The organism is Miniimonas sp. S16 (genome assembly GCF_057748195.1).
The window spans coordinates 398,241-859,613 of the sequence record NZ_CM173242.1 but is presented as its reverse complement, the minus strand read 5'-3'; the positions used below and the strand labels follow the sequence as shown (position 1 = coordinate 859,613).

At 72.5% G+C, this 461,373-nt stretch carries 384 protein-coding genes, 6 tRNA genes, 3 rRNA genes, 14 pseudogenes, 1 riboswitch and 1 other annotated feature (2 of these 409 running past the window's edge); of the genes and pseudogenes, 237 read left to right on the top strand and 170 right to left on the bottom strand.

Features of this window, described 5'->3' with window-relative positions:
* Together AC3AQ1_RS03835 and AC3AQ1_RS03830 are read left to right on the top strand one after the other, a co-directional pair.
* Window positions 1-433, top strand: the 3' end of a protein-coding gene (locus AC3AQ1_RS03835; RefSeq protein WP_108717884.1) for a DUF8094 domain-containing protein. It extends 569 nt beyond the left edge of the window; 433 of the gene's 1,002 nt are visible here — the last part of the coding sequence; its start codon lies off the left edge, out of view; it ends in the stop codon at window positions 431-433.
* A 60-nt stretch (window positions 434-493) separates the two neighbouring features.
* Window positions 494-1,438, top strand: a complete 945-nt coding sequence (locus tag AC3AQ1_RS03830) for a tetratricopeptide repeat protein (RefSeq protein WP_108717883.1) — start codon at window positions 494-496, stop codon at window positions 1,436-1,438.
* A gap of 117 nt (window positions 1,439-1,555) precedes the next feature.
* On the opposite strand, the gene glgB is transcribed toward AC3AQ1_RS03830, so the two are convergent.
* From glgB to AC3AQ1_RS03815, 3 genes are all read right to left on the bottom strand, one after another.
* On the bottom strand, window positions 1,556-5,236 hold the full coding sequence (gene glgB, locus AC3AQ1_RS03825) for a 1,4-alpha-glucan branching protein GlgB (RefSeq protein WP_234417745.1): 3,681 nt from the start codon (window positions 5,234-5,236) through the stop codon (window positions 1,556-1,558).
* Window positions 5,229-6,911 (bottom strand): maltose alpha-D-glucosyltransferase, encoded by a 1,683-nt coding sequence (gene treS, locus AC3AQ1_RS03820; RefSeq protein WP_108719960.1) that lies wholly within the window; start codon window positions 6,909-6,911, stop codon window positions 5,229-5,231. Before treS ends, glgB begins: the two co-directional genes overlap by 8 nt.
* Before the next feature lie 128 nt (window positions 6,912-7,039).
* Window positions 7,040-9,073: an alpha-1,4-glucan--maltose-1-phosphate maltosyltransferase gene (locus AC3AQ1_RS03815; protein ID WP_180359667.1), complete on the bottom strand. Its 2,034-nt coding sequence runs from the start codon at window positions 9,071-9,073 to the stop codon at window positions 7,040-7,042.
* A 182-nt stretch (window positions 9,074-9,255) separates the two neighbouring features.
* Here AC3AQ1_RS03815 and AC3AQ1_RS03810 point away from each other — a divergent pair, with 182 nt between their 5' ends.
* Window positions 9,256-10,380, top strand: coding sequence for a 6-phosphofructokinase (locus tag AC3AQ1_RS03810; protein ID WP_108717881.1), 1,125 nt, complete (start codon window positions 9,256-9,258; stop codon window positions 10,378-10,380).
* A 79-nt stretch (window positions 10,381-10,459) separates the two neighbouring features.
* Here the strand turns inward: AC3AQ1_RS03810 and AC3AQ1_RS03805 are convergent, their stop codons facing one another.
* Together AC3AQ1_RS03805 and glgX are read right to left on the bottom strand one after the other, a co-directional pair.
* Window positions 10,460-11,686, bottom strand: a complete 1,227-nt coding sequence (locus tag AC3AQ1_RS03805) for a hypothetical protein (protein ID WP_108717880.1) — start codon at window positions 11,684-11,686, stop codon at window positions 10,460-10,462.
* Window positions 11,683-14,022: a glycogen debranching protein GlgX gene (glgX, locus tag AC3AQ1_RS03800; RefSeq protein ID WP_108717879.1), complete on the bottom strand. Its 2,340-nt coding sequence runs from the start codon at window positions 14,020-14,022 to the stop codon at window positions 11,683-11,685. The genes AC3AQ1_RS03805 and glgX overlap by 4 nt, the downstream gene beginning before the upstream one ends.
* Before the next feature lie 123 nt (window positions 14,023-14,145).
* Between glgX and AC3AQ1_RS03795 the strand changes: the two genes are divergently transcribed.
* From AC3AQ1_RS03795 to AC3AQ1_RS03775, 5 genes are read left to right on the top strand one after another with little or no spacing between them, the layout of a single operon-like run.
* Window positions 14,146-14,982 (top strand): electron transfer flavoprotein subunit beta/FixA family protein, encoded by an 837-nt coding sequence (locus AC3AQ1_RS03795; RefSeq protein WP_108717878.1) that lies wholly within the window; start codon window positions 14,146-14,148, stop codon window positions 14,980-14,982.
* Window positions 14,979-15,824 (top strand): electron transfer flavoprotein subunit alpha/FixB family protein, encoded by an 846-nt coding sequence (locus AC3AQ1_RS03790; RefSeq protein ID WP_108717877.1) that lies wholly within the window; start codon window positions 14,979-14,981, stop codon window positions 15,822-15,824. Before AC3AQ1_RS03795 ends, AC3AQ1_RS03790 begins: the two co-directional genes overlap by 4 nt.
* Window positions 15,825-15,837: 13 nt before the next feature.
* Entirely contained in the window at window positions 15,838-16,794 is a 957-nt protein-coding gene (locus AC3AQ1_RS03785) for an aminoglycoside phosphotransferase family protein (RefSeq protein ID WP_108717876.1), read from the top strand.
* Window positions 16,795-16,837: 43 nt separating this feature from the next.
* Window positions 16,838-17,098, top strand: coding sequence for a hypothetical protein (locus tag AC3AQ1_RS03780; RefSeq protein ID WP_108717875.1), 261 nt, complete (start codon window positions 16,838-16,840; stop codon window positions 17,096-17,098).
* Window positions 17,095-18,288 (top strand): cysteine desulfurase family protein, encoded by a 1,194-nt coding sequence (locus tag AC3AQ1_RS03775; RefSeq protein WP_108717874.1) that lies wholly within the window; start codon window positions 17,095-17,097, stop codon window positions 18,286-18,288. The genes AC3AQ1_RS03780 and AC3AQ1_RS03775 overlap by 4 nt, the downstream gene beginning before the upstream one ends.
* An 18-nt stretch (window positions 18,289-18,306) precedes the next feature.
* Here the strand turns inward: AC3AQ1_RS03775 and AC3AQ1_RS03770 are convergent, their stop codons facing one another.
* Together AC3AQ1_RS03770 and AC3AQ1_RS03765 are read right to left on the bottom strand one after the other, a co-directional pair.
* The gene (locus AC3AQ1_RS03770; protein ID WP_108717873.1) at window positions 18,307-19,368 is read right to left on the bottom strand and encodes an NAD-dependent epimerase/dehydratase family protein; all 1,062 of its coding nucleotides are present in this window, start codon (window positions 19,366-19,368) and stop codon (window positions 18,307-18,309) included.
* Window positions 19,369-19,398: 30 nt separating this feature from the next.
* Complete coding sequence (locus AC3AQ1_RS03765; protein WP_108717872.1) at window positions 19,399-20,694, bottom strand: DUF4921 family protein; 1,296 nt, start codon at window positions 20,692-20,694, stop codon at window positions 19,399-19,401.
* A 268-nt stretch (window positions 20,695-20,962) separates the two neighbouring features.
* On the opposite strand from AC3AQ1_RS03765, the gene AC3AQ1_RS03760 reads away from it, so the two are divergent.
* The 12 genes from AC3AQ1_RS03760 to AC3AQ1_RS03705 all read left to right on the top strand — a co-directional run bounded on the left by AC3AQ1_RS03760 (window position 20,963) and on the right by AC3AQ1_RS03705 (window position 34,852).
* On the top strand, window positions 20,963-21,910 hold the full coding sequence (locus AC3AQ1_RS03760) for an ABC transporter ATP-binding protein (protein ID WP_108717871.1): 948 nt from the start codon (window positions 20,963-20,965) through the stop codon (window positions 21,908-21,910).
* On the top strand, window positions 21,903-22,958 hold the full coding sequence (locus AC3AQ1_RS03755) for an ABC transporter permease (protein ID WP_234417744.1): 1,056 nt from the start codon (window positions 21,903-21,905) through the stop codon (window positions 22,956-22,958). The genes AC3AQ1_RS03760 and AC3AQ1_RS03755 overlap by 8 nt, the downstream gene beginning before the upstream one ends.
* Before the next feature lie 23 nt (window positions 22,959-22,981).
* Window positions 22,982-23,812 (top strand): ABC transporter permease, encoded by an 831-nt coding sequence (locus AC3AQ1_RS03750; RefSeq protein ID WP_108719958.1) that lies wholly within the window; start codon window positions 22,982-22,984, stop codon window positions 23,810-23,812.
* 104 nt (window positions 23,813-23,916) lie between these two features.
* The gene (mnmA, locus tag AC3AQ1_RS03745) at window positions 23,917-25,104 is read left to right on the top strand and encodes a tRNA 2-thiouridine(34) synthase MnmA (protein WP_108719957.1); all 1,188 of its coding nucleotides are present in this window, start codon (window positions 23,917-23,919) and stop codon (window positions 25,102-25,104) included.
* On the top strand, window positions 25,101-26,138 hold the full coding sequence (locus tag AC3AQ1_RS03740; RefSeq protein ID WP_108717870.1) for a uroporphyrinogen decarboxylase/cobalamine-independent methonine synthase family protein: 1,038 nt from the start codon (window positions 25,101-25,103) through the stop codon (window positions 26,136-26,138). Before mnmA ends, AC3AQ1_RS03740 begins: the two co-directional genes overlap by 4 nt.
* A gap of 241 nt (window positions 26,139-26,379) precedes the next feature.
* Window positions 26,380-28,815: an NAD-dependent DNA ligase LigA gene (gene ligA, locus AC3AQ1_RS03735; RefSeq protein WP_108717869.1), complete on the top strand. Its 2,436-nt coding sequence runs from the start codon at window positions 26,380-26,382 to the stop codon at window positions 28,813-28,815.
* Window positions 28,816-28,928: 113 nt separating this feature from the next.
* The gene (locus tag AC3AQ1_RS03730) at window positions 28,929-29,657 is read left to right on the top strand and encodes a TetR/AcrR family transcriptional regulator (protein WP_108717868.1); all 729 of its coding nucleotides are present in this window, start codon (window positions 28,929-28,931) and stop codon (window positions 29,655-29,657) included.
* Window positions 29,654-31,237 carry an MDR family MFS transporter gene (locus AC3AQ1_RS03725; RefSeq protein ID WP_108717867.1) on the top strand — a complete coding sequence of 528 codons (1,584 nt, stop codon included), beginning with the start codon at window positions 29,654-29,656 and terminating at the stop codon, window positions 31,235-31,237. The genes AC3AQ1_RS03730 and AC3AQ1_RS03725 overlap by 4 nt, the downstream gene beginning before the upstream one ends.
* 108 nt (window positions 31,238-31,345) lie before the next feature.
* The gene (locus tag AC3AQ1_RS03720; RefSeq protein ID WP_199916523.1) at window positions 31,346-31,756 is read left to right on the top strand and encodes a pilus assembly protein CpaE; all 411 of its coding nucleotides are present in this window, start codon (window positions 31,346-31,348) and stop codon (window positions 31,754-31,756) included.
* Window positions 31,753-32,481: a 5-oxoprolinase subunit PxpA gene (gene pxpA / locus AC3AQ1_RS03715; RefSeq protein WP_234417742.1), complete on the top strand. Its 729-nt coding sequence runs from the start codon at window positions 31,753-31,755 to the stop codon at window positions 32,479-32,481. The genes AC3AQ1_RS03720 and pxpA overlap by 4 nt, the downstream gene beginning before the upstream one ends.
* A gap of 149 nt (window positions 32,482-32,630) precedes the next feature.
* Window positions 32,631-34,574 (top strand): 5-oxoprolinase subunit B/C family protein, encoded by a 1,944-nt coding sequence (locus tag AC3AQ1_RS03710; RefSeq protein WP_159096364.1) that lies wholly within the window; start codon window positions 32,631-32,633, stop codon window positions 34,572-34,574.
* Window positions 34,575-34,579: 5 nt separating this feature from the next.
* Window positions 34,580-34,852 carry a LapA family protein gene (locus tag AC3AQ1_RS03705; RefSeq protein ID WP_108717864.1) on the top strand — a complete coding sequence of 91 codons (273 nt, stop codon included), beginning with the start codon at window positions 34,580-34,582 and terminating at the stop codon, window positions 34,850-34,852.
* 161 nt (window positions 34,853-35,013) lie between these two features.
* Here the strand turns inward: AC3AQ1_RS03705 and AC3AQ1_RS03700 are convergent, their stop codons facing one another.
* From AC3AQ1_RS03700 to uraD, 3 genes are read right to left on the bottom strand one after another with little or no spacing between them, the layout of a single operon-like run.
* Entirely contained in the window at window positions 35,014-36,492 is a 1,479-nt protein-coding gene (locus AC3AQ1_RS03700) for a nucleobase:cation symporter-2 family protein (RefSeq protein ID WP_108717863.1), read from the bottom strand.
* 2 nt (window positions 36,493-36,494) lie between these two features.
* Complete coding sequence (gene uraH / locus AC3AQ1_RS03695) at window positions 36,495-36,827, bottom strand: hydroxyisourate hydrolase (protein ID WP_108717862.1); 333 nt, start codon at window positions 36,825-36,827, stop codon at window positions 36,495-36,497.
* Entirely contained in the window at window positions 36,824-37,318 is a 495-nt protein-coding gene (uraD, locus tag AC3AQ1_RS03690) for a 2-oxo-4-hydroxy-4-carboxy-5-ureidoimidazoline decarboxylase (RefSeq protein WP_108717861.1), read from the bottom strand. The genes uraH and uraD overlap by 4 nt, the downstream gene beginning before the upstream one ends.
* A 122-nt stretch (window positions 37,319-37,440) precedes the next feature.
* On the opposite strand from uraD, the gene allB reads away from it, so the two are divergent.
* The 14 genes from allB (at window position 37,441) to rrf (ending at window position 58,662) form a co-directional block, all read left to right on the top strand.
* Entirely contained in the window at window positions 37,441-38,928 is a 1,488-nt protein-coding gene (allB, locus tag AC3AQ1_RS03685; RefSeq protein WP_234417741.1) for an allantoinase AllB, read from the top strand.
* Between the two features lie 237 nt (window positions 38,929-39,165).
* Window positions 39,166-40,278: an acetamidase/formamidase family protein gene (locus AC3AQ1_RS03680; protein WP_108717860.1), complete on the top strand. Its 1,113-nt coding sequence runs from the start codon at window positions 39,166-39,168 to the stop codon at window positions 40,276-40,278.
* Window positions 40,275-42,083, top strand: a complete 1,809-nt coding sequence (locus AC3AQ1_RS03675; protein WP_234417740.1) for an AtzH-like domain-containing protein — start codon at window positions 40,275-40,277, stop codon at window positions 42,081-42,083. The genes AC3AQ1_RS03680 and AC3AQ1_RS03675 overlap by 4 nt, the downstream gene beginning before the upstream one ends.
* Window positions 42,080-43,342: a pyridoxal-phosphate-dependent aminotransferase family protein gene (locus tag AC3AQ1_RS03670; RefSeq protein ID WP_234417739.1), complete on the top strand. Its 1,263-nt coding sequence runs from the start codon at window positions 42,080-42,082 to the stop codon at window positions 43,340-43,342. Before AC3AQ1_RS03675 ends, AC3AQ1_RS03670 begins: the two co-directional genes overlap by 4 nt.
* Window positions 43,339-44,571, top strand: a complete 1,233-nt coding sequence (locus AC3AQ1_RS03665) for a Zn-dependent hydrolase (RefSeq protein WP_234417738.1) — start codon at window positions 43,339-43,341, stop codon at window positions 44,569-44,571. Before AC3AQ1_RS03670 ends, AC3AQ1_RS03665 begins: the two co-directional genes overlap by 4 nt.
* A 130-nt stretch (window positions 44,572-44,701) precedes the next feature.
* Complete coding sequence (gene gatC, locus AC3AQ1_RS03660) at window positions 44,702-44,998, top strand: Asp-tRNA(Asn)/Glu-tRNA(Gln) amidotransferase subunit GatC (protein ID WP_108717858.1); 297 nt, start codon at window positions 44,702-44,704, stop codon at window positions 44,996-44,998.
* Between the two features lies 1 nt (window position 44,999).
* Complete coding sequence (gene gatA / locus AC3AQ1_RS03655; RefSeq protein WP_108717857.1) at window positions 45,000-46,541, top strand: Asp-tRNA(Asn)/Glu-tRNA(Gln) amidotransferase subunit GatA; 1,542 nt, start codon at window positions 45,000-45,002, stop codon at window positions 46,539-46,541.
* The gene (gene gatB / locus AC3AQ1_RS03650; protein WP_108717856.1) at window positions 46,538-48,037 is read left to right on the top strand and encodes an Asp-tRNA(Asn)/Glu-tRNA(Gln) amidotransferase subunit GatB; all 1,500 of its coding nucleotides are present in this window, start codon (window positions 46,538-46,540) and stop codon (window positions 48,035-48,037) included. Before gatA ends, gatB begins: the two co-directional genes overlap by 4 nt.
* A gap of 4 nt (window positions 48,038-48,041) precedes the next feature.
* Window positions 48,042-48,800 (top strand): metal-dependent transcriptional regulator, encoded by a 759-nt coding sequence (locus AC3AQ1_RS03645; RefSeq protein WP_370445323.1) that lies wholly within the window; start codon window positions 48,042-48,044, stop codon window positions 48,798-48,800.
* Window positions 48,801-48,932: 132 nt separating this feature from the next.
* The gene (gene ilvD, locus AC3AQ1_RS03640; protein WP_108717855.1) at window positions 48,933-50,795 is read left to right on the top strand and encodes a dihydroxy-acid dehydratase; all 1,863 of its coding nucleotides are present in this window, start codon (window positions 48,933-48,935) and stop codon (window positions 50,793-50,795) included.
* Window positions 50,796-50,931: 136 nt separating this feature from the next.
* On the top strand, window positions 50,932-52,641 hold the full coding sequence (ilvD, locus tag AC3AQ1_RS03635; RefSeq protein ID WP_108717854.1) for a dihydroxy-acid dehydratase: 1,710 nt from the start codon (window positions 50,932-50,934) through the stop codon (window positions 52,639-52,641).
* 843 nt (window positions 52,642-53,484) lie between these two features.
* A 16S ribosomal RNA gene (locus AC3AQ1_RS03630) occupies window positions 53,485-55,011 on the top strand.
* Window positions 55,012-55,326: 315 nt separating this feature from the next.
* A 23S ribosomal RNA gene (locus AC3AQ1_RS03625) occupies window positions 55,327-58,441 on the top strand.
* Between the two features lie 103 nt (window positions 58,442-58,544).
* Window positions 58,545-58,662 (top strand): 5S ribosomal RNA (gene rrf, locus AC3AQ1_RS03620).
* The 16S, 23S and 5S rRNA genes sit together here, the layout of an rRNA operon.
* A gap of 212 nt (window positions 58,663-58,874) precedes the next feature.
* Here the strand turns inward: rrf and AC3AQ1_RS03615 are convergent.
* A complete protein-coding gene (locus tag AC3AQ1_RS03615; protein WP_234417737.1) occupies window positions 58,875-59,474 on the bottom strand; it encodes a DNA glycosylase AlkZ-like family protein in 600 nt (199 codons plus the stop codon).
* Window positions 59,475-59,489: 15 nt separating this feature from the next.
* On the bottom strand, window positions 59,490-59,963 hold the full coding sequence (locus AC3AQ1_RS03610; RefSeq protein WP_234417736.1) for a winged helix DNA-binding domain-containing protein: 474 nt from the start codon (window positions 59,961-59,963) through the stop codon (window positions 59,490-59,492).
* A 66-nt stretch (window positions 59,964-60,029) separates the two neighbouring features.
* Here AC3AQ1_RS03610 and AC3AQ1_RS03605 point away from each other — a divergent pair, with 66 nt between their 5' ends.
* The 8 genes from AC3AQ1_RS03605 (at window position 60,030) to AC3AQ1_RS03570 (ending at window position 67,955) form a co-directional block, all read left to right on the top strand.
* A complete protein-coding gene (locus AC3AQ1_RS03605; protein WP_159096363.1) occupies window positions 60,030-60,521 on the top strand; it encodes a P-loop nucleotide/nucleoside kinase family protein in 492 nt (163 codons plus the stop codon).
* Between the two features lie 292 nt (window positions 60,522-60,813).
* On the top strand, window positions 60,814-62,676 hold the full coding sequence (locus AC3AQ1_RS03600; protein ID WP_108717852.1) for an acetolactate synthase large subunit: 1,863 nt from the start codon (window positions 60,814-60,816) through the stop codon (window positions 62,674-62,676).
* 5 nt (window positions 62,677-62,681) lie between these two features.
* On the top strand, window positions 62,682-63,206 hold the full coding sequence (ilvN, locus tag AC3AQ1_RS03595) for an acetolactate synthase small subunit (RefSeq protein ID WP_108717851.1): 525 nt from the start codon (window positions 62,682-62,684) through the stop codon (window positions 63,204-63,206).
* 33 nt (window positions 63,207-63,239) lie between these two features.
* A complete protein-coding gene (gene ilvC, locus AC3AQ1_RS03590; protein ID WP_108717850.1) occupies window positions 63,240-64,268 on the top strand; it encodes a ketol-acid reductoisomerase in 1,029 nt (342 codons plus the stop codon).
* 127 nt (window positions 64,269-64,395) lie between these two features.
* Complete coding sequence (locus AC3AQ1_RS03585; RefSeq protein WP_108717849.1) at window positions 64,396-64,884, top strand: ASCH domain-containing protein; 489 nt, start codon at window positions 64,396-64,398, stop codon at window positions 64,882-64,884.
* Window positions 64,881-65,594 carry a hypothetical protein gene (locus AC3AQ1_RS03580; RefSeq protein WP_108717848.1) on the top strand — a complete coding sequence of 238 codons (714 nt, stop codon included), beginning with the start codon at window positions 64,881-64,883 and terminating at the stop codon, window positions 65,592-65,594. Before AC3AQ1_RS03585 ends, AC3AQ1_RS03580 begins: the two co-directional genes overlap by 4 nt.
* Before the next feature lie 102 nt (window positions 65,595-65,696).
* Window positions 65,697-66,746 carry a 3-isopropylmalate dehydrogenase gene (locus AC3AQ1_RS03575; RefSeq protein ID WP_108717847.1) on the top strand — a complete coding sequence of 350 codons (1,050 nt, stop codon included), beginning with the start codon at window positions 65,697-65,699 and terminating at the stop codon, window positions 66,744-66,746.
* A gap of 105 nt (window positions 66,747-66,851) precedes the next feature.
* Complete coding sequence (locus AC3AQ1_RS03570; RefSeq protein WP_108717846.1) at window positions 66,852-67,955, top strand: branched-chain amino acid aminotransferase; 1,104 nt, start codon at window positions 66,852-66,854, stop codon at window positions 67,953-67,955.
* A 523-nt stretch (window positions 67,956-68,478) separates the two neighbouring features.
* On the opposite strand, the gene AC3AQ1_RS03565 is transcribed toward AC3AQ1_RS03570, so the two are convergent.
* Entirely contained in the window at window positions 68,479-68,640 is a 162-nt protein-coding gene (locus tag AC3AQ1_RS03565; protein WP_159096362.1) for a hypothetical protein, read from the bottom strand.
* 263 nt (window positions 68,641-68,903) lie between these two features.
* On the opposite strand from AC3AQ1_RS03565, the gene cimA reads away from it, so the two are divergent.
* Window positions 68,904-70,511, top strand: coding sequence for a citramalate synthase (cimA, locus tag AC3AQ1_RS03560; protein ID WP_108717845.1), 1,608 nt, complete (start codon window positions 68,904-68,906; stop codon window positions 70,509-70,511).
* Between the two features lie 63 nt (window positions 70,512-70,574).
* Here the strand turns inward: cimA and AC3AQ1_RS03555 are convergent, their stop codons facing one another.
* Window positions 70,575-71,324 (bottom strand): hypothetical protein, encoded by a 750-nt coding sequence (locus AC3AQ1_RS03555; protein WP_199916522.1) that lies wholly within the window; start codon window positions 71,322-71,324, stop codon window positions 70,575-70,577.
* A gap of 149 nt (window positions 71,325-71,473) precedes the next feature.
* On the opposite strand from AC3AQ1_RS03555, the gene lplAB reads away from it, so the two are divergent.
* Both lplAB and AC3AQ1_RS03545 read left to right on the top strand, forming a co-directional pair.
* On the top strand, window positions 71,474-72,535 hold the full coding sequence (gene lplAB, locus AC3AQ1_RS03550; protein WP_108717844.1) for a lipoate-protein ligase LplAB: 1,062 nt from the start codon (window positions 71,474-71,476) through the stop codon (window positions 72,533-72,535).
* Window positions 72,532-73,122 carry an HhH-GPD-type base excision DNA repair protein gene (locus tag AC3AQ1_RS03545; protein WP_108717843.1) on the top strand — a complete coding sequence of 197 codons (591 nt, stop codon included), beginning with the start codon at window positions 72,532-72,534 and terminating at the stop codon, window positions 73,120-73,122. The genes lplAB and AC3AQ1_RS03545 overlap by 4 nt, the downstream gene beginning before the upstream one ends.
* A 58-nt stretch (window positions 73,123-73,180) precedes the next feature.
* Here the strand turns inward: AC3AQ1_RS03545 and AC3AQ1_RS03540 are convergent, their stop codons facing one another.
* The 10 genes from AC3AQ1_RS03540 to AC3AQ1_RS03495 form a co-directional block, all read right to left on the bottom strand.
* A complete protein-coding gene (locus tag AC3AQ1_RS03540) occupies window positions 73,181-74,230 on the bottom strand; it encodes a DUF2510 domain-containing protein (protein WP_159096361.1) in 1,050 nt (349 codons plus the stop codon).
* 91 nt (window positions 74,231-74,321) lie between these two features.
* The gene (locus tag AC3AQ1_RS03535) at window positions 74,322-76,919 is read right to left on the bottom strand and encodes a DEAD/DEAH box helicase (RefSeq protein ID WP_108717841.1); all 2,598 of its coding nucleotides are present in this window, start codon (window positions 76,917-76,919) and stop codon (window positions 74,322-74,324) included.
* 36 nt (window positions 76,920-76,955) lie between these two features.
* Window positions 76,956-77,378 (bottom strand): VOC family protein, encoded by a 423-nt coding sequence (locus AC3AQ1_RS03530; RefSeq protein WP_108717840.1) that lies wholly within the window; start codon window positions 77,376-77,378, stop codon window positions 76,956-76,958.
* 129 nt (window positions 77,379-77,507) lie between these two features.
* Window positions 77,508-78,638: a 23S rRNA (uracil(747)-C(5))-methyltransferase RlmC gene (rlmC, locus tag AC3AQ1_RS03525; RefSeq protein WP_108717839.1), complete on the bottom strand. Its 1,131-nt coding sequence runs from the start codon at window positions 78,636-78,638 to the stop codon at window positions 77,508-77,510.
* 229 nt (window positions 78,639-78,867) lie between these two features.
* Entirely contained in the window at window positions 78,868-80,235 is a 1,368-nt protein-coding gene (locus tag AC3AQ1_RS03520; protein WP_108717838.1) for a coiled-coil domain-containing protein, read from the bottom strand.
* Between the two features lie 196 nt (window positions 80,236-80,431).
* Window positions 80,432-81,355 (bottom strand): DUF2510 domain-containing protein, encoded by a 924-nt coding sequence (locus AC3AQ1_RS03515; protein WP_108717837.1) that lies wholly within the window; start codon window positions 81,353-81,355, stop codon window positions 80,432-80,434.
* A complete protein-coding gene (gene nagA, locus AC3AQ1_RS03510) occupies window positions 81,352-82,575 on the bottom strand; it encodes an N-acetylglucosamine-6-phosphate deacetylase (protein WP_108717836.1) in 1,224 nt (407 codons plus the stop codon). Before nagA ends, AC3AQ1_RS03515 begins: the two co-directional genes overlap by 4 nt.
* A complete protein-coding gene (gene nagB / locus AC3AQ1_RS03505) occupies window positions 82,575-83,360 on the bottom strand; it encodes a glucosamine-6-phosphate deaminase (protein ID WP_108717835.1) in 786 nt (261 codons plus the stop codon). The genes nagA and nagB overlap by 1 nt, the downstream gene beginning before the upstream one ends.
* A complete protein-coding gene (locus AC3AQ1_RS03500) occupies window positions 83,361-84,449 on the bottom strand; it encodes a PTS transporter subunit EIIC (RefSeq protein ID WP_199916521.1) in 1,089 nt (362 codons plus the stop codon). It lies immediately after the preceding gene.
* Window positions 84,450-84,624: 175 nt separating this feature from the next.
* A complete protein-coding gene (locus AC3AQ1_RS03495; protein WP_108717834.1) occupies window positions 84,625-85,086 on the bottom strand; it encodes a PTS sugar transporter subunit IIA in 462 nt (153 codons plus the stop codon).
* Between the two features lie 132 nt (window positions 85,087-85,218).
* On the opposite strand from AC3AQ1_RS03495, the gene AC3AQ1_RS03490 reads away from it, so the two are divergent.
* The 3 genes from AC3AQ1_RS03490 to AC3AQ1_RS03480 all read left to right on the top strand — a co-directional run bounded on the left by AC3AQ1_RS03490 (window position 85,219) and on the right by AC3AQ1_RS03480 (window position 88,052).
* On the top strand, window positions 85,219-85,980 hold the full coding sequence (locus AC3AQ1_RS03490) for a GntR family transcriptional regulator (RefSeq protein ID WP_234417732.1): 762 nt from the start codon (window positions 85,219-85,221) through the stop codon (window positions 85,978-85,980).
* A gap of 96 nt (window positions 85,981-86,076) precedes the next feature.
* On the top strand, window positions 86,077-86,337 hold the full coding sequence (locus AC3AQ1_RS03485) for an HPr family phosphocarrier protein (RefSeq protein WP_108717833.1): 261 nt from the start codon (window positions 86,077-86,079) through the stop codon (window positions 86,335-86,337).
* A complete protein-coding gene (locus AC3AQ1_RS03480) occupies window positions 86,334-88,052 on the top strand; it encodes a putative PEP-binding protein (protein ID WP_108717832.1) in 1,719 nt (572 codons plus the stop codon). The genes AC3AQ1_RS03485 and AC3AQ1_RS03480 overlap by 4 nt, the downstream gene beginning before the upstream one ends.
* Before the next feature lie 160 nt (window positions 88,053-88,212).
* Here the strand turns inward: AC3AQ1_RS03480 and AC3AQ1_RS03475 are convergent, their stop codons facing one another.
* The 4 genes from AC3AQ1_RS03475 to AC3AQ1_RS03460 are packed head-to-tail and all read right to left on the bottom strand — an operon-like array spanning window position 88,213 to window position 93,291.
* Window positions 88,213-89,838 carry an ATP-binding cassette domain-containing protein gene (locus AC3AQ1_RS03475; RefSeq protein ID WP_108717831.1) on the bottom strand — a complete coding sequence of 542 codons (1,626 nt, stop codon included), beginning with the start codon at window positions 89,836-89,838 and terminating at the stop codon, window positions 88,213-88,215.
* The gene (locus AC3AQ1_RS03470) at window positions 89,835-90,647 is read right to left on the bottom strand and encodes an ABC transporter permease (protein ID WP_108717830.1); all 813 of its coding nucleotides are present in this window, start codon (window positions 90,645-90,647) and stop codon (window positions 89,835-89,837) included. The genes AC3AQ1_RS03475 and AC3AQ1_RS03470 overlap by 4 nt, the downstream gene beginning before the upstream one ends.
* Entirely contained in the window at window positions 90,644-91,630 is a 987-nt protein-coding gene (locus AC3AQ1_RS03465) for an ABC transporter permease (protein WP_234417730.1), read from the bottom strand. Before AC3AQ1_RS03465 ends, AC3AQ1_RS03470 begins: the two co-directional genes overlap by 4 nt.
* Window positions 91,627-93,291, bottom strand: coding sequence for an ABC transporter substrate-binding protein (locus tag AC3AQ1_RS03460; RefSeq protein ID WP_180359638.1), 1,665 nt, complete (start codon window positions 93,289-93,291; stop codon window positions 91,627-91,629). Before AC3AQ1_RS03460 ends, AC3AQ1_RS03465 begins: the two co-directional genes overlap by 4 nt.
* A 61-nt stretch (window positions 93,292-93,352) precedes the next feature.
* On the opposite strand from AC3AQ1_RS03460, the gene AC3AQ1_RS03455 reads away from it, so the two are divergent.
* Both AC3AQ1_RS03455 and AC3AQ1_RS03450 read left to right on the top strand, forming a co-directional pair.
* Window positions 93,353-93,916, top strand: coding sequence for a TetR/AcrR family transcriptional regulator (locus tag AC3AQ1_RS03455; protein WP_234417729.1), 564 nt, complete (start codon window positions 93,353-93,355; stop codon window positions 93,914-93,916).
* 66 nt (window positions 93,917-93,982) lie between these two features.
* Window positions 93,983-95,188: a cation:proton antiporter gene (locus AC3AQ1_RS03450; RefSeq protein WP_159096360.1), complete on the top strand. Its 1,206-nt coding sequence runs from the start codon at window positions 93,983-93,985 to the stop codon at window positions 95,186-95,188.
* 18 nt (window positions 95,189-95,206) lie between these two features.
* On the opposite strand, the gene AC3AQ1_RS03445 is transcribed toward AC3AQ1_RS03450, so the two are convergent.
* The 7 genes from AC3AQ1_RS03445 to AC3AQ1_RS03415 form a co-directional block, all read right to left on the bottom strand.
* Window positions 95,207-96,517 (bottom strand): TrpB-like pyridoxal phosphate-dependent enzyme, encoded by a 1,311-nt coding sequence (locus AC3AQ1_RS03445; RefSeq protein WP_108717828.1) that lies wholly within the window; start codon window positions 96,515-96,517, stop codon window positions 95,207-95,209.
* A gap of 37 nt (window positions 96,518-96,554) precedes the next feature.
* On the bottom strand, window positions 96,555-97,256 hold the full coding sequence (locus AC3AQ1_RS03440; protein WP_108719949.1) for an IMPACT family protein: 702 nt from the start codon (window positions 97,254-97,256) through the stop codon (window positions 96,555-96,557).
* 8 nt (window positions 97,257-97,264) lie between these two features.
* A complete protein-coding gene (locus tag AC3AQ1_RS03435; RefSeq protein ID WP_139986028.1) occupies window positions 97,265-98,056 on the bottom strand; it encodes a hypothetical protein in 792 nt (263 codons plus the stop codon).
* 69 nt (window positions 98,057-98,125) lie between these two features.
* Window positions 98,126-99,886 (bottom strand): nuclease-related domain-containing DEAD/DEAH box helicase, encoded by a 1,761-nt coding sequence (locus AC3AQ1_RS03430; protein ID WP_108719948.1) that lies wholly within the window; start codon window positions 99,884-99,886, stop codon window positions 98,126-98,128.
* Between the two features lie 4 nt (window positions 99,887-99,890).
* Window positions 99,891-100,367, bottom strand: coding sequence for a class Ib ribonucleoside-diphosphate reductase assembly flavoprotein NrdI (nrdI, locus tag AC3AQ1_RS03425; protein WP_108717826.1), 477 nt, complete (start codon window positions 100,365-100,367; stop codon window positions 99,891-99,893).
* A 78-nt stretch (window positions 100,368-100,445) separates the two neighbouring features.
* Entirely contained in the window at window positions 100,446-101,414 is a 969-nt protein-coding gene (locus tag AC3AQ1_RS03420) for a 3-methyladenine DNA glycosylase (RefSeq protein ID WP_234417727.1), read from the bottom strand.
* Complete coding sequence (locus AC3AQ1_RS03415; protein ID WP_108717825.1) at window positions 101,411-102,667, bottom strand: DUF418 domain-containing protein; 1,257 nt, start codon at window positions 102,665-102,667, stop codon at window positions 101,411-101,413. The genes AC3AQ1_RS03420 and AC3AQ1_RS03415 overlap by 4 nt, the downstream gene beginning before the upstream one ends.
* Before the next feature lie 74 nt (window positions 102,668-102,741).
* Here AC3AQ1_RS03415 and AC3AQ1_RS03410 point away from each other — a divergent pair, with 74 nt between their 5' ends.
* From AC3AQ1_RS03410 to AC3AQ1_RS03370, 9 genes are all read left to right on the top strand, one after another.
* On the top strand, window positions 102,742-103,539 hold the full coding sequence (locus AC3AQ1_RS03410; protein WP_108717824.1) for a methyltransferase domain-containing protein: 798 nt from the start codon (window positions 102,742-102,744) through the stop codon (window positions 103,537-103,539).
* A 50-nt stretch (window positions 103,540-103,589) separates the two neighbouring features.
* Entirely contained in the window at window positions 103,590-104,363 is a 774-nt protein-coding gene (locus AC3AQ1_RS03405; protein WP_108717823.1) for a fumarylacetoacetate hydrolase family protein, read from the top strand.
* A 53-nt stretch (window positions 104,364-104,416) separates the two neighbouring features.
* A complete protein-coding gene (gltX, locus tag AC3AQ1_RS03400) occupies window positions 104,417-105,904 on the top strand; it encodes a glutamate--tRNA ligase (protein WP_108717822.1) in 1,488 nt (495 codons plus the stop codon).
* Window positions 105,905-105,936: 32 nt separating this feature from the next.
* The gene (locus AC3AQ1_RS03395) at window positions 105,937-106,764 is read left to right on the top strand and encodes an HAD family hydrolase (RefSeq protein WP_234417725.1); all 828 of its coding nucleotides are present in this window, start codon (window positions 105,937-105,939) and stop codon (window positions 106,762-106,764) included.
* A gap of 188 nt (window positions 106,765-106,952) precedes the next feature.
* Window positions 106,953-107,024: transfer RNA gene (locus AC3AQ1_RS03390), tRNA-Gln, on the top strand.
* A gap of 82 nt (window positions 107,025-107,106) precedes the next feature.
* Window positions 107,107-107,182: transfer RNA gene (locus AC3AQ1_RS03385), tRNA-Glu, on the top strand.
* 337 nt (window positions 107,183-107,519) lie between these two features.
* Window positions 107,520-108,587 (top strand): IS110 family RNA-guided transposase, encoded by a 1,068-nt coding sequence (locus AC3AQ1_RS03380; protein ID WP_108717602.1) that lies wholly within the window; start codon window positions 107,520-107,522, stop codon window positions 108,585-108,587.
* Between the two features lie 14 nt (window positions 108,588-108,601).
* On the top strand, window positions 108,602-111,730 hold the full coding sequence (locus tag AC3AQ1_RS03375) for a PD-(D/E)XK nuclease family protein (RefSeq protein WP_108717821.1): 3,129 nt from the start codon (window positions 108,602-108,604) through the stop codon (window positions 111,728-111,730).
* Window positions 111,727-115,230 carry a UvrD-helicase domain-containing protein gene (locus AC3AQ1_RS03370; protein WP_108717820.1) on the top strand — a complete coding sequence of 1,168 codons (3,504 nt, stop codon included), beginning with the start codon at window positions 111,727-111,729 and terminating at the stop codon, window positions 115,228-115,230. Before AC3AQ1_RS03375 ends, AC3AQ1_RS03370 begins: the two co-directional genes overlap by 4 nt.
* Here AC3AQ1_RS03370 and AC3AQ1_RS03365 read toward each other — a convergent pair.
* The 5 genes from AC3AQ1_RS03365 to AC3AQ1_RS03345 form a co-directional block, all read right to left on the bottom strand.
* Window positions 115,217-115,666, bottom strand: a complete 450-nt coding sequence (locus AC3AQ1_RS03365) for a GntR family transcriptional regulator (protein ID WP_108719946.1) — start codon at window positions 115,664-115,666, stop codon at window positions 115,217-115,219. The two genes, AC3AQ1_RS03370 and AC3AQ1_RS03365, sit on opposite strands and share 14 nt — an antisense overlap.
* Entirely contained in the window at window positions 115,663-116,586 is a 924-nt protein-coding gene (locus tag AC3AQ1_RS03360) for a hypothetical protein (RefSeq protein WP_108717819.1), read from the bottom strand. Before AC3AQ1_RS03360 ends, AC3AQ1_RS03365 begins: the two co-directional genes overlap by 4 nt.
* A gap of 80 nt (window positions 116,587-116,666) precedes the next feature.
* Entirely contained in the window at window positions 116,667-117,653 is a 987-nt protein-coding gene (locus AC3AQ1_RS03355; protein WP_108717818.1) for a DUF2705 family protein, read from the bottom strand.
* A complete protein-coding gene (locus tag AC3AQ1_RS03350) occupies window positions 117,640-118,563 on the bottom strand; it encodes an ABC transporter ATP-binding protein (protein WP_234417909.1) in 924 nt (307 codons plus the stop codon). Before AC3AQ1_RS03350 ends, AC3AQ1_RS03355 begins: the two co-directional genes overlap by 14 nt.
* 197 nt (window positions 118,564-118,760) lie before the next feature.
* Entirely contained in the window at window positions 118,761-120,110 is a 1,350-nt protein-coding gene (locus AC3AQ1_RS03345) for a LolA family protein (protein ID WP_234417723.1), read from the bottom strand.
* A 93-nt stretch (window positions 120,111-120,203) separates the two neighbouring features.
* Here AC3AQ1_RS03345 and AC3AQ1_RS03340 point away from each other — a divergent pair, with 93 nt between their 5' ends.
* Window positions 120,204-120,887, top strand: a complete 684-nt coding sequence (locus AC3AQ1_RS03340) for a response regulator transcription factor (protein WP_108717816.1) — start codon at window positions 120,204-120,206, stop codon at window positions 120,885-120,887.
* Complete coding sequence (locus AC3AQ1_RS03335) at window positions 120,884-122,422, top strand: sensor histidine kinase (RefSeq protein ID WP_108717815.1); 1,539 nt, start codon at window positions 120,884-120,886, stop codon at window positions 122,420-122,422. The genes AC3AQ1_RS03340 and AC3AQ1_RS03335 overlap by 4 nt, the downstream gene beginning before the upstream one ends.
* A 5-nt stretch (window positions 122,423-122,427) precedes the next feature.
* Here AC3AQ1_RS03335 and AC3AQ1_RS03330 read toward each other — a convergent pair whose 3' ends face one another.
* Complete coding sequence (locus tag AC3AQ1_RS03330; protein ID WP_108717814.1) at window positions 122,428-123,150, bottom strand: IclR family transcriptional regulator; 723 nt, start codon at window positions 123,148-123,150, stop codon at window positions 122,428-122,430.
* Window positions 123,151-123,284: 134 nt separating this feature from the next.
* Here AC3AQ1_RS03330 and leuC point away from each other — a divergent pair, with 134 nt between their 5' ends.
* The 4 genes from leuC to AC3AQ1_RS03310 all read left to right on the top strand — a co-directional run bounded on the left by leuC (window position 123,285) and on the right by AC3AQ1_RS03310 (window position 128,301).
* Window positions 123,285-124,766 (top strand): 3-isopropylmalate dehydratase large subunit, encoded by a 1,482-nt coding sequence (leuC, locus tag AC3AQ1_RS03325; RefSeq protein ID WP_108717813.1) that lies wholly within the window; start codon window positions 123,285-123,287, stop codon window positions 124,764-124,766.
* 107 nt (window positions 124,767-124,873) lie between these two features.
* Window positions 124,874-125,521: a 3-isopropylmalate dehydratase small subunit gene (gene leuD, locus AC3AQ1_RS03320; RefSeq protein WP_108717812.1), complete on the top strand. Its 648-nt coding sequence runs from the start codon at window positions 124,874-124,876 to the stop codon at window positions 125,519-125,521.
* A 24-nt stretch (window positions 125,522-125,545) separates the two neighbouring features.
* Entirely contained in the window at window positions 125,546-125,992 is a 447-nt protein-coding gene (locus tag AC3AQ1_RS03315) for a VOC family protein (RefSeq protein WP_108719944.1), read from the top strand.
* 206 nt (window positions 125,993-126,198) lie between these two features.
* Window positions 126,199-128,301: an acyltransferase family protein gene (locus AC3AQ1_RS03310; RefSeq protein ID WP_108717811.1), complete on the top strand. Its 2,103-nt coding sequence runs from the start codon at window positions 126,199-126,201 to the stop codon at window positions 128,299-128,301.
* 143 nt (window positions 128,302-128,444) lie between these two features.
* On the opposite strand, the gene AC3AQ1_RS03305 is transcribed toward AC3AQ1_RS03310, so the two are convergent.
* Both AC3AQ1_RS03305 and AC3AQ1_RS03300 read right to left on the bottom strand, forming a co-directional pair.
* Window positions 128,445-129,287, bottom strand: coding sequence for an LLM class flavin-dependent oxidoreductase (locus AC3AQ1_RS03305; RefSeq protein ID WP_108717810.1), 843 nt, complete (start codon window positions 129,285-129,287; stop codon window positions 128,445-128,447).
* A gap of 9 nt (window positions 129,288-129,296) precedes the next feature.
* Window positions 129,297-129,791: a MarR family winged helix-turn-helix transcriptional regulator gene (locus tag AC3AQ1_RS03300; RefSeq protein WP_108717809.1), complete on the bottom strand. Its 495-nt coding sequence runs from the start codon at window positions 129,789-129,791 to the stop codon at window positions 129,297-129,299.
* Between the two features lie 354 nt (window positions 129,792-130,145).
* Between AC3AQ1_RS03300 and AC3AQ1_RS03295 the strand changes: the two genes are divergently transcribed.
* From AC3AQ1_RS03295 to AC3AQ1_RS03250, 10 genes are all read left to right on the top strand, one after another.
* A complete protein-coding gene (locus tag AC3AQ1_RS03295) occupies window positions 130,146-132,260 on the top strand; it encodes an MMPL family transporter (protein WP_108717808.1) in 2,115 nt (704 codons plus the stop codon).
* A 159-nt stretch (window positions 132,261-132,419) separates the two neighbouring features.
* Window positions 132,420-134,093 carry a TIGR04028 family ABC transporter substrate-binding protein gene (locus tag AC3AQ1_RS03290; RefSeq protein ID WP_108717807.1) on the top strand — a complete coding sequence of 558 codons (1,674 nt, stop codon included), beginning with the start codon at window positions 132,420-132,422 and terminating at the stop codon, window positions 134,091-134,093.
* The gene (locus AC3AQ1_RS03285; RefSeq protein ID WP_108717806.1) at window positions 134,090-135,025 is read left to right on the top strand and encodes an ABC transporter permease; all 936 of its coding nucleotides are present in this window, start codon (window positions 134,090-134,092) and stop codon (window positions 135,023-135,025) included. The genes AC3AQ1_RS03290 and AC3AQ1_RS03285 overlap by 4 nt, the downstream gene beginning before the upstream one ends.
* 66 nt (window positions 135,026-135,091) lie before the next feature.
* Window positions 135,092-135,979: an ABC transporter permease gene (locus AC3AQ1_RS03280; RefSeq protein WP_370445344.1), complete on the top strand. Its 888-nt coding sequence runs from the start codon at window positions 135,092-135,094 to the stop codon at window positions 135,977-135,979.
* On the top strand, window positions 135,976-137,601 hold the full coding sequence (locus tag AC3AQ1_RS03275) for a dipeptide ABC transporter ATP-binding protein (RefSeq protein ID WP_108717805.1): 1,626 nt from the start codon (window positions 135,976-135,978) through the stop codon (window positions 137,599-137,601). The genes AC3AQ1_RS03280 and AC3AQ1_RS03275 overlap by 4 nt, the downstream gene beginning before the upstream one ends.
* Window positions 137,598-138,623, top strand: a complete 1,026-nt coding sequence (locus tag AC3AQ1_RS03270; RefSeq protein WP_108717804.1) for a putative FMN-dependent luciferase-like monooxygenase — start codon at window positions 137,598-137,600, stop codon at window positions 138,621-138,623. Before AC3AQ1_RS03275 ends, AC3AQ1_RS03270 begins: the two co-directional genes overlap by 4 nt.
* The gene (locus tag AC3AQ1_RS03265; protein ID WP_108717803.1) at window positions 138,620-140,038 is read left to right on the top strand and encodes an alkylhydroperoxidase domain protein; all 1,419 of its coding nucleotides are present in this window, start codon (window positions 138,620-138,622) and stop codon (window positions 140,036-140,038) included. Before AC3AQ1_RS03270 ends, AC3AQ1_RS03265 begins: the two co-directional genes overlap by 4 nt.
* Window positions 140,039-140,409: 371 nt before the next feature.
* Window positions 140,410-141,636, top strand: coding sequence for a carbohydrate-binding protein (locus AC3AQ1_RS03260; RefSeq protein ID WP_108717802.1), 1,227 nt, complete (start codon window positions 140,410-140,412; stop codon window positions 141,634-141,636).
* A 322-nt stretch (window positions 141,637-141,958) separates the two neighbouring features.
* The gene (locus AC3AQ1_RS03255; RefSeq protein ID WP_108717801.1) at window positions 141,959-142,675 is read left to right on the top strand and encodes a lysophospholipid acyltransferase family protein; all 717 of its coding nucleotides are present in this window, start codon (window positions 141,959-141,961) and stop codon (window positions 142,673-142,675) included.
* Between the two features lies 1 nt (window position 142,676).
* Window positions 142,677-143,672 carry an NAD(P)H-dependent glycerol-3-phosphate dehydrogenase gene (locus AC3AQ1_RS03250; protein WP_108717800.1) on the top strand — a complete coding sequence of 332 codons (996 nt, stop codon included), beginning with the start codon at window positions 142,677-142,679 and terminating at the stop codon, window positions 143,670-143,672.
* A gap of 244 nt (window positions 143,673-143,916) precedes the next feature.
* Here the strand turns inward: AC3AQ1_RS03250 and AC3AQ1_RS03245 are convergent, their stop codons facing one another.
* Entirely contained in the window at window positions 143,917-144,954 is a 1,038-nt protein-coding gene (locus AC3AQ1_RS03245; protein ID WP_159096359.1) for an HNH endonuclease signature motif containing protein, read from the bottom strand.
* Window positions 144,955-146,694: 1,740 nt separating this feature from the next.
* Complete coding sequence (locus AC3AQ1_RS03240) at window positions 146,695-147,936, bottom strand: trans-sulfuration enzyme family protein (protein ID WP_108717798.1); 1,242 nt, start codon at window positions 147,934-147,936, stop codon at window positions 146,695-146,697.
* Window positions 147,937-147,998: 62 nt separating this feature from the next.
* On the opposite strand from AC3AQ1_RS03240, the gene AC3AQ1_RS03235 reads away from it, so the two are divergent.
* Entirely contained in the window at window positions 147,999-149,111 is a 1,113-nt protein-coding gene (locus AC3AQ1_RS03235) for a D-alanine--D-alanine ligase family protein (protein WP_234417719.1), read from the top strand.
* A gap of 81 nt (window positions 149,112-149,192) precedes the next feature.
* On the opposite strand, the gene AC3AQ1_RS03230 is transcribed toward AC3AQ1_RS03235, so the two are convergent.
* Both AC3AQ1_RS03230 and AC3AQ1_RS03225 read right to left on the bottom strand, forming a co-directional pair.
* Window positions 149,193-149,351, bottom strand: a complete 159-nt coding sequence (locus AC3AQ1_RS03230; RefSeq protein ID WP_159096358.1) for a hypothetical protein — start codon at window positions 149,349-149,351, stop codon at window positions 149,193-149,195.
* A gap of 265 nt (window positions 149,352-149,616) precedes the next feature.
* Complete coding sequence (locus AC3AQ1_RS03225; RefSeq protein WP_108717796.1) at window positions 149,617-150,201, bottom strand: DUF3515 family protein; 585 nt, start codon at window positions 150,199-150,201, stop codon at window positions 149,617-149,619.
* 59 nt (window positions 150,202-150,260) lie between these two features.
* Between AC3AQ1_RS03225 and AC3AQ1_RS03220 the strand changes: the two genes are divergently transcribed.
* Both AC3AQ1_RS03220 and AC3AQ1_RS03215 read left to right on the top strand, forming a co-directional pair.
* Window positions 150,261-151,220 carry a thiamine-phosphate kinase gene (locus tag AC3AQ1_RS03220; protein WP_108717795.1) on the top strand — a complete coding sequence of 320 codons (960 nt, stop codon included), beginning with the start codon at window positions 150,261-150,263 and terminating at the stop codon, window positions 151,218-151,220.
* A gap of 59 nt (window positions 151,221-151,279) precedes the next feature.
* Window positions 151,280-151,870, top strand: coding sequence for a hypothetical protein (locus AC3AQ1_RS03215; RefSeq protein ID WP_108717794.1), 591 nt, complete (start codon window positions 151,280-151,282; stop codon window positions 151,868-151,870).
* Between the two features lie 80 nt (window positions 151,871-151,950).
* On the opposite strand, the gene rpmB is transcribed toward AC3AQ1_RS03215, so the two are convergent.
* Complete coding sequence (rpmB, locus tag AC3AQ1_RS03210) at window positions 151,951-152,142, bottom strand: 50S ribosomal protein L28 (RefSeq protein WP_108717793.1); 192 nt, start codon at window positions 152,140-152,142, stop codon at window positions 151,951-151,953.
* 305 nt (window positions 152,143-152,447) lie between these two features.
* Here rpmB and AC3AQ1_RS03205 point away from each other — a divergent pair, with 305 nt between their 5' ends.
* The 12 genes from AC3AQ1_RS03205 (at window position 152,448) to AC3AQ1_RS03150 (ending at window position 163,357) form a co-directional block, all read left to right on the top strand.
* Window positions 152,448-154,799: an ATP-dependent DNA helicase RecG gene (locus tag AC3AQ1_RS03205; protein ID WP_234417717.1), complete on the top strand. Its 2,352-nt coding sequence runs from the start codon at window positions 152,448-152,450 to the stop codon at window positions 154,797-154,799.
* Between the two features lie 221 nt (window positions 154,800-155,020).
* The gene (locus AC3AQ1_RS03200) at window positions 155,021-155,713 is read left to right on the top strand and encodes an ABC transporter ATP-binding protein (RefSeq protein WP_108717791.1); all 693 of its coding nucleotides are present in this window, start codon (window positions 155,021-155,023) and stop codon (window positions 155,711-155,713) included.
* Window positions 155,710-157,377, top strand: a complete 1,668-nt coding sequence (locus tag AC3AQ1_RS03195) for a DUF6297 family protein (RefSeq protein WP_108717790.1) — start codon at window positions 155,710-155,712, stop codon at window positions 157,375-157,377. Before AC3AQ1_RS03200 ends, AC3AQ1_RS03195 begins: the two co-directional genes overlap by 4 nt.
* 57 nt (window positions 157,378-157,434) lie before the next feature.
* Window positions 157,435-158,136: an RsmD family RNA methyltransferase gene (locus AC3AQ1_RS03190; protein ID WP_108717789.1), complete on the top strand. Its 702-nt coding sequence runs from the start codon at window positions 157,435-157,437 to the stop codon at window positions 158,134-158,136.
* Between the two features lie 29 nt (window positions 158,137-158,165).
* The gene (locus tag AC3AQ1_RS03185; RefSeq protein ID WP_108717788.1) at window positions 158,166-158,582 is read left to right on the top strand and encodes a hypothetical protein; all 417 of its coding nucleotides are present in this window, start codon (window positions 158,166-158,168) and stop codon (window positions 158,580-158,582) included.
* A 60-nt stretch (window positions 158,583-158,642) separates the two neighbouring features.
* Window positions 158,643-159,140, top strand: coding sequence for a pantetheine-phosphate adenylyltransferase (gene coaD, locus AC3AQ1_RS03180; RefSeq protein ID WP_108717787.1), 498 nt, complete (start codon window positions 158,643-158,645; stop codon window positions 159,138-159,140).
* Window positions 159,137-159,655 carry a hypothetical protein gene (locus AC3AQ1_RS03175; RefSeq protein WP_234417715.1) on the top strand — a complete coding sequence of 173 codons (519 nt, stop codon included), beginning with the start codon at window positions 159,137-159,139 and terminating at the stop codon, window positions 159,653-159,655. Before coaD ends, AC3AQ1_RS03175 begins: the two co-directional genes overlap by 4 nt.
* A gap of 153 nt (window positions 159,656-159,808) precedes the next feature.
* Window positions 159,809-160,426: a YceD family protein gene (locus tag AC3AQ1_RS03170; RefSeq protein WP_234417713.1), complete on the top strand. Its 618-nt coding sequence runs from the start codon at window positions 159,809-159,811 to the stop codon at window positions 160,424-160,426.
* A gap of 39 nt (window positions 160,427-160,465) precedes the next feature.
* Window positions 160,466-160,654 (top strand): 50S ribosomal protein L32, encoded by a 189-nt coding sequence (gene rpmF / locus AC3AQ1_RS03165; protein WP_108717786.1) that lies wholly within the window; start codon window positions 160,466-160,468, stop codon window positions 160,652-160,654.
* 5 nt (window positions 160,655-160,659) lie between these two features.
* The gene (rnc, locus tag AC3AQ1_RS03160; RefSeq protein WP_108717785.1) at window positions 160,660-161,487 is read left to right on the top strand and encodes a ribonuclease III; all 828 of its coding nucleotides are present in this window, start codon (window positions 160,660-160,662) and stop codon (window positions 161,485-161,487) included.
* 38 nt (window positions 161,488-161,525) lie between these two features.
* Window positions 161,526-162,527 carry a bifunctional DNA-formamidopyrimidine glycosylase/DNA-(apurinic or apyrimidinic site) lyase gene (mutM, locus tag AC3AQ1_RS03155; protein ID WP_108717784.1) on the top strand — a complete coding sequence of 334 codons (1,002 nt, stop codon included), beginning with the start codon at window positions 161,526-161,528 and terminating at the stop codon, window positions 162,525-162,527.
* Window positions 162,528-162,745: 218 nt separating this feature from the next.
* Entirely contained in the window at window positions 162,746-163,357 is a 612-nt protein-coding gene (locus AC3AQ1_RS03150) for a response regulator (RefSeq protein WP_108719940.1), read from the top strand.
* A 70-nt stretch (window positions 163,358-163,427) separates the two neighbouring features.
* On the opposite strand, the gene AC3AQ1_RS03145 is transcribed toward AC3AQ1_RS03150, so the two are convergent.
* Genes AC3AQ1_RS03145 through AC3AQ1_RS03125 form a run of 5 tightly spaced genes read right to left on the bottom strand, consistent with a single transcriptional unit; the run spans window position 163,428 to window position 171,270 of the window.
* Window positions 163,428-165,101: a GAF domain-containing sensor histidine kinase gene (locus AC3AQ1_RS03145; RefSeq protein ID WP_108717783.1), complete on the bottom strand. Its 1,674-nt coding sequence runs from the start codon at window positions 165,099-165,101 to the stop codon at window positions 163,428-163,430.
* Between the two features lie 7 nt (window positions 165,102-165,108).
* Window positions 165,109-166,971, bottom strand: coding sequence for a thiol reductant ABC exporter subunit CydC (cydC, locus tag AC3AQ1_RS03140; RefSeq protein WP_234417710.1), 1,863 nt, complete (start codon window positions 166,969-166,971; stop codon window positions 165,109-165,111).
* Window positions 166,968-168,650: a thiol reductant ABC exporter subunit CydD gene (gene cydD / locus AC3AQ1_RS03135; RefSeq protein WP_108717782.1), complete on the bottom strand. Its 1,683-nt coding sequence runs from the start codon at window positions 168,648-168,650 to the stop codon at window positions 166,968-166,970. The genes cydC and cydD overlap by 4 nt, the downstream gene beginning before the upstream one ends.
* Window positions 168,651-168,654: 4 nt before the next feature.
* On the bottom strand, window positions 168,655-169,674 hold the full coding sequence (gene cydB, locus AC3AQ1_RS03130; RefSeq protein ID WP_108717781.1) for a cytochrome d ubiquinol oxidase subunit II: 1,020 nt from the start codon (window positions 169,672-169,674) through the stop codon (window positions 168,655-168,657).
* Window positions 169,675-169,734: 60 nt separating this feature from the next.
* Window positions 169,735-171,270: a cytochrome ubiquinol oxidase subunit I gene (locus AC3AQ1_RS03125; RefSeq protein ID WP_108717780.1), complete on the bottom strand. Its 1,536-nt coding sequence runs from the start codon at window positions 171,268-171,270 to the stop codon at window positions 169,735-169,737.
* A 586-nt stretch (window positions 171,271-171,856) separates the two neighbouring features.
* Here AC3AQ1_RS03125 and AC3AQ1_RS03120 point away from each other — a divergent pair.
* Complete coding sequence (locus AC3AQ1_RS03120) at window positions 171,857-175,243, top strand: Rne/Rng family ribonuclease (RefSeq protein WP_108717779.1); 3,387 nt, start codon at window positions 171,857-171,859, stop codon at window positions 175,241-175,243.
* A gap of 120 nt (window positions 175,244-175,363) precedes the next feature.
* On the opposite strand, the gene AC3AQ1_RS03115 is transcribed toward AC3AQ1_RS03120, so the two are convergent.
* Window positions 175,364-177,490, bottom strand: coding sequence for a hypothetical protein (locus AC3AQ1_RS03115; RefSeq protein ID WP_108717778.1), 2,127 nt, complete (start codon window positions 177,488-177,490; stop codon window positions 175,364-175,366).
* A 243-nt stretch (window positions 177,491-177,733) separates the two neighbouring features.
* Between AC3AQ1_RS03115 and rplU the strand changes: the two genes are divergently transcribed.
* The 4 genes from rplU to proB all read left to right on the top strand — a co-directional run bounded on the left by rplU (window position 177,734) and on the right by proB (window position 181,182).
* Window positions 177,734-178,042: a 50S ribosomal protein L21 gene (gene rplU, locus AC3AQ1_RS03110; protein WP_234417709.1), complete on the top strand. Its 309-nt coding sequence runs from the start codon at window positions 177,734-177,736 to the stop codon at window positions 178,040-178,042.
* Window positions 178,043-178,076: 34 nt separating this feature from the next.
* Window positions 178,077-178,325, top strand: a complete 249-nt coding sequence (gene rpmA / locus AC3AQ1_RS03105) for a 50S ribosomal protein L27 (RefSeq protein ID WP_108717776.1) — start codon at window positions 178,077-178,079, stop codon at window positions 178,323-178,325.
* Between the two features lie 140 nt (window positions 178,326-178,465).
* Entirely contained in the window at window positions 178,466-179,983 is a 1,518-nt protein-coding gene (obgE, locus tag AC3AQ1_RS03100; RefSeq protein ID WP_108717775.1) for a GTPase ObgE, read from the top strand.
* Window positions 179,980-181,182, top strand: a complete 1,203-nt coding sequence (gene proB / locus AC3AQ1_RS03095) for a glutamate 5-kinase (RefSeq protein WP_108719938.1) — start codon at window positions 179,980-179,982, stop codon at window positions 181,180-181,182. The genes obgE and proB overlap by 4 nt, the downstream gene beginning before the upstream one ends.
* Before the next feature lie 18 nt (window positions 181,183-181,200).
* Here the strand turns inward: proB and AC3AQ1_RS03090 are convergent, their stop codons facing one another.
* The gene (locus tag AC3AQ1_RS03090; protein WP_234417708.1) at window positions 181,201-181,782 is read right to left on the bottom strand and encodes a flavin reductase family protein; all 582 of its coding nucleotides are present in this window, start codon (window positions 181,780-181,782) and stop codon (window positions 181,201-181,203) included.
* A 144-nt stretch (window positions 181,783-181,926) separates the two neighbouring features.
* Window positions 181,927-182,040: riboswitch (SAM riboswitch) on the top strand.
* 283 nt (window positions 182,041-182,323) lie between these two features.
* Between AC3AQ1_RS03090 and AC3AQ1_RS03085 the strand changes: the two genes are divergently transcribed.
* From AC3AQ1_RS03085 to AC3AQ1_RS03055, 7 genes are all read left to right on the top strand, one after another.
* On the top strand, window positions 182,324-183,331 hold the full coding sequence (locus AC3AQ1_RS03085; RefSeq protein ID WP_108717774.1) for an LLM class oxidoreductase: 1,008 nt from the start codon (window positions 182,324-182,326) through the stop codon (window positions 183,329-183,331).
* A 343-nt stretch (window positions 183,332-183,674) separates the two neighbouring features.
* Entirely contained in the window at window positions 183,675-183,824 is a 150-nt protein-coding gene (locus tag AC3AQ1_RS03080; protein WP_180359726.1) for a hypothetical protein, read from the top strand.
* A 64-nt stretch (window positions 183,825-183,888) separates the two neighbouring features.
* On the top strand, window positions 183,889-184,464 hold the full coding sequence (gene nadD / locus AC3AQ1_RS03075; protein ID WP_234417905.1) for a nicotinate-nucleotide adenylyltransferase: 576 nt from the start codon (window positions 183,889-183,891) through the stop codon (window positions 184,462-184,464).
* Window positions 184,465-184,466: 2 nt separating this feature from the next.
* Window positions 184,467-185,738, top strand: coding sequence for a hypothetical protein (locus AC3AQ1_RS03070; RefSeq protein WP_159096357.1), 1,272 nt, complete (start codon window positions 184,467-184,469; stop codon window positions 185,736-185,738).
* Between the two features lie 84 nt (window positions 185,739-185,822).
* A complete protein-coding gene (rsfS, locus tag AC3AQ1_RS03065; RefSeq protein ID WP_108717771.1) occupies window positions 185,823-186,215 on the top strand; it encodes a ribosome silencing factor in 393 nt (130 codons plus the stop codon).
* Complete coding sequence (locus tag AC3AQ1_RS03060; RefSeq protein ID WP_108717770.1) at window positions 186,212-186,823, top strand: histidine phosphatase family protein; 612 nt, start codon at window positions 186,212-186,214, stop codon at window positions 186,821-186,823. Before rsfS ends, AC3AQ1_RS03060 begins: the two co-directional genes overlap by 4 nt.
* A gap of 155 nt (window positions 186,824-186,978) precedes the next feature.
* Window positions 186,979-187,051, top strand: a tRNA-Ala gene (locus AC3AQ1_RS03055).
* A gap of 799 nt (window positions 187,052-187,850) precedes the next feature.
* On the opposite strand, the pseudogene AC3AQ1_RS03050 reads toward AC3AQ1_RS03055, so the two are convergent.
* Window positions 187,851-188,279 (bottom strand): annotated as a pseudogene (locus AC3AQ1_RS03050) (recombinase family protein); the annotation flags it as partial.
* Window positions 188,280-188,312: 33 nt separating this feature from the next.
* Here AC3AQ1_RS03050 and AC3AQ1_RS03045 point away from each other — a divergent pair.
* Window positions 188,313-189,577, top strand: a protein-coding gene (locus AC3AQ1_RS03045) for an IS3 family transposase (RefSeq protein WP_108717362.1) whose coding sequence is annotated in 2 segments (ribosomal slippage) — window positions 188,313-188,664 and window positions 188,664-189,577 — 1,266 coding nt in all. Because the reading frame shifts where the segments join, the coding sequence is not laid out codon by codon here.
* Here the strand turns inward: AC3AQ1_RS03045 and AC3AQ1_RS03040 are convergent.
* The 14 genes and pseudogenes from AC3AQ1_RS03040 to arsD all read right to left on the bottom strand — a co-directional run bounded on the left by AC3AQ1_RS03040 (window position 189,535) and on the right by arsD (window position 203,141).
* A complete protein-coding gene (locus tag AC3AQ1_RS03040) occupies window positions 189,535-190,044 on the bottom strand; it encodes a hypothetical protein (protein ID WP_199916518.1) in 510 nt (169 codons plus the stop codon). The genes AC3AQ1_RS03045 and AC3AQ1_RS03040 overlap by 43 nt on opposite strands.
* 115 nt (window positions 190,045-190,159) lie before the next feature.
* Window positions 190,160-192,064 carry a heavy metal translocating P-type ATPase gene (locus AC3AQ1_RS03035; protein ID WP_234417705.1) on the bottom strand — a complete coding sequence of 635 codons (1,905 nt, stop codon included), beginning with the start codon at window positions 192,062-192,064 and terminating at the stop codon, window positions 190,160-190,162.
* On the bottom strand, window positions 192,061-192,420 hold the full coding sequence (cmtR, locus tag AC3AQ1_RS03030) for a Cd(II)/Pb(II)-sensing metalloregulatory transcriptional regulator CmtR (RefSeq protein WP_108717769.1): 360 nt from the start codon (window positions 192,418-192,420) through the stop codon (window positions 192,061-192,063). Before cmtR ends, AC3AQ1_RS03035 begins: the two co-directional genes overlap by 4 nt.
* Before the next feature lie 173 nt (window positions 192,421-192,593).
* A pseudogene (locus AC3AQ1_RS03025) lies at window positions 192,594-193,156 on the bottom strand (M23 family metallopeptidase); the annotation flags it as partial.
* Between the two features lie 12 nt (window positions 193,157-193,168).
* Window positions 193,169-193,837, bottom strand: a complete 669-nt coding sequence (locus AC3AQ1_RS03020) for a hypothetical protein (RefSeq protein ID WP_108717768.1) — start codon at window positions 193,835-193,837, stop codon at window positions 193,169-193,171.
* A 42-nt stretch (window positions 193,838-193,879) separates the two neighbouring features.
* Window positions 193,880-194,854 carry a ParB N-terminal domain-containing protein gene (locus AC3AQ1_RS03015; RefSeq protein WP_370445322.1) on the bottom strand — a complete coding sequence of 325 codons (975 nt, stop codon included), beginning with the start codon at window positions 194,852-194,854 and terminating at the stop codon, window positions 193,880-193,882.
* A 48-nt stretch (window positions 194,855-194,902) separates the two neighbouring features.
* Entirely contained in the window at window positions 194,903-195,748 is an 846-nt protein-coding gene (locus AC3AQ1_RS03010) for a hypothetical protein (protein ID WP_108719935.1), read from the bottom strand.
* A gap of 94 nt (window positions 195,749-195,842) precedes the next feature.
* Window positions 195,843-196,226, bottom strand: coding sequence for a hypothetical protein (locus AC3AQ1_RS03005; RefSeq protein ID WP_108717767.1), 384 nt, complete (start codon window positions 196,224-196,226; stop codon window positions 195,843-195,845).
* Window positions 196,223-196,903, bottom strand: a complete 681-nt coding sequence (locus tag AC3AQ1_RS03000; protein ID WP_108717766.1) for a DUF2637 domain-containing protein — start codon at window positions 196,901-196,903, stop codon at window positions 196,223-196,225. Before AC3AQ1_RS03000 ends, AC3AQ1_RS03005 begins: the two co-directional genes overlap by 4 nt.
* A gap of 35 nt (window positions 196,904-196,938) precedes the next feature.
* Entirely contained in the window at window positions 196,939-197,844 is a 906-nt protein-coding gene (locus tag AC3AQ1_RS02995) for a bifunctional DNA primase/polymerase (protein ID WP_234417700.1), read from the bottom strand.
* Window positions 197,845-197,861: 17 nt separating this feature from the next.
* Entirely contained in the window at window positions 197,862-198,962 is a 1,101-nt protein-coding gene (locus AC3AQ1_RS02990) for an ArdC-like ssDNA-binding domain-containing protein (protein WP_108717765.1), read from the bottom strand.
* Window positions 198,963-199,165: 203 nt separating this feature from the next.
* Window positions 199,166-200,119, bottom strand: a complete 954-nt coding sequence (locus tag AC3AQ1_RS02985) for a helix-turn-helix domain-containing protein (protein WP_159096356.1) — start codon at window positions 200,117-200,119, stop codon at window positions 199,166-199,168.
* 19 nt (window positions 200,120-200,138) lie between these two features.
* Window positions 200,139-202,682: an arsenical pump-driving ATPase gene (gene arsA / locus AC3AQ1_RS02980; RefSeq protein WP_159096355.1), complete on the bottom strand. Its 2,544-nt coding sequence runs from the start codon at window positions 202,680-202,682 to the stop codon at window positions 200,139-200,141.
* A 12-nt stretch (window positions 202,683-202,694) separates the two neighbouring features.
* Window positions 202,695-203,141: an arsenite efflux transporter metallochaperone ArsD gene (gene arsD, locus AC3AQ1_RS02975; protein ID WP_108717763.1), complete on the bottom strand. Its 447-nt coding sequence runs from the start codon at window positions 203,139-203,141 to the stop codon at window positions 202,695-202,697.
* 89 nt (window positions 203,142-203,230) lie between these two features.
* Here arsD and AC3AQ1_RS02970 point away from each other — a divergent pair, with 89 nt between their 5' ends.
* The 6 genes from AC3AQ1_RS02970 (at window position 203,231) to AC3AQ1_RS02945 (ending at window position 207,569) form a co-directional block, all read left to right on the top strand.
* Window positions 203,231-203,605: an ArsR/SmtB family transcription factor gene (locus tag AC3AQ1_RS02970; RefSeq protein WP_073185969.1), complete on the top strand. Its 375-nt coding sequence runs from the start codon at window positions 203,231-203,233 to the stop codon at window positions 203,603-203,605.
* Window positions 203,606-203,749: 144 nt separating this feature from the next.
* A complete protein-coding gene (gene trxB, locus AC3AQ1_RS02965) occupies window positions 203,750-204,727 on the top strand; it encodes a thioredoxin-disulfide reductase (protein ID WP_108717762.1) in 978 nt (325 codons plus the stop codon).
* Window positions 204,724-205,047 carry a thioredoxin gene (gene trxA, locus AC3AQ1_RS02960; RefSeq protein ID WP_108717761.1) on the top strand — a complete coding sequence of 108 codons (324 nt, stop codon included), beginning with the start codon at window positions 204,724-204,726 and terminating at the stop codon, window positions 205,045-205,047. The genes trxB and trxA overlap by 4 nt, the downstream gene beginning before the upstream one ends.
* Window positions 205,044-206,159, top strand: coding sequence for an ACR3 family arsenite efflux transporter (arsB, locus tag AC3AQ1_RS02955; protein WP_180359787.1), 1,116 nt, complete (start codon window positions 205,044-205,046; stop codon window positions 206,157-206,159). The genes trxA and arsB overlap by 4 nt, the downstream gene beginning before the upstream one ends.
* The gene (locus AC3AQ1_RS02950) at window positions 206,156-207,148 is read left to right on the top strand and encodes a metalloregulator ArsR/SmtB family transcription factor (protein ID WP_108717760.1); all 993 of its coding nucleotides are present in this window, start codon (window positions 206,156-206,158) and stop codon (window positions 207,146-207,148) included. Before arsB ends, AC3AQ1_RS02950 begins: the two co-directional genes overlap by 4 nt.
* A 16-nt stretch (window positions 207,149-207,164) precedes the next feature.
* The gene (locus tag AC3AQ1_RS02945) at window positions 207,165-207,569 is read left to right on the top strand and encodes an arsenate reductase ArsC (protein ID WP_108717759.1); all 405 of its coding nucleotides are present in this window, start codon (window positions 207,165-207,167) and stop codon (window positions 207,567-207,569) included.
* Here the strand turns inward: AC3AQ1_RS02945 and AC3AQ1_RS02940 are convergent.
* On the bottom strand, window positions 207,566-207,883 hold the full coding sequence (locus tag AC3AQ1_RS02940) for an ArsR/SmtB family transcription factor (RefSeq protein ID WP_108717758.1): 318 nt from the start codon (window positions 207,881-207,883) through the stop codon (window positions 207,566-207,568). The genes AC3AQ1_RS02945 and AC3AQ1_RS02940 overlap by 4 nt on opposite strands.
* 54 nt (window positions 207,884-207,937) lie before the next feature.
* Between AC3AQ1_RS02940 and AC3AQ1_RS02935 the strand changes: the two genes are divergently transcribed.
* Window positions 207,938-209,008: a flavin-containing monooxygenase gene (locus AC3AQ1_RS02935; RefSeq protein ID WP_108717757.1), complete on the top strand. Its 1,071-nt coding sequence runs from the start codon at window positions 207,938-207,940 to the stop codon at window positions 209,006-209,008.
* A gap of 613 nt (window positions 209,009-209,621) precedes the next feature.
* Here AC3AQ1_RS02935 and AC3AQ1_RS02930 read toward each other — a convergent pair.
* On the bottom strand, window positions 209,622-210,944 hold the full coding sequence (locus AC3AQ1_RS02930; RefSeq protein WP_108717756.1) for an ISL3 family transposase: 1,323 nt from the start codon (window positions 210,942-210,944) through the stop codon (window positions 209,622-209,624).
* Window positions 210,945-211,167: 223 nt separating this feature from the next.
* On the opposite strand from AC3AQ1_RS02930, the gene AC3AQ1_RS02925 reads away from it, so the two are divergent.
* Together AC3AQ1_RS02925 and AC3AQ1_RS02920 are read left to right on the top strand one after the other, a co-directional pair.
* On the top strand, window positions 211,168-211,353 hold the full coding sequence (locus AC3AQ1_RS02925) for a hypothetical protein (RefSeq protein ID WP_108719932.1): 186 nt from the start codon (window positions 211,168-211,170) through the stop codon (window positions 211,351-211,353).
* Window positions 211,354-211,365: 12 nt separating this feature from the next.
* On the top strand, window positions 211,366-211,602 hold the full coding sequence (locus AC3AQ1_RS02920) for a hypothetical protein (RefSeq protein ID WP_108717755.1): 237 nt from the start codon (window positions 211,366-211,368) through the stop codon (window positions 211,600-211,602).
* 12 nt (window positions 211,603-211,614) lie between these two features.
* Here AC3AQ1_RS02920 and AC3AQ1_RS02915 read toward each other — a convergent pair whose 3' ends face one another.
* Window positions 211,615-212,673 (bottom strand): hypothetical protein, encoded by a 1,059-nt coding sequence (locus tag AC3AQ1_RS02915; protein WP_159096354.1) that lies wholly within the window; start codon window positions 212,671-212,673, stop codon window positions 211,615-211,617.
* A 184-nt stretch (window positions 212,674-212,857) separates the two neighbouring features.
* On the opposite strand from AC3AQ1_RS02915, the gene AC3AQ1_RS02910 reads away from it, so the two are divergent.
* Complete coding sequence (locus AC3AQ1_RS02910) at window positions 212,858-214,282, top strand: IS1380 family transposase (RefSeq protein ID WP_108717753.1); 1,425 nt, start codon at window positions 212,858-212,860, stop codon at window positions 214,280-214,282.
* Window positions 214,283-214,367: 85 nt separating this feature from the next.
* Here the strand turns inward: AC3AQ1_RS02910 and AC3AQ1_RS02905 are convergent, their stop codons facing one another.
* From AC3AQ1_RS02905 to AC3AQ1_RS02845, 13 genes are all read right to left on the bottom strand, one after another.
* Window positions 214,368-215,120: a hypothetical protein gene (locus tag AC3AQ1_RS02905; RefSeq protein WP_108717752.1), complete on the bottom strand. Its 753-nt coding sequence runs from the start codon at window positions 215,118-215,120 to the stop codon at window positions 214,368-214,370.
* 3 nt (window positions 215,121-215,123) lie between these two features.
* Window positions 215,124-216,725 carry a hypothetical protein gene (locus AC3AQ1_RS02900; protein ID WP_139987332.1) on the bottom strand — a complete coding sequence of 534 codons (1,602 nt, stop codon included), beginning with the start codon at window positions 216,723-216,725 and terminating at the stop codon, window positions 215,124-215,126.
* 79 nt (window positions 216,726-216,804) lie between these two features.
* Window positions 216,805-217,071, bottom strand: coding sequence for a DUF6112 family protein (locus AC3AQ1_RS02895; protein WP_108717750.1), 267 nt, complete (start codon window positions 217,069-217,071; stop codon window positions 216,805-216,807).
* Window positions 217,072-217,088: 17 nt separating this feature from the next.
* A complete protein-coding gene (locus tag AC3AQ1_RS02890) occupies window positions 217,089-217,418 on the bottom strand; it encodes a M23 family metallopeptidase (RefSeq protein ID WP_234417904.1) in 330 nt (109 codons plus the stop codon).
* Window positions 217,300-218,592 carry a ParB N-terminal domain-containing protein gene (locus AC3AQ1_RS02885; protein ID WP_108717749.1) on the bottom strand — a complete coding sequence of 431 codons (1,293 nt, stop codon included), beginning with the start codon at window positions 218,590-218,592 and terminating at the stop codon, window positions 217,300-217,302. The genes AC3AQ1_RS02890 and AC3AQ1_RS02885 overlap by 119 nt, the downstream gene beginning before the upstream one ends.
* Complete coding sequence (locus AC3AQ1_RS02880) at window positions 218,589-218,969, bottom strand: hypothetical protein (protein ID WP_342777027.1); 381 nt, start codon at window positions 218,967-218,969, stop codon at window positions 218,589-218,591. Before AC3AQ1_RS02880 ends, AC3AQ1_RS02885 begins: the two co-directional genes overlap by 4 nt.
* Window positions 218,966-219,424: a hypothetical protein gene (locus AC3AQ1_RS02875; protein WP_370445320.1), complete on the bottom strand. Its 459-nt coding sequence runs from the start codon at window positions 219,422-219,424 to the stop codon at window positions 218,966-218,968. The genes AC3AQ1_RS02880 and AC3AQ1_RS02875 overlap by 4 nt, the downstream gene beginning before the upstream one ends.
* Window positions 219,425-219,500: 76 nt before the next feature.
* Window positions 219,501-219,911: a hypothetical protein gene (locus tag AC3AQ1_RS02870; RefSeq protein ID WP_108717748.1), complete on the bottom strand. Its 411-nt coding sequence runs from the start codon at window positions 219,909-219,911 to the stop codon at window positions 219,501-219,503.
* On the bottom strand, window positions 219,908-220,567 hold the full coding sequence (locus tag AC3AQ1_RS02865; protein ID WP_234417699.1) for a DUF2637 domain-containing protein: 660 nt from the start codon (window positions 220,565-220,567) through the stop codon (window positions 219,908-219,910). The genes AC3AQ1_RS02870 and AC3AQ1_RS02865 overlap by 4 nt, the downstream gene beginning before the upstream one ends.
* Window positions 220,564-221,460 (bottom strand): bifunctional DNA primase/polymerase, encoded by an 897-nt coding sequence (locus AC3AQ1_RS02860; protein WP_108717747.1) that lies wholly within the window; start codon window positions 221,458-221,460, stop codon window positions 220,564-220,566. The genes AC3AQ1_RS02865 and AC3AQ1_RS02860 overlap by 4 nt, the downstream gene beginning before the upstream one ends.
* Window positions 221,460-222,146, bottom strand: a complete 687-nt coding sequence (locus tag AC3AQ1_RS02855) for an ImmA/IrrE family metallo-endopeptidase (protein WP_342777029.1) — start codon at window positions 222,144-222,146, stop codon at window positions 221,460-221,462. Before AC3AQ1_RS02855 ends, AC3AQ1_RS02860 begins: the two co-directional genes overlap by 1 nt.
* Before the next feature lie 105 nt (window positions 222,147-222,251).
* Window positions 222,252-222,542: an ArdC-like ssDNA-binding domain-containing protein gene (locus tag AC3AQ1_RS02850; RefSeq protein WP_342777030.1), complete on the bottom strand. Its 291-nt coding sequence runs from the start codon at window positions 222,540-222,542 to the stop codon at window positions 222,252-222,254.
* A gap of 168 nt (window positions 222,543-222,710) precedes the next feature.
* A complete protein-coding gene (locus AC3AQ1_RS02845) occupies window positions 222,711-223,646 on the bottom strand; it encodes a helix-turn-helix domain-containing protein (protein WP_108717746.1) in 936 nt (311 codons plus the stop codon).
* Between the two features lie 152 nt (window positions 223,647-223,798).
* Here AC3AQ1_RS02845 and AC3AQ1_RS02840 point away from each other — a divergent pair, with 152 nt between their 5' ends.
* The 12 genes from AC3AQ1_RS02840 to AC3AQ1_RS02785 all read left to right on the top strand — a co-directional run bounded on the left by AC3AQ1_RS02840 (window position 223,799) and on the right by AC3AQ1_RS02785 (window position 240,155).
* Entirely contained in the window at window positions 223,799-224,008 is a 210-nt protein-coding gene (locus AC3AQ1_RS02840; RefSeq protein WP_108717745.1) for a helix-turn-helix domain-containing protein, read from the top strand.
* Entirely contained in the window at window positions 224,009-227,281 is a 3,273-nt protein-coding gene (locus AC3AQ1_RS02835) for a helicase-related protein (RefSeq protein WP_108717744.1), read from the top strand. It begins immediately after the preceding gene.
* On the top strand, window positions 227,274-227,969 hold the full coding sequence (locus AC3AQ1_RS02830) for a DUF4391 domain-containing protein (protein ID WP_108717743.1): 696 nt from the start codon (window positions 227,274-227,276) through the stop codon (window positions 227,967-227,969). The genes AC3AQ1_RS02835 and AC3AQ1_RS02830 overlap by 8 nt, the downstream gene beginning before the upstream one ends.
* Window positions 227,970-227,983: 14 nt before the next feature.
* Window positions 227,984-230,023, top strand: a complete 2,040-nt coding sequence (locus AC3AQ1_RS02825) for a site-specific DNA-methyltransferase (protein WP_108719929.1) — start codon at window positions 227,984-227,986, stop codon at window positions 230,021-230,023.
* Window positions 230,023-231,996, top strand: coding sequence for a site-specific DNA-methyltransferase (locus AC3AQ1_RS02820; protein ID WP_108717742.1), 1,974 nt, complete (start codon window positions 230,023-230,025; stop codon window positions 231,994-231,996). Before AC3AQ1_RS02825 ends, AC3AQ1_RS02820 begins: the two co-directional genes overlap by 1 nt.
* A 4-nt stretch (window positions 231,997-232,000) precedes the next feature.
* Window positions 232,001-235,084: a type III restriction-modification system endonuclease gene (locus tag AC3AQ1_RS02815; protein WP_108717741.1), complete on the top strand. Its 3,084-nt coding sequence runs from the start codon at window positions 232,001-232,003 to the stop codon at window positions 235,082-235,084.
* A complete protein-coding gene (locus AC3AQ1_RS02810; RefSeq protein WP_159096353.1) occupies window positions 235,084-236,406 on the top strand; it encodes a hypothetical protein in 1,323 nt (440 codons plus the stop codon). Before AC3AQ1_RS02815 ends, AC3AQ1_RS02810 begins: the two co-directional genes overlap by 1 nt.
* Window positions 236,399-236,623 (top strand): hypothetical protein, encoded by a 225-nt coding sequence (locus tag AC3AQ1_RS02805; RefSeq protein ID WP_108717739.1) that lies wholly within the window; start codon window positions 236,399-236,401, stop codon window positions 236,621-236,623. The genes AC3AQ1_RS02810 and AC3AQ1_RS02805 overlap by 8 nt, the downstream gene beginning before the upstream one ends.
* A gap of 62 nt (window positions 236,624-236,685) precedes the next feature.
* Window positions 236,686-238,320 (top strand): IS1634 family transposase, encoded by a 1,635-nt coding sequence (locus AC3AQ1_RS02800; protein WP_108717738.1) that lies wholly within the window; start codon window positions 236,686-236,688, stop codon window positions 238,318-238,320.
* A gap of 52 nt (window positions 238,321-238,372) precedes the next feature.
* Complete coding sequence (locus tag AC3AQ1_RS02795; RefSeq protein WP_159096352.1) at window positions 238,373-238,537, top strand: hypothetical protein; 165 nt, start codon at window positions 238,373-238,375, stop codon at window positions 238,535-238,537.
* Window positions 238,530-238,781, top strand: a complete 252-nt coding sequence (locus tag AC3AQ1_RS02790) for a hypothetical protein (protein WP_108717737.1) — start codon at window positions 238,530-238,532, stop codon at window positions 238,779-238,781. Before AC3AQ1_RS02795 ends, AC3AQ1_RS02790 begins: the two co-directional genes overlap by 8 nt.
* A 57-nt stretch (window positions 238,782-238,838) precedes the next feature.
* Window positions 238,839-240,155: an ISL3 family transposase gene (locus tag AC3AQ1_RS02785; protein WP_108717733.1), complete on the top strand. Its 1,317-nt coding sequence runs from the start codon at window positions 238,839-238,841 to the stop codon at window positions 240,153-240,155.
* Here the strand turns inward: AC3AQ1_RS02785 and AC3AQ1_RS02780 are convergent.
* On the bottom strand, window positions 240,124-240,369 hold the full coding sequence (locus AC3AQ1_RS02780) for a hypothetical protein (protein ID WP_159096351.1): 246 nt from the start codon (window positions 240,367-240,369) through the stop codon (window positions 240,124-240,126). The two genes, AC3AQ1_RS02785 and AC3AQ1_RS02780, sit on opposite strands and share 32 nt — an antisense overlap.
* A 9-nt stretch (window positions 240,370-240,378) precedes the next feature.
* Here AC3AQ1_RS02780 and AC3AQ1_RS02775 point away from each other — a divergent pair, with 9 nt between their 5' ends.
* Together AC3AQ1_RS02775 and AC3AQ1_RS02770 are read left to right on the top strand one after the other, a co-directional pair.
* Window positions 240,379-241,896, top strand: coding sequence for an ATP-binding protein (locus tag AC3AQ1_RS02775; RefSeq protein ID WP_159096350.1), 1,518 nt, complete (start codon window positions 240,379-240,381; stop codon window positions 241,894-241,896).
* Window positions 241,897-241,938: 42 nt separating this feature from the next.
* Entirely contained in the window at window positions 241,939-243,261 is a 1,323-nt protein-coding gene (locus AC3AQ1_RS02770; protein ID WP_108717735.1) for an ISL3 family transposase, read from the top strand.
* A 202-nt stretch (window positions 243,262-243,463) separates the two neighbouring features.
* Here AC3AQ1_RS02770 and AC3AQ1_RS02765 read toward each other — a convergent pair whose 3' ends face one another.
* A complete protein-coding gene (locus AC3AQ1_RS02765) occupies window positions 243,464-244,309 on the bottom strand; it encodes an argonaute/piwi family protein (protein ID WP_370445341.1) in 846 nt (281 codons plus the stop codon).
* Window positions 244,310-244,527: 218 nt separating this feature from the next.
* On the opposite strand from AC3AQ1_RS02765, the gene AC3AQ1_RS02760 reads away from it, so the two are divergent.
* The gene (locus AC3AQ1_RS02760) at window positions 244,528-245,844 is read left to right on the top strand and encodes an ISL3 family transposase (protein ID WP_108717733.1); all 1,317 of its coding nucleotides are present in this window, start codon (window positions 244,528-244,530) and stop codon (window positions 245,842-245,844) included.
* Here the strand turns inward: AC3AQ1_RS02760 and AC3AQ1_RS02755 are convergent.
* Both AC3AQ1_RS02755 and AC3AQ1_RS02750 read right to left on the bottom strand, forming a co-directional pair.
* Window positions 245,778-246,353: an argonaute/piwi family protein gene (locus tag AC3AQ1_RS02755; RefSeq protein ID WP_108717732.1), complete on the bottom strand. Its 576-nt coding sequence runs from the start codon at window positions 246,351-246,353 to the stop codon at window positions 245,778-245,780. The genes AC3AQ1_RS02760 and AC3AQ1_RS02755 overlap by 67 nt on opposite strands.
* On the bottom strand, window positions 246,350-247,672 hold the full coding sequence (locus AC3AQ1_RS02750) for a DUF4365 domain-containing protein (protein WP_108717731.1): 1,323 nt from the start codon (window positions 247,670-247,672) through the stop codon (window positions 246,350-246,352). Before AC3AQ1_RS02750 ends, AC3AQ1_RS02755 begins: the two co-directional genes overlap by 4 nt.
* 249 nt (window positions 247,673-247,921) lie before the next feature.
* Between AC3AQ1_RS02750 and mobF the strand changes: the two are divergent.
* Together mobF and AC3AQ1_RS02740 are read left to right on the top strand one after the other, a co-directional pair.
* Window positions 247,922-248,731, top strand: a pseudogene (gene mobF / locus AC3AQ1_RS02745) (MobF family relaxase); the annotation flags it as partial.
* Window positions 248,732-248,794: 63 nt separating this feature from the next.
* Window positions 248,795-249,671 (top strand): annotated as a pseudogene (locus AC3AQ1_RS02740) (IS3 family transposase); the annotation flags it as partial.
* 7 nt (window positions 249,672-249,678) lie between these two features.
* On the opposite strand, the gene AC3AQ1_RS02735 reads toward AC3AQ1_RS02740, so the two are convergent.
* Window positions 249,679-251,028 carry an IS30 family transposase gene (locus AC3AQ1_RS02735; protein WP_234417673.1) on the bottom strand — a complete coding sequence of 450 codons (1,350 nt, stop codon included), beginning with the start codon at window positions 251,026-251,028 and terminating at the stop codon, window positions 249,679-249,681.
* Between the two features lie 94 nt (window positions 251,029-251,122).
* Here AC3AQ1_RS02735 and AC3AQ1_RS02730 point away from each other — a divergent pair.
* The 3 genes and pseudogenes from AC3AQ1_RS02730 to AC3AQ1_RS02720 form a co-directional block, all read left to right on the top strand.
* Window positions 251,123-251,413 (top strand): annotated as a pseudogene (locus tag AC3AQ1_RS02730) (integrase core domain-containing protein); the annotation flags it as partial.
* A gap of 53 nt (window positions 251,414-251,466) precedes the next feature.
* Window positions 251,467-254,199: an AAA family ATPase gene (locus tag AC3AQ1_RS02725; protein ID WP_199916636.1), complete on the top strand. Its 2,733-nt coding sequence runs from the start codon at window positions 251,467-251,469 to the stop codon at window positions 254,197-254,199.
* A 155-nt stretch (window positions 254,200-254,354) separates the two neighbouring features.
* Window positions 254,355-254,738 (top strand): sulfate permease, encoded by a 384-nt coding sequence (locus AC3AQ1_RS02720; protein WP_108717729.1) that lies wholly within the window; start codon window positions 254,355-254,357, stop codon window positions 254,736-254,738.
* A 22-nt stretch (window positions 254,739-254,760) separates the two neighbouring features.
* Here the strand turns inward: AC3AQ1_RS02720 and AC3AQ1_RS02715 are convergent, their stop codons facing one another.
* Both AC3AQ1_RS02715 and AC3AQ1_RS02710 read right to left on the bottom strand, forming a co-directional pair.
* Complete coding sequence (locus AC3AQ1_RS02715; protein ID WP_108717728.1) at window positions 254,761-256,056, bottom strand: nucleotide-binding domain-containing protein; 1,296 nt, start codon at window positions 256,054-256,056, stop codon at window positions 254,761-254,763.
* Window positions 256,053-256,649 carry an SLATT domain-containing protein gene (locus AC3AQ1_RS02710; protein ID WP_108717727.1) on the bottom strand — a complete coding sequence of 199 codons (597 nt, stop codon included), beginning with the start codon at window positions 256,647-256,649 and terminating at the stop codon, window positions 256,053-256,055. The genes AC3AQ1_RS02715 and AC3AQ1_RS02710 overlap by 4 nt, the downstream gene beginning before the upstream one ends.
* 671 nt (window positions 256,650-257,320) lie before the next feature.
* On the opposite strand from AC3AQ1_RS02710, the gene AC3AQ1_RS02705 reads away from it, so the two are divergent.
* Window positions 257,321-257,659, top strand: a complete 339-nt coding sequence (locus AC3AQ1_RS02705; protein WP_108717726.1) for a maltose acetyltransferase domain-containing protein — start codon at window positions 257,321-257,323, stop codon at window positions 257,657-257,659.
* On the opposite strand, the gene AC3AQ1_RS02700 is transcribed toward AC3AQ1_RS02705, so the two are convergent.
* The 3 genes from AC3AQ1_RS02700 to AC3AQ1_RS02690 form a co-directional block, all read right to left on the bottom strand.
* A protein-coding gene (locus AC3AQ1_RS02700; RefSeq protein ID WP_108717362.1) for an IS3 family transposase occupies window positions 257,637-258,901 on the bottom strand; the annotation gives its coding sequence in 2 pieces (ribosomal slippage) (window positions 257,637-258,550 and window positions 258,550-258,901; 1,266 coding nt in all). The two genes, AC3AQ1_RS02705 and AC3AQ1_RS02700, sit on opposite strands and share 23 nt — an antisense overlap.
* Before the next feature lie 64 nt (window positions 258,902-258,965).
* The gene (locus AC3AQ1_RS02695) at window positions 258,966-259,142 is read right to left on the bottom strand and encodes a hypothetical protein (RefSeq protein WP_159096349.1); all 177 of its coding nucleotides are present in this window, start codon (window positions 259,140-259,142) and stop codon (window positions 258,966-258,968) included.
* Window positions 259,143-259,490: 348 nt separating this feature from the next.
* On the bottom strand, window positions 259,491-259,673 hold the full coding sequence (locus tag AC3AQ1_RS02690) for an Lsr2 dimerization domain-containing protein (protein WP_108717724.1): 183 nt from the start codon (window positions 259,671-259,673) through the stop codon (window positions 259,491-259,493).
* Between the two features lie 231 nt (window positions 259,674-259,904).
* Between AC3AQ1_RS02690 and helR the strand changes: the two genes are divergently transcribed.
* From helR to AC3AQ1_RS02670, 4 genes are all read left to right on the top strand, one after another.
* Window positions 259,905-262,133, top strand: coding sequence for an RNA polymerase recycling motor ATPase HelR (helR, locus tag AC3AQ1_RS02685; RefSeq protein WP_108717723.1), 2,229 nt, complete (start codon window positions 259,905-259,907; stop codon window positions 262,131-262,133).
* Between the two features lie 82 nt (window positions 262,134-262,215).
* Window positions 262,216-265,368, top strand: coding sequence for a glycoside hydrolase family 2 protein (locus AC3AQ1_RS02680; protein WP_199916513.1), 3,153 nt, complete (start codon window positions 262,216-262,218; stop codon window positions 265,366-265,368).
* An 85-nt stretch (window positions 265,369-265,453) separates the two neighbouring features.
* Window positions 265,454-266,740 (top strand): ion channel protein, encoded by a 1,287-nt coding sequence (locus AC3AQ1_RS02675; RefSeq protein WP_108717722.1) that lies wholly within the window; start codon window positions 265,454-265,456, stop codon window positions 266,738-266,740.
* Between the two features lie 46 nt (window positions 266,741-266,786).
* Window positions 266,787-269,438: a glycosyl hydrolase gene (locus AC3AQ1_RS02670; RefSeq protein ID WP_108717721.1), complete on the top strand. Its 2,652-nt coding sequence runs from the start codon at window positions 266,787-266,789 to the stop codon at window positions 269,436-269,438.
* Window positions 269,439-269,524: 86 nt separating this feature from the next.
* Here AC3AQ1_RS02670 and AC3AQ1_RS02665 read toward each other — a convergent pair whose 3' ends face one another.
* From AC3AQ1_RS02665 to AC3AQ1_RS02640, 6 genes are all read right to left on the bottom strand, one after another.
* The gene (locus AC3AQ1_RS02665) at window positions 269,525-270,214 is read right to left on the bottom strand and encodes a hypothetical protein (protein WP_108717720.1); all 690 of its coding nucleotides are present in this window, start codon (window positions 270,212-270,214) and stop codon (window positions 269,525-269,527) included.
* A 298-nt stretch (window positions 270,215-270,512) separates the two neighbouring features.
* Window positions 270,513-271,451 (bottom strand): siderophore-interacting protein, encoded by a 939-nt coding sequence (locus tag AC3AQ1_RS02660; RefSeq protein WP_108717719.1) that lies wholly within the window; start codon window positions 271,449-271,451, stop codon window positions 270,513-270,515.
* Window positions 271,448-272,362, bottom strand: coding sequence for an ABC transporter ATP-binding protein (locus tag AC3AQ1_RS02655; RefSeq protein WP_108717718.1), 915 nt, complete (start codon window positions 272,360-272,362; stop codon window positions 271,448-271,450). The genes AC3AQ1_RS02660 and AC3AQ1_RS02655 overlap by 4 nt, the downstream gene beginning before the upstream one ends.
* Window positions 272,359-273,423 (bottom strand): FecCD family ABC transporter permease, encoded by a 1,065-nt coding sequence (locus AC3AQ1_RS02650; RefSeq protein WP_108717717.1) that lies wholly within the window; start codon window positions 273,421-273,423, stop codon window positions 272,359-272,361. Before AC3AQ1_RS02650 ends, AC3AQ1_RS02655 begins: the two co-directional genes overlap by 4 nt.
* Window positions 273,423-274,478, bottom strand: a complete 1,056-nt coding sequence (locus AC3AQ1_RS02645; protein WP_199916512.1) for a FecCD family ABC transporter permease — start codon at window positions 274,476-274,478, stop codon at window positions 273,423-273,425. Before AC3AQ1_RS02645 ends, AC3AQ1_RS02650 begins: the two co-directional genes overlap by 1 nt.
* A gap of 7 nt (window positions 274,479-274,485) precedes the next feature.
* The gene (locus AC3AQ1_RS02640) at window positions 274,486-275,559 is read right to left on the bottom strand and encodes an iron-siderophore ABC transporter substrate-binding protein (protein ID WP_108717716.1); all 1,074 of its coding nucleotides are present in this window, start codon (window positions 275,557-275,559) and stop codon (window positions 274,486-274,488) included.
* Between the two features lie 169 nt (window positions 275,560-275,728).
* Here AC3AQ1_RS02640 and AC3AQ1_RS02635 point away from each other — a divergent pair, with 169 nt between their 5' ends.
* Complete coding sequence (locus tag AC3AQ1_RS02635; protein ID WP_108717715.1) at window positions 275,729-276,175, top strand: hypothetical protein; 447 nt, start codon at window positions 275,729-275,731, stop codon at window positions 276,173-276,175.
* A 41-nt stretch (window positions 276,176-276,216) separates the two neighbouring features.
* Here AC3AQ1_RS02635 and AC3AQ1_RS02630 read toward each other — a convergent pair whose 3' ends face one another.
* Window positions 276,217-277,032 carry a purine-nucleoside phosphorylase gene (locus AC3AQ1_RS02630; RefSeq protein WP_108717714.1) on the bottom strand — a complete coding sequence of 272 codons (816 nt, stop codon included), beginning with the start codon at window positions 277,030-277,032 and terminating at the stop codon, window positions 276,217-276,219.
* Entirely contained in the window at window positions 277,029-278,582 is a 1,554-nt protein-coding gene (locus tag AC3AQ1_RS02625; protein ID WP_199916511.1) for a purine-cytosine permease family protein, read from the bottom strand. Before AC3AQ1_RS02625 ends, AC3AQ1_RS02630 begins: the two co-directional genes overlap by 4 nt.
* 133 nt (window positions 278,583-278,715) lie before the next feature.
* On the opposite strand from AC3AQ1_RS02625, the gene AC3AQ1_RS02620 reads away from it, so the two are divergent.
* The 4 genes from AC3AQ1_RS02620 (at window position 278,716) to AC3AQ1_RS02605 (ending at window position 283,218) form a co-directional block, all read left to right on the top strand.
* Window positions 278,716-280,293, top strand: coding sequence for a Re/Si-specific NAD(P)(+) transhydrogenase subunit alpha (locus AC3AQ1_RS02620; RefSeq protein ID WP_108717713.1), 1,578 nt, complete (start codon window positions 278,716-278,718; stop codon window positions 280,291-280,293).
* 8 nt (window positions 280,294-280,301) lie between these two features.
* Entirely contained in the window at window positions 280,302-281,681 is a 1,380-nt protein-coding gene (gene pntB, locus AC3AQ1_RS02615) for a Re/Si-specific NAD(P)(+) transhydrogenase subunit beta (protein WP_108717712.1), read from the top strand.
* A gap of 126 nt (window positions 281,682-281,807) precedes the next feature.
* Window positions 281,808-282,485: a helix-turn-helix domain-containing protein gene (locus tag AC3AQ1_RS02610; RefSeq protein ID WP_108717711.1), complete on the top strand. Its 678-nt coding sequence runs from the start codon at window positions 281,808-281,810 to the stop codon at window positions 282,483-282,485.
* Between the two features lie 7 nt (window positions 282,486-282,492).
* The gene (locus AC3AQ1_RS02605; RefSeq protein WP_139986653.1) at window positions 282,493-283,218 is read left to right on the top strand and encodes a hypothetical protein; all 726 of its coding nucleotides are present in this window, start codon (window positions 282,493-282,495) and stop codon (window positions 283,216-283,218) included.
* 61 nt (window positions 283,219-283,279) lie between these two features.
* Here AC3AQ1_RS02605 and AC3AQ1_RS02600 read toward each other — a convergent pair whose 3' ends face one another.
* Window positions 283,280-284,281 carry a phosphotransferase enzyme family protein gene (locus AC3AQ1_RS02600; protein WP_108719925.1) on the bottom strand — a complete coding sequence of 334 codons (1,002 nt, stop codon included), beginning with the start codon at window positions 284,279-284,281 and terminating at the stop codon, window positions 283,280-283,282.
* Between the two features lie 97 nt (window positions 284,282-284,378).
* Between AC3AQ1_RS02600 and AC3AQ1_RS02595 the strand changes: the two genes are divergently transcribed.
* Window positions 284,379-285,317, top strand: a complete 939-nt coding sequence (locus AC3AQ1_RS02595) for a DMT family transporter (RefSeq protein ID WP_108717709.1) — start codon at window positions 284,379-284,381, stop codon at window positions 285,315-285,317.
* On the opposite strand, the gene AC3AQ1_RS02590 is transcribed toward AC3AQ1_RS02595, so the two are convergent.
* Complete coding sequence (locus tag AC3AQ1_RS02590; RefSeq protein WP_108717708.1) at window positions 285,314-286,351, bottom strand: 1-aminocyclopropane-1-carboxylate deaminase; 1,038 nt, start codon at window positions 286,349-286,351, stop codon at window positions 285,314-285,316. The genes AC3AQ1_RS02595 and AC3AQ1_RS02590 overlap by 4 nt on opposite strands.
* A gap of 197 nt (window positions 286,352-286,548) precedes the next feature.
* Between AC3AQ1_RS02590 and AC3AQ1_RS02585 the strand changes: the two genes are divergently transcribed.
* From AC3AQ1_RS02585 to AC3AQ1_RS02565, 5 genes are all read left to right on the top strand, one after another.
* Entirely contained in the window at window positions 286,549-287,106 is a 558-nt protein-coding gene (locus AC3AQ1_RS02585; RefSeq protein ID WP_108717707.1) for an XRE family transcriptional regulator, read from the top strand.
* Window positions 287,103-287,876 carry an HAD-IIB family hydrolase gene (locus tag AC3AQ1_RS02580; protein WP_108717706.1) on the top strand — a complete coding sequence of 258 codons (774 nt, stop codon included), beginning with the start codon at window positions 287,103-287,105 and terminating at the stop codon, window positions 287,874-287,876. Before AC3AQ1_RS02585 ends, AC3AQ1_RS02580 begins: the two co-directional genes overlap by 4 nt.
* A gap of 3 nt (window positions 287,877-287,879) precedes the next feature.
* Window positions 287,880-289,511 (top strand): hypothetical protein, encoded by a 1,632-nt coding sequence (locus AC3AQ1_RS02575; RefSeq protein ID WP_108717705.1) that lies wholly within the window; start codon window positions 287,880-287,882, stop codon window positions 289,509-289,511.
* Between the two features lie 88 nt (window positions 289,512-289,599).
* A complete protein-coding gene (locus tag AC3AQ1_RS02570) occupies window positions 289,600-290,247 on the top strand; it encodes a toxin-antitoxin system HicB family antitoxin (RefSeq protein ID WP_199916510.1) in 648 nt (215 codons plus the stop codon).
* A 63-nt stretch (window positions 290,248-290,310) separates the two neighbouring features.
* Window positions 290,311-291,234: a DUF4097 family beta strand repeat-containing protein gene (locus AC3AQ1_RS02565; RefSeq protein WP_108717704.1), complete on the top strand. Its 924-nt coding sequence runs from the start codon at window positions 290,311-290,313 to the stop codon at window positions 291,232-291,234.
* An 85-nt stretch (window positions 291,235-291,319) separates the two neighbouring features.
* Here AC3AQ1_RS02565 and AC3AQ1_RS02560 read toward each other — a convergent pair whose 3' ends face one another.
* The gene (locus AC3AQ1_RS02560; protein WP_108717703.1) at window positions 291,320-292,372 is read right to left on the bottom strand and encodes a hemolysin family protein; all 1,053 of its coding nucleotides are present in this window, start codon (window positions 292,370-292,372) and stop codon (window positions 291,320-291,322) included.
* Window positions 292,369-293,964, bottom strand: a complete 1,596-nt coding sequence (locus tag AC3AQ1_RS02555; protein ID WP_108717702.1) for a hemolysin family protein — start codon at window positions 293,962-293,964, stop codon at window positions 292,369-292,371. The genes AC3AQ1_RS02560 and AC3AQ1_RS02555 overlap by 4 nt, the downstream gene beginning before the upstream one ends.
* Before the next feature lie 259 nt (window positions 293,965-294,223).
* On the opposite strand from AC3AQ1_RS02555, the gene AC3AQ1_RS02550 reads away from it, so the two are divergent.
* Window positions 294,224-296,047 (top strand): metallophosphoesterase family protein, encoded by a 1,824-nt coding sequence (locus AC3AQ1_RS02550; protein WP_159096348.1) that lies wholly within the window; start codon window positions 294,224-294,226, stop codon window positions 296,045-296,047.
* A 152-nt stretch (window positions 296,048-296,199) separates the two neighbouring features.
* Here AC3AQ1_RS02550 and AC3AQ1_RS02545 read toward each other — a convergent pair whose 3' ends face one another.
* Entirely contained in the window at window positions 296,200-296,637 is a 438-nt protein-coding gene (locus tag AC3AQ1_RS02545; protein ID WP_108717700.1) for a Dps family protein, read from the bottom strand.
* Between the two features lie 206 nt (window positions 296,638-296,843).
* On the opposite strand from AC3AQ1_RS02545, the gene AC3AQ1_RS02540 reads away from it, so the two are divergent.
* From AC3AQ1_RS02540 to AC3AQ1_RS02510, 7 genes are all read left to right on the top strand, one after another.
* Window positions 296,844-298,034 (top strand): LLM class flavin-dependent oxidoreductase, encoded by a 1,191-nt coding sequence (locus AC3AQ1_RS02540; RefSeq protein WP_108719923.1) that lies wholly within the window; start codon window positions 296,844-296,846, stop codon window positions 298,032-298,034.
* 45 nt (window positions 298,035-298,079) lie between these two features.
* Entirely contained in the window at window positions 298,080-298,613 is a 534-nt protein-coding gene (locus AC3AQ1_RS02535; RefSeq protein WP_234417698.1) for a MarR family winged helix-turn-helix transcriptional regulator, read from the top strand.
* The gene (locus tag AC3AQ1_RS02530; protein WP_108717699.1) at window positions 298,610-299,167 is read left to right on the top strand and encodes a CE1759 family FMN reductase; all 558 of its coding nucleotides are present in this window, start codon (window positions 298,610-298,612) and stop codon (window positions 299,165-299,167) included. The genes AC3AQ1_RS02535 and AC3AQ1_RS02530 overlap by 4 nt, the downstream gene beginning before the upstream one ends.
* 227 nt (window positions 299,168-299,394) lie before the next feature.
* Window positions 299,395-302,397 carry a leucine--tRNA ligase gene (locus tag AC3AQ1_RS02525; RefSeq protein WP_108717698.1) on the top strand — a complete coding sequence of 1,001 codons (3,003 nt, stop codon included), beginning with the start codon at window positions 299,395-299,397 and terminating at the stop codon, window positions 302,395-302,397.
* A gap of 100 nt (window positions 302,398-302,497) precedes the next feature.
* On the top strand, window positions 302,498-303,181 hold the full coding sequence (locus tag AC3AQ1_RS02520; protein ID WP_108717697.1) for a TRIC cation channel family protein: 684 nt from the start codon (window positions 302,498-302,500) through the stop codon (window positions 303,179-303,181).
* A 100-nt stretch (window positions 303,182-303,281) separates the two neighbouring features.
* Entirely contained in the window at window positions 303,282-304,634 is a 1,353-nt protein-coding gene (locus tag AC3AQ1_RS02515; protein ID WP_108717696.1) for an amidohydrolase, read from the top strand.
* 80 nt (window positions 304,635-304,714) lie between these two features.
* Window positions 304,715-305,368 carry a VOC family protein gene (locus AC3AQ1_RS02510; protein ID WP_108717695.1) on the top strand — a complete coding sequence of 218 codons (654 nt, stop codon included), beginning with the start codon at window positions 304,715-304,717 and terminating at the stop codon, window positions 305,366-305,368.
* A gap of 2 nt (window positions 305,369-305,370) precedes the next feature.
* Here the strand turns inward: AC3AQ1_RS02510 and argG are convergent, their stop codons facing one another.
* Window positions 305,371-306,807, bottom strand: coding sequence for an argininosuccinate synthase (argG, locus tag AC3AQ1_RS02505; protein ID WP_108717694.1), 1,437 nt, complete (start codon window positions 306,805-306,807; stop codon window positions 305,371-305,373).
* Window positions 306,808-307,049: 242 nt separating this feature from the next.
* A complete protein-coding gene (locus tag AC3AQ1_RS02500; RefSeq protein WP_108717693.1) occupies window positions 307,050-309,155 on the bottom strand; it encodes a helicase HerA-like domain-containing protein in 2,106 nt (701 codons plus the stop codon).
* Window positions 309,156-309,477: 322 nt separating this feature from the next.
* Between AC3AQ1_RS02500 and AC3AQ1_RS02495 the strand changes: the two genes are divergently transcribed.
* The 4 genes from AC3AQ1_RS02495 to holA all read left to right on the top strand — a co-directional run bounded on the left by AC3AQ1_RS02495 (window position 309,478) and on the right by holA (window position 316,708).
* Window positions 309,478-310,404 carry a ComEA family DNA-binding protein gene (locus AC3AQ1_RS02495; RefSeq protein WP_234417697.1) on the top strand — a complete coding sequence of 309 codons (927 nt, stop codon included), beginning with the start codon at window positions 309,478-309,480 and terminating at the stop codon, window positions 310,402-310,404.
* On the top strand, window positions 310,401-313,106 hold the full coding sequence (locus AC3AQ1_RS02490; RefSeq protein WP_108717692.1) for a ComEC/Rec2 family competence protein: 2,706 nt from the start codon (window positions 310,401-310,403) through the stop codon (window positions 313,104-313,106). Before AC3AQ1_RS02495 ends, AC3AQ1_RS02490 begins: the two co-directional genes overlap by 4 nt.
* A gap of 564 nt (window positions 313,107-313,670) precedes the next feature.
* Window positions 313,671-315,611 (top strand): HNH endonuclease signature motif containing protein, encoded by a 1,941-nt coding sequence (locus AC3AQ1_RS02485; protein WP_159096347.1) that lies wholly within the window; start codon window positions 313,671-313,673, stop codon window positions 315,609-315,611.
* Between the two features lie 197 nt (window positions 315,612-315,808).
* Window positions 315,809-316,708 carry a DNA polymerase III subunit delta gene (gene holA / locus AC3AQ1_RS02480; protein WP_234417696.1) on the top strand — a complete coding sequence of 300 codons (900 nt, stop codon included), beginning with the start codon at window positions 315,809-315,811 and terminating at the stop codon, window positions 316,706-316,708.
* A gap of 329 nt (window positions 316,709-317,037) precedes the next feature.
* On the opposite strand, the gene rpsT is transcribed toward holA, so the two are convergent.
* The gene (gene rpsT, locus AC3AQ1_RS02475; protein WP_108717689.1) at window positions 317,038-317,298 is read right to left on the bottom strand and encodes a 30S ribosomal protein S20; all 261 of its coding nucleotides are present in this window, start codon (window positions 317,296-317,298) and stop codon (window positions 317,038-317,040) included.
* A gap of 135 nt (window positions 317,299-317,433) precedes the next feature.
* On the bottom strand, window positions 317,434-318,036 hold the full coding sequence (locus AC3AQ1_RS02470) for a type II toxin-antitoxin system PemK/MazF family toxin (protein WP_234417695.1): 603 nt from the start codon (window positions 318,034-318,036) through the stop codon (window positions 317,434-317,436).
* Between the two features lie 196 nt (window positions 318,037-318,232).
* Here AC3AQ1_RS02470 and AC3AQ1_RS02465 point away from each other — a divergent pair, with 196 nt between their 5' ends.
* Genes AC3AQ1_RS02465 through AC3AQ1_RS02455 form a run of 3 tightly spaced genes read left to right on the top strand, consistent with a single transcriptional unit; the run spans window position 318,233 to window position 321,767 of the window.
* Window positions 318,233-319,990, top strand: coding sequence for a circularly permuted type 2 ATP-grasp protein (locus AC3AQ1_RS02465; protein WP_108717687.1), 1,758 nt, complete (start codon window positions 318,233-318,235; stop codon window positions 319,988-319,990).
* Window positions 319,984-320,913, top strand: a complete 930-nt coding sequence (locus AC3AQ1_RS02460) for an alpha-E domain-containing protein (RefSeq protein WP_108717686.1) — start codon at window positions 319,984-319,986, stop codon at window positions 320,911-320,913. Before AC3AQ1_RS02465 ends, AC3AQ1_RS02460 begins: the two co-directional genes overlap by 7 nt.
* Window positions 320,910-321,767, top strand: a complete 858-nt coding sequence (locus AC3AQ1_RS02455) for a transglutaminase family protein (RefSeq protein WP_108717685.1) — start codon at window positions 320,910-320,912, stop codon at window positions 321,765-321,767. Before AC3AQ1_RS02460 ends, AC3AQ1_RS02455 begins: the two co-directional genes overlap by 4 nt.
* Before the next feature lie 113 nt (window positions 321,768-321,880).
* On the opposite strand, the gene AC3AQ1_RS02450 is transcribed toward AC3AQ1_RS02455, so the two are convergent.
* The 3 genes from AC3AQ1_RS02450 to AC3AQ1_RS02440 form a co-directional block, all read right to left on the bottom strand.
* The gene (locus AC3AQ1_RS02450; protein WP_234417694.1) at window positions 321,881-322,162 is read right to left on the bottom strand and encodes a septum formation family protein; all 282 of its coding nucleotides are present in this window, start codon (window positions 322,160-322,162) and stop codon (window positions 321,881-321,883) included.
* 101 nt (window positions 322,163-322,263) lie between these two features.
* Window positions 322,264-322,707, bottom strand: a complete 444-nt coding sequence (locus AC3AQ1_RS02445) for a hypothetical protein (RefSeq protein WP_139985878.1) — start codon at window positions 322,705-322,707, stop codon at window positions 322,264-322,266.
* A gap of 40 nt (window positions 322,708-322,747) precedes the next feature.
* Window positions 322,748-323,512, bottom strand: a complete 765-nt coding sequence (locus AC3AQ1_RS02440) for a maleylpyruvate isomerase family mycothiol-dependent enzyme (protein WP_108717683.1) — start codon at window positions 323,510-323,512, stop codon at window positions 322,748-322,750.
* A gap of 42 nt (window positions 323,513-323,554) precedes the next feature.
* Between AC3AQ1_RS02440 and lepA the strand changes: the two genes are divergently transcribed.
* The 3 genes from lepA (at window position 323,555) to AC3AQ1_RS02425 (ending at window position 328,020) form a co-directional block, all read left to right on the top strand.
* Window positions 323,555-325,444 (top strand): translation elongation factor 4, encoded by a 1,890-nt coding sequence (gene lepA, locus AC3AQ1_RS02435; protein WP_108717682.1) that lies wholly within the window; start codon window positions 323,555-323,557, stop codon window positions 325,442-325,444.
* Window positions 325,441-326,661, top strand: coding sequence for a radical SAM family heme chaperone HemW (gene hemW / locus AC3AQ1_RS02430; protein ID WP_108717681.1), 1,221 nt, complete (start codon window positions 325,441-325,443; stop codon window positions 326,659-326,661). The genes lepA and hemW overlap by 4 nt, the downstream gene beginning before the upstream one ends.
* Window positions 326,662-326,844: 183 nt before the next feature.
* Window positions 326,845-328,020 (top strand): DUF2189 domain-containing protein, encoded by a 1,176-nt coding sequence (locus AC3AQ1_RS02425; RefSeq protein ID WP_108717680.1) that lies wholly within the window; start codon window positions 326,845-326,847, stop codon window positions 328,018-328,020.
* Between the two features lie 66 nt (window positions 328,021-328,086).
* On the opposite strand, the gene AC3AQ1_RS02420 is transcribed toward AC3AQ1_RS02425, so the two are convergent.
* On the bottom strand, window positions 328,087-329,001 hold the full coding sequence (locus AC3AQ1_RS02420) for a DUF3097 family protein (RefSeq protein ID WP_370445318.1): 915 nt from the start codon (window positions 328,999-329,001) through the stop codon (window positions 328,087-328,089).
* 98 nt (window positions 329,002-329,099) lie between these two features.
* Between AC3AQ1_RS02420 and hrcA the strand changes: the two genes are divergently transcribed.
* The 11 genes from hrcA (at window position 329,100) to AC3AQ1_RS02365 (ending at window position 339,865) form a co-directional block, all read left to right on the top strand.
* Entirely contained in the window at window positions 329,100-330,179 is a 1,080-nt protein-coding gene (gene hrcA / locus AC3AQ1_RS02415) for a heat-inducible transcriptional repressor HrcA (RefSeq protein WP_108717679.1), read from the top strand.
* Window positions 330,180-330,248: 69 nt separating this feature from the next.
* Window positions 330,249-331,361 (top strand): molecular chaperone DnaJ, encoded by a 1,113-nt coding sequence (dnaJ, locus tag AC3AQ1_RS02410; protein WP_108717678.1) that lies wholly within the window; start codon window positions 330,249-330,251, stop codon window positions 331,359-331,361.
* Window positions 331,358-332,392 carry a PhoH family protein gene (locus AC3AQ1_RS02405; protein WP_108717677.1) on the top strand — a complete coding sequence of 345 codons (1,035 nt, stop codon included), beginning with the start codon at window positions 331,358-331,360 and terminating at the stop codon, window positions 332,390-332,392. The genes dnaJ and AC3AQ1_RS02405 overlap by 4 nt, the downstream gene beginning before the upstream one ends.
* A complete protein-coding gene (gene ybeY, locus AC3AQ1_RS02400; RefSeq protein WP_108717676.1) occupies window positions 332,389-332,841 on the top strand; it encodes an rRNA maturation RNase YbeY in 453 nt (150 codons plus the stop codon). Before AC3AQ1_RS02405 ends, ybeY begins: the two co-directional genes overlap by 4 nt.
* 7 nt (window positions 332,842-332,848) lie before the next feature.
* Window positions 332,849-333,802, top strand: a complete 954-nt coding sequence (gene era, locus AC3AQ1_RS02395) for a GTPase Era (protein ID WP_108717675.1) — start codon at window positions 332,849-332,851, stop codon at window positions 333,800-333,802.
* Window positions 333,803-334,035: 233 nt separating this feature from the next.
* A complete protein-coding gene (locus tag AC3AQ1_RS02390) occupies window positions 334,036-335,619 on the top strand; it encodes an alpha/beta hydrolase family protein (protein WP_159096345.1) in 1,584 nt (527 codons plus the stop codon).
* Window positions 335,620-335,790: 171 nt separating this feature from the next.
* Complete coding sequence (leuA, locus tag AC3AQ1_RS02385) at window positions 335,791-337,575, top strand: 2-isopropylmalate synthase (RefSeq protein ID WP_234417692.1); 1,785 nt, start codon at window positions 335,791-335,793, stop codon at window positions 337,573-337,575.
* An 8-nt stretch (window positions 337,576-337,583) separates the two neighbouring features.
* Entirely contained in the window at window positions 337,584-337,787 is a 204-nt protein-coding gene (locus AC3AQ1_RS02380) for a hypothetical protein (protein WP_108717673.1), read from the top strand.
* A complete protein-coding gene (gene recO, locus AC3AQ1_RS02375) occupies window positions 337,784-338,578 on the top strand; it encodes a DNA repair protein RecO (protein WP_108717672.1) in 795 nt (264 codons plus the stop codon). The genes AC3AQ1_RS02380 and recO overlap by 4 nt, the downstream gene beginning before the upstream one ends.
* A 122-nt stretch (window positions 338,579-338,700) precedes the next feature.
* Window positions 338,701-339,444 (top strand): isoprenyl transferase, encoded by a 744-nt coding sequence (locus AC3AQ1_RS02370; protein WP_370445340.1) that lies wholly within the window; start codon window positions 338,701-338,703, stop codon window positions 339,442-339,444.
* A 73-nt stretch (window positions 339,445-339,517) separates the two neighbouring features.
* Entirely contained in the window at window positions 339,518-339,865 is a 348-nt protein-coding gene (locus AC3AQ1_RS02365) for a VOC family protein (protein ID WP_108717671.1), read from the top strand.
* Window positions 339,866-339,897: 32 nt separating this feature from the next.
* Here the strand turns inward: AC3AQ1_RS02365 and AC3AQ1_RS02360 are convergent, their stop codons facing one another.
* The 5 genes from AC3AQ1_RS02360 to AC3AQ1_RS02340 are packed head-to-tail and all read right to left on the bottom strand — an operon-like array spanning window position 339,898 to window position 343,574.
* The gene (locus tag AC3AQ1_RS02360; RefSeq protein WP_234417688.1) at window positions 339,898-340,458 is read right to left on the bottom strand and encodes a DedA family protein; all 561 of its coding nucleotides are present in this window, start codon (window positions 340,456-340,458) and stop codon (window positions 339,898-339,900) included.
* A complete protein-coding gene (locus AC3AQ1_RS02355; RefSeq protein ID WP_108717670.1) occupies window positions 340,455-340,856 on the bottom strand; it encodes a Fur family transcriptional regulator in 402 nt (133 codons plus the stop codon). The genes AC3AQ1_RS02360 and AC3AQ1_RS02355 overlap by 4 nt, the downstream gene beginning before the upstream one ends.
* 23 nt (window positions 340,857-340,879) lie before the next feature.
* A complete protein-coding gene (locus tag AC3AQ1_RS02350; protein WP_370445317.1) occupies window positions 340,880-341,776 on the bottom strand; it encodes a metal ABC transporter permease in 897 nt (298 codons plus the stop codon).
* Window positions 341,773-342,609, bottom strand: coding sequence for a metal ABC transporter ATP-binding protein (locus AC3AQ1_RS02345; protein ID WP_108717669.1), 837 nt, complete (start codon window positions 342,607-342,609; stop codon window positions 341,773-341,775). Before AC3AQ1_RS02345 ends, AC3AQ1_RS02350 begins: the two co-directional genes overlap by 4 nt.
* Entirely contained in the window at window positions 342,606-343,574 is a 969-nt protein-coding gene (locus AC3AQ1_RS02340; RefSeq protein ID WP_108717668.1) for a metal ABC transporter substrate-binding protein, read from the bottom strand. The genes AC3AQ1_RS02345 and AC3AQ1_RS02340 overlap by 4 nt, the downstream gene beginning before the upstream one ends.
* Before the next feature lie 140 nt (window positions 343,575-343,714).
* Here AC3AQ1_RS02340 and AC3AQ1_RS02335 point away from each other — a divergent pair, with 140 nt between their 5' ends.
* The 4 genes from AC3AQ1_RS02335 to AC3AQ1_RS02320 are packed head-to-tail and all read left to right on the top strand — an operon-like array spanning window position 343,715 to window position 349,019.
* Entirely contained in the window at window positions 343,715-345,097 is a 1,383-nt protein-coding gene (locus AC3AQ1_RS02335; protein WP_108717667.1) for a glycine--tRNA ligase, read from the top strand.
* 4 nt (window positions 345,098-345,101) lie between these two features.
* Window positions 345,102-346,316 (top strand): YibE/F family protein, encoded by a 1,215-nt coding sequence (locus AC3AQ1_RS02330; RefSeq protein ID WP_108717666.1) that lies wholly within the window; start codon window positions 345,102-345,104, stop codon window positions 346,314-346,316.
* A gap of 50 nt (window positions 346,317-346,366) precedes the next feature.
* Window positions 346,367-347,509 carry a tRNA dihydrouridine synthase DusB gene (dusB, locus tag AC3AQ1_RS02325; RefSeq protein WP_234417901.1) on the top strand — a complete coding sequence of 381 codons (1,143 nt, stop codon included), beginning with the start codon at window positions 346,367-346,369 and terminating at the stop codon, window positions 347,507-347,509.
* Window positions 347,502-349,019, top strand: a complete 1,518-nt coding sequence (locus tag AC3AQ1_RS02320; RefSeq protein WP_108717665.1) for an alpha-amylase — start codon at window positions 347,502-347,504, stop codon at window positions 349,017-349,019. The genes dusB and AC3AQ1_RS02320 overlap by 8 nt, the downstream gene beginning before the upstream one ends.
* 1 nt (window position 349,020) lies before the next feature.
* Here AC3AQ1_RS02320 and AC3AQ1_RS02315 read toward each other — a convergent pair whose 3' ends face one another.
* Window positions 349,021-350,076: a LacI family DNA-binding transcriptional regulator gene (locus AC3AQ1_RS02315; RefSeq protein ID WP_108717664.1), complete on the bottom strand. Its 1,056-nt coding sequence runs from the start codon at window positions 350,074-350,076 to the stop codon at window positions 349,021-349,023.
* 349 nt (window positions 350,077-350,425) lie between these two features.
* Between AC3AQ1_RS02315 and AC3AQ1_RS02310 the strand changes: the two genes are divergently transcribed.
* The 5 genes from AC3AQ1_RS02310 to AC3AQ1_RS02290 all read left to right on the top strand — a co-directional run bounded on the left by AC3AQ1_RS02310 (window position 350,426) and on the right by AC3AQ1_RS02290 (window position 357,987).
* Window positions 350,426-351,766: a sugar ABC transporter substrate-binding protein gene (locus tag AC3AQ1_RS02310; protein WP_108717663.1), complete on the top strand. Its 1,341-nt coding sequence runs from the start codon at window positions 350,426-350,428 to the stop codon at window positions 351,764-351,766.
* Between the two features lie 176 nt (window positions 351,767-351,942).
* Complete coding sequence (locus AC3AQ1_RS02305) at window positions 351,943-353,577, top strand: ABC transporter permease subunit (RefSeq protein ID WP_234417684.1); 1,635 nt, start codon at window positions 351,943-351,945, stop codon at window positions 353,575-353,577.
* Window position 353,578: 1 nt separating this feature from the next.
* Window positions 353,579-354,523 (top strand): sugar ABC transporter permease, encoded by a 945-nt coding sequence (locus tag AC3AQ1_RS02300; protein WP_108717661.1) that lies wholly within the window; start codon window positions 353,579-353,581, stop codon window positions 354,521-354,523.
* A gap of 4 nt (window positions 354,524-354,527) precedes the next feature.
* Complete coding sequence (locus AC3AQ1_RS02295) at window positions 354,528-356,489, top strand: glycoside hydrolase family 13 protein (RefSeq protein WP_108717660.1); 1,962 nt, start codon at window positions 354,528-354,530, stop codon at window positions 356,487-356,489.
* 145 nt (window positions 356,490-356,634) lie between these two features.
* Window positions 356,635-357,987 carry an alpha-amylase family glycosyl hydrolase gene (locus tag AC3AQ1_RS02290; RefSeq protein WP_108717659.1) on the top strand — a complete coding sequence of 451 codons (1,353 nt, stop codon included), beginning with the start codon at window positions 356,635-356,637 and terminating at the stop codon, window positions 357,985-357,987.
* 57 nt (window positions 357,988-358,044) lie between these two features.
* Here AC3AQ1_RS02290 and AC3AQ1_RS02285 read toward each other — a convergent pair whose 3' ends face one another.
* Entirely contained in the window at window positions 358,045-359,892 is a 1,848-nt protein-coding gene (locus tag AC3AQ1_RS02285; protein ID WP_108717658.1) for a glycoside hydrolase family 13 protein, read from the bottom strand.
* Between the two features lie 231 nt (window positions 359,893-360,123).
* On the opposite strand from AC3AQ1_RS02285, the gene AC3AQ1_RS02280 reads away from it, so the two are divergent.
* Window positions 360,124-361,410: a deoxyguanosinetriphosphate triphosphohydrolase gene (locus AC3AQ1_RS02280; RefSeq protein WP_108717657.1), complete on the top strand. Its 1,287-nt coding sequence runs from the start codon at window positions 360,124-360,126 to the stop codon at window positions 361,408-361,410.
* A 194-nt stretch (window positions 361,411-361,604) separates the two neighbouring features.
* On the top strand, window positions 361,605-362,891 hold the full coding sequence (locus AC3AQ1_RS02275) for an IS3 family transposase (protein ID WP_108717656.1): 1,287 nt from the start codon (window positions 361,605-361,607) through the stop codon (window positions 362,889-362,891).
* Window positions 361,876-362,009 (top strand) — a sequence feature (AL1L pseudoknot). Its footprint overlaps the gene before it by 134 nt.
* Before the next feature lie 23 nt (window positions 362,892-362,914).
* On the opposite strand, the pseudogene AC3AQ1_RS02270 reads toward AC3AQ1_RS02275, so the two are convergent.
* From AC3AQ1_RS02270 to AC3AQ1_RS02255, 4 genes and pseudogenes are all read right to left on the bottom strand, one after another.
* A pseudogene (locus AC3AQ1_RS02270) lies at window positions 362,915-363,091 on the bottom strand (IS256 family transposase); the annotation flags it as partial.
* 214 nt (window positions 363,092-363,305) lie between these two features.
* On the bottom strand, window positions 363,306-364,457 hold the full coding sequence (locus tag AC3AQ1_RS02265) for an ABC transporter ATP-binding protein (protein WP_108717655.1): 1,152 nt from the start codon (window positions 364,455-364,457) through the stop codon (window positions 363,306-363,308).
* Window positions 364,450-365,469, bottom strand: coding sequence for an ABC transporter ATP-binding protein (locus AC3AQ1_RS02260; RefSeq protein ID WP_108717654.1), 1,020 nt, complete (start codon window positions 365,467-365,469; stop codon window positions 364,450-364,452). Before AC3AQ1_RS02260 ends, AC3AQ1_RS02265 begins: the two co-directional genes overlap by 8 nt.
* Before the next feature lie 11 nt (window positions 365,470-365,480).
* Window positions 365,481-366,515, bottom strand: coding sequence for a LacI family DNA-binding transcriptional regulator (locus AC3AQ1_RS02255; protein WP_159096344.1), 1,035 nt, complete (start codon window positions 366,513-366,515; stop codon window positions 365,481-365,483).
* Between the two features lie 276 nt (window positions 366,516-366,791).
* On the opposite strand from AC3AQ1_RS02255, the gene AC3AQ1_RS02250 reads away from it, so the two are divergent.
* From AC3AQ1_RS02250 to AC3AQ1_RS02210, 9 genes and pseudogenes are all read left to right on the top strand, one after another.
* On the top strand, window positions 366,792-368,807 hold the full coding sequence (locus AC3AQ1_RS02250; RefSeq protein ID WP_108717652.1) for an ABC transporter substrate-binding protein: 2,016 nt from the start codon (window positions 366,792-366,794) through the stop codon (window positions 368,805-368,807).
* Window positions 368,808-368,867: 60 nt separating this feature from the next.
* A complete protein-coding gene (locus AC3AQ1_RS02245) occupies window positions 368,868-369,848 on the top strand; it encodes an ABC transporter permease (RefSeq protein WP_108717651.1) in 981 nt (326 codons plus the stop codon).
* Between the two features lie 25 nt (window positions 369,849-369,873).
* Window positions 369,874-371,079 (top strand): ABC transporter permease, encoded by a 1,206-nt coding sequence (locus AC3AQ1_RS02240; RefSeq protein ID WP_108717650.1) that lies wholly within the window; start codon window positions 369,874-369,876, stop codon window positions 371,077-371,079.
* Window positions 371,080-371,205: 126 nt separating this feature from the next.
* Complete coding sequence (locus tag AC3AQ1_RS02235) at window positions 371,206-372,603, top strand: glycoside hydrolase family protein (protein WP_108717649.1); 1,398 nt, start codon at window positions 371,206-371,208, stop codon at window positions 372,601-372,603.
* A gap of 228 nt (window positions 372,604-372,831) precedes the next feature.
* Window positions 372,832-373,758 carry a glycoside hydrolase family 172 protein gene (locus AC3AQ1_RS02230; RefSeq protein ID WP_234417682.1) on the top strand — a complete coding sequence of 309 codons (927 nt, stop codon included), beginning with the start codon at window positions 372,832-372,834 and terminating at the stop codon, window positions 373,756-373,758.
* 152 nt (window positions 373,759-373,910) lie between these two features.
* On the top strand, window positions 373,911-375,320 hold the full coding sequence (locus tag AC3AQ1_RS02225) for a glycoside hydrolase family 32 protein (RefSeq protein ID WP_159096343.1): 1,410 nt from the start codon (window positions 373,911-373,913) through the stop codon (window positions 375,318-375,320).
* A gap of 211 nt (window positions 375,321-375,531) precedes the next feature.
* A complete protein-coding gene (locus AC3AQ1_RS02220) occupies window positions 375,532-376,938 on the top strand; it encodes a glycoside hydrolase family 32 protein (protein WP_108717646.1) in 1,407 nt (468 codons plus the stop codon).
* Window positions 376,939-376,941: 3 nt separating this feature from the next.
* Window positions 376,942-377,412 (top strand): annotated as a pseudogene (locus AC3AQ1_RS02215) (hypothetical protein); the annotation flags it as partial.
* A gap of 35 nt (window positions 377,413-377,447) precedes the next feature.
* Window positions 377,448-378,182: a PfkB family carbohydrate kinase gene (locus AC3AQ1_RS02210; protein ID WP_370445316.1), complete on the top strand. Its 735-nt coding sequence runs from the start codon at window positions 377,448-377,450 to the stop codon at window positions 378,180-378,182.
* A gap of 345 nt (window positions 378,183-378,527) precedes the next feature.
* Here the strand turns inward: AC3AQ1_RS02210 and AC3AQ1_RS02205 are convergent, their stop codons facing one another.
* Together AC3AQ1_RS02205 and AC3AQ1_RS02200 are read right to left on the bottom strand one after the other, a co-directional pair.
* Window positions 378,528-378,863, bottom strand: a complete 336-nt coding sequence (locus tag AC3AQ1_RS02205) for an integrase core domain-containing protein (protein ID WP_234417680.1) — start codon at window positions 378,861-378,863, stop codon at window positions 378,528-378,530.
* Between the two features lie 609 nt (window positions 378,864-379,472).
* A complete protein-coding gene (locus AC3AQ1_RS02200) occupies window positions 379,473-379,673 on the bottom strand; it encodes a helix-turn-helix domain-containing protein (protein WP_234417678.1) in 201 nt (66 codons plus the stop codon).
* A gap of 109 nt (window positions 379,674-379,782) precedes the next feature.
* Between AC3AQ1_RS02200 and AC3AQ1_RS02195 the strand changes: the two are divergent.
* The 3 genes and pseudogenes from AC3AQ1_RS02195 to AC3AQ1_RS02185 form a co-directional block, all read left to right on the top strand.
* A pseudogene (locus tag AC3AQ1_RS02195) lies at window positions 379,783-379,950 on the top strand (transposase); the annotation flags it as partial.
* A 63-nt stretch (window positions 379,951-380,013) separates the two neighbouring features.
* Window positions 380,014-381,071, top strand: a pseudogene (locus AC3AQ1_RS02190) (IS3 family transposase); the annotation flags it as partial.
* A gap of 243 nt (window positions 381,072-381,314) precedes the next feature.
* Entirely contained in the window at window positions 381,315-381,749 is a 435-nt protein-coding gene (locus AC3AQ1_RS02185) for an IS110 family transposase (protein ID WP_234417676.1), read from the top strand.
* Window positions 381,750-381,773: 24 nt separating this feature from the next.
* Here the strand turns inward: AC3AQ1_RS02185 and AC3AQ1_RS02180 are convergent.
* Window positions 381,774-382,091: pseudogene (locus AC3AQ1_RS02180) on the bottom strand (integrase core domain-containing protein); the annotation flags it as partial.
* An 88-nt stretch (window positions 382,092-382,179) separates the two neighbouring features.
* Between AC3AQ1_RS02180 and AC3AQ1_RS02175 the strand changes: the two are divergent.
* Complete coding sequence (locus AC3AQ1_RS02175; protein WP_234417673.1) at window positions 382,180-383,529, top strand: IS30 family transposase; 1,350 nt, start codon at window positions 382,180-382,182, stop codon at window positions 383,527-383,529.
* Window position 383,530: 1 nt separating this feature from the next.
* On the opposite strand, the pseudogene AC3AQ1_RS02170 reads toward AC3AQ1_RS02175, so the two are convergent.
* Window positions 383,531-384,510 (bottom strand): annotated as a pseudogene (locus AC3AQ1_RS02170) (IS3 family transposase); the annotation flags it as partial.
* Between AC3AQ1_RS02170 and AC3AQ1_RS02165 the strand changes: the two are divergent.
* Window positions 384,509-385,282, top strand: a complete 774-nt coding sequence (locus AC3AQ1_RS02165) for a transposase (RefSeq protein WP_108717645.1) — start codon at window positions 384,509-384,511, stop codon at window positions 385,280-385,282. The pseudogene AC3AQ1_RS02170 and the gene AC3AQ1_RS02165 sit on opposite strands and share 2 nt — an antisense overlap.
* 26 nt (window positions 385,283-385,308) lie before the next feature.
* Window positions 385,309-385,515, top strand: a pseudogene (locus AC3AQ1_RS02160) (integrase core domain-containing protein); the annotation flags it as partial.
* 398 nt (window positions 385,516-385,913) lie between these two features.
* Here the strand turns inward: AC3AQ1_RS02160 and AC3AQ1_RS02155 are convergent.
* The 3 genes and pseudogenes from AC3AQ1_RS02155 to AC3AQ1_RS02145 all read right to left on the bottom strand — a co-directional run bounded on the left by AC3AQ1_RS02155 (window position 385,914) and on the right by AC3AQ1_RS02145 (window position 389,027).
* The gene (locus AC3AQ1_RS02155) at window positions 385,914-387,050 is read right to left on the bottom strand and encodes a hypothetical protein (protein WP_159096342.1); all 1,137 of its coding nucleotides are present in this window, start codon (window positions 387,048-387,050) and stop codon (window positions 385,914-385,916) included.
* Window positions 387,047-387,850 (bottom strand): LLM class F420-dependent oxidoreductase, encoded by an 804-nt coding sequence (locus tag AC3AQ1_RS02150; protein WP_108717643.1) that lies wholly within the window; start codon window positions 387,848-387,850, stop codon window positions 387,047-387,049. The genes AC3AQ1_RS02155 and AC3AQ1_RS02150 overlap by 4 nt, the downstream gene beginning before the upstream one ends.
* A 69-nt stretch (window positions 387,851-387,919) precedes the next feature.
* Window positions 387,920-389,027: pseudogene (locus tag AC3AQ1_RS02145) on the bottom strand (pyridoxal-dependent decarboxylase).
* Window positions 389,028-389,275: 248 nt separating this feature from the next.
* Here AC3AQ1_RS02145 and dnaG point away from each other — a divergent pair.
* Entirely contained in the window at window positions 389,276-391,204 is a 1,929-nt protein-coding gene (gene dnaG, locus AC3AQ1_RS02140; RefSeq protein WP_108717642.1) for a DNA primase, read from the top strand.
* An 8-nt stretch (window positions 391,205-391,212) separates the two neighbouring features.
* Here the strand turns inward: dnaG and AC3AQ1_RS02135 are convergent, their stop codons facing one another.
* Entirely contained in the window at window positions 391,213-392,148 is a 936-nt protein-coding gene (locus AC3AQ1_RS02135; RefSeq protein ID WP_108717641.1) for a LysR family transcriptional regulator, read from the bottom strand.
* Window positions 392,149-392,219: 71 nt separating this feature from the next.
* On the opposite strand from AC3AQ1_RS02135, the gene AC3AQ1_RS02130 reads away from it, so the two are divergent.
* Window positions 392,220-393,299 carry an aminotransferase class V-fold PLP-dependent enzyme gene (locus tag AC3AQ1_RS02130; RefSeq protein ID WP_108717640.1) on the top strand — a complete coding sequence of 360 codons (1,080 nt, stop codon included), beginning with the start codon at window positions 392,220-392,222 and terminating at the stop codon, window positions 393,297-393,299.
* A 6-nt stretch (window positions 393,300-393,305) separates the two neighbouring features.
* Here the strand turns inward: AC3AQ1_RS02130 and AC3AQ1_RS02125 are convergent, their stop codons facing one another.
* The gene (locus AC3AQ1_RS02125) at window positions 393,306-394,403 is read right to left on the bottom strand and encodes a glycosyltransferase family 2 protein (protein WP_199916508.1); all 1,098 of its coding nucleotides are present in this window, start codon (window positions 394,401-394,403) and stop codon (window positions 393,306-393,308) included.
* The gene (locus tag AC3AQ1_RS02120; RefSeq protein ID WP_108717639.1) at window positions 394,400-395,164 is read right to left on the bottom strand and encodes a 1-acyl-sn-glycerol-3-phosphate acyltransferase; all 765 of its coding nucleotides are present in this window, start codon (window positions 395,162-395,164) and stop codon (window positions 394,400-394,402) included. The genes AC3AQ1_RS02125 and AC3AQ1_RS02120 overlap by 4 nt, the downstream gene beginning before the upstream one ends.
* A 68-nt stretch (window positions 395,165-395,232) precedes the next feature.
* On the opposite strand from AC3AQ1_RS02120, the gene AC3AQ1_RS02115 reads away from it, so the two are divergent.
* The 5 genes from AC3AQ1_RS02115 (at window position 395,233) to AC3AQ1_RS02095 (ending at window position 397,862) form a co-directional block, all read left to right on the top strand.
* Window positions 395,233-395,305: transfer RNA gene (locus AC3AQ1_RS02115), tRNA-Asn, on the top strand.
* A 179-nt stretch (window positions 395,306-395,484) separates the two neighbouring features.
* Window positions 395,485-395,814, top strand: a complete 330-nt coding sequence (locus AC3AQ1_RS02110) for a PadR family transcriptional regulator (RefSeq protein ID WP_159096341.1) — start codon at window positions 395,485-395,487, stop codon at window positions 395,812-395,814.
* Between the two features lies 1 nt (window position 395,815).
* The gene (locus AC3AQ1_RS02105) at window positions 395,816-396,253 is read left to right on the top strand and encodes a DUF1048 domain-containing protein (RefSeq protein ID WP_108717637.1); all 438 of its coding nucleotides are present in this window, start codon (window positions 395,816-395,818) and stop codon (window positions 396,251-396,253) included.
* Window positions 396,250-397,062, top strand: a complete 813-nt coding sequence (locus AC3AQ1_RS02100; RefSeq protein WP_108717636.1) for an ABC transporter ATP-binding protein — start codon at window positions 396,250-396,252, stop codon at window positions 397,060-397,062. Before AC3AQ1_RS02105 ends, AC3AQ1_RS02100 begins: the two co-directional genes overlap by 4 nt.
* Window positions 397,059-397,862, top strand: a complete 804-nt coding sequence (locus AC3AQ1_RS02095) for an ABC transporter permease (RefSeq protein WP_108717635.1) — start codon at window positions 397,059-397,061, stop codon at window positions 397,860-397,862. Before AC3AQ1_RS02100 ends, AC3AQ1_RS02095 begins: the two co-directional genes overlap by 4 nt.
* Here AC3AQ1_RS02095 and AC3AQ1_RS02090 read toward each other — a convergent pair.
* The 3 genes from AC3AQ1_RS02090 to AC3AQ1_RS02080 all read right to left on the bottom strand — a co-directional run bounded on the left by AC3AQ1_RS02090 (window position 397,859) and on the right by AC3AQ1_RS02080 (window position 399,190).
* Window positions 397,859-398,530: a ThuA domain-containing protein gene (locus AC3AQ1_RS02090; protein WP_108717634.1), complete on the bottom strand. Its 672-nt coding sequence runs from the start codon at window positions 398,528-398,530 to the stop codon at window positions 397,859-397,861. The genes AC3AQ1_RS02095 and AC3AQ1_RS02090 overlap by 4 nt on opposite strands.
* Window positions 398,527-399,072 carry a hypothetical protein gene (locus AC3AQ1_RS02085; RefSeq protein WP_108717633.1) on the bottom strand — a complete coding sequence of 182 codons (546 nt, stop codon included), beginning with the start codon at window positions 399,070-399,072 and terminating at the stop codon, window positions 398,527-398,529. The genes AC3AQ1_RS02090 and AC3AQ1_RS02085 overlap by 4 nt, the downstream gene beginning before the upstream one ends.
* 44 nt (window positions 399,073-399,116) lie before the next feature.
* Window positions 399,117-399,190, bottom strand: a tRNA-Ile gene (locus tag AC3AQ1_RS02080).
* A gap of 176 nt (window positions 399,191-399,366) precedes the next feature.
* Between AC3AQ1_RS02080 and AC3AQ1_RS02075 the strand changes: the two genes are divergently transcribed.
* The 3 genes from AC3AQ1_RS02075 to AC3AQ1_RS02065 all read left to right on the top strand — a co-directional run bounded on the left by AC3AQ1_RS02075 (window position 399,367) and on the right by AC3AQ1_RS02065 (window position 401,666).
* A complete protein-coding gene (locus AC3AQ1_RS02075) occupies window positions 399,367-400,506 on the top strand; it encodes a hypothetical protein (protein WP_108717632.1) in 1,140 nt (379 codons plus the stop codon).
* Window positions 400,506-400,991, top strand: a complete 486-nt coding sequence (gene def / locus AC3AQ1_RS02070; RefSeq protein WP_108717631.1) for a peptide deformylase — start codon at window positions 400,506-400,508, stop codon at window positions 400,989-400,991. The genes AC3AQ1_RS02075 and def overlap by 1 nt, the downstream gene beginning before the upstream one ends.
* A gap of 177 nt (window positions 400,992-401,168) precedes the next feature.
* Entirely contained in the window at window positions 401,169-401,666 is a 498-nt protein-coding gene (locus AC3AQ1_RS02065; protein WP_108717630.1) for a DUF3145 domain-containing protein, read from the top strand.
* A 91-nt stretch (window positions 401,667-401,757) separates the two neighbouring features.
* On the opposite strand, the gene AC3AQ1_RS02060 is transcribed toward AC3AQ1_RS02065, so the two are convergent.
* The 5 genes from AC3AQ1_RS02060 to AC3AQ1_RS02040 all read right to left on the bottom strand — a co-directional run bounded on the left by AC3AQ1_RS02060 (window position 401,758) and on the right by AC3AQ1_RS02040 (window position 406,725).
* Window positions 401,758-402,978, bottom strand: a complete 1,221-nt coding sequence (locus tag AC3AQ1_RS02060) for a beta-ketoacyl-[acyl-carrier-protein] synthase family protein (RefSeq protein WP_108717629.1) — start codon at window positions 402,976-402,978, stop codon at window positions 401,758-401,760.
* Between the two features lie 114 nt (window positions 402,979-403,092).
* Complete coding sequence (locus tag AC3AQ1_RS02055) at window positions 403,093-403,341, bottom strand: acyl carrier protein (protein ID WP_108717628.1); 249 nt, start codon at window positions 403,339-403,341, stop codon at window positions 403,093-403,095.
* Window positions 403,342-403,465: 124 nt separating this feature from the next.
* A complete protein-coding gene (locus AC3AQ1_RS02050) occupies window positions 403,466-404,494 on the bottom strand; it encodes a beta-ketoacyl-ACP synthase III (RefSeq protein ID WP_108717627.1) in 1,029 nt (342 codons plus the stop codon).
* Complete coding sequence (locus AC3AQ1_RS02045; RefSeq protein ID WP_108717626.1) at window positions 404,491-405,465, bottom strand: ACP S-malonyltransferase; 975 nt, start codon at window positions 405,463-405,465, stop codon at window positions 404,491-404,493. The genes AC3AQ1_RS02050 and AC3AQ1_RS02045 overlap by 4 nt, the downstream gene beginning before the upstream one ends.
* A gap of 78 nt (window positions 405,466-405,543) precedes the next feature.
* Complete coding sequence (locus tag AC3AQ1_RS02040; protein ID WP_370445315.1) at window positions 405,544-406,725, bottom strand: PucR family transcriptional regulator; 1,182 nt, start codon at window positions 406,723-406,725, stop codon at window positions 405,544-405,546.
* Between the two features lie 191 nt (window positions 406,726-406,916).
* On the opposite strand from AC3AQ1_RS02040, the gene AC3AQ1_RS02035 reads away from it, so the two are divergent.
* Window positions 406,917-407,564, top strand: coding sequence for a hypothetical protein (locus tag AC3AQ1_RS02035; RefSeq protein WP_159096340.1), 648 nt, complete (start codon window positions 406,917-406,919; stop codon window positions 407,562-407,564).
* A gap of 120 nt (window positions 407,565-407,684) precedes the next feature.
* On the opposite strand, the gene aceE is transcribed toward AC3AQ1_RS02035, so the two are convergent.
* Window positions 407,685-410,444 (bottom strand): pyruvate dehydrogenase (acetyl-transferring), homodimeric type, encoded by a 2,760-nt coding sequence (aceE, locus tag AC3AQ1_RS02030; RefSeq protein WP_108717624.1) that lies wholly within the window; start codon window positions 410,442-410,444, stop codon window positions 407,685-407,687.
* Between the two features lie 280 nt (window positions 410,445-410,724).
* Here aceE and AC3AQ1_RS02025 point away from each other — a divergent pair, with 280 nt between their 5' ends.
* From AC3AQ1_RS02025 to AC3AQ1_RS02005, 5 genes and pseudogenes are all read left to right on the top strand, one after another.
* A complete protein-coding gene (locus AC3AQ1_RS02025; protein WP_108717623.1) occupies window positions 410,725-411,147 on the top strand; it encodes a DUF3052 domain-containing protein in 423 nt (140 codons plus the stop codon).
* A complete protein-coding gene (locus AC3AQ1_RS02020) occupies window positions 411,105-411,629 on the top strand; it encodes a redoxin domain-containing protein (RefSeq protein ID WP_234417900.1) in 525 nt (174 codons plus the stop codon). Before AC3AQ1_RS02025 ends, AC3AQ1_RS02020 begins: the two co-directional genes overlap by 43 nt.
* A gap of 9 nt (window positions 411,630-411,638) precedes the next feature.
* Entirely contained in the window at window positions 411,639-412,769 is a 1,131-nt protein-coding gene (locus tag AC3AQ1_RS02015; RefSeq protein ID WP_108717621.1) for a CPBP family intramembrane glutamic endopeptidase, read from the top strand.
* Between the two features lie 14 nt (window positions 412,770-412,783).
* A tRNA-Val gene (locus AC3AQ1_RS02010) sits at window positions 412,784-412,857 on the top strand.
* Window positions 412,858-412,987: 130 nt separating this feature from the next.
* Window positions 412,988-414,194, top strand: a pseudogene (locus tag AC3AQ1_RS02005) (arginine deiminase).
* Window positions 414,195-414,222: 28 nt separating this feature from the next.
* Here AC3AQ1_RS02005 and AC3AQ1_RS02000 read toward each other — a convergent pair.
* From AC3AQ1_RS02000 to AC3AQ1_RS01990, 3 genes are read right to left on the bottom strand one after another with little or no spacing between them, the layout of a single operon-like run.
* Window positions 414,223-414,396, bottom strand: a complete 174-nt coding sequence (locus tag AC3AQ1_RS02000) for a hypothetical protein (RefSeq protein WP_488301224.1) — start codon at window positions 414,394-414,396, stop codon at window positions 414,223-414,225.
* 45 nt (window positions 414,397-414,441) lie between these two features.
* Complete coding sequence (locus AC3AQ1_RS01995; protein WP_108717620.1) at window positions 414,442-414,720, bottom strand: metal-sensitive transcriptional regulator; 279 nt, start codon at window positions 414,718-414,720, stop codon at window positions 414,442-414,444.
* On the bottom strand, window positions 414,704-416,407 hold the full coding sequence (locus AC3AQ1_RS01990; protein ID WP_234417899.1) for an FAD-dependent oxidoreductase: 1,704 nt from the start codon (window positions 416,405-416,407) through the stop codon (window positions 414,704-414,706). Before AC3AQ1_RS01990 ends, AC3AQ1_RS01995 begins: the two co-directional genes overlap by 17 nt.
* A 249-nt stretch (window positions 416,408-416,656) precedes the next feature.
* On the opposite strand from AC3AQ1_RS01990, the gene AC3AQ1_RS01985 reads away from it, so the two are divergent.
* The gene (locus AC3AQ1_RS01985) at window positions 416,657-418,894 is read left to right on the top strand and encodes a glycoside hydrolase domain-containing protein (RefSeq protein ID WP_108717618.1); all 2,238 of its coding nucleotides are present in this window, start codon (window positions 416,657-416,659) and stop codon (window positions 418,892-418,894) included.
* A gap of 57 nt (window positions 418,895-418,951) precedes the next feature.
* A complete protein-coding gene (locus tag AC3AQ1_RS01980; RefSeq protein ID WP_108717617.1) occupies window positions 418,952-420,250 on the top strand; it encodes a glycosyltransferase in 1,299 nt (432 codons plus the stop codon).
* 76 nt (window positions 420,251-420,326) lie between these two features.
* Here the strand turns inward: AC3AQ1_RS01980 and ypfJ are convergent, their stop codons facing one another.
* Window positions 420,327-421,247: a KPN_02809 family neutral zinc metallopeptidase gene (ypfJ, locus tag AC3AQ1_RS01975; protein ID WP_108717616.1), complete on the bottom strand. Its 921-nt coding sequence runs from the start codon at window positions 421,245-421,247 to the stop codon at window positions 420,327-420,329.
* Between the two features lie 153 nt (window positions 421,248-421,400).
* Here ypfJ and AC3AQ1_RS01970 point away from each other — a divergent pair, with 153 nt between their 5' ends.
* Window positions 421,401-422,003: a biotin transporter BioY gene (locus AC3AQ1_RS01970; protein WP_199916507.1), complete on the top strand. Its 603-nt coding sequence runs from the start codon at window positions 421,401-421,403 to the stop codon at window positions 422,001-422,003.
* Window positions 422,004-422,057: 54 nt separating this feature from the next.
* Window positions 422,058-423,656: an ABC-F family ATP-binding cassette domain-containing protein gene (locus AC3AQ1_RS01965; RefSeq protein WP_108717614.1), complete on the top strand. Its 1,599-nt coding sequence runs from the start codon at window positions 422,058-422,060 to the stop codon at window positions 423,654-423,656.
* Between the two features lie 60 nt (window positions 423,657-423,716).
* On the opposite strand, the gene phoA is transcribed toward AC3AQ1_RS01965, so the two are convergent.
* From phoA to AC3AQ1_RS01940, 5 genes are all read right to left on the bottom strand, one after another.
* Window positions 423,717-425,606, bottom strand: coding sequence for an alkaline phosphatase (phoA, locus tag AC3AQ1_RS01960; protein ID WP_108717613.1), 1,890 nt, complete (start codon window positions 425,604-425,606; stop codon window positions 423,717-423,719).
* Window positions 425,607-425,763: 157 nt separating this feature from the next.
* Window positions 425,764-426,165 carry a hypothetical protein gene (locus AC3AQ1_RS01955; protein ID WP_108717612.1) on the bottom strand — a complete coding sequence of 134 codons (402 nt, stop codon included), beginning with the start codon at window positions 426,163-426,165 and terminating at the stop codon, window positions 425,764-425,766.
* Between the two features lie 88 nt (window positions 426,166-426,253).
* The gene (locus AC3AQ1_RS01950; protein WP_159096339.1) at window positions 426,254-427,195 is read right to left on the bottom strand and encodes an SURF1 family protein; all 942 of its coding nucleotides are present in this window, start codon (window positions 427,193-427,195) and stop codon (window positions 426,254-426,256) included.
* Window positions 427,192-427,422 carry a hypothetical protein gene (locus tag AC3AQ1_RS01945; RefSeq protein WP_108717610.1) on the bottom strand — a complete coding sequence of 77 codons (231 nt, stop codon included), beginning with the start codon at window positions 427,420-427,422 and terminating at the stop codon, window positions 427,192-427,194. The genes AC3AQ1_RS01950 and AC3AQ1_RS01945 overlap by 4 nt, the downstream gene beginning before the upstream one ends.
* Window positions 427,419-427,799: a DUF3099 domain-containing protein gene (locus AC3AQ1_RS01940; protein ID WP_108717609.1), complete on the bottom strand. Its 381-nt coding sequence runs from the start codon at window positions 427,797-427,799 to the stop codon at window positions 427,419-427,421. Before AC3AQ1_RS01940 ends, AC3AQ1_RS01945 begins: the two co-directional genes overlap by 4 nt.
* 54 nt (window positions 427,800-427,853) lie before the next feature.
* On the opposite strand from AC3AQ1_RS01940, the gene fabG reads away from it, so the two are divergent.
* The 3 genes from fabG to AC3AQ1_RS01925 are packed head-to-tail and all read left to right on the top strand — an operon-like array spanning window position 427,854 to window position 429,894.
* Window positions 427,854-428,591, top strand: coding sequence for a 3-oxoacyl-ACP reductase FabG (gene fabG, locus AC3AQ1_RS01935; protein WP_488301223.1), 738 nt, complete (start codon window positions 427,854-427,856; stop codon window positions 428,589-428,591).
* A 29-nt stretch (window positions 428,592-428,620) separates the two neighbouring features.
* Window positions 428,621-429,388: an enoyl-ACP reductase FabI gene (fabI, locus tag AC3AQ1_RS01930; protein ID WP_108717607.1), complete on the top strand. Its 768-nt coding sequence runs from the start codon at window positions 428,621-428,623 to the stop codon at window positions 429,386-429,388.
* Window positions 429,388-429,894, top strand: coding sequence for a SixA phosphatase family protein (locus tag AC3AQ1_RS01925; RefSeq protein ID WP_108717606.1), 507 nt, complete (start codon window positions 429,388-429,390; stop codon window positions 429,892-429,894). The genes fabI and AC3AQ1_RS01925 overlap by 1 nt, the downstream gene beginning before the upstream one ends.
* Here the strand turns inward: AC3AQ1_RS01925 and serB are convergent.
* Both serB and AC3AQ1_RS01915 read right to left on the bottom strand, forming a co-directional pair.
* The gene (serB, locus tag AC3AQ1_RS01920; RefSeq protein WP_234417898.1) at window positions 429,891-430,499 is read right to left on the bottom strand and encodes a phosphoserine phosphatase SerB; all 609 of its coding nucleotides are present in this window, start codon (window positions 430,497-430,499) and stop codon (window positions 429,891-429,893) included. The two genes, AC3AQ1_RS01925 and serB, sit on opposite strands and share 4 nt — an antisense overlap.
* 61 nt (window positions 430,500-430,560) lie before the next feature.
* Complete coding sequence (locus AC3AQ1_RS01915) at window positions 430,561-431,829, bottom strand: glucose-1-phosphate adenylyltransferase (RefSeq protein ID WP_108717605.1); 1,269 nt, start codon at window positions 431,827-431,829, stop codon at window positions 430,561-430,563.
* A 129-nt stretch (window positions 431,830-431,958) separates the two neighbouring features.
* On the opposite strand from AC3AQ1_RS01915, the gene glgA reads away from it, so the two are divergent.
* Window positions 431,959-433,200 (top strand): glycogen synthase, encoded by a 1,242-nt coding sequence (gene glgA, locus AC3AQ1_RS01910; protein WP_108717604.1) that lies wholly within the window; start codon window positions 431,959-431,961, stop codon window positions 433,198-433,200.
* Window positions 433,201-433,230: 30 nt separating this feature from the next.
* On the opposite strand, the gene AC3AQ1_RS01905 is transcribed toward glgA, so the two are convergent.
* Complete coding sequence (locus AC3AQ1_RS01905) at window positions 433,231-433,968, bottom strand: hypothetical protein (RefSeq protein WP_159096338.1); 738 nt, start codon at window positions 433,966-433,968, stop codon at window positions 433,231-433,233.
* A gap of 319 nt (window positions 433,969-434,287) precedes the next feature.
* Here AC3AQ1_RS01905 and AC3AQ1_RS01900 point away from each other — a divergent pair, with 319 nt between their 5' ends.
* The 8 genes from AC3AQ1_RS01900 to AC3AQ1_RS01865 all read left to right on the top strand — a co-directional run bounded on the left by AC3AQ1_RS01900 (window position 434,288) and on the right by AC3AQ1_RS01865 (window position 448,784).
* Window positions 434,288-435,355, top strand: a complete 1,068-nt coding sequence (locus AC3AQ1_RS01900) for an IS110 family RNA-guided transposase (RefSeq protein WP_108717602.1) — start codon at window positions 434,288-434,290, stop codon at window positions 435,353-435,355.
* 14 nt (window positions 435,356-435,369) lie between these two features.
* Window positions 435,370-436,188 carry an ABC transporter ATP-binding protein gene (locus AC3AQ1_RS01895; RefSeq protein WP_108717601.1) on the top strand — a complete coding sequence of 273 codons (819 nt, stop codon included), beginning with the start codon at window positions 435,370-435,372 and terminating at the stop codon, window positions 436,186-436,188.
* Window positions 436,189-436,300: 112 nt separating this feature from the next.
* Window positions 436,301-436,780, top strand: coding sequence for an NfeD family protein (locus AC3AQ1_RS01890; protein ID WP_108717600.1), 480 nt, complete (start codon window positions 436,301-436,303; stop codon window positions 436,778-436,780).
* A 136-nt stretch (window positions 436,781-436,916) separates the two neighbouring features.
* On the top strand, window positions 436,917-438,188 hold the full coding sequence (locus AC3AQ1_RS01885; protein ID WP_108717599.1) for an SPFH domain-containing protein: 1,272 nt from the start codon (window positions 436,917-436,919) through the stop codon (window positions 438,186-438,188).
* A 558-nt stretch (window positions 438,189-438,746) separates the two neighbouring features.
* The gene (locus tag AC3AQ1_RS01880; RefSeq protein ID WP_108717597.1) at window positions 438,747-440,477 is read left to right on the top strand and encodes an ABC transporter ATP-binding protein; all 1,731 of its coding nucleotides are present in this window, start codon (window positions 438,747-438,749) and stop codon (window positions 440,475-440,477) included.
* Window positions 440,474-442,528 (top strand): ABC transporter ATP-binding protein, encoded by a 2,055-nt coding sequence (locus AC3AQ1_RS01875; protein WP_108717596.1) that lies wholly within the window; start codon window positions 440,474-440,476, stop codon window positions 442,526-442,528. The genes AC3AQ1_RS01880 and AC3AQ1_RS01875 overlap by 4 nt, the downstream gene beginning before the upstream one ends.
* Window positions 442,529-442,807: 279 nt before the next feature.
* Entirely contained in the window at window positions 442,808-446,209 is a 3,402-nt protein-coding gene (locus AC3AQ1_RS01870; protein ID WP_108717595.1) for a BTAD domain-containing putative transcriptional regulator, read from the top strand.
* Window positions 446,210-448,079: 1,870 nt separating this feature from the next.
* Complete coding sequence (locus AC3AQ1_RS01865; protein WP_108717593.1) at window positions 448,080-448,784, top strand: eCIS core domain-containing protein; 705 nt, start codon at window positions 448,080-448,082, stop codon at window positions 448,782-448,784.
* 84 nt (window positions 448,785-448,868) lie between these two features.
* On the opposite strand, the gene AC3AQ1_RS01860 is transcribed toward AC3AQ1_RS01865, so the two are convergent.
* The 8 genes from AC3AQ1_RS01860 to AC3AQ1_RS01825 are packed head-to-tail and all read right to left on the bottom strand — an operon-like array spanning window position 448,869 to window position 458,278.
* Window positions 448,869-450,707, bottom strand: a complete 1,839-nt coding sequence (locus tag AC3AQ1_RS01860) for a zinc ribbon domain-containing protein (protein ID WP_108717592.1) — start codon at window positions 450,705-450,707, stop codon at window positions 448,869-448,871.
* Complete coding sequence (locus AC3AQ1_RS01855; protein WP_108717591.1) at window positions 450,704-451,249, bottom strand: phage tail protein; 546 nt, start codon at window positions 451,247-451,249, stop codon at window positions 450,704-450,706. Before AC3AQ1_RS01855 ends, AC3AQ1_RS01860 begins: the two co-directional genes overlap by 4 nt.
* Window position 451,250: 1 nt before the next feature.
* Window positions 451,251-453,185, bottom strand: coding sequence for a putative baseplate assembly protein (locus AC3AQ1_RS01850; RefSeq protein ID WP_108717590.1), 1,935 nt, complete (start codon window positions 453,183-453,185; stop codon window positions 451,251-451,253).
* Window positions 453,182-453,628 (bottom strand): GPW/gp25 family protein, encoded by a 447-nt coding sequence (locus AC3AQ1_RS01845; protein WP_108717589.1) that lies wholly within the window; start codon window positions 453,626-453,628, stop codon window positions 453,182-453,184. The genes AC3AQ1_RS01850 and AC3AQ1_RS01845 overlap by 4 nt, the downstream gene beginning before the upstream one ends.
* 11 nt (window positions 453,629-453,639) lie before the next feature.
* On the bottom strand, window positions 453,640-455,490 hold the full coding sequence (locus tag AC3AQ1_RS01840) for a VgrG-related protein (RefSeq protein ID WP_159096336.1): 1,851 nt from the start codon (window positions 455,488-455,490) through the stop codon (window positions 453,640-453,642).
* A 4-nt stretch (window positions 455,491-455,494) separates the two neighbouring features.
* Window positions 455,495-456,319 carry a CIS tube protein gene (locus tag AC3AQ1_RS01835; RefSeq protein ID WP_108717587.1) on the bottom strand — a complete coding sequence of 275 codons (825 nt, stop codon included), beginning with the start codon at window positions 456,317-456,319 and terminating at the stop codon, window positions 455,495-455,497.
* Window positions 456,316-456,756 (bottom strand): phage tail protein, encoded by a 441-nt coding sequence (locus AC3AQ1_RS01830; RefSeq protein ID WP_108717586.1) that lies wholly within the window; start codon window positions 456,754-456,756, stop codon window positions 456,316-456,318. Before AC3AQ1_RS01830 ends, AC3AQ1_RS01835 begins: the two co-directional genes overlap by 4 nt.
* Window positions 456,757-456,784: 28 nt before the next feature.
* Window positions 456,785-458,278 carry a hypothetical protein gene (locus AC3AQ1_RS01825; RefSeq protein WP_488301222.1) on the bottom strand — a complete coding sequence of 498 codons (1,494 nt, stop codon included), beginning with the start codon at window positions 458,276-458,278 and terminating at the stop codon, window positions 456,785-456,787.
* 7 nt (window positions 458,279-458,285) lie between these two features.
* Here AC3AQ1_RS01825 and AC3AQ1_RS01820 point away from each other — a divergent pair, with 7 nt between their 5' ends.
* The gene (locus AC3AQ1_RS01820; protein WP_488301221.1) at window positions 458,286-460,556 is read left to right on the top strand and encodes a DNA polymerase III subunit gamma/tau domain-containing protein; all 2,271 of its coding nucleotides are present in this window, start codon (window positions 458,286-458,288) and stop codon (window positions 460,554-460,556) included.
* On the opposite strand, the gene AC3AQ1_RS01815 is transcribed toward AC3AQ1_RS01820, so the two are convergent.
* The 3 genes in view from AC3AQ1_RS01815 to AC3AQ1_RS01805 are tightly spaced (each overlapping or abutting the next) and all read right to left on the bottom strand, a layout consistent with a single transcriptional unit that may run on beyond the window.
* The gene (locus AC3AQ1_RS01815; protein ID WP_108717582.1) at window positions 460,514-460,672 is read right to left on the bottom strand and encodes a DUF6760 family protein; all 159 of its coding nucleotides are present in this window, start codon (window positions 460,670-460,672) and stop codon (window positions 460,514-460,516) included. The two genes, AC3AQ1_RS01820 and AC3AQ1_RS01815, sit on opposite strands and share 43 nt — an antisense overlap.
* Window positions 460,669-461,142, bottom strand: a complete 474-nt coding sequence (locus tag AC3AQ1_RS01810; protein ID WP_234417665.1) for a hypothetical protein — start codon at window positions 461,140-461,142, stop codon at window positions 460,669-460,671. Before AC3AQ1_RS01810 ends, AC3AQ1_RS01815 begins: the two co-directional genes overlap by 4 nt.
* Window positions 461,139-461,373 carry the 3' portion of a phage tail protein gene (locus AC3AQ1_RS01805; protein WP_108717581.1) on the bottom strand. The gene runs 215 nt beyond the window's last position, so only the last 235 of its 450 coding nucleotides appear in the window; the start codon falls outside the window, past its right edge; the stop codon is at window positions 461,139-461,141. The genes AC3AQ1_RS01810 and AC3AQ1_RS01805 overlap by 4 nt, the downstream gene beginning before the upstream one ends.

Sequence of the window (461,373 nt, the reverse complement as noted above, 5' to 3'; positions counted from 1 at the left end):
CGCCGTCGCCCACCTCGCGGACACGATCGCCAACCCGCAGGGGCAGTACGCGGGGGAGTTCCCCGCCGACCCCTACCGCACGTTCTTCGCCGACGAGATCGCGCGGCTGACCTCCGACGTCGCGGCCGCAGGCTCGGTGACGACGACGTCCACGCCGGGGTCCGTGGTGCTCGGCATCGGCACCGCCGATGGCGGGGCCCTCGTGATGGCCTCGGTGGACACGGTCGTCACCTTCCGCAAGACGGTCGAGGGCTCCACGCTGAAGCTGGGCAGCCTCTACGCAGCCCTCGGCGGCACCGAGGAGGTCACGGCCGCGGCGAACGCGACCTACTCGCAGATGGTCACCCTGTACATCCCGCCGGCGGGATCGAGCGCGCAGATGCAGCTGCTCGGCGCCGACCGCGTCCTGTCCAAGGTCGAGCGCGTCGACTGACCGCCCGCCCGTCCCGACCCCGCGCCGGCGCACGTCCGGCTCACCCTTCCGAGGAGCACCATGAGTCAGCCCCGCTTCGACCCCCGGGGTGCCGTCGACCTGTCGATGCTGCAGAAGCCGACCGCTGCCCAGGCGCAGGCGGCCGCCGCCTCCGCCAAGGCGGCCGCGGCCGCGCCGCCCGGCGTCATCGTCGACCTCACGCCGGAGAACTTCCAGCAGGTGGTCGAGGGGTCCGCCACCGTCCCGCTCATCGTCGCGATCGGGGCGAGCCGGTCCGCGACCGGCGAGAAGATGACGCCGACGCTGGAGAAGGCGGCGATCGCCTACCGGGGCCGGTTCGTCCTCGCCCGGGTCGATGCCGACGCCCAGCCGCAGATCGCCCAGGTGTTCGGCGTGCAGGGCGTGCCGTGCGCGCTCGCCGTGATCCAGGGTCAGCCGCTGCCCCTCTTCCAGGGCTCGCCGAGCCCCGAGCAGGTCGCGCAGGTGCTCGAGCAGGTGCTCGAGGCCGCCGCCCAGGCCGGCGTGACGGGGACCGTCGCGGGTGCCGACGCCGAGCCCGACGCCGAGCCCGAGCCCGAGCCCGAGGTCCCGCCGCTGCACGCCGCGGCGTACGAGGCCATCGAACGCGGCGACTGGGCCGCGGCGACCGCCGCCTACCAGCAGGCGCTCAACGAGAACCCCGGCGACCTCGACGCCAAGGCGGGGCTCGGCCAGGTCGTCCTGATGGAGCGGCTCGACGGAGTGACCGACCCGGTCGCCGACCTCCAGGCCGCCGACGCGGCCGGTCCCACGGCGGTGGAGGCGCAGCTGCTCGCGGCGGACATCGAGATGGCCGCGGGCCGGGTGAGCGCCGCGTTCGCGCGCCTCGTCGCCGTCGTGCGGGCGACGTCCGGACCCGAGCGCGAGACCGCCCGCAAGCGGCTCGTCTCGCTCTTCGAGCTCGTCGACCCCAACGCCGAGGAGCTCAAGGTCGCCCGGCGCAACCTCGCGCTCGCGCTGTTCTGAGTCGCGGCATCTGAGTCGCGCCCCCTCGCGAGGCGCCCGACGGCGAAGGCGCGGTGTGCGCGACGGCGAGCGTTCGCCGTCGCGCACCACGTGCGGGCCGCAGCGCGACCCGCACGCCTACCCCTTCGGTGTGAGCCAGACCGCGCCGAGCGCCGGCACCCGCAGCGTGGTGGACCAGGCCCGGCCGTGGTAGGGCTCGGGCCGCGCCTCGACCTCGCCGAGGTTGCCCACGCCGTAGCCGCCGTACTCCTCGGCGTCGGTGTTGAGGATCTCCCGCCACGTCCCGCCGGAGGGGAGCGCGACGCGGTAGTTCTCGTGCGTCATGCCGGAGAAGTTCTGCACGACCACCACGACGTCGTCGCCCCCGCGCGCGGCGTCCGTGCGCAGGTAGGCGAGGACGTTGTGGTCGCCGTCGTTGGCGTCGAGCCACTGGAAGCCGCCCGGCATGAAGTCGTCGGCCCACAGCGCGGGGTGCTCGCGGTAGACCGTGTTGAGCCGGCGGACGAGCTCGGCCACGCCGTGGTGGCCCGGGTCGTCCATGTGCCACCAGTCCAGCCCGCGCTCCTCGTTCCACTCCGCGCCCTGGGCGAACTCCTGCCCCATGAACAGCAGCTGCTTGCCCGGGTGGGACCACTGGTAGGACAGCAGGCCGCGCACCCCGGCGAGCTTGGTGCGGTGGTCGCCGGGCATCTTGGCCAGCAGCGACCCCTTGCCGTGAACGACCTCGTCGTGCGAGATCGGCAGCAGGAACTGCTCGGAGAACGCGTAGACGAGCGAGAACGTGAGCTCGCCGTGGTGGTAGCGGCGGTTGACCGGGTCCTCCGCGACGTACCGCAGCGTGTCGTTCATCCAGCCCATGTTCCACTTGAGGCCGAACCCGAGGCCCCCGCCGCTCGTCGGCGTCGTGACGCCCGGGAAGGACGTGGACTCCTCGGCGATCGTGATGGCGCCCGGGGCGAGCCGGTACGCGACCGCGTTGGCCTCCTGCAGCAGCGAGATCGCCTCGAGGTTCTCCCGGCCGCCGTAGACGTTCGGCTCCCACTCGCCGGCCTCGCGCGAGTAGTCCAGGTAGAGCATGGACGCGACGGCGTCGACGCGCAGACCGTCGACGTGGAACTCCTGCAGCCAGTACGCCGCGTTGGCGACGAGGAAGTTGCGCACCTCGGTCCGGCCGAAGTTGAAGACGTAGGTGCCCCAGTCCTTCTGCTCCCCCCGCCGCGGGTCGGGGTGCTCGTACAGCGCCGTGCCGTCGAACCGGGCGAGCGCCCAGGCGTCCTTGGGGAAGTGCGCGGGCACCCAGTCCATGATCACGCCGATGCCGGCCTGGTGCAGACGGTCGACGAGGTAGCGCAGGTCGTCCGGGACACCGAAGCGCGACGTCGGCGCGAAGTACGACGTCACCTGGTAGCCCCACGACCCGCCGAACGGGTGCTCGGCGAGCGGCATGAGCTCGACGTGCGTGAACCCGAGCCACGTCACGTACTCGACGAGCTGCTCGGCGGCCTCGCGGTAGGACAGGCCCTTGCGCCACGAGCCGAGGTGCACCTCGTAGACCGACATCGGCCCGGAGTGCGGGTCGGTCTCGGCGCGCCGACGCATCCAGTCGTCGTCCTGCCACTCGTAGAACGCATCCGTGATGACCGACGCGGTCGAGGGCGGAACCTCGCACGCGCGCGCCATCGGGTCGGCCTTCTCGTGCCAGGAGCCGTCCTGGTAGCGGATCTCGTACTTGTACCGGTTGCCGATCGCCGCACCCGGGATGAACAGCTCCCAGACGCCGGAGGAGCCGAGCGAGCGCATCGCGCTGGACGGGCCGTCCCAGCCGTTCACGTCGCCCACCACGCGCACCGCCGCGGCGTTGGGAGCCCACACGGCGAACGACGCGCCGTGCACGTCGCCGAGCACGGACGGGAAGGTGCGCAGGTGCGACCCGAGCACCTCCCACAGCCGCTCGTGGCGGCCCTCGCCGATGAGGTGGCGGTCGATCTCGCCGAGGGTCGGCAGGAACCGGTAGGGGTCGTCGACCACGCTCGCGTAGCCGTCGTAGACCACCTCGACCCGGTAGTCCGGCACGTGCTCGCCGGCCACCGCCGCGACCCAGATGCCGTCCACCTCGTGCGTCGCCGGCACGCGGGTCGTCCCGCCGTCGTCGCCCGCGACGAGGAACGTCACCTTGTCCGCGAGCGGTCGCCGCGTGCGCAGGGTCACCACGCCGTCGGCGGGGTGCGCGCCGAGCACGTCGTGCGGCAGGGGGTACTCCCCTCGAGCGACGGGGCCGAGGATCGCGTGGTCGACCGGGGCCGGTGCGAGGGGAGCGGGGGTGGTCATAGGTACTCCGTCCGTCGTGGTGTGCTCATCGTCGGGCACGCGCCCATTCTGCTCCTCCCGCGGGGCGAGCAGGCGCGCCAGCGCCGCCCGCGGGATGCCCAGCCAGCTCGGGCGGTTCCGCGCCTCGTACACGGCCTCGTACAGCGCCTTGTCGAGCTCGAGCGCGGGCAGCAGCGGACCGTCCGGCAGGACCCCGCCGGCCTCCCGGTAGCCGGCGAGGAACGCCTCGCGCGCGGCCTGCACCCAGGCCCGCGCGTCCACGCCCTGCTGCTCGGCGTTGCCGCCCGCGTAGTCGAGCGAGCGCAGCATGCCGGCGACGTCGCGCAGCGCGAGGTCGGGCTTGGTCCGCTCGGCGAGCGGGCGCAGGGGCTCGCCCTCGAAGTCGATGACGGCCCAGCCGCGGTCGGTGCGCAGCACCTGCCCCAGGTGGTAGTCGCCGTGGATGCGCTGGAGCGGCGGCCAGTCCGCGCTCGTCTCCAGCGTGGCGAGCACGCCGGCCACGGCGCCGCTCCAGCGGTCCAGGTCGCTCACCTCGGCGAGGGCGACCTCCGCGCGGGCGCGGACCTCCGCGACGAGCCGCGCACGGTCCTGCGGCGTGCTGGGGGCGGTGCCGAGCGAGGCGGCGAGCGCGGTGTGCACGGCCGCGGTGGCCGCGCCGAGCTCGCGCGCACGGTCGGCGAAGTCCTCCACGGCCAGCGCCGCTCGCGAGGCCACCCGCCACGCGTCCTCCACGCCGGGCAGGAACTCCTGGGCGAAGGCCAGGTGGCCGCTCACCTCGGCCCCGTCGGGCGTGGTCCACACGCCGCGCACCGAGCCGAACACGAGGGGCACGTGCGGCGAGCCCGCGGCGGACAGCGCCCCGGCGAGCACGACGTCGGGGTTCTCGCCCGCGGCCAGCACGCGGAAGACCTTGACCATGACGGGCGCCGCAGCGGTGCCGTCGGCCGTCGCGAGCGAGCAGATGAGCGAGGTGTTGGACTGCTCGCCCGCGAGGACCTGGTGGCCCGTGACGTGCAGGTGCGCGGCGTGCCCCAGCGTGCTGCCGACGACCCGCGGCTCGGGGGTGTCGCTCGGCGTGCGCGCCTGGGCCTGCGCGTTGCCCGTGAACAGGTCGAGGAACGTCGCGGCGAACACCGGGTCGTAGCACGCGTCGTACACCCAGCGGCGCCCCAGCACGCTGTGCTCGAGCGTCCCCACGAGCGCCTGCTCGCCCCCGGCCAGCGGCGCGCCGCGGTAGGTGAGCGGCACCTGGTAGGTCACCGGCGCGGCGCCCGAGGAGTCGGTGACGAGAAGGACCTCGATCCCGACGTCGCCCGCCGGGTCGTCGAGCCGGAAGCCGCCGGCGCTCGAGAGCACCGGGAGCTCACCCGCCCCACCCTTGCCCGTGTACCAGCGCTGGTGCGGCAGCCACGGGGCGAGCAGCTCGAGCTTGCCCGGGACGAGGGTCGCGCCGGTGTGGATCTTAGCCACGTCGCACCTCCAGCCAGAAGAAGTCCCGCGAGCCGAACGTGAGCATCACGGCCCCGCCGCCGCTGGCGTGCGGCACGACCGGGGGGAACTCCGTCCCGCCGAACACGTCCCGCAGGTGGGCGCGGGCCACGTCCGGCAGGCGCACCGTCGCCGTGCGCGGGGTGTTGGCGACGTTCGCGACGCAGAGGACGGTCTCGCCGTCGCGTCCGGGCATCCGGCGCAGGAAGGCGAGCACGGCGTCGTTGTCGCTCGGCAGCGGCACGTACTCCCCGGAGCCGAACGCCGGGTGGCGCCGCCGCACGGCCAGCAGACCGCGCACCCAGTGCAGCAGCGAGGTGCCCTGGGCCTGCTGGGACTCGACGTTCACCGCCTGGTGGTTGTAGACGAGCGACTGGATGACCGGCAGGTAGAGCTTGCCCGGGTCGGCCGTGGAGAACCCGGCGTTGCGGTCCGGCGTCCACTGCATGGGCGTGCGCACCGCGTCCCGGTCGGGCAGCCAGATGTTGTCGCCCATCCCGATCTCGTCGCCGTAGTACAGGCACGGGCTGCCCGGCAGTGACAGCAGCAGCGAGTGCGCGAGCTCGATCTCCGCGCGCGAGTTGCCCAGCAGCGGGGCGAGCCGGCGCCGGATGCCGACGTTGGCGCGCATCCGCGGGTCCTCGGCGTACCAGCCGTACATCGCGGCGCGCTCGTTCGTGGAGACCATCTCGAGCGTGAGCTCGTCGTGGTTGCGCAGGAACGTGCCCCACTGCGCGCCGGCGGGGATGTCGGGCGTCTCGTGGAGGATCTCCACGATGTTGGTGGCCCGCTGGTCCCGCAGCGCGTAGTACAGGCGCGGCATCACCGGGAAGTGGAAGCACATGTGGCACTCGGGCCGCTCGGCCGTGCCGTAGTAGGCCACCACGTCCTGCGGCCACTGGTTCGCCTCCGCCAGGAGGATCGTGCCCGGTGCCTCGGCGTCGACCATCGCCCGCAGGTCCGCGAGGAACTCGTGCGTGCGCGGCCGGTTCTCGCAGTCGGTGCCCTCGTCCTCGAACAGGTAGGGCACGGCGTCCAGCCGGAAGCCGTCCACGCCCGTGCGCAGCCAGAAGCGCACGACGTCGAACATCGCCTCCCGGACGTCGGGGTTGTCGAAGTTGAGGTCGGGCTGGTGGGAGAAGAACCGGTGCCAGAAGTACTGCCCGCGCACCGGGTCGTACGTCCAGTTGGACGTCTCGGTGTCGATGAAGATGATCCGGGCGTCCTGGTAGCCGGTGGCGTCGTCGCGCCACACGTAGTAGTCCCCGAACGGCCCGTCCGGGTCGCTGCGCGAGGCCTGGAACCACGGGTGCGCGTCGGAGGTGTGGTTCATCACGAGGTCGATGACCACGCGCATGCCGCGCGCGTGCACCTCGTGCACGAGCCGCTCGAAGTCCTCGATCGTGCCGTACTGCTGCGCGACCGAGGTGTAGTCGGCGACGTCGTAGCCGCCGTCGCGCAGGGGCGAGGGGAAGAACGGCGGCAGCCACAGGCAGTCCACGCCGAGCCACTGCAGGTAGTCCAGGCGCCGGATCAGGCCGGGGATGTCCCCGGTACCGGAGCCGGTGGAGTCGTCGAACGCGCGCAGCAGCACCTCGTAGAACACCGCGGTGCGGTACCACTCCGGGTCGGCCGTGCGCGCGTCCGCCTGCTCCACCTCGCCCGGGTGGGTCGCCCCCGGGGAGGCCGGGTTCGCCGTCGCGCCCGGGTCCGACGGCGAGCCCGGCCTCGCAGCGGACGCGGCGGAGTCGCCGGGCTGGGGACGCGTGAACGCGGTCGGCGGCGTCACTCGCCCACCGCCAGGACGTGGGCGACGGCGAACCGCGGGTCCAGCCGGACGTAGTTCTCCGTGCCCCACTCCCAGCGGGCCCCGGTGATCTCGTCGCGCACCGTGAACCGGGTCCCCCCGTTGGGGTGGGGCAGGCCGAGCGCGCCGAGGTCGAGGTGCACCACGCCCTCGCGGGTGGTGAACGGGTCGAGCGTGACGACCACGACGACGGTGTCGGCGCGGCCGGTCGGGCTGTGCTCGGCCGCGAGGTGGCGCGAGAACACGACCGTCGCGGGGTCGGAGGACGAGTGCACCGTGAGGTTGCGCAGCTGCTGCAGCGCGGGGTGCCGGCGTCGCACGTCGTTGAGGATGCCCAGCAGGCGCGCGATGCCGAGGTCGTCCGCGCGCGACCAGTCGCGGGAGACGTACTGGAACTTCTCGTTGTCGATCTGCTCCTCCACGCCGGGGCGCGGGACGTTCTCCACGAGCTCGTAGCCGGAGTAGATGCCGTACGTCGGCGCGCCGAGCGCGGCCAGGACGGCGCGGATCGCGAAGGCGGCGACCCCGCCCTGCTGCATGTACGGCGTGAGGATGTCGTGCGTGGTGGGCCAGAAGCTCGGCCGCAGCACGGCGCCGGAGTCGCCGGAGACCTCGGCCAGGTACTCCTCGATCTCGGGCTTGGTGGTGCGCCACGTGAAGTACGTGTAGCTCTGGTGGAACCCGATCGCCGCCAGCGTGCGCATCATCGCGGGGCGCGTGAACGCCTCGGACAGGAACAGCACCTCGGGGTGGGCGTCGTGGATCTCCCCGAGCAGGCGCTCCCAGAAGTCCAGCGGCTTGGTGTGCGGGTTGTCCACCCGGAACGCGGTGACCCCGTGCTCGATCCAGAGCTCGAGCATGTCGCGGATCGCCGCGTAGATGCCCTCGGGGTCGTTGTCGAAGTTGAGCGGGTAGATGTCCTGGTACTTCTTCGGCGGGTTCTCCGCGTACGCGATGGTCCCGTCGGCGCGCGTGGTGAACCACTCGGGGTGCTCGGTGACCCACGGGTGGTCGGGGGAGGCCTGCAGCGCGATGTCGATCGCGACCTCGAGGTCCAGCTCGCGCGCCCGGGCGACGAACGCGTCGAAGTCGTCGAAGGTGCCCAGGTCCGGGTGGATCGCGTCGTGGCCGCCCTCGGCCGAGCCGATCCCGTAGGGGGACCCGGGCTCGCCCGGCTGGGCGACGAGCGTGTTGTTGCTCCCCTTGCGGTTCGTCGTGCCGATGGGGTGGATCGGCGTGAGGTAGACGACGTCGAACCCCATCTCGGCGACCCGGGCCAACCCGTCCGCGGCGGTGCGCAGGGTGCCCGAGCGCCACGCGCCGGTCTCGGGGTCCTGCCACGCGCCGGTCGAGCGGGGGAACAGCTCGTACCAGGAGCCGAACAGCGCGCGCGTGCGGTGCACCCGCAGCGGGTAGTCGGCACTCGGCGAGACGGCGTCGCGCAGGGGGTGACGGTCCAGCACACGGGTCACCGCGCTCGACCGGCCCGCGCCGAGGCGGTGCAGCGGCGGCCGGTCGGTGTCGCGCAGCGCCGCCGCGGCGTCGCGCAGGACCTGCGCGTCGGCGGCGGGTGCGCCGTCGGTGATCGCCGCCGCGGCCCGGTCGAGTACGAGGGCACCCTCGGCGAGCATGAGCTCGACGTCGATCCCGGCCGGCACCTTGATGTCGGCGTCGTGCGCCCACGTGCCGTACGGGTCCGACCACCCCTCGACCCGGAAGGTCCAGTCGCCCGTGGCGTCCGGCACCACGACGCCGCGGTAGTCGTCCAGGCCCCTGTTCACGCACGTCATGCGCTCGCGGCTGTGCACCGTGCCGTCGGGGCGGACGAGGACGACCGAGGCGGCGACGGCGTCGTGTCCCTCGCGGAACACGGTGGCGCGCAGCGGGACGACCTCGCCGACCACCGCCTTGGTGGGCCATCGCCCGTTCTCGACCGTCGGACCCACGTCGATCACGGGGATCCGACCGATCGGGGTGTGCGGCGTGGGGCGAGGGGCTGGCGTCGACGTCACACCACCGAACCTAGTGGGGTTCGTCACCGCACCGGGAGAGGACGCACGTCACGACACGGAAACAGACCTCGGGCAGACTGCGCGTGGCCGTCCGCCCGGGCGGCCACGTCCGGCACCCTCGGGTGACGGCGCGCGCCCGGCGCCGCCGCCGCTCGCGCGGTGCGGCGCGACAGGAGGCGGCGATGGGCACCAAGCGGGTCGGCATCCTCACGGCGGGCGGGGACAGTCCCGCGCTCAACGCCACCATCCGCGGGTTCGGCAAGACCGCGATCGGCGAGTACGGCATGGAGCTCGTCGGGTTCCGCGACGGCGTGACGGGACTCGTGGAGGACCGGTACGAGCCGCTGGACGGCCGAGCGCTGTCCGGCATCCTCACGGTCGGCGGCACCATCCTGGGGACCTCGCGGGACAAGGTGCACAAGTTCCCCACCCCCGACGGCCCGGTCGACATGGTGCCGACCGTGGTGGAGAACTACGAGCGGGCCGGCCTGGACGCGCTCATCATGCTCGGCGGCGGCGGCACCGCGAAGAACGCCATGCGTCTGGCGAACGCCGGCCTGCGCGTCATCCACCTGCCGAAGACGATCGACAACGACATCGCGCTCACCGACACGACGTTCGGCTTCGCGACGGCGCTCGAGATCGCGACCGAGGCGATCGACCGCGTGCACTCGACGGCGCACAGCCACCACCGCATCATCCTCACCGAGATCATGGGGCACCGCGCGGGCTGGCTCACGCTCGGCGCCGGCATCGCGGGAGGGGCGGACATCATCCTCATCCCGGAGATCCCGTACACCGTGGAGTCGGTCGCGCAGACCATTCGCGCCCGCACCGCACGGGGCTCGACGTTCTCCGTCGTCGCGGTGGCCGAGGGCGCGCGCGACGTCGCCGACACCGCCGACTACCAGGCCGCGCAGCTGCTCGTGAAGAACGCTCGGACCCCGGAGGCCCAGCGTGCGGCGCGCGCGCACCTGCGCCACGTCGAGGACTCCCAGCGCGAGCACACGTTCACCCTCGCGCGCGAGCTCGAGGCGGCCACCGGGCTCGAGGCGCGCGTGACGATCCTGGGCTACGTGCAGCGCGGTGGCTCGCCGTCGGCGGCGGACCGGATCCTGGCCACGCGGCTCGGCGCGGCCGCCGCGGACCTCGTGGCCGCGGGGGAGTCGGGGTACATGGTGGCCGCGCGCGGCGAGGGCACCGAGCCGGTCCCGCTCGCCGACGTGGCCGGCAAGGTCAAGCTCGTCCCGCTGGAGCACGACTGGGTCACGGCCGCGCGCAAGGTGGGCACGGGGCTCGGGGACTGACGCGCCAGCACCGCGCGGGGCGTCGTCGCCCCGTGCCGGTGAGCGAACGGGCCGCCCCGAGTGCGGTCGGGGCAGCTCCTCAGGCGGTGGCGTCCGAGCGCGCCGCGCTCGCTGCCGTCGCCGTCGTCGCCGCGCTCGTCGCCGTCGCGCTCGTCGTCGCCGCGCTCGTCGTCGCCGCGCTCGTCGCCGTCGCGCTCGTCGTCGTCGGGCCCCCGACCAGGCCGAGGTAGTGCGCCCGCACCCGGACCACGCGGCGCAGCTGCGCGGCGATGTCGTCGACGAGCTCGGTCCGGTACACGGCGTCGACCTGGACGTTGATCGCGTAGTAGAGCCCGTTGAAGGTCGCCAGGGCGAGCGACACCCGCACGAGCGTCTGGTCCAGGACGAGGTCGGTGCCCAGGAAGGTCACGGGCAGCGACCACGAGCCGCCGGAGACGCCCCACACCTCGCGCAGCTCGGGGGTGATGGCCAGCAGGCCGACGACGGCGAAGAACACCCCGGTCGCGATGCTCACCACGAGCACCTGGAGCAGCTGGGTGGCGGCGACCATCGCGACGAGGTTGCGCCGCTGGGGCACGCTGAACGCCGTGGCCTCGGGGGCGACCTCGCCGCGCGCCTCCTCGAGCACGGCGTCCGCCTCGCGCCGCGCGCCGACCCCGGTGAGCACCACGACGAGCAGCACGAAGAAAGCCGCGAGGGCGACGTCGGCCTGTCCGGAGATGGTGTCGAACACCTGCCACAGCTCGGTGGTGAAGAACAGCACGATCGAGAAGACGAGCACGAGCGGCAGCAGCCGCACGAGCCGCCGCAGCGACGTGCCGAGCTGTCCGGCCAGGCGTGCCGTGCCCCAGCCCAGCGTCTGCAGCAGGCCGAACCCGACGAGGACCCGCAGCGCGAGCAGGATCGCGAGGTTGGCCCCCACCAGGACGAGGGCGGAGCGCCACGACCCGCCCAGCAGCCCGGCGACCAGACCGGGGACGAGCACGAAGAACGTGAGCTCGGGCGCCCGCACGGACTGCGGCAGGCTCGTGGCGCGGCGCCCGCGCAGCACGTTGAGCAGCGCGTAGCTCCCGCTCAGCAGCGCGAGGCCGCCGAGCACGGCGAGGGCGTTCTGCCACGGCGACCACCGGCTGCTGATCGACGCCGCCACCTCGAGCACGCCGACGACGAGCAGGAACGGCGCCGAGCGGCCGAAGACGTCGCGGCCGAGGGAGTGCTCCTCCACCAGCAGCGGCAGGCCCTGGCGCCGGAAGAAGCGTTCGCACTGCCGACGCGTCAGGGCCGGCTCGCCGTCGGGCAGCGTCATCGTGAGAGGTAGAACCGGATGCTCAGGGGCTCGACCGGGACCACCTCGCCGGCGTCGGGGTGCAGCGCCCCGGCCACGGCGGCGTCGCGCAGCTCGGCGGGCGTCTCCCACACGGAGTCCCAGACGAGGTCCCAGCCGCGGCCGCGGGCGGGAGCGAGCGTGACGTCGACCTCGTTGAGCGCCCCGTTGAGCACGAGCAGGAAGTCCCGGGCGCCGGCGATCTCGTGGGCGATGGCGGCGCGCGGGTCGATCGCGGCGCCTCCCGCCCGGCGCATCTGGAGCACGCGGCGGTAGGGGTTGTGCCAGGCGTGCCCCTCCATGGGGGCGCCGTCCTCGGCGAACCAGGCCAGATCGATGAACGGGTCGTTGGAGCGGGGGCGTCCGTAGGCGAACCGGGTGGGCCGCAGCGCCGGGTTGGCGCGACGCAGCTCGAGCAGGTAGCGGCTCGTCGCCAGGAGCTCCTCGCGCCAGGTGTTGAGGTCCCAGCTCACCCACGAGATCTCGGAGTCCTGGCAGTAGGCGTTGTTGTTGCCCTGCTGCGTCCGGCCGAACTCGTCGCCCGCGGTGATCATCGGCGTGCCCGCGGCCGCGATCATCGTGGCGAGCAGGTTGCGGATCGAGCGACGGCGGATCGGCAGCAGGTCCGAGCCGGGGGCGCCCGCCTCGATCCGGCCCTCGACACCGTGGTTCCACGAGAGGTTGTTGTCGCTGCCGTCGCGGTTGCTCTCGCCGTTGGCCTCGTTGTGCTTGTGGTCGTACGCGACGAGGTCGGCCAGCGTGAACCCGTCGTGCGCCGTCACGTAGTTGACGCTCGCCGTCGGGCCGCGGTCGAAGTGGTGGAACATGTCGGCCGACCCGGACAGCCGGGTCGCGAGGTCGCGCAGGTCGTGCGGCGCCCCCTGGTCGCCGTGCGCGAGCGCGCGGGCGTCGGCGAGCCAGAACCGGCGCGCCGCGTCGCGGAAGCGGTCGTTCCACTCGTGCAGCGGCGGCGGGAACTGGCCCGTGCGCCATCCCGACGGGCCCACGTCCCACGGCTCGGCGATGAGCTTGACGTCCCCGACGACTTGGTCGGTCGCCATCGCGACGAGGAAGGGGTGGTCGGGGGTGAACTCTCCGGCGCGCCGGGCGAGCGTCACCGCGAGGTCGAACCGGAACCCGTCCACGCCGATCTCGCCGACCCAGTGGCGCAGCGAGTCCAGCGTCAGCTTGACGACCTGCTGGCGGCGGAAGTCCAGGGAGTTCCCGGTCCCGGTGACGTCGGCGTACCGGGCGGGCGTGCCGCCGTCGTGCAGGTAGTAGCCGGTGTTGTCCAGGCCCCGCAGGCTCAGCAGGGGCCCATCGACGCCGCCCTCGGCCGTGTGGTTGTAGACGACGTCGAGGATCACCTCGATGCCTGCGTCGTGCAGCGCGTCCACCATCGCCTTGACCTCGGCCTCGACGGCGCCCGGCCCGGCGGCCCGGGACGCCGCCGTCGCGTAGCGCGGCTCGGGCGCGAAGAACCCGAGCGTGGAGTAGCCCCAGTAGTTCTGCCGACCCTGTGCGGCGATCGCGTGCTCGGTGAACGAGGCATGGATCGGCAGCAGCTCGAGCGTCGTCACGCCGAGCCGGACGAGGTGCTCGATCACGGCCGGGTGCGCAAGCCCGGCGTAGGTGCCGCGCAGCTGCTGCGGGATGTCGTACCGCTGCAGCGTGAGGCCGCGCACGTGCGCCTCGTACACGACGGTGTGGGCCCAGGGGGTGCGCGGGCGCCGGTCGAGGCGGGCCTGCGTGGTCTCGGCGTCCTCGTGGTCCAGCACGACGCCGTGCGCCACGTAGGGCGCGGAGTCGCGGGTGTCCATGGTGGCGACGCCGTGGTGGGTGGCGCGCACGTCCTGCACGCGGTGCCCGAAGACCTCCGGGACGAGCTCGACCTCGCCGTCGATGCCGCGCGCATACGGGTCGAGCAGGAGCTTGTGCGGGTTGTGGAACGCACCGGCCGCGGGGTTCCAGTCCCCGTGCACCCGGAACCCGTACCGCTGGCCGGGGCGCACGTCGGGCACGTGCGCGTGCCAGAGGCCGTGCCGGGCGCGCAGCAGGCCGATCCGCTCCTCGCGCAGCGCCTCGCGCGGACCGTGCAGCAGCACGAGGTCGACGGCGCGGACCTGACCGACCGACACCACGACGTCGATGCCGTCGCCCACCGGGTGCGCGCCCAGGCGTGCGAGCGAGCGCGCGGGCGCGGAGGCCAGCGGCGCCGGGTCGAGGATCCGGGCGCCGGACAGCTCGACGAGCGGGTCGACCAGGCGGTCAGGACCCTCGGGCTCGTCGGGCAGGGAGGCGTGCGGGAGCGCTGTCATGGCAGGGCACATCCTCGCACTCGCGGCTGTGGGCGGCGAGAACGTTCACCTCGCGCGTCGCGGGCGCGACCGACCCGAGGACGGAACGCCCGAGCACCACGGCGCGCCTGGCAGGCTAGGGGGATGCGTGTCGTCGTTCTCGTCAAGCAGGTGCCCGACATCGTCTCCGACCGCCGGCTCGGCGACGACCACCGCCTCGTGCGCACCGAGCGCGACGCGGTGCTCAACGAGATCGACGAGGGTGCCCTGGAGACCGCCCTGCGCGCGGGTGACGCCCTGGGGGCGACGGTGGTCGCGGTGACCATGGGTCCGCCGTCGGCGGCCGGCGTCGTGCGCAAGGCGCTGCAGGTCGGTGCGAGCCTCGGCGTGCACGTGCTGGACGACGCGCTCGCGGGGAGCGACGCCGTCGGGACCGCGCGCGTCCTGGCCGCGGCCGTCCGCCTGCTGGCGCAGGAGGAGGGCGACGGCGACGGTGGCGTCGGGCTGGTCGTCGCCGGCATGGCCGCCCTGGACGGCCTGTCCAGCGTGGTCCCCGCGCTCGTCGCCGCCGAGCTCGGCTGGCCGGTCGCGTCGTTCGCGGACTCGGTCGAGATCACGCCGGGCGACGAGAGCCAGGGCGCCGCGGTGACGGTCTCGCGCGATACCGACGCGGGGGAGGAGACGCTGCGCGCGACGCTGCCGGCCGTCGTCTCGGTGACCGACACGATCGCCTCGCTGCGGGTGCCGAGCTTCCAGACGATGCTCGCGGCGCGCAAGGCGACGCTGCGGGTGCTCACGGCCGCGGACCTCGGACTCGAGCCCGGCGAGCGTGGCGGCGTCGGCGCCGCCGGTGCGCGCGCCGTCGTGACGCAGGCCGCACCCCGGCCGCCGCGGCCGGCACCGGAGGTGGTGACGCGCGACGGCGCGGCCGCCCTGGTCGACTTCCTCGCGGCGCGCGGGCTGCTTGAGGTGGGCGCGTGAGCGCCGTCGTCGCCGCCGCGCACGGCGAGGTGCCCGGCGACCTCGCGCGGCTGGCCGCCCGGCTCGGCGACGTGCACACCGTGACCCCGGACGGGACGTCCGCCCAGGCCGCCACCGCGATCGTGACGCTCGCGCGCGAGGTGGGCGCCGACGTCGTGCTGCTGCCCGTCTCGCGCTGGGCGAGCGAGGTCGGGGCGCTCGTGGCGCACGCGCTTCGCGCCGGGATCGTGGCCGACGCGCACACGGCGCGCCGCACCCCGGACGGGGTGAGCGCGGACAAGCGGGAGCTGGGCGGGACCTGGGACGTCACGTGCGACGTGCGCGGTGCCGCGGTGGTGCTCGCGGCCCCGGTGGCCGACGACGGCGAGGTGCCCGACGTCGTCGCGCACGAGGTGGCCGTCCCGGACGCCGCCGCGGTGGGGCGCGACGTGGAGGTCCTCGCGCGCACCGAGCACGAGCGCGACGGCGTGGCGCTCGCGGACGCGGCGGCGGTGGTGGCCGGCGGTCGCGGCCTCGCCGGCGACCTCGAGCCGGTCCGCGCCCTCGCGGACGCGCTCGGCGCGGCGGTCGGCGCGACCCGCGACATCGTCGAGGAGGACTGGATCGGGCACGAGGCCATGGTCGGCCAGACCGGCACGATGATCGCGCCGCGGCTCTACATCGGGGCCGGCATCTCGGGCGCGCCGCACCACATGCTCGGCATGCGTGCCGCCGAGGTCATCGTGGCCGTCAACACCGACCCCGACGCCCCTCTCATGCAGACCGCGGACCTCGCGATCGTGGGCGACGCGGGCGAGATCCTCACGCGGGCGGCCGAGCTCGTCCGCGCGCGGCGCGGCTGACCCGGCGGACCGCGTGACCCGGCGGCGGCCCACGTGGCCCGAGCTGCCCGACGGCGTGCGTCGCCTCGTCGAGGCGCGCCTGGGCCGGCCCGTGGTCGCCTGGGCGAGCCACGACTCGGGCTACTCGCCCGGACCGGCGCTCACGCTCACCGCGGCCGACGGCGAGCGGCTGTTCGTCAAGGCCGCGGACGGCGCGGTCAACCCCGACGCGCTGCGGTTCCACCGCCGCGAGGCGGTCATCGCCGGCTCGCTGCCCGCGGCGGTCCCGACGCCGCGGCTGCGCTGGGTCGAGGAGGCGGTGCTCCCGGGGGAGGACGGTCAGGGTGACGTGCCGTGGGTCGTGCTGGCGTTCGACGTCGTGGACGGCCGCCACCCCCGGGTGCCCTGGGTGCGCGCCGACGTCGACGCCGTCGCGCGCGTGTTCACGCGCCTCGCGGGCGTGACCGCGCCGGCCGGGCTGCCCGCCCTCGCCGACCGCACGGGCTTCGACGGGTGGCGCGAGCTCGCGGGCGGGACCCGCGACGCGGCCGGCCTGGCGACCTACGACCCGTGGGTGACCGCGAACCTCGAGCGGCTGGCCGTGCTCGAGGCGGGCTGGCCCGCGGCGGTCGCGGGCGAGACGCTCCTGCACCACGACGTCCGGGGCGACAACGTGCTCCTCACCCGCGACGGCGAGGCGGTTCTCGTGGACTGGCCGCACGCCGCGCGCGGCGCCGCGTTCTGCGACCTGCTCGGCTGGCTCCCGGCACTGCGCCTGGAGGGCGGACCCGCGCCCGAGGACGTGCTCGCCGACCACCCGCTCGCGCGCGCCGCGGACCCCGACGCCGTGACCGCGTTCGGCGTGGCGCTCGCGGGCTACTTCGTGGCCTCCTCGCTCGAGCCGCCCCCGCCCGGGATCCCGCACCTGCGGGCGTTCCAGCGCGCGCAGGGGCAGGTGTGCGTCGCGTGGCTCGCCGGACGGCTGCGATGAGCACGCGCTCGACGCGACCCGGACGGTGTGGGAGCGTGGCCCGATGACCTCCGCAACCGGCGAGCAGCCCCCGCGGTGGAGCGGTCAGAGCCGCCTCTACCGGATGGCGCGGCGCTTCTTCGGACCCGCGCAGCTCTCGCGGCACGACCTGGCCACGCCCGTGACCGACGTCGAGCGCGACCGTGAGCGCCGGCTGCAGTCCACGCTCGAGCGCGTGGAGCGCCCCGACGGCAGCTCCTACGTGGTGCGGCGCGAGGTGACGAACGACGCGGACACCGGCCCGACCGGCTCGACCGGCCCGTGAGCGTCTACCTCGACCACGCCGCGACCACGACGGTCCGTCCGGCCGCGCTGGCCGCCCTCGCCCGCGCTGCCGAGCGGGTGGGCAACCCGAGCTCGTTGCACGGTGCCGGCCGCGCGGCCCGCAGCACCCTCGAGGACGCCCGCGAGCGGATCGCCGCGGCCCTGGGGGCCCAGCCCGCCGAGGTCGTTCTCACCTCCGGTGGGTGCGAGGCGGACACGCTCGCGGTGGTCGGGGGGTACCTCGCCGCGCGCGCCGCGGACCCGGCTCGACGGCGGGTGGTCACCTCCGCCGTCGAGCACGCCGCGGTGCGGGGCGCGGGCCGCGCGGTGGCCGAGGTGCACGGCGGCACGCACGTCGTCGCGCCGGTCGGGCCCGACGGCGTGCTCGACGTCGCCGCGCTCGAGGCGGAGCTCGCGGCGCACGCGCGGGAGACCGCCGTCGTGAGCGTGATGGTGGCGAACAACGAGACGGGCGCGATCCAGCCGGTCGAGGCGGTCGTCGCCGCGGTCCGCCGGGAAGCGGGGAACGCCGTGCTCGTGCACGCCGACGCCGTGCAGGCCGTGGGTCACGTGCCGGTCGACTTCGGGGCGAGCGACCTGGACGCCCTCAGCCTCTCGGGGCACAAGCTCGGCGCTCCCGCGGGGATCGGCGCGCTCCTGGTCCAGCGCACCACGCCGCTCGCACCGGTGATCCACGGGTCGGGGCAGGAGCGCGGGGTGCGGTCCGGCACGGTCCCGGTGGCGCTCGCGGCCGCGCTCGCCGTCGCGATCGAGGAGGCGGTGGCCGAGCTCGAGACCGAGGCCGCGCGGCTCGCGGGCCTGCGGGACGAGCTCGAGCGCGGCGTGCGCGCGAGCGTGCCGGACGTGCGCGTCAACGCCGCCGACGCGCGGCTGCCCGGCTTCCTGCACCTCACCCTCCCGGGCGCCGACGTGGACGCGCTGCTGTTCGCGCTGGACTCCTGGGGTGTGCAGGCGTCCGCGGGGGCGGCGTGCCACGCGGGGGTGACCCAGCCGAGCGAGGTGATGCTCGCCGTCGGCGACGACGAGTGGCTAGCGCGCAGCGTGCTGCGCCTCACCCTGGGCTGGACCTCGACCGCCACCGACGTGGAGCGGGCGCTCGCGGTGCTGCCGCGCGCGGTGGAGCGGGCCCGCGCGGCGGGTGCGGTGGCCGCGCGGCACGCGGCCGGCTGAGGCGCCCTCGTCGGGCGGCTACTCCTCGCCCGCCTGCTCCTCGCCGGCCTCCTGGGCCGGCTCGTGGTGGCGCGAGAGCGCGGGCGTCCAGCCCTCGCGCCGCTGCGCGACGCCGCGGGCCGCGGTGGCGAGCACGTCCGCGGCCGACCACGTGGGCACGACGCCGAGCAGGTCGCGAGCACGCGTCGTGTCGAGCACGGGCTGGCCGGCGAGCGTGTCCAGCCACTCGGGTCGGGCGCGCACGAGGTGCGCCCACCAGGCGGCGCGGTGCGTCGTCCGGGCGAGCGAGCGGGAGACCTCCACGAGGCGTGCGGCGCCGATCGCCTCGGCGACCTGCTCGCCGTCGAGCACCTCGGGGGAGGCGACGTTGAACGCGCCCGGGACCCGGCGCTCGACCGCGGAGACGAGCGCTGCCGCGACGTCGTCCGCGTGCGCGACCTGGAGCCCGAGCCCCTCGGGCCAGAGCAGCAGCGGCACCTTCTCGCCCAGCCCGACGCGCGGCAGGAACAGGCCCGCGTGCCGGCGCACGAGCTCGGCGCCGGCGGCCTCCTGCAGCGTGATCGCCGGCCGCAACCGCGTGACGACCACGCGCGGGTGGCGGTTGGAGAACTCGTCGACGAGTCGCTCGAGACCGACCTTGTCCAGGGACAGGGGCGAGTCGGCGATCCCGGTCGTCGGCCAGGTCTCGTCCCGCGGCTCGTCGCCGAACGAGGCGGCGTAGACGCTCGCGCACGAGGCCACGACGAGGTGTCGCGCGCGGGTCGCGGCGCGCAGCACGGAGCGGGTGATCGCCACGTTCGCGGCCGTGGCCGCGGTCGCCGAGCGCTCCGCCGACCACGCGAGGTGCACGACGGCGTCCGCCCCGATGGCGATGTCGGCGAGCGCGCGGGCGCCGGAGGAGTCGGGGCCGGCGACGTCGAGCCAGTGGTGCCGGACCCGGGCGACGCCCCCGAGGTCGGGCAGGCGCCCGGGACCGCGCCGCGAGACGGCGTCGACGCTGGTCACCGTCTGGCGCTGGGCGATCGCCCGCAGCAGCGCTGTCCCGATGTTGCCCGTGGCACCTACGACGACGATCCGCATGGTCCAAGCCTGGCAGATCCCGGGGGCGGGTCAGGCGTAGCGCAGCCGCAGGTCGGCGGCCGTCACCTCGTCGCCGATCCGCAGGGGGGCGACGGCGCCCTCCTCGCGCAGCGCGAGCAGCTCGGTGACCACGCGTTCGCGGACCGTCCAGGGGTCGATCGTGTTGACGTAGATCTTGGTGCCGCCCTCGAAGCCTGCGGGCACGTGGACGCGCCACTTGATCACCGCGCGCCAGGGCATCGGCGCCGCCAGCTCGGGCGGGCGGTGGTGCCACTCCTCGTTCGTGGGCACGGCCGGCCCGGTCGCGGCGTGCACGGCGTGCAGCAGGTCGGAGAACCCGCGCATCTCCTGCGGGGTGTGCTCCCACGGCAGCTGGCGGTCGGAGGTGGAGTAGACCTCCACGCCCGGGTAGCGGTGCCCGACCCCGGCGAGGGCGACGGCGTGGTCGTTCGCGGCGATCACGAGGCGGTCCCCGCGCGCGAGGTCGACGACCGCGCGCTGGTACAGCAGCGGGTCCTCGCGCAGCATGCCCGCCTCGCGCTGGAGCTGCGGGCCGTTGGCGTCGATCGCGACGAGCTGCTTGTGCAGGTGCTCGAACGAGGCGCCGGCCTCGCGCAGCCAGTTCTGGAACACGGCCACGTACCGCGCCGCGGGCTGGCGCGCGTAGAGGTCGGCGAGCGTGTCGACCGTGAACGCGATGAAGTCGGCGTGCTCGGCCGGCGTAAGCGTGCCCGCCGATGCGAGCCGGTCGGTGTGCGTCGCGCCGTCGACGACGTGCCGGCGCGCCACCACGACGTCGTGGGAGCCGGCGAGGAGGTCGACCGTCGCCTCCAGCAGCGCTGCGGCGTCCCCGGCGGCGGGGGCGACCACGCCCGCGCTCGTCGCGCGGTGGTGCAGGAGGTCGCGGACGTGGGCCTCGCCCTCGGGCTCGGCCAGGTAGGCCGTGGCCCAGGCGACGGTGTCCGCGCTCGGGATGAAGCCGTGGTTGACCCGCCAGGAGGTGGTCGAGACGATCTCGAAGAGGTTGGCGAACCGGCGCACCTGCGCGACGTCGTCGAACAGGTGCGAGGCGAGGCGGCGCCGGTCGATCCGGGCGCCGTCGGGGGTGCGGACGAGTCGGGACTTCTCGGGCGTGGTCTCGAGGTAGCGGTCGGAGCAGAACGCGCACAGTCGGCTCGCGGCGCCCGGCTCGAGAGCCTCGTGCGGCACCTGGGCCCGGTCCAGCGGGCGGTGCGAACGCCCCGGCACCGACCAGACCTGTGTCCCCGTCAGGGGTCCCACCTGCATCACCGTGCCGTCCGCGAGCCGGACCAGGGGATGCGCCATGCGTCCAGGATTCCAGCGGAACCTGAGAGTTCGCGCCACGCGGCGGGGGTCCGCGGTCACAACATCGCAACGATTCACGGTTGCCCTCGTCACGAGCGAGCGGGTGCCGTTACCGAACCGTGACCGAACCTGCCGGAGGCGGCTGCCAGACCGCGACGCGCGCAGGCACGCGGTCACGCGGGCCGGGGGGCGGGCGTCCGGCCGCGACGCGCGGAGGCACCCGGGAGTCGGTTTCGACGATGTCGGAGCCGCCGGGTAGCGTCCGAGCGTGCCTCAGACATCCCCCGAACCGGTCATCCGCGCGCGCGGCCTGACGAAGACGTACGGCGCGTTCACGGCGGTCGACGCGATCGACTTCGACGTCGCGCCCGGTGAGTCCTTCGGCCTGCTGGGGCCGAACGGCGCGGGCAAGTCGACCACGATGCGCATGATCAGCGCCGTGTCGCGGCGCACCGCGGGGGAGCTCTCGGTGCTGGGTCTGGACCCGGAGACGCACGGGCCGGAGATCCGCTCGCAGCTCGGCGTGGTGCCGCAGGAGGACAACCTCGACACCGAGCTCACGGCGCGCGACAACCTCGTGCTCTACGGCCGCTACTTCGGGCTGTCGCGCGCGGTCTGCCGCGAGCGCGCCGAGGAGCTGCTCGCGTTCGCGCAGCTGCAGGACAAGGCCGGCGCCAAGGCGGACGACCTCTCGGGCGGGATGAAGCGACGCCTCACGATCGCGCGCGGGCTCATGAACACGCCGCAGATCTTCATGCTCGACGAGCCGACCACCGGCCTGGACCCGCAGGCCCGCCACGTGCTGTGGGACCGCCTGTTCCGGCTCAAGGAGCAGGGCACCACGCTCGTGATCACGACCCACTACATGGACGAGGCCGAGCAGCTGTGCGACCGGCTGATCGTCGTGGACAAGGGCTCGATCATGGCCGAGGGCTCGCCGGCGGAGCTCATCCGGCGCTACTCCTCCCGTGAGGTGCTCGAGGTCCGGTTCGGGTCGGACCGCAACGCGGCCGCCGCCGAGGAGGTCGCCGCGATCGGCCGGCTCGCCGAGCGGGTCGAGGTGCTGCCGGACCGCCTGCTCGTCTACACGCCCGACGGCGAGGGCGCGCTCGAGCGCGTCGTCGAGCGCGGGCTGCGGCCCACCACGTCGCTGGTGCGCCGCTCGAGCCTCGAGGACGTGTTCCTGCGACTGACGGGGAGGTCGCTCGTTGACTGACGACATCAGGCCGGGAGCAGGCTCGGCGACGGGAGCCCCGACGACCGGCTCGACCACCGGCTCCCCGACGACGGGCGCCCCGACGACGGGCGGCTCGCCCACGGGCGGCTCGACCACCGACCTCGACGGCGCCGCGTACGTCGAGCGCGCGAGGATCGACACCACGCGCGCCTCGGACGGCACGCGGCTGCGCGTCAACGCGCTCGGTGTCGACGAGCCCCTGGCCACCCGCACCGCCGCCGCCCTCGCCGGGGGCGTCGTCCCGCGGCGTCGCGGCTGGTGGTACGTCACCGAGTCGTTCGTCGTCCAGATGCGCCGCTACGGCGGCACGCTGCTGGTCGGCGCGATCGGCTCGCCGCTGCTGTACCTGCTCGGTCTCGGGCTCGGCCTCGCGGCGGTCATCGACGCCACGGTGGCCGACGGCGCGAACGGCCCGGTCGACTACGTGACGTTCGTGGCCCCCGCGCTCCTCGTCACGGCGGGCGTGAGCGTCACGCAGGAGGAGTTCACCTACACCGTGATGGGGGGCTTCAGGTGGCACAAGACGTTCTTCGCGATCAACGCCTCCCCGGTCTCCCCGCGCCAGCTGCTGGGCGGCATGGTGCTCGCGGTGACCTTCCGGATCCTGCTCGTCACAGGGGTGTACTACCTGGCCATCGTGCTCTTCGGGGCGGTGGACCGGCCCCTGCTCGGGGCACTCACGGTGCTCACCGGTGCGCTCGCGGCGCTCGCGTTCGGGCTGCCGCTGCTCGCGTACTCCGCCTCGCTCACCGAGGACAAGGGCCAGTTCGCGCTCGTCCAGCGGTTCATCTTCATGCCGCTGTTCCTCTTCTCCGGCACGTTCTACCCGCTGACCACCCTGCCGGTGTACCTGCAGTGGATCGGCTGGATCTCGCCCGTGTGGCACGGGGCCGAGCTGGGGCGTGTGCTGTCCTACGGCGCGCCGACGCCGGGCAGGCTCGTCGTCGTGCACGTCGGTGTGCTGGTGGCGCTCGCCGTCGTGGGCGGCACGATCGCCGGACGCACGTTCACGAGGAGGCTGCGGTGAGCGGGGGAGCGGACGTGACGCAGGTGAGGGTCGGGGAGAGCGCGGCTCCGCCGTCGCGCACCGGCTGGCGCGCGGTGCGCGCGCTGTACTCGGGCAACGCCCGCATCGTGGTGATCCGCGGGCTGCTGGCGACCAGGACCAGCAACTGGGTCGTCGTGGTGTCGGGCTTCTTCGAGCCCGTGTTCTTCCTTCTCGCGATGGGCGTGGGGCTCGGCACCTACATCGGTGACGTCGAGCTGCCGGGCGGTGAGCAGGTCTCGTACGCGGCGTTCATCGCGCCCGCGCTGCTCGCGGTGTCCGCCATGAACGGGGCGGTCTACGACTCGACGTGGAACGTGTTCTTCAAGTTGCGGTTCGCGAAGCTCTACCAGACGATGCTGACCACGCGGCTCGGACCGCTGGACGTCGCGCTCGGCGAGATCTGCTACGCGCTGCTGCGCGGGGTGGCGTACGCGGCCGGCTTCCTCGTCGTGATGCAGCTCATGGGGCTCAACGGGTCGTGGACGGCGCTCGCGGCGCTGCCCGCCGTCGTGCTCATCGCGTTCGCGTTCGCGAGCGTCGGGATGGCGGTGACGAGCTACATGAAGACCTTCCAGCAGATGGACTGGATCAACTTCGTCATGCTCCCGATGTTCCTGTTCTCGGCCACGTTCTACCCGATCACGGTGTACCCCGAGGCGATCCAGTGGCTCATCAAGGTGCTGCCGCTGTGGCACGCCGTGGAGCTCGTGCGCGGCCTGACGCTGGGCGTCGCGGACACGATGACCCTGGTGCACGTCGGCTACTTCCTCGTCATGATCGGGCTCGGGCTCGTCTTCGCGACCTCCCGGCTGCGGGCCCTGTTCCAGGACTGAGGGGCAGTGGTGGGGCGGGTTCGTAGAATCGACCCCGTTCCGGAGGTCGCGGTGACGTGCCGAGCGTGCCCGACGCTCCCTCCCCGACCCGTCTGGAGGACCCCGTGCGCGTGCTCGCAGCACTGTCCGGCGGCGTCGACTCCGCCGTCGCCGCCGCGCGCGCCGTCGACGCCGGCCACGAGGTGGTCGGGGTGCACATGGCGCTGAGCCGCAGCCGTGCGCAGCACCGCAGCGGCAGCCGCGGCTGCTGCTCCATCGAGGACGCCTCGGACGCACGCCGCGCCGCCGACGTGCTCGGCATCCCGTACTACGTCTGGGACCTGTCGGCGGAGTTCACCGAGACGGTCGTCGCGGACTTCGTCGCCGAGTACGCCGCCGGGCGCACCCCCAACCCGTGCGTGCGCTGCAACGAGCACATCAAGTTCGCCGCGCTCCTGGACCGCGGCCTCGCGCTCGGTTTCGACGCCGTCGCGACCGGCCACTACGCACGCCTCGTCGAGGGCGCCGCGGGGCCGCAGCTGCACCGCGCCGTCGACGCGGCGAAGGACCAGTCCTACGTCCTGGCCGTCATGGGCCCCGACCGGCTCGCCCGCGCGCTGTTCCCGCTCGGCGACGCGCCCAGCAAGGACGCCGTGCGCGCCGAGGCCGCCGCCCGCGGGCTCTCCGTGAGCGCCAAGCCCGACTCCTACGACATCTGCTTCGTGGCCGACGGCGACACCCAGGGCTTCCTGCGGGCGCACCTGGGCTCGCGCCCGGGTGAGGTGGTCGACGCCGGCGGGACGGTCCTGGGGACCCACGACGGCGCCTACGCCTACACGGTCGGCCAGCGCAAGGGTCTCGGCCTGGACCGGCCGGCCCCCGACGGCCGACCGCGCTACGTGCTCGGCGTCGACACGGCCGCCAACCGCGTCGTCGTGGGGCCCTCGGAGCTGCTGTCCGTGCGCGTCGTCGTGGGGCACGCCGTCGTCTGGCTCGCCTCGGACGTGCCCTGCGCGGCGCCCACGCGCGTCCTCGTGCAGGTGCGTGCGCACGGCGAGGCGGTCCCCGCGCTCGTGGTGCGCGACGGCGAGCGCCTGCTCGTGCGCCTCGACGCGCCCCTGCGTGGGCTCGCCCCGGGGCAGTCGCTCGTGGTCTACGGCGCGGGCCCGGACGGTGCCGCCTCGGCCGACGACGCGACCGATGCCGGTCCCGACCCCTCGGACCGGGTCCTGGGTCAGGCCACGATCGCGGTGGCCGGCTCGGGGGCGGCGAGCGAGGTCGAGCGGGGCCTGGGCGTCGGGGCGCCGGCATGAGCGACGCCGTCGCGATCGCCGGTCCGTCGGGCTGGCCGGGGGAGGACGCCTACGCGGCCCACCTCGCCGCGCTCGACGTGCTCGCGGACCCGCCCAGCGGCGTGGCCGGCGTCCCGGGGCTGCTCGCGCTGCCGAACCGGGGGCCGTGGGCGCAGCCTGCGGGCCGCGCGCTCGCGCTCGCCGAGAGCATGCCCGCGAGCCTCGAGCCCCACGGGTGGCGGCTGGCCCTCGTGCCGGGCGCAGACCAGCAGCTCGCGCGGCGCTACCTGCGCGCCGACGTCGAGGCGCTCGCGCTCGCCTCGGCAGGCTGGCAGGGCCCCGTGACGCTGCCGGTGCTCGGCCCGTTCTCCCTCGCCGCCGTGCTCTGGCTGCCCGTGGGGGAGCGGGTGGTGGGCGACGCCGTGGCCCTGGCCGACCTCGTGAGCTCCCTCGCGCTGGGGATCGAGCGGCACGTCGCCGAGGTGAGCGCCGCGCGTGAGGTGGTCGCGGGGTCGGACGACCCGGGCGCCGGGGCCGAGGTCGTGCTGCACGAGCCGTTCATGCCGGCGATCCTCGCGGGCTCGGTCCCCTCGTTCTCGGGCATGAGTCGCCTGCGCGCGATCGCGCCCGAGGTCGTGGCGGACACGCTCACGCGCGGGTTCGCGGCCCTTCCGGGGACGCGCGTCGTCGTCCAGGTCGAGCCCGACCCGGACGTCATCAGCGCCGTCGGCGCCGCGCGGCCGTTCGCGCTGCAGCTCGACACCGCGCGGCTCGACGCGCGCGGCTGGGACGCGCTCGCCGAGCAGGTGGAGGCCGGGGTCCAGGTGCGCCACGCCGTCGTGCCGCACGCCCGCGCCGACGAGCGGGCCGATCCCGGCGCCGTCGCACGCTCGGTGCTCGAGCCGTGGCGCGCGACCGGGCTCACGACGGCGGACCAGCCCGTCGTGGTCCTGCCGCGTCCCGGGCTCTCGGAGGTGACGCCCGGTGCCGCCGCGGCCACGCTGCGCGCGACCGCCCGCGCGGCGCTCTCGCTCGGGGAGCTGCTCGCCTCCTGAACGGGCTTCCCCGGGGTCCGAGCGGCACGATGCACGGCGATCGCGGGACTGTGACGGCGTGCGCTCCCGGCTGGGGACCGATCTGGCCGGGTTCGCGGCGGTGGCGCTGCGCCATGCGACGGGGGTGGCCCACCGCGGCCACGACTTCCAGCGACCTCGCAGTGGCCACGGGTCTGGACGTGGTCGATCTGCGCTGGATCGCAGCGGCGGGGATGTCGCAGGCTCGGGTCACAATGGCCCCATGACGAGCCAGCCCACCGTCCCCGCCGACCCCACGCCGCCGGAGGCCCGGCAGCGCTGGGAGGCGCTCGCGGAGGAGATCCGGGCCGCCCGGGCCGCCTACTACGAGGACGACGCGCCGACGATCAGCGATGCGGAGTTCGACGCGATGATGCGCGAGCTCATCTCCCTCGAGCAGGACTTTCCGGCCCTGCGCTCCCCGGACTCCCCGACCCAGGTGGTGGGCGGCGCGCCGTCGGCGACGTTCTCGGCCGTGCGTCACCTCGAACCGATGTACTCGCTCGAGAACGCGTTCTCCGCCGAGGAGATCGCCGCCTGGTACGACCGGGCGCTGCGCGTGCTCGAGGCGCCACCCCGGCTCCTGACCGAGCTCAAGATCGACGGCCTCGCCATCGCGCTCACCTACGAGCGCGGGCGCCTGGTCCGTGCCGCTACGCGCGGTGACGGTGTGACGGGCGAGGACGTGACCGCGAACGTGCGCACCATCGGCTCGATCCCGCACGAGCTCGCGGGTGATCCGCACGCCCATCCCGCGGTGGTGGAGGTGCGCGGGGAGATCTTCTTCCCGGTCGAGGGCTTCGCGGCGGTGAACGAGGCGCAGGTCGCCGCCGGCAAGGCTCCCTTCGCGAACCCGCGTAACGCTGCGGCGGGATCGCTGCGCCAGAAGGACCCGGCCGTGACGGCCTCCCGACCGCTCGACATGTACGTGCACGGGCTCGGGGCGCTGGACTGGGGCGTCGCGGACCCGGGCGAGGACGCGCCGGACTCGCTCTCGGGGACCTACCGGCTCCTGGCGTCGTGGGGCCTGCCGATCTCGCCGTACACCGAGCCGGCGCACGACCTGGCCGACGTCTCGCGCCGGATCGAGCAGGTCGGCGAGGACCGGCACGGGTTCCGCCACGAGATCGACGGCCTCGTGATCAAGGTCGACGAGTTCGCCGACCAGCGCCGGCTCGGGTTCACCTCCCGCACTCCACGCTGGGCGATCGCGTTCAAGTACCCGCCCGAGGAGGTGTACACCAGGCTCCTCGCCATCGAGGTCGGGATCGGGCGCACGGGCCGCGCCACGCCGTTCGGCGTGATGGAGCCGGTCCTCGTCTCGGGGTCGACCGTGCGCCAGGCCACGCTGCACAACCAGGACGTCGTCCGGGCGAAGGGGGTTCGGCCCGGGGACATGGTCGTGCTGCGCAAGGCGGGCGACGTGATCCCCGAGATCCTCGGCCCGGCGCCCGCCGCGCCGGACGACGACTACCCGCGCACGGACTGGCAGATGCCGACGAGCTGCCCGGTGTGCGGCACCGAGCTGCGTCCGATGAAGGAGGGCGACGTCGATCTGCGCTGTCCCAACGCCGAGACCTGCGCCGCCCAGGTGCGGGGCCGGCTGGGGCACATCGGCTCGCGCGGCGGGCTGGACATCGAGGTTCTCGGAGAGGTCACCGCGGCCGCGCTCACCCAGCCGGAGTCTCCGGCGCAGCCACCCCTGCACAACGAGGCCGACCTGTTCGCGCTCGTCGGATACCCCGCGGACGCGGACGAGGAGACCCGCAGCCGGGTCCGGGAGCGCAGCCTCGACACGCTCATGCCCGTCGTGGCGATCGTGCGGGACCCGGAGACCGGGCTTCCGCGTCGGGAGGAGTCCGGGGAGGTCCGCGTCCGCACGCCGTTCCGCCGGAAGGTGACGTACTCGAAGGCGCGGCGCGCGCAGGCGGAGGCCGCCGGCGAGGCCCTGCCCGAGTTCGTCCCGTCGGCGGCTGCGCTCACCCTGCTCGACGAGCTGGACCGGGCCAAGACGAAGGACCTGTGGCGTGTGCTCGTCTCGCTCAACATCCGCCACGTGGGACCGGTGGCGGCCCGCGCGCTCGCCGCGCACTTCGGCTCGCTCACGGCCATGCGTGCGGCCAGCCAGGAGGAGCTGGCCGCGGTCGACGGCGTGGGTCCCGTGATCGCGGCCTCGTTCCGGGAGTGGTTCGAGGTTCCCTGGCACGAGCAGATCGTCCGGAACTGGGAACGCGACGGCGTGCGGACCGCGACACCGGGCCACCCCGGGCCGGGCGCGGGTGCCGCGCCGGGGGAGGGCGGCATCCTCGCCGGGCTCACCGTCGTGGTGACCGGGGCCGTGGAGGGGTACTCGCGCGACGAGGCCAAGGAGGCGATCCTGGCCCGTGGCGGGAAGGCGGCCGGCTCGGTGTCGAAGCGGACCGACGTCGTGGTGCTCGGCCCCGGCGCGGGGTCGAAGGAGGCCAAGGCGCGGGAGCTCGGCCTGCCGATCCTCGACCAGTCGGCGTTCGGGGACCTCCTGGCACGGGGCCGGGACGCCATCCCGGGTCCTGTCGAGGAGGCGGACGCCGAGCAGGACGAGTCCGCGACGCCGAAGAGTGCCGAGAAGGCGGTCGCGGACGACGCGGCCGCGGACGAACCCGCGGCGGACGACGCCTGAGGGGGGCCGGTCGCGTCGCGCACCACGGCGCGTCCCTGGCGTCCTCCTGAGGGTGAGGCACGTCACCCACCCTGCGGTCGCTGCACATTTGCAGTGGGTGCAATAATCTCCAGGTGCCCACGCTCCGCGCCCGCAAGAAGGCCGCCCGTCACGACGCCTTCGTCGACGCCGCACGTCGCCTCGTGCGGGAGCGCGGCCTCGACGGGGTCACGGTGGAGGACGTCTGCGACGTCGTCGGCGTGTCACCCCGGACGTTCTTCAACTACTTCGCCACGAAGGAGGACGCCGTGCTCGGCGTCCCGGTCGACACCGCCATCGGCGCCCCGCAGACGCGCGAGGCCTTCGCGGCCGGCGGCCCGACCGGCGACCTGCTCGAGGACTGCGGCCGGCTGGTCGCCGAGATCCTCGCGCAGGACGAGGAGGGTCGCGACGAGCTGGCCGAGCTGCTCGAGCTCGTGCACTCCGAGCCCAAGCTGCTCGTGCGGCACCTCGCCTGGATGGAGACCCAGCGCCGCGCCCTGCAGGACCTGATCACCTCGCGTGAGGAGGTGCGTCCCAGCGGCGTGGACCCCGTCGTCACCGCGACCACGGTCGTGGCCATGTTCCGCGCCGCGGTCCTCACCTGGCGTGGCGACGCGACGCCGGGCCACCACGCGCCCGGCGACCCCCCGCCCGACGCGACTCCCGCGACCGAGCCGGGCTCCGCCGTCGTGCGCTGCGCGCCCCACCACGCCCCGGGCGTCTTCGGCAGTCCCGAGGACGCCGTCACCCACGTGCTCGCCCAGGTCCGGCGCCTGGCGGGCGGCACCATCCACCAGCAGGAAGCACAGGGAGCACCATGACCGAGCCGACTCCGGCGCTCGTCGAGCACGACGCGGGCCGAGCGCCCGTCGTCCTCACCCAGCGCACGATCTGGATCATCTTCGGCGCCCTGATGGCGTCGATGTTCCTCTCCTCGCTCGACCAGTCGATCGTCGGCACCGCGATGCCCACGATCGTCGGCGAGCTCGACGGCGTGGAGCACCAGGGCTGGCTGATCACCGCCTACATCCTCGCGATCGCCGTCGTGATGCCGCTCTACGGCAAGGTCGGCGACGTCGTCGGGCGGCGGTGGCCGTTCCTCGTCGCGATCGCGCTCTTCACGATCGGGTCCGCGGGCTCGGGCTTCGCGCAGACGTTCCCCGAGCTCGTCGCCTGGCGCGGTGTGCAGGGGCTCGGCGGCGGTGGCCTCATCATCCTGTCGCAGGCGATCATCGCCGACATCGTCCCGGCCCGCGAGCGCGGCAAGTACATGGGTCCGATGGGCGCCCTGTTCGGCATCTCCGCCGTCGTGGGCCCGCTGCTCGGTGGCTGGTTCACCGAGGGTCCGGGGTGGCGCTGGTCGTTCTGGGTCAACGTGCCGGTCGGGATCGCCGCGATCGTCGTGTCTTGGTTCGCGCTCAAGCTGCCCAGCCACAAGGACTCCAAGCCGTTCGACTACCTCGGCGCCATCCTCGTGGTGCTCGCGACCTCCGGAATCGTGCTCGTGACGAGCTGGGAGTCGCTGGTCGGCGGCTCCGGCTACGACTGGAGCGACGGCCGCCTCATCGGGCTCGTCGTCGCCACCGCGGTCGCGATCGCGCTGTTCATCGTGGTCGAGCTGAGCGCGACCGACCCGCTCATCCCGCTGCGGCTCTTCCGCAACTCGACGTTCACGGTCGCCACGATCATCGGCCTCGTGCTGGGCATGGGCATGTTCTCGGCGCTCGCGTTCCTGCCGACGTTCCTGCAGATGTCCACCGGCGCGGGGGTGACCGAGTCCGGCTTCCTCATGCTGCCGATGATGGTCGGCGTCATGCTCACCGCCATCGGCTCGGGCCTCGCGATCACGAAGACCGGGCGCTACAAGCTGTTCCCGATCGTCGGCCTCGCGATCACGGCCGCCGGCATGGTGTGGCTCACCACGATCACCGGTGACATGTCGATGGTGCTGTTCGGCGCCATGATCTTCGTCCTCGGCGTCGGGCTCGGCCTCACGATGCAGACGATCGTGCTCGCCGTGCAGAACTCGGTGGACCCGCACGAGATCGGCGTCGCGACGAGCTCGAACAACTTCTTCCGCGAGATCGGCGCCGCGGTCGGCACCGCGCTCTTCTCGACGATCTTCACCACGAAGCTCACGTCGAACCTGCTCGCGGTGCTGCCCGCCGGTCAGGACGGGGGCGACAGCGCGGGGTCGCTCACGCCGTCGGCGGTCGCGCAGCTGCCGGAGCCGCTGCACACCCAGATCGTCGACGCGTACACGAACGCCCTCGCGCCGAGCTTCTGGTACCTCGTGCCGCTCGTGCTCGTCGGGCTGGTCGCGGCCCTGTTCCTCAAGGAGGTCAAGCTCTCCGACACCGCAGGCATGGTGGCGCGCGGGGAGGCGGTCGCGGCGCACTGACGCCCTGGCGCTGGACGGCGGGCACCCCGCGGCGTCGCCCGATGCGGGAACCACCCGCCGGAGCCCGCCGAATCAGTCGCGCGCGAGGGCGCGGGCCATACTGCGGAGATGATCTCTCCCGACCTGGCCCGCGCCCTCGCCGCGTCCGGACTGCGCTGGACGCCGCGGTCCGGGGACGTGTTCATGATCCCGGGGGGCGAGCTCGACGGCGAGACGTTCGTCGTCTCCGAGCTCACCATCGAGCCGCGCGAGTACCTCAGCGGGACGATCCTCGCCTTCAACGGCACCACCGAGTGGGCGCTGGACTCCGCGGCCGTCGAGGACACGCTCTGGCTCCCGCGCGAGGACCAGCTGCGCGAGGCGCTCGACCACCAGTTCATCTCGCTCGAGCGCGACGCGGGGGAGTACCTCGTGCGCACCGCGAGTGCGCTCGGCAGCGGCTCCTACCGTGCGCCCTCCGCGCCCGACGCCTACGCCGAGGCCCTGCTGGCGCTGCTGCGGCGGAACGAGACGACGTGACGGACGCCCCGCGGATCGACCTCAACGCCGACCTGGGCGAGGGCGCCGGCGACGACGAGGCGATCCTCGACGTCGTGACGAGCGCGTCGATCGCGTGCGGCGGGCACGCGGGCGACGCCGTCTCGATGCGACTGGCGCTCACCCGCGCGCGCGAGCGCGGGGTCGCCGTCGGGGCCCACCCGTCCTACGTCGACCGCGAGCACTTCGGCCGACGCAGTCTCGACGTCGAGGCCCGGGTCCTGCAGGCGCAGCTCACCAGCCAGGTGCGCGCGCTCGCGGACGCCGCGGCGGACGTCGGCACGACGGTGCGGTACGTCAAGCCGCACGGCGCGCTGTACAACACCGCGATGGTCGACCCGGCGGTCGCCGACGTCGTCCTCGCGGTCGCCGCGACCGCGCTCGCGGCGCCCCTGCCCGTGTTCGCCCTGCCCGGGTCGGTGCTGGCACGACGGGCGACGGCCGCGGGGGTGGGCGTCGCCGTCGTGCCCGAGGCGTTCGCCGACCGCGCGGCCCGGGCCGACGGCACGCTCGTGCCGCGCGGTGAACCGGGCGCCGTGCTGACCGAGCCCGAGGAGGTGCGTGCCCGCGTGGCCGGCCTCGCCGCGCACGCGCGCACCGTCTGCGTGCACGGCGACACCCCGGGCGCGCTGACACTCGCGCGGGCGGCGCGGACCGGGCTCGAGGCGGCGGGCTTTCGCCTCGAGCCGCTGCTCGACGCCTCGTGACCGCTGCGACCGGGCCCACCGGCCAGGGCGATCCAGGCGGGCCGACGGCGCCTCCCGGACCCTCGGCGCCCTCTGGGGACGCGACTCCCGCGGGGGCCGGGGCGTGCGGCGGGGTCATCGCGCGCACCGAGGGCACCGGACGCCCGCGGGTGCGCCCCTACGGCGAGGCTGCCCTGCTCGTCGACGTGCCCACGGCCGCGCACGCGCGTGCGCTCGGCGCGCTCGCGCGCGAGCTGCCCGACGTCGAGGACGTCGTCCCCGCGGCGTCGTCCCTGCTCGTGCGGGTCGCCCTGCCCGAGGCCACCGCACTCGTCGCGGCGCGACTCGCCGCGCTCGGCACGCCCGCGCCCGAGAGCGGCACGCCGGGGCGGCACGTCGAGATCCCGGTGACGTACGACGGCGAGGACCTCCCCGCGCTGGCGGCGCACCTCGGGCTGAGCGTGGGCGAGGTCGTGGCGCGGCACAGCGCGCCGCGCTACACGGCGGCGTTCGCGGGCTTCGCGCCCGGCTTCGTCTACCTCGAGGGCGTGCCCGTCGAGCTCGTGGTCCCCCGGCGGTCCGAGCCGCGAAAGCGCGTCCCGCGCGGCGCCGTGGCGCTGGCGGCCGGCTACACCGCCGTGTACCCGCGCGAGAGCCCGGGCGGCTGGCACCTGCTCGGTCGCACCGAGGTGACGCTGTTCGACCCGACCCGCGCGGAGCCGGCCCTCGTCCGCCCGGGTGACACCGTGTCCTTCGTCCCGGACGCGGTGCCCCGCTCGGCGGCGGCCCTGCCGGTGGACTCGGCGGACGGTTCGGCGGGCAGTTCGTCGGGCGGCGCCGTGGCCCACCGAGGCGCGCCTCCGGCGACGAAGAGCGGCCCGGTGGCGGTCTGCCCGGACCCGACCCGTGGCAGGTCGACGGCAGGTGGCAGGTCGACGGCAGTCGAGGTGCTCGCGCCCGGGCCGCTCACGATCGTGACCGACCTCGGCCGCGCGGGCCGGGCCGACGTGGGCGTCGCGCCGTCGGGCGCCTTCGACGTCGACGCGCACCGCACCGCCAACGCGCTCGTGGGCAACGACGAGGGCGCCGCGACGCTCGAGGTCCTGCTGGGCCCGCTGGTGCTCAGGGCCGACGGCGCGGTCGTGCTCGCCGTCGTCGGTCCGGCGGTGCCGGTGCGGGTGAACGGGCTCGCCATCGAGAGCGGACGCGCGATCGTGGTGCCCGCCGGCGCTCGCCTGGAGGTCGGACCCGCCTCCGCGGGCCTGCGCTGCTGGGTGGCGGTCGCTGGGGGCTGGGACGTCCCGCCGGTGGTCGGCTCGCGTGCTCGCGACACCCTCGCCGGGCTCGGACCCGAGCCGCTCGCAGCGGGGACCGTGCTGACAGTGGGTCGCGCCCACCGTGCGCACCGCCACGTCGGCTGCGACTCGCGCACCGCGGCCCGGGGCACCGCGCGCACCGGTGCCGGTGCCGATCTCCGTGTCGGTGTCGGTGCCGGTGCCGGTGACGGTGCCGGTGCCGGTGCCCATCGCAGTGCGGATGCCGGTGCTGTCCCAAAGAGCGGCACAAGCGTCCGACCCGCGGGCGACTCGAGGGCGGGAGCTCCCGAGCCCACGCGGCGCACGCCGGACGCGGCAGCGCCGCCCGGCCGCGTCGCGGAGCTGCCCGTGCTCCCGCCGCCGCGACCGGAGCTGCTGGCGTCGGGCGCCTGGGACGCGATGCTCGACTCCGCGTACATCGTGAGTCACGAGGCCAACCGCGTCGCCGTCCGCCTCGACGGGCCGGCCGTCGCGACGCGCGCCCCGGCCGATCTGCCCTCCCAAGGGCTCGTGGCCGGCGCGGTGCAGGTCCCGCCGTCGGGGCGGCCGGTCGTGTTCGGACCAGATCACCCGCTCACCGGCGGCTACCCGGTCGCGGCCGTGCTCACCTCGGCGGGTCTCGCCCGCCTGGCACAGCTGCGACCCGGTGCGGCCGTGCGGTTCGTCACCGCGCCGGCCGGTGACAACCCTGCGGGTGACAGCCCTGCGTGTGACACCCCTGCGGGCCGTCGGGGTGCCGGCCGTGGCGACCGGGGCCGCGGCGGTGCTGGCACAGGCCGTGGCGGGCTGCCACGATGACCGCCATGGCTTCCCCCTCGAACGATCCGAGCAGGTCCGCCCCCTCCTCCGGGACCGACGCCGGCGCGCTCGCGCGGCGGTACTGGTTCCCGGTCGTCCTCCTGATCGCGGTGATCGTGTTCATCACGCAGAACCGTCAGGAGATCCCCGTCAGCTTCCTGTCCTTCCAGTGGCGCGCCTCCGCCTGGCTCGTCTACACGATCGTCGTGCTGGTAGGGCTCGTGATCGGCTGGTTCCTGCACCGCCGTCGCATCCGCCGTCTCGCCGTCAAGCGCTGACCGGCGCACGAGCGCCGAGGGCCCGGGAGATCCCGGGCCCTCGGCGCTGAGTCGTGCGTGGGAGTCGATCGGGGGGCGGGTGCGGCGACCACCGGCCGATCACCGACCGACCACCGGCCGCCTGCGGCCCCGACCGCGACGCGCGACCGTCCCCGAACGCGTCAGACGGTCGGCGCGGCCTTCGTGGGCTGCTCCATGTCGTCCGGGACGGTGCCGCCGTCGGCCAGGACACGCGCCTCCTCGGCCTGCACCATGAGCGGCGGCGCCGCGGCGATGCCGGAGGGGTCCTTCGGCCGACCCGGCAGCAGGACGTTGAAGAACAGGTTGAGCAGCACCGAGACGATCGCCGCCGCCGAGATGCCCGAGTGCGCGATCGTGACGAACCACGTGGGGAACTGGTCCCAGAACGTCGGCACCACCACGGGGATCACGCCGAACGCGAGCGCGACGGCGACGATCACGAGGTTGTTGTTGCCCTGGTAGTCCACCTTCGACAGCGTCCGGACGCCGCTCGCCGCGACCGTCCCGAACAGCACGATGCCGGCGCCCCCGAGGACCGGGCCGGGGATGAGGTTGACCACCCCGGCCAGCACTGGCGACAGCCCCAGCAGCAGGAGCACGGCACCACCCGCAGCCACGGCGAACCGGCTCTTGATGCCGGTCAGCGCGACGAGCCCGACGTTCTGGGCGAACGCGGTCGCGGGGAAGGTGTTGAACACCGGGGCGACGGCGGAGGACAGCATGTCGGCCCGCAGGCCGTCGGCCACGCGTCGGGAGTCGACCTTCGTCCCGACGACCTCGCCGACGGCGAGGATGTCCGCCGTCGTCTCGACCATGATGACGAGCATGACGATCGTCATGGAGATGATCGCCCCGACCTCGAACATCGGCATGCCGAACGCGAAGGGCGTGGGGAAGCCGAGGATCGACGCGTCGCCGAGCGCCGAGAACGACGAGCGCCCGATGATCAGCGCCGCGACCGTGCCGACCACGAGGCCGAGCAGCACCGCGAGCCGCGACGTCGCCTTGATCTTCGCCAGGACGAGCACGACGGCGAGCGTGAACATCGCGAGGCCGATGTCCCGCAGGTTGCCGAAGCTCTCGTTCGGGACCCGCTCGCCGTCGACCGTGATCATCTCCTGACCGGTGATCCACCGCGCCGCGACCGGCATGAGCGAGAGCCCGATCACGGTGATGATCGTGCCCGTGACCACGGGCGGGAAGAACCGCACGATCCGGGCGAAGAACGGCGCGATCACGAAGCCGACGACCGCCGCGACGACGATCGCGCCGTACACGTGCCGCAGCCCCTCGGTCCCACCGCCGGTGCTGCCGATGATCGCGGTCATCGTGGAGACGGCCGCGAAGGAGATCCCCTGGACGAGCGGGAGCTGCGCGCCGAGGAACGGGACGCCGAGCGTCTGCAGGATCGTGGCGGCCCCGGACAGGAACAGGCCGCTCGCCACGAGCAGGGTGAGCTCGGGGCCCGAGAGCCCCGCCGCGCCGCCGATGATGAGCGGGACGGAGATCACGCCGCCGAACATGGCGAGGATGTGCTGGAGGCCGTAGCCGAGCGTCCTGCCCGGGCTCAGCCGTTCGTCCTCAGGCCGCACGGTGGCGGCCGGGGTGGTGGTGGTCATGCTCAGCTCCCTCGGTAGGTGGTGAAGGCGAAAGGGCTCAGGAGGACGGGCAGGTGCCAGTGCTGACCCGGGTCGCCGTCGATCCGGACGTGGAGGGTGATGCGCGGGTGCACGTGGTCGACGCCGAGCGCGTCGTAGTGCGAGCCCGTCTCGAGGCGCAGCTCGTAGACCCCGGCGGGCAGGAGGTCGGGACCGAGCCGCTCGACGCGGCCGTCGCCGTCGGTCACCGCCTCGGCGATCGGGCCGTCGGGGCCGAGGAGCACGACGGCGACGCCCGCCACGGGACGTCCCGTCGCCGCGTCGAGCACGTGCGTCGTGACGTGGGAGCGCGTCATGCGAACGCTCCCGCCAGGCGCAGCCGGGCGATCTCGCGCAGCTGGTCGGCGACCTCGGCGACCTCGGTGGCCGGGTCGTTGGTGAGTCGGCGCTCGAGCTCGTCGAGGATCTCCCGAGGGCTGCGGCCCGCCGCGCGGATGAGGAAGATGCGCCCGAAGCGCTTCTCGTAGGCACGGTTGCCCGTGGCGACCCGCTCGCGCACCGTGTCCGGGGCCGTGCCGACCGCGGCCTGCTCGCGGCGCGAGTGGTCGGCCGCGGCGCCCGACCCGTGCGGCCGCTCGCCGATCCGGGGGTGGTCGGCCAGCGCGGCGTCGACCTCGGGCTGCGCCCAGTGCTCGGCGAGGGAGTCCGCGGCGGCGAGCAGCGCGGCGACGTCGGGGTAGGGGCGCCGTGCGACGACGGCGGACGCCCAGGTGGGCACCGCGGCCGCGGTGAGCACGAGGGCTGTGGCGCCGTCGCCGTCGAGCGCGTTGAACTCGTCGATCGTCATGGTCTCCCGTTCGGTCGGCCGGCACCTGACGTCGTTAAGTTATGGGTTAAGGCGACGGTGCCGGTTTCCGCCGTGTAACCAGTGCGTTAAAGCACCGGTGAACACGTTTGCCACAATGACGCGTGCCTTCCGCCTCCCCGCCTGCCCCGTCCCACCACCCCGTCGCGCCCGATCTCGTGGTCCGCGCCCGACGCGCCCTCGTCGAGGGTCGCTGGACATCCGCCGCGATCCACGTCGCAGGCGGTCGCATCGTGGCGGTGCTGCCCTGGGCTCCCGAGCAGGATCCAGCGGCCGATCCAGCGGCGGATCCAGCGGCGCACCCGGCGGAGCACCCGGAGGGGGACGCGGCGAAGGCGAGACGACCCGGCGCGCCCGGGGTTCGGGTGGTCGACGTCCACGACGACGCGGTGCTCCTGCCCGGCCTCGTGGACAGCCACGTGCACGTCAACGACCCGGGCCGCAGCGAGTGGGAGGGTTTCGCGACGGCGCTGCGCGCGGCCGCGGCGGGCGGCGTGACGACGATCATCGACATGCCGCTCAACTCGCTGCCCCCGACGATCTCGCCGGACGCGCTCGCAGTGAAGGTGGCCGCCGTCGGGCGTCCGCTCGTGGACGTCGGCTTCTGGGGTGGTGCGGTGCCCGAGAGCCTCGGCCATCTGCGCGCGCTGCGGGACGCGGGTGTGCTCGGCGTGAAGGCGTTCACCTCGCCGTCGGGCGTGCCCGAGTTCCCGCACCTGGACGAGGCCGAGGTCGACGCGCTCATGGCCGAGTGCGGGCAGCTGGACCTGCTCGCCGTCGTGCACGCCGAGGACCCGGCGCACCTGGCCGGCGACGGCGCGCTCGGCGTGGCCTACGAGCCGTTCCTGCGCTCGCGGCCGCCGCGCGCCGAGGCCTCTGCGATCGCCCGCGTGCTCGCGGCCGCGGAGCGACACGGCGCTCGGGTGCACGTGCTGCACCTGTCGGACGCGGCGTCGCTGCCGCTCGTGCGGGCGGCGCGCGAGCGCGGGGTGCGGGTCACGGTGGAGACCTGCCCGCACTACCTCTCCTTCGACGCGGCGCAGATCCCCGACGGCGGCACCGAGTTCAAGTGCTGCCCGCCGATCCGCGACGCGGCGAACCGCGACGCGCTGTGGGCGGCGGTGGCGAGCGGGGAGATCGACGCGGTGGTGTCCGACCACTCGCCGTCGACCCCCGACCTCAAGCGGCGCGGCGGCGGCGACTTCGGCCTCGCGTGGGGCGGCATCTCCTCGCTCCAGGTGGCGTTCGCGGCGACGTGGACTGCGGCCCGGGCGCGGGGGATCGACCTCGCGACGGTCGTGGCCCGGTGCGCGTCCGGGCCTGCGCGCATCGCCGGACTGCCCGACGTCGGCGCGATCGAGGTCGGCGCGCGCGCCCACCTCGTCGAGCTGGCGCCGGAGGAGACCTGGCGGGTCGACGCGGCACGCCTGCAGCACCGCAACGCGGTGTCGGCCTACCACGGTGCGCAGCTCGCGGGCGTCGTCCGGCGCACGTGGGTGGCGGGCGAGGTGGTCTACGACGCGGGCGCGCCCGACCCCTTCAGCGGGGCTCGACCGGGCCGGCTGCGCGGCGTCGCCGTTACGAGTGTGTAAACCTATGGCTTAACACCGGCGGCGGCGCCTCGTCCGCACCTAGCCTGGCGGGACCGGCCGCAGCGCCCGTCCCGGCACCGGCCGGCACACCGCCCGACACGGGCCTGACATGGGCCCGACGTACCGCGTGTGGAGCGACGGGACGACCGCGACCGGCGCACGCACCACCCGCAGAACGCCGGCTGAACCACCGGCGCAACCACCCGGTCGACGACACGAACGAAGAGGGAGGCGCGCGTGGAGGTCCTACAGCCCGGAACGGGTCCGGTCGCGTCGTCGACCTACCTCACGGCCGACCCCGGCACGACGCTGTGGGGGAGGCTCCCCGGCGTGGACGATCCCACAGTGCTCGACCTCGAGGACGGCGCCGTCCTCACGATCGACACCGTGAGCCACGAGGGCCTGCTGCCGGATCAGGGCTCGGACCCGCTCGCGTACTTCGGCGCGCACGGGGTGGGCGTCGAGGGTGTGCTGCGCGACGCCGTCGTGCTCGCCCGCGAGCTGACGCGCGACCCGGAGCTCGACGGTCCGCACGTCGTCTCGCGCCCGATCGGGGTCCGCGGCGCGGAGCCGGGCGACCTCCTGCGCGTGACGCTGCTGGAGGCGCTGCCGCGCGTGCCGTACGGCGTCGTGTCCAACCGGCACGGCCGCGGCGCGCTGCCGGGGGAGTTCCCGCAGGGCCCGCGCGACGTCAGCGTGTTCACCCCCGTCGACGACGCCGGGCTGGCCTCGATGCCCCTCGCCGACGGTGGACCGCCCGCCGTGCGCTTCCCGACCGACCCGTTCCTCGGGCTCGTCAGGGTCGTGCCCGCGCAGGGCGGCCGGCTGCACTCGGTCCCGCCCGGGCCGCACGGCGGCAACATCGACATCCGCCTCGCGCGGGTCGGCGCGAGCATCATCCTGCCCGTGCAGGTGCCGGGCGCGGGGCTGTACGTGGGCGACCCGCACTTCGCTCAGGGCGACGGCGAGGTCGCGCTCACCGCACTCGAGGCGTCGCTGCGCGTGACGCTGCGGGTCGAGGTGCTGCCGCGGGCGCGCGCCCTGGCCGAGTACGGCGACCGCCGCGTGCCGTTCGTCGAGACGCCCGAGGCGTTCGTCCCCACGGGCATGGACCCCGACCTCGATGAGGCGGTGCGGGCGTGCGTGCGCGAGGCGATCGACTTCCTCGGCGCGCGGTACGGCATGGCGCCGCACCTCGCGCTCGCCTACCTCTCCGCCGCGGTGGACGTCCGCGTCTCGCAGGTCGTGGACCGCGTGTGCGGCGCCCACGCGGTGATCCCCAAGGTGCACCTGCCCGGCGGCGAGCCCGCCACCCCGCGGCACCTCGCCTCCGCGGAGGTCGCCTCGTGAGGCACGACGGCGTCGCTCGCCTCGACGCGTCGGGCGGCGGTCCGCACGGGCACGGCGCCACGGGCGCCGCGGGTGGCGCAGCCGACTCGGCCGTCGACGGGGTGGGGCAGGCGTGGCCCGCGGGCCTGCGCGAGGCGTTCGAGGCGTACGAGCGTGCGCTCGCGGCCGACGACACCGCCGCGCTGGCCGAGGCGTTCGAACCGGGCGAGGCGACGATGCGCGGCGACGGCGCCGGCCTGCTCGTCGGGGCGGACGAGATCGCGCGGTTCCGCACCGCGCGCGGCGGCGTCGCGAGCCGACGCATCGGCCGGGTCGAGCTGCGGCCGATCACCCCGGACGTGGTGCTTGTGGTGAGCGTGTCGCACTTCGACGCCGGCGGCCGGGGGCTGCAGACGCAGCTGTGGCGGCGCACCGGATCCGACACTCTGTCGGCCGCATCGTCGGGCGCGTCGCCCGCCCTCCCGGGCTGGCGGATCGCCGCGGCCCACGTCAGCCCCCGCCCTGCCGCGCTGGACCGCCGGGTCTGGCGCGCCGTCGGGGACCCGCTCGTGCCGCCGACCCGGCCGGGCGTGCTCGACGGGCTGCGCGTCGCGGTGAAGGACCTGTTCGACGTCGCAGGCCAGCGCCGCGGCAGCGGCAACCCGGCCGTCTGGGCCGAGGCGACGCCGGCGGCCCGGGACGCGGACGCCGTCGCCCGGCTGCGCGCGGCCGGGGCCGCGATCGTCGGGATCGCCGCGACCGACGAGTTCGCCTACAGCCTCGCCGGGGCCAACGTCCACTACGGCACGCCCCCGAACCCGACCGCGCCCGGCCACCTGCCCGGCGGCTCGTCGTCGGGCCCGGCGACCGCCGTCGCGCTGGGCCAGGCCGACGTCGGGCTCGCGACCGACACCGCCGGCAGCATCCGGGTCCCGGCGTCCTACCAGGGGCTCTGGGGGCTGCGCAGCACGCTCGGCCGCGTGCCCACCGCGGGCCTCGCGCCGCTCGCGGAGGCGTTCGACACCGTGGGGTGGCTGACCCGCGACGCGGCCACGCTGGCGCGCGTCCTCGCCGCGGGCCTGCCCGACGCCGACGCTCCCGCCCGTGTCCTGCCGACCCGCGTCGTGGTCCCCGAGGAGCTCGACCGCCTGCTCACTCCCGACGCCGTGGCATCCTTCCGCGACGCGCTGGCGCGGCTGCAGGCGCTCGGCGCGCTCGGCGAGGCCGAGCCGGTACGCCTTCCCGAGGCGGAGGAGCTGCGCGAGACGTTCCGCGTCGTCCAGGGTGCGCAGGCGTGGGCGACCTACGGTCCCTGGGTCTGCACCCACCCCGGCGCGCTCGGCGCGGACGTCGCGGAGCGGTTCGCCGCCGCGGCGGCGCTCAGCCCGGGCGACGTGGCCGCCGCCCACGAGCGGCTCGCCGAGCTGCGCGCCGGGCTGCGCGCGCTCGCGGCCGACGCGGTCCTCGTGCTGCCCAGCGCCCCCAGCGGCGCACCGCGGCTCGGCGAGCCGCTCGGCGACGTGCGCGCGGCGACCCTCGCTCTGACGAGCGTCGCGAGCGTCGGCGGCCTGCCCGCCGTGTCCGCACCGCTCCTGCACGACGGCGAGCTCCCGCTCGGCCTCGGCCTCCTCGGCGCGCCGGGCGACGACGCCGCGCTCGTCGCCCTCGCCGCGACCTGGGCGCGGGCGCTCGCCGTCGAGCAGCACGTGGTCGGCACCGACGATCCCGGTCCCGCCCCCGACCGAAGCCCCGACCCAGCCCCCAACCCGAACCTCGACCCAGCCCCCGACCCAGCCGCCGCACCCGGCGACAAGGAGCCCCGATGACCGCCGCCCTGCCCGTCGACCCGCCAGCCCGCCTCCTCATGGGGCCGGGTCCGGTGAACGCCGACCCGCGGGTGCTGCGCGCCCTGTCGACCCCGCTCGTCGGGCAGTACGACCCGTGGATGACGGCGACCATGACCGAGACGATGGGCCTGTACCGGCAGGTGTTCGCCACCGAGAACGAGTGGACGATGCTCGTCGACGGCACCTCCCGCGCGGGCATCGAGGCCGCGCTCGTGTCGCTGCTCGAGCCGGGTGACGACGTCGTCGTGCCGGTCTTCGGCCGGTTCGGCCACCTGCTGAGCGAGATCGCCGAGCGGTGCGGCGCGCGGGTGCACCAGGTCGAGGCGCCGTGGGGCCAGGCCGTGCCCGCCTCGGCGGTGCGGGAGGCCGTCGCCCGCGTGCGGCCGGCCGTGCTCGCCGTCGTGCACGGCGACACCTCGACGACGATCGCGCAGCCGCTGGAGGAGCTCGGCGCGATCGCGCACGAGCACGGCGCGCTGCTCTACGTCGACGCGACCGCCTCCCTCGGCGGCAACCCGTTCGAGACGGACGCCTGGGAGCTCGACGTGGTGACCGCCGGGCTGCAGAAGTGCCTCGCGGGACCGCCCGGGTCCGCGCCGATCACGATCTCCCCGCGCGCCACCGAGGTCATCGACGCACGCCGCAGCGTCGAGGCGGGGATCCGCGAGCCGGGCGAGGAGACCTCGAGCCGGCGGATCGCCTCGAACTACCTCGACCTCGCGCAGATCATCGACTACTGGGGTCCGCGGCGGCTCAACCACCACACCGAGGCGACGTCGATGCTCTACGCGGCGCGCGAGTGCGCCCGCGTGATCCTGCAGGAGGGCCGCGACGCGGTGATCGCACGGCACCGCGCCGCGGGGGACGCGATGGCCGCCGCGCTGGCGGCGCTCGGGCTCGCGCTGTACGGCGACCTGGCGCATCGGATGGCCAACGTCGTCGCCGTCGAGATCCCCGCCGGGGTGCCTGCCGACGGCGTGCGAACCGCGCTGCTCGCGGACTTCGGGATCGAGATCGGCACGTCGTTCGGGCCGCTGCACGGCAAGGTCTGGCGGATCGGCACGATGGGCGTCAACGCCCGTAAGGACGCCGTGCTCACCACGCTCGCGGCGCTCGAGCAGGTACTGCGCCGCGCGGGGCACACCGCACCCTCGGGCGCGGGCGCCGGCGTCGACGCCGCGCTCGCCGTCTACGCCGAGCGTCCTGCCGAGGTGGCGACCGTCGGGGGGCACGCGTGAATGCCCCGGCGATGGTCGGCCAGCGCCGCGGCCGGCGGGCGTGGGACCGGTGCCAGGCGCTCGCGGCCGTCACCGCCGTGCCCGGCCGGGTGGACCGGTTCTACCTCACGCCGCAGCACCGTCAGGCGACCATGCTGGTCGCCGGCTGGATGCGCGAGTCCGGCCTGCGGATCTGGGTCGACGAGGCGGGCAACCTGCACGGCACCACGGGTGAGCGTGGCTCCCACCGCCCGCGTCTCGTGCTCGGCTCGCACCTGGACACCGTCCCCGATGCGGGCCGGTTCGACGGCGTCGCGGGCGTCATGGCGGCGATCGAGGTGGCCGGTGAGCTCGCCGGCAGCATGCCGTTCGACCTCGAGGTCGTCGGGTTCGGCGACGAGGAGGGCACCCGGTTCGGCCACGCGCTGCTCGGCAGCCGTGCGCTCGCGGGCACGTGGGAGGACGCGTGGTGGTCGCTCGAGGACGCCGACGGCGTGAGCCTGGAGCGCGCCTTCCTCGAATTCGGGCTCGACCCCGAGCGGATCGGCGCGGCCTCGTACGCGAACCGCGACCTCGTGGGCTACCTCGAGGTGCACATCGAGCAGGGCCCGACGCTGGACCGCGCGCATGTGCCCCTCGGCGTCGTCTCGTCGATCGCGTCGGCGCGCCGGTTCCAGGTCGAGGTGCTCGGGGAGTCCCGGCACTCCGGCGGCACGCCGTTCGACGAGCGCCATGACGCGCTGCTCGGGGCGGCCGAGGCCGTCGTCGCCGTCGAGCGCCTGAGCCTGGAGCGCCAGGTGATCGGCACGGTGGGCCGGCTCGAGGTGGCGCCCGGCGCCGTCAACGTCATCCCCGGCACGGCGACGTTCACGGTGGACATGCGCGCGCGGCACGACCACGAGCGCGACGACACGATCGACGCGCTGACCGGCGTGCTCGAGGAGGTCAGCGAGCGCCGCGGGCTGCGGTACCGCCTGCAGGAGATCCACGCCGCGCCCGCGGTGTTCTGCTCGGAGCGGCTGCTGGACGCCGCGCGCGAGGGCGTCGACGCGGTGCAGACGCAGGACGTGCCGACCCTCTTCAGCCCCGCCGGGCACGACGGCATGGCGGTCGCCGCCGTCACCGACGTCGCGATGATCTTCATGCGCAACCCGGACGGGATCTCCCACCACCCCGCGGAGTACGTCTCGCCCGACGACCTCGGCCTCGGCATCGCCGCGCTCACGACGGCGGTGCGCGCCCTCGCGTGACGCGCTCGCCGCCGGAACGACGAGCGCCGGCGCGCACGACGGCGAACTCCCGTCGGCGGGCGCCGTCGCCACCCGCGTCGGCCGGGTCCCGCCGGGCCGGTGGCGACCCCACACGCCCTAGGATCGGGGCATGCCCACGTTCTCCTCCGACGAGATCGCGCGCCTTGCGTCGCTCGCGCGGATCGACCTCACGCCCGACGAGCTGACCCGGTTCGCCGTCGAGCTCGAGGTCATCGCGCACGCCGTCGAGCGCGTCAGCGAGCTCGCCACCGACGACGTCCCGGCCACCAGCCACCCGATCCCGCTCACGAACGTGTGGCGCCTCGACGTCCCCGGCGCGGTCGTCGACCGCGACGAGGTGCTCGCCCAGGCGCCCGCAGCCGAGGACGGCCGGTTCGCCGTCCCGCAGATCCTCGGGGAGGAGTGACATGACCGACTCGACCAGCTCGCCGACCGGCTCGCTGACCCGCCGCTCCGCGGCCGACCTCGCCGCGCTGCTGCGCGCGGGCGAGGTGTCCGCCGTCGAGGTCGCCACCGCGCACCTGGACCGGATCGCCGACGTCGACCCCGCCGTGCACGCCTTCCTCCACGTCGACGGCGAGGACACCCTCGCGCAGGCCCGCGCGGTCGACGCGCGCCGCGCCGCGGGGGAGGACCTGCCCGAGCTCGCCGGCGTGCCGATCGCGGTCAAGGACGTCGTCGTCACCCGCGGCACCCCCACGACGGCCGGCTCGCGCATCCTCGAGGGCTGGCTGCCCCCGTACGACGCGACGCTCGTCACGCGGCTGCGCGAGGCGGGTCTGCCGATGCTCGGCAAGACCAACATGGACGAGTTCGCGATGGGCTCCAGCACGGAGCACTCCGGCTACGGGCCCACCCGCAATCCGTGGGACCTGGACCGCATCCCCGGCGGGTCCGGCGGCGGCTCGGCGGCCGCGCTCGCGGCGTTCGAGGCGCCGCTCGCGATAGGCACGGACACCGGCGGCTCGATCCGCCAGCCCGCCGCCGTCACGGGCACCGTCGGCGTGAAGCCGACGTACGGCTCGGTGTCCCGGTACGGCCTCGTCGCCCTGGCGAGCAGCCTCGACCAGGCCGGCCCGTGCGCGCGGACCGTGCTCGACGCCGCGCTGCTGCACGAGGTCATCGGTGGGCACGACCCGCTGGACTCCACGAGCCTGCCCGAGCCCGCGGTCGGGTATGCCGACGCCGCCCGGCAGGGCCTGTCCGGCGACCTTACGGGCGTGCGGATCGGCGTCGTGCGCGAGCTCGGCGGCAGCGGTGACGCGCAGGGCTACCAGCGCGAGGTAAGCGCGGCGTTCGAGCGCAGCGTCGCGGCGCTGACCGCGGCCGGCGCCGAGGTCGTCGAGGTGTCCTGCCCGTCGTTCGAGGCCGCGCTCGCCGCCTACTACCTCATCCTCCCGGCCGAGGCCTCGAGCAACCTCGCGAAGTTCGACGGCATGCGGTTCGGCCTGCGCGTCGAGCCTGCCGAGGGCCCCGTGACGGCCGAACGGGTGATGGCCGCGACGCGTGGCGCCGGCTTCGGCAGCGAGGTGAAGCGCCGCATCATCCTGGGCACCTACGCGCTCTCGGCGGGCTACTACGACGCCTACTACGGCAGCGCGCAGAAGGTCCGCACCCTGATCCAGCGGGACTTCACGGCCGCGTTCGAGGCGGCGGACGTCCTCGTCTCGCCCACCGCGCCGACCACCGCGTTCCGGCTCGGGGAGAAGCTCTCCGACCCGCTCGCGATGTACCTCAACGACGTCGCGACCATCCCGGCGAACCTCGCGGGCGTGCCCGGCATCTCGGTGCCGAACGGCCTGGACGACGCCGGCCTCCCGATCGGGCTGCAGATCCTTGCGCCCGCGCGGGCCGACGCCCGCCTCTACCGCGTGGGCGCCGCGGCCGAGACCCTGCTCGCCCGGTCCGAGGGACCGGTCCTGGACCGCATCCCGGAGGTGGCGCGATGAGCACGCAGCTGGTGGACTTCGACGACGCCGTCGCGCGCTACGACCCCGTCCTCGGGATCGAGGTGCACGTCGAGCTCGGCACGGCGACGAAGATGTTCGACGCAGCACCCGTGACCTTCGGCGCGGAGCCGAACACGCAGGTCACGCCCGTGTCGCTGGGCCTGCCCGGTGCGCTGCCGAGCCTCAACCAGACGGCCGTGGAGTACGCGGTCAAGATCGGCCTCGCGCTGAACTGCACGATCGCGCGCACCTGCCGGTTCGCTCGGAAGAACTACTTCTACCCGGACCTCCCGAAGAACTTCCAGACCTCCCAGTACGACGAGCCGATCGCCTACGACGGCTGGCTCGACGTCGAGCTGGCCGACGGCGAGGTCGTGCGCGTGGAGATCGAGCGCGCGCACATGGAGGAGGACGCGGGCAAGAACACCCACGTCGGCGGGCACGACGGCCGCCTCCAGGGCGCGGAGTACTCCCTCGTGGACTACAACCGCGCGGGCATCCCGCTCGTGGAGATCGTCACCCGCCCGATACTCGGCACCGGCGCGCGCGCCCCCGAGGTCGCCGCGGCGTACGTACGCACGCTGCGCGATATCTTCCGCACCCTCGGCGTGTCCGAGGCCCGGATGGAGCGCGGCAACGTGCGCGCCGACGTCAACGTGTCGCTCCGCCCCTCGCCGCAGGCGCCGCTGGGCACGCGCACCGAGACCAAGAACGTCAACTCCTTCCGCAGCGTGGAGCGCTCGGTGCGGTACGAGGTCGCGCGGCAGGCCGCGGTGCTCGACGGCGGAGGCCGCGTCGTGCAGGAGACGCGCCACTTCCACGAGGGTGACGGCAGCACCTCGCCGGGTCGGGTGAAGTCCGACGCCGAGGACTACCGCTACTTCCCCGAGCCCGACCTCGTCCCGCTCGCGCCCGACCCCGCCTGGGTCGAGGAGGTCCGGGCGACGTTGCCGGAGCTCCCGGCCGCTCGCCGTCGTCGCCTGGTCACGGAGTGGGGCTTCGCGGACGCGGAGATGCGTGACGTCGTGAACGCCGGCGCGCTCGACCTCATCGAGGCGACGACCGCTGCGGGCGCGACGCCCGCCGCGGCGCGCAAGTGGTGGATGGGTGAGCTCTCCCGAGTCGGCGCGCAGACCGAGACGGCGCTCGAGGACCTGCCGATCACGCCCGCCCAGGTCGCCGCGCTCCAGGCGCTCGTCGACTCGGGCCGGGTCAACGACAAGCTCGCCCGGCAGGTGCTCGAGGGCGTGCTGGCGGGCGAGGGCGACCCCGAGGCGGTCGTCGCGGCACGCGGCCTCGAGGTCGTGTCCGACGACGGCCCGCTGCTCACGGCGATCGACGCGGCGCTCGCGGCGCAGCCCGACATCGCGGACAAGATCCGGTCCGGCAACCTCGGCCCGATCGGCGCCGTGATCGGCGCCGTGATGAAGGCGACCCGCGGCCAGGCCGACGCCGGGCGCGTGCGCGAGCTCGTGCTCGAGCGCGTGAACGGCTGACCCGGTGGCCGCCGACGCGGGGGCGGGCAACGGTTCGGTCAGCAGGGGGGACAGCGCTGCGGGCGACGTGACCGGCGGCGTGAGCCCGCCGCTGTCCGCCGTCGCGCAGGACTACCTCAAGACGGTCTGGAACGCGGGGGAGTGGTCGGGCGCCCCGCTGTCGGTCAAGCAGCTCGCGCAGCGCCTCGGCGTCACCGCGGGGACCGCGAGCGAGGGCGTGCGGCGGCTGGCCGAGGCCGGGCTGATCGACCACGCGCGCTACGGGCAGGTCGCCCTCACCGACGCGGGCCGGCTCGCGGCGCTGGCCGTGGTGCGCCGCCACCGCCTCGTCGAGACGCTGCTCGTGCGGACCTTCGGCTACGGCTGGGACGAGGTGCACGACGAGGCCGAGGTGCTCGAGCACGCGATGTCCGACCTCCTCGTCGCGCGCATCGACGAGCACCTGGGTCACCCCACGCACGACCCGCACGGCGACCCCATCCCGACCGCCGACGGCGAGATCACCATCCCCGAGGCGCGGCAGGTGAGCGAGCTCGACGCCGGGGCGTGCGGGGTGGTCACGCGCGTGTCCGACGCCGAGCCCGAGCTCCTCCAGCGCCTCGCCAAGGAGGGGGTCGTGCCCGGCACGCACGTACTCGTGGCCCTGCGCGACGAGGCCTCCGCGCTGCTCGAGCTGGCGACCGTGCCGCACGGCGACGTGGCCGAGCGAGGCGCCGCGTTCGGGCTCCCGGCGCTGCGCGCCGTCTGGGTCGTGCCCGGCTGACGGACCCCCGTGGTCTCATCATGCGGCCCGAACCGCCCACATGGCGGAACGCAGGCGTAGCGTGCGACGCGGTCGTGGGACGCGTTTCCCGCACCGTCCGCACCCCCCGCACGCTGCAAGGAGACACCCGCGATGAGCCGTCCGCTGCGCTCGGCGACCTCGACCCACGGCCGCAACATGGCCGGCGCCCGCGCCCTCTGGCGCGCGACGGGGATGGGCTCGGAGGACTTCGGCAAGCCGATCGTCGCGATCGCGAACTCCTACACGCAGTTCGTCCCGGGCCACGTGCACCTCAAGGACATGGGCGACCTGGTGGCTTCCGCGATCCGCGAGGCCGGCGGGGTGTCGAAGGAGTTCAACACGATCGCCGTCGACGACGGCATCGCGATGGGTCACGGCGGGATGCTGTACTCCCTGCCGAGCCGCGACCTCATCGCCGACTCCGTCGAGTACATGGTGAACGCGCACTGCGCGGACGCCCTCGTGTGCATCTCGAACTGCGACAAGATCACCCCGGGCATGCTCAACGCGGCGTTGCGCCTCAACATCCCGACGATCTTCGTCTCGGGCGGCCCGATGGAGGCAGGCAAGGCGGTGGTGGTCGACGGCGTGGCACAGACCCCGCTCAACCTGGTCAACGCGATCAACTACTCGGCCGACGACGGCGTGAGCGACGCCGCCCTCGCCAAGGTCGAGGAGAGCGCATGCCCGACGTGCGGCTCGTGCTCGGGCATGTTCACCGCGAACTCGATGAACTGCCTCACCGAGGCGCTCGGGCTGTCGCTGCCCGGCAACGGCTCGACGCTCGCGACGCACGAGGCGCGCCGTGACCTGTTCCTCGACGCGGGCCGCACGATCGTCGAGCTCGCGCGCCGGTACTACGACGACGAGGACGACGCCGTGGCGCCGCGCTCGATCGCGACCCGCGCCGCGTTCACCAACGCCATGGCGCTCGACGTCGCGATGGGCGGGTCCACCAACACGGTGCTGCACATCCTCGCCGCGGCGCAGGAGGCCGAGATCGACTTCACGCTCGCGGACATCGACGCGCTCAGCCGGCGGGTGCCGTGCCTGGCCAAGGTCGCGCCGAACCACCCGAGCTTCCACATGGAGGACGTGCACCGCGCGGGCGGGATCCCCGCGCTGCTCGGCGAGCTGGACCGGGCCGGGCTCCTGGACCACGACGTGACGTCCGTGCACACCCCCACCCTGCGGGCGTGGCTGGACGACTGGGACGTCCGCGGCGGGAAGGCCACGGAGCGGGCCGCCGCGCTCTTCCACGCGGCTCCCGGGGGCGTGCGCACCACGCAGGCGTTCTCGACGGCGAACCGCTGGGAGTCGCTCGACACGGACGCCGCGAACGGCTGCATCCGCGACGTCGAGCACGCCTACACCGTCGAGGGCGGGCTCGCGGTGCTGCGCGGGAACCTCGCCGAGGACGGCGCCGTGATCAAGACCGCCGGCATCGACCCCGACGTCTTCCACTTCGTCGGCACGGCGGTGGTGTGCGAGTCGCAGGAGGAGGCGGTGGAGAAGATCCTCGCCAAGCAGATCCAGCCCGGTCACGTCGTCGTCGTGCGCTACGAGGGCCCCGCGGGCGGTCCCGGCATGCAGGAGATGCTCTACCCCACGTCGTTCCTCAAGGGCCGCGGCCTGGGCAAGGTCTGCGCGCTGCTCACGGACGGCCGCTTCTCGGGTGGCTCGTCGGGGATCTCGGTGGGGCACGTGTCCCCGGAGGCGGCCGCGGGCGGCACGATCGGCCTGGTCCAGGACGGCGACGAGATCGAGATCGACGTCGAGCGCCGGCTCATCCAGGTCAACGTCGCCGAGCAGGTGCTCGCCGAGCGCCGCGCCAAGATGGAGGCGTCGGAGCGGCCGTGGCAGCCACTGACGCGCGAACGGTACGTCTCGCGCGCGCTGCAGGCCTACGCGGCGATGGCGACGTCGGCCGACCGGGGTGCGGTGCGCGACCTGTCGCTCATCCGCCGCGGCTGACCCGCACGACGGCGAGGCGCACCCTCGGCGGTGCCGGCGCGCGCGGCACGCGCGGGAGCCCGCCCGCGCGGCTCGTCGCGTCGCGTGCGGCGTCGCGTACGGCATCGGGGGAGGACGAGGCTCCTAGAGTGAGGCCATGACGGCCACCGACGCCTCCGACATCGACATCAAGCCGCGCTCGCGCCAGGTCACCGACGGGTTGGAGGCGACGGCCGCTCGAGGCATGCTGCGCGCCGTCGGGCTCGGCGACGAGGACTTCGCGAAGCCGCAGATCGGCGTCGCGAGCTCGTGGAACGAGATCACGCCGTGCAACCTCTCGCTGCAGCGCCTGGCACAGGCCGTGAAGCAGGGCGTCCACGCGGCGGGCGGCTACCCGCTGGAGTTCGGCACGATCTCGGTGTCGGACGGCATCTCGATGGGCCACGAGGGGATGCACTTCTCGCTCGTGAGCCGGGACGTCATCGCCGACTCGGTCGAGACCGTGATGATGGCCGAGCGGCTGGACGGCTCGGTGCTGCTCGCGGGCTGCGACAAGTCGCTCCCGGGGATGCTCATGGCCGCCGCCCGGCTCGATCTCGCCTCGGTGTTCCTGTACGCCGGCTCGATCATGCCAGGCTGGGTGAAGCTGTCCGACGGCACCGAGAAGGACGTCACGATCATCGACGCGTTCGAGGCGGTCGGCGCGTGCGCGCGCGGACTCATGAGCCGCGAGGACGTCGACCGGATCGAGCGGGCGATCTGCCCCGGTGAGGGTGCGTGCGGCGGCATGTACACGGCCAACACGATGGCCTCGGTCGCCGAGGCGATCGGGATGTCGATCCCCGGGTCGGCGGCGCCGCCGTCCCCGGACCGCCGCCGGGACACCTACGCCCACCGGTCGGGCGAGGCGGTGGTCGAGCTCCTGCGCCGCGGTATCACCGCACGCGACATCATGACGAAGGAGGCCTTCGAGAACGCCATCGCCGTCGTGATGGCGTTCGGTGGGTCCACCAACGCGGTGCTGCACCTGCTGGCGATCGCGCACGAGGCGGAGGTCGAGCTCACGCTGGCCGACTTCGACCGCGTCGCCTCGCGCGTGCCGCACCTGGGCGACCTCAAGCCGTTCGGCCGGTACGTGATGAACGACGTCGACCGGATCGGTGGCGTCCCGGTGATCATGAAGGCCCTGCTGGACGCCGGCCTCCTGCACGGGGACTGCCTCACGGTCACCGGGGCCACGGTGGCCGAGAACCTCGCCTCGATCGCGCCGCCGGACCCGGACGGCAAGATCCTGCGGGCGATGGACGACCCGATCCACCACACGGGCGGCATCACGATCCTGCACGGCTCGCTGGCCCCCGAGGGGGCGGTGGTGAAGTCGGCGGGCTTCGACGAGGACGTCTTCGTGGGTACCGCTCGGGTGTTCGACCGGGAGCGCGCGGCGCTCGACGCGCTCGAGGACGGCACGATCACCGACGGCGACGTCGTGGTGATCCGGTACGAGGGCCCCAAGGGCGGTCCGGGGATGCGCGAGATGCTCGCCATCACGGGGGCGATCAAGGGCGCCGGCCTGGGCAAGACCGTCCTGCTGCTGACGGACGGTCGGTTCTCGGGCGGGACGACGGGCCTGTGTGTGGGCCACGTGGCGCCGGAGGCCGTCGACGGCGGACCGATCGCCTACGTGCGCGACGGCGACCGGATCCGGCTCGACGTCGCGAACAAGACCTTGGACCTCCTCGTGCCCGAGGAGGAGCTCGCCGAGCGCGCCGTCGGGTGGGCGCCCCTGCCGCCGCGCTACACGCGCGGCGTCCTCGCCAAGTACGCGAAGCTCGTCCAGTCCGCCTCCAAGGGCGCCATCCTCGGCTGACCCGACGGCGAGCGCCGTGGCAACGAGCCGACGACGGCCGCCCGACGCCGTGCCGGCGCGGCGGTGAAGCGCGGCTGACTGCGGTGACGCACGGCTGGCTGCTCGACGGCGAGCCGCCAAGGCGGTGACGCACGGCTGGCTGCTCGACGGCGAGCCGCCAAGGCCGTGACGCAGGCCACAGAAGGCCTTCACCCTTGCGCTCGGCAGCGCGGGTACGGGCGCAGTGACTCGACGCCAGCAGAGGATCGGCGGCAGGACGCCGGAAAGTCGCGCTCGACGGGCCCTCGACGGGCCGCTGTCGGTACTCCCGGGCTCGGCGCGATCCGCATGGTTCCGCCAATTTGCCCGATCCGACATCCTCCCGTAATCTCTTCTTCACACCCGGACGGGAGAAACGGACCGCGAGACGCGGGCCGGTCCCACGGGTGGCCCCCACGAGCAGCGCACTTCGAGTGCGCGTCGCTGAAGCGGGCACATCCACAGAAGAGCGATCCGGTCGGTTTGACGGACGAGCTTCGCAGGGTGTAAGTTGGAGAGGTTGCCCCGGTGGTGCTGGCCCTGGTGGGTTGGTGTGGCTGGTGTGGTGTGTTGTTTGAGAACTCAACAGTGTGTTTGTGATTGTGATGCCATTGCCATGGCTTCCATGTTCTGGTCTTGCCTCTTTTGGGGGTGGGGTTGGGTGTGGTGGTTGTGGTGTTTTGTTTGATCTTCTCACTTCCTGGTTTGTTGGTTCCTCGTTTCTGATGGGCTGGGGGTGGGTGGGTCAGGGTTTTCTTCGTATGGTTCATACTCTGCTGTCTGCTTGTGCTCTCTGGGGTGTGGGTGTGGTGGTGGGGTTTGTTTTTGACGGAGAGTTTGATCCTGGCTCAGGACGAACGCTGGCGGCGTGCTTTACACATGCAAGTCGAACGATGATGACCAGCTTGCTGGTTTGATTAGTGGCGAACGGGTGAGTAACACGTGAGTAACCTGCCCCAGACTCTGGGATAACTCCGGGAAACCGGGGCTAATATTGGATATCCATCTCCTGCTGCATGGTGGGGGTTGTAAAGGGTTTCTGGTCTGGGATGGGCTCGCGGCCTATCAGCTTGTTGGTGGGGTGATGGCCTACCAAGGCTTTGACGGGTAGCCGGCCTGAGAGGGTGACCGGCCACACTGGGACTGAGACACGGCCCAGACTCCTACGGGAGGCAGCAGTGGGGAATATTGCACAATGGGCGAAAGCCTGATGCAGCGACGCCGCGTGAGGGATGACGGCCTTCGGGTTGTAAACCTCTTTCAGCAGGGAAGAAGCCGCTCGCGGTGACGGTACCTGCAGAAGAAGCGCCGGCTAACTACGTGCCAGCAGCCGCGGTAATACGTAGGGCGCAAGCGTTGTCCGGAATTATTGGGCGTAAAGAGCTCGTAGGCGGTTTGTCGCGTCTGCTGTGAAATCCTCAGGCTCAACCTGGGGCGTGCAGTGGGTACGGGCAGACTAGAGTGCGGTAGGGGAGACTGGAATTCCTGGTGTAGCGGTGGAATGCGCAGATATCAGGAGGAACACCGGTGGCGAAGGCGGGTCTCTGGGCCGTAACTGACGCTGAGGAGCGAAAGCATGGGGAGCGAACAGGATTAGATACCCTGGTAGTCCATGCCGTAAACGTTGGGCACTAGGTGTGGGGTCCATTCCACGGGTTCCGCGCCGTAGCAAACGCATTAAGTGCCCCGCCTGGGGAGTACGGCCGCAAGGCTAAAACTCAAAGGAATTGACGGGGGCCCGCACAAGCGGCGGAGCATGCGGATTAATTCGATGCAACGCGAAGAACCTTACCAAGGCTTGACATGCACGGGAAGCCACCAGAGATGGTGGTCTCTTTGGACACTCGTGCACAGGTGGTGCATGGTTGTCGTCAGCTCGTGTCGTGAGATGTTGGGTTAAGTCCCGCAACGAGCGCAACCCTCGTCCTATGTTGCCAGCACGTGATGGTGGGGACTCATAGGAGACTGCCGGGGTCAACTCGGAGGAAGGTGGGGATGACGTCAAATCATCATGCCCCTTATGTCTTGGGCTTCACGCATGCTACAATGGCCGGTACAAAGGGTTGCGATACTGTGAGGTGGAGCGAATCCCATAAAGCCGGTCTCAGTTCGGATTGGGGTCTGCAACTCGACCCCATGAAGTCGGAGTCGCTAGTAATCGCAGATCAGCATTGCTGCGGTGAATACGTTCTCGGGCCTTGTACACACCGCCCGTCAAGTCATGAAAGTCGGTAACACCCGAAGCCAGTGGCCCAACCCTTGTGGGGGGAGCTGTCGAAGGTGGGATCGGCGATTAGGACTAAGTCGTAACAAGGTAGCCGTACCGGAAGGTGCGGCTGGATCACCTCCTTTCTAAGGAGCATTGTTCACGCCCCGTACTGGTCCCTGTTCTCCTGCCTGTTGGTGGGGGTGGGGGTGGTGGGGTGTGTGGGTCGAAGCCTTCATCGTTGTGGTGGGGGTGGGGTGCCTGGTGCTTCGTTTTTGGGTGGAACGTCACGGTCACGCACACTGTTGGGTCCTGAGACAACACACTGGTCTTGTGCTGGTTGTTGTGTCTGGTTGCCTCTGCTGCCTGCTGCTTCGCCCTGTGGGGTGTGGTTGGGGGTGGTGGGTGGGGTTGGTTGTTTGAGAACTGCACAGTGGACGCGAGCATCTTTGATCTTTTGTGGTCAAGTGTTTAAGGGCAAACGGTGGATGCCTTGGCATCAGGAGCCGAAGAAGGACGTGGTAGCCTGCGATAAGCCTCGGGGAGTTGGCAAACGAGCTGTGATCCGAGGGTGTCCGAATGGGGAAACCCCGTACGAGTCATGTCGTGCGACCCGCACCTGAATATATAGGGTGTGTGGAGGGAACGCCGGGAAGTGAAACATCTCAGTACCGGCAGGAAGAGATATTCCGTGAGTAGTGGCGAGCGAAAGCGGATCAGGCTAAACCGTGTGCGTGTGATACCCGGCAGGGGTTGCGTATGCGGGGTTGTGGGACCTTCCTATCCATGCTGCCGCAGTGGAGGAGGAGTGAGAAAGTCGTGTCGTAGTCGAGCACTCTTGAATGGGTGGGCGTAGAGGGTGAGACCCCCGTAGACGAAACGGCATGGCCTCCTGGAAGTGTTCCCGAGTAGCACGGGGCCCGTGAAATCCCGTGTGAATCTGGCAAGACCACTTGCTAAGCCTAAATACTACCTGATGACCGATAGCGGACAAGTACCGTGAGGGAAAGGTGAAAAGTACCCCGGGAGGGGAGTGAAATAGTACCTGAAACCGTTTGCCTACAATCCGTCGGAGCCTCCTTGGTTGGGGTGACGGCGTGCCTTTTGAAGAATGAGCCTGCGAGTTAGTGGTGCGTGGCGAGGTTAACCCGTGTGGGGAAGCCGTAGCGAAAGCGAGTCCGAACAGGGCGATACAGTCGCGTGCTCTAGACCCGAAGCGAAGTGATCTACCCATGGGCAGGTTGAAGCGCGGGTAAGACCGTGTGGAGGACCGAACCCACCAGGGTTGAAAACCTGGGGGATGACCTGTGGGTAGGGGTGAAAGGCCAATCAAACTTCGTGATAGCTGGTTCTCCCCGAAATGCATATAGGTGCAGCGTTGCGTGTTCCTTGCCGGAGGTAGAGCTACTGGATGGCCGATGGGCCCTACCAGGTCACTGACGTCAGCCAAACTCCGAATGCCGGTAAGCCAAGCGCAGCAGTGAGACTGCGGGGGATAAGCTTCGTAGTCGAGAGGGAAACAGCCCAGACCACCAGCTAAGGCCCCTAAGCGTGTGCTAAGTGGGAAAGGATGTGGAGTTGCCCAGACAACCAGGAGGTTGGCTTAGAAGCAGCCACCCTTGAAAGAGTGCGTAATAGCTCACTGGTCAAGTGATTCCGCGCCGACAATGTAGCGGGGCTCAAGCACACCGCCGAAGCTGTGGCATGCGCGCATTGATCCAGGCCTTCGTGGTCCAGGGGCGTGCATGGGTAGGGGAGCGTCGTGTGGGCAGTGAAGCTGCGGAGTGATCCAGTGGTGGAGCCTACACGAGTGAGAATGCAGGCATGAGTAGCGAAAGACGGGTGAGAAACCCGTCCGCCGAATGACCAAGGGTTCCAGGGCCAGGTTAATCCGCCCTGGGTAAGTCGGGACCTAAGGCGAGGCCGACAGGCGTAGTCGATGGACAACGGGTTGATATTCCCGTACCGGCGAAGGACCGCCCATACCGAATCGGTGGTACTAACCATCTACCCGTACCTCATCGTCACCTTCGGGTGGCACCGGGGTGTGGGTGCGTGGGACCGACACTGGTAGTAGGTAAGCGTGTTAACAGGGGTGACGCATGAAGGTAGCCAGTTGGAGCGATGGTTGACTCCTTCCAAGCCCGTAGGCCGACAGGTAGGCAAATCCGCCTGTCACGTGGCTGAGAGGTGATGGTGACCGCGAACGCGGGAATATGGTGATCCTATGGTGCCAAGAAAAGCCTCGACGCGAGGGACTAGCCGCCCGTACCCTAAACCGACTCAGGTGGTCAGGTAGAGAATACCAAGGCGTTCGAGAGAATCGTGGTTAAGGAACTCGGCAAAATGCCCCCGTAACTTCGGGAGAAGGGGGGCCCGGACCGTGATCCCCACCAGCTGGGGTGAGCGGGCAAGGGCCGCAGAGACCAGGGAGAAGCGACTGTTTACTAAAAACACAGGTCCGTGCGAAGTCGCAAGACGATGTATACGGACTGACGCCTGCCCGGTGCTGGAAGGTTAAGAGGACGGGTCAGCGCACATGCGCGAAGCTCAGAATTTAAGCCCCAGTAAACGGCGGTGGTAACTATAACCATCCTAAGGTAGCGAAATTCCTTGTCGGGTAAGTTCCGACCTGCACGAATGGCGTAACGACTTCTCCGCTGTCTCAACCGCGAACTCGGCGAAATTGCACTACGAGTAAAGATGCTCGTTACGCGCAGCAGGACGGAAAGACCCCGGGACCTTTACTATAGCTTGGTATTGGTGTTCGGAGCGGCTTGTGTAGGATAGGTGGGAGACTGTGAAGCCCTTACGCCAGTAGGGGTGGAGTCGTCCTTGAAATACCACTCTGGTCGCTTTGGACATCTAACTTCGGTCCGTGATCCGGACCAGGGACAGTGCCTGGTGGGTAGTTTAACTGGGGCGGTTGCCTCCCAAAATGTAACGGAGGCGCCCAAAGGTTCCCTCAGCCTGGTTGGCAATCAGGTGTCGAGTGTAAGTGCACAAGGGAGCTTGACTGTGAGACCGACAGGTCGAACAGGGACGAAAGTCGGGACTAGTGATCCGGCGGTGGCTTGTGGAAGCGCCGTCGCTCATCGGATAAAAGGTACCCCGGGGATAACAGGCTGATCTTGCCCAAGAGTCCATATCGACGGCATGGTTTGGCACCTCGATGTCGGCTCGTCGCATCCTGGGGCTGGAGTCGGTCCCAAGGGTTGGGCTGTTCGCCCATTAAAGCGGCACGCGAGCTGGGTTTAGAACGTCGTGAGACAGTTCGGTCCCTATCCGCTGCGCGCGCAGGAAACTTGAGAAGGGCTGTCCTTAGTACGAGAGGACCGGGACGGACCAACCTCTGGTGTGCCAGTTGTTCCGCCAGGAGCACTGCTGGTTAGCTACGTTGGGAAGGGATAACCGCTGAAAGCATCTAAGCGGGAAGCCTGCTTCAAGATGAGGTTTCCATCACCCCTTGAGGGTGGAGAGGCTCCCAGTAGACCACTGGGTGATAGGCCGGAAGTGGAAGCAGGGACGAAAGACCTGTGCAGCTGACCGGTACTAATAAGCCGACCACTTCACCACAACAACAAAGACACAAATTTTGTGCGCGTCCACTGTGCGGTTCCCGAACCACCAACACACACCCAAAATGTGGGGCAGCGTGTGTTGACAAGTTCACACGAGTTACGGCGGCCATAGCGAGGCGGGAAACGCCCGGACCCATTCCGAACCCGGAAGCTAAGCCCCTCAGCGCCGATGGTACTGCCCCGGAGACGGGGTGGGAGAGTAGGACACCGCCGAACACCCATTCGTTGAAGCCCCCGGCCACACCAGTGACCGGGGGCTTCAACACATCGCAATCACGAAGCCCCCGGCGCCACGGCGTGCGGGGGCTTCGTCGTACCCAGGCGGCCCCACGTATCGCAACCACGAAGCCCCCGGCGCCACGACGTGCGGGGCTACGTCGTACCCAGACGGCTCCGCGTGGGGGGCTTCGCCATGCCCGAACGCCGGGTCAGCGCGCGTCGTCGAGCACGAGCCCGAGGTAGCGGGCGAGGTCGTCGAGTTCGCGGAGGGTTGCCTGCTCGGCGTCGTTGTCGAAAGCGTCGTCGCCGTGGATTGCGTCGAGGCGCAGGACGCCGCGATCGGGCTCGGCGTTGGCGTCCACCCGTGCGAGCATCCGGTCGCCCACGAGCACGGGCATGGCCCAGTACCCCCAGCGACGTTGCGCGGCCGGCTTGTACATCTCGAGCTGGTACTCGAACTCGAAGAGCTCGAGCAGGCGCCTGCGGTCGAACACGAGTCGATCCAGCGGCGAGAGCAGCGCGGACCGCCCCCGGAATGACGTGTCGCGCTGCTCCCATCGTTCGGGATGGACGCACCAGGTGCCGGCCGCGCCGTCGATCGCCACGGCGACGGCGCCGACGGGTGCGGGGTGCTTCGCCGTGGTCCGTCGCAGCCCCAGGGCGGCGAGTGCGCGGCGGTCGCGCTCGGCCCGAGCGGCCTCGAGGTCGGGTGCCCGTTCCGGGTCGTCAACCCACACGCGCGAGGAGAGGTCCCAGTTCCGCTCGCGGCCCTCCCGGCTCGCGACGGCGACCTCGCCGCGCGCGGCCATGATTTCCAGGAGCTTCTAGACGTTCTTCCCGTTCGTCCATCCCGTCGAGCGCCAGGGCACGGCGGTGGTGTCCGGGATGGCCTGGGCGGGGAGGGGGCCCTCGGCGCGAAGCAGCTCGAGCACGTCGTGTCGCGCCGCGTCGTTCGCCGCGATCCACCGCTGCGGCCCCGCCTGCCACGGCTCGAGCGGAACGCCGTCGCGCCACGCCGCCATCTCGGCGCGATAGAGCGCGACGTCCTCGACGGGCCGCAGCATGCCGGCGATCTCGACGAGCGAGCCGTCTCCGACGGCGTCCTCCAGCGTGCGCGCGTCCGAGCCCTCCGCTCCGAGCCGCGACCAGAGCACGAGCTCGGCGCTCGGCGCGACGGCGGCCGTGAGGTCGACCTGCAGGTGGCCGACCGTGCGCACCACCTCGAGGATGTCGACGGGTCGCGGCAGGTCGAGCAGCTGCGCCCGCACCGCGACGCGGCGTGCCTGGGTCCGGCTCATCCGCTCCACCTCGGCCGTCTGCGCCCTGGCGTCCCCCCGTGGCGAGCAGCGGATAGCGTGGCCCGCGTGCCACGTGTCGTGCTGATGTGCGGGATCTCGGGTGCGGGCAAGTCGACGGTGGCGCGGACCCTGGTCTCGGAGGGCTGGGTGCGCCTGTCCACCGACGAGGCCGCCTGGCGCCGCGGTGTCCGCACGTTCCCCGTCTCGCCCGACCTCGCGCAGGAGCTCGAGCGCGAGCAGCGCGCTGCACTCCTCGAGCTGGTGCGGGCGGGCCGCGACGTCGTCGTCGATGCGCCGTTCGCGACCCGAGCGCTGCGGGCGCAGTACCGGTCGCTGCTCGAGCCGACGGGGGTGACGCCGGAGGTGCGGTACGTCGTCGTGGACGCCGAGCTGGCCGCCCGTCGCCTCGCCGGTCGCGGGAGCGCCGGGTCGGACGACGGGCGGGTCGAGCACGACGCCGCCCTCGCCCTGGTGGCCGGGTTCGAACCGCCGACGACGGCGGAGGGGCCGCTCGCCGTCGTGCGCGGGGACGAGTCGAACGGACGGGGCGGGACGTGACGAGAGGGACGCCGCCGCCCTTCGCGGCAGTCTGACCGCGTGGCCGCGGGCGACCGGCGCGCACCCTGCCACCTCGGGCACGGGCCGAGCGCGGCGAAGCGCGGCCGCGGAGTGAGACCGTGATTCCACGGGTTGGGATACCTCGCACCCTGGGGTACGGTGGTGCCATGCAGATCGCGCTTCTCGTCGTAGTCGTCCCCGCCAGGGGCTGACTCGTCGACCGACCGACCTGCCGCCCCTGGAGCCGATCACCGGTTCGAGGGGCTTTTGTGTGTTCAACCCAAGGAGTGAGATGTCGACGACTGCGAAGCGTCCCGGGACCGCGGCCGGCCGCGCGCCCGCCGCACCCGCGCGTACCCCAGCTCCCCGGCCGCGGCCGGTTCCCTCGGCCGTGTCGGTAGCGCCGGAGCCGATGACCGGGGCCCAGAGCATCGTCCGCTCGCTCGAGGCCGCCGGCACCGACGTCGTCTTCGGCATCCCGGGCGGCGCGATCCTGCCGACCTACGACCCGCTGCTCGACTCGACGAAGCTGCGGCACATCCTCGTCCGGCACGAGCAGGGCGCGGGGCACGCGGCGTCGGGCTACGCGCACGCCACGGGCCGGGTCGGCGCGTGCATCGTGACGTCGGGCCCGGGAGCGACCAACCTCGTGACCGCCCTCGCGGACGCCAACATGGACTCGATCCCGATGGTGGCGATCACGGGTCAGGTCGGGGCGTCGCTGATCGGGACCGACGCGTTCCAGGAGGCCGACATCGTCGGCATCACGATGCCGGTCACCAAGCACTCGTTCCTGGTCACCGACGCGGACGAGATCCCCGCGCGGATCGCGGAGGCCTTCCACATCGCGAGCACGGGTCGGCCCGGCCCGGTGATCGTCGACGTCGCCAAGAGCGCGCAGCAGGCGCAGACGACCTTCCGCTGGCCCACCGAGCTCGACCTGCCCGGCTATCACCCGACGACCAAGCCGCACCTCAAGCAGGTGCGCGAGGCCGCGAGGCTGCTCGCGACGAGCCGTCGGCCGGTGCTCTACGTGGGTGGCGGCGTCATCCGGGGGAACGCGAGCGAGGCGCTGCGGGCGCTGACCGACCTCTCGGGCGCCGCCGTCGTGACCACGCTCATGGCGCGCGGCGCGCTGCCCGACTCCCACCCCCAGCACCTGGGCATGCCCGGGATGCACGGCACGGTGCCGGCCGTCGCGGCGCTCCAGCGGGCCGACCTCGTGGTGGCGCTCGGCGCACGGTTCGACGACCGGGTGACGGGACAGCTGTCCAGCTTCGCGCCGCTGGCGACCGTGGTGCACGCCGACATCGACCCGGCGGAGATCTCGAAGAACCGCCGCGCGGACGTCCCGATCGTGGGCGACATCCTCGAGGTGATCACCGAGCTCACCGCCGAGCTGGCGAACGAGCACGCGCAGCACGGCCTGCCCGACCTCGAGGGCTGGTGGAAGCAGCTGGACGCGCTGCGCGAGACCTACCCCCTCGGCTACACGGCGACGGCCGACGGTCTGCTCGCGCCGCAGCACGTGATCCAGCGGATCGGCGCCCTGACCGGGCCGGAGGCCGTGTACGTGGCCGGCGTGGGTCAGCACCAGATGTGGGCCGCGCAGTTCATCTCCTACGAGCGGCCGCGGTCGTGGCTCAACTCCGGGGGCCTCGGCACGATGGGCTACGCCGTGCCGGCCGCCATGGGCGCCAAGGTCGGCCAGCCGGACCGGATCGTCTGGGCGATCGACGGCGACGGCTGCTTCCAGATGACCAACCAGGAGCTCGCCACCTGCGCGATCGAGAACATCCCGATCAAGGTCGCGATCGTGAACAACTCCTCGCTCGGCATGGTGCGGCAGTGGCAGACCCTCTTCTACGAGGGCCGGTACTCCCACACCGAGCTCAACACCGGTCACCAGACCCGGCGCATCCCCGACTTCGTCAAGCTCGCCGAGGCGTACGGCTGCGTGGGCCTGCGGTGCGAGCGCGAGGAGGACGTGGACGCCGTGATCGAGCAGGCCAACGCGATCGACGACGCCCCCGTCGTGGTCGACTTCACCGTGAGCCGCGACGCGATGGTGTGGCCGATGGTCGCCGCCGGCGTGAGCAACGACGCGATCCAGTACGCCCGGGGAATCACCCCGAGCTGGGACCGGGAGGACTGAGAGACATGAGCCGCCACACCCTGTCCGTGCTCGTCGAGAACAAGCCGGGCGTCCTCACGAGGGTCGCCGCGCTGTTCGCGCGCCGCGCCTTCAACATCCACTCCCTCGCCGTGGGACCCACCGAGCACGGTGACGTCTCGCGCATCACGGTCGTGGTCGACGTCGACGCCCTGCCCCTGGAGCAGGTGACGAAGCAGCTCAACAAGCTCGTCAACGTCATCAAGATCGTCGAGCTCGAGGAGAAGACCTCGGTCCACCGCGAGCTGCTGCTCGTCAAGGTCAAGGCCGACGACGCCACGCGCACCGCGGTGCTGCAGGTCGTGGACCTGTTCCGCGCGCACGTCGTCGACGTCTCGCCCGAGGCGGTGACCGTCGAGGCGACCGGGACCACCGAGAAGCTCGACGCCCTCCTCACCTCGCTCGCGCCGTACGGCGTCCGCGAGATCGTCCAGTCGGGTACGGTCGCCATCGGCCGTGGCCCCCGCTCCATGAGCGACCGAGCGCTCGAGCGCATCGCGCGCTCGGCCTGATCCACCCATCACCACCGCAAGGAGAAACCCATCGTGGCTGAGCTGTTCTACGACGACGACGCCGACCTGTCCGTCATCGCCAGCAAGAAGGTCGCCGTCATCGGTTACGGCAGCCAGGGGCACGCGCACTCGCTGAACCTGCGCGACTCGGGTGTCGACGTCCGCGTCGGCCTGCGTCCCGGCAGCGCCTCCCAGGCCAAGGCGGAGGAGCAGGGCCTGCGGGTGCTGCCCGTCGCCGACGCCGTCAAGGAGGCCGACGTCGTCGTCATCCTCGCGCCGGACCAGGTGCAGCGCACGCTGTACGCCCAGGACATCGAGCCGAACCTCAACGAGGGCGCGACGCTCGTGTTCGGCCACGGCTTCAACATCCGGTTCGACTACATCAAGCCGTCCGCAGACCTCGACGTCGTCATGGTCGCCCCCAAGGGCCCGGGCCACCTCGTGCGCCGCGAGTACGTCGACGGGCGCGGCGTGCCGGTGATCGTCGCCGTCGAGCAGGACGCCTCGGGCGAGGCGTGGCCGCTCGCGCTGTCCTACGCCAAGGCGATCGGCGGCCTTCGCGCCGGCGGCATCCGCACCTCCTTCACCGAGGAGACCGAGACGGACCTCTTCGGTGAGCAGGCCGTCCTGTGCGGCGGCGCGTCGCAGCTCGTGCAGTACGGCTTCGAGGTGCTGACCGAGGCCGGCTACCAGCCCGAGGTCGCCTACTTCGAGGTGCTGCACGAGCTCAAGCTCATCGTCGACCTCATGGTCGAGGGCGGCATCGCCAAGCAGCGCTGGAGCGTCTCGGACACCGCCGAGTACGGCGACTACGTCTCGGGCCCGCGCGTCATCTCGCCCGAGGTCAAGGAGAACATGAAGGCCGTCCTGGGCGACATCCAGTCCGGCGCGTTCGCCGAGCGCTTCATCGCCGACCAGGACGCCGGCGCGCCGGAGTTCAAGGAGCTGCGGGCGAAGGGCGAGGCGCACCCGATCGAGGCCACCGGCCGCGAGCTGCGCAAGATGTTCTCGTGGCAGAAGAACGCCGAGACGGACTACGTCGAGGGTTCCGCCTCGCGCTGATCCCGCGATCCGCCGATCTCGCCGATCCGGCGAGATCTCGGTTCCACGACGCGGCGTCGACCTTCGGGTCGGCGCCGCGTCGTCGTCAGCGCGCACTGCCGCCGCGCGTCTCGTGTTGAATGGCGGGATGGGTGAGGACGAGGCGATCGTGGCGTACTGGGAGTCCGTCCGGGCCAAGGCGAAGGTCGGCCGGCTGCCGGTGGTGCTCGGGCCGGGCGCGCTCGCAGCGGTCCCGCCGCCCGCGTTCCGGTTCGGTGACACCCCCGAGCTCGCGGACGAGCTCCTCCGGCTCGTCCTCGACGGCGTGAAGACGGCCACCTCGACGGCACAGGCCGAGCTCGGCCCCGACGACGCGGCCCCGGCCGCCGGTGACCTGTGGATCGCGCTCGACGGCGCCGGGCACCCGCGCGCGCTGCTGCGCACCACCGACGTCGTCGAGACGGCCTTCCGCGACGTGACGCCGGCCTTCGCCGAGGCCGAGGGGGAGGACGACCGCTCGCTGGAGAGCTGGCGTCGCGAGCGCGAGCGCTACTGGCGCCGAGTGCTGGGGGACGACCGGTTCGACGAGGACATGGTCGTGCTGTGCGAGCGGTTCGAGGTGCTGGACCCCGCGTGAGCGAACGGCACGACGGCGAGCCCACCGGTGCGGCGCGTGCGCCCTGGGACGGGCTCGCCTCCGGTTCCGGCGGCGGGGACGACGTCGCCCCTGCCCAGCGGCCGGCCGACGCGGCCGAGCACGGCCCTGACCCGACGGAGCAGATGGTCGGACCGGCCGAGGAGGCCGAGCTCGTCGAGGCCCTGAGCCGGATCGGCTCGATCCTGCACTGGCTGCGCGTCCCCGCGGTCCTGGTCGCGCTCGCGGCCGCGGCCCCGGCGGTCGCCATCGTGGGGCTCGCCCTGACCTGGCGCACGTGGCCGATGGTGGTGGGGCTCGCCGTCGGGCTCGGTGCGCTGACGGTGCACGCCCTGTTCGTCCGCTCGGCCCTCGGCACCGCGCGAGCGGTGCGGCACCCCGGCGCGCTCGTGGCGGACCTGTGGTCGCTCCAGCGCCACACCACGGTGACGGTCGGCACCGCCGCCCGCCTGACCCGGACGGTCACCGGCAGTCGGGTCCGCCTCCTCGGCCGGCTCGCCGCGATGTGGCGGATCGTCCGGGTGCCCCAGTCCGTGCTCGATCACGTCGAGGAGCTCCCGGCGCTCGGCTGGCTGCTGCCGCCGCGGGTCGTCACAACCTGGCGACGCACGCTGGCGTCGTTCTGGGTCGGTGTCGGCAGCTGGGTCCTGGCTCCGGTGCTCGCCGGGCTCGCGCTGACGCCGGTGCTCTGACGCGGCCGTCAGGTGCGAGCACGCCGCCCTGTCCGCGAAGAGATCGTCCGAATCGCGAGATGGCATGTCCGCCCGTTGGGATGACGGCGTAGCATCCCCGCCATGACTCGTGAGCTCGACCTTGCTGTGATCGCCGGCGACGGGATCGGCCCGGAGGTGGTCGCCGAGGGCCTCAAGGTGCTCGACGCCGTGCTGGCCGGGAGCGACGTGACCGTGCGCACCACGCCGTACGAGCTCGGCGCCAAGCGGTGGCACGAGACCGGCGAGACCCTCACCGACGCCGACCTGGAGGCGATCGGGCAGCACGAGGCGATCCTGCTCGGCGCGATCGGCGACCCGGGCGTCCCGAGCGGCGTGCTCGAGCGCGGTCTGCTCCTCAAGCTGCGGTTCGCGTTCGACCACTACGTCAACCTGCGTCCCTCCAAGCTGTACCCCGGCGTGCCGACGCCGCTGGGCAACCCGGGCGAGATCGACTTCGTCGTGGTCCGCGAGGGCACCGAGGGCCCCTACGTCGGCAACGGCGGCGCCATCCGCGTCGGCACGCCCGCGGAGGTCGCGAACGAGGTCAGCGTGAACACGGCGTACGGCGTCGAGCGCGTGGTGCGCGACGCGTTCGCCCGCGCCCAGGCGCGCCCCCGCAAGCACCTCACGCTCGTGCACAAGCACAACGTGCTCGTCCACGCCGGCCACCTGTGGCGTCGCACGGTCGAGGCGGTCGCGCAGGAGTTCCCCGAGGTCGAGGTCGCGTACGCGCACGTCGACGCCGCCACGATCTACCTCGTCAACGACCCGGCCCGGTTCGACGTCATCGTGACCGACAACCTGTTCGGCGACATCCTCACCGACCTCGCCGCGGCCGTGACCGGCGGCATCGGCCTCGCCGCGTCGGGGAACATCAACCCGACCGGCGCGTACCCCTCGATGTTCGAGCCCGTGCACGGCTCGGCGCCGGACATCGCGGGCCAGCAGAAGGCCGACCCCACCGCCACCGTGCTGTCGGTCGCGCTCATGCTGCACCACCTCGGCCTGGACGCCGAGGCCACCCGCATCGAGGACGCCGTCGCGGCCGACATCGCCGAGCGCGCCGGCTCGTCCGCACCGCGCACGACGTCGCAGGTCGGCGACGCGCTGGCCGCGCGAGTAGCCCGCTGAGTCGCCTGGCGCGACCCGGCGTGGCCCCGCCGCGCAGCCGCCCCCGGGCGACTCCCGCCAGGTACCTGGCGTAGGTTCATCCCCATCAGAACCGTGGAGGCTTCCGTGACCCCGTCCCCGACCCTGACCGCCACCTCCTTCGAGGTGCGGCCCTCCTCTCACCCGCGCACCGTGACGGAGCGTGGCGAGATCCTCGCCGCGCTGTCGTTCGGTACCGCGTTCACCGACCACATGGCGCGTGCCACGTGGACCGCCGACGGCGGCTGGTCCGACCGGCGCGTCGAGGCCTACGGCCCGCTCCAGCTCGACCCCGCCGCCGCCGTCCTGCACTACGCGCAGGAGGTCTTCGAGGGGCTGAAGGCGTACGCGCACCCGGACGGCTCCGTCTGGTCGTTCCGGCCCGAGGCGAACGCCGCCCGGTTCGCGCGCAGCGCCAAGCGGCTCGCGCTGCCCGTCCTGCCGGAGGCGGACTTCCTCGAGGCGATCCGGACGCTCGTGCACACCGACGTCGAGTGGGTGCCCACGACGCCGGGCTCCTCGCTCTACCTGCGTCCCTTCATGTTCGCGTCCGAGGCTTTCCTCGGCGTGCGGAGCGCGCGCGTGGTCGACTTCCTCGTCATCGCCTCGCCCGTGGGCCCGTACTTCGCCAAGGGCGTCAAGCCGGTCTCCATCTGGGTGACCGAGGACTACAGCCGCGCCCACCCGGGCGGCACGGGGGACGCCAAGTGCGGCGGCAACTACGCCGCGAGCCTGCTGCCCCAGCAGCGTGCGGCCGAGCGCGGCTTCGACCAGATCCTGTTCACCGACTCCACGGGGGAGAACCTCGAGGAGCTCGGCGGGATGAACGTCTTCGTGGTGAGCAAGGACGGCACCGCGAGCACGCCGCGCCTGACCGGCTCGATCCTCGAGGGCGTCACCCGCTCCTCGATCCTCACGCTGCTCGACGAGCGCGGCCTGCAGACGCAGGAGCGGGACATCCCGCTGGCGGAGGTCGTCGAGGGCATCCGGTCCGGCGACGTGGTGGAGATGTTCGCGTGCGGCACCGCGGCGGTCGTCACGCCGATCGGCCGGCTCGCGGGTCGCGACTTCGACCTCACCCTCGGCGACGGCGAGGCGGGGCCCACCACGCTCGACGTCCTCAACACCCTCACGGACATCCAGTACGGCCGTCGCGAGGACTCCCACGGCTGGCTCACCCGGCTCGTCTGAGGCCGCGCGTCGACCGATCGACGCGACACACGCCGTCGTGCGGCTGCCGATGGCGCAGGCGCACGACGGCGAGCCACCGCCCGCACGCACGTCACCACCGGTGTTGGTGCGCCGCCTTGGGGCCGGCGTGCTCGCCGTCGGGCCGTGCTTCACCACCGGGTGTGGCGCGCCGCCTCGAGGCCGGCGTGCTCGCCGTCGGGCCGTGCGTCACCACCGGGTGTGGCGCATCGCCTCGCGTTCGCCGAGAACGGTCTACTGCGACGAGAACGGTCCGCTGCGGGCCGTCCAGCCGGCCGGCGCGCTCGCCGGCTGATCGAGAACGGCCCACTGCGACGAGAACGGTCCGCTGCGGGCCGTTCTCGTCGCCACGGGCCGTTCTCGTCGCCACGGGCCGTACCCGGCGACCGAAGGGGTGGGCGGGTGGAGCGGGTGGGACGGACGAGCGGAGGGGGCGGGTGAGGCGGGACGAGCGGGGCGGGTGAGGCGGGACGAGCCGGGACGCGCCGACTGGCCCCGAAAAGCCCTACCCGGCCGCGGACGCCCACTCGTCGAGGGCCACGAACCGCAGCCACATGTCCTCGAACATGAGCCGCGCGTCCACGCGCGTCCACACCCGGATCTCGCGACCGTCGGGGTCGGGCACGAAGCCGCCGTCGTCGCCGATCGTGGGAGCCGGACGGCGCACGAACTGGCGCCGTCGGGTGCGGGTGTGCGCACGGCGCGCACGGACGGGTGTGGCACACTGTTGCCGTGGCACACCCCGCCCTGCTTATTACCTAGCGCGTCCGGCCCACCCGGACGCGCCGCCTCCCGTACCCCGGGAGGCTTTTGTGTGTCCGGGGGAACCCACACTCCGGGCACGGCGGACGGGAACCCCCGGTGAGGTCATGGGCCTCCGGTCACGAGCCGGCAGCGACCTCGCCCCAGGCATCACTCGAGAGGCACGTCATGACGACGCCGACCCTCGACGGCGAGACCGTCGAGATCTACGACACCACCCTGCGCGACGGTGCGCAGCAGGAGGGAATGAACCTCACGGTGGCGGACAAGATGCTCATCGCACCGCTGCTGGACGAGCTCGGAGTGGCGGTGATCGAGGGCGGCTGGCCCGGTGCGATCCCGAAGGACACCGAGTTCTTCGCGCTCGCGGCCAAGGAGCTGGACCTGCGCCACGCCGAGCTGGCGGCGTTCGGGTCGACCCGCAAGGCTGGCACCCGCGCGCACGACGACGTGCAGGTGCGCGCCCTGCTGGACTCCGAGGCGTCGATCGTGACGCTGGTGGCGAAGAGCGACATCCGGCACGTCGAGCGCGCGCTACGCACCGACGGCGAGGAGAACCTCGCGATGATCGCCGACACCGTGCGGTACCTCGCGGGGGAGGGACGCCGCGTCATCGTCGACGCCGAGCACTTCTTCGACGGCTACCGGTTCGACCCCGAGTACGCCCTTCGGGCGGTCGAGGCCGCGTTCACCGCGGGGGCGAGCGACGTCGTGCTGTGCGACACCAACGGAGGGATGCTGCCGGACTGGGTGCACGCGGTCGTCGCCGAGGTGCGCACCCGCACCTCGGGGCGCCTGGGGATCCACGCGCACAACGACTCCGGGTGCGCCGTCGCGAACTCCGTCGCTGCCGTCCAGGCCGGGGCGCGGCAGGTCCAGGGCACGGTGAACGGGTACGGCGAGCGGACCGGCAACGCCGACCTGCTCGCCGTCGTCGCGAACCTCGAGCTCAAGCTCGGGGCACGCTGTCTCGTGCCCGGCGCGCTCACCGAGGTGACCCGGATCGCGCACTCGGTCAGCGAGGTGACCAACATCCCGCCGTTCGGGCGCCAGCCGTACATCGGCGCGAGCGCGTTCGCGCACAAGGCCGGGCTGCACGCGAGCGCGATCCGCGTCGACCCCGACCTGTACCAGCACATCGACCCCACGCTGGTGGGCAACGACATGCGGATGCTCGTCTCCGACATGGCGGGGCGCGCGTCGATCGAGCTCAAGGGTCGCGAGCTCGGGATCGACCTCACCGGCCGGCCCGAGATCCTTGGCAAGGTCGTCGACCGGGTGAAGAACGCCGAGGCGAACGGCTACACGTTCGACGCGGCCGACGCCTCCTTCGCGCTGCTCTTGCAGGAGGAGCTCGACGGTCACCGTCCCGCGTACTTCCGGGTGGAGAGCTGGCGCGCGTCGGTGCTGTACTCCGAGCGGATCGGGGGCGACGGCGAGTGCGAGGCCACCGTCAAGCTGCACGCCGGCGGTGCGCGGGTCGTGCAGACCGGCGAGGGCAACGGTCCCGTCAACGCGCTCGACCACGCGCTGCGCGAGGCACTCCTGGGGACCTACCCGGAGATCGCCTCGTTCGAGCTCGTCGACTTCCGCGTGCGCCTGCTCGACACGTCGCACGGCACCGACGCCGTGACGCGCGTGCTCATCCAGACCTCCGACGGCGCGAGCGTGTGGAGCACCGTCGGCGTGGGGCCCAACATCCTCGAGGCGGCGTACGAGGCGCTCGTGGACGCGCTCGTCTTCGGGCTCGTCCAGGCGGGGGTCGAGCCGCGCTGAGGAGCGGCTGGGCCGGCCCGCACCGGCGCTGCCGGTCCGGCTGCTGCCCGCGCGGCTGACGGGCTACAGCTCGTCGCGCGGCACCTGGTCGACGACGAGGCGCACGCGGGCGGCCTTGCGGCTCAACTGCTTGCGCATCGCGATGATGGCCTGCTCCACGTCGTCGTCCACGAGGTCCTCGACGATCGTCACGTGCAGCACGACGGGGTGGTCCTGCGGCGCGTCGGCGGGTGCGGGGGAGTCGGGCCCGACGGCGAGCTCGAGACCCTGCTGCACCGCGGTCCGCAGGTCGTCGGCGACCGGGGCGTGCGACAGCGCGACCTGCTCGATGCGGACGACGACGCCGCCGACCCCGCTGAGGTTCGGGTTCCACGCCGCGACCGGGGTCGGCGCGCCGTCGGCCGACGGGACCAGGTCGCGTGGTTCGCGCGGGGGCTCGAGGTCCTGCTCGCGCACGGGCTCCGGCTCGAAGTCCTGCTCGAGCGGGCTCTCACCGGGCTGCGGCTCCGGCCACGGGGCTATGTCGAGTTCGGGCTCGGGCTGCGGCTCGGGTTCCGGCTGCGGCTGCGGCTCGGGTTCCGGATCGGGTTCGGGTTCTGGCTCGGGCTCGGGGGTGGGTTCGGGCTGCGGCTCGGGTTCCGGATCGGGTTCGGGTTCCGGCTCGGGCTCGGGTTCGGGTTCCGGCTCGGGTTCCGGTTCCGGTTCCGGTGCAAGCTCCGGCTCCGGCTCGGGCACCGGAAGAACTGCCTCCTCGACGGGCTCGGGCTGTGCCTGAGCCTCGTCCTTCTTGCGACGCCACGGGAACCATGCCATGGCCCCAGCGTGGTGGACGGGGAGCCGATCGGCAACGCGCCGCGAGGTGCGCGTCGTGCGATGTTGCTCTCAGCCGCACGAGTGGCGGCCCGCGACGAGACGAGCACCACCCCTGCGGGAGGGCTGAGGGGGTCGGGGATAATGGCCACGTGCATGGTGAGTACAAGGTGCCCGGAGGCAAGCTCGTCGTCGTCGACCTGACGACATCGGGGGAGGGGGACGACGCGGTTCTCGCGGACGTCGTCGTCTCGGGCGACTTCTTCCTCGAGCCCGACGACGCGATCCTCGACATCAACCGCGCGCTCACCGGCCTGCCGGCGAGCACCCCGGTCCAGGCGATGGCTCAGGTGGTGGCGCGCGCCGTCGGCGACGACACCGTCATGGTGGGGTTCAGCCCCGAGGCCGTCGCGATCGCGGTGCGTCGCGCCCTCGGCCACGCCACGAGCTGGCACGACCACACGTTCGAGGTCATCCGCGGTGAGGCCGAGCTCCCGTTCATGCAGATGGCCCTGGACGAGGTGCTCGCGCAGGCGGTGGGCGCCGGGACGCGCGGCCCGACGCTGCGGTTCTGGGAGTGGGAGCGCAACGTCGTCGTCATCGGGTCCTTCCAGTCGATGCGCAACGAGGTGGACCCCGACGGCGTGGCTCGCCAGGACGTCACGGTCACCCGGCGCGTCTCCGGTGGCGGCGCGATGTTCATCCAGCCCGGCAACACGATCACCTACTCGCTCTACGTGCCGGCCTCGCTCGTCGAGGGCCTGAGCTTCGAGCAGTCCTACGCGTTCCTCGACGACTGGGTGCTGGCCGCGCTGCGCGACCTCGGCATCCAGGCGACGTACGTCCCGCTCAACGACATCACCTCTCCGGCGGGCAAGATCGCCGGCGCCGCGCAGAAGCGGTACGCCTCCGGCGCGGTGCTCCACCACGTCACGATGTCCTACGACATCGACGCCGACGCGATGCTCGACGTCCTGCGCATCGGGCGCGAGAAGCTCTCGGACAAGGGCACCCGCAGCGCGAACAAGCGCGTGGACCCGCTGCGCAGCCAGACGGGCCTGCCGCGCGCGGAGATCATCGACTCCTTCGCGGCCACGTTCGCCTCGCGGCACGCCACCGTCCCCGGCGAGATCACCGCGGCCGAGCGCGCCGAGGCCGAGCGCCTGGTCGCCACGAAGTTCGCCACCCCCGAGTGGTTGAATCGGGTGCCATGACGCGCCCGCTGTGGCTGACCGGCGATCCCGAGGCCGACGCGCTCCTCGAGCGCGACCCGTTCGCCCTGCTCATCGGCATGCTCCTGGACCAGCAGGTCGCGATGGAGACCGCCTTCGCCGGTCCCGCCAAGATCGAGCAGCGGCTCGGCTCGATCGCCCCGGAGGCGATCGCGGCCGCCGATCCTGAGGCGTTCGCGGAGCTGTGCCGCACGCCGCCCGCCGTGCACCGCTACCCCGGCTCGATGGCGGGCCGGGTGCAGGAGGTGGCGCGCGCCGTCGTGCACCGCTACGACGGCGACGTCACCGCGATCTGGACCGACGCCGACGGCGCCACCCCGGACGCCGCGACCGTTCTCTCGCGGCTCAAGGCACTTCCGGGGTTCGGCGACCAGAAGGCGCGGATCTTCCTCGCTCTGCTCGGCAAGCAGCGCGGCGTGACTCCCGCCGGGTGGCGCGAGGCTGCCGGGGCGTACGGCGAGGAGGGCTCGCGGCGGTCCATCGCCGACGTCACCGACGCCGACTCGCTCCTGCAGGTGCGGGCGACGAAGCAGGCGGCCAAGGCGGCGGCGCGCGCCGCGAAGGGCTGACTCCCGGCCCACGGGAGCCACGGCGGCGCCGGACGTCAGCGACGTCGGCGCAGCGGCGCTAGACGGGTGTCACCGCGACGGACACCGTGATCTCGTGCTGGTCGTACTCGTCCAGCACGAGGAACGACGAGCCGGCCGGGAAGGTCGCCTCGAGATAGGGGTCGTACTCGGTGCCACCCTTCTCGCTCGCGGCCTGCGGACCCCGGTCGTCCGCGAGCGTGGCGCGCCCGCTCGGGAAGTACGTGAGCCGCGCGTCCTCCCAGTCGCCCGAGGCGCGCACGTCGAACGCGACGCGCTGCTCGGCGTCACCGGTCAGCCGCAGCACCGTGTATCCGCCCGCGGGGATCGTCACGTCGGTGGTCTGCCCGACGGCGACGTCGACGGCCTCGACGGCGTAGATCGCCACCTCCGCGGAGGTCGCCACGCCGTCGTGCTCGGTGACGGTGAGGGTGTAGGTGCCGGCCTCGAGCTGCACGAACCCGGCCGGGTCGGACCAGGAGCCGCCGATGATGCCGGCGAGGTCGTTGCCGCGGTCGTCACCCGACCACAGCACGGTGCCGTCGAGGCTCAGCTCGGCGGCGACGTCCTCGGCCGCCGCCGCGGTGAGGAGGTACGAGCCCGCCTCGGGTACCTCGATCGCCACGAGGGCGGACCCGCCGTCGGGGACCGAGACCGTCGCGGGCGAGCCCGGCGAGGCCTGGCCGGCGGCCACCCCGGGCGAGGACCCGGCGGAGGGGCCGGCGGCGGGGTCGACCGCCGGGCCCTGGTTCACTAGGGCCGCGATCAGCGCGACGACGATGACGAGGACGGTGACCGCACCGCCGGCGATCCACCAGCCGAGCGCGGACCGGCGCCGGCGCGGGCGGGCTCGCCCGGGGATCGTGATCGCCTCGGGCTCCCACGTCGAGACGATGCGCGGCTCGTGGCTCGCCCGCAGATCGGCGTCGGCGAGGTAGGGGTAGTCCTCGACCGCGGTGTCGGAGCCGTGCGTACGCACCGCGACCGGGGCGAGCGGCTGGACGTACTCCGTCCACGCCTCGCCGTCCCAGAACCGGACCTGGCGCTCGCCCTGGGGGTCGGGGTACCACCCCGGGTCGTTCGTCAGCACGGCCTCATTCTCCCCCGGAAGTCGGACCGGCGGCTCGCTGGGCCCGCGGGCCGGGCGGTGCGACCGGCCGCTCGGCCCGCCGTCGCTCGCCTCAGGCCTGCCACGGACCCAGACTGACCGGTCGGACGACGAGCTCCCCGGCCGCGTCACTCGCGTCGAGGTCCACCTCGAGCACGAGGCGCCAGTCGCGGTCGCCCGAGGGGTCGTCGAGGATCTGCTCGAGCCGCCGCACGCGGCCGTAGTCCTCCAGCAGCACGAGTGCTGCGGACCGGGCGGCGCCGTCGGTCGCGAGGTGGTCGTACTCGGCCCAGTACGGCTCGAGCTGGTCGCGCCAGCGCTGCGCGTCCCAGCCCGCCGCGCCGTCCAGCGCGCCGAGGGCCGCGTAGTCCTCGCGCGCGAGGAGCTCGACCCGGCGGAATGCCGCCCCGCGGGCCGCGACGCGGACCGCGCGCTCGTTCGCGGAGAAGGGCGGCGGGGTCTCGGAGTCACCGAACCGGCGCTCGGCGCGCTCGACCTCCTCGTCCGTGAGGCCGTCGGCCGCGTCCGCGGACGCACCGGCGAGCGCCTCCCACTCGTCCAGCAGCGAGGAGTCCACCTGCCGCACGACCTCGCCAAGCCAGGTCACGACGTCGTCCACCTCGCTCGTGCGCCACGCCTCCGGCACCACCTGGCGCAGGCTGCGGTAGACGTCCGTGAGGTAGCGCAGCACCACGCCCTCCGAGCGCTGGACGCCGTACCGCGAGACGAGCTCGGAGAATGTCATCCCGGTCTCGACCATCTCGCGGACGACGGACTTGGGCTCCAGCTCCTGCTCCGCGGCCCACGGGTTCGCGCGCACGTACGGCGTCCAGGCCGCGCCGAGCAGCTCGGCGAGCGGCTGGGGGTAGGTGACGTCCTCGAGCAGCTCCATCCGCTCCTCGTACTCCAGCCCCTCGGACTTCATCGCGGCGACCGCCTCGCCGCGCGCGGCGTGCTGCTGCGCCATGAGGACCGGCCGCGGCCCCGGCGTCGTCGCCTCGACCACCGACACGACGTCGAGCGCCCGCGCGAACGGCTCGGCGTCGGGGTCCAGCAGGTCCAGGGCCGCGAGGGCGAACGGGGAGAGCGGGGAGTTGAGGGCGAACTCGTCCGGGACCTCGGCGACCAGGCGCACCGTCGGTTCACCGGGCGCGACCCGGCTGCGCGGGGTGTGCTCGACGAGGCCCGCGGTGCGCAGCGACCGGTAGATGCCCACCGCGCGCCGCACGAGCGGGTTGGCCGCGCGGTGCGGCTCGTGGTTGTCGGAGAGCAGGCGCCAGGCGCGCGCGACCGGGTCGCCCGGGCGCTCGAGCACGCCGAGCACCATCGCGTGCGTGACCGCCAGCTGGCTGGTCAGCGGCTCGGGCTCGGCGTCGCGAAGCCGCTCGAACGTCTTGTCCGTCCAGTTGACCTGCCCCTCGGGCGCCTTCTTGCGCACGATCTTGCGGCGCTTGCGCTCGTCGTCGCCCGCCTTGGCCAGCGCCCGGGCGTTCTCGATGACGTGGTCGGGCGCCTGCACGACGACGTCGCCCACGGTGTCGAAGCCGGCCCGGCCTGCGCGGCCGGAGATCTGGTGGAACTCCCGCGCCGTGAGGTGACGCTGGCGGACGCCGTCGAACTTCGTCAGGCCGGTGAACACCACGGTCCGGATGGGCATGTTCACCCCGACGCCGAGCGTGTCGGTGCCGCACACGACGCGCAGGTGACCGGCCTGGACGAGGCGTTCCACGAGACGCCGGTAGCGCGGCAGCATGCCCGCGTGGTGCACGCCGATGCCGAGCCGCAGCAGCCGCGAGAGCGTGCTGCCGAAGCCGCCGGCGAACCGCTCGCCGGCCAGCGCTTGCGCGATCGCGGCGCGCTGCTCCTTCGTGGTGACCTGGATCGACGTGAGCGCCTGCGCCCGCTCGAGCGCCGCGGCCTGCGTGAAGTGGACGACGTACACCGGATCGCGCCGGGTGCCGAGCAGCTCCTCGATCACCTCGGTGAGCGGCTCGAGGGAGTAGCGGAAGGTGAGCGGAACGGGTCGCTGGGTGTGCGCGATGACCTGGGCGCCGCGGCCGGTGCGGCGGGTCAGGTCCGCCACGAGGTCGGTCATCTCGCCGAGCGTCGCCGAGAGCAGCACGAACTGCGCCCCGGGCAGGTCCAGGAGCGGGATCTGCCACGCCGAGCCGCGCTGCGGGTCGGCGTAGAAGTGGAACTCGTCGGCGACGACCACGAGGTCGGCGTCGTTCTCGGTGCTCGACGGCGTGGCGCCCAGCTGGCCGCGCAGCGTCTGGGCCGCGAGGATCTCGGCCGTGCAGCACAGGATCGGCGCGTCCGGGTTGATCGCGACGTCACCGGTGATCATCCCGACGCATCCGGCGCCGAACGTGGCCGCGAGGTCGAAGAACTTCTCGCTCACGAGGGCCTTGACTGGGGCCGTGTAGTACGTGCGTGCGCCGCGGGCGAGGGCCGCCGCGTGCGCGACGACGGCGACCAGGCTCTTGCCGCTGCCCGTCGGCGTCGCGAGCACGACGTGCTCGCCCGCGACGATCGCGAGCGCGGCCTCCTCCTGGTGCGGGTAGGGCGTCAGCCCGCGGGCGGCCGCGTAGGCCTCGAACGCCTCGTACGTCGCCTCGGGGCTCGTGCCCGGAGGCAGGGCGAGCGGGTGGGCGGGGCTGAGGACGGTCACCGCACGACCGTAGTTCAGCCCCGCCGCGGGCGAGTGCTACTGCCCGTCGCCACCGCCCCCGATGTTGAGCATCCACGTCACCCCGAACCGGTCCACGAGCGAGCCGTACTCGTCGCCCCAGGGCGCCTTCTCGAGCGGCTGCTGGATCGTGGCGCCCTCGGCGAGCCGGTTCCACTGCTCGTGCATCGCCTCGGCGTCCTCCGGCCCCCCGAACAGGGAGACGTCCACCGACGTGCCCTCGGGCTGCGCCATGAACGACGGGGTGTCGGCACCCATGAGGACGGCGCGGCCGTCGACGGTGATCTGGGCGTGCATGAGCTTGTCGGCGTCCTCGCCGCCCATCCCGAACTCCCCGAGGGTGGAGGAGGTGAGCTCGCCACCCAGGAGGTCGGCGTAGAAGGTCATCGCCTCCCGCGCCTGGCCGCGGAAGTGCAGGTAGGGGTTGATGTTGGTGGCCACGGTGCGCTCCTTCGTGTGGTCCCGGGATCGGGATGACGTGACGGTAGACCGGCGCACCGACACGGGTTCATCGGTCGGCGCGGCGTCGGCGCCACATCGGCGCGGCGTCGGCGCCGCATCACCGCGACGTCAGCGCTCCAGCAGCGTGAGCACCTCGTAGTGCGCCGTCTGCGGGAACATGTCGAGCACCTGCGCGCGCACCGGTCGCAAGGACGGCATCGCCGCGAGGTCGGCGGCGAGGCTGCGCGCGTTGCACGAGGAGTACAGGACCGTGCCGACCCCTGACTCCTCGAGCCACGCCGCAAGGTCCGGTCCGATGCCGCGTCGCGGCGGGTTCACCACGACGACGTCGGGCACCGGGCCCGTGGTCGGCACGAGGTTCGTGGCATCGCCCGCGACGAACCGCGCGGACGCGAGGTCGAGCTCCTGCGCGGTCCGGGTGGCGCTCGCGATCGCCTCGGCCGAGACCTCGACGCCCTCGACGGCGAGCCCCGGCAGCGCACGCGCGGCGTGCAGCGCAAACCCGCCCACGCCGCAGTACAGGTCCCACAGCGTGGCGGGGGCGCGCTCGGTGAGCCACGACGTCGCCGCCCGGTACAGCGCGGCCGCGACCTCGGTGTTGGTCTGGAAGAAGGAGCGCGGCCGCAGGTGCAGCGACAGGTCGTTGACGCGCATCGTGAGCGTGTCGCCGTGCAGGACGATCTCCTGCGCACCCTCGAGCACCGCGGCGTGCGCCGGCAGGATGTTGAGGCTCACGACGGCGAGCGACGGCAGCGCGGCGAGGAGCCCGGGCAGGTGCTTGCGCACCCGGGCCTCCGCCTCGCGTGAGCGCAGGACGAGGCGAACCATGAGCTCGCCGTCGGGACTGGCGGTGACCAGCACGTGCTTGAGCTCCCCGCGCCGGGTGGGCACGTCGTACGGGGTGAGCGCGGCCGTGCGGACGAAGTCGGCCAGGATCGGCAGCGCGGCCTCGACGGCCTCCTCGTGCAGGGGGCAGTGCCGCAGGTCGTTGACCACGCCGGCGCCCGCGAACGGTGCCTGGATGCCGAGCAGCGGATGCGCGACGGTGCCGCCGACCACCATCTTCGCCTTGTTGCGGAAGCGGCGCTCGCGGCTCGGGACGGGATCGAGCCAGGTCAGCCCCGGCGTGCGCACGAGGTCCTGGACGGCGCGCACCTTCGCGTCGAGCTGCCGCGGGTACGGCACGGTGAGCTCGGTGCACGAGCGGCACCGGCCGGCCTCGAAGTAGTCGCAGCGCATCGCGTTCAGCGTACGAGGCGGCGCGCCGTCGGGCGTCTCCCGCTCCTGCCCGTCGACCGCGATCCGGACGTCACGCAGGCTCGTGCGCGCGGACGTCGCTCGGGTGGCTCGGAGCCCGGAGCCCGCGCGCCGAGGCCCGGTGAACTCTCCGAGTTCATCGAGGTCTGTCTCCGCCGTGACCGGCGTCTCCGCGCGTGGCGTGCCGCGTGCGTGCGCGCGACGCGTGGGGTCAGTCGAAGAAGTCCTCGAGGACCTCGCCGAGCACCATCCCGCCGAGGACGCCGCCGATCAACCCGCCCATGTCGTTGCTGCCACGTCCGCCCATCGGCCCGCCGAACCCGCCGAGCCCGCCGCCCCGCCGGGGGGAGTCCCAGCGCCCCGCCCCGCCGGGCAGGGAGTCCCGGCCCGCGTCGATGTCGCGCTGCGCGAGCGCGAGCGCCTGCCCCGCGAGGTCCGCGGCACGGCGCGCGAGCGCGAGGTCCTGCTCTCGGGACTCCTCGTCCGAGGGGCTGCGGCGGAGCTCCGTGAGGGCGCGCTCGGCCTCCGCGAGGCGCGTGCGCGCATCCGCCCCGATGTAGCCGCGGTGACCGGCGATCACGTCGCGCGCCACCGCGAGCTGCCGCTCGGCGTCGTCCTCCGCGTGCCGCACGTGGGCGGCCGAGGGCACCGGACGCGCGGCGCGCTCGGCCGCCCTCGCGACGGCCGCGTCGAGCGCCGTGTTCGCCGCGCGCAGCCGCGTGAGGTCGGTGAACGGGTCCGACGGCGTACCGGGACCGGTGAGCGCGGCCAGCGCCTCCTGCAGCTCGCCAGCGGCGGCCGCGACCTCGGGCGTCGCGGGCACGTCACGCACGGCGACGAGGTCGTCGCGCGAGTCGGCGACGACGGCGGAGAGCGCCGCCTGCGCGCGCAGCGCCTCGAGCTCGAAGCTCTCGACGGCGTCCAGCAGCACCGCGCTGCGGCGCACGCTCTCGGTAGCGGCCTCGAGGGCGAGCGTCGCCTGCGACGCCTGACCCGCGTCGCGCCGTCGGGCCGCGACGTCGATGCCCTGCTCGGCGAACCCGAGCAGCTGCTCGGCCTCGGTCGCGTTGCCCGCGACCTGGCGCAGCGCCTCGGGGGAGTAGCGCTCGGCCAGACGGGTCAGCGTCTCGTGGGCCTGCGGCAGCCGGGCGCGGATCGCCGCGGCCTCGGCGCGGACCCGGTCCGCGACCTCGGGGGCCTCGCGCACCCGGGCGACCTGGTCCGCCAGCGCGGCGGTGCGCTCCTCGACGAGGCCGGTCGCCCACTCCGCGAGCTGCACGATGCGCGCGTTGCGCTCGCGCTGCTCCTGCGGGGTGTCGGGGATGTCGTCGACGTTGAGCTGGTGCAGCCGGAACGCCTCGTCGAGGTGGTGGCTCACGGATGCGAGCGCCGCGGCGAGGTCGCCGGTCGCGGCCTCACCGAGCTCGGCCGTGGCGAACGCGAGCTCGTCCCGGGTGAGGCGGAGGCGTTCGTCCGCGGAGACGAGCGCCGAGGCGGCGCGGTCCGCGAGGACCCGGTCCTGCTCGTCCTGCTGCGCCTTCTCCTCGGCCCGACGCGAGCGTCCCCAGAATCCCGCCATGAGTCGAGTCTAGGTCGGCGCCGTGGGCCCTCCCGGGGGCCGGGCGTGCCAGCCGCCCGGCTGCCCGGGCTGCCCGACTGCTGGAGCTGCCCGACTGCCGGCGCGGCCCGGGCGACCGGGGCTGTCCCGGGCGGCAGGCAGTGGCGGGCAGGTGGGACGCCCGGTCGGAGCGTCGCGGCGTGCTGGGCGCTGCAGGTCAGTCACTGGTGACAGAGTCCACGAGCCAGCCGCCGCCCTGCTTGACGAGGTTGAACGTGACGTCGGCGCTCTGATGCTGGCCGGAGGAGTCCGTCCAGCTCTCCGCGACCTCCACGGTGGCCGTCGAGCCCGAGACGCTCGTCGAGGTCGCCCGCCACTCGTAGGAGTCGGCACCGTTCTGCAGGCTGGCGTTGAACTCCGCGGCGTCGACCTCGAACGAGTCGCAGCTCGCCCACGTGGACTGCCAGAACTCGTTGGTCACGGATGAGACGAGGAGCTGGCAGTCCTCGGCGTCCCAGGCGTCGTTGTAGTCGGTGACCGCGTGGAGCGGGCCGGCCGTCTGGGACCGGACCGAGAAGAACACGACCGCGAGGATGGCGACGATCAGCACCACGACGGCGACGATGATGCCCACCACCACGCCGGTGCGCCTGCGCGGGGCGCCGCCCGGCGCGCCACCGTACGGGGCGCCGGGCTGGGCGGGCGCACCTCCCGGCCGGCCGTAGGCGGGAGCGCCGGGTTGGCCGTAGGCCGGGCTCACCGTCGCCTGACCGTACGCGGGCGTGCCCGGAGCCTGGTAGCCGCCCGGGCCGTACCCGTCGGGACGTCCGGCCGAGGGGATCTTGCCGTAGCCGGCGGACGTCGGCTGACCCGGGGCACCGGACTGGCCGCCCGGGGCACCCGGGGCCGACACGACGGGGCCGCCGGGCGCGGAGGTGGCGCCGGGCTGCCAGGCGGTGCTCGCCGTCGCGCCGGTGCCGGGCGCGGAGGTGGCGCCGGGCTGCCAGGCGGTGCTCGCCGTCGTGCCCGCCCCGGGGCTCGCGGCATGGCCGGCGTCGCGCGTGTCCTCCGTCCACGCCGTGCCGTCCCACCAGCGCTGACGTCCGGAACCGTCCGGGTACCAACCCGCGGGGTGAGTCATGCCCGGATTGTGCTCGCGCCCGCGCTCGTCGTCCAACCGGACACGGCGTCGGTCCCGACGCTCGCGGCGATCTCGCTCCCACCGACCCACACGCGAATCGGGTGCCACGAGGAGTCCCACGCGACGAGGTCGGCGTGCGCCCCGACCGCGAGGCGTCCCAGGTCGGCGCGACCGAGCGAGCGGGCGGCCACCTCGGTGCACGAGGCGAGCACCGTGGCGGCGTCGAGCCCGGAGGCCACCATGCGGCGCACGCCCTCGTCCAGGACGATGCCGGCGCCCGTGATCGTGCCGTCCTCCCGCCGGCCGAGGCCGGTGTCGTCGTTCGCCACAGGTCGGCCGCCGAACTGCAGCCACGTGTGGTTGGGCAGCCCGGCCGTGACGATCGCGTCGGTGACGGCGATAGCGCGGCCCGCTGCGGCCGTGTAGACGAGCCGCACGACGCTCGGGTCCAGGTGCTGACCGTCCACGATCGTGCCGACGTAGAACCGCTCGTCCGTGAGCACCGCCCCCGGGACACCGGGCTCGCGGTGGCCGAGCGGGCGCTGCGCGTTGAACACGTGCGTCGTCATCGTGGCGCCCGCATCGGCCGCGGCGTGCACCTGCGCGGCCGTGGCGTCGCTGTGCCCCACGGCGGCGACGACGCCCTCGGCCACGAGGCGCCGCGTGGCGTCGAGGGCGTGCGGCAGCTCCGGGGCCAGCGTGAGCGTCGTGAGGACCTCCCGCGTGGCCGGGTGCGCCAGGAGCACGTCGAGGTGCTCCGGGCTCGGCTCGACCATCCAGTCCGGGCGGTGCGTCCCCTTGCGGGCGGGGGAGATGAACGGCCCCTCGAGGTGCGCGCCCAGCACCCGCGCCGCGGGGGCGCCCGCGTTCTCGTCCCGCGCCTGCCGCACCCGGGCGAACGCGCCCCCGAGCTGGGCGAGCGGTGCCGTGATGATCGTCGGCTGGACCGCCGTGACGCCGCGCGCGGCGAGTCCGCCGAGCACGCGCGTCCACTGCTCGGGGGTCGCGTCGGCGAAGTCCGCGCCGAAGGAGCCGTTGATCTGCAGGTCCAGAAGGCCGGGCGTCAGGGTCGCCGCGCCGAGGTCGACGTCGGCGGCGGGCGCGCCGGCGAGCGCGTCGCCCACGGTCACCGACGCGATCCGGCCGCCCTCGACGGCGAGCTGCGCGGGGCCCGTGAACGCTCCGTCGAGCAGCACGCGCCCCGCGCGGATCGTGACCATCAGATGCCCTGCCAGTCGGGCTTGCCGTCGTACGTGGTGCGGTAGTACTCGCGGAACGTGAGCTGGCTGGCGGCCTCGGCGTCGACGACGACCGTGGCGTGCGGGTGCAGCTGCAGGACCGACGCGGGCCAACGCGCCGAGACGGCGCCCTCCACGCACTCCCGCACGGCCTGCGCCTTGTTCAGTCCGAAGCCGAGCATCACGGCGTGCCGGGACTCCATGATCGTGCCGAGCCCCTGGGTGAGGCAGTGCCGCGGTACCTGGTCCAGGTCGTCGTCGAAGAACCGCGCGTTGTCCAGCCGGGTCTTCGGGGTGAGCGTCTTGAGCCGGGTGCGGCCGGTCAGGCTCGACATCGGCATGTTGAACGCGAGGTGCCCGTCAGCCCCGATCCCGAGGATCTGGAGGTCGATCCCGCCGGCCTCCCGGATCGCGGCGTCGTACGCCACGCCGGCCGCCGACAGGTCCTCGGCCAGGCCGTCGGGTCCTTGGACGGCGTCCGGGCGCAGGTCCACGCGCCCGGTGAAGACGCGCTCGATGAACGCGCGGTAGCGCTCGGGGTGGTCGGCCGGGAGCCCGACGTACTCGTCCAGCAGGAACGCGCGGGCGCTCGCGAACGTGAGCTCACCGGCCTCGTACCGCCGGACGAGCTCGTCGTACACGCCGAGCGGGGTCGACCCGGTGGCCAGGCCGAGGACGGCGTCGGGCTTGGCGGCGAGCAGGCGGGAGTACGCGTCCGCGACGATCGGCGCGGCGTCCTCGGGCCGCTCGACGACGATGACCTCCATCTAGAGCACGTCCTTGATGTCGTTCTTGAGGGCCTCGGCCTGCGTGCCGAAGACCGCCTGGACGTTGTTGCCCACCTCGATCACGCCGGCTGCGCCGAGCGCCTTGAGACGCGCCTTGTCGACCTTGTCCTTGTCGGTGACCTCCATCCGCAGACGCGTGATGCAGGCGTCGACGTTGACGAGGTTCTCGCGACCCCCGAAGGCTGCGATGAGCTGCTCGGCCTTGCTCGCCGTCGCGCTGCTCGCCGTCGTGGCCGCTGCGGCCGCTGCGGCGGCGCTTGCGCTGACGGCCCCGTCGCTGGAGACCGCCCCGGCGGCCGCCGGTGTGGATGCCACGGTGGTCGAGACGAGCTCCTCCGAGCTGTTCTCGGCCTGCTCGGCCTCGAACTCCGCCTCCGGCTCGCGGCCCGGCGTGCGCAGGTTCCAACGCTTCACGACGAGGCGGAAGATGACGTAGTACACGAAGAAGTAGACGACGCCCATGATGAGCAGCAGCGGGATGTTCTTCGCGGCCGGCGCCGTGCCGTAGAGCAGCAGGTCGATGAGGCCGGCGGAGAACGAGAACCCGAGGTGGATGTCGAGCGTGTGGGCGATCGCCAGCGACAGGCCGGTGAGGATCGCGTGCACCACGTACAGCGGGAACGCGACGAACATGAACGCGAACTCGAGCGGCTCGGTCACGCCGGTGAGGAACGCGGTGATGCCGGCCGCGCCGAGGATGCCGATCGCCGTCTTGCGCTGCCGCTTGTCGGCGAGGTGGATCATTGCGAGCGCTGCGGCGGGCAGGCCGAACATGAGGACCGGGTAGAAGCCCGAGGTGAGCGCGCCCGCCGTCGGGTCGCCCGCGGCGAACCGCGTGAGCTCACCGGTCACGACGCCGTTGGGGCCGTCGTAGGAGCCGTAGAGGAACCACACGTAGGAGTTCACGATGTGGTGCAGGCCGACCGGGATCAGCATGCGGTTCGCGAAGCCGTACACGAACGCACCGAACGCGCCGGCACCGGTGATGAACTCGCCGAGGCCCGTGAACCCCGGGATGCGGAGCGGCTTCTTCGCCGGCTTCGCGGGGGTCGCGGTGGCGGTGGTCATGGAACGGTCTCCCTCGAGATCGGAGGATCAGAAGTCAGAGGTCAGAGGTCAGCGGTCGGCGGTCGACCGGCAGGGATCGGCCGGTCGACCGACAGCGGTCGGCCGGTCGACCGACAGCGGTCGGCCGGTCGAACGGCAGCGGTCGAACGGCAGCGGTCGAACGGCAGCGCGGCGGTCAGGCCGAGACGGTGAGCAGGGGCTGGCCGGGCTGCGTCGCCGCACCCTCGACCCCGTCGGCGACCGCGACGAGCTCGGCCGCGCGGTCCATGACGATCACGGGGGAGACGGGGCTGTAGCCCGCGGCGACGATCGCCGGCACGTCCCAGATGACCACGGGGTCGCCGGCGGCGACGGTCGAGCCCTGCTCGACCAGGACGGTGAACCCCTCGCCGTCGAGCTTCACGGTGTCGATGCCGAGGTGCACGAGGACGCCCACGCCGTCGGCGCCGGCGATGACGAACGCGTGCGGGAACACCTTGACGAGGGTGCCCGCGATCGGTGCCACGACGTCGAGCACGTCGGCCGTCGGGTCGATCGCCGCGCCCGGGCCGACGATGCCCTGGGAGAACACGGGGTCGGGGACGTCCGCCAGGGCGACGGCGCGGCCCGCGAGGGGCGAGAGGACGGTGGTGGCCATGGGGGCTCCTCGTGGGTGCGGGTGCGAGTGTCTCGTCGGACAACTGGTTCTTACTGGTTCGTACCAGTGTGAGTATGCTGGTACCAGATCGAGGACGTGTCAACAGCGCGGAGCAGGCCGAGAGGGGCTGGCGTGGTCGAGGTGGTCGAAGGGGCAGACGATGCTGCGAGGGCGCCGGACGCCGTCGTGGACGGCCCCGTCACGAAGCACGCACAGCTGCGCGCGATCCTGCTCGAGCGCGTGACCTCGCAATGGGCCCCGCACCAGGCCATCCCCTCCGAGCGCGAGCTCATGGCCGAGTTCGGGGTCAGCCGCGCGACCGTCCGCGAGGCGATCCGCCAGCTCGTGGAGGAGCAGCGCCTCTACCGCGTGCACGGCAAGGGCACGTTCGTGGCCGCCGATCGCGTGGAGTCCCGGCTGCACCTCGCCTCGTTCACCGACGACATGCGCCGACGCGGCCTCGTCCCGTCCACGCTCGTGCGCCACGTCCGGCTCGTGCCCGCACCCGTGGAGGTCGCCGCCGCGCTCGGGCTCGCCCCCGACGAGGAGGTCTGGGAGATCGAGCGGCTGCGCCTGGCCGGCGGCGCGCCCATGGCGCTCGAGCGCGGCTTTTACAGCAACCGCCTGCTGCCGGACCTGGGCGGCATCGAGCTGACCGGGTCCCTCTACAGCATCATGGCGCTCGGCTACGGCCTGCGGATCGACGGCGCCGAGCAGACCGTGTGGTCCGAGCTCGCGACCCGGTCGACCGCGGATCCGCTCGGGGTCGGCGTCGGGGCGCCGCTCATGGTGTTCCGCCGGACGTCGCGAGCCTCCGGGCGGCCCGTCGAGTACGTCACCTCCTGGTACCGGGGCGACCGGTACCAGATCCACATGTCGCTCTCCGGGACGTAGCCGGGGAAATCGGGCAGGATGCCCACGACCACCTCCGGCCGGTCCGGGCGTGGTGTCGCGCAGTCGCCCCACGGGGCAGGAAGTGAAGGAATCACCATGGCAGCTCGCACCGTCACCGTCGGGTCGTCTTCCGGCCTGCACGCACGTCCCGCCTCGCTCGTCGCCGCCGCCGCAGCCGAGGCGGCTGAGCCCGTCCTCATCGCGCGCGTCGGCGAGGAAGGCGTGGACGCCTCGAGCATCCTCATGCTCATGTCGCTCGGCATCGGTGCGGGCGAGGAGGTCGAGCTCACGAGCGACGACGAGGCCGGCCTGGACAAGGTCGCCGAGCTCGTGGCCGCCGACCTCGACGCGTCATGACCGCGCCCGTCAGCCCGCGCGTCCTCGCCGGCGTCGGGGTCGGCCGCCGCGCCGTCGTCGGCCCGGTGGTGCAGGTGCGCGAACCGGTCGAGGTGCCCGAGGACACCGTCGTGGTGCGCGACGGCGTGCCCGTGCCCGAGGAGGAGCTCGCCGACACGGTGCTCGCGGCCTTCCGGACGGTCTCGGCCGACCTGTCCGCGCGCGCCGCGCGCAGCTCCGGCAGCCTCGCCGAGGTGCTCGGCGCGACGGCGCAGATCGCCGCGGACCCCGCGCTCGCCGCGCGCGCCAAGCGCGAGCTGGCCGGCGGCAAGCCGCCGGTCGCCGCCGTCCGCTCCGCCGTCGGCGCCTTCATCGACATGTTCACGGCCGCGGGCGGCCTCATGGCCGAGCGCGTCACGGACCTGGCGTCCGTGCGCGACCGCGTGGTCGCCGTCGTGGCGGGCCAACCCGCCCCCGGCGTGCCGGACCTGCACGAGCCGAGCGTCGTCGTCGCGCGCGATCTCGCGCCCGCCGACACCGCGGCGCTGGACCTGCGGTACGTGCTGGCCATCGTCACCGAGCTGGGCGGTCCCACCGGGCACACCGCGATCATCGCCGGGCAGCTCGGCCTGCCGTGCCTCGTGCAGGTGACGGGCGCGACGTCGCTCGAGGACGGCACGCGCGTGCTCGTGGACGCGCGGCACAGCACGCTCGAGGTTTCGCCCGACGACGCTGCGGTCGAGGCCGTCGCGAAGCGGACCGAGGCCGAGCGCGCGCTCGAGGAGGACACCGCGCCGGGGGCGACGAAGGACGGCGACCCGATCGACCTGCTCGTCAACATCGGGACCGCCGCGGACGCCGAGCGTGCCGCGGCCGCCGACGACGCGCGGACCGTCGCGGGCAGCGGGCTGTTCCGGACCGAGGTGCTGTTCCTCGACGCGCAGACGGCGCCCCCCGTCGCCGCGCAGCAGAAGGAGTACACCGCGGCCCTCGCGGCGTTCGGCGGTCGCAAGGTCGTGGTGCGCACCCTGGACGCCGGCGCCGACAAGCCGCTCGCGTTCGCGACGCTGCCGGGCGAGGAGAACCCCGCCCTCGGCGTGCGCGGCTACCGGATCGGCCGGATCCACCCGCAGCTCATGGTGGACCAGCTCACGGCACTCGCGGCAGCGGCCGAGGCGACGGGGACCCAGCCGTGGGTGATGGCCCCGATGATCGCGACGCCCGCCGAGGCGGCGGAGTTCGCGGCTGACGCGCGCGCCGCGGGTCTGGCCAAGGTCGGCGTCATGGTCGAGGTCCCGGCGGCCGCGCTGCGGGCGAAGGAGATCCTCGAGCAGGTCGACTTCGTCTCGATCGGCACGAACGACCTGGCGCAGTACGCGATGGCCACCGACCGGCTCAAGGGCGACCTCGCGGACCTGCTCGACCGCTGGCAGCCCGCCGTGCTCGACCTCGTCGCCGCGACGGCCCGCGCCGGGACCGAGCTCGGCAAGCCCGTGGGGGTGTGCGGCGAGTCGGCCGCGGACCCGCTCATGGCGCTCGTCCTCAAGGGGCTCGGGATCACGAGCCTGTCGATGTCGCTCGGCGCGGTGCCCGCGGTGCGCTTCGCGCTGCGCCACCACACGCTCGAGCAGTGCCAGGCGATGGCGGCTGCTGCGCTCGCGGCGACGGGTCCGACCCAGGCGCGCGACGCCGTCGTGGCTCTGCTGGACCCGACCACGCGGGACCTGCTCGCCTGAGTCGAGCAGCCCGCCCGCTCGTCCGCGCCGCAGGAACGGCCCGAGGCGACGAGGACGGCCCCCAGCGGACCGTTCTCGTCGCCTCGGGCCGTTCTCGGCGCCGCGCGCGGCGGGCGCAGCGGGCGCGCCGAGCGCGCCGAGCGCGCCGGCGACAGCCCGGCTACCGGCCGCCGCGTCCGCCCACGGGGGACGCGGCGGCCAGCAGCGCCCGCGTGACCTCCGACCGCGGCTGCGCCCAGACCGTCTCCACGGCGCCCTCCTCCACGACGCGACCCTCGCTCAGCACGAGCACGCGGTCGCACAGCCGGCGCACGACGGCGAGGTCGTGCGACACGAGGACCAGTGCGGTCCCGGCATCCTGCACCTCGCGCAGCAGGTCGAGGATCCCCGCCTGGACGGCGACGTCGAGCGCCGAGACCGGCTCGTCCAGCACGAGCAGCTCCGGGTCGGCCGCAAGGGCCCGCGCGATCGCGACCCGCTGCCGCTGGCCGCCCGACAGGCTCCGCGGCATCCGGTCGGCGACCTCGGGTCCCAGGTGCACGCGGGCGAGCAGCGCGACCGGGTTGCTCGCGCCCGCGTCGCGCAGGATCCGGCGCACGTCCCGGCGCGGGTCCATGCTCGCGAGCACGTCCTGCGGGACGAGCCGGATCCGCGCGCGGCGGGCTCGCCGTCGGGCCTCCGGCAGGTCCGACCAGGGTGCGCGGTCGAGCTCGACCGTGCCCTCGTCCGGTCGCTCGGCGGCGAGCAGCAGGCGGGTCAGCGTCGACTTGCCCGAGCCCGACTCGCCCACGATCCCCAGCGCCTCGCCGCGGCGCACGGTGACGGCCACGCCGTCGACGGCGGTGCGCGCCCCGCGTGGTCCGCGTCCCGGCAGCGGGTAGGTGCGGCGCAGGCCGTGCCCGGCCAGGAGCACGTCGGTCCCGATCACGGGCGCCGGGGGCGGCTTCGGCCCGCGGGGGAGCGCCGCGAGCAGGCCGCGGGTGACGGCGTGGTGGGGCTCGGTGAGCACCCGCGCCGTCGGACCCTCCTCGACCGCGCGCCCGTCGGCGAGCACGACGACGCGATCGGCGATCCGGGCGACGGCGCCGAGGTCGTGCGTGACCAGCAGCAGCGCGGTGCCGGCGTCGCGCAGGCGCCCGAGCAGCGCGAGCACGTCGGCCGCGACCGTCGCGTCGAGGGCGGTGGTCGGCTCGTCGAGCACGAGCAGCGGCGGCTCGGCCACGATCGCCGAGGCGATGAGCGCGCGCTGGCGCATGCCGCCCGAGAGCGCGCCCGGGCGCTGGCGCGCCACGACGTCGGGCTCGGGCAGGCCGGCGCGCGCGAGGGCGTCACGAACCCGCTCCCCGACGGGGGCCGACCCCCGCGCCGCCGGACGGCCGGAGGTGTGCAGGGTCTCGGCGACCTCGGCGTGCACCGTGCGCAGCGGGTCGAGCGAGCCGAGCGCGTCCTGCAGGACGAGCCCGACGTGCCGCCCGCGCACGCGCCGCCAGTCGCGCTCGCGCGCGCCGCGCAGGTCCCGGCCCGCGATCCGCAGCGTCGCCGCCGCGACCCGCGCGGGAGCGCCGCCCTCGCCGGCCAGTCCGAGCAGCGAGCGCGCGAGCACCGACTTGCCCGCGCCGGAGGGCCCGACGACGGCGAGGCACTCGCCCGCGTGCACGCGCAGGTCCAGGCCGCGCAGCACCTCGAGGCTGCGGAAGGAGACCCGCAGGTCCGCGACGGCGAGCACCGGCTCGGCGTCCCGCACCGGCGCCGGGGTGAGCATCGGCTCACCTGTCCGCCCGCTCATGCGACCCCCACCCGCCCGAACGCGCGCCCCAGTGCCGTCAGCGCCGCGGCGGTCACCGTGATCGCGAGGCCCGGACCCACCGTGAGCCACCAGGCGGTCGTGAGGTAGACGCGCCCGGCGTTGAGCATCGCGCCCCACTCCGGCGACGGCGGCAGCGCGCCGAGGCCGAGGAAGCTCAGGCCCGCGACCCACACCACGGCCTGGCCGATGCCGAGGGTCAGCACCGCGACGAGCGGCCACAGCGCGTTGGGCGCGATGTGCCGGGTGAGGACGCGCGCCGGCGCGAGTCCATCCAGGCGCGCGGCCGCGACGTAGCCCGACGTCGCGACGCCGCGCACCCGCGAGCGCAGGATCCGGGCGTACCCGGGCGCAGTCGCCAGGCCCACGGCGAGCACGGACGCCGCGAGCCCGGGGCCTCGCACCGTGACGAGGAGCAGGGCCAGCACCATGGTCGGCAGCGCGTACAGCACCTCGACCACCCGGGCGATCCCCGCGTCGAGCCACCGCGGCCCGAGCCCGGCCGCGAACCCCAGCACCATCGCGAGCGCGACGCCGATCACCGTCGCCTGCAGACCGACGCCGAGCGAGGACACGGCGCCGTGCACCACCCTCGTCCACACGTCACGGCCGGACTCGTCGGTGCCGAACGGGTGCGCGAGCGAGGGCGGCTCGAACGCCTCGCGTGGCGCGATCGCCGTCGGGTCACCGGGCGCGATCAGCCCCGGTGCCACGACCATGACGAGCATGACGACGACGACGGCGAGCGCCACCCAGGCGCCCGGCGTGAAGCCGCGCAGCGCGCGCCTCATGCGGCGGCCACGAGCGCGTCGCCCGCGCGACGGCGCGGGTCAAGGGCGAGCTCGAGGGCCTCGACGACGACGGTGAGCACGACGTAGGCGAGCGCGACGACCACGACGGCGCCGACCACCACGGGCACGTCGCGCACGAGCGTCGCGTCCACGAGCAGGCGGCCCAGCCCGGGCCGACCGAACAGCACCTCGACGACGACGGCGCCGGAGAGCAGCGAGCCGAACGCCCAGCCGGACAGGGAGACGGCCGGCAGGACGGCGTGCCGCAGCGTGTGCCGACCGAGCACGCGGGTCGGCGAGGCGCCGCGCGCCCGCGCCGTGGTGGCGAACGGGGCAGACTCGGCCTCCTCGAGGGAGTCGCGCACGAGCTGGCCGAGGAACCCCGCGAGCGGGACGGCCAGCGTCACCGTCGGCAGCACGAGCGAGGCGGGGGAGCCCGGCGTGCTCGTCGCCGGGAACCAGTGCAGCGTGCTCGCGAAGACCACGATGAGCACGGCGCCGAGCCAGAAGTGCGGCAGCACGCTGGCCACGAGCTCACCGCCGCGCAGGACGCGGGCGGCGGCGCGCCCGAGCCGGCCCCGCGCCGTCGTCGCCAGCACGGCTACCGCGAGCGCGATCACCCAGGCGAGTGCGAGCGACGTCAGGGCGAGCACGGCGGTGGCCGGCAGCTGCGCGGTGAGCAGGTCGCTCACCGGGACCCGTCGCGCGTAGGAGTCCCCGAGGTCGAGCGTGAGCACGTTGCGCAGCTGCACGAGGTACTGCTGCCACAGCGGCAGGTCGAGGCCGTACTGCGCGCGCGCGGCCGCCACGGCCTCCGGTCCGGCCTGGGAGCCCGGACCGCCGAGGACCGCCTCGACCGGGTCGCCGCCGGCCAGCCGCAGCGCGAGGAACACCACGGTCGCCGTCACGACCACGACCGTGAGCGCGCGCCCCAGGGTGCGCAGCACCCAGCCGGCCGCGGCCCGCACGCCGGACCCGCTCACGAGGTGAGCGAGGCGTCCACGAACGTCGGGGTGGAGACGGTGTGGAGCACGTCGACCCCGGTGGCGCCACGGACGAGGAAGTGGTTCTGCTGGTCGTACAGCGGGAGGATGTAGAAGCCCTCGAGGACCCGCTGCTGGGCCTGCTGCACGAGCTCGGCGCGCCGGTCGTCGTCCTGGGTGGAGGCGGCCTCGTCGAGCCACGCGTCCAGCTCGGCGTCGCGCACGAAGGCGTGGTTGGCGAAGTAGCCCGACGGCGCGGGCACGGTGCCGTCGGAGTGGTAGAGGATGCGCAGCACGTCCGGGCCGACCTTCGTGTAGGGCGCCGAGACGGCCTCGTACTCCTTGTTGCCGAGCGCCGTGTACCAGGCGCCGAGGTCCATCGGCTCCAGCACGAGCTCGAACCCGACACCGGCGACGTTGGCCTGGATCTGCTCGAACAGCGACTGCTCGGCCGCGACAGACTGGTTGGTGCTCACGGGCATCCGCACGGTGAGGCGGTTGCCGTCCTTCGTCCGCACGCCGTCGGCGTCCCGGGTGGTCCAGCCCGCCTGGTCCAGCAGCGCGTTCGCCGCCTCGACGTCGGTGGTGAACAGGTCCGGGTCGGAGTACGCGAGCGGCTCCACGGACGCGAGCGGGGAGAAGGACCGCTCGGTCACGCCGGCGAAGAGGGTCTCGATGCCGGGCTCGGGGTCGGCCGCCCGGATGAACGCCTCGCGCACCGCCAGGTCGTCGAAGGGCGCCTGGCCGGAGTTGAGCTCGATCCGGTTGACGCTGCCCGGCCTCGGCGCGTCGATGTGCTCGACGCCGAGCGAGGAGTCCGCGTCGGCGGCCGCGATCGTGTCCGGCTGCGGGTTGTCGATCACCTGCACCTCGCCGGAGATCAGCGCGGCGTACCGGGTTGCCGCGTCGGGGAGGAAGCGCCAGGTGATCCCGTCCAGCAGCGCCGGCTCGGCGGTCCCGTCCGGCCGGACGTAGTCGTCGTTGCGGACGAGGTCGACCTGCTGCTGGGGCGTCGAACCGGTCACGACGAACGGACCGGTGCCGACCGGCGCGAGGCAGTTGGCGTCCGTGCCGCGCGCGATCCCCGTGGGTGACTCCATCGCCGTCCACGGCTGGGAGAGGGACTCCAGCAGCGCCGCGTCCGGCTCGCTGAGGTGGAACCGGGCGTGCTGGGCGTCGACCACCTCGACGGAGTCGACCTTGGCCAGCGCGAGGTAGCCGGTGGAGGAGCCGGTGGCGGGGTCCTTGAGGTGCTCGACGTTCGCCTTGACCGCCTCGGCGTCGAACGCGGTGCCGTCGGTGAACGTGCGCTCGGCGAGCGTGAAGTCCCACGTCAGGCCGTCGTCGGAGGTGGTCCACTCGGTCGCGAGCCACGGCGTGATCGTCCCGTCGGCGTCGCGGCCGACGAGCGGTTCGAGGAACTGGGAGGCGAGCAGAGCCTGCGGGTAGTTGCCGCCGACGTGCGGGTCGAGGCACGTGGGCTCGGCGTCGCCCGAGGCGTACACGAGCGTGCCGCCGGCTGACGGTGTGGCGGCGCCGGCGTCGCCGGAGGCGTCGGGCGCTCCCGAGGCGTCGTCGCCGGCGGTGCCGCTGCACGCGGCGAGCAGGAGGGCTGCAGACGCCAGCGTGGCGGTCAGGGGGAGGAGGGCGGGTCGGCGCACCGGAGGCCTTTCACGTGATTGTTGGTCGGCGTCCAACAATACGACCCCTACGATGGGCGCCGTGACGCAGGGGACGGAGCGCAGGCGCGTGGGACGGCCGCGCGCGGCGTCCCGCGATCTCCTCGAGGAGGCCGCCTGCGAGCTGTTCCTCGAACGCGGGTACGCCGCGACCTCCGTGGCGGACATCACGTCCCGAGCCGGCGTGAGCCGGTCCACCTTCTTCAACTACGTCGAGGCCAAGAGCGACCTGCTGTGGGCGAGGTTCGACGACGCTGTCGTGGCCCTGCGTGCCCGGCTCGCCGACGGGGCGGACGTGGCCGAGGCGTTGCGCGAGCTCGCGGCCGGCCTGCCGGCGGAGAACGTCGCGATGGCGTTCGCCCAGGGCGAGGCGATGGGGCTGGGCGAGGAGCTGCGGCTCGCCGCGGTGCGCCGCCTTGCCGACGTGCGCGACGCGCTCACGCCGGCGCTCCGGGCAGGCGGCGCCACGCCCCTCGTGGCCCGGTCCAGGGCAGGGGCCTACGCGGGCTGCCTGCTCGCGGCGGTCCAGGAGTGGTCGCTCGCGGGTGCGGGCCGCACCGACCTCGTGGCTCTGCTGGACGAGGCGGTGAGGGCGACGCTGGGCTGAGTGCGCGCGCCGGGCGCGCCGCCCGACGTCGGCACCTGCGGCCGCGTCGACCACTACCGTGACGCCGTGGATCCCCTGTTCGTCGTCCTCGCCGCCGGTGTGACCGCGCCGCTGCTGTCGCTCGTGACCCGCAAGGTCGTGCCCGGGGTCGTCTTCGAGATCGGGCTCGGGATCGTCATCGGACCCGCCGTGCTCGCCTTGTCGAGCGCCACGGGCTCGGTGCAGAGCGTGGCCGACGTCGGCCTGTCGTTCCTCATGTTCCTCGCCGGTCTCGAGGTCAACCTGCGCACGATGCGCGGTGAGGCGCTCCGCCGCTCGGGCGGCTCGTGGCTCGTCTCGGTGGCGCTCGCCTCGATCGTGGGGGTCGTCGTCGCGCTCGCGGGTGGGGGCGACGCCGCCCGCTTCGTGGCGATCGCCCTCACGACGACCGCGCTGGGCACGCTGCTGCCGATCCTGCGCGAGGAGAGGGTGGTCGGCACGCCCCTGGGCGAGCGGACGCTCGCCGTCGGGACGATCGGGGAGTTCGGACCCATCGTGCTCGTCGCGCTCCTGCTCAGCGGACGAAACCCGGTGGCGGTCCTGGCCGAGCTGGCGATCTTCGCCGTCGTGGTGGTGACCGGCCTCTGGGCGGCCAACCACCTGCGCGTGCCGTGGCTGCGGCGCTCGGTGACGCAGGGCATGCACAGCACGTCCCAGCTCCCGGTGCGTGTCGCCGTGCTCGCGGTCGCGTTCTTCGTGCTGCTGGCCGACGACCTGGGCATCGACGCGCTGATGGGTGCCTTCGCCGCCGGCCTCGTGGTGCGCACCGCGACCGCGCTCGACATGGCCGAGGACGACCAGCTCATGCTGGACCGCAAGCTCACGGCCGTGGGGTTCGGCGTGTTTATCCCGATCTTCTTCGTGACGTCGGGGATGAAGATGGACGTGGCCTCGATGATCGAGCACCCCACGTCGCTGCTCCTGATCCCCGGGTTCGTCGTGGCGGCGCTCCTCGTGCGTGGCATCCCCACGTGGTGGGCCTACCGCCGCTCGGTCTCGCCTCCGGACGCGAGGTCGCTCGCCCTGCTCTCGGCGGCCGCGCTGCCGCTCGTCGTGGTGATCACCGAGCAGGGTGTGGCGGCGAAGGCGCTCCCTCCCGAGGTGGCGGCCGCGATGGTCGCCGGCGGACTGCTCAGCGTGCTCGTGCTGCCGCTGCTCGCGCTGCGCGGTCGCGCCCGTGCCGAGGATCCGGGCACGGACGCGACCGCTCAGGTGGCGACGCCTGCGGCGTAGCGCCGTCAGCGGCGCGACTCAGACGTAGGCGCCGTAGGACGGCAGGTCCAGCACGCCGTTCCCGGACAGCCCGATGAGCACCACCTCGTCGGTGGTCGCGGCGCGAGCGTGCGCGATCGCGGCGGCCACGGCGTGGGTGGACTCGGGCGCGGGGATGATGCCCTCGGCGCGTGCGAACTCCACCCCCGCGCGGAACGCGGTGTCCTGGTCGATCGCCACGGCCTCCATGAGCCCGAGGTTCACCGCGTGGGACACCATCGGCGCCATGCCGTGGTAGCGCAGGCCGCCGGCGTGGATGGGCGGCGGCACGAAGTCGGCGCCGAGGGTGTGCATCTTGAGCAGCGGCGTGAGGCCCGCGACGTCGCCGTGGTCGTAGCGGTACTCACCCTGCGTGAGTGACGGGCACGCGGCCGGCTCGCACGCCACCAGGCGCGTGGTGGTGCCCTCGCGCAGGTTGCGGCCCAGGAACGGGAACGTGAGGCCGGCGAGGTTCGACCCGCCGCCCGCGCAGCCGAAGATGACGTCCGGGACGACGTCACCGAGCTGCTCCAGCGCCTCCTGCCCGATCACCGTCTGGTGCAGGAGCACGTGGTTGAGCACGCTGCCGAGGGAGTAGTGGGCCTCCGGGTCCTTCGCGGCGACCTCGACCGCCTCGCTGATCGCCATGCCGAGCGAGCCGGTGGTGTCGGGCGTCGCGGCGAGGATCGCGCGGCCGGCCTCGGTCAGCTCCGACGGCGAGGAGTGGCACACGCCGCCGTACGCCTCCATCTGGAACCGGCGGTAGGGCTTGGCGTCGTAGGACGCGCGGACCTGCCAGACCTCGACCGTGAGGCCGAGCAGCGCGCCCGCGAGCGACAGGGAAGCGCCCCACTGGCCCGCGCCCGTCTCGGTCGTCAGCCGCGTGACGCCCTCGAGCTTGTTGTAGTAGGCCTGCGCGATCGCGGTGTTCGGCTTGTGCGAGCCTGCCGGGCTGACGCCCTCGTACTTGTAGTAGATCCGCGCGGGCGTGCCGAGCGCGCGCTCGAGGCGGTGCGCGCGGATCAGCGGGGCGGGCCGCCAGAGCGAGTAGATCTCGCGCACGGTCTGCGGGATCTCGACGTACCGCTCGGTGGACACCTCCTGCGCGATGAGCGCCATCGGGAACAGCGGCGCGAGGTCCTCCGGGCCGAGCGGCTCGCGGGTGCCCGGGTGCAGCGCGGGCGGGCACGGCTGCGGCAGGTCGGCCGCCAGGTTGTACCAGTGCGTGGGCACGGTCGAGGGCACCTCGAAGCCGAGCGGGTCGATGCTGCGCTCGGTGACGAGCGCGGGTGCGGAGTCGGTCGCGGTCATGGTTCTCCTCGTGGATCAGCGGCGATCGGTTGCGAGCCTAGGCAGTTCCGGGGGCGCGCGTGTGGTGCGTCTCGTCCTGCGGGTGGTCCGGCCACGGCTGGTCCACCCATGCCGTGCCCGACGGCGTGGCGCGGCCCCGCCCCGCCGTCGTCGCCGCGATCCGCGTCACCGACGCCACGGCGGCGTCCGGCGGCACGGCCAGGTCGAGCTCGACGTCGACCCCGTAGCGGGCCGACACGCCCCAGCCCGCGCGCTCGGCGAGCGCGGTGACGGCGGCCGCGTCCGCGTAGTCGAGCGTGACGCGCAGCAGGGTGCGTCGGCGCCGCAGGACGAGCGGCGCGCCGGCGAGGGCGTCGGCGACGGCGCCGCGGTAGGCCCGTGCCAGGCCGCCGGTCCCCAGCAGCACGCCGCCGAAGTGCCGCACGACGACGGCGACGACGTCGCTCACCTCGGCCGCGAGCAGCGCGTCGAGCATGGGTGCGCCGGCGGTGCCGGAGGGCTCGCCGTCGTCGCTCGTGCGGCGCACGTCGCGGCGCGGACCGAGCACGAAGGCCGTGCAGTGGTGGCGCGCCTGCGGGTGGCCCCGGCGCGCTGTCGCGACGCACGCACGCGCGTCCTCGTCCGTCGCGGCGGGGGAGAGCAGCGCGAGGAAGCGCGAGCGGGAGATCTCGACCTCGTGCTGGTGGGTCGCGGCGAGCGTGCGGTACTCCGACGGCCCGTCGAGGCTCGCGTGCGTCATCGACACGCTCACGGCTCGTCGGTGAGCGCGTCCAGCCGCTGACGCGCCGTGCGCACCGCACGCTCGGCCTCGGTGCGGGTGCGCTGCCACGTGGCGAGGTTCTCGCGCGCGGCGTCACGGTCGTGCTCGAGGGCGGCGATCTCGGCGTCCAGCGACGTCACCATCGACTCGAGCGAGCCGACCGTGTCGGTCGCGGCGGTGAGGCGGTTCTCGGCGTCGACGAGGTCCGCCGTCGCCCGCGCGACCTGGTCCGCGCCCGGACGCAGGTGCCGGACGGTGGGGGCGGGCACGCCGTCGTCGGGGCCGACCACGCCGAAGCCCTCGTGCACCACGGTCCGGGCCACCTGGCCGCGGCGCACCTGCTCGGCCACCTCGGGGTCCATCACGGCCGCGGTGAGCATCTCGACGACCCGCGCGAGCGACTCGGGGGAGGGCCCGCGCCGGCCCGCCGCGGCCTCCTCCTCGCCGAGGTGCCACAGCAGGGAGACCAGCGCGTCGGTGCGGGTGCGGCGCTCGCGGTCGAGCGCGGCGAGTCGGCTGCGGTCGCGCGTGCTCGTCGCCTCCCGCAGGCTCTCGCCGACGGCGAGCAGCTGCTCGAGCTCCTCGGGCCAGTGCACCGCGAGCCGGTTCACCCAGCTCGCGGCGATCGTCGGCTTGGGCAGACGGCGCAGCCGGGCCGCCCCGACCTCGTCGCCCGCGGCCCGCACCTGGGCGGCGTAGCGCGCGCGCTCGGTGACGAAGTCCTCGGGGTCGACGCGGTACAGGAGCGTGACGAGCTCCTCGACCCAGTCTGACGGCACGGGGCCAGCGTGGCGGGTGCGCGGCGGCCTGTCGAGCGTGGTCACGGTGGGCGGCTCCGTCAGGCCCGGTCAGTCGCAGACCCGCACGGGCCACGGCGTGGCCTCGCGCAGGCGGTGGACGGCGGCCTCGCCGCCGACCCGCTCGACGAAGGCGCGAGGCCCGACGACGACGAGCAGGCTGCGCGCCCGGGACATGCCCGTGTAGAGCATGTGCCGAGCGCGGTCGAGGTCGCGCACGCCGTTGACCGCGAGCACGACGACGCGGCGCTCCAGTCCCTTGAAGTTGAGGACGTGGCCGTAGAAGACGTCGACACCGTCCAGGGCGTCGTCCCAGTAGGCGGTGTGTCCGCGCAGCTCGACCGTGTTCACCTGCTCCGGGTGGCGCGATCCGGTGCACAGCAGCGCGATGTCACCCGGGTTCCAGCCCTCCTCGACGAGAGCCTCGACGGCGTCGTCCGCGGCGGCGAGCACCTCGTCCGCGGCGGCGCGACGCAGGGCGCGGTCGTCCGACGCGATCGCCTCGGCGTCGCCGGCCTCGACCAGGCGCACCGGTGCGCCGTGCGCGCCGGCGGGGCGCACCACGCCGTCGCCGTAGCTGCCGAAGGTCCGGGCGATCTCGCGGGTGGAGCGCAGGTTCTCCTCGAGCGTGAGCGTCGCGAGCTCGATCGGGGCGCGGCCGTCGCGCGCGAAGACACGCTGGGACTCGTCGGAGAACACGGTCAGCCCGCCCGTGCCGGGATCGCGCAGGCAGCGCAGCAGCGCGGGCCACCACTCGTCGCCGAAGTCCTGCGCCTCGTCGACGACGATCGCGTCGAACAGGTCGGCGGGGTCGCGCGTGGCGGCGAGCGTGGCGAGGTCGCGGGGCAGCCGCGTCTCCCAGTCCTCGGGGTCGTCGTCCCGGCCGGGCGTCGCGCCCCACTCGACCGGGAGCTCGTGGAAGAGGCCGACCCACGCGGGCCGGTCCCGGCGCCAGGCGGAGGTCGTGCGCTGGAGGTAGCGGCCGAGGCCGCGCGAGTAGCACAGCAGCGCGACGCGCCGGCCCTGCGCCGAGAGCCGCCGTGCCTGCTCCAGGGCGAGCCACGTCTTGCCGCTGCCGGCGCCGCCGACGATCTGCAGCCGCGGCATCGCGCGCGCCAGGTCGAGAACCCGCGCCTGGTCCGCCGTGAGCTGCTCGGCGAGCAGGTCCTGCTCCTCCGCGGCCGCCAGGAGGTCGGCCTGGCCCGGGAGGGAGGGGGCGAAGCTCGCGGCGATGGTGGCGACGAGGGCTGCGTCCGGCACGCGGTCGCCGTCCGCGTCGCGGGTGAGGGCGGCCACGAGGCGCTCGCCGGCGCGGCCCTCGAGCAGGTCGCCGGAGTCGAGGATCATCCGGCGAGTGACGTCCGGGGCGCGGAACGTCTCCGGGATGCGCGAGCCGGGCAGGGCGAGGAGGTAGGTGGCGCGCAGGCGACGGAACGTGACCGCGTCGCGCTCGTGCAGGTAGCGCCGGGCCGCGTGCATCGTCCGTCGTGCCTGACGCACCGGGTCGATGGCGCGTCCGCCCTGGCGCCACTCACCGTCGGTGAGGCGCACGTTCCCGCTCTTGACCTCGACCACCGCGAGACCCAGCCCCGGCACGACGGCGAGGACGTCCGCCTCGGACTGCTCGCCGTCGACGACGAGGTTCACGTTGCGCAGCACGACGCTGCCCTCCGGCAGCGTCGCGGTGAGCGACCTCGCGACGGCGAGCTCCGCCCGGGCGCCGGACTCGCGCCGCTGCTGCTCGCGCGTGCGGACGGCGGCGTCGTCGGTGGCGCCGCGTGCGTCGGTGCGACCGCCGCCAGGTTCTGGCATCCCGTCAGAGTGCCGCAGCGGTGGGCGCCGCGGGGGACGCGTCCGAGTCGTGAGCGCGGAGGGCGTCGCGCCGGTCCAGCGCGGCATCGAGCTCCTCGAGGATGCGCACGCACTCCTGCACGTCCCACGGCGTGCCGGACAGCTCGAACTCGAACAGCACGGGGCGCCCGGACAGCTCGGCGATCTCGCGCGCGGCGCGCTGGTAGTACCGGCCGAAGTTGCGGTTGCCCGACCCCATCACGCCCACCAGGTGGCGCCGGTTGGCGGGGGAGGCGAGGAACCGGCGCACGGCCTCGGGGATGGTGTCGTTCGCAGGGTTGCCCGTCTTGTACGACGGCGTGAGCAGCACCCACGGGCCGTCCGCCAGGCTCTGGCGGACCTCGCGCTCGGAGAGGTCGTGGACGGGGCGGCCGAGGCGCTCGGCGAAGAGCCGGACCAGTCCCGACGAGGAGGAGTAGTAGTAGACCGGGGTGCGCCGCATCGTTCCAGGATCCTGCGGGGTTCGTCGCACGGACCCGGGACCAACGTCCCGACGTGGGCGCCGCTGCGTGAGCGGATCTCAGCGTTCGGGGCGCCGCGATGCGCCTGCGCCGTCAGTGCCGGCGTCTGCGCCTGCGTCGCCGTCGCCCAGCAGCGTGCGGCACACGTCGAGCAGCGCCGCGCGCAGCGGCTCGGCTCGCTCGGCGAAGGTGCGCTGGGCCGCGACGTAATCGGCCTTCCCGGCCGGCGTCTCGATCGCCACCGCGTCCAGGCCGTAGCCGCTCACGTCGTACGGCGAGGCGCGCATGTCGAGAACGCGGATGTCGCGCGCCAGGGTGAACGCGTCCAGGGCGAGCTCGCCGGGGACCGCGGGCCCCAGGTGCACCACCGTCTTGAGCAGGTCCATCCCCACGTGCAGGCACCCGGGCTGGTCGAGCACGACCTGCGTCTCGCGGCTGGGCTGCAGCACGTTCAACCCTCGCGCCGACGGCGTGAAGAACCGGAACGCGTCGACGTGGCTGCACGTGATGCGGTGGGACTCCACCACTGCGTCGGTGCCCGCCGCGCCGAGCCGCAGCGGCAGCGGGTGGCGGTGGTCCTCACCCTCGCGGTAGACCATCGCCCACTCGTGCAGCCCGAAGCACGAGAACGTCGCCGGCCGGTGCGCGACGGCGTGCAGCAGCCGGGCGTGGAAGCGCACCGCGGCGCCGCGATCGGCGAGGTAGGCCGCCTCGTCGAGGCGAGCGACGCCGTCGTGCATCGCGAACCACCGCGCGCCGTCGAACCGGGTGCCGGCGGCGCCCGCGAGCCCGACGCCCACGCCGGGGCTCCACCGGCGCAGGTGCGAGGGTCGCAGCGGGTAGTAGGTGAACAGGAAGTCCTCGACGGCGTGGCTCGCACCCCGCGCGCGGCGTTCGCGGTGGCCGGCCGTGAGGTCGTCGGCGCGTCGGACGTGGGCGGCCTCGCGCGCGGACCAGTTGTCGGCCGCGAGGACCGAGGGCCCGAACGCGACCGGCGCGGCCGGCGGGATCGCCGCGACCGCGCTCATCGCGCAGGACGTGCGGCGGAGCGGACGACGGCGTGCGCGGCCGCATCTGACGCGCCGCTCAGCGCGCGCTCCAGCGGACCCTTGCCGAGGAAGTGCCGCCAGATCGTCGCGAACACGATCGAGCCGATCGCGAGGGCGAGCAGCGGACCGTTGGACTCAGGGAACCACACCGCGTGCTCCCCGAGGGCGCCGATGACGAGGAGCTGCACCGTGTAGATCGTGAGCGACATCGCGCCGGTCGCGGCGAGCGGCGACAGCAGCAGGCTGCCCGCGCGCCACGACGTTGCCAGGAGGCACAGCCCGGTCACGGCGAGCGCGACGCCGACGTTCCCGATCACCTCGAACGGGGAGTTCCCGTGCGGCTCGACGGACACGAGTGCGAGCGGCCAGCCCAGATCGGCCCGGTCCTGGCCGGGCGCGAGCGCGGCGGTGAGCAGCGAGCCCGCGCCGTACGCGGCGATCGCGAGGCCGGTGCCCCCGCCCACGAGCGCGAGCGCGAACGAGCGCGCGGCGAGGGCGCCCCGCCCGAGCACCATGCCGACGAGGAGGTACCCGATCCACACGAGGGCGGGGTAGTAGCCCCACACCAGCTCGCCGAGTCCGAACCCGAACAGCACGCTCGGCGCCGCGGTGCCGGTGGTCGCCTCGCGCAGGCCGAGCACGACGACCGGGCCGAGCGTCATCGCGACGCCGGCCAGCACGAGGAGCCACCGGCTGGGCAGCCGCAGGACGGGCAGCGCCATGAGGAACAGCACCGCGTAGGTCGACAGGATCACGACGACGGGGTAGCCGATCGCCTGCAGCACCCCGCCGAGCGGGAGCAGGATGGCGGCGCGCACGGCGATCTTCGTCCGCACGCCGCGCCAGTCCGTCGGCGTCGCGGCCGACCGGCTCATGAGCGTGATGCTCACGCCCGCGAGGGTCGCGAACAGCGCCGAGGAGCGGCCGTCGAAGATCCACATCCACTGGGCGCCCCAGCCCGCGTCGGAGGCGTGACCCGTGCCGAGGTGCGCGACGAGCATGCCCAGGATCGCCACCGCGCGGGCGACGTCGATGCCCGTGATGCGGGGTCGGCGCGGCTTCGCGGCGGGCTGCTGGACAGGCGGCGCGGCGGCGGGCTGCCACGAGGGTGCCGCGCCGGCGAGGGGGTGCGGAGGCGGCGGCACGGTGGCGGGCTGCCACGAGGGCGGCGGCGCGGCGGGGACGGTGCTGCCCGCGGGGAACCGTGGTGCGGGACCGTCCGGAGTGCTCACCCGGCGAGGGTAGCCGGGCTACGGTGGGCGAAGGAGCGCGACGAGGCGGTTCCCAGGAGCGACGAGGAGGCGTGATGCCGCACTACATCCACGGTCACAGCGAGAGCGTGCTGCGCAACCACACGTGGCGCACCGCGGAGAACTCCGCCGCCTACCTCCTGGACGACCTCGGCCCCGGGCTCGACCTCCTCGACGTGGGCTGCGGGCCGGGCACGATCACGGTCGACCTGGCCGAGCGCGTCTCGCCCGGCCGCGTCGTGGGGATCGACTCCTCCCGGGAGGTGCTGCTCAAGGCGGGTGAGGTGGCCGCCGCCCGCGGCGTGGACAACGTGCTGTTCGAGCCGGGCGACGTGATGGCGCTGCCGTACGTGGCGGAGAGCTTCGACGTCGTGCACGCCCACCAGGTGCTGCAGCACCTCGTCGACCCGGTCGGCGCGCTGCGGGAGATGCGCCGCGTCCTGCGCCCCGGCGGTGTGCTGGCCGTGCGCGACGCCGACTACGGCGGGATGCAGTGGTTCCCGCAGGTCCCCGGGCTCGACGACTGGCTGTACCTGTACTCCCAGGTCGCGCGGGCGAACGGCGCGGAGCCGGACGCGGGACGGCGGCTGCTGGGCTGGGTGCGCGAGGCCGGGTTCACCGACCACAGCGTCTCCACCTCGACGTGGTGCTTCGCGGACCCGGAGATGCGGGAGTTCTGGGGCGGGTCGTGGGCGGACCGGATCACGCGCTCCGGGGTGGCGCGCGACGCCGTCGAGCTCGGCTTCGCGACCACCGACGAGCTCGAGCGCCTCGCGGCGGCCTGGCGGACGTGGGCGGCCTCGGAGGACGGGATCTTCACGGTCGTGCACACGGAGGTCCTCGCCCGGCGGTGACCCGACCGCTGACCCGACCGCTGACCTGCGCCCCCGGTTAGGGTGGCCGCATGCGCATCGCTCGTGTCGCCGTCGGCGACGACCCCCGCTACGCCGTCGTCGAGGGGGAGGGCGAGGCCGCGTCCTACGTGCTCCTCAAGGGTGACCCGCTGTACGTGGGCGTCGAGCGCACCGGGCAGGTGCTCCCGGCCGACGGCGTGCGGCTGCTCGCGCCGGTCATCCCGCGCTCGAAGGTGGTCGGGGTCGGGCGCAACTATGCCGAGCACGCGGCCGAGCTCGGCAACGCGGTGCCCGAGGAGCCGATGATCTTCCTCAAGCCGAACACGGCCGTGGTGGGTCCCGACGACCCGATCGTGCTGCCCGCCTACTCCAGCAACGTGCACTACGAGGGCGAGCTCGCCGTCGTGATCGCGCGGATCTGTAAGGACGTGCCCGTCTCGCGGGCGCTCGACGTGGTGTGGGGCTACACGGTGGCCAACGACGTCACGGCGCGTGACAAGGGCGTGACCGGGCCGTGGGCGCTGAAGAAGGCGTTCGACTCCTCCTGCCCGCTGGGGCCGGTGCTCGTCACCGACCTGGACCCGGGTGACCTCGCGGTACGCACCTGGGTGGACGGCGAGCTCGTCCAGGACGGGCGCACCTCCCAGATGATCGTGGGTGTCTCCGAGCTCATCTCGTTCGTGAGCGGCATCTTCACGCTGCTGCCGGGCGACGTCATCCTCACGGGCACACCCGCTGGGGTCGGGCCGATCGTGGCGGGACAGCGGGTGGACGTCGAGGTCGAGGGGATCGGCCGGCTGTCCAACCCCGTGCTGCGCCGCTGACAACGCCGGGCCCCGAGAGGGTTGCGGCGGGGCAGCACCTACGCTGGACTCCCGTGAGCGCCCCCACCTCTGACGTGACCGTCCGCTTCTGTCCCTCGCCCACCGGCATTCCGCACGTCGGCATGATCCGCACGGCGCTGTTCAACTGGGCGCAGGCCCGGCACACGGGCGGCACGTTCGTCTTCCGCATCGAGGACACCGACGCCGCACGCGACTCCGAGGAGTCCTACGCCGCGATCGTGGAGTCGCTGCGCTGGCTCGGCATCGACTGGGACGAGGGCATCGAGGTCGGCGGCTCGCACGGCCCGTACCGGCAGTCGCAGCGCTCGGAGATCTACGCCGACGTCATCGAGCGGCTGCGTGCGGGCGGGTACGTCTACCCGTCGTTCTCCACGCCCGAGGAGATCGAGGCGCGCAACCTCGCGGCCGGCCGCCCGCCGCAGATGGGCTACGACAACGCCGAGCGTGACCTCACGCCCGAGCAGGCGCAGATCTACCGCGAGCAGGGCCGCGAGCCCGTGTGGCGCCTGCGGATGCCCGACGAGGACCTCACGTTCACCGACCTGATCCGTGGTGAGGTCACGTTCAAGGCCGGCTCGGTGCCCGACTACGTCGTGGTGCGCGCCGACGGCAAGCCGCTGTACACGCTGGTCAACCCTGTCGACGACGCCCTCATGGGCGTGACGCAGGTGCTGCGCGGGGAGGACCTGCTGTCCTCGACGCCGCGGCAGATCGCGCTCTACCGCGCGCTCGTGGAGCTCGGCATCGCCGACCGGGTGCCCGAGTTCGGGCACATGCCGCTCGTGCGCGGCGAGGGCAACAAGAAGCTCTCCAAGCGCGACCCGGAGTCCAACCTCTTCCACCACCGCGAGCGCGGCTTCATCCCCGAGGGGCTGCTCAACTACCTCGCGCTGCTCGGCTGGGCGATCGGCCCGGACCGCGACGTCTTCACGATGCCCGAGCTCATCGCCGCGTTCGACATCCGCGACGTCAACCCGAACCCGGCCCAGTTCGACCTGGCCAAGGCCGAGGCGATCAACGCGCAGCACATCCGCCTGCTGGCGCCTGCGGACTTCCGCGCGCGCCTCGTGCCCTACCTTCCGGGGCTGCTCTCGGCCGACACCTACGAGGCGCTCACGAACCGCGAGCGGGCGATCCTGGACGCCGCCGCGCCCCTGGTGCAGGAGCGCATGGTCCTGCTCGGCGAGGCGCCCGGCATGCTCGGGTTCCTGCTCGTCCCGGACGCCGAGCTCGTCGTCGAGGAGGACGCGCGCGGCACCCTGAAGGAGGGCGCCGCGGACGTCCTCGACGCCGCGATCGCCGCGCTCACCGACGTGGACGAGTTCACGACGGCGAGCATCTCCTCCGCCCTTCGCCTCGCCATCGTCGACGGCCTGGGTATCAAGCCGCGGCTCGCGTTCGGCCCGCTGCGGGTGGCCGTCTCGGGCCGGCGGGTCTCGCCGCCGCTGTTCGAGTCGATGGAGATCCTCGGTCGCGACTCGACGCTCGCGCGGCTGGCGGCGCTGCGCACCACGCTGTGAGGGGCGGCGCGCCCGACCGGCTGTCGGGCGCTGTGACCGACGCGGGGGTCGACGGTGCGTCGCCCGCTCCCGGACCAGCCCTGCCCGGGCGAGCCCTGCCCGGGCGAGCCACGGCAGGGTACGACGGCGTACGGGGCGTGCTGCTCGACGTCGACGACACGCTCGTGGACACCCGCGCGGCGTTCGCGGCCGGGATCGACGCCGTGGCGGCTGCCTATCTGCCGCACCTGGACGCGGGTGGCCGCGCCCGGGCGCTGGACGTGTGGCGGGCCGACGCGCAGGGCGCGTTCCGGCGCTACACCCGCGGCGAGCTCAGCCAGTCCGCGCAGCGGCTGCTGCGCGCGCAGGAGGTGCACGAGGCCCTCGCGGGGCCGGCGATCCCGGAGGAGACCTTCGGGGAGTGGGAGGCGGTCTACCTCGCGGGCTTCGAGTCCGGCTGGCGCGCGCACGAGGACGCCCTGGACGCGGTCGCGGCGCTGCGGTCGACCGGCCTCGCCGTCGGGGCGCTCACCAACGCCTCGCGCGCGATGCAGACGCGCAAGCTCGCGGCCACGGGGTTCGCCGACGACGTGCCACTGCTCGTGACGCTGGACGAGCTGGGCGTCGGCAAGCCCGACCCCCGCGTGTTCCTCGAGGCGTGCAGGCTGCTGGGCACCGAGCCGGGCGAGACGCTCTACGTGGGCGACGAGCTGGACACCGACGCCCTGGCCGCGCAGCGCGCGGGCCTGCGGGCCGTGTGGCTGGACCGGCCGGGCGCCCGCCGCGGAGGCGTCCACCTCGAGGACCCGGACGTCGCGCGCGAGGCGGGGATCGCCGTCGTGCACTCGCTGGGCGAGGTGCCGGGGCTGCTGGGGCTGTGACGCGTTCCACGGCAGAGCCCGCAGGTCGGTCTGCTGTCAGCCCTGCGGCGGCAGACCCACCGACGGCCGGCGGGCCACGGAAGCCCCCGGTTTGGTCGATCCCACGATGAGCGGGTAGAGTCACCCGTCGGTTGAACGGCCGAGGCGGGCGCCCGAAAGGCGCACCGAACCGGGCCCGGATACCCCCTTGGGGTATGGTGTAATTGGCAGCACGACTGATTCTGGTTCAGTTAGTCTAGGTTCGAGTCCTGGTACCCCAGCGCAGCGCAGACCCGCTCGATTTCGCTTCACGGCGAGCATCGGGTAAGGTCTTCGAGGCCCGGTTCGCCGGACATGTGTGACGGCCCCATCGTATAGCGGCCTAGTACGCCGCCCTCTCACGGCGGTAACGCGGGTTCGAATCCCGCTGGGGTCACCATCGAAGCCCCCGCTCCTGCGAGCGGGGGCTTCGCCGTGTCTGGCGAGCTCCGGCGCGGGGGAGCGCGCAGGCGGATCCGGCTCCGATGTCGGATCGCCTGGATAGGGTCGCATTCAGTGTCAGGGTGACAGTGCCGCTTCGCGGTGGTTGGGTCCTGATCACCAGTCGTCTGACTCGTAGGGTCGCTGCCTTCGTGGCGTGCATGGGTTTTGTCGGCGTCTGGTGTGACGGACCGGCCGGCGTGACTTGATAGGAGCGTGGCATCGCCCCCACTGAGATGTGTCCGCCGGCCGGCCCAACCGTCCCTGCACTGATCGGGTGGAAGGAGGCAACCCTCATGGTTGTCGTTGGAGCCGATGTACACAAGAAGAGCCACACGTTCGTCGCGGTCGATGAGCGGGCCCGCAAGATCGGGCAGTTCACGGTCAGGGCGACCACTCCTGGTCACCGGGAGGCGTTGCGGTGGGCGCGGCGCCAGTTCGGTGATGAGCTGGAGTGGGCGATCGAGGACTGCCGTCACCTCTCGACCCGGCTGGAGATGGATCTTCTCGCGGCTGGTCAGGTCGTGGTGCGGGTTCCGCCGAAGATGATGGCGCACGCCCGTGCGAGCGCGCGCACCCGCGGCAAGTCCGACCCGATCGACGCCCTGGCGGTGGCTCGTGCCGCGTTGGCGGAGCCCGGTCTTCCCCGGGCCGTGCACGATGAGCAGGCTCGTGAGCTGAAGCTGCTGGTGGATCGGCGCGACACGCTGGTCAAGCAGCGCACGGCAACGATCAACAGCCTGTTGTGGCGGGTGCACGAGCTCGACCCCGAGCACGAGATCCCGGCCGGGGCGATGGACCGGATCAAGCATCAGCGTGCGTTGCAGGCGTGGTTGGAGGGTCGAGGCGAGGGTGTGGTGGTCGAGCTCGCCCTGGATGAGTTGAGCGACATCTGCGCCGTGAGTGTGCGGATCAAGGACCTGGAGAAGCGGATCGCTGCGTTGGTGAGCGTTCGGGCTCCGGCCCTGGTCGCGGTGCCTGGGTGCGCGGAGCTGACGGCCGCGAAGCTCGTCGGGGAGATCGGTGGCATCGCACGTTTCAGCACCGACGCCCAGCTCGCCCGCCACGCCGGCATCGCGCCGATCCCGGTCTGGTCCGGAAGCACCGAGGGCAGAGTCCGCATGACCCGTAGCGGGAACCGCCAGATCAACTGTGCGGTCCACCGCGTTGCCGTCACCCAGATCAGGCTGCCCCGCTCTCTCGGGCGGGCGTACTACGACAAGAAGAAGGCCCAAGGCATGTCGAACCGAGAGGCCCTGCGCTGCTTGAAGCGGCACCTCATCCGAGTCGTGTTCACCACCCTCAAGACCACCACCCAACCCCTCCACCAGCCCACCACGACCACCGTCGCCGCCGCGGCTTGACATAGGAGAAACCCGTGACGACGGTGCACCTGGAGCCCTACGGCCGGCCCGCGCTGGACGCCGTGCGCGAGCGCGTGAACGCCGCCAAGGGCGGCGATCCGCTGGCCCTCGTCACGATCCTCGTCCCCGACAACGTCACCGCGCTCACGGTGCGCCGGTTCCTCGCTCGCGAGGCCGTGGCCGGCGTGGTGGTCACGACGCTCGCGCGGTTCGCCGAGCAGCTGGCCGCACCGCTGCTCGCGCCCCGCCAGCCCGCGACCACCGCCGTCCTCGCGGCCCACTGGCGCGTCGCGCTCGCCGGGGACGACGGCCCGTTCGCGGAGGTGGCGGAGCACCCCGGCACCGTGCGTGCACTCGTGCGCGCGCATCGCGAGCTGCGTCACCGGACGGACGAGGAGCTCGACGCGGTGGCAGCCGCGGACCCCGTCGCCGAGTCGCTCGTCCGGTTGCACCGGGTGGTGCGCGACGGCGCGGCGGCGCGGCACTACGACAGCGTCGACCTCCTGCGCGCCGCCGCGGCGCTGCTCGAGGCGCGACCGGCGCGCGGGCACGTCCTGCTCGTCGCGGCGAGCCGGCTCGAGCCGGCCGAGGTCGACCTCGTGGCCGCGCTGCACCACGCAGGCTCGCTCGAGGTGGTGGCCTGCGTCGCCAACGTCCGGCGCGCGGACGGCGACGTGGTCGACTCGCTGAGCGCCGCGGGCCTCGCGGTGCCCCCCGTCCCGGCGGGCCACCCGCGCGCCGTCGCGGGTGCGCTGCTCGATGCGTCCGACGCCGACGACGAGGTGCGGGCCGTGGTCCGCCACGTGGTGCGCCGGCTGCGCGACGTCCCGGCGGAGCGGATCGCCGTGCTCTACCCGGCCGCGGTGCCGTACGCCCGGCTCCTGCACGAGCGGTTCGCCGCTGCGGGCGTGCGCATCAACGGTCGCGGCGTGCGCTCGGTGCTCGAGCGCGCCGTGCCGCGCGCGTTCCTCGGGCTGCTCGCGCTGGCGGAGTCGGGGTTCGCACGGACCGAGGTGATCCGGGTGCTGGGCGAGGCGCCAATCCGGATCGACGGCGCCGTGGTGCCGCTCGCCCGCTGGGACCGGCTCGCGCGCGAGGCCGGCGTGGTGGGCGGCGACGACTGGACGACCCGGCCGGCCGTGTTCGCGGCCGAGCGCCGGGCCGAGGCGGCCGCACTGCTCCTGGGCGACGACCCGCAGCCCCAGCTCGCGGCGCACCGCACCAAGGACGCGGACGACGCGGTGGCGCTCGGGAACGCGATCGGCAACCTGCGCGGGATGCTCGAGCGCGGGGCGGACCTGGACACGTGGCCCGAGCTCGCGGACTGGCTGCGCGAGCTCTTCGAGCACACCGTCGGTGATCCGGCGGCGCTGCGCGCCCTGCCGCCCGAGGAGCAGTACGGCGTGGTGGCTCTCCTCGGCTCGATCGACGCGCTCGGCGGGCTCGGTGCGGTGGAGGCACGCGCCGACCTCGCGACGGCGGTCGGGGCGCTCACGCTGCAGCTCGACGCCGCGGTGCCCCGCGTGGGGCGCTTCGGCGAGGGAGTCCACGTGAGCGCGCTCGGGGAGGCCGCGCTGCTCGACGTCGACGCGGTGTTCGTCGTCGGGCTCGCCGAGGACCTGTGCCCGGGACGCGTCCGTGAGGATGCGCTGCTGGGCTCGGCGGCGCGACTCGCCGGCGGGCTGGCGCCCCTGCGTACCCGTGTCGACGCGCTGCACCGCGCGGTCCTCGCGGCGCTCGCAGCGGCGCCGGCGCTCGCCTCGTTTCCCCGGGGCGACCTGCGGCGCAGCACGCAGCGGCACCCCTCACGGTTCCTCCTGCCGTCGCTGCGCGAGCTCGCCGGTGACCACGAGCTCGCGGCCTCGGACTGGGAGCGGGTGCCGGAGAGCGTGCGCACGTCCAGCTCGTCGTTCGCGGCGGCGCTGCTGGCGACGCCCGATCTCTCCGACGCGCAGGAGTGGCGGGTCCGGGCCGCCGCGGCGCAGGCGTGGGAGGACGACACCGTGGCCGCTGCCCGCGGGATGCTCGCGGCCCGCGCGGGGGACGCTCTCACGCGGTACGACGGCGACCTGCGGCACGTTGCCGACGGTCTGCCCGACTATGCCGACGGCGTCCGGGTCGTCGCGCCGACGACGCTCGAGCAGGTCGCGCAGTGCCCGCACGCGTTCTTCGTGGAGCGCGTGCTCGGCGTGCGACACCTCGAGGCTCCAGAGGAGGTCGTCGAGCCGCCGGCGAACGAGATCGGCACCCTCGTGCACCGCTGCTTCGACCGCCTCGCGCGCGAGGCGAGCGAGCTCCCGCGCGACGGCGCACCCTGGTCGGCGGCCGATCGCGCGCGACTGCTGGCGATCTTCGACGAGGAGGCCGACCGCGTGTCGGCGCGCGGCCTCATGGGTCACCCGCGGCTCTGGGCGCTCGAACGCGACACGCTGCGGCGCGACCTGCCGCGGATGCTCGACGACGACGACGCCTGGCGGGCCGCGCGCCGCGCGAGCGTGGTCGCCTCGGAGCTGACGTTCGGCCTGGCGGGAGAGCCGGCGGTGGTGCTCGACGTCGAGCGCGGGTCGGTTCGGCTGCGCGGCAGCGCGGACCGGGTGGACCGTCGGGGCGACGGCACGCTCATCGTGACCGACCTCAAGACCGGGAGCGCGCGCACCTACGGCGACCTCGAGACCGATCCGGTCGGGCACGGCCAGAGGATGCAGCTGCCCGCCTACGCCCGTGCGGCGCTCGCGCGGCACGGGCGGCCGGGTGACGCCGTCGAGGCCGCGTACTGGTTCGTCCGGCGCGACGAGAGCAACAAGCGCGCGGTGGGGCGGGGCAAGCGGGTGACGGTCGCGCTCGACGAGGCGACCGAGCGGGCCTATCGCCGGGCCGTGGGCACGCTCGTGGACTCCGTCGCGGCCGGCATCCTGCCGCCCGTGCCCCCGGAGAAGCCGGACTTCTCCTGGGTGCAGTGCTGGTACTGCAACCCGGACGGCCTCGGGCACGGCGAGGCCCGCGAGCGGTGGGAGCGCCAGCGTCATGATCCCGCGCTGCGCGCGTTCCTCACGCTCACCGACCCGGACGCCGCGGCCGCAGCTGAAGCAGTCGCGGCCGGCGGCCCTGCCGACGCTGCGAACGACGGCGAGGGGGAGCCGTGAGCGCGCCGCTCACCGACGCCGCCGCGCGGAGGCGGATCCGCACCGACACGGCGACCTCGCTGTTCGTCGAGGCCGGCGCGGGCTCGGGCAAGACGCGTGCGCTCGTGGAGCGGATCCGCACCCTCGTGCTGGACGACGGCGTGCCGCTCGCGAGCATCGCGGCCGTCACGTTCACGGAGAAGGCGGGCGCCGAGCTGCGAGCGCGGCTCCGGTCCGCGTTCGAGGCCGTCGAGCGGGCGGAGCGAGCGGTGCGACGAGGCGGGGCCGACGGCGGCGCGGTCGACATCGATGGCGGTGCACCCAGCCTGCGCGAGCGGCGCGCGACCGCGGGCCTGGAGGACCTCGACGCGGCGGCGATCGGCACGCTGCACGCGTTCGCGCAGCGCATCCTCACCCGCCACGCGATCGCCGCGGGCCTGCCGCCCGAGCTCGAGGTCGCGGACGAGGTGAGCTCCGGCCTGGCGTTCGAGCAGCGCTGGAGCGACACCCGCCGAGAGTTGCTCGACGACCCCGCGATGTCGCCGCACCTGCTCATGGCGATGTCCGCGGGCGTCACGCTCGAGCACCTGCGGGCGCTCGCGCGCGCGTTCGGCAACGACTGGGACCTCGCGGACGAGCGCGTCCCCCCACCCGAGGATGTGGCTGTCGCGCTGCCCGACGTCGACCTCCTCGCCGCGCGAGCGCGCGAGCTGGCGGGTCGCGCGATCGAGTGCACCGACCCCTCCGACCGCTTCCTCGAACGGCTCGCCGCGATCGGGGAGTGGGGCCGAGGCCTCGGCGTGGCCGCGGACGCCCGTGAGCGGTACGCCGCCCTCGGCGCAGCGGTGGCGCTGAAGACGAGCTACGGCAGGGCCAAGAGCTGGCCCGATCTCGCAGGCCTGCGTGAGGACTGCTCGAGCCTCATCGCCGACGCCAAGGCAGCGGCGGACGCCGTGACGGACGCGACCCTGCGCCCGCTGGCGGCGTGGATTGCGCGGCGCGTGGTGGCCGACGCCCGCGCGCGGTCCACGGACGGACGGCTCGAGTTCCACGACCTGCTCGTGCTCGCGCGCGAGCTGCTGCGCCGCGATGCGAGCGTGCGGGCCGCGCTGCAGCGGGACTTCGGCGTCCTGCTGCTCGACGAGTTCCAGGACACCGACCCGATCCAGGTCGAGCTCGCCGTGCGCATCGCGGCGGGCGCGGACGGCGGTGCAGCCGACTGGCACGACATCGCGACGCCGCCGGGCTCGCTGTTCGTGGTGGGCGACCCGAAGCAGTCGATCTACCGGTTCCGACGGGCCGACATCCGCGTCTTCCTCGACGTCGCGGACTGGTTCGGACCCGAGGCCCGCACCGGGCTCGCGACCAACTTCCGCACGACGCGCCCAATCCTGGACTGGGTCAACGCCGTCTTCGGGCGCCTCATCGAGGCGCAGGATGCGGCGCAGCCCGCCTACCAGGCTCTGGCCCCGCACCGCGAGGCCGTGGGCGTCGGGCCCGCCGTGGCCGCGCTCGGCGCCCGCGCGCACGAGGACCTGCCGCGCGCCGGGGCGTCGGTGCTGCGCGAGCGGGAGGCGGCGGACGTGGCCGCCGTCCTGGCGCGAGCCAAGGCCGAGGGATGGACGGTCGTCGACGACAAGAACAGGGACGAGAACGGAGCGCCTGTCGAGCGGGCGATGAGCTGGCACGACGTCGCCGTCCTCGTGCCGGCCCGTACGTCGCTGCCCTACCTCGAGGACGCACTCGAGGCCGCGGGCATCCCGTTCCGGGCGGAGTCGAGCTCGCTCGTCTACTCCGCGCCGGAGGTGCGGGCGCTGATGGCGGCGGCGCGCGCCGTCGCCGATCCCGCCGACACGTTCGCGGTGGTGACGGCGCTGCGCAGCCAGCTCTACGGCTGCGGTGACGACGACCTGTGGACCTGGCGACGAGACGGGGGGCCCTTCTCGCTGCTCGCGCCCGTCCACGAGGACACCGCCCGGGCCGGGCACCCGGTGGCGCGTGCCCTCACGCACCTGCGGGACGTGCGGCGCGACGTGCGCTGGTCGACACCGAGCGAGGTGCTCGCGCGGCTCGTGGCGGACCGGCGGATGCTCGAGGTCCCGGCGACGTCGCAGCGTCGGGCCCGCGAGCAGTGGCGTCGTCTGCGGTTCGTCGTGGACCAGGCGCGTGCGTGGTCGGAGGTCGCCCACGGCGGCCTGAGCGCGTACCTGGAGTGGGCGGCGCGGCAGGCCGACGAGTCCTCGCGGGTGGCCGAGGCGATCCTGCCCGAGACCGACGTCGACGCGGTGCGGATCATGACGGTGCACGCCGCGAAGGGCCTGGAGTTCCCGGTCGTCGTGCTCTCGGGCCTCACGTCGCAGCCGATCAGCCCGCGCGGCGTGCGAGTGCTCTGGACCGACATCGGGTACGAGGTGCGGCTCAAGGCGGACGTGCAGACCGAGGAGTTCGAGGCCGCACAGCCCGTCGACGAGCAGATGGACTCGCTCGAACGGCGCCGCCTGCTCTACGTGGCGGCCACCCGCGCGCGCGACCACCTCGTCGTCTCGCTGCACCGCAAGGCGGGCACGGGCGGGCAGCGCACCAACGCCGAGCTGCTGGCCGTCGAGGGGGAGGGCGTGCGCGGGGCCACGGTGTTCGAGGCGGGCACGCATCCGGTGACGGTCGACCTGCCGCGGGACCCGGTCGCGCCCCCGCCCTGGGCCGAGTGGAGCGCGCGGGTGGAGGCCGCGCAGGCGCGCTCGCGCCGCGTGCCGGTGATCAGCCCGTCCGGCCTGGAGGGGACGGACCCCGCGGTCGCGCTCGGCGGCTCCGGCGCGCGCTGGGACGTGATCGACCTGGCCGAGGCGTTCGTGGGTGGGGGTGACCTCGCCGAGGCGGCGGACGGTGCGCCGTCAGACCTCGACCCCGCGGACGGTGCGCCGCCGGTGGGCGGCTCTCGGGCGGACGGGCCGCCGTCGGAGTTCGACCCGGCGGACGGTCCGGCGACCGAGGGCGGATGGGCGAAGGGGGCGCGCGACGTCGAGCTCCCGCCGTGGTCGAAGGGTCGCGACGGCACCGCGGTCGGGCGGGCCGTGCACGGCGTGCTGCAGTCGCTCGACCTCGCCACGAGCGAGGGGGTCGACGGCGCGGTCGCCGCGCAGTGCGTGGCCGAGGGCGTGGTAGAGCACGCCGACGTCGTGGCGGCGCTCGTGCGGTCGGCCCTGGCCAGCCCGCTCGTGCGGTGGGCGGCCGAGCGCGAGCACTGGCCCGAGACCTTCGTCGGGGCACCGCTCGACGACGACCGCGTGCTCGAGGGGTTCATCGACCTGCTCGTCCGGGACACCGACGGGCGGGTCACGGTGGTCGACTACAAGACCGACGCCGTGCCGGTCGGTGCGCTCGGGCCGCGGACCGCGTACTACGCACCGCAGCTGCGGGCGTACGCCGACGCGCTGCGCGCTGCGGGCGTCGACGTCGTGCGGGCGGTCCTGCTGTTCCTCAACCCCGCCGGCGCGGTGGAGCGGGACGTCAGCCTGGGCTGAGCGAGCGAGCCCTCGAGCGGTCCCGCGCTGCGGCGAGGGTCCCGCGCACGAGGTCGAGCACGTCACCGTCGGCGAGTCCGGCGGCGAGCGCGGCGCGGGCGAGGGAGTGCGCGGCGGACCGCACGTCGTCGGGTGCGTCGGCTGCGTCCTCCGTCCGCCGTGCGCCATCCGCAGCGCTTGCCGGTCGCGGTGTGCCGGGCGCCACGGAGGTGCCGTGTCGTCGTCGCGAGATCACCACGCCGGTTGCCTCGAGCTCGCGGTAGGCGCGCTGGACGGTCCCGGGGGCGACGCCGAGGTCCGCCGCGAGATCGCGCACCGTGGGCAGCCGGTCACCGGGGCTCAGCGCGCCGGCTGCGACGTGGCCCGCGACCTGGGCGCGGATCTGCTCGTAGGGCGGCACCGCGCTGCGCAGGTCGACGTGCAGTGCGGCGCTCACGCCGGCACGCCCGCCGGGTACGCGGCGCGCGCGGCGCGTGCCGGCCACGGGACGGTGGCCGCGATCGCCAGGAGCAGGACGAGCCAGGCCGCGCCGACGAGCCACGGCGCGAGCGCGCCCCACGCGGGTGCCGGCTCGCCGTTGAGGGTGAGGCCCGAGGTCACGCCGTGCACGGCGACTCCGGCGACCAGCGTCGTACCGCCGAGCGTGAGACCGAACGCGGCCTGCGCCACCCGGAGCGCGCCGCCCGTGGTGCGTCGGCGCAGGTCCGCGTCCTGCTCGGGGGTGATGCTCGGCACCGCGGGGCGTCGGCGCACGAGACGCAGGGTGAGGACTGTGAGGCCGGCGAGGGCGAGTGCCGCCGCGAGCATGGGCGCGCCGTACGCCCAGCCGGGGAAGGGCCCCGCCGACGTGGTCACCGGGCCGGACGTGACCGCCAGGCTGTTGCCGTCGCCCACGATCGCGCAGGTCACGAGGACCGCGACGAGGAGTCCGCCCCACGTGGCCGTGAGCACGCGCAGCAGCCGAGGGCTGGTCGTGGCCACCGACCGGGGCGCGAGGGCCGCGTGCCGCAGCTCGCCGTCGGGCGCGGGCCAGGTGCGCTCGGCGACGGCGGTGGCGCCGACCCAGACGAGGCCGACGGCGAGCGGCACGAGGGCGAGGACGAGCCCGGTCGGGCCGTCAGGCCCGACGGCGCGTGCGACCCGGGAGGACAGCGCCGGCTGCGCCGCGAGCAGGACGACGGCCGCGAGCAGCCCCGCGGTCGGCGGGACCCAGCGCGTCCGGCGGGCGTGGCGCGCCACTCGCTCGGGGAGCGGCAGAGCGTCGGGCCCCGGCGACCCCTGCAGGACGAGCCGCGCCACGAGCACGGCGGCAACGACGACGAGAGCGAGGACGAGGAGCGGCAACGCGATGCTCATGGTCGCAATGTATCAAACCATTAGAGCAATGGGGGAGAGAGGCAACGCCGCCGGCGAACCGACCGCCGGAGCGGGCGGGCTCAGGAGGTGATGTCCGCCGTCGTGAACCGCGCCCAGGCGAGCGAGCCGAAGACGGCGACCCAGGCGGCCTGGACGGCCACGCCCTGCAAGAGCACGCCCGCCGAGACGTCCCAGCGCAGGAACTCCGCGAAGTCGAACCAGTGGTGCGTGAGCAGGTAGGGGTGGATCGCGGCGAGCTGGGGGAGCGAGTCGAGCACCGTGGAGACCACCGAGACCACCACGGTCGCGGCCATCGCGCCGATCGCGACCTCCGTCAGCGTGGAGAAGAACAGCCCGACGGCGATCAGCCCCGTGAGGGACATCGCGACGTACGCCGTCACGCCGAGCATGCGGACGACGCCGGCCCCGGTGCCCACGCTCTGGCCCGAGAGCAGCGTGAGGTCGCCGAACCCGAACAGCAGCCCGCCCGTGAGGAACGCGGCCGCCGCCACGAGCAGGACGCCCGCGAGCACGAGCACGAGCGCACCCGCGGCCTTGACCAGCAGGAGCCGGCCGCGCGGGATGGGCACGAGGAGCAGGTAGCGCAGCGTCCCGGCGCCGGCCTCGCCGGCCACCGCGTCGCCCGACGCGATGCTCACCACGAGGGGGAGCAGGAACGGCAGGCAGAGGAACAGCGACGTCACGACGAGGAACAGCCCGTTCCCCGCGACCCGCGAGATGAACCCGGGTCCCTGTCCCGCGTACGCGGAGTCGCTCACGATCGCGAGCATGATCCCGAGCAGCACGGGCACCGCGGTGAGCAGCGCGAGGAGGAGCTGGTTGCGGCGGCGGCCGAGCACGAGGCGCAGCTCGTTGCGCAGCAGCCGGGCGGTCGCGCGGGCGCGGGACGTGCGCGGTCCGCCTGATGCGGTGTCCGACACGTCGGCCCCGACGGCCCGGCCCGGCCCGCCGTCGGTCCCGACGGCGCGGCTCGCAGCAGTGGCAGCGGCGGTGGCGGTGGCAGCGGACCCGCCGACCGCCGGCGACGTGGCCTCAGCGCGCGACATCGAAGCCCTCCCCGGTCAGCTCCACGAACACGTCCTCCAGGCTCGGGCGCACCTGCGCGAGCCCGAGCACGGGCACACCGCCCGCCACGAGCGCGGGGGCGAGCGCCTCGAAGGGCGCCTCGCCGAGCGCGAGCGTGAGCACGACGGCGCCGTCCGCACCCGGCTCCACGCCCGCTACGGACGCCGCACCGGGCAGCGCGGTCGCGACGAGTGCCTCGCCCGCAGGGGTCGTGGTGAGCGTCGCGGTGCCCGCACGGCTCGCGACGAGCGCCTCGCGCTCGCCCTGCACGAGCAGCCGGCCGCGGCTCATCACCCCGACGTGGCTGCAGACCTGGTCGATCTCCGCCAGCAGGTGCGAGGAGACGAGCACGGTGGCGCCGTCGTCGGCGAGCTCGCGCACGAGCGCGCGTACTTCGCGCGTGCCCTGCGGGTCGAGGCTGTTCGTCGGCTCGTCGAGCACGACGAGGTCCCGGGGGCGCAGCAGCGCCGCGGCGAGGCCGAGGCGCTGCTTCATCCCGAGGGAGTACTGGCGGTACCGCTTGCCGGCGGCCGCCATGAGGCCGACCCGTTCGAGCGCGGTGCCGACCCGGGCGCGGGAGCCGCGCGCGTCCACCGTCGCGTCGGCGGCGTCGAGCCGCTCGAGGTTCGCGGCGCCGGTGAGGTAGGGCTGGAACGCCGGACCCTCGACGAGGGCGCCGACCCGCGGCAGCACGCGCGCGGAGCCCTCGGGCATCGCCTCGCCCAGCAGCCACGCCCGGCCCGCGGTCGGCGTGACGACGCCGAGCAGCATCCGGATCGTCGTGGTCTTGCCCGAGCCGTTCGGCCCGAGGAAGCCGTAGACCGCGCCGCGCGGGACCGCGAGGTCCACGCCGTCGACGGCGAGCTGACCCGTACGGAAACGCTTGGTCAGCCCGGCTGTGCGGACGGCGAGGTCGACGCCCGGGTGCTGCTCGCCGTCGGGCGCGGGGTGGGTGGCGGGCCTCGCCGGGCGGCCACCGACCGACCCCGGCTCGACGTCCGGCGGCGCCTGCGACGCGCGGCGCGCCCCCGCGGCGCGACGCGCCTCGGGGACTGCGGGGGCCGCTGCGGCCGCCTCGACCGTCTCGCTCACGCGAGCCCGGCGGTCTGCAGGAGCGTCTGCGTGGGCACCGAGCCCACGAGCACCCGGCCGTCGTCGGTCACGAGAACGGACAGCAGTGCGGAGGAGAGCACCCGACCGCCGTCGACCGGCGTGGTGAGCTGGTCGTAGAGCGCCGAGGTGTCCAGCGAGAGGCCGGGGCCGTCGCCGTCGCCGGCGAACTCGCCGAACAGGTCGCCGTTGGCCGAGTCGCCGAAGGGGGAGTCCTCGCCCGCGAGCTCGGCCACCGCGGCGGGGTCGCCGGAGAGCAGCCCGGCGACGTCCACGCCGTCGCGCTCCACCACCGTGGCCCAGCCCTCGCCGGTCACGCTCACGCCCTCGGGGAGGCCGGGCGTGCCCGAGGCGTCGGCGTGCTGGTCGGCCCAGGCTCCGCCGTCGAGCGTGCCGTCCGCCGCGCCGGTGAGCGCGCCCGCGAGGGTGCCGTCCGGGTCGAGGTCGGCGAGCGTGAGGACCTTCTCGTTCACGGTCGCGCCCGCGGGCGCGGAGAAGGCCAGCGCCTCGTCGCTCGGGGTGGTGAACGAGACGTCCGTGAAGGCGAGCTCGAGCGCGGGGGAGTCGGGGTCCTGCGTGGAGAACACCTGGACCGAGAGCGGGACCGAGGTCTCGCCGTCGACGGCGATGAGCACCTGGTCCACGAGGGTCCCGGGCGTCGTGGGCACGATCCGGACCTCGTACGCGGACCGGCCGGCCACGGTCACCGGGTCGGTCACCGTGATGTCGGAGTCCTCCCGCGCGTGGTCGAGGATCTGCGTGGCGAGCTCGTCCGGCGTCGGGACGTCCGCGCTCGAGGCCTTGGCCGCCTGCTGCTGCTCGAGGACGGTGAGCATGCCGCTGAGCTGGTCGTCGAGGGAGACGTGGCGCACCTCGTCCTTGCCCGAGGAGTAGGTCCAGACCTGCGTGCCGTCGGTGACGACCGAGTACTCCGACGTGGCGCCCAGCAGCGAGACGCGGGAGCGGTCGGAGCCGTCGGACCACACGCGGATCGTCGAGGAGCCCGAGAGGAGGTTGAGCGGGTCGGCGCCGCCGGTCAGCTCGGTCGACACCTCGGGCAGCCCGAGCCGTGCGGTGTAGACCGCGGTGCCGGACAGCGGGGTCGGCTCGGCCGAGGCGACCGAGGCGAGCAGCTGCTCGGCGGTGACGTCGGGCAGATCCGGGGAGTCGGCCGAGGCGATGGCCGGGATCGTGAAGGCGGCCCCGACGGCGACCACGGCGACGGCAGGGACGGCCCAGCGGGCGCGGGCGCGGGTCCGGGGCATCGGGCCGGTGGGGGACGTCGCGACGGGGTCGAGCGGCTCGGGGGTGCGGTCGGGGCTCGTCATGCGCCCAGCCTGCCTCGTGCTGCCTGAGGAAACCCTGAGACGGACGACCCGCTGGTGGGCGCATGCGGCTCGACGATCGAGGATGCTGGGGGCATGCGGCTGCTGGTGGTGGACGACGAGCGGGCCCTCACGCGCGCCCTGCACCGCGGCCTGACGGCCGAGGGGTTCGCCGTCGACGTCGCGCACGACGGCCGGGCCGGCCTCGAGCTCGCGCGCTACGGCGACTACGACGCGATCGTGCTCGACGTGATGCTGCCCGGGCGCAGCGGCTACGACGTCGTGACCACGCTGCGCGCGGAGGGTGTCTGGACGCCCGTGCTGCTGCTGTCGGCGAAGGACGGCGACCACGACGTCGCCGACGGGCTCGACGTCGGTGCCGACGACTACCTCACCAAGCCGTTCTCGTTCGTCGTCCTCGTGGCGCGGATCCGGGCGATCGCGCGGCGTCCGGCGACCCCGCGGCCGGCCGCGCTCGCCGTCGGCGACGTGCGCCTCGACCCCGCGACGCACGAGGTGAGCGTGGGCGACGAGCGCGTCGAGCTGACGGTGCGCGAGCTGGGGGTGCTGGAGTACCTCATGCGGCACGCCGACCGCGTGGTGGGCAAGACCGAGCTGCTCGACCACGTGTGGGCGGGGGCGGGGGAGTCGGCCTGGGAGCGCGGCGCCGAGACGGCCGAGGTCAACGTCGTCGAGCAGTACGTGGGGTACCTGCGCCGCAAGCTCGGGCGCGAGCGGATCGCGACGGTGCGGGGTGCCGGGTACCGGATGGTCGGATGAGATCGGCGTCGCCCAAGCCGTCGGGCACTGATCGGCCGGCGGGCGCGGATCGACCGGCGGGTGCGGACCGGCCGGAGGGGGCGAGTCGCTCGGCCGGCGCGCGCGGCACCCTGCGCTGGCGCCTCACCCTGCTCACCACCGGGGTGGTGGCGCTCGCGCTGGTGATCGGCGCCGTCGTGCTCGTCCGCCTGCTCGAGGGCGGCCGCGTCGAGGCGCTCGACGACGCCGCGGCCACGCGGGCCCGCACCGTCGCCTCGCTCGTGGCCTCCGACCAAGTGCCCGACGCCCTCGGCGTGGTCGCACCGGGCGAGGTGGTGCAGGTGCTCGACGGCGCGGGGCGGGTCGTGGCGACCTCGGCCAACGCGTCGCTCACTCTCCCCGTGGTGTCGCTCGCCGACGTAGCGGACGAGGCGGCCGAGTCCGCGCGGACGGGCGAGCCCGTGCTCACGACGGCGGACAGCGCCTACACCGGATCCGCACGGGTCGCGGTGCTGGCGGTGCCGGGTGCCGAGGGGTCGGCAGCGGGCGACGGGTCGACGGCGACCGACGGGTCGACAGCGGGCGACGTCGTCGTCGCGGCCGTCCCGCTCGGCGACGTGGCCGCGACGATCCGCGCCCTGGCGCTCGCGCTCGTCGCGGTGGTGCCCGTGCTCGTCCTGGGCCTGGGCGTGGTGGTGTGGGTCGTCCTCGGCCGTGCGCTGCGGCCGGTGGAGGACCTGCGCGTGGCGGCGGACGCCGTCGCGGCCGAGGGCGGGCGGGGCTCCCTCCCCGTCCCCGCCTCGGGCGAGCTGGCCGCGCTCGCGACCACGCTCAACGCGATGCTCGACCGGCTCGACGGCGCCGTGCAGGCGGCCCAGCGGTCTGCACGGCGCGAGCACGAGGCGGCCACCCGCCAGCGGGCCTTCGTCGCGGACGCCGCGCACGAGCTGCGCTCGCCGATCACCGGCCTGCGGGCCGCGCTCGACGTCGCGCGCGAGCACCCCGAGGCCTACCCCGCCGCCGACCTCGTCCCGGACCTCGACGACGGCGTCCGCCGCATGGAGGTGCTCGTGGAGGATCTCCTGCTGCTCGCCCGGGTCGGCTCGCGGCCGCTCGCCCGCGAGCGGGTGGCGCTCGCCGACGTCGCGCGTGCGGCGGTGGCCGAGGGCGCCGCGGCCGCTGCCGCGCGGTCCGGCGAGGTGTCGCTGGACGTGCGGGGCGAGGGCGTGGCGCTCGCTGACGCCGAGGTGCTGGCCCGGGTCGTGCGCAACCTCGTGGCGAACGGCGTGCGGCACGCCGTCGGCCGGGTGCGGATCGAGGTGTCCGACGGCGAGTTCGCCGTCGACGACGACGGCGCCGGCATCGCCGTGGCCGAGCGGGAGCGGGTGTTCGAGCGGTTCGTGCGGCTCGACGCGGCGCGCGAGCGCGACGCGGGCGGGTCGGGGCTCGGGCTGGCGATCGCGCGTGAGCTCGCGCGCGAGCAGGGCGGCGACGTGGTGCTCGCGGACTCCGCGCTCGGCGGGTTGCGGGCGGTCGTCACGCTCCCCGTGGGATGAGAGACCTACTGGTGCTCGTCGGCACGCCGCAGCACCTCGCTGAGGCGGTTGGCCGCGCTGATGACGGCGGCCGCGTGCAGGCGACCCGGCTGGCGGGTCATCCGCTCGATCGGCCCGGAGATCGACACGGCCGCGACGACGCGGCTCGAGGGCCCGCGCACGGGCGCGGACACCGAGGCGACCCCCGGCTCGCGCTCGGCGACGGACTGGGCCCAGCCTCGCCGTCGGACGCCGGACAGCACCGTGGCGGTGAAGGTGGCGCCGTGCAGGCCGCGGTGCAGCCGGTCCGGTTCCTCCCAGGCGAGCAGCACCTGGGCGGCGGAGCCGGCCTGCATCGAGAGCTGCGCACCGACCGGGATGGAGTCGCGCAGGCCCACGGGCCGCTCGGCGGCCGCGACGCAGATGCGGTGGTCGCCCTGGCGGCGGTAGAGCTGCGCGCTCTCGCCCGTGTGGTCGCGAAGCGCCGCGAGCACCGGACCGGCGGCGGCGAGAAGGCGGTCCTCGCCGGCGGCAGCGGCGAGCTCGCCGAGGCGCGGGCCGAGCACGAAGCGGCCCTGGAGGTCGCGCGCCACCAGGCGGTGGTGCTCGAGCGCGACGGCGAGGCGGTGCGCCGTCGGGCGCGCCAGGTGGGTCGAGGAGACCAGCTGGGCCAGCGTCGCCGGCCCCGACTCCAGGGCGGCCAGCACGATCGCCGCCTTGTCCAGAACTCCCACACCACTCGTGTCCATGCCTCGATACTGCCGTCTCGGAGGCTGAGACGCAAGTTCACGGGCTGAGATCACGGGGGATGATGTCCGGCAACTACTCGGGGCCGCGTGCGTGACCCGCTCCGTCCCCGAGCCGAGTCGAGTCGAGGTGGGACATGGGCAAGACCCTGGCGGAGAAGGTCTGGGACGCGCACATCGTGCGCAAGGGTGAGAACGGCGCGCCGGATCTCCTCTACATCGACCTCCACCTGTGCCACGAGGTGACCAGCCCGCAGGCCTTCGAGGGCCTGCGGCTCGCCGGCCGTCAGGTGCGTCGCACCGACCTCACCCTCGCCACCGAGGACCACAACACCCCGACGCTGGACATCGACCTGCCGATCGCGGACCTCACGAGCCGCACGCAGATCGACACCCTGCGCCACAACGCCGCCGAGTTCGGCGTGCGCATCCACTCCCTCGGCGACGCCGACCAGGGCATCGTGCACCAGGTCGGGCCGCAGCTGGGGCTGACGATGCCGGGCCTCACGGTGGTCTGCGGCGACTCGCACACCTCCACGCACGGCGCGTTCGGCGGTCTCGCGTTCGGCATCGGGACGAGCGAGGTGGAGCACGTGCTCGCCACGCAGACGCTGCCGCTGCAGCCGTTCAAGACGATGGCGATCAACGTCGTCGGCGAGCTTCCGCCGGGCACGACCAGCAAGGACATCATCCTGGCGATCATCGCCAAGATCGGGACTGGCGGTGGCCAGGGCTACGTCCTGGAGTACCGCGGGCCCGCCATCGAGAAGCTCTCGATGGAGGCGCGGATGACGATCTGCAACATGTCGATCGAGGCCGGCGCGCGCGCCGGCATGATCGCGCCGGACCAGACCACCTTCGACTACATCAAGGGCCGCCCGCACGCCCCCGAGGGTCAGGACTGGGAGGACGCCGTCGAGTACTGGAAGACCCTGCGCACCGACGACGACGCCGTCTTCGACACCGAGGTCGAGCTGCGCGCGAGCGACCTCGAGCCGTTCGTCACCTGGGGCACCAACCCGGGTCAGGGCCTGCCGATCAGCGCGCGGGTGCCGGTGCCGGAGGAGATCGCGGACGAGAACGACCGCGTCGCCGCCGAGCGTGCGATCGAGTACATGGGCCTCGTCCCGGGCCAGCCGCTGCGCGAGATCACGGTCGACACCGTCTTCATGGGCTCGTGCACGAACGGCCGCATCGAGGACCTGCGCTCGATCGCCAAGGTGATCCAGGGCCACCGCAAGGCGGACAACGTCCGCGTGCTCGTCGTGCCAGCCTCCGCCCGGGTGCGGCTACAGGCCGAGGCCGAGGGTCTCGACGTCATCTTCAAGGAGTTCGGCGCCGAGTGGCGCAACGCGGGCTGCTCGATGTGCCTGGGCATGAACCCCGACCAGCTCGCGCCGGGGGAGCGGTCCGCCTCGACGTCGAACCGCAACTTCGAGGGCCGTCAGGGCAAGGGCGGACGCACGCACCTCGTGTCGCCGCTCGTCGCGGCGGCCACGGCGATCCGCGGCACGCTGTCCTCGCTCTCGGACCTCGACCTGCCTGCCGGCGTCGACCTCACCACGTTCGACGGCTCGCCGCTCGCGCCGCTGGACCCGAAGGTGCTCCTCCAGGTCTGACCTGGTCCGGCCAGGTCCGACGCGGATCGCGCCGCCCGCCCCCGCGCAGCCCGTCACCTCGCGCCGCCCGAGCGCATCCCGAACCTCGCACAAAGCAGGAGCCAGCCATGGAGAAGTTCACCGTCCACACCGGGATCGGCGTCCCGCTGCGTCGCAGCAACGTCGACACCGACCAGATCATCCCCGCCGTGTACCTCAAGCGTGTGACCCGCACGGGCTTCGAGGACGCGCTGTTCGCGGCGTGGCGCGGCGACCCGTCGTTCGTGCTCAACCAGGACGCCTACCGCGCCGGCACCGTGCTCGTGGCCGGCCCGGACTTCGGCACCGGCTCCTCGCGCGAGCACGCCGTGTGGGCGCTCAAGGACTACGGCTTCCGCGTGGTGCTGGCGTCCCGGTTCGCCGACATCTTCCGCGGCAACTCGGGCAAGCAGGGCCTCGTCGCCGGGATCGTCGAGCAGGAGGACGTCGAGCTGCTCTGGAAGATCCTGGAGAACTCCCCCGGTACGGAGGTGACGGTCGACCTCGTCAACCGGACCGCCACCGCGGGTGACGTCACGGTGCCCTTCCAACTCGACGACTACACCCGCTGGCGCCTCATGGAGGGCCTGGACGACATCGGCCTCACCCTCCAGCACGCCGACGAGATCGCCGCGTTCGAGGCGCGCCGGGAGTCCTGGCGGCCGCGCACGCTGCCGGCGAAGCACCTGCCGAAGATCGACATCGACGCGGCACGGCCCGCCGACCAGCCCGCCTGACCGGGGCTGACCGGGGGCATGGCCATGGTCGATCCCGGGGCGCCCGACGGCGCGTTCCCGCGCGCCATCACGGCCGTCACCCTCGGCGTCGCCGACGTCGCGCGGTCGCGCGCCTACTACGAGGCGCTCGGCTGCGAGCCGTTCGAGGTCCACGACGAGGTGGTCTTCATCCGCCTCGGCGGCCAGATCCTCGCGCTGTTCACGGCGGCAGGTCTCGCGGAGGACACCGGCTGCGACGACCTGCCCGCGGGGTCCGGCTCGGTCACCCTCGCGCGCAACTTCCCCTCCGACGCCGACGTCGACGCCGCCTTCGCGCGAGCGCTCGCCGCGGGTGCCACGTCGGTCGTGGCGCCGCGTTCGACGTCCTGGGGCGGCTACTCGAGCTACGTCGCCGATCCCGACGGGCACCTGTGGGAGCTCGCGTGGAACCCGTTCTGGCCCATCGCCGCCGACGGCACGGTGGGGGACTGAGCGCGACCGGCTCGCGGCCAGAGCCCTGACGACCTCGGAGGGGCTCGTCAGGCGCAACGGTCGCGGCCGTGCGGCCGTGCGGCGACTCGCCGAGCGCCGCTGCCCCGACCGAGTCGCCTGGCTCGTGGGCCTCGGCGTGCGGCCGTGCGGCGACTCGCCCGGCGCCGCTGCCTGGGCCGACCAGACCGGCCACCGATACTGGAGCGATGACGTCGCAGGCACCGGCCAGGAGCATCGGGCCGGCCGCCCTGCACGACGGCCCGGGGGTCCGCACGCGCGCGACGACCGCGGTCGCCGACCGTCGGCCCGCCGAAACACCCCCGGCGGGTGACCACCTGGCCCGGCCCCACACACCGGCGCCGGGCGCACCGCAGAACCGCAGGCTGCACCTCACCGGCCTGGACGGACTGCGCGCCCTGGCCGTCGTCTCGGTGCTCGCCTACCACGCGGGTGCGGCGGGGCTGCCGGGCGGCTTCCTCGGCGTCGACCTGTTCCTCGCCATCTCCGGCTTCCTCATCACCACGCTGATCCTCACCGAGGTCGAGCGCACCGGACGGCTGCGCGTCGGCGCCTTCTACGGCCGCCGCGCACGGCGGCTCCTGCCCGCCCTGTACCTCGTGCTCGGTGCCGTGGTGGCGATCGAGCTGCTCCTGCGCGACCAGCTCGATCACCTGCGTCGCGCCGTGCCGGCCGCGCTTCTGTACGTCTCCAACTGGTTCCAGGTGGCGTCCTCGGAGTCCTACTTCGACGCGCAGGAGCGTCCTTCGCTGCTGCGACACCTCTGGACGCTCGCGGTCGAGGCGCAGTTCTACCTCCTGGCGCCCCTCCTGGCGTGGGCCGCGATCCGCTGGGGTCGGCACCGGCTCGGCAAGGCGCTGCTCGTGCTGGCCGCGCTGTCCGCGACCGCGATGGTGGTGCTCGCCGTCGGCGGCGGCATGCCGGTGTCGAACGACCCGACCCGGGTGTACGTGGGGACCGACACGCACGCCTTCCCGCTCCTGCTCGGCGCCGCGCTCGCGTGCGTGTGGCGGCCGTGGAGGCTGCGCGGCGCGGCCGCGCGCAGCTCGGCGTACCTGTGCGACGTCGCCGCCGTCGTGGGGCTGGCCGCCTTCGCGGCGCTCGTCATCGGGGTGTCGGAGCGATCGACGCTGCTGTACCGAGGCGGCTACGCCGTGGCCGCGGTGGTGTGCGTCGTCCTCGTGGGAGCCGTGGTCCATCCGCAGTCCGCGATCGGGCGCGCGCTGGACCGCCATCCCCTGCGGTGGATCGGGACGCGCTCCTACGGCATCTACCTGTGGCACTGGCCGGTCCTCATGGTGACGCGCGCCGGCGTGGACCTGCCGTGGGCCGTGCCGGTCGTGGCGGTGCTCCAGGTCTCCCTCACGTGCGGGCTGGCGGAGCTGTCGAGGCGGTTCGTCGAGACGCCCGTGCGGCGCGGGGCACTGCTGCACTGGTGGCGGTCCGTGCGGACGGCCGGCCCGCTCGCCGTGCCGGCACGACGTACGACGGCGGTGCTCGCCGTCGCCGCGCTCGCCGTGGTCGGTCTCGGCTCAGGTCTGGCGTACGTGCCGGAGCGGCCGAGCCTGCTGGAGACGAGCGACCGTCTCGTCGGCGGCGGTGGGGTCGTGACCGCGCCCGACGGCGGTGCGGGCGCCGGCGCGGGCGCGGAGGCCGCTCGGACGCCGGTGATGCCGGGCGTGACCGTGGCCCTCGGACCCGACGGCACCCCGGCCGCCCTCGCCCCGCAGCCCGCGGCCGTGCCGCAGACGCACCGGCCCGCCCCTGAGCCCGCCCCTGAGCCGGCACCCGTGGACGAGGTGGGCGCGATCACGGTGGTCGGCGACTCGGTGATGGGCATGGTCGCGCCGGACCTCGCCGCGCTCGGGCCGGTCACGGTGGACTGGAAGGTGTCCCGGCAGTTCCGCGAGATGGCCGACATCGTCCTGGCCATGCGGGACGCCGGCACGCTGGGCCGCACCGTCGTGGTGCACGGCGGCTCCAACGGACCGATCGCCGAGGCGGACCTGCGCCGGGTGCTGGATGCGCTGCCGGACCACCGGGTCTTCCTCGTCAACGACCGTACGCGCGTGGAGTACCAGGACCAGAACAACGCGCTGCTCGCGAGCGTCGTGCCGCAGTACCCGAACGCGCGGGTGATCGACTGGTACGCCTACTCCGACCCGCACGGCGAGTGGTTCTTCGACGACGCGACGCACCCGCGCGAGGGCACCGGCTCGGTCGAGATGGCGAACCTCGTCTGGACCTCGATCCAGTCCGGCGCGATCGACCCGAGCGCCGAGCAGTCCTGACTCGCTCCGTGCCGAGGTCGACACGAGCGCGTGTCGTGTGGCACGTGTCGTGTCGGGCGTGTCCTGTCGGGCGTGTCGTGTGGCGTGGGGTCGTCCCACCCCGCCGGCCCGGCGGGCTCGGCCGATCCCCAGCCGCGGGCCGATCAGCGCGGCGGCCCCTCGCGCACCAGCGCGAGCTGGCGGGTGAACTGGGCGTCCTCGCCCTCCCAGCGCCCGTCGATCCACCACGTCGCGCCCGCCTCCTCGTACGCGGCGGCCCGCGCGGCGGCGTCCGCCTCGCCCGTGAACGTCCCCTGGAGCACGACGTCGAACCCCGCCATCGCGTCGGCGCCCCGCTCCCGGGTGAGCCAGGCGACCAGGTCGCGCACGTCGTCGGGTGTCGGGTCCGCCATCGCGCGCTCCCCACGCAGCTGCACCACCACACCGTCCCACCGCGCCGCGCGCCGCATGGAGCGCACGCTCGGCCATGCCCCGACGGGCCACACGGGCACGTGTGGGCGCTGCAGGGGCGCAGGAGCGATCTGCATCTCCTCGATGTGGTAGTGCTCGCCGGTGAACGAGAACGGCTCGGCGGTGGCAGCGAGGTCGAGCACGGCGAGCGTCTCGTCGAGCAGCGCGGCGCGCGTGCGCAGATCGGTCGGTGTGGCGCCGCGGCCGAGCACGCCGGCGACGGCGCGGTCGTCCGTCACGCCCACGCCCACCGGCAGCACGAGCCGGCCGCCGGAGAGGTGGTCAAGCGTGAGCGCCTGGCGGGCGAGCTCCCACGGCAGCCGGCGGGGCAGGGCGAGCACGAGGGTCCCGAGGCGGATCCGCGACGTCTGCGCCGCGACGGCGCCCAGCAGGGTGAACGGGTCCCACGTCGGTGCCGGCCCGAGGCTCACACCGTCCCAGCCGAAGAACCCGTCCCACCCGTGCTCCTCGGCCTCGACGGCGAGGCGGACGAGCTCGGTCGCGGAGCCGAAGGAACCGACGAAGCCGTAGCGCATGCGGGAAGGCTAGGCGGGGGGTACGACACGCCGCGTGCGGTGGTTGCCCTCGACGTGCTCCGCCGCGGCGAGCGCGGCGCCGAGGTAGCGCACGACGACGGCACGCTCCTCGTCCGTGAGGGCGGCGTCCGCCTCGGCGAGAGCACGAAACATCGGGCCCATGTGCCGCATCACCTCGTGGCGCGCAGACTCGGTGATCGTGACGGCGGTGCGCCGTCGGTCGATGGGGTGCGGCCGCCGCTCCGCGTGCCCCCGGGTCTCCAGCCGGTCCACGATGCCGGTGGACGCCGCCGTTGTGACGTCGAGGAGGCGGGCGATCTCCGCCGGGCCGAGGGGTCCGCGCGCGAGGTGCTCGAGGGCGTGGATCTCCTTCTCGCTGAGACCGGAGGCACCCGAGACCGTGTGCCGCACTGAACCACCGAGATCCATGACGCGACGAAGGAGCGTGAGCGACTCGGTCTGTCGCCACGCCCCGGGCGTGCTGAGGTCGATCTCGTCCGCCATCTAGTTCACCTGCTTAGGGACCGGGTCGGCGGGCCCATCGTAGACCCGCCCCTTCGCCCAGGGTCCCGCGCGGCGACGGACGGCCGCCGAGGTCCTGCTCGACGGCCGCCCGTGGCACCGGTGTCAGCCGCCGATCGCGGCCTCCGCCTCGGCGAACCACTCGTCCACGGCCGCGTCGACGTCGAGCGTGGAGTAGGCGACGTCCTGCGAGAGCGACGTGAACGTGGACTCCATGGCGCTGACGCTGCTGATCGACGTCGCGGCGCCCCTCGCGGTCGGCCGGACGCTGGTCGCACACACCGATGGCCCATATAGTTCACGTACTTAGCGACTTCGCTGCCGCCAGGAGGACCGATGAGCACCACCGCAGGGACCAAGGCCGACGTGACGCAGGACGGTCCGGGCGGCGAGCCCAGCCACCGCTCCTCCGGCTGGATCCGCTTCGCGACCGGCGCCCGCACGGCGTGGATCGTCGCGCTGCTCCCGCTGCTGATCGGCGGCGCGCTGATCGGCGGCCTCGGCCAGGCCGAGCGCGAGCGCGGCGCGACGGACCAGCTGCCGGTCGGCGCCGACTCGACGCAGGCCGCCGAGCTCGCCGAGCGCCTCCCGCAGCAGGACGGCAGCACCGCCGTCGTGCTCTTCACCGCCGCCGGCTCGAGCTCAGCCGACGACGGCGCCGCGCTCACCCCCGAGCAGCTCGAGGCGATCGGCGCCCTGGTGGGCGAGCTCGCGGGCGGTCAGCCCGTCGTCGTGCCGTCCGAGGACGGCACCGCGGCGCTCGGGATCGTCCCGATCGAGGCGACGAGCGCGTCGGCGGTGGCCGACGCCGTCGTCGACCTGCGCGCCACCCTTCGCGATGGGGCGCCCGACGGCGTGCAGGCCCAGGTCACCGGGCCCGCGGGGGTCGAGGCGGACCTCGCCTCGGTGTTCGACGGCGCGAACTTCCGCCTGCTCGGCGCCACGGCGCTCGTCGTCGCGATCCTGCTCATCGTCACCTACCGCAGCCCGGTGCTCTGGCTCGTCCCGCTCACGGTGGTCGGGCTCGCCGACCAGTCCGCGGCGGTCCTCGCGACCCACGTGCTGGCCGCCGTCGACATCCCGTCGAACGAGTCGACGATCGGCATCCTGTCGGTCCTCGTGTTCGGCGCCGGGACGAACTACGCCCTGCTGCTCATCTCGCGCTACCGCGACGAGCTGCGCCGTCTGCCGGACCGTCGCGAGGCGATGGCGCTCGCCCTGCGCCGCACCCTCGAACCCGTGCTGTGCAGCGCCGGCACCGTGGTGGTCGGCGTGCTCACCCTGCTGCTCTCGCTCGTGCCCACGACCCGTGGGCTGGGACTCGCGTGCGCCGTCGGGATCGTGGTCGCGGCGACGTTCGTGCTCGGCTTCCTGCCCGCCGCGCTCGTCGTGTTCCCGCGCGGGATCTTCTGGCCGCGGGCGCCCCGGGTGGGCGACGCGACGGCGGCGGAGACGCGCTCGGTGTGGCGCCGGATCGGCGACGGCGTCGCGAAGCGCCCGCTCGCCGTCGCGCTCACCGTGGTGGTCGGCCTGGGCGCACTGGCGATCGGCAACACGCAGCTGCGCCTCGGCCTGGACACCGCGGAGCAGTTCCTCAGCACGCCCGAGGCGATCGTCGCGGCGGACCGGATCAGCGAGTCTTACCCGGCCGGCACGGCGAACCCGACCTCCATCGTCACGACGGCGGACGCCACGCAGGTCCAGGAGCTCGCCTCCGCGGTGCCGGGCGTCGCGTCGGTCAGCCCGGTGTCCGAGGGCGACGGCGTGACCCAGCTCCAGGTCGTGCTCACCTCGCAGGAGGGCTCGGCCGAGGCGCAGCAGGCGATCCGCGACCTGCGCACGGCACTGCAGGACGAGCCCGAGACCTACGTCGGCGGGCCCGAGGCTCAGACGATGGACGCCACCGAGGCGGCCGCGCGCGACCGGCAGCTCATCGTGCCGCTCATCCTCGGCCTCGTGCTCGTGGCGCTGGCGCTCCTGCTCCGCGCCGTCGTCGCGCCCGTGCTGCTCGTGCTCACCGTGGTCGGCACCTACTTCGCGGCCCTGGGCGCGTCCTGGTGGATCTTCACCGGTCCGCTCGGGTTCTCGGCGCTCGACGAGGGCGTGCCGCTCATGGCGTTCCTGTTCCTCGTGGCGCTCGGCGTGGACTACAACATCTTCCTCGTGACGCGGGCGCGTGAGGAGTCCATCGAGCACGGGGCGCGCGAGGGCATGCTGCGCGCGCTGGGCGCGACCGGCGGCGTCATCACGAGCGCGGGCATCCTGCTCGCGGCCGTGTTCGCGGTGCTCGGCGTGCTGCCGCTCGTCGTGCTCGCGCAGCTCGGCGTGGTGGTCTGCCTCGGCGTGCTGCTCGACACCCTCGTGGTGCGGACGATGCTCGTGCCGGCCCTCGCGCTGCTGCTGGGGGACCGGTTCTGGTGGCCGCGGCGGATCGCGCGCGCCGGGGCGTGACTCGACGTGTGACCCGCGTCACGGCACATCCCGCGGTCCCCCTGCATCACCCCTCGTGATGTCTCGGATCGCGAGACGAATAGGTTGTGCCAGCAACCAGACCCGGTTCGCTCGTACGGTCGGAGTCAGCATTCCCCCCTGACCCGAGGAGCACCGTCGATGTCCCGATCCGTCCGTCCCCTTGCCGCCGTCGCGGCAGCCGTCTCGGCCGTCGCCCTGCTGGCGGCCTGCGGCTCCGGCTCCGCCGGGACCGGTGACGCCACCGACGCCGCGAACGGCACGAGCGACGCCAGCGGCGACGCCGAGGCCGCCGGCGACGTCCAGACCGGCGGCGAGCTGCTCTACCTGGAGTACCAGGCCTACGACACGCTCTACCCGCCGGCGTCGGGCTTCTACCCCAACGGTGGCCTCATCGCGAACATCACCGACAAGCTCGTCTTCCAGGACCCGGTGACGCTGGAGTTCTCCCCGTGGCTCGCCACGGACTGGGCGATGAACGACGACGCGACCGAGTACACGTTCAACCTCCGCCCCGACGTCACGTTCTCCGACGGCACGCCGCTGGACGCCGAGGTCGTCGCGAAGAACTTCGACCTGTACGGTACCGGCGACCCGGACCGCGGGTTCGCCGTGTCGGAGCAGATCAACAACTACGCCGGCAGCGAGGTCGTGGACGAGGACACCGTGATCTTCCGGTTCTCCGCCCCCGCGCCCGGCTTCCTGCAGGCGACCTCGGCCAACGGCGCCGGCATCCTGTCCTCCGCGACGCTCGACGGCGACGCGGACGCCTTCGCGGCCGGCAACGCCACCAACGTGGTCGGCACGGGCCCGTTCGTCATCACGGACGAGACGGTCGGCGCCGAGCTCGTGCTCACGGCGCGTGAGGACTACGACTGGGCGCCGGAGGAGAGCGAGCACCAGGGCCGCGCGTACCTCGACTCGGTCCGGTTCACCGTGACCCCCGAGGACAGCGTGCGGATCGGCGCGCTCACGTCGGGCCAGGCCGACCTCATCCGCTACGTCCAGGCCTACGACGAGGAGCAGGTCACCTCGGCCGGCCTGCAGCTCTTCGCCCCGCAGACCCAGGGCGTCAACAACAGCCTCTCGCTGCGCTTCACCAACGAGATCCTCTCCGACCTCAAGGTGCGCCAGGCGCTCGTGGCCGGCGTGAACACCCAGGAGCTCGTCGACACGGTCTTCACCGAGAACTACCCGGCCGCGACGGGCGTGCTGTCCCACACCGCGCTCGGCTACGTCGACCTGTCCGACCAGCTCGCCTACGACCCGGAAAAGGCGAAGACCCTCCTGGACGAGGCCGGCTGGGTTCCGGGTGCCGACGGCATCCGCGCGAAGGACGGCAAGACGCTCACCCTCGTGGCCAGCGAGGCCAAGCCGCAGCCGCTCTCGCGCGACACCCTCACCCTGATCTCCCAGCAGCTGAAGGAGATCGGCGTCGACCTGCAGATCCTCGCCGCGGACTCCGGCACGTACGCCACCGCGATCAAGGACCCCAACCAGGTCCAGCTGTACCACTCGATGGTCGGCCGCACCGACCTCGACGTCATCAAGAGCCAGTTCCACTCCAAGAACCGCAACGCGCTCCTGTCCAACGACGCCGAGCTCGACTCGCTCCTCGAGGCTGTCGCCTCGACGCCGGACCCGCAGGTTCGCCTGGACGCGTCCGCCGCGGCGCAGCGGTACCTCGTGGACAACGCCTACGTGATCCCGCTGTTCGAGGAGCCGCAGGTGTACGGCGCGCAGAACTACGTGCACGGATTCGGCTGGGACTCGATCGCTCGCCCGAAGTTCTACGACACCTGGCTGGAGCAGTGACGTACGTCGCGAGCCGCGTGCTCTCCTCCCTCGGGGTCCTGCTCGGCGCGTTCACCCTCGCGTTCGTGCTGCTGCAGGCCCTGCCCGGGGACGCCGTGATGATCCGCTTCGAGAACCCCGAGCTGGGGCTCACGGCGGAGCAGATCGCGGCGATCCGGGAGAGCTACGGGGCGGACTCCGGCCTGCTGGCGGAGTACTGGCACGCGCTCAGCGGCGCCCTCGGCGGCGACCTCGGCTACTCGGTCGCCTCCGGGGCGCCGGTGCGCGTGCTGGTCGGTGAGGCCCTCGGGTCCACCCTGCTGCTGGCGGGCCTCGGCTTCGTCGCGGCGGTGCTGCTCGCGGGGCTGCTGGCCTTCGCGGCCAGCCTCAGCCCGTTCTCGTGGCTCGCGACACTCCTGCGCTCCCTGCCCTCGCTGTTCATCTCGGTGCCGGTCTTCTGGCTCGGCATCGTGCTCATCCAGGTGTTCTCCTTCCGGCTCGGGTGGATCTCGGTGATCCGCCCGGGCCCGGTGGAGGCCCTGATCCTGCCCGTGCTCACCCTCGCCGTCCCGATCAGCGCGCCGCTCGCCCAGGTGCTGCTGCGCGCGATCGACGACGTGCGCGCCCAGCCGTTCGTCGCCGTCGTGCGCGCGAAGGGCGCGAGCGAGCCGTGGCTGCTGGTGCGCAACGTGCTGCGCAACGCGGCCCTGCCCGCCATGACCATCGCGGGCGTGCTGCTCGGAGAGCTCATCGGCGGCGCCGTCGTGACCGAGACCGTGTTCGCCAGGTTCGGCATCGGCCGGCTCACGGCGGACGCGCTCAACGCGCAGGACACCCCCGTCCTGCAGGCGATCGTCATCATTGCGGCGGCCGTCTTCGTCGTCGTCAACCTGGTCGTCGACCTGCTGGCGCCCGTCCTCGACCCGCGGCTGCGCCGTCGGGTCCAGGCCTGAGGAGGACCCGTGACCCTCGAGCTGGAGCGCAACGTGCCCGACCCCGCCGACGAGACGCCCGACGGACTGCGCAGCCCGATCGACGTCGACCCCGAGGGGCGCACGTCGCTCGCGGCGACGGCGGAGCGCGCACCTGCGCCGTGGCGCCGCGTCCTGCCGTGGCTGTCGGTGGGACTCGCGTTCGCCGTCGTCGCCCTCGTCGTCGCCTGGGCGCTCGCGCCAGGGCTGTTCACCGCCCAGGACCCCTACACGGGCGTGCCCGCCGACAAGCTCGCGCCCCCGAGCGCGGCGTACTGGTTCGGCACCGACCCGACCGGCCGCGACCTGTTCACCCGCGTCGTCTACGGCGCGCGCTACTCACTGCTGGGCGGCACGGTCGCCGTGGGCGTCGGGCTCGTCGCCGGCACTGCGCTCGGCGTGATCGCCGGGTCGATCGGCGGCTTCCTCGACGAGCTGCTCATGCGCGTGGTCGACGTGCTGCTCTCGATCCCGGGGCTGCTGCTCAGCCTCTCGGTCATCATCCTGCTCGGCTTCGGCACGACGAACGCGGCGATCGCGGTCGGCGTGACGAGCGTGGCCGCGTTCGCGCGGCTCTCGCGCTCGGAGGTCGTGCGGGTGCGACGCACCGAGTACGTCGAGGCCGCGTTCGGCTCCGGCGGCCGCTGGTGGAGCGTCCTGCTCAGGCACGTCCTGCCCAACTCGCTCACCGCCGTGCTCGCGCTCGCCGCGCTGCAGTTCGGCACCGCCGTGCTCGCGATCTCCACGCTCGGCTTCCTCGGCTACGGCGCGCCGCCGCCCACGCCCGAGTGGGGCCTGCTGATCTCCGAGGGCCGCAGCCACCTCGCGACGTCGTGGTGGCTCACCACGCTGCCGGGCCTCGTCGTCGTGGTCGTCGTGCTGTCCGCCAACCGGATCTCCGGCTGGATCTCCGAACGCCGGGAGGGCGCGCGATGAGCGACCTGCTCAAGGTCACCGACCTGTCCGTCGCCTACGCCGGACGCTCGGGAAGCCGCACCGTCACGCACGGCGTCTCGTTCGCCGTCGCGCCCGGCGAGGTCGTCGCGCTCGTGGGGGAGTCGGGGTCGGGCAAGACCACGACGGCGCAGGCCGTCATCGACCTGCTGCCTGCGGGCGGGCGCGTGGTCGGCGGGCGCATCGAGCTCGCAGGCGAGGACGTGACGCAGGCGAGCGCGCGCCGCTGGCGCGAGCTGCGCGGGCGGCGGGTGGGGCTCATCCCGCAGGATCCCGGCGCCTCGCTCGACCCGACGAAGCGGATCGGGGACTCCGTCGCCGAGGCCTTCCGCATCCACCGCGCGGCGCCGCGCCGCGTGCTGGGCGCGCGCGTGGAGGAGCTGCTGGACCGGGTCGGGATCGACGACCCGGCGCGCCGCGCCCGCCAGTACCCGCACGAGCTCTCGGGCGGCATGAAGCAGCGCGTGCTCATCGCGGCCGCGATCGCGCTCGGGCCGGGGCTGCTCATCGCCGACGAGCCGACGAGTGCGCTGGACGTCACCGTGCAGCGGCGCATCCTCGACCTGCTCGAGGACCTGCGCCGGGAGCACGGCACCGGCATCCTGCTCGTCACGCACGACCTCGCACTCGCGGCCGACCACGCCGACCGCGTGCTCGTGCTGCGCGAGGGCCGCGTGCAGGAGCACGGGCCGAGCGCACAGGTGCTGCGCGCGCCCGAGTCCGACTACACCCGCCGCCTGCTGGCCGACGCTCCGACGCTCGCCACGCCCGTGCACCGCGCCGCCCGCACGGCGCCCGACGGCGAGCAGCCCGCCGTGCGCGTGCGTGGTCTCTCGGTGGAGTTCGGCGGGCACGGGCTGGGCGCGCGGCTGCGCAAGGAGCAGCCGTTCCGGGCCGTGGACGACGTGAGCTTCGAGATCCCGCGCGGCACGACGCACGCGCTCGTGGGGGAGTCCGGCTCGGGCAAGACGACCACGGCGCGCGTCATCGCGGCGTTCCAGAGCGCCGCTGCCGGCTCGGTCGAGGTGCTCGGCGAGGACGTCCTCACGCTGGACTCCGCGCGGCGCCGCGAGCTGCGCCGCCGCGTCCAGCTCGTCTACCAGAACCCGTACGCGTCGCTCGACCCGCGCCAGACGATCCTCGACGCGGTCGCGGAGCCGCTCGCGAACTTCGGCCTCGAGGGCAGCGCCGCGGGCCGCCGGGCGCACGCCGTCCAGGCGCTCGAGCGCGTCGCGCTGCCCGCCGAGCTGCACCACCGCCGGCCGCGCGAGCTCTCGGGCGGTCAGCGCCAGCGCGTGGCCATCGCCCGCGCGATCGTGCTGCACCCCGAGCTGCTCATCCTCGACGAGGCCACGAGCGCGCTCGACGTCACCGTGCAGGCCGGAATCCTCCGCCTGCTCGACGACCTGCAGCGCGAGCGCGGCCTCACCTACCTCGTCATCTCCCACGACCTCGCGGTGGTCCGGCAGATCGCCGACACCGTCACGGTGCTCCGGCGCGGCCGGGCCGTCGAGCAGAGCGGCACGGCCGCGCTGTTCGCCGACCCCCACGAGGAGTACACCCGCGACCTCATCGCCTCGATCCCCGGAAAGGTTCCTTCGTGACGTCCCCGCTCCGCCTCGGCCTGTTCACCCGCCTGCTCGACGAGACGTCGCCGGGGGAGCGCTACCGCAACGCGCGCGACCAGATCGTGCGCGCGGAGCAGCTGGGCTACGACTCCGCGTGGGTGGCGCAGCACCACTTCCACGCGCTCGAGGGCGGGCTGCCCGCGCCCGCGGTGTTCCTCGCCTCGGTCGCGGCGCTGACCAGCCGGATCCGGCTGGGCTTCGGCGTCATCACGCTGCCGCTGGAGCACCCGCTGCGGGTCGCGGAGGACCTCGCGGTCCTCGACGAGATCTCGGGCCACCGGGTGGAGGTCGGCTTCGGGACCGGTGGCACGCCGTCGTCGTTCCGCGCCTTCGGGTTCGACGCCGCGGACCGCCGCACGATCTACGCCGACCACCTCAAGGTGGTCACCGACGCGTGGGCGGGCCTCGACCTGGGCGACCCCGAGAACCAGCTCTACCCGCCGGCGCCCACGCTGCTGGAGCGCCGCTGGGAGGCGACGTTCTCCGCCGAGGGCGCGGCCCGGATCGGCGCGAACGGGTCCGGCCTCATGCTCTCGCGCAGCCAGCCGCGCCCCGAGGGCGCGCCGAACGCGCGGATCTGGGAGATCCAGGAGCCGATCGTGGACGCCTACCTCGACGCCCTGCCCGACGGCGCGGCGCCGCGGATCGCGGCCTCCCGCACGGTGTTCGTGGCCGACGACGAGGCGACGGCGCGTCGCGAGGCCGACCGCGGCCTGCGGACGGTCGCGGTGCGGGGCGGGCTGTGGGGGCTCGACCCCGACGGACCGGTCGAGGACCTCATCGCGCGATCGGACACCGTGACGGGCGATCCCGAGCAGGTCGCCGCACAGCTCGCGCAGGACACGATCCTCGAGCGCGCCACCGACCTGCTGGTGCAGGTCCACTCCGTCGACCCCGTGCACGAACTCGTGCTGCGCTCCCTGGAGCTGCTCGCGCACGACGTGTCCCCGCTGCTGCCGCGCCTCGCGCTGCGTCCGACCTTGGAGGTCTCCCGATGACTGCCACCGCCACGTCCGGCACGGACGCGACCGAGGGCGCCCAGAGGGGACGGGGAGTCGACCTCGTCGACGCCGTGGTCGGCATCGCGCCCGGCTCGAGGCTCGACGCGCTCCGCCGGGGCCGCGACGTGGCCCGCACGCACACCCAGGCCAGCCACGACGCGCTGTTCGCGCCCGTCGCGGAGAACGGTTTCCCGCTCGTCGAGCGGTACGCCGTCGCGAGCCTCGTCCTCGCGCTGCACGGCGCCGCGGCCGCGCCCCTCGGCGCGGCGTACGACGGCGAGCTCGCGGCCCGCGACGCGGCTCTCGCCGCGGAGGTGGCCGCCATCGCGGAGGCAGCGCGGCGCCCGGGTCCGTACGGGGTGTACCGCGAGCCCGGGCTGGCGGGGGAGTCCGAGCCGGGCGAGGCGTTCACGGTGGCGAGCTCTGCCGTCGTGCCGCCGCGGCTCGCCTCGGGCCTGACGCACGCCGTGCTGTTGGTGCTGCGGCCGCGGGAGTCCTCGCCGCAGGCGCTGCAGGCGCTGCTGGACGCGGGGTGGACGACGTCGCAGATCGTGACGCTGTCGCAGCTCGTGGCGTTCCTGGCCTACCAGGTGCGGCTCGTGCACGGGCTCGGGGTGCTCGCCGGCTCGTCCGACGCGGCTGTCGGCGTGTCCGTGGGCTCTGCTGGCGCCGACACGTCGGCCACCGACGCGAGCGGCGCCGGTGCGGGTGGTGCTGCGACGAGCGGCGCCGCCGAGGCCGGTGCCTTCGGGGTTGAGGTCGAGCCGGTCGTCGACCCGGGTGACCGCGCGGTCACCACGTATCCCGACCTCGACCGCCCCGACCACTTCACGCGGGCGAACCTCGGCTGGGTGCCGTGGCTCACGCCGCCGGCGGCCGATCAGCTGAGCGAGCGGCAGTACGCGGGCCTCGTGGAGCGCAACCGCGACGCGAGCCCGTACTTCCGGCTGCTCGCGCTCGACCCCGAGGTGCTCGCGGCCCGCACGCGGACCGACCTCGACATCTTCCGCACGGGCGCGCCGCGCAAGCCGTCCGACGGCGAGGGCCTGCCTCGTCCCGAGCGTGAGCTCAGCGCTGCGGTCGCCTCGCGCGTCAACGGCTGCGTGTTCTGCGCGAGCGTGCACGCCCGCTTCGCGGAGCAGCTCTCGCACCGCACGGACGAGGTCGACCTGCTGCTGCGGAAGGGCACCGAGGCGGCCACGGCGCAGCTGGAGCCGCGTTGGGCCGCGGTCGTGCGGGCAGCCGCTGCGCTGAGCCGGACGCCCTCTGCCTTCGACGCCGAGCACGTGGCCGAGCTGCGCGGCGTGGGGCTGTCGGACGAGGCGATCCTGGACGTCGTGGGCGCCGCCGGCTTCTTCGCGTGGGCCAACCGCCTCATGCTCTCGCTCGGCGAGCCCGAGAACCCCGCCTGACCCACCGCCCCGCGAGCCATTCTTACAGTCCGCGAGGTGATTTCCGTCCTTTCCCGAGAGGATCTTCGTCCTATCGCGAGGTGATCTCCGTCGTTCGCGAGGTGATGCTGGTCCTTTCGCGAGGTGATCTTCGTCCTTTCGCGAGGTGATCCTGGTCCGTTCTCGAGGCGATGTCGGTCTTCGGGGAGGCGATGTCCGTCGTCGGCGTGATCTCGAGACCGACGAGGGCCCTCGCCGCTGCCCGCGTGGAGAGGGTTGTGCGTGCCAACGTCTCGTGAGCCAGGGCGTCCCTGACGGCGCCCGCAACCCGCGCGGCGGGGACGCTCAATCGAAACGGTTCGCTCTCGCGTCGCCCTGAGGATTTCCAGCCCGTGGCCGACGGCATCGAGGAGACGGCGATCCAGGACCTCGTGGCGCCCGCCGGCGACGTCGACCTCGTCTCGGCGATGCTCGACCTCGGCGGGTTCGTCCACGGCGACATCGACACGGTCGTCAACACCTTCCAGGCGCCCTACTTCGGCGGGGCGACGAGCGTGGACGCCGCGGGACTCACGTCCGGGGTGATCGTGCGCGCGGGGACGGACGGGTCGGGCAACCACGTCGTCGCGACCTCGGCCGACTCCGGCGCCACTTGGGTCACCTCGCCCGCCTCCGGTGGTTCGGGACCCGGCACGGTCACGGTGAGCGCTAACGGCGCGAACGTGGTGTGGGCGCCCGACGGCGTGACGCCCCGTCGGTCCGGCGACACGGGTTCGACGTGGGCGGACGTCGTCGGCCTGCCCGTCGGTGCGCGGGTCGAGAGCGACCGCGTCGACCCGCGCCTCGTCTACGGGCTCGCGGGCGGCATGTTCTACCGCTCCAACGACGGCGGGGCGACGTTCGCCGCCGTCGCCGGTGGTCTGCCAGCCGAGGGCAACGTGCGCTTCGCCGCGATGCCGGGCTCGATCGGCGTGCTGTGGCTCGCCGGCGGTGACGACGAGGGCGCGTACGGGATGTGGCGATCGACGGACGCGGGGTCCACCTGGTCCGCCGTCGCGGGCTTCGACGCCGCCGACACGGTCGGCTTCGGCCGCGCCGCGCCCGGAGCGCTCACCCCCGCGATCTACACCGCCGCGGAGCGCGACGGCGTGCGTGGCGTCTACCGGTCGATCGACGGCGGTACGTCCTGGGAGCGCATCAACGACGACGAGCACCAGTGGGGCTGGATCGGCGCCGACATCGAGGGAGACCCCGACGTCTTCGGTCGCGTCTACATCGCGACGAACGGTCGCGGGATCATCGTCGGCGACGACACCGAGGCCGCCGCTCCGGCCGACTGGAACGCGCGCACCGTGTACACCACGGGCGACGTCGTGACCTACGCGGGTGCGCAGTGGCGGGCGTCGTGGTGGACCCAGGGTCAGAAGCCCGGGGACGCGTACGGCCCGTGGCAGCAGATCGCGGCCGAGCCGTCCGGGGTGGCCGCGTGGACGTCGAGCCGCATCTTCGTGGCGGGCGACGTCGTGTCGCACGGCTCGCACCTGTGGCGGGCCAAGTGGTGGACGCGGGCGCAGGAGCCGGGCGCGTCGCCGTGGGGTCCGTGGGAGCAGATCGGCTGAGCTGCCGGTCGGTTCGATCCTGGTCGGTGCGGGCGGCGTCGATCGCCGCCTGCACCGGCCGGGAGGGCTCGCCGTCGCGCGGGGTGCGATGTGACCGAGGAGGCTCGCCGTCGCGCAGGGTGCGATGCGAGAGCGAGGGGGGCTCGCCGTCGTGCAGGGTGCGATGCGAGAGCGAGGGGGGCTCGCCGTCGTGCAGGGTGCGATGCGAGAGGGAGGGGGCTCGCCGTCGTGGGTGCTGCCGAGCCCGCGACGGCGTCCGCACGACGCGCTCGGTCGGCCGCCGCGCGGCCCGCGACCGCGTGCGCCGTTAGGATCGGCGTCCGTGACACAGCGCCGGTACTCCCCGACCTACCGCTTCATCGCCGGTGTGGTGAAGCCCTTCCTGTGGCTCATGGGCCGCAAGCGGTGGAGCGGCACCGAGAACCTCCACCGGCCCGAGGGCTTCATCGCCGCCGCGAACCACGCGTCGCTGCTCGACCCGCTCGCGACGGCCCACGTCCTCTACAACAACGGGGCGCCGCCGCGGATCATGGCCAAGGCTGAGCTGTGGAAGGTGTTCGGGCTCGGCGCGCTGCTGCGCGGGTCCGGCCAGATCCCCGTGGAGCGGCGGACGCGCCAGGCCGCCGACTCGCTCGTCGCGGCGCAGGCGGCGCTCGAGGCGGGGGAGTGCGTCCTGATCTTCCCCGAGGGCACGCTGACCCTGGACCCGAACGCCTGGCCGATGGTCGCGCACACCGGCGTTGCGAGGCTCGCGCTGACGTCGGGCGCGCCCGTGATCCCGCTTGCGCAGTGGGGGTCGACGGCGATCCTGCCGCGCAAGGCCAAGTTCCCCACGCTGCGGCGCACCACGTTCCAGGCGCTCGTGGGGGAGCCCGTCGACCTCACCGACCTGCGGCCGCAGCCGGGCGCGCAGCCCACGCCCGAGGCGCTCGCGGAGGGGACGCGCCGCATCATGGCCGCCATCACGACCCAGCTCGCGCAGATCCGGGGCGAGACGCCGCCCGCGGAGCCTTTCGATCGCCGGAAGGCGGGGGTCTGAGGTGCGCTGCGCCGTCCTCGGGTCGGGCTCGTTCGGCACGGTGTTCGCGCAGCTGCTCGCGGACGCGGGGCACGACGTCGTGCTGTGGGCCAAGACGGAGGAGACGGCACGGTCGATCAGCCTCGACCACGAGAACCCGACCTACCTGCCGGGAGTGCGGCTCGCCGACACGGTGAATGCCACGACCGATCTGCCCGCCGCGGTTGCCGGTGCGGGGCTGGTCGTGGTGGCGCTGCCTTCGCAGATCGTGCGTGGCCTGCTCGCGCCCTACCGCGACGACGTGCCCGACGACGCGATCGTGCTGTCGCTGATGAAGGGTGTCGAGGAGGGCACCGACGAGCGCATGAGCGAGGTGCTCGCATCGGTGTGGGACCTGCCGGCGAAGCGGCTCGCGGTGCTGTCGGGGCCGAACCTGTCGGGCGAGATCGCGCAGCGGCAGCCCACGGCCACGGTGGTCGCGTGCGAGCACGAGGACACCGCGCTCGAGGTCGCGCACGCCATTGCGACGCCCTACTTCCGGGTTTTCACGGCGACCGACGTCATCGGGATCGAGATCGGTGGTGCGGTCAAGAACGTCATCGCGCTCGCCGTCGGGATTGCCCAGGGCGTGGGCTTCGGCGACAACACGATGGCGTCGATCATGACGCGCGGGCTGTCGGAGGCGGCGCGGATCGGGGCCGCGGTGGGGGCGCAGCCGGAGACGTTCGCGGGGCTCGCGGGGATGGGCGACCTCATCGCGACGTGCTCGTCGCCGCTCTCGCGCAACCACCGGCTGGGCTCCTACATCGGTCGCGGGATGTCGCTCGAGGAGGCCGTCGCAGCCACGGGCTCGACGGCGGAGGGCGCCAAGTCCTGCCGCCCCATCCTGGATCTCGCCAACCGGAACGGCGTGAAGGCGTCGATCATCCGGGCCGTGGTCGACGTGTTGTACAACGGGCTCACCGTGCAGGAGATGGTCGAGCGGCTGGTGGATCGCCCGCCGCGCGCTGAGGACTGAGGAGCGCTGGTCGCGGCCCGCGTGCGGCGGCGCATGCCGGCCCGGCGGCGCATGCCGGCCCGGCGGCGCACGCCGGACCGGCGGCGGCGCGACCGCGCTCGGGCGCTCCGAGCAGCGCTCTCCCTGGGCGAGCACCGAGCCGGGCGGGCGGCGGCGACTCCCAGGCGTGGACCGTGCCAGTAGGCTCCCCGCGCCAGCCGGCGCAGGTCGCGCCGGCGACGGCGAGGCGCGGAGCATCGTCGGGCTACCAGTCGCGGGCGGGGCAGCCTTCGGGGAACTGGAAGTCGTCGGGTTCGGGCGGGTCGGTCGAGTGCACGGTGTCGTCGCTGCTGCGCGACCGGGTGCTCCGGTTGGGATGCGGGGCCGCGTCGTCGGGTCGGGCAATGCGAGTGGGCGCGGCTGCGCCGTGGGACGGGGCCGGGCGGGTGGGCAGAGTTCCGCCCGGCGCCGTCGGCGCGGCCGTCTCGGACGTCGCGTCGTCTAGCAGAGTCTCGCCGTTGGGCAGAGTCCTCTCCGAGGCCTTTCGCACGGCCGTCTCGGACGTCGGGCCGTCGAACAGAGTCTCGCCGGCGGGCAGGGCTGCGCCGTCGGGTCGGGCACTGAGGGTGGGTAGAGTTCTCCCCGACGCCGTGGGCGGGGTCGTCTCGGACGTCGCGCCGTCGAACAGAGTCTCGCCGGTGGGCAGGGCTGCGCCGTCGGGTCGGGCGCTGAGGGTGGGCAGAGTTCTCTCCGAGGCCTCCCGCTTGGCCGTCTCGGACGTCGCGTCGTCGAAGAGAGTCTCGCCGGTGGGCAGGGCTGCGCCGTCGAACGGAGGCTCGTCGGTGGGCAGGGCTGTGCCGTCGGGCGGTGTGTGGCGGGGTCGTGGTGGGGTGAGGAGGTGGTCTTCGAGGCGGGTGGTGGCCCCGATCTGGTCGCCTCGGGCGGTGGTGAAGACGAACCCGCCGGGGGTGGTGGTGATGTGGATGTCGTCGCGGTGGATGTCGTGGTGGTGGCGCGAGCACATGGTGATGGCGTTGGCGATGTTGGTCTCGCCGCCGTGGGCCCAGTGCTGGACGTGGTGGACCTGGCACCAGGTGGCGCGCAGGGTGCAGCCGGGCCACTGGCAGTGCCGGTCCCGGACCAGGACCGCGCGGCGCAGGTCACCGGTGTAGGTGCGCTCGCTGCGTCCGATGTTGACCGGTTGGCCCTCGGGGTTGAGCACGAGGCGCTGCCAGTAGGCGTCGCAGGCCAGGACCTCCAGGGCCGTGAACCGGATCAGGGTCCCGTCGAGCAGCTGCGCCAACGGCGGCTCGGCCGCGAGTCCGGAGCGGCGGAACGCCGCCCCCCACCGACCCCCACCCTGCGCCACACCGGCGGCCGAGGCTCCGGCGGCCGCGCCAGTGGCCGAGGCTCCGGCGGGCGCGCCAGTGGCCGAGCCTCCGGTGGGCGCGCCAGTGGCCGAGCCTCCGGTGGGCGCGCATGTCGTCACCCCACGGCTGTCGCCACAACCCGTGCCGCGCTCTGCGTCCCCACCGCCGCCGTCGGCGTACTCGCCGCCGCGCTCTGCGTTCGCGCCGCCGCCGTTCGCACAGGCGTCGCTGCCGTTCCTCGCGCACCTGAGGCAGATCCGTCAGCACGCTCGTGAGGTGCTCCTCAGCCCGGGTCGTGCCCCGTGACTGGCCCGAGGTCGTAGTGCGCCACCGGGTGAAGTCCTCCCGACCCGCACCCGGCTGCGCGAACCGCCCCGACTCCCGCACCACCCCCAGCACACCCGCCCGCGCAACCCCGAGCACCGAGCACGCGGTGTCCAGGTCCTTCACCGCGCCCGTCAGAACACTCCCACCGCCCACGCCGGTCGGCGGGTCTGCCTGCACACCGCGCACCACGGCGGCCAGCGTCGCGACCGCCTCACGCACCACATCCACCGCACCTGCCAGCTCACCCAGCGCGCCCCCAGCGCCGGCAGCGCCGGCAGCGGTGAGGAGAGCGTCTCCAGACCCCGCGGCGACGACCGAACCCGCGCCCGCGGAGCCCGCCCGGGCCGGGGCACGCACGAGAGGCGTCGGCTCCGGCAACGCTGCATCCAGAACCCGCGGCGAGCCGACCGGCGCGCGGCCACGCCGGCGCTGGGCGGGCGCAAGGGTGGCTGGTGCCTTCGCGCCCGCGCGATGCGCCATGCCCCGTTCCGCGACCGGTTCCGCAGCCACCTCGCCACCCCCTCTCACCTGGCCCGACGTCCACGTCGAACTCGCGTACCACACGCTAGACCCGACCACCGACAACGCATCCAGGGGGCCAAACCGGTGCGGCCGAACGACCCGGTCCGGGTGAGCGACCCACGCGGAGCGCCCGGTGCCGAGGCGACGCGTCCCATCGCCGCGAGACCGCCGGGTCGCGTCGTCCCGCTGCCCCAGGTCCGCGCGTGTGCGGGATCGAACCAACGGTTCGTGAATCCGGTCCCACCCGCCTCATCGAACGCATGTCGCAAAGCTAGGTCCAGCCACCGACACGCATGAAGGAGAACCGTGAGGTCGAAAGACGCGCCCACATGAAGGGTGGCGGACTCGGGGAGGCGGGCACCGCCGTCGTGCGCCCGGCGTCGGTGTGCGCGACGGAGACTCGAGCGTCGCGGGCGTGCGTGCCCGATCAGGCGGGCATCGGAGAGGCGAAGTTTGCCGACGTGCAGGCCACGCCGGCGCGCGATGAAGACTCGAGCGTCGTCGTCTCCCCGCCGAACGAGGCGAGCATCTTCGGGAGGCGAGCACCGCAGTCGTGCATGCCGAGCTGGGAGAGGCGGGCACCGCCGTCGTGCACAGTGAAAGAGGGGTCGTGAATCAGAGGGAGGCGTGCATCGCCGTCATGCGTGCCGACCGAGGCGCGCCTCAGGGTGAGGCGAGCACCGCCGTCGTGCACGCTGACGATGCACGGCTACACGGAGTCGGGACCCGCCCGGGACGAACGCCCCGCCCTGGACGAACGCCCGGGCCGGGACGAACGCCCCGGCCTGGACGAACGCCCCGGCCCGGACGAACGCCCCGCCCGCCTACCTCTCCTGGCTCACGCGCAGCGCCTGGTCGAGGTCCGCCCACAGATCCTCGAGGTGCTCGATCCCGACGCTCACCCGCAGCAGCTCCTCCGGAACGCTCCGCGCCTCGTCGGGCCAGCGCCGCCGCCGCTCGATCATCGACTCCACGCCGCCGAGCGACGTCGCGGGCAGCCACAGCCGCACCGCGCCGGTCAGTCGCGCCGCCGCGGCCGCGCCACCCCGCGGGCACAGCGTGAGGATCGCGCCGTACCCGTCCATCTGCTCACCCGCGAGCGCGTGCTGCGGGTGGTCGGGCAGTCCGGGGTGCGCGACGGCGAGCACCGCCGGGTGGTCGACGAGCCGCCGGGCGAGCTCGAGTGCGTTCTCCTGCGCGCGCTCGACCCGCAGCGCCAGCGTCCGCAGCCCACGCAGCGCGAGCCATGCGTCCATCGGCCCGGCGATCGCGCCGCCGAAGGTGCGCCGACGCCGCAGGGAGGCGTACAGATCGGGATCGGAGGTGACCGCGGCGCCGAGCGTGACGTCGGAGTGCCCCGCGAGGTACTTCGTGACCGAGTGCACCACCACGTCGGCGCCGAGCTCGAGCGGGCGCTGCAGCAGCGGAGTCGCGAAGGTGTTGTCCACCACGACGATGCCGCCCACCGAGTGCGCCACCCGGGAGACGGCCGCGATGTCGGCGATCTCGAGCATCGGGTTGGTCGGAGTCTCGAGCCACACGACGGCGGCCGGACCGCCACCGTCGGCGTCCCAGCCCTCGCCGCGCGTCGCGGCGGCCACGGCGTCGGTGTCCGCGATGTCGACGCTGCGCAGGCGCACGCCGCACCGCTCCACCAGCACTCGGGCCGCGACCAACGCCGCGTGGTAGGCGTGCCGCGGCACGACGAGGGCCGCACCCGGCCCCACGAGGTCGAGCGCCGCGGTGATCGCGGCCATCCCGGACCCGAAGAGCAGTCCCGGCTGGTCGGCCCGCTCGAGCGCGGCGAGCGCCTCCTCGAACGGCACCCACGCGTCGGTGCCGATCCGGCTGTAGACGAGCTGGCCGGGCGCGGGCGTCTCGTCGCCGACGTACGTGCTCGAGTAGACGATCGACGGGTTCACCGCCGCGCCGGGCTCGCGTGCGGGGCGGCCCGCGGCGACCACCGTGGTGGCGGGCCGAAAGGACGAGTCGACGTGGGAGGCGGGGGACGCCCGGGACGCGTGGGACGCGGGGGAGGCGGGGGAGGCGGGGGAGTGCTGGCTCACGTGGGCCGACCCTACGCGTGCCGGTCCGACGGCGTCGCGTCGGCGGCCCGTAGTCTCGCGAGGTGACCAGGATCAGGGTGGCGATCATCTTCGGCGGACGCTCCAGCGAGCACGCCATCTCGTGCTCGACGGCGGCCGGCGTGCTCTCCGCGATCGACCGCTCCCGCTTCGACGTCGTGCCGATCGGCATCGCCCGCGACGGGTCCTGGCTCCTGCTTCCCGACGACCCCGAGCCCCTCCGCCTCGACGGCGCGCGGCTGCCCGAGGTCCGCGCCGGCCACCCCGAGGTCGTCCTTCCGTTCGGCCCGAGGACCGGCCGCGTCCTCGTCAGCCCCGCCTCGGAGGGCGCGCGCGTGCTGAACGGCGTCGACGTCGTGCTTCCGCTCCTGCACGGCCCCTTCGGCGAGGACGGCACCCTGCAGGGCCTGCTCGAGCTGCTCGGCCTGCCCTACGTCGGCTCGGGCGTCCTCGCCTCGGCCGCCGGCATGGACAAGCACGCGATGAAGGTGCTGCTCGCCGGCGCCGGCCTGCCGGTCGGCCCCTACACCGTCATCACGCGCGCGGGCTGGGAGCGCGATCGCGCGCTCTGCCTCGACCCGATCCCCTTGCTGGGCGACGTGGTCTTCGTCAAGCCCTCGCGCGCCGGTTCGAGCATGGGCGTGAGTCGCGTCGTGCTCGCCGACGGCGAGGACGCCCTCGTCGCCGCGATCGAGGACGCGCGCCGGCACGACCCCAAGGTCCTCGTCGAGGCCGCGATCGACGGCCGCGAGATCGAGGTCGCCGTCCTGCAGGGCCGCGGCACGGACCGACCGCGCACGACGGCGCCCGGCGAGATCGTCGTCGGCGGCGACCGGGCGTTCTACGACTTCGAGGCGAAGTACATCGACACGTCCTCCACCTCGCTGCGCATCCCGGCCGTCGTCTCGGACGAGGACGAGGCGGCCGCCCGCGCGCTCGCCGCGGACGCCTTCGACGCCCTCGGCTGCGAGGGCCTCGCACGCGTGGACCTGTTCCTCACCGGCTCCGGTCCGATCGTCAACGAGGTGAACACGATGCCCGGCTTCACGCCGTTCTCGATGTTCCCGCAGCTGTGGCAGCACGAGGGGCTCACCTACCCCGAGCTCATCACCGAGCTCCTGGAGCTCGCGCTCGAGCGTCCCGTCGGGCTGCGCTGAGCGCGCACGACGGCGCAGCGTCCGTCCGGCGTTCGGCGCGCCTCGAGGTGCGCACCGCGCGAGGCGCGCGGCTCACCCGGCTCAGGCGGTGCGGGCGACGACCGCGCGCGCCTCGTGCAGCAGCATCTCCCACGTCGCGTTGTCGAGCTCGCTGCGCCGCACGCGCGCGTACGGGAGGTACCCCTCCAGCGCCTCGTGCAGCAGGGCGACTGCCTCGTGGTGGACGTCGTTCGTGGTCATCGTGGGACTCCTGAGATGTGCGCCTGGCCGGCCCTCGTGAGGCCGTTGCCTGCGATGTTACGAGCGTGTTTCGTCGTCGCGGTTAGGACCAAGGTCACGCATTCGCGCTGGTCAGCGTGGGGTATATCGCCTCGCGACGGGGTCGTGACGCCCCCTTGGGGCGCCCTCGACGAGGCGGTGACGTTGGCCGAGCTCGCCCGGCACGCAGCGCCCGACGGCGAGCCAGCGGCCAGGCAGTCGACTCGCCACCCGGAGCGGCGCGCCGTCAGTAGCAGGACCGCTGGGCGTCCGTCCGGGAGACGGCCGAGCCGAGGTCGATGAGGATCGCCGTCGCGTCCGTGCCGGCGTACTCGACCGGAACGACGACCTCGATGGCGGGCACGCGCCCGTACGTGGTGAACACGAACCGACCGTTGCCGATCTCGGCCTGCTGCTGGGCGGCGTCCGGGTCGGTGGGGTCCACGACGTCGTCGTACTCCTTGACCACCCAGTCCACCGACGTGTCGCCAGGACCGGTGACCGCCCAGCACCGGTCCGTCGTCGGCCCGAGCGGCGTGACCCCGCAGCGCAGCGTGATCGGCGGGTCGCCCCACGCGGCCGAGGCCTGCGACGTCGTCTCGCGCTGCGTCGCCCCGCCGAGCTCGCCCGGCAGCGCCTGCAGCACCTGGGCGCAGACGGGGTCCGACGCCGAGGGTGCGGGCTCGAGGACCGCCGCCGACGAGCACGAGGCGAGCGTCGCCGTCGTGAGCCCGAGCGCGAGGACCGCCGCCGAGGGGCGAAGCGTGCCGAGCCGCGCGCGACCCCGTGGACGGACGCCGACGGAACGAGGCGAGAGCGGACGCGCGAGCACCCGTCCACGGTAGCCGCGCCCGGGCGCGCCCCCGCACGCGGAGGCGGCAGGATGGCCCCGTGCTCGTGCGCGACCTCTCCGAGACCGACCTGCTCGCCTCTTTCGTCCCGCTCCTGCCCGCCGGCCGGGCCACGCGCCTCGGCCCGGGCGACGACGCGGCGGTGCTCGGCGTCGCCGGCGACCTCGTCGTGACAACCGACGTGCTCGTCGAGGACCGGCACTTCCGCACCGCCTGGAGCACGGGGGAGGACGTGGGCTGGCGCGCGGCGATGCAGAACCTCGCCGACGTCGCGGCCATGGGCGCGGAGCCCACCGGCCTCGTCGTCGCGCTCGCGATGCCGGGCGACACCCCCGCCGCCTGGGTCACGGACCTCGCGCGGGGCCTCGCGGCGGCGTGCGCGCCGCACGGGGTCGGCGTGATCGGCGGCGACCTCTCCGGCGGCCCGGCGATCTGCGTGGCCGTCACGGCGTTCGGCGAGCTCGACGGCCGCCCTCCGGTCCTGCGCTCCGGCGCGCGGGTGGGCGACGTGGTCGCCGTCGCAGGCACGCTCGGCCGCTCGGCCGCCGGCCTCGCGCTCCTCACCGCGCACGAGTACGACGGCGTGGTCCCCCCTCCCGGCACGGACCTCCTCACCAGGACCTACCGCCGCCCGGACCCGCCGCTCACGGCCGGCGTCGAGGCCGCCCACGCGGGCGCGACGGCCATGCTCGACGTGAGCGACGGGCTGCTGCGCGACGCGGGCCGCATCGCCACGGCGAGCGGTGTGGCGCTCGACCTCGACGTGGGAGCGCTCGCCCCCGACGTCGAGCTGCTCGCGGAGGCCGCCGAGTCGCTCGGCGTCGACCCGCTTGCGTGGGTGCTCACCGGCGGGGAGGACCACGCACTCCTGGCGACCTTCCCGCCCGGCGCGCTGCCCGCGTCGTTCCGTCCGGTCGGCCGGGTCGGGTCGGGCAAGGGCGTGACGCTCGACGGCGAGCCCTGGGTCGGGTCGTTCGGCTGGGACCACTTCGGGTACTGAGGGCGGGGCTCGGCAGCCCGGCTCGCGCCCCACTAAGGCCCCGCACGTACCCTGGTCGGGTGGTGGCACCGCAGCCAGTCCCCGACGACGTCCGCGCCGAGATCGCCGGTCCGGGCGTGCTCGACGCCGTGGTCGCGCAGGCGCGCGCCGACTCCTACGTGCCGTCCGCGCTCGGCGAGCCGCGCACCGTGCACACGTGGTCGGACGCGTTCCTCGCCGGCGACGTCTCGGGCGACGTGCTCGAGGCGCTCCCGGAGTGGGAGGCACCGGTCCTCGTCGGGACCTACCCCGCGGCGGTCGCGACGTTCGTGCGAGAGGACGACGCCGTCGTGCTCGCGGGGCTCCAGCACGATCCGAGCCTCGCGGCCGAGGTCGTGGGGCTGGGCGACGACGTCGCGCTCGTCAGCTACAGCGGCTGGGACTTCCTCGTCGACGACGCCGGCGTCAGCGCGTTCTCACCCGGGGCCCGGTTCGTGCTCGACGGCCCCGGCCCGGTGACGCTCGCCGAGGCCTCGACGGCGATGGCCCGCGACCCGGGGGAGTCCTCGGCGCTGCCGGTGATCGGCGGCCTGCTCGTGGTGGTGGCGTTGCTCGTCGCGCCGGTCGTGGCGCTCGTCGCGTGGCGCTCGCGGCGCGCCCGGCAGGGCTGAGAACACCCGCGGGTCCGAGCGCGACGAAGGCCGCCGACCCGGGCGGGTCAGCGGCCTTCGCGAGTCCGGCTGGAGGCGGCTCAGAGAGCGCGCGTCACCTTGCCCGCCTTGAGGCAGGAGGTGCAGACGTTGAGGCGCGTCGGGGTGCCGTTGACCACGGTGCGCACCTTCTGGATGTTCGGGTTCCAACGGCGCGAGGTCCGCACGTGCGAGTGCGAGACGCTCTTGCCGAAGCTCGGGTGCTTCGCGCACACGTCGCAGGTCGAAGCCACGGTCGTTCTCCTCATCGTGAGCCACCCGATCGGGTGGCGAATCCTGACAGCGTCCCTGGTTTCGGCCAGCACCACGAGGGCACAGCGCAACGATCCGGGTCAACGCAACCGCAGCAGCATACACCGGGAGGCCACGCGGATCGAATCGGCGGGACGCCGCGCGCGAACCGCCGCCGGACCCGTCCGACCCGTCCGACCCGTCCGCGCCGATGGCCCGCACGTTCGTCGGACCCGTCGTGCACAGCCGTCCACACCCAGCCACCGCACCGCAGCGCCCTGTCGCACCGGCGTCCTACGCTCGTGGGGTGGCTGCGGACGAGACCGGCGAGCGAACCGGCGGAGTCGTCCGTCGCGCGCCCCTGGACCGTAGCCTGCGGCTCGCCCTCGGTGACAGCCAGGCCAAGAAGTTCGCCCGCCTCGGCCTCGTCACGGTGCGCGACCTGCTCGAGCACTACCCGCGCCGCGCCGTCGACCCCGGCGAGCTCACCGACCTGTCGAAGGTCGAGGTGGGCCGGCACGTCATGGTCATCGTCGAGATCGCCTCGCTCACCTCGAGGCAGCGGCGGGCCGGTCGCGGCGCCGTCGTGACCATCGAGGTGACCGACGGCACGCGTCGCCTCCCGCTCGTCTACTTCGCCCCGCACCAGGGCCGCGTCGCCTACCTCGAGCAGCGGCTCCCGGTCGGCCGGCGGGTCACGGTGGACGGCAAGGTCGGCATGAACAACGGGCGTCTGCAGATCGTGCACCCGCGCATCGACGTCGTGGACTCCGGGCTGTCCGACGCCGAGATCGAGGCGCAGGCCCAGCGCCCGCGGCTGCTCTACGGCCAGACCCGTGGGCTCACGTCGGAGCACATCGGCGCCACGCTGCGCGGCCAGCTCGACCGGCTGCGGGACGAGGACCTGCCCGACCCGGTGCCGTTCGAGGTGCGGATGTCCGAGGGCCTGCTCGGCCACGCCACGGCGCTGCGCGCGCTGCACGAGCCCGAGACGTTCCGCGACTTCCTCGCCGCGCAGGACGCGCTGCGGTTCGAGGAGGCGTTCGTGCTGCAGGCCGCGATGGCGCGGCGCCGGGCCGAGGCGGCGGCGGACCCCGCGGCCGCCCGGCCCACCCGGATGCAGGGCCTCCTCGACGCGTTCGACGCGAGCCTGCCGTTCGAGCTCACGGCCGGGCAGCTCGACGTCGGCGGCGTGATCTCGGCCGAGCTGGCCGGCACGGTGCCCATGCACCGCCTGCTCCAGGGCGAGGTCGGCTCCGGCAAGACGCTGGTCGCGCTGCGGGCGATGCTCCAGGTCGTCGACGCCGGCGGCCAGGCGGCGCTGCTCGCCCCCACCGAGGTGCTCGCCGCGCAGCACGAGCGGTCGATCCGCGCGATGCTCGGGCCGCTCGCCGAGGGCGGGATGCTCGGCGGCGCGGACGACGCCACCCGCGTCGTCCTCCTCACCGGCTCGATGTCCGCGGGTCAGCGGCGCAAGGCCCTCGCGGAGGCGGCGGGTGGCAGCGCCGGGATCGTGATCGGCACACATGCGCTGCTCCAGGAGCACGTCCAGTTCGCCGACCTCGGGCTCGTCGTCGTCGACGAGCAGCACCGATTCGGCGTCGAGCAGCGCGACGCGCTGCGCGCCAAGGGCCGCACCGCGCCGCACCTCCTCGTCATGACGGCGACGCCGATCCCGCGCACCGTGGCGATGACGATCTTCGGCGACCTCGAGGTCTCCACGCTGCGCGACGTTCCCGCCGGCCGCGCCGCGGTCGAGACCTTCGTCGTGCCCGAGCACAACGAGCGCTGGACCGACCGGATGTGGCAGCGCGTCGCGGAGGAGGTCGCGCAGGGCCGACGCGCCTACGTCGTCTGCCCGCGGATCAGCGCGTCGGCCGGCGAGGCCGGGGAGGACTTCACCGCCGTCGACCCCGACCCGGACGACGCCGCCGCCCTCGCCGCTCCTGTCGGCGCCGCGGGTTCGCCGTCGGCCATCCCCGCCGTCTCCGGACACGCGGACGACGGCGAGCACGGCCCGGTCCGCGAACTCGCCTCGGTCGAGGCGGTGGTCGAGCGGCTGCGGACCCTCCCGGCGCTCGCCGGCGTGCCGATCGGGGCGCTGCACGGACGCCTGGCCGCGGAGGAGAAGGAGTCCGCGATGGCCGCGTTCGCGTCGGGCGAGACCCCGGTCCTGGTCTCCACCACCGTGGTCGAGGTCGGCGTCGACGTGGCCGAGGCGAGCGTCATGGTCGTGCTCGACGCCGACCGGTTCGGCCTGTCCCAGCTGCACCAGCTGCGCGGTCGGATCGGTCGCGGCGCGCTCCCGGGGGTGTGCTTCGCGGTCTCCCCGCTGCCGTTCCCGGGCCGGAACGAGGCGCCGAGCCCGTCGCTCGAGCGGCTGCTCACCTTCGCGGGGACGCGGGACGGGTTCGCGCTGGCCGAGGCCGACCTCGTGCAGCGACGCGAGGGCGACGTCCTCGGCGCCGCGCAGCACGGGCGCGGCAGCACGCTGCGGCTGCTGCGCGTGGTCACCGACGAGAAGGTCATCGTGGCGGCCCGGGACGCGGCGCGCGCGCTCGTCGCGCAGGACCCGACCTTTGCGGAGCACCCCGACCTGGCCGCCGCGATCGAGCGCACGCTCGAGGGTGATCGCGAGGAGTTCCTCGAGCGCGGTTGACCCTCCGCCAGCGTCTCGCGACCGACCCGGCGAGAGGTGAGTCGCGCCTCACCACCCGGGCCTGCGACCCGCGGGGCAGCCCGGACCACCGGCTCGCGACCGACCCGGCGAGAGGTGAGTCGCGACTCACCACCCTGCGACCCGCGGGGCAGCCCGGACCACCGGCTTGCCAGGACCAACGGGCGCAAGACCGCCGCCGCGCGGGTCCTACGCTCGTCGTCGTGGCTTCGACCCCCGCACTGCGCTCCCAGGGCCTGCTCGTCGGCTACGGCGAGAGCGCCGCGACCGCCGTCTGTCCCCCGATCGACGTCTCCGTCCCGCCGGGGGCGGGGCTCGCCGTCGTCGGTGCGAACGGAAGCGGGAAGTCGACGTTCCTGCGTGCTGTCGTGGGCCTGCTGGCGCCGCTGGGCGGCAAGGTCGAGGTGTTCGGGCGCGAGGTCGACGAGCGCGAGGCGGAGTTCCGCTCCGCCGTCGCCACCGTCATGGACGAGGACGCCGCGTTCCCTGCGCTCACGGTCCGCGAGCACCTCCTGCTGCTCGCGCGCGGCCACGGCGTCGCGAAGGCGAGCGACCTCGTCACCGAGCTCGTCGACGAGTTCGGCCTGGGCGAGCGGCAGCGCGCGATGCCGGCGGCGCTGTCCTCCGGTCAGCGGCGACGCATGCTGCTCGCGGCGGCGTTCGTGCGCCCACGCAAGCTGCTCGTGCTCGACGAGCCGGAGCAGCGCCTCGACGCGGGCATGCGAGACCGGCTCGTGACCCGGCTGCGCGCCGAGCGTGCGGCGGGCGTGACGGTCGTGATGGCCACGCACGACCCGGCGCTCGTCGGCGCGGCGTCGCACGCGCTGCTTCTCACCGAGTCCTCGGTGCGCTCGACCAAGCCCGCGCAGGCGCTCGCGTTCATCGAGGCGCTGTGAGCCCCGACGCCCCCGACAGCCCCGACGCGCCCGACGACCTCGCGGGCGTCGCACCCTCGACCCACCCCGTGGGGTCCGACGTCCCCAGCGGCGCCGGCCTGCGCGCCCTCACCCGTCGCGCCCGCAAGGGCCACGGCGGCGCGCCCTGGTACAAGATCTTCGGCGACCTCTACACCTACGTGTTCACGGCCGCGATCGCGATCGTGGTCGCGGTGCAGGGGGCCCGCCTGCTCGGCGGCGGCATCAACACGGACGCGACCAGTCAGCACGCGGCACTCGTCGACCCGGTGTGGCTCGTGCTCGTGGCGGCGCTCGCCGTCGTGGGACCCACCCTGGCCCTGCTCGTGCGACTCGGACCGGTGGCGGTCGGATCCGCCGGCGCGCTGTGGTGGCTGCCCACGCCGGCCGACCGCGCCTCGCTGCTGCGGCCCACCGCCCTCGGCTGGCTCGGCCTCGGCGCCGGGGTCGGTGGCCTCGTCGGCGTGCTGATCGGCCTCGTCGGCGAACCGGCGGAACTGCCGTGGCTCGCGCTCGCCGGGGTCGGCATCGGCGTCGCGCTCGTCGGCGCCACGATCCTCGCGCAGACGAGCAACGCCTCCCCGGTGCGCCAGGCGCGACACTCGCGCCTCGTCGCGCGGTTCGGTGACGCGCTGCCCGCGGTCGCCGTCCTCGCCTGGCTCGGCCTGGCCCTCACGGACCCTGCGGCGCCTGCGCTGCACCCCGCGATCGTGGCGATCCCGGCCGGTGTGCTCGCCGTCGTCGCGCTCGTCGGCGTGCTGCTGCGCGTCGGGGCGATCCCGGGCGCGGTCCTGCGCACGCGCGGTGCGCGGATCGGCGAGGCCACGACGGCGGTCCTCACGATGGACCTGCGTGCCCTCGGGCGTGCGCTCACCGACGCCGGGGCCGACGTTCGCCGCCGCAGCTCGTCTCTGGTCACGGCGCGCGGCCGGATGACCGCGATGATGACGGCCGACGCGCTCCTGCTCGCCCGCAGCCCGGGTCGGATCACGAACATCCTCGCGGCCACGGTGCTGCCCGTCGCGGTGGCCGCGGCGGGCGCCTCGCCGATCGTCACGGCGCTGACGCTCGTCGTCGGCGGCTCGCTCACCGCGACCGCCCTCGGCGCGGGCGCCCGGGCGGGGGAGCACGCGCCGGCCCTGGACCGCGTGCTCGGCATGTCCGCCCGCGCGACGCGCGGCGCGCGCGTGCTGCTCGCGGCGATCGTCGCGGCCGTGTGGGCCGCGGTCGTGCTCGGGGTGCTTGCCGTCCTGCTCGCGGGCGGCTTCGGGATCAGCTGGCTGGCGCTCGCGCTCGCCGTCGCGCCCGGCCTCGCGGGCACCGGGATCATCACCGCCTACCGGCGCACGCCCGACTGGTCCAAGCCGCTCGTCATCACGCCGCAGGGCGCCTACCCGCCCGACCTGTTCTCCGCCGTCGCGCTCGGCCCCGCGCTCGCGCTCGTCACGGTGCTGCCGGCGGCGGTCGCCCTCGTCGTCGGGCCGGCCGTGGTGCTCGTCCAGATCCAGGTCGTGCTCTCGGCGATCCTCGTGCTCGTCGCGCTGCACGTGCGCGGCGTCCAGAAGCCGGGGCAGCCCTCCGGCCTGATGGCGCGCGCCCAGGCGCAGGCGGAGCAGCAGCAGGCGAAGCAGCCGCCTCGGCGCTGAGATCGCTGCTGCGGCGTCCGATCGGCTGATGCGCGACCGCGTCACTAGGCTGCCGGGGTGGCACGGATCATCGCGGGGAGCGTCGGCGGACGGACCATCGCGGTCCCGCCGCGGGGGACGCGCCCGACCACGGACCGGGTGCGCGAGGCGCTCTTCACGGCGCTCGATCACGACGGCCTGCTCGACGGCGCACGCGTCCTGGACCTGTACGCCGGCTCCGGAGCGCTCGGCCTCGAGGCGGCAAGCCGCGGCGCGGCTCACGTCGACCTCGTGGAGGCGGACCGTCGCGCCGCCGACGTCTGCCGGGCCAACGCGAGGTCGCTCGGGCTCACAGGCCTCGTCCGGACGCACCAGGCGAAGGTGGAGACGTTCCTCGCCGGGGGGACCGGAGCGACCGCTGGAGCGACCGGAGCGCACGCCGGGGCGACCGGCGGGGCGTCACGTGCGGTCGGAGCCGTGCCGGACGGCGGCTGGACCCTCGCGTTCCTCGACCCGCCCTACGACGTCGACTCCTCGCGCGTGGCCACGGTCCTCGCGGCGCTCGTGCCGCACCTCGCGGCCGACGCCGTCGTGGTGCTCGAACGCTCCGTGCGCAGCGAACCGGTCGCGCTGCCCGAGGGCCTGGAGGCCTGGCGGGATCGCCGCTACGGCGAGACCGTGCTGCACCTGCTGGACCACGTGGCGCCGGGCGGCACCGCCGGCCCCGACGGCGATCCGGCCGACGGGTCTGCCGATGACGCCCGCGAGGTGCTTCCCTGAGCGCCCCCGCGGGAATACCGTCCTGATCCATGAGCACCTCGGACGCCCCGCGACCCGATCCCTCGAACCTCGGCTCGTCGAACCCCTCGGGTTCCGACGCCGGGCACGGCGCGAACCGCAACGAGAGCATCGGCTACCCGCTCGACCCGCCGCTGTCGGCCAGTGACGCGCCCGGTGGCACGTCGTCGTACGGCACGCCCGCGTACGGCGCCCCGACGCCCGCCGCCGGGGTGCCCGCAGCCTCCGTCCCGCCGGCCCGTTCAGGGGGAGGGCTGAGCAAGGGGCAGATCCTCGCGATCACCCCGATCGTCGCGACGATCCTGTTCTTCCTGTGCGGATTCCTGTTCGGTGGCTGGGTCTGGTCCTGGTTGTTCTTCCTCGCGGTGCCGATCGTCGGCATCGTCGTGAACGGCGACAAGGGCAAGGACGAGCGCTCGCGACGCTAGCCGGAGCCCGACGGCGAGCCTCCCGCGCGGTCGCTGCGCATCGGCGCCTAGTCTGGACGGGTGCGCACCGCCGTCGTCCCCGGCACGTTCGACCCCGTCACCCTGGGGCACGTCGACGTCGTCACGCGCGCCGCGGCGCTGTTCGACGAGGTGGTCGTCGCCGTCGGACGCAACGCTGCGAAGGCGCCCCTGCTGACCGCCGAGGAGCGTGTGACCGCCTTCGCGGGCGCCGTCGCCCACCTGCCCACGGTGCGGGTGGCCGAGATGCCCGGTCTGCTCGTCGACTTCTGCCGCGAGGTCGGTGCGGTCGCCGTGGTCAAGGGCCTGCGCGGCGGCGCCGACTTCGACGGCGAGGCGCCGATGGCCGCGATGAACCGGCACCTGTCGGGCATCGAGACCGTGTTCCTCGTCGGCTCCGGCCACCTCTCCCACATCGCGAGCTCGATGGTCCGCGACGTCGCCCGCTACGGCGGCCCCGTCGACGACCTCGTTCCCCCGGGAGTCGGCGATCTCGTCCGCGCCCGACTCCGCTCCCTCACCCGCCAGGAGAACCCGTGACCCACGACCCCGATCCCGCTGCCACCCGCGCGTCTGCGCAGTCCGCGTCGGACGACCGGTCCGCCCCGCTGCTCGGGCTGCTCGACGACGTGGCCACGCTGCTCGAGCACGCGCGCGCCATGCCGATGAGCGCGTCCGTGCTGGTGAACAAGGCCGAGGTGCTGGACCTGCTCGCCGCGGCGCGCGAGGCCGTCCCCGACCAGGTCGCCGCCGCCGACCAGGTGGTGGCCGAGGCGGAGAAGGTGCTCACCCGGGCGCGCGCCGAGGCCGAGGCGATCGTCGCCGACGCGCGGCTGCGTGCCGAGAAGCTCGTCGACGAGCACGAGCTCACGGAGGGAGCGCGCACGCGAGCCGCCGAGATCGTCGCGCGGGCCGAGCAGCGCGCCGCCGAGCTCGAGGCGGGCGCTGACGACTACGCGGACTCTCGGCTCGCCCAGTTGGAGACCGACCTCGACGCGGTGAAGCAGCAGGTCCTGGCCGGCCGAGCGCGCCTCGCGGGGCGCAAGTCCTCCTGACCCGACGAGCACCCGACGGGCCACCGAGGGGCCACCGGCGAGCACCCGGGCAGACACCCCTGGACCCGCGCCGGCCGACGGCCGCGCGTACGGTAGGGTAGAACGCTGGCCGTCCGTCGGCCGCCCCCACCTCGCACGAACTGGAGCATCCGCGTGGACACGCGCTCACCGTTCGTCATCGGGATCCACGACCTCAGCCGTCGCCCCGGGACGATGCGCACGTACACCCTCGAGGTCCCGGCACCCGCCGACCTGGCCATCGAGGTGATCGGCGTACCCGAGGGCGCTCCCGTGACGCTGGACGTCCGGCTCGAGTCGATCGTCGAGGGCGTGCTCGCCTCGGCCGAGATCAGCGCCCCGCTCGTGGGGGAGTGCGTGCGGTGCCTGGGCGAGGTCACCGACCGGATCGACGTCGACTTCACCGAGCTCTACGCCTACCCGGGTGCGATCGAGCACGACCCGGACGACGACGAGGCGGACGAGGTGCACGAGCTCACCGGAGACTTCGTCGACGTCGAGCAGGCGGTGCGCGACGCCGTCGTGCTCGCCCTCCCGTTCCAGCCGTACTGCCGCCCGGACTGCAAGGGTCTGTGCCCCGAGTGCGGCGCCGACCTCAACGAGGCGGGCACCGAGCACGGGCACGAGAAGATCGACGCCCGGTGGGCGGCACTGGTCGACGCGCTGACCCGCGACGACGAGAACGACGAGACCTCCGAGACGCCCCGGGCGCCCCGGACATCCGACACACCCGACCAGCAGGACGTGCCGTAGACTTCTCTGCGGTTTCACGACGAAGGAAGAGGAAGACCCGTGGCTGTTCCCAAGCGCAAGATGTCGCGCGCCAACACCCGTGCGCGCCGTTCGCAGTGGAAGGCGACGCCCGCCACCCTGAGCACCTGCCCCAAGTGCAAGGCCCCGCGCCTGTCGCACCAGGCGTGCCCGTCGTGCGGCGCCTACAACGAGCGCACCTACGCCGAGGCCATCCGCACGGACGCCTGAGCGTCATGAGCGTGAGCACCCCCCGCCCCGTCGGTAGCGTTGACGCGCTGCTGGCGGGGCTAGGTGAGCAGATCGACCCCGAGCTGCTCGTGCTCGCGCTCACGCACCGCTCGTTCGCCCACGAGGCGGGCGGCACCCCCACGAACGAGCGCCTGGAGTTCCTCGGCGACTCGGTCCTCGGCGTCATCGTCACCGAGTACCTCTTCGCCACGCACCCCGACGTCCCCGAGGGCGACCTCGCCAAGATGCGGGCCGCGTGCGTGTCGCAGCGCGCCCTCGCCGGCGTCGCCCGCGCGCTCGACATCGGGCAGTACCTCCTGCTGGGCCGCGGTGAGACGACCTCCGGCGGCGCGGACAAGGACTCGATCCTGTCCGACGCCCTCGAGGCGCTCATCGGCGCCGCCTTCCTCTCCGCGGGCCTCGAGCGCACGAAGGCGATGGTGCTGCGACTGCTCGAGCCGACGCTCGCCGTCGCGGCCTCCGCCGGCGCCGGCCTGGACTGGAAGACGAGCCTCCAGGAGCGCTCGGCGGAGCTCGGCCTCGGCGTCCCCGTCTACCAGGTCGAGCACACCGGGCCGGACCACGCGCGCGTCTTCACCGCGCAGGTCCTCCTCGGCGGGATCGTCCACGGCCAGGGCACCGGCACGGCGAAGAAGCACGCCGAGCAGGTCGCCGCGCAGCAGGCCTTCGCCTCGCTCGCCGGGGCCGACGCCGCCGACGGCGCACCGACCGCTCGTGCCTCCTCGAACGGCGGTGGGTCGACGGCTTCCGCGGAGGCGCCCGTCAACGGCGCCTCGAACCAGGCCCGCCGTCGGGTGCGCAGCGGCGCCTGACCGCGCGCCCCCCTCGTCCTGCACTCCGCCAGCTGACCGTGCCCGAGCTTCCCGAGGTCGAGATCGTCCGCGCGGGACTCGCCGCGCACGTGCTCGGTCGCCGCATCGCCGCCGTCGACGTTCTCTCCGCCCGCGCCGTGCGCCGCACCGCCGGCGGGGCCGACGCCCTGACCGAGGGCCTCGTCGGTCGCACCGCCAGCGCGGCCGTGCGCCGCGGCAAGTTCGCCTGGCTGCTGCTCGACGGCGAGCCCGCCTCAGGCGGCCAGCGCACCTCGAGCACCCAGCCCGCGCCCGACGGCGAGCCCGCCTCGGGCGGCCAGCCCACCCCGGCCTTCGACGTAGCATCCGCGCTCCTCGTGCACCTCGGCATGAGCGGCCAGCTCCTCGTCCGCGACGCCGCCGCGGCACACGCCACCGCGGGCGTCGCCCACCCCCACCTGCGGGTGCGCCTCACGTTCGCGGACGACGGCGCACTCGACTTCGTAGACCAGCGCACCTTCGGCTACGTCGCTCTCGAGCCCCTGGTCCCGACCGCGGACGGCGGCCCGGGTGGCCTGGGCGCGCCCGACCCCGCACTGCCTGCGCCCGTCGCCCACATCGCCCGCGACCTCCTGGACCCCGCGCTCGACCTCCGGGTGCTCGCCCGATCGCTGCGCCGTCGCCGATCGGGCATCAAGCGCGTGCTGCTGGACCAGACCGCCGTCTCCGGCGTCGGAAACATCTACGCCGACGAGGCGCTGTGGCGCGCCCACGTGCACCCCGAGCGCCTGGTCGCCTCGATGCCGGCGGCCCGCGTCGTCGAGGTGCTCGGGGCCGGACGCGAGGTGATGTCGCAGGCGCTGGCGCAGGGCGGAACCTCGTTTGACGCGCTCTACGTCAACGTCAACGGGGCGTCGGGCTACTTCGACCGCTCGCTCGCGGTCTACGGGCAGCAGGGACGACCGTGCCCGCGTTGCGGCACGCCGATCGTGCGGCTGTCGTTCATGAACCGTTCCTCGCACCTGTGCCCGCGCTGCCAGCGCGCGCCCCGCGCCGCCTGAGCCTCTGGCGTAGGTCTGCACGCCTCGAATGCTGCGTTCCGGCGGGCGTCGAGCGCTGAGTTTCGGTCACCAGCGGGGATTGTCGTGACCACGACCCAGCGTTCGGCGCCCTCGCATGACCGCAAGCCGGCGTTCGACGCGCTCGCGCGCCCGCTCGCCTCGCGCCTCCGGCGGGGTGGTGCCGATACCCTGCAGGGGTGAGCGCACCCACCACCGTCATGATCGTGGACGACCACGAGGTCGTCCGTCGTGGCATCGCCGACGTCGTCGCCGCCGCCGAGGGCCTGGACGTCGTCGCCGAGGCCGGCACCGTCGCCGACGCCCAGCGCCGTGGCGCACTGCTCAAGCCGCAGGTGGCGCTCGTCGACCTCCAGCTGCCGGACGGCACCGGCATCGACGTCATCACCGCCCTCGCGCAGAGCTCGCCGGACACCCGGGCGATCGTGCTGACCTCCTTCGACGACGACGACGCCCTCGCCGCCGCGGTCCAGGCCGGCGCCCGCGCCTACGTGCTCAAGACCGTGCGTGGCTCGGAGATCGTCGACACCGTGCGCGCCGTCGCGGCCGGCCGCGTGCTGCTCGACGAGCGCACCCTCACCCGCCGCCGCCAGGCCCACCCGGACCCGACGGCGAACCTCACCGCGAGCGAGTCGAAGGTCCTCGATCTCGTGGCCAAGGGGATGACGAACCGCGACATCGCCGACGAGCTCGGCCTCGCGGAGAAGACCGTGAAGAACCACGTGACGTCGATGCTCGCCAAGCTCGGGCTGTCCCGTCGCACGCAGGTCATCGCCTGGGTCGCGAGCCAGCACTCCACGTCCTGGCGCTGAGTCTCGAACCGCTGAGTCTCGAACCGCGGGCACTACGGCGCAGGGCAGCGTTCCCCGCGCGACGCCCGGGTCAGCCGATCCACGCCTCCCACGTGAGCTGAGACCCGCAGCCGTCCGGCCCGGGCTCGAGGCGAGACACGCCGTCGTGCTCCGCCGCCCGCGACGCGAGGTTCCCCAGCCCGCTGCGCCGGTCCGAGGCGGGGTCGGCGCCGCGGCCGTCGTCGGTCACCGTGACGGAGACCGTGCGGGCGTCGACCCGGATCTCCACGCGCGCGCTCGTCGCCGCGGCGTGCCGGGCCACGTTCGACAGCCCTTCGCGCACGACCGCGACGAGGTCGTCGCCGAGGCGGTCGCCGAGGCGCGCGTCGATCTCGCTCGCGACGTCGCCTGACGTGTCGAGCGAGGCGAGCTGCTCGCCGTCGAGCGTGAGCAGCATGGACGGCGCGAAGCCGAGGCTCGCGCGCGCCAGGGACGCCTCGCGGACGAGGCGCTCGACGACGGGCAGGTGCTCGTCGCGGTCGCGCAGCGAGCGCACGATGCCGCGGATCTGCCGCACGCCCTCCTCGACGCCGTCGATCGCCTGGTCGATCTCGGTGCGCACCCCGACCTCCGCGGGGTTGTCGCCGGCGAGCAGCGACTTGGCGTGCTCGAGCCGCATCCCGGTGGCGAAGAGCTGCTGGATCGCGAGGTCGTGCAGGTCGCGCGCGATCCGGTTGCGCTCGTTGAGCAGCGACGCCACGTCCTCCGCGTGCCGGGCCGCGGCCAGGCGCAGCGCGAGCGCCGCCTGCGCCCCGAAGTCGTTCGCGACGGCGAGGTCGCCCTCGGTGAACGCGGGCCGCCCCGGGAGGCGGAACAGGATGAGGACGCCGAGGGCGTCGTGGCCGTCACCGTCGGCGCCGCTGGACAGCAGCGGCGCGTAGAGGGCGCGCTCGAACGCCCGCGCGGGCGCGATGAACCGGTCGGGCTCGCGGCTGATCGACTCCACGATCGAACCTCGCGCCGTGCGAACGCTGCGGATCGCGTGGCCGTCCTCGTGCAGCGTGTTGCCGATCATCTCGGCCATGTGGGCGCCGTCGACGATCTCGGTGACCCACTCGTCGTCGACCGAGGGCAGCACGATCGCCGCGGTGTCGGCGTCGGCGACCACGCGGATGCGCCGTGCCACGAGCTGCAGCACGTCCTCCTCGTCCGAGCCCTCCAGCAGCGCCGTCGTGATCTCCTGCGAGACGGCGAGCCAGCGCTCGCGGTCCTGCGCCTGCTCGTACAGGCGCGCGTTGTCGATCGCGACGGCGGCCGCCGCGGCGAGCAGCTGGACCGTCTCGACGTCATGCGCGGTGAACCCGCCGGCCTTCTCGGCGAGGTAGAGGCGCCCGAGCGAGATCTCCCCGGCGGCGACCGTCACGCCGAGGAACGTGTGCATCGGGGGGTGGCCGGGCGGGAACCCGCCGAACGCGGGGTGGCGGGTGAGGTCCTCGAGCAGGAGCACGCCCTCCTGCGGGAGCGCGCCGAGCACGCCGTGGCCGCGCGGCGGGTGGCCCAGCACATGCTCCTCCTCCGGCGTGACGCCCTGCTGGACGAACGTGGTGGTCTCGCCGTACGCGTCGAGCTCGGCGATCGCGGCGTACCGCGCCCCGGTGAGGTCGGCGGCGGAGACGACGAGCTCGGCGAGCACGCGCTCGGCGTCGAGCTGTCCCGCCAGCTCGAGGACCTTGGTGAGCAGAGCCGGGGTGATCGGGGACGTCATGCCCCGATCATGCCTCGCTCGCGGCGGGCGCCGGCGCCGCCGACGCGGCACCGGGCGCGGCACCGGTCGCGGCCGCGCCCGCCGGCACGGCGTGCCCGAGCGTCACCACGGCGTCCGCCGCCTCGACGGCCGCGACGTGGTGCGTCACGACGACGACGCTGCGCTCGTGCCGGCCGAGCGCCAGCAGGTCACGCACGAGCGCCTGCGCGACGTCGTCCGGGAGGTGCTCGGCTGGCTCGTCGAGCAGGAGCAGGGGAGCGGGGCTCGCGAGCGCGCGCGCGACGAGGAGCCGGCGTCGCTCGCCGCCGGAGATCGTCTCGGGCCCGACGACTGTGTCCAGCCCGTCCGGCAGCGCCTCCACCCACGCGCGCAGGCCGACGGCGTCGAGCAGCTCGAGCGCCTCCTCGCGCGCCACGTCGCCACGCGCCACCCGGATGTTCTCCAGCACGCTCGTGCCGAACACGTGGGCGTCCTCGGCGGTGAGCGCGACGTGCGCGGCGCGCTCTGGCCCACGCAGCCCGTGCGGGTCCACGCCGTCCACCCGCACCGCGCCGCCGACCGGCGCGAGCATGCCGGCCAGCGTGAGCAGCAGCGTCGTCTTCCCGGTTCCGGACGGGCCCACGACGGCGAGCGATCCGCCCGTGAGGTCGAGGTCCAGCGGGGCGGTGCACGCCTCGCCGCCGGGCCAGCCGCACACGAGGCCGCGCGCGTGCAGGCCGGGCGGCTGCAGGGTCGTCGCGAGCGGGTCGAGCGCCTCGGGCGCCGCGTCCGGCGCGACGCCGTCCGGCGCGACGCTGTCGCGCACGACGCCGGGGCGCGCCGCGCTGTCCGTGGCCGCGAGCAGCGCCGAGATGCGCCGCGCGGCCTGCGCCGACCGGCGCAGCTGGGCGGCCGCAGCCGGCAGCGGCGCGGTCGCCTCGAACGCAGCCAGCGGCACGAGGACGACGACGGCGAGCTCGGTCGCGGTCAGCGCCCCGGAACCGACGGCCGGCACCGCGACGAGCAGCGCGCCGAGCACCGACGCGCCGACCGCGAGCACGGCCGTCGCCGCGGACCAGGCGAGCGGGCGTGCGGCGAGGCGCTCGCCGTCGCGCGCCTGGGCGTGCGCCTCCTCGAGCGCGGCGAGCGCGTCGGGCCGACCACCGCCGACGGCGAGCTCGGCTGCGCGGGAGACGAGCGCCTCGGTCGCGGTGGCGACGTCGGCGCGGGCCGCGACCCGGACCGTCTCGGCGCGGCTGTCGGCCCGGCCGGCGAGCGCGGGCACCACGACGGCCGTCACGGCGAGGCACGCGAGCAGGACGAGCGCCGACGGCACCGAGAAGCGCGCGATGAGCACCACCGAGCCGAGGCCGACCACGACGCTCACGCCGGCCGGGACGAGGGCGCGGATCACCACGTCGCCCACGTCGTCGACGTCGGCGCCGGTGCGGGCCAGCAGGTCGCCGCGCCGCAGTCGCGCGAGCTCCTCGGTCCGCCCCGCCGACAGCCGCTCGTACAGCTGGGTGCGCAGCTCGGCGACCCCGGCGAGCGCGGCGTCGTGCGTCGCGAGGCGCTCGAGGTAGCGCGAGACGCCGCGCAGGATGCCGAACGTGCGCACGCCGACGGCGGCCACGTTGAGGTACATCACGGGCGGCATCTGGGCCGCGCGCACGATGAGCCACGCGGCCGTGCCCGAGAGCGCGACGGACGCGGCGAGCGTGAGGGAGCCGAGCGCGACGGCGCGCGCCAGCACGGCGCGGCGCAGACCGAGCATCGCGAGGACCGGGCGCAGGGCCCGCAGGTCCCCGCGCACGCCGGTCGTGACGGCCGCAGCGGGGGGCAAACCGGCGGGCTCGGGCAGCAGCTGCGCGCCCGGCTCGACGCCGCTCACGCGGCCACCTCCACCGGCGCGGACGAGCGGACCTGGACCACGACGTCGGCCGCCGTGAGCGTGCCCGGTCGGTGCGCGACGACGACGACCGCGGCGCCCGCGTCCGCGACGGCGCGCAGCGCGGCGACCACCTCCTGCTCGTCCCCGGGCGCGAGGTGCGCGGTCGGCTCGTCGGCGACGACGAGCCGCGCCCCGCGTACGAGCGCCCGGGTGAGCTCGAGCCGGTGCGTCTGGCCGACGGACAGCCCCGAGGACAGCCCGCCGGCCTCGGCCGCGAGCGGCGTCGCCCAGCCCAGCGGCAGACCCGCGACCACGTGCGCGAGGCCGGTCGCCTCGGCCGCCTGAACCAGGCGGGCCTCGGCGTCGGGACCCGACGCGCCGCCGAGCGCGTGGCTCCTCACAGTGCCGCCGCTCGTCACGACGCGCTGCGGCACCCAGGCCGCCTGGGCCCACCACGCGGCCGAGGCGACGTCGGCGAGGTCGGTGCGTTCGCCGTCGTGCTCGAGGACGAGGGTGCCGGCGTCCGGCGGCTGCAGGCGCAGGAGCGCCATCGCAGTCGTCGTCTTGCCCGACCCGCTCGCCCCGGCCAGCGCCGTGACCCGGCCCGGCTCGATGACCGCGTCCAGGTCCGCGGGGGCGAGGTAGCCGCGGTCGTCGGCCGCCACGGCGAGCCCCGAGACGACAAGGCGGTCCCACGCGGGGACGGCACGCTCGCCGTCGGCCGGCAGGGGCTCGTCGAGCACCGCGAAGACGCGCTGCACGGCGGTGAGCCCGTTGGTGGAGGCGTGGAACTGGGCGCCGACCTGGCGCAGCGGCTGGTAGATCTCGGGCGCCAGGATGAGCACCGTGAGGCCCGTGGCCAGGTCGATCCGGTCGTAGACGAGCCGCATCCCGATCTCGACCGCGACGAGCGCGACGGACAGCGACGCCAGCAGCTCCAGCACCGCGCTGGACAGGAACGCGACCCGCAGGGTCTGCATCGTCGTGGTGCGGTACGCCTCGCCGAGGCGACGCACGCGCACGCCGGGCCCGACCTCGCGGCCGAGTGCGCGCAGTGTGGTGAGGCCGGCGAGCAGGTCGAGCAGCTGGGAGCCCTGCGCAGCCAGCGCCTCGAGGCGCTGCTCGGACCAGCGCTGCGTCGTGACACCGACCAGCCACATGAACACCGGGATGAGCGGCAGCGTCGCGGCCACCACGAGTCCCGAGACGAGGTCCAGGCGCAGCACGACGAGCAGCGTGAGCGGCGTGAGGATCGCGGTGAGGAGGAGCTGCGGCAGGTACCCGGTCACGTAGGGGACGAGGTCGTCGAGCCCGCGCGTGGCGAGCGTGGTGACCTCGGCCCCGTGCCGGGTGCGCCAGCGGTGGGGGAGCCGCGAGGTGTGCTCGAGCAGGCGGGTGCGCAGCTGCGCGACCACGTCGACCGCGGCCTGGGCGCCGAGGCGCTCACGGAACCAGGTCAGCGCGGCGCGCAGGACGACGGCGCCGACGAGCGCCGCGAGGGGCGTCGCGACCGCGGCGAGGTCGACGCCGTCGAGCGCGACCGGGGCGACGGCGTGCCCGATCGCGAACGCCTGGACCACGACGCACACGGTCGCGAGGACCGAGAGCGCCGCTGCGGCGACGACGAAGGTGCGGGCCGCGGCCGCGGTGCGCAGGAGGCGAGGATCGAGGGGCCGCACGCCGTCAGTGGTTCACGAGCTCGGACGGCTGCGGCGGGATCTGGTCGCGGTGCAGGCGGCGGGAGAACACCTTGAACGACCAGCCCTGGTAGAGCAGCACGACGGGCACGAGCACGACGGCGACCCACGTCATGATCGTCAGCGTGTAGTCCGAGGAGCTCGCGTTGTCGATCGTGAGCGAGTTCGCCGGGTCCGTGGCGGGCATGACGTTGGGAAAGATCGCGCCGAAGATGAACACGACCGCCATCGCGATGGCGACCGCGTTGAGCGTGAACGCCCAGCCCTCGCGCCGTGCCCGGGTCGCGAGCACGACACCGACGAGCGCGAGCGCGGCGACGACGAGCGGCGCCCAGGTCCAGGCGTTGCGGGAGTAGGCGAGCTGCGCCCAGATGACCCACACGGCGGCGACGGCGGCCGAGGGCAGCGCGAGCCGCTGGGCCAGGGCCATCGCGCGCTCCTGGTACTCGCCCGAGGTCTTCAGCGCGAGGAACACCGCGCCGTGGGTGAGGAACAGACCGAGCGTCACCACTCCGCCGAGCAGCGCGAACGGGTTGAGCAGCGCCCAGAATCCGCCGACGTACTGCATGTCGGCGTCGATCTGGACGCCCCGCACGATGTTGGCGAACGCGACGCCCCAGAGGATCGCGGGAACCCACGAGCCGATCGCGATGCACCAGTCCCAGCCGTTGCGCCACCGGTCGCTGTCGACCTTGTGCCGGTACTCGAACGAGACGCCGCGCAGGATGAGCGCGAGCAGGATGAGCAGGAGCGGGAGGTAGAAGCCCGAGAACAGCGTCGCGTACCAGTGCGGGAACGCGGCGAACGTCGCACCGCCGGCCGTGAGCAGCCAGACCTCGTTGCCGTCCCAGACCGGCCCGATCGTGTTGATCGCCAGGCGCCGGTCGGTGTTGTCCTTCGCCAGGGGTCGCATGAGCATGCCCACGCCGAAGTCGAAGCCCTCGAGGACGAGGTAGCCGATCCACAGAACGGCGATGAGGATGAACCATAGTGTTGGCAGGTCCACGGTCAGGTTCCTTGTCGGTCGCGGCGTGCGGGTGGGATGAGATCTGCGCGGGCGCGCCGGTCAGTAGGCGAAGTCGAGCTGAGGGGTCCTCGAGGACTCGTGCTCGCCGTCGGGCGTGTGCTGGTCGTCGTCCCGGTCGCGCGAGGTGTCGGGGGAGTCCGGCGAGCTCACCACGGGCGCGCCGGCGCGGACGTCCTTGCGCAGGAGCTTGAACCACACGACGGCGAGCGCGCCGTAGACCAGCGTGAACGCGAGCAGCGAGAACAGGACGGTGCCGCCGCCCACGACGGTCGAGACGCCGTCGGCCGTGGCCATCTTGATCTCGATCACGCCGTCGGCGCCGATGTTGGGCACCACCACCCACGGCTGACGGCCCATCTCGGTGAAGATCCAGCCGAAGGAGTTCGCGAGGAACGGCATCGGCAGCGCGACGAGGCAGAGCCGGGAGAACCACACGTTGTCGGTGAGCCGGCCGCCCCGCAGGGTCCACAGGCCCCACAGCGCGAGCGCGGCGGAGAAGATCGCCGGGCCGATCATGAGGCGGAACGCCCAGTACGTGATCATGAGGTTCGGGATGTACACCATGTCGTCGCCGTAGGTGTCGCCGAACCGCTCGGCGAAGTCCGCCTGGACGTTCTCCGTGCCCGGGACGCTGCTCTCCGGACCGCTCCAGTTCCCCGTGGCGAGGAACGACGTCAGGCCCGGGATCGAAAGGATCGCGGTGGTGTCACCGCAACTGTTCGGGTCGTTGAGGTTGCCGATCGTGAGGATCGAGAACGGCACGCTCTCCGCGGTCTCGCAGTGCGCCTCGGCCGCGGACATCTTCCCCGGCTGCTGCTCGTACATGATCTTGGCCTGGTGGTCACCGGTGACGAGCAGCCCGACGCCGGCGACGAGGATCGCCACGAGGCCGACGTAGGCGGCGGGGCGGTAGACGGAGCGCGCGGTGGCCTCGTCGCCCTTCTTGACCGAGCGGACGATCCACCAGCCCGCGATCCCTGCGACGAACGTGCCGGCGACGAGCCAGGCGGCCACGATCACGTGCGGGAAGGTCGCGATCGTGGTCGGGTTGGTCAGCACGGCACCGATGTCGGTGAGCTGCGCGCGGCCGAGCTCCTCGTTCCACACGGCGCCCACGGGGTGCTGCATGAACGAGTTGGCGGCGAGGATGAAGTAGGCCGAGAGCGTGGTGGAGAAGGCCACGGCCCAGATGCAGAGCAGGTGGACGCGCTTGGACAGCCGCTCCCAGCCGAAGATCCACAGGCCGAGGAAGGTGGACTCCACGAAGAAGGCGGCGAGCGCCTCCATAGCGAGCGGGGCGCCGAAGACGTCGCCGACGAACCGGGAGTACTCGCTCCAGTTCATCCCGAACTGGAACTCCTGCACGATGCCGGTCACGACGCCGATCGCGAAGTTGACGAGCAGGAGCTTGCCGAAGAACTTCGTGATCCGCAGCCAGTTCTCGGTGCGCTTGACGTACCAGATCGTCTGCATGATCGCCACGAGGGTCGACAGCCCGATCGTGAGGGGCACGAAGATGAAGTGGTAGACGGTGGTGATCCCGAACTGCCACCGGGCCAGGTCGAGCGCTTCCATGGGGTTCTCCCGGTCCTGTCATGCCGTCGAACGAGGTGACGGTAGCCGACCCCGCCGACAGCCGAAGGGGTGCCCCGTCGTCGTCAACCTAGTGTCGTGACGCCGCGTCAAGAAGGACCAAGGTCCTAGGGCCCGATGGCGTGTTCCGTGCGTGCCGTCGACCCTCGCCCGGGCTGTGGTGCGGGTCTCGTCCCAGGCCGGTTCAGGGGCCGGTTCAGGGCCCGGTACGGCGCCGGGCGTCGCGACTCTCGGCCGGCGTGTCGCACGGCCCCGCGTGACTCGCCGGGGGACCACCGATGGACCACCGATGGATGACCGATGGACACCTCAGGTGCTTTTCGCGGGCCCTGTGCGATACTGCTGGAGGTCGGCGGGGCCACACCCCCCGCCGGTCCGACGACAGCTCCGGCCCCTCGTCCACCTCGCACCGCCACGTCGGCGTCGTGCGGCGGACCCGGCCGTGAAGCGGGCGTCGGCCCCCCTGTCGGGGTATCCCTGACTTCCGGTGTCGGCCTGGCCGCCACCGACGAGAGAGCCCGCGGGCGCCCGCGGTGGTGTGACGGGCGCACCCGGGCACGGAGCCACCATGGCAGACGAGTCCTACGAGCAGACCCAGCAGAACGACGGCGCAGCGGCGCCCGCGCCCACCCGGCGCCGCGCCCCCCGCCGCGCCACCCGCGGTGTCACGACGCCCACGGCCGTGCCGGCCGACACCCCCGCCGAGGCCGCAGCGCCCGCCGACACCGAGCAGCAGGCGCCCAGCCCCGCCGCGCCGGAGGCTGCCGCTCCTGTCGAGCCGGTCGCGCCCGCCACCGACGAGCCGGTCGAGACGCCCTCGGCGGACGCCGAGCCCGAGGAGGACGAGCTCGACGGCGAGCACCCCGCGGGCCACGCCCTCACCTTCTCCGCCGCGCCGGTCCACCCGGTCCGCGCCCCCGAACAGCAGATCGACGTGTTCGCCGCGTTCGGCCTCGGCACCGCCCGTCCCGCCGAGTCCGGCGCCGACGCAGCACCCGCGGACGAGCCGGCCGCCGAGAAGACGAACCGAGCGCGCAAGACCAAGCGCGACACCGCGACCGCCGCGCCGAGCGCGCCCGAGTCGAACGCACCCGCGTCGGACGAGGCCACGGGGAGCACCCCCGACGACGAGTCCCAGCCCCGCCTGGCCGCCTCGGCCCTGCTGTTCCAGCCGCCCGCGTCGACCCCGCGTCGTCGCCGCCGCAAGGCGGGCGCCGAGGGGGAGACGACCGAGCCGTCGGGCGCCGGTTCCGCCGAGGGGCCCGAGTCCGCCGCGAGCGACGACACGGCGGACGACGCCGAGCCCAAGCCCGCACGCAGCCGCGGCTCGCGCCGTGGTCGCGGCCGGGGCGCCGCCACCCGGGACGAGACCGAGGAGCCGGTGGTCGAGGTCGTCGAGGCGACCGAGCCGACGGACGCCACGACCGAGCCGACGGACGCTCCCGACGCGACGGACGACGTCGAGCCCGGTGAGCAGGACGAGGCGGGTGAGGGCACGGACGACTCCGGCGAGGCCGGCACGCCCCGCCGTCGCCGTCGTCGCGGAGGCCGCGGCCGCCGTCGTACGGGGGAGTCCGGCGGCGACGCCGACGGCGAGGACGACGCGGACTCCACCGACGCCGACGGCGACACCGACCGCGCCGAGGACGATCCCGAGGACGCCGCGTCCAGCGCGAGCGACGGCGGGGCCGACGGCGAGGACGACTCCGCCGGGGGCAGCTCCCGGCGTCGTCGCCGCCGTCGCGGCAGCAGCAGCCGGCGCACCGAGCCCGACACGAGCGACAGCGGACGTGCCCGCGCCGCGCGCGACGAGGTGACGGCCCTCAAGGGGTCGACCCGGCTGGAGGCCAAGCGCCTGCGCCGTCGCGAGGGTCGGGACTTCGGGCGTCGCCGCCAGGTGATCACCGAGGCCGAGTTCCTCGCGCGCCGCGAGTCGGTCGAGCGCGCCATGGTGGTGCGCGAGCGTGCCGGCATGACGCAGATCGCGGTGCTCGAGGACGGTGTGCTCGTCGAGCACTACGTCGCCCGTGCCCAGCAGACCACGATGGTCGGCAACGTCTATCTCGGCCGCGTGCAGAACGTGCTGCCGTCGATGGAGGCCGCGTTCGTCGACCTCGGCCGCGGTCGCAACGCCGTGCTCTACGCCGGCGAGGTGAACTGGGAGGCCTCGGGCCTCGAGGGGCAGCCGCGCCGCATCGAGCAGGCGCTGAAGTCCGGCGACCAGATCGTCGTGCAGGTCACGAAGGACCCGATCGGGCACAAGGGTGCGCGGCTGACGTCGCAGATCACGCTCGCCGGTCGCTACCTCGTGCTCGTGCCGAGCGGTGCGATGACCGGCATCTCCCGCAAGCTCCCCGACACCGAGCGTGCCCGCCTCAAGAAGCTGCTCGGCGAGATCGTCCCCGAGGGCCAGGGCGTCATCGTGCGCACCGCGGCCGAGGGTGCGAGCGAGGAGGAGCTGCGCCGCGACGTCGAGCGACTGAGCGCGCAGTGGAAGGAGATCGAGGCCAAGTCCACCGGCAAGAAGACCTCGGCGCCGGCGCTGCTCAAGGGCGAGCCCGAGCTCTCCCTGCGCGTCGTGCGCGACGTCTTCAACGAGGACTTCTCCTCCCTCACCGTGTCCGGCGACGGCGCGTGGAGCACGATCTCGGAGTACGTCGGCTCGGTCGCGCCGGACCTCGTGGAGCGCCTGCACCACTGGACCGGTCCCGAGGACGTGTTCGCGAGCAAGCGGATCGACGAGCAGCTCGCGAAGGGCATGGACCGCAAGGTCTGGCTGCCCTCGGGCGGCTCGCTCGTGATCGACCGCACCGAGGCGATGACCGTCGTCGACGTCAACACCGGCAAGTTCACCGGCTCGGGCGGCACGCTCGAGGAGACGGTGACGCGCAACAACCTCGAGGCCGCCGAGGAGATCGTCCGGCAGCTCCGTCTGCGCGACATCGGCGGCATCGTCGTCATCGACTTCATCGACATGGTGCTCGAGTCCAACCGCGACCTCGTGCTGCGCCGCCTCATCGAGTGCCTCGGCCGGGACCGCACGCGGCACCAGGTCGCCGAGGTGACCTCGCTCGGGCTGGTCCAGATGACGCGCAAGCGGGTCGGCCAGGGACTCGTCGAGGCGTTCTCGACGCCGTGCGAGCACTGCCGGGGGCGCGGGTTCATCGTGTCCTCCGAGCCGCACGCGCACGACATCGCGCCCGAGCCGGAGGAGGAGACCCCGCGCGTGGGTCGACGTCGCAGCGGAAGCGGCGGCCCGAACGGCGGCAACAGCGCGAACGCGGGCGGCTCCGGCCGATCCGGGCGCGGCGCGTCCACCGGGACGCCCGCCGCCGCCGCGCCGGTGGACTCGGCCGCGCGCGAGGCGGTCAAGGCCACGCTCGCGCAGATCGCGGCCGCTGCGCAGCACGCGCACCAGGCCGCCGAGGAGCCGCACGCCGAGGCCGGTGCGTCGACGATCGCGGTCGTGTCCGACACCGCGCCCGACGGCGAGCCGCAGTCCGCGTCCGACGTCGAGACCACCGGGGCGAGCGACGGCGACGGCGAGCGCGCGTTCGTCGACGGCGAGGCCATCGCCGAGGTCGTCATCGAGCTGCCGCTCGAGCAGGTCGTCGAGTCCGTCGTGGCCACGGTCGAGGCGACCGAGGCCGCCCGCGCCGAGGAGGCCGCCGAGCCCGAGGGTGCTGAGCAGCCGCAGGACGCCGTCGTGCCGGAGACGGTCGAGGACGCTGCTGAGGTCGTCGGCGAGCCCGACGCCGAGGGGGAGTCCAGCGACGTCGCCGAGCAGCCGGTGTCCACGGACGAGCCGGCTGAGCAGCCGGAGTCCACGGACCAGTCGGCTCCGGAGGTCCTCGACCGACCGGAGGGCGCGGAGAGCGACGCCCCGGACGACATCAGCGAGCCGAACCAGGTCGAGCCGGCCGTGCAGCCCGACGAGGCCGAGCGCACCGAGTAGTCAGCCGCACCACGCAGAAGCGCAGAAGCGCGCGTGCCGTCCCGCGAGGGTCGGCACGCGCGCTTCGTCGTCGGGGCCCGCTGTCCCGGCATGGTTCCGCTCGCGCAGGTGTAGGAGGAGCTACCCGACGACCCCGCGCCGCAGGCGCCACCGGGCGAGCAGCGCCAGCACGCCGGCCCCGCCGAAGGTCAGCAGGAGCTCCGCCAGCGAGAGCCAGAGCGGCCGCGCGGGCTTGGCCGGCACGAGCAGCAGCACCAGCGCCGCGGGGGCCGCGAAGAACCCGAGGATCAGCAGACCGCGCACGTGGGGACCGAACGCCCGCGTCGCGGCGGCTCGCCCCGGGGCGACCGTCTCCTGGTCGAGGCGGGGGAGCGGGTCGACGTCCTGGTCTGCCAACCCGAGCCCGGCGGCGCGCGCGAACTCCTCGAGCGCGTCGTACCGGCCGTTCGGCGTCCACTCGTGCGCGGGCAGCACGGCGCGCCAGCGCCAGCGCGAGTCGGCGAGGGCGAACCCCCACGTGCCCGAGGAGCGAAGCCGGACGAGCCGCACCACGCCGAGGTCGCCGTCGCTCGGACCGGGTACCCGCGTGACGTGGCCGGACCGGCTCGTGAGGACGAGGTCGGGCCCGCGCAGCTCGAGGTGAGGCGCGAACGGCCCCTTGCCCGCTCGGTAGCGCGCGGTCGCGGGCGCTCGCACGGCGAGGTCGCGAGCCCAGACCGCGAGCCACGCGACGTAGGGCTCGACCAGGGCCGCGAGCGTGAGCAGCAGGACGAGGACCTGGAACCAGCCGCGTCCGCCGCCGGGCCACACCACGAAGGGCGCCGCGAGCACGAGCCACGGCGCGAGCGCGCGCAGCGGCCAGGACCAGGTGAACCCGGGACCGAGATCGCGGTTCCACCAGCGCCCGCGCCAGCCGCGCCGCAGCGCCGCCCGACCCACGCTCGCCTCGCGGCCGCGGTACGGCGGCCGGTGCGGTGCGGGCCGGAGCATGCCGGCGGAGGAGTCGGCGTCGGGCGGGTGCGCCACGCCGCGGCGCAGCGGGACGCCGATCGTCGTCGCGCCGCGCGTCACCCCGACCGCCTCGAGCGCGAGCACGCCGCGCGCGGCGCCGAGCGGCACGTCGCCCAGGGTCGAGTCGACGAGCGCCTGGTCCACCACGGTCGTGGGCTGGCTCGCCCAGTCGGCGACGGCGAAGCTCGCCAGGGAGCGGCCGGCCGCGTCGAGCACGTGCACGGTCCCCAGCTCGTCGAGCTCGGGCACGCCGGCCCACCGCTCGTCCGGCGCGAGCGCCTCGGCGAGCGCGGAGCGCGCGGCGGGGGCGACCCAGAGCAGACCGCCGATCGGCTCGCTCTGGCCGATCGAGACCCGGCCGGCCGCCGTCGTGACCTCCACGCGACCCGGCGTGAACCGCACCCGGGCGGCTACGCTCGCGCGGCGGTAGGGCGCCGCCCGACCGCTCGCGTACAGCTCGACGTCGCCGCCGACGCCGGGCAGCTGTGGCGTGCTGGGTCGGTCGTCGGTCCAGCGGTGGGACACCACGACGTCCGCGATGCGCTCGATCCGGGACGCCGACGTCGTGAGCAGGGCCAGCGCCGGGAGCACCGCGGCGGCGCCGACGCCCCGCCGCGACGTCGCGGCGAGCCGGCGGACGTCCTCCGAGAGCGCGGCGAGCGCCGAGCGCAGCGTGCCGCGCAGGCCGTACAGCTCCTCGCGCGAGGTGGCCACGGGGTCGGCGAGCCGGGGGACCTCCTGGAGCACGGCGTCGAGGTCGAGCGCGGCACCCTGGCCACCCCCGGCGCCTGGTGCCCCCGCACCGAGCGCGCCCGGGCGCCACGGCAGCCGCGCGAACGAGGGCAGGTCCTCCACCCGCGTCTCCGACGTCATCCGCGAGGCGAGGTCGAGCTGCTCGCGCGCGTACGCGAACGCCTCGTGCAGGTCGCGGTCCTCGGCCTCGACGGCCGCGGCGGCGTCCTCGCAGGCCAGCTGGGCCGAGCGGAGCTCGTTGGCCGCGGCCGTCAGCGGGTCCTTGCCGGCCGCGAACAGCCGGGCGAGCATGGCCTGCTCGCCGGTCGCGATCCGGGGGACGCCCGCCGAGCCCAGCACCGGCGTCAGCGCGATGCGCGAGGCGAACCGGGTGCCGACGGCAGAGGCGCCGGGCGCCGAGCCCGACGCCGAACCCGGCGGCGCGGCGCCGCTCGGGCCGGCGCCGAACGGTCCGGGTACTGTCGGGTGCGTCGGAGCGGTCATCGGGGGCACCTTACCCGCGGGCCCCGGCGGCCCTGCGGCGTGCCGCACGGCACTCGCGCGCGGGCCGCTGCGCATTTGACCCGCTCGGCCTGGCCGCGTAACCTGGACCGTCGGCGCGAGCACGTCCAGTGTGCGCCGAAAAGCCCTAGCTGCTGCAGCCACCGGTGCCGCGCGTCCAGGACCTCATGGTCCGGCCCACGCGCCGCGGTGATGCGCAGCAGTTCCGATGAGGAGAGATGCAACGTGGTGTACGCGATCGTCAAGGCGGGTGGCCGTCAGGAGAAGGTGGCCGTCGGTGACATCGTCGTCGTGGACCGGGTGTCCGGCGACGTCGGTGACAAGATCGAGCTGACCCCCCTCCTCCTCGTCGACGGCGAGAAGGTCACCTCGGCGGCGAAGGACCTCGCCAAGGTGAAGGTCTCGGCCGAGATCGTTCGGGACGAGAAGGGCCCGAAGATCACCATCCTGAAGTTCAAGAACAAGACCGGCTACCGCAAGCGCCAGGGGCACCGTCAGAAGTTGACGCGCCTCAAGGTCACCGCGATCGCCTGAGCCGCACGGCTCCCAGAAGAAAGGGGTGTGCGTCATGGCACACAAGAAGGGCGCCAGCTCCTCGCGGAACGGCCGCGACTCCAACGCTCAGCGTCTCGGCGTCAAGCGCTACGGCGGCCAGGTCGTCAAGGCCGGCGAGATCATCGTCCGTCAGCGCGGCACGCACTTCCACCCCGGTGAGGGTGTGGGGCGCGGCGGCGACGACACGCTGTTCGCACTCCAGGCGGGTGCGGTGCAGTTCGGGACCCGGCGTGGTCGCCGGGTGATCGACGTCGTCGCCTGACCGATCGCTTCGATGCAGCTCCGCGAGGGGCGTACCGCGCCGCGGTACGCCCCTCGCGCATTTCCTGCCCTGCATCGTCCCGCACCACCCACCCCGCACCACCCCGCACCACCCGCCCCGCACCACCCTGAGGAGTAGTCGTGGTCTCGTTCGTCGACCGGGTCGTCCTGCACGTCGCAGGCGGTGACGGTGGGCACGGCTGCGCCTCCGTGCACCGGGAGAAGTTCAAGCCGCTCGGCGGCCCCGACGGAGCCAACGGCGGCGACGGGGGCGACGTCGTGCTCGAGGTCGACCCCCAGGTCACCACGCTGCTGGACTACCACCACCGTCCGCACCGCAGCGCGCAGTCCGGCGGTCAGGGGCGCGGCGACATGCGGCACGGCGCGAACGGCGACGACGTCGTTCTCGGCGTCCCCGACGGCACCGTGGTGCGGGCCCAGGACGGCACCGTGCTGGCCGACCTCGTCGGCGCCGGTGCCCGCTACGTCATCGCGCACGGCGGCCGCGGCGGCCTCGGCAACGCCGCCCTCGCCTCCCCCCGCCGCAAGGCCCCCGGCTTCGCGCTGCTGGGCGAGCCCGGCGAGGAGGTCGAGGTCGTCCTCGAGCTCAAGTCCGTCGCCGACGTCGCGCTGGTGGGCTTCCCGAGCGCCGGGAAGTCCTCGCTCATCGCCGCGATGAGCGCCGCGCGGCCCAAGATCGCCGACTATCCCTTCACCACGCTCGTGCCCAACCTCGGCGTCGTCCAGGCCGGGTCCGAGCGCTTCACCGTCGCCGACGTGCCCGGGCTCATCCCGGGCGCCAGCGAGGGCAAGGGCCTTGGCCTGGAGTTCCTGCGCCACATCGAGCGCTGCGCCGTCATCGTGCACGTGCTGGACTGCGCCACGCTCGAGCCGCGTCGCGACCCGATCACCGACCTCGACGTGATCTCCGCCGAGCTCGCCGCCTACGCGCCCGACCTCGACATCGCCGGCGGCCGCGTGCCGATCCTCGAGCGCCCGCAGCTCGTCGTGCTGCACAAGGTCGACGTGCCCGAGGCCAAGGAGCTCGCCGACTTCGTCAAGCCCGAGCTCGAGGCCCGCGGCCTGCGGGTCTTCGAGGTCTCCAGCGCCTCGCACGAGGGGCTGCGCCCGCTCACGTTCGCGCTCGCCGAGCTCGTCGCGCAGGCTCGCGCCGCCGAGCCGCCGCCCGCGCCCGCGCCCGTCGTGGTGCGCCCACGCGCGCACGGTGACGCGCTCTTCACGGTCACCAAGGTGAACACGCCCGACGGCGAGGCGTACCAGGTGCGCGGCGACAAGCCGGAGCGGTGGGTGCGTCAGACGGACTTCGCCAACGACGAGGCCGTCGGCTACCTGGCCGACCGGCTCGCGCGCCTCGGCGTGGAGGACCAGCTCGCCAAGGCCGGTGCGCTGCCGGGCGACACCGTGGTGATCGGCGCGCTCGTCGGCGGGGTCATCTTCGACTGGGAGCCCACGCTCAGCGCGGGCGCGGAGCTCCTCGCGCCGCGCGGCACCGACATCCGGCTGGAGGAGTCCGGCCGGCGCAACACGCGCGAGCGGCGCGAGCAGTACACCTCGCGGATGGACGCCAAGACCGCCGCGCGCGAGCAGCTCGCGGACGAGGCCGACCGCGGGGTGTGGACCGACGCGGACGACGCGTGAGCTCGCCGACGAAGGCCGTCGCGGTCACCGAGCCCGACGGAGCCACCGAGCCCGACGGAGCCACCGAGCCAGAAGGTGCCGACCGCTCGTCGCTCCTGCAGGCCCGGCGCGTCGTGGTCAAGATCGGCTCGTCCTCTCTGACCCAAGGCGGGGGTGCGCTCGATCCGGAGGCGGTGACCGCCGTCGCCGACGCGCTCGCCGCCCGGCGCACGGCCGGCACGCAGGTGGTCCTCGTGTCCTCCGGTGCGATCGCGGCCGGCATCACCCCGCTCGGCCTGCCGGCCCGGCCGCGTGACCTCGCCACCCAGCAGGCCGCTGCGAGCGTCGGCCAGGGCCTGCTCATGGCGCACTACACGCGCGCCTTCGCGGCGCACGGCCTCACGGTCGCACAGGTGCTGCTCACCGCGGACGACGTCGTGCGCCGCGGCCAGTACAAGAACGCCCAACGGGCGCTGGAGCGCCTGCTCGCGCTCGGCGTCGTGCCGATCATCAACGAGAACGACGCCGTGGCCACGGACGAGATCCGGTTCGGCGACAACGACCGCCTCGCCGCGCTCGTCGCGCACGTGGTGCAGGCCGACGCGCTCGTCCTGCTCACCGACGTCGACGCGCTCTACGACGGCCACCCCAGCCTGCCGACGTCGCGGCGGATCGCCGTCGTGGCCTCGGCGGCCGACCTCGACGGCGTCGTCGTCACCCAGCGCGGCAGCGGGGTGGGCACGGGCGGCATGACCACCAAGGTGACGGCCGCGCAGACCGCGACCGGAGCCGGGATCCCGACCCTCGTGGCCGGCGCCGCCCGGATCGCCGACGCGCTCACCGGCGCCGACGTCGGCACGTGGTTCCGCGCGACGGCGTCGCGTCCGCGGACCCGCCGGCTCTGGCTCGCGCACGCCGCGCACACGCGCGGCCGGCTCGTGCTCGACGACGGCGCGGTGCGCGCCATCACGCACGGCAAGCGGTCGCTGCTCGCGGCGGGCGTCGTGGGCGTGGAGGGGGCGTTCGAGGCGGGCGACCCCGTCGAGCTCGTGTCGCTCACAGGTGTCGTGGTCGCGCGCGGCCTCGTCGCGTACTCGAGCGAGGAGCTGCCCGAGCGGCTCGGCCGCACGTCGGAGCAGCTGCGGGAGCGGTTCGGCCACGGGCACGATCGCGAGGTGGTGCACCGCGACGACCTCGTCGTCGTCGCGCGGCGTCGCTGAGGCAAGGCTCAGCGACCCTCAGCCGACCTGGGAGTGCGGCCCCGTGCCGTGGTAGGTCCGGTCGACGTACACCAGCCGCGGGGCGCTGGGCTCGCCGTCGGGCGCGAGATCGTCGGCGAGCTCGAGCACGCTGGCGACCACGAGGTAGCTGCTGCCCGCGCGGACGCGCTCGTCGATCGCGATACGTGCCCACGCGTTGACATCGGCGAGCCGCGGCTCGCCCGTGGGCAGCCACGTCAGCGGGACGCCAGCGAAGCGGTCGATGCCGGGGGTCGCGAAGCGCGTCGAGAGCTGCGCGTGGTCGTGGGAGAGGAAGTGCACGACGGCGGAGCTCGCCTCGCGCAGCGCCGGCCACGACGAGGACACCTCCGTGATGGAGAACGCGAGCACGGCCGGGTCGGCGGACACCGAGATCACCGACGTCGCGGTGAAGCCGACGGGGGCGCCGTCGGGCCCCGCGAGGGTCACCACCGCGACCCCCGCGGGGTGCCGGCGGAACAGGTCCTTGAAGGTGCGCGGCGTCACGGAGCCGGACGCGGCGGGGGAGACGTCAGGGCTCACGGACGCACGGTCCTCGGTTCGGGGCAGGTCGAGGGTCACGTTGTCGACGCTAGGTCGATCCGGGCGCTCGCGGCGAGCGGACGTGACGGGTTCCACGATGTGGACACCGCCGTCGGGGTGATGGCCTTGCTCACCCTCGTGATGAGTTGACACGACAACCTCTCCGGCCTACCTTAGGGACACGGTCTCGAGTATCAGCGACAAGCCCCGGCTCGCTGGTCGGCAACCCTCCTCCTGCGGTGGGGTGCCCCGGGTGACGACCAGGTCCTGGCTACCTGCCCAGGGCAAGCGCTCGTCCGCTCCCGCGGAAGAACGAGGAATGAACACGATGGTCACGCGAGTGCAGAGCCCCTCTCCACTGCTTCCCGCCTCCTCCTCGATGATGTGTGGCACGCCCTGCGCGTGCATGTGTATGCGCTGACGGCGGCCGGAACGGGATCTTCTCCCACCAGCTGCTGGCCCACCAGAGCCAGCCTCCCGCCGTCGTGCCCCGGCCCGCGTTGCTCGCGGGCGCCCGACCTCGCCTCCTACGGCCCCGGTCGGCCACACATCACCCTGCTCGTGCAGAAGAGGACCACTCATGTCTGTCCAGAACCTCCCCACCCCCGCCGACAGCTCCAGCCCCGCCTTCACCGGCCGCCTGCTCCTCGGCGTCGACCTCACCACCACGGGCGCCAAGGCGCCCCTGCACCGCCGCAGCTCGGCCGGGACCGGCCAGCGCGTCTCGCTCGGTGACGTCGCCGACTACGTGGCGCTGTCGCGCGACGCCGGCGCCGAGCTTGTCACGTTCGGCGAGTCCTTCCGGCTTGACGACGCCCCCCGCAACGACGCCTGGCTCGACCCGGCCGTGATCGCCTCCCGCCTCGCCGCGGCGGGCCTGCTCGACGGCGGGCCGCGCGTGGTCTCGGCCCTGCCGGCCGGTTTCCTCGACCCGATGAGGCTCGCCCGCGCGATCGCCGGCATCCACGCCCGATCGGGCGGACGCGCCGGCTGGCAGCTGCCGACGTCGACGACGTCGGGCGGCGTGCACGCCGAGGTGCGTCGCGTGTGGTCGCTCACGCCCGAGGCCCGCACGGGCGGCCGCGCGCCGCTCCTGGTGACCGCGCCGACCGACCCGGCGACCGCCGTCGTGGCCGGTCGGTGGTCCGACGTGGTGCGCCTGCGCGTCACGGACGTGGCCGAGGCGCGCCGTCGCCGGCTTGCGATCCGCACGGCGGCCGAGCAGGCGGGTCGCAACCCCGACGACGTGCGCGTCGTGGTCGACGCCGTCACCGTGATCTCCGACGACGCCGCGAGCGCGCTGTTCCGCGCCGACCTGCTGCGCGACCTGGGCACCGTCGAGGGGCCCGAGCCGCTCACGGTGGCCGGGACGGGCCGCGGGGTCGCGGACGTGCTTCAGGAGTGGGTCGAGGCGGACGCGGCCGACGGCTTCGTGGTGCTGCCCGGCGCGCTGCCGACCGATGTCCTGGCGATCGCCGGATCGCTCGCCCCCGAGCTGCGCGAGCGTGGCCTGCTGGCGCCCGCTGACCCGGTGGTGGCCGAGGCGCGCGTCGGTGGTGCGGCGCTCTCGCTGCCCGAGCTCGTCTGAGGCGATCGCCTGGAAGCCGGAAGCCCCGCCACGATCGGTGGCGGGGCTTCCGCGGGAGGCCGCTCCGGCGCTAGCGGGCCTCTACCTCCGTCGACGACCGAGGCCGCCGACGGCGCTTCGCGGCTGTTCGGCCGCTCGACCAGTCTCGTCCGCGTCGGCGCCTCCCACGCGGGACGAAGGTCCCGTCGGCTCGTCTCGCCTCGTCTGGTCGACAGGCGGCGGGCGCGTCACAGGCACGGCCGGGGCACGGCCGGGGCACGGCCGGGGCGCTGCAGGGCACTGTGCGGCCAGACGTGCGAGACTGTGCGCTGGCCCTGCCCAGGGCACTGCGGAAGGAGACAGCATGGCGAGCTCGCTGGTGATCATGGCCGAGGCGGCCCACGAGTCGGCGTACCACAGCCCCTACCTGTACGGCGGAGTGGCGCTCGGCGTCCTGCTGTTCCTCCTCCTCGCGACCTACGCGTTCCGCAGCGTTGGCACGCGTCGCCGCTGAGGCGTCCGCGCACCGCGCCCGCGGCGGCACCGGTGCGCGACGCGCCCGCCGCCGCACGGGGATCATGGGTGGCACGTTCGACCCCGTGCACCACGGTCACCTCGTGGCCGCGAGCGAGGCGGCCGCCGAGTTCGGCCTCGACGAGGTCGTGTTCGTGCCGACCGGGCTGCAGCCGTTCAAGACCGACCGCCGCGTCGCACCCGCCGAGCACCGCTACCTCATGACCGTCATCGCGACGGCGTCCAACCCGACCTTCACGGTGTCCCGGGTCGACATCGACCGCGAGGGCACCACGTACACCGTGGACACGCTGCGCGACCTGCGCGCCGAGCGGCCCGAGGAGGAGTTCTTCTTCATCACGGGCGCCGACGCTCTGAGCCAGATCCTCACGTGGAAGAACGCCGAGGAGCTCTTCGAGGCGGCGCACTTCATCGGCGTGACGCGCCCGGGCCACGACCTCGACGGGCACGGACTCCCGGTCGACAAGGTCTCCCTGCTCGAGGTGCCGGCCATGGCGATCTCGTCGACGGCGTGCCGCGAGCGGGTCGAGCGCGGCAAGCCGGTCTGGTACCTCGTGCCCGACGGCGTCGTGCAGTACATCAACAAGCACCGGCTCTACCGCGTGGACGAGGGAGGCTAGCCATGAGCACCGAATCCCAGCCGACGGGGGAGCGACGGCGTCGTCGTCGCGCCGCACAGGCGGCCGCCGGGGACGGGTCGGGCGAGAACAGGGCGGTGGAGTCCGGCGCGGCTGCGGCTGCTGCGACTCCGAGCGCCGCGGCGTTTGCGCCCCCCGCCGGGGCCGGTCAGGCGGCGCCTGCAGCGGGCGAGGCGTCCGACCGGACCGAGCTGATGCCTGCGCTGTCCGACGAGACGGCGCCCGTCGAGCCGGTCGCGGCCGAGAGCGCGTCCTCCGCGAGCTCGGCCTCGAGCGGGCCTGCGACCGAGCCGCCCGCGAGCCGCACGCTGACGCGACGCGAGCTGCGGGAGCTGCGCGCGTCGGGCACGTCCGAGCAGGTCATCGCCGACCTCGCCGGCCAGGCGACGGGTGCCGGCACCGAGTCGGGCTCGAAGGGCTCAGCCTCCGGAGGCGGTCGGTCCGCCGCCGGCGCGACCTCGTCCGCCGCGGGCGCCGCGACGAAGCCCGACGCGCCGGCCGAGCCGAGCACGCCGTCGCGCCGCTCGATGCGTGACCGCCCGCCGCCCGCCCAGACCGCGGTGCCCGGGCGCGGCGAGCGCGTGCCCCCCGGCTTCCCGACCGTCCGGCCGCCGGCCTCTGCCCAGGGCGTGCGCAGCGTGGACGAGACCGGCGGGCTGTCCGAGGTCCGCCCGACGCGGTCCCAGGACTCCCCGGTCGAGGTGACCGGACCGCTGGACTGGCAGTCCAGCGTGACCACCGGGAACGCCGGCGTCGACGCCGCCAAGGCGGCGGAGTCGGAGGCGCCCGACGGCGAGGACTCGCCTCCGCCGCTGTCCGCGGCGCCGCAGCGCCGGTCCGTCCTGGGCGGGGCGAGCGCTACGCGAGGTGAGTCGTCGCGCGCGACGCTCGGTGCGCCGTCGTCCGTCCCGCCCTCGATCCCGCCGGCCTCCGCGTCGACTCCGGCGACGCCGTCGCTGTCCGACGCGACGGAGTCCACCGCCGCGGACGACGCCGAGGACGAGACGCTCCGTCCGCCCGTGTGGGAGCCCGTGCGCAGCGACGCGGGCGCCAGCGTGCCGACGCCCCCGCTGGCGCCACCCCCGTCGACCCGGAAGGCCTTCGGCGCCGCCGCCCCGGCCACGGAGAAGGCGGCTGACGCGGAGCACGCCGACGACGAGCCCCGACGCTCCTGGTGGTCCACCCCGGTGGGCTTCCTGCTGCTGGGGGTGCTCGGCGTCGGGCTCGGCGTGGCGCTGTTCCTCCTGCTGACCTGACCGCTCGCCTGACCGACCGACCCCGACCCACTCACTGCACGACCACCGTCGTCTCGCCCCGAGACCCGACAGACCGGAGCCGTTTTGACCGCATCGCCCACCGCCGTCGAGCTCACCGTCGCCGCAGCCCGCGCCGCCGCGGACAAGAAGGCCGAGGAGATCATCGCGCTCGACGTCTCGGAGCGGCTCGTGCTCACCGACGCGTTCCTTGTCGCCTCGGCGTCCACGGAGCGTCAGGTCGGCGCGATCGTGGACGGCATCGAGGAGGCGCTGCACGCGCGCGGAGTGAAGGCGCTGCGTCGTGAGGGCGTGGGGCAGAACCGCTGGGTGCTACTCGACTTCGGTGACCTCATCGCGCACGTCCAGCACAGCGAGGACCGCGAGTTCTACGCGCTCGAGCGGCTGTGGCGGGACTGCCCGGTGATCACGCTGCCGGACGACGTGCGCCACCCCGCACCGGCCGGTCCGGAGGCGTGACGGCCCGACGCGTCGTGCTCTGGCGGCACGGCCAGACCGACTACAACGTCGCGGGGCGACTGCAGGGCCAGGTCGACATCCCGCTGAACGAGACCGGTCGCGCGCAGGCGAAGCGGGCCGCGCGCATCGTGGCCGAGTTCCACCCCGCGCTCGTGGTGTCCTCGGACCTGTCGCGCGCGGTCGCGACGGCGCAGGCCGCCGCCGAGCTCCTGGGGCTCGACGTCGTGACGGACGAGCGGGTTCGCGAGCGCAGCTTCGGCACCTGGGAGGGCTTGCACGACACCGAGATCGCCGAGCGCTGGCCGGAGGAGAACGCGGCCTGGCGGGCCGGCGGCCACCCCGAGGGCGTGGGCGCGGAGACGCGCGGGGCGGTGGCCGCGCGGTTCGCCGCGGCCGTGCAGGAGCACGCCGAGATGCTCGACGGCGAGCAGACCCTTCTCGTGGTGGCGCACGGGGCGTGCATCGCGGTGGGGATCACGGCGCTGCTCGGGCTCGACGCCGACCAGTGGGCCGGCGTGCGTGGGCTGGGCAACTGCCACTGGAGCGTGCTCCAGGCGTCGCCGCGGGAGCCGCGGTGGCGGCTGGAGGCGCACAACATCGCGCCGTGAGGCGTGGTTCGAGGTGCTTCAGGGGCGGTCCGGGCCGCTGCTCGAGGGCTGCTGAGCCGCGCCGTTCCGCCGGTTTGGTCGATCGGGTTGCGGTCGCGTAAGATGGACGAGCCCTGCGGGGCACACCAGTCCGAGGGTCGCAAGGCCGGAGGCACGGGGCATTGGCGCAGTTGGTAGCGCGCTTCCATGGCATGGAAGAGGTCAGGGGTTCGAATCCCCTATGCTCCACATAACCGGTTACGTTCGAACCCTGCCCCGCTTCATCGTGGGTCAGGGTTCGAACGTTGTTGGGGCTGGTGTCGGTGGCCAGGATCGTGGCGATGGTCTGCACGGGCTCGGGGGTGACGTGTTCGGCGTCATCGATGGTGATCTTGGTGAACAGTGCCCGGTTGAGCATCCGGCGTTCGGCGGGTTCGGCTTTGGCGTAGAGGACTCCTAGGTCGGTGAGGATGTCGAGGATCGCGTCGAGTCCGATCTTCGCGTTGGTGTAGAGGGTGCCGAGTGAGTCGAGGCGGCTGTTGATTGCGTGGAGGCTGGCGCGGATGCGGTCTTGCTCGGTCTTGAGCAGGTCGATGGGGATCGCGTCGGCGTAGTGGGCTTGGAGCAGCTTGACCTGTTCGGCTTCGAGCTTGGCCTTCTGCGCGCTCAGGGTGGCTCGTTCGTCGGCGGACGCGGCAGCGAGAGTGTCGAACACGCGCCCGAGCACGCTCTTGATTCGGGTGGCCTCGTCGGCGGTGACGCCTTGCTGCTGGTAGGCGTGGGTGATGTGGTCCTCGACGCGGTAGACGAGGATGGCGCTGCGCTGGCAGGTGTTGCGCTTGAGGCGTCGTCCGGTGCAGGTGAAGTAGTCGTAGGCGATGCCCTGGTGGTTGCGGGGCCGTTCGTACATGAGCCGCTTGCCGCAGCTGCAGTAGATCGACCCTTTCAGGTAGTGGTCGTACTTCTGGGGCTTGTCACCGACCACGTTGTTCTGACGCAGGATCGTCCGGACCCGATCGAATGTCTCTGGGGTGACCAGCGGCTCGTGGGTGCCGGGGTAGGTGACCTCGCGGTAGGTGACGATGCCCTGGTAGTAGGGGTTGGTCAGGATGGTGTGCAGCAGCTTCGTGGTGACGGGCTTTGCTGGGAACGACGGTGTGGGCCGGGTGGTCAGGCCCCGGGTCTCCAGCTCGCGGGCGAGCGTGGAGAGTGACCAGTTCCCGCTGGCGTAGGCGGTGAATGCGAATCGGATCAGTTCGGCCCGATCCGGGTCGAGTGCGATGTCGCGTATCTCGTGGCCTTTGGCGTCGATGGTGCGGATGTTGAGGTAGCCGATGGGCGCCTTGTTCGGGGTACCACCGAGGGATGCCTTCTGGACGAGACCCTTGGTGACCTCTTGGGCGAGGTTCAGGGAGTAGAACTCGGCGATGGAGGCCAGGGGCCTGACCCCGGATCTTGGACACGCTGAATCCGGCACCTGGTGCTGGGGAAGCGAGATGATCCGAGAATCATGGCCAGGAAGAACTACTCGGAGGAGTTCCGTCGTCAGGCCGTCGACTTGTACGAGTCCACCCCGGGCGCCACGGTCGGCGGCATCGCCGAGGACCTCGGCATCGTGCGCGGCACGCTGCGGCACTGGCTCGAGGTCTACGGGACCGGCAAGAAGACCGCCGCTGACGGGACACTGACCTCTAGCCCACTGCAGTCCAAGAAGCCCTCGTCCGCGAGCTCGTCGGCGCCGGCCGGTGAGACCCCGGAGCAGAAGATCGCCCGACTCGAAGCGAGGGTCGACGAGCTCGAGAACGAGACCACCAAGCTGACCACCGAGCGGGAGATCCTCCAGCGGGCGGCCAAGTATTTCGCCGGGGAGACGCGCTGGTGAGTCGCTTCCAGTTCGTCGCCGACAACTCCGCCACCTTCGAGGTGAAGCGACTGTGCGAGCTCGTGGAGATCGAGCGCTCGTCCTACTACGCCTGGCTCAAGGCAGCCCCGGCCCGAGAAGCCAGAGCAGCTGCGGACGCCGAGCTGGCGGAGCGGATCAGGGCCGTGCACGCCGAGGACAACACCTGCGGAGCGCCCCGGATCACCGCCGAGCTCAACGACAACACGGCTGCCGGTGAGCGGGTCAACCACAAGCGCGTCGCTCGAGTGATGCGGCTTGAGGGCATCCGCGGCTACGTGAAGAAGCGCCGGGTGCGGACCACGATCCCCGAGCCGTCGGGACAGAAGTACCCCGACCTGCTCAGGCGCGACTTCACCGCCGAGCGCCCCAATGAGCGCTACGTCGGGGACATCACCTACCTGCCGCTGGCCGATGGCACGAACCTGTACCTGGCGAGCGTCATCGACTGCTACAGCCGACGACTCGCCGGGTGGGCGATCGCCGACCACATGCGCACCGAGCTCGTCGAAGACGCGCTCAAGGCTGCCGCCGCGACCCGGGGCAGCCTCAAGGGTGCGATCTTCCACAGCGACCACGGGTCGGTCTACTGCTCGAAGGACTACGCCAAGCTGTGCCGCAAGCTCGGTGTCACCCAGTCGATGGGTGCCGTCGGGTCCTCGGCCGACAACGCCTTGGCGGAGTCGTTCAACGCCACGATGAAGCGCGAGGTCCTCCAGGACGCCGCATGCTGGAGTGACGAGCCGACCTGCCGCCGGCAGGTCTTCCACTGGCTCGTGCGCTACAACACCCGCCGCCGTCACACCTGGTGCGGCTACCTGTCCCCGTCCACCTACGAGGCCCGCCGGGCCGCTACGCTGCCGACCGCCGCGTAATCACACCCCGTGTCCAACATCCGGGGGTAGGGCCCGAGGGCGCGTACTTGGCCGTGATGACTGGCATCGGTGTGGCCGGTAACGAGCGCGATCGCCACATCCTCGCCGGCGAGGAAGCCGTGACCACCGTCGATCGGCACGGGCTCGGCCCTCCGCGCCATCGTGGTTGGTTCCGGCTGTGCGGTCGGTGGCTGCCGACGGGAGCGGCGCGTGGCGGGCAGGATGTCGGTGAACGTGCTCCCGTCACTCTCATGCACCGTGACCCGTACCGGCACCTGACGTTCGCGGGTGGCGTGGTCGATGATCCGTGCGAACCCAGCCCGCCGCCATGGCCCTGCCCCAACCGGCGGTGTGACCGGCTGGCCGTCGAGGAGAGCGGTCATCGTGCCGTCGGCACGCACATCCAGGACAAGCTGCGGCATCGACACCGGGACGGCGGGAGCGGCAGCATGATGGGGTTGCTTCATGTCCGCCAGGTGCGCCCACACCGCCCGGGACCGAGCCTGTTGTCAGGTGCCTGTCTCTACTATTGCGGGTTCCTCATGTTCCCGCTCTGCCAGCGGTAGAGAGGGAGCAACCCGTTCAGGTCGCGGTGCGGGTGTGCGCGGCGCGGAGCCCGTTGAGGATGACGATGACCTCGGCGATCTCGTGGACCAGCACGACGGCGGCGAGGCCGAGGACGCCGAACAGTGCCAGCGGGAGCAGCCCTGTGATGATCAGCAGTGACAGGATGATGTTCTGGTTGATGATGCGCCTGCCGCGGCGGGCATGGGCGAACGCGCGTGGGATGAGGCGCAGGTCATGGCCGGTGAACGCGACGTCGGCGGACTCGATTGCCGCGTCCGATCCGGTGGCGCCCATTGCGATGCCGATGTCAGCGGCGGCGAGTGCGGGGGCGTCGTTGATGCCGTCCCCGATCATCGCCACAAGCCCGGCTCCGGCCAGCTTGCTGATCGCGTCGGCCTTGTCTTCCGGCCGCAGCTCGGCGCGCACATCCTCGATACCGGCCTGGGCGGCGAGGGCTCGGGCAGTGCGGGTGTTGTCGCCGGTGAGCATCGTTACCGCGACTCCCTGACCGGCGAGGGTGCGGATCACTTCGGGTACTTCCGGGCGCAGCTCGTCGCGTACCCCGATCGCGCCGACCGGCTGATCGCGGCGGTGGATGACCACAACGGTCATTCCCTGCCGCTCCAGTTCCGCTACCTGACTGGCGAGGGCTCCGGGGTCAAGCCATCGGGGGCTGCCGACGGTGATCGTCGCGGCGTCGATGACGCCAGTCATGCCGTGCCCGGCCTGCTCAGACACGTCGACGGCAGCAGGGGCGCAGGGAGCGTTCTGGGTGATCGCGGCGGCGAGCGGGTGGGTGCTGTGCTGTTCCAGCCCGGCCGCCCAGCCGAGCACCTCGGCCTCGGACGCAGTCTCGGTGGTGAGCACGGCGGTGACGGTGGGCTGGTTGCGGGTCAGGGTGCCGGTCTTGTCCACGGCGACGTGGCGGATCACGCCGAAGCGCTCGAAGGCCGCGCCGGACTTGATGATCACCCCGAACTTGCTCGCGGAGCCGATCGCGGCGACCACGGTGAGCGGCACCGAGATCGCCAGCGCACAGGGAGATGCGGCGACCAGCACGACTAGTGCGCGGGTGATCCACAGCTCTGGGTCTCCGAGCAGCGACCCGATCAGTGCGACCAGGGCGGCGAGGATCAGCACGCCGGGCACGAGCGGGCGAGCGATCTGGTCCGCGAGGCGGGCGCGGTCGCCCTTCTCGGCCTGCGCCTGCTCGACCAGCTCCACGATCGTGGTCAGCGAGTTGTCCGTGCCCGCCGCGGTCGCCTCGACCTCCAGTACGCCGGCGGTGCTGATCGCCCCAGCCGACACGGTGTCGCCGGGTTCGACCTCTACCGGGATGGATTCGCCGGTGATCGCTGAGGTGTCCAGGCTGGAGCGTCCTGCGCGCACGACCCCGTCCGTCGCGATCCGCTCACCCGGACGCACCAACAGAAGCTGGCCGACCGCCAGGTCTTTCGCGGCGACCTCGACCGCAGTCCCGCCGCGTCGGATCGTGGCGGTCTCAGGGACGAGTTTCAGCAGTGCCCGCAGGCCGCCGCGGGCGCGGTCCATCGCCTTATCCTCCAAGGCTTCGGCGATCGAGTAGAGGAACGCCAGCGCGGCAGCCTCCTCGATATATCCGAGGAACACCGCACCGATCGCGCTGATCGTCATCAGCAGACTGATCCCGAGCTTGCCCTTCAACACCTTGCGGATCGCGCCCGGCGTGAACGTCGAGGCACCCGCCAAGAGCCCTGCCCAGAACAGCGCCAGGGCGGGAATCTCCGCCCCGGACCACTCACAGATCAGGCCCGCGAGGAGCGCCAGGCCCGAGAACGCCGGCAGCAGGATCTCCCGATCCTTCCACCACGGCCCGTCATGGTCGTCATCGTCGTCGTCCAGATCGACGCCCTCGACCTGTGACCCCGTAACTGCGCTCACGCGCCCGCTCCCGGTTCGCAGCAGCCCGCGACCTGGCAGGCCGGGTTGATGCACGGCGCCTGCTCATCGACGGCGAGCGTCACCTCGACCAGCGCGTTCAGCGCCGCCGCCAGGTGTGGGTCGGCAATCACATACCGCGTCTGTCGGCCCTCCGGCTCGGCCACTACGATGCCGCAATCGCGCAGACAAGTCAGATGGTTCGATACGTTTGAGCGCGTCAGACCCAGGTTCCGCGACAGCACCGCCGGATAGCTCGGCCCCTCCAACAGGCTCATCAGAATCCGAGAACGTGTGGGATCGGCCATCGCCCGGCCCAGCCGGTTCATCACATCCAACCTCGAAGCAATAGTCAGCATGTGGTGACTATACAGCGAAAGCTGAATGAATGATGCGCACGCCCAGGGCAAGGGCATGGTCTCGCCCAGCTTGCCTGTTCCACAACCATCCCGGGAGTGCGCCACCTCCACCTAGCCCGAGACCGGCGGTGAGTAGTCAGGCTCCCGAGCTTTCCGAACGAGAAGCCCGGAACCTGGGCGGCTTCGCCGGGGTCCATCTGCTGCCAACCGGGAATGTCGAGCAGCCCGCGCGGGCTCGGGTAGTTGGGACCGTCCGGGCCGCCAAAGAACGCGCGGGCCTGGTAGTTGGAGTCCATGAGTTCTGCGACGGTGCCCCAGCCGGATTGCGGGCGCATCTGGAAGAGGCCGAGGGAGTCGTGGTCGCCGCCGTTGCCGTCGTTGGGGTAGTTCGCCGATTCGGGGTAGGCGCCGGTGTTCGTGAGCATCCGCAACGTTGACTCGGTGAGCGCTGCCATCAGCGCGACCTTGACGCCGGGACGGCCACCCCCTCGATTCCACCGCCGACGGTGATGATGGTGGCCGCGTGGGTGAGCTGCTGACGATTGAGCGTGAAGGTCTCGCCGTTCGCGGTGGTCACTCGGAGTTGGTCGGGGATGTTCCCGACGATGATCCCGGTACCAGCCCCAGTCGCGCACGCGGCAGCGGCGGGGTTCATCAGTACCGCAACGCTCAGCAGCAGGATCGTCGGCCCGAACAGCATCAGGATCACCGCGGTGATGGCCGTCTTCTTCATCATCGGTCCCGCCGGCTATCGAAGAGGGTTGTCGAGCTGGGAGAGCCGCAGCAGATGACAAGACGATCCGGTGGGGCAGGCGAGAAACACCGTGAAGGCGACCTCGTGCTCACTGGTGACGGGCTGGCCCTGCCACAGGCCGGAACGGTGCCGAATGCCCTCGACCGTGATCGCGGTCGCACCGTCTGGGAGCTGGCCTGGCCGGGCCTGCGTCACGGCGTCAGCCCAGGCATCCGGGACGAACAGGCTGGTGACGTCGAGGTACTGGAGCGTGGCCCACCTGCGCAGCTCTATCCACGCTTCCCGCGAGGGCAGGTAGCCCGAGATGTCGGAGGCCAGTCCGGCCTGCTCGTGCCCGCTCGGATCGCCCACCGCCAACACGACGGAGGTGTAGTCCAGCGGCATCAGGCCCGACCCGGTGTCCCACGCGAACAGCGCCTCCGCGACGTTGCGGGCGAACCGCTCCGGGTCGCGGGTCGTTGGGATCGTGGGCAGCGTGTCCGGAACCTGGTGAGGATCACCTGGCGAGGCAGACGATGACGGCGCTGGCGCGTCGGGCGGTGCCTGGGTGCGCGGGCCGGAGAGAAGGCCGTAGACGCCGACCCCGGTGAGGATCACGAGCAGCGCGGCGGAGACGGCGATCACGATCAGTCGCCGGCGGGAAAGGGTATCTGTCGGACTCATGCCGAGCAGGTGCGCCTGCCCGACCAGCCTGTGTGGACGCTGCTAGGAGTCTAGCGCGCGCAGGTGTCGCACCGGCTCCACAGCGCCGTCGCCGTCTTCGGCCGTCTGTTGGCGGGCGCGGGCGGCGTCGAGCGCGGCGGCGAACTCGCTGGTGCCGTCCGCGATCATCAGGAACATTTCCACTTCACCGGCAGCCAGGGCATCGGCGAGGGTATCGGGGTCGTAGTGAGTCCACCATCCGTCCAACTCGCTCCAGATCACGACGAAGGAGCGGGTCGTCCACACCGGGGTTGCCGCCACCGCAGGGGTGCGTCGTTTCGTCTTCGAGCCCGCCTGCTTGGCGCGGGCGAGTGCTTCTTGCGCCATCGCCTCCAAGTCCACCGCACCCGGTGCGTCGGCCAGGAGTTCGCGGACGCGGGTGAAGACCGGATGCACGGGGCCACCGGCCTCGATGTCTGCCAGGCCTTGCGCGATCTCAGCGCGCGCCTCGGCGGGCAGGTCTTCGCGCATCGCGGCCTGCTGGACGTACTCGATCTTGTCGAGCGTCTTGTACGAGCCGGCACCGGGGATCATCGCTGCTGCCTGTTGACGGGTTTCGCCCGACGGCGTGGACGGTGCCGGAAACTTTCCGCCACCGTTGCCGTCGGCCGGTTCGCCCGTCGCTCCGGGCTGGTAGCCGCTGCTGAACCGGGTGGCGGCCTGCCGTGCGGCGGCGTCCTCGGCAAGCAACTCCTTCAGCTCCCGGTAGAGCGTGGTGGCTTCCAGCGGGGTCAGCGGCTTGTGGAGCACGTTGTCGTCCTGCTCGGCCAACAGGTGCCCGAGCCGATCCGAGATACCGGACCGCACCCACACGTTGACGGTGCGCCAGCCGAGTTGCTGGATCGCGGCCAGCCGGCGCCGCCCGCACACCAGCACCCCGTCAGGGGTGATCGTCGGGGGTTGCAGCAGGCCGTCGCGGGGTGATGGACGCCGCCAGCGCATCGAGGTCGCCCAAGTCGGTGCGATGCCGGTGGCCAATGACGATGGAGTCGACCGATCGTTTGAGCTCGATCCGCCCATCGCCGCTCATGATCGTCCACTCCCTGGAGCGGCGAGGGCGACGGTGAGCACTAGGTCGTCATCATGCAACAGGACCGGTAGCGTTTCGCCGATCAGCAGGCGCAGCAAGATGCCCCGGCCTGCCGTGGTCGCGGACATGCCAGGAGCTTGGTTGCCCAGCAGAGTCTTCAGCAGCGCTGACCATGCCTCGCCGTCGAGGTCGAGCAGGGCTTGGGCGTGCCGGTCGCGGCGCAGTACCTCGAACGCGGACTGCCGTGATCCCGCCCGTGCAAGCGCTTGGCAGACATGCTCGACCCCGGCCCGCGCGGCAGCGGCAGGCCAGCCGAGCAGCGTCATGAACGCGATCGCGTCCTCCACGGCCGAGACCGCCGACGTGTGGCCTTCAGCACTGTGTTCGTCGTCGGGCGTCGTGTCGGTGGTGTGGAAAGCGGAGTGGTAGTCATCGAGCGGGTTGTCGCGCTCCGAAAGGCGCTCGGCGTCATGGAAGACCGAGACGTGCGGGCGTCGGGCCTGGTGCACCGAGCAGAGCAGGCCCTGGGCGCGTTCCTCAAAGATGCAGGTAATCCGGACGGCGTGCGTCACCACACCCCAGGGATCGACGGCCTCCCGCGCCGAACGGGTGCGCATCACATCGAACGCGGCGGTCGCGGCCTCCCACGGATCAAGGCCGTGCTTCCTGGCCAGGGCCTCGTACTTCTCCGCAGCGAAGGCCATCAGACGTGCCGCGACGGGATCAGTGCGCCACGCATCCGGCCCCGCTTCGTGGAGCCGTCGCAACAAGGCGCGCAGTCCCTCGCCCGTGGTGAAGTCCTCTGTGCCGCCCTCGTCGGCGGTCATCGTGCGTGTGGTCATCTCGGCACCTCCTGGCAAGCAGGTGCGCATCGCCTCCCAAACTGGGGCGATACCGATGACGAACGTGATGGTGTGCATGATGGATCACCCCCGATCAGGTCCTTTCCAGGCCACGCTGCTCAACGGCGGGCTCGCCTCGCCCGAAGGCAGACAACGGGGCAAGCCGCCGCACGCGCGAAGCCGACGCCTTGGCCCCGGCGACGATCCCCGACCGGGCGCGCTGCGCGAGTCCGGTCTGGAAGTCGATGCCGCTGCGCGCCAACGCTCCACTCGCCCGCGAAAGCAAGTCGGAAGGGCGCACCCAGTCCACCCCCCGCGCCGGCCGCTCAACCTCCAACTCCTTCGTGTCCCTGCTCCCACGGTCGACATCGGCGGCCTGCACCGCCTCCGGCGCGGAGGCTCCGCCCTCAGCGGTCAGATCGCGGCGTGGAGCGGCCGGAGGCTCGGGGTCCGGCGTGGTGTGCTGGTCAATGGTCATCGTTCTCTCCTGTCTTCGGGAATCTCAGAAGCGTCGGTGGCAAACCAACGCCCCACGGTGGACGGATGCACCGTCAACTCTTGGGGGATGCGCTTGTTCGACCACCCCTCGCCCCGCAGCCGTGCCGCCTCCGCCCGCTGCGAGACCCGCTCCACAGGCGAGACGGCCCTACGCGCAGACTCCTCGACGCTCGACTCTGCAACCTGCTCGTCAGCCTCACCTGCGGTGTTGAGTGGTAGTAGCTCGGCGATAGCGAGCGGATGCGCAGTAGCCGGTGCGTCTGGTTCCGGCACGGGGCCAGCTCTGGTGGAGCGGATGAGCACGACTGTCAGGTGGGTGCTGGCCAGCAGCACGACCGGAGGCACGGCCGCGACCGACGCGGCGAGTAGCGCGGGGACATCGGCATCCGCTGTCACGATCGCGTGAATCGCGTTCGCAGCGACCGACACCAAGGCTCCGCAGATCAGCAGCGCCCACGGGTACCACGCAGCCCGCCGACCATCCAGCGCGACGACTGCGACCGTGGACACCACGATCAGACCGTCCACCAGCAGCGGCCATATCCATGCCTGTCCGGACGAGATGCCCGAGCGACGCGCCAGATCAGCCAACGCCGTGAACGACAACCAGAACGCTCCGGCAGCGATCAGCACAGTTCCAGACGCCGCCGAGACCACGGCCCAACGGCTACCACCCGCTCCAACAAGTCTGGTCACGGCAGCCCCCGCACTATCGCGGCCGGCGAGTCTGCGACCGAGACCGCGAACTCCTCCGTATCGACGGCCGCAATGCCCGAACTGACATGGCCATCGTTGACGGTGCGGTAGGCCGACCGGACCGTCCGTGCGGCTTCGCGCTCACCGAGGCCAGCACTCATCGCCGCGCGGGTCAGCACATCAAACGCCTCCGCCTGCCCGACCCCCCGTTCGGCCAACTTGCACGCGCCCCAGAACAAACCATGATTACGTTCGTTCTCCGGCCGACGCGCCACCCACTCGGCGATCCGCCGCACGTCCAACTCACCGTTGCCTCGATAGGAACGTGGGCGCGGGGGCCGGGGCGGATCGAGAAAGTCCCGCAGCATCGTCGCATCTAGCGCCTTGCCCGGCGCCTCGCTGACAGCGGTCATCTGGTACAGCGTCAACTCGCCGTTGACAGCCCGGCGTGAAGGTGGCGCGATGATGTAGCCACCGTCACCTCGGAAGTCGATCCCGGCCAGGCCCGCCTGCCACGACCGTTGCTCGGCACTTTGGTGAGTCGGGTAGTAGGCGTGCAGCCCGCCCGAGGGCGACCGGACGATCACCTCCCACCCCGAGAGAAGGCCCGCCTCCTTGGCTCGGCGGCAGGCCGCGAATCCGTTGACGCCATGAACATCGACATCCACCACGACCACCCCAGATGGCCGACCGGTCGGGACGCCGATGTTCGCCTGCGGGAACCGTCGCCACCACTGACGCACCTGAGCGAGATTCGTGGTTGCGTCGTGGAACCCGTGCTCGGTGATCGGATGCTTGCCGCCTGGCGCGCACGGGAACACCGGAACACCGGCCCCCGCGAATCCGGCGGCAGCCACCGAGAGCGGCGTCGCCAGGCCCATCTCGTTGATCGCCGCCGTCAAGCGGCCCGGGCCAGACATCACAGCCCCCGACCCGCAAACACGGTCACGGGCTCGATCTCGGGCTCGACCACCGGCACGCTCGGCACCGTGGGCCGCTCGCGTCCCGCATCCGTCCCAGGTGCCACCCGATCAGACAGCTCCCGGCTGAGGCCGGGTGGAGCGCCGTTGGCGACCTGGAAGGTGTCGAGCTGGTCGAGGATGCCCAACGCGGTCTTGCGCACCCGCTCCCCGGTGGCCTTGATGACCTCCGCCGGTTCGGTGTCCTTGACCGAGGACGCCCACCCCGCCACATACGGGATCGTGTAACCGCTGGTGTCCAGGCCGTGCGCGGCACCGATCATCAACGCGACCGATTCGGCCTCCACTTCCCGGATGCCGCGGTGCTGCCGGGCTTCCTCATCGGTCGTGTCGTGCATCAGCACATGTGCCAGCTCATGCACCAGCGTGGCCACCTGGTTCACCTCGGTCACGTCGGTTCGCACCGACACCTGCCGCGTCGTGTAGTCCGTCAGGCCGTCTGCGCCGCCGATCTGCCCGGCATCCGGCACCCGCACGACCTCGAACCCCAGCGCCTCAACCTGGGCCGCCAGGCCGTCCCACAGCCCGGCCGGTGCTTCGCCGTCCAGCAGCTTCGGCGCGGGAGTCTCGGGGATCGGATCACCCTCGGTCTGCGTCACGTCCCACACGTAGGCGGGCCGGGCGCCTACCATTCGGGTGCGCACGACCTCGTTGACCTTGTGCTTCTCCCGTGGCCCCAACCTGTGCCACGACGACGGATCAGCCGGGTTGGATGAGGCGAACCGGCCGGTCACCGGGGCAAAGATCATGTAGCCCTGCTGGCCCTTCTGCACCTGACGGCCGAGCTGCTGCCACTGCCGGTACCCGGCCACATGAGACGGCACCGGGTTCGGCACCTTGCCGGCCTCGAACGCTGCCTCGTGCTGGACCCAGATCAGCAGCGTGTTGTTGAACGAGCGCGACCGGAACCGGGCCGCGAACTCCAACGCCCGCACCCAGTCTTCGGCGGAAACCAGCGCCTCCACGGTGGTAGCGAGTGTGTCGTGGAGGTATTCGAGTTTTGCTTCGCGGGCGGCACGCCCCTCGTCGTTGGTCACCATGATTTGCGTCCTTCAGCCGGCGCTGCCTCCGGGATGGAGGCGGTGTCCGGAAGGTGCGCCAAGGCAACCCGGAGGGGACGGTCAGCAACACAGAGAAGGGGTGCCGAGAGTCGTGGCGGCAGGGAACCTGGCGTCATCCCTGCCTATCCGACGCGTGGACCAGGCGGCGAGACGGCGGGCGTCACATTGGCGCGATACCGACGCTACGCGTCGTGATCCCGACCACGCACCATCTGCCGGTACCCTTCGGGTGTCATTCCCGTTGACATCGCGAACACTGACCGAGCGTGGCTCCGGCTCCGCCAACCTACGGCTCTGCTCATTTCGCCGACTGTCATCTCGGTGTCACGAAGCATTCGGGCCATCTCCTTGGTGCGCAACAGGCCCAGGAAGGTGATCGGGGACACGCCCAGCGACTCGGCGAACACTCGCTGTAGTTGCCGCACCGATAGATGTGCCGTCGTGGCCATCTCCGCGACGAGCCAACGGTGGGCTAGATCACACTGGATGGCGTTGCGGACCTGTAGCACCTCGCTGCGCACGGGCCGCGTGGCGGTGCGACGGGCCACCATCGCTGCGATCCCGTGTGTCAGGGTTCGTAGCGACGGCGCCGGGCTCCACGGCAACAACTGCCCGAGCAGGTGCAAGACCTCGGCAAAGGCGGCCTGCATCCGATGGAACTCTCTCATTGTCTGCGCCCGCTCGATCTCATCGATTCTCGCGGCGAAGGTGGCTGCCAGCGGGCCGTTCAGACGGATCATGATTGCGCCCGTTCCGAACGCGCGTTGCATCACGGTCTCGGCTGCCGTCCGGTCCTGCAACACATCGGCGTAGCGCCAGTACACCTGATCCATTACGTAGTCTTTGTCGGCAAAGATTGTCGAGGTCGTTGCCGTCCCGTCCGGCGCTCCACCGATAGCAAAGCCTGAGCCCACCAGCATCAGATCGCCCATGCGGAACCGACGCTCGCCCCAGTCACCGGTGATAGTCCCTGAGCCCTCGCGGGCTAGCAGGAACTTCACACAGTCATATACCTCCGGCGCTACAGGGTGCGCGTAGTGGCCGGTCTCGACGCGCACCGGCCACCGAACCACGCCGCTCGCTGCGCTGTCGATCTCACCGCTGCTGGCCCCATGGCTCATCCCCAGCGAGCTCACTCTTCGAAGGTTCCGGAAGCTAACGCACCAGCTTCGTCGCGCGGATGATCGCTGAGTGCATGTCATCGGCGACTTGGTGGGTGAACTCGACGGTAGGGTCGGTGAATCCGGCTGCGGCGAGGCCCTGAAGGTATTCACTCTTGGAGAGCGCGCCGGCGATGCACCCCACGTATGAACCGCGCTCGGCTCGTTCGGCCGGGGTGAGATGGTCTTCGGCGACGACATCGGAGATGCCGATTCTTCCGCCGGGAGCGAGCACACGGAACATCTCCGCCAGGGCGGCCGGCTTGTCTGTGGACAGGTTGATGACGCAGTTGGAGATCACGACGTCGACTGCGCCGTCGGGTAGGGGTACATCCTCAATAGTGCCTTTGAGGAACTCGACGTTGGTCGCTCCGGCGTTCGCGGCGTTGGTGCGTGCCAGGTCGAGTATCTCGTCGGTCATGTCAACGCCGTAGGCGAATCCGGACTGGCCGACACGGCGTGCGGAGAGCAGGACATCGATTCCGCCCCCGGAACCGAGGTCTAGGACGCGCTCGCCCTCGCACAGCGCTGCGACCGTGGTTGGGTTGCCACATCCCAGACTCGCCTCGATCGCCTCCAGCGGCAACTCGGCAGCCTCCGTCGCGTCGTAGAGCCCGGCCCCGAAGCCACCGATGTCAGCGCTGGGATTGCCGCAGCAAGAAGCGGGTGAGCAGCAGGTACTGTCCGCCAGCAGGTCGGTGTTGTGAGCGCCGGCGCGGACTGCCGTTGCGGCTTGCGCGTAGCGGAGGCGTACCTGCTCACGGACAGCGTGACCGGCGTCCCGGTCCGAGGCGGTGGAGAGCTGGCGAAGTTGGTTCACACCCACGGGAGGGGTGTCGCTGTAGGGCACGACGGCGACCCGGCCGGTCTGCGCCTGGGCCTCTCGCAGAGGTGTTTGTTCGGCGTTGATCCGTTCGGCCAGCAGGGGGCTGGTGGTGTCGGTCGGGGTGAGGGAGCGGTTGACGATCCATCCCCAGGTGGTGATGTTGGCTCGGGTGAGGTCGGCGGCCAGGCCGGTGGCTTCGAGGACGGGGGTGGTCTCGGGCAGCGTGACGACGATGACGCTGGTGTTGTCGGGGTCCTGGAGTCGGGCCAGTGGCGTGAGCCCTGCCTGCTCGGGCAGGTTGCGGACGACCTCGCGGTGGTAGGAGCCGGTGGCGTCCATGAGGAGCAGGGTGTGCCCGGTGGGGGCGGTGTCCATGACCACGAACCGGTGGGCGGATTGCTCGACGGCGGCGGCGAAGGCCTGGAAGACGGCCACCTCTTCGGTGCAGGGCGAGCGCAGGTCCTCGGCGAGGTTGGCCCGACCGTCGGCGTCCAGGCCCGCGCCCTTGGTGTCCATGACGTGGCGCCTATAGTCGGCCACGGCCTGGACGGGATCGATACTGGAGACCTCGAAGGGCGCCGCTTCGCCGACCGTCCAGGCGAGATGCGCGGCCGGGTCGGTGGTGGTCAGCAGCACGTCCTTGCCGCGGTCGGACAAACCGACGGCGATCGCCGCAGCCATCGTCGTCTTCCCGACGCCGCCTTTCCCCACGACCATCACCAAGCCGTGATCCTTGGCCGCCAGCTGCGCGATCGTCGCGGCCAGAGAGTCCGACGAGCCGGCGGGGGCGTTGGCGCGCGGTGCGGCTAACGCCGGGGTGTGGTCCGGGGCCTCGGAGAGCAGCGTGGTGAGGGCGTCGAGGCCCATCACGTCGCGGGAGCGCAGCGGGAGCCGGTCGATCGTCAGCCCGGCGAGGTTGACGGGCATGGCGGCGATGGCGGCAGTCTCCTCGGCGCGGATCGCGTCGGCCAGGACATCGGAGATGGGTTCGCTGGGGAGGATGCCGTTGATGACCAGGTGGGTGGCGTGGACGCCGGCTTCGGCGAGTTCGTCGGCGGTGCGGGACGCCTCGGCCAGCGATGAGGTCTGTGGGCGGGCGACCAGGCCCAGTCTCGTCACGGACGGGTCGGCCAGGGCGGTGAGCGCGTCGGCGTAGGTGGTGCGGGTCTTGTCGAGGCCGGCCATCGGACCGAGGCAGGACGCATCGCCGAGCCCGTCTTCGAGGAAGGAGGTCCATTCGCCGGGGAGCTTGAGCAGCCGGACGGTGTGGCCGGTCGGGGCGGTGTCGAAGACGATGTGGTCGTAGCCTCGCGCGATGTCGTTGCCGGCCAGGAAGGCGGTGAACTCGTTGAACGAGGCGATCTCGGTGGTACAGGACCCGGAGAGCTGCTCGGTGACGTCGGCGAGGTCCTTGACCGAGAGGAAGTCCCGGATCGGGGCGAGTGCGCGTTGGCGGTACTCCTCGGCGGCGGCCTCGGGGTCGATCTCCAGCGCGTCGAGCCCGGCAACGCCGACAATCGGGGTGATCGCGTACCCGACCCGCTGGTCGAAGACCTGGCCGACATTCGAGGCCGGGTCGGTGGAGACCAGCAGGACCCTGTTGCCCCGGCGGGCGAGGTCGACCGCGGCGGCGCAGGCGATGCTCGTCTTCCCGACACCGCCCTTCCCGGTCAGGAACAGGAACCTCGGCAGGTTGTGCAGCAGCTCGATCATCTCCGATCAGCCCTACGCCTGAGAACCGGACTGGATGGTCACCGACTGGTCCGAACCGCAGCATCCCGACGACACCGGGGCCTCGTCGCCACAGCACACCGACGCTGCCGGGGTGGGCGTGGCGCTACCGCAGCACCCGGTCGCCGTGTTCTCGGCGGGCGCCTCGACGCCGGCGATCCGGGCCAGCTCGGCGCGGGAGGGGTAGCGTCCGGTGGCAACCGTCACGTCGTCAGCCACGATCAGCGGCAGCCCGGACGCGCCGACCTTCTGCACGAACGCCCGCGCGACGGCGCTGTCAGCGAACGCGGCGGGGTCCTGGGCCAGGTTCGCCCGGCGCACCGACACACCTTGCCGGGTAAGCCAGTCGAGGTCGGCGGTGAAGTCGACCAGCGCCTGGTCGGGGTCGGGGCCACACACCCCGGTGTTGCAGCACAACGGGCCTTCGAAGACCTGGATCATGAGGACGCCTCTCTCGGATTGATGTTCGTCAATATGAAGACTAGGGCTCATATCGACGTCTGTCAATCTGAGGTGGTAAGCTGGCGCGCATGGTTCAGCACCTCCCGATCATCGACTGCGCCCCACAGGGCGCGTCGGCGCTCGCCGACGAGGAGGCCGAGCGGGTCGCCGCCACCTTCAAGGCACTCTCCGATCCGGTCCGGGTCAAGCTGCTGCATCACATCTCGGCGAACTGCTGCTCCAGCGTGTGCGCCTGTCACATGCCCGACAGTCTTGGCATCAGCCAGCCAACCCTCTCCTACCATCTGGCCCGGCTGGTCAAGGCCGGGCTCATCAGCCGGGAGATGCGCCACAAGTGGGCGCACTACCACGCCACGCCGCAGGGCCTGGCGACCGTGCGAGCGTTCCTCGCCGGACTGCCGGACCCGGACAACTGCTCGGCGGACCCGTCGATCACCTGCTGACCCACCAGGCCCACGACAACCCTCCCGACCGACTCCGCCTCGAAAGCCGCGACGCCGCGGGGGCCAGCCTGCCCGTGGCGTCCGAACAGCACCCGCCGCCGCTCCCGGGTTGCATCTTGCTTCGATCTCCTTCAATATAGATACATGTCGATGCAAGATGTGGAACTAGTGATCGTCGGGTCCGGCCCAGCCGGATACACCGCAGCTATCTACGCCGCGCGAGCAGGCCTCGCGCCGGTCGTCCTGGCTGGATCGGTGACGGCCGGCGGAGCGCTGATGACGACCACGGAGGTCGAAAACTTCCCCGGATTCACCGACGGCATCCAAGGCCCCGAGCTGATGGAAGCGATGCGCGCCCAGGCAGAGCGCTTCGGCGCCCGCATCATCTATGACGACGCGACCTGTCTTGCACTCACCGAATCCACGAAGGTCATCGAGACCAGCAGCAGCGGAACCTTCCAGGCGCGCGCCGTGATTCTGGCGATGGGGTCCGCATATCGCAAGCTCGGTCTCCCTGAGGAAGCGCGACTCTCGGGACATGGCCTGTCATGGTGCGCGACCTGCGACGGCTTCTTCTTCCGTGACCGGGAAATCGCGGTCATCGGCGGTGGCGATTCCGCAATGGAAGAAGCACTGTTCTTGACGCGCTTCGCTGCCAAGGTCACGCTCGTCCACCGGCGCGGCGAGTTCCGGGCGTCCCGGATCATGGCCGAGCGGGCATTGGCCGACCCCAAGATCGATGTCGTATGGAACAGCGAGGTGGCCGCGATCCTCGGCGAGGCGAACGTCACCGGTCTGCGCCTGCGCGACACGGTCACAGGCACCGAAAGAGTGCTGGATGTGGCGGGCACTTTCGTCGCAATCGGGCACGACCCGCGCTCCGAGCTTGTCGCCGACCAGGTGTCCACCGACGCCGAGGGGTACGTCATCGTGGCCCATCCAACGACACGCACCAACGTGGCCGGCGTGTTCGCCGCCGGTGACCTGGTGGATCACAACTACCGGCAGGCGATCACGGCCGCTGGCACCGGCTGCGCCTCTGCCTTGGACGCGCAGCACTATCTGTCGACTCTCGATCTGCCCACCCAGATCGAGAGTCCCACTCTGGAGGTTTCCGCATGAGTATCACCCCCGTCACCGACGCCACGTTTGTCAGCGAAGTGCTCGAATCAGAGCTTCCGGTCGTAGTTGATATCTGGGCTGCGTGGTGTGGCCCATGCAAGGCCATCGCTCCGATCCTGGAGCACTTGGCCGCCGAGTACGCGGGCCGGGTCAAGATCGTCAAGATCGACGCGGACGCCAATCCCGAGACCGTGACCACAGCTGGTGTCACCTCGATCCCCACTCTTTCCTTCTACCGCGACGGCGAGCGGGTCGACATGCTGATCGGCGCGCACCCAAAGCCGTCCATCGCCGCGAAGATCGACGGACTCCTGGCATGACCGCGACCGCAACGGCGTCCACACGCGCCACTCCGAAGCGCCTGTCCGCCCTCGACCGTTGGCTGCCGCTGTGGATCGGACTGGCGATGATCGCAGGCCTCCTACTCGGTCGTCTCGTCCCCGCCGTCTCCGATGTGCTCGCTCGCCTGGAGGTGGGAGGCATCTCGGTACCGATCGGGCTGGGGCTGCTCGTGATGATGTACCCCGTGCTCGCAAAGGTCCGCTACGACAAGATCGCGGCCGTCACGGGCGACAAGCGCCTCCTCGTCTCATCCCTGGTGCTGAACTGGATCCTCGGCCCGGCAGTCATGTTCGCCCTCGCCTGGCTGTTCCTGCCTGATCTGCCGGAGTACCGAACGGGGCTCATCATCGTGGGACTGGCCCGCTGCATCGCGATGGTCGTGATCTGGAACGACCTGGCCTGCGGCGACCGAGAGGCCACCGCCGTGCTGGTTGCGATCAACTCCATCTTCCAGGTCGTCGCGTTCTCGCTGCTCGGCTGGTTCTACCTCACCGTACTGCCCGGCTGGCTCGGCCTCGATACCCAAGGTCTGGAAGTGTCAGTGGGGCAGATCGCGCTGAACGTCCTGGTCTTCCTTGGCGTCCCGCTCATCGCAGGGTTCGCCTCGCGGTGGATCGGCGAGAAGCGCCGGGGACGCGACTGGTACGAGAACCGATTCCTCCCCAGGGTCGGGCCGTGGGCGCTCTATGGGTTGCTGTTCACCATCGTGCTGCTCTTCGCACTCCAAGGCGAAGCGATCACATCCAGTCCGTTCGATGTCGCCCGGATCGCCCTGCCGCTACTGGTCTACTTCGCGCTGATGTGGTTCGTCGGGCTCTTGCTCGGCGAGGGTCTCGGACTGGGCTATGCCCGCTCCACCACACTGGCGTTCACGGCGGCGGGCAACAACTTCGAACTCGCCATCGCGGTCGCGATCGGCACCTTCGGCGCGGCATCTGGACAGGTTCTCGCAGGGGTCGTCGGCCCGCTTATCGAAGTTCCCGTGCTCGTCGGCCTCGTCTACGTCTCGCTGTGGGCCGCACGCGCCTGGTTCCACACCGACCCCTACGCTCCGGACACCGCTACGGCCGACCTGAGGAGGACACCATGACCGAAACACCCACAACGGTCGAGACGTGCGCACCTGCCGAGGCCCACGCAATCGGCCTCGATGCGGCCACCACCGTGGCCAACGCGCTGAAGGCGCTGGCCGATCCGCTCCGGCTCCGGATGCTCTCGGCCATCGCCACCGACCCGCGCGGCGAGTCCTGCGTCTGCGACCTCGCCGAACTCGCCGACGTCTCCCAACCCACCGTCTCCCACCACCTGAAGGTCCTGAAGGACACCGGCCTGCTCAGCTCCCAACGGCGTGGCACCTGGGTGTACTACCGCATCGTCGCCACCCGACACGCGGCCGTCACGGCCCTCCTGGACGGCTTCGCGTCCACCGTCACCGCCAGCCCCGCCGAGGACCGGCCCGAGTCGCCGCGCGAGGTCGACGCGCACGTCATCGATCGCCTCGCCGAAGAACTGGCCGACGAATACGACACGCTGAGTCGTGACCTGGTGGTGACCATGGTGCGGGAGTCCTACGCCGGCCTCCTCCGGTCCGCGAAGATCGCCCGACACCTGGTGCCGCTCACCGAGCGCTTCGCCCGCCAGCGCCTCACCGACCTCACCCGCGACCGCGAGACGGGTGTGCCGCAGGTGCTGTTCGTGTGCGTACAGAACGCCGGCCGCTCCCAGCTCGCGGCCGCGCTGGTCAACCAGATGGCCGACGGCAAGGTCGTCGCCCGCTCCGCCGGGTCACGACCGGCACCAGACGTCCACCCGCACGTGCGCTCGCTACTCACCCAGATCGAGGGCGAGGACGCCGCCACCGCGCGGTTCCCCAAGCCGCTTACCGACGACGCGGTCCGCGCCGCCGATGTCGTCATCACCATGGGCTGCGGCGACGTGTGCCCGATCATCCCCGGCGTCCGCTACGAGGACTGGGCGGTCGGAGACCCAGCCCTCGCCTCCATCGAAGGCGTCGAAGCCATCCGCGACGACATCTCCGCCCGCGTCCGCACCCTGCTCGACTCCCTCACCACCCACTAACGAAAGAGACTCGACCATGACCGACACCAAGCCGTCCGTGCTGTTCGTCTGCATCCACAACGCCGGCCGTTCCCAGATGGCAGCCGGCTACCTCCGCCACCTCGCCGGCGACCGCATCGAGGTCCGCTCCGCCGGCTCCATGCCCGCCGACCAGATCAACCCCATCGCCGTCGAAGCCATGCGTGAAGAGGGCATCGACATCACCGCAGAGCAGCCCAAGGTGCTCACGCCCGAGGCTGTCCAGGCCTCGGATGTGGTGATCACGATGGGGTGCGGCGACGCCTGCCCCTACTACCCGGGCAAGCGCTACGAGGACTGGAAGCTCGACGACCCCGCCGGGCAGGGCATCGACGCGGTCCGGCCGATCCGCGACGACATCCGCGCCCGTATTGAGGGACTGATCGCCTCTCTCGCCGGCTAGGGATCGTCCGCTCCCGTTGGCGGGCAGCAGCGTGCAAGGAAGTCGCCCAGCACCTCCAGCTGGTCACTGATCCGGCTCGGGTCCGCCCGATACCGCACCTGCTTGCCCGCCCGCGTTGAGGTCACCAGACCCCCCTGCCTCAGGATCGTCAACTGCTCCGAGGCGGTGGACTGCCCGATCCCACACCTCTCAGCGATCTCACCGACCGTCAGTGCCGCGCTGGTGGCGAACTCCTGCATGATCTGCTGTCGCGTCTCGCTGGCCAGCGCCTTCAGGAACGCCTGCGTCTCCGCCAGGAACAACGAACCACTCATGACCTCATCCTAGTCTCATATCGTCATTTCGGGAAACAACGATATGATGCGAGCATGGACACGACCACGACAGACACATTGGTGATCGGCGGCGGGCAGGCCGGCCTAGCCGCCGCTCACCACCTCGGCAGAGCGGGAACTGCGTCGATGATCCTCGACGCCTCCACCTCGCCTGCCGGATCATGGCCTCGGTACTACGACTCGCTGACGCTGTTCTCGCCCGCCCGGTTCTCGCAGCTGCCCGGCCTCCGGTTCCCAGGCGACCTGGATCGGTATCCGCATCGCGATGAGGTCGTGGACTACCTCACCCGCTATGCATCTCGGTTGGACGCGGACATCCGATACCAACGACGAGTCACGTCGCTGACCCAGACAGCGAACGGACTCGCGGCGCGGGGCGACGGGTTCGAAGTGCGAGCGCACCGCGTCATTGTTGCGTCAGGAAGCTTCGACGCTCCTTACACCCCACCGATCCCCGGCATCGACGCTTTCGGCGGGCGCGTTCTGCACGTGGCGCAGTACCGCAGCCCCGGGGAGTTCGCGGGGGCTCGGATCGCGATATTCGGTGCTGGCAACTCCGCAGTACAGATCGCTGCCGAACTTGGGACAGTGGCTCGGGTGAACATGTACTCACGTCACCCGATCCGATGGCAACGACAGCGCATCCTGGGCAAAGACCTCCATTGGTGGCTTGTCCGTACAGGCCTCGACCGAGCAGGAGTTCTCGACTCACTCTTTCCGGTGACGACGCCGGTACTGGACGACGGTCGCTACCGCGCAGCCCTTCGACGCGCAGCGGTCGGATGGAACCCGATGCCCGTTCGCATCCAAGACGGACGACTCGTAGGTGTGGACGGGCGGCGCCGCGAGGCCGATGTGCTGCTCTTCGCCACCGGGTATCGACCGAGCGTTTCGTTTCTCGCAAGCACCCCAGTGCTCGACTCCACGGGTCTACCCCGGCACCGAGCAGGCATCTCTACGACGATGCCCGGACTCGGATTCGTCGGCCTCGAACACCAGCGTTCCTTTGCCTCAGCGACTCTGCGCGGAGTTGGTCGCGATGCCCAGGCCGTTGTCAGCCGCCTCATGCCGCGCCCACACAATGACCACGCAGCATCGACCTGACGGCCAGACTCGCTTGAAGCGGAAGAACACCGTTGCCGAGGGCGGTGATCTGCTGGTTCGGAGTAAGCCCATGGACGGCGTTGCTGACCCAACCATCAGGCAAGCCCATCAGCCACTCAACGAACGCCGGTGACGGTCGCGGCCCGGTGTCGTCGCTCAGGAGCGCGGGTGCTGGGGCTGGCCGTCCGGTGACGTGTTCCCATCGGGCGATGGCGTGGGTGTAGCGTCCCCAACGGTGAAGATGTCCTCGATCAGGTTCCACAGCGTCTCCGCTTCGTCGTTCTTGTTCTGAGAGCCAGTTGGTCCGTTGAGTGCCAGGTCGATGATCTGGTGTGATAGGGCGATTGTTCCGCGCCTCGCCCGTACTTGGTCCAGTGATTCGCCGCCTCGGGTCGAGTCGGTCGCGAGCGGCGTCCGGAACAGAGCGCCAGGCGAGGATGAAGATGCGGAGCCTGGGGTGAGGAGCGCCGACAAGGGATGCCGGTAGGCCGATCCATCGCGCATCCAGCCCGAGGTCGGCCAGATCGCCCAGTACGGCGCTTATGCGAAATTCCACATAAGCGCCGTTATGCCGACCTGGTGGTTATGTGGCTCTTCGGACATCTGGTGGGGATCAGGGGGTGAGTCCGCCGGCGGCGAGGAGCATGCGTAGGCGGTAGTTGGTGCGGTTGCGGTAGCCGCGAGCGAGGCGGCGGTGGAGCTCGATGATGCCGTTCACTGCCTCGGTGGGTCCGTTGTTCGCGCGGCCGGTGGTGAAATAGGCCAGGAACGCCTCGCGCCAGCGCCTGAGGGTCCGCCCGAGGCGGGCGACCTCGGGGATGGGGCAGGTGTGGAAGGAGTCCAGGATCTTCTCCGCCCGGCGACGGCCCTTGGTCGCGTCCTTGTCGCGGTAGGTGGCGCGCAGGTCCTGGGCGCAGCGCCAGGCGACGTACACCTCTTCGTGGGCGGGGTCGGCCTCGACCGCGGTGGCGAGGCGGTCCAGCTGTTTGTCGGTGAGGTTCTCCGCCCCGGCCCGCAGGATGGTCTGGATGCCGTAGAGGGGGTCACCCTTGCGGCCGCGGTGGCCCAGGGTGGCCTGCTGAACGCGGCGGCGGACCTCGTCCACGACCTGGGTGCCGAGCTTCACGACGTGAAAGGCGTCCAGGACCGCGACGGCGTCGGCGAGCTCCTCATCGATCGCGGCCTTGTAGCCCCCGAACGGATCCAGTGCCGCCACGGCGATGTTCTTGCGGAAGGCGTCTCCGCGGGCGGTGAGCCAGTCGGTGCAGGCCTTCTTTGACCGGCCCGGGACCAGGTCCAGCAGTCGGGCGTGCACCCGTCCCTGCTCGTCGCGGGTGAGGTCGACCATCCCGGTCAGCTCCTTCGGGCCCTTCCTCCTGGGGTCGCCGTGGTGCCAGATGTGCTCATCGACCCCAAGGCTCTTCACGCCCTCGAACCGCTGCTCCTGACCGTCCAGGTGTTCCAGGACGGGCTTGATCCCGCGCCACATCGTCTTCCACGCGATCCCGAGCTGGCGTGCCAGGCCGCTGATCGTGGCGTGCTCACGCCGCAGCTGCTCCATCGCCCAGGCAACGGCCCGGGTCGTGACCGACCCCCGCGCCCGGACCAGGTCGGGGACCTGCTCGGTGAACGTCCCCCGCGCACACGCGGGATCGGGGCAGCGCCAGACCCGCTGCCGCCAGACCAGCACGACACGTGTGCTCCCGTGGGGGACGTCGTGCAGCTGCCGGACCCGCCGGCCCCGGCTCGGCGCGACCACCCCGCAGTCCGGGCAGCCCATCAGCTGCGACGGCGTGGAGACCTCCACGCGCATGTGGCCGTCGGTGCGCTCGACGCCCTCGACATGGACCACACCCTCCAGCCCCAGGAGGAGATCACAGCGCGGGCAGGGGTCAGCTGTGGAAGGCGCGCGCACGCACGCCGTAGCGTTGGTCAACGTCGAGGTCCTCGAGACGAACGGTTGCTTGGTCGCTACCGATCATCGAGGACCTCGACCCCTACCCCGCCCCGATGAAACCCCGACCCGCACTCCCCACCGGATGTCCGAAGAGCCCGTAAAGGGTTGCGTGGAAGGTTGCCGAGGGCGAGTCCGCCCGGACTGGGCGATGATTCCCCACGCTAGCTAGGCTTCATCCCGAGACGAGCGCGAGGGGATGATCGTGGCAAAGAACACCGGGCAGGGCTGGCGGCGCGGCCAGGTCAGCGATCGCTACCAGCAGTACAACGACCGCACGGATCGGTACGACAAGTACGACGGTGACGGCAACCATGTCTCGTCCACGGCGAGCCCCGGACCATACAAGGGCGTCGAAGAGCGACTGTCCCGTAGGTCTCCGCGGGGCTGAAGGAGGCCGATCATGCCCACTGGGCCGAAGCACCAGAAGTACGTCGCGATCCCGGGAGAACCAGGGTCGTTCTACGCAGAGGACTGTCGGTGCATGATAGGCGAAGACCATGACGACGACAATGAGAGCGGCGGGGAGTCGTTGAGCGTCTGGGATGCCGCAGACATCTGGATGTCGAACGGCATGGACGAGGACTACACCTTCGGGTTCTCTGGAGACGAGCTTCGACGTGCAGCAGGGATGGACTGACCTCTTTGGTCGTCACACGCCTATGTCGTCGTGGATCGCAACGCTGTCGATCTCGTAGCCGCCGTCAGGAAGTATCCAGTAGTGGATGCGACGCGCCGAAGCCGAGTTGACTTGAAGGCTGGCTCGCCATGCGACGGCCCCGTCGCCACGCACCCGATACGGGTCGCTGCCGCCTGAGCCGGTCCGAAGACGGTGGACCTTGCGGCCCTCAATCTCGGGTGCTCGTCCAGTGACGATCTCAAAGACCACGTCGGCGACCTTCTGTGGCTTCACGCCTTCGAGTGCGTCCAGCGAGTCGAGGAAGTTGGGCCCAAGCACGTAGTCGGGTAGCGGTCTGGCCGTCTGCTCGGTGGGGATAGTGCGCGACGCCCACTGCGTGAGGACGAGATACTTGAACCCCTGCTCTCGGTCAGCGAAGCGGGGCGCTTCCTCTGCGGATGGGACCACTTTCGCGCTGCCCGCCTTACGCAATCGCGCACGCGCGGACTTCAGTTCGTTCTCGGCGCGTTTCGCCCGTCGTTCGGCCTGCTCGTACAGGAAGCGCAGCTGCTCACGTTCGTCTGAACTTGCGTTGAGCTGTCCCCTGAGAGCAGCCTCCTCTCGCCTAAGTCGATTGATCTCCGCCTTTTGCCCGTCGATCTGGAGCAGCAGCGCTTTCGTCGACGCTGTCGGCTGCGAGCTTGACGCGGGCGCGTTTGCGGGTGCCGGTCTCGGGATCGGACGCGGCCCCGGTACGGGAGCCGGTTGCCGGACGGGCGATGCTGGGACGGCGGTCGATTCAGCGAGTCCGGCCGCGTGATCACCGGCAGGGGTCGACGGTGTTGGGGGAGGCAGCGGTGCGGACTCTTCAGCGGAGGCGGGCTCATCGATGTCCTCAACGAGCCAAGGCGGCCCCCCGGGCAGCAGGGATGGCGCTGGAGTGATTGGTTCGTCGTCATCGACATCTCTGAGGACGAGCGACCAGGCGGGGCCAACCGTGCGGACTCGCGCGGCGACGACGTCTCCCTCGGTCATGAGCAGCCGAAGGTCGTCGAATGGGTTGGCTGTGACGTCCTCGATCTGGACGGGCACCACGACAGGTGGAGTAGTCGTTTCCGGGTAAAGCAGCAATTCTGCTGTGCGCTCGTCTACACCGGTGACCTTGGCTAGCCTCGTGATTTCACGCCGGTAGTGGGTTGGAGACGGCGAAGGTGCCCCTGACCTGGGATGATGTGTCTTGCGACGGACAGATCAGACCAGAACGAGGAGCACCTTCGTGGTGAACGCTACCCGCCCGTATCCGAGTGTTCGAGTCGATGCCGCGCCGGTGGCCGCGGTCGGTTCTGCGGGCGGGGTGCTGCTGACGGAGGTCCTCGCAGTCAGCGGCCTGTCCTCGGCGCTGTCAGCCGGGCTGGAGCGCTGGCGCAGACCGAGCGCTGTGCATGACCCGGCCAAGGTCCTGACCGACCTCGCTCTCACGCTCGCACTCGGCGGGGACTGTCTCGCGGATGCTGCTCTCCTGCGCGGGGAGCCGGAGGTGTTCGGGCCGGTCGCTTCGGAGGCGACGGTCTCGCGCACGATCACGGCCCTGGCAGCGGAACCGGGCCGGGTCCTGCCAGCGATCGCGAAGGCTCGTAAGGCGGCCCGGGCCCGGGTCTGGGAGCTGGCGGGCCAGGCGTCCCCGCTGCACGGGATCAGTGATGCGAACCCGTTGGTGATCGATCTGGATGCCACGATCGTCATCTCCCACAGCGAGAAGGAGGCGGCCGCGCCGACGTTCAAAAGGACGTTCGGGCACCACCCCCTGCTCGCGTTCGCCGACCACGGCCAGGCTGGCAGTGGCGAGCTCCTCGCTGCCCTGTTGCGGCCGGGGAACGCCGGGTCGAACACCGCCGCCGATCACATCGAGATCACAAGGCAGGCGCTGGCGGCCGTGCCAGGGATCAACGCCTCCCGCCCGGGAAGGAAGGTGATGATCCGCACCGACGGCGCCGGAGCGAGCCGCGAGTTCCTGACGTTCCTGACCCGCCGCGGACTGTCCTACTCGATCGGGTGGACCCTGCCCTGGGCCGAGATGGGCGAGATCTACCAGGCCGTCACGAGGGCTGGCGGGTGGACTCCGGCGCTGACCGCGGCCGGTGAGGTCAACGAGCACGCCGACGTCGCCGACATCACCAACCTGCTCACCCAGCATGGGCACCTGACGGGCTGGCCGGCCGGGATGCGTGTGATCGTGCGCCGGGAACGGCCCCACCCCGGCGCCCGCGTCGCGCAGGACCGGCTCGATGACGCCGAGGGCTACCGCCTCACCGCGTTCACCACGAACACCCGCCGAGGCCAGCTCCAAGTCCTCGAGCTACGCCACCGCCGACGGGCCCGCTGCGAGGACCGGATCCGCTGCGCGAAAGACACCGGGCTACGCAACCTCCCCCTGAAGACCCTCGCGCAGAACGAGATCTGGCTGGCCGCCGTCGCTCTTGCCACTGATCTCCTGGCCTGGCTCGGCCTCCTCGGACTCGACGAGGACAGCGCCCGGGTCTGGGAACCCAAGCGGCTCCGGCTACGCCTGTTCACCGCCCCTGCCACGATCGCCCGACACGCCCGCCGCGTCATCCTGCACGTCAAGGAGACCTACGCATGGGCTGAAATCGTGCTCGCCGCGCACCGGCGCCTCAGGGCCCTGGCTGCCGCACCGACCTGACCCAAGGACCCCCGACCACCCACGACCCCGAGGAACCCCGACCGGCCGGAACCGGCGCCCACCGCGAGCGACACGCGGCACGACGTCACACCCACAGGGCAGAATCACCACCAGGAGCCGGCACCGACGCCGACAAGTCCACCGAGCCCGCCCGATGAAAGATCGAGGCTAGGACGACGTCGCCGATCGAGTACGCAGCCAAGGCCTCATCGGAAGTGCTAAGGCTTCTGGTTACGTCGACACGATTGGTCTCGGGGTCCAGCCAGCCTTTCACGGTCTGGCCCGGTGCAACGAGCCGGTCGATCGGCACGTCGTCGACAGTCAGCTCCTCAGCGATCGTCGCGGGAAGCGGGTTGCCGACTTCGACGAGAGCGCGGCCCGCGACGACCCATCTGACGACGGCGTCGACTTCCCGGAGATACCGCGTCGGCTTGGAGTGGAGAAGTCCCGCTGCGGCTGCCATCCGGAACATGTCGGAGATGAGTTGCTGAGTCGCCTTCTCGCCGTCGCGCTCACTCCATGCGAAGCGCAGCGGGGAACGCTGAAGATCGGTCAGCCACTCGTGCCCGACGGGATAGACCCGCCCGGCACCGCCGTACACCTGTGTTCCATGAGACATACGGTGCGAGAACTCCCAGGTGATGTCGCTGGTCGGCATGAGGTAGACATCGGCAAGCTCGCCGGCCTCATGCGCGACCTCGTCGACGTCAATCCATGGCTCGTCTCGTGCCGAAGGGATTGTGATCACGACGACCGGACGCTTCCGCGCGTCTCCGTTCAGCAAGTCGGCGAGAGCGCCTGCTGCGCGGGCATCATCGATGCGCTGGACAGTGGCCATGGATCAGATCCCGTAGAGCTTGAGCGCGACGTGATTGATGACGAACCGCTTGTTGTCGCTGTCCATAGCGAAGTGAATGCGACCGACCTGGTTGGGCTTGACGGCGTCTCGAACCTTCACGTGCGGCGTCTGGTCGTATGAGCGTCCGTCGAACTCGAACCAGCGCAGGCTCTTGTTCTTCTGGATCGTGTCGTCTGCGGTCGAAATGTTGAGGCCGTGGCGCTGCTTGAACCAATCGTCGATGCGGCCAATGTTGCCCGGATCGCCGCCGTAGAGATCCACGGCCGCATTGGCGAGAGCGAGGAGCTTGTCATGCATGTCTTCGGGTTCGGGGTAGTTGATCTTCGACCACGAACTGGCGGCGGCAGGGGTGAACACCACGCGTCCCTCGGTGGCAGCTTCGATACTCCTGAAGGTCTCGCTTGGGTCGACTCCGGACACCAGGGGAACGATCACCGTCCACGGGTCCACATCCGTCTCTTGTGTGGCCGATTGCGTCTGGAAGTACAGATCGCGCCAGTACTTCGCGTCCGCCTCGGCCGTATCAACCCGTTCAGCGCGATCCCGAAGCGAGTCGGCGTCGACCGCGTACTCGTTCGCGAGGCGCTCGAAGTCGTTGCGCTCTTCGATGAGCCCGTTTACCTGGTTCTGAAGGGCCGCGATCAACTCGGACTGGTCTGCCGCCGACTGCGCTTCGGCGACGCGCTCCGCGAGACGGTCTGCCTCGACGCGCTGCGCTCGGCGGCGCGCTTCCCGCCAGACCGCGTCGCTGCCCCGGTAGAGGGCTGACAGCGGTGCGACCACGCGCATCACCGCGCCGCGCAGTTCGTCGGTGCTCGTACTCAGGATGCGCTCCTCGGACCAAGTCGGACCGGGAACATGCGAATCGGACCATACGAGGCGGGCTCCGCCCGGTGGCACTTCAATGTGGGGCCTCAGCGAGGCCAGCCTCCAACGGGTGTAGTTCGCGAGGGTCACAACCCGCACGAGGCCGATGAGCCGTCGGGCAGCTTCTCGCGCGAAGTCCCATGCCGCCTGAGTGCTGGTGTTGACGAGGAGGACGGGAAGACGCTTCGGGCTGTCGAGGATCTCGGCGAACCCATCTACGAAGCTCGCTGAGGGTAGCTGAAGGTAGCGGTCGGAGACTCCCTGGTGACCCGTCTCCAGGCGGAGTTCCCGGTCGCGAGCGATGGCGCCGATGATGCCAGGCTGGAACACGGACGTGAATCCGATGGGAGTCAGAGCGCCACCCTGGCTCGATTCGCGTGAGATGCCAACTCGGATCGACACCGTTCCATCGAGGTCACCGATCGTCACCCTGGTTGTCAGCTGGACAGCCTGGGCGACATTCTGGCTGACCTCGATGAGCACGGCGCGAGCACTGTCCGTTGCCACGGTGCTCCACTGGGCCACGCGTGGAGTACCGTCGACTGCGACCGACAGCGTCGCGGTCCCATCCCGTGTGAGCGAATCGGCGGAGATGGCTCCATCCAGGCCGCGCCCGAGCCACCTCGCGGCGTGCTCCAAGAGCCGGAGAAGCGGGTTCGTTCCGCTTTCCGGTTCAGACGGCAGGACCTCGAACTCGGTCACGTAGAGCAGGTGCATCGGTGCCACAGTAGCGAGGGCCACGGACACGCGGTCACGGCTCGCGCGTCCGGTTTCCTATCTGTTGATAGTCACAGCGCTACAACGTCTCGCCGACGCCGAGCAGGAAGTTGACCCACGCCACCCCGGCGCCCGCGAGGGCGGCAGTGCCAACGGCGACGAGGACACCGGCGCGGGCCCGGGTGGCCGCGTGATAGTTGCCGCTGGACGTGGCGACGCCCCAGACGATCGCGCAGATGATCAGCATGAGCACGGCGAAGATCAGCACGAAGGTGAGCAGCGCGCCGACGATGAGGCGCAGGTCGCCGAGGCCGCCGACGGCCCCGAAGTCGGGTGAGACATCCATCGTGGTCGAGCCTCCTGTCAGGCCATGCACTGGCTGGTTTCGGACCCCGCCAGGAGGTCCTCTGGACTGTGAGTGTCGAGCCACGGCTCGGGGTCGATGCTCGGCGACGATGTGCCGCCGGGCCGCAGCTCGAAATGCAGATGATTGCCGGTCGAGTGGCCGGAGGTTCCGACATCCCCGATGTGCTGTCCCGCGGCGACGACCTCGCCGACGGTGACGAAGATCCCGTCAGCCCACATGTGGATGTAGACCGACGCGATCCGCTGGCCGTCGATGGTGTGCTCGATCGCGATGAAACCGCCGCCGGACTCGGTGTACGACGCCGCGCTGACTACGCCGTCGGCCAGGGCCAGGATCGGGGTGCCGCCTGGCGCGCTGAGGTCGACGCCGTGGTGGAAGTCGGGCTCGAAGGTGATCGGGTCGACGCGCGGGCCGAAGCCGCCCGAGCGCACCCAGGTTCCGGTGGGCAGGGGGAAGACGATCCGGCTCGTCTCCGGGACGTTGTCGAGCGGCGCGTTCGAGCCTGCGACGGATGGCGTCGATCACGCTGACGGTCCTGGCCAGCACGCGCTCCAGGGCTTCCCATTCCTCGGCGGTGATCTCAGCCGCGAGGGTCTCGACGTCGTAGTGCTCCCACCAGCCGTCGAGTTCGCGCCACATGTTCGTGAACGCGCGCACGGGGTAGGCGATGGCCGGCATCGGCATAGCCGCGGCCTCCCTGAGCTTGCGAGTCTGCTGGCGTCGGGTCGCGCGTTTGGCGGCGATCTCGGCGTTCGCCTTCTCCAGGGCCGCACGCGCGAGGGTCTCGAAGTCGTCCGGCACGACGAAGTCGCCGTCTCGTGGGACGTCGGATGCGACGGATACCAGCGCCTGTGCCTGCGCATGGGCCGCTTCGATGGATGCCTTGTGCTCGTCGATCAGCGCGAGCTGGTCGCGTGCGAAATCGCGAAGCTCGCCGGGCAGCGTCTCGTCGGCTGCGATGCTCTGCAGCGCGTTGACCTGCTCCAGGCTGTTCTGCGATTTCCTTCCCGTCACCATCAGCGCCGACTGCTCACGGGTCTTGCCGTGCCCGAGCGACGGTGGAGTCGTCACGACTCCACCGGAGGTTCCGGCGCGGTCGGCTGCGTCAGCGCCGAAGCGGGTCGCCTGCTGGCGGCGCACGGCATCCTCCGCCAGGATCTGCTTCAGCTCGCGGTAGAGCGTCGCCTTCTCGGTCTCGGTGAGCGGCTTGTGGTGCACCTGGTCTGCCTGCTCGGCGAGCAGCGCGGTGAGCTTGTCGGAGACGCCGTCGACGACCCACACCGCCACCTTCTTCTCGCCGAGTCGTTCGAGTGCGGCGAGCCGCCGTCGCCCGCTGAGCAGTACGCCGTCTGGAGTGATCGCGATGGGCTGCAACAGCCCGTCGCGGCGGATCGACTCGGCGAGCTGCTCGATGTCACCGAGATCGCTGCGGTGCCGGTGGCCGACCGTGATCGCGCTGAGCGATCGGTTGAGCGCGATGTGCTCCTGGCCGCCGCTCATGACGCTCTCCGCTGCCCGGGACGTCGCGGGGCGGACGCGACGATCGCGACGACGAGGTCGGCATCCTCGAGCATCGCCGGAAGGGGTTCCTCGCGCAGCAGCCGGAAGAGCACTCCCCGCCCGGACCGGGTATGGGCGTACTCGGGTTCGGGGTTCCCGAGCAGAACGCGCAGGAGGCCGTTCCACGATTCGGAACTGAGATTGAGGAAGGCGCGCAAGTGGAAGTCCCGACGAAGCGACTCCCAGGCCTGCACTCGTGTCTCGACATCGGTGAGGCGGTCGCACACGCACTCCGTCGCCCGCTTGGCCGAGTCGTACGGCCACCCGAGGTTGGTGAGCAGCGTGAGCGCGTCGGCGATGGCGTCGGCGACGTTCATCCCGTCGACTGCCGCAGGGGGCGGAGTGTCATCGCTGTAGGGCGGGTCGACCCGCAACGACTCGTGCCAGTCAGCGACGGGATGCTCGCGGCGCTGAACCGCTCGGCGTCGTGAAAGACGGAGTTCTGAGGGCGACGCGCCTGGTCCACGGAGCACAGCAAGCCGTTCGCCCGCTCCTCGGCGATCAGCGTCACCTTGACAGCCCGGGTGACCATCGCCCACGGGTCGTCGGCCGTGCGCATCGAGGGATGCCGCATGGCGTCGAACGCGGCAGCGGCTGCGACCCAAGGGTCGCAGCCGTGCTTGCGCGCCATCCGTCCGAACCTCCTGGAGCAGAACGCCATGAGGGCCGCGGCGTCCGGGTCGGAGCGCCACGCGCCATGCCCGGCCTCATGGAGCCGAACGATGAGGGCGCGCAGCCCCTCCGGCGACTCGAACGCCTGAGGCTCGTTCACGGGTTCATCACCTCCTGCGGAGGAGGTACGCCGGTCCGTCCCGGACTCTGTCGTGATGGTCGACATCGCCGCCCCCTCACAGTCCCGGCCCGGCGTGCTGGGGGCCGTCGTGCTGCGGCGTCGTGACGCCGAACGACGAGAGCGGCGGCAGCGCGGATGACCGCTCGCGGATCGCCCTGTGCGTCACCGCCGCGGTCTGCACGGGGAGCGATCGCGCCCGGCGGGCCAGCTCCGCTTGGAAGTCGATGCCGCGGCCGGCGATTCGCGCGGTCGTCTGCGGGATCAGCTCGGTGGGGCGCATCCAGACGATCCCGCGACGTAGCCGCTCGGTCTCGGCGGTGACTTCGGGTGCGAAGTCGCGCTTCGACGGATCGCCGTGCCGTGCGAGGTCGGAAACCTCGTCGGCAACGGTCGGCTCGAAGGTCTTGGCCGGTTCGTCGAGCCGGGACGGCGGGGGCTCGTCCCACGGGTCGATGGTGTCGTTCATTCCGCTGCTCCCTTCTGCAGGTCAGGTAGGTACGTGCTCCCCGTGAACCATCGGCCCACCGTGGAGGGGTGGACGCCGGTGGCCCGCGCGATGGCTTTGTTCGACAGGCCGTCCAACCGCAGCCGGGCGGCGAGCTGGCGTGGCGATTCGATCGCGGGCGGCTCGTCGAGTGCGAGGGCGGGGTCGAGATCTGTGGATGACACGAGCCCTGTGGACAACTCGGTGGAGTCCGTTGCGGGCCCGAAGCGCCGGGTTAGTACGACGGTGAGGTGTGTGATCGCAAGCAGCACGAGGGGCGGGACTGCGGCGACCGAGGCGGCGAGCACCTCGGGTACGTCGGCGTCCGCGGCGACGACGGCGTGGATCGCGTTCGCCGTGACGGAGACGAGCGCGCCGCCGAGCAGGAGCAGCCACGGGTACCAGGCCGCCCGCTGGCCGGCGAGGGCGACGACCGAGACGGTGGCGACGACGATGATCCCGTCGACGATGAGCGGACGGGCCCATGCCTGCCCAGCGCTGACGCCCGAGCGCGAGGCGAGGTCACTCAGGGCAGTGAACGACAGCCAGAAGGCACCGGCGGCGATGAAGATCGTCCCGGCGGCGGCGATCCACACCGCGAGCCGACCTGAGCGGGTGTCGTGCGCTGCGGGGATCACGGGAGTACCTGACCAGTAGGCAGCCGTGGCGCTGGCGGGGGCTGCTCATGCTGAGCGGCGGGTGACGCACCCACCGCCGATCGGTATGCCGAGCGCACAGTCGCCGAGACTTCGGCGCTCGGCAGTCCCGCGCGCTCTGCCGCCGCGCCGAGGTAGTCGCGCGCGGCGGTGAACGCGACGCCGTGCTCCGCGAAGCGGCACGCCGCCCAGAACAGGCCGCGGTTGCGCTCGCCCTCGCCCCGGGCGGCGACCCAGCTCGCGATGCGCTCGACGTCGATGCCGGGCGAGGCATCCGCCGCGAACCTGACCGCCTCGGCGGGCGCGGGCCGCGGGTCGAGGAACTGCCGCAGCCCGGCAGCGTCCACGGGCATTGCTTGGCCGTGGCCCGCGCCGATCAGCTCGTACGAGACGAGCGCGCCGTCGACGCGCACCCGAGACGGCGGCACCAGGACGTAGCCGCCCTCGCCGCGGAAGTCGATGCCCGCGCTGGCGACCTGCCACGACGGCTGCCTCTGCACGGGGTCGGCTGGGTAGTAGGCGTGGATGCCGCCCGACGGCGTGCGGACGAGGGCGGACCAGCGATCAACCAGCCCCTCGTGGCGCGCCAGCTCGAACGAGCCGAACCCGCTCACCGGCCCGTGCATGTCGACATCGACGACCTCCCAGCCCGAGATCGAACCGGTGGGCATCCCGATGTTCGCGTCCGGCCAGTCGTGCCACCAGCCGGCGACCTGGGCGGGAATCGTCGTGGCGTCGTGGAAGCCGTGGCGCGAGAGCGGGCGCTTCTCGCCGGGAACGCAGGGGAAGACGGGGATGCCCGCTTCCGCGAACCGTTCCGCCGCCTCGGCGGTGGTCGAGTCGATCACCGACGTGAGGAGCTGCACGGCGTCCATCAGAGGCTCCTGGCGACCGCAAGCTCGGCGCTTGCGGCGGCGGGTTCGAGGTTGGGCACCGAGGGTTCGGGCGAGCGCGTACCCGTGGATGCGGCATCCATCGCCTGCGCGAGACCGGGAGGCGTGCCGTCGGCAACCTGGAGGGTCGGCAGGGCGTCGAGGATCTTCACTGCGGCGGCGCGCACTCGCTCGCCGGTGGCCTGCACAACCTCGACCGGCGTCTTGCCCTCCACCGAGGTCGCCCACGACGAGACGTAGGGGACGGTGTAGATCGAGGTGTCCAGACCGTGCGCCGCGCCGATCATGAGCGCGACCGACTCGGCTTCGACCTCCCCGATACCGCGGTGACGTACTGCATCGGCGTGACCGGGGCCGTGGAGCATGACGTGCGCCAGCTCGTGGGCGAGCGTCTTGACCTGGGCGGCGGCATCCATGTTCGAGCGCACCTGCACGGCGTGCGCGAGGTAGTCGGTGACGCCATTCGCACCGCCGATCTCTCGCTCGCTCGTGACCATCCCGACAGTGAAGCCGTGCTGCCGCACCAGTTCGGCGAGTCCATCCCACAGCCCGGCCGGCGCTTCGCCGAAGAGCAGGGTCGGGCGCGTGGCCTCGGGGATCGGATCACCGGTGGTCTGCGAGACGTCCCAGACGTAAGCGGGCTTGACCCCGATCATCTTCGAGCGCACGACCTCGCCCGCGCTCGGCTGTTCGCCGCGTTCCAGACGCCGTCACGACTCCGGATCGAGCGGCGTGAGGCTCGCGAAGCGTCCGGTGATCGGCGCGAGGATCATCTAGCCCGCCTGGCCGCGCATCACCGAACTGCCGAGAGCAAGCCACTGCTTGAAGCCCGCGACGTAGCTCGGCATCGGGTCGGGCACGCGCCCGGCCTCGAAGGCGGCGGCGTGCTGCATCCAGATCAGGAGCGTGTTGTTGAACGATCGCGAGCGGAAGTGCGCGGCGAACTCGAGGGCACGCCTCCAGTCGGCACCCGTGACGAGCTGCTCGACCGCGCCGGTCAGCTGCTCGTGCAGCGCGTCGATCTTCGCTTCCCGCGCTTCGCGGGTCGCCTCCCATCCAGACATGTCGCGGCCACCTCCTGTCGCCCGATCGGGAGCCGGTCGGCTCTTGTCGATCAGGTGCGCCAGGCGTCACCGGTGACGGTCGCAACCCTGGTGGGGCGCGACGTCAGGAGCGAGGGGGAGCGCCTGACGTTGTAGGCGAGTGCCTAACAGGGAGATGTTCCGCGGACGTTACTGCTCCGGGAACCTGTCGTGATCCACGACATGGATGTCGTGATCCCGGACAGCGCCCCGGTACTGGGCAGGCGTGATGGTGAAGAAGCCGCGGAACTTCTCGACCGCGTGACCGCGGCTCCACCCGACGTGCGCGGCGACCACAGCGACCGTGTCGTCGGTCTCGCGCAGCAGGCGCGCCATCTCCTCGGCGCGTAGCCGTGTGAGGTGGTCGCTGAACGACTCGTGCAGCGTCTCTTCGAAGAGCCGCTGGAGCTGCCGGGACGAGATGTGTACCTCTTTGGCGAGGGCATCGACCGTCCAGTGCTCGGCGAGGTCTGCGTGGATGCGCGCGAGCGCCTCCGCGACCTCCCTGCGTGGCGGCGTCGTGCTCTGGTGCAACGGTGAGCGCAGCGTGCCCGTCAGCGGGACGCTCTCGTCGCGCAGGTGTGGCGTGACGATCGCCAGCAGGCGCGCGAAGACGGCGTCGGCGAGGTGGAACCCGTCGAACCCGTCCGTGAGCACCGCGTGCAACTCGTCGTACAGCTCGGCGACCGCAGCGGCGTCGGAGTCGGGAAGCCGGGCGCGGATGACCTTGGCGTAGACGCGGCCGAGTGCGCGCACGGACTCCGAGCTGGGGAAGAACGGCGAGAGTTGCCAGCGCCACTTGTCGAACACGAACTCCGGCTCGGCGTAGATCGTCGAGATGGTCGCGACGGGTTCTGGAGACCCGCCACAGGGGGCGTTCGGGCGCACCAGCATGAAGTCGCCGGGCTGGGTGTGGAACGCGCGCTCGTCGTGCGTGATCGTGGCCTCGCCGTCGCGGACGAGCAGGAGCTTCACCTTCGGATGAGCCACAGGGGTGACCGGCCGTCGGAACTCTCTGGTCTCGACGGCGATCGGCCCGTACTGGCTGACGCCGCGGGAGCCGCCCGCGGCGGGCGTGCGCTCCATGGTCCATTGTCACCTGTACTGGGGGCGAAGGCGAGCGCCTGTACCGGTTCTCGTCGGGTGACGCGGTGCGTCACGGGTATCCGTCGGGTTTCGCCGCCGATAGGGTGGCCCTTGTGCGCGCCTCGCGCACTCGATCCCGGAGGTCTGTCGACGTGGCTGAGGCCTGGCTTTCTGCTGAGGAGATCGCCGCCCACCTGGGCATCACGAAAGACACTGTCTACGACTGGATCGCCGACAAGGCCATGCCCGCCCACCGCGTCGGCCGGCTCTGGAAGTTCCAGGCCAGCGAGATCGACGAGTGGGTGCGCAGCGGCGGGGCGGCTCAGGCCCCCGCCGACAAGCCCGAGGAGCGTGATGCCTGAGTGCGCATCATCGACAACCTCAACGAGTTCCTCGGCGACGACCTGAAGGCGTCGATCAAGCCGGGGTCGAAGCTGCGTATCGCTGCGAGCACGTTCTCGATCTTCGCGTTCGAGGCGCTGAGGCGTGAGCTTCAGTCGATCGACGAGCTGGAGTTCATCTTCACCGCGCCCTCGTTCACGACGACGAAGGCGACCGACAAGCCTGCGCCGGAGAAGCGGCAGTTCTTCATCCCGAACGACAAGGGCCGTGATGCCGCGCTGTACGGCACCGAGTTCGAGATCCGCCTGCGTAACAAGCTGACCCAGCGCGCGATCGCGCGGGAGTGCGCCGAGTGGGTGCGGCGGAAGGTGACCTTCCGCTCGAACCACACGGGTGCGCCGATGCAGTCGTTCGCGGTGGTCGACGACACCGCCGCGTACGCCCCGCTGCAGGGGTTCACGACCGCTGACCTCGGGTACGAGCGCGGGCCTGCGGTGTCGAACATGGTGCACAAGATCGACGACGCACCGTTCACCCAGCAGTACGTCCAGCTCTTCGACCAGATCTGGCACAACCCCGAGCAGCTCGAAGACGTGACCGAGGCGGTGCGCGAGCACATCGCGAGCGTGTACGCGGAGAACTCGCCGCAGCGGGTGTACTTCCTGATCCTCTACAACCTGTTCAGCGAGTTCCTCGACGACATCAGCGAGGACGTGCTGCCCAACGACCTGACCGGATACCAGGAGACTGAGGTCTGGAAGGCGCTCTACAACTTCCAGAAGGATGCCGCGACCGGCGTCATCAACAAGCTGGAGACCTACAACGGTTGCATCCTGGCCGACAGCGTGGGCCTGGGGAAGACCTTCACGGCGCTGGCGGTAATCAAGTACTACGAGCTGCGCAACAAGACCGTGCTCGTGCTCGCGCCGAAGAAGCTCGCCGACAACTGGACGAACTACAACTCGAACTACACGACGAACATCTTCGCGAAGGACCGCTTCAACTACGACGTGCTCGCGCACACTGACCTGTCGCGCGACGGCGGCGAGTCCCTCGGCAAGCGGCTCGACCTGATCAACTGGGGCAACTATGACTTGGTCGTCATCGATGAGTCGCACAACTTCCGCAACGCCGACTACGTGCAGGAGCGCGAGACCCGCTACCAGCGGCTGATGCGCAAGGTTATCCGCGAGGGCGTGAAGACCAAGGTGCTGATGCTCTCGGCGACGCCAGTGAACAACCGGTTCAAGGACCTGCGCAACCAGCTCGCCCTGGCCTACGAGGGCGAGTCGGCGCAGCTTCAGGCGAAGCTGAACATCTCGACCACGATCGAGGAGGTGTTCCGGCAGGCGCAGCGGGTCTTCAACGAGTGGAGCGACCTGGCGCCGGAGGACCGCACCACTGAGGCGATCCTGGCGCGGCTGGACTTCGACTTCTTCGAACTGCTCGACGCGGTGACCATCGCGCGTTCCCGCAAGCACATCCAGGCGTTCTACGACACCACCGACATCGGCGCGTTCCCCGAGCGGATGAAGCCCGTCTCGCTGCGCCCGCCGCTCACAGACCTCGCCGACGCCCCGACCTTCAACGAGATCTTCGAGCAGCTCCAGTTGCTGACCCTGGCGGTCTACACGCCGCTGGCGTATGTCTTCCCGAGCCGCCGCGACAAGTACGAGCAGCTCTACGGGGCCGGCGCGGGCACGAACTACATGGGCGGGCAGACTGCCAACCTCGGCGCAGCCAGCCGTGAGCAGGGCATCCGCAAGCTCATGACGGTCAACCTGCTCAAGCGCCTGGAGTCGAGCATCGAGGCGTTCCGGCTCACGCTCAACCGACTGGAGTACACGGTCGCCGACGCGATCGAGGCCGTCGACAACCACGCCGCGAACATCGCCGACATCGTCTCCGCGTTCACCGACATCGACGCCGAGGACGACGACTTCGAGTTCCCCACCAGCGGCACCGTCGGCAAGAAGATGCAGATCGACCTGGCCGACATCGACGTCGAGTCGTGGAGCCGCGACCTGGTCAACGACGGCAAGGTCATCCAGCAGCTCCTCGCCTCGATCAGTGGCATCACCCCCGAGCACGACTCCAAGCTCATTCGCCTGCGCGAGCTGATCCGCGCGAAGTTCTCCGAGCCGCTGAACCCCGGCAACCGCAAAGTGCTGCTGTTCTCGGCGTTCGCCGACACCGCCGAGTACCTCTATAAGAACCTCTCCTCGACACTGAAGCAGCACGGCTACGACAGCGCGCTCGTGACCGGGCAGGGCAACCCATCCACGACGGTCGAGAAGGGATACGGGTTCCAGCAGACCCTCACCCTCTTCTCTCCGCGGTCCAAGCAGCGGCATCTGGTCATGCCGAAGGAGACCGCAGAGATCGACGTGCTGATCGGAACCGACTGCATCAGCGAGGGCCAGAACCTCCAGGACTGCGACTACCTCGTCAACTACGACATCCACTGGAACCCGGTGCGGATCATTCAGCGGTTCGGCCGCATCGACCGCATCGGCTCGACCAACGAGCGCATCCAGCTCGTAAACTTCTGGCCCGACATCTCCCTGGACGAGTACATCAACCTCAAAGAGCGCGTCGAGAACCGCATGGTCATCGCCGACCTTGCCGCGACCGCTGACGACAACGTGCTCACCCAGGAGGCCAGCGATGCTGCGTTCCGCAAGGAGCAGCTCCGCAAGCTGCAGGACGAGGTCATTGAACTCGAGGACGTCCGCACCGGCGTCTCGATCACCGACCTGGGCCTGAACGACTTCCGCATGGACCTGCTCGGCTACATCAAGGAGTACGGCGACCTGGCCGGCACCCCGAAGGGCCTGCACGCGGTCGTGCCCGCCCAGCCTGAGAAGGGCCTCAACCCGGGCGCGCTGTTCGTGCTGCGCAACATCAACGCCGACGAGCACCTCAACCGCGGCAACCGGCTACACCCGCACTACCTCGTCTACCTCGACGACCAGGGCCAGGTCATCGCCGACCACACCGAGGTCAAGCACCTGCTCGACGTCATCCGCGCCGGATGCCGCAACCGGGACGAGCCCGCCTGGGAGGTGTGCCGCGTCTTCAACGCCGCCACCCGCGACGGCGCGGACATGGGCAAGTACAGCCGCCTGCTCACCGACGCGATCCGCTCCATGATCGACGTCAACGAGGAACGCGACGTCGACAGCCTCTTCAGCCCCGGCCACACCACCGCGCTCGTGCAGACCATCGCCGGGCTCGACGACTTCGAGCTGATCGCCTTCCTCGCCATCATCGAGGAGGTGCCAGGTGGTTGAGCCTGTCGAGACCACGCCCGTCCTCTACCGCTGGCCCGCGAACGCCGCGTTCGGCCGCGCCGTGCCCAAGACCAAGTTCTACGAGCACGGCAACGTACGCACCGCGCTGCGCGAGAAGTTCATCGACGACATCCAGCGCATCACCTGGGCCTACAAGCTCGCCGACGACACCATCCGACTGCGCGGCACGACCACCGTCCCCGAGATCCAGGTTTTCACGATCGAGACCAAGGGTGCGGACGTCTCCGACGAGGTACTCGCCGCCATCGACAAGACCGTGCACTTCCCGATCATCTTCGAGGTCGCCAGCACAGAACGGGTCCGCATGGCCGCCGCACAGAAGTCGCTTGACGGCAAGACACCGCGCATCGCGACCTACTTCACCACCGACTGGCAGTCCGCCGACGCGCCCCGCCGGCCACTGCCGACGGCACTCGACTTGCCGAGCCTCTATGAGGCGCTCCTGGCGTCACTCTTGCCGGTCGCCACGCGCGTCGGCGAGACGGTGTCAGAGGCGACCGACAGACTGGACCACGCCCGAAAGCTCCAGCGCGAGATTGCCGCGCTGGAGAAGAAGCTGCGCACCGAACCACAACTCAACCGCAAGATCGAACTGCGCAGGCAGCTCAAGGAGCGCGAGACCGCGCTCGCCGAGCTGACCGATCCCGCGCCGAGCACCAGAGGATGACCCCGAGGATGAGTATGGAGAAGCTGAAGATGCACTCGCCGGACCTGACCGAGCGAAACATCGACAAGATCGCCGAACTCTTCCCGGCCGTCGTCACCGAAACCCTCGACGTCGACGGCAACCCAACCCGCGGTATCGACTTCGACGCTCTCCGCCAGGAACTCTCTGACCACGTCGTCGAGGGACCGCAGGAGCGCTACCAGCTCGACTGGCCCGGCAAGCGAGCCGCTGCCTTCGCTGCCAACGCCCCCATCGCGAAGACCCTCCGCCCCGTGCGTGAGGAGTCCGTCGACTTCGACACTACGAAAAACCTCTTCATCGAGGGCGACAACCTCGACGCGCTCAAGTTGCTTCAGGAGTCCTACCTCGGCAAGGTCAAGCTGATCTACATCGACCCGCCCTACAACACCGGCAACGATGAGTTCGTCTATCCGGACGACTACTCCGAAGGTGCAGACGAGCACCTCGTTCGCTCTGGGCAGGTCAACGATGCAGGGGAGCGGCTCCGGTCGAACCCCGACTCGAACGGCCGCTTCCACTCCGACTGGCTCGACATGATCTACCCGCGCCTGAAGCTGGCGAAGTCGCTGCTCACGTCGGACGGCTACATCGTCGTGAGCATCGACGACGCCGAGTTCTCCGCACAGGAGCTGTTGCTCGACGAGGTGTTCGGCGCGTCGAACAAGCTCGCAGTCCTTGTGTGGGACCGCAACCGAAAGAACGATGCACGGTTCTTCTCAGTCGGCCACGAGTACATGCTCGTCTACGCCCGCGACAAGACGGTCCTCACCGAGCGAGGAACGCGGCTGCGCGAACCGCAGGCCGGGATCGCCGAGGCGCGCGAGTTCATCGCTGAGGCCCGCGGCCGACTCGCCGATGACTGGGATGCCATTCAGGCGGAGTGGCGGAAGTGGACCTCGTCGTTCGCAGCCGATGACGAGCGCCGGAAGCTGGGACGCTTCTCGAAGGTCGGGCCGCGCGGCCCGTTCCGCGATGACGGCAACATCTCATGGCCGGGAGGTGGCGGTCCAACCTACGATGTGCTTCACCCGGCTACTGGACTGCCGACGAAGATCCCGTCGCGCGGCTGGGTCTTCTCGACCAAGAAGCGCTTCGATGAGGCCGTCGCAGAGGGTCGAGTCGTATTTGGGCCGGACGAGACCACGCAGCCGCGGATCATTTCGTACCTCTTCGAGTCCGAAGGCCTCGTGATGGGGTCCGTCCACTACAGCTATGCGCAGACGGCAGCCGTGGACTTCATGAACCTCATGGGCGGCAAGATCTTCGACAACCCGAAGAGCTGGAAGGACCTGCGACGGATCATCGAGTACCTGACCGAAGCCGATGACATCGTGGTCGACTTTTTCGCAGGGTCCGCATCTACCGGTCATGCGGTGCTCGACCTCAACGCCACAACGGAGAGTCAGCGCCGCTTCATCCTCGTACAGGTCGCCGAACCAGTACCGGAGAAGAGCGTGGCCGAGACGCACGGCTACAGGACGATCTCGGGTATCGCGCGCGACCGTCTGCGTCGCGTCGGCGATTCCCTCGACACGGCCAGTGACGCCGATGCGGGCTTCCGGATGCTGAGAGTCGATACGACGAACATGACGGACACCAGCACAACTGCCGACGCGCTCGGCCAGGGAGATCTCGTATCCCTGATCGACAGCGTCAAGCCCGACCGTACCGATGAGGATCTGCTCTTCCAGGTGCTGATCGACTGGGGGCTCGATCTGAGCCTCCCGATCGAGCGTGGGGTTTCGAGAGAGAGAGAGAGAGAGAGAGAGAGAGAGAGAGAGAGAGAGAGAGAGAGAGAGAGAGAGAGTACTTCCGCGTCGCCGACGACGCGCTCGTCGCATGCTTCAGCGAGGAGGTGTCCGCTGATGTGGTCACCGAGATCGCGAACCTCCAACCGCTGCGTGCAGTTTTCCGGGACTCGGCCTTCAGGTCGGACGCGGATCGCATCAACGCAGAGCAGCTTTTCCGTGAACTCTCGCCCAACACGGAGGTCAAGACCGTATGACCTTGCTGCTCTGGGCGGTGGTGCGTGATGGAGAAGCGCGCACTTCACTCGCCCGACCTGACCGCTCGCAACGTCGAGCGAATCGCCGAGCTGTTCCCGCAGGTCATCACCGAGTCGAGGGATGCCGGGGGCAACGTGACCCTCGCCGTTGACTTCGATCTCCTCCGCCAGGAGCTCTCCGACCACGTAGTCGATGGTCCGCAGGAGCGCTACCAGCTCGACTGGCCGGGCAAGCGAGTCGCGGCTTTTGCGGCCAACGCGCCGATCGCCAAGACCCTGCGCCCGGTGCGCGAGGATTCGGTCGACTTTGACACGACGAAGAACCTTTTCATCGAGGGCGACAACCTAGAGGCGCTCAAGCTCCTCCAGGAGTCTTTGCTCGGGAAGGTCGATGTCATCTATATCGATCCGCCATACAACTCTGGTGCCGATTGGGTGTACGACGACGACTTCGTTGAGACGACGAGTGACTACCTCGCACGATCGGGCCAACATGATGCAGCAGGTGGTCACCTGGTCTCGAACGCAGAGGCGAACGGTCGATTCCACTCGGACTGGCTCAGCATGATTTACCCACGGCTCAAGCTCGCGCGCAATCTCCTTAGCGACTCGGGCGTGCTCATCGCCGCCATTGACGATGGTGAACACTCGGGTCTGAAGCAGGTACTTGACCAGGTGTTCGGAGCCCAGAACTTCCTCTCCAATGTCGTATGGCAGGGACGGGCGAAGAACGACGCGCGGTTCTCGGCTGGTGGTCTGGACTACATGCTCATCTACGCCCGCGACCGCAACCGTCTGATAGCTAACGACGTGCGGTGGAAGGAGCCAAAGGGCGGCTACGACCTGGTAGTCGCAGCGGTCCGTGATGCATGGGCCAGATCAGGCAATGATGCGGACAAGGCGACCTCCCTCCTCCGCGAGTGGTGGCGTACGAAGCCGGACACCGAGAAGGGGTTGCAGTCGTATACGGAGATTGACGACAACGGCAGAGCGTTCCTACGTGGGCCGCTCGCCAGCCCGAACCCTCGCGCCAACCTTCAGTACGACCTCTTCCACCCCGTTACCGGCAGGGCCGTGCCGATGCACCCCAACGGGTGGAGGTACTCGAAGGAAACGATGGATCAGATGCTCGCGGAGGGCCGGATCCTATTCGGGGCAGACGAGACGACAACGCCGCGGCGCAAGATGTTCCTCGACGAGCAGGAGGACCAGGCGATTCGATCGCTGGTGGTCCATGAGCGGGCCAGTGCCACGTCTGCCGTCGCGAGCCTCATGGGCGCTGACGTCTTCGACAATCCCAAGGACACAAGGGTCCTCGCGAAGTGGATCAACGCGGTCAGTGCAGCGAACCCTACTGCCCTCGTCCTGGACTTTTTCGGCGGCTCGGGTTCGACTGGGCAGGCTGTCATGGAACTCAACAGAGTTGATGGCGGTCAGAGGCGGTTCGCCCTCGTGCAACTGGACGAGTCGGTTGCTCCCGACTCAGTTGCCCAGCGCGAGGGCTACCAAACGATCGCTCAGATCGCCCGCGAACGGCTCCGACGTGCAGGGGCGAAGCTTCGTGCGGAAGCCGGGCTTATGGCAGACACGCTAGATGTCGGGTTCCGAGCGCTCAGGGTTGACAGCACGAGTATGGCTGACACTGTCACGACCGCTGACGATCTCGTCCAGATGACGCTCATGGAGACCATCGGCAGCGTCAAGCCAGGTCGCACGGATGAAGACTTGCTGTTTCAGGTATTGCTCGATTGGGGCCTGGATTTGTCGGAGGTCCTCAAGGTTGAGCAGATCGCCGGTACGCCTGCGCTGGCCGTCGCTGACGATGCGTTGGTCGCCTGCTTTGCCGACAACGTGAGTGAAGGAGTCGTGCGCGCCATCGCCGACCGGCACCCGTTGCGCGCTGTGTTCAAGGACTCCGGCTTCGCCACCGACGCCGCGCGCATCAACGCCGAGCAGATCTTCCGCGAGGTGTCTCCCGAGACAGAGGTAAGGGCGATCTGACCCGATGAAGCTCCAGTTCAAGGTCCAGCCGTACCAGACCGAGGCCGTCGATGCCGTGGTCGATGTGTTCACCGGCCAGCCGTATGCCGACGGGGTGAAGTACCGCATCGACCCCGGAAAGGACGCGGCGCTGACGCTGCTGGAGGATGCAGGGCTGCGCAACGCGGAAATCGCTCTCACGCCGCCGCAGCTCTTGGAGAATCTGCACGGGGTGCAACGGGCGCGCGGCCTGGCGCTGTCGAAGGACTTGAAGGACCCGGTCAAGAAGTCGGCCGCGCCGATCAACCTCGACATCGAGATGGAGACCGGCACCGGCAAGACCTACGTCTACATCAAGACGATCATGGAGCTGCACAAGCGGTACGGGTGGTCGAAGTACATTGTGGTCGTGCCGTCGATCGCGATCCGCGAGGGTGTGAAGAAGTCGTTCGACATCACCGCCGAGCACTTTCAGCAGTTCTATGGCACCAAGCCGCGCACGTTCGTCTACAACTCGTCGCGGCTGCACGAGCTGGAGCGGTTCTCATCGGACGCGGGCGTGCAGGTGATGATCATCAACATCCAGGCGTTCAACGCTACTGGCAAGGACGCCCGGCGCATCTACGAGGTGCTCGACGACTTCCAATCCCGCAAGCCGATCGACGTGATCGCAGCGAACCGGCCGATCCTGATCATCGACGAGCCGCAAAAGATCGAGGGCGACGCGAAGAAGCCGTCGAAGTCGCTGGAGGCGCTCGGCCTGTTCAACGCCCTGTTCGCGCTGCGCTACTCGGCGACCCACAAGATCGAGCGCACCAAGGTGCACCGTCTCGACGCGGTCGACGCCTACAACCAGAAGCTGGTCAAGAAGATCGCGGTACGTGGCATCACGGTCAAGCACTTGGCCGGCAGCACCGCCTACCTCTACGTCGACGGGCTCGAGGTCGGGAAGGGCGCAGAGTTCCCCAAAGCGCGCGTCGAGCTGGAGGTCCAGACCGCGACCGGCATCAAACGGCAGGTGAAACGCCTGAGCCAGGGCATGAACCTGCACGACATCTCCGGCGGCATCGAGGCCTACAAGGGCCTGTTCATCCTGGACGTGGATGCGAACCGCGACATCATCGAGCTGAGCAACGGTGACATCATCGGCGCGGGTGAAGTCACAGAGGATGTCGCCGAGGACCAGAAGCGGCGCATCCAGATCCGCGAGGTCATCCGCGCCCACCTCGACAAGGAGCGCGAGCTGTTCGCGCAGGGCATCAAGACGCTGTCGCTGTTCTTCATCGACGAGGTCGCCAAGTACCGCGACTACGACCGCGAGGACACCCTCGGCGAGTACGCCCGGGTATTCGAGGAGGAGTACGACGCGGTCCTCGCCGACTACCTCGGCCAGCTCGACCTCGATGAGGCTGCCGAGCGGTACCGCACGCACGTCGAGGCCATCCCGGTTCGATCGACCCACGAGGGCTACTTCTCCATAGACAAGAAGACCGGCCACTCCGTCGACGGCAAGATCGCGGCCCGCGGCGACTTCGCAGGCCAGTCCGACGACGTCGACGCCTACGACCTGATTCTGAAGCACAAGGAGCGGCTGCTGTCGTTCGCGGAGCCGGTGCGGTTCATCTGGTCGCACTCGGCGCTGCGCGAGGGTTGGGACAACCCGAACGTGTTCGTGATGGGCATGCTCAAGAAGAGCGACAACACCACGACCAGGCGGCAGGAAATCGGCCGCGGACTGCGGCTGTCGGTCGACCAACACGGCGAGCGGATGGACAACCCCGTCACCGTGCACGACATCAACGAGCTGACCGTCGTCACCGACGAGTCGTATACCCAGTTCGTCACCGCACTCCAGAAGGAGATCGTCGAGTCGCTGTCGGCCCGGCCGCGGAAAGCCAGCGTCGACTACTTCACCGGCAAGCAGTTCAAGACCGCGGACGGCGGGACGAGCGTGCTGGAGAGGGCGGTCGCGCAGGCGCTGTACAACCACCTCATCCGAAACAACTACATCGATGACGACGGCTTTGTCACCCAGGAGTACAAGGACGCCCGCGTCGACGGCACGCTCGCCGTCCCCACCGCGGACGTGCTCAAGCCCATCATCGACTTCGTGTGGCCGCTGGTCGACGCCCTGTACCTCGACGTGCCCAAACCGACCGACGGGCGCAAGCCGAAGAAGATCCCGTTCAGCGAAGCCAACTTCAAGAAGCGCGAGTTCCAGGAGCTGTGGGGCCGCATCAACCACAAGGCCGTCTACCAGGTCGAGTTCGACTCGGCCGAGCTGATTGCCAACTGCATCAAGGTGCTCGACAAGTCCCTCAACGTCACCGTCATGCAGTACCTCGTCGAGAGCGGCAAGCAGGTCGTCGGCCTGGAAGTCGAGCAGCTCGAGGCCGGCACCGGCTTCAAGGTGTCCGAGACCAAGGTCGAACACTCGGCCGTCTCGGCAGGCTCGACCGTCAAGTACGACCTCCTCGGAGAGATCGCGGAGAAGACCCAGCTCACCCGCCGCACCTGCGCCTCCATCCTCACCGGCATCAACCCGGGCACGTTCGCGAAGTTCAAGCAGAACCCCGAGCACTTCATCACGGAGACCGCCCGCCTCATCAACGAGCAGAAGGCGACCGTGATCGTCGAGCACCTCGCCTACGACCCGCTCGACCACCGCTACGACTCGTCGATCTTCACCGAGAACCAGACCGCGCAGGACCTGTCGAAGGCAGGCGACAAGCTCAAGAAGAGCGTTTACGAGTACGTCGTCACCGACTCCAAGGTCGAGCGTGCGTTCGTAGAGCAACTCGACGTGAGCGATGAGGTTGTCGTCTACTCCAAGTTGCCCCGCGGGTTCTTCATTCCGACTCCGGTTGGCGACTACAACCCCGACTGGGCCATCGCGTTCCGCGACGACACTACGAAGTTCAAGCACGTCTACTTCGTCGCCGAGACCAAGGGCTCGATGTCCACCCTCCAGCTCAAGGGTGTCGAGGAAGCCAAGATCGAGTGCGCCCGCAAGTTCTTCGCCTCGCTCAACGACAAGGCCGAGAACAACGGCGTGAAGTACGACGTCGTGGACACGTACGAGAACCTCCTCGTGCTTGTGGGGGCGTGATGGCTGACGTCCGAATCAACGGTGTGGCACAGCAACCCGTGTCCGAGCCCCACGCGAACCGACTGACGCCCGAGCGCCTTCGCACCATCGTCGAGTCTGCGCATCTCAACTTCCTGATCGGCGCGGGTACGTCCGTTCCCTACTTCGCGCCGCTTGGCAACATCGAGCAGGCGCTCACAGACCTCGCCGACGCGAGCGGGTCCGACGGTGCGAAACTGCTTGTCCGCGCCTCGATTCAGGCTTACTTCTTCGAGAACGTCCTCGTCCCCAACACCAAGGTCATCGAGCGCGAGGCATCGGCTGAGTCCGTTCTTCGCTCATATGCGACCTTCGTGCGTACCCTGAACCGCATCTTGCTGCGACGGCACAGCACGCTCCTGTCGAAGCAGGCGAACATCTTCACGACGAACGTGGACATGTTGTTCGAGGTGGCCATGGAGGAACTCGGCATCGACTTCTCCGACGGGTTCAGCGGGAAGATCAGGCCGAAGTTTGACCTCGGTGATTTCAACACCCTCCGCTTTCGGATGGGCAGTCGGTACGAGCACCGGTTCGAGGTGCCGGTCTTCAACCTCATCAAGATCCACGGATCGGCCTCGTGGCGTCAGCAGGAGCGCGCGAACCGGAAGTCCGACATCTATTTCGACCACGGGTTGACGCTCGTATGGGAGGTCGCGGGGCAACTCGACGCTGCGAGGCAGCACCTGCTGCCTGTGCTCGTCGATCCTCAGCCGCAGGGCCAGGGGCCGACAATCCGCTCAACCACGGATCTTCTGACCGAGGCAGAGCGACGATTTGAGGACCTCAAAGTGCTCGGCACCCAGGAATCGACATCCGCGGCAGTTGAGGCATTCTCGGATGGCTACGGCAAGCTCGGCATCGTCAATCCGGACAAGCGCAAGTTCGCGACGACCGTGCTCAACGAGACGTACTACGAGCTGATCCGCCGCTTCTCCAACGAGATGGAGAAGGAGAACAGCGTCCTATTCGTCCACGGGTTCTCGTTCCGTGATGAGCATCTGCGCGATCTCGTTCTGCGTGCAGCGCGAACGAACCCGACCCTGCAAGTGGTTGTGTTCTGCTATTCGCGCGGAGGGCTCAAGGACTACGAGGTGCTCCTGCCCGACACCGAAGTCAAGAATGGCAACATCCAGTTCGTGATCCCAGACGAGCCAGGCGAGGGACTCGTTGAACGCAAGATCAACCTCGACATTCTGGAGTCCGACTACTTCGCGCCAATCGTTCGCGACAAGATTCCCGCACCGGATCAGCGAATCGAACTTGACATCCGGACGGCGTCGGCGGAGTCCTCCGATGATTGAGGAGGACGTTCTTGACCAGGACGCAGTGTTCTGCGTGGGCAGGGTCGTGTCGGTTGACGGCCGGCGTGTGCGAGTCGCGGTCGACAAGCTCAAGAACGGTTCGCACCTTCTGTACCGCGGAGGGCTCGTGCGGAACGTCGCCGTCGCAAGCTACGTCAAGATCGTTAAGCCTGACTTGGGTCACTCGTGTCAGTTTGCGGGGGCTGCATGGCTGTGACCTGGGGTGATGGTCGTGGTGGGTGCGTGGTTGAGGCACTAATTCGGTCGTAGGATCGGTGGGTGGCGTGGGTCCGGCGGGTGCGTACGGCCTCCGGATCGACGGCGGTACAGATCGCGGAGTCGGTGAATGGCAGGCGACGGATCGTGCGGCATGTCGGCTCGGCGCGGGACGAGGCCGAGCTCGGGCTGCTCATGGCGCAGGCGCAGCAGTTGCTGCTCGATGACGCGCAGCGCGAGTTCGATCTCGGGCTGACCCCGAGAGTCCCGAAAGCCGTCCTGGTCCCGGCGCCGGCGAACGCGCTGATTCCCGGGCAGGGGCCACAGCTGCGGCGGTGGGTGCGACGCGCGCACGTCCTGAAGACCAACGCCGGGGTCCTGTACGAGGCTCTCGCGGGTGTCTACGCCGATCTGGGGTTCGACGCGGTCGGGGATGAGGTCTTCCGCGATCTCGTGATCGCGCGGGTCGTGGAACCCACCAGTCTGCTGGACGTGGACCGGGTCCTGGCCGAGCTGGGCCGGGTAGCGGCCTCGCACTCGACCCGGAAACGGGCCCTGCGCCGCGCTCACACCGGCGACTACCGGGACGTCATCGCCTCGGCATGCTTCACCCACGCCGTCTCCCACGGCGATGTGTCGCTGGTGCTCTACGACGTCACGACGCTCTACTTCGAGGCCGAGAAGGAAGACGACCTGCGCAAGGTCGGCTACTCCAAGGAACGCCGCGTGGACCCGCAGATCGTCGTCGGGCTGCTGGTGGACCGGCGCGGGTTCCCGCTCGAGATCGGCTGCTTCGAGGGCAACAAGGCCGAGACCCTGACGATCGTGCCGATCGTGAAGCAGTTCGCCGACCGTCACTCCCTCGCCGACATGGTCGTCGTGGCCGACGCCGGCATGCTCTCGGCCTCCAACCTCACCGCGCTGGAGGAGGCAGGGCTGCGGTTCATCGTGGGCTCACGAGTCACGAAGGCACCGAAAGATCTCGCCGCGCACTTCCGCTGGCACGGCAACGCGTTCACCGACGCCCAGATCATCGACACCATCACCCCCCGCGATCAGCGCGGCACCGCCGCGCGGGTGAGCGACCCGGCCACCCGGGCGGAACCGGTCTGGGACCCGGCCGTGCATGCGAGATCGTGGCGAGCGGTCTGGGCCTACTCGACCAAGCGGGCCGTCAGGGACAACAAGACCCTCACCCTGCAGGAGAACAAGGCCCGCGCCGTGATCGCCGGGGAGAAGACCGCCCGGACACCACGGTTCGTGACCAGCCGCAACGGCAGCCACGAGCTCGACGAAGCATCCCTGACCCGAGCCCGCGCCCTGGTCGGGCTGAAGGGCTACGTCACGAACATCCCCGCGCACCTCATGCCCGCCAGCGAGGTCATCAGCAGCTACCACGACCTGTGGCACGTCGAGCAGTCCTTCCGGATGTCCAAGACCGACCTCGCAGCCCGGCCCCTCTTCGCGCGCACCCGCGACGCGATCGAGGCCCACCTCACGATCGTGTTCACCGCCCTCGCGATCTCACGCACGATCCAGGACCGCACCGGGCTCTCGATCCGCCGCTTCCTGCGTCAGCTCAAGCCCCTGCGCTCAGCAACCATCGAGATCAACGGCGTCATCACCACACTCCCACCCGCGATCGACCCCGACACCCAAGCCACCCTCACCGCCCTGCAACACCCCGCAAGGCACTAAGGCAGATGACCCAACTCAGGACACCGAAGTCAAGAATGGCAACATCCAGTTCGTGATCCCAGACGAGCCAGGCGAGGGACTCGTTGAACGCAAGATCAACCTCGACATTCTGGAGTCCGACTACTTCGCGCCAATCGTTCGCGACAAGATTCCCGCACCGGATCAGCGAATCGAACTTGACATCCGGACGGCGTCGGCGGAGTCCTCCGATGATTGAGGAGGACGTTCTTGACCAGGACGCAGTGTTCTGCGTGGGCAGGGTCGTGTCGGTTGACGGCCGGCGTGTGCGAGTCGCGGTCGACAAGCTCAAGAACGGTTCGCACCTTCTGTACCGCGGAGGGCTCGTGCGGAACGTCGCCGTCGCAAGCTACGTCAAGATCGTTAAGGGGCTCTTCCCAGTTGAGGGTGTAGCCGGCTGCCGGGCAGGCGCGGGGTCGGTCGGCGCGTCGGTGCCTGGGTAGAGGTCGAGGCCTCCCGAGGATGGGAGTTCTCACACAGCCATCCAGGAAGACCTCGACGTGCTTGACGCTACCTTCGCGACCCCTGATGTGACGACGTTCTGCCGCCTCGACGAGCTCGGTCTCGTCGTCGTGGGGCAGAAACTGGAGCCGGACCGGGCGGTGCTTGCCTGCCGTGTCGAGGAGGACGATGCGGCGCGCTGGTGCCGGCGTTGCGGCTGCGAAGGCAGCCCGCGGGACACCGTGACCCGGCGCTTGGCGCACGAGCCGTTGGGCTGGCGCCCGACGACGCTTCTGGTCACGATCCGCCGCTACAAGTGCACCGGCTGCGGACATGTCTGGCGCCAGGACACCAGCCGCGCCGCCGAACCTCGCGCGAAGCTGTCCCGGACTGCGCTGCGCTGGGCCCTGGTCGGCCTCGTCTGCCAGCACCTCACCGTCGCCCGCCTCGCCGAGGCCCTGGCCGTGTCCTGGGACACCGCCAACGACGCCGTCCTCGCCGAAGGCCAGCGCGTCCTGCTTGATGACCCGGCCCGCTTCGACGACGTGAAGGTCATCGGCGTCGATGAACACGTCTGGCGTCACACCCGCCGCGGCGACAAGTTCGTCACCGTCGTCATCGACCTCACTCCGGTCCGCGACAAGACCGGCCCGTCGCGGCTGCTGGCCATGGTCGAAGGCCGCTCCAAGCAGGCCTTCAAGACCTGGCTCGCCGAACGGCCCAAGGCCTGGCGCGACGGCCTGGAGGTCGTCGCCATGGACGGCTTCTCCGGGTTCAAGACCGCCACCACCGAAGAGCTCCCCGAGGCCGTCGCGGTGATGGACCCCTTCCACGTGGTCCGTCTCGCCGGCGACGCCCTGGACCGCTGTCGGCGCCGCGTCCAGCAGGACCTGCACGGGCACCGCGGCCGGAAGGACGACCCGCTCTACCGCGCCCGACGGACCCTGCACACCGGCGCGGACCTACTCACCGACCGCCAACGGCAGCGCCTTACCGCGCTGTTCGGGGTCGAGGACCACGTCCAGGTCGAGGCCACCTGGGGCATCTACCAGCGCATGATCGGCGCCTACCGAGAGCCCGACCGCACCCGCGGCAAGCACCTCATGACCGCGCTGATCGAGTCGGTCACCGCCGGAGTCCCGGCCGCGCTGACCGAGCTCCGCACGCTGGGCCGGACGCTGAAGAAGCGCGCCGAGGACGTGCTCGCCTACTTCGACCGACCCGGCACCAGCAACGGCCCGACCGAGGCCATGAACGGCCGCCTGGAGCACCTGCGCGGCTCAGCCCTCGGCTTTCGCAACCTCACCAACTACATCGCCCGCAGCCTGCTCGAGACCGGCGGCTTCAGGCCCCGACTACACCCTGGAATCGGATGAGCCCGTTAAGGGCTTCGCTGAGCTGATCGCCAAGGTCGACGGCGAGGTCGTCGAAGAGGATCGCGGTGCGAGTTCCGGGTACCGCCGCGGCGTGGATCCTCTGTCTCGACAGCTCGACGTGAGCCTTGTCGGGTACATCGAGGGCGGACGCTTCGAACGCGGAGTCCGTGAGATGCCGCTCCTGGACAACGAATGCTTCATCCTCACGGAGCATGAGTTCAGGATGATCCACACGTTCGTCTCGGCGGGCGATGAGCCGCTCGAAATCGGCGCGCTTGCGATGGAGCCAACTCAGCCGGTATCAGTTGGCGTCAATGCGATATTCGCGAGCCACGTAGGGATCTTCGGCAACACCGGCAGCGGGAAGTCGTACACGCTCGCCAAGCTGTATCACGAACTATTCAAGAGATACGGGGCGATCGAGACGTTCCGCCGGCGGTCTCAGTTTGTGTTGATCGACTTCAACGGCGAGTACGTCAACTGCGTCGGCGGGTCGGAGGAGTACGCGACCGCAGTCATTGCCGGGGACGATGTGAAGCAGGTCTACGACCTGTCGACACACGACGACGGTGGAGACCGGCTGCCACTTCCGAAGTCCGCCGTTCACGATCCAGTCTTCTGGACCGTTCTGCTCGACGCGACCGAAAAGACGCAGGCTCCCTTCATTTCTCGCGTGCTCAAGAGCGAATACTGGGACCGGTTGCTACCCGACGCTCAGGCGCTCCTCGACGTGATCGGCGACCTGGTCGCGCGCGCAACGAAAAGCAACGACGGTGCGCTGGACCGCCAGCTGCCGGTCAACTTCCTTGAAGAAGTCGTGTCCTGTCTTGGCGACCATGCGTCGCCCGACCTGACCGCGCTGATCGAGGAGATGCGGGCCAGTCTCGGCTACTTCAGCCAGAGTCATAACTTCTACTGGGAAGCGACACCGACCACCCAGCGCAAGTGGGCGACCGACGCGGACTGGGCGGACTTCATCAAGGCCAAGGTGACCGCGGTCCAGCAGGACTTTTCGGCCGTCGACGACGTCGATCTCGTTCGCTTCAAGTTGGTGCTCCAGTACTACCGCGACGTGATCAGCGGGTTCGCCAACCGCGAGCATCTTGGGCCGATGATGAAACGGATGGACGAGCGGGTGCCGAGCATCAAACGGCTCGTGAAGGTCTCCGAGGATGCGTTCACGGAGGGGCCGCTCACCGTCGTGTCGCTTCGCAACGTCAATCTCGCCATGCGCAAGGTCATCCCGATGATCGTCTGTAAGCACCTCTATGACGCCAAGAAGCGCACAGACCCTCGGGGGCAGCGATACCTGAACCTCATCATTGACGAGGCACATAACATCTTGTCGACCGAGTCAGCGAGGGAGAGCGAAGCCTGGCGCGACTACCGCCTGGAGACGTTCGAGGAGATCATCAAGGAGGGCCGCAAGTTCGGGGTCTTCCTGACGCTCGCGAGTCAGCGCCCACACGACATCTCCGAGACGATCGTCTCGCAATTGCACAACTACTTCCTCCACCGCCTCGTGAACAACCTCGACGTTCACGCGATCGAGAAGGCGGTCGCCTACCTCGATCGGGTGTCGTTCGAATCGCTGCCGATCCTGCCCACGGGCACCTGCGTCTTGTCCGGGGTCTCAGCTCAGGTGCCCGTCGTCGTGAGGATTGGCGGCTCTTCGGACATCCGGTGGGGAGTGCGGGTCGGGGTTTCATCGGGGCGGGGTAGGGGTCGAGGTCCTCGATGATCGGTAGCGACCAAGCAACCGTTCGTCTCGAGGACCTCGACGTTGACCAACGCTACGGCGTGCGTGCGCGCGCCTTCCACAGCTGACCCCTGCCCGCGCTGTGATCTCCTCCTGGGGCTGGAGGGTGTGGTCCATGTCGAGGGCGTCGAGCGCACCGACGGCCACATGCGCGTGGAGGTCTCCACGCCGTCGCAGCTGATGGGCTGCCCGGACTGCGGGGTGGTCGCGCCGAGCCGGGGCCGGCGGGTCCGGCAGCTGCACGACGTCCCCCACGGGAGCACACGTGTCGTGCTGGTCTGGCGGCAGCGGGTCTGGCGCTGCCCCGATCCCGCGTGTGCGCGGGGGACGTTCACCGAGCAGGTCCCCGACCTGGTTGCGGCGCGGGGATCGGTCACGACCCGGGCCGTTGCCTGGGCGATGGAGCAGCTGCGGCGTGAGCACGCCACGATCAGCGGCCTGGCACGCCAGCTCGGGATCGCGTGGAAGACGATGTGGCGCGGGATCAAGCCCGTCCTGGAACACCTGGACGGTCAGGAGCAGCGGTTCGAGGGCGTGAAGAGCCTTGGGGTCGATGAGCACATCTGGCACCACGGCGACCCCAGGAGGAAGGGCCCGAAGGAGCTGACCGGGATGGTCGACCTCACCCGCGACGAGCAGGGACGGGTGCACGCCCGACTGCTGGACCTGGTCCCGGGCCGGTCAAAGAAGGCCTGCACCGACTGGCTCACCGCCCGCGGAGACGCCTTCCGCAAGAACATCGCCGTGGCGGCACTGGATCCGTTCGGGGGCTACAAGGCCGCGATCGATGAGGAGCTCGCCGACGCCGTCGCGGTCCTGGACGCCTTTCACGTCGTGAAGCTCGGCACCCAGGTCGTGGACGAGGTCCGCCGCCGCGTTCAGCAGGCCACCCTGGGCCACCGCGGCCGCAAGGGTGACCCCCTCTACGGCATCCAGACCATCCTGCGGGCCGGGGCGGAGAACCTCACCGACAAACAGCTGGACCGCCTCGCCACCGCGGTCGAGGCCGACCCCGCCCACGAAGAGGTGTACGTCGCCTGGCGCTGCGCCCAGGACCTGCGCGCCACCTACCGCGACAAGGACGCGACCAAGGGCCGTCGCCGGGCGGAGAAGATCCTGGACTCCTTCCACACCTGCCCCATCCCCGAGGTCGCCCGCCTCGGGCGGACCCTCAGGCGCTGGCGCGAGGCGTTCCTGGCCTATTTCACCACCGGCCGCGCGAACAACGGACCCACCGAGGCAGTGAACGGCATCATCGAGCTCCACCGCCGCCTCGCTCGCGGCTACCGCAACCGCACCAACTACCGCCTACGCATGCTCCTCGCCGCCGGCGGACTCACCCCCTGATCCCCACCAGATGTCCGAAGAGCCGGATTGGCCAACTCCCACCTGAGGCCGCTCCCAACAGTCGCACCATGTCGGTGACGACTGAGTGGCTGTCACCGCTCATCGCCGATTCTTTCGACGACGAGCCGCCGGACGCGACGGATCTGAGCGACGCGGACTGGCCATCCGTGGCGCCGTTCTGAAGCCGCCGTTCTGAAGCTGATCACATGTAGTAGGCGTATCGGGGTGCAGGCGTCTCGCCGGGATCGAGGTGCTTGAGGATTCCACCGATCGACTCCGCGGTGCGGATTGTGATCGGTAGCCGTCCATCCATCTGGGTCGCGTTCCAGTTCATCTTCGTCAGCGTGAGCAGCTCCGTTCCGATTTCCTCTGCACTCGACTCGGTGTCCACGAGGCGAAAGGGGAGTGGCGACGGTACGTACATACCCGCGTATGTCTTGTAGAGGGGCACACTGCCGCGAGTGTAGAGAACGTGTCGTTGCTCGGAGAGTGAGAGCATCGTGCCGCGAAGCGGCGGAAACTCCCCGCTTCGGAAGAGCCGGACTGAGTCGCCTCGCGGCAGCCAGACCAGTTCGAGCAGGTCAATGTGATCATCGACCGCCGCGGCCCGGAACCCGCGCTGCTCCGCGTCCGTGAACGACGAGGTCTTGTGCAGCATCACCCTGGCTGGCATCGTGCGGTGCTCGCGGCGGTACGACGCGAGCGACTGGCTCAGCAGACTCTTGGCGTCGTTCTCGGTCAGATGGGGCTGACGGTCGTCTCTTGATTGACGGGCTGGTGCTCCGCGGACGATGACGCCGTCTCCTCTCTGGTTGAAGACCTGGGCGACGCTCGTCTGGAGTGTGTCTCTGGCCGAGTCGCGGTAGAACGCGACACCCACGAAGCAGCTCGTGAGGTCCTCGGCGGCGCGGGTCATCCGCCACGGTACGCCGCCTGCCTTGTAGTAGAGGGCGGTGTGGAGGTTCCACGCCTTCGTTGCCTCATCCTGTTGCTGGCGACGATCTCCACCCTTCGGCTTGTACGCGGCGTCCCAGGTTTCACGCCGAATGATCTGGATCGGCCGGCTCGTCTTGAGTGATCTCGCTTTGAGAAGCGAGTGGAAGTCGACACCGGCGTACTCGACGCGGGGTTCTCGGGCTCTTCCCAGTTGAGGGTGTAGCCGGCTGCCGGGCAGGCGCGGGGTCGGTCGGCGCGTCGGTGCCTGGGTAGAGGTCGAGGCCTCCCGAGGATGGGAGTTCTCACACAGCCATCCAGGAAGACCTCGACGTGCTTGACGCTACCTTCGCGACCCCTGATGTGACGACGTTCTGCCGCCTCGACGAGCTCGGTCTCGTCGTCGTGGGGCAGAAACTGGAGCCGGACCGGGCGGTGCTTGCCTGCCGTGTCGAGGAGGACGATGCGGCGCGCTGGTGCCGGCGTTGCGGCTGCGAAGGCAGCCCGCGGGACACCGTGACCCGGCGCTTGGCGCACGAGCCGTTGGGCTGGCGCCCGACGACGCTTCTGGTCACGATCCGCCGCTACAAGTGCACCGGCTGCGGACATGTCTGGCGCCAGGACACCAGCCGCGCCGCCGAACCTCGCGCGAAGCTGTCCCGGACTGCGCTGCGCTGGGCCCTGGTCGGCCTCGTCTGCCAGCACCTCACCGTCGCCCGCCTCGCCGAGGCCCTGGCCGTGTCCTGGGACACCGCCAACGACGCCGTCCTCGCCGAAGGCCAGCGCGTCCTGCTTGATGACCCGGCCCGCTTCGACGACGTGAAGGTCATCGGCGTCGATGAACACGTCTGGCGTCACACCCGCCGCGGCGACAAGTTCGTCACCGTCGTCATCGACCTCACTCCGGTCCGCGACAAGACCGGCCCGTCGCGGCTGCTGGCCATGGTCGAAGGCCGCTCCAAGCAGGCCTTCAAGACCTGGCTCGCCGAACGGCCCAAGGCCTGGCGCGACGGCCTGGAGGTCGTCGCCATGGACGGCTTCTCCGGGTTCAAGACCGCCACCACCGAAGAGCTCCCCGAGGCCGTCGCGGTGATGGACCCCTTCCACGTGGTCCGTCTCGCCGGCGACGCCCTGGACCGCTGTCGGCGCCGCGTCCAGCAGGACCTGCACGGGCACCGCGGCCGGAAGGACGACCCGCTCTACCGCGCCCGACGGACCCTGCACACCGGCGCGGACCTACTCACCGACCGCCAACGGCAGCGCCTTACCGCGCTGTTCGGGGTCGAGGACCACGTCCAGGTCGAGGCCACCTGGGGCATCTACCAGCGCATGATCGGCGCCTACCGAGAGCCCGACCGCACCCGCGGCAAGCACCTCATGACCGCGCTGATCGAGTCGGTCACCGCCGGAGTCCCGGCCGCGCTGACCGAGCTCCGCACGCTGGGCCGGACGCTGAAGAAGCGCGCCGAGGACGTGCTCGCCTACTTCGACCGACCCGGCACCAGCAACGGCCCGACCGAGGCCATGAACGGCCGCCTGGAGCACCTGCGCGGCTCAGCCCTCGGCTTTCGCAACCTCACCAACTACATCGCCCGCAGCCTGCTCGAGACCGGCGGCTTCAGGCCCCGACTACACCCTGGAATCGGATGAGCCGGTTCTCGTCGCGGACGGTCGGGGGTGCCGGAGTTCATGACCTGTTCGGGAAGCACGTCGGGCCGGCAAATCAGAACGACGTCGCACCCGGGCTCCTCGTTGAGCGCTGTCAGCTCCGTGTCATAGAGATCAACCGCTGCTGCGACGGCCTCGGCCGGACTGAGCGACTCGATGTTTCGCAACGCGTGCGTAGTGATCGGTCGTTCGAGGCGTGTGTCCCAGACGATCGTCGACCGGAAGCCGACGTTGGTGTCAAAACCGGGGAAGGACAGGAACAAGCCCGTGAGGTGACTTGACTTTGCGGCGATCGGGCTGCGGCATTTGTCGAGCCAGCGTTTGACGCCGTCGATTGCGTCACGCGTTCCGATGATCCCGACACGGATCGCTCGTGGGGCCGCAAGGTCCGCGTCGGCGGACCCGTAGAACGTGATCCCGTGGCGAGGATCGGCGTGTCGGCTGCCGGTTGAGAACTCCAGTTCGGGCTCGTCGAGGAGCGAGAGCTTCATGCAGGCACCTCGAAAAGGGCGGCCTCAGGGTGGGTGAGCACCATCGGCGCGGCTTCAGTGGCCTGCTTCCAAGAGGCGTCATCGATGCCTCGGTCAACTCCGAAGCTTGCGAGCTGCCCGAACTCGAGGATCTTCGGCTTGGGCTCGTGAAGCAGCGTGACCTCGCCACGAAGGATCGATGCCCACATTCGCGTCTCCTGCCGGACAGCTTGATGACGATCAAAAGACTTGATCTTCTTCAGCAGGTCAGCTGCGAAGTGGGACTCGTGGCGACCGTCGTACGTGAAGTAGTAGTCGGGCGTCAGCGCGCAGTACCACTCGCCGTCGATAGGTAGGAATTTCCAGGAGAAGGCCGCGTGTCGGTAGTAGCTCACCTTGCCCGGATCCTTCTTGCTCCGGTAGGCCTTGAACACGGCGCGCCAGTTGGAGCCCCCGGTGTTCCACTTGCGGTCGGAAAGGTCGTCGGTCGCCCGCACATACAGAAGGCCACGCTCTCGGGAGTAGTCGCAGTCGTCGCTGAGATCGTCGCGAAGCGATCGGTTGAGCAACTGAACGGCAAGTCGTTCATCGTCGAGGGTGCCCGCCGCAAGGTCGGCAATCTGACGGACTTCAGGCTCACCGCGGACGGTCACGCCGAGCCCGGTCTCATCGACGATCCGCAAGGTGTGGAGAAGGCCGCCCTTGAGTACGAAGTCGTGGCGCATACCCAGGTTCTCAGCCCGCTGGGCATCGTACACATCTCGCGGCTTAGTCGCAGTTGTCGCGTATGAGTAGACCTGGGCTGGTGGGCGCGAGAGGAGCAGGTTGGACTCCAGCGTTTCGTGCTTGTGTGCCGGTGCCGGAGTGTGTGCGCGTCCCTGCGGATCTGCCACGGCGAAGAGGCGTTCGGTGAGGTTGCCTTCGAGCGCCATCGTCCGCTTGTCGAAGTCCACCCGGCGGTCAGCCCGTCGTGACGCATCCGCGAAGTAGCTCTGGACATGCACCCACCATGCTCCGTCCGACTCGGGGTGGGAACAGATCAAGAGAACCGGCTGATCGGACTTCAGCCAGTACTCGAGGTCGCGCTCGTCGCAGATGTAGTGGAACCGGTCGGCGGTCTCGCCCGGGAACGGCCGGTTACTCGCCTTGCTCTGAACGAGGATGTGGCGGTTGGACACCTCACCCGTCGTGTGATCGCGCAGTTCGATGCTGCCGTCGATGCCCGCGTCGAGCCCGAGTTGGCGCCACGCGTGCCCCATCGTGTTTACGCGCCGGTGAATGAGGGCGATCCCGGCGTCGCCGATCAGCTCGCTATCGCTGAGCTTCTTTCCGGCGGCCACTGGACTCTCCTCTCGCTGTCGCGGGGAACCGCTCGACTCCCCGTATGCGACAGCGTAGGTGTCGCCTCTGACATGACAGGCGAGGCGGCCCAGTCACCGGGTTCCGCCGACAGCGGACGGCATCCGATGATCGACACTCGGGCCGCCACGCTTCTGGCAGATCAAGGTTCCGGCCCTGGGTTCTCGCGTCTGATGCGACCCGCGTGACCCGGTTTCACGGCGCTCACCTCCTTGTCGAGGAGGTGCGCGATGACGGTCTCGATGCGCGTGATGAGTGCGGGCGACGGCTACAAGTACCTGCTGAAGACGGTCGCTGCGGGCGACGGGAATCGGACGCTCTCGACGCCGCTCACCAGGTACTACGCCGAGGCGGGAACGCCGCCCGGCAGGTGGCTCGGCGGCGGGGTCGCGTCGCTCGGCGACGGCCATATCCTCGTCGGCAGCCAGGTCTCTGAGACGCAGCTCCAGCTCCTTGTCGGGTTGGGACGCGACCCCCTCACCGGGGAGCCGCTGGGCCGCGCCTACCCGGTGTACGCGCCGGTTGCCGACCGCATGGCGAAGCGCGTCGCCGACCTCGACCCGTGGCTGGGGATCGTCCAGCGGGCGGCGGCGATCGCCGCCATCGAGGCAGAGGAGACGGCATCCGGAACCCGGCGTGCGGTCGCAGGGTTCGACTTCACGTTCTCGATCCCGAAAGCGGTGTCGGCGCTGTGGGCGGTTGCCGACGCGGGCACGCAGGCGACCATCGCCGACGCCCACCACGCGGCGGTGGCGGACGTGGTTGCGTTCATGGAGCGCGAGGTTGCAGCCACTCGGGCCGGTGCGGCCCCCGGCGACGGGGCGGTCGCGCAGATCGACGTGACCGGGCTCATCGCGACCGCGTATGACCACTACGACTCCCGCGCCGGTGACCCGCACCTGCACACCCACGTCGTGGTGAGCAACAAGGTGCGCACCGTGCTCGACGGCAAGTGGCGCTCACTCGACAGCCGGCCCCTGCACGGCGCAACGGTCGCGCTCTCCGAGTTGCACGAGGCCGTCTTTGCCGACCATGGGACTGCTGCACGGATGGGTGACACCTGATGTGTGGTGCCGTGGGGTGCCACTGGAAGGATGTCGATCGTGCCCAGACCTCATCCGAAGGAGTTCCGCGACGATGTCGTGGCCGTGGCTCGCCGCGGGGATGCTCCGATCGCACAGATCGCGAAGGACTTCGGGATCTCCGAGTCGTGCCTACGAAACTGGCTGCAGCAGGCCGACGTGGAGGACGGCGCCCGGCCGGGGGTGACGAAGTTGGAGTCGGTGGAACTGCGGGACCTGAAGCGTCGCAACCGGCTGCTGGAGCAGGAGAACGAGGTTCTGCGCCGCGCTGCGGCGTACTTCGCTCAGGCTCATCTGCCGGGAAAATGATGTACCCGCTGGTCCGTGACCTTGCCGCTGACGGGATTCCCGTCACGGTGACCTGCCGGGTGCTGAATCTCACCAGAGCCGCCTACTACCGGTGGCTGGCCGATCCCGTGACCGCTCGGGACCTGCACCAGGCCTACCTCGCGAATGCCCTGTTCGACGCCCACCGCGATGACCCGGAGTTCGGGCACCGGCTCCTGGCCGACGAGGCGGTGCTGGCGGGTGAGAAGGCCTGCGACCGCACGGTGTGGCGACGCTGCTCGGAGAACGGCTGGTGGAGCGTGTTCGGCAAGAAGCGCGCCAGGAACGGGAAGAAGCCCGGACCGCCCGCGCACGAGGACCGGGTACAGCGCAACTTCTCCGCCGAGACGCTTAACGAGCTGTGGCTCACCGACATCACCGAGCACCACACGAGCGAGGGCAAGCTCTACCTGTGCGCGATCAAGGACGTCTGCTCGGGCCGGATCGTGGCTACTCCATGGACGAGCGCATGAAAGCCCGTCTGGCCGTGGACGCCCTGGCCTGCGCGCTCGCCCGACGCGGACCCGGTGAGGTCACTGGCTGCATCGTGCACAGCGATCGAGGTAGTCAGGGCGGATTCAACTGGTCGTCGCAACACGTTGCTGTTCTAGTGATAGTAGGTGGTTGTTCCATGCTTCGGCGGGAGTGTGCCAGCCGAGTCTCTTCCGGGGACGTGTGTTGAGGGCGTGGGCGACGGCGGCGAGGTCGTCTGGGCCCCACCGCGCCAGGTCGGTGCCCTTGGGGAAGTACTGGCGTAGCAAGCCGTTGGTGTTCTCGTTCGTCCCTCGCTGCCAGGGGCTGCGTGGGTCGGCGAAGTAGACCTTGAGGCCGGTGTCGATGGTGAACTGGGCGTGGGCGGACATCTCCTTGCCGCGGTCCCACGTCAGTGATCGCTTCAGGTCCTCGGGCATCGTTGCCAGCGCCGCCGCCAGCGCCTTGTTCATCGAGATGGCGCCGTATCCCGACAGCGCAGTGCCGTTCTTGACGATTGGCTGCTCGCGCCACCCTTCTTCCCTCGGAAGATGGACGAGGGTCGTGAAGCCTGTCGTGCGTTCGACGACAGTCCCGATCGCGGACCTGTTGATGCCGATGATGAGATCACCCTCGTGGTGACCTGGGATAGCCCGGTCCTCCGCCTCGGCGGGCCGCTCGCTGATCAGGACCTCCGGGGTGACGTGTGCCCAGGCCACTCGCTTGGAGCGGGCACGAGGCATTCGCAGCGCCCGCCCGGTGCGCAGGCAAAGGATGAGCTCGCGTTTGAGCGCGCCCCGGGCCTCGATGAACAAGGCCTGGTAGATCGCCTCGTGGCTGATCCGCATGGATTCATCATCGGGGAAGTCGACCTTGAGCCGGTTGGAGATCTGCTCCGGGCTCCACGCGTTGACCCAGCGACGGTCCTGGCGGTGCGGCTTGTTCAAGCCCTTCCAGTCCCGCTCCATCGGGCCAGCCACGATCGCGCCGCTTGGCATGCGGATCTGGCCAGCGAGCCGATCTTGGACGTACTCCCGCAACCTCTGGTTCGTCACGAGCTTGGCGGTCTTGGGCCGGCGGGCAAACAGCTCTGCCTTCCACTGGGCCACCGAGGCCCGGTAGTCGAGCTTGCCGCCCCGGGTTGCCGAGTTGCGGCGCAACTCCCTCGAGATCGTTGACGGGCTCCTCCCGAGCGCGGCAGCGATCGCGCGGACGCCGTTGCCGAGCGCGTTGAGGATCGCGATCTCCTCTCGTTCCGCGAACGTGAGATACCGGCCCGACGGAGGAGGCCAGGAGTATGGCGTCATCCCGCCAGCGTGGCGGAACCACCGCTGCCCCACGGCTTGCGCCACGCCCACCGCCTCTGCGGCCTCACGGGGCAACTTCCCCGTAGCGACCTCGTCCCAGAACTCACGCTCCTTCGCGCGATGGTGGCCTGGATGCCCTGGGGAGTGCATCGGCCCCCGCTTGGCGACCTCCGTCTCCCACCGTGATGGTCGTCCCACTACACCCTCCTGACCTCGGGTGTTGCGACCACCGGTTGAGCCTGATCAGTTCCGATCCAGGAAGTTCCTACGCGCTCTGGCCGAGCACGACCTGCTCGGCTCGATGGGCCAGGTCGCCTCCGCCGGCGACAACGCCGCGATGGAGTCCTTCTTCAGCCTGCTGCAGAAGAACGTCCTGGACCGCCGCCGATGGGCCACCCGCGAGGAGCTCCGGCTGGCCATCATCACCTGGATCGAGCGCACCTACCACCGGCGTCGACGCCAACCCCGACTCGGCCGATTGACCCCGATCGAGTACGAGACCATCATCACCACCCAGGCAGCACTCGCCGCCTGACCCACCCTGTCACCTCACCGTGCAGCAGACCCCATCTCACCCGTGCGCTCGGCGTGGACTGGGAGCAGCGGCACCGCGGACGCGACCGCAACCCCACCTGGGCGATCACCGCCGTTCCGGAGGCGCTCGTCCAGGGGTTCAGCGACCGGGCACGACACATCGACATCGAGGCCCGGCGGCTCGTCGAGGAATGGGCCGCAACCCACGGGCGACGCCCCTCGCGCGCAACGATCATCAAGCTGCGTCAGCAGGCAACCCTCGCCACCCGCCCCGAGAAGGAAGTGCGCTCGCTCGCCGACCTCACCGCCGAGTGGAGGCAGCGCGCGGGGCGCGTGCTCGGATGCGACGCAACGTCATGGGCGACCGGGGTTGCGAGCGGCGCAATGCCGCTCGTGCTGCGCGCCGACGACATCCCGCTCGACGTGCTCGACCGGATCGGGTCGGACGTCGTCGCCACCGTCGGTGAGAAGCGCTCGACCTGGCGGCGCTGGAACCTCTACGCCGAGGCCGCTCGCCAGACGATGCACTGGCGGTTCGCATCCACGAGCGACCGGGAGGCGATCATCGGGCTCGTGGTCGACGCCGCGGAGCGCGCGTCCACCCGGCTGACGCCGCCAGAGCTGGCATCCAACCCCGCCGTGTTCCAGCGGGTCGACGGCACGTCGGTGTTCCGCCCGAAGCACTCGGCCGTGTTCTCCTCGGAGATGCAGCTCGCCGCAGAGGATCGGCTGCGCGTACTTGCGGCTGACCTCGGTGCGCCGACCCTCGGCCTCGATTCGTTGGAGAGGATCGCCCGTCGTCCTGGCCCTGCTGGTCAGGCGTTGGGTGACGACCAGGTGTCAGCGCTCGCGTCGGTTGCCGTGTCGGGACGGGTGCTCGACATGCTCGTCGGCCCGGCCGGAGCGGGCAAGACCACCGCGATGAATGTGCTGCGACGCGCCTGGGAGCACGAGCACGGGCGTGGTTCGGTCGTCGGGCTCGCTCCGTCGGCGACGGCCTCGCAGGTGCTCGCCGACGACCTAGGCATCAACACCGAGAACACCGCAATGTGGATCACGCAGCACGACCGCGGCGAGGTCGACTTCGTCGCCGGGCAGCTCGTCATCATCGACGAGGCCAGCCTCGTCGGCGCCCGCGCACTCGACAACATCGTCGGAGCCGCGGCGCGCACAGGTGTGAAGGTGCTGCTCGTCGGCGACTGGGCGCAGCTCCAATCGGTCGAGCCGGGCGGCGCATTCGGGATGCTCGTCGCCGAGCGCGACGACGCGCCCGAACCGGTCGACGTGCACCGCTTCATCCACGCCTGGGAGAAGGTGGCGTCGCTCGAGCTGCGGCACGGGCGAGCGTCCGCACTCGACGCCTACGACGTACACGGACGCATCGTCGGCGGCGACGTCGAAGCCATGGCGGACGCCGCGTACGCGGCGTGGCGGCGCGACCGCGACGCCGGGCTCACGTCCGTCCTCATCGCCGAGACGAGCGACACCGTCGTGACACTGAACCGCCGGGCACGCGCTGACCTCGTGCTCGACGGCGCGGTGGATGCCTCTGCCGAACTCACGCTACACGACGGCACGGCGGTCTCTGTCGGCGATACGATTCTCACCTGCCACAACGACCGCCGCCTGCGCGCCGGACGCGACTGGGTGCGCAACGGGATGCGGTGGACCGTCGCCGAGCTGCGACGCGACGGGTCCATCGTGGTGCGCCGACCGGATCGGCGCTGGGGTGGCTCGCTCGTACTCCCCGCGGCGTACGTCGCGTCGCACGTCGAGCTGGGATACGCCGTCACGGCGTACCGAGCGCAGGGCACGACCACCGACACCGCTCACGCCCTCGTCGAGCCGAGCACCACGCGCGAGAACCTGTACGTCGCGCTCACCCGCGGGCGCGCGGCGAACACTGCCTATGTCACGCTCAACAGACCCGATGACGACCACTCTTCGGCACACCCGGGAGACGATCCCGCCGCGACCGCTCGCTCGGTGCTCGCACGCGTGCTCGCGCACGTCGGTGCGGAACTCTCGGCCACCCAGACCATTGCCACCGAGCAGGATGCCTGGAGCTCGATCGCCCAGCTCGCCGCCGAGTACGAAACCATCGCAGCCGCGGCTCAGCGCGATCGATGGGCCTCGTTGGTGCGTTCCTCGGACCTGTCCGCCGCCGATGCCGAGGCAGCGATCGAGTCCGACGCGTTCGGTGCGCTGACCGCCGAGTTGCGACGTGCTGAGGCGAACAACTACGACCTGGACGACCTGCTCCCGCGTCTGGTCGCCGCACGCGGCCTCGAGGATGCCGACGATGTCGCCGCGGTCCTGCACGCCCGCGTCGAGCGGGCGACGGTCCGGCCCCGTTCGCAGGGGACTTCGCGACGTGCGCCCCGACTGATTGTCGGACTCATCCCCGTGGCATCCGGCGAGATGGGTGCCGACATGAGCCGAGCCCTCGACGAGCGCCGCGATCTCATGGAGGCGCGGGCGTCCGCGCTCGTGACCGCCGCCGTCGCGCGTGACTCGGCTTGGCTACGTGAGTTGGGGGAGGAGCCTCGCGAGCCGTCGGCCTCGGCGACCTGGCAGCGGCAGGTGCGGATCGTTGCCGCGTACCGCGACCGCTACCGCGTTGGTGAGGACGGTCCCACGCTCGGTGCTCCGGCGATCGGTGCCGTGCAGCGTATCGACGAGGCGCGGGCGTGGGCTGCCATGCAGCAGGCCCGCAGGATCTCTGCCGAGGCTGCGACGCCCGCAGATGCGCCTACGCCGGTCGAGCGGGACGCGCTGACCCTATGAACAGCGAGTTCTTCCGCGATGTCGCATCCCGGGCGTAACCTGTTTGACGAGGCAGAAGACACTGATACGAGCGTCCTTCTGGACAGACGCCTCCGGGCACCCTCCACGCGCTGCCTCCTCGGCGGAGAATCACGCTTCCACGGGAGACCGGGATCATGTTCCGACTCATCTGGACGATCGGCGTCAGCATTCGCGACTTTTTGCAGCGCTACATGCCCTCGAACATCCTCATCCGCGCGACGCACCGCCGCACCGGACTGAAGTGGGGCATCCCGGCGATGCTCCTCGCCGCGGTCTACCTCGTGATCGCCGCTGCGCTCGTGCAGTGGATCGCGGACGGCGGGCCGGGCTGGCTCAACCTGATCATCATCGTCTGCATCTGGAACGCCCTGAAGTTCATCATCAACGGGCCGATCACCCTGGTCCGCCTACTCCGCGCGCGTGCCGAGGAGGCTCGCGCCCGGAAGGCGTTTCTCCGAGCAGTAGCGTCCGGGTACGAGCCAGGGACACCGGTCGGCCCGCTTACTGCTCGGGTCTAGCCCGACGGGGAGTGAGTTCGTACTACGCGGTGCTTGCGCTGATCGGCACGTCAATCGAGTCGCGCGCGACGACGATCCCATCCTTGACGATGTAGCACTCGACGATGTGCTCGCCACGGAAGGACGTCCGCTCATGCCGGACTCCGGGGCGACTTGACGAGATGATCTGGCCCCGAATGTTGTTGCGGCGTTCCGCTTCCTCGCCCCGGTTGAGCACCTTCCACTTCACCTCGTACGGCTCCTGCACCTCGCACTCGGTGATAGTGAAGTCGAGTTCCTTGTTCGGGAGGAGCAGGCTGCGCTCCCGGAGCATCTCCCGCAGCGAAGCTGGTCTCCAGCCGTTCTGCGTGACAGTGCAGTCGATCGTGACCGAGTGGCAGATGTCGACCGGGAACTGGTTCTCGATGAACTCCTCGGTGTTGGTGAACGCGTGTGCCGACTCGCTCGTCGCCAGCGGCACCCCCGTCCCGAAGACCTCGCGCCACTTCTTGTTCGCTGAAGCCTTGCCCTCGTCGGCGATCGCCTCAAGGCAGCGGTTGTAGGCCTTCTTCGCCTTCGACTGGAACCGCTTCTTCACTGTCAAGCGCTGGTTGCTGCCTAGCGCGAGGTAGTAGTCCTTGTCGGGCTCGTTCATGAGGAACTCGAAGAAGTCCCGAGCCATGAAATCGAACCACAGGGTTCCCTTGTCGTCGTACTCGGACGTGCTGGCGAAGAACCTGTGGACAAGCGTGTCGATGAGCAGACCGCCCATGACCACGCCGTTCGCGTCCTTCCAAGCGCGCGCCATTCGGGCGAGGTGGCGCATGTTCTTCGAGGTGCGGTCGTTGCACTCCTTGGTTGCCGCGATCTCGTCACGCGGCTTGGTGGTCTTCCAGGACTCCGCCTTCGTGTCCGGGTAGTCGAAGCTCCCGTCGTCGTTCTCGAAGGCCGACTGCACCTCGAACTTGAACTTGTTGCTGGTGAACTGCACGCGAACGACGCACTGGTCGACGCGAATGTCAGTATTCGGGTACCGCGACTTCAGGGCGTCCTTGACTCTCGTGAGGATCCGTCGTGGCCCCGTCTCGGTGTCGTACGAGGAACGCAGCGAGGCCGGGAGGATGAAGATCAGGTCCAGGTCGGACACCCCGCGGATGGCCGTATGCCGACCGTATGACCCGACCATCAGTCGGTGCGCGGTGGACCCTTCCACGCCTCTAAACTCCTTGTTGAGAGACTTCGTGATCTCGTCGCGGCGCATGGCGATGGTGGTGCTCGCGTCGCCAACCTTGAGATTCTCAAGAAGCGTGTCGAAGATCTCCGAGACCTTCACGTTCACGCCTCGCTCTCGTTGAGTCGCAGCGTCGCGGGCAGAAGGAGGTCGATCTCGCGAGACGTGAAGGTTAACTCCTCCTTGTTCTTGAGACCGTCCTGCGCCCGTCGATATGCCCTGGCCGTGGTCCGCGGCGCTTCCGCGTAGGCCTCGCGCGTCGCATCCTGGAGTGCATCGCGGCGGGCACGGGCATCGACCGCCGACGTCGCGCCCGACATCAGGTCGGTGATCAACGACAGGTACGACTCGCGCACATCCCACAGGCGAGCGGCGATGTCGCGGTGGGCCTTGGACTCCTCATCGAATCGGAAGCTTTTGGTCGCAAGGCTCAGGGCGCTGACGACAATCGCGATGGCCGAGGTCGCGAGGCTGGTGAGAACCGGGTTGCTGACGAGCCCGAGCACCGCGGCTAGGAAGGTTCCGGTGCTGAGCGCTGTGAAGGCGACGAGCAGGCCCTGCTGCCATCGATGCTTCCTGAAACATAGGTCCGCCTGCTTCTCGTGTGTCTTGTGGCTGTAGACCACCCTGCCGAATGCCTCACGAACCTGCGCGAGGAGGTACTCGTCGTGCGAGTCGTCGGTCGTGGGTTCCGGCGTCATCGTGCTCCGTTCGTCCTACGGCATTGCAGCGTCCTCCGAGCTGTGAGGCGCGGGAAGAGCGGCAGCGTTCGGGTGATCGCTGCACCGCCTCTCATCATGACGGTGACCACCGACATCGACTGAGGTTCGGGCACTCGCGTGACCGCGGATCGAGCCCCCGTGCGCGAGGACGGCGGTCTTGACCGCTCCGCGTCTGACGCCGTACCGGTCTCCGACCGCGACGAGCGATAGACCGGACTCGTAGAGCCGCGCGGCCTCCCGTGCTTCGTCGGCGTCGAGGGGTCGTACCTGTCGCACCCGACCCGCCCGCTTGCAGTGGTCGATGACCGTCTGGCGGGCAATGCCGTACTTGCTCGCGAGGTGCTTCAGGGTGAACCCGGCATCCCGGTTGGCGAGGAGCTGGGCGACCCGCTCGGGGCGCAAACGGGTTGGAGTCTCACTCACTTTCGTGCGGATTGCGCCGCGCGAATCGCGCCTGCAGGATGGCTGGAAGCCGTCAGATCGGTCGCGCGGAGCCCGCAATACGCGCCTGACCAGGGACTTCGTCGGAGCGCCGGGTTTGGAGCTTCGTCGGGTCGGGTCCACCACGGTGCTCCTAGTCGAACTCATGACACGACTGAAGAGCCCCGGATTTGACTCAGCAAGTCTGACGCGCGACAGCGCGAGGCAAGATGGCGTCCAAGGACAGCCTCGCGCGGATGCAGGCCGGACAGATCTACGACCCGAACCACGTCGATCTCCTGGCGCAGCAGACCGTCGCGCTGGATCTCATGTATGACTACAACGCGACGCGACCCTCCCAAGGCGAGCGGCGGACCGAGCTGATCCAGCAGATGTTCGCCGAGGCCGGCGTCAGCTGCTACGTCGAGCCCCCTTCTACGCCAATTGGGGCGGCCGCAATGTGCACCTCGGTGAGGGGGTGTACGCCAACTTCGGACTCACGCTGGTCGACGGGCCCTACCCCCGGATGTTGGACACGGGGTGTGATTACGCGGCGGTCGGCAGCGTAGCGGCCCGGCGGGCCTCGTAGGTGGACGGGGACAGGTAGCCGCACCAGGTGTGACGGCGGCGGGTGTTGTAGCGCACGAGCCAGTGGAAGACCTGCCGGCGGCAGGTCGGCTCGTCACTCCAGCATGCGGCGTCCTGGAGGACCTCGCGCTTCATCGTGGCGTTGAACGACTCCGCCAAGGCGTTGTCGGCCGAGGACCCGACGGCACCCATCGACTGGGTGACACCGAGCTTGCGGCACAGCTTGGCGTAGTCCTTCGAGCAGTAGACCGACCCGTGGTCGCTGTGGAAGATCGCACCCTTGAGGCTGCCCCGGGTCGCGGCGGCAGCCTTGAGCGCGTCTTCGACGAGCTCGGTGCGCATGTGGTCGGCGATCGCCCACCCGGCGAGTCGTCGGCTGTAGCAGTCGATGACGCTCGCCAGGTACAGGTTCGTGCCATCGGCCAGCGGCAGGTAGGTGATGTCCCCGACGTAGCGCTCATTGGGGCGCTCGGCGGTGAAGTCGCGCCTGAGCAGGTCGGGGTACTTCTGTCCCGACGGCTCGGGGATCGTGGTCCGCACCCGGCGCTTCTTCACGTAGCCGCGGATGCCCTCAAGCCGCATCACTCGAGCGACGCGCTTGTGGTTGACCCGCTCACCGGCAGCCGTGTTGTCGTTGAGCTCGGCGGTGATCCGGGGCGCTCCGCAGGTGTTGTCCTCGGCGTGCACGGCCCTGATCCGCTCCGCCAGCTCGGCGTCCGCAGCTGCTCTGGCTTCTCGGGCCGGGGCTGCCTTGAGCCAGGCGTAGTAGGACGAGCGCTCGATCTCCACGAGCTCGCACAGTCGCTTCACCTCGAAGGTGGCGGAGTTGTCGGCGACGAACTGGAAGCGACTCACCAGCGCGTCTCCCCGGCGAAATACTTGGCCGCCCGCTGGAGGATCTCCCGCTCGGTGGTCAGCTTGGTGGTCTCGTTCTCGAGCTCGTCGACCCTCGCTTCGAGTCGGGCGATCTTCTGCTCCGGGGTCTCACCGGCCGGCGCCGACGAGCTCGCGGACGAGGGCTTCTTGGACTGCAGTGGGCTAGAGGTCAGTGTCCCGTCAGCGGCGGTCTTCTTGCCGGTCCCGTAGACCTCGAGCCAGTGCCGCAGCGTGCCGCGCACGATGCCGAGGTCCTCGGCGATGCCGCCGACCGTGGCGCCCGGGGTGGACTCGTACAAGTCGACGGCCTGACGACGGAACTCCTCCGAGTAGTTCTTCCTGGCCATGATTCTCGGATCATCTCGCTTCCCCAGCACCAGGTGCCGGATTCAGCGTGTCCAAGATCCGGGGTCAGGCCCCGACGACGCGCCGATCTACATCGGCGACCGTGTCATGTTCGGGCCGCCCGTCACGATCACCACGGCAGGCCATCCGGTGCTGCCCGAGCTTCGTGGGCTCGGCGCGCAGTTCAACCTTTCCGGTCACGATCGGCAGCAAAGTGTGGATCGGTTCGGGAGCGACCGTCATGCCGAGGTGTCGATCGGGGGAGCTCGGTGATCGGCGCCGGCAGCATCGTCACCAGAGACATCCCCGCGAACGTCGTGGCCGTGGGAGCGCGGTGTCGCGTCCTCCGTGGGATCGGCGAGCACGACGCCGAGTTCCACTGGCGCGATCGGCGAGCACGACGCCGAGTTCTACTGGCGCGATCGGCGTATCGACATCGACGCTGAGCAGTTCCGGCTGGCGAGGCCTGACCAGGCATAGCACTCCGTTCACCGCGCGGCGCGACGTCAGGGGAGTCGACACCGCCATGCCGATCTCGGCGCCCCTGCGCGCGTCAGAGGCCGGGGCAGGGGCGCCGCGAAAGCCCGGAACCTACGCCTTGCGCGCCTTGCGCGCCACTTCGATGTACGGCTGAAGGAGCTCGAGGAACGCGTGCGCCTCGCTGTCGGTGAGGTCGATCTCGTACCGGGCCGATCCCACGCCGAACGTGACGAGCCGGTCCGCCTTCTGGCCGCTGAGGTCGGACAGCGTCTCCACGATCGTGCGAGTACCCATGGAGCGGGAGCCTACGGGGCGCGCGGACCCTGGCGATAGCGGGACAGCACCGCAGATCCGGAGCGCGCGACGACCGCATCGACCTCAGCGGCTCCACGTCTCGCCCGCAGTTCCAGTCTTTACCCCACGGGGGGTCTTGCCGCAAGACCCCCCTGTCAGGGAAGGATCGCCGGCTCGAGGGCGAATGCTGCACCGCGCAGCACCCCAGCCCTCGCCGATCTGGGGGAGCACATGCCATTCACGTTCGACCTGCCCAACCGTCTGCGGGCCAAGGCGGCCCCGGAGCTCGTCGTCGACGACGAGTCGCACTTCGCGAGGATCGCTCGCAGCCTCGAGGAGCAGAAGACGCAGCTCCAGACCCGGCTGGATGCGGCGCGGGCGCGGCCCGCCGGAACCGGTCAGTCGGCGATGGACCGGGACACGGAGGTCCACCGGCTCAGCGCGCGACTGCGCACGCTCAGCCGCTACAGCCTCGACCTGTGCCTGGGGCGCATGGTGACCGACTCGGGCGACACGGTCTACATCGGCCGGCTCGGCCTGCTGGACGCGAGCGACGAGCGCCTGCTCGTCGACTGGCGCTCGCCTGCCGCCGAGCCGTTCTTCGCCGCCACGCACCAGGACCCCCGCGGCCTGGTCAGCCGACGCCGCTACCGCTGGGAGGGCGGACGCGTCATCGACTACTGGGACGAGGTGTACGTCGGCACTGACGAGGCGAACCCGGCCGCTCTCGACGACCAGTCCGCCTTCATCGCCTCGCTCGGCGCCAGTCGCTCCGCGCAGATGCGTGACGTGCTGGGCACCATCGCCGCCGACCAGGACGCCATCGTCCGGGCCCCCGCGCGCGGGGCGCTCGTCGTCGACGGCGGTCCCGGCACCGGCAAGACGGTCGTCGCGCTGCACCGCACGGCCTACCTCCTGTACGCCGACGCCCAGGTGGGCCGACGCGCGGGAGGCGTGCTCGTCGTCGGGCCGCACGCCCCGTACCTCGCGTACGTCGCCGACGTTCTGCCGAGCCTCGGCGAGGAGGGCGTGCGGACGTGCACCCTGCGCGAGATGGTCCCGGGCGCCGAGGCATTCCCGGACGAGCCCGAGCCGGACGTCGCGAAGCTCAAGGCCGACGTGCGGATGGTGGCCGCGATCGAGCCGGCGGTCGCGTTCTACGAGGAGGCGCCGACCGAGGGCATGGAGATCGCCCTGCCCGAGGGAACAGTACGGGTGAGCCCGGGCGACTGGGCGGAGGCGATCGCGTCGGTGGAACCCGGCACGCCGCACAACGACGCTCGCGACCGCGTGTGGTCAGCGCTGCTCGAGATCCTCGCCGACAAGCGGGTGTCCGACGGCGAGGGTCAGGATCCGCTCGACGCCTGGGGCGACGAGGGGGGCGAGGGCGTGGAGGACGAGGGCGAGGCGGAGTTCGACGCCTACGGACTCGACCGGGACGACGGCGCGGCCGACAGGCGTGCGCTGGAGTCCAGCGCGGAGCTCGCTGACGCGTTCGGGCGGGTGTGGCCACGGCTGAGGGCGCAGGACGTCGTGGGTGACCTGTGGGAGGTGCCGGCGTACCTGCGCCGGTGCGCGCCGTGGCTCACGCCGTCGGAGGCCGCCAAGCTGCGGCGGAGGCGATCGCACGCGTGGACGACGGCGGACCTCCCGCTGCTCGACGCCGCCCGGCGCCGGCTCGGCGACCCCGACGCATGGCGTCGCAGGCAGCGGCAGCAGGCCGAGGCGAGGGCCGAGGCACGCGACCGCGCCGACGTGACCGCGCAGCTCATCGCCACCGACGACTCCGAGCTGCACGTGATGTCCATGCTGCGCGGGCAGGACTTGCGCCACGCGCTGCAGGCGGACGTGGCATTGTCCGACGCCGACCCCCTGGCCGGGCCGTTCGCGCACATCGTGGTCGACGAGGCCCAGGAGCTCACCGACGCGGAGTGGCAGATGCTGCTGAGCCGGTGCCCGCAGGGGAACTTGACGATCGTCGGCGACCGCGCGCAGGCCCGGCACGGGTTCACCGAGTCGTGGACCGACCGCCTGGCACGGGTCGGCCTGAGTCGTGTCGCGGTGCGGACGCTGAGCGTGAACTACCGCACGCCGTCGGAGGTGATGGCCGAGGCCGAACCGGTCATCCGCGCGGCGATCCCCAACGTGACCGTGCCCACCTCGATCCGCGCGTCGGGGGTGCCGGTCACCCACGCGTCCGTCGACGAGCTGGACGACCTCCTGGCCGGCTGGCTGGCCGAGCACGAAGAGGGGACCGCCTGCACCATCAGCACGCGGCTCGGGCAGGAGGAGACCCACGGTCGGGTGCGACGCCTGCGGCCCGAGCACGCCAAGGGGCTGGAGTTCGACCTCGTGGTGCTCGTCGACCCCGACACCTTCGGCGGCGGCATCACGGGGGCGGTGGACCGGTACGTCGCGATGACCCGTGCCACGCAGCAGCTGGTGGTCCTCAGGTCATGAGACGACCTGAGCGGTGGATCGTCCATACCAGCCTCGCCAACCTCCATTCCCGCACCGGCCGTCTGCTGCCTACGGTCGACCCATGACTGTGCCGTCGCTTGAGGTCGTGCCCGACGCATCTGCGCAGGACCGCTGGCACCTCAGCCTCGCCGGGGAGTGGACGTGCGCGCTCGACCCCGACGGAGTGGGGGAGCGGGAGGCGTGGTTCCGCCACGGTGTGGCGAACGGTGCGGCGTCCGCCGCTGGGATGGCCACGACCCCCGTGACCCTGCCCGGCTCGATCCAGCACCAGGGACTCGGCGACGAGATCGCCCTCGACACGCCCTGGACCGGCAGCATCGTCGACCGCTCGTTCTTCACCGACGAGCGCTACGCGCCCTACCGGCGGCCCGGCAACATCGCGGTGCCGTTCTGGCTCCAGCCGCGGCGCTACTACCGCGGCGCCGCGTGGTTCACGCGCACCGTCGCGATCCCGCCGGAGTGGGCGGGCCGGCGCGTGCGCCTGTCGCTCGAGCGCGTGCACTGGGAGTCCACGGTGTGGCTCGACGGCGAGCGCGCCGGCTGCGCCGACAGCCTCTGCACGCCGCACGAGGTCGACCTCGCACCTCTCGCGCCGGGCCCGCACGTGCTCACCGTGCGGATCGACAACCGCACCGTCGTCGACGTCGGCCCGAACGCGCACAGCGTCTCCGACCACACGCAGGGGAACTGGAACGGCGCGATCGGCGCGCTCACGCTCACGGCGTTGCCCGACGTCGTCATCTCGCGCGTGCGCACGTTCCCCGACGTCGCCGCGCGCCGCGTCGAGGTCCGTGTCGATCTCGCGGGCACGACGGCGGGCACCGGCCGCGGCGTCGTGCGCGCCACCGCGCGCCTCGTGTCCCCGGGCGCGCCTCCTGAGGCAGGCGCGCCCTCCGCGAACGCTCCCGACGGCGAGGCGTCACCTTCCGCGAGCACGCCCCCGAGCACGCCCGGCTCGCCGTCGGCCGACGGCGCCACCGCCGCCGCGCCGTCGGCCACGACCGCGACCACCCCGACCGCGACCGCCGAGGCGTCCTTCGAGGAGGTCTACGAGGTCGACCTGCGCGAGCGCGGCCTCACCGCCTCACGCGCCGGCGTCGACCTCGTGCTCGACCTCGGCACCGACGCCCGCACCTGGGACGAGTTCGACCCGGCGCTGTACGAGCTGACGGTCGAGCTCACCACGCGGGTGAGCGACGTCGAGCACACCGACACCCACCGCACCCGGTTCGGCCTGCGCGAGATCGCGGTCCGCGAGGGCCGCCTGGAGGTCAACGGCCGCCCGGCGTTCTTCCGCGGCACGCTCGAGTGCGCCGTCTTCCCCCTCACCGGCTTCCCGCCCACGGACGTCGCCGCCTGGCGCCGCATCGTCGAGGTCTGCCGCGCGCACGGCCTCAACCTCGTCCGGTTCCACTCGTGGTGCCCGCCCGAGGCGGCGTTCGTCGCGGCCGACGAGGCGGGCATGTACCTGCAGGTCGAGGGCCCGCTGTGGGCGAACCAGGGCGCCGCGATCGGCGAGGGCCGGCCCGTCGACGCGTTCCTGCACGCCGAGACCCGCCGCATCCTCGACACGTTCGGCAACCACCCCTCGTTCGTCGTGATGGCGCACGGCAACGAGCCCGCGGGTCGCGACGCGGAGCTCCTCGGCGGCTGGCTGCGCTGGTGCCAGCGCCTGGACCCGCGCCGCCTCTACACGAGCGCCGCGGGCTGGCCCGCGATCGAGGAGAACGACCTCGACAACGTCCCGGCCCCCCGCGCCCACCAGTGGGGCGACGGCCTGGCCTCACGGCTCAACGCCCTGCCGCCGGAGACGCGGACGGACTACCGCGACGCCGTCGCGGCCTCGCCCCGACCGGTGGTGAGCCACGAGATCGGCCAGTGGTGCGCCTACCCGGACCTCACCGAACGCGCGCGCTACACCGGCCTCATGCAGCCGCGGAACTTCGACGTGTTCGCGGACTTCCTCGCCTGGGCCGGCCTCGCCGATCTCGCCCCGGACCTGCTGCGCGTCTCCGGCCGGCTGCAGACCCTCTGCTACAAGGAGGAGGTCGAGTCGGCGCTGCGCACCGAGGGCTTCGGCGGCTTCGACCTGCTCGGGCTCAGCGACTTCCCGGGCCAGGGGACAGCCACCGTCGGGGTGCTCAACGCGTTCTGGGAGTCCAAGGGCTACTGCAGCCCCGAGGAGTTCTCCCGGTTCTGCGGGCCCACGGTGCCACTCGCGCTCCTGCCCCAGCGGGTCTGGACGGCAGGGGAGGACCTCACGTTCGACGTCGTGATCGCGCACTTCGGCGCGGCGCCGCTGCGCGCGCGAGTCACGTGGAGCCTGCGGGACGACGCAGGCGGGGTGGTGCACGACGGCGAGGTGGCCGACGGCGTGCACGTCGCCCTGGGCAACGGGAACCGGCTGGGCCCGGTGAGCGTGCCGATCGCGGCTCGCGCGCGGGCCGAGCGGCTCACGCTGTGGCTCACCGTGACCGCCGACGACGGGTCGGTGCACGAGAACGACTGGCCGCTGTGGTTCCTGCCGGCGCCGACCGCGACCGCCGCGCTGCCGGCGACGTCCGCGCTGCCGGCGACGTCCGCGCTGCCCGTGACGCCGGGCTCGCCCGAGGCGTCCGGGTCCGCAGGTCCCGGCGGCGCGACCCCCGCCCTGCCGCCGGCCGAGCGCGCGACCCGGGCTGCGCCGTCGTGCGTGGTGGGTACCCACGAGGTGACCGAGGCGATCGCAGCCGCGGAGGCGGGCGCTGCGGTGCTGCTCGAGCTGCCGAGCGCAAGCATCGGCAACGACGTGGCGCTGGGGTTCACGCCGGTGTTCTGGAACACGGCGTGGACGTCGGGGCAGGCGCCGCACACGCTCGGCCTGCTGATCGACGCCACGCACCCGGTATTCGAGGACTTCCCGACGCAGGACCACACCGACTGGCTGTGGTGGGACCTGCTGCACGGCGCACGCGCGATGCTCGCCGACGGTCTGCCGTCGGCCCTCACCCCGATCGTCCGGCCGATCGACACGTGGTTCTCCGCGCGTCGGCTCACCGCGCTGTTCGAGGCGCGCCTCGGAGCGGGGCGGATCATCGTGACGTCGCTCGCGCTCGGCGCGGACCGGCCGGCGTCGGCGCACCTGCGCCGGGGCGTGCTCGCGCACCTGGGTCGCGCGGATCGGGTGCCCGCGGCGCGGATCACGGCGCAGGAGCTGCGCAGCGTGCTGCGCTGATCCGCGCGAGGGCACGCCGCTAGGCTCGGCACCGATCCGGGAGCCGGCCGGTCGGATCGCACCGCCTCGCGGAACGGAGACGCCGATGGCGCACGACGAGGACTCACCCGACACGTCTCCGGGCATCCGCCGGCTGCTGACCCTGTCGATCCCGGCGCTCGGCATCGGCATCGGCTCGGCGGTGACGCTCAAGCTGCTCGACGCGCTCGCCGACTGGCTGCAGGACGTCCTGTGGGAGACGCTGCCGGCCCAGTTCGGGGCCGATCGGGCGACGTCGTGGTGGATCTTCCTCGTTCTCACGCTCATCGGTGTCGCGGTGGGCGCCGTCGTCTGGCTCATGCCCGGGCACGGCGGTCCGGACTCGGCGACGACAGAGCTCTCGGGACCGTTCCCCACACTCGGGGCGGTGCCGTCGGTCGCGATCGTGGTGGTGCTCGGGCTCGCCGGCGGCGTGAGCCTCGGCCCGGAGAACCCGATCATCGGAATCAATGTGGCGCTCGCCGTCGCGGTCCTCGCGCGCACGATGACGTCCGTGCCGAAGCCGCTCGTCGTCATGCTGACGATGGCCGGCACGATCGGTGCCCTGTTCGGCACGCCCGTGGCCGCCGCGCTCCTGTTCACCGGGACCGTGGGTGCGCTCAAGGGCGGTGGCAGCCTGTGGGACAAGCTGTTCCTCCCGCTCGCCGCCGGTGGCGCCGGATCGTTGACCACGCTCCTGCTCGGCGGCCATGGCATCGCGTTCCACCTGCCCGGCGTCGAGAAGATCGGAGCGATCGACCTGCTGTGGGGCGTGCTGATCGCCGCCGTCGCGGCCGCGCTCGCCGTCGTGGGGGCCTGGCTCCTGCCGCTGCTCTACCGGGTCTTCCACACCGTGCGCCACCCGCTCCTCATGACGACGCTGGGCGGCGTCACGCTCGGCCTGCTCGGCGTGCTCGGCGGCCCGATGACGCTGTTCAAGGGGCTCAACGAGACCGGGGAGCTGCTCACCCACCCGTCCGACTACACCGCCGGACAGCTCACGGCGTTCGCTGGCATCAAGCTGCTCGCGCTCCTCGTCGCCGCCGCGTCGGGCTTCCGCGGTGGGCGCATCTTCCCGATCGTGTTCGTCGGCGCGGCCCTCGGACTGCTTGCTCCGGCGCTCGTGCCGTCGATCCCGCTCTCGCTCGGCGTCGCGTGCGCAGTGCTCGGTGTGACGCTCGTGGGAACCCGCGACGGCTGGGTGGCACTGTTCCTGGCCGTCGCGCTCACCGGTGACTACGCGCTCCTGCCCGTCCTGTGCCTCGTCCTCCTGCCGACCTGGCTCCTGGTGACGCAGGCGCCGGCGCTCGTGGTGACGCTGCGGGCGACGCCGGAGACGCACGCGACGGCGTGACGACCGGCCCCGGTGGCACCGCCCGCCCACGACTAGGGTTCTTCGGGTGACGCGCCCGCGACATCTTCGCCCCGGGACCCGCACGACGCGCAACGCCGCGCTGCGCTCCGCCGACCTCACGACCGCCGCGGCAGCGTTCGCCGGCCCGCCGTCGGACGCCCGCCCCATGGTCCGGTGGTGGTGGTTCGGCCCCGCACAGACCGAGGCGATGATCGACCACGACCTGACCGCGATGTCCGCGGCCGGCCTCGCCGGAGCCGAGCTCGCCGTCGTGTATCCCTTGGCCGACGGCGCGGGCGAGCCCGAGACGTACTCCTTCGGATCCCCGGAGCTGCTCGCGCGCGTCGGGTACGCGGCCGAGCAGGCACACGCGCTCGGGCTGCGGCTCGACCTCACGCTGAGCGGCGGGTGGTCCTACGGCGGGCCGCACATCACGCGCGAGCGCGGGGCCAAGCGGCTGCGCTGGGAGACCACCGAGCTCGCGCCGACCGAGCGGTCGTTCGCGGTGCCGGCGGCGACCCCGGGCGAGACGCTCGTGGCCGCCTACCTCGGGCCGGGCACGCTCGAGTCGTTCCCGCCCGACCTGCCGGTGCTCGACGGCGCAGCGCCGGGTCGGGTGATCGACCTCCCGCCGCACCCGGGGCCGCGCGTGCTCGCGCTCGCGTGGTGCACCCCGACGGGGCAGACCGTGAAGCGCGCTCCGCTGGGCGGCGAGGGCTACGTGCTGGACCACTACGACGCCGAGGCCACCCGGCTGCACCTCGACGCGGTGGCCGTCCCCCTGCTCGACGCCGCGCAGGCCGGCGGACCCGACCGCGTGACGGCCGTGTTCTGCGACAGCCTCGAGGTGCACGGTGCGGACTGGACGCCGGACCTGCCCGCCCAGGTCGAGCAGCGCTGCGGGTACGACCCCGTGCCCCTGCTGCCACGGCTCTTCCGGGCGCAGCGGCACCCCTGGTCGACGGACGAGGAGGTGCGCCGGCTGCGCCGGGACCTCGGCCGCACCCTCACCGCGCTGTACGAGGAGCGGTTCGTGGGGCCGCTGCACGCGTTCGCCGCCGAGCGCGACGTGCTGCTGCGCCTGCAGGGGTACGGCAAGCCGCCCGCGGCGATGCGCAGCTACGCCGACGCCGACCTCGTCGAGGGGGAGTCCTGGGGCTGGGACGAGCTGCCGCCCACCCGGTGGGCCTCGTCCGCGGCGCACGCGCTGGGCGAGAACGTCGTCTCCGCCGAGGCGTGGACGTGGGTCGCCTCGCCGTCCTACGGCGCGACACCGCTGGACCTGCAGGCCGAGGCCGTGGAGCACCTCTCGCTCGGCGTCACGCAGCTGATCGGGCACGGCTGGCCCTCGAGCCCGCCCGCCGTGCCGGACCCGGGCTGGATCTTCTACGCTGCGGGCGCCCTCACCGACCGCAACCCGTGGTGGCCCGTGATGCCCGCGCTCACCACGTGGCTCGCGCGGCTGGGAGCGGTGGCCCGCCTCGGTGAGGCGGTCCGGCCGGTCGGCGTGCACGTCGCCGACGGAGTCGCGTACGCCGCCCTGCGGCCCGCCTCGGGCGAGCTGATCGCGCCCGTGGATCTGTGGCGAGCCACGCACGAGCTGGTCGGGGCGGACGTGCTCGGGGCGCTGCGCTCCGCAGGCCTGGACCTCTCGGTGCTCGACGACGCCGCGCTCGCGACGGCGCACGAGCGGCACCGGGTGGTGGTGCGGGTCGGGGGTGCGGGCTCGGTTGCGGGTGCGGATGCGGGGCTCGGCGAGGGTGACGGGCTTGGCGCGGGTGGGGGGCTTGGTGCGGGCGGCGGGCTTGGTGCGGGCGACGCGGCGCTGCGCGCGCACGGCGTGAGGCTCGTCCCTGCCGAGGCGAGTGACCTCGTGGAGCGGGTGCTCGCCGTCGTGCGTCCGGTGGTCGAGACCGACGCGCCGACGCTGCTGCCGGTGCACCGCCGGCTCGCCGACGGCGAGCTCGTGCTGCTGATCAACGTCGCGTCCGAGCCGGCGACGGCGCGGGTGGCCGCGGGCGAGGACGGCTGGCAGGTGTGGGACCCGCGCGACGGCTCGCGAGCGGCGCTCGCGGGCGACGTCACGGTGCCGCCGCACGGCGCGCTCGTGCTGGCGACCGGGTCGGGGCTGCCCGCGCCCGAGGGCGGGGCGGGTGTGGTCGAGCCGGCGGGGTGTGTGTCGGGGCCGATGCCGGTGCCGGTCGAGTGGCGGGACGAGGACGGCGCCGTCGCGGCGTTCCCGCTGCTCGCGGACTGGCGCACGCCGCCCGGCTCGCGCACGGTGCGCGCGGAGGTGGACGTGCCCGACGGCGTCGCGCGTCTCGAGGTCGACCTCGGCGACGGCGTGAGCACCGGTCCGGTGACGCGGTCCGGGGACGGCGGCGGCCCGGCCTATCGCACGCCCTACCGGCCGCCGGCGGGGACGGCGGTGGTGCTCGCCGTCGACGGCGCGCCTGTCGGCGCTCTGTGGGCGCCGCCGTACCGGATCGCGGTGCCCGTGTCGCCCGGCCGGCACACGGTCGAGGTGAGGAGCCTCGGAAGCCTGGTGGGCGCCGTCGTCGGCAACGCGGAGCTGGCCGCGCGGCAGGAGGCGCTGACCGAGCGCTACGGGCAGCGGTTCGTACTGCAGGAGGTCGACCGCGGACCGACGGATCTGGTGCTCGGCCTGCGCACGGAGCCGGTGCTCCGCCTCCCCTGAAGTCGCGAGAGGTTCTTCGTCCTTTCGCGAGAGGATGTCCGTCCTTTCGCGAGAGGATCTCGAGGGCGCGGCCCGCTCGGCTCGGCTCAACCGTTCGCGACGGCGAGCGTGCGCATCAGCTCCTCGGCCGCGGCGGCGTCCGTGTACTCGCCGAACTCCTTCTCGTCCAGCGAGTTCACCTCGAGCACGACGGCTGCGAGCGCGTCCTCGTCGACGTAGAGCGCCTCGACCTTGCCCGCGGGCTCGCCGTTGATTGCGGTGCGCGTGACCGAGACCGAGGCGCCGTGCGACGTCTGGTCGCTGTGCGTCACGGTGTTGGTGCTGCTCGACGCGCCCACGAAGTCGGCGACCAGTCCGTCGAGCGCCGCGGCATCGCCCGCCTGGTACAGGCGCAGCGAGCCGGCGTAGAGGTCGGGCGCCCAGAACCGGCAGTCGTAGCCGTAGGAGTCGGGGTCGGTGGCGTCCCCGAGCGTCAGGAAGCCGACGTCGGTCGTCTCCGGCCCGGCGTCGAGCGGGTTCGGTGGGTCGCCGAGGAGGCACGTGTCGCGCGCGTACACGGGGATGCTCGAGCCGAACGAGTCGGAGTCCGGCCAGGCCTTCGCGGTGCTCGTCCGCCAGTCGTCCGGGACACCGGTGACATCGGCGTCCGGATCACCGCCCGACGGCGAGCACCCCGTCAGCGCGCACGTCGCCACCACGAGGGCGGCGGTCGCGAGGGCGGGTGCCGGGGTCGGACGGAGGCGGGGGTGCCGTGCTCGGAGCCGATCGGTGCGCATGTCTCTCCCTCGGACGAGTGCGGCCACGGTACCCGGCGCCCGCCGACGCTCCGGGTGACCCCCGCCGTCGTGCGGGAGGCGGGGCTCGCCGTCGTGCGCGGGCCGGGAGTCTCTCGCGAAAGGACGGAAACCCTCTCGCGAAAGGACCGAGAACCTCTCGCGAAAGGACGGAAACCCTCTCGCGAAAGGACGGAAACCCTCTCGCGAAAGGACCGAGAACCTCTCGCGAAAGGACGGAAACCCTCTCGCGAAAGGACGGAAACCCTCTCGCGAACGGGGCGGAAGGGCAGACAGGGCGTCAGGCGCCCTCGGCCACGCCCTCGCGCCAGTAGCCCATGAACGCCACGGTGCGGCGGTCCACGCCCAGATCACCCACGAGCGCGCGGCGCAGCGTGCGGATCGAGCCCGCCTCACCGGCCATCCACGCGTACATCGTGGTCGAGCGCAGCGCGGCGCCACCGCGCGCCCGGCGCGGCACCTCCCAGATGAGCTCGTCGGCGGGGATCTCCTCGACCGTGTGCGGCTCGCCCGCGGGTGCGAGCTCGCGCGCCGCGCGCACGCCCTCCTCGACCAGGTGCCGCCCGCGCTCGCCGGCCGCGCGCGCGAAGACCCGCACCTCGAACCCCGGGTGCTCGGGCAGGTAGGCGGCGTCGGCGAGGCTCGGCAGCTCGAGCACCGCGATGCCGCGCGCCGTGGCGGGCAGGTGCTCCAGCATCACGGCGATCGCGGGCGCCGCGGTCTCGTCGCCCACCAGCAGGTGGCACGAGGTCTGCGCGGGCGGCAGGAAGTCGACTCCGCCGGACTCGCCCTCGGTCCACTCGGCGTTCGGCCCGAGCACCACGACCTCGTCACCGGCCCTCGCCTGCGCGATCCACGCCGAGGCGGGGCCGAGCACGGGCTGGTGCACCACCATGTCGATGTCGATCGAGGCCTCCGCGCCGTCCCGCGCCGGCCGCACCGCGCGCGTCGTGTAGGTGCGGAACTCGTGCCGCTCTGCGGCGTCGCGCTCGCGCCACTGCTGGTACCAGTCGTTCCCGCGGGGGAGCGCGCCGAAGTCGAGCGTGGGGTGCGGCAGCACCACCTTGATCCGCTGGTCCCAGCCCGGGTCGGCGAACAGGTGCGCCTCCGTCCCGGTCAGGGTCACGCGCCGGAACGAGGGCGTGAGGTCGGTGACGCTCTCGACGCGCAGGTCGAAGAAGCGGAAGGGGGAGACCGCCGGGGGAGTCAGGGTGCTCATGGGCGCTCCAGGACGTCGGAGGTGGGGGAGAGTGCGGAGGAGAGAGCGGGGGCGAGCGAGGCGGCGGCCGAGCTCGGGTCAGCGACGCCGTCGAGAGCCCCACCGGGCGCGATCCCCACGTGGTGCCGCCCGCGCGGCAGCACCATCGGCGCGCCCGAGACGGGGTCGGGCACCACGAGGGAGTCCAGCGCGAACACCTCGCGCACGAGCTCGGCGGTCACGACGGCGTGCGGCGGCCCGTCCGCGACGACGCGCCCCGCGCGCAGCGCGACCATGTGGTCGGCGTAGCGCGCGGCGAGGTTGATGTCGTGCAGCACCATGACGATCGTCGTGCCGCGCGTGCGGTTGAGGTCGGTGAGCAGGTCGAGCACCTCGATCTGGTGGGACACGTCGAGGAACGTGGTCGGCTCGTCGAGCAGCAGGACGTCGGTCGACTGCGCGAGCGCCATCGCGATCCAGACCCGCTGACGCTGCCCGCCGGACAGCTCGTCGACGGCGCGGTCGGCGAGGTCGAGCACGCCCGCCGCGGCCATCGCGCTCGTCACGGCCTGGTCGTCCGCGGTGGTCCACGGCCGGAACAGCTTCTGGTGCGGGTGCCGCCCGCGCCCCACGAGGTCGGTGACCACGATCCCCTCGGGTGCCACGGGCTGCTGCGGGAGCAGGCCGAGCGTGCGCGCCAGCTCCTTCGTCGGGATGGTGTCGATGCGCCGCCCGTCGAGCACCACGGCGCCGTCCTGCGCGGGCAGGAGCCGCGCGATCGTCTTGAGCAGCGTCGACTTCCCGCACGCGTTCGCCCCGACGATCACGCTGATCCGACCCGAGGGGACCACGAGGTCGACGCCGTCGACGACGACCCTCGCGCCGTACCCGGACCGCAGCTGCTCGGTGCGGATCTCGTGCTGTGCGCTCATGCGGAACCCCCGCGGCGGCTCGTGCGGACAAGGAGGTAGATGAGGTACGGCGCACCGAGGATCCCCGTGATGACGCCGACCGGGAACTTCGTGTCGAACGCGAACTGGCCGAGCAGGTCGGCGGCGAGCACGAGGCACGCGCCGGTCAGTGCGGCGGGCAGCACCACCGACGAGCCCGGCCCGACGATCCGGGCCGCGATCGGCCCGGCAAGGAAGGCGACGAACGCGATCGGACCGGTGGTCGCCGTCGCGACGCACGCGAGGGCGACGGCGGCGACGACGAGCAGCACGCGGGTGCGGTCCACCCGCACGCCGAGGGCGGTGGCCCACGAGTCGCCCAGCTCGAGCGCGCCGAGGTCGCGCGCGAGGAACAGCACGATCGGCACGAGCACGACGACGGCGATCGCCAGCGGGAGGATGTCCTCCATCCGCGACCCGTTGAGGCTGCCCGTCATCCACCGGGTCGCGACCGCGAGGTCCCACACGGCGGCCTTGAGCAGCAGGTAGGCGACGACGGAGTCGAGCATCGCGCCGACCCCGATGCCGATGAGGATGAGGCGTCCGCCCGTGGAGTCGCCGCCGCGCGCCGCCAGGTAGATGACGAGCGCCGTGAGGATGCCCACCGCCAGCGTCAGTCCCATCGTGGCGGTGCCGGACCACTTGAGCACGACGATCGACAGCACCGCCGCGGCGCTCGCGCCCGACGTGATGCCGATGACGTCGGGGCTGGCCAGGGGGTTGCGCAGCATCGTCTGGAACGTCGAGCCGGCCACGCCGAACGCGGCGCCCGCGAGCACCGCCGTGAGCGCGCGCGGCAGGCGCAGGGTCCCGACGGCGAACGAGGCTCCCGGGACGTCCTCGCCGCGGAGCACCGCGAGCACGTCGGAGACCGGGTAGACCGTGTTCCCCAGCATGAGCATCGCGGCGAACAGCACGACGGCGAGCACGGACAGCACGACGAGCGCGACGGTCCGGCGACGCGATCGACGACGGCGACCGGCGCGGACGCGCTCGACCTCGGCGTCGGTGACGGTGGGCAAGGAGTCCAGGATCGCGGCCATCACAGGGCCCTCATCCGGGTGCGGCGCGCGATGGCGATGAGCACGGGTGCCCCGAGGAACGCGGTGATGATGCCGGCCTCGACCTCGCCGGGGGAGCCGATGACGCGGCCGATCGTGTCCGCCAGCGTGAGGAGCACGGCTCCGCCCAGCGCCGACAGCGGCAGCAGCCAACGCTGGTCCGTCCCGGCCACCAGCCGCACGGCGTGCGGCACCATCAGCCCCACGAACCCGATGGGGCCGGCGATCGCGGTGACGGCCGCGCACAGCCCGACGCCGGCGACGGCGGCCACCACCCGGATCCGGCCGACGTGCACGCCGAGCCCGACGGCGACGTCGTCGCCCAGAGCGAGCGCGTTGAGCGCGGAGGCGCACAGCAGCGCGACGACCGTGCCGATCACGAGCACGGGCAGCACGACGCCGAGCGAACCCCAGTCTGCCCGGGCCACGTTGCCGACCTGCCAGTAGCGGAACTCGTCCATCACGGCCTGCCGCGGCAGCAGGATCGCCGCCACGAGCGAGGACAGCGCGGCCGTCGTGGCGGCGCCGGCGAGCGCCAGCTTGATCGGCGTCGTGCCGCCGGGCCCGACCGAGCCCACGAAGTACACGAAGAACGCCGTGACGAACGCGCCGATCAGCGCGAGGACGAGGTAGCCGGCCGCGCTCGACAGTCCGAAGAACGCGATGCCGATCACGACGGCGAGCGCGGCTCCCGTGTTCACCCCGAGGATCCCCGGGTCGGCCAGGGGGTTGCGGGTGATCGCCTGCATGAGCGCGCCGGACAGCGCGAGCGCGCTCCCGGCGAGCAGTGCGACCACCGTGCGGGGGATGCGGCTCTGCACCGCGATCGCGCCGATGTCGGTGGGCGTCTCGCCCCGCAGCCAGGTCGTGATCCCCTCGACGACCTGGTCGACCGTCACCGGGCGCGACCCGAACGCGAGCGAGAGGCCCGCCGCGAGGAGCACCGCGACGACGGCGACCACCAGCGCGACGACGCGACGCCGCGCGCCCGCTGAGGCAGCGGGCGCGCGGCGCGGTGTCGCGAGGGTGGCGGTCACGACGGGGTCACTGGGCCTTCGCGGCGGCGTCGGTGAGCGCGGCGACGTAGTCGTCGAGCACCCACGGGATCGACAGCGCGGTCGGGGTGACCGCAGCGCTGAACGCGTCGCCCTCGCCGACGGCCACGACTGCGCCGTTCTGGACGGCCGGCAGCGTGCTCCACAGCGGGTCGGCCTGCATCGCGGCCAGCAGCGTGTCGTCGCCGTAGCTGACGATCACGTCGACGTCGGCGAGCTGGTCGGCGTTCTCGGCGCTGAAGTCCTGGTAGAACGCGTCCTGCTCCGCGAGGTCGGTGGCGACCTGCGGCAGGTCGAAGCCGAGGTCCTGCAGGAACGCGGTGCGCGCGTCGCCCGCGCTGTACAGCGAGATCGTCGAGAGGTCGGTGGGGCTGGCGTAGAAGAACGCCGCGGTCTTGCCCTCGAAGCCGGCGTCAGCCGTGGCGGCGGCGATCTGGTCCTCGAGGTCCGCGACGAGCGCCTCACCCTCGGACTTCAGCCCGAGCGCCTCGGCGTTGATCGTGATCTGGTCGCGCCACGGCGTGAACCACGGCACCGTCGGGTAGGCGACGGTGGGCGCGATGTCGCTGAGCGTCGCGTAGTCCTCCGCGCTCATGCCCGACTGCGCGGCGAGGATGACATCGGGCGTCGTGTCGGAGATGGCCTCGAAGTCGATGCCGTCGGTCACGTCGAACAGGACCGGCATGTCCGCGCCGAGCTCGTCGAGCTTCTCGCTCGTCCAGTCGTAGACGCCCGGCTCGGCGGCGCCGGTCCAGGCCCAGACCTGCGAGTCCATCCCGACCGGCACGACGCCGAGCGCCAGCGCGACGTCCTGGTTGCCCCAGGAGATGGTGGCCACGCGCTCGGGCTTGGCCTCGATGGTGGTGTCGCCGTGGGCGTTGGTGATCGTGACCGGGAACGCGTCGTCGGCACCATCGGCGCCGGCGTTGGTCGTGGCGTCCGCGGAGCCGTCGGCGGCCCCGTCAGTGGCGTCACCGGACGCGTCGTCGGACGAGGCGCACGCGGCGAGGCCGAGGGTGAGTGCGAGGGCGGTGGGCAGGGCAAGGGCGCGTCGGAGTCGCACGGGGCAACCTTCCTGTGGCGGGTGCGGGGGGAGACGGCAGTTCCGCCGTCGTCCGAGGGGTAAGCGTAGGCGATCCTTACCTGTGCCGGGACGGCGTGGACCGGACGAGTTTCGCGTCGGGGAGTGGCGTGCCTCACGTCACGGCCGCAGTCCGTGCCACGCTGGGCCCATGTCGAGCACGAAGCGCTGGGTGGTCCGACTGGTCGCGCTCACCCTGTTCAACATCGCGGTGGTCCTCGCGATCGTCCTGATCGTCCCGCAGGTCACCGGCGGCGTCCTGGCGATGATCGGCGCCGGCGTCGTGCTGGCGCTCGCGACGGTGTGGATCCGCCCCGCGCTCTCGCGCTACGCCACGCGCAAGGCGCAGGCGGGAGCCCCGCGGCGCAGCCCCGGCACCCAGCGCCTGGTGGCAGCGCTCGCGGTCTTCCTCGTCGCCGCAGTGATCTGGGTGCTCACGGTGCTGCTCACCTCCATCGACGTGCACGGCTGGTTCTGGGGCTACGTGGTCCCGCCGCTGGTGCTGCTGGTCGCCTGGTGGATCTACGCGCAGGTGGTGGACTCCCTCGAGGCGAAGGTGGCCAGCGCGTACGACGCTGCGGACCGCAAACTCACCTGACGCCTGACGCCTGACGCCTGACGCCCCGCCGAGTGCCGACGTCACGGCGCGGCGAGCGCCGCCTCGACCGCCGCCCGCAGCGTCTCCCGCGCCCGACCGGCCGCCGCGAGCACGGTGTCCGCGTCCACCGGGGCGGTGGCGAACGAGAGGTCCGAGACGACGCTGAGCCCGGCCACCCGCAGGCCGAGCGCCCGCGCCACGAGCGCCTCGTGCACGGTCGACATGCCCACCACCTCCACGCCCGACGCCGCGAGCAGCCGCGTCTCGGCCATTGTCTGGTACTCCGGCCCGCGCAGCTGCGCGTAGACGGCCTCGCCGCGCACGCCGACGATCGCCCCGACCGCCGAGCGCAGCCCGGTGTCCCACGTGTCGCGCGGGTCCAGGAACACCGTGCCGTCGAACGGCGAGGATCCGGTGAGGTTGGCGTGGTCGCCGATCGCGACGACGTCGCCGAGTGCGCGCTCGACGAGGCAGCCGTTGGCGTTCGTGAGCACCACGCGCCCGACCCCCGCGGCCGCGGCGACGCGCACCAGTGCTGTCACCGCGCGCCGCGGGACGCCCTCGTACAGGTGCGTGCGGCCGAGCGTCACGAGCGTGCGACGGCCGCCGACGGCGAGCGAGAGCCAGCGGTCGACGTGACCGTCCGCGGTGGGCGCCAGCACCCCGGGCAGGTCCGAGAGCCGACCCGAGCTCGCGGTCGGGTCCGCCTGCGCCCAGGCGTCGGCGAGCGGGGCGACGCCCGACCCGAGCACGACGAGCGCGTCGTGCCGGGCCGTGCCCGTGGCGGCGGCGAGGTGCTCCGCTGCGGCGCGATCCTCGCCGTCGAGCAGGGCGTCGCGGAACTGCTCGGGCGTCATCGCGGGGAGGATGCGGTGTCGGCAGCGCCCGCCGGGCCCGCGGTGCCCGCAGTGCCGAACGACACGAGCGACCCGGTCTCCTCCTGGTGCCGGACCCGGCCGCGGCACAGCAGCAGGTAGCCGACGAAGCCGATGACCAGCGCGAAGAGCACGCCGAGGTTGGCCCACGCCCAGTCGCCCTCCTTGCCGCCGACGGCGCCCAGCAGGTAGCCCTGCCAGCCCAGCCAGCCGGCGTAGGTGTTGACCACGAAGCCCCAGCCCACGACGGTCGCGACCGCGAGGACGGCCATCGCGCGGCCGTTGACGGCGCCGTAGACGCCGCGCGTGGTGAACAGGTCGGCCTCGGCGTAGTCGCGCCGGCGCAGCGCGATGTCGGCCAGCATGATGCCGGCCCAGCCGGCGATGACCACGCCGAGCGTGATGAGGAAGCCCTGGAACGGCACGAAGAAGCTGTCGGTGAAGAAGACGATGACGATCGTGCCGAGCGTCATGATCGTGCCATCGATCGCCGTCGCGACCGGGCGCGCGACGGGCAGGCCGGTCGCGAGCAGCGAGAGGCCGGAGGAGTAGATGTCGAGGATGATCCCGCCGATCAGGCCGAGGATCGCGACGACGGCGAACGGCACGAGGAACCAGGTGGGCAGGATCGTGGTGAGGGCGCCGATCGGGTCGCTCTGGATCGCAGCGCCGAGGTCGGGGTCGGAGCCGACGAGCAGGAGCCCGAACACGACCAGGGCGACGCACGGCAGCGCCGAGCCGAACGTCGTCCAGCCGACCACCCCGCGCGTGGAGGCGGACCGGGGCAGGTAGCGGGAGTAGTCGGCGCCCGCGTTCACCCAGCCGAGGCCGAAGCCCGTGAGCACCATGACCAACGCGCCGACCACCGCCGTCGCGCTGCCCGCCGGGAGGGTGGTGACGACGTCGAGGTCGATCCGCGGAAGGACGAGGACGAGATAGACGATCGTGAGCGCGGCCGTGATCCATGTGATCCAGGTCTGCACCTTCATGAGCGTGTCGAACCCGAGCACGCCGGCGCCGCCCGCGACGAGCACCACGAAGACGAGCGCGACCACCTGCGCCGCGGTGTGGTTGCCGAACCCGAGCGCCTCCATGACGGTCGCGGCCGCGAGCGTCGCCATGACGCACAGGAACGTCTCCCAGCCGACCGTGAGGATCCACGAGATCGCCGCGGACACGCGGTTCCCGTTGTAGCCGAACGCCGCGCGCGAGAGCACGAGCGTGGGCGCGGACCCGCGCTTGCCCGCGATCGCGATGAGCCCGACGAGCACGAAGCTCGCGACGACGCCGACCACCGAGGCGAGCACCGCCTGCCAGAACGAGATCCCGAAGCCGAGCACGAACGCGCCCCAGGAGATCCCGAACACCGAGATGTTCGCCGCGAACCACGGCATGAACAGGTCCGAGGGCTTTCCCTTGCGCTCGGACTCCGGGATGACGTCGGTGCCCGCCATCTCGACGGTGAGCGTGCGGGCGGCCGGCTCGGAGCCGGGAGCGGGGGGCGGTTCCGGCGAGGCAGCGGGGGTGGCCATGGCGCTCAACCTAGGCAGCGCGTCGGGACGTGTCGAGGAACACCGCCGCCGCTCGCCCGCCCAGGCTCGCCGAGCCCTTGTCTGGGTCCAACGTCGCACGGGGGCCCACCCCCCGACCCGCCATGATGGGCCCATGATCATCGGAGTCCCTCGCGCGACGGTGCACGGCGCCAGCACCGTCGCCGCGACCCCCACGACGGTGCGCGCGCTGCGCGCGCTTGGCTACGACGTCGCCGTCGAGCACGACGCCGGCGCCCGCGCCAGCCTGCTGGACCCGGACTACGAGGCGGCCGGCGCGCGCCTCGTCGGTCCCGAGGAGGCGTGGCAGGCCGACGTCGTGATCCTCGTCCACACCCCGACGCTCTCCGACGTGGCGCGCGTGCGGCCCGGCGCGGTGCTCGTCTCGATGGTCGCCCCCGCGCAGCACCCCGACCTCGTGCAGGCGCTCGCCGAGCGCGGTGTGACCTCGCTCGCGCTGGACGCGGTGCCGCGGCTGTCGCGCGCGCAGGCGCTCGACGTGCTGTCCACGCAGTCGAACATCGCCGGGTACCGCGCCGTCATCGAGGCCGCCGAGGAGTACGGCGGGATGTTCTCCGGCCAGGTCACCGCGGCCGGCAAGACCGACCCCGCCGCCGTCTTCGTGATCGGCGCGGGCGTCGCGGGGCTCGCGGCGATCGGCGCCGCGTCCAGCCTCGGCGCCCGGGTGCGCGCGTTCGACGTGCGTCCGGAGGCCGGCGAGCAGATCGCGTCGATGGGCGGGACGCCCGTCGTGGCCCCGCAGGCGCAGCAGGAGATCGCGGCCGACGGCTACGCCAAGCCGCTCACGCCCGAGCAGCAGGCCGCCGCGATGGACGTGTACGCCGTCGAGACCGAGCTGGCCGACGTCGTCATCACCACCGCGCTCGTGCGCGGCACGGCTCCCACGACGATCTCCCACGCGATGGTCGCCGCGATGCGGCCCGGCAGCGTGATCGTCGACCTCGCCGCGTCCGGCGGCGGGAACTGCGAGGACACCGTGCCGGGGGAGCGCGTCGTCACCGCGAACGGCGTCTCGGTGCTCGGCGAGACCGACCTCACCGCGCGCATGCCGCGGCACACCTCCCAGCTGCTCGGCACCAACATCGTCAACTTGCTCCAGCTGCTCACGCCGGGCAAGGACGGCACGCTCGTGCTCGACCTCGACGATGTCGTGCAGCGCGGCATGACCGTCGCGCACGCCGGGCAGATCCTCTGGCCGCCGCCGCCCGTGCAGGTGTCCGCGGCGCCCGCCGCGCCGGCCGGGCCGCCCGCACCGCCGCCGCCCACCCCGGCGGAGGTCGCCGCGCGTGCGGCGGCCGCCGCGGAGGAGGCACGACGGCGCGGCACCCGTCGCGTCGTCGGCTACGCCCTGGGTGCGGTGCTCCTCGGCCTGGCCCTGACCCTCGCACCCGTCGCGTTCCTGGGTCACATGACCGTGTTCGCGCTCGCCGTCGTGATCGGGTTCTACGTCATCTCGAACGTGAGCCACGCGCTGCACACACCGCTCATGGCGCAGACCAACGCCATCTCGGGGATCATCCTGGTCGGCGCGATGCTGCAGCTCGGCAGCTCCGACTGGCTCGTGACCGGGCTCGCGTTCGTCGCAGCGGCCGTGGCCAGCATCAACATCTTCGGTGGCTTCCTCGTGACCCACCGCATGATCGGCATGTTCCACAAGGGCGCTGACGCATGAGGATCCAGATGACCACGCTCGCGCAGGTCGCCTACCTCGCGGCGGCGATCCTCTTCATCCTCTCCCTCGCGGGCCTGTCCAAGCAGACGACGGCGCGGCGGGGCACCGTGCTCGGCATGGTCGGCATGGGCCTCGCGCTCGCCGCGACGATCGTGCTGTCGCTCGAGGGCTCCGAGCGCAACGTGCTCGTCACGGGGCTGCTCATCGCGCTCGTGCTGCTCATCGGCATCGTGGTGGGGACGTGGCGCGCCCGCACGGTCGAGATGACCCAGATGCCCGAGCTCGTCGCGATGCTGCACTCCTTCGTGGGCCTCGCGGCGGTGCTCGTGGGCTACAACTCCTTCCTCACCGAGGAGCCGGACGCGGTGCACCTCGTGGAGGTGTTCCTCGGCGTCTTCATCGGTGCGCTGACGTTCACCGGCTCGATCGTCGCCTACCTCAAGCTGTCCGCCCGGATCCCCTCCAAGGCCCTGCGGCTGCCGGGCAAGCAGGTCCTCAACGTGGCGATCCTCGTGGCCTCGGTGGCCCTGGGGGTCTGGTTCGTCGACGGCCACTCGATCTGGCCGCTGCTGGGGATGACGCTGCTGTCGCTCGCGCTCGGCTGGCACCTCGTCGCCTCGATCGGCGGCGGGGACATGCCGGTGGTGGTGTCGATGCTCAACTCCTACTCGGGCTGGGCGGCGGCCGCGGCGGGCTTCATGCTCGGCAACGACCTGCTCATCGTCACCGGTGCGCTCGTCGGCTCCTCCGGTGCGATCCTGTCCTACCTCATGTGCAAGGCCATGAACCGCTCGTTCGTCTCGGTCATCCTCGGCGGCTTCGGCGAGGGGTCGCCGGCCGCAGCGGCTGGCGCCGGGCCGGCGGGGGAGCACCGCGAGACGACGGCGCAGGACGTCGCCGCCGAGCTCCTCGCGGCCCGCACGGTCGTCATCACGCCGGGCTACGGCATGGCGGTCGCAAAGGCGCAGTACCCCGTCGCTGAGCTCGTCGCCAAGCTGCGCGAGCGCGGGGTCGACGTGCGGTTCGGCGTGCACCCGGTGGCCGGGCGCCTGCCGGGCCACATGAACGTGCTGCTGGCCGAGGCCAAGGTGCCCTACGACGTCGTGCTCGAGATGGACGAGGTGAACGACGACCTCGCGGCGACCGACGTGGTGCTGGTGATCGGTGCGAACGACACGGTGAACCCGGCGGCGCAGGACGACCCGACGTCGCCGATCGCGGGGATGCCCGTGCTGCGGGTGTGGGAGGCGGGTCACGTCGTGGTGTTCAAGCGGTCGATGGCCACGGGCTACGCGGGTGTGCAGAACCCGCTGTTCTTCCGCGACAACACCTCGATGCTGTTCGGTGACGCGAAGCAGCGGGTGGAGGACATCGTCAGGGCGCTGTGACCGGGCGAGGTCATGCTGGCCGGCCCGCACCCGCGTAGCGTTGCGGGTGAGGCGCTCGCTCGCGAGGGTGCCTTTGGGAGCCGACGATCGATTGCACATCACTTCCTTTAGCGGAAGACTAGTGAAATGATCTCGGTCGAGGAGGCCGCCCGGCACCTGGGGCGCAGTGAGCGATGGGTCCGCGCGATGCTCGCCGACGGACGGCTCGACGGCGAGCGCATCGCCGGGCGCTGGCTGGTGGACCCCGCGTCGCTCCCCGTGGTTCCCGTGCGTGCGGGCAGGACCGCCGGCGTCGAGATGGCGTGGTCGCTCATCGCGCTCTCGGACGGTGACCGTCTTGACGGTCTCTCGGCTGTCGCGCGCCACCGCCTCCGTCGCCGGTTCGACGAGCTGCTCGCGAGCCCCGACCCTCTGCCCCTGCTCCGTGCGCTGCTGGACTCGCGCGCCGAGCGCCACCGGCTCCACGTGGACGAGCCCGAGGCGCTCCTCGTGGAGGATGCGTTCATCGCGTCGGGACGCAGCGACCCCCGCTCGGGGATGTACGGTCCCGACTTCGCCGAGGGGTACGTCCGGCCCGAAGACTTGCGGGCAGTCCGACGCCGGCACCTCGCGGTCGAGGCCAAGGCAGGCGAGCGGCACAACCTCGTGGTTCACGTCGGCAATGTCCCCGAAGGACTGCGCGCGCCGGTGCCGCTGCTGCTCGTGGCCGCCGACCTGGCGCAGGCCGGCTCCCGCGAGGCGCAACAGGCCGAGATCATCCTGAGAGACCTGGGCAGGTACCGGGGGGTCGAACGTGACGGGTGAGCCCACCGTGATCCCGGTGCTCGGTCGTGCACAGGAGAGCGGCTGGATCGGCCTGCTCGAGCTGTTCGAGCGACTCCCGCGACACTGGACCTTGGTGGGCGGCCAACTGGTGCACTACTGGTGCGCGGTCCGCGGCCGGTGGCCCGAGCGAGCCACTGACGACGCCGACACCGTGCTGGACGTCCGCGGCGAGCCTCATGCGCTACTCCTGGTCACTGGCGTTCTGCGCGACCTCGGCTTCGCCGCGACCGGGACGACACCCACCGGGCACCAGCACCGCTGGCAGCGGGGGGACGCCGTGATCGACCTGCTCATTCCACGCCACCTCGGGGCCCGTGCCGACAGTCGGACCGGCGTCAGCGGCGGGACCACCCTGGCTACTCCCGGCGCCCAGAAGGTCATCGATCGCTCCAGCATTGCGCCGGTGAAGGTGGGGAAGCGGACGGGCGCGATCCTGCGCCCCTCACTGATCGGTGCGCTCGTCGGAAAGGCGGCTGCGCGCAGCGTCGCCCTCGACCGCCACCGCGACCGCCACCTGATCGACTTCGGCGTCCTCTGCTCGCTGCTCGACCCGAGCGACGGTGTGGAGGCCGAGACGCTGGACCGCAGTGAGCGCGGACGACTGACGTGGATGGTTTCCGAGATGCGCACCAACCGCCCCGCCTGGGCTTTCGTGGGCGGGGCCGACAGGGGACTCGGCCGACTCGAGCTCATCCTCGACGACCAGGACTGACGCTCCACGCCAACACCTCGACGCTGTCCGGCAACGCGAAGCAGCGGGGTGGAGGAGCTCGTCAGGGCGTTGTGACCAGGCTGGGCGGCGCCGCCTCCAGCAGGTCGAGCATGTCCGCGGACCACCGGTGGACCACGTCGAGCCGGTCGGCGAACGCCGGGTCGACCTGCGCGGTCCCGGTGTACCAGAGGTCGAACGCGACCTGTCGCGCCGCGATGTAGTCGTCGAGGTGGGTCGTGTCGATCGGCCGGACCTTGCGGTAGGCGGTGAGGAGGGCGTCGCGCAGCATCGGGTACTCCGGCTCGTCGCGCCGCTCCCACAGGGCGACCGCGAGGTCGTACACCCTCGGGCCGGTGCCGGAGTCGTCGAAGTCGATGAGGCTGATCGTGCGGTCGTGGTGCACGACGTTGCCGAGATGCAGGTCGGCGTGTATCAGGCCGACGTCGGCGTCGTTCGCCATGACCGGACCTAGCCGGTCGCGGACGGCGTCGAAGCGTTCGGCCAGCGCTCGCGGCAGAAGCTCCCAGCATTCGGAGGCGCGCAGCGTGCCGTAGACCATGACGTCTCCGAAGAACGCCTCGTGGTCCCAGGTCAGGCGTGCGAACCCGGGGAGTGGGGTCCACGTGTCGGCCTGGTGATGCAGCGTGGCCATCGCCCGGCCGAGCCGCGCGAAGTGGACCGGGTGCGTGAAGTCCTCGATGATCCGCCCCTCGACCCAGCGCAGTACGGAGCACACCCGGGTCCAGTCGCCCCCCGCGCCCGTCGCCGTGAGCGAGCCGTCGCGCGTCTCGATCGGCTCGGGGACGCCGACGTCGGCGCCCGACGCGATCGCGCGCAGCCACGTAAGCTCCGATCCGATCGCGACGTGGGGGTCGAGCGACCGGCCGTGCCGCAACGGGCGGTGCACGCGCACGAGGAAGCGGCCGTCGTCGCAGTCGAGGCGGAACGTCGTGTTCTCCCCGTGCGTGAGGAACGTCAGGCGCCCCGGCGGCATCGGGTACTCCCGCAGCGCGGACGTCGCCACCGCGCGGGCCCGTGCGAGCTGGGCGCGCCGGGGGAGCATCTCAGGGCCGACGATCGAGCTGGTCCACGCGGACAGTGTCCGCGCGCCGGAGCGTCGTCGGCAAGGGTCGTGGCGCTCGGTCTGCCAGGCTTCGGGGGTGCCCCCGCAGCTCCTCGTGCTCCTGGCCGCGGTCTGCTTCGGCACGACCGGCACGGCGCAGGCGTTCGCGCCCGACGGCGCCACGTCCGTCTCGCTCGGCAGCGCGCGCCTGGTCCTGGGTGGGCTCGGGCTGGCGCTGGTGGCGTGGGTCGCCCGGGCGCGAGCCGGGCGGGATGTTGCGTTCCCGAAGGCGACGCCTGACGGCCCCGGGCAGGGCGTGCTCGCGCGGGTGCCGACCTGGCTCGTCGTGCTGGTCGCGGCGGCGGGCGTGCTCGCCTACCAGCCGACCTTCTTCGGCGGGACCCGCGCCAACGGGGTCGCCGTCGGCACCGTCCTGGCGCTCGGCTCGGCGCCCCTCTTCACGGGCCTGCTGGAGTGGACCCTGCTCGGCCGCCGACCCGGGCGGGTGTGGCTGGGGGCGACGGCGCTCGCCGTCGTCGGCATCGGGCTGCTCGCCTCAGGGGAGGGCGACGCGGGCGGCGGCCCGGGCGGTCTGCTGCTCTCCCTCGGTGCGGGCGCGTCGTACGCGCTCTACGCCGTGGGGGTGAAGGTCCTGCTGGACCGCGGCTGGGCGTCGGCGGACGCGGTCGGGGCGGTGTTCGGCGTCGGCGGCGTGCTCGCGCTGCCCCTGCTGCTGGCGACGGACACGGCCTGGCTCGCCACGCCGTCGGGCCTCGCGATGGTGGCGTGGCTCGGCGTGGTGACCGTCATCGTCGCCTACCTCCTGTTCGGGGCGGGCCTGCGGCACCTGCCCGCGGCCACGGTCTCGACCCTCACGCTGGCCGAGCCCGCGACCGCGGCGCTGCTCGGGCTGCTCGTGCTCGACGAGCGGCTCGCGCCGCTCGCGTGGGCGGGCGTCGCGGTGGTGGCGCTCGCCGTCGTGCTGCTCAGCGTCACGCCGACGCCGGGCAGGTGGCTCGCGCGCACCCGGCGCTAGAGCTCGCGCACCGTCTGCGTGAACAGCGCCGAGTAGGCGTTGAGCGCGGGCTGGCCGCCGAGGTGGGCGTAAAGGACGTTCGAGCCGGGCTCGATGCGGCCCGTGCGTGCGAGGTCGATCAGCCCCGCCATCGACTTGCCCTCGTACACGGGGTCGAGGATCACGCCCTCGAGCTGGCCGACGAGCCGGATCGCCCGCAGCGTCGAGTCCACCGGGATGCCGTACTCGTCCCCGGCCCAGCCCTCGAGCACCGTGATCTCGTCCTCGCGCAGGTCGCGCGGCACGCCGATCAGCGCTGCGGTGCGCCGGGCGATCCGCTCGACCTGCTCGCGGGTCTGCGCGAGCGTCGCCGAGGCGTCGATGCCCAGGACGGTGCGCCGTCGTCCGCCCGCGGCCTCGAGGTCGGCGAAGCCGGCGATCATGCCCGCGTGCGTCGACCCGGTCACCGTGCACACCACGATCGTGTCGAAGAAGACGCCGAGCTCGGCCTCCTGCGCCGCGACCTCGTGCGCCCAGCCGGCGAAGCCGAGTCCGCCGAGGCGGTGGTCGGACGCGCCGGCGGGGATCGCGTAGGGCGTGCCGCCGCGTCGCTCGACGTCCTCGATCGCCTGGCGCCAGGAGTCGCGGAAGCCGATGTCGAAGCCCGAGGCGTCGAGGCGGACCTCGGCGCCCATGACGCGGGAGAGCAGGATGTTGCCCACGCGGTCGTTGACGCTGTCCGGCCAGTCCACCCACCGCTCCTGGACGAGCACCGCCTGCATCCCCAGGTGCGCGGCGACCGCGGCGACCTGCCGTGTGTGGTTGGACTGCACGCCGCCGATGCTCACGAGCGTGTCCGCACCCGAGGCGATCGCGTCCGGCACGAGGTACTCGAGCTTGCGCACCTTGTTGCCGCCGTAGGCCAGTCCGGAGCTGCAGTCCTCGCGCTTGGCCCAGATCCGCGGTCCGCCGAGGTGAGCCGAGAGGCGGTCGAGAGGGTGCACCGGGCTCGGGCCGAAGGTGAGCGGGTAGCGCGGGAAGTCGGACAGCGGCACGGGGGCTCCTCGGTGGTGGTGTGGTCGGACGGACGGGCAAACGGAGGGGGCCGGGCAAACGGATGGACCGGCAAACAGGCGGGCACACACCGGGTGACGCCGACGCCGATGCCGCCGCCAACAGCGTTCTGTTTGCGGAACATCTGCGCCCACCGTAGCGCCTGCTGTTCCGTAAACGGAACGATAGGCTCGACCCCATGACGGACACCACCGCGGAAGCGCTGGCGGGACGGGTGGGCGAGCGCGTGCGCGCGCTGCGCGCCGCCCGGGGCCTGAGCCTCTCGGCGCTGGCCGAGGCGTCCGGGGTGGGCAAGGGGTCGCTCTCGGAGCTCGAGAACGGCACCCGCAACCCGACGCTCGCCACGCTGTACTCCATCGCCGGCCCGCTCGGCGTCCCGCTCGCGGCGCTGCTCGCCGATGCCGGCGCCGGCGCCGACAGCGACGGCGTCGCCGTGACGCTGCTCGAGGCCCGCCGCGAGGGCGCGGTGGTGCGTGAGGTCTACGCCCTCCAGCTCGCGCCCGGCGCGCACCGGGCGTCGCCGCCGCACGGCCCGGGGGTCGTGGAGCACCTGCTCGTCACGGCGGGCGAGGCGCGGGTCGGCGCCGCCGACGCGGAACGGACGCTCGCCGTCGGGCACTGTCACGCCTGGGCGAGCGACGTCGAGCACACCTACGCCGGCGGGCCTGCCGGCGCGAGCGGCGTCCTCACGATCACGACGCCCGAGTCCGAGCCAGCCCGTACCCTGGGGCGGTGACAGACGCTCCGATCCGGCTGGTGGCCTTCGACCTCGACGACACCCTGGCCCCCTCGAAGTCCCCCCTCCCGGACCCCGTGGCCGACCTGCTGCGCCGGCTGCTCGCGCGCGTGCCCGTCTGCGTGATCTCGGGCGGGCAGTACGCGCAGTTCCGCCACCAGGTGCTGGACCGGCTCGAGCTCACGCCCGAGCTCGCGGCCCGCCTCCACCTCATGCCCACGTGCGGGACGCAGTACTACCGCTGGGACGGCACCGAGTTCGCGCAGGTCTACGCCGAGACGCTCACCGAAGCCGAGCGCGACGCCGCGCTCGCCGCGCTCGAGGAGCAGGCCCGCGCGCTGGGCCTGTGGGAGACCCAGACGTGGGGGCCGGTCCTGGAGGACCGCGGCTCCCAGATCACCTTCTCGGCGCTCGGCCAGGCCGCGCCCGTCGACGCGAAGGCGGCCTGGGACCCGACCGGTGCGCGCAAGGGCGCGCTGCGGGACGCGGTGGCCGTGCTGCTGCCCGACCTCGAGGTGCGCTCCGGCGGCTCCACGTCCGTGGACATCACGCGCAAGGGAATCGACAAGGCGTACGGCATGCGCGCCCTCGTCGACCTCGCGGGCGTGCCGCTGGCGGAGATGTTCTTCGTGGGCGACCGCCTCGACGAGGGGGGCAACGACCGGCCGGTCCTCGACCTCGGCGTGCGCTGCCACGCCGTCGACGGCTGGGAGGACACCGTCGCCTACCTGCGCGACGAGCTTCTGCCGCTGCTGGACGCCCAGGGCTAGGCCGTGCACCGGCGTCTCCGGCTGGCGACTGCCGCGCTGGCGCTCGCCGTCGGCGCGCTCACCGCGTGCTCCGGCTTCGCCGAGCTGCCCGCCGACCCCGCCGCGAGCGCAAGCCCGGGCGCGCTGGTCGCCGGCGACCTGCCCGACGTCATCCTGTCCGGCGACACGGCCGGCACCCTCGCCGTCTCCGCCAGCCAGGAGTTCTTCACCACGGCCGGGATCGTCGTCCTCACGCCCGCCGACGAGGCGTCCCAGGTGCGCGCCGCGTCGATCGCGATGCTGCTCGGCGTGCCGGCCCTGGTCATGGGCGACGGCGCCGACGACGCCGTGGCGACAGAGCTCACGCGGCTCGGCACGCACACGGTGCTCGTGGTCGACGGCGCCGAGGTGCCCGAGCTCGGCGAGGACCGCCCGCTGCTGCGCGCGGTGCAGGCGCCGCGCGAGCTGAGCGCGCTCCAGGTGGTGCTCGGCCACGATCTCGCGGGCGAGGAGGTGATCCAGCCCGAGGACGCGGTGGAGGCCATCGCCGATGCGCAGGCCCCGTTCGACTGGCTGCTCACCACCGAGTCGACGCAGACGCCGAGCCCGGACGCCAGTGCGCCCGCGCTCGCGGACCTGCCGGGGCTGCCGCCCGTGCTCGCGACGGCGCGCCTCGCCGACACGGTGACGGTCTCCGACGGCGGAGCGCACCAGGTCGCCGCGCTCGGCACCGCGCGTGCCGCGGGCTCCGCCGTCGTGGTGACCGACGAGCCCGTCCTCGCCGACAGCGCCGCGAGCGCGCGGATCTACGGGCTGCAGCCGACCCGCGCCGTCGGCGTCGGCGACGTGGGCACGCTCGAGGCGCTCTCCTACGAGGTCGCGGTGGCGGCCACCGGCACGCAGCTGCCCGGCGGCGGCCAGCTCCTCCTGCCGGGCTCGGTCTACGTGGGGGTGCGCGGCACGGCCGGTTCCGGGTTCCCCGACTGGGACGCGCTCGCCTCGACGGCGGGGCAGATCGCCGACGGCGAGGGCGTGCCGACGGCGGAGGTGATCACCACGGTCGTCACCTCCTCCCGAGGGCGCTCGGGCACTTACAGCGCGCGTGCGGAGCTCGCCGCGATCCGCGACGTCGTGGCCGTCGCGCAGGAGCGCGGGGTGATGGTGCTCCTCGCGTTCCAGCCGGGTCGGGAGTCGTTCCTGGATCAGGTGCAGGCGTACGCGGACGTGCTCGGCTCGCCCAACGTCGGGCTCGTGCTCGAGCCGCGCTGGCGGCTGGCGGAGTCCGAGACCCCCGAGTCGCACGGCGGCACCTTCGGCGACGCCGAGGTGGCGGGGGTCGTGGACTGGCTCGCGGACCTCACGCGCGACGCCGCGCTCCCGCCGAAGCTCGTCGTCGTGCGCTCGCCCGTGGACGCCTCGGCGATGGTGACGTCGCGGCCCGAGGTGAACCTTGTGGTCCAGGTCGACGGTGAAGCGGTCACGCCTGCCTCCGACGTGCCGGGTGCGCCGGCGGCGGTGTCGGCCGGACAGGTGTGGGAGGGCGCCGTGGTGCCGGGACCCGCGTGGTGGGGCTGGTGGCAGGGCGCGAACGCCGTCTCGCTCGGGGAGCTGCAGGCGCTGAACCCGGCGCCGGTGGTGGTGACGTCGGGGTCGTAGCAGGCCGACGGTGTCACCGTGACACCGCATTCGGGTAGGTGACACCGAAGGGGTGACATTTGGTGTCATGGTGTGTCACCATGGTGTCATGACCTTCGACGACCACGTGCGCACCGTGCGCGACCAGCTCACCGTCCTCGGCGCCTCGACCGGTGGCCCGGTGGAGGAGGCCGCGATACGGCTCTCGCTCGCCGTCGAGCCCGCCGTCCGCCTCGCTCTCCAGGGCGTCCTCGAGGACGCCGCCCGCACGCTCGACGACCAGCTCGGAGCGGTGGCCGACGTCGAGGTGCGCCTGCAGGAGGGCGAGCCCGTGCTCGTCGCCCGGCTCCGCACCGAGGCGTTCGGGCCGACGGCGGCGTTGGAGCCGACGGACGCGCTCGACCCCACCGCGGTGCTCGACACCTCGCCCTACGGCACGCCTTCCGCGTGGCCCGCCGGGTCGGCCGGGGGGCCCGTGGACTCCCCGGTCGACGGTTCCGGCGATGCGGCGGGCGGCGACGGCGGGGGCGGTGACGGCGGGGGCGGTGACGGCGGGGCCACGCGGTTCACGCTCCGCATCCCCGACGCGCTCAAGGCGCGGGTCGATGCCGCGGCCGCCGCGGCCGGCCAGTCCACCAACACCTGGTTCGTCCAGGCCGCCGAGCTCCGCCTGCGCGCGGGGTGGCAGGCCGGCCCGGCCGGGCAGCAGGGGCCGCCGTCGCGTCGCGGTCACCGCCTCACCGGCTGGGTCGGCTGACCGCCGGCTCGCACCACCGCCACCGCCCCGAATCGCGTCCAACCCCAGAACGAGGAGATCACCATGACCACCGACACCCCCACCGGCTCGAACCTCCACCGCGTCGAGGAGGGGCCGGCCGCACTGCCCTACGCCGCCCGGCTCGACCTGCGCCACGCCGCCGCGACCGTCACCGCGGTCGAGGACCTCGCGCAGGCTCGCGTCGCCGTGACGGCGACGGGACCGCGCGCACAGCAGCTCGCCGACTCCGTCGTCGTGCACCTCGACGAGCACGGGCTCGTGGTCGAGGTTCCCGCCCAGGTCACGCTGTTCGGCCTCGGCGGCTCGGTACGCCTCGACGTGCACGTGCCGGCCGGCAGCGACGCGCGCGTGGTGTCGGGCTCCGGCGGCGTCGACCTGCGCGGTCGCCTGCTCGACGTGGACGCACGGTCCGGTTCGGGCGTGCTCACGCTCGAGTCGGCCGCCTCCGCCGTGGTGCGGTCGGGTTCGGGGCGCGTGCGCATCGACGCCGTCGAGGACCTCTCGCTCACGTCCGGGTCAGGAGCGGTCGAGGTGGGCCGGACCGGGCGCCTCGTGGCCAAGTCCGGCAGCGGCAGCCTGCGGGTCGGCGCGATCGCCGGGGAGAGCAGGCTCGTGTCGGGGTCGGGCGCCGTCTCGATCGACGAGGTCTCGGGCGACCTCGAGCTGCGCGCGGGATCCGGCGCCGTGCGGATCGGAGAGCTGACCGGGCGGGTCGCTGCCACGACCGGCTCGGGCTCGTTCGCGGTCGCGAAGGCGACCTCGGGGCGGGTCGAGGGCGTGAGCGGCTCGGGCTCGTCGACGATCGGCGTGCCGTACGGCACCGCGGTGCTCGTGGACGCCGAGTCACGCTCCGGCCGGGTGCGCAGCGAGCTGGAGAGCGTGCCGGGCGCCGAGGGGTTCGAGCGCACGCTCGAGGTGCACGTGCGCGCGGGCAGCGGCAGCGTGACGCTGCGCCGCGTGAGCTGACCTGCGCCCGACCAGTCAGAGCGTCCGGGCCGTCCCCTGCGCGGAGTGCAAGCGGCCGCGGGCTGAGCCGACCCGCCGGGTCGGCTCAGCCGCGGCCGGCCATCCGGCGGGAGTCGTCGCGGATCTCGCCCACGAGCTCCTCGAGCACGTCCTCCAACGTCACCACGCCGATCGGGCGGTCGCCGTCGCCCTCGTGCACCGCGGCGAGGTGGCTGCTCGTGCGCTGCATCGACTGCATCACCGCGCGCAGGCTGTCCGACGCGGAGACCCGCGGCAGCGGACGCACGAGCGCCGGGTCGATCGGCACCCAGCGCTCCTGCTCGCTCACGCCGATGATGTCCTTGATGTGGAGGTAGCCGACGAGCCGCCCGTCGGCATCCGCGAGCGGGAACCGGGAAAAGCCCTGGACCGAGGCCGCCTCGGCGCCGGCCGGGGTGACGTCGGGCCGTAGTGTCCGCACGCGGGACAGCGGCAGGACCACCGAGGAGATGTCGCGCTCGGTGAACTGCAGCGCCCCGAGGAGCAGCTTCTCGTCGTTGAGCTCGATGAGCCCGCCCTCGTGCGACTCCTCGACGAGCTCGGCGACCTCGTCGCGGGTGAACGCGCTGGTCACCTCGTCCTTCGGGGTCACGCGCAGCATGCGCAGCGTGATGTTCGCGATGCCGTTGAGCAGCCAGAGCACGGGGTAGAGCAGCCAGACGATGACGACGAGGAACGGCGCGAGGCCCATCGCCATCCGGTCCGGGCCGGCGAGCGCGATGTTCTTCGGCACCATCTCGCCGAACACGACGTGCAGGTAGGTCACCAGCGAGAGCGCGATGACGAGCGCGATCGGGTGCTGCCAGGCGTCGGGCACGCCGATCGCGTGCATCGGCGCCTCGATGAGGTGCGCGATCGCGGGCTCGGAGATCGAGCCGAGGGCGAGGGAGCAGATCGTGATGCCGAGCTGCGCGCCGGCCATCATGAGCGACACGTGCTCCATCGCGTAGAGCGTGATGCGCGCGACGGGGTTGCCCTCCGCGGCACGCGGCTCGATCTTCGTGCGCCGCGCCGAGATGAGCGCGAACTCCGCGCCCACGAAGAACGCGTTGAGCACGAGCAGCAGGGCGGTGAGGCCGAGGCCGGCGACGTCGCTCATCGCTCCTCCTCCGTCCGCGAGTCGGCCGGGCCCGCGTCACGGGAGCCGCCTGCGTCGGCGCCGGGCTCGACGCCCACGACCAGGCTCCGCACGTCGCCCAGCTCGGGACCCGTGGCGTCGCCGAGGCGAGAGTCCTGCGGGTCGCGAGGCTCGCCGTCGAGCGCGTCGTGCGCGTCGCTCGCGTCGGCGCCACGCGTGTCGCCGTCGTCCTCGTTCTCGTCCTTCTCGTCGTCACCCTCCGCGCGCAGCGGCACGACCTCGACCTTGAGCAGCTCGACCCGCCGTCCGTCGAGCTCGAGCACCTCGAACCGCAGCAGGCTGTCGTCGACCCCGGGCACGTGCGCGCTCGTCACCTCGGCGACGTCGCCGACGTCGGGGAAGCGCTCGAGGTGAGCCGTGACGAGCCCGCCGAGGGTCTCCCACGCCTCGTCCTCGGGGACGGCGACGTCGAGGATCTCGGTGGCCTCGTCGGTGCGCATGAGGCCGGGCAACGTCCACACGCCCGCGCCGTCGGAGGAGGGGGCGCGCTCGTCCTCGTCGTGCTCGTCGCGCACCTCCCCGACGATCTCCTCGACGAGGTCCTCGAGCGTGACGAGGCCGGCGATCGAGTCGAACTCGTCGATGAGGACGGCCATCTGCAGGCCGCCGGCCCGCAGGTCGTCCATGAGCTCGTCGAGCGGGATGGAGTCCGGGCAGATGATGGCGGGCCGCACGAACGGGCCGATGAGGGTCGTCGCGCGCTCGTCGTAGGGGACGGCGAGGGCGGCGCGGATGTGCGCGATGCCGCGCACCTCGGCCTCGGAGTGACCCTCCTCGTCCTCGGTGATGTCGATGACGGGAAAGCGGGAGTGGCCCGAGGAGCACGCGCGGTCGATGAGCTCGGCGACGGTGTCGGTCGAGTCGAGCGCGATCATCCGTGAGCGCGGCGTCATGGCGTCGCGCGCGCGCCGGTCGCCGAACGCGAGGCTGCGCTCGACGAGCTCGGCCGTCTCCAGCGCGAGCGTGCCCTCCTTGGCGGAGTGCTTGACGAGGGCGGACAGCTCCTCGGCGCTGCGGGCCGACGCGAGCTCCTCCTGGGGCTCGATGCCGACCGCGCGCAGGAGCCGGTTCGCGGTGCCGTTGAACAGGCGGATCGGCCAGGCGACGGCGCGCGTGAAGCCGCGCTGGAAGCCCGCCACGGCCTTGGCCGTGCCCATCGGACGGGCGATCGCGAGGTTCTTGGGCACGAGCTCGCCGAAGACCATCGTGATCACGGTCGCGGCGACGAGGCCGATCGCCACGGCCCAGGTGGACACCGCCGACTCGCTCACGCCCCAGTCCAGCAGCACGGGGCGGATGAGCTCGGCGATCGCGGGCTCGGCGAGGAAACCGATCGCGAGGTTCGTGACGGTGATGCCGACCTGGGCACCCGAGAGCTGCGTCGAGAGGGTGCGCAGCGCGGCGAGCACACCCACCGCGCGGCGGTCCCCGCGCTGGGCCTGCGACTCCACCTGGGCGCGGCCCACGGTGATGAACGAGAACTCGGCGGCGACGAACGCACCGCACGCGGCGACGAGCGCCATCGCGAGCAGCAGGAGCAGGACCTGGGTCATCGGGGCTCACCACCGCTCAGGCGGGAAGCGCGGCCGGGTGGCCGGAGGGGGAGGAACGGCCGGGTGGGACTGTCGCCCTCCGGGTCGTCGTCACCGAGCGGGGTGGGGGTCAGGCAGGTGGCGGCGCTATGGTCGCCGGCGCTGGAGGCGCGCATCGTCTCCGTCCGAGTTAGGTCGAGGTGCCCGCGGAGGCCGGGGCGAGGCTCCAGGATAAGGGACGGGGCGGCACGTGCCACGAGCGCGCGTGACAATGGTCGCGATGACCGCACCAGACCCCGTCCGCAACCCCGTCGCCCGCTGGTGGCACGGCCTGCGCCCCGCGACGCGCCGCGCGACGCGACAGACGCTCGCGGTGCTGGCCGCAGGCGTGTGCGCGTTCCTGTTCGGGCTGCTCACGGCGAGCGCGGACGGTGCGGTGGGCCCGCACGAGGCCCGGCTGTCGACCACCGTCGACCACCAGGTGGTGATCGACCTCGGCCCGCTCGGCTCGGTGATCCTCGACTCCCCGGCGCCCTGGCCGCTCGGCGTGCACGTCGACGTGGGGGAGATCCCGGCGACGCTCACCGAGATCGACGACCCGCTCGCGTCCCTCGGCGGCGACGTCGCCGCCTACGCCCAGTTCTTCTCCGACCCGGCGTCCTCGGTGCGCACGTCCCTGCTCGCGCTCGGTGCCGACGTCGCGCGGCGCACGTTCCTCGCCTGGTCGATCGCGGTGGTCCTGCTCGCGGCGGGGCGCCTGGCCGCCGGTGGTCTGCTGCGCGACGAGGTGCGGCGGAAGCTCTCCCAGCCCGCCGTGGCGACCCTGGTCGTGGTGAGCGTGCTCGCCGTCGTGGCCGTGCCTGTCGTCGGGGCCGTGACGGCGCCCGAGCCGGCGGGTCGGCCGTCCGAGGTGCTCGCCGACCTCGGCGGTCCGCTGGCGGGTGCGCGCGTCACGGGGCGGCTCGGCGGCCTCGTCGACACCTACGGCGAGATGGCGCTCGATGCCGTACGGGCCAACGAGGCGTACTACGACGTCATGGTCGCGAACGCCGCCGCGGCCTACGCGGCCGACCCCGAGCCGCTCGCGCCCGACGTGCTGCCCGGGCCCGTCGCCGTCGAGCCGGGCGACGACGAGCAGACGGACGCGCAGGCGGGCGACGGCGGGCCGTCGGATGCGCAGGCGGGCGACGGCGGGCAGTCGGACGCGCAGGCGGGCGACGGCGAGCAGTCGAATGCGCAGGCGACAGACGACGCGACCGACGGCTCCACCCCGACGCCGAGCGCGTCGCCGACCCCGGCCGAGCCGGACATCGTCACCGCGATGATCGTCTCGGACAACCACTGCAACACCGGCGCGACCCGCGTGTTCGGCGAGATCGGCCGCCAGGCGGAGGCCGACGTCGTGCTCAACCTCGGCGACACCACGCTCGGCGGCTCGAGCGTGGAGTCGATCTGCGTGAACCAGATGGCCGACGCGCTCAAGGGCTTCCCGGTGGTGGTCGCCGACGGGAACCACGACTCGGCCGAGACCGGTCGCCAGGAGGCCGTGCGCGGCTGGACCGTGCTCGACGGCGGCGTGGTGGAGGTCGAGGGGCTGCGCATCGTCGGCGACCGCGACCCGCGCCTGACGTCGGTGACGCTCGGGAACACCGAGTTCCGCACCAAGACCGACGCGGCGCAGGCGCTCACCGACGCGGCGTGCCCGGGCGTGGATCCGGACGACCCGTCGACGCGGGTGGACATCCTCGCGATCCACGACCCGTACGTGGGCAACCGTGTGATGCCGTCCGGGTGCGTGGTGCTCGAGCTGTCCGGCCACCTGCACCGCCGGATCGGCCCGATCCAGCAGGGCCTCGGGCTGCTCTACGTCAACGGCTCGAGCGGCGGCGCCAAGGAGGGCACGGTGCCGGTCGGGCAGCTGGAGGCGCCGGGCTACGTGTCGGTGCTCCTGTACGACCGCGCGAACCACCGTCCGGTCGCGCTGCGCGAGATCGTCCTCGGCACCGACCAGAGCGTCACGCTGGGGGAGTGGGAACCGTTCCCCGAGCCCCCGACGACGTCGGTGGACGCCGACCTGTCCGTCGCGGCCAACCCGCGCCCCTGACGCGGCCACGCGAAAGGACGCACCGAGGACGCGGCGGCGCCACGACACATCGGCACCACGACACAGCAGCCCCACAACACACCGGCCCCACGACACGGCAGCGGGCCGGCACGCCGAGGCGTGCCGGCCCGCTGCCGGTGGTGCTGGAGCGCTCAGTGCGAGGCGCGGAACATCCAGGCGTGCTTCTCGAGCCCGAACGCGACCCCGATGAGGAGGTCCTGCGACGGCAGGTCGACCTCGAGCTCGGGCAGCTCCTCCTTGATCCGCTCGGCGGTCGCGGACAGGCGCTCGGCGAACTGCTGGATGACCTTGTCGGAGGCCACGGCACCGGACTCGTACTGCTCGACCGCCGACTCGGCGGCGACTGTCGCGGCGCGGCCGTCCGGCGTGCCGCCGATCGCCACGAGGCGCTCGGCCACGTCGTCGGACCACGTGCGGACGTCGGCCACGACGTCGTCCAGCTGCAGGTGCACCGAGCGGAACTGCGGGCCGTACACGTTCCAGTGGGCCTGCTTGGCCTGGAGCGAGAGGTCGATGAGGTCGACCAGGGCCTGCTGAAGGCTTGAGGTGACGATCTCGGGGGTGCTCACGGTTCCTCCTTGTGTCGCGGTTGGGACCACGTGGAATAACCCCGAGCATGGCCCGGTTGTTCCGACTAGTCCATGCAGATGAATCTAGTTGGAGTGAGGGCACCATGGCTCAGGCGGCGAACAACGCAGCGAACCAGTCGGCGGACAACCCGGTGAACGGCGTCACGAACCAGGCAGCGCCGCGCCCCGGCCCCCCGACCGGAGGCGTGCAGATCGGCATCTTCAGCGTCGGCGACGTCACGACCGACCCGACCACCGGCCACACTCCCACCGAGCACGAGCGGCTCACGGCGATGATGACCATCGCGCAACACGCCGAGGACGTCGGGATGGACGTGTTCGCGACCGGCGAGCACCACAACTCCCCGTTCGTCCCGAGCTCGCCGACCACGATGCTCGGCTACCTCGCCGGGCGCACGTCCCGGATCATCCTGTCGACCTCCACGACCCTCATCACGACCAACGACCCGGTCCGCATCGCCGAGGAGTACGCGATGCTCCAGCACCTCTCGGGCGGGCGGATGGACCTCATGCTCGGTCGCGGCAACACCGCGCCGGTCTATCCCTGGTTCGGCCAGGACGGGCGCAACGCGCTCCCGCTGACGGTCGAGAACTACCAGCTGCTGCGCCGGCTCTGGGACGAGCACACCGTGACGTGGGAGGGGCGGTTCCGCACCCCGCTGCAGTCGTTCACCTCGACACCGCGCCCGCTCGACGGCGTGGCCCCCTTCGTCTGGCACGGCTCGATCCGTACGCCGCAGGTCGCCGAGCTCGCCGCGTACTACGGCGACGGGTTCTTCGCGAACCACATCTTCTGGCCCAAGGAGCACTTCGCGCGCCTGATCGGCCTGTACCGCGAGCGCTACGAGCACTACGGGCACGGCAGCGCCGACCAGGCGATCGTCGGACTCGGTGGCCAGGTGTTCGTGCGCAAGAACTCCCAGGACGCGGTCCGGGAGTTCCGGCCCTACTTCGACAACGCACCGGTCTACGGGCACGGCCCGAGCCTCGAGGACTTCACCGACCTCACCCCGCTCACGGTGGGCTCGCCGCAGGAGGTCATCGACAAGACGCTGACCTTCCGCGAGACCTTCGGGGACTACCAGCGCCAGCTGTTCCTCGTCGACCACGCGGGCCTGCCGCTCAAGACCGTGCTCGAGCAGCTCGACCTGCTCGGCAGCGAGGTCGTCCCGGTGCTGCGCCGCGAGCTCGACGCCGCCCGGCCGGCCCACGTGCCCGGCGGACCCACGCACGCCGCGCGCGTGGGCGCCCGGGACGCGGCGCTCGCCGTCGGGCCCGGTGCTGACGCTGCCGCCGCCGGCGGCGCCGACGAGCCGAACGCCTACGACACCCCGGGGCTCGCGGACGACGACCTCGTCCCCGCCTCGCAGCGGTGAGCGGGACAGGTGAGTGAGACGGCAGCGGGCCGCGAGGGCCCCGCGATGACCGCGGCCCGCACGGGTCAGCCCGGCCTGCGCGCGACGACGACGGCGTGGCGCGAGCTCCTGCGCACATCGACCGAGCTCATGCGCTGGTTCGAGGAGACCGGCGACTTCGGCGACCTCACGGTGCGCGAGTACGACGTGCTCCGAGCGCTGGCGGAGTCCCGCGACGGTGACGGGGGCGCCCGGCTCGGTCGGCTCGCCGAGGTCACCTACCTCCCGCAGCCCTCGATGAGCCGGCTCGTGGAGCGGCTCGAGCGGCGCGGCCTCGTGAGCCGGTGCTCCGCGCCGCAGGACGGGCGCGGCGTGCTCGTCCGGCTCACGCCCCGGGGCCGCGAGGTCCAGGCCGCGGTGGGCCGGCGGCACGTGCGCTCGATCCACCAGGCCATGGCCGCCGGTCTCGACGCTGCCCAGCTCGAGACCCTCACCGCGCTGCTCGCCACCGTGCGACGCGCGCAGCACACCCCGCCCGCCGCTCGAGCGGGCGCCCGGCAGCAGGCCGACGCGGTCGGCCCGATCGGAGGTCGCTCATGACCGCTCCCGTCCGCCTCGTCGGCCTGTCCGGCGGCGTCGGCACGCCCTCCAGCACGACGGCGGTGCTCGCCGCGGTCCTCGACGCCGCCGCCGCGCAGCTCACCGAGCGCGGGCTCACGGTGACCACCGAGGTGGTCGAGGTCCGCGACGTCGCGCGGGACGCCACCGACGAGGTGCTGGGTGGCCTGCGCTCGAACGCTTTGGACGCCGCACTGCGCACGATCGAGGACGCCGACGGGCTCGTCGTCGCCTCGCCCGTGTTCCGCGGCAGCTACGCCGGGGTGTTCAAGACGGTGCTCGACCTGCTCGAGCCGGGCTCGCTGCGGATGACCCCGACGGTGCTGGCCGCCACGACCGGCACCGTGCGGCACACGCTCGTCACCGAGCACGCCATGCGGCCGCTGCTGTCCTACCTCGGTGCCCTCACGCTGCCCACGACGATCGTCGCCACGCCCGAGGACCTCGTGCTGGGCGTGCGCCCGGTGCCCGCGCTCGCCGAGCGCGTGGCGAGGTCCGCGCGCGAGCTGGCGGACGCCGTCGGGCACGGGCGGTGACATGCCTGGGGGACGTGTCTGGGTGACGCACCTGAGGGTTAGCCGGATGGCGGTGGCGTGGGTAGGCTGACCCCGTGACCCACCTGGAGCTGCTTACCCAGCCGCGCTGACCTCAGCCGGACATCCGTGTCCGTCAGCGCGGCCGACCTCCTGCGACCACCGCGGAGGTCTTTTTGTTGCCCGAGGCGCCCCGCCCGGCGACCAGCAGCCCACCGAAGGAAAGCGCGATGACCACCACGACGTCCGAGCACTCCGGCCCCGCCACCGAGGCGCCACCGTTCCGCTACACCCCCGCGCTGGCGAACGCGATCGAGCTCGCGTGGCAGGACCGCTGGGAGCAGGCGGGCACCTTCGAGGCGCCGAACCCCGTCGGGGACCTCTCGAGCCGTGGTGACGGTGTCGACGACGGTGCTGCCGACGGCGCCGCGGCGGCCGCTGCGGCCGCCGTGCCGGGGGAGTCCTTCTACGTCATGGACATGTTCCCCTACCCCTCCGGCAAGGGGCTGCACGTCGGGCACCCGCTGGGGTACATCGCCACGGACGTGACCGGACGGTTCGAGCGGATGCGCGGCAAGAACGTGCTGCACGCGCTGGGCTACGACGCGTTCGGGCTGCCCGCCGAGCAGTACGCCGTGCAGACGGGGCAGCACCCGGCGATCACCACCGACCAGAACATCGCCGTCATGCGGCGCCAGCTGCGCCGCCTGGGCCTGGCGCACGACCCGCGCCGCAGCTTCGCCACCACGGACCCGGAGTTCGTGCGCTGGACGCAGTGGATCTTCCTGCAGATCTTCTCCTCGTGGTTCGACCCGGACGCGACCGCGCCGGACGGCTCCCGCGGCGCCGCGCGCCCCGTGAGCGAGCTGGTCGGCCGCCTGGCGGCCGGCGAGGTCGCGCTCCCGGCCGAGTTCGAGGGCCGGACCTGGGCCGACCTGACCCCGCGCGAGCGCGAGGACGTCCTGGCCGACCACCGGCTGGCGTTCGTCGCCGACGTGCCGGTGAACTGGTGCCCGGGGCTTGGCACGGTGCTGGCGAACGAGGAGGTCACCGCCGACGGCCGCTCCGAGCGCGGCAACTTCCCGGTGTTCAAGCGGAACCTGCGCCAGTGGGTCATGCGCATCACGTCCTACGCCGACCGCCTGGTCGCCGACCTGGACCCGCTGGACTGGCCGGAGAAGGTCAAGGCCATGCAGCGCAACTGGATCGGGCGGTCCGAGGGCGCGCACGTGCACTTCGCCGTCGCGACTGCCGCGGGCGAGCGTGACCTGACCGTGTTCACCACGCGCCCGGACACGCTGTTCGGCGCGACCTACATGGTGGTGGCTCCCGAGCACCCGCTGGTCGAGGAGCTGCTGGCAGGCGAGGAGCCGTGGGGCGCGGACGTGCCGGCGTCGTGGCGCGGCGCAGCCGCCTCGGGGGCCGACACGCCCGCGGCCGCGGTCCGTGCCTACGTCGCCGCGGCGTCCGCGAAGACGCTCCAGGAGCGCCAGGCCGACGCCGGTGCGAAGACCGGCGTGTTCACCGGCGGGTACGCGGTCAACCCCGTCAACGGCGAGCGGCTGCCGATCTTCGTGGCCGACTACGTGCTCATGGGCTACGGCACGGGCGCGATCATGGCCGTGCCCGCGCACGACGAGCGCGACCACGCCTTCGCGACCGCCTACGGGCTGCCGATCCGCGAGGTGGTCTCGGGCTCGCCGTCGGGCGTGCAGGAGTCCGCGTGGACGGGCGACGGCGTGGCCGTCGCGTCCGCGAACGACGAGGTGAGCCTGAACGGGCTGGCCGTCGCCGAGGCGAAGCACGCGATCGTGACGTGGCTGGAGCGCACCGGACAGGGCGCCGGCACCACGACCTACCGCCTGCGCGACTGGCTGTTCAGCCGCCAGCGGTACTGGGGCGAGCCGTTCCCGGTCGTGTACGACGCCGACGGGCGGGTCGTCCCGATCCCCGAGGACATGCTGCCCGTGGCGCTGCCCGAGGTGGCCGACTTCTCCCCGCGCACGTTCGACGTCGACGACGCGGCGTCCTCCCCGGAGTCGCCGCTGTCGCGCGCGACGGACTGGGTGAACGTCGAGCTCGACCTGGGCGAGGGCCTGCAGACCTACCGCCGCGACACCAACACGATGCCCAACTGGGCCGGCTCGTGCTGGTACTACCTGCGCTACCTGGACCCGTTCGACGCCGACGCGCCTGTCGACCCGGCGCTCGAGCGGTACTGGATGGGGCCGCAGCCGGGCGGCGCGCGCGGTGAGACCGGAGGCGTGGACCTGTACGTCGGCGGCGTGGAGCACGCGGTGCTGCACCTGCTGTACTCCAGGTTCTGGCACAAGGTGCTGTTCGACCTGGGCCACGTGAGCAGCCGCGAGCCGTTCCACAAGCTGTTCAACCAGGGGTACGTCCAGGCGTACGCCTACACCGACGCGCGCGGCGTGTACGTGCCGGCCGACGAGGTCGAGGAGGTCGCTGCGGGGGCAGCCGGGGCTGATGCGCACGAGGGGCCGACCTTCACCTGGCGCGGCGAGCCCGTCACCCGCGAGTACGGGAAGATGGGCAAGTCGCTCAAGAACATGGTGACGCCCGACGACATGTACGCCGCCTACGGCGCGGACACCTTCCGGGTGTACGAGATGTCGATGGGTCCGCTCGACCAGTCCCGCGCGTGGGAGACCCGCGCCGTGGTCGGCGCGCAGCGGTTCCTGCAGCGGCTGTGGCGCAACGTGGTGTCGGAGGACTCCGGCCTGGTCACGGTGGTCGACGACGCACCCGACGTCGCCACCGCGCGCCTGGTCGCGCGCACGATCGCGGACGTCACCACCGAGTACGCCGCGATGCGGCCCAACACGGCGATCGCGAAGCTCATCACGCTGAACAACCACCTGACGTCGCTGCCGCAGGTGCCGCGCGCGGCGGCCGAGGCGCTGGTGCTCATGGTGGCGCCCGTCGCGCCGCACATCGCCGAGGAGCTGTGGTCGCGGCTGGGGCACGAGAGCTCGCTCGCGCACGAGGCCTTCCCGGTCGCCGACCCGGCGCTGCTGGTGGAGGAGACGGTGACGTGCGTGGTGCAGGTCGCGGGCAAGGTCCGCGACCGGCTGGAGGTCGCACCGTCGATCTCCGACGCCGAGCTCGAGGCGGCCGCGCTGGCGACGCCCGGGGTGCAGCGCGTCCTGGCGGGGGCCACCCCCCGCACGGTGATCGTGCGTGCGCCGCGGCTCGTCAACGTGGTGCCCTGAGCGGTGCCGCCCGGCTGCGCCGACCACGCCTCGTTGACCTCGCCTCCTTGACCTCGCTCGCCCTGCCTCGTTGACCGTTCGCTGACGCCGCCGATCCGCCGTGGACACCTTCCCGCTGCTCCAGGTCCCGCTGTGGATCGAGGTCGTCGCGATCGCGGTCGGCGCACTGGCCGGCGCGGCGGGCGCGGTGCGCCAGCGGTTCGACCTCGTCGGGGTGCTGTTCGTCGCCGTCGTGATGGGACTGGGCGGCGGCGTCGTGCGCGACGTCATGCTCGGCCTGCGCCCGGTCGCCGTGACCAACCAGGCGTACGTCCTCGCCGCGCTCGGCGCGGGCCTCGGCGCCGTCGTGCTGCTGCGCGTGGTGACCCGGTTCGTGCGGCTGTTCGGGCTGTTCGACGCGCTCGCGCTCGGGCTGTTCGTGGTTGTCGGGGTGGAGAAGGCGGTGCTCAACGGTGCGCCGTTCACCGGGGCGCTGCTCATCGGCGTCGTCGCGGGGATCGGCGGCGGGGTGATGCGGGACATGATCTCCGGGCTGCCGGTCCAGGTGCTGCGCCGCGGGGAGTGGAACGCGGCCGCGGCAGCCCTCGGAGCCGCGCTGTTCCTGCTGCTGCGCGAGCTCGGGACGCCCGACCTGCTGCGCGACCTGCTCGCCTTCGCCGTCATCGTCCTCGCGCGCTACGCGTCCCTGCTCTTCGGCTGGCAGACCGTCGAGGCGGGGGACCTCTGGGGGCGCCTGGCGCGCCGGCGCGGGCTGCGGTCCAGGGGCGGGGGCGAGGACGGCTAGCGCTTCCGGGCGGCTCGGACGCTGACCAGCGCGGTCCCGTGATGTGAGACGAGCCGAGCGGTCGCCAGTCCGGGGCACGGGCGTGCGTAGCGTCGCGGGTATGACGAGCACCACGACGGCGGACGCCACCGGGACGAGCCCTGAGGCGACCGACACCCCGACGCCCACTGCGACCCACACCGCGACCGACGAGAGCGCCGCGCCCGACGGGCTCCGCGCCGCCGTCGTCGCGCGTGCCGAGGCGCTCGCGGACGAGCTCGACACGTTCTCCCGCGACCTGCACGCCCACCCCGAGGTCGGCTTCGTGGAGTTCCGCTCGGTGGCGGCGATCGAGGCGCTGCTGGCGCGGCACGGCGTCGCGCTCGAGGTCGGGACCGGCGGCCTGCCGACGGCGTTCCGCGCGCGGGCGGGCAGCACCGAGGGACCGCAGGTGGTCATCACCGCGGAGTACGACGCGCTGCCCGGTGTCGGGCACGGCTGCGGCCACAACGTGATCGCGGCCTCCTCGCTCGGGGCCTTCCTCTCGATCGCCCCGCTGGTGCAGGCGGGCGTGGTGCCCGGCGGCGTCACGCTGCTCGGCACGCCCGCCGAGGAGGGCGGCGGCGGCAAGGAGCTGCTCATCCGCGCCGGCGCCCTGGACGGGTTCGACGCGTCCGTCATGGTGCACCCGGGCGGCGCCGACGTCGCCGCCGGGCCGTCGGCGGCGAAGCGCCAGGTCGTGGCGACGTTCCAGGGCCGCACCGCGCACGCGGCCGCGAACCCGCACCTGGGCCGGAACGCGCTCGACGCCGCCGTGACCGCCTACCAGTCCGTCGCGCAGCTGCGGCAGCACATCCTGCCCACCGACCGCGTGCACGGGGTGTTCCTCGAGGCCGGGACGCGGCCGAACATCGTGCCCGAGCGGGCCGTGCTCGAGTTCTTCCTGCGCTCGCGGACCGTCGAGGGCCTGGTGGCGCTGTCCGAGCGGGTCGAGGCGGCCTTCCGGGGCGCCGCGCTCGCGGCCGGCGTGGAGGTCGACGTGGTGTGGGACGGCGAGCCGGTCTACCTGCCGCAGCGGATCAACGCGACGCTGGCCGAGGTCTTCGCGGCTCACTCGGCGCCGCGCCGCGAGGTGCTCTCGGTGCAGCGCGAGGCCGAGGCGGTCGGGTCCAGCGACGTCGGCAACGTGAGTCACCTGCTCCCGACCATCCAGCCCACCGTCGCGATCGGTGACCCCGGCATCCCCGGGCACTCGCGCGAGCGCGCCGATTCCACCCTCACGCCGGACGGCCGCCGCGCGATCGTCGACTCCGCGATCGCGCTCGCCCTCACGGCCGCGAGCGTGCTGGACGACCCGGCCCTGCGCGAGGCCGCGTGGGCGGAGTTCCGCGAGGCCGGCGACCCGGTGCGGGTCGACGCGCTGTTCCCCGGCGCGCCGTGGCCCGACCTCCCGACGCCGCCCGTGTCCGCCTGACGTCCCCGCCCAGCCACCCCCGACCTGCACCCGACCACCCGAGGCGCGCTGCGCCGTCGTCCATCCCGCTGGAGGCCCTGATGCCCGCACCGTTCCCGTCCACGCTCGACCACGTCGTGCTCGCCGGACCCGACCTCGCCGAGGCGGTGGCGCACGTCGAGGCGCTCACCGGCGTGCGCGCGGCGCCCGGCGGCGCGCACCCGACCGGGACCGCGAACCACCTCGTCGCGTTCACGGTCCACGGAGAACGCGTGCCGCACTACCTCGAGGTGATCGGTCCGAACCCGGAGACCGGCGCGCGCGCCGAGGACGTCGAGACGTTCGGGATCTCGGGCCGGACGGCGCCCGGCGTCGCCACGTTCGCGGTGCACCCGGACGACATCGACGCGACGGCGAGCGCGGCCGAGGCGGCCGGCGTGCGGGTCGGCCCGGTGTCGCCGCTGTCGCGCCGCACGCCGGACGGGACGCTGCTGGAGTGGCGGCTCACCCGTGGCGAGGGCCGCGACCCCGACCCGGCGGTCCCGTTCCTCATCGACTGGGGCAGCACGCCGCAGCCGGGGCTGTCGGACCTGCCGACGCTCGAGCTCCTCGAGCTGCGGGTCGAGCACCCCGACGCGGAGGCGCTGGCGGAGAAGTACCGCGCGCTCGGGGTCGACATCGTGCCCGAGCCGGGCGACGCCGTCGCCCTCGTGCTCGTGGTGCAGGGGCCGGACGGGCCCGTCGAGCTGCGCTGAGGTCAGTCGGCGCCGAAGTCGAACGAGGCGGAGTCGAGCGCGGACTCGTCCGCCTCGTCCAGGACGCGGGGGTTGGCCGCGATCGGCTGGGCGCCGCCGGCCGGCAGCGTGCCGAGCAGCGTGCCGTGCTCGACGAGGAGCTGCCCCTGGTCCAGCGGCTGACCCGCGTAGAGCTCGAGCTTGGCGCGCGAGTCCGCGATGTCGAGGTTGCGCATCGTGAGCTGCCCGATGCGGTCGGTCGGGCCGAACGCGGCGTTCTCGGTCCGCTCCATCGAGAGCTTGTCCGGGTGGTAGGAGAAGTTGTCGCCGCGGGTGTCGAGGATCGTGAAGTCGTCCCCGCGCCGCAGCCGCAGCGTGACCTGCCCGGTCACGAGCGAGGCGATCCAGCGCTGAATGGACTCGCGCAGCATGAGCGACTGCGGGTCGAGCCAGCGGCCCTCGTAGAGGAGCCGGCCGAGGCGACGTCCCTCGTTGTGGTAGTTGGCGATCGTGTCCTCATTGTGGATGGCGTTGAGCAGGCGCTCGTACGCGATCCACAGCAGCGCCATGCCGGGCGCCTCGTAGATGCCGCGGGACTTGGCCTCGATGATGCGGTTCTCGATCTGGTCGGACATGCCGAGCCCGTGCCGGCCGCCGATCGCGTTCGCCTCGAGCACGAGGTCGACCGCGGAGGCGTCGTAGCGCACGCCGTTGATGGCGACGGGCCGACCGAGCTCGAAGGCGATCGTCACGTCCTCGGTCTCGATCGCCACGCTCGGGTCCCAGAACTTCACGCCCATGATCGGGTCGACCGTCTCGAGGGAGACGTCGAGGTGCTCGAGCGTCTTCGCCTCGTGCGTGGCGCCCCAGATGTTCGCGTCCGTGGAGTAGGCCTTCTCCTTGGAGTCGCGGTAGGGCAGGTCGCGCTCGGTGAGCCACTGGCTCATCTCGGCGCGGCCGCCGAGCTCGCTGACGAAGTCGGCGTCCAGCCACGGCTTGTAGATCCGCAGCTCGGGGTTGGCGAGCAGGCCGTAGCGGTAGAACCGCTCGATGTCGTTGCCCTTGAACGTCGAGCCGTCGCCCCAGATCGAGACGCCGTCCTCGTGCATCGCGCGGACCAGCAGCGTTCCGGTGACCGCGCGGCCGATCGGCGTGGTGTTGAAGTAGGCCTTGCCGCCGGAGCGGATGTGGAACGCGCCGCACGCGATCGCGCCCAGGCCCTCCTCGACGAGCTGTGCGCGGCAGTCCACCGCGCGGGAGATCTCGGCGCCGTACTCCAGGGCGCGGGCGGGGACGCCGGAGATGTCGGGCTCGTCGTACTGCCCGATGTCCGCCGTGTACGTGCAGGGGATCGCGCCCTTCTCGCGCATCCAGGCCACCGCCACCGAGGTGTCGAGCCCGCCCGAGAACGCGATACCGACCCGCTCGCCCGTGGGGAGGGTCGTGAGAACCTTGGCCATAGAGCGGAACTATACATCAGTCCGTATAGTCATGCACGACGGCGTGGCTCGGGTTCGGGTGGCGCGTTGCCCGGGTGCGGGGTCGCCCCGCCGGGGTCCGGCGCCGACGGCGCGACTCGCGGCGGTGCGCGGGTCGCCCGGGGCTGGCTCGCCGTCGACGGCGGGGCTCACCTGCGCGGGGCTCGCGGCGGTGGGCGGGTCGCCCGGGGCTCACGTGCGGCCGGGGCTCGTGCGGCCGGGGCTCACCTCCGGCGCGTGCCGAAGATCGTCCGCGTGATCTCGCGGCCGAGCTGGGTGCCGGCGGAGCGGAGGAAGTTGTCCAGCGGGGAGGCGTGCGACGCCGAGCGCGAGGACGAGCGCCCCGACCCAGACCCCGACGACCGCCCGGACGACCCGCGTGCGCGCTCGGCCTGCTTCTCGAGGTCGCGCTGCATCTTCGCGAGCTCCTTCTCCCGCGCCGCCGCCTCGGAGGCGGCGGCCTTGTCGGCCGCGGCGCGCTGCTCCTCCGCGAGACGTTCGCGGGACTGGTGCTCCACGCGCTCGGCGAGCAGCTCGTACGCCGAGGCGTTGTCGACCCGCGTGCCGTAGCGCGCCGCGAGGGGCGAACCCGCCACCGCCGCCTCGAGTGCGGACGCGGGCGAGGGGTCCATGGACGACTGCGGCGCACGCACGCGCGTCCAGGCCACCGGTGTCGGCGCCCCGCGCTCGGACATCACCGTGACGACGCACTCGCCCGTGCCCAGCGCCGTGAGGAGCTGCTCGAGGTCGTAGGGCGACTTCGGGTAGGTGCGCACGGCCGCGCGCAGGGCCGAGGCGTCCTGCGGGGTGAAGGCGCGCAGTGCGTGCTGCACGCGGTTGCCGAGCTGCGCCAGGACGTCCGCGGGAACGTCCTGCGGGCTCTGCGTGACGAAGAAGACCCCGACGCCCTTGGACCGGATGAGCCGGACGGTCTGGACGACCTGCGTGAGGAAGTCCTTCGAGGCGCCCGTGAACAGCAGGTGCGCCTCGTCGAAGAAGAACACGAGCCGCGGCCGGTCCTGGTCGCCCACCTCGGGCAGCTCGGAGTAGAGCTCCGCGAGCAGCCACATGAGGAACGTCGAGAACAGCGCCGGCCGGTCGGCGACGGCGGGCAGCTCCAGCGCCGTGATCACGCCCCGCCCGTCCGGCGCGGTCCGGAGCAGCTCGTGCACCCCGAACGCCGGCTCCCCGAAGAACGCGTCGGCGCCCTGCGCCTGCAGCGCGACGATCTCGCGCAGGATGACGCCCGCGGTCGCCGACGAGACGCCGCCGATGCCCTTGAGCTCGGCCTTGCCGTCGTCGGAGGTGAGGTAGGCGATCGTCGACTGCAGGTCCTTGAGGTCCAGGAGCGCGAGTCCCTGCTGGTCCGCCCAGTGCACGATGAGGCCGAGGCTGGACTCCTGGGTCTCGTTGAGGCCGAGCACGCGCGAGAGCAGCAGGGGACCGAAGTCGGTCACCGTCGTGCGCACGGGCGTGCCGGTGCCGAGGCCGCCGAGGGTGAGCAGCTCGACGGGGTAGGTGGTCGCGGACCAGTCCTGGCCGAGCGACTCCGTCCGCGCGAGCAGCTTTTCGCTCGGCGTGCCCGGCGTCAGCAGCCCCGACAGGTCACCCTTCACGTCGGCGAGGAAGACGGGAACGCCGGCGTCCGAGAGGCCCTCCGCCATTGCCTGCAGTGTGCGCGTCTTGCCCGTTCCGGTGGCGCCTGCGACGAGCCCGTGCCGGTTGAGCATGCCGAGCGAGAAGGCGACCTGGCTGCGCGGCTCGGGCTCGCCGTCGACCAGGAGTGCGCCGAGCGGCAGCGTGCCGCCGGGGAAGGCGTACGCCCGCGCGACCTCGGCCGCGTAGCCGGTGAGGCTCGACGCGGTCGCGGTCGCGGTGGTGGCGTCGGGTGCGGGCGCGGGTGCGGGTGTTGGTGCGGGTGCGGGCTCGGGTGTTGGTGCGGGGGCGGGGGGCATGACGGCGTCGCTCGCGGTCGTCACCGGGTCGCCGTCGGTGGTCGTCGGGTCGGCCGCATCGCGTGCGCCGCGTGCGCCCGCCGTGTCGCCGGCGCCCGCCCCTGTGCCGCCCGCGCTGGCCGTGCTGCCCGTGCTGCCCGTGCTGCCCGTGCTGGCCGCCCCTCCATCGCCGACGACGACGACGGCGTCGGTCGCCGTCGCGGACGCCTCGCCCGAGGTGGTGGCGGGGTCGGGCTGGGCCGCGCTGGCCGCGGCGGCCTCGGCAGCGGCCAGCGCCGCCCGGGCAGCGGCTGCGCGTGCCTCCGCCGCGTCGGCCTCGGCCTGCGCCGCTGCGGCGCGCAGCTGCGCGAGCTCCTGGGCGGACGGTGTGCTCATCCTGGCCTCCCTGCCTGCGTGACCTGCCTGCGACGGGTGTCGCCCGACCGCGAGGGCGCGGCTGTCGCGGCCCGAGTCGATCGTCGGCCGTGCCCGACTCGGGATCCCGTCCGACCTCGGGGCCCGTCCGTTCACGACCGCGATCGAGTCCCGGGGCAGCCGGCCACGCGTCCTCGCGGTGGCCCGAGCCTAGGGGCCGGGACCGTCGCGGCGCTGGACCATGTGCGGACCGGTTGTCCCCAGCGGGCGTTGTCGTCGCCCGCGCGGGGACCGTCCCCAGCGGCGGGAGCGTCCGGCAGGAGCGCTGCTTAGCGTGATCGGCATGGTGCGTCGTGACATGGTCCAGCGGGCGCGGCTCGCGGCGCTCACCCGCGCGGCCTACGGCACCGGGGACGGCGTCGCGGCGTGGGACCTCGACCCGAGCGATGACGGTGACGGCACGGATCGAGGCGGCTCGGCCGACACCGACCCGACCGGGCGACGACGGCGACGCGCCGGACGCAGCGCCGGTCCACGACGTCGACCCTTCACAGCCCGCACCGCGCTGGCGCTGGTGCTCGCCGCGGTGGCGGTGCTCGCCGTCGTCCTCGTGCGCTCCGCGGCGACGAGTGTCGCGACGACCGTGCTGCCCGACGCGGCGAACGCGTCGGCGACGGCCGCCGTACCCGATGTGACCGCCGAGGGCGCCCCCACCCAGGACGCCGGCCCCGGCTCCGCGCAAGGTTCCGCACCGCCGGCCGGAGCCGCTGACGCGATGCCGTCGACGGCGGCGTCGCCCACGCCGAGCGGGGTCGTGGTGGTGCACGTCGCGGGGGAGGTGCTCGCGCCAGGGGTGGTGACGCTCCCGGTGGGGTCGCGCGTGCAGGACGCGGTGGCAGCGGCGGGAGGAGCGACGGCGACGGCCGACCTGGACGCCGTGAACCTCGCTCGCCTGCTCGTCGACGGCGAACGCGTGCTGATCCCCGCGCCGGGAGAAGCGGTGACCGAGCCCGACGTTCCGGGGACGGGCTCGGGGTCTGGCCCGGGTCCGGCGGCGTCGGGCGGGGCGGGCTCCGGCGGCCTGGTGAACCTCAACACCGCTGACGCGACGACGCTGGAGGAGCTGCCCGGGATCGGTCCGGCGCTCGCCGCGCGGATCATCGCGTGGCGGGAGCAGCACGGCGGGTTCACGGCGGTGGCCGAGCTGGACGAGGTGTCCGGGATCGGGCCCGCGCTCATGGCGCAGCTCACGCCGTTGGTGACGACGTGACGGGCGTCGACGGGGCCGCTGCCCTGCGCGACCGCGGGCGGACTCTCGACGGTGAGGGCCCGGCTCGGGGTCTCGTGTCGGCTCGGGGTCTCGCGCCGGAGGGGCGTGCCGGCAGCGAGGTCGTGAAGGCTCCTGCGCTGCTGCGGCCGGACCCACGCCGCTCCCTGGACACCCGGCTCGTCCTCCCTGCAGCGGCGGCATGGGCGACGGCGGCGCTCGCCGTCGGGTGGTCGGGATCGGCACGTGCGGTGGCGGCCCTCGCGCTGCTGGCCGTCGCGATCGCGGCGCTCGTCCGGGCGGCACGAGCGGGTCGTGGACGCCATCGCACCCGCTGGCCCCGCGGGCCGACCGCACTGCTCGCGACGGCCGTCCTCGCGCTGTGCGTGCTCGGGTCGATCGCGGCGCAGGACACCGTGCGGCACGGACCCGCTGTGACGGCCGGGCTCGACTGGGGCGGCACCGTCACGGCGCTGCTGCGCACCGAGTCGGAGCCGCAGCCGACCACCACCCAGCGAGACGGATCCCCACGCCTGCGCCTCGACGCGACCCTGCTCGAGGTGGACGTCCGGGGCGAGGCGCGGCGCGCTCGATCGCCGGTGGTCGTCCTCGCCGGTGCGCGGTGGGCGTCGCTCCCGCCCGGGTCCACCGTGTCGGCATCCGTACGTCTCGTCGCGACGGCCGACGGCGAGCGCGCCGTCGCTCTCGTGCTCGCCTCGGGCGACCCGGACGTGCGAGCGCCCCCGCCGTCCTGGCGCGCCGGGATCGTGGCGCTCCGCGACGGGCTGCGCTCCGCCGTCGAGGGACTGCCACCCCATGCGCGGGGCCTGCTGCCGGGGATCGCGGTCGGCGACGACTCCGCCGTGCCGCCTGCGCTCGTGGACGCCATGCGTGCGGCGGGGTTGACACACCTGCTTGCGGTGTCGGGAGCGCACGTCGCGATCGTCGTCGGACTGGTGCTCATCGGCACGGCCGGTGTGCCTCGTGCCGTGCGCCTCGGAGTCTCTGCTGTGGTGCTCGCCGGCCTCGTGCTGCTCGTCGGCGCCGAGCCGAGCGTCGTGCGGGCGGGCGCGATGGGTCTCGTCGCGATGCTCGCGCTCGGCCTGGGGCGCCGCTCCGCCGCGGTGCCGGCGCTCGCCGTCGCCGGCGCGGTGCTGGTGCTGACCGACCCGTGGCTCGCGCGCTCGCCGGGGTTCGCCCTGTCGGTGCTGGCCACGGCCGGGATCGTGCTCTGGTCGCGGCCGTGGGGTGAGGCGATGGCCGCTCGGCTCGGCCGGTTCGCGCCGGTCGCACCGGCGCTGGCCGTGCCGCTCGCCGCGCAGGTTGCCTGCCTTCCCGTGCTCGTCGGGCTGGACGGCGGGCTCGCGACCTACGCCGTGCTTGCGAACGCGCTGGTCGCGCCCGTCGTTCCGCCCGTGACGGTGCTCGCTCTGCTCGCGACGCTCGTGCAGCCGGTGGCGCCACTCGTGGCGCACGGTCTCCTCGTCGTCGCGCAGAGCGGAACGTGGTGGATCGAGGCCGTGGCCACGCGCGCCGCGGCGCTCCCGCTTGCTCGGCTGCCGTGGCCCGGCGGGGCCGGCGGGACGGTGCTGACCGTCGGGCTGGGGGCCGGGGTCTGGCTCCTCGTGAGGCGTGGTGGGCTCTCGGCAGCTGCCCAGGCGCGACTGCGGGTCTGGGCCGCGCCGTCGGTGCTGGGCGTGCTGAGCCTCGTCGTCGTTCTCTCGGTCCTCCCAGCGACTCGTGGGCTGGTCGGGCGGATTGCGCTGGGCTCGGTGCCCGCTGCCGTCCCGGCCGACTGGCGGCTGCTTCAGTGCGACGTCGGGCAGGGGTCCGCGCTGCTGGTCTCGGCCGAGCCCGACGGCGGACCGGGCGCGGCGGTACTCGTGGACACCGGACCCGCAGGCGCGCCGGTGCGCGACTGCCTCGAGGCCGGGGGAGTCCGCGAGCTGGCGGCGCTCGTGCTCACGCACGCTGATGCGGACCACGTGGGGGAGCTGGGGGACGTGCTGGCGGCCGTCCCCGTGCGGCAGGCGCTGGTGCCGCGCGCGCTCGACCCGCGGCTCGTGCGGGTGGTGGGCGCCCTCGAGGAGGCGGACGTGCCCGTGGTCGCGGCGGATGCCGACACGCCGACGCTCGGTCTCGGCGCGCTCGAGGTGAGCGTGCTGTGGCCGACTCCGCGTGCGGTCGCGCTCCGTGCGCCGCCGGAGGGCGATGTGATCGGTAGCGGCGAGGGCGGGCTGATCGGTGGCGGGGCGGTAGGCGTCGTGGCGGGTTCCACGACAGGTACGACGGCGGCGGTCGGCTCCGACGAGGCAGCGAGCTCCGAGGAGGAGGCCGAGGGCACCGCGAACGAGCTCAGTCTCTCGCTCTGGATCAGCGCGCCGGAGCTGACGGTGCTTGCACACGGCGACGCGGGTGCGTGGGCTCAGGCCGGGATTGCGCGGCAGTGGCCGGCCCTACCCCGTCCTGACGTGCTGGTCGTCGCCCACCACGGGTCGCGTGACCAGGATGAGGCGCTCCTGTCGGCGACGGCCGGTCGGGTCTCGCTCGTGAGCGTCGGTGCCGGAAACGACTACGGGCATCCCGCGGACGACGTCGTCGCTCGGCTCTCGCAGATCGGGATGGTCGCGCGCACCGACCTCTGCGGGCGGATCTCGGTCAGCGCGCGGACTGATGGTGCGCTCGTGGTCACGGGTTGTCCGTGAGGAGGGTTGCTCGGGCATCGGTCATCCCTCCGACGGCGTGACGTGGCGCCTTCTTGTCGTGATCCGACGAGGCCCTCGCTCGTCGTCGGTCGCCTGTCCCACGGTCCTCGGTTGTCCCCAGGTGGGGTGGGGTGTCGCAGTGTCCACAGGCGAGTGTTGAGGGGTGCGTTTGTCGTTGTTCGGATTTACTCTAGGTACACGCGTTCGATTCGCGTGGGATCGGCTGACGAGGGGGTGAGCGGGGTGGCGGCAGAGCCGGTTGGTGCAGGGCGTGGGCCGCGCCGTTCGCCCGCTCGGGCGTCGGCGCGGGTGTCAGCGCGGGCGTCGAGCTCGATGTCGATGTCGATGGCGGTGGCGCCGGACGGTGGGCGGCCCACCGCCGTGCCGGCGTCGCGGCTCGCGCCGAGGCGGGCGAGCGCGCCTCGGGCCTCTCTCGCGCCGGAGTCGTCCGAAGTCCCGCGTGCCTCGCGTGTTCCGCAGACGCTCCCGCAGTCGCCGGTGCCGGCCGCGTCGCTCGCGCCTCTCCCGTCTCCGGTGCCGGGTGCGCCGGGGTTGTCTGAGTGTGTGTCGCGGTTGCGGGTGGTGGTGGGTGAGGTCGTCGCCGCTGCTGGTGCGGCCAGGAAGGCTGCGGCGGCTGATCCGGGTGTCGGCGCTGCGGCGGTGGGTGCGCTGGCGGTGCTGGACGAGGTCGCCACCGTCCTGGGGGTGGCGCGGGCTGAGGTGGCGGGGGTGGTGCGGGAGTCGGGGTCGTGGCGGCGGACCCCGGCGGGTCGCCGCGCGGGGGACTTCACGCGGTGGCGGGCGGACTCCTCCCGCCAGGGCGTCGGAGTCGCCCGGGGTGAGGAGCAGGCCGGGGAGATTCTGGAGCTGCTGCCCCGGCTGCGGGACGCCGCACAGCGGGGTGAGGTCACCGAGGGTCACGTCCGCGTCGTCGCGACCGTCCTGGCCGGGGTCGACCCTGCGACGCGGGAGCGCCTTGCGGGGCGTGAGGTGGAGATCGTGGCACGGGCCAAGAGTGTGGCGGTGCCGGTGCTGCGGCGGGAGCTGCAGGGTCAGGCCGCCGCCCTGGAAGCCGCCAAGGCTGATGCGTCCTACGAGGCGGCGCGCAAGGCGCGGTTCCTCCGCCTCACCGCGCGAGGTGAGGTCGTGCGGGTCGAGGGGGCGTTGGATGTGTTGTCGGCGGCGACGCTGCGCACCGCGCTGGACGCGGTCACCCCGGTGCCGGCGGACGGGGATGAGCGCAACCCGGATCAGCGTCGCGCTGACGCCCTCGTCCTGCTCGCCGACCGTGCCCTGGGGGTCGGGGTCGACAAGGCCGGCGCCCAGGTCCGACCCCACCTGAGCATCCTGGTCCGTCAGGACACCTGGCTCCTCCTGCACCACCTGCGCCGCACCTACTCCTGCGCGGCGGGCGGTGAGGCTGCGGGCGAGCGGGGCACCTTCGGCGACGTCAAGCGTGGCGGTGCAGACGCCAGCGTCGCCGGAGGCGCCGCGCCTTCGGACGGCGTGAGCACTGGCGGGAACGGCGCAGCAAACGACGCCGCGAACGCCGACGGCGACGCGGCGCACCGTGACGCCGCCGCCGCGGCGCACCGCGACGGCGCGCCGACTGGCTCGGCGGGGTCGGCGGGGTCGGGGTTGTCGGAGGCCTACGCCCGGTCCGGGCTCGAACGTGAGCCGGTGTTGGCGGAGCTGCTGGACGGGACCCTCGTGCCGTTCGCGGCGTTGGACGTGGTGGCGTGTGACGCGATGTGGCAGCGCGTCGTCCTCGACGCTGAGGGTGTGCCGTTGGATGTGGGGCAGACGGAGCGGACCTACACCCGGGACCTGCGGCGTGCGGTCCTGGTGCGGGACCGGCACTGCCAGTGGCCCGGATGCGTCTTGCGGGCGGCGTGGTGCGAGGTGCACCACGTCATCGAGTGGAACCAGGGTGGCGACACCAGCCTGGTGAATGCCGTGACGCTGTGTCGCGAGCATCACCACCGCGTCCACCGCGACCACACCCGCATCACCCCTACCCGGGGCGGGTTCACCTTCACCACCGCCGACGGACAGCGCATCGGCGCCACCACCCGCCTGGACGACGAGCTCCTCGTCCCCAAACCCCGACCCGAAGGCGAGGGGAGAACTCTGCCCACCGCCGGGCCCGGCGACGACGGACGAGGTGGCGGCGGTTCCAGCGGTGGTGACGGACGAGGTGGCGCAGCTCCTGGCACAGCCCTGCCCGGCGGCGAACGGGGCGGAGGGTTGCCCGGCGGCGGGTCCAGCGGTGGTGACGTACGAGGTGGTGCGGCTCCTGGCGGAGGTCTGCCCAGCGGCGGCGCGGCTCGTGGCGGAGCCCTGCCCAGCAGTGAGCGGGGCGGAGGGTTGCCCGGCGGCGCATCCGGCAGCAGTGCGGCTCCTGGCGCAGCCCTGCCCGGTGGCGAGCTGGACGAAGTCCTGCCCGGCGACCGATCTAGCGGCGGCTCGGAGGTTGTTCGCGGCCGCTCTACCGGGCTGTGGTGAGACGGCAGCGAGCGGCGGCCGTCGACATGAGTACTCGAGGGGCTGGCTTGGCACTGCGTCGTGGCAGGCTGGGGACCGTGCCTCCCGCCCGCAGGTCGACGCGATCCACTGCCCGTCCCGGGCTGAGCTGGGACGTCGTCGAGCCCGCGCCCGTCGTACTCGTCCGGGGAACGGAAGGGCTGCTCGCCGACCGCGCGATGGCTCGGCTGGTGGGCCTCGCTCGCGAGCGCGCCACGGCCGAGTCGACCACGTTGGAGGTCACCCGCCTCGAGGCGTCGATGTACGAGCAGGGGCGGCTCGCGGTGCTCGCGTCGCCGTCGCTGTTCGCCGAGCCGAGGTATGTCGAGATCCTCGGGCTCGAGTCGCTGAACGACGCGTGCGCGACCGACGTGACCGCCTATCTCGCCGATCCAGCGCCCGACGTCGTCCTGGTGCTCCGGCACGCCGGCGGCCAGAAGGGCAAGAAGCTGCTCGAGGCGATCGCGGCGACCGGTGCACCCGAGGTGGCGTGCGAGCCGGTGCCGGAACGGGAGAAGGCGGCGTTCGTCCAGGCGGAGTTCGCGCGGGGCCGCCGCCGCATCGCTCCGGCCGCGGTCACGGCCCTCGTCGACGCCGTCGGTTCGGATCTGCGCGAGCTCGCTGCGGCGTGTTCGCAGCTGATCGAGGACACGACCGGTCAGGTCGGCCAGGACGACGTGGACCGCTACTACGGCGGACGGGTCGAGGCGACGGGTTTCAAGGTCGCCGACGCCGCCATCGCGGGTGATGCCGGACAGGCTCTCGCGCTGGCACGGCATGCCATGGCCAGCGGAACCGACCCCGTGCCGCTCGTCGCTGCCGTCGCCCTCAAGCTGCGCACGATGGCAAAGGTGGCCGCCTCACGCGGTCGCGAGCAGGGAAACGCCACGGCGGGTCTCGCGCCCTGGCAGATCGACCGCGCACGCAAGGAGCTGCAGGGCTGGACACCGGAGGGCCTGGCGGCGGCGGTCAGTGCCGTTGCAGCGGCTGATGCCGAGATTAAGGGCGAAGGGCGGTCGCCCGGGTATGCGATCGAGCGAGCGCTGCTGCGAGTCGCTGCGGCGCGTGCGGGCCGCTGAGCGACGACGTGGAGGGTGCTCGAGTGTCGGGTCGTGCGCGACTCGACTCGGCGGTCCGGTGCCTCGCGACGGCGCCGCGCGTTGGACGCGCCGCTTCGGGGTGCTGAGTCCGACGGGGTGGTGAGCCCGACGGGTGGTGAGCCCGACGGGTGCTGAGTCCGACGGGGTGGTGAGCCCGGACCGCGCGATCGGAGGCGGCGAACTCGGCGCGCTCGTCGGGACGCAGCGCGTCAGCGCGCTGAGCCGCCCGCCCGAGCACCGCAGAGACAGCGACGGCGCCGCACCCGGTGGGGTGCGGCGCCGTCGTCGTGCGTGCGGCGGGTCGGAGCTCAGAGCTCGGCGACCTGCTTCGCGAGCGAGGACTTGCGGTTGGCCGCCTGGTTGGCGTGGATCACGCCCTTGCTGACGGCCTTGTCGAGCTTGCGGGTGGCGACGCGAAGAGCCTCGTCGGCCTTCTCCTTGTCACCCGCAGCGATGGCCTCGCGCGTCTTGCGCACGTAGGTCTTCAGCTCCGACTTGACGGACTTGTTGCGCAGACGAGCCTTCTCGTTCGTCTTGTTGCGCTTGATCTGGGACTTGATGTTGGCCACGTGTGGAACTTCCTGCTGGATTCGTCTGGGTCGGCGAGGGTTCCCCGGCGGCCGGGACAAGGCGTGGGGCACCTCGGAGAAGCCATCGGGAACGAGCCGGCCGACCCGTGCGGGCGCCAGGCTCGACCCACCATGCTACCAGCCGTGCAGCTCGCGCAGGGCCGCGACCACCGCGTCGTACCGCGGGTGCTCCAGGATGGCGCCCTCACGCCGGATCCGGTCCTCCGGGACGCGCAGGAGACGGTCGAGTCGCACCTCGCTGTCGCGCCGCTTGCGGTCCCACTCTCCGGTACCGACGTCGAACCAGTACCGGCCCCGTCGGGCCTCGGCGGCGCGGTCGCCCGTCCGGTCCTTCGAGGTGAGCTGCAGCGCCACGAGCGCACCGCCGCCCGACCCGACGACGAGCATCGGGCGGTCCTTGCCCTTGCTCGCGTCCTCCTCGTACGGCACCCAGCCCCAGACGATCTCGCCCGGGTCGGCCGCGCCGTCGAGGTCGGGGGCGTAGCTCAGCAACGGGGGGCCGAACGCCGGCACGTCGTACTCGGTGATGCCCCCGGGCGGGGGTGGCGCCTGTCCGCCCGGCGGCCGGGTGGGGGTCGGCCGCCCGGCGGGCGACGGCGACGGCGTGGGCCGGGTCTCCCGTGACGGCGACGGCGGGGTGCGCGTGCGCCCCGGGGCGGGCCGCAGCGCCGTGCCAAGGGCTCGCGCGGCGGAGCGCAGGATGTCCGTGGCTCTCACGCCGGACACCCTAGCCCCGCCCCGTGGCCGCGCAGCGAGGGCGCCGGGTCGGGTGAGTCGTGCGGGCTGGGGCGCGCCGCGGCGGGGTGGCGCGGGAGGGGCACGGGCCGTCGGGTTGCGGGCGCGGGTCGTCCGTACCGCCCACGCCGTGACCGGCGTTACCCAACCGTTACGCCCGCGCACTACGGTTCGAGCCATGGTCGACCTGTTCGAGGGTTATCCCGCCGGCGCAGCCTGGGACGAGATGCTCGGCAGCGCGTCCGGCACCGACGGGCACGAGGAGTGGCGCAGCCAGTTCGCCCACGTCCGCGCGATCATGTCGCGGCTCTCCCCGCAGGAGATCCGGAGCCGCGCTGATGCGCTCGCCCGCTCCTACCTCGCCCAGGGGGTGACCTTCGACATCGGCGGCGAGGAGCGACCCTTCCCGCTAGACCCCGTCCCGCGCGTTCTCGACACCGGCGAGTGGAACGTGCTCGCCCCGGGCATCGCCCAACGGGTCAAGGCCCTCGAGGCGCTCCTCGAGGACATCTACAGCCGGCAGAAGGTCGTGTCCGACGGCGTGATCCCCCGTGCGCTCATCACCTCCTCCGCGCACTTCCACCGTCAGGCGAGGGGCATTGTCCCGGGCAACGGCGTCCGGGTGCAGGTCGCCGGGATCGACGTCATCCGCGACTCCGAGGGCGGCTGGCGCGTCCTCGAGGACAACGTGCGCATCCCGTCGGGCGTGAGCTACGTGCTCTCCAACCGGCGCGCCATGGCGCAGACCTTCCCCGAGCTGTTCACGTCGATGCGTGTCGCGCCCGTGGTCGACTACCCGCGGCGTCTGCTCGCCGCGCTGACGGCCGCGGCGCCGTCGGGCGTGGACGACCCCGTCGTCGTCGTGCTCACCCCGGGCGTGTACAACTCCGCGTACTTCGAGCACTCGCTGCTGGCGCGACTCATGGGGGTCGAGCTCGTGGAGGGCCGAGACCTCGTGGTCTCCGGCGGCCGCGTCTACATGCTCACCACCGACGGCCGCCGGCGGGTGGACGTGATCTACCGCCGCGTCGACGACGACTTCATCGACCCGGTGGCGTTCCGGCCCGACTCGCTCCTGGGGTGTCCCGGACTCATCACCGCCGCACGGCTGGGCAATGTGACCCTTGCGAACGCCGTCGGCAACGGCGTGGCCGACGACAAGCTCATGTACACCTACGTCCCCGACCTCATCCGCTACTACCTGGGCGAGGAGCCCCTCATCAACAACGTCGACACCTGGCGGCTGGAGGAGCCCGAGGCGCTCAGCGAGGTGCTGGACCGGCTCGAGGAGCTCGTCGTGAAGCCGGTCGACGGTTCCGGCGGCAAGGGCATCATCATCGGGCCCGCGGCCAGCCGCGCCGAGATCGACGAGGCGCGCACGCGGCTGCGCCTCGATCCCCGCGGCTGGATCGCGCAGCCCGTGGTGCAGCTGTCCACGGTGCCGACCCTGGCCGGCGACTCCATGCGGCCGCGGCACGTCGACCTGCGTCCCTTCGCGGTGAACGACGGCGAGGACGTCTGGGTCCTCCCCGGTGGCCTCACGCGGGTGGCCCTGCAGGAGGGTCAGCTCGTGGTCAACTCCTCGCAGGGCGGCGGGTCGAAGGACACGTGGGTCATGGGCGAGGCGCGTCGCTACGACGCGGGCGACCCCGAGGCGGCGCCGATCGCGACCCTCGAGCTGCGTCAGGGACCGTCGGTGGACACGCATCCGGACAGCCGGAAGTCGGTGTCCCAGCAGCAGCAGCAACAGCAGCAGGGCGGGACTGCGCAGCGGCAGAGCCAGCAGCAGGGTGGGCGCGCCCAGCGGCCGGAACCGCCGCAGCAGCAACTGCCCCAGCAGCAGCAACAGCAGCAGGGCGGGACGGCGCAGCGCCAGAGCCAGCCGCATGGCACGCGACGCCGGACCCCCGGCAGTGAGGGGACGAGCACGTGCTGAGCCGGATCGCCGAGTCGCTGTTCTGGGTCGGGAGGTACGTCGAGCGGGCGGACGACACCGCACGCATCCTCGACGTGCACCTGCAGCTCCTCCTGGAGGACCCCTGGATCTCCGAGGACCTGGCGTGCCGCTCGCTGCTCGCCGTCATGGGGGCGGCCCCGCCGCCGGTGGGGACGCTCGTGGCGCCGTCGGACGTGCTGGACGTGCTCGCCTACGACCGGCTAAACCCCGGCTCGATCGCCGGTGCGCTCGAGGCCGCGCGCGAGAACGCGCGGCGGGCGCGCGAGACGATCTCGACCGAGCTGTGGGAGTGTCTCAACACCACCCGCAACGAGCTCGGCTCGGTGATCGGCTCCCGCAGCACCCCGGAGTTCTTCGCGTGGGTCCGCGAACGCGGCGCGGTGGCCACCGGGATCGCCGACTCGGCGACGAGTCGTGACCAGATCTGGACCTTCCTCGTGCTCGGCCGCTCGATCGAGCGCGCGGACATGACGGCCCGCCTCGTCGCCACGCGCGCCGTGGCGGGCACGAGCGGGCCGAGCTGGACCACACTGCTGCGCTCGTGTGGCGCCTACGAGGCCTTCCTGCGGGCCTACCGGGGCAACGCGAGCGATGCCCTCGCCGCGGAGTTCCTGCTCCTGGACCCGCACTTCCCGCGGTCCGTCGTGTACGCCCTCAAGCAGGCGGAGGACTGCCTCCTCGCGCTCGGCGAGGGCAGCGACCGCACCGGCACCGAGAGCGCGATGCGCATCCTCGGCCGGGTCCGTTCGGGCCTGGAGTTCCGCCCGGTGGGCCAGCTGCTCGACAACCTTCCCGAGGAGATGGAGGAGGTGCAGCGCGCGTGCTCGACGGCGAGCGACGCCGTCGGGCTGCGGTACTTCCCCTCGGGCCTGCACGACGACTGGGTGGGAGAGCGACTGTGACCAGGCTGCACATCGTCCACACGACGACCTTCGCGTACGAGCGGCCCGCCGTTGCGTCCTACAACGAGGTGCGCATGCGCCCCGCGACGATCCCCGGGCAGATGGTGCTGGCCTCACGGGTGACGGCGACGCCGTCGACGTGGAGCCACGAGTACCGCGACTACTGGGGCACGTACGTCGTCGGGTTCGAGGTGCTCCGGCGCCACTCCGAGCTCGTGGTCGTCTCCGAGTCGACGGTCGACCTCGCGGCACGCCCCGATCCGGGCGCGACGGGGGTGGCCGACGCCGTGGAGTGGTCCACGCTGACCGAGCTCGCCGTCGTGGACCGGCTGGCGGAGTATCTCGCCACGACCGCCGCCACCGCGCCGTCGGACGACCTCGCCGCGCTCGCGCTCGAGCGGGCCGGCGGGCTCGGCCCGGCCGAGGCGGCGCTGGCCGTGTGCAACGCGGTGCGCGACGCCGTCGAGTACGTGCCCGGGGCGACCGGGGTGCACACGCGCGCGACCGAGGCGTGGGAGCAGCGCAAGGGTGTCTGCCAGGACATCGCGCACCTCGCGCTCGGCGCGCTGCGCAGCCTGGGCATCCCGGCGCGCTACGTGTCGGGGTACCTCCACCCGCTCGGCTACGAGGCCAAGCCCGGCGAGACGTTCGTGGGGGAGTCGCACGCCTGGATCGAGTTCTGGTGCGGGGACTGGTACCCGTACGACCCCACGAACCGCACGGCGGTGGGCGACCACCACGTCGTGGTCGGGCGCGGCCGGGACTACTACGACGTCACCCCGCTGCGCGGCGTGCTCGCTGGGGGCGGCCGGTCGCGGCAGTCCGTGGAGGTGCGGCTCACGCTCGAGGCGTGAGTCGAGCCGGCCGGGCCGAGCAGACGAGCGCGGGCCGGGCTCCGAGGAGCCCGGCCCGCGCGCTCGTTCAGCGTGCAGCGCTCAGCGTGGCGCAGTCCAGCGGTGATCGAGCCTCAGGCGCCCGAACCCGCCAGCGTCCCGGTGGACTGCCCGTCGAGGGAGTACACGGCGCACGTCACGGTGCGGTCGCCCTGGTCCCAGGAGCCGTCGGTCGGGTAGAGCATGTAGACGTCGAGGTTGGTGGTGTCCTCGTAGGAGGCGCCCACGAACGACTCGAACTCCTTCAGGCAGAAGTCCGAGGCCTCCTGCTGCACGGCGTCGGTGCCCGGGTAGTCGTCGCCGTCGATGTCGTACTCGGCGTACACCTCGTTGTCGTGCGCCTCCGAGCAGTCCACGATCGGGACGTCGGAGACCTCGGTGGTGTCGTCGGGGTCGTTGAAGCAGTCGCCCTTCTCCAGGGAGAACGCGCTGCCGCTCGAGCAGGCGGCGGTCAGTCTCAGAGCAGCGCCGCGATCCCGATGATCACGAGAATGCCGAACGAGATCCCCGCCGAGGCCAGCGACGCGAACGCGAGGGCGGTGAGCCCACCGATGCCGGTGCGCGGCACGACGCTGGTCTCCGCACCGGACACCACGACGGTGACCTCCTGACCGTCCGGGGTCCGGGTGTGCACGACGTTGTCGGGGTGCTCGCCCGTGCGCTCCATCTCGCCGAGCCGGCCCAGCACCTGGTGGCGCCGGACGGCGAGCCACACCACGGGCACGGCGAGCAGCAGCGCCACGAAGCGCAGCACCCAGGCGCCGAACCCCTGGACGGACAGGGTCGCGAGCACGAGCCCGCCCACGCACACCCCGGCGATCACGAGCACCACGAGCGAGGGTCGTGCGACGGCGCGGGTGCCGCCGCGGCCGAACGCGCCCCAGTCCACACCGTTCGTCATGGCTCGAGCCTGACACGTCACGCTGCGGCGTGCATCCCGCCTACGGGGTGAGGCTCGTCGCGAGGAGCGCGTCCAGCGCGCGCAGCCCGTCGGGATCGCCCCCGACGGCGAGCGAGAGGTCGTGCGCCGACGTGCGGCCCCACAGGAGGAGGGCGAGCGCGGGCGCCGGCCCGGTGACGCTCACCGCCGGTGCGCCGGGCGGCGCACCCGACAACGTCCACCGGTGCTCGCCGTCGGCGGCGAGCGTGAGGGCGATCGGCGGTGGCGCGATCCGGGCGAGCCGGATCTGGCGCGGGTGCATCACGGTGACGGCCTCGTCGACGCAGTCCAGCCACCACGCGTCCGGGACTTCCGCCGTGTCGAGGCCGGTCGCCGTGCGCAGGTCCCACAGGTGAACGAGCGTCTCGGACTTCTGGCGTCGGTGCCAGAACGCGACCGTGCCACCGGCGTCACCGGGGGAGTCGTCCAGGAGGGTCCACGCGGGCGCGTCGGCGTCGAGGCGGCGCAGCACGTCCGCGAGCTCGGTCGCTCCCGCCCGGTAGTGGCAGGCGAGGTCGACCGGCGCGTCGACGGGCTCGGCGAGCGGCGCGTCCGGCGGCGGCTCGGGGAAGCGCGCAGCCTGGGCGGCGGCCCAGCGGTGGATCTCGACGAGGTGCGTCACGAGGTCCCTCACGCGCCAGGTGCCGCACGAGGGGACGGGCTCGTCGGGATCCACGAGCGGCACGGTGGCGAGGAAGCGGGCCTGGAGGTCGAGGAGGTCGAGGAGGTCCGTGGGCAGCGCGCGCGGGGGGTGGTCCGGGCTCATGGGACCATTGTGGGAGTCCCACTCGTCCGTCCCGGAGCACTCGTGCCGATTCCCTCGCCTGCGCTCGCCGCCGGCATCCAGCCCGCCGCCACGGCGCCCCACCTGCTGCGCAACTTCTGCATCATCGCGCACATCGACCACGGCAAGTCCACGCTGGCCGACCGGATGCTCCAGCTCACCGGGGTGGTGGACTCGCGCGCCATGCGGGCCCAGTACCTGGACCGGATGGACATCGAGCGCGAGCGCGGCATCACGATCAAGAGCCAGGCGGTCCGGATGCCGTGGGGCGTCACCGGCGACGACGGCGTGGAGTCCGCCTACGCGCTCAACATGATCGACACCCCGGGCCACGTCGACTTCACGTACGAGGTCTCGCGCTCGCTCGCGGCGTGCGAGGGTGCCGTGCTGCTCGTCGACGCCGCGCAGGGCATCGAGGCGCAGACCCTGGCGAACCTGTATCTCGCGCTCGAGAACGACCTCACGATCATCCCGGTGCTCAACAAGATCGACCTGCCGGCCGCGCAGCCGGAGAAGTGCGCCGAGGAGCTGGCGAACCTCATCGGCGGCGACCCCGAGGACTGCCTGCGCGTCTCGGGCAAGACCGGCGCCGGCGTGGTCGAGCTGCTGGACCGCATCGTCGCGGACATCCCGGCGCCGACGGGCGACCCCACGGCGCCGGCGCGCGCGATGATCTTCGACTCGGTCTACGACACCTACCGCGGCGTGGTGACGTACGTGCGCGTGGTGGACGGCCAGCTGAGCCCGCGCGAGCGCATCCTCATGATGTCCACCCGCGCGACCCACGAGCTGCTCGAGATCGGCGTCTCGGCGCCGGAGCCCACGCCGACCCGCGGCCTCGGGGTGGGGGAGGTGGGGTATCTCATCACGGGCGTGAAGGACGTGCGCCAGTCCCGCGTCGGCGACACCGTGACGAACGCGCACAAGCCCGCGAGCGACGAGCTCGGGGGGTACCGCGACCCCAAGCCCATGGTCTTCTCCGGGCTGTACCCCATCGACGGCTCGGACTACCCCGTGCTGCGGGACGCCCTTGACCGGCTCAAGCTCAACGACGCCGCGCTGGTGTACGAGCCGGAGACGTCCGCGGCGCTGGGCTTCGGCTTCCGGTGCGGCTTCCTCGGCCTGCTCCACCTGGAGATCGTGCGCGAGCGGCTCGAGCGCGAGTTCACCCTCGACCTCATCTCCACCGCGCCGAACGTGGTCTACGACGTGACGATGGAGGACGGCACCGAGCACGTGGTGACGAACCCGAGCGAGTATCCCGCGGGCAAGATCCGCGAGGTCCGCGAGCCCGTGGTGCGCGCCACGATCCTCACGCCGAACGAGTTCGTCGGCGGGATCATGGAGCTGTGCCAGTCGCGGCGAGGAGCGCTGCAGGGCATGGACTACCTGTCCGAGGACCGCGTCGAGATGCGCTACACACTCCCGCTCGCCGAGATCGTCTTCGACTTCTTCGACCAGCTGAAGTCGAAGACCCGCGGGTACGCCTCGCTCGACTACGAGACGACCGGCGACGCGCCCGCCGACCTCGTCAAGGTCGACATCCTGCTGCAGGGCGAGACGGTCGACGCGTTCAGCGCCATCGTGCACAAGGACAAGGCGTACTCCTACGGCGTGATGATGGCCGGCAAGCTCAAGGACCTCATCCCGCGTCAGCAGTTCGAGGTGCCGATCCAGGCCGCGGTGGGGTCGCGGATCATCGCGCGCGAGACCGTCCGCGCGATGCGCAAGGACGTGCTCGCCAAGTGCTACGGCGGTGACATCTCGCGCAAGCGCAAGCTGCTCGAGAAGCAGAAGGAGGGCAAGAAGCGCATGAAGACGATCGGTCGCGTCGACGTGCCGCAGGAGGCCTTCATCGCCGCGCTGTCCTCCGACGCCCCGACCGGCAAGGACGCCAAGGACGCGAAGAGGTGAGGCTGCCCGACGGCGAGGACGCGCCGTCGGACGGCACGCTTCCTTCCGCGGTGGTCCAGGGGGCGGCGGAGCGCGTGTTCGGGGTCTACCTGCACGTCCCGTTCTGCGCCGTGCGGTGTGGATACTGCGACTTCAACACCTACACGGCGCTGGAGCTCGCCCGCCCCGGCGAGCAGCTCGTCGGCGCGAGCCAGGACACCTACGCCCAGGCCGCATGCGCCGAGATCGCCTTCGCCGACGCCGCACTGCGGGCGTCGGGCGTGCCGCGCCGCACGGTGGAGACCGTCTTCGTCGGCGGGGGGACGCCCACCCTGCTGCCCGTGGCCGACCTCGCGGCGATGCTCCAGGCGGTACGGGACACCTGGGGCCTCGCCCCGGACGCGGAGGTGACCACCGAGGCCAACCCGGACTCGGTCACGCCGGACGCCCTGCGTGCACTGGCCCGGGCGGGCTTCACCCGCATCTCGTTCGGCATGCAGTCCGCCGTGCCGCACGTGCTCGCCACGCTCGACCGCACCCACGATCCCGAGCGGGTGCCCGATGCGGTGCGCTGGGCGCGCGAGGCGGGCCTGGCGGTGTCGGTGGACCTCATCTACGGCACACCGGGGGAGTCCCTCGCGGACTGGGCCACGAGCCTCGCGGCCGCCGTCGCGCTCGAGCCGGACCACGTGTCGGCCTACGCGCTCACCGTGGAGGAGGGCACCGCGCTGCACCGCCGCGTGGCGCGGGGTGAGCTGCCCGCCCCCACCGACGACGATGAGGCCGCGAAGTACGAGCTCGCCGACGCCGTGCTCGCTGGGGCGGGCTACGACTGGTACGAGATCAGCAACTGGGCCCGCACGCCCGCCGACCGGTGCCGGCACAACGTCGCCTACTGGCGCAACCAGGACTGGTGGGGCATCGGCCCGGGCGCGCACAGCCATGTCGGCGGGACGCGGTGGTGGAACGTCAAGCACCCGCGGGCGTACGCGGCGCGGATCGCCGCCGGCGTCTCGCCGGCCGCCGCGCGCGAGGTGCTCGACGGCGAGGCTCGCCTGCTCGAGGACGTCCTCCTCGGGACGCGGCTGGTCGAGGGGTATCCGGTCAGCGCACTCTCGCGGCAGGCGGTCGAGGGCCTGGTTGCCGACGGCCTCGCCGTCCGCACCGACGCCGACCGGCTCGTGCTCACGCTGCGTGGACGCCTGCTCGCCGACACCGTGGTGCACCGCCTGACCTGAGCCGTGCCCGTGCGATCGCGTGACCGGGAGCCGGGTCTCGGGTGGCCGGGTGCATGGGACTGCCGGGCGCCTGCTTGACACTCCTGGGGCGTACCGCTTCGCTGACAGGTGCGGTGACCGCCGCCCGCGTGGACACGGCTGCTCGAGGGCCGTAGCGCACGACAGATCGAGAGGACGTCATCGATGAGCGAGCCCAACGCTCCAGAGGAGAAGAAGCCCACCGCGCCGGACGGTGAGGGTTCGACGCCCGCGCCCCCGCCGCCTGCGTGGGGTGGCACCGAGGGCGACTCGCCCGCGCCGACCACCCCGCCGGCGCCGTCCGCCCCCGCGCCGTCCGCGCCGTCCGCCCCGAGCTGGGGCGCCACGCCGTCGGACACCCCGCCGCCCAGCGCGCCGCCCGCGTACGGCAGCCAGACGCCGCCGTCGCCGTACGGCGCACCCAGCGCGCCCACGCCGCCGCCCGCGTACGGTGCGCCGAGCCAGCCGACGCCGCCGTCGCCCTACGGCGCGCCGAGCCAGCCGCCGTCGCCCTACGGTGCGCCCCCGCAGCCGTCGAGTGCCTACCCGCAGTCCTCCGACGCGGGCTACACGCCCCCGCCGGGTTCGGGCGGGTTCCCGACGCCGCCGCCGGCCCCCGAGTACGGGTACGGCTCCCAGCAGGCCGGCTACGCGGGCGGCTACCAGCAGCCCGCCGACATCGGCAGCGCACTGGGCTGGGGCTGGAAGAAGTTCGGCCAGAACGCCGGCGTGCTCATCGGGTCGCACGTCCTGTGGTACCTGGTGATCATCGCGATCGCGCTCGTCGGGTTCGCCGTCGCGGGCCTGTTCGGCACCACGCGCTACAACACGTCCGACGGCGTGAACGTCGCCGCCGCGTTCGGCGTCTTCGGCTCGATCGTCCTGTACTTCTTCGTCTTCGCGGCCGTCTTCCTCGCCCAGATCGGCCTCATCAACGGCTACCTCACGATCGCGGACGGTCAGCGCCCGGCGCTCGGGACGTTCTTCACGTTCCGCAACATCGGGGCCGCGCTGCTCGCGGTGCTGCTGATCGCCGTGGTGTCCGCCGTGCTCTCGATCGTCCCGGTGATCGGTTCGATCGCCGTCGCGTTCTTCACGGTCTTCGCGCTGTACTTCGTGGTCGACCGCAACCAGGACGCGATCTCCGGGATCCGGTCCGCCGCCACGCTGGCGATCCAGAACCCCGCGCAGACGCTGCTGCTCATCGTCGTGACCTACCTGCTCAACGTGGTCGGTGCGCTCGTGTGCGGCGTCGGCCTGCTCGTCACGGTGCCGCTCGCCGGCCTTGCCACGGTGTACCTGTACCGCCGCCTGTCCGGCGGCCAGGTCGCCGCGGCCTGAGCCGGCGACCGCCCCCGGTCACACGAACGAACGCCGGTCCCGCATCGCGGGGCCGGCGTTCGGCGTTCAGTGAGCCGTGACGAAGTCGACGAGCTCCTCGACCCGGCCGAGCAGCGCGGGGGAGAGGTCGCGGTAGTCGCGCACGCGCCCGAGGATGCGGGCCCAGCCGCGCGCGACGTCGGCCTGGGTCGCGTGCGGCCAGCCCAGGGCGGTGAGCGTGCCCACCTTGATGTCCGTGCCGCGCGGTACGTGGGGCCACGCGGTGAGACCCACGCGGTCGGGGTTCACCGCCTGCCAGACGTCGACGTACGGGTGGCCCAGCACGAGGACGTGGGCGGCCCGCCCGCCGAGGGCTCGCAGGGTGTCGTCGGCGAGCCGACGCTCCTTCGACCCCGGGACGAGGTGGTCCAGGAGCACGCCGGCCCGGCGCTCGGGGCCCGGGGCGAAGTCGGTGAGCACCTCGCGGAGGTGATCCGCGCCGTCGAGCATCTCCACGACGACGCCCTCGAGGCGCAGGTCCTCGCCCCAGACGCGCTCGACGAGCTCGGCGTCGTGCTTGCCCTCCACCCATATCCGCGAGGCGCGCGCCACGCGCGCGCGGGCACCGGCGACGGCGAGCGAGCCGGACGCGGTCCGCGCCCGTCCGGTGGCACCCCCGGCGCCCGCGGGGCGCGGCGGACGGACGAGGCGCACGGGCGCGCCGTCCACCCAGAACCCCGCGCCGAGCGGGAACGAGCGCTGGGCGCCACGGCGGTCCTCCAGCACGACGACGTCCCCGCCGTTGGTGCGCTCGACGCGCAGCACGGCGCCCACGTACCCGGTCGTGACGTCCTCGACCACGAGGCCGGCGACGGCGGGCTCGTCCCGGGTGACCTTCCGGCTGCCCGTGCGCACCCGGGGGTCGCGCACGCGGTCGGGGGCGTCGGCGGCGAGCACGTCGGCGGCGTAGAGGTCGGGTCGGAGCGGGTCGCGCGGGGGCACCCGCGGACCATACCGGCGTAGGATTAGCACTCTGGCACGTCGAGTGCCACGGCGGCGCGGGCTGCGTCGCCTGCGGTGAGCGGACCTGGGAGGGGACGATGGCAGCGGATCGGCGCCTGGACGTGCTGCGCGCCATCGTGTCCGACTACGTCGAGACGCGGGAGCCGGTCGGCTCGCGCACGCTCGTCGAGCGGCACCAGCTCGGCGTGTCGCCGGCCACCATCCGCAACGACATGGCGGCGCTGGAGGAGGCCGGCTACATCGCGCAGCCGCACACCTCCGCGGGCCGCATCCCCACCGACGCCGGCTACCGCGTGTTCGTGGACCACCTCGCGTCGCTGCGCCCCCTCCAGCCGCCCGAGCGCCGGGCCATCGAGTCCTTCCTCAGCGCCTCGGTCGACCTCGACGACGCCGTGAGCCGCACGGTGCGCCTGCTTGCGCAGCTCACCCACCAGGTCGCCGTCGTGCAGTACCCCTCGCTGCGCCGCTCGGCGCTGCGCCACCTCGAGCTCGTACCGCTCGGCGCGGACCGGATGCTGGTCGTGATGATCACCGACAGCGGCCGGGTCGAGCAGCGCACCCTCACCGTCCCGTCCGCCGGCGCCGCGCACGACGCGACCGCCACGACCGCGCTCGACGAGGGCGTCGTCGCCGACCTGCGGGCGAGGCTCAACGCGGCCGCCGCCGGTCGGCGGATGCCGCAGCTCGCCGTCGCGCTCGCCGCGGTGGCGGACGACGTCGAGCCGCGCCTCGCGCCGCTGGTCGAGGCCCTCGCCGCGGTGGTGGGCGAGACGCTCCTAGAGGAGGTCGAGGACCGCATCGTCATGGCCGGCACGGCCAACCTCGCGCGGTCGGGCTTCGACTTCGCGCACACGATCTCGCCGGTGCTCGAGGCGCTCGAGGAGCAGGTCGTCCTCATGCGCCTGCTCGCCGAGATGGCCGCGGACGCCGACGCGCTGCGCCAGGAGCACGGCGAGGTCGCGGTCCGGATCGGCGCGGAGAACCGGCACACCGGACTCGCGGAGACGTCTGTCGTTGCCGCGCCGTACGGTGGGGAGGGCAGCGGGGACGCGCTGGCGTTCCTCGGCGTCCTCGGACCGACCCGGATGGACTACCCGGGAACCATGGCGGCCGTCCGGGCCGTCGCGCGGTACCTCTCGCGCATCGTCACGCCGTGACCGGCGCGACCCACGCCTTTCGTCCCAGCACTGACCACCCAGATCCCCGAACGAGGATGAACCACCCACGTGACTGACTACTACGAGGTCCTCGGCGTCTCGCGCGACGCGTCCACGGACGAGATCAAGCGCGCCTACCGCAAGCTCGCCCGGCAGTACCACCCCGACATCGCGGGTGAGGCCGGCGCGGAGCGGTTCAAGGAGGTCACGGCCGCGCACGAGGTGCTGTCGGACCCGGACAAGCGCGCGATGTACGACGCAGGCGGCGGCCCCGGCGGAGCCGGTGCGGGGGCCTTCGGGTTCTCCGACATCTTCGAGACGTTCTTCGGCGCGGCCGCCGGCGGCAGCGCACGCGGCCCCGTGCCGCGCGCCCGCCGAGGGCAGGACGCGCTCGTCCGGCTCGACCTCGAGCTGGCCGAGGAGGCGTTCGGCGCGCGCAAGGAGATCACGGTCGAGACCGCCGTGGTGTGCGGCACGTGCCACGGCTCCTGCGCGCGGCCCGGCACCTCGCCCCGCCCCTGTCAGGTGTGCGGCGGCCGCGGATCGGTCCAGCGCGTCGCGCGCTCCTTCCTCGGCAACGTCATGACCCAGGCGCGCTGCGACGCGTGCCAGGGCTTCGGCTCGACGATCCCCGAGCCGTGCCCCGAGTGCTCCGGCGAGGGGCGCGTGCGCACCCGCCGCACCATCACCGTGGACGTGCCCGCCGGCGTCGAGAACGGCACGCGGATCAAGCTCGTCGGGCACGGCGAGGTCGGCCCCGGCGGCGGCCCCGCCGGCGACCTCTACGTCGAGATCCGCGAGCACCCCCACCCCGTCTTCACCCGTCGGGGGGACGACCTGCACTGCACCACCTCGCTGCCGATGACCGCGGCCGCCCTCGGCACGGTCGTCTCGCTCGACACGCTCGACGGCGAGCAGGAGGTCGACATCGCACCCGGCACCCAGGGTGACCACGTCATCACCCTGCGCGGCAAGGGCATGGGCCGGCTGCGCGGCCACGGGCGCGGTGACCTGCACGTCCACCTCGACGTCCAGGTGCCGACGCGGCTGGACGAGCGGCAGGAGGAGCTGCTGCGCGAGCTCGCCGCGCTGCGCGGCGAGGAGCAGCCGCAGGCGCGGCTCGCGCCGGTCGGGGCCGGGATGTTCTCCCGCCTGCGGGACAAGCTGGCGGGTCGCTCATGACGGTCGCCCACCAGGTCACGGTCCCCGACGACGTCGACATGCGCTCGTTGCTGGGCCCGCGCGACGAGGTGCTGCGCGCGCTCGAGCGAGGGTTCCCCGACCTGTCGGTGCACGTGCGCGGCAGCGTCGTCACCCTGGAGGGCGAGCCCGCCGACGTGTCGCTGGCCGAGCGCCTCGTGGACGAGCTCGCCCAGGTCTCGCGCGCGTCCCAGCCGCTCACGGCCGACGCCGTCGAGCGGGCGATCGCGATGCTGCGCTCGCCCGCGCCGACGTCGCCCGCGAGCGTCCTGACGATGAACATCCTGTCCTCGCGCGGCCGCACGATCCGGCCCAAGACCGTGGGGCAGAAGGAGTACGTCGAGGCGATCGACCGCAACACCGTGACGTTCGGCATCGGCCCGGCCGGCACGGGCAAGACCTACCTCGCGATGGCGAAGGCCGTGCAGGCGCTGCAGGCCAAGCAGGTCGCGCGGATCCTGCTCACGCGCCCCGCCGTGGAGGCGGGGGAGCGGCTCGGGTTCCTGCCGGGCACGCTCAACGACAAGATCGACCCCTACCTGCGGCCGCTGTACGACGCGTTGCACGACATGGTCGACCCGGACTCGATCCCGCGGCTCATGGCGTCGGGCACGATCGAGGTCGCGCCGCTGGCCTACATGAGGGGCAGGACCCTCAACGACGCGTTCATCGTGCTCGACGAGGCGCAGAACACCTCGCCCGAGCAGATGAAGATGTTCCTGACCCGCCTCGGGTTCGGCTCGCGGATGGTGGTGACGGGCGACGTCACCCAGGTCGACCTGCCCGGTGGCACGCAGTCCGGCCTGCGCGTGGTCTCGGAGATCCTGCACGACATCGACGACATCGCGTTCTGCCGGCTGACCTCCGCTGACGTCGTGCGCCACCGCCTCGTCGGCGAGATCATCGACGCCTACGCGAAGTGGGACGACGTCGCGCGCGCGGGCGAACGTCCCGTGCGCCGCGAGGGCGCCGACCACCCGCGCGGCGACCGTCGCGGCAGGAGGACACCGTGAGCACCGAGATCACCAACGAGTCCGCCTACGAGATCGACGAGCTCGAGTTCGCCGCGCTCGCGCGGTACGTGCTGGACCAGATGCACGTGCACCCGCAGGCCGAGCTGTCGGTCATCTTCGTCGACGTCCCGGCCATGACCGAGCTGCACGTGCGCTGGATGGACGAGCCCGGCCCGACCGACGTGATGTCCTTCCCCATGGACGAGCTGCGCCCCGGCACCGAGGGTGAGCCGTCCGATCCCGGGATCCTCGGCGACATCGTCGTGTGTCCCGAGGTCGCCACCGCGCAGGCCCGCGAGGCCGGCCACTCGGCGCAGGAGGAGATGCTCCTGCTCGTGACGCACGGCATCCTGCACCTGCTCGGCTTCGACCACGCCGAGGAGGAGGAGCGCACCGAGATGTTCGACCTGCAGCGCCGCCTCCTGCTCACGTTCCTGGCGAGTCGGTGAGGCCGGCATGACGCTCGACTACCACCGCCCCGAGCACCCGGAGACCTACCGGGCCGGCTTCGCGTGCATCGTCGGGCGCCCCAACGCGGGCAAGTCCACGCTCGTCAACGCGCTCGTCGGCACGAAGGTCGCGATCACGTCCGGGCGGCCCCAGACCACCCGGCACACGATCCGCGGCATCGTGCACCGCGAGGACGCCCAGCTCGTGCTCGTGGACACCCCGGGCCTGCACCGACCGCGGACCCTGCTCGGCACGCGCCTCAACGACCTCGTGCTCGGCACCCTCGCCGAGGTCGACGTCGTCGGCTTCTGCATGCCCGCGGACCAGAAGGTCGGACCGGGTGACGAGTTCATCGCGCGCATGCTCACCGACGTGCGCACGCCGGTGGTCGCCCTCGCCACCAAGGCCCACACCGTGCCGCAGCCTCGCCTCGTGGAGCATCTCATCGCGATCGAGCAGCTCGGCGAGGGCCTTGGTGGGTTCGCGGACATCGTGCCGGTGAGCTCGCTCGAGGACTACCAGGTCGACGTCGTGGCCGACGTGCTGTGCTCGCACCTGCCGGTGAGCCCGCCGCTCTACCCCCGGGGCGAGCTCACGGACGAGCCCGAGAACGTCATGATCGCCGAGCTCGTCCGCGAGGCCGCCCTCGAGGGCGTGCGCGACGAGCTGCCGCACTCCCTCGCCGTGGTGGTCGAGGAGATCGAGACCCGCCCGCGCCGCCCGAACGCGCGCCCGGAGGACCTCGACCTGCTCGACGTGCACGTCACCGTCTTCGTGGAGCGCGACTCGCAGAAGGCCATCGTGATCGGGCGCAAGGGCGCCCGCCTGCGCGAGGTCGGCACGCGTGCGCGCGAGGGCATCGAGGCGCTGCTCGGGGCACGGGTGTATCTCGACCTGCACGTCAAGGTCGCCAAGGACTGGCAGCGCGACCCCAAGCAGCTGCAGCGACTGGGGTTCTAGTGCCCGCTCGACCCGGTGACGCACCGGTCGACGCCCGCGCGGACGGCGCGTCGGCGCACCACGGCACAGCGCGCGACGGCGAGCCTGCCCCGGGTGGTCACCCCGCCGAGGGCGCAGCGCGCGACGGCGAGCCCGCCCCGGGTGGTCACCCCCCCGAGGGCGCAGCGCGCGACGGTGAGCCCGGTGCCGACCGGCGAGCGGTCCGCACGCGCCCGGCCTGGGTGCGTGTCGCGGTGGCGACCGTCGTCGCGGTGCTGCTGTTCGCCGTCGTGGGCTTCGCGGCCGGACCGCGGTGGGACCCCGAGCTCGTGACGACGTCGGTGGTGCCCGAGACCGCCTCGGTCGCGGTCGACGGGAGCAGCGCGGAGGCGACGCTCGGGCGGTACGACACGACGAGCAAGCTCGTCGACGTCGAGCTCGACGGCGCCACCACGCAGGTGCTCGTCGTCGAGCCCGTCGGGCTCACGGAGCCGGCGCCCGCCGTCGTCTTCCTGCACGGCGCCGGGACGGGCCTGGCCGAGTCGTTCTCGGCGCACGCCCAGGCGCTCGCGAGCGCGGGCGTGGTCGCCGTGTCCCCGAGCAAGCGCCTGGACACCTACTCGACGGCGCAGCGCGACTACGTCGCGATGGCCGCGGACTACGAGCGCAGCGTCGCGTACGCGCGCACCCTGCCCTCGGTCGACCCGGACCGCGTCGGGCTGTACGCGGAGAGCGAGGGGACGTGGATCGCCCCCGTCCTGGCGGACGAGGACCCCGACGTCGCGTTCGTCATGCTCGTCAGCGCGCCGGTCGTGACGCCGCGCGAGCAGGCGGCGTTCGCCGTCGACGCCTACCTGCGCAACGTCGGCGTGCCCGCGCCGCTGCTGCGGGCGATCCCGCGCGCGACCGGCGCCCACCTGCCCGGCGGCATCCTCGCGTACGCGGACTTCGACGTGCTGCCCTACCTCACGACGATGACCCAGCCCACGTTCATGGCGTACGGCACGCAGGACGCGTCGATGCCCACCGTGCAGGGGCCGCAGATCGTGGCGGGCGCGCTGCCCGAGGGTGCCGCCCAGCTGCTCGTGCGGTACTACGCCGGCGCGAACCACGGCATCCGGGTCGGCTCGTCGACCGATGCCGTGGTACCGGACTTCCTTGCCGGCGTCGCGGCCTTCGCGCTCGACCCGGCGGGTGCGCTCGCCGCCGGGCCGACCGTGGCCGGGGCGACCCCGGTCCAGGTCCACCTCGCGAACGCCGTGCCCCAGCCGCGCTGGTTCGCCGACGGCGAGATGCTCCTGCGGGTCCCCGCGATCTCGATGACGGTGCTCGTGGGCGGGTATCTCCTGCTGCTCGGCGCCGCGCTGGTGCGGACGGTGGCGCGACGGCGAGCGCGTGCGTCCGCCTCGACCGGGGCGCCGAGGCCGCCGGTGCGCATCCCGGCCACGCTGGGCCGACGGGCGGTGGGCTACAGCCTGGCGGGGCTGTTTGTCGTCGTGCTGCTCATCGCGTACGTCGTCGTCGTCGCGCAGCTCGCGCTCAACTACCGCACGAACGCGGCGATGGTCTGGGGCGGCTGGGTGGTGCTGCAGCTGTCCGCCGTCGGCGCAGCGCTGCTCGGCGTGCTCGCGGTGCGCGACCTGCTCCGGGCCGGCCGGGCCTGGCGCGCCCACCGCTCCGCGGTGCGCCTCGCCGGCGAGCGGCCGCCGCTGGTGGCGCGTGGCGCGCGCGGCGCGGTCGCCCTGCTCGGCGTCGTCGGCGCGTGGGCGGTGGCTCTGGGCACGACCGGCCTGCTCGTCGTCGCCGCGTACTGGGGGGCGTTCTCGCCGCTGTCGTGACGGGTGGGGCGGACGCGCGCGACGGGCGTGCGGCGACGTGGGCTAGGGTGGCGAGCGTGCGACTGCCGGCGCTCCTCCTTCGGTGCCGCGACGAGGTCCTGTAACGGCCGGACCCTCGTTGCGGCGACCGTCATGCGCCCGGCCGGCCCACAGCCCAGCACAGAGGACGTCATGAACCAGCGCAGCACCGTCGACACCAGCATCAGCAACGTTCCCGCCCGGCCCGCCGCGAGCCCCATGCCGCTGGCGAAGTACCGGCCCTTCCACGAGGTCAACGGCATCGACCTGCCGGACCGCACGTGGCCCGCCAAGCGGATCACCGTCGCCCCCCGGTGGCTGTCCACCGACCTGCGGGACGGCAACCAGGCCCTCATCGAGCCGATGGACCCCGCCCGCAAGCACCGCATGTTCGAGCTCCTCGTCCGGATGGGCTACAAGGAGATCGAGGTCGGGTTTCCGGCCGCGAGCCAGACCGACTTCGACTTCGTGCGCTCCCTCATCGAGACGGACGTGATCCCCGACGACGTGACGATCTCGGTCCTCACGCAGGCGCGCACCGACCTCATCGAGCGCACGGTCTCCTCGCTCGTCGGTGCGCACCACGCCACGGTGCACCTGTACAACGCGACCGCGCCCGTCTTCCGCGACGTGGTGTTCCGTAAGGACCGCGCGGGCACCAAGGAGATCGCGGTGTCCGGGACGCGCGACGTCATGGACTACTACGAGAAGTACCTGGACTCCTCCGACACGGTGCTGGGGTACGAGTACAGCCCGGAGATCTTCATCGACACCGAGCTGGAGTTCGCGCTCGAGGTGTGCGAGTCCGTCATGGACGTGTGGGAGCCCGCGGCCGGCCGCGAGATCGTCCTCAACCTGCCGGCGACGATCGAGCGCGCGACGCCCAACGTGTACGCGGACCAGATCGAGTGGATGAGCCGGCACCTGTCCCGCCGGGAGAACGTGTGCCTGTCGGTGCACCCGCACAACGACCGCGGTACGGCCGTCGCCTCCGCCGAGCTCGCCGTGATGGCCGGCGCGGACCGGGTCGAGGGCTGCCTGTTCGGCCAGGGCGAGCGGACCGGGAACGTCGACCTCGTCACCCTGGGGATGAACCTGGTCTCGCAGGGCGTCGACGCGGGGATCGACTTCTCCGACATCGACGACGTGCGCCGCACCGTCGAGTTCTGCACGCAGATGGACGTCCACCCGCGTCACCCCTACGGCGGCGACCTCGTCTACACCGCGTTCTCCGGCTCGCACCAGGACGCGATCCGCAAGGGCCTGACGAAGCGGGACGCCGACGTCGAGGCGGCCGGCGGCGACGAGCTCGCCGTCGCGTGGGCCGTGCCGTACCTGCCGGTCGACCCGCGGGACGTCGGCCGCACGTACGAGGCGGTCATCCGCGTCAACAGCCAGTCCGGCAAGGGCGGTATCGCGTACCTCATGTCGACCGAGCGGCACCTGGACCTGCCGCGCCGCCTGCAGATCGAGTTCTCCCGGATCGTGCAGGAGCACACCGACAGCCGCGGCGGCGAGTTCACCGCGGACGACCTGTGGCGCATCTTCGTCGACGAGTATCTGCCCGCCCCCGCCGACTCCGAGCTGGAGCCGTGGGGCCGGTTCGCGCTGCGGTCCACCCGCCTCACCTCGGCCGGCGACGGCAGCGACGAGGAGCTCGTGGTCACGCTCGTGGACGACGGCGAGGAGCACGTCATCACGGCGCGCGGCAACGGCCCGATCGACGCGTTCGCGGCCGCGCTCGCGACGCGCGGGGTCGAGGTCGCGGTGATCGACTACGCCGAGCACGCGCTCGCCCAGGGCGAGGACGCCTCGGCCGCCTCGTACATCGAGGCCGAGGTCGACGGTCAGGTGCTGTGGGGCGTGGGCATCGACCCGTCGATCACGACGGCGTCGTTCAAGGCGATCGTGTCGGCGGTCAACCGCGCGGTGCGCTGAGCGGCGGCGTGCTCGCGGCCGCGCGCGTGGCTGCCGGACACCGGATGCCGGATGCCGACGGTGGTGACGCCGTCGGCATCCGGCGGGCCGCGGTGCATCGGGGCGTGATCGCGGTGCATCGGGGCGTGATCGCGGTGCATCGGGGCGTGATCGCGGAGCGTCGGCGGGGCAGGCGGGCGATGTCGGTGGGCTGGGGGATGATGCTGCGGTGAGTCGGACCTATCGCGACGAGGCCGTGGTGCTGCGCACCCACGACCTGGGCGAGGCGGACCGCATCGTCACCCTGCTGACCCGTGGTTCCGGTCAGGTGCGCGCCGTCGCCAAGGGCGTGCGGCGCACCTCGAGCAAGTTCGGGGCGCGGCTGGAGCCCTTCGGCGTGGTCGACGTGCAGCTGCACCTGGGTCGCTCGCTCGACGTCGTGACCCAGGCCGACACGCTCGCCCCGCACGGTCGCTCGATCATGGCCGACTACAGCCTCTTCACGACGGCGACGGCGATGGTCGAGACCGCGGCGCGCCTCACCGAGGTGGAGCGCGAGCCGGCCACGCAGCAGTACCTGCTGCTCGCGGGTGCGCTGCGGGCGCTGGCCGAGCGGGCCCACGCGGCCACCCTCGTGCTGGACTCCTACCTCCTGCGGGCGCTCGCCGTCGCCGGCTGGGCCCCGAGCTTCGCCGAGTGCGCGCGCTGCTCCCGGCCCGGTCCGCACCGCGCCTTCTCCGCCCCGATGGGCGGCGCGGTGTGCGGCGGCTGCCGCCCGCCCGGCGCCGCCGCGCCGGCCGAGGAGACGTTCGCGCTGCTCGGTGCCCTGCTCGCGGGGGACTGGGCGGTGGCCGACCGCAGCGACGACCGGCACCGGCGCGAGTCCAGCGGACTCGTCGCGGTGTACCTGCAGTGGCACCTGGAGCGCCAGCTGCGCTCGCTGCGGCACGTGGACCGGACCGGCGCGGCGCGCGTGGACCGCACGCTCGACCCCGCGGTCGCGATCATCGGGCGGACGGCGTGAGGCTGCGCCGCCGGCCCGTGGTGTGGGAGCCGCACGAGCCCAGCCCGCCGTTCGAGCATCCCTCCGGCGAGCGCCCGCCCGTGCTTCCCGAGGGTGTCGTCCCGCGGCACGTCGCCCTCGTCATGGACGGCAACGGGCGCTGGGCCAACGCGCGTGGGCTCACGCGCACCGAGGGTCACGCGGCGGGCGAGCAGGTGCTGCTGGACGTGGTGGCCGGCGCGATCGAGATCGGTGTCACGCACGTGAGCGCGTACGCGTTCTCCACCGAGAACTGGAAGCGCAGCCCCGAGGAGGTGCGCTTCCTCATGGGGTTCAACCGCGACGTGCTGCGGCGCCGGCGCGACGAGATGAACGACTGGGGCGTCCGGGTGCGCTGGGCGGGGCGTCGGCCGCGGCTGTGGCGCAGCGTCATCACCGAGCTCGAGACCGCCGAGCAGCTCACGGCCGGGAACACCACGTGCACCCTCACGATGTGCGTCAACTACGGCGGGCGCGCCGAGATCGTCGACGCCGTGCGCGCGATCGGGCACGAGGTCGCGGCCGGCCGGCTCGATCCCGAGCATGTCACCGAGCGCACCGTGGCGCGGTATCTCGACGAGCCCGACATGCCGGACGTCGACCTGTTCATCCGCACGGGCGGTGAGCAGCGCGCGTCGAACTTCCTGCTCTGGCAGGCGGCCTACGCCGAGTTCGTGTTCCTCGACAAGCCGTGGCCCGACGTCGACCGGCGCGACCTGTGGCGCGCCGTCGAGCAGTACGCGCGGCGCGATCGCCGCTACGGCGCCGCGGTGGACCGCCCGACCGCCGCGAGACCCGACGAGCACGCCGACGAGCACGCCGACGGCGAACCCGCGCACGAGCGGTGAGACCGCCCTCGACCGGTGAGACACCGACCCGGGCGACCGCGCGGTGTCGCAGGTCGCGGCTAGCCTCCGGAGCATGACGCTCGCGATCGGCATGATCACCGTGGACTCCACCGACCCCGTCCCGCTGGCGCACTGGTGGGCGCGGGTGCTCGAGGGCGAGGTGGTCGCCGAGAACGAGGGCTGGTTCGTCGTGGTCACCACCACGGCCGGCACGCTGGGCTTCCAGCGCGTCGACGCCGTGACGCCCGGGAAGAACAAGGTGCACCTCGACCTCACGACGCACGAGGACCTCGCGCTCGTCGCCGGCGGTCTGCTGGCCGCCGGCGCCACGCTCGTCGGTGAACGGGCCGAGGGCGCCGCGCGCTGGTTCACGCTGGCGGACCCGCAGGGCAACGAGTTCTGCGTCGCCCACGAGGGCTGACGCCGCGGACCGCGCGCCGGGTCAGCGACGCGTCACTCCGCCGCGGCCGACCCCTGCGCCGGTGCGGCCTCGGCCAGGGCGTCCCGCGCGCGGGAGCGGCGCCGCAGCACGACCAGCACGGCGATCGCCGCGAGGATCGCGACCACGCCCGCGACGCCCCACGGCGAGCCGGCCGCGGCCGCCACGACGGCGAGGAACACCCCGAGCCCGACCGTCGCGTAGATGAGCGCCCACGCCACGCAGCCGGGCAGCATGAAGAGCGTGTAGCGCAGCCACGGCATCCGCACGAGGCCGGCCGCGGCGTTGATCATCGTCTGCAGGCCCACGGTGAAGAACGACAGCGTCACCGCGATCGGACCCCAGCGGTGCAGCAGCGCGATCGCGCGCACCATCGCCGGCCCCTCGCTCAGCCGACGCACCCGCTCGCTCCGGGTGACCCCCGCGGCCACGCCCCGGCCGACCCAGTACGTGCCCTGGGCGCGGCACAGCACGATGACGAACAGCGCGAGCACGACGAGCGGGAACGGGAACCCGTCCAGCCCGTACGCGGCCACCACCGACTCCTGCGCCGGCGCCTCGGCGAGCAGCGTCACCGCGCGTCCGCGCTGCGCGACCCGCACCGCGCGCACAGGCCGAAGAGCTCGACCGTGTGCTCGACGTCGGTGAACCCGTGCGCTCGGGCGATGCCGCCGGCCCACGCCTCCACGGCCGCGGCGTCGAGCTCCACCGTGGTGCCGCAGGACCGGCACACGAGGTGGTGGTGGTGCGCCTCCGCCTCGCAGCGGCGGTAGCGCAGCTCGCCGTCGGGCCCGCGCACGGAGTCGACCTCGCCGAGGTCGGTGAGCACCTGCAGGGTGCGGTACACCGTGGCGAGCGCGACCCGCTCGCCCCGGTCGTGCAGCATCCGGTGCAGGTCCTGCGCGCTGTGGAAGTCGGGCACGCCGTCGAGCAGGTCGGCGACGGCGGTGCGCTGCCGCGTCGTGCGTGGCACGTGGACGCTCCTTCCGTCGGTCCTCAGGGGGTGACGATGACGTCGTCGGGGACGTCGAGGTGCGGGTCCCCGGGTGCGCGGTGGCGCAGGAGCCCCCGCACCAGCGCCACGCCAGCGTAGACGGCGATCGCGAGACACACGATGACGGCGCCGGGGGAGAGCGGGTACAGGTACGTGATGACGAGCCCGAGCACGCACACGCCCACCCCGACCCCCATCGCGATCCGCATCGTCGAGCGGAACGACAGTGCGACGAGCTGCGCGACGGCGACCGGCACGATCATCACGGCGCTCACCAGCAGCAGGCCCACGACGCGCATGGCGACCGTCACCGTGAGCGCCGCGAGCACCGCGATGACGAGGTTGAGGCCGCGCACCGGCAGGCCGAGCGAGCGTGCGTACTCCTCGTCCTGGGAGACCGCGAACAGCGCCGGACGCAGGCCGAGCCCGACGACGAGCACCACGACGCCGAGGACGGCGATCGTGACGAGGTCGGTCTGGCTCACCGTGGCGATGGAGCCGAACAGGTAACCCATGAGGTTCGCCGTCGTGCCGCCCGCGAGCCCGATGAGCAGGACGCCGCCCGCGATGCCGCCGTAGAAGAGCAGCGCGAGCGCGATGTCGCCGCTCGTGCGGCCGCGCTCGCGGAGCACGTCGATCCCGATGGCGCCGAGCACGGCGGCGACGACGGCGCCCGGGACCGCGAGCACGTCGTAGGGCGTGAGGTCGAGCGCGTTGCCGACGAGCCAGCCGGCCGCCACGCCCGTGAGGGCGACGTGCCCGATGCCGTCGCCCAGCAGGGAGAGCCGGCGCTGCACGAGGTAGGTGCCCATGACGGGCGCGGCGAGGCCGACGACGACCGCGGCGATCAGGGCGCGCTGCATGAGGGGGCTGGAGAGCATGTCCGTCAGCGTGGTCACGGCAGGCCTCCCGGTTCGACGCGCAGGGCGTGCGCGCGGTGCTGCCCGTCGGCGCCCTCATCGGGCGCGTGGGCGTGCTGGTGGTGGTGCTCGGCGTCGTCGTGGCCGGGTGCGGCGGGCGGTGGCGGGCCGTCGTGCACCACGCGGCCGTGCCGCAGCACGACGGTCCGGCTGATGAGCGGTGCGAGCGGGCCGGTCTCGTGCAGCACCACGAGCACCGTGACGCCGCGGTCGCGCAGGCGCGCCATCGTCGTCGCGAACGCCGTCTGGCTGGCCGAGTCGACGCCTGCGAGCGGCTCGTCGAGGACGAGCAGCTCGGGGTCGCGCACGAGGGCCCGCGCGATGAGGACGCGCTGCTGCTGGCCACCGGACAGGGTCGCGACGGCGGAGCGCGCCCGGTCGGCGAGGCCCACCTGCTCGAGGGCGTGTCGCACGCGGTCGGCGCCGTCCGGCGTGCGCCGGAACCCGACGCCCGTGAGCAGACCCGACGCCACGACCTCGGCGACCGTCGCCGGCACGCCGGCGCTCGCCGTCGAGCGCTGCGGGACGTACCCGGCGCGGTGCCACGGCACGTGGCGGCGCTCGGTGAGGTCGACGCCGAACAGCCGCACCCGCCCCGCGGTGGCGGGCAGCACGCCGACGACGGTGCGCACGAGCGTGGACTTGCCCGACCCGTTCGCGCCGAGCAGCGCGACGAACTCGCCGGGTCGGACGGCGAACGTCACGTCCCGCAGGATCCGGGAGGCGCCGATCGCCACGTCGAGCTGGGCCACGTCGAGGACCGGCGCGGCGGCCGGGTCGTCACCGGCCGGAGGGCAGTCCTGCTGACTCACGCGCAGTCCAGGGCGGTGCGCAGCGCCTCGAGGTTGGCGGTCATGACCGCAAGGTAGTCCTCGCCGGCGCTGTCCTTGGTGAGCGTCTCGACCGGGTCGAGGACCGCCGTCGTGATGCCGAGGTCGGAGGCGAGCACGTCGGCGACCTTCGGGTTGACGAGGCTCTCGGTGAAGATCGTGGTGACGCCCTCGTCGCGGACCACCTGCTGGATCTCGCGCAGGCGCGCGGGCGACGGCTCGGCCTCGGGATCGAGGCCGGAGATGCCGACCTGCTCGAGGCCGTAACGGTCGGCGAGGTAGCCGTACGCCTCGTGTGAGGTGACGATGACGTGGCCCGAGCACTGCGCGAGGCCCGTGCGGAAGCGCTCGTCGAGCGCCTCGAGGTCGGTGCGCAGCGCGTCCGCGTTGGCGCGGAACTCCTCGGCGTGGGCCGGGTCCGCCTCGGCCAGCGCGTCGGCGACGGCGTCCGCCGCGTCGGCCATCCGGGTCGGGTCGAGCCAGAAGTGGGGGTCCTCGCCGCTGTGGTCATGCTCGTCCGTGGACGCAGACTCCGTCTCGCCGTCGGCGTGCTCGTCCTCGTCGGCGTGCTCGTCGGCGGTGAGGTGCACGACCTCGTGCACGTCGACGGCGTTCGGCGCGACCTCCTGCACGGCCGTGTCGACCGAGGGCTGGAAGTCCGACAGGTAGACGAGCAGGTCGGCGCGGCCGAGCGCGGCGACCTGGGCGGGGGAGAGCTCGAGGTCGTGCGGCTCGGTCCCGGCGGGGGCGAGGCTCGTGACGTCCACGAGGTCGCCGCCGACGCGCTCGGCGAGGAACTGCAGCGGGTAGAAGGACGCCATCACGCTGAGGGTCGCGTCGCCGTCGCCCGACCCGCCGGAACCGTCGTTCGCGCCGTCGGCCGAGCACGCGGCCAGCGGGAGGGCGAGGACGAGGGCGGACGCGGCCAGCGCGCGGCGGTAGTTCATGAGAACTATTCTCATTACGGACGGGGCGGCGGTCAAATCCGCGCGACGAGGCTCACGTGCGCGGCGCCGGAGCGTGCGCCCGGTAGGTTGAGGGACTGCCCAGTGCAGCCAGCACTGGGTGTCGCGCACAAGGAGAACCCGTGGCCGCCAGCCGTCTCGATTCCGTCATCGCCCTCGCCAAGCACCGGGGCTTCGTCTTCCAGTCCGGTGAGATCTACGGTGGATCGCGCTCCGCGTGGGACTACGGACCGCTAGGCGTGGAGCTCAAGGAGAACATCAAGCGTCAGTGGTGGCGCGCGATGGTGCAGCGCCGCGAGGACATCGTGGGCCTCGACTCGGCCGTGATCCTGCCCCGCCAGGTGTGGGTCGCCTCCGGCCACGTCGGCGTCTTCACCGACCCCCTGACGGAGTGCCTGTCCTGCCACAAGCGGTTCCGCGAGGACCAGCTCATCGAGGAGTTCGAGGAGAAGAAGGGCCGCACCGCCGAGAACGGCCTGGCGGACGTGCCCTGCCCGAACTGCGGCACACGCGGTCAGTGGACCGAGCCGCGCGACTTCAACATGATGCTCAAGACCTACCTCGGCCCGGTCGAGGACGAGTCCGGACTGCACTACCTGCGGCCCGAGACGGCGCAGGGCATCTTCGTCAACTACGCCAACGTCGCCACGGCCGCGCGCAAGAAGCCGCCGTTCGGCATCGCGCAGATCGGCAAGTCGTTCCGCAACGAGATCACGCCGGGCAACTTCATCTTCCGCACGCGCGAGTTCGAGCAGATGGAGATGGAGTTCTTCGTCGAGCCGGGCACGGACGCGCAGTGGCACCAGTACTGGATCGACACGCGCACCGCCTGGTACACCGATCTCGGTATCGCGCCGGAGAACCTGCGCCACTACGAGCACCCGGCCGAGAAGCTCTCGCACTACTCCACGCGCACCGTCGACATCGAGTACCGCTTCGGCTTCACCGGCAGCGAGTGGGGCGAGCTCGAGGGCATCGCGAACCGCACGAACTTCGACCTCAGCACCCACAGCGAGCACTCCGGCAAGGATCTGTCCTACTTCGACCAGGAGAAGGGCGAGCGCTGGGTGCCGTACGTCATCGAGCCCGCCGCCGGCCTCACCCGCTCGCTCATGGCGTTCCTCGTCGAGGCCTACCACGAGGACGAGGCGCCGAACACCAAGGGCGGCGTCGACAAGCGCACCGTCCTGCGGCTCGACCCGCGCCTCGCGCCCGTCAAGGCCGCGGTGCTGCCGCTGTCGCGCTCGGGCGAGCTGCCCGCCAAGGCGCGCGCCCTGGCGAACGAGCTGCGCGCGTCCTGGAACGTCGACTACGACGACGCGCAGGCGATCGGCCGGCGCTACCGCCGTCAGGACGAGATCGGCACGCCCTACTGCCTCACGGTCGACTTCGGCACGCTCGAGGACGACGCCGTGACCGTCCGCGAGCGCGACTCGATGAGCCAGGAGCGCGTCGCGCTCTCGCAGGTCGCCGGGTACCTGGGGGCGCGCCTCCTCGGCGCGTGAGGTCGTGGGTCGACACGCGGTGCACGGGGCGGCGACCCACGCCCACGCCCACGGCGAGCTCGCGCTCGACGGCGGGGAACGCCGTCGGGCCCGCGTGGTGCTCGCGGCGATCGTCCTGCCGCTGCTGATCGCCACGGTGGTGGGGCTCGTCGCGCTGTGGCCGCGCGGCGACACGATCGCGGGCTCGGTCGACATGACGGCGTCCGGGTACTCGTTCGAGACCGCCCGGATCACTGCGGTGCCGCTGACCCAGGGCGCCGAGATCGAGGCCGAGCTGCTCACGGGCGAGGGTGAGGGGCAGGTCGTCCCCGTCGCGGTCGCGCCCGAGGTGCTGCGCGAGGACATCCCCGTCGGGGCCGAGATCACGGTGCTCTTCGACGTGGCGGGGCTCGCCACCGGCGTGCCCTTCACGTTCGTGGACTACGTGCGCGAGGTCCCGCTGCTGCTGCTCGCGGCGGCGTACGTCGTGCTGGTCGGGCTCGTCGCGCGCTGGCGCGGGCTCGCGGCGATCGTCGGGCTGGCGACGTCGCTCGCCGTCGTGGGGCTGTTCGTGCTGCCCGCGCTCATGTCGGGCACGTCCCCGCTGCTCGTGGCGCTCGTCGGGTCCAGCGCGATGATGTTCGTGGCGGTGTATCTCGCGCACGGGATCTCGATCCGCACCACGACGGCGCTCGTGGGCACCTTCGTCGGCCTCGCCGTGACCACGGGCCTCGCGCTGTGGTCCGCCGACGCGACGCGCCTGCTCGGCACCGGGTCGGAGGAGGGGTACCTCGTGGCCGGCACGTTCGGAGAGATGAGCCTGCGCGCGCTGCTCGTGTGCGGGTTCGTCATCGCCGGGCTGGGGGCGCTCAACGACGTGACGATCACGCAGGCCTCGGCCGTGTGGGAGCTGCACGCGGCGGACCCGAGCGTGCCGCGGCGCCGGGTGTTCGCACGGGCGATGCGGATCGGGCGCGACCACATCGCCTCGACCGTGTACACGCTCGCGTTCGCCTACGTCGGCGCCGCCCTGCCGATGCTGCTCGTGTCCTCGATCTACGACCGCAACCCCGTGCAGTTCGCCACGTCGGGCGCGGTGGCGGAGGAGCTCGTGCGCACCCTCGTCTCCTCGATCGGCCTCGTGCTGGCCATCCCGGTCACGACGGCGATCGCCGCGGCCCTCGTGCGCACCTCGCGTCGGGTGAGGGTCGCGCCGCCGGTGGGAGAATCCTCCCCGTGACCCTCGCTCTCGGCCGCCACACCCTCGGCACGCCCGTCGTCCTCGCGCCCATGGCCGGCGTGACGAACGCGCCGTTCCGGCAGCTGTGCCGCGAGGCCGCCCGCGCGGGGCTGCCCGCCGAGGGTGCGGCGCCCGCCCTGCACGCGACCGACGTCCCCGAGGGGATCTTCGTCTCGGAGATGGTGACCTCGCGCGCGCTCGTCGAGCGCACCGAGGAGTCGATGCACATCATCGAGCCAGCCCCCGACGAGCGAATCCGCAGCGTGCAGCTGTACGGGGTCGACCCGGCCACCGTGCGTGCGGCGGTCCGGATGCTCGTCACCGAGGACCGCGCCGACCACATCGACCTCAACTTCGGCTGTCCCGTGGCCAAGGTGACCCGCAAGGGCGGGGGAGCGGTGCTGCCCTGGAAGCGGGACCTGTTCGCGGCGATCGTGCGCGGCGCCGTCGAGGAGGCCCGCCCCTTCGACGTCCCGGTCACGGTGAAGATGCGGATGGGCATCGACGACGCGCATCCCACCTACCTCGACGCCGGCCGCACCGCGCAGGACGCCGGGGTGGCCTGGGTCGCGCTGCACGCCCGGACCGCCGCCGACTACTACTCCGGCGAGGCGCGCTGGGCGGCGATCGCGCGGCTCAAGGGCGCGGTCACCGACATACCCGTGCTCGGCAACGGCGACATCTGGTCCGCCGAGGACGCGCTGGCGATGATGGCCGGGACGGGGTGCGACGGTGTGGTCGTGGGCCGCGGCTGCCAGGGCCGCCCGTGGCTGTTCACCGACCTCGTCGCCGGGTTCGCCGACTCGCCCGTGCGGGTGCGGCCCGGGCTCGGGTACGTCGCCTCGGTGCTGCGGCGGCACGCCGAGCTCATGGTCGACTACCACCGGGGAGATGAGCTGCGCGCCCTGCGCGAGCTGCGCAAGCACATGGCCTGGTACATGAAGGGCTACCCCGTGGGCGGCGAGGCGCGCACCGAGCTCACGCGGGTCTCCAGCCTCGCCGACCTCGACGCCGCCCTCGCGGGGCTCGACCTCGACCTGCCCTACCCGGGCGTCGGCGCCGAGGGTCAGCGCGGCCGCGGCGGGTCGCCCAAGGTGCCGCACGTCCCCGACGGCTGGCTCGACACGCGCGACGTCGACGACCGCCTCCGCGCGATGCTCGCCGAGGCCGAGCTGAGCGTGTCCGGTGGCTGACGCGCCGACCGGGCGAGGCGCGCGGGGCGCGCGGGCGCGAACCGCCGCGATCGCGGGCGCGGCGACGCTCGCCGTCGGGGGCCTCGCCGCGTGCACGGGCGGGACGGGCGGCGCGAACGGCGCCGGCGACGGCGACGCGCGCTCCGACGTCGGCGTCCAGATGTTCCAGTGGACGTGGGACTCGATCGCCCAGGAGTGCACCGACACGCTCGGGCCCGCGGGCTACGGCTGGGTGCTGACGTCGCCGCCGCAGGAGCACATCCTCGGCGAGGAGTGGTGGACGTCCTACCAGCCCGTGTCCTACCGCGTGGAGTCGCGACTCGGCACGCGCGAGCAGTTCGAGGCGATGACGGCGGCGTGCCGGGAGGCGGGCGTCGACGTCATCGCCGATGCGGTGATTAACCACATGACCGGCTCCGACACGGGCGGCACGGGCTGGGCCGGGAGCTCCTACGAGCACTACGACTACCCCGGGATCTACACGACAGGCGACTTCCACCACTGCGGCCTCACGCCCAGCGACGACATCGTGAACTACGGCGACGCGGCGCAGGTGCAGACGTGCGAGCTGCTCAACCTCGCCGACCTGGACACCTCGAGCGAGAAGGTCCAGGACACGCTGCGCGCCTACCTCCAGGACCTGCTGGACCTCGGCGTGGCGGGCTTCCGGATCGACGCGGCCAAGCACATCGCGCCCGAGGACCTCGCGGCGATCCTCGACCCTTTCCCGGACGACACGATCGTCAGGCGGGAGGTGATCGGCGCCTCGGGCGAGCCGGTCCAGCCCGCGCAGTACACCGGCACCGGTCAGGTCTTCGACTTCGTCTACGCCCGCGCGCTCACGGCCGCGGTCCGCTCCGGCGACCTGGCGGGCGTGCTCGACCTGCCCACCTCGACCGGGTTGTCGAGCAACCAGGCCGTGGTGTTCGTCGACAACCACGACACCGAGCGCAACGGCGAGACGCTCTCGCGCAGCTACGGCGACCAGTACGCGCTCGCGACCACGCTGCTCCTCGCCGCGCCCTACGGCACGCCGGTGGTGCTCTCGAGCTACGCGTTCGGCATCACCGACCCGAACCTCGGCCCGGCGCAGGACTCGACCGGCGCGGTGCTCGACGCGGCGTGTCCCGACGAGGTCGGACCCGGGGTGGCGTATCCCGACCAGACGTGGGTCTGCCAGCACCGCTGGGACGCCGTGGTCGGCATGGTGAACTGGCGCATCGCTGCGGGCGACGCCCCCGCGGAGGAGATCACCGCGATGGACGACGGCGTGCTCAGCTTCCGCCGCGGCGACGCGTGGGTGGTGCTCAACGTGACCAGGGAGCCGGTGTCGTTCGGCCTCGAGACCGCGCTCGAGCCGGGGGAGTACTGCGACGTGGTGAGTGGCCTGCTCGTCGACGGCGCGTGCGCCGGCGGGACGGTCGAGGTGCACGACGACGGCGTGGCCTCGCTCGTGGTCCCGGCGCAGGGCGCCGTCGCGTTCCACCCGGGGCAGCGGGTGTCCGGCTAGCTCAGCGCGGGTGCATCCCCGCCGTCGAGCCCCGCACGATGAGCTCGGGGGCGAACCGCAGCTCGTCGCGCACGGAGCGGCCCTGCATCGTCGAGAGCAGCAGGTCCACGACGGCCTGGCTCATCGCGACCACGGGCTGGCGCAGCGTGGTGAGCGGGGGGTCGGTGAAGCCGACGAAGAACGAGTCGTCGAAGCCCACGATCGAGACGTCCTCGGGCACCCGCAGGCCGGCGTGCTTCACCGCGCGGATCGCGCCGAGCGCCATGAGGTCGCTGCCGCAGACGATCGCGGTCACGCCCTCGCGCACCAGCACGCGCGCCGAGGCCTCGCCGCCCTCGACCGTGAACAGCGACGTCAGCACGCGATGCTCGGCGGTCGGGCCGACGTAGCGCTTCATCGCGGTGACGAACCCCTCGCGCTTCTGCGCGGAGGGCACGAGGCGCTCGGGCCCGACGGCGAGCGCGATCCGGCTGTGCCCCATCGCCGCGAGGTGCCGCACGGCGATGTCCATCGCGAGGCGCTCGTCCACCGACACCGACGGCGCGGTGAGATCGTCCCGGTGGCCGTTGACGAGGACGTACGGGACGCCGCGCTCGGTGAGCCGCTCGTAGCGGGTCAGCGGGGACTGGACGTCGGCGTGCATCCCGTTGACGAAGACGATGCCGGCGACGTCGGCCGCGAGCAGGGTCTCGACGTACTCGTCCTCCGTGACCCCGCTGGCCGTCTGCGTGCACAGCAGCGGCGTGTAGTCGTGGTGTGCGAGCGCCGTCTCGATCGCCTGGGCGAACGCGGGAAACACGGGGTTGGACAGCTCGGGCACGATGAGGCCCACCAGGCCGGCGGACTGCGAGGTCGGGCGGTTGGGCCGCTCGTACCCGAGCATGTCGAGCGCGTGGTACACGGCCTGCCGCGTCGACTCGGCCACGCCGGGCTTGCGGTTGAGGACGCGGGAGACCGTTGCGGTGCTGACGCCCGACTGCGCGGCCAGGTCGGCCAGCCTCGTGCGTTGGCGGTCGCGTTCGCTCACCGTGATCGTCCCTTCCTTGGGCGAGAGCATCCGTTGCGTCATCCGTTGCGTCACTGCAAAGGAGCAGAGCGTTTTCGTAGGCTTGCATAGTTTCGCGAAGCGCGGGCCCAGCGCAAGCACCACGATTCCGGGAGTCACGGGCGCGTCGGCGCTGTTCGGCCCTGCAACGACGCCGCAGGTCGGCGAAACGCTGCAACCGCGCGCACCGCGGTTGCCACGGACTCTGGGTCACGATTCAGTCACAGTCCTGCGTCGCGCACCACACCCCCTGTTGGCTTGCAGAAAGTTGCACTAGCGTGACGTGCGTCGCAGTGCCTCGTCTCGTCTGGCCACCGGGGTCCAGAGGTGGTGCTGCCCGTTCCACTGGAGGACGATCGACATGCGCAAGTCCCTTCTCTCGGTCGCCGCCGTCGCCTCGGTGACGCTGCTGCTGACCGCCTGTGGTGGTGGCGGAGGCGGTACCGACGCCACGGGTGACTCGACGGCGACCACGGACGCCAGCGCCGAGGCCACCGGCGACGCCGGCGCGAGCGCCGACCCCAGCGCCCCGCCGGTCCGCGGCAACGAGGACCTCGTCGTCTGGACCGACGCCACCAAGCTCGACGCCGTGACCGCCGTCGCGCAGGCGTTCGGCGAGGCCAACGGCATCACGGTCGGCGTGCAGGCCATCGTCAACACGCGTTCGGACTTCATCACGGCGAACCAGGCAGGCAACGGTCCCGACGTGCTCGTCGGTGCGCACGACTGGATCGGTCAGCTCGTCGCCAACGGCGCGATCGACCCGCTGCAGATCTCGGCCGACTCCCTCTCGGGCTACTCCGAGAAGGCGGTCACCGCCGTCACGTACAACGGCCAGCTCATGGGCATCCCCTACGGCGTCGAGTCGCTGGTGCTCTACTGCAACAAGACCTACGCCCCGGACACCTACGCGACGCTCGACGACGCGATCGCCGCCGGGCAGGCCGCCAAGGACGCCGGCAGCGTGCAGTCCGCGCTGAACATCCCGCAGGGCGTGAACGGTGACCCGTACCACATGCAGCCGCTGTTCACCTCGGCGGGCGGCTACCTGTTCGGCCTGGACGCCACCGGCACGCCCGACGCCAACGACCTGGGCGTCGGCACCGACGCGGGCATCGCAGCTGCGCAGAAGATCGCCACGCTCGGCGACGCCGGCTCGAAGGTGCTCTCGACGGCCATCACGAACGACAACGCGATCTCGCTCTTCGCGCAGGGCCAGGCGGGCTGCCTGATCTCGGGCCCGTGGGCGCTGTCCGACGTCGAGGCGGGCCTCGGCGCGGACGGCTACACCGTCCAGCCGATCCCCGGCTTCGCGGGCATGTCCCCGGCTCAGCCGTTCATGGGCGCCCAGGCGTTCTACGTCGCTTCCAACGGCCAGAACAAGAGCTTCGCGCAGGCCTTCGTGACCGGCACCTCCGGTGGCGGCCTGAACTCCGAGGAGGCCATGACGACGTTGTTCGAGGGCACGAACCTGCCGCCCGCGATGACGTCCGTGCGGGCGACGGCCGCCGCCTCCGACCCCCTGATCGGGGTGTTCGGTGACGCCGCTGACGCGGCCTACCCGATGCCGGCGATCCCCGCGATGGACCAGGTGTGGACGCCGCTCGGCCAGGCGTACGCCGCAATCATCGGTGGCGCCGACCCCGCCAGCACGATGACGACGGCGGCGCAGACGATCAGCTCCGCGATCGCCTCCTCCTGACGCAAGGCCGGGGTCGGCACCCGACTCGGGTGCCGACTCCGGCGCGTCGCTCCCCGCCGGGCCGCCCCGGCGCCCGGGAGACTCGGCCACGACGTCGTCGCCCGAGTCGCAGTTCCGCTCAGGCGCCGGCGCCAGGCCCGGGTCGCCCACGTTCAGGAGTGCCAAGGAGTGCCGCTGTGACCACCACCGCCCCCCCGAAGACCGACGCACGACCCCCGGCCGGCTCCCGCCGGTCCTTTCCCATGGAGATCACCGGTGGCTCGACCGGTGTGCTGATCGCCAAAGTGATCGGCCTCGGCCTGATCCTCGCCCTCGCGATCGGCCTGACGCCCACGCTCATCGCGACCTCGAACTGGGCCTTCCTGGCCATCCTCTGGGTCATCACGCTCGTCATCCTCGCGATCTACCTCACGGGGCGCGCGGTACCGGCGAAGTACCTCCTGCCCGGCACCCTGTTCCTCGTCCTCTTCCTCATCTATCCGATCCTCCTGACGTTCCAGCTCTCGACCACCAACTACGGCGACGGAACCCGCACCAGCCGCGAGGCGGCCATCGCCCGCATCGTCGGCAGCTCGGCCGTGCAGGTCGAGGGCGGTGCGACCTACGGCATGGTGATCGGCACGTCGGGCTCGACCACGACGGGGCCGTTCGTCATGCTGCTCGTGAACTCCACGACCGGTGACGCGTACGTCGGTTCCGAGGAGGACGGCCTGCAGCCGCTCGACGAGGACGCCGTGACGATCGAGAGCGGCGTCGTCACCGAGGCGGACGGCTACACGATCCTCACCCGCCAGGAGCAGAACAGCCTCTCCAGCTCGGGTCAGCCGCTCGACGGCTTCTCGGTGCCCGCGGGCGGTGACTCCGTCATCAAGGTGCAGGGCTTCCAGGCGATCGAGATGCGCACCCCCCTCGTCTACGACGAGGAGGCGGACACCATCACGAACACCGACACGGGCGTCGTCTACACCGAGCAGCTCGGCCCGTCCGGTGACCGTTCGTTCTTCGTCGACGAGGACGGCAACCGGCTCTCCAACCAGTCGTGGGGAGAGAACATCGGGCTGCAGAACTACAAGCGGATCTTCACCGACCCCGCGATCACCGGGCCGTTCGCCGGGATCTTCGCGTGGACGCTGGTCTTCGCGTTCGTCTCGGTGGCGAGCACGTTCCTGCTCGGTCTGCTCCTCGCCGTCACCCTGAACGACCCCCGGATGCGCTTCCAGCGCGGCTTCCGGTCGATCCTCATCCTCCCGTACGCCATCCCCGGGTTCATCTCGCTCATGGTGTGGGCCGGGTTCTGGAACCGCGACTACGGTCTGGTCAACGACCTGCTCGGAACGGGCATCGACTGGCTGGGCAACGCGACCTGGGCCAAGGTCGCGGTGCTCGCGACCAACCTCTGGATGGGCTTCCCGTACATGTTCCTCATCAGTACCGGGGCGCTGCAGTCGATCCCTGGCGACCTCAAGGAGGCGGCGTCGATCGACGGCGCGACCGGGTTCACCCAGTTCCGCAAGATCGTCTTCCCGCTCCTCATGGTCGCCACGGCGCCGCTGCTGGTCTCCTCGTTCGCGTTCAACTTCAACAACTTCAACGCGATCCAGCTGCTCACGGAGGGCGGTCCGTTCACCCCGGACAACCCGACGGCCGGCGGCACCGACATCCTCATCAGCTACACCTACCGGCTCGCGTTCGGCTCGGCCGGTCAGCAGATCGGGTTCGCGTCCGCGGTCTCGGTCGTGCTGTTCGTCCTGACCGGCGTCATCGCCGCGATCCAGTTCCGTGGCACCCGCGCGCTCGAGGAGATGAACTGACATGGCGACCCCGGACCTGACCTCGGCCACCGCCGTCCCTCCGACGGTCGTGGCTCCCGCGAAGCCGCAGAAGGGAGCCGGCCCCGACAAGCTCAGCGGGGCCCGCTGGTGGCGCATCCTGTCGTGGCGCTACCTCGTCGGCATCGTGGCCTGCGTCTACGCGCTCATCCCGGTGCTGTACATCGTGTCCGCCGCGCTCAACCCGATCGGGTCGGTGGCCTCCACTGAGATCATCCCGAACACCGTGAGCTGGGTGAACTTCGAGGCGCTCACCAACAACCCCTCCCGCCCGTTCTTCCGGTGGTTCGGGAACACGGTGATCGTCGCCGTGGTCGTCGTGTTCGCCCAGCTGCTGTTCAGCTCCCTGGCGGCGTACGCGTTCTCCCGGTTCCGGTTCAAGGGCCGCCGGCTCGGGCTGCTCTCGCTGCTGCTGATCCTGATGTTCCCGCAGATCCTCGTGACGGTCGCGCTGTTCCAGATGTTCAGCGTCATCGGCGCGGTGATGCCGTCCGTCGGACTGGACACGCTGCCGGGGTACATCCTCATCATGCTGGGCGGCTCGCTCGGGCAGGTGTACCTCATCAAGGGCTTCTTCGACACCATCCCGCACGAGCTCGACGAGGCGGCCAAGATCGACGGCGCGGGGCACGTGCGCGTCTTCTTCGAGGTCACGCTGCCCCTGGTGCGGCCGATCCTCGTGATCTCCGGCCTGCTGGTCTTCGTCGGAGTGGTCGGGGAGTTCCTGCTCGCGTCGATCTTCCTGCGCTCGACGACCATCAAGACGCTCGCCGTGGGCATGTACGGCGTGCTCGCGAGCGACCGGTCCAACAACCTGGGCTGGTTCGCGGCGGCGTCGGTCGTCATCGCGGTGCCGATCATCATCCTGTTCCAGTTCCTCCAGCGCTTCATCGTCGGGGGCATCACCTCCGGTGCGGTCAAGGGATGACCAGGTGAGTCCGGAGTCGCCCACCGACCTCCTGCGTCACCCGCACCACGACGGATCCGCGTGCTACGTGGCGCCCGGGCCTCATCGCCTGGGCGCCACGGTGCCGCTGCGCGTCCTCGTGCCGGACACGCCCGGCGGCGAGCCGGGCGCCGAGCACGTCGTCCTGCGGGCGGTGCGCGACGGCGAGCCGCACCTCACGCCCGCCGTCGCCGGCGCGCGGGGGCCGCACGGTACCTGGTGGCACGTGGACCTCGTCCTGGTCAACCCACTGACCTCCTACCGGTTCTTCGTCGGGGGCCCGCACGGGCGCTACCGCTGGCTCAACGCGGAGGGCGTGCACGAGCGGGACACGTCCGACGGTGCGGACTTCCTGATCCGCGCCGACGAGCAGCCGCCGGCGTGGGTCGCCGACCAGGTCGCGTACCAGGTGTTCCCCGACCGGTTCGCGCGCTCGGCCGGCTCCGCGGACCGGTCCACGCCGGAGTGGGCGGACCCGATGCCGTGGGACGCCCCGGTTCTCGTGCGCGGGCCGGGCGTGGAGCGGCAGTGGTACGGCGGCGACCTCGACGGCGTGGCGGAGCGGCTGGACCACGTCGCGGACCTGGGCGCGACGGTGCTGTACCTCACGCCCGTGTTCGAGGGTCGGTCCAACCACCGCTACGACGCCGTCACGTTCGACACCGTCGATCCCGTGCTGGGCGGCGACGAGGCCCTCGTGCGGCTGATCGACGCGGCACACGAGCGCGGCATCCGCGTCCTCGGCGACCTCACGACGAACCACACCGGTCGCGAGCACGCGTGGTTCCGCGCCGCGCAGGCCGACCCCGACTCGGTGGAGGCCGGTTTCTACCGCTTCCGCCGCCACCCCGACGACTACGTCGCGTGGCTCGACGTGCCGAGCCTTCCCAAGCTCGACCACCGCAGCGCCGAGCTGCGCGCGCGGCTGTACGAGGGGGAGTCCTCGGTGGTCGCGCGGTGGCTGCGGGCCGGGCTGGACGGCTGGCGCATCGACGTCGCGAACATGACCGGGCGGATGGGCGCGGACGACCTCGCGCGCGACGTCGCCCGCCGGATCCGCGCCACGATGCTCGCCGAACGGCCGGACGCGTGGCTGCTCGCCGAGCACGGGCACGACGCCGGGCCCGACCTCACGGGGGACGGCTGGGACGGCACGATGGACTACCAGGGCTTCACCCGCCCGCTGTGGGTGTGGCTCAACGGGGGTGCGCCCGACGTCGCGGATCGCCCGGGCGACGGCGAGCAGGCGAACGACGGCGAGCCGCAGCGGGTGCCGCACGGCCTGGACTTCCTCGGCCTGCCGATCGACGTGCCGGTGCTGCCCGCGACCTCGGCCGTGGGCACGATGCGCGAGGTGCATGCCGCCATGCCCTGGGCTGCCCAGAGCGCGTCGACGCTGCACCTGGACTCCCACGACACCCCGCGGTTCCGCACGATCGCCGGCGGCGGGACCGACGGCACGATCGACGTGGCCGGCCGCGGCCGGCGCCGGCACCTGCTGGCGCTCGCGCTGCAGATGACGATGCCCGGCGTGCCCTCGGTCTTCCAGGGCGACGAGATCGGCCTGACCGGGACCACGGGAGAGCACGCGCGCACCCCGTTCCCGTGGGACCGGGACGTGTGGGACACCCCGACGTGGGAGGCCTACCGCGCGTGGGTGCACGCGCGGACCGGCAGCGTCGCGCTGCGGCGCGGCGGGCTGCGCTGGGTGCACGTGGGCGCCGACAGCCTCACGTTCCTGCGCGAGCACCCCGACGAGCGCGTCCTCGTGCACGTGGTGCGCGCCGCCGTCGAGCCTCTCGCGCTGCCGCTGGACCTGCTCGGCGGGACGCTCGAGGGCGTCCTCGTGGGCGCCGAGGCCCGGGTGGACGCCGGCCGGCTCCTGCTGCCCGGTGCGCCGGGGGCGTCGGCCTGGCGGCTGGGCACACGCGGCCTGGCGTGGCGGTGACCGGGTCGAGATGAGCACGGCTGCGCGACCTCACCGCGGTGCCGCACCACGACGGCTCGACGTTCGACACCGTCGACCCGCTGCTCGGCGGGCTGCCGGCGAGCGCGAGGCCCAGAGACTTGTCTCGAATCGCGAACGGAGCACCATGAGCTACTCCCACCACCCGTCCCGGCTCACGCACCCGGAGTGGGCGCGCGACGCGGCGATCTACCAGGTGAACACGCGCCAGCTCACTCCCGAGGGCACGCTGCGCGCCGCGATCGAGCACCTGCCGCGGATCGCCGCCCTGCACGTCGACATCGTGTGGCTCATGCCGGTGCACGAGATCGGCGTCGTGAACCGCAAGGGCGTGCTCGGCAGCCCCTACGCGGTGCGCGACTACTACTCGGTGAGCTCGGAGCTGGGCACGCTCGAGGACCTGCGCACCTTCGTGGACCGCGCGCACGAGCTCGGCCTGCACGTCATCCTCGACTGGGTCGCCAACCACACCTCGTGGGACAGCGTGCTCCTCGAGGAGCACCCGGAGTACTTCCCGCGCGACGCCGACGGTGAACTCATCCCGACGCCGTGGTGGGACTGGGACGACATCGTCGACCTGGACTACGACCAGCCGGGCGTCGCGGACTACATGGCCGACGCGATGGAGTACTGGGTGCGCGAGGCCGACGTCGACGGGTTCCGGTGCGACGTCGCGGGCCTCGTGCCGACGTACTTCTGGGTGCGGGTGCGCGAGCAGCTCGAGCGGATCAAGCCGGTGTTCCTGCTCGCCGAGTGGGAGTCGCGGGAGCTGCACGACGAGGCGTTCGACATGACGTACGCATGGACCTGGAACTCTGCGATGCACGAGATCGCGACCGGCAAGGCCAACGTCGACGCGCTGCGCGGCTACTACGCGTGGAACGACCGCGCCTACCCGCGCGACTCGATCCGGATGCTGTTCGTGTCCAACCACGACAAGAACGCGTGGGACGGCACCGAGTTCGAGCAGTTCGGCGACGCGCTCGAGGCCGCGATCGTGCTGTCGGTGACGAGCGACGGCATGCCGCTGATCTACTCCGGGCAGGAGGCGGGCAACGACCGCCGGCTGCCGTTCTTCGACCGCGACCCGATCGAGTGGCGCGAGCACCCCATGGGCGACTTCTACACCGCGCTGCTCGCGATGCGGCACCGCTACCGCGCGCTCGACAACGGCGCGTGGGGCGCGCCCATGCTCGAGGTGCGCACGTCCGACCCGCAGCAGGTGATCGCGTTCGTGCGGGACGCCGGCGGCGACGCCGTGCTCGTGGTGCTCAACCTCTCCGACGCCGCGCGCGATGTCGAGCTGCGCACGGGTCCCGTGGCGGGTCAGTGGCGGCGGTGGACGCCGGAGGTCGAGGCCGCGGGGTCTGGCGACGCAGCGTCCGACGGCGCAGCCCCCGCGGGCGAGCAGCTCACCCTCGAGCGCGGGGACACGATCGCGCTGCCCGCGTGGGGCTGGGCGGTGCTGGTCCGGCCCTGACGGGGCGGTGGGGCGGGGCCGCCGGCCCTGCCCTGCGCCGCCGGGTCGGCCGGGTGATCAGTCCGGACCGAACGGCTCGCGGCGCTCCGCCGAGGTGCGCCGCAGCCAGACGGTGGTGTCCGGGGGAAGGTGCGTCTCGCCGTCGTGCTCGCGGAGGGGACCGCTCGCGAGCAGCACCTCGTGGTCGTCCGGCAGGGGGTAGTCGTGCCCGCCGGTGTTGGCGGCGACGACGACCTCGCCGTTGCCGAACGCCACCACGTCCTCGTCCTCGAGGTCGACCCACGCGAGGCCGCCCGAGCCGAGCGAGTAGGAGCGGCGCAGGCGAAGCGCCGTGCGGTACATCTCGAAGGTCGAGCCGGGGACGCCCTTCTGGGCGTCGAGGGCGTACGTCGCCCAGTCCGCGGGCTGCGGCAGCCACGTGGCGCCCGACGGCGAGAAGCCGAACCCCGGCGCGTCCGCCTCCCAGGGCAGCGGGACGCGGCAGCCGTCGCGGCCGTTGCCGCCGCCGCGCGCGACGGCGGGGTCCTGGCGCAGCTCCATCGGCAGCAGCGTGTGCTCGGGCAGCCCGAGCTCCTCACCCTGGTAGAGGTAGGCGGACCCGGGCAGCCCGAGCTGGAGCAGGGTCGCGGCGCGGCCGCGGCGCAGGCCGAGCTCGGCGTCGGGCACGGGGTCGGTCGGGCTGAGCGCCTCGACGTTGCCGCCTGCCGAGGGCAGGCCGAACCGCGAGTGGTGCCGCACGACGTCGTGGTTGGACAGCACCCACGTGGTCGGTGCGCCGACGGCGTCGTTGGCGTGCAGCGAGCGCTCGACGACGGACCGCAGCTCGTGCGGGTGCCAGTGCGCCGAGAGGAACGCGAAGTTGAAGGCCTGGTGCATCTCGTCCTCGCGGACGTACTCCGCGAGGGCGCTGAGCGGCTCGACCCACGCCTCGGCCACGAGCATGCGGTCCGGCCCGTACTCCGCGAGCACTCGGTGCCAGTCGCGGTAGACCTCGTGGACGCCGGGCTGGTTCCACATCGGGCCGTCGTTGACGTCGGCGTCGGCGTCGGCGTCGGCGTCGGTGTCGGTGTCGGTGTGCGTGGCGGGCGTGGCGTCGGCGTCCCCAGCGTCCTCGATGACGTCCCCGACGTCGTGCGTCGGCAGCTCACCGTGCTCGGTCTCCGACACCATCGAGGAGTGGCCGGCCCAGTCCGGCAGGCCCTCCTTCTTCACGAGGCCGTGCGCGACGTCGACCCGGAAGCCGTCGACGCCGCGGTCGAGCCAGAACCGCAGGACCGAGCGGAACTCCTCGGCGACCTCGGGGTTGGACCAGTCCAGGTCCGGCTGCGTGGTGTCGAACAGGTGCAGGTACCACTGGCCGGGCGTGCCGTCCGCCTCGGTCACCCGGGTCCAGCCCTCGCCGCCGAACACGCTGCGCCAGTTGTTCGGGGGGAGCTCGCCGCGGGAGCCGCGGCCCTCGCGGAAGAGGTAGCGCGCGCGCTCCGGGCTGCCCGGTCCCGCGGCCAGGGCCGCCCTGAACCACGCGTGCTCGGAGGAGGTGTGGTTGGGCACGAGGTCGATGACGACCTTGAGCCCGAGCTGGTGGGCCCGCTCGATGAGGGCGTCGGCGTCGGCGAGCGTCCCGAACAGCGGGTCGACGTCGCGGTAGTCGGCGACGTCGTAGCCCGCGTCGGCCTGCGGGGACGTGTAGAAGGGGGAGAGCCAGAGAGCGTCGACGCCGAGTCGGGCGAGGTGACCCAGGCGCTGGGTGATGCCCGGGAGGTCGCCCACGCCGTCGCCGTCGGAGTCCGCGAAGGAGCGGGGGTAGACCTGGTAGACGACCGCGGTGTGCCACCACTGCTGGGTGCCGGTCCGAGGCGGGGAGACGGGGCTGGTGCGGCACACGGTCGAGGTCGTCGCGCTCATCAGACCATCCTCCCGCGGGCCGCACGAGCGGGCAAATCCCGCCAGGCCGCGGCTCGCGGCCCTCGGGCACCGCGTCTCGTCCGTCACCGCGCGGGTGACCGTGCGCGCGAAGCGGATGCTCGCCGTCGCGCGTCCCGCCCCCTCGCCGGGGCGCCGCGCTGAGCCGGGTGGCCGTCCACAGCCGCCGCATGCCCACCGCCGCCAGGGCGGTGCGCCACTAGGCTGGCGACGATGTCCTGGCAACCTCCCCTCGCGCACGCGAGCCGTCACGCGATGATGGCCTCCGACGTCGAGCGATGGCTCCCCGAGGTCGCCAAGAACCCGCGGCGCTCCCCGTTCGAGCGCGACCGTGCGCGGATCCTGCACTCCTCGGGGCTGCGCCGGCTGGGTGCCAAGACGCAGGTGCTCGCGCCGTCGACCGACGACTTCGTCCGCACGCGGCTCACGCACTCGCTCGAGGTGGCGCAGGTGGGCCGGGAGCTGGCCAAGCAGCTGGGCTGCGACCCGGACGTCGTCGACGCCGCGTGTCTCGCGCACGACCTGGGCCACCCGCCGTTCGGGCACAACGGGGAGGCGGCGCTTGCCGTCGTGGCCGAGGACGCGGGCGGCTTCGAGGGGAACGCGCAGACGCTGCGGATCCTCACCCGGCTCGAGCCCAAGGTGTTCCGGCCGGACGGACGCTGCGTGGGGCTCAACCTCACCCGCGCGAGCCTGGACGCGTCCGCGAAGTACCCGTGGCAGCGCCGCGATGCGCCGCGCCGGGTGGACGGTCGGCGCTCGCGGAAGTTCGGCGTGTACGACGACGACCTGCCCGTCTTCACGTGGCTGCGCGAGGGTGCGCCCGGGCGGGAGCGCTGCCTCGAGGCGCAGGTCATGGACCTCGCCGACGACGTCGCGTACTCGGTGCACGACGTCGAGGACGCCGTGGTCGGCTGGCGCGTGGACCCGCGGGTGCTGCGCGAGGACCGCGAGCAGGCGCGGGTCGTGGCGCAGGTGCGGTCCTGGTACGACCCGGACCTGACCGACGACGAGCTGGGTGACGCCGTCGCGCGGGTGGTCGCGCTCCCGGACTGGGCGAGCGAGTACGACGGCACGCGCGCCTCCCTCGCGCGGGTGAAGGACGTGACCTCCCAGCTCATCGGGCGGTTCGTCGGCTCCGCCGTGGACGCGACCCGTGCGGTACACGGCTACGGCGACCTCGGGCGGTACGACGCTCGGCTGGAGGTGCCGCGTGGCACGCTCGCCGAGATCGCGGTGCTCAAGGGCGTGGCGGCGCTGTACGTCATGGCGCCGCGCGAGCACGAGCCGCTCTACACGTTCCAGCGGCGGGTGGTGACCGACCTCGTGGGGGTGCTGCTGGAGCGCGCCGAGCTCGCGCTCGAGCCGCACTTCGTGAGCGACTACCGCGAGGCGGAGTCCGACGCCGAGCGGATGCGGGTCGTGGTGGACCAGGTCGCGTCGCTCACCGACCTCTCGGCGATGGCGTGGCACGCGCGGCTGGTCGGGCCCGTCGGCTGAACCGCTTCGCGAGGTGATTTCCGTCCTTTCGCGAGAGGTTCTCTGTCCTTTCGCGAGAGGTTCTCTGTCCTTTCGCGAGAGGTTCTCGCGGCCTGCGAGGCGATCTCTGCGTTCGCGAGGTGGTTCCTGTCGTTCGCGAGGTGAAGCGCCCCAGGTTTGATGCCGCATCCTTTTGAGTTGGAAGGATGTAAGTCATGCCGAAGAAGATCGATCCCGCGCTCCGTGACCGGGCGGTGCGGCTGGTGCGGGAGCACCGGTCGGAGTATCCCTCGTTGACGGCCGCGTCAGCGGCCGTAGCCCGCCAGGTCGGTGTCGGCCACGAATCCGTGCGCCGGTGGGTGCTGCAAGCCGACATCGACGACGGCACCCGCGACGGCGTCACGTCGGTCGAGCACGCCGAGATCAAACGGCTCAAGGCGGAGAACAAGCGCCTCCGTGAAGACGTCGCGATTCTGAAAGCGGCAACGAGTTTCTTCGTGGGGGGAACTCGACCCCCGCAACCATTGATGATGGGTTTCATCGACACGATGAGAGCCGAGGGGCACGCGGTCGAGTCGATCTGCCGGGTCTTGCGTGAGCAGGGCTGCCAGATCGCCGCGCGCACCTACCGGGCCCAACGACAAGGCATCATCGCGGCCCGCACCGTCACCGACGCGCAGGTCTACGGCGCGGTTCGTGATGCCGCGTGGACCATGGTTGAGATGAACGGGCGGGTGCGTCGCGTGCTCACACCGGAGGGCCTCTACGGGCGGCGGAAGATGACCGCGCTGATCCGTCGGACCCGGATTCTGAACGCGTCACGCGGCGCGGTCGACCGGGCGATGCGAGGCCTCGGTCTGGAAGGCATCCGCCGCGACAAGGGCACCCGCACCACGATCCCCGCCAAAGACGGGGTCCGCGCCGGGGACCTGCTGAACCGCGACTTCACCGCGCCGCGGCCCGATCACACCTGGGTGATGGACATCACGTATTGCCGGACCTGGGCCGGATGGGTGTACGTCGCGTTCATCGTCGACGTGTTTTCGCAGCGGATCGTGGCCTGGCACGCCCAGACCAGCAAGCACGTCGAGCTCGTGATGATCCCACTGCGGATGGCCCTATGGGAACGCGGCCGGCAGGGCCATCCGATCGAGCCGCAGCAGCTCCGCGCGCACTCGGACGCCGGGTCTCAATACGTCTCACTGGCCTACACCGACAAGCTCGCCCTGGACGGCATCGCACCCTCGATCGGATCTGTCGGCGACGCTTACGATAACGCGCTCATGGAGACGATCAACGGGCTCTACAAGGCCGAATGCATCCGCACGACAGTGTTCCACGATGGGCCCTACAAGACGATCGCGGACGTCGAATTCGCGACCGCCGGCTGGGTCGACTGGTACAACACTCGTAGGCTTCACTCGAGCCTCGGCTACGTCCCACCCGCCGAGTTCGAGCAGGCCCACTACGCGACCCTCAACCGAGAGCCGCAACCCGCATAGGAGCGGCAAGAAACCTGGGGCGCTTCAGCCTGCCGGTCAGCCGACGGTTGGCCCCATTCGGCTCCGCAGACGGCGTCCGCGTCGGCGCTGAGCAGCGCGTTGATCATGGTCTGCAACAGGGATCGCATCATGTCCGGCGATGCGTCCGTGAGGAGATTGCCCAGCACGCGGGCAGGGTCGACAATATGGGGTGCGGTCATCGTGGTGATCCATTCGAGAAGAACTGTGCAAGGTGATACTCGAAGGTCCCGCGGTGGCCGCTTCCTCATTTACGAGGAGACTCGCCGTCCGCGGGGGCTACACCACTCTAGGGGGCACTACTCCGGGTGGTGTCAGTCTTACAACGATTGGCCAAGGGCGGAGGTAGACCTTGGCTGTCGCCGTGGTGCCGCGCTAGGTCATACGCCTCGGGTACTACTCCTGCGCCGCCGCGTCGTCGTCGACGGGTGCCACCGCCGCGGCGGAGGAGGCTTGTTCGATCAGCGCTGCCTCGGGCGGCGATGGAGGCGGTGCGGTAGGTCCGGCGAGTTGGAGCACGTCCGCGAAGTGGCATGCCGCGAAGTGGCCGGGTGCGACCTCGCGCAGCGCGGGTGCCTCTCGTGAGCAGACGTCCTGCGCGTAGGGGCACCGAGGGTGGAAATAGCAGCCCGAGGGTGGTGCCGCCGGGTTCGCCACCTCGCCCTTGAGCACGATCGTGGGACGGGTGCGGTGTTCCTCGGGTACGGGTGCGGCCGAGAGCAGGGCCTCGGTGTAGGGGTGGCGCGGCCGCCCGAACATGTCTTCGGTGCGGCCGGTCTCCACCACCTGGCCGACGTACATCACCGCGGTCCGGTGGGCGAGGTGCTCCACCACGGCCAGGTCGTGCGTGATGAACAGGTAGGACAGGTCGAGGTCGCGCTGCAGGTCCTTGAGCAGGTTGAGGATCTGCGCCTGGATCGACACGTCGAGGGCGGAGACCGCCTCGTCGCACACGATGAGGCTTGGACGGCAGGCGAGCGACCGGGCGATGCCGATGCGCTGACGCTGTCCGCCGCTGAACGCGTTGGGGTAGCGGCTCAGGTGCTGGGCGCCGAGGCCGACGAGCTCGAGGGTCTCCACCACGCGCTTGCGCAGCTCGGCACCCTTGAGGCCGAGGTTGTTCACGAGGGGCTCACCGACGATCTCCTCGACCGTCATCCGCGGGTTCAGCGAGGAGTACGGGTCCTGGAAGATCATGTGGAAGCTGCGCCGGGCGTCCTTGAGCTCGGAGGCGCCGGCGGCCGTGACGTCGACCATCCGCCCGTTGTGGTCCCGGATCTGGACCTTCCCGGAGGTGGGTTCGTGTGCCCGCACGATGACCCGGCCGAGCGTGGTCTTCCCCGAGCCGGACTCGCCCACGACACCGAGGGTCTCACCCTTGTCGAGCGTGAAGGTGACGTCGTCGACGGCGTGGACGGTCCCGCGCCCACGGGACCACAGTCCACCGCGGATCGGGAAGTCCTTGCTGACGTGCTCGACCGTGAGCACCGTGCGGTCGGTCACCTCGGTCGAGGGCGTGGCCGTCGTCCGAACGGGAGTCTCAGACATGGCTCCACTCGCTCTCTTCCTGGATCTGGTCGGAGTACAGGAAGCAGCGCACGTAGTGGCTGTCCCCCTGCTGGGTGATGGCCGGCGTCGTCGCGTCGCAGACCCCTTCGATCGCCTGCGCGCAGCGACTGGCGAACCCGCACTGGGGCTTCAGTCCGATCGGTACGGGCACCGAGCCCTCGATCACCTCGAGGCGGTCGACGGGGTGGCCCGGCTTGGGCACCGAGGCCAGCAGCTTGCGCGTGTAGGGGTGCATCGGGTTCGCGAAGAGCTCCTTGGTTGGGGCCGACTCCACGACCTTGCCCAGGTACATCACGTAGACGCGGTCGACGTGCTCGGCCACCACCCCGAGGTTGTGGGTGATGTAGAGGACCGACATCTCCTCGGAGGTCTGCAGGTCCTTGAGCAGTTGCAGGATCTGCGCCTGGATCGTGACGTCGAGCGCGGTGGTCGGCTCGTCGGCGATGAGCAGGGCCGGTCCGCACGCCAGCGCCATCGCGATCATCGCGCGCTGCCGCATACCGCCGGAGAACTCGTGCGGGTACTGGTCGACCCGCGCCTCCGGGTTGGAGATGCCGACCTTGCGCATGAGGTCGATGACGCGTTCCTCGATCTCGTCGTCGTCCAGATCGGTGTGCTGCTCGAGCATCTCCCCGATCTGGGACCCGATGGTGTGGACGGGCGAGAAGCTCGCCATCGGCTCCTGGAAGATCATCGCGACGTCGTTGCCGCGGATCGCCCGGAGCTCGGGGGAGTCGGGCTCGTACGCGAAGATGTCCTCCCGCCGGCCGTCCTTGAGCGTGATCTCGGCCGTGCCGCCGACCACCTCGCCGGGCTCGACGATGAGGCGCAGCAGCGAGTGGGCCATGGTGCTCTTCCCGCACCCGGACTCGCCGATGACGCCAACGGTCTCGCGCTCGCCGATCTCCAGATCGACGCCGTCGACCGCCTTGACGACTCCTGCGTCGACGAAGAAGTACGTCCGCAGATCTTTCACCTCGAGCAGGCTCATGGCGCCTCCAGTCAGTTGGCTCGGGGGGTGGCAGTTGTGAGGTCGCCCGTCCCGGCACCAGCGGTGCAGGGAGGGGCGACGGACTCGCGGATCACCGGTTCACAGGCGATCTCTCGGAGGCGGGGAGCATCCGGGGCTTGGTCGAGCAGCATGTCGACGGCGGCCATGCCCATCTCGTAGTGGGGCAGCTGCACGCTGGTCATGGCGGGGACGGCGCGGCCGGAGAGCTCGAGGTGGTTGTCGTACCCGACGACCGAGAGGTCCTCGGGGATGCGCAGGCCGCGCTGGAACGCCGCGTAGTAGAGGCCGACGGCCATGCGGTCGTTGGCGCACATGATCCCGGACGGACGGTCGGGGCGATCCAGCAGCGCCACGGCCTGCTCGTAGCCGCCGTCGGTCTGGAAGTTGCCCGTGCGCACCAGGGTGCGGTCGTAGGGGATGCCCGCCTCCTGCAGCGCGTCGCGGTAGCCCAGTCGGCGCTCCTTGGCGGCGTAGGTGTCGCGCACACCGTTGATGAAGCCGATCCTGCGGTGCCCGGCTTCGATGAGCACGTTGGCGGCCGCCTTGCCGCCGCCCTGCTCCCCGGGGAGGACCCGCGGGCGGTCGTCGTCGGAGAAGCAGTTGAGCATCACGACCGGGAGCGAGTCGAACTCCGCCGGGACCTCGACCTCATGGGTGAAGTCGGTCGTCACGATGACGGCGTCGAACTGCCGCGCGAGCGCCATCTCGATGGCGCCCTTGCGGAGCGTCGGGTCGCCGCCGGTGGCGATGGTCGTGACCAGGTAGCCGCGGTCCCACGCGCGCTCCTGGACCCCGCGGGTCGTGGAGTTCGTCCACGGCACGGAGGTGAGGTAGTCGGTGAGTACGGCGATCGAGTGGGTGCGCTGGGTGCGAAGGCCCCGGGCAGCGAGGTTCGGTCGGTAGTCGAGCATGCGGACGGCCTCGTTGACCCGGTCGCGGGTCGCCTGCGTCAGCGTCTTCGCCTTCGGGTCGTCGTTGACGACGAACGAGACCGTAGCGATGGAGACGCCAGCGAGCCGCGCCACCTGACTCATGGTGGCGCGCTTGGGAGACTTCGATGTCCTCACGGGTATGCCCTCCGTCTGGGTTAAAGGAATAACAGGCCGCGCCGCAGCCGTCAAGCCCACCCGCCGCAGCGCCTCCGTTATCGGCTTGTTACCTTGCGGTTCCTTGACGCGCCTCGCGCCCGGCTGCTAGAACAGTCTCGGTTAAACGTCTAACGAGCCTGCACGGACGCGGGCTCGCCTGAGCCCGTGTGGGCGACGGACGGACGACCATCCGAGACGCAAAGGAGCTCCGGGATGAGCCGGAAGAGTAAGAAGCGCCGCGGTCGGCTGATCGCTGGCGGCGTTGTCGGTGCCCTCGTGGTGGGCGGCGGCATCTGGGCACTCACCAGCGGGGGCGGGGACGACCCCGGCGGCGGTGGGGGCGGTGCCACGGGCGACGGCGGTGGGAGCGCCGCCGTCGAGGAGGGCATCACCCCGTCGGAGCGCGGCTTCCTCGAGCCGCCGCTGCTCGCCGATCGGGTCTCCGCCGGCGACCTGCCCCCCATCGACGAGCGGATCCCTGCCGAGCCGTTCGTCGTCGGCCCCGGGATCTACCTCCAGGAGGAGTACCTCGACTGGGTGGACGGCCGCTACGGCGGTGAGATCTCGGTCTCCGCGCTCGGCGCCAGCGGCTTCGTCAACATCACCGGCACCACGGTGCTGCGCTCGCCCGGCCAGACGACCGAGGTCAGCGCGCCGAACGTCCTGAGCGCCTTCGAGCACAACGACGACTACACGGTCTTCACGATGACGCTCCGCGAGGGCATCAAGTGGTCCGACGGCGAACCCCTCACCACCGAGGACGTCCGGTTCACGATGGAGGACATCTACGGCAACCCCGAGGCCAACCGGCCCGCGCCGAGCTGGCTGTACACCCAGGGCAGCCCGGCCAAGGGGCTCGGGCAGATCGACGTCCAGGACGACTACACGTTCACGATGACCTTCTCCGAGTCGTACGGCCAGTTCGTGGCCGACCTCAACTCGTGGATCCCGGCCTACAGCGAGCTCATCAAGCCGGCGCACTACCTCAAGCAGTTCCACGCCGACTACGCCGACGCGGACGAGCTCGCCGCCCTGGTCGAGGAGAACGCGCGCAACGACTGGCAGACGCTGCTCGAGTACAAGGACGTCTCCCACTGGGACTCGGGCGAGCCGCGCGCCGTCGGTCTGCCGGTCCTCAACCCCTGGGTGATCGTCGAGTCGGGTGAGAACCTCTCGGTCTTCGAGCGCAACCCCTACTTCTGGCACGTGGACGGCTCGGGTCACCAGCTGCCGTACGTCGACAAGGTCGTGGTCAACCGCGTGATCGACGGCGACGCCCGGACCAACGCCATCCTGGCCGGCCAGGTGTCGCTCGCCACGGGTGGGGAGACCTCGCTCAACAACATGTCGATCTACACCCAGAACGCCGAGCGGTCGGGTCTTCGCGTGTTCACCACCGGTTCGTTCAACAACCCGTTGCAGCTCTTCCTCAACCGCGACTTCGAGTGGACGGTCGAGGGCAGCCAGTGGCAGGTGCTCATGAACGACCCCGAGAGCCGCTTCCACCACGCCATCGCCTCGGCGATCGACGGCGACGCCATCAACACTGCCGTGTACTTCGGTCTGTTCGGCGACGTCGACCCGGCCTGGCGGACCTACAACCCGGACGAGGCGAACGCGCTGCTGGACGAGATCGGCATGGCGGCCGGTGCGGACGGGATGCGCACCTACCCCGACGGCTCGCCGTTCGTGCTCCCGATCACCTACGCGGCCGAGTCGGCCGACCAGAACCCGGTGGCCGAGCTCCTGCGGTCCCAGCTCGCCGAGGTGGGGATCAACGTCCAGCTCGACACGGTCGACCCCACGCTGTGGGGCCAGCGCAAGGACTCCAACCAGATCATGGCCTCGATCCACTGGAACGACGGTCAGGGTTGGGCGTCGGGCATCTCCGAGGACTACCTGCCGAACCACAAGGGTCCGTGGGCGACCGACCAGTGGGCGTACTTCTCCTCCAACGGTGAGAAGGGTCGCGAGCTCACGCCGGAGATGCAGGAGTTCTTCGACCTGCACGTGGCGCGCAAGGCGGTTCCGCCGGAGTCGGCCGAGGGCGTCCAGCGCTGGGAGGCGCTCGAGACCTGGATGCGCGAGCACTACGCCTTCATCCCGATCACGGGCCTCCGGGTGCACCCGACGGTCGCCGATGCCCGGCTGCAGAACCTCCCGAACGAGGGCTCTCCGGTCGAGCTCGACGTCTACATCGGTTCTGCGGGCCTCTGGTTCTCCGAGTAGCGGAGGCATCGGACCGATGTATGCGGTGACATCCAGATCCAGTACCGGGAGGTTCGAGTCATGACACAGTTCGTGATCCGACGAGTGCTCCTGCTCATTCCGTTCCTGTTCGTCATCTCGCTCGTAGCGTTCCTCATCATCCAGCTGCCGCCGGGTGACTTCGTGGACACCTACATCCGTAATCTCGAGATGCAGGGCGGGTCGGTCAACCAGGCACAGATCGATGCGCTCCGAGCGCGCTACGGCCTCGATCAGCCCCTGATCGCCCAGTACTGGATCTGGATGTCCCACCTGCTCCAAGGGGACTTCGGGAACTCGTTCCTCTACGACAAGCCGGTGTCGGCGGTCCTCGCGGAGCGCATCCCCCGCACGATCCTCCTCGCCCTCGTGTCGATGCTCGTCACCTGGATCATCGCGGTCCCGGTCGGCATCTACTCGGCTCTGCGCAAGTACTCGATCGGCGACCACATCGCCACCTTCCTCAGCTTCGTGGGTGTGGCGGTCCCGCCGTTCCTGCTGGCACTCGTGTCGATGTACCTGATCTTCGACAACACGGGCTTCCTCATCACCGGGCTGTACTCGCCGGAGTTCCGGAACGCACCGTGGTCGATGGCCAAGATGCTCGACCTGATGAAGAACACGTGGCTCCCGGTTGCGGTGCTGGCCGTCACGGGAGCCGCCGGAACGATCCGCGTGCTGCGGTCGTCCCTGCTGGACGAGCTCAAGAAGCTCTACGTGACGACCGCGCGGTCCAAGGGCCTGCCCGAGCACCGCGTGATCCTCAAGTACCCGGTGCGCATCGCCATCAACCCGCTCGTCTCGACGATCGGGTGGATGCTCCCGGCGATGGTCGGTGGCGAGGTCGTCGTCTCCAAGGTGCTCAACCTCCCCACGACGGGGCCGGTCCTGCTGGAGTCGATCCTCGCCCAGGACATGTACCTCACCGGCGCGATCGTCCTGATCCTGAGTGGGCTCACCATCGTGGGCACGCTCCTGTCGGACGTGCTGCTGGCAGCCATCGACCCCCGTATCCGCTACTAGTGGCCGCGTCCGAGGAGAGTTCGAGATGAGTACCAAACTCGAGGAACGACCCGTCGAGCAGGAGCACTACGTCCGCGAACGCGGGCTGGAGCGGCTCGAGGAGCTGAAGTCGCGGCGGGGCCGTCGGCAGCAGAAGGTCCAGGAGCGGCTGCGCGACGCCGCTCAGAGCAAGCTGGTCTGGCACCGCTTCAAGAAGCACAAGATCGCGCCGATCGCCCTGTGGCTCCTCATCCTGCTCTACGCGACGGCGCTGCTGTCGGACTTCGTGGCCCCGCACTCGGTGCAGCAGCAGTTCTCGGAGCACCAGTACAACCCACCGACGCTCGTGCGGGTGATCGACCGCGAGGGCAGCTGGCACATGCCCTTCATCTACGAGACGGAGACGGCGCTCGACCCGGCGACGTTCAGCTACAAGACGACGATCCCCGACGACGCCGAGCGGTTCCCCGTGCGGCTGTGGGTCCCGTCCGAGGAGTACCGCCTCCTGGGGTTCATCCCGATGGACCACCGGCTGTTCGGCACGGGGGAGGACGCGCAGCCCCTGCTCCTGTGGGGGAGCGACAACCTCGGTCGCGACCTGTTCTCCCGGATCGTCATCGCCTCGAAGGTCTCGCTGTTCGTCGGTCTCGCGGGCGTGTTGATCAGCTTCGTGCTCGGCGTGATATTGGGCGGGATCTCCGGCTACTTCGGCGGTCGCATCGACTCCGTCATCCAGCGCACGATCGACTTCCTCATCTCGATCCCTCTGATCCCGCTGTGGATGGCGCTGTCGGCGGCCATTCCCCAGGGTTGGTCGGGCATCCAGACCTATCTCGCGATCACGGTCATCCTGTCGCTGGTCGGCTGGACGGGCCTGGCGCGCGTGGTGCGAGGCAAGCTCATGTCGCTGCGCGAGGAGGACTACGTCACTGCGGCGCGGATCTCCTCCTCCAGCCACTCGAAGATCATCGGCAAGCACCTGCTGCCCGGTGTCACGAGCTTCCTCATCGTGCACATCACGCTCGCCGTCCCGGGCATGATCCTCGGCGAGACGACGCTGAGCTTCCTCGGCCTCGGCATCACCCCGCCCGACGTGAGCTGGGGCACCCTGCTCCAGGCCGCTCAGGACGTCACGGTGGTGGCGAACTACCCGTGGCTGCTGCTGCCCGCCGTCGTCCTGGTCTACGCGGTCGTGCTGTTCAACTTCGTGGGTGACGGTCTGCGCGATGCCGCCGACCCGTACTCCCGCTGACCGCACTCCTGCCGACCCGCACTCCCGCTGACCGCATTCGCACCGACCCGCACGCCCGCTGACGATCCGCACCACCCCAGCTGATCGTTCGATGCCGTACGTCCACTGCGCCCGGAGGGTGACCCGATGAACGTGTTCTACAAGCCACCCTCCGGCGTCGTGGGGGACTGCATCCCCCGCTTCGACGACGGCCGGTACCACCTGTTCTACCTGCGCAACTACCGGGACGCGGACAACTACGGCTGGGGCAGCCCCTGGCACCACGTCTCGACGCTGGACGGGGCGACGTTCGTCGACCACGGGGAGGCGATCCCCAAGGGGGGCGATGCCGACCAGGACCCCGGGGTCGGCACGGGCTCGGTGTTCACCGACGACGACGGCCTGCACCACATCTACTTCACCGGGATCAACCCGCTCTTCCGCAACGACCGCCAGCACGAGCAGGTGATCCTCCACGCGACGAGCCCCGACCTCGACCACTGGACGAAGGATCCCGACTTCGCGCTGTTCCCGGACGAGAGCCGGTACGAGCGCCACGACTGGCGGGACCCGTTCGTCTACCGGCACCCGGTCACCGGCGTCGCGACCATGCTGGTGGCCGCCCGCGTCCGGTCCGGGGAGCCGACGGGCCGTGGCTGCACCGCGGTCCTCACGAGCACCGACCTGCGCACCTGGGAGCCCGCGTACGACTACGCACCCGGGCGCTACCACGGTCACGAGTGCCCTGACCTGTTCCGGATCGGCGACTGGTACTACCTCGTGTTCTCCGAGTACACGACGCACACCGCGACCCGCTACGTCATGAGCCGCGACCCCGACGGGCCGTGGCTCACCCCCCGGGACAACCAGTTCGACAACCGCGCGTTCTACGCGGCGAAGTCGGCCGGCCCCGAGGACGGCAGCGGTCCGCGCCTGCTCTTCGGGTGGAATCCGACGAAGCTCGAGGACCAGGACGACGGCGAGTGGCAGTGGGGCGGATGCCTCACGGTGCACGAGATCGTCCAGCGCGAGGACGGCACGCTCGGAACCCGGCCGCCTCAGGCACTGCTCGACCGGTTCGGCGAGCCCGCCGCCGCCGCCGTTGATGTCGTGCTCGATGCGACCTACGAGCGCCGCACCGCGGTGCTGGGCCGACTGCCCGCGGCCGCGCTCATCGAGGGCGAGGTGACGGTGGGCTCGAGCACCGGCCACGCCGGGGTCCTCCTCGACACGGACGAGGAGGGTAACGGCGGGTACTTCCTGCGGTTCGACGCCGAGCGTCAGGCCCTCCAGTTCGGCAAGGTCGGGGGCTACCACAGCTGGTACGTCGACCACTTCCCCGAGCTGGACCGGCCGCTCGCGATCCAGCCGGGTCGCCCGATCCCGTTCCGGATCGTCGCCGACGGCACCGCCGTCGTCGCCTACGCGGGCGACGTGGCGCTGAGCGCCCGCATGTACCACCGCCCGCGCGGCTGGTACGGGGTGTTCGGCGACGGCGCCGCCGTCGAGCTCCAGGGGGTCGTGCTGCGACCCCAGGTGGGGTGATCCCACCCACGACATCTCTCGTCCTCGTCCCGACCACCCACCCGAGACCGGAGTTCCTCGTTGTCCCTCCTCTCCACCGTCCCGGCCCTCGGCCGAGGACTGCTGTCCCGATCGATCACCGCGGAGAACCCCGACGGAGCGAAGGGGGGTGGGGGCCGGACGGCCTCCGCCCTCGGGCCCGGGCGAAAAGGGCGTCCGTGCCTCACCCTGCCCCAGGGCGAGGAGACGGTGCTGGCGGATATCGAGGGGGCCGGTGCGATCACGCACATCTGGTTCACCCTGCCCGACCACACCGACGCCGTCGGCTTCGTGCTGCGGGACCTGGTGCTGCGCGCGTACTGGGACGACGAGGACACACCGTCGGTCGAGGTCCCGCTCGGTGACTTCTTCTGCTGCGGCGCCGGCACCCGGGCCCTGGTGACCTCGACGCCGATCGTCGTGGCGCCCACCAGCGGGCTCAACAGCTACTTCACGATGCCGTTCGGCAGTCGCGCCCGGATCACGGTGACGAACGAGCACCCGGTCGACGTCGAGGGCTTCTTCTTCCAGATCGACTACACCCTCGATCCCAGCGGCCAGGACGAGGGCGCGCGGTTCCACGCCCAGTGGCGGCGGGAGAACCCCACCCGGCTCGGGATCGACCACACGATCCTCGACGGCGTCTGCGGACGCGGTGCCTACATCGGGACCTTCGTGTCCGTGACCTGTCTCGAGCGGTACTGGTACGGCGAGGGCGAGGTGAAGTTCTTCATCGACGGCGACACGACGCACCCCACGATCTGTGGCACGGGGCTGGAGGACTACGTCGGCGGGGCCTGGGCCTTCCAGGACCGGCTCTCGAGCGACGTCGAGCCCGAGGTCCTGACGTTCAGTGCACCGTTCATCGGGTACCCGCAGCGGCTCGTCAACGACACATCGCGGCAGTCCGTGTATGCCACGCCGATGCCGCCCGTGCACAGCATGTACCGGTGGCACCTGCCCGACCCGGTGTACTTCGAGAGCGACCTGCGCGTGACGCTGCAGCAGATCGGGCAGACCGGCCCGATCCTGTTCGAGCGCAGCGACGACGTCGCCACGGTGGCCTACTGGTACCAGCTGCCGCCGCACGCGCCCTTCCCCGCGCTTCCCGGACGGGACGCCAGGCGGCCCCGATGACGCTTTCCCGAGGCCCCCGAGGCGCGAGCGATCCGCCCTGACGGACGGTGGCGTGACGGACCTCGACGACGGAGCCGCCACGCCCCCACGCCACTCGACGGCATCCGATGACATCACACGACACCAGACGACACCCAGACGAAGGATTCCCGATGACCTCCTGGCGCCACGCCTTCCACCTCACCGTCCCCGACCGCTGGATGAACGACCCGCAGCGCGCCATCCACCACGCCGGTGAGTACCACTACTTCTACCTGTACAACCCGGACCACCCGGAGCCGACCGGAACCTCGTGGCGGCGGGCCACGACGCGCGACGGCGTGCGCTTCACCGACCACGGCGTGGCACTCGACAAGCACTCCCAACCCAACCGTGACATCTGGTCCGGCTGCCTCGTGGTGGACGAGACCGGCAGCGCCGGGCTCGGCGAGGGCACGATCATCGCGCTCGCCACGCAGCTCGACCGGGCCTCCGGCAGCAACGCCCAGGCCCAATTCCTCTGGTACTCCACGGACGGCGGCGCCTCGTTCCGGCCGCTGTCCAGCACCCCTGTGCTGGCCAACCGCGGGTGGGAACACTTCCGGGACCCCAAGGTGGAGCGCGTCGGGAATCGCTGGGTGATGGTGCTGGCCGAGGACCGAGACCTGGGGTTCTACGCCTCGGAGGACCTGCGCAACTGGGCCGAGACCAGCCGGTTCCACGAGGACCGGATCGGGATGCTCGAGTGCCCCGACCTGTTCGAGATCACCGCCGACGACGGCACACCCCACTGGGTGCTCGCGGCGAGCCCGCAGCTGTCCAGCGCGGAGCTGCCCGGCACCTATGCCTACTGGGTGGGCACCTTCGACGGCGCGTCGTTCCGACCCGACCACCCGGACCCGCGCTGGCTCGACTTCGGCTACGACTGGTACGCGGCTGTCACCTGGGCGGTTCACGACGGCGACGGCGCCCCGAGACCGGACCGACGCTGGGCCATCGGGTGGATGAACAACTGGGCCTACGCCGCGACGCTGCCGCCTACCTGGACCGAGGGCGGGTACTACGGGATCGACTCGGTGGTCCGCGAGCTCACGCTCGTGCGCTCGGGCGACGGTTACGAGCTCGTCTCTCGTCCTCTGCGCGAGCTGGACACCACGACGCGGCGCAAGGTCGCGGCCACGCCCGACACGGTGGTCGAAGCGCCGGCGGCACTGTCGCTGACCACCCGCGTCGATCCCGGCACCGAGTCCGCCGGCGTGCGCGTGAAGTGCTCGCAGGACGGGAGCCGGTACGTCGAGATCGCGGTGACGCCCGAGCACATCGTTGTCGACCGGAGCCGGTCGGGCTGCCCGGGTGATGGCACGCTCGCCGTGGCTCGGGCACCGTGGCACGGTGGGGTGGCCGACCTCGAAGTTCTCGTGGACCGGGCGACCGTGGAGGTGTTTGCCGACGGCGGCCGTGTGGCGCTCAGCATGCAGGCGTTCAGTCCTGCCGAGGACACGGCCGTGCAGACGTTCGGTGCGCTCGGCGCTGTGACCGACGTGGTCCTCACCCGCGTGCGGGCCACGGCGGCCGGCGAATGATCGTCCCGAGCCGAGACCGCGCGGGTATGGACCCAGGGCCCAGCCCGGCGACCCGGCCAAAGCCCGGAACAGCCCTTCGCGCCGCGAATTCCGAGGATGTGCCCGATCACCGCCGCCCGCTCACCCCGACGCCCCATCCTTCGCTCGACCGACTCCGGCCTCTCTCGTCTCGGCTCTCCAGCCGCCGTCGCACCGAACCGTCAGGACTCTCGTGACCACGATCTCGCACGGCCCGACCGCCGCCACCCACTCCGTCCCCACTCCGCACTTCCGCCCGAACGCCCACTTCACCGCACGGGACACCTGGCTCAACGACCCGAACGGGCTGCTGCACCACGACGGCGTCTACCACCTGTTCTTCCAGAACAACCCGCACGGGAACACCTGGGGGAACATGTCCTGGGGCCACGCCACGTCGACGGACCTGGTGACGTGGCAGGAGCAGCCGGTCGCCATCGAGCACACCGCCGAGGAGCTCGTCTTCTCGGGCAGTGCCGTCGCCGACGTCCGCAACACCGCCGGCTTCGCCGGGCCGGAGGAGACCGCGCTCGTCGCCGTCTACACGAGCGCCTACACCGCCGCTTCCGAGCGGCCGGACGTCCAGGCGCAGTCCCTCGCCTACAGTCTCGACGGCGGCCAGACGTGGACCCGCTACGCGGGCAACCCCGTCCTGGACATCGGCTCCTCGCAGTTCCGCGACCCCAAGGTTTTCTGGCACGGCGGCGACGACGGCCGTTGGATCATGGTCGCCGTCGAGGCGGTCAGGCGGACGGTGGTCATCTACTCGTCGCCGAACCTCGTCGACTGGACCTTCGAGTCGCGGTTCGGCCCCGCGCACGCGACAGCGGGTGTGTGGGAGTGTCCCGACCTGTTCCCTCTCACCGTGCGCGGAACCGATCAGACCAAGTGGGTGCTCGTCGTCAGCCTCAACCCGGGCGGCATCGCCGGTGGATCCGGCTCCCAGTACTTCGTCGGCGACTTTGACGGCCACACCTTCACACCGGACCGGATCTCGACCTCGACCGACCCGGCGGACTACGACTGGCTGGACTACGGCCGCGACTACTACGCGGCCGTCTCGTTCAACGACGCACCCGACGGTCGGCGCCTCATGATCGGGTGGGCCAGCAACTGGGAGTACGCGAATTCGACGCCCACGCACCCGTGGCGCTCGGCGATGTCGCTCGTGCGCGAGCTCGAGCTGGTGCGGTGTGCCGACGGCCGGCTCCGGGTAGCGCAGCAGCCGGTGCTGCCGACCGACGGCGCGGGCGTCGACGTTTTCGATCTTGCGGTCCCCGCGGCACCGGGAGCCCGCACCGAGGTGGTCCTCGCGCCGGCGGAAGGGACGGGCACGAGCCGCCTCGTTCTGACCGTCGACGGAAACAGCCGTACCCTCCGCTGCGACCGCACCCCGAGCGGCATCGTCGACTTCCACCCGGCATTCCCGTCGGTGGACACGGCGCCCCTGCTCGGAGACGGCGACGAGACCCGGCTGCGGATCGTCGTCGACGCCAGCATCGTCGAGGTTTACCTCGACGGCGGCCTGGCGACCCTCACGCAGCAGGTCTACCCCGACGCCGCGCTGACCGAGGTGCACACGATCGACAGGGCCGCCTGACCGATGGGTAGCGACGTCGACTTCCTGGTTGTCGGCGAGTCCGTCATCGACCGCGCGAGTGAACAATCCCAACGGTCTCGAGGACCCAGGCGATCGGTGCTTAGCCCCCCGCGTCGGATGAAGGACCTGACCTGCTCCGGGGGCTGCGCCGGTCCGTCCGACGGTCGCTGGAGTCGAGGACCTCGATCCTCGACTTTGCCGACCTGGCGGCGCCTCGTCCGGGCCGTAGGGGTCAATGCGGTCGGGCGACGCCCCATGGGTTTGGATGGCCACATGGCTCACATTCCGGCCCCTGCCGAAGAACGGACCTCCCGTGCCCCAAGCGGCGACCGGCACGTGCTCGTGGTCGGCGAGGCTCTGATCGATGTCGTGCACCGCGCCGACGGCAAGGTTGACGAGCACCCTGGGGGCAGCCTCGCCAACGTCGCCCTCACGCTCGGGCGCCTGGGACGAGACGCGCGCCTCGCCACGTGGCTTGGCGACGATGCGCGCGGGAGCGCGATCCGCGCGTGGCTCGAAGGCTCGGCGGTGACGCTCGCCCCGGCAGCACGCAGGCCGCCGCCACGAGCGTCGCCACCGCACGCCTCGACGAGCATGGCGCGGCCAGCTACGAGTTCGACGTGGAGTGGCGCGTTCCCATGGGCACCGTTCCTGGTGGCGGCACGCTCGCCGTGCATACCGGCTCGATCGCCGCCGTGCTTGAGCCGGGCGCGTCCGACGTGCGCGCGCTGGTGTCGCAGGCGCGCGCTACGGCCACGGTCACCTACGACCCGAACGCACGCCCTGCCCTCATGGGAGAGCCGGCCGGTGCGCGAGCCCGGATAGAGGCGTTCGTCGCGCTCGCCGACGTGGTGAAGGTGAGCGACGAGGACCTCGCGTGGCTTGTCCCGGGCGCGGACTCAGTCGCCGCCGCGCGCGACTGGCTCGCGCTCGGACCAGCGCTCGTCGTCGTGACGTTTGGCGGCAAGGGTGCCGTCGCGGTCACAGCAGCTGGTGCGCAGCACGTCGCGGCCCCGCATGTGCGTGTCATCGATACCGTGGGCGCGGGCGACTCGTTCATGGGGGCACTCCTCGACGGGCTATGGGACGCCGGGCTCCTCGGCGCGGAGAACCGAGCGGCGCTGCGCGCGATCGACTGCTCCACGCTCCGGACGCTGCTCGAGCGCTGCGTCGCGGTTGCCGCCATCACCGTGTCGCGCGCGGGCGCGAACCCGCCGCACCGCGAGGAACTCGCTCATCTGTAATCGCGCGCCCTCCACCTGCGGGAACACCAAGCGCCGGTCATCATCGCTCGAGGCGATGCGCTTCGCGCCTTCGCCGGTGGGGAGGTCTCACGGGCGCGCAACTAGATGCCCACACCCCGCGGGGTACTACGCCGCTAAGCCTCGATCCACCGATAGCCGGGCGGTGCTGTCGGTCGTGGTGCCGGGTTGCCGAGGGTGGGCTCGGGGCGCGTGGGGTTCGCCGGTCTGCCCGGCGTTTCCACTGGTGGTCCTCGTCGTAGGGGACTGCTGCACGATCGGGTGACATCTGATCTGGCTTGCCCTGTGGGGTGGCCTGGAAGGATGTTGCTGTGCCGATGTCTCGCGTCAAGTAGTTGGCAGGTTTTCGGGGGTGGGGAAGTTGGGGATGGTGGGGTCGGTCAGGCCGAGATGGACGTCCAGGGGGCGGTTCCAGGCGATGGCCTCGTGCGGGCGGACGGTGTTGTACTCGGCTCGGTAGGCTTCGGCGTGGTGGACGAGCTGCAGGACGTCGTCGATCTCCTCGAGGAAGAGACGCTCGTACTTCAGCGACCCGAAGCCGCGTTCGCGGGAGCCGTTCTGGCCAGGGGTGCGCGCGCGGGTGCGGACGTGGTGCAGCTCGGGGTGGGCAGTCATGAAGCGCTCGAACCTGAAGGAGCGGAACGGGCCGCCGTTGTCGGTCACGATCGTGACCGCAGGGATCACGTTCCCGTCTGCGTCCCGGGAGCAGGTCTCGATCAGCGCTCGCGCGAACAGCCGTTCGTAGTCGGCCAGCGCGAGCTCGATCGCTGCGATCGCGTCGCGGGAGGTTCGCCGTCGCAGAAGTGTGCCACGGGTGCTCGTACTTGCTCCAGTAGTCCCGGCACCCCGCGATCCGCCAGGTGCCGCCGGTCGTGGTCTCGAACTCGGAGAAGTCCAGCTGCCAGACCTGGTTGGGGCCGGTCGGCTCGTTCGCGAACGCGGCCTTCCTGCGCTGGGCGAGCTGGCGCCGTTCCCGCTGATAGGCCGCGGGCAGGATCAGCCCGTCCTCGCGTAGCAGTCGCAGCACGGTCGCCGCGGAGACCTGGTGGCCCTCGTGGCGGACCATCGCCCAGACCTTGCGATGCCCCCATGCCGGATGGGCCAGGGCGTGCCGCCGGGCGGCGTCGTGGACGCCCTGACGCACCGGCCGCGGCCACGGGCCCTTGACTGGCGCGCCGGCCCGGGCACGGGCCTGCCAGCGGCGCCATGTCCGTTCGGGCATGCCGATCAGCTCGCAGAACCTCGTGGTCGGCATGCCCGCCTCGATGCGGATCACCTCGAGGTCCTCGAAGGGCCCAAGCGGCCCTCGGCGGACTTCTTCCAGACCCGGACCTGCAGGTGCGCCTCACCCAGCGCTTGGGTCAGATCGGCTACCTCGGCCTCGAGCTGCTTCTCCCGGGTCGAGGGACCGGACTTGCCCACTGCCAGACCCGTCTTGCCGGCCTCGAGGAACTGCCGCTTCCAGTTCCCCACGGACTGCTCCGACACCTTGGCCCGGCGAGCAGCCTCGGGGCCTGACCCCGGATCTTGGACACGCTGAATCCGGCACCTGGTGCTGGGGAAGCGAGATGATCCGAGAATCATGGCCAGGAAGAACTACTCGGAGGAGTTCCGTCGTCAGGCCGTCGACTTGTACGAGTCCACCCCGGGCGCCACGGTCCGCGGCATCGCCGAGGACCTCGGCATCGTGCGCGGCACGCTGCGGCACTGGCTCGAGGTCTACGGGACCGGCAAGAAGACGGGGCCTGACCCCGGATCTTGGACACGCTGAATCCGGCACCTGGTGCTGGGGAAGCGAGATGATCCGAGAATCATGGCCAGGAAGAACTACTCGGAGGAGTTCCGTCGTCAGGCCGTCGACCTGTACGAGTCCACCCCGGGCGCCACGGTCCGCGGCATCGCCGAGGACCTCGGCATCGTGCGCGGCACGCTGCGGCACTGGCTCGAGGTCTACGGGACCGGCAAGAAGACCGCCGCTGACGGGACACTGACCTCTAGCCCACTGCAGTCCAAGAAGCCCTCGTCCGCGAGCTCGTCGGCGCCGGCCGGTGAGACCCCGGAGCAGAAGATCGCCCGACTCGAAGCGAGGGTCGACGAGCTCGAGAACGAGACCACCAAGCTGACCACCGAGCGGGAGATCCTCCAGCGGGCGGCCAAGTATTTCGCCGGGGAGACGCGCTGGTGAGTCGCTTCCAGTTCGTCGCCGACAACTCCGCCACCTTCGAGGTGAAGCGACTGTGCGAGCTCGTGGAGATCGAGCGCTCGTCCTACTACGCCTGGCTCAAGGCAGCCCCGGCCCGAGAAGCCAGAGCAGCTGCGGACGCCGAGCTGGCGGAGCGGATCAGGGCCGTGCACGCCGAGGACAACACCTGCGGAGCGCCCCGGATCACCGCCGAGCTCAACGACAACACGGCTGCCGGTGAGCGGGTCAACCACAAGCGCGTCGCTCGAGTGATGCGGCTTGAGGGCATCCGCGGCTACGTGAAGAAGCGCCGGGTGCGGACCACGATCCCCGAGCCGTCGGGACAGAAGTACCCCGACCTGCTCAGGCGCGACTTCACCGCCGAGCGCCCCAATGAGCGCTACGTCGGGGACACCACCTACCTGCCGCTGGCCGATGGCACGAACCTGTACCTGGCGAGCGTCATCGACTGCTACAGCCGACGACTCGCCGGGTGGGCGATCGCCGACCACATGCGCACCGAGCTCGTCGAAGACGCGCTCAAGGCTGCCGCCGCGACCCGGGGCAGCCTCAAGGGTGCGATCTTCCACAGCGACCACGGGTCGGTCTACTGCTCGAAGGACTACGCCAAGCTGTGCCGCAAGCTCGGTGTCACCCAGTCGATGGGTGCCGTCGGGTCCTCGGCCGACTGCGAGCATCGTGACTGCGCCACCATCTGGGGTCTGACCCTTGCTTATGACCGGCCCTGCGGGTGCCCTCGCGTTGACGTGTCGGCCCCGGGTGGTGGCGTTCACCAGGCTGCTGGCCGGGTGGGCAGTGACCTGATAGGAGCCTGACTCGACCAGGGCCTCATCGCAGTCCTGTCCGCCCACTCCGGCCAGCTGAGCCATGGACAGCCCGCCCGGAAAGTGCGAGAGAGGATCCACAGCCCGATGCCCAGCATGCAGCTTCGGCGTGACGATGTCATCGTCGGCGTCGACACCCACAAGGACAACCACGTAGCGGTCGCGATCGACGGCTTTGGCGGCCGGCTCGGCGACATCGTCGTGCCCACCACCATCGCCGGGTTTGAGGAGCTCCTCGCCTTCTGTCTGGCCTTCGTCGGGTCGGCCGGTCGGCTGATCGGGTTCGGCGTCGAGGGCACCGGCTCCTACGGGGTCGGCTTGGCGCGCTACCTGCGCAACCACGGTCACGACGTCCACGAGATCGCCCGCCCAGCACGGGTCGCGGAACGTCGACTCGCAGGGAAGAACGACACCATCGATGCCGAGCACGCTGCACGCCAGCTCCTGGCTGGGCACGGGCTGTCGACACCCAAGACCGCCGACGGCGCGGTCGAAACGATCAGGCTGGTCAAGATCGCCTGAAGCGCCCCAGGTTCTCTGCCGCTGCTATGCGGGTTGGAACTGCTCGGTGAGTGCAGCGTAGTGCGCGGCCTCGTACTCGGCGGGTGGGACGTTGCCGAGCGAGCCGTGCAGACGCCGGTTGTTGTACCACTCGACCCACGCGGCGGTCGCGAACTCGACGTCGGCGATGGTCTTGTAGGGGCCGGCGTGGAAGACGGTGGTGCGCACGCACTCGGCCTTGTACAGGCCGTTGATCGTCTCCATCAGGCCGTTGTCATACGCGTCGCCGACGGTCCCGATCGAGGGCCGGATGCCCTCGAGGGCGAGGTGCTCGGTTAGGCGCAGGCTCGTGTACTGATCAGGCTCAACCGGTGGTCGCAACACCCGAGGTCAGGAGGGTGTAGTGGGACGACCATCACGGTGGGAGACGGAGGTCGCCAAGCGGGGGCCGATGCACTCCCCAGGGCATCCAGGCCACCATCGCGCGAAGGAGCGTGAGTTCTGGGACGAGGTCGCTACGGGGAAGTTGCCCCGTGAGGCCGCAGAGGCGGTGGGCGTGGCGCAAGCCGTGGGGCAGCGGTGGTTCCGCCACGCTGGCGGGATGACGCCATACTCCTGGCCTCCTCCGTCGGGCCGGTATCTCACGTTCGCGGAACGAGAGGAGATCGCGATCCTCAACGCGCTCGGCAACGGCGTCCGCGCGATCGCTGCCGCGCTCGGGAGGAGCCCGTCAACGATCTCGAGGGAGTTGCGCCGCAACTCGGCAACCCGGGGCGGCAAGCTCGACTACCGGGCCTCGGTGGCCCAGTGGAAGGCAGAGCTGTTTGCCCGCCGGCCCAAGACCGCCAAGCTCGTGACGAACCAGAGGTTGCGGGAGTACGTCCAAGATCGGCTCGCTGGCCAGATCCGCATGCCAAGCGGCGCGATCGTGGCTGGCCCGATGGAGCGGGACTGGAAGGGCTTGAACAAGCCGCACCGCCAGGACCGTCGCTGGGTCAACGCGTGGAGCCCGGAGCAGATCTCCAACCGGCTCAAGGTCGACTTCCCCGATGATGAATCCATGCGGATCAGCCACGAGGCGATCTACCAGGCCTTGTTCATCGAGGCCCGGGGCGCGCTTAAACGCGAGCTCATCCTTTGCCTGCGCACCGGGCGGGCGCTGCGAATGCCTCGTGCCCGCTCCAAGCGAGTGGCCTGGGCACACGTCACCCCGGAGGTCCTGATCAGCGAGCGGCCCGCCGAGGCGGAGGACCGGGCTATCCCAGGTCACCACGAGGGTGATCTCATCATCGGCATCAACAGGTCCGCGATCGGGACTGTCGTCGAACGCACGACAGGCTTCACGACCCTCGTCCATCTTCCGAGGGAAGAAGGGTGGCGCGAGCAGCCAATCGTCAAGAACGGCACTGCGCTGTCGGGATACGGCGCCATCTCGATGAACAAGGCGCTGGCGGCGGCGCTGGCAACGATGCCCGAGGACCTGAAGCGATCACTGACGTGGGACCGCGGCAAGGAGATGTCCGCCCACGCCCAGTTCACCATCGACACCGGCCTCAAGGTCTACTTCGCCGACCCACGCAGCCCCTGGCAGCGAGGGACGAACGAGAACACCAACGGCTTGCTACGCCAGTACTTCCCCAAGGGCACCGACCTGGCGCGGTGGGGTCCAGACGATCTCGCCGCCGTCGCCCACGCCCTCAACACACGTCCCCGGAAGAGACTCGGCTGGCACACTCCCGCCGAAGCATGGAACAACCACCTACTATCACTAGAACAGCAACGTGTTGCGACGACCAGTTGAATCCGCCCTGAGACCCGGCATCCGAGTGATGGACCAACTCGCCCGGCACCGGCGGGTGCCCGTCGCGGTCACGCTGCCACAACGCGATCCGCAGCGGGACCATGACCAGGTCGGTGTGCTTGGACGTGGCCGCGTGCCAGGACACGATCTTCTGGGAGAACACGTCCACGATGAACGCGACGTAGACCCACCCGGCCCACGTGCGCACATACGTGAAGTCGGTGACCCACACCCGGTTCGGCGCGGCGGCGGTGAAGTCCCTGTTCAGCAGGTCGCCGGCCCGGATGCCGTCCTTGGCCGGGATCGTGGTGCGCACGTGCTTGTCACGGCGCACCCCGGCCAGCCCGAGCGCTCGCATCGCCCGGTCCACCGCGCCCGGCGAGGCGTCCGGCACGCTCGTGCGGCGCAGCAGCGCGGTCATCTTGCGCCGCCCGTACAGGCCCTCGCCGGTCAGCCGACGCACACCCGCCTCGTCGGTGCGCCACGCCGCCGAGCGCACCGCGTCTTCGACCACGGCGTCGCTGATCGTGCGCGCCGCGACCCGCCGATGCGCACCGCGCCATGCCCGGTAGGTCCGCGCAGCCACCGGGCAGCCCTGCTCGCGCAGGACCCGGCAGACCGTCTCGACCGCGTGACCCTCGGCTCTCATGGTGTCGATGAACCCCATGATCAGCGGTTGCGGGGGTCGAGCTCCCCGACGAAGAAAGACGTCGCGGCCTTCAGCACCGCCACGTCCTCGCGCAGCCGCTTGTTCTCCGCCTTCAACCGGCGGACCTCGGCCGACTCCTCGCTCGTCGTGCCCGGCCGGGTCCCGGCGTCGACCTCGCCCTGCGCGACCCACCGGCGCACCGACTCACGCGAGACGCCGAGCTGCTTGGCCACGGCGACCGACGCCGCCGTCACGTTCTGGTACTGCCCGGCGTGCTCTCGCACCAGACGCACCGCGCGCGCCTTGAGCTCGGGATCGATCTTCTTCGGCATGGTGGCCATCCTCCTGGACTCAAACAGGAGCGGCATCAAACCTGGGGCGCTTCACGCCTACGACGGTGCCGTTCAAGCGCGGACAACCGCGATGATCACGCTCAAGGCGACCCTCGCGACCGGGAGCGAGGCGTTGCGGGCGGAGCTGGAGACGCTCACCGACCACAAGCTGATCCTCGCGTGCGCGGCGCTGGAGGGTCCGACTCCACTGCCGCCCGTGCGCCGTGGCGCACCTGCCGTTGTTGTCCCGGGCGACCCGGATGTGGCGATGCGACACGTGCTGTCCTCGATGGCGAAGCGTTGGCTGGCGCTGCACGAGGAGGCCAAGGCTCACGCCGCATCACTGAAGGCACTCACTGCGGCCGCTGCGCCCCAGCTCGTCGAGGCCGTCGGCGTCGGCTACGACACTACGGCACAGATGCTGATCACCGCCGGCGACAACACCAACCGGATCAAGTCCGAGGCAGCGTTTGCCAAGATGTGTGGCGCGTGCCCGATCCCGGCTGGATCCGGCAAGACCAACAGCCGGCACCGTATGTACCGCGGCGGGAACCGGCAGGCCAACGCCGCGCTGTATCGCGTGGTCATCGTGCGCATGCGCTGGCATCAGCCGACGATCGACTACGTGGCCCGTCGCACCGCCGAGGGCATGTCGAAGCGGGAGATCATCCGGTGCCTGAAGCGGTACCTCGCTCGCGAGCTCTTCCGCCTGCTGCCGGCCCCGGACGCCATCGCCAAGCCCGTTAATGGAGAGCTCGAAATCGCGGCCTGATCGACTTGACGAGCTATAGGAGCATCAACGCCTTGGCGGAGTCGTTCAACGCCACGATGAAGCGCGAGGTCCTCCAGGACGCCGCATGCTGGAGTGACGAGCCGACCTGCCGCCGGCAGGTCTTCCACTGGCTCGTGCGCTACAACACCCGCCGCCGTCACACCTGGTGCGGCTACCTGTCCCCGTCCACCTACGAGGCCCGCCGGGCCGCTACGCTGCCGACCGCCGCGTAATCACACCCCGTGTCCAACATCCGGGGGTAGGGCCCCTCCGCCACGCTCACCTCACCGGCCAGGATCGACAGAACGATCCTCGTCTTCTCCTCAGCCGGAACGGCCGTCGGTCTCGCCATGATCGATCAGACTCCTTCGAACTTCGGACCCGCAAGCAACGGGTACTGCCACAAAGTCTGACGCGCGACACTCGCCTGATGGGCGCCCGTGGCGTGTTGGTGCTCGCCTGACGGGCGCCCGTGGCGTGTTGGTGCTCGCCTGACGGGCGCCCGTGGCGTGTTGGTGCTCGCCTGACGTGCCCCTGGTGGGGCGTTCGCGCTCGGCGGCGCACCCGCGATCCCGCGTCGCCGAGCCGCGAGCCGCGAGCCGCAAGCCGTGTCGACCCGTCGCCGCCACCGTCAGTCGCGCGCCTGGAACGCGGGATACCCGTCGAGCTCGGCCACGTCCTGCGCCCGCCAGCTCGCCTCAGCCCAGCGGCTGGCGTCCGCACCGACGGCCGCGAGCGGCGGCGCGACCTCCCGCATGCTCTCGGCGAGCCACCGCCACCGCGCCGCGAGGTAGCGGCGCCGCGTCGGTGCGGCGGGGTGGAGACGCGGGACGGCGCCCTCGCCGCCCGAGCCCTCGCCACCCGACCCCGCCGCCTCCGACTCCTCGCCGCCCGCCAACGCCCGCGGCAGCAGCGAGCCCGACATGCCGAGCACCCAGGCGGTGCTCGCCAGCGCGACCTCGCGGGGCCACGCGGCGCGCGAGGTGACGTCGGGCGCGAAGGCGGCGTACGCCGTCGTGAACGCGCCGGTCATCGCGCGGGTGAAACCCGCGGGCGGCGCCGCGACGCACCAGCACGTGGGGAACGGGAGCGCGGGGTAGGCGGCCACGAGCGCGGCGTGGCTCACCGTGGTCCCCTCGAGGTCCAGGAACACCCAGCCCGACGGCGTGCGCACCGCATTGTCGGGACACGTGTCGCTCGGCCAGACCACGTCGGCCTCGGAGGGCTCGAGCAGGGCCGCGACCTCGGCGAACGCGTCGTCGAGGCCCGACGGCGAGCCTCCCGTCAACGCGGTCACCGCACCTAGACCGTCGCGCAGCCAGGCGGCCGCGTCCCAGCCGTCGACGTGCGGCGGCAGCGCCGCCCGCGCCTCCTCGACCCGCTCCCGCGACGCTCCGGCGAGAGTGCCGAGCGCGGCGGCCCACGACGTCGCCCCCTCGCGGGCGGCCACCGCGTCGTCGCCGAGGAGGAGGTCGGCGAGCGTGGGCCCGGTCCCGGCGTCGGTCATGACGACGAGGCGGAGCTCGTCGTCGACCGCGAGGACGTCCGGGGTGTTCGCGAGCAGCCCCAGCCCGGTGCGCTCGGCCGTGTACGCGGCGCCCGCGCCGAGGAACTGCTTCGCGACCGCCGTCGACCCGTCCGCGAGCGTGAGGCGCGCGACCAGCGAGCGGGTCGATCCGCCGAGCCCGACGGCGTGGGTCACCTCCCGGCGCAGGAGGTCGCCCGCGGCGAGAGCGAGCTCGTCGAGAGCTGCCGAGTCCGAGCTCACCCGCGGGCGCGCTCGTCCCGCCAGGCGACCCACTGCGCCGCGAGATCGAGGTCGTAGTCCGGGCCCGACGTGCCGATCGTGAACAGGGTGGCACCGGCGTCGAGCAGGTCGTCGGCGACCTCCGCCGGCGGCGCGCCGACACCGACCGACCGCTCGACGGCGCCGGCGGGCCGGCCGACGGCCGCCGCGTGCTCCTCGAGCAGCACGGTGCGCTCGCGCAGGGCGGCCGCGTCCCCGAAGGAGTGCCACACGTCGGCGTGCTCGGCGACGAGTCGAAGGGTCTTGCGCGGTCCGGATCCGCCGATGAGGACCGGGATGTCGCGGGTCGGCGCGGGGTTGAGCGCGGCCCAGCGGGTCTTGATCCGGGGGAGCGCCTCGGCGAGGTCGGCGATCCGAGCCCCGGCGGTGCCGAACTCGTAACCGTACGCGTCGTAGTCCTTCTCGAACCAGCCCGCACCGATGCCGAGGATCAGCCGCCCCGGACCGCCGTCGCGCGCCGAGATGTGGTCGACCGTGCGGGCCATGTCCGCCAGCAGCTCGGGGTTGCGATAGGAGTTGCACGTGACGAGGGCGCCGATCTCGACGCGCTCGGTCTGCTCGGCCCAGGCCGCGAGCATGGTCCAGCACTCGAAGTGCAGGCCGTCGGGGTCACCGCTCAGGGGATAGAAGTGGTCCCAGTTGAAGACGACGTCGACGCCGAGGTCCTCGGCGCGCAGCACGGCGTCGCGGATCTGGGCGTAGGTCGCGTGCTGGGGCTGGAGCTGGACGCCGATGCGCACGGGGAACTCGGGGGTGGTCATGGCCCCAACCTACGCGGCGCGCGCGGCGGCGAGGGCGGTGCCGCGCAGCGCGCGCGGCAGCCCACCGTCTCAGTGATGGAACCCGCCCTCCGGCGCCTCGAGCGGCATCGCCGCCTCGAGCCGCTCGAGGTAGTCGACCTGCTCGCGCAGGTCGTGCAGGAAGGCGTCGGCGAGGTCACGGGAGAACCCGTTGCGCACCACGATCCGCTGCACCACGAGGTCGGTCATGTCCTGCGGCATCGGGTAGGCGGGGACGAGCCAGCCGCGCGTGCGCAGCCGGTCCGACAGGTGGTGGAGGGTCCCGTTCCCCGAGGCGGCGTCCGAGAGCCGCCAGGCGAACACCGGGATGTCGGAACCGTCGTTCCACAGCTCGAACTGCGCCAACGCGCCGATCTGCGACGCGAGGTAGCGCGCGACGTCGCGGCTCGCGCCCTGAACGGCGGTGTAGCCCTCGTGGCCCAGCCGCAGGAACAGGTAGTACTGCAGCAGCACCTGCGATCCGGGGCGGGAGAAGTTGAGCGCTAGCGTGGGCATGTCCCCGCCGAGGTAGGACACGCGGAAGACGAGCTCCTCGGGCATGGCGTCGGCGTCGCGCCAGACGATCCACCCCAGGCCGGGGTAGGTGAGGCCGTACTTGTGCCCCGAGGTGTTGATCGACGCGACGCGCGGCACGCGGAAGTCCCACTCGAGGTCGGGCTGGAGGAACGGCGCGATCATGCCGCCGGACGCGCCGTCCACGTGGATCGGGACGTCCAGGCCGGTCTCGGCCTGGATCGCGTCGAGCGCGGCCGAGATCTCCTTCACGGGCTCGTACATCCCGGTGTACGTCACGCCCATGCATGCACGCCTCGGACGAGCCGATCGTGGACGTCCCGATCGTGGTGGTGGGCGACGGCGCGTGCCACAGGTCCGCGATCATCTGCCAGCACCGCGTCTCGATCGCCGCCGTCGCCGGGTACTCGTCCTTGTCGATCATGTTCTTGTCGGCGGCCTCGTCGTAGAGCCGCCGTGCCGTGTCCTCCATCCACGTCGAGACGAAGGTGGCGAGGTTGAGGCGCGAGTTGCCGTCGAGCATCGCCTCGTCGTGCACGATCTGGTACGCCGTCTCCGGCGCCGCGGGCCGTCGCGGCAGCGAGGTGCGCGAGAACTCCGTCGCCTCACCGGGGCGCGCGAACATCGGGTTGACCTCGACGACGTCGCGCAGCTCCTCCTGCTCGTACTGGGCGCGCGGGTGGGCGTGGTGGTGGGTGGTGTCCACGGGCTGTCTCCTCGACGTCGTCGGTAGCCGGCTCGCACCTACCCGCGCAGGCTCTCGACGCGCAGGGGTTGCCCGAGCCCCGCGTTCGCCCGCAGCCGCCCGCGGCCCGTCCACACCCCCGCCCCGCCCCGCGCGAGCGCCCGGGAACGCGACCTAGACTCGCGGTCATGGCTGCCCGCATCCGTCGTGAGGACATCGCGACGGTCCGGGAGAAGGCCAGGATCGAGGAGGTCGTCGGCGAGCACGTCTCGCTCCGGCCGGGCGGCGTCGGGTCGCTCAAGGGCCTGTGCCCCTTCCACGACGAGCGCACCCCGAGCTTCAACGTCCGTCCCCAGATGGGCCTGTGGCACTGCTTCGGCTGCGGCGAGGGCGGCGACGTCATCTCCTTCGTGCAGAAGATCGACCACCTCCCGTTCGGCGAGGCCGTCGAGCGCCTGGCGGGACGCTACGCCGTCGAGCTGCGGTACGAGGACGACGGCGGACCCGCCCGCCCCCGCGAGGAGCCGGGCAAGCGCCAGCGGCTGGTCGAGGCGAACCGTGCGGCGGCGGAGTTCTTCGTCGAGCAGCTCGTCACCCCGGAGGCGGCGCCCGGGCGGGCGTTCCTCGCCGAGCGCGGCTTCGACCGCCAGGCGGCCACGACGTTCGGCGTCGGGTACGCCCCGCAGGGCTGGGACGCACTCATGCGTCACCTCCAGGGCCGCGGCTTCACCCAGGCCGAGCTCGCGGCGGCCGGCCTCGTCTCGCAGGGCAACCGCGGGCACTACGACCGGTTCCGCGGCCGCCTGATCTGGCCGATCCGCGACCTCACCGGCGACACCGTGGGCTTCGGCGCGCGCCGCCTCTACGACGACGATCCCGGCCCGAAGTACCTCAACACCCCCGAGACGCCGCTGTACCGCAAGTCGCAGGTGCTGTACGGGATCGACCTCGCGAAGAAGGCCATCGCGACCGGTCGCCAGGTGGTCGTCGTGGAGGGCTACACCGACGTCATGGCGTGTCACCTCGCCGGGGTGGGCACCGCTGTCGCGACGTGCGGCACCGCGTTCGGCAGCGACCACACGCGCATCGTGCGGCGCCTGCTCGGCGACTCCGCGACCGGCGCGACCGGCGTACTCCTGTCGTCGGGGCGGGCGATCGGCGGCGAGGTCGTGTTCACGTTCGACGGCGACGAGGCGGGCCAGAAGGCCGCCCTGCGCGCGTTCGGCGAGGACCAGAGCTTCGCGGCGCAGACGTTCGTCGCCGTGTCCGCCGACGGGATGGACCCATGCGAGGTCCGCGTCGCGCACGGCGACGCCGCGGTGCGCGCGCTCGTCGCCGGCCGCGAGCCGATGTTCGAGTTCGCGATCCGCTCGGTGCTCGCCCAGGTCGACCTCTCGACGGCGGAGGGCCGGGTCGCGGGGCTGCGCGTCACCGCGCCCGTGGTCGCCGGGATCCGGGACTACGCGTTGCGCGCCGAGTACGCACGCCAGCTCGCGGGCTGGCTCGGGATGGATCCGGGGGACGTGCGCCGCGAGGTGCAGCGCGGGCCGCGCGGCGGCCAGGGTGGTGCGGCCGGGCAGGGCGGCGGCCGTGAGCGCGAAACGGACGACGGCGAGCCTCGCCTCGATCGCGCGCCTCGCCGCACCCCGGTGCCGGACGACCCGGTCGCGCGCCTGGAGCGCCAGGTGCTCGAGGTCGCGCTGCAGGCGCCGACCGCCGCGGCGGGCGCGGGCTTCGACGCGCTCGCCGGCGACACGTTCACCCTGCCCGTGCACCGCGCGGTGCACGACGCGCTCCGAGCCGCCGGGGGAGCAGCGGCCGGCGTCGACGCGCCTCCCCGCTGGCTGGCCGACGTGCTGGAGGGCGCGCCGGAGGGGATCGGAGCGTTCGTCCGCGAGCTCACGGTCGCGCCGCTGCCCACCACCGAGGACGACGTCGCGGACTACGCGGCGGGCGTCGTGCTCGCGCTGCGGCGGCTCGGCATCACTCGCGAGATCGCGAACCTGCGCGGCCGCGCCCAGGCGATGGAGCCGTCCGACCCCGCCCAGCGCGAGGCGTGGACGCGGATCTACCAGCTCGAGGAGGAGCGGCACCGCCTCACCGGTGGCGCCGCCTGAGGCTCGGTTCAGGCCGCGGACGCCGCCGACTCCTGCGCCGACGCCCGTACGGCCTCGAGCAGCGCGGCCACGGCCGGCACCCCGAGCAGCTCCGGTGAGGTCACGGCCTGCACCGTGCGCGCCGTGACGCCGAGGACGCTGCGCAGCACGACGTCGTCCCGCCCGCGCGCCACGGGCGCCACCAGCCCGGGCAGGAGCGCGACGCCGAGCTCGGCGGCCACGAGTCCGAGCAGCGCCGAGTGGTCGTCGGTCGCGAGCACGACGTCGGGCACGAACCCCTCGTCCTGACCCGCCGCGAGGAGGTGGCCGCGACACCGGGGGCAGCCGGCGATCCACCGCTCCTCGGCGGCGTCGCGCAGGCGGGGGTGCTCCGCCGTCGCGAGCGGGTGCCCCGCGGGCACGGCGAGCAGCGTCGGGTCCTCGAGCAGGGGGAGCACCGTGAGCCCGGCGAGGTCGTCCTCGCCGCGGCCGAGCTCGACGCCCGGGTAGGTGAACGCGAGTGCCACGTCCGCCGCGCCCTGGCGGACTAGCGCGAGCGACTCGGGCGGCTCGACCTCCTCCAGGCGCACGGTGAGCCCGGGGTGCTCGGCCCGCAGGCGGGCCAGGGCACGCGGAACGAGCGTCGCGTTCGCGGAGGGGAACGCCGCGAGGCGCACGACGCCGGAGCGCAGGCCGGTCAGAGCGGCGACCTCCGCCGTCGCCGCACGCAGGGCGGCCGAGACGCTCTCGCCGTGGCGCGCCAGCACCTCGCCCGCCTCGGTGAGGCGTACCGTGCGACCGGACCGGACGAGCAGCGACGTGCCGAGGCGCCGCTCCAGGCGCCGGACGTGCTGGCTCACGGCAGGCTGACTCACGCCGAGCGCCTCGCCGGCCGCGGTGAGGGTGCCGCGGTCGCGGATCGCCTGGAGGAGCCGGAGTGCGCCGACGTCGAGGACCTCGTTCATAGGCCCATCTTATGGATCGGTGTCAAGACTGTCGCTCGTGTGATGCGTGTGCCTCGCCGCAGGGTGGAGGCATGCCGACGGACCACCTGAGGGATCTCCGCGCCGCCTTCGCGCCCGACCCGGGCAACCTCGACGCCGCGACGTGCGGGATCCCGCCGCGCTCCGCCGTCGTGGCGATGCAGTCCGCACTCGCAGACTGGGCCGCGGGGCGCACCTGCCCGGTGACGCTCGGCGCCGACGTCGAGCGCGCCCGCGCGGCGTTCGCGCGGATCGTCGGGGTCGAGACGGCTCGCGTCGCGGTCGGCTCGCAGACCTCGGCCGCCGTGGGCACGGTCGCCGCGTCGCTGCCCGACGGCGCCCGCGTGGTCGTCGTCGAGGACGACTTCACCTCCGTGACCTACCCGTTCCTCCAGCACGCCCACCGCGGCGTGACGGTCCGCGCGGTACCGGCCGCCGCCCTGCCCGACGCCGTCGCGGAGGGCTGCGACCTCGTCGCCTTCTCGGTCGTCGCCTCGCGCACGGGAGCCGTCGCGGACGTCGGGGGCGTGCTCGCCGCGGCCGCGGCGGTCGGCGCGCTCACGCTCGCCGACCTCACCCAGGCCGCGGGCTGGCTCCCGGTCGAGGCGGGGCGCTTCGACGTCACGGTGACCTCGGCGTACAAGTGGCTGTGCTGCCCGCGCGGCGTCGCGTTCACCACGCTGTCCGACCGCGCGCAGCGCCTCGTCCGGCCGATCCTGGCCGGCTGGTACGCCGGGGCGGACGTGTGGGACAGCTGCTACGGCGTCGATCCCGCGCTCGCGCCGGACGCGCGGCGGTTCGACGTCTCGCCGGCGTGGCTCGCGTTCGTCGGCGCCGCGGCGAGCCTCGAGGCGATCGCCGCGGTCCTCACCCGGCCGCCTGACGCGATCGCGGCACACGACGTCGCCCTCGCCGACGCCCTCCTCGCGGGCCTCGGGCTCGCCCCGCGCGGGTCCGCCGTCGTCTCCCTGCCCGACCCCGACGGCGAGCACCGCGCCGCGCTCGCGGCCGCCGGCCTGCGCGTGGCCGGGCGCGGCGGCAACGTGCGGCTGTCCTTCCACCTGTGGAACGACGAGCGCGACGTGGCGCGCGCGCTCGAGGTGCTGCGCACGGCCCGTCGAGCGGCCGCCTGAGATCGCTCAGCGGGCCGGGTAGCTGCGCCCGCGCCACACCACCCGGCGCCGCAGCGCGCGCGCGTACACGGGCACCGCGAGCAGTGGCGTGAGGGGCCCGAGCAGGCCCTCGGCGAGGTCGGCGGGCGCCGTCCGACCGGTGGTCGCGGCGACGACGGCCCGGTCCACGAGCGTGAGCAGTCGGGCGAGGTGCGTCGCGCCGGTGGGCGGCACGAGCCACGGCCCGAGGAATGCGACGAGGTAGGTGAGCGCCGAGCCGACCATGGCGGCGCGCGAGCCGCCGTGCAGCCCCGGCGTGCTCTTGGCCAGGCCCGCCACCGACGCTCCGAGGGAGTCGTACATCCGCACCGACACCGCATCGTCGCCGCGGGCGAGTGCGACCGGCAGGCCCGCGCGCTGGTACGCGAGCGCGAGCCCGACGTCGTCGAGCACCGATCCCGCGACGGCGCCGTGCCCGCCGACCCGCTCGTACGAGGCGGGATCGGTGAGCATGACCTGCCCGTTCGCCGCGACGGCGCCGCGCAGTCCGGCCCGCATCAACGGGTAGGGCAGGTGCCCGAGCATCGCGGCGTCCACGAGCGGGGTGAGCAGCCGCTCCTGGGCCGAGGCGAGCCGCTGACGCGGCCAGGCGCTCGTGAGCGCGGCGCCCGTGCGCGCGTGCTCGGCCACGAGCGCCGCGACACCGCCGTCGGCCCACGTCACGTCCGCGTCGGTGAACAGCAGCAGGTCGCCCGTGGCCGCCTCGGCGAGCTGTGCGCACGCCCAGGGCTTGCCCGCCCAGCCCTCCGGCAGCGGAGCGCCGGTGAGGACGCGGGCGCCGAGCGCTCGCGCCGTCGCGGCGGTGTCGTCGCTCGAGCCGTCGTCGAGCACGAGGACCTCGTGCGCGCCCTGGCGCAGCAGCGCGGGCAGCGTGGTCGGCAGCGTCCGGGCCTCGTCCCGAGCCGGGACCAGCACCGACACCCGCCGCGCGGGCGGCACGCCCGGCGTCGGGCGCAGCACCGGGATCGTCGCGGCGTTCACGGCGAGGGTGGCCAGTCGCGTGCCCACGACGGCGAGCGACACCCCCGTCACGACGCGCGCCACCCGCGCGCCCGCTGTGCTCACTCGACACCCCGCGTCATCGCCGCGAGGAGCCGGCTGGCCGGCGACGTCTCGCGCGGCGCGCCGTCGTGGCCGTGCAGCACCACCCGGTAGCCGCGCGGCACGTCGTCGGGCGGGGTGCCCGCGACGTCCGCGTCGAGGCGCTCCTCGGCGAGCCGGAGCGCGTGGGCGAGCTGCGCCGTCGTGCCCCGGAGGTTCGGCGAGGCCGCGTCGAGCGACTCGGCGAAGCGGAGGAACGCCTCGGGCGTGCGCCGACCGCGCTGCAGCACCCGCAGGGCGACGGGGACGAGCGGGACGCTCGCGCGACGCGCGACCCAGGCTGCGCCGTCGTGCAGGGTGGGAAACGGTGCGCCGGGTGCGCGGATCTCGCCCTCGGGGAACACGACGACCCACCGCCCGGTCGCGGCGTCGCGCGCGAGGGCGGGGACCGCACTCGGGGGCCGTGCCCCGACGAGCCGCAGGTACGGGAAGGCGTCGAGCTGCGGGCGCGCCATCATGACCGAGCCCGTGCGGCCGACCAGGCCGGCCATCCCGGTGAGGAGGTAGCCGTCCCACCACGAGACGTGGCTCGGCGCGAGGACGGCGCCCGTGCGCGGCGGCTCCCCGGCGATCGCGACCCGCGCGAGGCCGCGGCGCAGGTCGCGGCCCACGCTGCGCAGCAGGATCCGGCGCGCGCGGGTCGCGGACATCGGCGGGACCGGCAGGCGACGCGTCCGGGCGACGTCGTCGAGGGTCACGGGCCGGGCGGGGGAGTCCTGCGGCATGACTCGAGCATGGCGCACGTCCGGCGGTTCGTCCCACGTCCGCGGCGCTGGTAGAGTCTTCCGGGCGATCCCGCATAGCTCAATTGGCAGAGCATCCGACTGTTAATCGGACGGTTACTGGTTCGAGTCCAGTTGCGGGAGCACACACGAGGCCCCTGACCAGCGCAGATGCGCGGGTCGGGGGCCTTCGTCATGCCCGGGCGGCGCCGCGGCCCGCGCCGGTCACCCCCCGTCCGCCGCTCTTGCCCCCTCGTGACCGCCCGGTACTCAGCGTTACTTTGTACCGGTACTCAGCACCACTGAGTAGCGAGGAGGTTGCGGTGGGCAGGCAGATGACCGAGATGCTCAAGGGCACGCTCGAGGGGATCGTCCTGGCGATCCTCGCCGTGCGCCCCGCCTACGGTTACGAGATCACGGCGGGCCTGCGGGACCGCGGCTTCACCGACATCGCCGAGGGCACGGTCTACGCGCTCCTCGTGCGCATCGAGCAGCGCGGCTTCGTCGACGTCGAACGCGTGGCGTCGCAGAAGGGCCCGCCACGCAAGGTCTACACGCTCAACGACGCGGGCCGGACGAGCCTCGCGGAGTTCTGGGGGACGTGGAGCTTCCTCGCCCAGCGGCTCGGACAGCTCCGTGCGGAAGGACAGTGACATGACCGGCTGGATCGAGAAGGTGACCGGACCGCTGGAGGAGAAGAAGCGGTACCGCCAGCACCGGGCGCGCCTGCGTGCGCTGCCCGAGCCCTACCGCACGGCGCAGGAGGGCGTCGAGCGCTACCTCATGCACGCCGGCGGCATGGTCGGCGGCGACTCGCTCGTGCGCATGCTCGACGACCTCGACGAGATCTTCGCCGGCGCCGTCGCCGATCGCACGCCCGTGCGCGCCCTTGTCGGGGAGGATCCCGTGGCGTTCGTCGAGGACTTCCTGTCCGGCTACGCCGAGGGTCAGTGGGTCGCGAAGGAGCGCCGGCGGCTCGTCGAGACCATCGACCGCGCCGCCCAGGCGGACCCGTCCGTCCCTGACGGTGAGGCGCCCGACGGCGAGGCGCCCGACGGCGAGCGGCCCACCTCGGGCGGGGGTGCGTCGTGAGCACGGCCGGCGCGGCCCCGCTCGCGATCGACGTCCGCGGTCTCGTGAAGTCCTACGGCGAGCTCGCGGTGCTGCGCGGCGTCGACCTGCGCGTCGCCCGCGGCACGATCGTGGCGCTGCTGGGCTCGAACGGCGCGGGCAAGACGACGCTCGTGCGGATCCTCGCCACGCTGCTGCGTGCGGACGCCGGCACCGCGTCGGTCGCGGGGCACGACGTCGTCGCCCGCCCCGACCTCGTGCGCTCCGCGATCAGCCTCGCGGGCCAGGTCGCCGCGGTCGACGAGGTCCTCACGGGCCGGGAGAACCTCGTGCTCGTGGCGCAGCTGCGGCACCTCGCCGACCCGGCGTCCGTGGCCACCGACCTGCTCGAGCGCTACTCCCTCACCGACGCGGCCGACCGGCCCGCCGGCACGTACTCCGGCGGCATGCGGCGCCGGCTCGACCTCGCGATGAGCCTGGTCGGAGAGCCGCCCGTGATCCTGCTGGACGAGCCGACCACGGGTCTGGACACGCAGGCCCGGCACGAGGTGTGGTGCGGCGTCCGGGCCCTCGCCGAGGCGGGCACCTCCGTGCCTCTCACCACGCAATACCTCGAGGAGGCCGAGCAGCTCGCCAGCCGCATCGCGATCCTGCACGACGGCGTCGTCATCGCCGACGGCACGCTCGCCGAGCTGCGCGCGCTCCTGCCGCGGGTCGAGGTGACCTCCGTGGAGCGGCAGCCCTCCCTCGAGGAGGTCTTCCTCGCACTGATCGGCTCGGGTGGGCACGATGGCGAGCCGGCCACTCCCTCCGCAGGGACGCAGCGATGAGCGCCCAGGGCGGGCACGTCGTCGCCGCCACCGTCGACGCCGTCGCCGTCGCCGACACCGTGGTCCTGACGCGTCGCTCGCTGCGGCACGTCACGCGCAGCCCGGACACGATCATCACGACGGCGGTGCTGCCGATCGCGTTCCTGCTGCTCTTCGTCTTCGTGTTCGGCGGCGCGATCGATCTGGGGCCGGGCGGCGGGCCGTACGTCGACTACCTCCTGCCCGGGATCCTCGTGATCACGATCGCGCAGAGCGTGAGCTACGCGTCCTACCGGCTGTTCCAGGACCTGCAGGGCGGGATCGTCGAGCGGCTGCAGTCGATGCCGATCGCGCGGTCGAGCGTGCTCGCCGCGCACGTGGTGACCTCGCTCGCGGCGACGCTCGTCTCGCTCGTTCTCGTCGTCGCGCTGGCGCTCGCGATCGGGTTCCGCACGGGGGCGGGCGTGCCCGCGTGGCTCGCCGTCGCAGGCCTGCTCGTGCTGCTCACGCTGAGCCTCACGTGGCTGGCGATCCTCGCGGGCGTGTCCGCGCGATCGGTCGACGGCGCGAGCGCGTTCGCCTACCCGCTCATCCTCCTGCCGTTCCTCAGCTCCGCGTTCGTTCCGACGGCGTCCATGCCCGCGCCTGTGCGCTGGTTCGCGGACCACCAGCCCGTCACGTCGATCGTGGACACCGTGCGAGCGCTGTTCGCCCAGGAGCCGGTCGGGAGCGAGATCTGGGTCGCCGTCGCCTGGTGCGTGGGCCTGCTCGTGTTGTTCTGGGCGCTGGCCGTGCGGGTCTACCGGCGCCGCCTGGCCTAGGCGGTGAGCCAGCGCGCCTCCCGCACCAGCAGGTCGCACCGGGCGGGTGCGTCGTACGACGGTCCGTGGTGCCCGAGCGCGTCGAACACGACCCGGCCCCGTGCGTCCTCGCGCGCCCACGCGCTGACGTGCGTGACGCCGTCGTGCACGTGCGTCAGCAGCGGGCCCACGTCGGCGTCGCGCTCGAGCGCGGAGTAGCGCTCCTCGTCGGGCACGTCCACGGCCGTGAGGCCCGCGAGGATCGGGTGCTCGGACGCGGTCGTGAAGTGCGCGGGGCCACGCTCGGGGTGGAAGGACACGTCCTCGACCCAGTGGCCGCCGAGTGCGGTGCGGTACGCCGGGACGTCGGTGAACGCGTTCGCGGCCCCGTGCACGCCGAGCAGCGGGACGCCGGTCGCGAGGAGTGCCGTCAGAGCGGCGTGCGCGGCGCGCCACGCGTCGTCCGGAGGGTCGGAGTGCGCCCCGCCGCCGGCATCGACGACGAGCAGGTCCGGTCGCCGCGGCCCGGCGCACACGGCCACGACGGCGTCGGGCACCGTCGGCACGACGTCGACCGCGAGTTCGAGTTCGTTGCGCAGCAGCCGCGCGATCCGCCCCGAGGTCTCCTCGAACGGGTGCCACGGGTCGGCGTACCGGCCACGGCCGGACAGGACGACGGCGGCACTCACGCGCGCAGCCCGACGGCGGAGCGCACCTCGCGCTCGAGCTCCTCGCCCGCGCGGTCGATCGCCGCCGTGCGCGTGGCCGCGCCCAGGACCGTGACCTGGCTGGAGAGGTCGCCCGACGCCGAGCGGCGGACCGCGGCGCGGACCGTGACACCACGGCCGAGGTCACGGGTCTGCACGTGCACGATCGAGGCCTCCACCCGCTCGCGCACGACCTGCGGGAAGGTGCGCTCGCCGTCGGGCAGCGGGAGGCGGTGCTCGGCGCCGTCGAGCGCGCGCACGAGCAGGGTGGCGCTGTCGGCGAGCCACTCCGCGCCGTCCGTGAGCTCCCAGGGCACCGTGACCGCCTGGTCCTCGTCGGTCGCCGTGGGGTCCGCCGTCGCGACCATCACGAGGGCGGGGACGGTCGCCGCGGCGGTCCCGCCGCCTCTCAGGGCGACGCGGGCGAGCACCTTGCCGCCACCGAGCGCCTTGAGGCGCGCATCGGGCACGACGGCGGAGGTCGTCTCGGGCGGGGACGCGGGGGAGCGGCGCAGCAGACCCATGGACTCACGCTAGTCCCGGCGTGCCCGGTGCCCCCGACAGACGGTGCCCCGTGTGGGGCTTGAACCCACGACCGACGGATTATGAGTCCGCTGCTCTGACCGGCTGAGCTAACGGGGCGAGGCGGCTCGCGCCGCCCGTCGATCCTAGTTGCGTCGGTGCTCCGGTTCTGCCATCCTCCAACGTTCGTCGCCGTCCGGCGGGGTGTCTGACACATCCGGCCGAGAGACGAGATGAGCCCACGCGGGGGTGCCCCGCTCTGGAAGGATCGCCTCGCACGCACCTAGGAGGGCACCATGAGCTACCGATTCAACCCCCCGCCCGGATGGCCGACCCCGCCGTCGGACTGGTCCCCGCCCGAGGGGTGGCAGCCCGACCCGTCCTGGCCCACGCCGCCGCAGGGCTGGCAGTTCTGGGTCGAGGACACGCCCGCGGCCCCGACTACCCCGACCGCCCCGAGCGCCCCCGTCGCGGGTGCCGCGGCCGGTGCGGCCGCCGGACAGGCGTGGGGCCCGACCGGCGGTGTCGACCCCACCACGCAGATCCCGACCGGCTCGGGCCCGGCGTACCCGCCGGCCCCCGCCCCGTACTCCGGTGAGACCCAGCAGCTGTCCTTCGGCGCGAGCGGTGCGCCCGTCTACAACCCCGGCGGCTACGCCGGCGGACCCGGGCAGCCGGGCTCCGGCGTCCCGGGCGGTCCCGGAGGCTCGAGCGGCTTCGGCGGCCCCGGTGGGCCGGGTGAGCCCAAGAAGGGCAAGGGTCCGCTCATCGCCATCATCGCCGGTGGCGCCGTCGTCCTCGTCCTGGTGATCGTGCTCCTGGCGAACCTCTTCGGCGGCGGCGACGACGACCCGTCGCCGGCTCCGACCTCGGCCGACGCGCCCACCTCGGCCGCTCCCTCCTCGGACGCGCCGTCGGACGAGCCGTCGTCGGCCGCCCCGACCTCGGCCGCCCCGACCTCGGCCGCTCCGACCACCGCGCCGACGCAGGACGCCCCGGCCGGCGCCACGCCGCCCGCGGGCAGCACGGCCGTCGCGATCGGCGCCCCGTTCGCCGCGCCCGGGTTCGACGACGAGGTGGCGGCGAACGTCACGCTCACCAAGGTGACGTGGGACGCGGAGTGCAACGCGGGCTTCGGCTCGGGGCCCGAGGGCCGCTACATCGGCCTGGAGTTCCAGGTCGAGGTGCCGGCGGACGCGACCGAGGCGTTCAGCATGAACGGCTACATCGACATGACGCCGTACTCCGACTCCAACAGCCTCGAGCTCGGGGACGACTCGCTGTTCTGCAACCCGGACAACGCGCTGCCGGACGACATCCAGCCCGGAGCGACCGTCAGCGGCGTGATCGTGCTGGACGTCCCGGCGGAGACCACCTGGATCGTCTACGACCCGACGTGGGGCCTCTACGACAGCGCGGCCTGGCGCATCGTCTGATGCCGCTGCGTGACATCCGCATCGTCGGCGACCCGGTCCTGCGCACGCCGTGCGCACCGGTCCGGGTCGTCGACGACGGCGTGCGTGCGCTCGTCGCCGACCTCCTCGACACGGTGGACCGGGAGGGCCGGGCCGGCCTCGCGGCCAACCAGATCGGCGTGAGCCTGCGCGCCTTCTCCTGGAACATCGACGGCGACCTCGGGTACGTGCTCAACCCGCGGATCGTAGAGCTGAGCCAGGACGAGGTGCAGGACGGCGACGAGGGCTGCCTCTCGGTGCCGTCCCTGTGGTTCCCGACCCGGCGGGCGTGGTACGCCCGGGCGGTCGGAACGAACCTCGACGGCGAGGAGGTCGTCGTCGAGGGCGAGGGGCTCATGGCCCGGTGCATCCAGCACGAGGTGGACCACCTCGACGGCATGCTCTACCTCGACCGGCTCGACAAGGACGTACGCATCAAGGCGATGCGGGCGCTGCGCACGCTGTAGCAGCCCTCGCCCGCCACGGCCGCTGTGCGAAGTGTGCCCGCGATCAGCACCGAGACCCCGTTCGGGGGTGCGCGCAGGCCCCGGGTGGGGCATAGTGGTGCCACGCCGTTCGTGCGTGCCGCACCGCCTCGGGCGAGATTCGTTGGGGAAGACGTATCTCGAGTGAGGAGGGTCGACATGCCGGGTACCACCCGCGGTGTTCTTTTCGTGCACTCAGCGCCCCGCGCGCTGTGCCCGCACGTCGAGTGGGCGGCGACGTCCGTGCTCGGCGGGCGTCCCGTCGTCGACTGGACGCCGCAGCCCGCCGCGCCCGGCACGATGCGCGCCGAGCTGTCCTGGACCGGCCCCGTCGGCACGGGCGCGCGGCTGACCTCCGCACTGCGCGGCTGGGACCACCTGCGCTACGAGGTGACCGAGGAGGCCACCACCACGACCGACGGGTCGCGCTGGTCGCACACCCCCGGGCTCGGGATCTTCCACGCGCAGACCGACCGCGTCGGCAACGTCGTCGTCCCCGAGGACCGCATCCGCGCCGCCCTCGTGTACGCCGGCGACCCCACGCGGCTCGCCGAGGCGCTCGACCTCGCGCTCGGCCAGGCGTGGGACGACGAGCTCGAGCCGTTCCGCTACGCCGGCGCCGGCGCGCCCGTGCGCTGGCTGCACCGCGTCGGCTGAGGCGCCCGGCCCACCGCCGTTCTCCGACCCTGCCCGACGGCGAACGCCCGGTCCGTACGGACCGGGCCTTCGCCGTCGGGCACCTCGGGCGTCAGACGGTGGTGACCAGCAGGCTCACGTTGTGGCCGCCGAAGCCGAAGGAGTTGTTCAGCGCCGCGATGTCGCCCTCGGGCAGGCGGCGCGGCGCCGTGGCGACGTCGACGGGCAGGCGCGGGTCCGGTGTCGTGAGGTTGATCGTCGGCGGAGCCACGCGGTCGCGCAGCGCCAGCACCGTGAAGATCGTCTCGAGCGCGCCGGCGCCGCCGAGCAGGTGCCCGGTCATGGACTTCGTGCCCGAGACGACGACGTCGCCCAGCACGCTGTGGATCGCCTCGGCCTCGCCGATGTCGCCGGCGGGCGTGGAGGTCGCGTGCGCGTTGGCGTGCACCACGTCCTGCGGCGTGAGGCCGGCGTCGGTGAGCGCGTCGCGCATCGCGCGGGCCTGGCCGGCGGAGTCCGGGGCGGCGATGTCGCCCGCGTCGGAGCTGAGCCCCGCACCGGCGATCCGCCCGTACACGCGGGCGCCGCGGGCGCGGGCGTACTCCTCGCGCTCGAGCACCACGACACCGGCCCCCTCGCCGAGGACGAAGCCGTCACGCGTGGAGTCGTAGGGTCGCGATGCGGTCTCGGGGGAGTCGTTGCGGGTCGAGAGCGCCTGCATGCGCGCGAAGGCCGCGATCGGCAGCGCGTGGATGCACGCCTCGGTGCCGCCGGCGACCACGACGTCGGCACGACCGGTGGCGATTATCTCCTTGGCGTAGGCGATCGCCTCGGCGCCGGAGGCGCACGCGGAGACGGTGGCGTGCGTGCCCGCCTTGGCGCCCAGCTCGATGGAGACGTAGGCGGCGGAGGAGTTGGGCATGAGCATCGGGACCGTGAGGGGCAGCACGCGGCGCGGGCCGCGCTCCTTGAGCGTGTCCCAGGCGTTCATGAGCGTCCAGAGGCCACCCAGGCCCGTGCCGATCACGACGCCGAGCCGCAGACCGTCGACCTCGGGCGTGCCCGCGTCGGCCCACGCCTCGCGCGCCGCGATCATCGCGAGCTGCGCGGAGCGGTCCATCCGGCGGGTCTCGGGCACCGACAGCACCTCGGCCGGCTCGACGGCGACCTCGGCCGCGAAGCGCACGGGCAGCTCGTAGCGCTCGACCCAGGCGTGCTCGAGCGTGGCGGCGCCGGGGGTGCCGGCGAGTGCGGCCGACCACGTGTCGGCGACGTTCCCGCCGAGCGGCGACGTGGTGCCGAGCCCGGTCACGACGACGTTCGCGTCACTCATCGTTGTCTCCTCGTTCCGAGCGGGTGGTGGGGGACGACGTCGACGGGGCGCCCGGCGCCGCTTCGCGGCCGGACGCCCCGTCGACTCACCGCGGCGGGTGCCGCGGGGACGTGCTCAGGCCTGGGCGCCGGCGATGAACGAGACGGCGTCGCCCACGGTGACGAGGTTCTTGACCTCGTCGTCCGGGATGGTGACGCCGAACTTGTCCTCGGCCTGCGTGACGATCGTCATCATCGACAGCGAGTCGATGTCGAGGTCGTCGGTGAAGGACTTGTCGAGCTCGACGGAGTCGGCCGGCAGACCGGTCTCCTCGTTCACGATCTCGGCGAGGCCGGCGAGGATCTCCTGCTCGGTGAAAGCCATGCTCTTCTCCTTGGTGCGGGGCGGGGTTCGCCCGGTCGGTTCGATGTGCGGGTCCAGTGTTCCAGCAGTCCGCCGTCGGGAGCGGCAGGCTGCCCGCGGCGGTGGTTCGGCGCGGGGGAGTGCGTCAGGGCAGCAGCACGACCTGCGCCGCGAACGCCATCCCCGCGCCGAAGCCGATCTGCAGCGCGACCTGACCCGAGCGGGCCTGGCCCTCGCGGAGCAGGCGCTCGGTGGCGAGCGGGATGGAGGCGGCCGAGGTGTTCCCGGTCTCCACGATGTCCCGCGCGACCACGACGTCCTCGCGCAGCCCGAGGGTCTTCACGAGCTGGTCGGTGATCCGCAGGTTCGCCTGGTGCGGGACGAACACGTCGATGTCGGCCATCGTGAGCCCGGCCGCCTCGACCGCGCGGCGGGCGATGTCCGGGACGTTCGTGATGACCCACTTGAAGACGCTCGGCCCGTTCTGGCGCAGGGTGGGCCACGTGCCGCCCTGGATGTCCGCGGGCGTGTCGTTCCCGGTGCCCTCGCGCAGGTTGAGCCAGCTGTCGGTCTGGTAGATGTGGCCGGCGAGCGAGCCGTCGGCGCCCCAGACGGTCGGCCCGATCCCGGGCACGTCGGCGGGACCCACGACGGCCGCACCGGCGCCGTCGCCCAGCAGGAACGAGATCGACCGGTCGGTCGGGTCGATGAAGTCGCTCATCCGCTCGACGCCGATCACGAGCACCTTGCGCGCCTGACCCGAGCGCACGAGCGCGTCGGCCTGGCCGATGCCGTAGCAGTAGCCGGCGCACGCCGCGGACACGTCGTACGCCGCCGCGGGGGTGGCGCCGATCGCGTCGGCCACGCGGGCCGCCAGGGCCGGGGTCTGCTCGAAGTAGGTGACCGTCGACAGGAGGACGACGTCGAGCTCGTCCGGCGTCGTGCCGGCCATCTCGAGCGCCTCGTTCGCGGCCGCGACCGCCATGTCGAGGATCGTGGTGCTCTCCGCAGCGCGGCGGCGCGTCACGATGCCGGTGCGCTGGCGGATCCACTCGTCGCTGGAGTCGATCGGCGCGATGATCTCGTCGTTCGGCACCACGCGTTCGCCGCGGAAGCCACCGATCCCGAGGATGCGGGTCCCGGCGACCGGCTGGATCGAGGTGAGCTGGGTCATGCGTCTCCCTTGCGTCCCGTCTGTGGGGTCTCGGTCCGGCTCAGCGCGTGCTCGGCGACGAGCTCGGCCGCGGCCCCGAGGTCGTCCGGACTCTTGATGGCCACGCGGGCCACGTCGGGCAGCGTACGCCGGGCCAGCCCTGTGAGGACGCCGCCGGGCGCGAGCTCGAGGACCGCGGTCACGCCCCGCTCGGCGAGCGTCGCCTGGCACAGGTCCCAGCGCACGGGCGAGGTGATCTGACGCGCAATCCTCGCGAGGGCGTCGTGCCGGTCGGTCACGACCTCGCCGTCGGCGTTCGACAGCAGCGGGAGCACCGGGTCGGTGGCCTCCCACGACGCGGCGACGGCCGCGAACGCGGTGCCGGCGCTCGCCATGAGGGGGGTGTGGAAGGCGCCGGCCACCTGCAGCGGCACGACGCGCGCCTTGGCGGGCGGTGCGGCCACGAGTGCGGCGATCGCCTCGTGCGTCCCGGCGGCGACGACCTGCCCGCCGCCGTTGACGTTCGCGGGCCACGCGCCGGCGGCCTCGATGGCGGCGGCGACCTCGTCCGGGTCGCCGCCGAGCACCGCCGCCATGCCGGACGGGTTCTCGGCGGCCGCGCTCGCCATGAGGCGCGCCCGCTCGCCGACGAGCGCGACGGCGGAGGCGTCGGTCAGCACGCCAGCCACCGCGGCCGCGGCGAGCTCGCCCACGGAGTGCCCGGCGGCGACGTCGGCGACGTCGGTCGCCGTGGCGTCCAGGCGCGCGAGCAGCTGACGGAAGGAGAGCAGGGACGCCGCGACGATGAGGGGCTGCGCGATCGCGGTGTCGCGGATGGTGTCCGCGTCGGAGACGGTGCCGTGCGCGAGGAGGTCGACACCGGCCGCCTCGGCGAGCTCGCCGAGCTGGTCGGCGACGCCGGGCAGCTCCAGCCAGGGCGCGAGCATGGCGGGGGTCTGGGCGCCCTGTCCGGGCGCGAGGATGGCGAGCACCAGGCAAGCATGCCGTCTCGGGAAGGCCGCAACGGGTCACGGCGCGGACGAAGGCGCCGCGGGCTCTTTGTAGGAAACCTACGGAGTCACCGAGGGGCGCGCGACCGGCGTCCGCCCCAGCCGACCGACCACGAGGGCCACCTGGAGCACGAACCCCTCGCGCGCGTCAGTGGCGTCCCAGCCCGTCACCTGGGTCACCCGGCGCAGCCGGTAGCGGACCGTGTTGGGGTGCACGAACAGGGCCCGGGCGGCGGCCTCGAGCGAGCGGCCGGAGTCCAGGTAGGCGCCGAGCGTCTCCACCAGCGGGCCGGCCGCGGCCTCCAGCGGGGCGACGATCTCCTCACCCAGCGTGCGCGCCGCCTCGGCGTCGCCGCCGAGCAGCCGCTCGGGCAGCAGGTCGTGCGCGGCCGCGGGCCGCGGCGCGCCCGGCCAGCCCGGTGCGGCGGCCAGGCCCGCGAGGGCGACCCGCGCGGAGTGGCCCGCGCGCATGACGTCGTCGACCGGCGGGCCGAGCACCACCGGGCCGGGTCCGAGCAGGGGGAGCAGGGCGTCGGCCGCCGCCCGCAGCGGGCCGGGGCCGCCCATGATGACGATGGCGCGGTTGCCGTGCAGACCGACCAGAGCGTCGCCCGCGGCCCGGCGCGCCGCGCGCCGCAGGTCCGACGCGATGCCCTCGTGCACGGGCGACTCCACGGTCCCGACCACCGCCATCACCTGGCCTGTGCCCGCCCAGCCGAGCGTCGCGACGCGGCTGCGCAGGTTGTCGTCGTCGTCACCGCGCAGCATCGCGTCGACCGTGAGGGCCTCGGTGCGCGCGTCCCAGGCGCCGCGGGCCTCGGCGGCCCGGGCGTAGACCTCGGCCGCGGAGAACGCGACCTCGCGGGAGTAGACGAGCACGGCCTCGCGCAGCTCCGACTCGCCCGCGGGCGTGGCGATCTCACCCGTGTGCGCCTCGACCACCTCGACGATGAGGCGGACGAGCGCGAGCGCGTGCTGCAGCGAGATGGACCGGATGAGCTCCGGCGGCGCGGCGCGGAAGATCTCGGCCGCGTTGTACGTGGTGGGCGCCGGGTTCTCGTACCAGTCGATGAACGCGGTGATGCCGGAGGAGGCCACCACGCCGATCCACGACCGGTCGTCGGCCGGGAGGGCGCGGTACCAGGCGGCCTCGGCGTCCAGGCGGCGCGTCGCGGCGGCCGTGAGCATCGCGGTGCGCTGGCGCAGGCGGGCGATCGTCTCCGGGTCGGCGCGCCTTCTCACGCGCCGAGGATACTGCCGCCGTGTCGTCACCGGCGCCCGCCTGTTGTAGAGGAGGCACAAGGACGGGTGGGCCGCGCGGCCGGGCGAGGCACGCCGTCGGGCCGGGTGCGGCCTCGGCGGACGCGGGTGCGGACGGGCAGAGCGGGGGTAGCACCCGTGCCGGTTCGCCAGGATCCCGATATGGTCAAGAAATGGCATTGATGAGCTGGTTGCGACGACTCGCCGAGCGGCACGATCCCGAGGGCGCGAAGAAGACGCTCACGCACCGCGAGACGACCCCCCGCGAGGACGAGCTGCGGGCCGTGCTCGCGGCCGACCCCAACGACGAGGACGCGTTCGACGCGCTCGTCGAGATCGTGCGCGAGCGCGCGGACGAGGGCACGCAGCCCGACCCGCTCGTCGCCGAGCACGTCGACCCGCAGGTGCGGCAGAACCACGCCGTGTGGGCGCTGGCCGAGGAGCTCGCGGGCCAGCCCCGCGCCTGGCTGCCGCTCATCGTGCTCGCCCGGCTCTCGCTCGGCTCGGACCACGAGGCCGCGATGCGTCGGCTCAGCCTCGCGTGCGAGCGCGAGACCACCGGGCTCGCCCTCACGCACGCCGTCGCGATGCTGCGCGACGCCGGCGCCTCCGCCGAGGCGATCGCCTTCGGCGTGGCGCACTGGGAGCTCGCGAGCCGCGACGTCGAGGCCGGCCGCGAGATCGTGCTCGCCGCGCTGGAGTCCGGCCGGGTCGCCGAGGCGCGGCGCCTGCTCGACTCGCTGCTGGAGTCCTCCGGCTCGCCCCGCCTCGACGACGTCGAGGACCTCGTGGCCTACGCGGAGAAGGAGCAGCAGGCCTGACGCACCCGCACCCGCACTAGCACGACGTACGACGGCGAAGGGGCGCCTCCCGCTCGGGAGGCGCCCCTTCGCCGTCGTGTGCGTGCGATGTGGTGCGTGCGATGTGGTGAGCCGGGAGGCTCAGGCGTCCCCACCCGCGGAGCCGGTGCGACCCGCGGTCACGTCGAGCAGCTGGTAGCGCTCCACGGCCTGCGCCGGCACCGACCGGTCGATCTCGCCGCGGCGGGCGAGCGTCTGCAGCGCCTTGGCGACCAGCGAGTGGCTGTCGATGAGGAAGTGGCGCCGCACGGCCGGGCGGGTGTCGGACAGGCCGAACCCGTCGGCGCCGAGCACCGCGTAGTCGCCGGGCACCCACTGCCGGATCTGGTCGGCCACGAGGTGGTCGTAGTCCGACGTCGCGACGAACGGGCCGCCCGCACCCTGCAGCTTCTGCGTGAGGTAGGGCACGCGCGGCTCGCGGTCGGGGTGCACGAACGCCTCCCGGTCGGCGGCCAGGGCCTCGCGGCGCAGCTCCGACCACGAGGTCACCGACCACACGCCGGCCCGCACGCCCCACTCCTCGGCGAGGATCTGGCGCGCCTCGAGCGCCCACGGCACGGCCACGCCGGAGGCGAGGAGCTGCACCTGCGGTCCCTCGCCGTCGGGCGCCGCGAGCTGGTAGATGCCGCGCAGGATGCCCTCGACGTCGACGTTCTCCGGCTCGACCGGCTGCAGCATCGGCTCGTTGTAGACCGTGAGGTAGTAGATGACGTTGCGGTCGCGCTCGCCGGGCAGGAGACCCTGCGCGCCGTCCGGTCCGAACATCCGCTCGAGGCCGTCGCGCACGATGTGCCGGATCTCGTAGCCGTAGGCCGGGTCGTAGTGCACCACCGCCGCGTTGGTCCCCGCGAGCAGGGGGGAGTGGCCGTCGGCGTGCTGAAGGCCCTCGCCGGTCAGCGTGGTCCGCCCGGCCGTGGCGCCGACGAGGAAGCCGCGGGTCATCTGGTCCCCGGCCGCCCAGAACTGGTCGCCCGTGCGCTGGAAGCCGAACATCGAGTAGTAGATGTAGAACGGCACGAGGACCTCGCCGTGCGTGGCATAGGACGTGCCGACGGCCTGGAACGCGGAGGCCGAGCCGGCCTCGTTGATCCCGGTGTGCATGATCTGCCCGGCCTCGGCCTCCTTGTAGCTCAGCATGAGCTCGCGGTCCACCGGGAGGTAGTTCTGGCCGAGGGTGTTGAAGATCTTCGCGCTCGGGAAGATCGAGTCCAGGCCGAACGTGCGGGCCTCGTCGGGGATGATCGGCACGATCCGCTTGCCGAACTCCTTGTCCTTGACGAGGTCCTTGAACAGCCGGACGAACGCCATCGTGGTGGCGACCTCCTGCTGGCCCGAGCCCTTCGCGAGCAGCGCGTAGGTCTTGTCGCCGGGCAGCGTGACGGGCTTGTGCTCCGAGCGGCGCTCGGGCACGAAGCCGCCGAGCGTGCGTCGGCGCTCCATCATGTACTCGATCTCCGGGGCTTCGAAGCCGGGGTGGAAGTACGGCGGGAGGTAGGGGTTCTCCTCCAGCTGGGCGTCGGTGAGCGGGATGTCGAGCGCGTCGCGCAGGAGCTTGGCGTCCTCCGGCTTGAGCTTCTTCATCTGGTGCGTCGCGTTGCGCGCGGCGAAGTGCGGGCCGAGCCCGTAGCCCTTCACGGTGTGCGCGAGGATCACCGTCGGCGCGCCGACGTGCGAGGTCGCGGCCTTGTAGGCGGCGTAGATCTTGCGGGTGTCGTGGCCGCCGCGCTTCATCGCCCAGATGGTGTCGTCGGACAGGTCGGCCACCATCTCCTTGGTGCGCGGGTCGCGCCCGAAGAAGTGCTCGCGGATGAACGCACCCGACTCCGCCTTGAAGGTCTGGTAGTCGCCGTCGGTCGTGGTGGACATGAGGTCGACGAGCGCGCCGTCGGTGTCCTTGGCGAGCAGGTCGTCCCACTCGCGGCCCCAGACGACCTTGATGACGTTCCAGCCGGCGCCGCGGAAGAAGCCCTCGAGCTCGGTGATGATGCTGCCGTTGCCACGGACCGGGCCGTCGAGGCGCTGCAGGTTGCAGTTCACCACGAACGTGAGGTTGTCCAGCTTCTGGTTCGCGGCGTGCTGGAGGAGACCGCGCGACTCCGGCTCGTCCATCTCGCCGTCGCCGAGGAAGGCCCAGACGCGCTGCTCGGAGGTGTCCTTGATGCCGCGCAGGTGCAGGTAGCGGTTCGTCCACGCCTGGTAGATCGCACTCGCGGGGCCCAGACCCATCGAGACGGTGGGGAACTCCCAGAAGTCCGGCATGAGCCGGGGGTGCGGGTAGGACGGCAGGCCGCCCGCGGGGTGGGAGAGCTCCTGGCGGAAGCCGTCGAGCCGGTCCGCGGAGAGGCGACCCTCGAGGAACGCGCGGGCGTACATGCCGGGGGAGGCGTGGCCCTGGAAGTAGACGGAGTCGCCGCCCCCGGGGTGGTCCTTGCCGCGGAAGAAGTGGTTGAGGCCGACCTCGTAGAGCGTGGCCACCGACGCGTAGGAGGAGATGTGGCCGCCGACGGCGACCCCCGGGCGCTGCGCCCGCGTCACCATGACCGCGGAGTTCCACCGCAGGTAGTCGCGGTAGCGGTTCTCGACCTCCTCGTCGCCGGGGAACTCGGGCTCGTCCTCGGGGTCGATCGTGTTGATGTGCGGGGTCGTCACGACGCCGGGCACCTGGAGGCCACGCTGCGTCGCGTGTCCCAGGACGGCGTGCACGACGTCGGCGGCGTGGTCCTCACCGCGGGCGTGGACGAGGGCGTCGAGGGACTCGATCCACTCCTGGCGCTCCTCGGCGTCGTCGGCGTCGAGCGAGACGGAGTCGGCTGTGGTCACAGACGTGCGCTCCTTCAGCATCAGGGCCCGCGCGCGTGGCAGGGGCCGCCATCGGACCCGTGAGTACCGGGCCTGCGGGCGCGGGACCGCGTGGGTCGGGCGCCTTGCACAGCCTATCCAGCGCGGGACGGCCTCGCGGGCTGGCAACCGGGGCCCGGCGGCCCGACGGCGCGTTCCCACCTGCGCGAAGGGCGCGTGCGGGCGGTAGTCTCGCGGGCACACCCTGCTGGACACGGCGCGGTGGCGTGACGAACACCACCGTGACGCACGGCATGACCTCCATCACGAAGGGACAGAAGGCGTGGCATCGACCAGCGACCCGGGCGTCGAGGGAACCCGGTTCGGGTTCCGCACCGGGCAGGTGATCCAGGAGTGGGGCTACGACGACGACGTCGACGAGGACGTCCGTGACGCGCTCGAGGGACTCGGGATCGAGCTCGTCGACGAGGACTACGGCGACGTCACGGACTCCGCCATCGTGTGGTGGCGCTCGGGCGACGGCGACTCCACCGATCTCGAGGACCTCCTGGTCGACGTCTCGAGCGCACTCGACGACGGCGGCCTGATCTGGGTGCTCGTGCCCAAGGCGGGTGCGCACGGCCATGTCCGCCCCGCGGAGATCGGCGAGGCCGCGCGCACCGCGGGCCTGCAGACCACCACCTCGATCGCGGCCGCGCCCGCCTGGCTCGGGGTGCGCCTCGTCGCCAAGGGTCGCGGGCGCTGACGCCGCCGCTGACGAGGGCGCCCTCGTTCACGCTGGCGCTGCCCTACGGCGCCGCGCTGACCGAGCGCGACCTGCGCGGCCGGCCCGCGCTCCTGCTGTTCGTGCCGGGCGCCTTCACGCCCGTGTGCACGCGCGAGGTGGTCGCGCATGCCGCGGCGTTCGGCGCTCCCGCGTCGGCCACGAGTCCGAGCCCGGCCCCACCCGTCCGGCTCGTCGTCGTTTCGTGCGACTCGCCCGCCACGCTCGCCGCGTGGCGCACCGCGCTCGAGTTTCCCGACGGCATCGACCTCGCCTCGGACTTCTGGCCGCACGGCTCGGTCACGACCGCGTTCGGCGCCTTCGACGAGGCCCGTGGCACACCGCGTCGGCGCACCGTGCTGCTCGACGGCGCGGGCGCGGTCCGGTGGACCACGACCAGCCCCGGCGGGGTCGAGCGCGACGTGGCCGAGGCGCAGCGCGCCGTCGCCGCGCTCACGGGGTAGCGTGCCAGCGTGAGCGTCCCCGTCCTCCCGCCCGGCGACCGCCCGCTCCCCGCGTTCCCCGAGAGGTCGCGCAAGGTTCGCTCGGGCGCCGCAGCCGGCGCACCGGTCGGCGACGCCGCGACGCCGTACGAGCGGCTGCCCCGGACCCTCGCGCGCTGGTCGTGGTGGCGGATGCTGCTGGCCCTGGTCGCCGCAGGCGGCCTGTTCGTGGCGCTGCAGACGCTCGTGTTCGGCGTCGGGCTCATGCTGTCGGTGCTGCGCGGGGACGTGCAGCTCACCGACGCGGGCCTGTTCGACTGGCTGAACCGGCTGGTCACCCTGGACGCGGCCCGGCCGCTCGACCTCGCGATCACACTGCTCTCGCTCGGCGTCATCATCCCGAGCGTCTACCTGGGGCTGCGGATCGTGGGGTTCGTGCCGACGGGACACGTCGCCTCGGTCGCCTACCGGCTGCGGTGGGGCTGGCTGCGCCGGTGCGCGCTCGTCGCCGGCGCGACGATCGTCGTCTCGCTCGGCGGCAGCCTGCTGCTCTCGCTCGCGTTCGGCGAGGAGCTCACGCCGGCCTGGACACCCTGGCCCACGCTCGTGGCGAGCGTGCTAGTCGTCGTGCTGCTCGTGCCGTTCCAGGCCGCTGCCGAGGAGTACGCGTTCCGCGGACTTCTGGTGCAGGCGCTCGGCTCCTGGCTGCCGCGGCGCTGGTGGTCGCGCGTGCTCGTCGTGGCGATCCCGACCGCGCTGTTCGTGGCCGGGCACGTGTACGACCCGTGGGGTTTGGCGGACGTCGGGACGTTCGCCCTCGCCGCGATGTGGCTCACGCTGCGCACCGGTGGCCTCGAGGCGGCCATCGCGCTGCACGTCGCGAACAACGTGGGCATCTGCCTCATGCTCGCCTCCGGGGTGCTGGGCTCGACGGCGCAGTCCGACGAGGGCGGCTCGCTCACCGGGGTCCTCATCACCGCGATCACGTCGTTCCTCTACTGCTGGGTGGTCGAGGTGCTCGCGAACCGCACCGGGCTGCAGCGGCGCTCGCCGTGGCCCGAGCACGGCGCGACGACGCCGCTGCCCGTCCCGGTGCCGCCGCCGTACGCGACTGCTCCCGCGCCGGCCGGTGCGGCGGGGTACCCGACGCGCGACCGTTAGGCTGGTCCGCCGTCGGGCCTATAGCTCAGCTGGTCAGAGCGCCGCGCTTACACCGCGGAGGTCGGGGGTTCGAGCCCCTCTGGGCCCACCGGCGCAAGACCCGGGCGGTTCGCCCCTCGCCACGCTCGCGTTCGCAGGGTCCACACACACCGTCGGCGAGGAGACGCCATGGCCGCCACGTCAACGCCGTCGTCGGTCGACCACGTGTCCACTCGGAGGTGGGACGCCTGCGCGAGGTGCTGGTGTGCGCGCCGGGGCTCGACCACGAGCGTCTCACGCCGAGCAACTCTGACGACCTGCTCTTCGACGACGTGCTGTGGGTCGAGGCGGCGCAGCGGGACCACCTCGACTTCGTGGACAAGCTGACGGACCGCGGTGTTGAGGTCATGGAGCTTCACGACCTGCTGGCGCAGACGCTGGCGCTTGCTGAGGCGAAGGCATGGTTCCTGGATCGCGCGGTCGTGCCCAACAAAGTCGGTCTGGGTCTGGTGGAAGGTACCCGCGCCTACCTCAACTCCCTCTCCGAGCGCGAGCTTGCGCGCTTCGTCGTGGGTGGCCTCGCGACGACGGATCTGCCCGCCGACTACCGCGCCGACTACGCCACCGTCGAACGCGAGTCGACCGGCGGGTCCGAGTTCCTGCTACCGCCGCTGCCCACCCTCTACACGCGGGACACCACCTGCTGGATCTGAGGCGGCGTGACGCTGAACCCGCTGTACTGGCCGGCGCGCCAGGACGAGACCCTGCTGATGACGGCGATCTACACGTTCCACCCGGAGTACCGGGACTCGAGGGTGTGGTGGGGCGATCCGGAGCAGGACAGGGTGCAGGCCACGCTCGAGGGCGGCGACGTCATGCCCGTCGGCAACGCGACCGTCCTCGTGGGCATGAGCGAGAGGACCTCGCGGCAGGCGATCACGCAGCTCGCGAGGGCGCTGTTCGACGCCGGGGCTGCGGAACGGGTCGTCGTGGCGGGGATGCCCCGGTTTCGCGCCGCGATGCACCTCGACACCGTGTTCACGTTCGCCGACCGGGATCTGGTCACCGTGCACCCCGCGATCGTCGACGGCATCCACGCGTTCACCTTGCGTCCCTCGGACACAGCACCCGGCGTGGAGGTCACGGACGAGGGCGACACTGCCTTCGTCGACGTGGTGGCCCGCGCGCTCGAGCTGCCCACGCTGCGCGTCGTGACGACGGCGGGCGACGTCTACGCATCGGAGCGCCAGGGTTGGGACTCCGGGGAACAACGCCATCGCCGTCGAGCCCGGCGTCGTGTTCACCTACGACCGGAACACCTTGACCAACGCCGCGCTGCGCCGGGCCGGCGTCGAGGTGATCACCATCGTCGGCGCCGAGCTGGGCCGGGGCAGCGGGGGCGGTCACTGCATGACCTGCCCGATCGCTCGGGACCCGCTGGACTGACCCGCCTGCGCTCGCCGCCCTGGCGAGGTCAGCGCCTGAAGAGGCGAGCCAGGAAGCCGGTCGGGGTGCTCTGCGAGGCGGTGCAGGCGTGTCCGGCGCACCACTGCGCGGCCGGGACGGTGCGCCTGACGTCGGCGACGTGCTGGCCGCAACCGGCCCACGTGGTCTTCCCACAGGTTCGACAGGTGACGGCGCGGCACATGGGGGCTCCTTCGGAGGAGGTCGGGTGGCGGGTGGGCGTGACGAGTCAGGCGAGCGTGAGGAAGAGCTTCTCGAGTTCCTCGGTGGTGAGGCCGTCGACCTCGCGCTCACCGTCGGGCGACGCGACGCAGTCCTTCATGGCGGTCGCGATGATGGTGAACCCCGCCCGGTCGAGCGCGGCGGACACGGCCGCGAGCTGGGTGACCACGTCGCGGCACGAGCCGCCGTTCTCGACCGCGTCGATCACGGCGTTGAGCTGCCCGCGGGCGCGCCGCAGGCGGTTGAGGGCGCGACGCTGAGCGTCAGGATCAGGGCTGGAAGGCACGGCGGGCTTCAGGGGTTGAGGTGTCAGGCACCGACGGGCACGAGGACGGCGCGGGGACGTGGAGGACGTCGTCAGCGGCGTCGCCGAGGACGGCACGCAGCGTCAGCATGCCCCCGGACAGGGAGGCAGAGTCGAACCCGGACTGTGCGAGTACGCGGTGCGCGATCGCCGAGCGCACGCCCGAGGCGCACAACACCCGAACCGGCCGCCCTGCGGCCGCGCCCCGCACCTCGTCCAGGCGAGCCCGCAGCTCGGTGTGCGGGACGTTGAGCGAGCCGGGCAGGTGCCCGGTGGTGTACTCGGCCGTGCTGCGCACGTCGAGCACGAGCGCGGTCTCCCGGACCTCGGGCAGATCCTCGCTGTACCAGAGGCGAAGGGTGCCGTCGAGCACGTTCGTCGCGACCATCCCGGCGAGGTTGACGGCGTCCTTGGCCTGTCCGTACGGCGGGGAGTACGCGAGGTCGAGGTCGATGAGGTCGCCCGCGTCGAGGCCGGCCCTGATGGCGGTAGCGAGCACGTCGATCCGACGGTCGACGCCGTCGGTGCCCACCGCCTGGGCGCCGAGCAGGCGACCGCCGTCCTGGGCGACGTGTACGACGAGGTGGATCGGGTCGGCGCCGGGGAAGTATCCGGCGTGCTGCAGCGGGTGCAGATGGAGCGTGCGGTGGGGCGTCCCGGCCCGGTCGAGCGCCGCCCGGTTCGCCCCGGTGATTGCCGCCGTCAGCCTTCCGACGCGCACGATCGCGGTCCCGACCGGACCGGAGATCGGTCGCGCGGAGCCCGGGCGCAGGATGTCGTCGGCGACGAGCCGTCCGGCACGGTTGGCGGGTCCGGCGAGCGGGACGGGCCGCCGGGCGCCGGTCACGGCGTCGGAGGACACGGTGGCGTCGCCGACCGCCCAGACGCCCGGCGCCGAGGTACGGCCGTGCTCGTCAACGATGATCGCGCCCGCCTCGCACGCGATGCCGGCCGCCTCGACGATCGCGGTGTCCGGGCGCACGCCGACCGACAGCACCACGAGGTCGGCGGGGACGCGGTGGCCGTCGGTCAGCACCACGACGTCCTCGTCGACACCCTGCTCGATCGCGGCGGCGCCCACGCCCACCCGGACGTTCACGCCGAGCTCGCGCAGCTCGGTCGTGACCAGGTGTGCGAGCTCGGGCTCGAGCGGGGGCAGCACGTGGTCGGCGAGCTCGACGACCGTCACGGCGAGGCCCCGCCGGGCCAGCGCCTCGGCCGCCTCGAGGCCGATGAAGCCCGCACCGAGCACGAGCGCGCGGCGTGCGCCGTCCTCGATGTCGCGCCGGAGCCCGACGGCGTCGCCCACGGTGCGCAGCGTGCGCACCCGGGGAGAGTCGAGCCCGTCGATCGGGGGGCGCACCGGACAGGCGCCGACGGCGAGCACGAGCGCGTCGAAGCCGACCTCGCTGGTGCCGCCCGCGGCACGCACGGTCACCGTGCGACGGACGGGGTCGAGCGCGACGACGTCGTGCCCCGTGCGCACGTCGAGGTCAAGCGCGGCCCTCAGGGAGCCCGGCGTCTGCACGAGCAGGCGGCCGGTGTCCTCGATCTCCCCGCCCACGTGGTACGGCAGGCCGCAACTCGCGTACGACACGAACGCCCCGCGCTCGAGCACGGTGATCTGCGCGGTCTCGTCGAGGCGCCGCGCGCGCGCCGCGCAGCTCATTCCGCCGGCAACGCCCCCCACGACGACGATCCTGGTTGGGCCACCGGCAGCGGTGGGCGCCTGAGCTGTCTTCGGTGCTTGCGTCACGGTCCGACTATACCCCACGGGGTATCGGGGTCGCCATGTGATCGGTGTGCACGCCCGGTATGTCTCCACCCGTAACCGGTCGTAACCCGGCGGACACATGCGGGCACCTAGCGTGAGGCCACGCGGCGCCACCGGTCCCGCGGGCGAGCGGAGGGAGCGGGGATGCTCGAGCACGTGGACCCGTTCATCGGGACCGCCGGCACCGACCTGCCGGCGCCCACCGGCCTGGCCGCCACCTGGTGGTGGCCCAAGCCGCAGGTCGGCAACACCCACCCGGGCGCCGCCTACCCGTTCGGCATGGTCTCCGCGTGCGCCTACTCCGGCGGGTACCCCACGGGGTACGGGCCGTACGAGCTCGGCACCGAGGGGCTGCCGGTCCCGTTCCTCGACGCGCACGTCGCCTCCGGCTTCACGCACTTCCAGCAGTCCGGGACCGGCGCGATCCGCAAGTACTACAACTACCTGCGGGTCACCCCGATGCTGCAGCGGCTGGACGACCTCGGCGAGACGTGGGAGATCCTCGAGGAGGAGGCAAGCCCCGGCTACTACCGCGCCCTGCTGTCCAGCGGCATCACGGCCGAGATCACGGTCGGCCCCAAGAGCGCGGTGCACCGGTACACGTTCCCTCGCCACCACGACGCCCGCGTCGTCGTGGACCTCTCCCACGGCGGGATCGAGGTGCCCTACGGCGCGACCGTGCCGCTGCGCGCCTCGCTGCAGTCCCACGGGCCCGGCGTCGCGAGCGGCGAGGTCGTGGTGGAGGGCGCACCGCTCGCGGTGCACTTCGAGGTCGACGCGCCGGGCATGCGCCAGCTGCTCTGGTACGACCGCCGCCTCATGCCCGGTGGGTCGCGCCTGGACTTCCACGACATCCGCCCGACGACGCTGCGCACCTTCGGCCTCATGTGGTCCGGCCCCACGGCGGCGGGCCAGGTGGTCGAGCTGCGGATGGGCTTCTCCCTGCGCGGCACGGACCAGGCGCGAGCCAACCTCGCGGCGGACTGCTCGCCGTCGGGCACCGTCGCGGGACCCGCGTTCGACTCGCGTCGCGCCGCGACCCGCGCCGCGTGGGCCCAGCACGTCGACGCGATCCGCGTCGACACACCGTCCACCGAGCGCCGCACGGTGTTCGCCACCGCGCTGTACCACTCGCTGCTCAAGCCCAGCTTCGCACCCGAGGAGAGCCCGTTCTGGCCGGCCTCGGGACCGTTCGTGTTCGACATCTCGACGATGTGGGACATGTACCGCACGCAGTTCCCGCTGATGACGCTGCTGCGGCCGGAGCGGTCCGTGGAGCTGGCCAACGCGCTGCTGCGGATCTGCGAGGAGGAGGGCAACTTCCCGATCGGCTACCGGATGGCGCGCGGCGCGGACCGGTTCTCCCGGCAGGCCAGCGCGCTGGCGCACACCCTCCTGGCCGACCTCTGCGCGCTCGGCCTGAGCGGCGTGGACTGGGACTGGGCGCTCGTGCACATGACGGCCGACCTGCGGCGCACCTACGGCGAGGAGTACCTGCTCGCCGGCATGACGCAGCCGGTCACCCACGTCCTGGACCTGGCGTTCGGCTACTGGTGCACCGCGCAGATCGCCGAGCACGTGGGCGACCGCGCGCTGCACGCGGAGATGGCGCGCTTCGCCGGCGGCTGGACGCGCGCGTTCGACCGCGCGACGGGGCTGCTGCGCGACTCGACGTTCTACGAGGGCACCACCTGGAACTACTCCTTCCGCCTCCTGCACGACATGGCGACCCGGATCGCGGGGGTCGGGGGCGACGCGGCGTTCGTCGCCCTGCTCGACACCTTCTTCGGCTACGGCGCGGACCCGGTCACGCAGCCCGGGCTGCGGCCCGGTCGTGCCGAGCTCGCCGCCGGGTACGCGCTGGGCCGCTTCGAGGGCCTCAACAACGAGCCCGACATGGACGCGCCGTGGGCCTACCTGTACGCCGGGCGACCGGACCGGACCGCGGAGGTGGTGCACGGCGTCGTGCACCAGATGTTCGGTCCCGGCCGCGGCGGCCTGCCCGGCAACGACGACTCCGGCGGCCTGTCCTCCTGGTACGTCTGGGCCGCGCTGGGCCTGTTCCCCGTCGCGGGCCAGAACCTCGTGCTGCTGCACCCGCCCTCGTTCGCCGAGGCCGAGGTCGACGTGCCCGGCGGCCTGCTCGCCCTGCGTACGCGCGGCTTCCGAGAACCCGAGCCGGGCGGTCCGGTGCAGTACGTCGAGGGCGTGACGCTCGACGGCGAGCCCCTGGACGCCGCGTACCTCACCGGCACGCGGCTGCACGCCGGCGGTGAGCTGGTGGTGAGCCTCAGCGACCGCCCGACGGCGTGGGGCACCACGACCCGCCCGCCCTCCACACCACTGACCGGCCCGGCGCCGGACTCCTGGCCGCCGCTGTGACCTACCGACCCTGATCGCACCGACCCCACCTGCCCGGCTCGACCGAAGGAGCCCGACATGACCGCACTGCTGGACCGCTACCGCCGCCTCGTCATCGTCGTCCGCGCCGACCCCGTCATCTGCGGCCACTCCGTGGAGGCGCGCAACCTCGCCGAGGCGGCGCTGCTGCGCGGCTTCACCGAGGTCCGGATCGTCACCTGGCCGCTGGACCGGCTCGAGGCCGCCGGCCTGCCGCTCAAGCCGCTCGAGCACCTCCTGCCCTACAGCGACGGCATCACGGTGGAGCGCCCCGAGCCCGTGGGGGACTACCGCGTGGTGGACGGGCGCTACACCGGCGGCGTGGTCGGCCGGCTCGTGGAGCTGTTCACCGACGGCGTGCCGACCATCTGCCTCTCGCTCTACCTCTCCCCGCACACGCTCGCGGTGCAGGAGGCCGTCACGGCCGCGCACCGCACCGGGCTCCCGGTCGACGTCCTCACCGTCGCCGAGGCGGTCGGCTCCGACATCACGAACGTGGTGCGCACCGCCGTCGCGCAGCAGCGCTACGGGGCGGCCGCGCACGTGCTGGGCACCTACCTCGCGAACGACTGCTGCGTGGCCGTCTCGGAGTACACCAAGGAGCTCATCGTGGCCGCGGCCGCCGAGGTGGACGCCGGCCTCGGGACGTCGTTCGCCGCGCGCTGCCAGGCGCAGGTCGGGATCTCCTACCCGGCGCTGGACACCGCGAGCTACCTGGGCGTCGACCCGGCCGGGGCCGGCGCGGTGCTCGCGCGGCGCGGCATCCCGGACGAGCCGTACGTGCTGTTCCTGTCCCGGCTCACCGAGGCCAAGGGAGTGCCGGACCTGCTCGAGGGCTACGCGCGCAGCGGGATCGCCGACCGGGTCCGGCTCGTCGTCGCCGGCCGCGGACCGCAGGAGGAGGAGATCGCGGCGCTCGCCGCGGCGTCACCGCTCGCCGGCCGCATCCACGTGCTCACCGACGTCGACGACGAGGAGAAGCCCGCGCTCATGGCCGGCTCGCGCGCGTTCTGCCTGCCCACGCTGCCGCGACCGGAGTTCGTCGAGACGTTCGGCATCGCCGTCGTGGAGAAGATGCTCGCGGGCGGCGGCCCCGTCATCACGACGACGACGGGTGGCGTGCCCGAGGCCGTGGGGGACACCGCGATGATCGTCGGCGTGCAGGATCCGGACGCGATCGCCGCGGCGCTCGCGGCCGCCGTCGCGCTCGAGGGCGACGAGCGCGAGGCGTGGGAGGCGCGGGCGCGGGACTACGCGCTCCAGTTCGACCGGGCGACAGTCCTGGACCGCATGCTCGGTCAGCTCGAGGTGGCCGTGGGGGAGACGGTCGCCGCCTGAGACCGCACGACGGCGGGGGCGCCACGTGCGCCCGGCGTCCCCGCTGCCGTGCCTCGGCTCACGGCCTCGCCAGCGCCTACAGCTCGCCGTCGGACACCGCGAACGTGTCGCAGGCCGCGAGGGAGCCCTGGTCGTGCCCCACGAGGAACCAGCGCTGGCGCTGCTCGGAGCTGCCGTGCGTCCACGTGTGGGGCGTCACCTGGCCCTGGAACGTCTCCTGGATGTGGTCGTCGCCCACGGCGGCGGCCGCCGAGAGCGCGTCCTCGATGTCCTGCCGCGTCGGCGGCTCGAGGTAGGTGACCCCGTTCTCGTCCTTCGTCTGCGACGCGCCGCGGACCCACATCCCGGCGTAGCAGTCGGCCTGCAGCTCCAGGCGCACGGAGTCCGACGTCGGTCCGGTCGCGCTCTGGTCGATCGTGCTCATCGTGCCGAGCTGGTTCTGGATGTGGTGACCGAACTCGTGCGCCACGACGTAGAGCTCGGCAAGCGGTCCGCCGCTCGCGCCGTAGCGGGACTGCAGCTCCTCGAAGAACGTGGTGTCGATGTACACGGTGCGGTCGGGCGGACAGTAGAACGGCCCGACGGCGGAGGTCGCCGCCCCGCACCCGGTGCTCGTCTGCCCGGTGAACAGCACGAAGTCGGGCAGCTCGTACTCGATGCCGGCCTGCTGCGGCAGGGTCGCGCCCCAGTAGTCGTCGAGCGAGAGGGCGGTGAACTCCATCCGGCAGGAGACGTCCTTGTTGGCGTCGGCGCCGGTGGTGCAGTCGGCGATCGACTCGCCCTCGGGGTTCTCGTACTCCGCCTGGTTCTGGCTCGTCAGGCCGGGGATGTCCAGCGTGCCGCCGCCACCGCCGCCGAGCACGTTCATGAGGATCAGCACGATGATGCCGACCACGCCGAGCCCGCCGCCGACGGCGACCCCACCGGTCCGCGCCCGGCTGCCACCCCCGCGGCGCACGCGGCCGCCCGAGCTGCTCGCGTTCGGGTTGAACGTCATGTCCCTCTCCTTCCTGATGACGGATGGGCCAGGCCCCTGTCGTGGAGGGTAGGCCCCGCCGCGGGGATGCACGATCCCGACAAAGCGACCGAGGCGAGTTGGTGGGGTGGCGTGCCTTCGCCGTCGGGCGCCCCGCCCCTACGGTGGGGAACCGTGACGACCTCCGCCGCGGCCCTGCGCCGCCCCGTGCTCGCCGACCTCGTTCCCGCCGGCGCCGGCCGCGCCCGCGGCGCCGCGGTCACCGCCGCCCTCGTGCTCGCCGGCACCGCGCTGGTCGCGGTGCTCTCCCAGGTGGCCGTGCCGCTTCCCTTCACGCCCGTGCCGCTGTCGCTCGGCACGTTCGGCGTGCTCGTCGTCGGCGCCGCCCTCGGGCCGGCCCGTGCGACGGCGTCGCTCGGCCTCTACCTGCTGGCGGGCGTCGCGGGCGTGGGCTGGTTCGCCGGGGGCGCGAGCGGCTGGCAGTTCGCGTCGTTCGGCTACCTCCTGGGCTACGTCGTCGCGGCTGCCGTGGTCGGCGCCCTCGCGCGGCGCGGGGCCGACCGCTCGGTCTGGGGCACGATCGGCGCGATGCTCGCGGGCAACGTCACCGTCTACGCGTTCGGCGTGCCTTGGCTGTCGGCCTACCTCGGGGTGGACCTGCCGACGGCGCTCGGGCTCGGCGTCGTGCCGTTCCTGCTCGGGGACACGGTCAAGGCGATCGTCGCCGCGGTGCTGCTGCCCTCGGCATGGGCGCTGGTGCGTCGCGCGCAGCGCTGAGGACCGGGCGCGCAGCGCTGAGCGCGCTGTGCGCGAGCCGTAGACTCGTGCCACGTGATCACCACCCAGGCCCTCGAGATCCGCATCGGCGCGCGGACCCTGCTCAGCGACGCGTCGCTGCGCATCGACTCGGGTGACCGGATCGGACTCGTCGGGCGCAACGGCGCCGGCAAGACCACGCTGACCAAGATCCTCGCGGGCGAGGCCCAGCCGACCGGTGGCAGTGTCATCCGCTCTGACGACGTCGGCTACCTGCCGCAGGACCCGCGCACCGGCGACCTCGAGGTGCTCGCCCGCGACCGGGTGCTGTCCGCGCGCGGCCTGGACGCCACGATCCGCAACATGCGCAAGGCCGAGATCGCGATGGCCGAGACCACGGGCGCCGAGCGGGACGCCGCGATGGCCCGCTACGAGCGGCTGGAGAACACGTTCCTCGCGCGCGGCGGCTGGACCGCCGAGGCCGAGGCGGCCCGCATGACGAGCAACCTCGGCCTGCCCACGCGCGTCCTGGACCAGGAGCTGCGGACGCTGTCGGGCGGTCAGCGCCGCCGGGTCGAGCTCGCCCGCATCCTCTTCTCGGGTGCGCGCACGCTGCTCCTGGACGAGCCGACCAACCACCTCGACGCCGACTCGATCGTGTGGTTGCGCGACTACCTGCTGGCCTACCCCGGCGGCTTCGTCGTCATCTCCCACGACGTCGAGCTCCTGCGGGCCACGGTGAACAAGGTGTTCCACCTCGACGCCAACCGCGCGGTCATCGACGTGTACAACCTCGGCTGGGACGCCTACCTCACGCAGCGCGAGACGGACGAGAAGCGCCGCCGCCGCGAGCGCGCGAACGCCGAGAAGAAGGCCGCCACGCTCCTGGCGCAGGCGGACAAGATGCGCGCGAAGGCGACGAAGGCGGTCGCGGCGCAGAACATGGCGCGGCGCGCCGAGCGGATGCTCTCGGGCCTGGAGGAGACCCGCGCGGCCGACAAGGTCGCCAAGCTGCGGTTCCCCGAGCCGGCGCCGTGCGGGCGCACGCCGCTGCGCGCGTCGGACCTGTCCAAGAGCTACGGCTCGCAGGAGGTCTTCACGGGCGTCGACCTCGCGATCGACCGCGGGTCCCGGGTCGTCGTGCTCGGCCTCAACGGTGCGGGCAAGACGACGCTGCTGCGCATCCTCGGCGGCGTCGAGGCGCCCGACACGGGCCAGGTCGAACCCGGCCACGGGCTGAAGATCGGCTACTACGCGCAGGAGCACGACACCCTCGACACCTCCGCGACCGTCGTGGAGAACCTGCGGCACGCGGCCCCGGACCTCACCGACACGCAGGTGCGCAGCGTGCTGGGCTCGTTCCTGTTCTCCGGGGACGACGCCGACAAGCCCGCGGGCGTCCTGTCCGGCGGGGAGAAGACGCGGCTCGCGCTCGCGACGCTCGTCGTGTCCGCCGCGAACGTGCTGCTGCTGGACGAGCCGACCAACAACCTCGACCCCGCGAGCCGCGCGGAGATCCTGGCCGCTCTGCGGACGTACGCGGGCGCCGTCGTGCTCGTGACGCACGACGAGGGCGCCGTGGAGGCGCTCGAGCCCGAGCGCGTCCTCCTGCTGCCCGACGGCGACGAGGACCTCTGGAACGTCGAGTACGCCGAGCTCGTCTCGCTCGCGTAGGACGCGACGACGGCCGCCTCGCGGAGGCGAGGCGGCCGTCGTCGGCGGGCGCGGGCGGGCTCAGGCGGCGTGCGCGATCCGCCGAGCCCGCACGAGCAGCAGACCGAGCGCGATGAGCGCAGCAGCCACGAGCGTCGCCCCGAGCACCTGGGCGCCCGTGCCGGGCAGGCTCCCGCTGCCGCCGCCACCCGCGATCACCGCCGCTGCCGTGCTCGCGGCGGGGTCCGTCGGGGAGGCCTCCGCGGTCGCGGTCGCCGTCGCGGTCGCGGTGGCCGACGGCGAGCTCGCCACGACCTGGAACGTCGCCGCGGCGCTCACGCCGGTCTGGGTCCCGGTCACGGTGACCGTGTGCTCGCCGACCTCGGTGGGCGCCGTCGCGGTCAGCACGGCGGCCCCGTCCACGACGTCGGACGCGCCCAGGTCCACCGGGTCGGACTGCAGGAGCGCCGACAGCGTCTTGTCGCCGGCCAGGCCCGCCACCCGGATCTCGAACGGCTGACCGGGTGCGACCGACTCGGGCAGGGTGACCGTGGCGTCAGCGCTGAGCGAGGCGAGGTCGCGCTCGAGGCCGAGGGCGTCGGCGATCGTGAAGAACGTGTCGGTCTGGTCGGTCAGCCCCGCCACGTTCGCGGCGCCGGGACCGTAGGCCGCGACGCGCAGCTGCGAGCCCGTGTGCTGCTGCGACCCGCCCTGCGGCGCCGTGCCGTAGGAGACCAGCATCGGCGCGCCGTCGGCGGTGGTGAGAGAGATCGAGAGCCCGGGCGTTGTGGCGTCGACGATCTGGCTTGTATGAGCGTGGTCGGCTGTGACGATGACGAGGGTGTTCCCGTCCGCGGCGGCGAAGTCCAGCGCCACCTGCACCGCCTCGTCGAGGTCCTGCGTCTCGCCGATCTGGCCGCACGCATCGGCGGCGTGGTCGCGCTTGTCGATGGACGCGCCCTCGACCTGGAGGAAGAAGCCGTTCTCGGCGTCGGAGTCGAGCAGGTCGATCGCCTTGGTGGTGAGCGCGGCGAGGGAGAGGTCCGGCGTGAGCCGGTCGGGGTTCTCCGAGCACGTGATCGGCGCCGCGTCACCGCCCCCGGCAGTGGCGTACGCCGGGGCGAACCGGGTCGGGAAGTTGCCGGGCGTGAACAGTCCGAGCACGGGGGCGTCCGCGGACGTGACGGCGGCGAGCTCCGCCGCCGTGCGGACCACCTGGTAGCCGCGGTCGGTCGCCTGCTGCCAGAGGGTCTGCCCGGCCCACCGTCCGGCGACGGCGGTCTCGTCGAAGGACGCCGCGCCGCCACCGAGCGTCACGTCCGCGCGCGTGTCGAGCAGCTGCTCGCTGATCGACCCGGCCCCGCCGTTCTCCAGCGCGTTCGTGGGGCATTGCGTCGACGTGGTGCTCGGGCCGTAGCACCGGCGCGAGGTCACCGAGGCCACCTGCACCGCCGGGGTCGCGTCCTGGATCTCCGCCGTCGAGACGTCACCGGTGCGCAGGCCGTTCGCGTTCGCGATCTCGAGGAGCGAGGGGAGGTCGGCGCCGTCGAGGTCGACCGAGATCGCGCCGTCGTAGGACTTGGTGCCCGTCGCCCAGGCCGTGCCGGTCGCGGCCGAGTCGGGCGTGTAGTCGGGCAGACCGTAGAGCTGGTCGTCGGCGTGCAGCGAGTACGTCGTGTACTGCCCGGTCACCGGCAGCGCGTCGATCCCGGGCAGCTCACCGGCCGCGCCGACCAGGTAGTTGCGCGCCACCGTGATCTCGGAGTCGCCCATGCCGTCGCCGATGAGCAGGATGACGTTGCGCGCGCCCGGATCGCGGACGGCGTCGCGCAGCGCCTGCGTCTGGTCGCCGTCGTTGCGGGCCGCGTCGCCGGTACCGGTCAGGGGGTCGGCTGTGGCCGAGGTCGCGCCGAGCGCGAGGGCGAGTGCCGCGAGCGCCAGGGCGCTCCCGGCCCGGGTCAGGGTGGACATGCGTCTCCTCCGGGGTGGGGTGTCGGGTCAGGCCCTCGGAGGCACGGCTGGGGCCGTGCGCACGCGAAGGTCGAGACCATGCCATCCCGTCCGGGTGAGGGCCGGTCGCACGCAGGATTGCCGGAGCGTGAGCACTCAGGAAACGAGTGTCGTCGGGCTACCTCAGCCGGACGCGCAGCCGGTCCGTCGTCACGGCGACCACGGCGGCACCGGCGAGCACGCCGAGGCGCGCGAGGTCCCCGAGGTCGAACGACAGGTCCGCCGCCCCGTTCGCCGCGAACCCCGTCACGGTGCACCACGCGAGCACGACGGCGAGGCTCGCCGCCAGCGGTCCCAGCCCCTGGGCGCCGACCACCAGGACGAGCGCCACGAGCACCGTGGCCGGCCACGGCCCGAGGCCGAGGGCGTCGGTGATCGCCACGCCGGCGACGACGACAGCGACGACGCCGAGGAACCGGACCGCCTCGCCGAGCTCGTTGCGCGGGCGGGCGTCTTTGACAGGGGTGACCTGCGAGACCGGGGTGACCTGCGAGACCGGGGTGACCTGCGCTGCTGCCATCGCCGCAGCATGCTCGGTCACCCTGGGGGGAGCCTGGACGCAGACCCAGACGTTCCTCGACCGGCTCGCCGGCTCGCCGGCGCACCGGCTAGCCGGTGCGGCCCGCGGTCCGGCGCTCCTCCTCCGCGGCGTCGAGGATCGCGTCCTCCTCCTCAGCCATGGTCGGCCGCCGGCGCACCCGCGGCGCCGGAGCCACGGGTGGGGCCTCGCCCGCGGCGAGCGCGGCCTCCTGCGCCGCCTCGAGCTCGGCGTCGCGGCGCGAGCGGCGCCCGATGACCACGGTGGCGATCGGGATCGTGAGCGCGAACACCCACCACTGGAACGCGTAGGAGAGGTGGTTGCCGAGGTCCTCGTCGGGCTTGGGCAGCGCGCCGAGCGGCGCGATCGGGGCCGGGCTCGCCAGCATCCCGTAGGCGTCCTCGACCAACGTCCCGGTCGCGACGGCGGCGGGCCAGGCCGCGGGATCGGGGCCGAACGCGGCCTGCACGACGTCGAGCGCCACGACGTCGTAGACCTCGCCCTCGGGATTGGTCCGGCCGTCGGCGGTCTCGGCGGCGCGCAGCCGCACCACGACGTCGGCGCGGCCGCTCGGGACGGTGAGCGCGCCGTCGGGCACGACGTCGGTCTGGCGCCACCAGCCGCGGTCGACGACGAGCAGCGCACCGTCGTCGGTGCGCAGCAGGGCGAGGGCGTGCGAGGCGTTCGCGCCGTCGACGGGCCGGTTGCGCAGTTGGACGCCGGAGCCCGCCACCCACGTGCCGGTGACCTCGACCGAGCGCCACACGTCGCCGGGGTCGAGGGGGTCGGTGAGGTCGGGGCCGAGCAGGTCGGCCGCGGGCACGGCGTCGGCGTCGTAGTTCGTCTGGACGAGGTCGACCTGTGCCACGCGGTCCGTGTGCCGGTGGTACTGCCAGCGACCGAGCAGCACGCACGTCGCCGACGCCGCGAGCACGAGCAGCACCACGCCGGCCGTCCGCAGGATCCGCTCGAGCCTCGAACGCGTCGGTGCGTGGGTCCCCGCCGTGGTCACGAGGGCCCCGGGTCGGTGCCGAGCGGCCCGACGTCGACGGGGAACGAGCGGGCCTCGAGGAAGCGCTGCAGGTGGTCCAGGTGCTCGGGGCACGCGGTCCAGACCTTGCGCCGCCCGCCGTCGTGGATGCGGGGGTTGCGCCAGCCGATCGCCCACACGGCGGTGGCTCGGCACCCCTTCGCGCTGCACACGACGACGTCCTGACCGGTGGGGCTGTCCAGGGTCACGCCGCGGCCTCCGGGCGCCGACGCGATTCGGGGTCCTCCCGCACCTCCGTGCGGTAGGGCAGCTCGCCGTCGTCCGGCGTGGCGTCGCCGTCACGGACGACCGGCGACGCGGCGTGCTCGGGCAGGGCCGGCGCCTCGACCACCTCGTCCACGCCGCGCGACATCCGGGTGGACCCGACGTTCGCCAGGACGACGGCGACGTAGGGGAGCACCACGGCGCCGACGGCGAAGATCCAGCGCCACGGCGGGGGCAGCATGATGGCGAGGGCGAAGCAGCCCATCCGGACGCCCATCGTCATGAGGTACCGCTTCGTCCGGGTGTCGCTCTCGAGCGCGTGGGAGCGGCGCGCGGTCGTGATCGACGGCACCTGGCTCATGTCGACGAGCGTACGCCGGGCCGGTCGGGGGCGCCGATCCGCTAGGTTGACCGGGTGCCAGCGCCAGAGCCCTCCCAGCCCGTGAGCGAACCCCGAACCGTCGTCGTCACCGGGGCCACCCGGGGCATCGGCCGGGCGATCGCCGAGCGGTTCGTCGCCGCGGGTGACCGGGTCGCCACCCTCTCCCGCGGCAGCGACGTGCCCGACGGCGTGCTCGCCGTCCCCGGTGACGTCACCCACTCCGCGGCGGTGGACGACGGCTTCACCGCGATCGAGCAGGAGCTCGGTCCGGTCGAGGTGCTCGTGGCGAACGCGGGCATCACGCGCGACTCCCTGCTCATGCGGATGTCCGACGAGGACTTCGACGCCGTGCTCGACGTCAACCTCGTCGGGGCGTTCCGGTGCGCGCGGCGTGCGAGCAAGGGGATGATCCGGCTGCGCCGCGGGCGCATCGTGCTCATCTCCAGCGTCGTGGGCCTGTACGGCGGCGCCGGGCAGGTCAACTACGCGGCGAGCAAGGCCGGCCTGGTCGGCGTGGCGCGCGCCATCACGCGCGAGCTCGGCGGCCGCGGCATCACCGCGAACGTCGTGGCGCCCGGGTTCATCCGCACCGCGATGACCGACGCCCTGCCCCAGGCCCAGCAGGACGCCTACCTCGCCGCGATCCCCGCCGCGCGGTTCGCCACGGCCGACGAGGTTGCGGGCGTCGTCCAGTTCCTGGCCGGCCCCGACGCGGGCTACATCTCCGGCGCCGTCATCCCCGTCGACGGCGGCCTCGGCATGGGCCACTAGCAACCACACCCGATCGGAAGGAGCACCCCGTGGGCATGCTCGAGGGCAAGACCCTGCTCATCACCGGCGTCCTGACCGACGCCTCCATCGCGTTCCACGCCGCGCGCCTCGCGCAGGAGGAAGGCGCCACCGTGGTGCTCTCCTCGTTCGGCCGGCAGGCCAAGCTCACGCAGCTCGCGGCCAAGCGGCTGCCGTCCCTCGCGCCGGTCGTCGAGCTCGACGTGACCGACCCCGAGCACCTGGCCGGCCTCGCCGACGCGGTGCGCCAGCACGCGGACTCGCTCCACGGCGTGGTGCACTCGATCGGCTTCGCCCCGCAGAGCGTGATGGGCGGGAAGTTCCTCGAGGCCGAGTGGCCGGACGTCGCCACGGCCGTGGAGGTCTCGGCGTACTCGTTGAAGTCGCTCGCCGTGGCCGCCCGGCCGCTCCTGTCCAGCGGTGGCTCCCTGGTCGGCCTCACGTTCGACGCGCGCTACGCGTGGCCCGTCTACGACTGGATGGGCGTCGCGAAGGCGGCGTTCGAGGCCACCGCGCGCTACCTCGCGCGCGACCTCGGCGGGGACGGCATCCGTGTCAACGTCGTGTCCGCGGGGCCGATCCGCACCACGGCCGCGCGCTCCATCCCCGGGTTCGAGCGGATGGAGGGGAACTGGTCCGAGCGGGCGCCGCTCGGCTGGGACTCCAAGGACCCCGAGCCGGCCGCGCGCGCCGTCGTGGCGCTGCTGTCGGACTGGTTCCCGGCGACCACGGGCGAGATGGTGCACGTGGACGGCGGCTTCCACGCGATGGGTCAGTAGTGCCGACCCTCGTCCTGCTGCGGCACGCCAAGGCGGAGCCGCACGCCGCGTCCGACGCCGCCCGGCCGCTCGCGCTGCGCGGCCGGCGGCAGGCCGCGGCGGTGGGCGACGCCCTCGCGGCGGACGGCCCGGTGCCCGACCTCGTGCTCGTCTCCGCGGCCACCCGGACCCGGCAGACCTGGGAGCTCCTCGCGGCGCGGCTGCCGGTCCGGCCGGACGTCGCGGTGCTGGAGGAGCTGTACGACGCCGGACCGCGGACTGTCCTGTCGCTCCTGCGCGGGGTCGACGACGCGGTCGGCACCGTGCTCGTCGTCGGGCACGAGCCGGTCATGAGCTCGACGGCGGCGCTGCTCGCCTCGGCCGACTCCGACGAGCACCTCCTCGACGCCGTGCACCGGGGCGTGCCGACGGCGGCGCGCAGCGTGCTCGAGCTCGACGCCGGGTGGGCCGCGCTCGACCGCGGCACGGCCCGGCTCGTCGCCGTGGAGCGCGCCGTGGAGGACTAGCGCAGCAGCGCGACGACCTCGGCCATGGTGTGGTGCACCGCGTGGTCCGCCTGCGCGGCGACCACGGGCTTGGCGTTGAACGCGATCCCGACGCCCGCCGTCGCGAGCATGTCCAGGTCGTTGGCGCCGTCGCCGATCGCGACGGTGTCGGGGAGCGGGACGCCCGCCTCGGCGGCGAACTCGCGCAGCGCGGCGGCCTTGCCCGCGCGGTCCACGACCGGGCCGGCGACCCGTCCGGTGAGGCGGCCGTCCGCGCCCACCTCGAGGGCGTTGGCGCGCACGCGGGTGATGCCCCACCGGGCGGCGAGCACCCGGACGATCTCGACGAACCCGCCCGACACGAGGCACAGCGGCCAGTCCCGCTCGGCGAGGAAGGCGACCAGCTCGGGCACGCCGGGGGACACCTCGACCTGCGCGGCGACGTCGTCCAGCACCGAGACGGGCAGACCCGCCAGGGTCGCGACGCGCGCGTGCAGCGACTCGGCGAAGTCGAGCTCGCCGCGCATCGCGGCCTCGGTGACCCGCGCGACCTCCTCGCGCGTCCCGGCCCGGTCGGCGATGAGCTCGATCACCTCCGCGGTGATGAACGTCGAGTCGACGTCCATCACCACGAGGCGACGGCGGGCGGGCACGGTCGAGGCACCGGTCACGCGGTCGGGCACGTGCTCAGATGGCCCAGCTCGACGGCGTGACGGAGTCGACGCCGATCCGCATGCCCTTCGGGACGACGGTGATGCCCGACGGCGTGACCGTGAAGCCGCGCGCGAGGTCGAGCTCGCGGTTGAGGCCGATGCTCGCGCCCTCCTCCACCACCACGTTCTTGTCGAGGATCGCGCGGTTGACCTGGGCGCGCCGCTGGACGATGACGTCGTCCAGCAGCACCGAGTCCGTCACGCGTGACCAGGAGTTCAGGCGCCCGCCCGGGGAGATCACCGAGCCGTGCACCTCCGAGCCCGACACCACGACCCCGGGGGAGATGATCGAGTCGACGGCGAGGCCGATCCGCTCGGGCGAGGCGTGCACGAACTTCGCCGGCGGGAGGCCGGTGTAGCCCGTGAAGACCGGCCACTCGTCGTTGTAGAGGTTGAAGACCGGCACCACGGAGATGAGGTCGCGGTTCGCCTCGTAGTAGGCGTCGATCGAGCCCACGTCGCGCCAGTAGTCGCGGTCACGGTCGTTCGAGCCGGGCACGTCGTTCTCGATGAAGTCGTAGAGCGCGGCCTCGCCCCGCTCCACGAACGCGGGCACGATGTCCCCGCCCATGTCGTGACGCGAGTCCTCCAGGGCGTCGCTGCGCACGGCCTCGACGAGCGCGTCCGCGTCGAAGACGTAGTTGCCCATCGACACGAGGACCTCGTCGGGGGAGTCCGCGAGCCCGACGGCGTCGGTCGGCTTCTCCCGGAACGCCTTGATCCGCCGGGGGTCGTCCGGGTCGGCCTCGATCACGCCGAACTGGTCGGCGAGCGAGATCGGCTGGCGGATCCCGGCCACGGTGAGGCGCGCACCGGAGTCGATGTGCGCCTTGACCATCTGGGAGAAGTCCATCCGGTAGACGTGGTCGGCCCCGACCACGACCACGATGTCCGGCCGCTCGTCGGCGAGGAGGTTGAGGCTCTGGTAGATCGCGTCGGCCGACCCGAGGTACCAGTTCTTACCCATCCGCTGCTGGGCGGGGACCGGCGCGACGTAGTTGCCGAGCATCCGGGACATGTCCCAGGTCTTGGCGATGTGCCGGTCGAGGCTGTGCGACTTGTACTGCGTCAGCACGACGACGTGCAGGTAGTGGGAGTTGACGATGTTGGAGAGGGCGAAGTCGATGAGGCGGTAGATCCCCCCGAAGGGGACGGCCGGCTTGGCCCGCTCGGCGGTGAGCGGCATGAGGCGTTTGCCCTCGCCACCGGCGAGGACGACCGCGAGGACACGTGGTGCAGCCATACGGCGACCCTAGGGGGTCCCGCGTGATGTTGGCCACGAACACCACACCGAAGTGGTGCACGTCCCACCCGCGGGGGACGCCGCGTCTTAGGACCGGGACCGCGCCCCGATCGGTGGCATGATCCCGCCATGCGCGTCGACCTGCTGACCCGGGAGTACCCCCCGCACGTCTACGGGGGCGCGGGCGTCCACGTGGCCGAGCTCGCCGCCGTGCTCGCCGAGCACCTCGACGTGCGCGTGCGCTGCTTCGAGGGGCCGCGCCCCGACGCGCCGAGCGGGCCGGGGCTGCCCACGGTGACCGGCTACTCCGCGCTCGCCGAGCTCGCGGGCGCGAACGCCGCCCTGGCCACGCTCGGGGTGGACCTGACGATCGCGCAGGACGTCGGCGGCGCCGACCTCGTGCACTCCCACACCTGGTACGCCAACATGGCCGGGCACCTCGCGGGCCTGCTGCACGGCGTCCCCCACGTCGTGAGCGCGCACAGCCTCGAGCCGCTGCGGCCCTGGAAGGCCGAGCAGCTCGGGGGCGGGTACGCCCTGTCGAGCTGGGCCGAGCGCACCGCCTACCTCGGTGCCGCCGGCATCATCGCCGTCTCCGGCGGCATGCGGGCCGACATCCTGCGGTCCTACCCCGACGTCGACCCGGCGCGGGTGCACGTCGTGCACAACGGCATCGACCTGGCCCGGTGGGTCCGGCCGGTCGCCGCGGGGGACTCCATGCCGACGCCGCGGGCCCGCGAGCTCGCCGTCGCGCGCGGGATCGACCCGGACCGCCCCGCGGTCGTGTTCGTCGGTCGCATCACGCGGCAGAAAGGCCTGCCGTACTTCCTTCGCGCGGTGCGCCGCCTCGACCCCGAGGTCCAGGTCGTGCTGTGCGCCGGGGCGCCGGACACGCCGGAGATCATGGCCGAGGTGTCCGGGCTGGTCGAGGAGCTGAGCCACGAGCGCTCCGGGGTCGTGTGGATCCCGGACATGCTGCCGCGCGAGGAGCTCGTGGCCGTCCTGGCGGCGTGCACCGTGTTCGTGTGCCCCTCGATCTACGAGCCGCTCGGCATCGTAAACCTCGAGGCGATGGCGGTCGGTCTGCCCGTCGTGGCCTCGGCGACCGGCGGCATCCCCGAGGTGGTCGACGACGGCTTGACGGGCCTCCTCGTCCCGCTCGCGCAGGAGAGCGACGGCACCGGCACCCCGCTGCACCCCGAGAAGTTCGAGGCGGACCTCGCCGCGGCGCTCACGCGCGTGGTGAGCGACCCGGCGCGGGCGCGCGAGATGGGCCGAGCCGGGCGCACCCGCGCCGAGGAGCACTTCTCCTGGGGCGCGATCGGGGAGCGCACGATCGAGGTCTACGAACGGGTCCTGGCCGGGTCCTGAGGGGCTCGGTCCCGCCGATCGACGGACCCGTCAGCCGACGCGGCGCACCGTCGCGGCCGCGACGACGACGCGCGCGGCCCGCGCGAGCGCGGCGAGCGCTGCGCTGCGGGCGCCGAGCTGGCCCGCCGTGACGGCGGCGCCGGGGTCCTCCTCGGCGAGCTCGACGATCCGCAGCACCCGCAGCGCCTGCAGCAGGGCCGCGGCCGGGCGCTCCGGCAGCGACTCGAGCAGCTCCGCCGTGCGGTCGTCCGCCGGACCGGACAGGTCCAGCAGCGCCTCGCGCAGCTCCCGGCGCTCGCGGGCGACGTCGAGTCGCGTGAGCTCGTCCGTCGCGTCGTGCAGCGCGTGCACCAGGGCGAGCCGCGCCTCGCCCAGGTCGGCGGGCGGCGGGACCACGGCCCCCGGTCCCAGCGCGACCGGTCGCCACCGCACCGTCCAGCCCGGTTCGAGCGCACTGCCGAACGCCGCGACGTCGGGCACGAGCACCACGGTGTCGCGCGCCCCGCGCACGACGGCGGCCTCCCCGGCCAGCAGCGCGGGCGCGGCGGCGGACGGGGGCACCCCGGGATCGCCGGGCACCGGCAGGACGGCCCAGGCCACGCCCGTGCCCGTCGTCGTGAGGAGCTCGGGGAGCGCGACGGCGAGCGGCCGAACGCCGATCCGGTGCGGCTCGTCCGCGCCCTCGAGGAGGGCGAGCGCGCGTGCCTCGGCCGTGCCGAGCCGGTCGGCCAGGAGCACGAGGGCGACGGCGCGGGGGACGAGCGGCACGCCCGTCACCCTAACGAGGGTTGCGTGGGTCGAGGCCCGGCCGCTGCGCGGGTGCGCCGTGGCGTGCGCCCTGGCCCGACGTCGGTAGGGTCGAGTCAGTGTCAGGGTGACAGTGCCGCTTCGCGGTGGTTGGGTCCTGATCACCAGTCGTCTGACTCGTAGGGTCGCTGCCTTCGTGGCGTGCATGGGTTTTGTCGGCGTCTGGTGTGACGGACCGGCCGGCGTGACTTGATAGGAGCGTGGCATCGCCCCCACTGAGATGTGTCCGCCGGCCGGCCCAACCGTCCCTGCACTGATCGGGTGGAAGGAGGCAACCCTCATGGTTGTCGTTGGAGCCGATGTACACAAGAAGAGCCACACGTTCGTCGCGGTCGATGAGCGGGCCCGCAAGATCGGGCAGTTCACGGTCAGGGCGACCACTCCTGGTCACCGGGAGGCGTTGCGGTGGGCGCGGCGCCAGTTCGGTGATGAGCTGGAGTGGGCGATCGAGGACTGCCGTCACCTCTCGACCCGGCTGGAGATGGATCTTCTCGCGGCTGGTCAGGTCGTGGTGCGGGTTCCGCCGAAGATGATGGCGCACGCCCGTGCGAGCGCGCGCACCCGCGGCAAGTCCGACCCGATCGACGCCCTGGCGGTGGCTCGTGCCGCGTTGGCGGAGCCCGGTCTTCCCCGGGCCGTGCACGATGAGCAGGCTCGTGAGCTGAAGCTGCTGGTGGATCGGCGCGACACGCTGGTCAAGCAGCGCACGGCAACGATCAACAGCCTGTTGTGGCGGGTGCACGAGCTCGACCCCGAGCACGAGATCCCGGCCGGGGCGATGGACCGGATCAAGCATCAGCGTGCGTTGCAGGCGTGGTTGGAGGGTCGAGGCGAGGGTGTGGTGGTCGAGCTCGCCCTGGATGAGTTGAGCGACATCTGCGCCGTGAGTGTGCGGATCAAGGACCTGGAGAAGCGGATCGCTGCGTTGGTGAGCGTTCGGGCTCCGGCCCTGGTCGCGGTGCCTGGGTGCGCGGAGCTGACGGCCGCGAAGCTCGTCGGGGAGATCGGTGGCATCGCACGTTTCAGCACCGACGCCCAGCTCGCCCGCCACGCCGGCATCGCGCCGATCCCGGTCTGGTCCGGAAGCACCGAGGGCAGAGTCCGCATGACCCGTAGCGGGAACCGCCAGATCAACTGTGCGGTCCACCGCGTTGCCGTCACCCAGATCAGGCTGCCCCGCTCTCTCGGGCGGGCGTACTACGACAAGAAGAAGGCCCAAGGCATGTCGAACCGAGAGGCCCTGCGCTGCTTGAAGCGGCACCTCATCCGAGTCGTGTTCACCACCCTCAAGACCACCACCCAACCCCTCCACCAGCCCACCACGACCACCGTCGCCGCCGCGGCTTGACATAGGAGAAACCCATGCCCCAGACCCTCGTCCTCGGACTCGACGACGTCACGGTGCGTCGCGACGGCAAGGAGATCCTCTCCCACGTGACGTGGGAGGTGCTCGACGGCGAGCGCTGGGTTGTCCTCGGACGCAACGGCGCCGGCAAGACCACGGTCGTGCAGCTCGCGGCGGGCCGGATGCACCCGACCAGCGGGACGGTGGAGATCCTCGAGGAGACCCTCGGCCGCGTCGACGTCTTCGAGCTGCGGCCCCGGATCGGGCTGTCCAGCTCGGCCCTCGCCGAACGGATCCCGGGCGACGAACGCGTGCTCGACGTCGTGCTCACCGCCTCCTACGGGATGACCGGGCGCTGGCGCGAGACCTACGACGACGTCGACGAGGACCGCGCGCGCTCGCTGCTGGCGGTGTTCGGCATGGCCGACAAGACCGGGCGCACCTACGGGACGCTGTCCGAGGGCGAGCGCAAGCGCACGATGATCGCGCGGGCCCTGATGTCGGACCCCGAGCTGCTGCTGCTGGACGAGCCCGCCGCCGGCCTCGACCTCGGCGCGCGCGAGGAGCTCGTCGGCGCGCTCGCGGAGCTCGCCGCCCACCCGGCCTCGCCCGTGCTCGTGCTCGTGACGCACCACGTGGAGGAGATCCCGCCGCACTTCACCCACGCCCTGCTGCTGCGCGACGGGCACGCCCTGGCGGCCGGACCGCTCGAGGACGTGCTCACCCCCGAGAACCTCGAGGCCACGTACGGGATGCCGCTGGAGATCACGCGGCACGAGGACCGGTGGAGCGCTCGCGCCACGGGACGCTCCTCCGGCAACCGGCACGGGGCCTGAACGAATCTGCTCGTCGATCGCCCCGGACGGAACTCCCCACCCTCTTGACTCGTTCTTGACATAGAGTGGGCTGTGACCGGGGACGTCCCGGCGCCGGCGAGGGGAGGCTGCGATGGACGCTTGGGTGATCTGGTTGGCGCTGTTCCTCCTGCTCCTCGTGGTCGAGGTGCTCGTCGTCGACCTCCTCTTCCTCATGTTCGCCGGCGGCGCGCTCGCCGCGGTCCTGGCGGCCCTGCTCGGTGCCCCGGTCCTCATCCAAGTGGTGGTGTTCGGCGTCGTGTCCGCGCTCCTGGTGGCCGTGATCCGACCGTGGGCGTTGCGCACGTTCCGGCGCGAGACGCCGGAGACGGCGACCAACGTGGCCGCGCTGATCGGCCGCTCGGCGACGGTCCTGGAGCCGACGTCGTCGCTCGCCGGGCGCGTCAAGCTCGCCGGGGAGGTCTGGACGGCACGGTTCGAGGGTGCGGGGACGCTGCCCGAGGGCGCGCAGGTCGAGGTCGTGCGGATCGACGGGGCGACCGCCGTCGTGACGCCCTCCAAGTCCGCGGACCTGCCCGACCCCGCCAACCCGTACGGCACCCCGACGCTCTAGCACCTGCTCTGACACACGGACCTCCAGGCGCTCGCACCCGCGAAGCGCGCGGCCCCGCCGCAGCCTGGAGCGAGGCACGACCGGCCGGAGCACCCGGCCCCGACCGGCCGCCACGGCGGCCACCAAGGAGGCACCCGTGGACACGGGCCAGATCGTAGGACTCGTGATCGTGGCGCTGCTCGCGATCTTCATCATCACGGCGATCGCCCGTGCGGTGCGGATCGTGCCGCAGGCCGTGGCGCTCATCGTGGAGCGGCTGGGCCGCTACCACTCGACGATGTACGCGGGTCTGCACTTCCTCATCCCGTTCGTGGACCGCGTGCGCGCCGGCGTCGACCTGCGCGAGCAGGTGGTCTCCTTCCCGCCGCAGCCGGTGATCACCTCGGACAACCTCGTGGTGAGCATCGACACCGTCATCTACTTCCAGGTCACCGACCCGAAGGCCGCGACCTACGAGATCGCGAACTACATCACCGGTATCGAGCAGCTCACCGTCACCACGCTGCGCAACGTCATCGGGTCGATGGACCTCGAGCAGACGCTGACGTCGCGCGACCAGATCAACGGCCAGCTGCGCGGCGTGCTCGACGAGGCGACCGGCCGCTGGGGCATCCGCGTCAACCGCGTGGAGCTCAAGGCGATCGACCCGCCCGCCAGCGTGCAGGGCTCGATGGAGCAGCAGATGCGCGCCGAGCGGGACCGCCGCGCCGCGATCCTCACGGCCGAGGGTGTCAAGCAGTCCCAGATCCTCACCGCCGAGGGTGAGAAGCAGTCCGCGATCCTGCGCGCCGAGGGTCAGGCGCAGGCCGCGATCCTCAAGGCCGAGGGTGACTCGCGCGCGATCCTGCAGGTCTTCGACGCGATTCACCGCGGCGACGCGGACCCCAAGCTGCTCGCGTACCAGTACCTGCAGACCCTGCCGCAGATCGCCAACGGCTCCTCGTCGAAGATGTGGATCGTGCCGACGGAGTTCACGGCGGCGCTCAACGGCATCGCCGGCGCGTTCGGGGGCACGGTGCCGGCACCGTCGTCCGACGGCGCGGAGCCGGGCGAGAGCGCGACGGCGCGTTCGCGGCGCGAGCCGCTGGAGTTCGAGGACTCGTTCGCCGAGACCACGCTCGAGGACCCGTCGGAGGCGCTGCGCAAGGCGCGCGGCGAGGCGTCCGAGGCGACGAGCGAGGCACGCGCGGCCGGCACGCTGACCGGGCACCCGTTCGACCACGGCGAGGAGGCGGGGCAGCGGCCCGCCCAGGCTCACGAGGCGCAGACCGGTGCCGGCGGCCCGGCTGCACCTGCCGGCCCCGCCGTTCCGCCGTCGCCCGACGCGGCCGAGCGTCCTGGGCAGGGCGAGGGCCAGGGGCTGCCGCCGACCGGTGGACCCTCGCTCCCGCCGCCGCCCCGCCCCTGAGGCACTGGGCGCGGGGCAGCAGGTCGATGTGCAGGTGCGCGGGGTGGTCCGCGGCCCACGGGTTCGTCTCCTGCCCCCGCCCCCACGCGTAGGACGCGATCTCGTCGTGCCGGCCGCGCACCGCCGTCGGGCGCGGCCAGCGTGCGGCGAAGGTCGGCCACCACGTCGAGGCGAACCACGTCTCGAAGGCCTCGCTGTCGTCGGTGCCGACGACGTACCCGGCCGGCCCCTTGCCGTCGTCCACCACGAGCGCGAGGTCGGAGTGACGCGCGAGGTAGGGCGCGAGGAAGACCGCGGCCCACAGGTCGTCGTCGGGCAGGAGGCCGGTCGCGTCGCCGCCGTGGTCGGCGGTGCGCACGCAGATGTCGGCGAGTGCGGGATCGTCCTCGCCCGGGCGGTAGGGGCGCGGGGCGGAGAGGCCGGGGCTCACCTGCCCAGCGTGCGCCGGGCGGAACGCGCGCCGCAAGCGCGAGGTCGCCTCGCCGTCGTGCGCCTGCTCCCCCCGGTCGGCGCCGTGCGGATGTGCCGGTGTCGGTGCGCGGGCGTACCGTTCACCCCGTGCTGATCGGACTCCTGCGCACGCACCTGCGCCCGTACCGGGGCGCGGTGGTCGTGGTGCTCGTGCTGCAGCTGGTGCAGACGATGGCCTCGCTCTACCTGCCGAACCTCAACGCGCGCATCATCGACGAGGGCGTCGCGGTCGGGAACGTGGACCAGATCTGGCGGATCGGCGCGGTCATGCTCGTCGTCACCCTGGCCCAGGCGATCGCCGCGATCGTCGCCGTGTATTTCGGCGCCCGCACCGCCATGGCCTTCGGTCGCGACGTGCGCGGCGCACTCTTCGCGCGCGTGCAGAAGTTCAGCCAGCAGGAGCTGGGCTCGTTCGGTGCGCCGTCGCTCATCACGCGCACCACGAACGACGTGCAGCAGGTCCAGATGCTCGTCATGATGACCCTCACGATCATCGTGATGGCGCCGATCATGCTGGTGGGCGGCGTCATCATGGCGCTGCGCGAGGACGTCAAGCTGTCCGCGATCCTGCTCGTGGTGGTGCCGGTGCTCGTGGTCACCGTGCTGATCATCGTGAGCCGGATGGTGCCGTACTTCCGCACGATGCAGGGCCGGATCGACGCCGTCAACGGCGTGATGCGCGAGCAGATCACCGGCATCCGGGTGGTGCGGGCGTTCGTCCGCGACCCGTTCGAGGTGGCGCGGTACGCGATCGTCAACGCGGACCTGCGCGAGGTCCAGCTCAAGACCGGCAAGCTCATGGCGCTGATGTTCCCGACCGTGATGCTCATCATGAACCTGTCCACCGTGGCGGTGATGTGGTTCGGCGGGAACCTCGTCGACCGCGGCGACATGGAGGTCGGCGCGCTCACCGCGTTCCTCAGCTACATCATGTACATCCTCATGGCCGTGATGATGAGCTCGATGATGGTGATGCTCGCCCCGCGCGCCGCCGTCTCGGCGGACCGGATCGCGGCCGTGCTCGCCTCCGAGCCCACGGTGCTCTCGCCCGCCGAGCCGGTCCGGCCCGCGGTGCTCACCGGCCGGGTCGAGCTCGACCACGTGACGTTCCACTACCCGGGGGCCAGCGCGCCGGTGCTCGAGGACGTGTCGTTCGTGGCCGAGCCGGGCCGGACCACCGCGATCATCGGCGCCACCGGGTCCGGCAAGACGACGATCCTCAACCTCGTCCCGCGGCTCTTCGACGCGACGCAGGGTCGCGTGCTGCTCGACGGCGTGGACGTGCGCGACATCGACCCCACCCTGATCACCCAGCTCCTCGGCCTGGTGCCGCAGAAGGCGTTCCTCTTCTCCGGCACGGTGGCGAGCAACCTGCGTCTCGGTCGCCAGGACGCGACCGACGAGGAGCTCTGGGAGGCACTGCGGGTGGCGCAGTCGGAGGACTTCGTGCGCGAGCTCGGCGGGCTCGAGGCGCCGATCTCCCAGGGCGGCACCAACGTCTCCGGCGGGCAGCGCCAGCGCCTGTCCATCGCACGGGCCCTCGTCCACCGGCCGAAGGTGCTGCTGTTCGACGACTCGTTCTCGGCCCTGGACTACGCCACCGACGCCGCGCTGCGCCAGGCGCTGGTGGCGGTCGTGCGCGAGTCCGCGGTGATCGTCGTCGCCCAACGCGTGTCGACGATCCGCACCGCCGACCTCATCCTCGTGCTCGACGACGGGCGGATCGTGGGTCGCGGCACCCACAGCGAGCTGCTGAACACCTCGGAGACCTATCGCGAGATCGTCGAGTCGCAGATGAGCCTGGAGGAGGCCCGATGAGTGGCGTCGCGCCCGGAGCCTCCGCGAAGGGCACCGCGGCCCGCACGGCGAACGAGTCGGCCCCGGTCGACGACGCCGAGGTCGTGCGTGACAGCAGGCCGGCGCGTCGTGGCCCCGGCGGGCCCATGGGCGGCATGGGCATGCCGACCGAGAAGCCGCTCGACATGCGCGGCACGCTGCGTCGCCTTCTCGGCGACATGCGCGAGCACCGTCTGGAGCTCGCCGTGTCGGTGCTGCTCGGCGTCGCGTCGGTGGTGCTCGCCGTCGTCGGTCCGAAGATCCTCGGCAACGCGACCAACATCGTGTTCGCGGCGGTGATCTCGCGGGAGATTCCGGCGGGCATCACCCAGGAGCAGGCGATCGAGGGTCTGCGGGCGCAGGGTCAGGACCGGCTCGCGGACATGCTCACGCAGGTGACGTTCACCCCCGGGGAGGGGCTGGACACCCATGCCCTCGCGGTCACGCTGGGCTGGGCGCTGCTCGTGTACCTGGGCGCGTGGCTGTTCGGCTGGCTGCAGGCCCGCCTCACCGCGATCGTGGTGCAGCACACGATGTTCCGCATGCGCGCGCGGGTGGAGGACAAGCTCACCCGGGTCCCGCTGTCCTACGTCGACCGGCAGAGCCGCGGCGACGTGCTCTCGCGCGTCACGAACGACGTCGACAACCTCTCGATGACCCTCAACCAGACGCTCTCGCAGCTGGTCACCTCCGTGCTCACCGTGGTCGGCGTGCTCGTCATGATGTTCTGGATCTCGCCGCTGCTCGCGGTCATCGCGCTCGTCACGGTGCCGCTCACGGTGGGCGTGACGGCGATGATCGCCAAGCGCAGCCAGCCCCAGTTCATCCGGCAGTGGCGCACGACGGGCGAGCTCAACGGGCACATCGAGGAGATCTACACCGGGCACGCGCTCGTGAAGGTCTTCGGCCAGACGGACACGGCCCAGCGCGTGTTCGACGAGCGCAACGACGAGCTGTACGACTCCTCGTTCCGGGCGCAGTTCATCTCCGGCACGATCCAGCCCGCGATGGCGTTCATCGCGAACCTCAACTACGTCGTCGTCGCCGTGGTCGGCGGGCTGCGGGTGGCGTCGGGGCAGATGAGCCTGGGCGACGTGCAGGCGTTCATCCAGTACTCGCGCCAGTTCACGCAGCCGATCACGCAGATCGCCTCGATGATGAACATGCTGCAATCGGGCGCTGCGTCGGCCGAGCGGGTGTACGGCCTCCTCGACGCCGAGGAGCAGGAGCCCGACCCCGAGCCGGCCGTCCGGCTCGACGAGGTCGCGGGCCGGGTGGAGTTCGCGGACGTCGACTTCTCCTACGACCCCCGCAACCCGCTCATCGAAGGCCTGTCCCTGGTGGCCGAGCCTGGCCAGACGGTCGCGATCGTCGGGCCCACGGGGGCCGGCAAGACCACGCTGGTCAACCTCATCATGCGGTTCTACGAGGTGCAGGCGGGCGCCATCACGCTCGACGGCGTGGACACCCGCGCGATGACCCGGGCGGACCTGCGGGGGAGCGTGGGCATGGTGCTCCAGGACGCGTGGCTGTTCGAGGGCACGATCGAGCAGAACATCGTCTACCCGATCGCGACGTCACCCGGCGCCCCCGTGACGCCCGAGCAGCGCGAGCGGATGCTGCGCGCCGCGCAGGCGACGCACGTCGACTCGTTCGTCCGGTCGCTCCCCGAGGGCTACGAGACGGTCATCACGGGCGAGGGCGGCTCGCTCTCCACGGGTGAGCGCCAGCTCGTGACGATCGCTCGTGCCTTCGTGGCCGATCCGCCGATCCTCATCCTCGACGAGGCGACGAGCTCCGTGGACACCCGCACCGAGGTGCTCGTGCAGAAGGCCATGAACGCGCTGCGGGTGGGTCGGACGTCGTTCGTGATCGCCCACCGCCTCTCGACGATCACCGGTGCCGACGTGATCGTCGTGATGGAGCACGGCAGCATCGTGGAGCAGGGCTCGCACGAGGAGCTGCTCGCCGCCGGGGGTGCGTACGCGCGGCTGTACGCCAGCCAGTTCGCGGCCGCCGCGATCGAGGACTGACCGGGCGGGACCCGCGACACGCGCGATCTTGCGCGCGCCGGTATCAGGACGACGACAGCGCGCTCCCCACGACCATCACCAAAAGTCGCTGGTGCGGGGGTTCGGCCCGCTGGGACACTGTCCCGCGAACCCGCCCCTCGACGAGGTCGTGAGGAGAAGGGGATGAACGGTCCGCCGAACGACAGGGGGAGGCGGACGGACGGGGATGTCGCTCGTGCTCGCCCTCTCGCGAGCGGCAGCACCCCGATCCGCCATCGCCTCCTTCGCCGCGTCCGCGGCATGCCCTCGGGCGTGGTGCTCGTCGTCGCGGGCCACGGCTGGGGCAAGTCGACGCTGCTGGGCCATCTCGCGGCGACCGACGACCGACCGGTGCTGGCCGGTCGCGCCACGCCCCTCGGCGCCGTGTGGCACACGACGCCCGGCGGGGTGTCGTCGCCCGTCACCGCCTCCGAGGCGGCCGCGACGCTGGCGGCGCTGAGGCGCCCGACGCTCGTGACCCTCGACGACGCGCACCGGTTGCGCGAGCCGGCCGACGCCGACGGCTGGTTCGGTCGCCTCGCGGCCGCCGTGCCGCCCGGCGTCCAGGTCGTGGTGGCGGTGCGCGCGCTCCCGCCGTCGATGATCGCGCGGTACGACGCCCCCCTCGCCGGTGTGCTCGACGTCGAGGACCTCGCCCTGCGCCCCTACGAGGTGGACCGCGCCGCCCGGGAGGGGTTCGACGCGCCACTGCGCGCCGACGACGTGCACCGACTCGCGGCCGCCACGGACGGCTGGCCGGCCGCCGTCGACCTCTTCTGCCGCGCGACGCAGGGGATGCTGCCGGCGGACCGACGTCGCGCGGTGCGGGGGCTGCGCGGGGCGCCGTGGTACCTCGCCGACTACGCGGAGCACGTCCTGCTCGCCGGGCTGACGGCGCAGGAGCGCCGGCTGCTGATGTGGGGAGCGGCGTTCGACGTCCTCACGCCGCCGCGCCTGGACGCGCTGCTCGAGGTCTCGGACAGCGCGGACGTGCTGCGCAACGTCGCGCACCGGTCCGTGGTGCCGCTGCGTGAGTTCCTCGCGGGCTACCGGATCCCGATGCCGCTGCGGCGCTACCTCGGGGCGCGGCTCGCCCGCGACCTGGGTCCTGCGCAGGCGCGCGCATGGTGGAGCAGGGCCGCGAGCGTGCTCGAGAGCGAGGGCGAGACCGCGTCCACCATCGGGCTGTGGGCGCGCGCGGAACGCCCGGCGGACGTGGTGCGGGTGGCGCACGCCGGCACCGACCTGTGGACATCGGTCGGCGGCGTGCTGCGCACCGATCCCGCCGTGCGCGAGCTGGTGCCGCAGCGCCTGTCGGCGTTCGCCACGATGGCGGAGGCGGTCGCGGACGGTGCGCTGGCCCCGGCGGCCCGGCTGCTCGAGCAGGTCGACCGCCCGGACGCGCCGGCGGGCGAGGGTGAGGGTGCGGACGACCACGAGCTCCGGCCGCTGCTCGGCGCTGCCGTACCCGCCGCGGTGCGTGACCTCGTCGCGGTCTGGTCCCCGGACGGCACCGGGCACGGCTCCTCGCGAGGCGCGTGCTCTGCCCCGGACGACGCGACGATCCCCGTGGCGCAGCTCGACGCGATCGGATCGTGGGCGCGGGCGCTGCAGTGCGGTCTGCGCCAGGGTCGGATGCCGTCGGGTCCGGCGGAGTGCGGCCTCGTCGCAGCCCTGCTGCACGGGTTGGCCGGCCGCGTGCCCGAGGCCCGGGCCGCGCTGGCCGCCGTGCTCGACGACGAGGACGAGGCCCCCGGGACGCTGCTCGCGGCGGCGCTCACCGAGTCGCTCGTGGACCCGGACGCACGGATCGAGACCGTGGCCGACGGCGCCGACTCGGTGCTGCGCGCCGCGCAGCGCCTGGGTCTGACCTGGCTGCAGCGGCTCGCGCACGCCGTCGTGGTGGCAGCCGAGGACGCCGACGACGCGCAGCGTCAGATCGCTGGGCTCGTGCAGTGGGCCCGGGACGTCGAGGACCCGTGGGGAGGCGTCGTCATCGCGACCGTCGTGACGGCCATCGCGGCGCGCCGGGGCGAGGACGACGCGCCGTCCTGGCTCGCGCTCGCGGCGGACTGGGCGGCACGTGACACTCCCGTCCTCGAGGCGTGGTGTCGCCTCGGCGCGGCGCGCGCCGCTGCGCGGGACGCGGGTCGGGGGGCTGGGTCTGGGTCGTCGGCTGGGTCTGGGGCTGCGTCGACGGCGGGGGCTGGGTCGTCGGCTGGGTCGCCGGCGGTGGGTGGGGCTGGGTCCACGGCCGAGGTTCCTTCCGTGGCGGGTGCGCCGTCACCCGCGGGGATCGCCGTCGTGCCGGACGCGGCGTCCCGGGAGCGCGCGCGTGGGCAGGCTCGTGCGGGCGCGACCGAACCGACGGTGACGGCGGCGTCGGGTGCGGCCGCGTCGCCGTTGTCGGGGTCGCCGTTGCCGGAGCCGTCGGAGCCGTCGGGGTCGTCGGGGTCGTGGCCCGCCGAGGAGGCGACGACTCCGTCGTCGCCGTCGGCGCCGGGTGCGAGCCCACTCGGCGGAACAGCTCGTACCGGCGGCCGCGGGGGTGCCGCGGCCGGCTCGGGAGCGAACGACCGTCGTCGGCCGGCACTCGAGGTGCGCTGCCTCGGTGAGCTTGCGCTTCTCGTGGACGGAGCCGCCGTCGATCTCACGGTCCTGCGTCCTCGGGCGAGGAGCATGCTGCGGATGCTCGCGGTCGAGTCCGGGCACCCGGTGCACCGCGAGCGACTCGCGCTCGCGCTCTGGCCCGACCTGCGCCCGACCGCGGCGATCCACAACCTGCACGTCAGCGTCTCCGCCGTGCGGCGGGCGCTCGACGACGCGCACCCGATGCTCGGGCGCGACGTGCTGGTCCGGGTGGGGGAGTCCTATCTCCTTCGCCTCGACGTCGGCGACACGTGCGACCTCATCGCTCTCGACGAAGGGCTCCGCGAGGCGCGTCGGGAGGCTGCGCGAGGCGACCTCGCCTCGGCCACCCAGGCGTGGCGGGCTGCGGTCGACCGGTATCGCGCGGACCTTCTCGTCGACGAGGGGTCGTCGGAGTGGGTGGTCGGGCAGCGCGAACGAGTCCGGCTCGCCGTGGCCGATGCGGCGTCAGCGCTCGCGAGGGCCGAGCTCGGCGAGGGCCGCAACCGTCAGGCCGCCGCTGCCGCGGTGCGCGCGATCGAGCTGGACGAGTTCCGAGACGATGCCTGGCGGGTGCTGGTGCGGTCGTTGACCCTGTCGGGAGAGGCGGCCGCGGCGCAGCGAGCGCGACAGGGCTACGCGCGGGTGCTGCGCGCGCTGGGGATCGCCCAACCCGGCACCGAGGTGGCCGGGGCGCGCCGAGCCCCGGGCACGGCGGCGGCTGCGCCTGCCTCGGCTGCATCCTCGCCGACAGCTCCGCCCACAGGTTCGCCGGTGACTGCCGACCCCGCTCGGACCCAGCCGGCGGGTTCGGTGCGACCCCTCCCGTCCGCTCGCGGGGGAGCGGTCGCCAGGGTGCTTCCGGTGCCGGACGGGCCTTTGTCTGCGACCGCGAAGGACGCGGAGCAGTCGCCCACCGCCGCGCGAGCCACGAGCGGGAGCGGCTCGTCGCCGCGCCTCGTGCCCGTCGCACGCGCGCCGCGCCCCGCGCGCGAGCTGGACCTCGAGCCCGAGGCGGTCGCTCCCTCCGCGTAGCTGGGTGGGCTCCGTGCTGGTCTGCCCGACGCCTGGGCGGGCACTGCCCGGGGCGATCACGCGCTCCACGTGGTGCTCGTCACTGGTCGCAACCGTCACTGACGTGACCGGTCCCGTGCGGATTGGTTGCGTGGTCGTCCGGCGCGGTCCGCGTGCGATCGCGTGCGTAGCGGGTCGCGGCTCGTGAGCGGGCTCGGGTGCCGACGCGCTCGACGTGACAGCCTCGCCGAGCCGCTCGTCACGAGGCGCCGCGGCGCGGCCGCGCGCGTCGTCGAGGCTGACGTGCACGAGCGCCAGGTCGTCATTGTCCGGTGGAGCGACGGGACCGATCTCGCTCGTCAGACCGTTCGGCAGCGGTGGGGCGGTGGAGTGGTAGCGGTGGCCGAGGTTGGGTGGGGCGCACCGGGATCGGGAGTCCATCGCGGCGAGCTCACCGGTGGTGGGGTCGCGGAACAGGCGCCGCAGCCACACCCCGTCCTTGCGGTCGTTGCTGCTGCCGTCCGCGGCGCTGTCGCGCGTCGCGCTGGTCCCCCTGTCGCTTGTTGCGCTGGTTGCGCTGGTGCCGAGCTGCCCGGGGTCCTCGTCCGCGGTGTCGGTGATCCCGCCGCCTGCCGAGCTCGTGCCGCGGTCACTGCTGCTGCTCTCGGCGTCGCTGGTGCCGTTGCTGCTCGAGCGTGGGCTGGTGAGGGTGGTGTGGATGAGGGTGCGGGCCCAGGGTGCGGGGACGGGGGTGCCGGCCAGGCTGGGGGTGGTCAGGGTGGCGGGTTCCTCGGCGCCCGGGGGGCCTTCGGGTGCGAGGAGGGTGGCCTCGGTCATGACGAGTCCGACGTGCACGGGGACGGGGTCGGTGGGGGCTCGTCCGGTCAGGCGGGAGGTGAGGGTGTCGGCCATGGCCTGGCCGCAGCTGGTGGCGTGTCCGGTGCTGACGGCGGTGTCGGCGGCGGCGCGTAGGGCAGTGTAGGCGGCGATGCCGTCCTTCATCGGCAGCAGGGCGGTGAGGTAGGTCATCAGGTCCGGGGCTGGGCGCAGGGTCACGGTGCGTTCGGTCTCGGCGCGGCGGGCGCGGCGGACAAGGGCGGCGGCGTCCAGGCGTTGCGCGAAGGTGCGGGCGCGGGCGACCAGGCGTCGGTCCCCGACGCCGCGTAGCGAGTGGTGGTCGCTGCTGATCTGCTGGTCCAGGAGGGCGCGGTCGGTGCGGGTGAGGCAGGCGCTCTCGCGGATCAGGAGCATGGCGCGCCACTCGTTGAGGCTGCCGTGGGCCAGGGCGGTGAGTGTGTGCGGCATCTCGGTGAGAAGGGCCTCGGCGGCGCCGAGGAGCTTCCCGCCGTGGTGGGGCGACTCACCTCGGGCCAGGGCGACCTGGGCTGCGACACCACGGCCGCAGTGCTTCGCGGGGACACCGGCGGCGCGCTGGCAGGCGCGTTGGGAGGAGGCCAGCTGCGCGGCCAACCTCGCCTGCGCTGCGCAGATCACGGACTTCAGCGCCTCCAGCTCAGTCAGCATGCCCACCCGCCACGCATCCACCTCCACCGCGTCGGGTCGGGTCGGGTCGAGCCCGGCGCGCTCGAGGGTTCTGTGCCCTGCTTGTTGGTGGGTGCCGCGGCCGTGCGTGCACGGCCCTCCGGCGCGTCCGCAGAACCCAACCACGCGCCCGCCAGCCAAGTCCGCCCGGTGGCGCGGGCGCTCTGCACTGAGTGGTCAGCCGACGGGCCGTGGGCTCGGTGCAGCGGGGCTCGGCCCAGCACCACAGCCCCCACGCCGCGCCGCCCGCTGCGCGAACGGGCAGCGTTCGCTGCGCCTTGGTGCCGATGCCGACCGCACCGCGCCCGGCGGAGGTGCAATGGTGCAACAGCGTCCCCGAGGAGCCGACATGCCCAGCCACGACCTCGAATCCCAGCTCCTGCCCCAGGCTGCTCCGCTGCGACACCGGCAGAGCGCGGCGCCGGAGAGCGCCTTGCGACCGGGCGCGCCGCTCGCCCCGCACGACCTGCTGAGACTCCAGCGCGAAGCCGGGAACGAGGCCGTCAGCGAGCTGGTGGCCGAGCGCTCGCCGGTGCTCGACGTCGTGGGCCGCGGTGGCGGCAGCCCCCTCGACGCCGGCATCCGGGCCGACATGGAGGGCCGCATCGGTGCCGATTTCTCCGACGTCCGCGTGCACACCGACAGCGCGGCGCACGACTCGGCACGCGCCGTCGGCGCCCGCGCCTACACGGTGGGCCACGACGTCGTCTTCCAGCGCGACGCGTTCGACCCAGGCTCGCACACCGGTCGTCTGACGCTCGCCCACGAGCTCACGCACGTCGTGCAGCAGCGCAGCGGCCCGGTCGCCGGCACGCCCAGCGCCGGGGGGATCCGCGTCAGCGACCCCGGCGACTCGTTCGAGACCGCCGCCGCCGCCAACGCCGAGCGGGTCCTCGCGCAGCCCGCCGCCGGCGAGCACACCCACGCGCACGACTCCGACACGGCGCCCGCCTCGAGCGCACCCGGCGTCCAGCTCCTCGCCGAGGAGTCCGCCGCGGGGAGCGCGGCGCCGGCTGTGCAGCGTGAGGAAGAGGAGGAGGAGCTCCAGGCCTAGCCCGGACCGCCTCAGCCAGCCTGACGCACCCCCGCACGACGGCGGGCCGCACCTCCCGGGTGCGGCCCGCCGTCGTGCGGGGCGTCAGGTCCGACCGCGGAACTCGACCTCGGCGATCGCGACGTGGGTGTCCGGCGTCGCGCGGTAGGTCTTGGCGATCTGCAGTCGGACGGCGACGACGTCGTCGACGGCGAGCGGCATGTTCTGCAGCCCGACGCTGTCCTCGAGCGGCATCGTGAACGTCTGCTGCGTCCCGGCCGACGTCGTCACCACCACCGTCAGCTCCTGCGGGCTCGCCTGCGCGAGGTACTCCTCCTCGACGTCGGACGCCCCCGGCATCACGAGCACGCGGGTGAGCCGGAACGGCTCGCCGAAGGTGAAGTCGAGGAACTGGCCTACGCCGTCGCCTGGCGCCTCGGGCTGCCAGGACAGGTTGGTCGTGCCGTCCCGGACGAGGTCGGCCGGGTGGTCCGGCGCGGCGCTGGACGCCGCGACGCCGACCGGGTTGATCGTGTCGCTGCCCGCGACCCGGTCCTGCACCGTGAGGGCGAAGCTCTCCAGCTCGGGGCGGAACGTGAACCCGACCGCGACGAGCGCCCCGATCACGAGCAGGGTCACCACGCCGCGCGTCGGGAACCGGCGACGGCGCACGTTCGGCCGGTAGCCCGCCTTCGGCGCGGCCTTCGGCTCGGGCCGCCACAGTCGCGACCACCACGAGCGCCGACCCTGCACCGCGGCGTCGACGAGGCTCGCCCCGCACCGGCGGCAGAACTTGCGCGTCGGCGCGTTGCCTGCGCCGCACGAGCCGCAGACCAGGTCGCCGGGTGACGGGGGCGGCTCGTCCGCGGCCGGCTTCGGGGGCGGGGGAGGGGTCGCGCGTGGGCGGCCGGGCCGCACCGGCGCGACGCGGCCGGTCGGAGCCGCGGTGGGCCGCACCGGAGCGACGAGCGCTGCGGCGCCCGCAGCCGCCCCGGCTGCCGCGACGGGCTTGGTCCCGGGCTTCACGCCCGACGGCGAGCCCCCCTTCGCGGGGGCCGCACCCGGGTGCACGGGGGCCGTCCCGGGCGTCGTGACGGAGCGGCGGGTCGGCGCCGGCGCCGGCGCCGCCTGCTCGGCGGGTCTCGCGGGCGCTGCGGCGTCCGCGACCCCGCGCCGGGACGCGCGTGCGGGAGGACTCTCAGCTGTCGGCGCCTCGCGCACGAGGGGCGCGGCGGGCGCGGCGGGCGCGGCGGCGCCTGCGGCGGCGGCTCCTGCCGCCGCACCGCCGGCGTGGGTCAGGGTTTCGTGGTCCGCCGGCGGGCCATCGAGCTCGGGCACGACGGCGAGCTCGGGTTCGCTCCTCGTCTCGCCGCTGCCGGGGGCGGGGGTGTCCGGGACGGGCGACCCGGCGCTCCTGGGTGCGCCGTCGCTCCGTGCGGGGGCGGTGGCGGCGGCGAGCGGGGCGGTCGCGGGCGCCGCGGAGGAGTGCGCGCCGTTCGTCGTGACGGCAGCTGTGGCGAGGAGGCCGTCCTCCGGCTGGTGCTCGAGCGACGACGCGTCGGCGGTCGCGTTGTCGGTCTCGTCGACGTCCACCCCGCCGTCGTTGCCGGGCTCCTCGAGGGGGGCCGCTTCGTCGTCGCCCGCCTCATCGGCGTACGGCTCGTCGTCGCCGGTCACGCCCGCCTCATCGACGTACGGCTCGTCGTCGCCGGTCTCGCCCGCCTCATCGGCGTACGGCTCGTCGTCGCCGGTCTCGCCCGCCTCATCGGCGTACGGCTCGCCGTCGTCGGTCTGCTGGGCGTACGGCTCGCCGTCGTCGGCACCCCCTACCTCGCCGGCCTCGCCGCCCGCATCCTCCTGGGACCACTCGAGGAAGGCCCCGCACCCCCCGCAGAAGCGCTCGTCCGGCTCGTTGCGGAACCCGCACTCGACGCACACGTTCACTGGTCCACCTCCTGGATCTCGCACGTGTGCGGCACGTGCGCCGGTTTGACGTTCCCCACCACGGCGTCGAGGCCGCGCACGTCCACGGCCGAGGCGTCCGCGACCCGCACGAGCACGTGCAGCCACGGCCGCGCGTCGCCCGGCGGGGTGGTGGCCGGTGTCAGCGACGCCACGACGCCGCCGGACTCGGTGACCTCGACCTCGCCGTCGACGACCAGCTGGACGGCCTCGCGCACACCGCGCACGGTGCCTCGCCAGCGGTGCACGCTCGCCATCGAGGCGATCACGGTGCGCGTGCGTTCGGTGCTCCACCGCTCGTCCGGCTCGAGCCCGACCCAGCCGGTGAGCCACTGCAGGAAGTCGTCGGGGGCCAGCGCCGGGTCGACGTAGGCCTGCAGGCAGTCCAGCGTCGAGTACACGGGCGCGAAGGTCTGGTCGAAGGCCGAGGCGAACCGCACGAACAGGTCGTCGTCCAGGAGCACGCCGGGCAGGCGCGTCGCCACGGGCACCGCGCTGATGAGGTCGGGGACCGCGCCGCGCATCTCAGCCCCTCCCCACCCGGACCTGGTGCCGGAACGAGAAGACGAGGCCGTGCGGGTCGAGGTCGAGGCGCTGCACCGGCTCGCTGCGCTTGCCGGTGAGCGGGTCGGCCGCGAACAGGCGCACGTCGTCCACGAGCTCGGTCCCGGGCAGACGCTGCAGCACCGCGAAGATCTCCCCGACCTGCAGTGGACGCCCGAAGGGCCAGCCGGTCCCGGCGGGCCCGCCGCGCAGCGGGTCGAGGTACCGGTTGAGCGCGGCGACCGCCTCGGCCTCCAGCAGCGCGGGCGCGGCCCGGAGCGTGGCCGTGAGCCGCGCGACCACCGTGACGCCCTGGTAGGTGGGCGGCTCGACGACGATCCGCGCCCCGACCGTGCGCCGCTCCTCGAGGGACGCGGCGATCGCCTCGACGGCGTCCGCGGGCGGCACCATGTCCTCGAACCGCAGCACGCCCTGCGCGTCGGTGACCGCGGACGGCACGACCAGTACGCGCACCGTGCCGATGTCGTCGCCCTCGGCCGGCGTGTACGCGTGCACCCGGGCGATCTGCGGGGCGGCCTGCAGCGCGAGGTGCTCGATGTCCTCGACGGTGACGGCGCGGTCACGGGTGCGCAGCGCGAGCGGCCCCCGCAGCCGAGCCTCGTCGACCGTCTCGGCCGCGACGCCGCCGTGCGCCGGCCACGGGTTCTCCACCCGGGCGACGAACGGTACGGGCGTGCGCAGCACCGTGACGGCCCCCTCGGCGACGTTCCCGGCGACGCCACCGCCCGTGCGGTACGCGGGCAGCCGCAGCGGCGCGCCCTTGGGCGGCACGGCGCCGCACCGCCGCAACGTGCCGTCCGGCTCACGCACCGCCGGCGCGAGCTCGACCACCCCGGCGGCGCGGTCGACGCGGAAGACGCGATCCTCGCCGTCGTGCCCCGCGAAGCTCTCGACCTCCTGCCACGCGTCCCAGCCGTGCCCCGCCGCCACCTCCAGCACGAGGGGCGGGCCGGCCACGACGGGGGCGTGCTGGAGCGCGAACCGCTGGCCGGGCACGCCCTCGGAGAGGCCGACGACCTCGTCGGTGACGGTCCGGGCGTGCACCGCGGGCACGCAACCTCCGACGGTGGCGGCGCTCGCCGTGCGCAGCACGGGTGCGCGGGTGTATCCCGGGTAGCCGGGCTCGGGCTCGACGACGCGGCAGCGCACCCAGCCCGCGCGCACCTGGGAGATCACCGAGGCGGTGTGTTCGGCCGGCAGGAGGAGCACGACGTCGCCGGTGCGGTTGAGGCCGCCCGTCCCGTCAACGACGACCTCGCACGGCGTCCAGTCCTTGCCGGTCCAGCCCTCCCAGACGAGCGGCGGGTAGCGCGGGTCGACCCCGACGCCCTGCACCTCGCAGCCCAGCCGGAACGACACGAGCAGGCTGCCGGCGGCGTGGTCGAGGCCGAGGAGCAGCGCGTCGCCGATCGCGGGCTCGTCCGCGAAGCACGGCACCGGGTGCTCGGCGTGGACCTCCTGCACGACGGCGGACTCACCCGCACGGTGCACCATCACCGTGGTCAGGGCGCGGGGCGCGATGACGAGGTCCTGCGTGGTCGCGAAGACGACGACGTCCTCGGGGTCGCCACCCGTGGCGACCTCGGACCGGGCGGGCAGCACGACGTCGTCGGGCTGGGGTGCCGAGAGCCAGGCGTACAGCTCCGCGCGTGCCGCGGTCGCCGGGTGCAGGCGCACCCCGAGCAGCTCGAGGAACTGCACGTACAGGCGGTCCGGCACCCGGTTGAGCCGGTAGAACAGCTCGTCCGCCATCATGGCGACGGTCTCGATGAGGGTGACGCCCGGGTCGGAGACGTTGTGGTCGGTCCACTCGGGGCACCGCTGCTGCACCATCCGCTTGGCGTCGTCCACCAGGTCCTGGAACCGGCGGTCGTCCAGGTTGGGCGTGGGGATCACGGGGCACCTCCGGCGCGCGGGGACGAGGTCGAGGGGGACTCGGGGCCGCCCTCACTGGGGATCGTGTAGAAGGGGAAGACGAGGTTGCGCGGGTCGTTTGTGCCGCGCACGGTGTAGCGGATCTCGATGAGGAGCACGCCCTCGCTCGCCCGCTCGAGGCTCACGACGACGTCGTCCACCTCGATCCGCGGCTCCCACCACTCCAGCGCGGTCCGCACCGTGCGGGCGATCGAGCCGGCCGTCGAGGCGTCGGCGGGCGCGAACACGAACTCGTGCACGCCGCACCCGAACTCGGGGCGCATGGGTCGCTCGCCTGGCGCGGTCGCGAGGATGAGGTGGATCGCCTCCTCGATCTCCCGCGTGTCGTGGGACAGCGCCAGCCGCCCTGTCGCGTCCGTGCGCAGCGGGAAGCTCCAGCCGGCTCCGACGAACTCGCGCGCCATCTCCCGCCCCCTCAGTTGATCTTCACGAGCGTGCCGCGGACGGTGGTCACGCCGGAGGAGGACAGCTCAGCGGTCCCCGTGCCGGCCACCTTGACGCTCGGCGCGGACGCCTCGACGGCGGCCTGACCGGTGATCGCGACCTTCGCGCCCTTGAGCGTGAGGTTCTGCGTCGCCTCGACCGCGATGTTCATGCCCTTCACCGAGACGTCCGAGGTCGCCTTCACGACCACCTTCGCCTCCGACGTGAGAGTGGCGTCCTGCTTGGCGGTGATCTCGAGCGTGCCGTCGGTGACCACCTGGATGCCGCGGGGCGAGGTGCTCAGGATGATGGCGTCCTTCTCGCCCTTGAGGGCCACGACGACGCGCTCCTTGCCCTCCTGCTCCTCCAGGCGCACCGTCGTGCCCGAACGGGATACGAGCCCGGTCCGCACGACCTTGCCGCCGGAGACCGTCTCGGTGGCCGCCCACGGCGGGGCGTCCTTGCCGTTGTAGAGCCCGCCGATCACCCACGGCGGCGCGAGCGGGTCGGCAGGCAGGACGGCGAGCACGAGGTCGTTCACCTCGGGCGTGATCGTGAGTCCGCGTCTGCTGCCCGCGCCCGCGGACACCACGTCGGCCCAGCCCGTCTCGGTCCGGTCGGAGATGGTCGGCAGCTTGACGCGGACCCGCCCGAGCTTTCCCTCGCCGTCGTCGTTGTTCGTCACGACGGCGGGCATCGCCCGCAGCGCGCCGGCGGAGGACCCCGAGCCACCGGACCCCCCACCCCCGCGGGGGCCGGTCACGCCCCACGTGCTGCGGTCGGCGGTGCCGGACACCCGGAACTCGCAGGTGTACCCCTCCACGGACCCGTCGAAGCGGTGGACCACCGTGCTCAGCACGTAGGCGCCGTCGAAGGGCGCACCCAGCCCCTTGAGGGTCGCGACCGTGCCGGCCTTGAGCGCCGGGTTCCCCGTCGCGGTGCCGTCGATCTCCGCGAACGACTCCCCGAGCCGGTCCGCGAGCAGCGTGGCGCGCGACTTCACGAGCGACGCGGTGGACAGGTGCGGCGCCGAGACGAGGGTCGGCGAGGCGCTCGTCCTCCCGGCGAGCGGGCCCGGGGTGAGCGAGGTCGCGACTCCCTTCGCGGACACCGACGCCGTGCCCACCGTGGCTGCCTTCGTCGTCGGCGACCACCCCCGCACCTCCACCGAGGGGACCAGGCCGGACGCGGTGCTCGTGACGTGCACCCGCAGCAGGTTGGCGCCGCGCTCGAGCACCGTCGGGTCGTCCCGCGCCCCGGCGGCGGCGGGACCGCTCGCCGTCGTGGGCGCACGGAGCACGACGGCGTTGCCGCGCGAGGCGACCTCCAGCCCGCACACGTCGGCGAGCTGGTGCAGCAGCTCCCAGTCGCTCTGATCCGTCTGGAGGACGTGCTCGAGCACCGCGGAGGCCCCGGTGGCGTCGACGGTGAGTCCGCACGCGCCCGCGAGCTTGCTCGCGATGTCGGCGAGGGTCATCTTCTGGAACGCCGCCGGCTCGCCGTGCCGCATGAGCCGGTAGGTCAGCTCGTACCCCCGCACCACGGTCACCGAGCCCTCCGGACCGATCTCCGCCTCGAGGCTGACGACCTCGACCTTGTCCACGAGCGTGACCGGTGCCGACGTCTCGTTCGTCTGCACCTGGACGCGCAGCTGGGAACCGACCTTGAGGCTCGTCGCCCCGATGACGGTCCGGTCCTCGTCGGCGAAGGTCAGCTCGACCAGGGCGGGCAGGGTGCGGCTGGTCTCGACGAGGACGGCGAGGAGGTGCTCACGCACCTGGTCGCCGAGGGAGGACCCGTCCACCGTGACGAGCGGCCGCGCCGTGACGATCTGGTTCGGCACGCCGTCACCCCCGACCAGCAGCGGAGGAGTCGGCGGCGGCCGTCCCGGCGCCCGCCCAGCCGGGCCCGGCGACCGCCGCGGCCGAGTCACCCGGCCGGTCGGCCAGGTGGGCGGCGAGCGGTAGGAGCAGACGGCGTCCCGTCGGGACGCGGGTCGGGTCGTCGATGCCGTTGACCCGGGCCACGTCACGCCACCGCGCGGGATCGCCGTACTCGGCGTACGCGATCGCCTGAAGGCTGTCGCCCTCGACGACGACGTGCTCACGGTGCGGGACGAGCGTGCCGGACGTGGGGTTCTGCCGGGGCGGCGCCGTCGCGATCTCCTCGAGGGTGACGGTGACGACGGCGCGGATCGGCAGGCCAGCACCCGTGAAGAGCGTGTACTTGGCCTGGACGCTGGACAGGTAGGCGTAGAAGCTGGTGATCCCGCCCCACTGGAACTGCACCCACATGGGGTTGTTCTTCCCGGCGGCCGCGGACTGCGTTGTTGGCACGCAGCACGCGAAGAGCTTCTCGACCGTCTTGACGACCGACCCGGTGCGCTTCTCCGCGTCGTCGAGGAACATCTCGAGGGTGAGCTTGGAGGGCTTGGGCCCCTTGTACTGCGGCGGACTGGCGTTCGCCGAGCCCTGCGCGTCGCGGCGCTCCCAGTTCGCCTCCTTGGCCATGACGAGCTCCTTGGGATTGAACTGGAACGCGACCTCGCCGACCTTGCCGCCCGGCTTCGCCGTGGTGCCACGGGCGGGGGGCTCGAACAGCAGGAGCGTCGCCGCGGTCCGCGTGCTCGTCGCGGACGCCGCCGTGGAGCCGCCCTGCAGGCCCGGGGTCACGCTCCACCCCCGCTGAACCCGTGGTGGGCGATCTCGAGCTGCTCGGTGAGCACCTTCGTGCCGTCGGACTGCAGCTGCGGGCCCGTCCACCGCACCGGCACCACCCCCGCGAGCGACCACGACGCGATCGTCGTGCCGTCGACCGCGGTGACGACGATCTGGCACGTGGTGCGCGTGTACCCGTTCGCGACCGAGGACACCCAGGCCGCCACCTTCGCCGACCCGGCGCCGAGGGGTCGGGAGAGCTTGATGTTGGGGAACTTCACGCGGGTGGGCAGCTGGTGCACGAAGCCGTTGGTCCCGCCCTCCTCGCGGGTCTCGATCACGACCTCGACGCCGAGGCCGTCGCACGTGGAGAACGCGCCGAGGTCCGCGCCGTCGACCGTGACGCGGTACTGCACCCCGACGGCGGTCCGGGTCTCCTCCAGGACGGTCATCGTCGGCTCCCTTCCCTCGAGTGATGGCTCACACGTCGGCCCGCCAGGCGTGGCGCTCGCGGCCGATCAGGACGTCGCGGCGCACCTGGCGCAGCATCGGCGCGGCGAGCCGCTTCGCGAGCGCGTCGAGCTGCGCACCGTCGAGCGCCTCCAGGGCGGCGGCGACTCCGGCCGCACCGGTGGCGGGACCGGTGGCGCTCGTCGGTGCACCGCCGGCCGCCGTGCCCGACCCCTGCCAGCTGCCCGCCGCCGGGGCGACGTTGCGCGGGTCCGCCACCGGCGCGACCGGGGTGACGTCGCCGCTCGGGGCCGCGGCCTGCGCCGCGGCGGGCAGGGCGAGCGCGGCGGGAGCCGCCCCGGGCATGCTCGCGGGAGCCGGCAGGTCGACGGCGGGAAGCGCGACGGCGGGCATGCTCGCCGGCGCGGGCAGGTCCACCGCCGGGTACTCGACCGCGGGAACAGCGGCCGGGGCGGGGAGGTACCCGTCGTGCAGCGGACCCCAGTCGTCGGCGATCGCCCGCGCCACGACCGGACCGAAGGCGCGCGCCACGGCGGGTTCGCTCGCGGCCGCCAGAGCCGTGCCCGACGGCGAACCCGCACGTTGCGCGGTCGTCCCGCCGTGGGCGGTGGTCGCGGAGCGCGCGGGCGCGGGCGAGGGGGCATCCGGGGCTGCGAGCGGCACGCTGACCGGCAGGGCCGTCGGCACCGCGCGGACCACGGGTCCGGTGCTGCGCTGCACCGTCCGACCGGGGGTCCTGGCGCTCGCGGTCGTGCGGGGAGCCGGCACGAGGGGCGTGCTCACACCGGACTCGAGGCGGCGGTTCCCGACCAGCGAGAGGACGGGCGCGGGTGCCGCAGCGGGAGCCACGGACGCAGCTGCAGCCGAGTCCGCGGATGTGAAGCGCCGGGTGTCCGGACCGTCGGTCGACCCTGCTGTGCTCGTTCCGGCCGCTCGTGGCACGGGCAGGTCGGCGTGGTGGGTGGCGACGAAGGCCGGCGAGGACGTCGCCTCGGGTCCGGGGACGGCGAGGGCTCCCACCGTCGCCGTCAGCGCCGTGTCCGCCACCAGGCCGGTCGTGCCCGTCGCGCGTGCCTCGACAGCGGCATCGGGCTCGGCCTCCGCATCGGCCGCGGTGCTGTCGGCGCCCACGCGTCGCGCGACGGGCAGCGGGCTCGCCTCGGCGAGGCCGGACGCGGCGCCCGGCGCCGCGTCGTCACCCACGAGCCGCTGCACGCAGCCGAGCGATGCGGAGTCGGCGACCAGCGGTGCGGACGCCTCAAGGGTCGCCTGCTGGTCGCTGCGTCGCCCGCCGTCGGCGGGTCCTGTCGTCTCGGCGGTTCCGACGGTCGCGCCCCTGCCGCTCGTCGCCTCCCGCGACACGACCGGCAGCTTGCCGCCGGGCGTGCTGGCCGGCGTCGGGAGCCCGCCGGCTGCCGGGGAGCTCGCGGCACCTTCCGCACCGAGCAGCGGGCGGGTCGCATCGGGCGTGCGCTGCGCGATCGTCGGTGACGAGGCCCCCACGGTCCCGATGGCGGGCGCACCAGCGCCCGAGCCGTGCGGTGCGCCGGACGTCGCGCCGAGGGCTGCGTCCGAGCGCGAGCCCGTGTCGGCGGCCTCGGTGGCGCGCTGGACGCCGGCCCGTGCCCCGGTTGGTGGCGCCGGAGCGTACGCCGTCGCGGACGGGACCTGCGACGGCGTCTCGCTCCGTCGCGATGGTCCGCCGGCCGGCGTGGCCTCGCGCTGCACCGAGGCCGGTGCCGCGGCGGTCGACGAGCGCACCGGGAGTGCCGCTCCGGACGCCGGTGAGGTGAGCGGAGCCGGTGTCGCGGACGACGTCGCCCGCGCGAGCACCCCGGCGCCGGTGAGCGGTGCCACCGACTCGTCCGCCCCCGAGAGCGTCGGAGTCGACGAGACAGCCGACACGGCGGACGAGGGCGTGCCTGGTGTCCCGGTGGTTCCCACCGACCCCGACGTCTCCGACGTCTCCGACGTCCCCGGCGTCTCGGGGGTCTCGGGCGTCACCGCAGACGAGGTGGACTCGGGCGACTCGGACGCGCCCGGCGCCTGCGTCGACCTCGACACCGACGGCACCGAGTCCGAAGTAGCAGAAGGCGGCGGCGCCGATGCCGGCGGTACGGATGACTGCGGGCTGGACCCCGACGGGGTTGACCCAGCCGGGGTGGACACGGACGGGCTGGACCCGGACGGGCTGGACACGGACGGGCTGGACACCGGCAGGGTCGAAGCCGACCCCGGCCCGGCCGGCCGGGTGGCCTCCGCGAGCCGAGAGACCGGCAGCGGCGCCGACGGCCGCGTTCCTGCACCCCGCGGGGTTCCCACCGGGGAGACGGACGAGGTCAGTGGTGCCGGCGCGGCCGTCGATGTCGGCCCGGCCGGTGACGACGGCAGGGCCGGCGAGGTCCACGAGCTCGACGACACCGGCGAGGTCGACGCCGAAGCCGCCCGCGCGTTCGCTCGACCGCGCGGGGGACCGCCGGGTGCAGCGAGCGGTGTCTCGCTCGCCACGGTGCGCTGGAGCGGTGCGCCCAGCCCCAGACGGGTGGACCTCGGCACGGCCTGGGTGCCCGTGTCCGTGGAAGCGCTCGCGTCCGCAGCGGCAGACACGGCTCGCTCGACCGGGAGGCTCGCGCCCAGCACGGGGACGACGGTGGCGCCCTGCTCGTCCAGGTCCTGGCCGAGCGGGCCGGGCTCGGCGCGCCGGCCCCCGGGTGTCGGGTCCGAGGCGCTCGTCGGGGTCGATGCACCGATGGGCGCCGCAAGTCCCAGCTCGGGCAGCCCCGACGCGGCGTGCGTCGGTGCGCCGGCGGGCGTGGGCTCCGGGGCGTCCAGTGCCGACGTGGCGAGCGTCGGGGCGGAGGTGGGGCTCGGGGCGGGACTCGGGGCGGGACTCGGGGTCGGGCGGGGGGTGGCGGGCTCGGTCCCGGCCGAGACCGCGCGAGCGACGAGCGGCAGGTCGCCGGCCGGCGGAGGGGCGACGGCCGCCGGGTCGGGTGCCAGGGCCCTCGTCGCGAGGACGGGCAGACCCACGGGTCGGTCGGCGAGGCTCGTGAGGCTCGTGCCCCCGACGGACAGCGGGCCCTGCCTCGCCGCCTCGCGGGCCGAGCGTCGGGGCAGGTTCGCTCCTGCGACGGGCGTCGGCCGTGGCACCACCGGGAGCGTCTGGAGCGCGCGCTGCGCGGTCGGCGCCGCTGGCCGGACGCCGGACGCGAGCGCCGACGGCGACGCCGACGCAGCCGACGCGGCCGACGACAGCCCCGGCGACAGCCCGTCCGACGTCAGCACCCCCGACGAGGAGAGCGCGGCCGAGGACGTCAGCCCCGCGGACGTCGCTCCGGCACCCCGCCCGCCGTCCTCGACGTCCCCGACGTCGGTGAGCCGGCCGCCCAGCGTCCCGTCGCCGTCGATGACGCCCCCGACCTCGGAGGTCACGACGTGTCCCAGCGACGTGAGGAACGTCGGCGGCTGCCAGGTGCTGATCCGCTCTCCGGTGCTCGTGAGACCGAGCACGTCGGGCATCGCGCCGATCGTGCGCTGCAGCGGCGCGTGGAACGCCCAGCCCCGGGGAGCAGGCGCCGGCGCCGGGGAGCCCACCGACCCGGCCCGGCCCGGACCACCCGCGGACGCGACGGGCGCAGCGTCGGCGATGCTCGCCGTCGTGCCCTGGTCGGCGTGCGCCGCCACGCTCGGTTCAGCTCCTGCGCCGCTCGCCGCCCGGCTCCACGGCCACCGCACGGCTCAGTCCTCGCCGCTGATGCGGCGGTTGAGCGCCGCGATCTGAGCCACGTACCGCGCCCGGTCCGGGTGCTCGAGGTCGAGGATGTCCGCCAGGGGCCAGTGGAAGTGGTACGCCACGTACGCGACCTCCTCGTACAGACGGTCGGGCGCGTACGTCACGATTCCCCCAGGCGCCCACCCGAGATGTCCACGGTGAAGTGCTGCTGGCAGGACGGGCAGACGACGGCGGCGTGCGTGTGCCCCTCGGCGTTGATGCGGCGGTAGAGGTCCTGCAGGAACGCCACGTCGGAGGCGAACATGCTCTCCACCACCTGGGAGGTCACCGAGGGCAGCGTGCCGAGCTCGGTGATCACCCGGCTCAGCAGCACGACCGTGGTGAACGCGGGGTTCTCCTGGACCCGGGCGTCGTAGAGCGGCAGCAGCTCGTCGCGCGCCGTGGCGAGCCGCATCGTGCCGACCCGGTGGAGCACGCCGTCGTCGTCGAGGTAGCCGCGCGGGAGTGCGAACGCGAACTCGGTGCGCAGCGCCGGGGTGCGCTCCGGCGAGCGGTCGGAGGCGGGGGTGAGGTCGGCGGGTTCGCCGGTACTCGGCTCCGCCACCCCGAGCACCCCCGCCACCGCGCGCCTCACACGAACTCCGCCTCGTCCCAGCACACGGTGAAGGACTCCGAGAGCGCTTCGGTCGAGCCCGCCTTGAGCGTGCCGCCGAGCTCGACGTCCTTGACCCACACGTTGCGGAAGTTCATCCGCTTGAGCACCTGGTTGTCAGAGCTGTAGATCGCCACCTCGGCGGTCTTGCGCGCGTCGGCGAGCTTGCCCTCGTAGACGGTCTTGAGCCAGTCCGTCACGGTCGTGGAGTCC

Coding starts and splice junctions, on each gene's coding strand:
- AC3AQ1_RS02710 (WP_108717727.1), bottom strand. CDS start 256,649: ATGACGCCGGAACCCACGACCGACGACTCGCACGACGAGTACCTCCTC.
- AC3AQ1_RS03740 (WP_108717870.1), top strand. CDS start 25,101: ATGAGCGACGCCGTCGCGATCGCCGGTCCGTCGGGCTGGCCGGGGGAG.
- leuC (WP_108717813.1), top strand. CDS start 123,285: ATGGGCAAGACCCTGGCGGAGAAGGTCTGGGACGCGCACATCGTGCGC.
- AC3AQ1_RS03515 (WP_108717837.1), bottom strand. CDS start 81,355: ATGACTCACCCCGCGGGTTGGTACCCGGACGGTTCCGGACGTCAGCGC.
- AC3AQ1_RS03310 (WP_108717811.1), top strand. CDS start 126,199: ATGACGTCGCAGGCACCGGCCAGGAGCATCGGGCCGGCCGCCCTGCAC.
- AC3AQ1_RS02755 (WP_108717732.1), bottom strand. CDS start 246,353: ATGAAGCTCTCGCTCCTCGACGAGCCCGAACTGGAGTTCTCAACCGGC.
- AC3AQ1_RS02780 (WP_159096351.1), bottom strand. CDS start 240,369: ATGCTCCGTGAGGATGAAGCATTCGTTGTCCAGGAGCGGCATCTCACG.
- AC3AQ1_RS03440 (WP_108719949.1), bottom strand. CDS start 97,256: ATGACGCACGCGAGCCTCGACGGGCCGTCGGAGTACCGCACGCTCGCC.
- AC3AQ1_RS03705 (WP_108717864.1), top strand. CDS start 34,580: ATGGCTTCCCCCTCGAACGATCCGAGCAGGTCCGCCCCCTCCTCCGGG.
- AC3AQ1_RS02945 (WP_108717759.1), top strand. CDS start 207,165: ATGACCGACACCAAGCCGTCCGTGCTGTTCGTCTGCATCCACAACGCC.
- AC3AQ1_RS02310 (WP_108717663.1), top strand. CDS start 350,426: ATGCGCAAGTCCCTTCTCTCGGTCGCCGCCGTCGCCTCGGTGACGCTG.
- ilvD (WP_108717855.1), top strand. CDS start 48,933: ATGAGCCGTCCGCTGCGCTCGGCGACCTCGACCCACGGCCGCAACATG.
- ypfJ (WP_108717616.1), bottom strand. CDS start 421,247: ATGACGTTCAACCCGAACGCGAGCAGCTCGGGCGGCCGCGTGCGCCGC.
- cimA (WP_108717845.1), top strand. CDS start 68,904: ATGACGACGCCGACCCTCGACGGCGAGACCGTCGAGATCTACGACACC.
- AC3AQ1_RS03585 (WP_108717849.1), top strand. CDS start 64,396: ATGGGTGAGGACGAGGCGATCGTGGCGTACTGGGAGTCCGTCCGGGCC.
- AC3AQ1_RS03615 (WP_234417737.1), bottom strand. CDS start 59,474: ATGGCCGCGCGCGGCGAGGTCGCCGTCGCGAGCCGGGAGGGCCGCGAG.
- holA (WP_234417696.1), top strand. CDS start 315,809: ATGGCTCGGCTGGTGGGCCTCGCTCGCGAGCGCGCCACGGCCGAGTCG.
- AC3AQ1_RS02845 (WP_108717746.1), bottom strand. CDS start 223,646: ATGGAGCGCACGCCCGCCGCGGGCGGCTCCCGCGGCGTCAGCCAGTAC.
- AC3AQ1_RS03315 (WP_108719944.1), top strand. CDS start 125,546: ATGGTCGATCCCGGGGCGCCCGACGGCGCGTTCCCGCGCGCCATCACG.
- AC3AQ1_RS02705 (WP_108717726.1), top strand. CDS start 257,321: ATGGCGTCCAAGGACAGCCTCGCGCGGATGCAGGCCGGACAGATCTAC.
- AC3AQ1_RS03265 (WP_108717803.1), top strand. CDS start 138,620: ATGACTGCCACCGCCACGTCCGGCACGGACGCGACCGAGGGCGCCCAG.
- AC3AQ1_RS02810 (WP_159096353.1), top strand. CDS start 235,084: ATGGCTGACGTCCGAATCAACGGTGTGGCACAGCAACCCGTGTCCGAG.
- AC3AQ1_RS02570 (WP_199916510.1), top strand. CDS start 289,600: ATGACCTTCGACGACCACGTGCGCACCGTGCGCGACCAGCTCACCGTC.
- AC3AQ1_RS03830 (WP_108717883.1), top strand. CDS start 494: ATGAGTCAGCCCCGCTTCGACCCCCGGGGTGCCGTCGACCTGTCGATG.
- AC3AQ1_RS02065 (WP_108717630.1), top strand. CDS start 401,169: ATGCCGGGTACCACCCGCGGTGTTCTTTTCGTGCACTCAGCGCCCCGC.
- AC3AQ1_RS02515 (WP_108717696.1), top strand. CDS start 303,282: ATGACGAGCACCACGACGGCGGACGCCACCGGGACGAGCCCTGAGGCG.
- glgX (WP_108717879.1), bottom strand. CDS start 14,022: ATGACAGCGCTCCCGCACGCCTCCCTGCCCGACGAGCCCGAGGGTCCT.
- AC3AQ1_RS01890 (WP_108717600.1), top strand. CDS start 436,301: ATGGACGCTTGGGTGATCTGGTTGGCGCTGTTCCTCCTGCTCCTCGTG.
- AC3AQ1_RS03300 (WP_108717809.1), bottom strand. CDS start 129,791: ATGGCGGACGAGATCGACCTCAGCACGCCCGGGGCGTGGCGACAGACC.
- AC3AQ1_RS03120 (WP_108717779.1), top strand. CDS start 171,857: ATGGCAGACGAGTCCTACGAGCAGACCCAGCAGAACGACGGCGCAGCG.
- AC3AQ1_RS02425 (WP_108717680.1), top strand. CDS start 326,845: ATGAGCGAGCCCAACGCTCCAGAGGAGAAGAAGCCCACCGCGCCGGAC.
- AC3AQ1_RS02290 (WP_108717659.1), top strand. CDS start 356,635: ATGAGCTACTCCCACCACCCGTCCCGGCTCACGCACCCGGAGTGGGCG.
- uraH (WP_108717862.1), bottom strand. CDS start 36,827: ATGACGCGCTCCCACGTCACGACGCACGTGCTCGACGCGGCGACGGGA.
- AC3AQ1_RS02175 (WP_234417673.1), top strand. CDS start 382,180: ATGCACTCCCCAGGGCATCCAGGCCACCATCGCGCGAAGGAGCGTGAG.
- AC3AQ1_RS03770 (WP_108717873.1), bottom strand. CDS start 19,368: ATGCGGATCGTCGTCGTAGGTGCCACGGGCAACATCGGGACAGCGCTG.
- AC3AQ1_RS01845 (WP_108717589.1), bottom strand. CDS start 453,628: ATGGCGCGCGAGTTCGTCGGAGCCGGCTGGAGCTTCCCGCTGCGCACG.
- trxB (WP_108717762.1), top strand. CDS start 203,750: ATGTCGATGCAAGATGTGGAACTAGTGATCGTCGGGTCCGGCCCAGCC.
- AC3AQ1_RS03545 (WP_108717843.1), top strand. CDS start 72,532: ATGACGCGCCCGCTGTGGCTGACCGGCGATCCCGAGGCCGACGCGCTC.
- AC3AQ1_RS03040 (WP_199916518.1), bottom strand. CDS start 190,044: ATGAAGCAACCCCATCATGCTGCCGCTCCCGCCGTCCCGGTGTCGATG.
- AC3AQ1_RS02665 (WP_108717720.1), bottom strand. CDS start 270,214: ATGCGCACCGATCGGCTCCGAGCACGGCACCCCCGCCTCCGTCCGACC.
- AC3AQ1_RS02940 (WP_108717758.1), bottom strand. CDS start 207,883: ATGAGTGGTTCGTTGTTCCTGGCGGAGACGCAGGCGTTCCTGAAGGCG.
- AC3AQ1_RS02085 (WP_108717633.1), bottom strand. CDS start 399,072: ATGGGTCTGCTGCGCCGCTCCCCCGCGTCCCCGCCCGAGACGACCTCC.
- AC3AQ1_RS03420 (WP_234417727.1), bottom strand. CDS start 101,414: ATGAGCGCGGTCGCGGCGATCCCGCCGGCCGCGCCGGTCGCGTTCGGG.
- AC3AQ1_RS03795 (WP_108717878.1), top strand. CDS start 14,146: ATGCGTGTCGTCGTTCTCGTCAAGCAGGTGCCCGACATCGTCTCCGAC.
- ligA (WP_108717869.1), top strand. CDS start 26,380: ATGACGAGCCAGCCCACCGTCCCCGCCGACCCCACGCCGCCGGAGGCC.
- AC3AQ1_RS02585 (WP_108717707.1), top strand. CDS start 286,549: ATGACGGACACCACCGCGGAAGCGCTGGCGGGACGGGTGGGCGAGCGC.
- AC3AQ1_RS01870 (WP_108717595.1), top strand. CDS start 442,808: ATGCCCTCGGGCGTGGTGCTCGTCGTCGCGGGCCACGGCTGGGGCAAG.
- arsA (WP_159096355.1), bottom strand. CDS start 202,682: ATGATCGAGCTGCTGCACAACCTGCCGAGGTTCCTGTTCCTGACCGGG.
- AC3AQ1_RS02500 (WP_108717693.1), bottom strand. CDS start 309,155: ATGAGCACACCGTCCGCCCAGGAGCTCGCGCAGCTGCGCGCCGCAGCG.
- AC3AQ1_RS03410 (WP_108717824.1), top strand. CDS start 102,742: ATGCCGCACTACATCCACGGTCACAGCGAGAGCGTGCTGCGCAACCAC.
- AC3AQ1_RS02150 (WP_108717643.1), bottom strand. CDS start 387,850: ATGACCACCCCCGAGTTCCCCGTGCGCATCGGCGTCCAGCTCCAGCCC.
- AC3AQ1_RS01865 (WP_108717593.1), top strand. CDS start 448,080: ATGCCCAGCCACGACCTCGAATCCCAGCTCCTGCCCCAGGCTGCTCCG.
- AC3AQ1_RS02990 (WP_108717765.1), bottom strand. CDS start 198,962: ATGGTGACCAACGACGAGGGGCGTGCCGCCCGCGAAGCAAAACTCGAA.
- AC3AQ1_RS02900 (WP_139987332.1), bottom strand. CDS start 216,725: ATGCACCTGCTCTACGTGACCGAGTTCGAGGTCCTGCCGTCTGAACCG.
- AC3AQ1_RS02885 (WP_108717749.1), bottom strand. CDS start 218,592: ATGAGCGGCGGCCAGGAGCACATCGCGCTCAACCGATCGCTCAGCGCG.
- AC3AQ1_RS02935 (WP_108717757.1), top strand. CDS start 207,938: ATGGACACGACCACGACAGACACATTGGTGATCGGCGGCGGGCAGGCC.
- AC3AQ1_RS03275 (WP_108717805.1), top strand. CDS start 135,976: ATGAGCGACCTGCTCAAGGTCACCGACCTGTCCGTCGCCTACGCCGGA.
- AC3AQ1_RS02370 (WP_370445340.1), top strand. CDS start 338,701: ATGGACGGCAACGGGCGCTGGGCCAACGCGCGTGGGCTCACGCGCACC.
- AC3AQ1_RS02630 (WP_108717714.1), bottom strand. CDS start 277,032: ATGACGCCCGAGCAGTTCCGCGACGCCCTGCTCGACGGCGAGGATCGC.
- AC3AQ1_RS02690 (WP_108717724.1), bottom strand. CDS start 259,673: ATGGGTACTCGCACGATCGTGGAGACGCTGTCCGACCTCAGCGGCCAG.
- arsD (WP_108717763.1), bottom strand. CDS start 203,141: ATGATCCAGGTCTTCGAAGGCCCGTTGTGCTGCAACACCGGGGTGTGT.
- AC3AQ1_RS02950 (WP_108717760.1), top strand. CDS start 206,156: ATGACCGAAACACCCACAACGGTCGAGACGTGCGCACCTGCCGAGGCC.
- AC3AQ1_RS03380 (WP_108717602.1), top strand. CDS start 107,520: ATGGTTGTCGTTGGAGCCGATGTACACAAGAAGAGCCACACGTTCGTC.
- AC3AQ1_RS02265 (WP_108717655.1), bottom strand. CDS start 364,457: ATGTCTGAGACTCCCGTTCGGACGACGGCCACGCCCTCGACCGAGGTG.
- AC3AQ1_RS02300 (WP_108717661.1), top strand. CDS start 353,579: ATGGCGACCCCGGACCTGACCTCGGCCACCGCCGTCCCTCCGACGGTC.
- AC3AQ1_RS02550 (WP_159096348.1), top strand. CDS start 294,224: ATGACCGCACCAGACCCCGTCCGCAACCCCGTCGCCCGCTGGTGGCAC.
- AC3AQ1_RS02095 (WP_108717635.1), top strand. CDS start 397,059: ATGAGCGCCCAGGGCGGGCACGTCGTCGCCGCCACCGTCGACGCCGTC.
- AC3AQ1_RS03725 (WP_108717867.1), top strand. CDS start 29,654: ATGACCGAGCCGACTCCGGCGCTCGTCGAGCACGACGCGGGCCGAGCG.
- AC3AQ1_RS03085 (WP_108717774.1), top strand. CDS start 182,324: ATGTCTGTCCAGAACCTCCCCACCCCCGCCGACAGCTCCAGCCCCGCC.
- AC3AQ1_RS02225 (WP_159096343.1), top strand. CDS start 373,911: ATGACCTCCTGGCGCCACGCCTTCCACCTCACCGTCCCCGACCGCTGG.
- AC3AQ1_RS03600 (WP_108717852.1), top strand. CDS start 60,814: ATGTCGACGACTGCGAAGCGTCCCGGGACCGCGGCCGGCCGCGCGCCC.
- AC3AQ1_RS02250 (WP_108717652.1), top strand. CDS start 366,792: ATGAGCCGGAAGAGTAAGAAGCGCCGCGGTCGGCTGATCGCTGGCGGC.
- AC3AQ1_RS03340 (WP_108717816.1), top strand. CDS start 120,204: ATGCGGCTGCTGGTGGTGGACGACGAGCGGGCCCTCACGCGCGCCCTG.
- gatA (WP_108717857.1), top strand. CDS start 45,000: ATGACCGACTCGACCAGCTCGCCGACCGGCTCGCTGACCCGCCGCTCC.
- AC3AQ1_RS02280 (WP_108717657.1), top strand. CDS start 360,124: ATGTCCTGGCAACCTCCCCTCGCGCACGCGAGCCGTCACGCGATGATG.
- AC3AQ1_RS02530 (WP_108717699.1), top strand. CDS start 298,610: ATGACCGCTCCCGTCCGCCTCGTCGGCCTGTCCGGCGGCGTCGGCACG.
- trxA (WP_108717761.1), top strand. CDS start 204,724: ATGAGTATCACCCCCGTCACCGACGCCACGTTTGTCAGCGAAGTGCTC.
- AC3AQ1_RS02055 (WP_108717628.1), bottom strand. CDS start 403,341: ATGGCTTTCACCGAGCAGGAGATCCTCGCCGGCCTCGCCGAGATCGTG.
- AC3AQ1_RS02660 (WP_108717719.1), bottom strand. CDS start 271,451: ATGAGCACCCTGACTCCCCCGGCGGTCTCCCCCTTCCGCTTCTTCGAC.
- AC3AQ1_RS03115 (WP_108717778.1), bottom strand. CDS start 177,490: ATGACCGCTCCGACGCACCCGACAGTACCCGGACCGTTCGGCGCCGGC.
- AC3AQ1_RS02165 (WP_108717645.1), top strand. CDS start 384,509: ATGGTGGCCATCCTCCTGGACTCAAACAGGAGCGGCATCAAACCTGGG.
- AC3AQ1_RS02695 (WP_159096349.1), bottom strand. CDS start 259,142: ATGACGGTCGCTCCCGAACCGATCCACACTTTGCTGCCGATCGTGACC.
- AC3AQ1_RS02895 (WP_108717750.1), bottom strand. CDS start 217,071: ATGGATGTCTCACCCGACTTCGGGGCCGTCGGCGGCCTCGGCGACCTG.
- AC3AQ1_RS03010 (WP_108719935.1), bottom strand. CDS start 195,748: ATGACCACACGCACGATGACCGCCGACGAGGGCGGCACAGAGGACTTC.
- AC3AQ1_RS03670 (WP_234417739.1), top strand. CDS start 42,080: ATGACCGCCGCCCTGCCCGTCGACCCGCCAGCCCGCCTCCTCATGGGG.
- AC3AQ1_RS03575 (WP_108717847.1), top strand. CDS start 65,697: ATGACTCGTGAGCTCGACCTTGCTGTGATCGCCGGCGACGGGATCGGC.
- dnaG (WP_108717642.1), top strand. CDS start 389,276: ATGGCTGCCCGCATCCGTCGTGAGGACATCGCGACGGTCCGGGAGAAG.
- gatB (WP_108717856.1), top strand. CDS start 46,538: ATGAGCACGCAGCTGGTGGACTTCGACGACGCCGTCGCGCGCTACGAC.
- phoA (WP_108717613.1), bottom strand. CDS start 425,606: ATGTCCACCCTGACCCGGGCCGGGAGCGCCCTGGCGCTCGCGGCACTC.
- AC3AQ1_RS02805 (WP_108717739.1), top strand. CDS start 236,399: ATGATTGAGGAGGACGTTCTTGACCAGGACGCAGTGTTCTGCGTGGGC.
- AC3AQ1_RS02565 (WP_108717704.1), top strand. CDS start 290,311: ATGACCACCGACACCCCCACCGGCTCGAACCTCCACCGCGTCGAGGAG.
- AC3AQ1_RS03125 (WP_108717780.1), bottom strand. CDS start 171,270: ATGGAAGCGCTCGACCTGGCCCGGTGGCAGTTCGGGATCACCACCGTC.
- AC3AQ1_RS03485 (WP_108717833.1), top strand. CDS start 86,077: ATGGCAGCTCGCACCGTCACCGTCGGGTCGTCTTCCGGCCTGCACGCA.
- AC3AQ1_RS03555 (WP_199916522.1), bottom strand. CDS start 71,324: ATGGCATGGTTCCCGTGGCGTCGCAAGAAGGACGAGGCTCAGGCACAG.
- AC3AQ1_RS02880 (WP_342777027.1), bottom strand. CDS start 218,969: ATGAACGTCGCCGACGCCATCGCCGACGCGCTCACGCTGCTCACCAAC.
- AC3AQ1_RS02525 (WP_108717698.1), top strand. CDS start 299,395: ATGACCACCACGACGTCCGAGCACTCCGGCCCCGCCACCGAGGCGCCA.
- AC3AQ1_RS02825 (WP_108719929.1), top strand. CDS start 227,984: ATGGAGAAGCTGAAGATGCACTCGCCGGACCTGACCGAGCGAAACATC.
- nadD (WP_234417905.1), top strand. CDS start 183,889: ATGGGTGGCACGTTCGACCCCGTGCACCACGGTCACCTCGTGGCCGCG.
- nagB (WP_108717835.1), bottom strand. CDS start 83,360: ATGGAGGTCATCGTCGTCGAGCGGCCCGAGGACGCCGCGCCGATCGTC.
- AC3AQ1_RS03295 (WP_108717808.1), top strand. CDS start 130,146: ATGAGCACCACCGCAGGGACCAAGGCCGACGTGACGCAGGACGGTCCG.
- AC3AQ1_RS01955 (WP_108717612.1), bottom strand. CDS start 426,165: ATGGCAGCAGCGCAGGTCACCCCGGTCTCGCAGGTCACCCCGGTCTCG.
- AC3AQ1_RS03145 (WP_108717783.1), bottom strand. CDS start 165,101: ATGACGTCCCCGATCACCCCGGCTCTGCTCACCAAGGTCCTCGAGCTG.
- AC3AQ1_RS03810 (WP_108717881.1), top strand. CDS start 9,256: ATGGGCACCAAGCGGGTCGGCATCCTCACGGCGGGCGGGGACAGTCCC.
- AC3AQ1_RS01875 (WP_108717596.1), top strand. CDS start 440,474: ATGAGTGGCGTCGCGCCCGGAGCCTCCGCGAAGGGCACCGCGGCCCGC.
- AC3AQ1_RS02820 (WP_108717742.1), top strand. CDS start 230,023: ATGGAGAAGCGCGCACTTCACTCGCCCGACCTGACCGCTCGCAACGTC.
- AC3AQ1_RS03335 (WP_108717815.1), top strand. CDS start 120,884: ATGAGATCGGCGTCGCCCAAGCCGTCGGGCACTGATCGGCCGGCGGGC.
- AC3AQ1_RS02920 (WP_108717755.1), top strand. CDS start 211,366: ATGCCCACTGGGCCGAAGCACCAGAAGTACGTCGCGATCCCGGGAGAA.
- AC3AQ1_RS02235 (WP_108717649.1), top strand. CDS start 371,206: ATGAACGTGTTCTACAAGCCACCCTCCGGCGTCGTGGGGGACTGCATC.
- leuA (WP_234417692.1), top strand. CDS start 335,791: ATGAACCAGCGCAGCACCGTCGACACCAGCATCAGCAACGTTCCCGCC.
- AC3AQ1_RS02655 (WP_108717718.1), bottom strand. CDS start 272,362: ATGAGCGCACAGCACGAGATCCGCACCGAGCAGCTGCGGTCCGGGTAC.
- AC3AQ1_RS02185 (WP_234417676.1), top strand. CDS start 381,315: ATGCCCAGCATGCAGCTTCGGCGTGACGATGTCATCGTCGGCGTCGAC.
- AC3AQ1_RS02075 (WP_108717632.1), top strand. CDS start 399,367: ATGAGCTACCGATTCAACCCCCCGCCCGGATGGCCGACCCCGCCGTCG.
- AC3AQ1_RS03765 (WP_108717872.1), bottom strand. CDS start 20,694: ATGGCGCATCCCCTGGTCCGGCTCGCGGACGGCACGGTGATGCAGGTG.
- AC3AQ1_RS02340 (WP_108717668.1), bottom strand. CDS start 343,574: ATGAACTACCGCCGCGCGCTGGCCGCGTCCGCCCTCGTCCTCGCCCTC.
- AC3AQ1_RS02260 (WP_108717654.1), bottom strand. CDS start 365,469: ATGAGCCTGCTCGAGGTGAAAGATCTGCGGACGTACTTCTTCGTCGAC.
- ilvN (WP_108717851.1), top strand. CDS start 62,682: ATGAGCCGCCACACCCTGTCCGTGCTCGTCGAGAACAAGCCGGGCGTC.
- AC3AQ1_RS02510 (WP_108717695.1), top strand. CDS start 304,715: ATGCCCGCACCGTTCCCGTCCACGCTCGACCACGTCGTGCTCGCCGGA.
- leuD (WP_108717812.1), top strand. CDS start 124,874: ATGGAGAAGTTCACCGTCCACACCGGGATCGGCGTCCCGCTGCGTCGC.
- AC3AQ1_RS01830 (WP_108717586.1), bottom strand. CDS start 456,756: ATGACCGTCCTGGAGGAGACCCGGACCGCCGTCGGGGTGCAGTACCGC.
- rlmC (WP_108717839.1), bottom strand. CDS start 78,638: ATGCGCTGCGACTACTTCGAGGCCGGCCGGTGCCGCTCGTGCACCGAG.
- AC3AQ1_RS03355 (WP_108717818.1), bottom strand. CDS start 117,653: ATGTCGCGCGCTGAGGCCACGTCGCCGGCGGTCGGCGGGTCCGCTGCC.
- hrcA (WP_108717679.1), top strand. CDS start 329,100: ATGGCAGCGGATCGGCGCCTGGACGTGCTGCGCGCCATCGTGTCCGAC.
- AC3AQ1_RS03805 (WP_108717880.1), bottom strand. CDS start 11,686: ATGACGCTGCCCGACGGCGAGCCGGCCCTGACGCGTCGGCAGTGCGAA.
- AC3AQ1_RS02465 (WP_108717687.1), top strand. CDS start 318,233: ATGGTCGACCTGTTCGAGGGTTATCCCGCCGGCGCAGCCTGGGACGAG.
- AC3AQ1_RS03020 (WP_108717768.1), bottom strand. CDS start 193,837: ATGAGTCCGACAGATACCCTTTCCCGCCGGCGACTGATCGTGATCGCC.
- def (WP_108717631.1), top strand. CDS start 400,506: ATGCCGCTGCGTGACATCCGCATCGTCGGCGACCCGGTCCTGCGCACG.
- AC3AQ1_RS01820 (WP_488301221.1), top strand. CDS start 458,286: ATGGCGGGCGCACCAGCGCCCGAGCCGTGCGGTGCGCCGGACGTCGCG.
- AC3AQ1_RS02050 (WP_108717627.1), bottom strand. CDS start 404,494: ATGACCCAGCTCACCTCGATCCAGCCGGTCGCCGGGACCCGCATCCTC.
- AC3AQ1_RS03495 (WP_108717834.1), bottom strand. CDS start 85,086: ATGGCCACCACCGTCCTCTCGCCCCTCGCGGGCCGCGCCGTCGCCCTG.
- AC3AQ1_RS01990 (WP_234417899.1), bottom strand. CDS start 416,407: ATGAGCTGCGCGGCGCGCGCGCGGCGCCTCGACGAGACCGCGCAGATC.
- AC3AQ1_RS02245 (WP_108717651.1), top strand. CDS start 368,868: ATGACACAGTTCGTGATCCGACGAGTGCTCCTGCTCATTCCGTTCCTG.
- AC3AQ1_RS03305 (WP_108717810.1), bottom strand. CDS start 129,287: ATGCGCTACGGCTTCGTCGGTTCCTTCGGCTCCGCGACCGAGCTCGTC.
- pntB (WP_108717712.1), top strand. CDS start 280,302: ATGACCACGCTCGCGCAGGTCGCCTACCTCGCGGCGGCGATCCTCTTC.
- AC3AQ1_RS02635 (WP_108717715.1), top strand. CDS start 275,729: ATGTCGAGCACGAAGCGCTGGGTGGTCCGACTGGTCGCGCTCACCCTG.
- AC3AQ1_RS03480 (WP_108717832.1), top strand. CDS start 86,334: ATGACCGCGCCCGTCAGCCCGCGCGTCCTCGCCGGCGTCGGGGTCGGC.
- AC3AQ1_RS03520 (WP_108717838.1), bottom strand. CDS start 80,235: ATGGCGGGATTCTGGGGACGCTCGCGTCGGGCCGAGGAGAAGGCGCAG.
- AC3AQ1_RS01895 (WP_108717601.1), top strand. CDS start 435,370: ATGCCCCAGACCCTCGTCCTCGGACTCGACGACGTCACGGTGCGTCGC.
- AC3AQ1_RS02535 (WP_234417698.1), top strand. CDS start 298,080: ATGACCGCGGCCCGCACGGGTCAGCCCGGCCTGCGCGCGACGACGACG.
- AC3AQ1_RS01985 (WP_108717618.1), top strand. CDS start 416,657: ATGCTCGAGCACGTGGACCCGTTCATCGGGACCGCCGGCACCGACCTG.
- ilvD (WP_108717854.1), top strand. CDS start 50,932: ATGACGGCCACCGACGCCTCCGACATCGACATCAAGCCGCGCTCGCGC.
- rpmA (WP_108717776.1), top strand. CDS start 178,077: ATGGCACACAAGAAGGGCGCCAGCTCCTCGCGGAACGGCCGCGACTCC.
- AC3AQ1_RS02315 (WP_108717664.1), bottom strand. CDS start 350,076: ATGCTCTCGCCCAAGGAAGGGACGATCACGGTGAGCGAACGCGACCGC.
- AC3AQ1_RS02120 (WP_108717639.1), bottom strand. CDS start 395,164: ATGCCGCAGGACTCCCCCGCCCGGCCCGTGACCCTCGACGACGTCGCC.
- serB (WP_234417898.1), bottom strand. CDS start 430,499: ATGGACGTCGACTCGACGTTCATCACCGCGGAGGTGATCGAGCTCATC.
- AC3AQ1_RS02445 (WP_139985878.1), bottom strand. CDS start 322,707: ATGACGAACGGTGTGGACTGGGGCGCGTTCGGCCGCGGCGGCACCCGC.
- AC3AQ1_RS02060 (WP_108717629.1), bottom strand. CDS start 402,978: ATGAGTGACGCGAACGTCGTCGTGACCGGGCTCGGCACCACGTCGCCG.
- AC3AQ1_RS02365 (WP_108717671.1), top strand. CDS start 339,518: ATGACGCTCGCGATCGGCATGATCACCGTGGACTCCACCGACCCCGTC.
- AC3AQ1_RS02870 (WP_108717748.1), bottom strand. CDS start 219,911: ATGAACGACACCATCGACCCGTGGGACGAGCCCCCGCCGTCCCGGCTC.
- AC3AQ1_RS02720 (WP_108717729.1), top strand. CDS start 254,355: ATGTTCCGACTCATCTGGACGATCGGCGTCAGCATTCGCGACTTTTTG.
- AC3AQ1_RS03500 (WP_199916521.1), bottom strand. CDS start 84,449: ATGACCACCGCCACCGCGACCCCCGCGAAGCCGGCGAAGAAGCCGCTC.
- AC3AQ1_RS03470 (WP_108717830.1), bottom strand. CDS start 90,647: ATGAGGCGCGCGCTGCGCGGCTTCACGCCGGGCGCCTGGGTGGCGCTC.
- AC3AQ1_RS02135 (WP_108717641.1), bottom strand. CDS start 392,148: ATGAACGAGGTCCTCGACGTCGGCGCACTCCGGCTCCTCCAGGCGATC.
- AC3AQ1_RS02105 (WP_108717637.1), top strand. CDS start 395,816: ATGACCGGCTGGATCGAGAAGGTGACCGGACCGCTGGAGGAGAAGAAG.
- argG (WP_108717694.1), bottom strand. CDS start 306,807: ATGGCCAAGGTTCTCACGACCCTCCCCACGGGCGAGCGGGTCGGTATC.
- AC3AQ1_RS03780 (WP_108717875.1), top strand. CDS start 16,838: ATGACCTCCGCAACCGGCGAGCAGCCCCCGCGGTGGAGCGGTCAGAGC.
- AC3AQ1_RS02850 (WP_342777030.1), bottom strand. CDS start 222,542: ATGTCTGGATGGGAGGCGACCCGCGAAGCGCGGGAAGCGAAGATCGAC.
- AC3AQ1_RS02035 (WP_159096340.1), top strand. CDS start 406,917: ATGGCATTGATGAGCTGGTTGCGACGACTCGCCGAGCGGCACGATCCC.
- AC3AQ1_RS03185 (WP_108717788.1), top strand. CDS start 158,166: ATGAGCACCTCGGACGCCCCGCGACCCGATCCCTCGAACCTCGGCTCG.
- AC3AQ1_RS02000 (WP_488301224.1), bottom strand. CDS start 414,396: ATGTGCCGCGCCGTCACCTGTCGAACCTGTGGGAAGACCACGTGGGCC.
- AC3AQ1_RS02405 (WP_108717677.1), top strand. CDS start 331,358: ATGACGGTCGCCCACCAGGTCACGGTCCCCGACGACGTCGACATGCGC.
- AC3AQ1_RS03445 (WP_108717828.1), bottom strand. CDS start 96,517: ATGACCGCGACCGACTCCGCACCCGCGCTCGTCACCGAGCGCAGCATC.
- AC3AQ1_RS02555 (WP_108717702.1), bottom strand. CDS start 293,964: ATGACCCAGGTCCTGCTCCTGCTGCTCGCGATGGCGCTCGTCGCCGCG.
- AC3AQ1_RS02560 (WP_108717703.1), bottom strand. CDS start 292,372: ATGAGCGACGTCGCCGGCCTCGGCCTCACCGCCCTGCTGCTCGTGCTC.
- AC3AQ1_RS02735 (WP_234417673.1), bottom strand. CDS start 251,028: ATGCACTCCCCAGGGCATCCAGGCCACCATCGCGCGAAGGAGCGTGAG.
- AC3AQ1_RS02860 (WP_108717747.1), bottom strand. CDS start 221,460: ATGGACGCCGTGCAGCTCCTCACGTCGGTGATCGACTCGACCACCGCC.
- AC3AQ1_RS03080 (WP_180359726.1), top strand. CDS start 183,675: ATGGCGAGCTCGCTGGTGATCATGGCCGAGGCGGCCCACGAGTCGGCG.
- nrdI (WP_108717826.1), bottom strand. CDS start 100,367: ATGCGGCGCACCCCGGTCTACTACTACTCCTCCTCGTCGGGACTGGTC.
- nagA (WP_108717836.1), bottom strand. CDS start 82,575: ATGGTCACGATCCGCGCGGGGCGCGTGCTGCTCGACGGAGCGTTCACG.
- dusB (WP_234417901.1), top strand. CDS start 346,367: ATGGCCGGCGTGACGAACGCGCCGTTCCGGCAGCTGTGCCGCGAGGCC.
- AC3AQ1_RS02675 (WP_108717722.1), top strand. CDS start 265,454: ATGGCGCACGACGAGGACTCACCCGACACGTCTCCGGGCATCCGCCGG.
- AC3AQ1_RS03610 (WP_234417736.1), bottom strand. CDS start 59,963: ATGAGCCGGACCCAGGCACGCCGCGTCGCGGTGCGGGCGCAGCTGCTC.
- aceE (WP_108717624.1), bottom strand. CDS start 410,444: ATGCTGAAGGAGCGCACGTCTGTGACCACAGCCGACTCCGTCTCGCTC.
- AC3AQ1_RS01915 (WP_108717605.1), bottom strand. CDS start 431,829: ATGGCTGCACCACGTGTCCTCGCGGTCGTCCTCGCCGGTGGCGAGGGC.
- AC3AQ1_RS03345 (WP_234417723.1), bottom strand. CDS start 120,110: ATGACGAGCCCCGACCGCACCCCCGAGCCGCTCGACCCCGTCGCGACG.
- AC3AQ1_RS02240 (WP_108717650.1), top strand. CDS start 369,874: ATGAGTACCAAACTCGAGGAACGACCCGTCGAGCAGGAGCACTACGTC.
- AC3AQ1_RS03720 (WP_199916523.1), top strand. CDS start 31,346: ATGATCTCTCCCGACCTGGCCCGCGCCCTCGCCGCGTCCGGACTGCGC.
- AC3AQ1_RS02130 (WP_108717640.1), top strand. CDS start 392,220: ATGCCGACGGACCACCTGAGGGATCTCCGCGCCGCCTTCGCGCCCGAC.
- AC3AQ1_RS02970 (WP_073185969.1), top strand. CDS start 203,231: ATGGTTCAGCACCTCCCGATCATCGACTGCGCCCCACAGGGCGCGTCG.
- AC3AQ1_RS02610 (WP_108717711.1), top strand. CDS start 281,808: ATGATCTCGGTCGAGGAGGCCGCCCGGCACCTGGGGCGCAGTGAGCGA.
- AC3AQ1_RS03330 (WP_108717814.1), bottom strand. CDS start 123,150: ATGGACACGAGTGGTGTGGGAGTTCTGGACAAGGCGGCGATCGTGCTG.
- AC3AQ1_RS02440 (WP_108717683.1), bottom strand. CDS start 323,512: ATGAGCCCGGACCACCCCCCGCGCGCGCTGCCCACGGACCTCCTCGAC.
- AC3AQ1_RS01940 (WP_108717609.1), bottom strand. CDS start 427,799: ATGAGCCAGGTGCCGTCGATCACGACCGCGCGCCGCTCCCACGCGCTC.
- AC3AQ1_RS02650 (WP_108717717.1), bottom strand. CDS start 273,423: ATGGCCGCGATCCTGGACTCCTTGCCCACCGTCACCGACGCCGAGGTC.
- AC3AQ1_RS03290 (WP_108717807.1), top strand. CDS start 132,420: ATGTCCCGATCCGTCCGTCCCCTTGCCGCCGTCGCGGCAGCCGTCTCG.
- AC3AQ1_RS02790 (WP_108717737.1), top strand. CDS start 238,530: ATGATTGAGGAGGACGTTCTTGACCAGGACGCAGTGTTCTGCGTGGGC.
- glgA (WP_108717604.1), top strand. CDS start 431,959: ATGCGCGTCGACCTGCTGACCCGGGAGTACCCCCCGCACGTCTACGGG.
- helR (WP_108717723.1), top strand. CDS start 259,905: ATGCCATTCACGTTCGACCTGCCCAACCGTCTGCGGGCCAAGGCGGCC.
- era (WP_108717675.1), top strand. CDS start 332,849: ATGACGCTCGACTACCACCGCCCCGAGCACCCGGAGACCTACCGGGCC.
- AC3AQ1_RS01900 (WP_108717602.1), top strand. CDS start 434,288: ATGGTTGTCGTTGGAGCCGATGTACACAAGAAGAGCCACACGTTCGTC.
- arsB (WP_180359787.1), top strand. CDS start 205,044: ATGACCGCGACCGCAACGGCGTCCACACGCGCCACTCCGAAGCGCCTG.
- AC3AQ1_RS02285 (WP_108717658.1), bottom strand. CDS start 359,892: ATGAGCGCGACGACCTCGACCGTGTGCCGCACCAGCCCCGTCTCCCCG.
- rnc (WP_108717785.1), top strand. CDS start 160,660: ATGAGCGTGAGCACCCCCCGCCCCGTCGGTAGCGTTGACGCGCTGCTG.
- AC3AQ1_RS02625 (WP_199916511.1), bottom strand. CDS start 278,582: ATGGCCACCCCCGCTGCCTCGCCGGAACCGCCCCCCGCTCCCGGCTCC.
- AC3AQ1_RS03360 (WP_108717819.1), bottom strand. CDS start 116,586: ATGAGCATCGCGTTGCCGCTCCTCGTCCTCGCTCTCGTCGTCGTTGCC.
- AC3AQ1_RS03005 (WP_108717767.1), bottom strand. CDS start 196,226: ATGACCATTGACCAGCACACCACGCCGGACCCCGAGCCTCCGGCCGCT.
- gatC (WP_108717858.1), top strand. CDS start 44,702: ATGCCCACGTTCTCCTCCGACGAGATCGCGCGCCTTGCGTCGCTCGCG.
- AC3AQ1_RS03430 (WP_108719948.1), bottom strand. CDS start 99,886: ATGCCAGAACCTGGCGGCGGTCGCACCGACGCACGCGGCGCCACCGAC.
- AC3AQ1_RS02620 (WP_108717713.1), top strand. CDS start 278,716: ATGATCATCGGAGTCCCTCGCGCGACGGTGCACGGCGCCAGCACCGTC.
- AC3AQ1_RS02815 (WP_108717741.1), top strand. CDS start 232,001: ATGAAGCTCCAGTTCAAGGTCCAGCCGTACCAGACCGAGGCCGTCGAT.
- AC3AQ1_RS03070 (WP_159096357.1), top strand. CDS start 184,467: ATGAGCACCGAATCCCAGCCGACGGGGGAGCGACGGCGTCGTCGTCGC.
- AC3AQ1_RS02275 (WP_108717656.1), top strand. CDS start 361,605: ATGCCGAAGAAGATCGATCCCGCGCTCCGTGACCGGGCGGTGCGGCTG.
- cmtR (WP_108717769.1), bottom strand. CDS start 192,420: ATGCTGACTATTGCTTCGAGGTTGGATGTGATGAACCGGCTGGGCCGG.
- uraD (WP_108717861.1), bottom strand. CDS start 37,318: ATGACGATCGACGAGTTCAACGCGCTCGACGGCGACGGCGCCACAGCC.
- AC3AQ1_RS02495 (WP_234417697.1), top strand. CDS start 309,478: ATGGTGCGTCGTGACATGGTCCAGCGGGCGCGGCTCGCGGCGCTCACC.
- AC3AQ1_RS03475 (WP_108717831.1), bottom strand. CDS start 89,838: ATGAGCGGGCGGACAGGTGAGCCGATGCTCACCCCGGCGCCGGTGCGG.
- AC3AQ1_RS03700 (WP_108717863.1), bottom strand. CDS start 36,492: ATGACCACCACCACCCCGGCCGCCACCGTGCGGCCTGAGGACGAACGG.
- AC3AQ1_RS02680 (WP_199916513.1), top strand. CDS start 262,216: ATGACTGTGCCGTCGCTTGAGGTCGTGCCCGACGCATCTGCGCAGGAC.
- AC3AQ1_RS02775 (WP_159096350.1), top strand. CDS start 240,379: ATGATCCACACGTTCGTCTCGGCGGGCGATGAGCCGCTCGAAATCGGC.
- AC3AQ1_RS03405 (WP_108717823.1), top strand. CDS start 103,590: ATGCGCATCGCTCGTGTCGCCGTCGGCGACGACCCCCGCTACGCCGTC.
- AC3AQ1_RS02600 (WP_108719925.1), bottom strand. CDS start 284,281: ATGCTCCCCCGGCGCGCCCAGCTCGCACGGGCCCGCGCGGTGGCGACG.
- AC3AQ1_RS03230 (WP_159096358.1), bottom strand. CDS start 149,351: ATGACCACGAACGACGTCCACCACGAGGCAGTCGCCCTGCTGCACGAG.
- AC3AQ1_RS01980 (WP_108717617.1), top strand. CDS start 418,952: ATGACCGCACTGCTGGACCGCTACCGCCGCCTCGTCATCGTCGTCCGC.
- AC3AQ1_RS02905 (WP_108717752.1), bottom strand. CDS start 215,120: ATGGCCACTGTCCAGCGCATCGATGATGCCCGCGCAGCAGGCGCTCTC.
- AC3AQ1_RS01855 (WP_108717591.1), bottom strand. CDS start 451,249: ATGCGCGGCGCGGTCCCCGACCTCATCAGCGCGGTGCCCGTGGCGACG.
- AC3AQ1_RS03150 (WP_108719940.1), top strand. CDS start 162,746: ATGATCGTGGACGACCACGAGGTCGTCCGTCGTGGCATCGCCGACGTC.